The 461,373-nt window shown below is 63.5% G+C and carries 361 protein-coding genes, 3 pseudogenes and 1 riboswitch (2 of these 365 running past the window's edge); of the genes and pseudogenes, 167 read left to right on the top strand and 197 right to left on the bottom strand.

What is annotated here, in order from left to right; all coding sequences use genetic code 11:
* The 3 genes in view from F4U94_RS02005 to F4U94_RS01995 are tightly spaced (at most 25 nt apart) and all read left to right on the top strand, a layout consistent with a single transcriptional unit that may run on beyond the window.
* Window positions 1-273, top strand: the final stretch of a protein-coding gene (locus tag F4U94_RS02005; protein ID WP_120253544.1) for an MFS transporter. Its footprint begins 1,080 nt before the window's first position; the window shows 273 of its 1,353 coding nt (coding positions 1,081-1,353); its start codon lies off the left edge, out of view; it ends in the stop codon at window positions 271-273.
* Window positions 274-298: 25 nt separating this feature from the next.
* On the top strand, window positions 299-1,192 hold the full coding sequence (locus F4U94_RS02000; protein ID WP_120252999.1) for a shikimate dehydrogenase: 894 nt from the start codon (window positions 299-301) through the stop codon (window positions 1,190-1,192).
* Window positions 1,189-2,493, top strand: a complete 1,305-nt coding sequence (locus tag F4U94_RS01995) for a carbohydrate porin (RefSeq protein WP_120253000.1) — start codon at window positions 1,189-1,191, stop codon at window positions 2,491-2,493. The genes F4U94_RS02000 and F4U94_RS01995 overlap by 4 nt, the downstream gene beginning before the upstream one ends.
* Window positions 2,494-2,636: 143 nt before the next feature.
* Here the strand turns inward: F4U94_RS01995 and F4U94_RS01990 are convergent, their stop codons facing one another.
* From F4U94_RS01990 to cysD, 5 genes are all read right to left on the bottom strand, one after another.
* Complete coding sequence (locus tag F4U94_RS01990; protein ID WP_120253001.1) at window positions 2,637-4,535, bottom strand: bifunctional sugar phosphate isomerase/epimerase/4-hydroxyphenylpyruvate dioxygenase family protein; 1,899 nt, start codon at window positions 4,533-4,535, stop codon at window positions 2,637-2,639.
* A gap of 93 nt (window positions 4,536-4,628) precedes the next feature.
* Window positions 4,629-6,281, bottom strand: a complete 1,653-nt coding sequence (locus tag F4U94_RS01985; RefSeq protein WP_120253002.1) for a M28 family metallopeptidase — start codon at window positions 6,279-6,281, stop codon at window positions 4,629-4,631.
* Between the two features lie 103 nt (window positions 6,282-6,384).
* On the bottom strand, window positions 6,385-7,152 hold the full coding sequence (locus F4U94_RS01980; RefSeq protein WP_120253003.1) for a 3'(2'),5'-bisphosphate nucleotidase CysQ: 768 nt from the start codon (window positions 7,150-7,152) through the stop codon (window positions 6,385-6,387).
* Window positions 7,149-9,050: a sulfate adenylyltransferase subunit CysN gene (cysN, locus tag F4U94_RS01975; RefSeq protein ID WP_120253004.1), complete on the bottom strand. Its 1,902-nt coding sequence runs from the start codon at window positions 9,048-9,050 to the stop codon at window positions 7,149-7,151. The genes F4U94_RS01980 and cysN overlap by 4 nt, the downstream gene beginning before the upstream one ends.
* A 129-nt stretch (window positions 9,051-9,179) precedes the next feature.
* A complete protein-coding gene (gene cysD, locus F4U94_RS01970; protein ID WP_120253005.1) occupies window positions 9,180-10,091 on the bottom strand; it encodes a sulfate adenylyltransferase subunit CysD in 912 nt (303 codons plus the stop codon).
* An 86-nt stretch (window positions 10,092-10,177) separates the two neighbouring features.
* Here cysD and F4U94_RS01965 point away from each other — a divergent pair, with 86 nt between their 5' ends.
* Together F4U94_RS01965 and F4U94_RS01960 are read left to right on the top strand one after the other, a co-directional pair.
* Window positions 10,178-11,263, top strand: coding sequence for a helix-turn-helix transcriptional regulator (locus F4U94_RS01965; protein WP_120253545.1), 1,086 nt, complete (start codon window positions 10,178-10,180; stop codon window positions 11,261-11,263).
* 217 nt (window positions 11,264-11,480) lie between these two features.
* Entirely contained in the window at window positions 11,481-12,596 is a 1,116-nt protein-coding gene (locus F4U94_RS01960; RefSeq protein WP_120253006.1) for an NAD(P)-dependent alcohol dehydrogenase, read from the top strand.
* 18 nt (window positions 12,597-12,614) lie between these two features.
* Here F4U94_RS01960 and F4U94_RS01955 read toward each other — a convergent pair whose 3' ends face one another.
* From F4U94_RS01955 to F4U94_RS01925, 7 genes are all read right to left on the bottom strand, one after another.
* Window positions 12,615-13,334, bottom strand: coding sequence for a FadR/GntR family transcriptional regulator (locus F4U94_RS01955; RefSeq protein ID WP_120253007.1), 720 nt, complete (start codon window positions 13,332-13,334; stop codon window positions 12,615-12,617).
* The gene (locus F4U94_RS01950; protein ID WP_120253546.1) at window positions 13,331-14,098 is read right to left on the bottom strand and encodes an AraC family transcriptional regulator; all 768 of its coding nucleotides are present in this window, start codon (window positions 14,096-14,098) and stop codon (window positions 13,331-13,333) included. The genes F4U94_RS01955 and F4U94_RS01950 overlap by 4 nt, the downstream gene beginning before the upstream one ends.
* Window positions 14,099-14,155: 57 nt before the next feature.
* The gene (locus tag F4U94_RS01945; RefSeq protein WP_232016228.1) at window positions 14,156-15,484 is read right to left on the bottom strand and encodes an MFS transporter; all 1,329 of its coding nucleotides are present in this window, start codon (window positions 15,482-15,484) and stop codon (window positions 14,156-14,158) included.
* Between the two features lie 81 nt (window positions 15,485-15,565).
* A complete protein-coding gene (locus F4U94_RS01940) occupies window positions 15,566-16,969 on the bottom strand; it encodes an FAD-binding oxidoreductase (RefSeq protein WP_120253008.1) in 1,404 nt (467 codons plus the stop codon).
* 4 nt (window positions 16,970-16,973) lie between these two features.
* Window positions 16,974-19,058 (bottom strand): TonB-dependent receptor, encoded by a 2,085-nt coding sequence (locus F4U94_RS01935; protein WP_232016230.1) that lies wholly within the window; start codon window positions 19,056-19,058, stop codon window positions 16,974-16,976.
* Between the two features lie 278 nt (window positions 19,059-19,336).
* Window positions 19,337-20,098 (bottom strand): SDR family NAD(P)-dependent oxidoreductase, encoded by a 762-nt coding sequence (locus F4U94_RS01930; protein WP_120253009.1) that lies wholly within the window; start codon window positions 20,096-20,098, stop codon window positions 19,337-19,339.
* A 12-nt stretch (window positions 20,099-20,110) separates the two neighbouring features.
* Window positions 20,111-21,589 carry a carboxylesterase/lipase family protein gene (locus tag F4U94_RS01925; RefSeq protein WP_120253010.1) on the bottom strand — a complete coding sequence of 493 codons (1,479 nt, stop codon included), beginning with the start codon at window positions 21,587-21,589 and terminating at the stop codon, window positions 20,111-20,113.
* Between the two features lie 245 nt (window positions 21,590-21,834).
* Here F4U94_RS01925 and F4U94_RS01920 point away from each other — a divergent pair, with 245 nt between their 5' ends.
* Genes F4U94_RS01920 through F4U94_RS01910 form a run of 3 tightly spaced genes read left to right on the top strand, consistent with a single transcriptional unit; the run spans window position 21,835 to window position 23,965 of the window.
* Window positions 21,835-22,143 (top strand): ketohydroxyglutarate aldolase, encoded by a 309-nt coding sequence (locus tag F4U94_RS01920; RefSeq protein WP_120253011.1) that lies wholly within the window; start codon window positions 21,835-21,837, stop codon window positions 22,141-22,143.
* Window positions 22,140-23,648, top strand: a complete 1,509-nt coding sequence (locus F4U94_RS01915) for a PepSY-associated TM helix domain-containing protein (protein WP_120253012.1) — start codon at window positions 22,140-22,142, stop codon at window positions 23,646-23,648. The genes F4U94_RS01920 and F4U94_RS01915 overlap by 4 nt, the downstream gene beginning before the upstream one ends.
* A complete protein-coding gene (locus F4U94_RS01910; RefSeq protein WP_120253013.1) occupies window positions 23,645-23,965 on the top strand; it encodes a DUF3325 family protein in 321 nt (106 codons plus the stop codon). Before F4U94_RS01915 ends, F4U94_RS01910 begins: the two co-directional genes overlap by 4 nt.
* On the opposite strand, the gene F4U94_RS01905 is transcribed toward F4U94_RS01910, so the two are convergent.
* Window positions 23,962-25,329: an ATP-binding protein gene (locus F4U94_RS01905; RefSeq protein WP_120253014.1), complete on the bottom strand. Its 1,368-nt coding sequence runs from the start codon at window positions 25,327-25,329 to the stop codon at window positions 23,962-23,964. The genes F4U94_RS01910 and F4U94_RS01905 overlap by 4 nt on opposite strands.
* The gene (locus tag F4U94_RS01900) at window positions 25,326-26,057 is read right to left on the bottom strand and encodes a response regulator (protein WP_120253015.1); all 732 of its coding nucleotides are present in this window, start codon (window positions 26,055-26,057) and stop codon (window positions 25,326-25,328) included. The genes F4U94_RS01905 and F4U94_RS01900 overlap by 4 nt, the downstream gene beginning before the upstream one ends.
* A 355-nt stretch (window positions 26,058-26,412) precedes the next feature.
* On the opposite strand from F4U94_RS01900, the gene F4U94_RS01895 reads away from it, so the two are divergent.
* The 3 genes from F4U94_RS01895 to F4U94_RS01885 are packed head-to-tail and all read left to right on the top strand — an operon-like array spanning window position 26,413 to window position 32,070.
* Entirely contained in the window at window positions 26,413-27,543 is a 1,131-nt protein-coding gene (locus F4U94_RS01895; RefSeq protein ID WP_172598871.1) for an efflux RND transporter periplasmic adaptor subunit, read from the top strand.
* Between the two features lie 10 nt (window positions 27,544-27,553).
* Entirely contained in the window at window positions 27,554-30,706 is a 3,153-nt protein-coding gene (locus F4U94_RS01890) for an efflux RND transporter permease subunit (RefSeq protein WP_120253016.1), read from the top strand.
* Window positions 30,703-32,070 (top strand): efflux transporter outer membrane subunit, encoded by a 1,368-nt coding sequence (locus F4U94_RS01885; protein ID WP_120253017.1) that lies wholly within the window; start codon window positions 30,703-30,705, stop codon window positions 32,068-32,070. The genes F4U94_RS01890 and F4U94_RS01885 overlap by 4 nt, the downstream gene beginning before the upstream one ends.
* Before the next feature lie 256 nt (window positions 32,071-32,326).
* Here the strand turns inward: F4U94_RS01885 and F4U94_RS01880 are convergent, their stop codons facing one another.
* On the bottom strand, window positions 32,327-33,007 hold the full coding sequence (locus F4U94_RS01880; RefSeq protein ID WP_120253018.1) for a CDP-alcohol phosphatidyltransferase family protein: 681 nt from the start codon (window positions 33,005-33,007) through the stop codon (window positions 32,327-32,329).
* A gap of 126 nt (window positions 33,008-33,133) precedes the next feature.
* Between F4U94_RS01880 and F4U94_RS01875 the strand changes: the two genes are divergently transcribed.
* A complete protein-coding gene (locus F4U94_RS01875; protein ID WP_172598840.1) occupies window positions 33,134-33,403 on the top strand; it encodes a hypothetical protein in 270 nt (89 codons plus the stop codon).
* Window positions 33,404-33,723: 320 nt separating this feature from the next.
* On the opposite strand, the gene F4U94_RS01870 is transcribed toward F4U94_RS01875, so the two are convergent.
* Window positions 33,724-35,199 carry an MFS transporter gene (locus F4U94_RS01870; protein WP_120253550.1) on the bottom strand — a complete coding sequence of 492 codons (1,476 nt, stop codon included), beginning with the start codon at window positions 35,197-35,199 and terminating at the stop codon, window positions 33,724-33,726.
* Between the two features lie 191 nt (window positions 35,200-35,390).
* Between F4U94_RS01870 and F4U94_RS01865 the strand changes: the two genes are divergently transcribed.
* A complete protein-coding gene (locus tag F4U94_RS01865; protein WP_246171454.1) occupies window positions 35,391-36,200 on the top strand; it encodes an IclR family transcriptional regulator in 810 nt (269 codons plus the stop codon).
* Window positions 36,201-36,400: 200 nt separating this feature from the next.
* On the opposite strand, the gene F4U94_RS01860 is transcribed toward F4U94_RS01865, so the two are convergent.
* Window positions 36,401-39,349, bottom strand: coding sequence for a TonB-dependent receptor (locus tag F4U94_RS01860; RefSeq protein WP_150411823.1), 2,949 nt, complete (start codon window positions 39,347-39,349; stop codon window positions 36,401-36,403).
* Window positions 39,350-39,677: 328 nt separating this feature from the next.
* Here F4U94_RS01860 and F4U94_RS01855 point away from each other — a divergent pair, with 328 nt between their 5' ends.
* The 13 genes from F4U94_RS01855 (at window position 39,678) to F4U94_RS01795 (ending at window position 57,219) form a co-directional block, all read left to right on the top strand.
* A complete protein-coding gene (locus F4U94_RS01855) occupies window positions 39,678-40,874 on the top strand; it encodes a rhamnogalacturonan acetylesterase (RefSeq protein WP_120253552.1) in 1,197 nt (398 codons plus the stop codon).
* A gap of 5 nt (window positions 40,875-40,879) precedes the next feature.
* Window positions 40,880-42,394 carry a rhamnogalacturonidase gene (locus F4U94_RS01850; RefSeq protein ID WP_120253553.1) on the top strand — a complete coding sequence of 505 codons (1,515 nt, stop codon included), beginning with the start codon at window positions 40,880-40,882 and terminating at the stop codon, window positions 42,392-42,394.
* 79 nt (window positions 42,395-42,473) lie between these two features.
* Complete coding sequence (locus F4U94_RS01845) at window positions 42,474-42,788, top strand: L-rhamnose mutarotase (RefSeq protein ID WP_120253020.1); 315 nt, start codon at window positions 42,474-42,476, stop codon at window positions 42,786-42,788.
* 4 nt (window positions 42,789-42,792) lie between these two features.
* The gene (locus F4U94_RS01840) at window positions 42,793-45,786 is read left to right on the top strand and encodes a glycoside hydrolase family 35 protein (RefSeq protein ID WP_120253021.1); all 2,994 of its coding nucleotides are present in this window, start codon (window positions 42,793-42,795) and stop codon (window positions 45,784-45,786) included.
* Window positions 45,787-46,902 carry a beta-galactosidase BglB gene (gene bglB / locus F4U94_RS01835; RefSeq protein WP_120253022.1) on the top strand — a complete coding sequence of 372 codons (1,116 nt, stop codon included), beginning with the start codon at window positions 45,787-45,789 and terminating at the stop codon, window positions 46,900-46,902.
* A gap of 25 nt (window positions 46,903-46,927) precedes the next feature.
* Window positions 46,928-49,402 carry a glycosyl hydrolase 115 family protein gene (locus F4U94_RS01830; RefSeq protein ID WP_232016232.1) on the top strand — a complete coding sequence of 825 codons (2,475 nt, stop codon included), beginning with the start codon at window positions 46,928-46,930 and terminating at the stop codon, window positions 49,400-49,402.
* Between the two features lie 98 nt (window positions 49,403-49,500).
* Window positions 49,501-51,009 (top strand): MFS transporter, encoded by a 1,509-nt coding sequence (locus F4U94_RS01825; protein WP_249042014.1) that lies wholly within the window; start codon window positions 49,501-49,503, stop codon window positions 51,007-51,009.
* Window positions 50,973-52,214: an SGNH/GDSL hydrolase family protein gene (locus tag F4U94_RS01820; RefSeq protein ID WP_232016235.1), complete on the top strand. Its 1,242-nt coding sequence runs from the start codon at window positions 50,973-50,975 to the stop codon at window positions 52,212-52,214. The genes F4U94_RS01825 and F4U94_RS01820 overlap by 37 nt, the downstream gene beginning before the upstream one ends.
* Window positions 52,211-53,191 (top strand): glycoside hydrolase family protein, encoded by a 981-nt coding sequence (locus F4U94_RS01815; RefSeq protein WP_120253025.1) that lies wholly within the window; start codon window positions 52,211-52,213, stop codon window positions 53,189-53,191. Before F4U94_RS01820 ends, F4U94_RS01815 begins: the two co-directional genes overlap by 4 nt.
* 99 nt (window positions 53,192-53,290) lie before the next feature.
* Window positions 53,291-54,130: a 5-dehydro-4-deoxy-D-glucuronate isomerase gene (kduI, locus tag F4U94_RS01810; protein ID WP_120253026.1), complete on the top strand. Its 840-nt coding sequence runs from the start codon at window positions 53,291-53,293 to the stop codon at window positions 54,128-54,130.
* A 128-nt stretch (window positions 54,131-54,258) separates the two neighbouring features.
* Window positions 54,259-55,014, top strand: coding sequence for a 2-dehydro-3-deoxy-D-gluconate 5-dehydrogenase KduD (gene kduD, locus F4U94_RS01805; protein WP_120253027.1), 756 nt, complete (start codon window positions 54,259-54,261; stop codon window positions 55,012-55,014).
* A 52-nt stretch (window positions 55,015-55,066) separates the two neighbouring features.
* Entirely contained in the window at window positions 55,067-56,278 is a 1,212-nt protein-coding gene (locus F4U94_RS01800; RefSeq protein WP_232016237.1) for a glycosyl hydrolase 53 family protein, read from the top strand.
* Window positions 56,275-57,219, top strand: a complete 945-nt coding sequence (locus tag F4U94_RS01795) for a glycoside hydrolase family 43 protein (RefSeq protein WP_150411821.1) — start codon at window positions 56,275-56,277, stop codon at window positions 57,217-57,219. Before F4U94_RS01800 ends, F4U94_RS01795 begins: the two co-directional genes overlap by 4 nt.
* A 7-nt stretch (window positions 57,220-57,226) precedes the next feature.
* Here the strand turns inward: F4U94_RS01795 and F4U94_RS01790 are convergent, their stop codons facing one another.
* The 4 genes from F4U94_RS01790 to F4U94_RS01775 all read right to left on the bottom strand — a co-directional run bounded on the left by F4U94_RS01790 (window position 57,227) and on the right by F4U94_RS01775 (window position 61,893).
* Window positions 57,227-58,030, bottom strand: a complete 804-nt coding sequence (locus tag F4U94_RS01790; RefSeq protein ID WP_249042013.1) for a thioesterase family protein — start codon at window positions 58,028-58,030, stop codon at window positions 57,227-57,229.
* A 156-nt stretch (window positions 58,031-58,186) separates the two neighbouring features.
* Window positions 58,187-59,605: a CapA family protein gene (locus F4U94_RS01785; protein WP_120253030.1), complete on the bottom strand. Its 1,419-nt coding sequence runs from the start codon at window positions 59,603-59,605 to the stop codon at window positions 58,187-58,189.
* Between the two features lie 98 nt (window positions 59,606-59,703).
* Window positions 59,704-61,200 (bottom strand): sensor histidine kinase, encoded by a 1,497-nt coding sequence (locus F4U94_RS01780; RefSeq protein ID WP_120253031.1) that lies wholly within the window; start codon window positions 61,198-61,200, stop codon window positions 59,704-59,706.
* 27 nt (window positions 61,201-61,227) lie between these two features.
* Window positions 61,228-61,893: a response regulator gene (locus F4U94_RS01775; protein WP_120253032.1), complete on the bottom strand. Its 666-nt coding sequence runs from the start codon at window positions 61,891-61,893 to the stop codon at window positions 61,228-61,230.
* A 279-nt stretch (window positions 61,894-62,172) separates the two neighbouring features.
* On the opposite strand from F4U94_RS01775, the gene F4U94_RS01770 reads away from it, so the two are divergent.
* The 3 genes from F4U94_RS01770 (at window position 62,173) to F4U94_RS01760 (ending at window position 67,927) form a co-directional block, all read left to right on the top strand.
* Window positions 62,173-63,798 (top strand): serine hydrolase domain-containing protein, encoded by a 1,626-nt coding sequence (locus tag F4U94_RS01770; protein WP_120253033.1) that lies wholly within the window; start codon window positions 62,173-62,175, stop codon window positions 63,796-63,798.
* A gap of 74 nt (window positions 63,799-63,872) precedes the next feature.
* A complete protein-coding gene (locus tag F4U94_RS01765) occupies window positions 63,873-66,569 on the top strand; it encodes a TonB-dependent receptor domain-containing protein (RefSeq protein ID WP_120253034.1) in 2,697 nt (898 codons plus the stop codon).
* Window positions 66,570-66,628: 59 nt separating this feature from the next.
* On the top strand, window positions 66,629-67,927 hold the full coding sequence (locus F4U94_RS01760) for a M20/M25/M40 family metallo-hydrolase (protein ID WP_120253035.1): 1,299 nt from the start codon (window positions 66,629-66,631) through the stop codon (window positions 67,925-67,927).
* 26 nt (window positions 67,928-67,953) lie between these two features.
* On the opposite strand, the gene F4U94_RS01755 is transcribed toward F4U94_RS01760, so the two are convergent.
* Genes F4U94_RS01755 through F4U94_RS01740 form a run of 4 tightly spaced genes read right to left on the bottom strand, consistent with a single transcriptional unit; the run spans window position 67,954 to window position 71,594 of the window.
* Window positions 67,954-69,111, bottom strand: coding sequence for a winged helix-turn-helix domain-containing protein (locus F4U94_RS01755; RefSeq protein ID WP_120253036.1), 1,158 nt, complete (start codon window positions 69,109-69,111; stop codon window positions 67,954-67,956).
* Between the two features lie 47 nt (window positions 69,112-69,158).
* Entirely contained in the window at window positions 69,159-69,554 is a 396-nt protein-coding gene (locus tag F4U94_RS01750) for a ketosteroid isomerase-related protein (RefSeq protein ID WP_120253556.1), read from the bottom strand.
* A gap of 55 nt (window positions 69,555-69,609) precedes the next feature.
* Window positions 69,610-70,458, bottom strand: coding sequence for an S-formylglutathione hydrolase (gene fghA, locus F4U94_RS01745; RefSeq protein ID WP_120253037.1), 849 nt, complete (start codon window positions 70,456-70,458; stop codon window positions 69,610-69,612).
* Window positions 70,459-70,481: 23 nt separating this feature from the next.
* Window positions 70,482-71,594 carry an S-(hydroxymethyl)glutathione dehydrogenase/class III alcohol dehydrogenase gene (locus F4U94_RS01740; RefSeq protein WP_120253038.1) on the bottom strand — a complete coding sequence of 371 codons (1,113 nt, stop codon included), beginning with the start codon at window positions 71,592-71,594 and terminating at the stop codon, window positions 70,482-70,484.
* A gap of 101 nt (window positions 71,595-71,695) precedes the next feature.
* Between F4U94_RS01740 and F4U94_RS01735 the strand changes: the two genes are divergently transcribed.
* Window positions 71,696-72,598: a LysR family transcriptional regulator gene (locus tag F4U94_RS01735; RefSeq protein WP_120253039.1), complete on the top strand. Its 903-nt coding sequence runs from the start codon at window positions 71,696-71,698 to the stop codon at window positions 72,596-72,598.
* Here the strand turns inward: F4U94_RS01735 and F4U94_RS01730 are convergent, their stop codons facing one another.
* Window positions 72,599-73,633 carry a LacI family DNA-binding transcriptional regulator gene (locus tag F4U94_RS01730; protein WP_120253040.1) on the bottom strand — a complete coding sequence of 345 codons (1,035 nt, stop codon included), beginning with the start codon at window positions 73,631-73,633 and terminating at the stop codon, window positions 72,599-72,601.
* A gap of 337 nt (window positions 73,634-73,970) precedes the next feature.
* Here F4U94_RS01730 and F4U94_RS01725 point away from each other — a divergent pair, with 337 nt between their 5' ends.
* The 3 genes from F4U94_RS01725 (at window position 73,971) to F4U94_RS01715 (ending at window position 80,121) form a co-directional block, all read left to right on the top strand.
* Window positions 73,971-76,598: a TonB-dependent receptor gene (locus F4U94_RS01725; protein WP_170267462.1), complete on the top strand. Its 2,628-nt coding sequence runs from the start codon at window positions 73,971-73,973 to the stop codon at window positions 76,596-76,598.
* 69 nt (window positions 76,599-76,667) lie between these two features.
* Complete coding sequence (locus F4U94_RS01720; RefSeq protein WP_172598899.1) at window positions 76,668-78,497, top strand: alpha-amylase family glycosyl hydrolase; 1,830 nt, start codon at window positions 76,668-76,670, stop codon at window positions 78,495-78,497.
* 16 nt (window positions 78,498-78,513) lie between these two features.
* The gene (locus F4U94_RS01715) at window positions 78,514-80,121 is read left to right on the top strand and encodes an alpha-amylase family glycosyl hydrolase (protein ID WP_120253042.1); all 1,608 of its coding nucleotides are present in this window, start codon (window positions 78,514-78,516) and stop codon (window positions 80,119-80,121) included.
* 124 nt (window positions 80,122-80,245) lie between these two features.
* Here the strand turns inward: F4U94_RS01715 and F4U94_RS01710 are convergent, their stop codons facing one another.
* Genes F4U94_RS01710 through F4U94_RS01700 form a run of 3 tightly spaced genes read right to left on the bottom strand, consistent with a single transcriptional unit; the run spans window position 80,246 to window position 83,356 of the window.
* Window positions 80,246-81,007 carry an SDR family NAD(P)-dependent oxidoreductase gene (locus F4U94_RS01710; protein WP_120253043.1) on the bottom strand — a complete coding sequence of 254 codons (762 nt, stop codon included), beginning with the start codon at window positions 81,005-81,007 and terminating at the stop codon, window positions 80,246-80,248.
* 15 nt (window positions 81,008-81,022) lie between these two features.
* Window positions 81,023-82,207 carry an acetyl-CoA C-acyltransferase gene (locus F4U94_RS01705; protein WP_120253044.1) on the bottom strand — a complete coding sequence of 395 codons (1,185 nt, stop codon included), beginning with the start codon at window positions 82,205-82,207 and terminating at the stop codon, window positions 81,023-81,025.
* A 24-nt stretch (window positions 82,208-82,231) separates the two neighbouring features.
* Complete coding sequence (locus F4U94_RS01700) at window positions 82,232-83,356, bottom strand: acyl-CoA dehydrogenase family protein (protein WP_120253045.1); 1,125 nt, start codon at window positions 83,354-83,356, stop codon at window positions 82,232-82,234.
* A gap of 86 nt (window positions 83,357-83,442) precedes the next feature.
* Here F4U94_RS01700 and F4U94_RS01695 point away from each other — a divergent pair, with 86 nt between their 5' ends.
* The 4 genes from F4U94_RS01695 to F4U94_RS01685 all read left to right on the top strand — a co-directional run bounded on the left by F4U94_RS01695 (window position 83,443) and on the right by F4U94_RS01685 (window position 87,535).
* Window positions 83,443-84,090 (top strand): TetR/AcrR family transcriptional regulator, encoded by a 648-nt coding sequence (locus tag F4U94_RS01695; protein ID WP_232016241.1) that lies wholly within the window; start codon window positions 83,443-83,445, stop codon window positions 84,088-84,090.
* Between the two features lie 59 nt (window positions 84,091-84,149).
* Window positions 84,150-84,308 carry a hypothetical protein gene (locus F4U94_RS24250; RefSeq protein ID WP_161600350.1) on the top strand — a complete coding sequence of 53 codons (159 nt, stop codon included), beginning with the start codon at window positions 84,150-84,152 and terminating at the stop codon, window positions 84,306-84,308.
* 14 nt (window positions 84,309-84,322) lie between these two features.
* Window positions 84,323-86,527: a catalase/peroxidase HPI gene (gene katG, locus F4U94_RS01690; RefSeq protein ID WP_120253047.1), complete on the top strand. Its 2,205-nt coding sequence runs from the start codon at window positions 84,323-84,325 to the stop codon at window positions 86,525-86,527.
* 168 nt (window positions 86,528-86,695) lie between these two features.
* Window positions 86,696-87,535, top strand: coding sequence for an alpha/beta fold hydrolase (locus tag F4U94_RS01685; protein WP_120253048.1), 840 nt, complete (start codon window positions 86,696-86,698; stop codon window positions 87,533-87,535).
* Between the two features lie 197 nt (window positions 87,536-87,732).
* Here F4U94_RS01685 and F4U94_RS01680 read toward each other — a convergent pair whose 3' ends face one another.
* A complete protein-coding gene (locus F4U94_RS01680) occupies window positions 87,733-88,662 on the bottom strand; it encodes a LysR family transcriptional regulator (protein WP_120253049.1) in 930 nt (309 codons plus the stop codon).
* A 126-nt stretch (window positions 88,663-88,788) separates the two neighbouring features.
* Between F4U94_RS01680 and F4U94_RS01675 the strand changes: the two genes are divergently transcribed.
* Window positions 88,789-89,487, top strand: coding sequence for a pirin family protein (locus F4U94_RS01675; protein WP_056692756.1), 699 nt, complete (start codon window positions 88,789-88,791; stop codon window positions 89,485-89,487).
* Window positions 89,488-89,492: 5 nt separating this feature from the next.
* Here the strand turns inward: F4U94_RS01675 and F4U94_RS01670 are convergent, their stop codons facing one another.
* Window positions 89,493-90,968 carry a mannitol dehydrogenase family protein gene (locus F4U94_RS01670; RefSeq protein ID WP_120253050.1) on the bottom strand — a complete coding sequence of 492 codons (1,476 nt, stop codon included), beginning with the start codon at window positions 90,966-90,968 and terminating at the stop codon, window positions 89,493-89,495.
* A gap of 17 nt (window positions 90,969-90,985) precedes the next feature.
* Window positions 90,986-92,500 (bottom strand): UxaA family hydrolase, encoded by a 1,515-nt coding sequence (locus tag F4U94_RS01665; RefSeq protein ID WP_120253558.1) that lies wholly within the window; start codon window positions 92,498-92,500, stop codon window positions 90,986-90,988.
* A gap of 56 nt (window positions 92,501-92,556) precedes the next feature.
* Between F4U94_RS01665 and uxaC (F4U94_RS01660) the strand changes: the two genes are divergently transcribed.
* Together uxaC (F4U94_RS01660) and F4U94_RS01655 are read left to right on the top strand one after the other, a co-directional pair.
* Entirely contained in the window at window positions 92,557-94,011 is a 1,455-nt protein-coding gene (gene uxaC, locus F4U94_RS01660; protein ID WP_425505024.1) for a glucuronate isomerase, read from the top strand.
* 60 nt (window positions 94,012-94,071) lie between these two features.
* Entirely contained in the window at window positions 94,072-95,103 is a 1,032-nt protein-coding gene (locus F4U94_RS01655; RefSeq protein WP_120253051.1) for a LacI family DNA-binding transcriptional regulator, read from the top strand.
* Here the strand turns inward: F4U94_RS01655 and galB are convergent.
* Window positions 95,093-97,789 carry a beta-galactosidase GalB gene (gene galB, locus F4U94_RS01650; RefSeq protein ID WP_232016243.1) on the bottom strand — a complete coding sequence of 899 codons (2,697 nt, stop codon included), beginning with the start codon at window positions 97,787-97,789 and terminating at the stop codon, window positions 95,093-95,095. The two genes, F4U94_RS01655 and galB, sit on opposite strands and share 11 nt — an antisense overlap.
* A 147-nt stretch (window positions 97,790-97,936) precedes the next feature.
* On the opposite strand from galB, the gene F4U94_RS01645 reads away from it, so the two are divergent.
* Window positions 97,937-99,046: a ThuA domain-containing protein gene (locus F4U94_RS01645; RefSeq protein WP_120253052.1), complete on the top strand. Its 1,110-nt coding sequence runs from the start codon at window positions 97,937-97,939 to the stop codon at window positions 99,044-99,046.
* On the opposite strand, the pseudogene F4U94_RS01640 reads toward F4U94_RS01645, so the two are convergent.
* A pseudogene (locus tag F4U94_RS01640) lies at window positions 99,027-99,650 on the bottom strand (NAD-dependent epimerase/dehydratase family protein); the annotation flags it as partial. The gene F4U94_RS01645 and the pseudogene F4U94_RS01640 overlap by 20 nt on opposite strands.
* Here F4U94_RS01640 and F4U94_RS25440 point away from each other — a divergent pair.
* Complete coding sequence (locus tag F4U94_RS25440; RefSeq protein ID WP_331852628.1) at window positions 99,645-99,839, top strand: hypothetical protein; 195 nt, start codon at window positions 99,645-99,647, stop codon at window positions 99,837-99,839. The pseudogene F4U94_RS01640 and the gene F4U94_RS25440 overlap by 6 nt on opposite strands.
* Window positions 99,805-101,058, top strand: coding sequence for a glycosyltransferase family 4 protein (locus tag F4U94_RS01635; protein ID WP_120253053.1), 1,254 nt, complete (start codon window positions 99,805-99,807; stop codon window positions 101,056-101,058). Before F4U94_RS25440 ends, F4U94_RS01635 begins: the two co-directional genes overlap by 35 nt.
* Here the strand turns inward: F4U94_RS01635 and fahA are convergent.
* From fahA to phhA, 4 genes are all read right to left on the bottom strand, one after another.
* Window positions 100,973-102,274 carry a fumarylacetoacetase gene (gene fahA / locus F4U94_RS01630; protein ID WP_120253054.1) on the bottom strand — a complete coding sequence of 434 codons (1,302 nt, stop codon included), beginning with the start codon at window positions 102,272-102,274 and terminating at the stop codon, window positions 100,973-100,975. The genes F4U94_RS01635 and fahA overlap by 86 nt on opposite strands.
* The gene (gene hmgA / locus F4U94_RS01625; protein ID WP_120253055.1) at window positions 102,271-103,584 is read right to left on the bottom strand and encodes a homogentisate 1,2-dioxygenase; all 1,314 of its coding nucleotides are present in this window, start codon (window positions 103,582-103,584) and stop codon (window positions 102,271-102,273) included. The genes fahA and hmgA overlap by 4 nt, the downstream gene beginning before the upstream one ends.
* A 64-nt stretch (window positions 103,585-103,648) precedes the next feature.
* A complete protein-coding gene (gene hppD, locus F4U94_RS01620; RefSeq protein WP_120253056.1) occupies window positions 103,649-104,686 on the bottom strand; it encodes a 4-hydroxyphenylpyruvate dioxygenase in 1,038 nt (345 codons plus the stop codon).
* Window positions 104,683-105,555 (bottom strand): phenylalanine 4-monooxygenase, encoded by an 873-nt coding sequence (gene phhA, locus F4U94_RS01615; RefSeq protein WP_120253057.1) that lies wholly within the window; start codon window positions 105,553-105,555, stop codon window positions 104,683-104,685. Before phhA ends, hppD begins: the two co-directional genes overlap by 4 nt.
* Before the next feature lie 94 nt (window positions 105,556-105,649).
* On the opposite strand from phhA, the gene F4U94_RS01610 reads away from it, so the two are divergent.
* Window positions 105,650-106,120, top strand: a complete 471-nt coding sequence (locus F4U94_RS01610) for an Lrp/AsnC family transcriptional regulator (RefSeq protein WP_120253058.1) — start codon at window positions 105,650-105,652, stop codon at window positions 106,118-106,120.
* A gap of 119 nt (window positions 106,121-106,239) precedes the next feature.
* Here F4U94_RS01610 and F4U94_RS01605 read toward each other — a convergent pair whose 3' ends face one another.
* Both F4U94_RS01605 and F4U94_RS01600 read right to left on the bottom strand, forming a co-directional pair.
* Window positions 106,240-107,841, bottom strand: coding sequence for a family 43 glycosylhydrolase (locus F4U94_RS01605; RefSeq protein ID WP_120253059.1), 1,602 nt, complete (start codon window positions 107,839-107,841; stop codon window positions 106,240-106,242).
* Window positions 107,842-107,903: 62 nt separating this feature from the next.
* Window positions 107,904-110,780, bottom strand: coding sequence for a TonB-dependent receptor (locus tag F4U94_RS01600; RefSeq protein ID WP_120253060.1), 2,877 nt, complete (start codon window positions 110,778-110,780; stop codon window positions 107,904-107,906).
* A gap of 438 nt (window positions 110,781-111,218) precedes the next feature.
* On the opposite strand from F4U94_RS01600, the gene F4U94_RS01595 reads away from it, so the two are divergent.
* A complete protein-coding gene (locus F4U94_RS01595) occupies window positions 111,219-112,583 on the top strand; it encodes a pectate lyase family protein (RefSeq protein ID WP_120253061.1) in 1,365 nt (454 codons plus the stop codon).
* Window positions 112,580-112,981 (top strand): cupin domain-containing protein, encoded by a 402-nt coding sequence (locus F4U94_RS01590; RefSeq protein WP_172598872.1) that lies wholly within the window; start codon window positions 112,580-112,582, stop codon window positions 112,979-112,981. Before F4U94_RS01595 ends, F4U94_RS01590 begins: the two co-directional genes overlap by 4 nt.
* 231 nt (window positions 112,982-113,212) lie before the next feature.
* On the opposite strand, the gene F4U94_RS01585 is transcribed toward F4U94_RS01590, so the two are convergent.
* The 4 genes from F4U94_RS01585 to F4U94_RS01570 form a co-directional block, all read right to left on the bottom strand.
* The gene (locus F4U94_RS01585; protein WP_120253062.1) at window positions 113,213-114,763 is read right to left on the bottom strand and encodes a carboxylesterase/lipase family protein; all 1,551 of its coding nucleotides are present in this window, start codon (window positions 114,761-114,763) and stop codon (window positions 113,213-113,215) included.
* 27 nt (window positions 114,764-114,790) lie between these two features.
* Complete coding sequence (gene kduD, locus F4U94_RS01580) at window positions 114,791-115,546, bottom strand: 2-dehydro-3-deoxy-D-gluconate 5-dehydrogenase KduD (RefSeq protein ID WP_120253063.1); 756 nt, start codon at window positions 115,544-115,546, stop codon at window positions 114,791-114,793.
* Window positions 115,547-115,674: 128 nt separating this feature from the next.
* Window positions 115,675-116,514: a 5-dehydro-4-deoxy-D-glucuronate isomerase gene (kduI, locus tag F4U94_RS01575; RefSeq protein ID WP_150411820.1), complete on the bottom strand. Its 840-nt coding sequence runs from the start codon at window positions 116,512-116,514 to the stop codon at window positions 115,675-115,677.
* A 55-nt stretch (window positions 116,515-116,569) separates the two neighbouring features.
* Window positions 116,570-117,622 (bottom strand): LacI family DNA-binding transcriptional regulator, encoded by a 1,053-nt coding sequence (locus F4U94_RS01570; RefSeq protein WP_120253064.1) that lies wholly within the window; start codon window positions 117,620-117,622, stop codon window positions 116,570-116,572.
* 101 nt (window positions 117,623-117,723) lie between these two features.
* Here F4U94_RS01570 and F4U94_RS01565 point away from each other — a divergent pair, with 101 nt between their 5' ends.
* Both F4U94_RS01565 and F4U94_RS01560 read left to right on the top strand, forming a co-directional pair.
* Complete coding sequence (locus F4U94_RS01565) at window positions 117,724-118,524, top strand: 2-keto-4-pentenoate hydratase (protein ID WP_120253065.1); 801 nt, start codon at window positions 117,724-117,726, stop codon at window positions 118,522-118,524.
* Between the two features lie 33 nt (window positions 118,525-118,557).
* The gene (locus F4U94_RS01560) at window positions 118,558-119,838 is read left to right on the top strand and encodes an MFS transporter (protein WP_120253066.1); all 1,281 of its coding nucleotides are present in this window, start codon (window positions 118,558-118,560) and stop codon (window positions 119,836-119,838) included.
* A 187-nt stretch (window positions 119,839-120,025) separates the two neighbouring features.
* Here F4U94_RS01560 and F4U94_RS01555 read toward each other — a convergent pair whose 3' ends face one another.
* Window positions 120,026-120,886 (bottom strand): amidohydrolase family protein, encoded by an 861-nt coding sequence (locus F4U94_RS01555; protein WP_120253067.1) that lies wholly within the window; start codon window positions 120,884-120,886, stop codon window positions 120,026-120,028.
* 114 nt (window positions 120,887-121,000) lie between these two features.
* Here F4U94_RS01555 and F4U94_RS01550 point away from each other — a divergent pair, with 114 nt between their 5' ends.
* From F4U94_RS01550 to F4U94_RS01540, 3 genes are all read left to right on the top strand, one after another.
* On the top strand, window positions 121,001-121,840 hold the full coding sequence (locus tag F4U94_RS01550) for a fumarylacetoacetate hydrolase family protein (protein WP_150411819.1): 840 nt from the start codon (window positions 121,001-121,003) through the stop codon (window positions 121,838-121,840).
* Between the two features lie 167 nt (window positions 121,841-122,007).
* Window positions 122,008-124,422, top strand: a complete 2,415-nt coding sequence (locus F4U94_RS01545; protein WP_232016245.1) for a glycoside hydrolase family 2 TIM barrel-domain containing protein — start codon at window positions 122,008-122,010, stop codon at window positions 124,420-124,422.
* The gene (locus F4U94_RS01540) at window positions 124,419-125,897 is read left to right on the top strand and encodes a glycoside hydrolase family 28 protein (protein ID WP_197716463.1); all 1,479 of its coding nucleotides are present in this window, start codon (window positions 124,419-124,421) and stop codon (window positions 125,895-125,897) included. Before F4U94_RS01545 ends, F4U94_RS01540 begins: the two co-directional genes overlap by 4 nt.
* 9 nt (window positions 125,898-125,906) lie before the next feature.
* On the opposite strand, the gene F4U94_RS01535 is transcribed toward F4U94_RS01540, so the two are convergent.
* The 10 genes from F4U94_RS01535 to F4U94_RS01490 all read right to left on the bottom strand — a co-directional run bounded on the left by F4U94_RS01535 (window position 125,907) and on the right by F4U94_RS01490 (window position 135,130).
* Window positions 125,907-126,308: a Dabb family protein gene (locus F4U94_RS01535; RefSeq protein WP_232016247.1), complete on the bottom strand. Its 402-nt coding sequence runs from the start codon at window positions 126,306-126,308 to the stop codon at window positions 125,907-125,909.
* Between the two features lie 4 nt (window positions 126,309-126,312).
* Window positions 126,313-127,377, bottom strand: coding sequence for a LacI family DNA-binding transcriptional regulator (locus tag F4U94_RS01530; RefSeq protein WP_120253071.1), 1,065 nt, complete (start codon window positions 127,375-127,377; stop codon window positions 126,313-126,315).
* Window positions 127,378-127,445: 68 nt separating this feature from the next.
* A complete protein-coding gene (locus tag F4U94_RS01525) occupies window positions 127,446-129,128 on the bottom strand; it encodes a GMC oxidoreductase (RefSeq protein WP_120253072.1) in 1,683 nt (560 codons plus the stop codon).
* Between the two features lie 26 nt (window positions 129,129-129,154).
* On the bottom strand, window positions 129,155-130,000 hold the full coding sequence (locus tag F4U94_RS01520; protein ID WP_120253073.1) for a sugar phosphate isomerase/epimerase family protein: 846 nt from the start codon (window positions 129,998-130,000) through the stop codon (window positions 129,155-129,157).
* Entirely contained in the window at window positions 129,997-130,557 is a 561-nt protein-coding gene (locus tag F4U94_RS01515; protein ID WP_120253074.1) for a gluconate 2-dehydrogenase subunit 3 family protein, read from the bottom strand. Before F4U94_RS01515 ends, F4U94_RS01520 begins: the two co-directional genes overlap by 4 nt.
* Window positions 130,554-131,390 (bottom strand): 3-keto-disaccharide hydrolase, encoded by an 837-nt coding sequence (locus F4U94_RS01510; RefSeq protein ID WP_120253075.1) that lies wholly within the window; start codon window positions 131,388-131,390, stop codon window positions 130,554-130,556. Before F4U94_RS01510 ends, F4U94_RS01515 begins: the two co-directional genes overlap by 4 nt.
* Before the next feature lie 19 nt (window positions 131,391-131,409).
* Window positions 131,410-132,321 carry a hydroxypyruvate isomerase family protein gene (locus F4U94_RS01505; protein ID WP_120253076.1) on the bottom strand — a complete coding sequence of 304 codons (912 nt, stop codon included), beginning with the start codon at window positions 132,319-132,321 and terminating at the stop codon, window positions 131,410-131,412.
* Window positions 132,318-133,622, bottom strand: coding sequence for an MFS transporter (locus tag F4U94_RS01500; RefSeq protein ID WP_120253077.1), 1,305 nt, complete (start codon window positions 133,620-133,622; stop codon window positions 132,318-132,320). Before F4U94_RS01500 ends, F4U94_RS01505 begins: the two co-directional genes overlap by 4 nt.
* Window positions 133,623-133,688: 66 nt before the next feature.
* Window positions 133,689-134,750, bottom strand: coding sequence for a sugar phosphate isomerase/epimerase family protein (locus F4U94_RS01495; protein WP_120253078.1), 1,062 nt, complete (start codon window positions 134,748-134,750; stop codon window positions 133,689-133,691).
* The gene (locus F4U94_RS01490; protein WP_120253079.1) at window positions 134,747-135,130 is read right to left on the bottom strand and encodes a c-type cytochrome; all 384 of its coding nucleotides are present in this window, start codon (window positions 135,128-135,130) and stop codon (window positions 134,747-134,749) included. Before F4U94_RS01490 ends, F4U94_RS01495 begins: the two co-directional genes overlap by 4 nt.
* Before the next feature lie 108 nt (window positions 135,131-135,238).
* Here F4U94_RS01490 and F4U94_RS01485 point away from each other — a divergent pair, with 108 nt between their 5' ends.
* Window positions 135,239-136,387 (top strand): Gfo/Idh/MocA family protein, encoded by a 1,149-nt coding sequence (locus tag F4U94_RS01485; RefSeq protein ID WP_197716464.1) that lies wholly within the window; start codon window positions 135,239-135,241, stop codon window positions 136,385-136,387.
* Between the two features lie 155 nt (window positions 136,388-136,542).
* Here the strand turns inward: F4U94_RS01485 and F4U94_RS01480 are convergent, their stop codons facing one another.
* Window positions 136,543-139,515, bottom strand: a complete 2,973-nt coding sequence (locus F4U94_RS01480) for a TonB-dependent receptor plug domain-containing protein (protein ID WP_120253081.1) — start codon at window positions 139,513-139,515, stop codon at window positions 136,543-136,545.
* A 136-nt stretch (window positions 139,516-139,651) separates the two neighbouring features.
* A complete protein-coding gene (locus F4U94_RS01475) occupies window positions 139,652-142,675 on the bottom strand; it encodes a glycosyl hydrolase family 28-related protein (protein ID WP_120253082.1) in 3,024 nt (1,007 codons plus the stop codon).
* Window positions 142,676-142,901: 226 nt separating this feature from the next.
* On the opposite strand from F4U94_RS01475, the gene F4U94_RS01470 reads away from it, so the two are divergent.
* A complete protein-coding gene (locus F4U94_RS01470) occupies window positions 142,902-143,381 on the top strand; it encodes a gluconokinase (protein ID WP_172598901.1) in 480 nt (159 codons plus the stop codon).
* 22 nt (window positions 143,382-143,403) lie between these two features.
* On the opposite strand, the gene F4U94_RS01465 is transcribed toward F4U94_RS01470, so the two are convergent.
* Window positions 143,404-144,081 (bottom strand): FadR/GntR family transcriptional regulator, encoded by a 678-nt coding sequence (locus F4U94_RS01465; protein ID WP_120253083.1) that lies wholly within the window; start codon window positions 144,079-144,081, stop codon window positions 143,404-143,406.
* 13 nt (window positions 144,082-144,094) lie between these two features.
* On the bottom strand, window positions 144,095-145,441 hold the full coding sequence (locus F4U94_RS01460) for a GntT/GntP/DsdX family permease (RefSeq protein WP_120253084.1): 1,347 nt from the start codon (window positions 145,439-145,441) through the stop codon (window positions 144,095-144,097).
* Between the two features lie 321 nt (window positions 145,442-145,762).
* Here F4U94_RS01460 and F4U94_RS01455 point away from each other — a divergent pair, with 321 nt between their 5' ends.
* From F4U94_RS01455 to F4U94_RS01445, 3 genes are read left to right on the top strand one after another with little or no spacing between them, the layout of a single operon-like run.
* Entirely contained in the window at window positions 145,763-146,047 is a 285-nt protein-coding gene (locus F4U94_RS01455) for a response regulator transcription factor (RefSeq protein ID WP_282960126.1), read from the top strand.
* 28 nt (window positions 146,048-146,075) lie between these two features.
* On the top strand, window positions 146,076-147,179 hold the full coding sequence (locus tag F4U94_RS01450; protein ID WP_150411818.1) for a Gfo/Idh/MocA family protein: 1,104 nt from the start codon (window positions 146,076-146,078) through the stop codon (window positions 147,177-147,179).
* Window positions 147,176-148,168, top strand: a complete 993-nt coding sequence (locus F4U94_RS01445) for an SMP-30/gluconolactonase/LRE family protein (protein ID WP_120253086.1) — start codon at window positions 147,176-147,178, stop codon at window positions 148,166-148,168. Before F4U94_RS01450 ends, F4U94_RS01445 begins: the two co-directional genes overlap by 4 nt.
* Before the next feature lie 269 nt (window positions 148,169-148,437).
* Here F4U94_RS01445 and F4U94_RS01440 read toward each other — a convergent pair whose 3' ends face one another.
* The 7 genes from F4U94_RS01440 to F4U94_RS01410 all read right to left on the bottom strand — a co-directional run bounded on the left by F4U94_RS01440 (window position 148,438) and on the right by F4U94_RS01410 (window position 157,735).
* Complete coding sequence (locus F4U94_RS01440) at window positions 148,438-150,048, bottom strand: DUF5597 domain-containing protein (protein WP_120253087.1); 1,611 nt, start codon at window positions 150,046-150,048, stop codon at window positions 148,438-148,440.
* An 11-nt stretch (window positions 150,049-150,059) separates the two neighbouring features.
* Window positions 150,060-150,404, bottom strand: coding sequence for an L-rhamnose mutarotase (locus F4U94_RS01435; RefSeq protein WP_120253088.1), 345 nt, complete (start codon window positions 150,402-150,404; stop codon window positions 150,060-150,062).
* Window positions 150,404-151,135 carry an SDR family oxidoreductase gene (locus tag F4U94_RS01430; protein WP_120253089.1) on the bottom strand — a complete coding sequence of 244 codons (732 nt, stop codon included), beginning with the start codon at window positions 151,133-151,135 and terminating at the stop codon, window positions 150,404-150,406. The genes F4U94_RS01435 and F4U94_RS01430 overlap by 1 nt, the downstream gene beginning before the upstream one ends.
* A complete protein-coding gene (locus F4U94_RS01425; RefSeq protein ID WP_120253090.1) occupies window positions 151,132-152,346 on the bottom strand; it encodes a UxaA family hydrolase in 1,215 nt (404 codons plus the stop codon). The genes F4U94_RS01430 and F4U94_RS01425 overlap by 4 nt, the downstream gene beginning before the upstream one ends.
* Window positions 152,343-153,614, bottom strand: a complete 1,272-nt coding sequence (locus F4U94_RS01420; RefSeq protein WP_150424392.1) for an aldo/keto reductase — start codon at window positions 153,612-153,614, stop codon at window positions 152,343-152,345. Before F4U94_RS01420 ends, F4U94_RS01425 begins: the two co-directional genes overlap by 4 nt.
* Window positions 153,611-154,849 (bottom strand): L-fucose:H+ symporter permease, encoded by a 1,239-nt coding sequence (gene fucP, locus F4U94_RS01415; RefSeq protein ID WP_170267457.1) that lies wholly within the window; start codon window positions 154,847-154,849, stop codon window positions 153,611-153,613. Before fucP ends, F4U94_RS01420 begins: the two co-directional genes overlap by 4 nt.
* Before the next feature lie 93 nt (window positions 154,850-154,942).
* On the bottom strand, window positions 154,943-157,735 hold the full coding sequence (locus F4U94_RS01410; RefSeq protein ID WP_120253093.1) for a TonB-dependent receptor: 2,793 nt from the start codon (window positions 157,733-157,735) through the stop codon (window positions 154,943-154,945).
* A gap of 250 nt (window positions 157,736-157,985) precedes the next feature.
* On the opposite strand from F4U94_RS01410, the gene F4U94_RS01405 reads away from it, so the two are divergent.
* The 8 genes from F4U94_RS01405 to F4U94_RS01370 all read left to right on the top strand — a co-directional run bounded on the left by F4U94_RS01405 (window position 157,986) and on the right by F4U94_RS01370 (window position 167,582).
* Window positions 157,986-158,771 (top strand): IclR family transcriptional regulator, encoded by a 786-nt coding sequence (locus tag F4U94_RS01405; RefSeq protein WP_120253094.1) that lies wholly within the window; start codon window positions 157,986-157,988, stop codon window positions 158,769-158,771.
* Complete coding sequence (locus tag F4U94_RS01400) at window positions 158,768-159,736, top strand: alpha/beta hydrolase (RefSeq protein WP_120253095.1); 969 nt, start codon at window positions 158,768-158,770, stop codon at window positions 159,734-159,736. The genes F4U94_RS01405 and F4U94_RS01400 overlap by 4 nt, the downstream gene beginning before the upstream one ends.
* A complete protein-coding gene (locus tag F4U94_RS01395) occupies window positions 159,733-160,521 on the top strand; it encodes an SGNH/GDSL hydrolase family protein (RefSeq protein WP_120253096.1) in 789 nt (262 codons plus the stop codon). The genes F4U94_RS01400 and F4U94_RS01395 overlap by 4 nt, the downstream gene beginning before the upstream one ends.
* 8 nt (window positions 160,522-160,529) lie before the next feature.
* The gene (locus F4U94_RS01390; protein ID WP_232016259.1) at window positions 160,530-161,327 is read left to right on the top strand and encodes an SGNH/GDSL hydrolase family protein; all 798 of its coding nucleotides are present in this window, start codon (window positions 160,530-160,532) and stop codon (window positions 161,325-161,327) included.
* Complete coding sequence (locus tag F4U94_RS01385; RefSeq protein ID WP_120253098.1) at window positions 161,324-162,949, top strand: alpha-L-fucosidase; 1,626 nt, start codon at window positions 161,324-161,326, stop codon at window positions 162,947-162,949. Before F4U94_RS01390 ends, F4U94_RS01385 begins: the two co-directional genes overlap by 4 nt.
* A gap of 23 nt (window positions 162,950-162,972) precedes the next feature.
* Window positions 162,973-165,309, top strand: coding sequence for a glycoside hydrolase family 31 protein (locus tag F4U94_RS01380; RefSeq protein ID WP_120253099.1), 2,337 nt, complete (start codon window positions 162,973-162,975; stop codon window positions 165,307-165,309).
* Between the two features lie 14 nt (window positions 165,310-165,323).
* Complete coding sequence (locus F4U94_RS01375; RefSeq protein ID WP_150411817.1) at window positions 165,324-166,781, top strand: GH1 family beta-glucosidase; 1,458 nt, start codon at window positions 165,324-165,326, stop codon at window positions 166,779-166,781.
* 156 nt (window positions 166,782-166,937) lie between these two features.
* Window positions 166,938-167,582, top strand: a complete 645-nt coding sequence (locus F4U94_RS01370) for a DedA family protein (protein ID WP_120253101.1) — start codon at window positions 166,938-166,940, stop codon at window positions 167,580-167,582.
* A 4-nt stretch (window positions 167,583-167,586) separates the two neighbouring features.
* On the opposite strand, the gene yaaA is transcribed toward F4U94_RS01370, so the two are convergent.
* The 3 genes from yaaA to F4U94_RS01355 are packed head-to-tail and all read right to left on the bottom strand — an operon-like array spanning window position 167,587 to window position 170,643.
* Window positions 167,587-168,339, bottom strand: coding sequence for a peroxide stress protein YaaA (gene yaaA, locus F4U94_RS01365; RefSeq protein WP_120253102.1), 753 nt, complete (start codon window positions 168,337-168,339; stop codon window positions 167,587-167,589).
* Window positions 168,340-168,370: 31 nt separating this feature from the next.
* A complete protein-coding gene (locus F4U94_RS01360) occupies window positions 168,371-169,408 on the bottom strand; it encodes a LacI family DNA-binding transcriptional regulator (RefSeq protein ID WP_120253103.1) in 1,038 nt (345 codons plus the stop codon).
* Window positions 169,405-170,643, bottom strand: a complete 1,239-nt coding sequence (locus F4U94_RS01355; protein ID WP_150411816.1) for an MFS transporter — start codon at window positions 170,641-170,643, stop codon at window positions 169,405-169,407. Before F4U94_RS01355 ends, F4U94_RS01360 begins: the two co-directional genes overlap by 4 nt.
* A gap of 166 nt (window positions 170,644-170,809) precedes the next feature.
* On the opposite strand from F4U94_RS01355, the gene F4U94_RS01350 reads away from it, so the two are divergent.
* Window positions 170,810-173,275, top strand: coding sequence for a TonB-dependent receptor (locus F4U94_RS01350; RefSeq protein ID WP_425505025.1), 2,466 nt, complete (start codon window positions 170,810-170,812; stop codon window positions 173,273-173,275).
* A 117-nt stretch (window positions 173,276-173,392) separates the two neighbouring features.
* On the top strand, window positions 173,393-175,654 hold the full coding sequence (locus F4U94_RS01345) for a beta-glucosidase family protein (protein ID WP_120253106.1): 2,262 nt from the start codon (window positions 173,393-173,395) through the stop codon (window positions 175,652-175,654).
* A gap of 3 nt (window positions 175,655-175,657) precedes the next feature.
* Here the strand turns inward: F4U94_RS01345 and F4U94_RS01340 are convergent, their stop codons facing one another.
* Window positions 175,658-176,533 carry a LysR family transcriptional regulator gene (locus tag F4U94_RS01340; RefSeq protein ID WP_120253107.1) on the bottom strand — a complete coding sequence of 292 codons (876 nt, stop codon included), beginning with the start codon at window positions 176,531-176,533 and terminating at the stop codon, window positions 175,658-175,660.
* Window positions 176,534-176,634: 101 nt separating this feature from the next.
* On the opposite strand from F4U94_RS01340, the gene F4U94_RS01335 reads away from it, so the two are divergent.
* The 6 genes from F4U94_RS01335 to F4U94_RS01310 all read left to right on the top strand — a co-directional run bounded on the left by F4U94_RS01335 (window position 176,635) and on the right by F4U94_RS01310 (window position 182,641).
* Window positions 176,635-178,131: a CoA-acylating methylmalonate-semialdehyde dehydrogenase gene (locus F4U94_RS01335; protein ID WP_120253108.1), complete on the top strand. Its 1,497-nt coding sequence runs from the start codon at window positions 176,635-176,637 to the stop codon at window positions 178,129-178,131.
* 121 nt (window positions 178,132-178,252) lie between these two features.
* Window positions 178,253-179,395: an acyl-CoA dehydrogenase family protein gene (locus F4U94_RS01330; RefSeq protein WP_120253109.1), complete on the top strand. Its 1,143-nt coding sequence runs from the start codon at window positions 178,253-178,255 to the stop codon at window positions 179,393-179,395.
* Between the two features lie 11 nt (window positions 179,396-179,406).
* A complete protein-coding gene (locus F4U94_RS01325) occupies window positions 179,407-180,495 on the top strand; it encodes an enoyl-CoA hydratase/isomerase family protein (RefSeq protein WP_150411815.1) in 1,089 nt (362 codons plus the stop codon).
* On the top strand, window positions 180,492-181,271 hold the full coding sequence (locus F4U94_RS01320) for an enoyl-CoA hydratase-related protein (RefSeq protein WP_120253110.1): 780 nt from the start codon (window positions 180,492-180,494) through the stop codon (window positions 181,269-181,271). The genes F4U94_RS01325 and F4U94_RS01320 overlap by 4 nt, the downstream gene beginning before the upstream one ends.
* 84 nt (window positions 181,272-181,355) lie before the next feature.
* Window positions 181,356-182,234, top strand: coding sequence for a 3-hydroxyisobutyrate dehydrogenase (mmsB, locus tag F4U94_RS01315; RefSeq protein WP_120253111.1), 879 nt, complete (start codon window positions 181,356-181,358; stop codon window positions 182,232-182,234).
* 47 nt (window positions 182,235-182,281) lie between these two features.
* Complete coding sequence (locus tag F4U94_RS01310) at window positions 182,282-182,641, top strand: YciI family protein (protein ID WP_120253112.1); 360 nt, start codon at window positions 182,282-182,284, stop codon at window positions 182,639-182,641.
* A gap of 15 nt (window positions 182,642-182,656) precedes the next feature.
* On the opposite strand, the gene putA is transcribed toward F4U94_RS01310, so the two are convergent.
* Window positions 182,657-186,259, bottom strand: coding sequence for a trifunctional transcriptional regulator/proline dehydrogenase/L-glutamate gamma-semialdehyde dehydrogenase (putA, locus tag F4U94_RS01305; RefSeq protein ID WP_232016264.1), 3,603 nt, complete (start codon window positions 186,257-186,259; stop codon window positions 182,657-182,659).
* Between the two features lie 98 nt (window positions 186,260-186,357).
* On the opposite strand from putA, the gene F4U94_RS01300 reads away from it, so the two are divergent.
* Entirely contained in the window at window positions 186,358-186,849 is a 492-nt protein-coding gene (locus tag F4U94_RS01300; protein ID WP_120253114.1) for an Lrp/AsnC family transcriptional regulator, read from the top strand.
* On the opposite strand, the gene F4U94_RS01295 is transcribed toward F4U94_RS01300, so the two are convergent.
* The 8 genes from F4U94_RS01295 to F4U94_RS01260 form a co-directional block, all read right to left on the bottom strand.
* Entirely contained in the window at window positions 186,833-188,059 is a 1,227-nt protein-coding gene (locus F4U94_RS01295; RefSeq protein ID WP_150411833.1) for an SGNH/GDSL hydrolase family protein, read from the bottom strand. The genes F4U94_RS01300 and F4U94_RS01295 overlap by 17 nt on opposite strands.
* A 293-nt stretch (window positions 188,060-188,352) precedes the next feature.
* Window positions 188,353-191,202 (bottom strand): TonB-dependent receptor, encoded by a 2,850-nt coding sequence (locus F4U94_RS01290; protein WP_120253115.1) that lies wholly within the window; start codon window positions 191,200-191,202, stop codon window positions 188,353-188,355.
* Window positions 191,203-191,348: 146 nt separating this feature from the next.
* Window positions 191,349-192,815, bottom strand: a complete 1,467-nt coding sequence (locus tag F4U94_RS01285; protein ID WP_120253116.1) for a mannitol dehydrogenase family protein — start codon at window positions 192,813-192,815, stop codon at window positions 191,349-191,351.
* Complete coding sequence (gene uxaC / locus F4U94_RS01280; RefSeq protein ID WP_120253117.1) at window positions 192,812-194,227, bottom strand: glucuronate isomerase; 1,416 nt, start codon at window positions 194,225-194,227, stop codon at window positions 192,812-192,814. The genes F4U94_RS01285 and uxaC (F4U94_RS01280) overlap by 4 nt, the downstream gene beginning before the upstream one ends.
* Window positions 194,224-195,522, bottom strand: a complete 1,299-nt coding sequence (locus F4U94_RS01275) for an MFS transporter (RefSeq protein WP_172598874.1) — start codon at window positions 195,520-195,522, stop codon at window positions 194,224-194,226. Before F4U94_RS01275 ends, uxaC (F4U94_RS01280) begins: the two co-directional genes overlap by 4 nt.
* Before the next feature lie 134 nt (window positions 195,523-195,656).
* Window positions 195,657-196,868 carry a D-mannonate dehydratase ManD gene (gene manD / locus F4U94_RS01270; RefSeq protein WP_120253118.1) on the bottom strand — a complete coding sequence of 404 codons (1,212 nt, stop codon included), beginning with the start codon at window positions 196,866-196,868 and terminating at the stop codon, window positions 195,657-195,659.
* A gap of 14 nt (window positions 196,869-196,882) precedes the next feature.
* Complete coding sequence (locus F4U94_RS01265) at window positions 196,883-199,258, bottom strand: glycoside hydrolase family 3 N-terminal domain-containing protein (protein ID WP_120253119.1); 2,376 nt, start codon at window positions 199,256-199,258, stop codon at window positions 196,883-196,885.
* A complete protein-coding gene (locus F4U94_RS01260) occupies window positions 199,255-201,630 on the bottom strand; it encodes a glycoside hydrolase family 3 N-terminal domain-containing protein (protein ID WP_120253568.1) in 2,376 nt (791 codons plus the stop codon). Before F4U94_RS01260 ends, F4U94_RS01265 begins: the two co-directional genes overlap by 4 nt.
* Window positions 201,631-201,796: 166 nt before the next feature.
* Between F4U94_RS01260 and F4U94_RS01255 the strand changes: the two genes are divergently transcribed.
* Together F4U94_RS01255 and F4U94_RS01250 are read left to right on the top strand one after the other, a co-directional pair.
* A complete protein-coding gene (locus F4U94_RS01255; RefSeq protein WP_428842944.1) occupies window positions 201,797-203,929 on the top strand; it encodes an alpha-glucuronidase family glycosyl hydrolase in 2,133 nt (710 codons plus the stop codon).
* 82 nt (window positions 203,930-204,011) lie between these two features.
* Window positions 204,012-205,085, top strand: a complete 1,074-nt coding sequence (locus tag F4U94_RS01250) for a LacI family DNA-binding transcriptional regulator (protein WP_120253120.1) — start codon at window positions 204,012-204,014, stop codon at window positions 205,083-205,085.
* 71 nt (window positions 205,086-205,156) lie between these two features.
* Here the strand turns inward: F4U94_RS01250 and purB are convergent, their stop codons facing one another.
* Window positions 205,157-206,473, bottom strand: coding sequence for an adenylosuccinate lyase (gene purB, locus F4U94_RS01245; RefSeq protein ID WP_120253121.1), 1,317 nt, complete (start codon window positions 206,471-206,473; stop codon window positions 205,157-205,159).
* 281 nt (window positions 206,474-206,754) lie between these two features.
* Here purB and F4U94_RS01240 point away from each other — a divergent pair, with 281 nt between their 5' ends.
* Window positions 206,755-207,174: an EF-hand domain-containing protein gene (locus F4U94_RS01240; protein ID WP_120253122.1), complete on the top strand. Its 420-nt coding sequence runs from the start codon at window positions 206,755-206,757 to the stop codon at window positions 207,172-207,174.
* Window positions 207,175-207,366: 192 nt separating this feature from the next.
* Here F4U94_RS01240 and F4U94_RS01235 read toward each other — a convergent pair whose 3' ends face one another.
* The gene (locus F4U94_RS01235) at window positions 207,367-207,576 is read right to left on the bottom strand and encodes a hypothetical protein (protein ID WP_120253123.1); all 210 of its coding nucleotides are present in this window, start codon (window positions 207,574-207,576) and stop codon (window positions 207,367-207,369) included.
* A gap of 162 nt (window positions 207,577-207,738) precedes the next feature.
* On the opposite strand from F4U94_RS01235, the gene F4U94_RS01230 reads away from it, so the two are divergent.
* The 11 genes from F4U94_RS01230 to F4U94_RS01180 all read left to right on the top strand — a co-directional run bounded on the left by F4U94_RS01230 (window position 207,739) and on the right by F4U94_RS01180 (window position 217,739).
* Window positions 207,739-208,887, top strand: a complete 1,149-nt coding sequence (locus tag F4U94_RS01230; protein WP_172598875.1) for a fumarylacetoacetate hydrolase family protein — start codon at window positions 207,739-207,741, stop codon at window positions 208,885-208,887.
* The gene (gene xylB / locus F4U94_RS01225) at window positions 208,884-209,645 is read left to right on the top strand and encodes a D-xylose 1-dehydrogenase (RefSeq protein WP_120253124.1); all 762 of its coding nucleotides are present in this window, start codon (window positions 208,884-208,886) and stop codon (window positions 209,643-209,645) included. Before F4U94_RS01230 ends, xylB begins: the two co-directional genes overlap by 4 nt.
* Window positions 209,646-209,649: 4 nt before the next feature.
* Window positions 209,650-210,522, top strand: a complete 873-nt coding sequence (locus F4U94_RS01220) for an SMP-30/gluconolactonase/LRE family protein (RefSeq protein WP_120253571.1) — start codon at window positions 209,650-209,652, stop codon at window positions 210,520-210,522.
* 36 nt (window positions 210,523-210,558) lie between these two features.
* Window positions 210,559-211,971 carry a sugar porter family MFS transporter gene (locus tag F4U94_RS01215; protein ID WP_120253125.1) on the top strand — a complete coding sequence of 471 codons (1,413 nt, stop codon included), beginning with the start codon at window positions 210,559-210,561 and terminating at the stop codon, window positions 211,969-211,971.
* Window positions 211,968-212,858, top strand: coding sequence for an aldose 1-epimerase (locus tag F4U94_RS01210; RefSeq protein WP_249042017.1), 891 nt, complete (start codon window positions 211,968-211,970; stop codon window positions 212,856-212,858). Before F4U94_RS01215 ends, F4U94_RS01210 begins: the two co-directional genes overlap by 4 nt.
* A gap of 34 nt (window positions 212,859-212,892) precedes the next feature.
* On the top strand, window positions 212,893-213,243 hold the full coding sequence (locus F4U94_RS01205) for a lipopolysaccharide assembly protein LapA domain-containing protein (RefSeq protein ID WP_120253127.1): 351 nt from the start codon (window positions 212,893-212,895) through the stop codon (window positions 213,241-213,243).
* Window positions 213,240-213,914, top strand: a complete 675-nt coding sequence (pyrF, locus tag F4U94_RS01200) for an orotidine-5'-phosphate decarboxylase (protein WP_120253128.1) — start codon at window positions 213,240-213,242, stop codon at window positions 213,912-213,914. Before F4U94_RS01205 ends, pyrF begins: the two co-directional genes overlap by 4 nt.
* Window positions 213,915-214,357: 443 nt before the next feature.
* Window positions 214,358-215,224, top strand: a complete 867-nt coding sequence (locus F4U94_RS01195; RefSeq protein ID WP_425505027.1) for a VOC family protein — start codon at window positions 214,358-214,360, stop codon at window positions 215,222-215,224.
* Window position 215,225: 1 nt separating this feature from the next.
* Complete coding sequence (locus tag F4U94_RS01190; RefSeq protein WP_150411813.1) at window positions 215,226-215,654, top strand: DoxX family protein; 429 nt, start codon at window positions 215,226-215,228, stop codon at window positions 215,652-215,654.
* The gene (locus F4U94_RS01185) at window positions 215,647-217,023 is read left to right on the top strand and encodes an alginate export family protein (protein WP_120253131.1); all 1,377 of its coding nucleotides are present in this window, start codon (window positions 215,647-215,649) and stop codon (window positions 217,021-217,023) included. The genes F4U94_RS01190 and F4U94_RS01185 overlap by 8 nt, the downstream gene beginning before the upstream one ends.
* Before the next feature lie 17 nt (window positions 217,024-217,040).
* A complete protein-coding gene (locus F4U94_RS01180) occupies window positions 217,041-217,739 on the top strand; it encodes a YoaK family protein (RefSeq protein ID WP_120253572.1) in 699 nt (232 codons plus the stop codon).
* 33 nt (window positions 217,740-217,772) lie between these two features.
* Here the strand turns inward: F4U94_RS01180 and F4U94_RS01175 are convergent, their stop codons facing one another.
* Genes F4U94_RS01175 through F4U94_RS24720 form a run of 3 tightly spaced genes read right to left on the bottom strand, consistent with a single transcriptional unit; the run spans window position 217,773 to window position 220,515 of the window.
* Window positions 217,773-218,147 (bottom strand): hypothetical protein, encoded by a 375-nt coding sequence (locus F4U94_RS01175; protein WP_232016267.1) that lies wholly within the window; start codon window positions 218,145-218,147, stop codon window positions 217,773-217,775.
* Window positions 218,144-220,204, bottom strand: a complete 2,061-nt coding sequence (locus F4U94_RS01170; RefSeq protein WP_232016269.1) for a TonB-dependent receptor domain-containing protein — start codon at window positions 220,202-220,204, stop codon at window positions 218,144-218,146. The genes F4U94_RS01175 and F4U94_RS01170 overlap by 4 nt, the downstream gene beginning before the upstream one ends.
* The gene (locus tag F4U94_RS24720) at window positions 220,201-220,515 is read right to left on the bottom strand and encodes a hypothetical protein (RefSeq protein ID WP_197716465.1); all 315 of its coding nucleotides are present in this window, start codon (window positions 220,513-220,515) and stop codon (window positions 220,201-220,203) included. Before F4U94_RS24720 ends, F4U94_RS01170 begins: the two co-directional genes overlap by 4 nt.
* Before the next feature lie 299 nt (window positions 220,516-220,814).
* Here F4U94_RS24720 and F4U94_RS01160 point away from each other — a divergent pair, with 299 nt between their 5' ends.
* Entirely contained in the window at window positions 220,815-222,968 is a 2,154-nt protein-coding gene (locus F4U94_RS01160) for a TonB-dependent siderophore receptor (RefSeq protein WP_120253575.1), read from the top strand.
* Window positions 222,969-223,039: 71 nt separating this feature from the next.
* On the opposite strand, the gene F4U94_RS01155 is transcribed toward F4U94_RS01160, so the two are convergent.
* The 5 genes from F4U94_RS01155 to F4U94_RS01135 form a co-directional block, all read right to left on the bottom strand.
* Window positions 223,040-223,690 carry a pentapeptide repeat-containing protein gene (locus F4U94_RS01155; RefSeq protein WP_120253132.1) on the bottom strand — a complete coding sequence of 217 codons (651 nt, stop codon included), beginning with the start codon at window positions 223,688-223,690 and terminating at the stop codon, window positions 223,040-223,042.
* A gap of 109 nt (window positions 223,691-223,799) precedes the next feature.
* Window positions 223,800-225,656, bottom strand: a complete 1,857-nt coding sequence (locus F4U94_RS01150; RefSeq protein WP_120253133.1) for a methanol/ethanol family PQQ-dependent dehydrogenase — start codon at window positions 225,654-225,656, stop codon at window positions 223,800-223,802.
* 109 nt (window positions 225,657-225,765) lie between these two features.
* On the bottom strand, window positions 225,766-226,476 hold the full coding sequence (locus F4U94_RS01145; protein WP_120253134.1) for a response regulator transcription factor: 711 nt from the start codon (window positions 226,474-226,476) through the stop codon (window positions 225,766-225,768).
* On the bottom strand, window positions 226,443-227,867 hold the full coding sequence (locus F4U94_RS01140; protein ID WP_232016271.1) for a sensor histidine kinase: 1,425 nt from the start codon (window positions 227,865-227,867) through the stop codon (window positions 226,443-226,445). The genes F4U94_RS01145 and F4U94_RS01140 overlap by 34 nt, the downstream gene beginning before the upstream one ends.
* Before the next feature lie 184 nt (window positions 227,868-228,051).
* Complete coding sequence (locus F4U94_RS01135) at window positions 228,052-230,169, bottom strand: TonB-dependent receptor (protein ID WP_120253135.1); 2,118 nt, start codon at window positions 230,167-230,169, stop codon at window positions 228,052-228,054.
* Window positions 230,170-230,349: 180 nt separating this feature from the next.
* Window positions 230,350-230,599: riboswitch (cobalamin riboswitch) on the bottom strand.
* Between the two features lie 452 nt (window positions 230,600-231,051).
* Between F4U94_RS01135 and F4U94_RS01130 the strand changes: the two genes are divergently transcribed.
* The 11 genes from F4U94_RS01130 to F4U94_RS01080 all read left to right on the top strand — a co-directional run bounded on the left by F4U94_RS01130 (window position 231,052) and on the right by F4U94_RS01080 (window position 245,445).
* Window positions 231,052-231,585 carry an RNA polymerase sigma factor gene (locus F4U94_RS01130; RefSeq protein WP_211363289.1) on the top strand — a complete coding sequence of 178 codons (534 nt, stop codon included), beginning with the start codon at window positions 231,052-231,054 and terminating at the stop codon, window positions 231,583-231,585.
* Window positions 231,586-231,666: 81 nt separating this feature from the next.
* Window positions 231,667-232,608 (top strand): FecR family protein, encoded by a 942-nt coding sequence (locus F4U94_RS01125; RefSeq protein WP_120253137.1) that lies wholly within the window; start codon window positions 231,667-231,669, stop codon window positions 232,606-232,608.
* A gap of 228 nt (window positions 232,609-232,836) precedes the next feature.
* A complete protein-coding gene (locus tag F4U94_RS01120; RefSeq protein WP_246171458.1) occupies window positions 232,837-236,001 on the top strand; it encodes a TonB-dependent receptor in 3,165 nt (1,054 codons plus the stop codon).
* Window positions 236,002-236,069: 68 nt separating this feature from the next.
* On the top strand, window positions 236,070-237,065 hold the full coding sequence (locus F4U94_RS01115; RefSeq protein WP_120253138.1) for a phospholipase C/P1 nuclease family protein: 996 nt from the start codon (window positions 236,070-236,072) through the stop codon (window positions 237,063-237,065).
* Window positions 237,066-237,079: 14 nt separating this feature from the next.
* Complete coding sequence (locus F4U94_RS01110) at window positions 237,080-238,201, top strand: alkaline phosphatase (RefSeq protein ID WP_232016285.1); 1,122 nt, start codon at window positions 237,080-237,082, stop codon at window positions 238,199-238,201.
* Window positions 238,202-238,227: 26 nt separating this feature from the next.
* A complete protein-coding gene (locus F4U94_RS01105; RefSeq protein WP_120253140.1) occupies window positions 238,228-239,781 on the top strand; it encodes an alkaline phosphatase D family protein in 1,554 nt (517 codons plus the stop codon).
* Window positions 239,782-239,972: 191 nt separating this feature from the next.
* A complete protein-coding gene (locus F4U94_RS01100) occupies window positions 239,973-242,132 on the top strand; it encodes a dipeptidyl-peptidase 5 (protein ID WP_120253578.1) in 2,160 nt (719 codons plus the stop codon).
* A 351-nt stretch (window positions 242,133-242,483) separates the two neighbouring features.
* A complete protein-coding gene (locus F4U94_RS01095; protein WP_120253142.1) occupies window positions 242,484-243,347 on the top strand; it encodes a methylenetetrahydrofolate reductase in 864 nt (287 codons plus the stop codon).
* Window positions 243,348-243,376: 29 nt separating this feature from the next.
* Entirely contained in the window at window positions 243,377-244,234 is an 858-nt protein-coding gene (gene purU, locus F4U94_RS01090; RefSeq protein WP_120253579.1) for a formyltetrahydrofolate deformylase, read from the top strand.
* A gap of 3 nt (window positions 244,235-244,237) precedes the next feature.
* On the top strand, window positions 244,238-245,095 hold the full coding sequence (locus tag F4U94_RS01085; RefSeq protein WP_120253143.1) for a bifunctional 5,10-methylenetetrahydrofolate dehydrogenase/5,10-methenyltetrahydrofolate cyclohydrolase: 858 nt from the start codon (window positions 244,238-244,240) through the stop codon (window positions 245,093-245,095).
* Window positions 245,095-245,445 carry a dihydroneopterin aldolase gene (locus F4U94_RS01080; RefSeq protein WP_120253144.1) on the top strand — a complete coding sequence of 117 codons (351 nt, stop codon included), beginning with the start codon at window positions 245,095-245,097 and terminating at the stop codon, window positions 245,443-245,445. The genes F4U94_RS01085 and F4U94_RS01080 overlap by 1 nt, the downstream gene beginning before the upstream one ends.
* Window positions 245,446-245,580: 135 nt before the next feature.
* Here the strand turns inward: F4U94_RS01080 and F4U94_RS01075 are convergent, their stop codons facing one another.
* From F4U94_RS01075 to F4U94_RS01055, 5 genes are all read right to left on the bottom strand, one after another.
* Window positions 245,581-246,417, bottom strand: coding sequence for an HpcH/HpaI aldolase/citrate lyase family protein (locus tag F4U94_RS01075; RefSeq protein ID WP_120253145.1), 837 nt, complete (start codon window positions 246,415-246,417; stop codon window positions 245,581-245,583).
* The gene (locus F4U94_RS01070; protein ID WP_120253146.1) at window positions 246,414-246,866 is read right to left on the bottom strand and encodes a MaoC family dehydratase; all 453 of its coding nucleotides are present in this window, start codon (window positions 246,864-246,866) and stop codon (window positions 246,414-246,416) included. The genes F4U94_RS01075 and F4U94_RS01070 overlap by 4 nt, the downstream gene beginning before the upstream one ends.
* Before the next feature lie 134 nt (window positions 246,867-247,000).
* Window positions 247,001-248,845 (bottom strand): acetyl/propionyl/methylcrotonyl-CoA carboxylase subunit alpha, encoded by a 1,845-nt coding sequence (locus F4U94_RS01065; RefSeq protein ID WP_120253580.1) that lies wholly within the window; start codon window positions 248,843-248,845, stop codon window positions 247,001-247,003.
* Between the two features lie 5 nt (window positions 248,846-248,850).
* Complete coding sequence (locus tag F4U94_RS01060; protein WP_120253147.1) at window positions 248,851-250,452, bottom strand: carboxyl transferase domain-containing protein; 1,602 nt, start codon at window positions 250,450-250,452, stop codon at window positions 248,851-248,853.
* Window positions 250,449-251,594, bottom strand: coding sequence for an isovaleryl-CoA dehydrogenase (locus F4U94_RS01055; RefSeq protein WP_120253148.1), 1,146 nt, complete (start codon window positions 251,592-251,594; stop codon window positions 250,449-250,451). The genes F4U94_RS01060 and F4U94_RS01055 overlap by 4 nt, the downstream gene beginning before the upstream one ends.
* An 88-nt stretch (window positions 251,595-251,682) precedes the next feature.
* On the opposite strand from F4U94_RS01055, the gene F4U94_RS01050 reads away from it, so the two are divergent.
* Together F4U94_RS01050 and F4U94_RS01045 are read left to right on the top strand one after the other, a co-directional pair.
* On the top strand, window positions 251,683-252,534 hold the full coding sequence (locus F4U94_RS01050) for a LysR family transcriptional regulator (protein WP_120253149.1): 852 nt from the start codon (window positions 251,683-251,685) through the stop codon (window positions 252,532-252,534).
* 144 nt (window positions 252,535-252,678) lie between these two features.
* Entirely contained in the window at window positions 252,679-253,599 is a 921-nt protein-coding gene (locus tag F4U94_RS01045) for an ROK family protein (protein WP_120253150.1), read from the top strand.
* 138 nt (window positions 253,600-253,737) lie between these two features.
* Here the strand turns inward: F4U94_RS01045 and F4U94_RS01040 are convergent, their stop codons facing one another.
* On the bottom strand, window positions 253,738-254,643 hold the full coding sequence (locus F4U94_RS01040) for a LysR substrate-binding domain-containing protein (protein WP_120253151.1): 906 nt from the start codon (window positions 254,641-254,643) through the stop codon (window positions 253,738-253,740).
* Window positions 254,644-254,890: 247 nt separating this feature from the next.
* Here F4U94_RS01040 and F4U94_RS01035 point away from each other — a divergent pair, with 247 nt between their 5' ends.
* The 4 genes from F4U94_RS01035 to F4U94_RS01020 all read left to right on the top strand — a co-directional run bounded on the left by F4U94_RS01035 (window position 254,891) and on the right by F4U94_RS01020 (window position 261,743).
* Window positions 254,891-258,088 (top strand): efflux RND transporter permease subunit, encoded by a 3,198-nt coding sequence (locus tag F4U94_RS01035; RefSeq protein WP_150411812.1) that lies wholly within the window; start codon window positions 254,891-254,893, stop codon window positions 258,086-258,088.
* Entirely contained in the window at window positions 258,081-259,274 is a 1,194-nt protein-coding gene (locus F4U94_RS01030; RefSeq protein ID WP_120253153.1) for an efflux RND transporter periplasmic adaptor subunit, read from the top strand. Before F4U94_RS01035 ends, F4U94_RS01030 begins: the two co-directional genes overlap by 8 nt.
* Window positions 259,264-260,676 carry an efflux transporter outer membrane subunit gene (locus F4U94_RS01025; RefSeq protein ID WP_120253154.1) on the top strand — a complete coding sequence of 471 codons (1,413 nt, stop codon included), beginning with the start codon at window positions 259,264-259,266 and terminating at the stop codon, window positions 260,674-260,676. Before F4U94_RS01030 ends, F4U94_RS01025 begins: the two co-directional genes overlap by 11 nt.
* Window positions 260,677-260,966: 290 nt before the next feature.
* Window positions 260,967-261,743 (top strand): Ros/MucR family transcriptional regulator, encoded by a 777-nt coding sequence (locus tag F4U94_RS01020; protein ID WP_120253155.1) that lies wholly within the window; start codon window positions 260,967-260,969, stop codon window positions 261,741-261,743.
* Window positions 261,744-261,801: 58 nt separating this feature from the next.
* On the opposite strand, the gene F4U94_RS01015 is transcribed toward F4U94_RS01020, so the two are convergent.
* The 16 genes from F4U94_RS01015 to alr form a co-directional block, all read right to left on the bottom strand.
* The gene (locus tag F4U94_RS01015; RefSeq protein WP_232016289.1) at window positions 261,802-263,673 is read right to left on the bottom strand and encodes a bifunctional sugar phosphate isomerase/epimerase/4-hydroxyphenylpyruvate dioxygenase family protein; all 1,872 of its coding nucleotides are present in this window, start codon (window positions 263,671-263,673) and stop codon (window positions 261,802-261,804) included.
* A 21-nt stretch (window positions 263,674-263,694) separates the two neighbouring features.
* On the bottom strand, window positions 263,695-264,567 hold the full coding sequence (locus tag F4U94_RS01010) for a shikimate dehydrogenase (RefSeq protein ID WP_120253156.1): 873 nt from the start codon (window positions 264,565-264,567) through the stop codon (window positions 263,695-263,697).
* A 71-nt stretch (window positions 264,568-264,638) separates the two neighbouring features.
* On the bottom strand, window positions 264,639-267,596 hold the full coding sequence (locus F4U94_RS01005) for a TonB-dependent receptor domain-containing protein (RefSeq protein WP_232016291.1): 2,958 nt from the start codon (window positions 267,594-267,596) through the stop codon (window positions 264,639-264,641).
* A 99-nt stretch (window positions 267,597-267,695) separates the two neighbouring features.
* Window positions 267,696-268,997 carry an MFS transporter gene (locus F4U94_RS01000; protein WP_120253157.1) on the bottom strand — a complete coding sequence of 434 codons (1,302 nt, stop codon included), beginning with the start codon at window positions 268,995-268,997 and terminating at the stop codon, window positions 267,696-267,698.
* Window positions 268,994-269,452, bottom strand: a complete 459-nt coding sequence (locus F4U94_RS00995) for a type II 3-dehydroquinate dehydratase (protein ID WP_120253158.1) — start codon at window positions 269,450-269,452, stop codon at window positions 268,994-268,996. Before F4U94_RS00995 ends, F4U94_RS01000 begins: the two co-directional genes overlap by 4 nt.
* Before the next feature lie 98 nt (window positions 269,453-269,550).
* Window positions 269,551-270,651, bottom strand: a complete 1,101-nt coding sequence (locus tag F4U94_RS00990; RefSeq protein ID WP_150411811.1) for a hypothetical protein — start codon at window positions 270,649-270,651, stop codon at window positions 269,551-269,553.
* On the bottom strand, window positions 270,648-271,166 hold the full coding sequence (locus F4U94_RS00985; RefSeq protein ID WP_232016293.1) for a DUF3237 family protein: 519 nt from the start codon (window positions 271,164-271,166) through the stop codon (window positions 270,648-270,650). Before F4U94_RS00985 ends, F4U94_RS00990 begins: the two co-directional genes overlap by 4 nt.
* Before the next feature lie 4 nt (window positions 271,167-271,170).
* A complete protein-coding gene (locus tag F4U94_RS00980; RefSeq protein WP_120253160.1) occupies window positions 271,171-272,775 on the bottom strand; it encodes a carboxylesterase/lipase family protein in 1,605 nt (534 codons plus the stop codon).
* Window positions 272,775-273,755 (bottom strand): alpha/beta hydrolase, encoded by a 981-nt coding sequence (locus F4U94_RS00975; protein WP_120253161.1) that lies wholly within the window; start codon window positions 273,753-273,755, stop codon window positions 272,775-272,777. Before F4U94_RS00975 ends, F4U94_RS00980 begins: the two co-directional genes overlap by 1 nt.
* 328 nt (window positions 273,756-274,083) lie before the next feature.
* A complete protein-coding gene (locus tag F4U94_RS00970; protein ID WP_170267459.1) occupies window positions 274,084-274,740 on the bottom strand; it encodes a TetR/AcrR family transcriptional regulator in 657 nt (218 codons plus the stop codon).
* Window positions 274,741-274,858: 118 nt separating this feature from the next.
* On the bottom strand, window positions 274,859-276,823 hold the full coding sequence (locus tag F4U94_RS00965) for a TonB-dependent receptor domain-containing protein (RefSeq protein ID WP_120253162.1): 1,965 nt from the start codon (window positions 276,821-276,823) through the stop codon (window positions 274,859-274,861).
* 213 nt (window positions 276,824-277,036) lie between these two features.
* On the bottom strand, window positions 277,037-277,906 hold the full coding sequence (locus tag F4U94_RS00960) for a LysR family transcriptional regulator (protein ID WP_120253163.1): 870 nt from the start codon (window positions 277,904-277,906) through the stop codon (window positions 277,037-277,039).
* 92 nt (window positions 277,907-277,998) lie between these two features.
* Window positions 277,999-278,871, bottom strand: coding sequence for a Rossmann-like and DUF2520 domain-containing protein (locus tag F4U94_RS00955; protein WP_120253164.1), 873 nt, complete (start codon window positions 278,869-278,871; stop codon window positions 277,999-278,001).
* Window positions 278,872-278,953: 82 nt separating this feature from the next.
* Window positions 278,954-279,298 carry a RidA family protein gene (locus tag F4U94_RS00950; protein WP_120253165.1) on the bottom strand — a complete coding sequence of 115 codons (345 nt, stop codon included), beginning with the start codon at window positions 279,296-279,298 and terminating at the stop codon, window positions 278,954-278,956.
* Between the two features lie 16 nt (window positions 279,299-279,314).
* The gene (locus F4U94_RS00945; RefSeq protein ID WP_120253166.1) at window positions 279,315-280,571 is read right to left on the bottom strand and encodes a D-amino acid dehydrogenase; all 1,257 of its coding nucleotides are present in this window, start codon (window positions 280,569-280,571) and stop codon (window positions 279,315-279,317) included.
* Complete coding sequence (gene alr, locus F4U94_RS00940; protein ID WP_120253167.1) at window positions 280,568-281,689, bottom strand: alanine racemase; 1,122 nt, start codon at window positions 281,687-281,689, stop codon at window positions 280,568-280,570. The genes F4U94_RS00945 and alr overlap by 4 nt, the downstream gene beginning before the upstream one ends.
* A 115-nt stretch (window positions 281,690-281,804) precedes the next feature.
* On the opposite strand from alr, the gene F4U94_RS00935 reads away from it, so the two are divergent.
* Window positions 281,805-282,269 carry an Lrp/AsnC family transcriptional regulator gene (locus tag F4U94_RS00935; RefSeq protein ID WP_120253585.1) on the top strand — a complete coding sequence of 155 codons (465 nt, stop codon included), beginning with the start codon at window positions 281,805-281,807 and terminating at the stop codon, window positions 282,267-282,269.
* Between the two features lie 31 nt (window positions 282,270-282,300).
* Here F4U94_RS00935 and F4U94_RS00930 read toward each other — a convergent pair whose 3' ends face one another.
* The 9 genes from F4U94_RS00930 to F4U94_RS00890 all read right to left on the bottom strand — a co-directional run bounded on the left by F4U94_RS00930 (window position 282,301) and on the right by F4U94_RS00890 (window position 295,284).
* Window positions 282,301-283,299 (bottom strand): 4-hydroxyproline epimerase, encoded by a 999-nt coding sequence (locus F4U94_RS00930; protein WP_120253168.1) that lies wholly within the window; start codon window positions 283,297-283,299, stop codon window positions 282,301-282,303.
* Between the two features lie 12 nt (window positions 283,300-283,311).
* Window positions 283,312-284,226 (bottom strand): dihydrodipicolinate synthase family protein, encoded by a 915-nt coding sequence (locus F4U94_RS00925; RefSeq protein ID WP_120253169.1) that lies wholly within the window; start codon window positions 284,224-284,226, stop codon window positions 283,312-283,314.
* Window positions 284,227-284,312: 86 nt separating this feature from the next.
* Window positions 284,313-284,699, bottom strand: coding sequence for a hypothetical protein (locus tag F4U94_RS00920; RefSeq protein WP_145986305.1), 387 nt, complete (start codon window positions 284,697-284,699; stop codon window positions 284,313-284,315).
* 89 nt (window positions 284,700-284,788) lie between these two features.
* Window positions 284,789-287,524, bottom strand: coding sequence for a TonB-dependent receptor (locus F4U94_RS00915; RefSeq protein ID WP_120253171.1), 2,736 nt, complete (start codon window positions 287,522-287,524; stop codon window positions 284,789-284,791).
* Window positions 287,525-287,730: 206 nt separating this feature from the next.
* Entirely contained in the window at window positions 287,731-289,290 is a 1,560-nt protein-coding gene (locus F4U94_RS00910) for a family 43 glycosylhydrolase (RefSeq protein ID WP_120253172.1), read from the bottom strand.
* Window positions 289,280-290,986 (bottom strand): DUF885 domain-containing protein, encoded by a 1,707-nt coding sequence (locus F4U94_RS00905; protein ID WP_120253586.1) that lies wholly within the window; start codon window positions 290,984-290,986, stop codon window positions 289,280-289,282. Before F4U94_RS00905 ends, F4U94_RS00910 begins: the two co-directional genes overlap by 11 nt.
* Window positions 290,987-291,048: 62 nt before the next feature.
* Window positions 291,049-292,074: an Ldh family oxidoreductase gene (locus tag F4U94_RS00900; protein WP_120253173.1), complete on the bottom strand. Its 1,026-nt coding sequence runs from the start codon at window positions 292,072-292,074 to the stop codon at window positions 291,049-291,051.
* Window positions 292,071-294,440 carry a glycoside hydrolase family 127 protein gene (locus F4U94_RS00895; protein ID WP_120253174.1) on the bottom strand — a complete coding sequence of 790 codons (2,370 nt, stop codon included), beginning with the start codon at window positions 294,438-294,440 and terminating at the stop codon, window positions 292,071-292,073. Before F4U94_RS00895 ends, F4U94_RS00900 begins: the two co-directional genes overlap by 4 nt.
* 91 nt (window positions 294,441-294,531) lie before the next feature.
* Window positions 294,532-295,284, bottom strand: coding sequence for a FadR/GntR family transcriptional regulator (locus F4U94_RS00890; RefSeq protein ID WP_120253587.1), 753 nt, complete (start codon window positions 295,282-295,284; stop codon window positions 294,532-294,534).
* Between the two features lie 159 nt (window positions 295,285-295,443).
* Here F4U94_RS00890 and F4U94_RS00885 point away from each other — a divergent pair, with 159 nt between their 5' ends.
* The 5 genes and pseudogenes from F4U94_RS00885 to F4U94_RS25295 all read left to right on the top strand — a co-directional run bounded on the left by F4U94_RS00885 (window position 295,444) and on the right by F4U94_RS25295 (window position 304,013).
* On the top strand, window positions 295,444-297,807 hold the full coding sequence (locus tag F4U94_RS00885) for a S9 family peptidase (RefSeq protein ID WP_120253175.1): 2,364 nt from the start codon (window positions 295,444-295,446) through the stop codon (window positions 297,805-297,807).
* Window positions 297,808-297,818: 11 nt separating this feature from the next.
* Window positions 297,819-300,560 (top strand): DUF5695 domain-containing protein, encoded by a 2,742-nt coding sequence (locus tag F4U94_RS00880; RefSeq protein WP_120253176.1) that lies wholly within the window; start codon window positions 297,819-297,821, stop codon window positions 300,558-300,560.
* Window positions 300,560-302,515: an Svx/AvrXca family virulence/avirulence protein gene (locus F4U94_RS00875; protein WP_120253177.1), complete on the top strand. Its 1,956-nt coding sequence runs from the start codon at window positions 300,560-300,562 to the stop codon at window positions 302,513-302,515. The genes F4U94_RS00880 and F4U94_RS00875 overlap by 1 nt, the downstream gene beginning before the upstream one ends.
* Window positions 302,516-302,518: 3 nt before the next feature.
* Window positions 302,519-303,010: pseudogene (locus tag F4U94_RS25300) on the top strand (oligopeptide:H+ symporter); the annotation flags it as partial.
* A 73-nt stretch (window positions 303,011-303,083) separates the two neighbouring features.
* On the top strand, window positions 303,084-304,013 hold the full coding sequence (locus F4U94_RS25295) for an oligopeptide:H+ symporter (RefSeq protein WP_269462546.1): 930 nt from the start codon (window positions 303,084-303,086) through the stop codon (window positions 304,011-304,013).
* Here F4U94_RS25295 and F4U94_RS00865 read toward each other — a convergent pair whose 3' ends face one another.
* Window positions 304,014-305,204, bottom strand: a complete 1,191-nt coding sequence (locus tag F4U94_RS00865; protein WP_120253178.1) for a M24 family metallopeptidase — start codon at window positions 305,202-305,204, stop codon at window positions 304,014-304,016.
* A gap of 9 nt (window positions 305,205-305,213) precedes the next feature.
* A complete protein-coding gene (locus tag F4U94_RS00860; protein ID WP_120253179.1) occupies window positions 305,214-306,434 on the bottom strand; it encodes an NAD(P)/FAD-dependent oxidoreductase in 1,221 nt (406 codons plus the stop codon).
* A gap of 268 nt (window positions 306,435-306,702) precedes the next feature.
* Here F4U94_RS00860 and F4U94_RS00855 point away from each other — a divergent pair, with 268 nt between their 5' ends.
* The 4 genes from F4U94_RS00855 to F4U94_RS00840 are packed head-to-tail and all read left to right on the top strand — an operon-like array spanning window position 306,703 to window position 313,499.
* Window positions 306,703-307,359, top strand: a complete 657-nt coding sequence (locus F4U94_RS00855; RefSeq protein ID WP_120253180.1) for a GntR family transcriptional regulator — start codon at window positions 306,703-306,705, stop codon at window positions 307,357-307,359.
* Between the two features lie 19 nt (window positions 307,360-307,378).
* A complete protein-coding gene (locus F4U94_RS00850; RefSeq protein ID WP_120253181.1) occupies window positions 307,379-308,794 on the top strand; it encodes an amino acid permease in 1,416 nt (471 codons plus the stop codon).
* 55 nt (window positions 308,795-308,849) lie between these two features.
* A complete protein-coding gene (locus tag F4U94_RS00845) occupies window positions 308,850-310,367 on the top strand; it encodes a glycoside hydrolase family 27 protein (RefSeq protein ID WP_120253182.1) in 1,518 nt (505 codons plus the stop codon).
* An 18-nt stretch (window positions 310,368-310,385) separates the two neighbouring features.
* Window positions 310,386-313,499, top strand: a complete 3,114-nt coding sequence (locus F4U94_RS00840) for a glycoside hydrolase family 2 TIM barrel-domain containing protein (RefSeq protein ID WP_246171459.1) — start codon at window positions 310,386-310,388, stop codon at window positions 313,497-313,499.
* 99 nt (window positions 313,500-313,598) lie between these two features.
* Here F4U94_RS00840 and F4U94_RS00835 read toward each other — a convergent pair whose 3' ends face one another.
* From F4U94_RS00835 to F4U94_RS00800, 8 genes are all read right to left on the bottom strand, one after another.
* Window positions 313,599-316,511 (bottom strand): TonB-dependent receptor domain-containing protein, encoded by a 2,913-nt coding sequence (locus F4U94_RS00835; RefSeq protein ID WP_120253183.1) that lies wholly within the window; start codon window positions 316,509-316,511, stop codon window positions 313,599-313,601.
* Between the two features lie 158 nt (window positions 316,512-316,669).
* Window positions 316,670-317,662 carry a dipeptide epimerase gene (locus F4U94_RS00830; protein WP_120253184.1) on the bottom strand — a complete coding sequence of 331 codons (993 nt, stop codon included), beginning with the start codon at window positions 317,660-317,662 and terminating at the stop codon, window positions 316,670-316,672.
* A gap of 94 nt (window positions 317,663-317,756) precedes the next feature.
* The gene (locus tag F4U94_RS00825; RefSeq protein ID WP_120253185.1) at window positions 317,757-319,052 is read right to left on the bottom strand and encodes a metal-dependent hydrolase family protein; all 1,296 of its coding nucleotides are present in this window, start codon (window positions 319,050-319,052) and stop codon (window positions 317,757-317,759) included.
* Between the two features lie 26 nt (window positions 319,053-319,078).
* Window positions 319,079-320,701 carry an N-acyl-D-amino-acid deacylase family protein gene (locus F4U94_RS00820; RefSeq protein ID WP_211363288.1) on the bottom strand — a complete coding sequence of 541 codons (1,623 nt, stop codon included), beginning with the start codon at window positions 320,699-320,701 and terminating at the stop codon, window positions 319,079-319,081.
* Window positions 320,698-321,780 (bottom strand): alpha/beta fold hydrolase, encoded by a 1,083-nt coding sequence (locus F4U94_RS00815; protein WP_120253187.1) that lies wholly within the window; start codon window positions 321,778-321,780, stop codon window positions 320,698-320,700. Before F4U94_RS00815 ends, F4U94_RS00820 begins: the two co-directional genes overlap by 4 nt.
* Complete coding sequence (locus F4U94_RS00810; RefSeq protein ID WP_246171460.1) at window positions 321,777-322,832, bottom strand: N-acetyltransferase DgcN family protein; 1,056 nt, start codon at window positions 322,830-322,832, stop codon at window positions 321,777-321,779. The genes F4U94_RS00815 and F4U94_RS00810 overlap by 4 nt, the downstream gene beginning before the upstream one ends.
* Window positions 322,833-322,962: 130 nt before the next feature.
* Window positions 322,963-324,915 carry a serine hydrolase domain-containing protein gene (locus tag F4U94_RS00805; protein WP_232016301.1) on the bottom strand — a complete coding sequence of 651 codons (1,953 nt, stop codon included), beginning with the start codon at window positions 324,913-324,915 and terminating at the stop codon, window positions 322,963-322,965.
* Between the two features lie 179 nt (window positions 324,916-325,094).
* A complete protein-coding gene (locus F4U94_RS00800; protein ID WP_246171461.1) occupies window positions 325,095-325,739 on the bottom strand; it encodes a helix-turn-helix domain-containing protein in 645 nt (214 codons plus the stop codon).
* A gap of 359 nt (window positions 325,740-326,098) precedes the next feature.
* Here F4U94_RS00800 and F4U94_RS00795 point away from each other — a divergent pair, with 359 nt between their 5' ends.
* Entirely contained in the window at window positions 326,099-326,761 is a 663-nt protein-coding gene (locus F4U94_RS00795; protein ID WP_120253190.1) for a helix-turn-helix domain-containing protein, read from the top strand.
* A gap of 123 nt (window positions 326,762-326,884) precedes the next feature.
* Here the strand turns inward: F4U94_RS00795 and F4U94_RS00790 are convergent, their stop codons facing one another.
* From F4U94_RS00790 to F4U94_RS00755, 8 genes are all read right to left on the bottom strand, one after another.
* The gene (locus tag F4U94_RS00790; RefSeq protein WP_120253191.1) at window positions 326,885-328,444 is read right to left on the bottom strand and encodes a serine hydrolase; all 1,560 of its coding nucleotides are present in this window, start codon (window positions 328,442-328,444) and stop codon (window positions 326,885-326,887) included.
* Window positions 328,441-329,574, bottom strand: a complete 1,134-nt coding sequence (locus F4U94_RS00785; protein WP_120253192.1) for a YkvI family membrane protein — start codon at window positions 329,572-329,574, stop codon at window positions 328,441-328,443. The genes F4U94_RS00790 and F4U94_RS00785 overlap by 4 nt, the downstream gene beginning before the upstream one ends.
* Window positions 329,571-330,614: an N-acetyltransferase DgcN family protein gene (locus F4U94_RS00780; RefSeq protein WP_120253193.1), complete on the bottom strand. Its 1,044-nt coding sequence runs from the start codon at window positions 330,612-330,614 to the stop codon at window positions 329,571-329,573. The genes F4U94_RS00785 and F4U94_RS00780 overlap by 4 nt, the downstream gene beginning before the upstream one ends.
* A 58-nt stretch (window positions 330,615-330,672) precedes the next feature.
* Complete coding sequence (locus tag F4U94_RS00775) at window positions 330,673-331,947, bottom strand: peptide MFS transporter (RefSeq protein WP_246171462.1); 1,275 nt, start codon at window positions 331,945-331,947, stop codon at window positions 330,673-330,675.
* 31 nt (window positions 331,948-331,978) lie between these two features.
* Entirely contained in the window at window positions 331,979-332,992 is a 1,014-nt protein-coding gene (locus tag F4U94_RS00770) for a dipeptide epimerase (protein ID WP_150411810.1), read from the bottom strand.
* Between the two features lie 120 nt (window positions 332,993-333,112).
* The gene (locus F4U94_RS00765) at window positions 333,113-335,086 is read right to left on the bottom strand and encodes a serine hydrolase domain-containing protein (RefSeq protein ID WP_120253195.1); all 1,974 of its coding nucleotides are present in this window, start codon (window positions 335,084-335,086) and stop codon (window positions 333,113-333,115) included.
* A 181-nt stretch (window positions 335,087-335,267) separates the two neighbouring features.
* A complete protein-coding gene (locus tag F4U94_RS00760; RefSeq protein ID WP_161600351.1) occupies window positions 335,268-337,967 on the bottom strand; it encodes a TonB-dependent receptor plug domain-containing protein in 2,700 nt (899 codons plus the stop codon).
* Between the two features lie 214 nt (window positions 337,968-338,181).
* On the bottom strand, window positions 338,182-339,618 hold the full coding sequence (locus F4U94_RS00755; RefSeq protein ID WP_161600352.1) for a serine hydrolase domain-containing protein: 1,437 nt from the start codon (window positions 339,616-339,618) through the stop codon (window positions 338,182-338,184).
* A 174-nt stretch (window positions 339,619-339,792) separates the two neighbouring features.
* On the opposite strand from F4U94_RS00755, the gene F4U94_RS00750 reads away from it, so the two are divergent.
* Window positions 339,793-340,938 (top strand): dipeptidase, encoded by a 1,146-nt coding sequence (locus F4U94_RS00750; RefSeq protein WP_120253197.1) that lies wholly within the window; start codon window positions 339,793-339,795, stop codon window positions 340,936-340,938.
* 38 nt (window positions 340,939-340,976) lie between these two features.
* On the opposite strand, the gene F4U94_RS00745 is transcribed toward F4U94_RS00750, so the two are convergent.
* The gene (locus F4U94_RS00745) at window positions 340,977-341,438 is read right to left on the bottom strand and encodes an Lrp/AsnC family transcriptional regulator (protein ID WP_120253198.1); all 462 of its coding nucleotides are present in this window, start codon (window positions 341,436-341,438) and stop codon (window positions 340,977-340,979) included.
* A gap of 125 nt (window positions 341,439-341,563) precedes the next feature.
* On the opposite strand from F4U94_RS00745, the gene F4U94_RS00740 reads away from it, so the two are divergent.
* Entirely contained in the window at window positions 341,564-342,616 is a 1,053-nt protein-coding gene (locus F4U94_RS00740; RefSeq protein WP_120253590.1) for a Leu/Phe/Val dehydrogenase, read from the top strand.
* Between the two features lie 7 nt (window positions 342,617-342,623).
* Here the strand turns inward: F4U94_RS00740 and F4U94_RS00735 are convergent, their stop codons facing one another.
* From F4U94_RS00735 to F4U94_RS00640, 20 genes are all read right to left on the bottom strand, one after another.
* Window positions 342,624-345,080, bottom strand: coding sequence for a M20/M25/M40 family metallo-hydrolase (locus tag F4U94_RS00735; RefSeq protein ID WP_161600353.1), 2,457 nt, complete (start codon window positions 345,078-345,080; stop codon window positions 342,624-342,626).
* Between the two features lie 169 nt (window positions 345,081-345,249).
* Window positions 345,250-346,809: a long-chain-fatty-acid--CoA ligase gene (locus tag F4U94_RS00730; RefSeq protein WP_232016305.1), complete on the bottom strand. Its 1,560-nt coding sequence runs from the start codon at window positions 346,807-346,809 to the stop codon at window positions 345,250-345,252.
* Window positions 346,810-346,914: 105 nt separating this feature from the next.
* Complete coding sequence (locus tag F4U94_RS00725; protein WP_120253200.1) at window positions 346,915-347,505, bottom strand: TetR/AcrR family transcriptional regulator; 591 nt, start codon at window positions 347,503-347,505, stop codon at window positions 346,915-346,917.
* Window positions 347,506-347,560: 55 nt separating this feature from the next.
* The gene (locus tag F4U94_RS00720) at window positions 347,561-348,784 is read right to left on the bottom strand and encodes an FAD-dependent oxidoreductase (protein ID WP_232016308.1); all 1,224 of its coding nucleotides are present in this window, start codon (window positions 348,782-348,784) and stop codon (window positions 347,561-347,563) included.
* A gap of 25 nt (window positions 348,785-348,809) precedes the next feature.
* A complete protein-coding gene (locus F4U94_RS00715; protein ID WP_120253201.1) occupies window positions 348,810-351,272 on the bottom strand; it encodes a TonB-dependent receptor plug domain-containing protein in 2,463 nt (820 codons plus the stop codon).
* 369 nt (window positions 351,273-351,641) lie between these two features.
* The gene (locus F4U94_RS00710; protein ID WP_120253202.1) at window positions 351,642-353,375 is read right to left on the bottom strand and encodes an acyl-CoA dehydrogenase family protein; all 1,734 of its coding nucleotides are present in this window, start codon (window positions 353,373-353,375) and stop codon (window positions 351,642-351,644) included.
* 127 nt (window positions 353,376-353,502) lie between these two features.
* On the bottom strand, window positions 353,503-355,149 hold the full coding sequence (locus F4U94_RS00705) for an alkaline phosphatase D family protein (protein WP_120253203.1): 1,647 nt from the start codon (window positions 355,147-355,149) through the stop codon (window positions 353,503-353,505).
* A gap of 23 nt (window positions 355,150-355,172) precedes the next feature.
* Complete coding sequence (locus F4U94_RS00700) at window positions 355,173-357,518, bottom strand: TonB-dependent receptor (protein WP_172598876.1); 2,346 nt, start codon at window positions 357,516-357,518, stop codon at window positions 355,173-355,175.
* A gap of 185 nt (window positions 357,519-357,703) precedes the next feature.
* The gene (locus F4U94_RS00695; RefSeq protein WP_120253594.1) at window positions 357,704-357,904 is read right to left on the bottom strand and encodes a hypothetical protein; all 201 of its coding nucleotides are present in this window, start codon (window positions 357,902-357,904) and stop codon (window positions 357,704-357,706) included.
* Between the two features lie 85 nt (window positions 357,905-357,989).
* Window positions 357,990-358,376, bottom strand: a complete 387-nt coding sequence (locus tag F4U94_RS00690; protein ID WP_120253204.1) for a hypothetical protein — start codon at window positions 358,374-358,376, stop codon at window positions 357,990-357,992.
* Between the two features lie 35 nt (window positions 358,377-358,411).
* Window positions 358,412-359,851 carry a hypothetical protein gene (locus tag F4U94_RS00685; RefSeq protein ID WP_120253205.1) on the bottom strand — a complete coding sequence of 480 codons (1,440 nt, stop codon included), beginning with the start codon at window positions 359,849-359,851 and terminating at the stop codon, window positions 358,412-358,414.
* A gap of 538 nt (window positions 359,852-360,389) precedes the next feature.
* On the bottom strand, window positions 360,390-361,052 hold the full coding sequence (locus F4U94_RS00680; RefSeq protein ID WP_120253206.1) for a hypothetical protein: 663 nt from the start codon (window positions 361,050-361,052) through the stop codon (window positions 360,390-360,392).
* Window positions 361,053-361,501: 449 nt separating this feature from the next.
* Window positions 361,502-361,888, bottom strand: a complete 387-nt coding sequence (locus F4U94_RS00675; protein WP_120253207.1) for a hypothetical protein — start codon at window positions 361,886-361,888, stop codon at window positions 361,502-361,504.
* 13 nt (window positions 361,889-361,901) lie between these two features.
* The gene (locus F4U94_RS00670; protein ID WP_120253208.1) at window positions 361,902-363,056 is read right to left on the bottom strand and encodes a DNA/RNA non-specific endonuclease; all 1,155 of its coding nucleotides are present in this window, start codon (window positions 363,054-363,056) and stop codon (window positions 361,902-361,904) included.
* Window positions 363,057-363,179: 123 nt separating this feature from the next.
* The gene (locus F4U94_RS00665) at window positions 363,180-364,070 is read right to left on the bottom strand and encodes a DUF1521 domain-containing protein (protein WP_120253209.1); all 891 of its coding nucleotides are present in this window, start codon (window positions 364,068-364,070) and stop codon (window positions 363,180-363,182) included.
* Window positions 364,071-364,100: 30 nt separating this feature from the next.
* Complete coding sequence (locus tag F4U94_RS00660) at window positions 364,101-364,535, bottom strand: hypothetical protein (RefSeq protein WP_120253210.1); 435 nt, start codon at window positions 364,533-364,535, stop codon at window positions 364,101-364,103.
* 84 nt (window positions 364,536-364,619) lie between these two features.
* Window positions 364,620-365,123 carry a hypothetical protein gene (locus F4U94_RS00655; RefSeq protein WP_120253211.1) on the bottom strand — a complete coding sequence of 168 codons (504 nt, stop codon included), beginning with the start codon at window positions 365,121-365,123 and terminating at the stop codon, window positions 364,620-364,622.
* Between the two features lie 130 nt (window positions 365,124-365,253).
* On the bottom strand, window positions 365,254-365,544 hold the full coding sequence (locus F4U94_RS00650; protein ID WP_120253212.1) for a hypothetical protein: 291 nt from the start codon (window positions 365,542-365,544) through the stop codon (window positions 365,254-365,256).
* Window positions 365,545-365,551: 7 nt separating this feature from the next.
* Entirely contained in the window at window positions 365,552-365,845 is a 294-nt protein-coding gene (locus F4U94_RS00645; RefSeq protein ID WP_120253213.1) for a hypothetical protein, read from the bottom strand.
* A 115-nt stretch (window positions 365,846-365,960) separates the two neighbouring features.
* The gene (locus tag F4U94_RS00640; protein WP_120253214.1) at window positions 365,961-366,569 is read right to left on the bottom strand and encodes a hypothetical protein; all 609 of its coding nucleotides are present in this window, start codon (window positions 366,567-366,569) and stop codon (window positions 365,961-365,963) included.
* A gap of 230 nt (window positions 366,570-366,799) precedes the next feature.
* On the opposite strand from F4U94_RS00640, the gene F4U94_RS00635 reads away from it, so the two are divergent.
* A complete protein-coding gene (locus tag F4U94_RS00635; RefSeq protein ID WP_120253215.1) occupies window positions 366,800-367,081 on the top strand; it encodes a type II toxin-antitoxin system RelE/ParE family toxin in 282 nt (93 codons plus the stop codon).
* Complete coding sequence (locus tag F4U94_RS00630; protein ID WP_120253216.1) at window positions 367,081-367,380, top strand: HigA family addiction module antitoxin; 300 nt, start codon at window positions 367,081-367,083, stop codon at window positions 367,378-367,380. The genes F4U94_RS00635 and F4U94_RS00630 overlap by 1 nt, the downstream gene beginning before the upstream one ends.
* Before the next feature lie 106 nt (window positions 367,381-367,486).
* On the opposite strand, the gene F4U94_RS00625 is transcribed toward F4U94_RS00630, so the two are convergent.
* The 8 genes from F4U94_RS00625 to F4U94_RS00590 are packed head-to-tail and all read right to left on the bottom strand — an operon-like array spanning window position 367,487 to window position 372,016.
* On the bottom strand, window positions 367,487-367,834 hold the full coding sequence (locus F4U94_RS00625; protein ID WP_120253217.1) for a helix-turn-helix domain-containing protein: 348 nt from the start codon (window positions 367,832-367,834) through the stop codon (window positions 367,487-367,489).
* Window positions 367,831-368,619, bottom strand: a complete 789-nt coding sequence (gene sctT, locus F4U94_RS00620; RefSeq protein WP_120253218.1) for a type III secretion system export apparatus subunit SctT — start codon at window positions 368,617-368,619, stop codon at window positions 367,831-367,833. The genes F4U94_RS00625 and sctT overlap by 4 nt, the downstream gene beginning before the upstream one ends.
* A gap of 10 nt (window positions 368,620-368,629) precedes the next feature.
* Window positions 368,630-368,899: a type III secretion system export apparatus subunit SctS gene (gene sctS, locus F4U94_RS00615; RefSeq protein WP_120253219.1), complete on the bottom strand. Its 270-nt coding sequence runs from the start codon at window positions 368,897-368,899 to the stop codon at window positions 368,630-368,632.
* Window positions 368,892-369,542 carry a type III secretion system export apparatus subunit SctR gene (gene sctR / locus F4U94_RS00610; protein WP_120253220.1) on the bottom strand — a complete coding sequence of 217 codons (651 nt, stop codon included), beginning with the start codon at window positions 369,540-369,542 and terminating at the stop codon, window positions 368,892-368,894. The genes sctS and sctR overlap by 8 nt, the downstream gene beginning before the upstream one ends.
* A 5-nt stretch (window positions 369,543-369,547) precedes the next feature.
* Window positions 369,548-369,817: a FliM/FliN family flagellar motor C-terminal domain-containing protein gene (locus F4U94_RS00605; RefSeq protein ID WP_161600354.1), complete on the bottom strand. Its 270-nt coding sequence runs from the start codon at window positions 369,815-369,817 to the stop codon at window positions 369,548-369,550.
* A gap of 23 nt (window positions 369,818-369,840) precedes the next feature.
* A complete protein-coding gene (locus tag F4U94_RS00600) occupies window positions 369,841-370,575 on the bottom strand; it encodes a hypothetical protein (RefSeq protein ID WP_120253222.1) in 735 nt (244 codons plus the stop codon).
* The gene (fliO, locus tag F4U94_RS00595) at window positions 370,572-370,892 is read right to left on the bottom strand and encodes a flagellar biosynthetic protein FliO (protein WP_120253223.1); all 321 of its coding nucleotides are present in this window, start codon (window positions 370,890-370,892) and stop codon (window positions 370,572-370,574) included. The genes F4U94_RS00600 and fliO overlap by 4 nt, the downstream gene beginning before the upstream one ends.
* Window positions 370,889-372,016, bottom strand: a complete 1,128-nt coding sequence (locus F4U94_RS00590; RefSeq protein ID WP_120253224.1) for an EscU/YscU/HrcU family type III secretion system export apparatus switch protein — start codon at window positions 372,014-372,016, stop codon at window positions 370,889-370,891. Before F4U94_RS00590 ends, fliO begins: the two co-directional genes overlap by 4 nt.
* A 557-nt stretch (window positions 372,017-372,573) precedes the next feature.
* On the opposite strand from F4U94_RS00590, the gene F4U94_RS00585 reads away from it, so the two are divergent.
* The 14 genes from F4U94_RS00585 (at window position 372,574) to F4U94_RS00520 (ending at window position 385,460) form a co-directional block, all read left to right on the top strand.
* Window positions 372,574-373,299, top strand: coding sequence for a lytic transglycosylase domain-containing protein (locus F4U94_RS00585; RefSeq protein ID WP_161600355.1), 726 nt, complete (start codon window positions 372,574-372,576; stop codon window positions 373,297-373,299).
* 3 nt (window positions 373,300-373,302) lie between these two features.
* On the top strand, window positions 373,303-375,267 hold the full coding sequence (locus F4U94_RS00580; protein WP_120253226.1) for a flagellar biosynthesis protein FlhA: 1,965 nt from the start codon (window positions 373,303-373,305) through the stop codon (window positions 375,265-375,267).
* Window positions 375,264-377,093, top strand: coding sequence for a type III secretion system outer membrane ring subunit SctC (sctC, locus tag F4U94_RS00575; protein WP_120253227.1), 1,830 nt, complete (start codon window positions 375,264-375,266; stop codon window positions 377,091-377,093). Before F4U94_RS00580 ends, sctC begins: the two co-directional genes overlap by 4 nt.
* A complete protein-coding gene (locus F4U94_RS00570) occupies window positions 377,090-378,244 on the top strand; it encodes a hypothetical protein (protein WP_120253228.1) in 1,155 nt (384 codons plus the stop codon). The genes sctC and F4U94_RS00570 overlap by 4 nt, the downstream gene beginning before the upstream one ends.
* A 23-nt stretch (window positions 378,245-378,267) precedes the next feature.
* Complete coding sequence (locus F4U94_RS00565; protein WP_120253229.1) at window positions 378,268-378,582, top strand: hypothetical protein; 315 nt, start codon at window positions 378,268-378,270, stop codon at window positions 378,580-378,582.
* Window positions 378,579-378,962: a hypothetical protein gene (locus F4U94_RS00560; protein WP_120253230.1), complete on the top strand. Its 384-nt coding sequence runs from the start codon at window positions 378,579-378,581 to the stop codon at window positions 378,960-378,962. The genes F4U94_RS00565 and F4U94_RS00560 overlap by 4 nt, the downstream gene beginning before the upstream one ends.
* Before the next feature lie 22 nt (window positions 378,963-378,984).
* Window positions 378,985-379,725 carry a type III secretion system inner membrane ring lipoprotein SctJ gene (gene sctJ, locus F4U94_RS00555; RefSeq protein ID WP_120253231.1) on the top strand — a complete coding sequence of 247 codons (741 nt, stop codon included), beginning with the start codon at window positions 378,985-378,987 and terminating at the stop codon, window positions 379,723-379,725.
* A complete protein-coding gene (locus tag F4U94_RS00550; protein WP_145986307.1) occupies window positions 379,722-380,168 on the top strand; it encodes a hypothetical protein in 447 nt (148 codons plus the stop codon). The genes sctJ and F4U94_RS00550 overlap by 4 nt, the downstream gene beginning before the upstream one ends.
* A complete protein-coding gene (locus F4U94_RS00545) occupies window positions 380,153-380,758 on the top strand; it encodes a FliH/SctL family protein (protein WP_120253233.1) in 606 nt (201 codons plus the stop codon). Before F4U94_RS00550 ends, F4U94_RS00545 begins: the two co-directional genes overlap by 16 nt.
* Window positions 380,748-382,049 (top strand): FliI/YscN family ATPase, encoded by a 1,302-nt coding sequence (locus tag F4U94_RS00540; protein WP_120253234.1) that lies wholly within the window; start codon window positions 380,748-380,750, stop codon window positions 382,047-382,049. Before F4U94_RS00545 ends, F4U94_RS00540 begins: the two co-directional genes overlap by 11 nt.
* On the top strand, window positions 382,046-382,504 hold the full coding sequence (locus F4U94_RS00535) for a hypothetical protein (protein ID WP_120253235.1): 459 nt from the start codon (window positions 382,046-382,048) through the stop codon (window positions 382,502-382,504). The genes F4U94_RS00540 and F4U94_RS00535 overlap by 4 nt, the downstream gene beginning before the upstream one ends.
* On the top strand, window positions 382,501-383,106 hold the full coding sequence (locus F4U94_RS00530) for a hypothetical protein (protein ID WP_120253236.1): 606 nt from the start codon (window positions 382,501-382,503) through the stop codon (window positions 383,104-383,106). The genes F4U94_RS00535 and F4U94_RS00530 overlap by 4 nt, the downstream gene beginning before the upstream one ends.
* Window positions 383,107-383,218: 112 nt before the next feature.
* Window positions 383,219-384,910, top strand: coding sequence for a glycoside hydrolase family protein (locus F4U94_RS00525; RefSeq protein WP_120253237.1), 1,692 nt, complete (start codon window positions 383,219-383,221; stop codon window positions 384,908-384,910).
* The gene (locus F4U94_RS00520; protein WP_120253238.1) at window positions 384,900-385,460 is read left to right on the top strand and encodes a hypothetical protein; all 561 of its coding nucleotides are present in this window, start codon (window positions 384,900-384,902) and stop codon (window positions 385,458-385,460) included. Before F4U94_RS00525 ends, F4U94_RS00520 begins: the two co-directional genes overlap by 11 nt.
* Window positions 385,461-385,504: 44 nt before the next feature.
* On the opposite strand, the gene F4U94_RS00515 is transcribed toward F4U94_RS00520, so the two are convergent.
* From F4U94_RS00515 to F4U94_RS00505, 3 genes are all read right to left on the bottom strand, one after another.
* Window positions 385,505-387,793: a TonB-dependent receptor gene (locus tag F4U94_RS00515; protein WP_120253239.1), complete on the bottom strand. Its 2,289-nt coding sequence runs from the start codon at window positions 387,791-387,793 to the stop codon at window positions 385,505-385,507.
* 161 nt (window positions 387,794-387,954) lie between these two features.
* On the bottom strand, window positions 387,955-389,586 hold the full coding sequence (locus tag F4U94_RS00510; RefSeq protein ID WP_120253240.1) for a Na+/H+ antiporter: 1,632 nt from the start codon (window positions 389,584-389,586) through the stop codon (window positions 387,955-387,957).
* A 79-nt stretch (window positions 389,587-389,665) separates the two neighbouring features.
* Window positions 389,666-391,915 (bottom strand): putative bifunctional diguanylate cyclase/phosphodiesterase, encoded by a 2,250-nt coding sequence (locus F4U94_RS00505; protein ID WP_161600356.1) that lies wholly within the window; start codon window positions 391,913-391,915, stop codon window positions 389,666-389,668.
* Window positions 391,916-392,339: 424 nt separating this feature from the next.
* Here F4U94_RS00505 and F4U94_RS00500 point away from each other — a divergent pair, with 424 nt between their 5' ends.
* The 5 genes from F4U94_RS00500 to F4U94_RS00480 all read left to right on the top strand — a co-directional run bounded on the left by F4U94_RS00500 (window position 392,340) and on the right by F4U94_RS00480 (window position 398,216).
* On the top strand, window positions 392,340-392,999 hold the full coding sequence (locus F4U94_RS00500) for a hydrolase (protein ID WP_120253243.1): 660 nt from the start codon (window positions 392,340-392,342) through the stop codon (window positions 392,997-392,999).
* Window positions 393,000-393,062: 63 nt separating this feature from the next.
* Window positions 393,063-393,263, top strand: coding sequence for a DUF1427 family protein (locus F4U94_RS00495; RefSeq protein WP_120253244.1), 201 nt, complete (start codon window positions 393,063-393,065; stop codon window positions 393,261-393,263).
* Window positions 393,260-395,185 carry an amidohydrolase gene (locus tag F4U94_RS00490; RefSeq protein ID WP_150411808.1) on the top strand — a complete coding sequence of 642 codons (1,926 nt, stop codon included), beginning with the start codon at window positions 393,260-393,262 and terminating at the stop codon, window positions 395,183-395,185. Before F4U94_RS00495 ends, F4U94_RS00490 begins: the two co-directional genes overlap by 4 nt.
* Before the next feature lie 116 nt (window positions 395,186-395,301).
* Window positions 395,302-396,843 carry a right-handed parallel beta-helix repeat-containing protein gene (locus tag F4U94_RS00485; RefSeq protein WP_120253245.1) on the top strand — a complete coding sequence of 514 codons (1,542 nt, stop codon included), beginning with the start codon at window positions 395,302-395,304 and terminating at the stop codon, window positions 396,841-396,843.
* 47 nt (window positions 396,844-396,890) lie between these two features.
* The gene (locus F4U94_RS00480; protein WP_120253246.1) at window positions 396,891-398,216 is read left to right on the top strand and encodes an MFS transporter; all 1,326 of its coding nucleotides are present in this window, start codon (window positions 396,891-396,893) and stop codon (window positions 398,214-398,216) included.
* Here the strand turns inward: F4U94_RS00480 and F4U94_RS00475 are convergent.
* Window positions 398,177-400,474 (bottom strand): glycoside hydrolase family 3 N-terminal domain-containing protein, encoded by a 2,298-nt coding sequence (locus tag F4U94_RS00475; protein ID WP_120253247.1) that lies wholly within the window; start codon window positions 400,472-400,474, stop codon window positions 398,177-398,179. The genes F4U94_RS00480 and F4U94_RS00475 overlap by 40 nt on opposite strands.
* 146 nt (window positions 400,475-400,620) lie before the next feature.
* Between F4U94_RS00475 and F4U94_RS00470 the strand changes: the two genes are divergently transcribed.
* The 3 genes from F4U94_RS00470 (at window position 400,621) to F4U94_RS00460 (ending at window position 406,199) form a co-directional block, all read left to right on the top strand.
* The gene (locus F4U94_RS00470; RefSeq protein WP_120253248.1) at window positions 400,621-401,679 is read left to right on the top strand and encodes a LacI family DNA-binding transcriptional regulator; all 1,059 of its coding nucleotides are present in this window, start codon (window positions 400,621-400,623) and stop codon (window positions 401,677-401,679) included.
* The gene (locus tag F4U94_RS00465; RefSeq protein WP_120253249.1) at window positions 401,676-404,651 is read left to right on the top strand and encodes a TonB-dependent receptor; all 2,976 of its coding nucleotides are present in this window, start codon (window positions 401,676-401,678) and stop codon (window positions 404,649-404,651) included. The genes F4U94_RS00470 and F4U94_RS00465 overlap by 4 nt, the downstream gene beginning before the upstream one ends.
* A gap of 108 nt (window positions 404,652-404,759) precedes the next feature.
* Complete coding sequence (locus tag F4U94_RS00460; RefSeq protein ID WP_246171463.1) at window positions 404,760-406,199, top strand: glucoamylase family protein; 1,440 nt, start codon at window positions 404,760-404,762, stop codon at window positions 406,197-406,199.
* 59 nt (window positions 406,200-406,258) lie between these two features.
* Here the strand turns inward: F4U94_RS00460 and F4U94_RS00455 are convergent, their stop codons facing one another.
* A complete protein-coding gene (locus F4U94_RS00455) occupies window positions 406,259-408,544 on the bottom strand; it encodes a TonB-dependent receptor (RefSeq protein ID WP_120253251.1) in 2,286 nt (761 codons plus the stop codon).
* A 94-nt stretch (window positions 408,545-408,638) separates the two neighbouring features.
* On the opposite strand from F4U94_RS00455, the gene F4U94_RS00450 reads away from it, so the two are divergent.
* The 4 genes from F4U94_RS00450 (at window position 408,639) to F4U94_RS00435 (ending at window position 412,879) form a co-directional block, all read left to right on the top strand.
* Window positions 408,639-409,187, top strand: a complete 549-nt coding sequence (locus F4U94_RS00450; protein WP_145986309.1) for a hypothetical protein — start codon at window positions 408,639-408,641, stop codon at window positions 409,185-409,187.
* A 3-nt stretch (window positions 409,188-409,190) separates the two neighbouring features.
* Window positions 409,191-410,654, top strand: coding sequence for a PepSY-associated TM helix domain-containing protein (locus F4U94_RS00445; RefSeq protein WP_120253253.1), 1,464 nt, complete (start codon window positions 409,191-409,193; stop codon window positions 410,652-410,654).
* 137 nt (window positions 410,655-410,791) lie between these two features.
* The gene (locus F4U94_RS00440; protein WP_120253254.1) at window positions 410,792-411,439 is read left to right on the top strand and encodes an RBBP9/YdeN family alpha/beta hydrolase; all 648 of its coding nucleotides are present in this window, start codon (window positions 410,792-410,794) and stop codon (window positions 411,437-411,439) included.
* Between the two features lie 48 nt (window positions 411,440-411,487).
* The gene (locus F4U94_RS00435; RefSeq protein ID WP_120253255.1) at window positions 411,488-412,879 is read left to right on the top strand and encodes a YeiH family protein; all 1,392 of its coding nucleotides are present in this window, start codon (window positions 411,488-411,490) and stop codon (window positions 412,877-412,879) included.
* A 204-nt stretch (window positions 412,880-413,083) separates the two neighbouring features.
* Here the strand turns inward: F4U94_RS00435 and F4U94_RS24905 are convergent, their stop codons facing one another.
* From F4U94_RS24905 to F4U94_RS00425, 3 genes are all read right to left on the bottom strand, one after another.
* Window positions 413,084-413,392, bottom strand: a complete 309-nt coding sequence (locus F4U94_RS24905; RefSeq protein ID WP_246171467.1) for a type 2 periplasmic-binding domain-containing protein — start codon at window positions 413,390-413,392, stop codon at window positions 413,084-413,086.
* Complete coding sequence (locus F4U94_RS00430; protein WP_246171466.1) at window positions 413,275-413,997, bottom strand: ABC transporter substrate-binding protein; 723 nt, start codon at window positions 413,995-413,997, stop codon at window positions 413,275-413,277. The genes F4U94_RS24905 and F4U94_RS00430 overlap by 118 nt, the downstream gene beginning before the upstream one ends.
* Before the next feature lie 131 nt (window positions 413,998-414,128).
* Window positions 414,129-415,469: an LLM class flavin-dependent oxidoreductase gene (locus F4U94_RS00425; protein WP_120253256.1), complete on the bottom strand. Its 1,341-nt coding sequence runs from the start codon at window positions 415,467-415,469 to the stop codon at window positions 414,129-414,131.
* A gap of 491 nt (window positions 415,470-415,960) precedes the next feature.
* Between F4U94_RS00425 and F4U94_RS00420 the strand changes: the two genes are divergently transcribed.
* Genes F4U94_RS00420 through F4U94_RS00405 form a run of 4 tightly spaced genes read left to right on the top strand, consistent with a single transcriptional unit; the run spans window position 415,961 to window position 421,685 of the window.
* Complete coding sequence (locus F4U94_RS00420) at window positions 415,961-416,806, top strand: class II aldolase/adducin family protein (RefSeq protein ID WP_120253257.1); 846 nt, start codon at window positions 415,961-415,963, stop codon at window positions 416,804-416,806.
* Window positions 416,806-417,774, top strand: a complete 969-nt coding sequence (locus F4U94_RS00415; protein ID WP_120253258.1) for an ABC transporter substrate-binding protein — start codon at window positions 416,806-416,808, stop codon at window positions 417,772-417,774. Before F4U94_RS00420 ends, F4U94_RS00415 begins: the two co-directional genes overlap by 1 nt.
* A 51-nt stretch (window positions 417,775-417,825) precedes the next feature.
* Window positions 417,826-420,300, top strand: coding sequence for a TonB-dependent receptor plug domain-containing protein (locus tag F4U94_RS00410; protein ID WP_197716468.1), 2,475 nt, complete (start codon window positions 417,826-417,828; stop codon window positions 420,298-420,300).
* A 14-nt stretch (window positions 420,301-420,314) separates the two neighbouring features.
* Window positions 420,315-421,685, top strand: a complete 1,371-nt coding sequence (locus F4U94_RS00405) for an LLM class flavin-dependent oxidoreductase (RefSeq protein ID WP_120253259.1) — start codon at window positions 420,315-420,317, stop codon at window positions 421,683-421,685.
* A gap of 150 nt (window positions 421,686-421,835) precedes the next feature.
* On the opposite strand, the gene F4U94_RS00400 is transcribed toward F4U94_RS00405, so the two are convergent.
* Complete coding sequence (locus F4U94_RS00400; RefSeq protein WP_120253260.1) at window positions 421,836-422,552, bottom strand: SDR family oxidoreductase; 717 nt, start codon at window positions 422,550-422,552, stop codon at window positions 421,836-421,838.
* Between the two features lie 37 nt (window positions 422,553-422,589).
* On the opposite strand from F4U94_RS00400, the pseudogene F4U94_RS25515 reads away from it, so the two are divergent.
* Window positions 422,590-422,856: pseudogene (locus F4U94_RS25515) on the top strand (LysR family transcriptional regulator); the annotation flags it as partial.
* 39 nt (window positions 422,857-422,895) lie between these two features.
* On the top strand, window positions 422,896-423,582 hold the full coding sequence (locus F4U94_RS00395; protein ID WP_232016318.1) for a LysR substrate-binding domain-containing protein: 687 nt from the start codon (window positions 422,896-422,898) through the stop codon (window positions 423,580-423,582).
* Between the two features lie 32 nt (window positions 423,583-423,614).
* Here F4U94_RS00395 and F4U94_RS00390 read toward each other — a convergent pair whose 3' ends face one another.
* From F4U94_RS00390 to F4U94_RS00360, 7 genes are all read right to left on the bottom strand, one after another.
* Window positions 423,615-424,031 carry an acyl-CoA thioesterase gene (locus F4U94_RS00390; protein ID WP_120253262.1) on the bottom strand — a complete coding sequence of 139 codons (417 nt, stop codon included), beginning with the start codon at window positions 424,029-424,031 and terminating at the stop codon, window positions 423,615-423,617.
* A gap of 186 nt (window positions 424,032-424,217) precedes the next feature.
* The gene (locus tag F4U94_RS00385; RefSeq protein ID WP_120253263.1) at window positions 424,218-424,871 is read right to left on the bottom strand and encodes an outer membrane protein; all 654 of its coding nucleotides are present in this window, start codon (window positions 424,869-424,871) and stop codon (window positions 424,218-424,220) included.
* Between the two features lie 183 nt (window positions 424,872-425,054).
* Complete coding sequence (locus F4U94_RS00380) at window positions 425,055-426,449, bottom strand: L-serine ammonia-lyase (RefSeq protein WP_120253264.1); 1,395 nt, start codon at window positions 426,447-426,449, stop codon at window positions 425,055-425,057.
* A gap of 1 nt (window position 426,450) precedes the next feature.
* A complete protein-coding gene (locus tag F4U94_RS00375; RefSeq protein ID WP_211363286.1) occupies window positions 426,451-430,647 on the bottom strand; it encodes a translocation/assembly module TamB domain-containing protein in 4,197 nt (1,398 codons plus the stop codon).
* A complete protein-coding gene (locus F4U94_RS00370; RefSeq protein WP_120253265.1) occupies window positions 430,647-432,767 on the bottom strand; it encodes a BamA/TamA family outer membrane protein in 2,121 nt (706 codons plus the stop codon). Before F4U94_RS00370 ends, F4U94_RS00375 begins: the two co-directional genes overlap by 1 nt.
* 77 nt (window positions 432,768-432,844) lie before the next feature.
* On the bottom strand, window positions 432,845-433,324 hold the full coding sequence (locus tag F4U94_RS00365; protein WP_120253266.1) for a DUF1465 family protein: 480 nt from the start codon (window positions 433,322-433,324) through the stop codon (window positions 432,845-432,847).
* Between the two features lie 110 nt (window positions 433,325-433,434).
* Window positions 433,435-433,614 (bottom strand): YdcH family protein, encoded by a 180-nt coding sequence (locus F4U94_RS00360; protein ID WP_120253267.1) that lies wholly within the window; start codon window positions 433,612-433,614, stop codon window positions 433,435-433,437.
* 193 nt (window positions 433,615-433,807) lie between these two features.
* Here F4U94_RS00360 and F4U94_RS00355 point away from each other — a divergent pair, with 193 nt between their 5' ends.
* Complete coding sequence (locus tag F4U94_RS00355) at window positions 433,808-433,966, top strand: YdcH family protein (RefSeq protein ID WP_082679101.1); 159 nt, start codon at window positions 433,808-433,810, stop codon at window positions 433,964-433,966.
* A 166-nt stretch (window positions 433,967-434,132) separates the two neighbouring features.
* Here F4U94_RS00355 and F4U94_RS00350 read toward each other — a convergent pair whose 3' ends face one another.
* The 4 genes from F4U94_RS00350 to F4U94_RS00330 all read right to left on the bottom strand — a co-directional run bounded on the left by F4U94_RS00350 (window position 434,133) and on the right by F4U94_RS00330 (window position 437,269).
* Window positions 434,133-434,501 carry a PilZ domain-containing protein gene (locus F4U94_RS00350; RefSeq protein ID WP_120253268.1) on the bottom strand — a complete coding sequence of 123 codons (369 nt, stop codon included), beginning with the start codon at window positions 434,499-434,501 and terminating at the stop codon, window positions 434,133-434,135.
* Window positions 434,502-434,566: 65 nt separating this feature from the next.
* Window positions 434,567-435,031 carry an RNA polymerase-binding protein DksA gene (dksA, locus tag F4U94_RS00345; protein WP_120253269.1) on the bottom strand — a complete coding sequence of 155 codons (465 nt, stop codon included), beginning with the start codon at window positions 435,029-435,031 and terminating at the stop codon, window positions 434,567-434,569.
* Window positions 435,032-435,570: 539 nt separating this feature from the next.
* Complete coding sequence (locus F4U94_RS24900; RefSeq protein WP_232016320.1) at window positions 435,571-436,647, bottom strand: hypothetical protein; 1,077 nt, start codon at window positions 436,645-436,647, stop codon at window positions 435,571-435,573.
* A gap of 184 nt (window positions 436,648-436,831) precedes the next feature.
* Window positions 436,832-437,269: a host attachment family protein gene (locus F4U94_RS00330; protein ID WP_120253598.1), complete on the bottom strand. Its 438-nt coding sequence runs from the start codon at window positions 437,267-437,269 to the stop codon at window positions 436,832-436,834.
* A gap of 93 nt (window positions 437,270-437,362) precedes the next feature.
* Between F4U94_RS00330 and serS the strand changes: the two genes are divergently transcribed.
* The 5 genes from serS to rimO all read left to right on the top strand — a co-directional run bounded on the left by serS (window position 437,363) and on the right by rimO (window position 445,444).
* Window positions 437,363-438,640 carry a serine--tRNA ligase gene (gene serS / locus F4U94_RS00325; RefSeq protein WP_120253270.1) on the top strand — a complete coding sequence of 426 codons (1,278 nt, stop codon included), beginning with the start codon at window positions 437,363-437,365 and terminating at the stop codon, window positions 438,638-438,640.
* Between the two features lie 235 nt (window positions 438,641-438,875).
* Entirely contained in the window at window positions 438,876-439,922 is a 1,047-nt protein-coding gene (locus F4U94_RS00320) for a M23 family metallopeptidase (protein ID WP_170267465.1), read from the top strand.
* Window positions 439,919-440,968, top strand: coding sequence for a potassium channel family protein (locus tag F4U94_RS00315; RefSeq protein ID WP_120253271.1), 1,050 nt, complete (start codon window positions 439,919-439,921; stop codon window positions 440,966-440,968). The genes F4U94_RS00320 and F4U94_RS00315 overlap by 4 nt, the downstream gene beginning before the upstream one ends.
* 171 nt (window positions 440,969-441,139) lie before the next feature.
* Entirely contained in the window at window positions 441,140-443,965 is a 2,826-nt protein-coding gene (locus tag F4U94_RS00310) for a TonB-dependent receptor domain-containing protein (RefSeq protein ID WP_150411807.1), read from the top strand.
* Between the two features lie 96 nt (window positions 443,966-444,061).
* A complete protein-coding gene (gene rimO / locus F4U94_RS00305; protein WP_172598904.1) occupies window positions 444,062-445,444 on the top strand; it encodes a 30S ribosomal protein S12 methylthiotransferase RimO in 1,383 nt (460 codons plus the stop codon).
* Between the two features lie 105 nt (window positions 445,445-445,549).
* Here rimO and F4U94_RS00300 read toward each other — a convergent pair whose 3' ends face one another.
* Together F4U94_RS00300 and F4U94_RS00295 are read right to left on the bottom strand one after the other, a co-directional pair.
* On the bottom strand, window positions 445,550-446,368 hold the full coding sequence (locus F4U94_RS00300; protein ID WP_120253272.1) for a DUF4163 domain-containing protein: 819 nt from the start codon (window positions 446,366-446,368) through the stop codon (window positions 445,550-445,552).
* Window positions 446,368-446,571, bottom strand: coding sequence for a hypothetical protein (locus F4U94_RS00295; protein ID WP_120253273.1), 204 nt, complete (start codon window positions 446,569-446,571; stop codon window positions 446,368-446,370). The genes F4U94_RS00300 and F4U94_RS00295 overlap by 1 nt, the downstream gene beginning before the upstream one ends.
* Window positions 446,572-446,711: 140 nt before the next feature.
* Here F4U94_RS00295 and F4U94_RS00290 point away from each other — a divergent pair, with 140 nt between their 5' ends.
* The 4 genes from F4U94_RS00290 to argC are packed head-to-tail and all read left to right on the top strand — an operon-like array spanning window position 446,712 to window position 450,374.
* Window positions 446,712-448,109 (top strand): leucyl aminopeptidase family protein, encoded by a 1,398-nt coding sequence (locus tag F4U94_RS00290; RefSeq protein WP_120253274.1) that lies wholly within the window; start codon window positions 446,712-446,714, stop codon window positions 448,107-448,109.
* 60 nt (window positions 448,110-448,169) lie between these two features.
* Window positions 448,170-448,565: a MarR family transcriptional regulator gene (locus F4U94_RS00285; RefSeq protein WP_120253275.1), complete on the top strand. Its 396-nt coding sequence runs from the start codon at window positions 448,170-448,172 to the stop codon at window positions 448,563-448,565.
* A complete protein-coding gene (locus F4U94_RS00280) occupies window positions 448,525-449,433 on the top strand; it encodes a C40 family peptidase (protein ID WP_120253276.1) in 909 nt (302 codons plus the stop codon). Before F4U94_RS00285 ends, F4U94_RS00280 begins: the two co-directional genes overlap by 41 nt.
* Window positions 449,430-450,374: an N-acetyl-gamma-glutamyl-phosphate reductase gene (gene argC, locus F4U94_RS00275; protein ID WP_120253277.1), complete on the top strand. Its 945-nt coding sequence runs from the start codon at window positions 449,430-449,432 to the stop codon at window positions 450,372-450,374. The genes F4U94_RS00280 and argC overlap by 4 nt, the downstream gene beginning before the upstream one ends.
* 9 nt (window positions 450,375-450,383) lie before the next feature.
* On the opposite strand, the gene F4U94_RS00270 is transcribed toward argC, so the two are convergent.
* On the bottom strand, window positions 450,384-450,593 hold the full coding sequence (locus F4U94_RS00270; RefSeq protein WP_120253278.1) for a hypothetical protein: 210 nt from the start codon (window positions 450,591-450,593) through the stop codon (window positions 450,384-450,386).
* A 241-nt stretch (window positions 450,594-450,834) separates the two neighbouring features.
* On the opposite strand from F4U94_RS00270, the gene F4U94_RS24240 reads away from it, so the two are divergent.
* Window positions 450,835-451,008: a hypothetical protein gene (locus tag F4U94_RS24240; RefSeq protein WP_170267460.1), complete on the top strand. Its 174-nt coding sequence runs from the start codon at window positions 450,835-450,837 to the stop codon at window positions 451,006-451,008.
* Window positions 451,009-451,070: 62 nt separating this feature from the next.
* Window positions 451,071-452,396, top strand: a complete 1,326-nt coding sequence (locus F4U94_RS00265; RefSeq protein ID WP_120253279.1) for a PQQ-dependent sugar dehydrogenase — start codon at window positions 451,071-451,073, stop codon at window positions 452,394-452,396.
* A 78-nt stretch (window positions 452,397-452,474) separates the two neighbouring features.
* On the opposite strand, the gene F4U94_RS00260 is transcribed toward F4U94_RS00265, so the two are convergent.
* Complete coding sequence (locus F4U94_RS00260) at window positions 452,475-453,293, bottom strand: ATP-binding protein (protein ID WP_120253280.1); 819 nt, start codon at window positions 453,291-453,293, stop codon at window positions 452,475-452,477.
* 136 nt (window positions 453,294-453,429) lie between these two features.
* On the opposite strand from F4U94_RS00260, the gene F4U94_RS00255 reads away from it, so the two are divergent.
* Window positions 453,430-454,383, top strand: coding sequence for an L-threonylcarbamoyladenylate synthase (locus tag F4U94_RS00255; protein ID WP_120253281.1), 954 nt, complete (start codon window positions 453,430-453,432; stop codon window positions 454,381-454,383).
* A 213-nt stretch (window positions 454,384-454,596) separates the two neighbouring features.
* Here the strand turns inward: F4U94_RS00255 and F4U94_RS00250 are convergent, their stop codons facing one another.
* The 6 genes from F4U94_RS00250 to F4U94_RS00225 form a co-directional block, all read right to left on the bottom strand.
* Entirely contained in the window at window positions 454,597-454,860 is a 264-nt protein-coding gene (locus F4U94_RS00250; RefSeq protein WP_120253282.1) for a hypothetical protein, read from the bottom strand.
* Between the two features lie 97 nt (window positions 454,861-454,957).
* Window positions 454,958-455,491, bottom strand: coding sequence for a peptide-methionine (S)-S-oxide reductase MsrA (gene msrA / locus F4U94_RS00245; protein ID WP_120253601.1), 534 nt, complete (start codon window positions 455,489-455,491; stop codon window positions 454,958-454,960).
* Window positions 455,492-455,533: 42 nt separating this feature from the next.
* Window positions 455,534-457,240: a long-chain-fatty-acid--CoA ligase gene (locus F4U94_RS00240; protein ID WP_120253283.1), complete on the bottom strand. Its 1,707-nt coding sequence runs from the start codon at window positions 457,238-457,240 to the stop codon at window positions 455,534-455,536.
* A gap of 139 nt (window positions 457,241-457,379) precedes the next feature.
* Window positions 457,380-458,063: a DUF1013 domain-containing protein gene (locus F4U94_RS00235; protein ID WP_120253284.1), complete on the bottom strand. Its 684-nt coding sequence runs from the start codon at window positions 458,061-458,063 to the stop codon at window positions 457,380-457,382.
* Window positions 458,064-458,189: 126 nt separating this feature from the next.
* Window positions 458,190-459,218 (bottom strand): glycosyltransferase family 4 protein, encoded by a 1,029-nt coding sequence (locus F4U94_RS00230; protein ID WP_120253285.1) that lies wholly within the window; start codon window positions 459,216-459,218, stop codon window positions 458,190-458,192.
* Window positions 459,219-459,292: 74 nt separating this feature from the next.
* A complete protein-coding gene (locus F4U94_RS00225) occupies window positions 459,293-460,165 on the bottom strand; it encodes a UDP-2,3-diacylglucosamine diphosphatase (RefSeq protein ID WP_120253286.1) in 873 nt (290 codons plus the stop codon).
* 289 nt (window positions 460,166-460,454) lie between these two features.
* Here F4U94_RS00225 and F4U94_RS00220 point away from each other — a divergent pair, with 289 nt between their 5' ends.
* Together F4U94_RS00220 and F4U94_RS00215 are read left to right on the top strand one after the other, a co-directional pair.
* Window positions 460,455-461,075 carry a glutathione S-transferase family protein gene (locus tag F4U94_RS00220; protein WP_120253287.1) on the top strand — a complete coding sequence of 207 codons (621 nt, stop codon included), beginning with the start codon at window positions 460,455-460,457 and terminating at the stop codon, window positions 461,073-461,075.
* 61 nt (window positions 461,076-461,136) lie between these two features.
* Window positions 461,137-461,373, top strand: partial view of a 2Fe-2S iron-sulfur cluster-binding protein gene (locus F4U94_RS00215; RefSeq protein WP_120253288.1) — the start only. 1,830 nt of this gene lie beyond the right edge of the window; the window shows 237 of its 2,067 coding nt (coding positions 1-237); its start codon is at window positions 461,137-461,139; its stop codon lies beyond the right edge, outside the window.

Raw genomic sequence — 461,373 nt, 5'->3', positions numbered from 1 at the left:
CTGGGCACCGCCTTCCTTATCGGCGTCTTCGTACAGGGCGGCTTCAACGGCTGCTACCCGCTCGCCGCCAGTCTCTATCCGCCCGAAGCGCGCGGCACCGGCATCGGCTGGGCCATGGGCGTCGGCCGGATCGGCGCAGTGATTGGCCCGATGCTGGGCGGCTTCCTGCTCGCGGCGAAGGTGTCGCTGCCGGTAATCTTCGGCATCTTCGCGGTGCCGGTGGTGCTGGCCGGCCTCTGCGCCTCGCTCATCCGCCTGCCCAAGGCCGCCTGAACCCTCTCGACCAAGGACAAATCCCATGTTCCAGACCCCCGTATCGGATACGGGCCGACCGGTCGCGTCCATCCTCTGCGGCCTGATCGGCAGCGGCATCGCCGGATCGCGCAGCCCGCAAATGCACGAAGGCGAAGCCCGCGCGCTTGGCCTGCCCATGGTCTATCGCATCCTCGATGGCGCAGTGATGGACTATGACGCCTCTGGCTTGCCGCGCCTCATCCCCATGCTGGCGGCGATGGGCTTTGACGGCATCAACGTCACCCATCCTTTCAAGCAGGACGTCATGCCGTTGCTCGACAGCCTGTCCCCTGCGGCGAAGGCGCTGGGCGCGGTCAACACCATCCTGTTCGAAAATGGCCAGGCCTATGGCGACAATACCGACTGGTCTGGCTACCGTGCCCATTTCCTGGCCGGCCTTGGCCAGCATAAGCGCGCCGATGTCGCGATGATCGGCGCAGGCGGCGCGGCGGCGGCGGTGGGCTATGCCCATCTCGACCTTGGTGCCACCCGCCTGACCCTGTTCGATCTCGCACAGGACCGTGCGCAGGCACTGGCCGATCGTCTCGCCGCGCTCTTCCCCGCCGCGCAGGTGACGGCCGCCGCCACGGCGCAGGCTGCCATCAGCGGCGCCGATGGCGTGGTCCAAACCTCGCCCATCGGCATGCTCAGCCATCCGGGCCTGCCCTTCGATCCCGATTGGCTGACGGCCGATCAATGGGTGTCGGACATCATCTATTTCCCGCTCCAGACCGCCTTGCTTGCCGCCGCGCAGGCAAAGGGCTGCGCGACGCTGACCGGTGGCGGCATGGCGGTGATGCAGGCCGCCCACGCTTTCGCCCTCTTTACGGGAACCGAACCCGATTCCGCGCGGATGCTCCGCGATTTCGACCGCGCCAGCGCTGGAGCCGCCGCATGATCGCCGACACGCCCCCTGCCATCGTCGTGCCCGCCCCGGTGGTGCTGGCCAAGGCCGCGCAGTTGCAGGGGCCATCCGCCGGTCCCCAGACGCCGCCGCCAGCCGCCCCGGCCGACAAGCCCGGCTGGCGCTCACGGCTGAAGGACAAGGGTGTCGATCTCACCTTCTCCTATGTCTCCGAAAGCGCGGCCAGCCTCACTGGCGGGCGGGATGGCGGCGCAGCCTATACCCAGCAATTGCTCGCCTCCGCCTCGATCGACACGGGCAAGGCATTCGGCCTCGACGGCGGCAAGCTGATCGCCACCATCATCCATCGCAAGGGGGAGGATCTGACCGCAACCCGCCTCGGCAACCTGTTCGAAGTGCAGGAATTGTTCGGTGGCGGCCAGGATCTGCGCCCGGCCGAACTCAGCTACGAACAGAAATTGAACGGCGGCAAGACCGCGTTGAAATTCGGCCTCTATCATACGGGGGATGATTTCGCGACCTTGCCCAGCGGTTGCCAGTTCCAGAATTTCGCCTTCTGCCCGCGCCCGACCACGCTCTTCTACAATAGCGGCTTTTCCGGCTTCCCGATCCCCCGCTGGGGCCTGCGCGTTCGGCAGGAGATTGCGCCCAACCTCAGCGTCACCGTCGCGGGTTTTGAGGTCAACGCGTTCCGCGCCCAGACCGGGGCAGGGTGGAAACTCGCCCCCCGCTTCGACAGCTTCGTCTTTCCGGTCGAACTGGGGTTGAAGACCGGGCAGAAGCCAGGCGGATTACCGGGCCTGCTGCGCATCGGCGCGCTGGTCGACACTACCGATCGCGCCGATGTACGCGACGATATCAATGGCGCTTCCTACGTCCTGTCCGGCCTCTCGCCCGCGATGCGGCAGGAACGGTGGAGCGCCTGGGCGATGGGCGAACAGATGGTCATCCGGTTCGGTCCGGGCGATCGCGGCCTCAGCCTGTTCGGTACGTTGACCCTGTCGGATCGCCACACTGCGCGGGTGCCGACCTTCATCAGCGGCGGCTTCGTCGCGCGCGGCCTGTGGGATAGCCGGCCCAGGGATAATTTCGGCCTCGGCCTCGTCTATGCCCGCGTCAATCCGCGCATTGCGGACCGCCAGCGCGATCAGCTGTCACTGGGTCAGAATGTCGCGGTGCAAACCCATGAGATGAGCGGCGAAATCTTCTATGGCTGGCAGGCAACCCGCCGCTTGCTGCTGCGCCCTAACCTTCAATATATCCACCGCGTCGGCGCGACCGACCGCTATCCCGACGCGCTGGTGGCAGGCGCGACGATCAAGGTGATCCTGTAGGGCAGGGCGCTGTCCTACAGCGTCTTACAAATGCTATTCCGCTCGCTTCGAGAGAATGGGAGTAAGTGAATCCTATTATTTCCAACATCTGTTCGTAAATGTCGCGATCAGCGGGAAATGTGCGAAGTTAAGCGCCCATATTCCTACAAGGTCGCCGCCGGTATCGCATCCGGCCGGAACCGGTTCTGTGCCGCCAACCGCACCCCGGCATTCGGCGCGCCATAGCCGCCATAGCCTTTGGCCCGCTGGACGAATTCGAAGAAGAACAGCTTGTCGAAGGCCCGGCTATACATCTGCCAGAAGCCGGCGCCTTCGCCATCCTCGTCATAGAGGACGCCGTCATCCGCCATCCGCGCCGCCAGCGCATCGTTCAGGTCGAAACGCGCGGCAAGGTCGGCATGATAATTGGCCGGTATCTCCAGCATCGCGGCGCCATTGTCTTGCAAGCCCTTGGCCGTCGCGAAAATGTCGTCGGTGGTCAGCGCGACATGCTGATACCCACCGCCGAAGCCATGGTCGAGGAAGCGGGACGACAGGGTCTCCCGCGCATCGGACGCGTTGATCGTGACCCGAAACGCCCCGTCCGCCGACTGCAAGGCCTGGCTATGGACCAGCCCCGACGGGTCGATCACATCCTGTGCCGCCCGCGCCTCCAGCCCGAACAGCGATCGCCAGTATAGCTGCCAGGACAGGAATTCGTCATTATGGACCACGGCGGCCAGATGGTCGATGCTGCGCACATCGGCACCGATGGCATCCGCATCCATTTCGACTGCGTCGAACTCGCGAGCCCACAGCCCTTCCACCTCATGATCGTCGATCAGGTAGATGAGGCTGCCGCCGACCCCGCGCAGCGCGGGCATCGCCATCCGCCCCGGTCGTCCCTCGGGACTATAAGCCTTGATCCCCAGCGCGGCGGCGCGGGCCAGCACAGCCGCCTTGTCCTTCACCCGCACTCCGATGGCGCAGATGGATGTGCCCTGCGTCGCGCGGTAGGCGCTGGCAAAGCCCTTCGGCTCAGCATTGACGATCAGGTTGACGCCGCCCTGCCGCCACCGCGTCACCTTCTTGTGGCGATGCTCGCCCACCAGCGTAAAGCCCAGCGATGCAAAGCTGCTGCCCAGCCGCGCGGCATCGCTGCCATCGGCAGTGAACTCCACGAACTCGCATCCCAGCACCGGCTGTGGCGCAGGCATGGCGGTGGGCTGGTCGATCAGCCGTTGCGCGGCATCGCGCACATAGTCGAGCGAGCGATGCCCATCCTCCGCCACCAGCCGCGCGGCGTTCGATCGAAAGCGATCGTTGAAGATTTCCAGGCTCAGCGGCCCGTCATATCCGGTGCGCAATATCTCCGCCACGAAGCCCGCGACGTCCAGCCCGCCCTGTCCCGGCAGATTGCGGAAATGGCGGCTCCAGTAGAGCAGGTCCATATCCAGCAACGGCGCGTCGGCCAGTTGCACGAAAGCGATCTTGTCGCCCGGTATCGCCCGGATGCTCTCGCTCGGTATCTGGCGCGACAGCGAATGATAGCTGTCCAGGATGATGCCGATATTCGGATGATCGACCGCTTCCACGATGGCCCAGGCGTCGCGATGGTCGTTGACATGCCGGCCCCAGGCCAGCGCCTCATAGCCCACGATGATGCCGCGTTCCTGCGCGATACCGCCCAGCTCGCGGAAATCATCGACGATCTGCGCCCGCTCGCCCAGCGCGGCGGGATGGCAACTGGAGCAGAAGAGGATGCGGTCGGTGCCCAGTTCTTCCATCAGGTCGAACTTGGCCCGCGCCCGGTCGAAGGCGCGGCGGCGCAGGTCGCCCGGCAACCCTTCGAAATCGCGGAAGGGCTGATAGAGCATGCAGGCCAGCCCCAGATCGTCCAGCATCGCCCGCACGTCCCTGGGCGAAAGCGCCGACCCGATCAGGTCATTCTCGAAAATCTCGACCCCGGCAAAGCCCGCAGCAGCGGCGGCCTTCAGCTTCTCCTCCAGCGTTCCGCGCAGCGATACGGTGGCGATGGCGTTCAGGGATTGAGAGATGGTCATGGCGGCTCCTCAGCAGGCCGCCATATTCTTCTCCCCGGTCAGCATCGGCAATCGGGCCGAACTGACCGGGGCATAGCTTATGGTTATACCATCCTATTTCCGCTGCGCCGTCGTCGCATCGCGGGTCGCGCGGAATTCGCTGTCCGCCGACCAGTTGGGCCAGTCATGGCTGTCGGCCACGCGCCGCCCGACATTGTATAGCAGGGTCAGGTCGCCGACCCAGCTGCTCGTATCCCAATTGGCGTCATATTCGTCGGCCGGTTGGTGATAGCGATCCTTGGTATAGGCGTCCTGCAACAGCTTGCCGCGCTCGGCCCCGCCATTGACCAGCTCGCGCCCCGGATTGAAGGAAATGGCCGGTACGCCGCGCTTGGCCATCGGGAAGTGATCCGACCGATAGAAGCTGCCCGCCTCCGGCCGCGCATCCGGCGTATAATGGCGACCCAATTTCTCGCCTTCCTGCGTCAGCGTGGTCAGCAGGTCCAGCTTGGCTGCGCCCGAAATGCTGAAATTGCTGGTCTTCTCGATCCCGAACGGCCCGTCCATATTGACGACGCCCGCCGTGTTCGCCAGCGGCCGCAGCGGATTGTCGGCATAATATTCGGACCCCAGCAGCCCTTTTTCCTCGGCCGTCACCGCCAGGAACAGGACGGTGCGCTCGGGCTTCGGCCCCTTGGCATAGGCGCGCGCCAGTTCCAGCAGCGCCGCCGTGCCCGACGCATTATCCTTCGCGCCATTATAGATGGTGTCGCCCTTCGCATCGGGCGCACCGATGCCCAGATGATCCCAATGCGCCGAATAGATCACCGTCTCGTCAGGATATTTGCTGCCCTGAACCAGGCCCGCGACATTGTGCGACGTGATGATTTCGGACTTCACCGCATAGTCGGCGCTCATCGTGGCTTTGAGCGGAATGGGCTTGAAATCCTTCTTGCGCGCCGCTGCCTTGGCCGCTTCGAAATCGACGCCGGATGCGGCCAGCAGCTTGGCGGCCAGATCCTTCTGCACCCAACCTTCCATCTGCGTATGCGCCGCCTTGGGATCGGCGCGGACGATGTCGAACATGGTGTTGGTATTGCTGTTCTTGACAGTGGCCCAGCCATAGGAGGCCGGCTCGCTTTCGTGCACGACCAGAACGCCGGCTGCGCCCTGTCGCGCCGCTTCTTCATATTTATAGGTCCAGCGGCCATAATAGGTCATCAGCTTGCCGCCGAAATCGCCTTCGCCGCCCTCGAAATCCGGGTCGTTGACCAGCACGACCATGATCTTGCCCTTGAGGTCGACGCCCTTGAAGTCATCCCAGCCGCGCTCCGGCGCCTTCACGCCATAGCCGACGAAGACCAGAGGCAGGTTGGCGAACTTGACCGCCGTCTGGCCTGTCTCCGCCGCGCGCACGGCGATTTCGCTCCCTTGCGCCAAGGGTTGCGAAGCGCCGCCGATCGTCATCGACAGGGTCGGCGTGCCGGTGATGTTGGACATGCGCAGCGGCACATCCTGGAACCAGCTGCCCTTGGCGCCGGCCGGCTTCAGCCCCGCCGCCTTCATCTGCGCCGAAATATAGTCGATCGTCTTCACCTCGGCACGGGTCGCCGGGCCGCGCCCTTCAAATGCGTCGCTGGCCAGCGTCTTGATGTCGGCGCTGACACGGGCGACATCGAAACTGGGCGGCGCCGCCAACGCAATGGCCGATGTGGAGAGCAGGCCGGCCAGCATCAGGGGGCGGACGAACGATAAAGAGGGCAACATAATCAACTCCTTGGCGCAGGACTGCGCGGGCGAGTCGGGATCATGCCGATCGGACGGCCAATGTCGACCGGCTTTATTACAGCTTGCAGGGAAGGGGGCCTGTTCAGGCCCTTGCAACGCTTTGATTATAGCGCGCTACCTGCCGCAGCACATCGTCGGCATGTTCCCGCCGGCATATCAGCAGGTCGGGCAGATAGACGTCCGCCCGATTATAGACGAGCGGCGACCCGTCGATGCGCGAGCAATGCAGGCCATGCGCACGCGCGACCGCGACAGGCGCCATGCTGTCCCATTCATATTGCCCGCCGCTGTGCAGATAGATGTCCGCCTGCCCCAGGATGATCGCCATCGCCTTGGCGCCGGCAGACCCCATCGGTACCAGTTCCGCGTCGATCGCCGCCGCAACCGCCAGCGCTTCTGCGGCCGGGCGGGTGCGGCTGACGACCATGCGGAGCTTTTCGGGCGCGGGGGGCACGGTCCGAACCTGATCGGTGCGCAGAACGATGCCGCCCTCAAGGCCCGGCAGCGCCACCGCGCCAATGCTGGGGATGCCGTCGATGGCCAGGCCCACATGCACGGCCCAGTCGGTCCGCTCCTCGCCATATTCGCGCGTGCCGTCCACCGGATCCACGATCCATACGCGGCTCTTGGCTAAGCGCTCTTCATTGTCCTTTTCCTCCTCGGACAGCAGCCCATCATCGGGCCTCTGTTCGCGCAGGGCGTGGCAGAGGAACTGGTTGGCGGTCTGATCCCCCGCCTTGCCCAGCGCCTTGGGGCTGAACAGGGCGGAGGCCCGGACGTCGAGCAGCAGGCGCCCCGCTATCTGCGCCAGATGGGCGGCCAGCGTGGCGTCGGACACCATGTCGCTCATGGGATCAGCCTGGCGACGATCGCATCGGCGGCTTCCTCCGCCGTCATGACTGCCGTGTCGATCCGGATTTCGGGATCTTCGGGCGCTTCATAGGGGCTGTCGATGCCGGTGAAATTCTTGAGCTGGCCCGACCGCGCCTTCTTGTAGAGGCCCTTGACGTCGCGCGCTTCGGCATCGGCCAGCGTCGTGTCGATATGCACCTCGATAAACTCGCCCGGCTGCATCATGGACCGCACCATGTCGCGTTCGGCGCGGAAGGGCGAGATGAAGGCGGTGATGACGATCAGGCCAGCGTCGGTCATCAGCTTCGCCACTTCGCCGACGCGGCGGATATTTTCCACCCGATCAGCGTCGGTAAAGCCCAGATCCTTGTTCAGGCCATGGCGTACATTGTCGCCATCCAGCAGGAAGGTGTGGCGGTTCATCCGCGCCAGCTTCTTTTCCACCAGATTGGCGATGGTGGACTTGCCCGCACCCGACAAACCTGTGAACCACAGCACGGCGGGCTTCTGGTTCTTCAGGCCGGCGTGGAAATCGCGGCTGATGTCGGTCGCCTGCCAATGGACATTCTGCGCGCGGCGCAGGCTGAAGTGCAGCATGCCCGCCGCCACCGTCGCATTGGTCAGCTTGTCGATCAGGATGAACCCGCCCAGCGTCCGATTGGCCGCATAGGGTTCGAACACGATCTGCTTGTCGGTCGACAGGTTGGCGACGCCGATGGCGTTCAGCTCTAGCGTCTTGGCCGCCAGATGCTCCATCGTATTGACGTTGACCTGATATTTGGGCTGCTGGATCGTGGCCGTCACCATCTGGGTGCCGATCTTGAGCCAGTAGGAGCGGCCCGGCAGCATTTCCTCGTCCGCCATCCACACGATCGTCGCCTCAAACTGGTCGGCGGCCTGTGGCGGGCTGCCGGATGCGGCGATCACGTCCCCGCGCGAGCAATCGACCTCATCGGCGAAGCAGAGCGTGACCGACTGGCCGGCGACGGCCTCATCCAGATCGCCGTCCAGCGTGACGATGCGGGTGATCGTGCTGGTCTTGCCCGACGGCAGGACGCGGATGGCGTCACCGGGCTTGACGCTGCCCGTCGCGATCTGGCCGGAAAAACCCCGGAAATCCAGATTGGGGCGGTTGACCCACTGCACCGCCATGCGGAACGGCTTGTCCGCGTCGGCCGCACTGTTGACCTCGACCGTTTCCAGATGCTCGATCAGCGCCGGCCCCTTGTACCAGGGCGTGTTCGCGCTGGGGCCAGTGATATTGTCGCCCTTGAAGCCGGAGATCGGCATGGGGGTGAAAGCGGTGATGCCGATCGAACGGGCGAACGCGGCATAGTCGGCCACGATCTTGTCGAACACCGCCTCATCATAACCGACCAGATCCATCTTGTTCACCGCTAAGACGATGTTGCGGATACCGATCAGGTGGGCGAGGTAGCTGTGCCGACGGGTCTGGGTCAGGATGCCCTTGCGCGCGTCGATCAGGATGACGGCGAGGTCGGCGGTCGATGCGCCGGTCACCATATTGCGGGTATATTGTTCGTGGCCCGGCGTGTCGGCGACGATGAATTTCCGCTTTTCGGTCGCGAAGAAGCGATAGGCGACGTCGATGGTGATGCCCTGTTCGCGTTCGGCGGCAAGCCCGTCGACGAGAAGAGCGAAATCGATCTCCTGCCCCTGCGTACCGACCTTCTTGCTGTCCGCCTCCAATGCAGCCAGTTGATCCTCGAAGATCATCTTGCTGTCGTATAGCAGGCGGCCGATCAGTGTCGACTTGCCATCGTCCACCGACCCGCAGGTGATGAAACGCAGCATCGTCTTATGCTCATGCACCTTGAGATATTGGTCGATATCCTGCGCGATGAGGGCGTCGGTTTTGTAGATGGGGTCGGTCATATGTTCATCCCGTCATCCCAGCGGAAGCTGGGATCGCGTTGATCTTGGGAAGGTTGTGCCGGATAGCACGCGACCCCAGCCTGCGCTGGGGTTGACGCTTCGTCACCCGCTCGCGGATGACGTGGTGCGTCAAAAGTAACCCTCTTGTTTCTTCTTCTCCATGCCGGCGCCGCCCGCATCCTTGTCGATCGCGCGGCCTTGGCGCTCCGACGTGGTCGTCAGCAGCGTTTCCTGGATCACGTCGGGCAGCGTCTTGGCCCTGCTCTCGACCGCGCCGGTTAGTGGATAGCAGCCCAGCGTACGGAACCGGATGGAGCGCATCACCGGCTCTTCGCCCGGTTGCAGCGGGAAGCGATCATCATCGACCATCAACAACATGCCGTCGCGCTCCACCGTCGGGCGTTCGTCCGCGAAATAAAGCGGCACGATCGGCACGTCGTTCAGGTGGATATATTGCCAGATATCCAGCTCGGTCCAATTGCTGATCGGGAAGATGCGGATGCTCTCGCCCTTGTTCTTGCGGGCGTTGTAGAGGTTCCACAGTTCGGGCCGCTGGTTCTTGGGATCCCAACCATGCGACGCGGTGCGGAAGGAGAAGATACGCTCCTTCGCCCGGCTCTTTTCCTCGTCGCGGCGCGCACCGCCGAAGGCCGCGTCGAAGCCGTAGAGGTTGAGCGCCTGCTTCAGACCTTCCGTCTTCCACATGTCGGTGTGCAGCGGGCCATGGTCGAACGGGTTGATGCCGCGCTCGGCCGCTTCGGGATTCTGGTAGACCAGCAATTCCATGCCGCTTTCCTGCGCCATCCGGTCGCGCAGCTTGTACATTTCCTGGAATTTCCAGGTCGTATCGACGTGCAACAGCGGGAAGGGCGGGGGCGAGGGGTAGAAGGCTTTGCGCGCCAGATGCAGCATCACGGCGCTGTCCTTGCCCACCGAATAGAGCATGACCGGCTTTTCGGCTTCGGCCACCACTTCGCGCAGAATATGGATGCTCTCGGCTTCCAGCCGCTCCAAATGGGTCAGGGTTTTCGCGTCCACCATCTATCCTCGCAATCTTCTTGCGCGTTCCATTGCCACCCGGCAACAATCATTGGACCTCCCATATGGGAGGGCCTATGCCGCTGTCCATGCGATTGGACGATTCCAGCCTGTTGGCCAGCCTGCATGACGGGATGTTTCAGCAGCCGCTATGGCATGATTTTCTGGAGCGATTGCGCGGCCGTCTGCAGGCGCCCTATGCCGGTCTGGCCTTTGATCCACCTCATGAAACCGGGTTGGTCGCGCTGCATGCCAGGCCAGTAACATCATTGAATCTAGGTAATATTTTTACGGAAAATAATCTTGAATCATCCAAGCCGCGACGGCCGATGCGGGAAGGGCGGGTATATGCCCTGGGCGAACTGATCGATCCGGATGACGCCGTGCGTAACGCCTGGCGTGAAGAAGAACTTCTACCGATCGGCATAGAAGATTTGCGGGCGGTTCGGGTCGTAGAAGAGAGCGGCGTCAACGCATGGCTTTGCTGCGGAGGGCGGCATCTGTCATCCTCCGCCACATCCTTGCTGACCGCTCTGGCGCCGCATCTGCGCATCGCGATGCGTGGTTTCGTGGCGCTTGAGCGGGAAAGGCTGCGGTCCAGTCTGGCATCGGAAGCTTTTGGTCGCTTGAACTTCGGCTGGTTGACGCTGGATGCGCAGTGCCGCATCCTGGACATGACGGCCCATGTCGATCAGTTGTTTCAGCGCAACGGCCTGCTGCGACGCGGGCGTTATGATCGCTTGACCCCGGCATCGCCGGATCTGGACCGGGAATTGACTGCGTTGGTCAAACGGTTCGCGCAGCATGCCGATGCGCGGCCGCACGCGGTCAACCTCAGCCGCGATCCACGCATGGACATGCTGGTGGCGCCGTTCCGGGGCGCATCCGTCGCGGCGGGCAATGCGCCGGCGGCGATCGTCTACCTGAGCGGCGACCGATCGTCGCAGGCGGACCGATGCGAGCAATTGGTCGAGCTGTTCGGCCTGTTGCCGAGCGAGGCGCGGCTCGCCTGGGAGATCGCGCAGGGCATCCCGATCGCGGAAGCCGCCGCGAACCTGAACCTCACCGTCGAGACGGCGCGCAATTATTCCAAGAAGATCTACGCCAAGATGGGTGCGCGGGGTCAAGCGGAACTGGTGCGGATCATTCTGAGCAGCGTACTGGCGATCGCCTGACAGGATGGCATGAGACAGCGAGTTGGACAGTGGTAATGCTGTGGAGATGTGGTGGCGTTTAACATAATATATATTATCGATTATATGGAGATCGCTTCCGCGTAAGGCCAGCCGGCGATTTTTCACCAGAAAACACCGCCGATCGCGAAAAGGCCTTACAAATTCCGGCCTTGCCGGTCATCATCCTAATGATCGTTATAAATTGAGAGGATGCCGCATGACCACCGCCAGAGCCGCCATATGCCACGGCAGCAGCCAGCCATTCGCCATCGCCGACGTGCAGCTTGACGCGTTGCGGCCGGACGAACTGCGCGTCCGGATCGTCGCCTGCGGCATATGCCATACCGATCTGGCGGTGCGCGATGCGCAATTGCCGGTCCCGTTGCCCATCGTGCTGGGCCATGAAGGCGCCGGCATCGTGGAGGCGGTCGGCAGCGCCGTGACGGCCGTAAAGCCCGGCGACCGGGTGGTGATGAGCTTCAACAGTTGCGGCCATTGCCCCAGCTGTGCGGTCGATGCGCCGACCTATTGCTACGAATTCTTCCCGCATAACTGGTCGGGCACGCGCGCCGACGGCAGCCCCACCCTGTTTCAGGACGGCCAGCCACTGAACGGCCACTTCTTCGGCCAGTCCGCCTTCGCCACCCATGCCATCGCGCATGAACGCAATGTCGTGCGCGTGCCCGACACGATGGATGGCGTGCCGCTGGACATATTGGCGCCGATCGGCTGCGGCCTGATGACTGGAGCCGGCGCCGTGCTGCGGGCGATGAAGGTGCGCGCGGGCTTGCCGATCGCAATATGGGGCGCCGGAACGGTCGGCATGGCCGCAATCATGGCAGCGAAAATTGCCGGCGCTGACCCCATCATCGCCATCGACGTGCATGAATCGCGTCTGACGCTGGCGCAGGAACTGGGCGCGACCCATGTGATCAACGGCAAGGATGATGTCGCCGCCCGCATCCGCGACCTGTGCCCGGCGGGGCTTGGCTATGCCTTCGACACGACCGGGATCAACCGGCTGATCGAACAGGCGGTGTCGCTGCTGGCGCCGATGGGTATCGCCGGGCTGGTCGGTGCGTCCGGCCCGGCCGATATGGTGAGCTTCAACGAAGCCGCGCTGATGGGCGGCGGCCGCCGGATCATGGGCATATTGGGCGGCGACAGCGACTTGCAGGCTTTCCTGCCCGAATTGATGGACCATTATCGGGCGGGCCGCTTCCCCTTCGACCGTCTGATCGGCCATTTCCCGTTCGACGCCATCAACGAAGCGATCGCCGCCAGCGAAAGCGGTCAGGTGGTCAAGCCGGTGCTGCGCATATCGGAGGAATGACGGGCGCTCGGCTCCGTTTCAGGAGCCGAGCATCTGACCGATGGATGTATCGAAATGCCGGTCGATCGCCGCTGCTGCCCCAGCGGGATCGCGCCGGGCGATCGCCTGCGCCAGATCCATGTGACAGGCCAGGATATCCTGCCGCTGCGTATCGGTCTGTCGCGTTTCCCAAGCGCGCGGCACCGCCGTTTCCATTAGCGGTTCGAAAGATCGCATGATCTGCGCAAACAGCAGGTTTGACGCGGCCTCGGCAATGGCGGTGTGCAGCGCGATATCCTGCCGCGTCACCTGCGCCATATCATGCTGGCCATCCGCCATCGCCTGCGCGATCGACAGGATATGGGCCGCCTGCTCATCCGTGCGGCGCTCCGCAGCAAGGGCAGCGATGCGCAGTTCCAGCGTGCGTCGCACATCCCACACATCGGCGACGCTGACCTGTTCGGTCGACACGGCATGGTCGAGCGAGGCGCCCATCACCGACCCGTCGATCGCCCCTACCCGCGCGCGCCGGCCATTGCCGACGTCGATCAGGCGTAATGCAGCCAGCGCGCCAAAGGCTTCCCGCATCACCGCGCGGCTGACGCCCAGATCGGCGGCGAAGCTGCCCTCGCCCGGCAGCGTGTCGCCCACCTTCATCCCATGGTCGCGAATATGGTCGCGCACGGCCTGGATGGCCCGGTTGACCAGGGAGCCGCCATCTTCGCCCCCGTTTGTTTGGACCGCCCGCGTCGCCATCATGCGGCCAGCCTGTGGGCACGATATTGCGTCGGCGCAACGCCGAAATGGCGGGCGAAGGCACGGGTGAAGCTGGCATTGTTGAGATAGCCGCAACGATAGCCGACCGACGATATCGGCAATTCGGTGGCGATCAGCATGGCGCCCGCCCGGTCGAGCCGCTGGGCCATGATCGCATCCGCCACGGTGCAACCGAACATATCGCGAAAGCCGCGCGTCAGCTTGGCGCGATTGAGGCCGCAGGCGCGCGCGATGCCGTCCAGCGTCAGTTTTTCCGCCCAGCGATCCTCGATCATGCGGCGCGCGCTCAGCAACCGCTCGCTATCCGCGCGGGACAGCAGCGCATCCTGACCGATCGGGACATAGCCCTCCTCCCGTCCGATCCGCAGCAGGTCGCAGAGCAACTCGATACTCTTGGCCAGGCGATAGGGGGTGGCGGCGGCCTCATGCAGGGTGCAATCGCGAATGGCGAGCGCGATGGCGCGCAGCGGTGCCGGCAGATAATAAGCCACGCCCGGCAGCATCGGCACGGCCCCATCCGCCACCCGCGCACAGGCATCGGGCGATACCAGCAGGATCAGGCGATTGCCCCGATCGTCATTCAGATCGTCAAGCGTGGGCCGATCGACCAGTCGGAAGGATGCCGCCTGCCCCACCGCGCCAAAGCCCAGGATGAAGGCGGTGGTCAGGCCGGCGTCATTCGATGGCGTCGCCATTCCCGGCCCAATCAGCGCGATCATTTCGGGCGATATGATGATTCGGTCCATGAACATCCTCTCCTTATCCAGCATCATGACCTATCTGATAGCTTTCGGCAATAGCTATCAGATAGGTTTGACGGGAGATCGCCGCATGGCCAGCCAGAAGGCGCCGAGCGATATGCAGCTGACGGTCACGCCTACCGCCGCCAGCCCCTCACCCAGATGCGCCTCCCCACCCAGCAGCCCGCTGATCGCAGTGACCAGCGTGGGCGCAACGCCGAAACCGATCAGCCCGGCCAGCGCGATGAAGGCACCGATACACAGGCCGCGCACCTCATTGGGCAACATCACCGTTAGCGCGACCGACGTGATGAGGCCGGTAATCGTGCCGCACAGCATCAGCGCGCCCAGAGCCACGGCAAAGCTGGGGATACCCGGCATGATCGGAAAGAGCGCGGCGGGAATGCCGAGGCCAGCGGCAATCACCGCCCCGATCAGCAGGCCGCCCTTTCGGCCGCTCTTCTGCCCGATATCGGCCGCGACGCCGCCCAGGACCGATCCGACCACCCCGGTCAGGAAGATGAGGCTGCCCATCCATCCGGCAAAATCGGGCGGGGCGAGGCCATAGCTGCGCGACAGGACCGGCGAGGCCCAGATGGCGGCGGCGGCATCGGCCATCACCACGCTGACCTGCCCGATGAACAGCGGGGCGAGGAAGGCGCGACGCGACCAAAGTTCGGCGACCACGACACGCCAGGGGGCATGGATGCCCGCCGCCACTTCGCGCCGTGCAGGTTCACGCAGCAGGAACATCGGCAGGACCAGCGCGGCGCTGATCGCGGCCAGCGCATAATGGGTGGCGCGCCAGGGGGCGACGTCGGCGAACAGGGCCCCGGCGGCGCGATGCAGGAACAGGCTGAGCAGCCAACCGGCCAGCGCGAAGGCCCCCGCCTGCCCCAATGCCTTGCCCAGGGTCACGATCAGCAGCGCCCTGCCCCGCTGATGCGGCGGACAGAAGTCGGCGCAGAGCGACAACGCAGCAGTCAGCGCGCCGGTGGTGCCGATGCCCGCCAGCATGCGCGCAAGAAAGAGCATGGCGACGTTCTGGGCCGTGGCGGTCAGGAAGGTGCCGACCGTCCAGACCATAGCCAGGCCGATGAACAGCCGCAGCCGGTTGGTGCGATCCACCAATAACCCGATGGGTATGGAAAAGAGCAGCAGCGGCACGGCGGCGGCAACGCCCTGCACCAGCGACAGTTGAAAGTCGCTGAGCGCCATTTCCGCCTTCGCGCCCTCCTGCACCATGCTGAACGATCCCATCATGGTGAAGCCGGCCGCCATCGCCAGCGCCAGGATCAGCAAGGATGGCAGGATGCGCAGGAAGGATGGACTGTGGGCGCCCGACATGGGGCGAAGCGCCGGATCGACGAGCGGCAGACTGGTCATGGCCATCCTTTTTCCTGTGATGCCCGGCCGCGCCAAGGGGAACCGGCGCGGCCGGGCAGTTTAGCCCCCCGGCTAAACATGCCTGTCTCAGAAGGTGAAAATCTTGCCCGGATTGAACAGATTCTGCGGGTCCAAGGCCCGCTTGATGACGCGCATCAGGTCGACCGCCTCACCCAGTTCATCCACCAGGCAATGTTGTTTGCCAAGGCCGATGCCATGTTCGCCGGTGCAGGTGCCGTCCATCGCCAGCGCCCGGTCGACCAGCCGCTGGTTGATCGCTTCAACCTCCACCATCTCTTCCGGCGCGTTGGGATCGATGGAGAAGATGACGTGGAAATTGCCGTCGCCGACATGGCCCAATATCGTCGCGGGCAGGCTGGCCTTGTCCAGATCCTCGCGCGTTTGAGTGATGCATTCGGCGAGCCGGCTGATCGGTACGCACACGTCCGTCGCCCATCCGATCGCGCCGGGCCGCATGTTGACGGCGGCATAATAGGCCTCGTGCCGGGCCTTCCATAATTTGGAGCGTTGTTCGGGCAGGTTCGACCAGCGAAATTCACCCCCGCCATTCATGGCGGCGATTTCTTCCACTGTCCGAACCTGCTCGTCCACATAGGATTGCGACCCGTGGAACTCGAAGAACAGGGTGGTCAGCTCCGGATAGTCGAGCTTCGACCAGCGATTGACCGCGCGCATCTGCGCATCGTCCAATATCTCCACTCGCGCCAGCGGCACGCCGATCTGGATCGACTGCACCACCGTGTCGACCGCGCCCTGCAAGCTGTCGAAACTGCATACGGCCGAAGATATCGCTTCGGGGATGGCATGCAGGCGCAACGTCACTTCGGTGATGATGCCCAGCGTCCCTTCGCTGCCGATCATCAACCGGGTCAGGTCATAGCCGGCCGCAGACTTGCGCGCGCGCCGCGCCGTCCGGATGATCTTGCCGTCCAGCGTCACCACCTTCAGGCTCAGAATGGCTTCGCGCATCGTCCCGTAACGCACGGCATTCGTTCCTGAAGCTCGCGTGGCCGCCATGCCGCCGATGGTGGCGTTGGCCCCCGGATCGATCGGGAAGAACAGGCCCTGATCGCGCAGATGCTCGTTCAATTGTTCGCGCCGCACGCCCGCCTGCACGGTACAGTCGAAATCCTCCTGATTGACCTCAATAATGGCGTCCATCCGGCTGAGATCGATGGTGATTCCGCCCATGACCGGGATCGTGTTACCCTCGATCGAGGTACCCGCGCCGAAGGGGATGATCGGCACCCCCGCCCCCACGCACAGCTTGACGAGGGCCGCCACTTCCTCGGTCGTCGCGGCGAAGACCACCGCATCGGGCAGCACCGGCTCGAAATGGGCTTCGCTCTGGCCATGTTGCAGGCGGATCGCCTCCCCCGTGGCCAGCCGGTCCCCGACAAGGGCCCCGACCCGATCGAGGAAACCGTCCGGCAGGGGCTTGCGCGGCAGCAGGGGCGTGTGGGCGCTCATCGGATCAGAACTTGAAGCTGGCGCGGACGCCATAGCGGCGCAGATCGCCGATAATGCCCAGGTCCGATGCCGGCAGGCCGGCCAGCTGCAACGTCGTCTTTTCGATATAGGAGTCGAAATATTTCTTGTTGAACAGGTTGTTCCCGAACACCGCGAATTCGATGCCCTTCGCCGTGGCGAAGGTGATGGAACCGTTGACCACGGCATAGCCCTTCAGGAAAGTCGGCGTGGTCTGATTCAGCGTCGCGGCCAGCCGCTTGCTTTTGCCGTTCAGACTGGCGTTGAAGGTCAGCTTGTTGTCGCCCAGCGGCACGACATAGTCGCTGCTGATATTATAGAGCCAGTCGGGCTGGAAGGTCAGATGGTCGCTCGACAAGGTCCGGTTGGTGACGTCGGTATATTCCGAGGAGTCGACCAGCCGGGCGTGCATATAGGTCAGGCCGCTGGAGATGGTCCAATTGTCGGTCGGCCGCACCCGCGCTTCCAGCTCCGCGCCATAGCTATGGACATGGCCGGCATTGAGATCGACCGTCACCAGCCCGCCGGTGCTGCTCGGCGCGACGCTGTTCAGGCCGATATAATGTTTGTAATCGCTGAAGAAGATGTCACCCGACAGGCTGAAGGCGGACGTCGCATATTTTGTGCCCACTTCATAAGTCCAGGCGCTATCCCCTTGATAAGTACGGACCGGGGCCGTGGGCGCATTGAAGCCGCCACCGCGATAGCCGCGCGCGACCGAGGCGTAGGTCATCAGGCTGGGGTTCCAGTGCCGGGTGATCGACAGGCGCGGTTCCACCTCGTTTGATTTCAGGCGCGGCGCGCCCAATGCCCGGCGGCTCTCATGATCGTAACGCATGCCGAGCGCGACTTCCCAATCGCTGGTTGGCTTCCAGAAGACGGTGCCGAAGGCCGCATAAGTGTCCCCGACCCGATGGTCGGACGACGGCAGCACCAGGCCGAAGGGCACGATGGTGTTGGCGCCCGCCGCGTCGAACGTTTCGCGGCTGTAGAACAGGCCGAACAACGTCGAGAGTTGCTCATTCAGCGTGGTGTCGAACCGCAGTTCCACCGTCTTTGTGCGCAATTGATCCTTGCCGCTCGAACGGACGACATTGGCCGGGCCGAAATCGCCGTCGCTGTCGGGTGAATTGGTGTCGCGCGCATCATAAGCGGCGAGCAGCGTGACGCGGGTATCGATCGCCTCGATCGGCGCCTCGATCCGGGCATTGACGCCGCGATATTTATAGGTGGTGATGCCGGTCGTGTTGAAATTATTGTTGCGGGAATAATCGGTCGGGCCGCTGACCCAAGCATAGGGGACGTTGTGGCCCTTGATCCAGTCATAATAGCCGTTGACCGCGACCACCACCTCATTGCCCGGCGTGAAGCGCAGCGTACCGCTGACCGAATCCGTGTTCAGGCTGTTGCTGTGCCCGCCCACGGTGGTGTTGCGGATGAAGCCGTCCTGCTGGCGATGGGCGCCGCCGATGCGGATGGCCAGCTTGTCCTGTACGATCGGGGCGGACACGGAGCCGGACACCAGCCAGCTATTGTCCGGGCCGGCATAGCTGGCCGCGCCGCGCGCCTCGAAATCATTGCCGGGCTGGCGGGTGATGACGTTGATCGCGCCGCCCAGCGTATTCTTGCCATAAAGCGTCCCCTGCGGCCCGCGCAGCACCTCGATCCGCTCGACATCGAGCAGCGGGTTGTTGAGATAGGCGGTGTTGGGCCGATAGATGCCGTCGATAAACAGGCCCACGCCCGGCTGCACCGTCTGCACCAGCGTGACGCCGACGCCGCGGATCGACACGAAGGCGCGTCCCGCACCATCGCTGGAGATATTGAGGCCGGGCGACAAAGCAGCGGCTTCACGGACACTGTTGATATTCTGCCGTGCAAGGGTGTCGCCGCTGATCGCGGTCACCGCGACCGGCACGTCCAGCAGCGTTTCCTGTCGCTTGCGCGCGGTGACGATGATATCGGAATTGCCATCTGCCGTGGCGGCTGGCGCGCCCTGCGCCTGGGCTGCGGCGGGCAGGGACGCGGCGATCGCGACACCGGCAAATAGCATAGCCTTCAACTTCATCATTCTCTCCTCCCGCTGCCCGAGGGAATCATGTCCTTCGGATCTTATCTGGGCCTATCTGATAGGTACAGCTTTCAGATAGGTTTGGGGAGATAGTCGATTATGCCGTTCGGGTCGATCGCTTCGCCGATCGGATCGAGCTTTTATCTGTCCAACTCGCTGTCGCATTGGTTGCCCGGCATTTCTTGCACATCGTCATTGCGAGCGCAGCGAAGCAATCCACGTAGCGCTATGTGGATTGCTTCGCTGCGCTCGCAATGACGAAAGCTAGGTACGCAACGTTACCAGCAGCTATAGCCGCCATCCGCCAATACGATGCTGCCGGTCATCAGGCTGGCCGCGTCGGACGCGAGGAAGGCGACGACCGACGCCACTTCCTCCACCTCGCCCAGCCGGCCCATCGGCGTCGAATCGATCCAGCGCCGATACATAGGCCCTTCCTTGTCTGCGAACTCGTTGAGCGGCGTGCGGATATAGGTGGGCGCCACCGCATTGACCCGCACGCCCCGGTCGGCCCATTCCGCCGCCAGGCTCTTGGTCAGTTGATGCACCGCTGCCTTGGACGCATTATAATAGCTTTGCGGTTGCGGCCGGTTGACGATGAAGCCGCTCATCGACCCCACATTGACGATGCTGCCCCGCCCCCGCTTGAGCATGTGCCGACCAAAGGCACGGGCGCACCAGAAGGTGCCGTTCAGATTGACGTCCAGCACGTTTCGCCAATGGTCATCCGCGACCGCCTCCGCTGGCGTGTCGCTGCGCGCGATGCCGGCATTGTTGACGAGGATGTCGATCGCGCCCATCCGGTCTGCGATACCCGTTACCGCCTCGCTGTCGATCACGTCCATCACGACGCTTTCGGCATCCAGCCCTTTTGTCCGCAGGCTCGCGATTGCCGCGTCGATCTGCTCCAGCTTCAGGTCTGCGATCGTCACCGCCGCGCCCATTTCACCCAACGCCTCGACGCAGGCCAGGCCGATGCCGCTCGCCCCGCCGGTCACGAGTGCGCGTCGTCCATCCAGTTTCAATCGTTCCAGATACATGGGGTCAGTCCTTCAGGGCATGTAGGGCGCGGCGGGCATGGGCGCTTCCTGCACCGCCTCCCCCGCCGCGAGTTGATAGACCAGCCGGTCGTCTTGGGTGAACGGCGCCCAAGGCAGGCGGCCGTCGGTGGCGAAATCGACCCATATGCGATGCACGCTATCCGCCAGCGCCTGCGGCGGCGCCTCCCCGCACATCCCCTCCGGCCCGGTCACGCTGGCCAGCGTACCGAAGACGAAGGGCAGTTCCATGGCATGGGCCGCGCCCAGACCACCGAAGAGCGGCGATCGCCATGCGAACTCATACATATGGGTGCGCCCGCGATGCTCCTCGGCAAAGCGGCGAGCGGGCCAGCGAAAGACGAGATCGTGCATCGCATCGGTAAAGGCATGGCCGGGCTTCTTGCCAGCCGCCCCCATGCCATAGGCCCTGAGCAGCTTGCGCGCATGCGGCTGATGCTTGTGCACGAACCAGGTGGCGAGCAGCCGGCCGATCTTTTCCCGAACACCGGTAGGGATGAAATAAAGGTTCATCTCCTCTGCATTGGTGCCGATCAGCAGGTCGACCTCCGCCCCCACACCGACCTTCAATGCGGCGAGCGCCTTATGCGGCAGTACATCGTCGCCATGGACCGGGATGAAGCGACTGATGCCGAACACCGGCTCGCGCCCATCCTTGTCGCGCAGGTCGACCCGCGCCGTCGGCTGGCTGACCTTCTCGATCGCATCCAGCATATCGCCGGGCGCGATCGATCGGAAGCCGTCTGCGTCCGGCGAGATTCGCAGCCGCTTTGCCAGCGCTTTGACCAACCGCTGCGCCACACCGATATCGCGCGTCATCGCGCCATGGCCGCTTTGCACGATGGCCCGGCGAAACAAGCCTTTCGCCAGTGGCGAGGTGACGAGATTGGCGACCGACATGGCCCCGGCGGATTCGCCGAAGACGGTGACATTGGCCGGATCGCCGCCAAAGGCCGCGATATTGTCACGCACCCATTGCAGCGCGAAAATCTGGTCGCGCAGGCCAAGGTTGGTGGGGATGCCGGGAATGGGCAGAAAGCCTTCGACGCCGAGCCGGTAATTGATCGCCACCAGCAGAACGCCGTCGCGCGCAAAGGCGCTGCCATCCTGCACCGGCGCATCCTTGCTGCCGACCACGAAGCCGCCGCCATGGATGAAGACCATGACCGGCAGGCCCGTCATATCGCCGGCGGGCTTCCAGATATTGAGCGTCAGATAATCGTCGCCCGGGTTCCAGCCATTGCCCACCAGTGCCTCGACATCGACGCCAGGTACCGCGCGCACGCGTTGCGGCGCGGTGGCGCCCGGCTCCAGCGCATCCCGCACACCGCTCCACGCCGGCACCGGTTGCGGCAGGGCGAAGCGACGATCGCCGACCGGGGGCGCCGCATAGGGGACACTCAGGAAGCGGGCAACGCCGTCATGAACGGCGCCCCGCACCGGCCCAGCCACCGTGGGCACGATCATGTCCATCCATCCGCTCCTCTTCGCTTTGGGGCGCAGTTTAAAGCGGGACCAACGCATGGAGGAGCGAAATAGCTTTGCCGCGCGGCACGGCGACGCTGCTCAGCGGATGCGGCGAAGACGGTGGCTGCTCCTTCGCTAATGCAATTGACTTGCATCGGGCTGCTCGGCTACCCGGCCGAAGCACCCATGGAAATCGTCTGCATGCCCGCTTCTGTCCGATCCATTCCGGCCACATTCTGGACCCTGGCGGGTTGAGCAAGGCAGCCGCCCGTCCTGTGCGCAGCGGCTGGCGCTATCGCGCCAATGTCGCGCTGCGCACGCTGGCCGGGACGGTCGGCGCCTATGGCGTGGCGGCGTTGACGGCGGCGGCATTGGCCCGAACCCTGCCGATGGCGCGGGTGGAGGCGGTGACGATCGCGACACTGATCGCCTATCTGGTGGCGCCCGCCGTTACCATCTGGGCCTTTCTGGCGCGCGGACCATGGCGCGCGCTAGCCGGCGTGGGGATTGCGGCGCTGCTGCTGGGCGGCGTCGGCTGGATCGCAGGACAGCCGGCATGAGCGGAACGAGCGCCATGATCCGCGACGGGGCGCGGCAGGCGATGGCGTGGCTGCATGGCTGGACCGGGTTGCTGCTCGGCCATATCCTCTTCATCATGTGCCTTGCCGGCACGCTCAGCGTGTTCAGGCCGGAAATCAGTCGCTGGATGCGCCCGGAAGTCAGCGGGCAGTCTGATCCGATCCGCGCCATCAACGCCGCGACCAACTGGCTGTCGGCGAATACGACGGGGTCGGCCGGCTGGTATCTGGCCGCGCCCGATGGCCGCTCGAACGTGGTGGAGGCGACCTATGACAGCGGCGGCGCCTATTTCAGCCGCGCGCTCGATCCGCTGAGCGGTGCCCCCGTCGCGCGCGACACGCTGGGTGGCGAATTTTTCTATCGCCTGCATTTCGAACTGGAACTGCCCTATCCCTGGGGCCGGTTGCTCGCGTCGCTGGCGGCGATGCTGATGCTGGTGGCCATCATTACCGGCATCATCGCGCATAAGCGTTTCTTCAAGGATATCTTCACCTTCCGCCCGGCCAAGGGGCAACGCTCCTGGCTGGACGGCCATAATGCGCTGGGCGTCCTGTCCCTGCCCTTCCACATCATGATCACCTTTACCGGTCTGTTGACGCTGGCGTCGCTCAACATGCCCTGGGGCATGACGGCGGGCTATGGCGAGAATCTCATGGCGCTCTACAGCGACCTGACCCCCGGCGCGGTAACGAAGGCGCCGACCGGAACCAAGGCGCCGCTCGCCCCTATCGGCCCGATGCTGGCGCAAGCGCAGCGCCATTTCGCCGGCGCACCGGTGGGCCGGGTCTATATCTTCAATCCGGGTGACACAGGTGCGGTGGTGACCGTCTATCCGGTCGAAACCGCGTCGATCGGCTATCTGCCTGCCGAAATCAGCTTCGACGGCGCTACGGGCACAGTGCTGAAGGCCTGGACGGAGCAACGCCCGGCCATCCGCACCTACCAGACCATATACGGCCTGCACATGGCGCATTTCGCGCCGCTCCTGACCCGCTGGCTCTATTTCCTGGGCGGCGCGATGCTGACGTTGGCGGTTGCGAGCGGGATGGTTCTATGGATCGTCAAGCGGCGCGAGCGGGCGCCATTGTCGATCGGCAACCGGATGCTGGAACGGCTGAACGTCGGTGGCCTTGTGGGCGTCCCGATCGGCATGGTGGCCTTCCTCGTCGCCAATCGCCTGCTGCCTTTGGGCATGACCGCGCGGGCCGAAGCCGAAGTATCGGTTGCCTTGTGGAGCGCAGGCGCGGCGCTGTTGCTGGGCCTTGCCCTCACGCCGAAGCTGGGCTGGCCGTTGCTGCTCGGCCTGTTGTCGCTGCTCTGCGTGCTGGCCGCCTTTCTGGCGCCGATCTGGGCGAGCGATGTCATGCTGGTGACAGGCAACGCTATGCTGATGGCGACGGCGGTGGCGCTCGGTCTGCTGGTGTGGAAACATATCCGCCGCCGCAGTGCGCCCACCCCGGTTCGCCGCAGGGTGGTGCCAGCATGATGCTGACCGCCGGCCTGCTCTATCTATCCCTGTTCGCGCTGGCGGCGCGGATGCAGCGGCATCGCCCGCTTCTACTGACGACATGGCAGAAACGGCCCTTCGTCGCCCATCTGGAACTGGCAGGCTGGACCTTGTTCGGCTTGTCGCTGCTCAGCCTGTGTTTGTGGCAGGATAGCGGCATGGCGCTGGTCGCCTGGATCGGATTGCTGCCGCTGCTCGGCGGGATCCTGTTGCTGGGCATGACCTATCGCCCGGCGATCCCCCGCGCCGGTGTCCCGATTGCCGGCCTGCTGCTGGTCGCGGGTCTGCTGGTCTAACCCTTCATGTCGATGGTGGCGATAAGGCCGCCATCCTCGGCGTTGCGCAGCCGCACGGACGCCTCGAAACTCATCGCCAGCGACCGGCTGATGGTGAGGCCAATACCGGTACCATGGCGGCCACCCGGCTGGCTGCTGGGTCCGCGCGTGAAGGGTTCGAACATCTGGTCGAGCTGGTCGGCGGGAATGCCGGGGCCATGATCGCGCACATGGATCAACAGCCGTCCACCGGTTCGGGCGCAACTGATTTCCGCGCTGCCGCCATATCTGACGGCGTTATCGACCAGATTGGCGATGCAGCGGGTCAGCGCATTGGGCTTCACCCGCACGGTGCCGCCGCATCCGGTCAGGAAGCGCACCGGCGCACCCAGTTCCTCGGCATCCTCGGCTATGCTGGTCAGCAGGGAATCGATGTCGAGCGAAGACCATTCCTCTCGAGCCTCTATGCTGCTGGCCAGATCCAGCCCTTCGCGCACCAGCGTCTGCATCGCCTGATGATCGGCCAGCAGGCGCGCGCGCAACTCCTCATTCTCCACCAGTTCCAGCCGCAACCGCAGCCGGGTAAGCGGTGTCTGGAGATCATGGCTGATCGCGGCCAGCAATTGCGTGCGTTCGGCAAAGCCTGCGCGAGCGCGGCGCTGCATCAGGTTGAAGGTGGAAAGCGCCGCGCGCACTTCCTCCGGCCCCTTCTCCGGAATTTCCTCCGGATCGAGCGACACGGAAAATGCTTCCGCCGCCTGCTCCAGACGGCGAAGCGGTTTCGACACGATACGACCCACCAATATGGCCAGCCCCGCCGACGATGCGATGATGACGATCAGATAGAGCGGATTGAAGACGGTGCTGGGCGGCTTCGCCATGCGCGGGAAGCTGAGCGCGATCGCCCGCCTTTGTCCGATCCCGTCGGTATAGCGGATGACCCAACAGTCCGGACGCGGCGCGTCGACCAGCCCGGCCAGCAACTCCTTCGTCTTGTAGCGATCGGGATAGCAAAGGCCGATCGGCACCTGCCCCGCTTCGGGTTGCGATTGCGGTCCCAGGCGCGATTGCAGCAGGGTTTCGAGGTCGGCATCCTGTTCGTTCAGGCTGATGCCTTCCGGCGCTGGGGAGGCGCCGATGATATTATGCGTGGCCATCATCGTCTCGATCCGCCGTGGATCACGGCGAAAGCGCTCCGCGACATCGAGCGCGCTGGCCAGCACGCGCTGGCGACGGATGCGCTCGAAATCATGATGCCGGGTCTGTTCCGCCACCAGCAGAGCCACGATCGCCGCGACCGACATGCCCAGCGTCAGGATCAGGAAAATCTGCCCCGCCATCGATCGGAAGAAGCTGCGGGCGCGCCCGATCGCCGTCCGGATCATGAATGGTCCACCGTGCAGGCCAGGACATAGCCTTCGCCACGCACCGTCAGGATCAGGTCTTCGCCACCCGGCAGCGTCGCCAGCTTGTGCCGCAGCCGGCTGATCTGAAGGTCGATCGACCGGTCGAACGCGGCGGTGGCGCGGCGTTCGGGGAGCAGCGTCTCCCGGTCCAGCACGATATTGGGTTCATCGATGAAGCGGCTGAGCAAGCGAAATTCGGCAGAAGACAGCATCACCAGCCGGTCGTCCGGCGCGATCAGCCGCCGCTGTACCATATCGACCCGCCACGGGCCGATATGGGCGTAGCGCATGGTCGCGGCGGGGCGTGTGGTCGGGCCTGTTCGCGCCCGGCGCAGCAGATTGCGGATGCGGACCAGCAATTCGCGCGGCTCGAACGGCTTGGTCAGATAGTCGTCCGCGCCCAATTCCAGCCCCAATACCCGGTCGATCGCACTGCCCCGCGCCGTCACCATGATGATCTGCACGTCCGACCCGTCCGCCCGCAGTTCGCGGCATAGCGAAAGGCCGTCGCCATCGGGCAGGTTGAGGTCGAGGACGATCAGGTCGACATCCTCGTCGCGCAGCGTCTGGCGCAGTTCGGCAAGGTTGGCGGCGGCCAGCAGCCGGTAATTTTCCTGCCGCAACTGGCCCACGATCAGGTCGCGAATATCGGCGTCGTCATCGACCACCAGTACGGTGGCGGGACGGAAGGAGGATGCATCGGCCATGCCCCGTCCTAACGCGCGATCCTTTAAAAGTCTGCGCCTCTTCGCCGCTGATACAGGCCGATACAAAGCGATACGCAGAAGTGCGGATCGGCAACTTATCGTGGCAATTGGAAAATAACTCGCTCTATCATGTGACGGACAAAGCCGCGATGAGGACGCTGTCGGCCTCCCCCGCCGACACAAGAGAGTCCTTGCGATGCCTGTCCCTGCCATCTTGGTCGGGATCCGGTACAGCGGGCCGCCCGATCGCGCACATCCCCTCCCTCCCCCTTGTGCGTCCGGGACGGTTTCACCGTTGCGCCGGTGGGCATCGCAGGGGCCAGTCAGACCCGTCGACGAGGATGAACGTTCAGCCATGCCTATCGCCACCCTGCATATTCTTCGGGTCGCTCCCATCGCTCTGGCGTTCAGCCTTGCGGCATGCGGACAGCAAAAGCCGCCGGAAAAGGGGCCGGTGGAAGTAGGCGTCGTGACGCTGACGGCGCAGAACACCACGGTGTCGAGCGAACTGCCCGGCCGCACCGTGTCCACCATGATGTCGGAAGTGCGTCCGCAGGTGGCGGGCCTGATCCAGAAGCGCTTCTTTACCGAAGGCGCGATGGTGACCGCCGGCCAGCCGCTCTATCAGATCGACGCGCGTCTTTATCGCGCATCGCGGGACGAGGCGCAGGCCAGTCTGGCGAGCGCGCAGGCAACCGCCGTGGCGGCTCAGGCGAAGGCGCAGCGCTATCGCACGCTGGGCGACACCGAAGCGGTCAGCGCGCAGGATCGCGACGATGTGATCGCCACCGCGCGGCAGGCGCAGGCCGCGGTACAGCAGGCCCGCGCCAGCCTTCAGACGAACAGCGTCAACCTGGACTTCACGCTGGTGCGTGCGCCGATCAGCGGACGCATCGGCCGCACGCTCTTCACGCCCGGCGCGTTGGTGACGACCAGCCAGGCCGATCCGCTGACCACGATCCAGCAACTCGACCCCATCTATGTCGACGTGACCCAGTCCAGTTCGCAGATATTGGCGCTGCGCCGATCGCTGGCGGCGGGCAAGACCTTGCCGGCCAGCGCGACCATCCGGCTGAAGCTGGACGATGGCAGCGACTATCCGCAGGAAGGCCGGATGGAATTTGCCGAACCGATCGTGGACGTGAACAGCGGCACGGTGACATTGCGTGCCCGCTTTCCGAATCCCGACGGCCTGCTGATGCCCGGCATGTTCGTGCGCGTGGTCGCGCCGCAATCGGTGGTGCCCGGCGCGATTCTCGCCCCGCAACAGGGTATCAGCCGCGATCCCAAGGGCAACGCCACCGCGCTGGTCGTGAACAAGGCGAATAAGGTCGAACGCCGCACCGTCACCGCCGCACAGGCGATCGGCGACAAATGGCTGATCACGGCGGGCCTCAAGGCCGGCGACCGGCTGATCGTGGAGGGCACCGACAAAGTGCAGCCCGACGCCGTCGTCAAGCCCGTCGCCGTCAAGTCGACGAAGTAGGAGCCGTCCCTTGTTGAGCCGCTATTTCATCGAACGTCCGATCTTCGCCTGGGTCATCGCCATCGGCATCATGCTGGCGGGCCTGGGGGCGATGCTGTCGCTGCCGATCGCCCAATATCCCGATATTGCCCCACCCGGCGTCGGCATCAGCGCGACCTATCCCGGCGCGTCGGCCGAAACCGTGGAAACCAGCGTCACGCAGGTGCTGGAACAGCAACTGACCGGCATTGACGGCCTGATGTATTTCTCTTCCTCGTCCACCGCGACGGGGCAGGCGCGCATCACCGTCACCTTCCAGAAGGGCACCGATCCAGACACCGCGCAGGTGCAGGTGCAGAACCGGGTGCAGCAGGCATTGAGCCGCCTGCCCAATGCGGTGCAGCAGCAGGGCCTGTCCGTCACCAAGCAGCAGACCGACTTCCTGATGCTGGTCGGCCTCTATGACGAGACGGATAGCGCGACGCAGGCGGACATCGCCGACTATCTGGTCAATAATTTCCAGGATCCGATCGCGCGTATCGACGGCATCGGCGCGACCCAGATTTTCGGGTCGCAATATGCGATGCGGGTGTGGCTGGACCCCTATAAGCTGGCCGCCGTCAAGCTGATGCCGTCCGACGTCCAAACCGCGATCCGCGCACAGAATGTCGAAGTGTCCGCCGGCCAGATCGGCGCCGACCCCGCACCCGCCAACCAGCAGATCAACGCCACGGTGACGGCGCGGGCACGCCTCCAGACGCCGGAGCAATTCCGCAATATCATCGTCAAGACGCAGACCGACGGGTCGATCGTCCATCTGTCCGATGTGGCGCGGGTGGAACTGGGCAATGAAAGCTACAGCACGGCGGCGCGGCTGAACGGCCATCCGGCCTCGGGCGTCGCGTTGCAGCTGGCGCCGGGCGCCGACGCGCTCAAGACCGCCGAACTGGTCAAGGCCAAGGTTGCCGAACTCTCGTCCAGCCTGCCGCATGGCTACAAGGTCGTCTATCCGCGCGACACCACCCCCTTCATCAAGCTGTCGGTCGAGGAGGTCATCAAGACCCTGCTCGAAGCGGTCGCGCTGGTCGTGGTGGTGATGTTCGTCTTCCTGCAAAGCTGGCGCGCGACCTTGGTGCCCGCCATCGCCGTGCCGGTGGTGCTTCTCGGCACCTTCGGCATCCTCGCTTTGTTCGGCTATTCGATCAACACATTGACGCTGTTCGGCATGGTGCTGTCCATCGGCCTGCTGGTCGACGACGCGATCGTCGTGGTCGAAAATGTCGAGCGCATCATGGAGGAGGAAGGGCTTTCCCCGCGCGAGGCGACGATCAAGTCGATGGAGGAGATCGGCAGCGCGCTGGTCGGCATCGCTCTGGTCCTGTCCGCCGTGCTGCTGCCCATGGCCTTTTTCGGTGGGTCGACCGGCGTCATCTACCGCCAATTCTCCATCACCATCGTGTCGTCCATGCTGCTCTCGGTGGTCGTCGCGCTGATCCTGTCGCCCGCGCTCTGCGCCACCCTCCTCAAACCCGCGAGCGAGGAGCATCGCGACAAGGGATGGGCCGGCAAGTTCAATCGCTGGTTCGAGCGGATGACGAACGGCTATGTCCGCCGCACCGAGCAGGTGATGGGCCGGCGCAAGCTGTTCTGGGGCGTCTATATCCTGATATTGGGCCTGCTGGTGCTGGTCTTCGTGCGCCTGCCGTCCAGCTTCCTGCCGGTCGAGGATCAGGGACAGGTCATGGTGCAGGTCACCCTGCCCGCTGGTGCCAAGTCCAGCCGCACCGCTGCCGTCATCGACCAGGTGCAGAATTATTTCCTGAATGACGAAAAGGACAATGTCGCCTTCGCCTTCATCATGACCGGCTTCAGCTTCCAGGGTCAGGGTGAGAATGTGGGGCAAGGCTTCATCAACCTGTCGCCCTGGGACGATCGCAAGGGGGCGGCGAACAATGCGACGGCGATTGCCGGCCGCGCCACCAAGCAACTGGCGGCGATCCGCGATGCCAAGGTGCTGGGCATGACCCCGCCGGCCATTCGCGGCCTCGGCCAGTCGAACGGCTTCACCTTCGAACTGCTCAATAATGGCAGCCTCAGCCGCGCACGCTTCCTGGAGTTGCGCAACCAGCTGATCGAAGCGGCATCGAAAGATCCGATGCTGGCAGGCGTCCGTGCCGCCTCGCTGGAGGATACGCCGCAGCTCAAGGTCGATATCGACAATGAGAAGCTGGCCGTGCTGGGCCTGACCCAGGCCAATGTCGATGCGGTCCTCAGCTCCGCCTGGGGCAGCACTTATGTCAACGACTTCGTCGATCGCGGCCGCGTGAAGCGCGTCTATATGCAGGCCGATGCGCCCTATCGTGCGTTGCCCACCGATATCGACAATTGGATGGTGCGATCGACCGGCACCGGCGAAATGGTGCCCTTCTCCGCCTTTGCGACGACGCACTGGACCATGGGGCCAAGCACGATGTCGCGTTTCAATGGCCTGTCCTCCTTCGAAATACAGGGACAAGCAGGTGCAGGCGCCAGTTCCGGCGACGCGATGGACCGGATCGTCGAACTGCAAAAGCAACTGCCTGCCGGCACCAGCTACGCCTGGAGCGGCCTGTCCTATCAGGAGCAACTATCCGGTGGTCAGGCACCCCTTCTCTACGGCCTGTCGGTGCTGGTGGTCTTCCTCTGCCTCGCTGCCCTTTATGAAAGCTGGTCGATCCCGCTCGCCGTCCTGCTGGTCATTCCCTTGGGTCTGATCGGCGCGGTATTGGCCGTATGGGCGCGAGGCCTGGAGAATAATATCTTCTTCCAGGTCGGTCTGCTGACCACCATGGGGCTGGCCGCAAAGAACGCGATCCTGATCGTCGAATTTGCCGAACTGGCCCACAAACAGGGCAAGGATGCGTGGACATCCGCGCTGGAGGCGGCGCGACTGCGCTTCCGCCCGATCCTGATGACGTCGCTGGCCTTCATCGCCGGCGTCATCCCGCTGGCGATCGCCACTGGCGCCGGCGCCCAGAGTCGCGTCGCGATCGGCACGGCGGTGATCGGCGGCATGACGACCGCGACGGTGCTCGCGATCTTCTACGTGCCGCTCTTCTTCCTCACCATCGCCCGCCTGTTCGGCAGCGACAAGACCAAGTCCACGCCGCCTGCCCCGGCGCCCGACGCAGGAGTCCCGGCATGATGCGCGCTTTCCTCTCCGCCGCGTCGCTGCTGGTGCTGGCCGGCTGTAACATGGCGCCAAATTACGTGCGCCCGGCGATGCCGGTGCCGGCCAACCTGCCGAGCGGGGTAGCCTATGCCCCAGTTCAGGCCGGCGCCAAGGCAGGCCTGCCCTGGACGCAACTGGTCAGCGACACGCGGCTGCATACGGTCATCGAACGGGCACTGGCCAATAATCGCGACCTGCGCGTGGCGATCGCCAACATCCAGTCGGCACGGGCGCAATATAAGGTGCAGCGCGCCGCCCAATTGCCGACGCTCACTGCCGATGCGGCGGCCAGCTTCAGCCGGCAGAATGACAATCGCCAGAACAGCTATAGCGCCGACCTTGGCTTCAGCGCGTTCGAGATCGACCTGTTCGGCCGGGTGCGCAACCTGACGCAATCGGCGCTGGAAACCTATCTGGCGACCGAGGAAGGCGCGCGATCCACGCGCATCACCCTGATCGCCGAAACCGCAACCGCCTATGCGACATTGGCGGCGGATCAGGAATTGCTGGCCCTGTCGCGCGAGACGCAGGCCAGTGCGCAGCGCACGCTGGACCTTACAAGGTCGCTCAACGTCGCCGGGCTGGCGGGCAAGCTGGACGTGCATCAGGCCGAAACCATAGTGGAGCAGGCCGCGTCGGATGTCGCCGCCAATATCACGCAGGTCGCGCAGGATCGCAACGCGCTCGACCTGCTGGTCGGCGCACCGGTAGAGGACGCGCTGCTGCCCCAGTCGCTCGACGGTGTGATCGCGGGCATCGCGAAGGTGCCGGCGGGCCTCACCTCCGACATACTTCTCCAGCGCCCCGACGTGCTGCAGGCCGAACATCAGTTGAAGGCCGCCAATGCCGATATCGGGGCGGCACGCGCCGCGATGTTCCCGACCATCAGCCTGACGTCGGCGATCGGGGTGGCCAGTTCGGCGCTGTCGTCGCTCTTCACCGGCAGCGGCTTTGCCTGGTCGGCCAGCCCGTCCGCCAGACTGCCCATCTTCGGCGGCCCCAATCGCGGCAATCTGGACTATAGCAAGGCGCAGCGTGACCTGTACGTCGCCCAATATGAGAAGGCGGTGCAGACCGCGTTTCAGGAGGTCGCAGACGGCCTTGCGCGGGCCGGTACGATCGACGCGCAGCAGGCGGCGCAGCGCCGGCTGGTGATGGCCAGCCAGCGCGCCTATGATCTGGCGGATCAGCGCTATCGGTCGGGGATCGATACCTTCCTGACGGCGCTTACCAGCCAGCGCGCACTTTATGGCGCGCGCCAGTCGGCTATTGCCACGGACCTGGCGCTGGTGAGTAATCGCGTGCTGCTCTATCGGGTGATCGGCGCCGATCAGTAAGCGTCGATCGCGTCTCTCTCCCTCTTTTCCGGCGCTGCGAATCTGTTATGCTGCGCTGATAATAAGGGAGAGGAACCATGCTGCTACTGGCACGGTGTCTGGATTGGTTTTGCCAATTATTTGCGTCGGGCGCGCAGGACGAAGTGCGCCTTAACCAGTTGATCTCACGCTGCGGCGCGCGAGAGCATCGGCATCGCTGACGGCAGGCCGGCCGATCCCGCACGGATCGGCCCGACTCCGGCCAGAACGGCTTTGATCAGCGGCGTTCGGTCAATGCCAGACGCTTGGCCGTGGTCAGCGTCTGCTTGATGAACAGCAATACCAAGATCGCGCCGACGATACCCACGAACAGATCGAAACCCGACACGGCACCAAACAGGCCCGGTGCATAGCCCAGCATCATCATCGCGATGGTCAATCCGATCAGCAGCAGCCGTAATTCGGTGGGCCCGGCGGCCAGATAGGATAGTTTGAACTCGCCCAATACGCGCGCCGACAGATAGGCGTGAATGGACAGCAAGAGATAGCCGGCCAGCGCCACCAGCGCGACGTCCATGCGAATATAGGGGCTGGCGCCCATGCCAGCGAGGATCAGCAAGGTCGCAAGGCCATCGCAGCTATGGTCGATGAAATAGCCGTAGGACGGACGCTCGATCTTGCGATGACGCGCCAGGCTGCCGTCCATGGAATCGCCGAACCACTGGATTGCATAGCCGGCAATGGCCAGCCACAGCCAGTCGACACCCCAGTTGCTGGCGGCATAGCCGGCGAAGATGGCGAAGGCGCCGACCATGCCGAACCCGGTCAGCAGATCGGGCGTGACCCAGCGTGGCATGCGGGCGCACAGCCAGTTAAGCAGGTGACGTTCCCCTACGGCCAGCACATTTTGCTGGATACGGGCGATGGGCGGGGCCGTTGGGCCGGATGGCAATGACATGGGGCTTTATGACGGAAGCATGACATTAACACAATATTCGTTGCACCGCACCACGGATAGGCCATTGCCTCCCACTTTGCTTCGCGGGCAAAGGCGGCGTACGGGACGGGACGTCTCGCGGAGGATATGATGAGCAAGGACAGGCCCCAGGATCTGCGCGATATAGTAGAGCGCATGGAGCAGCGACCGTCCAACCCGGTGCGGCGCGCGCGGCTGATGGTCGAACAGGAAGTGCCGCCTGCCCGGCGCGGTCCAGGCTGGGACCGGCATTGGCGCGAACTGGAGGCTTATCTGGACGAAGGCGTCACATGGCGCATGCCCCAGGGGCTGGATGACAGCCCAGCAGAAGCGGACAAAAAAAGGGCCGATCCGAAGACCAGCCCTGAAAGTTTTTAGGAGAGGATGCCTGAAAGGCACATTTCTTGTGACCGACCTGTCATTTTTCCGCAAGTGCGAACGATATGCTCGCGGTTGCAAAAATTGCATGCGTAGCGCGATGCAACGCTTTCCGTAACGGAAGCCATGGTGGCGCGCGACGCTTCGGCTGGGTTTGGAAGCGGGTTGCGCTCTGCGACTCGGCCTGTCCTACACCGCCCCCGCTCGCTATAAGGACGGGCGTGAGGCCGGAACGCCTCACGCAACATGATGTCCTATTTGGGATCGGAAATATCAGGATAAGCGGGAAATGTGCGAAGTTAAGCGGACCTCATCCGATCTCATGCCTTGATCCGCAGGGTCGCCAATGCGGCCAGCAACAGCGTTACCGCAGCAAAGGCCATGGTCCAGATCGGATCGCCGGGGAAGAACGCCTTCATGATCGACCCCATGGCGGTGGCGACCAGCAGCTGCGGCACCACGACGAAGATGTTGAATACGCCCATATAGACGCCCAGCTTCGCCTGCGGCAGGCTGGAGGCCAGCATCGCATAGGGCATGGCGAGGATAGACGCCCAGGCGATGCCGATCCCTATTTCGCTCAGGAGCAGCAGGTCGGGATCGCGCAGGACAAGGAAACTGCCAAATCCAGCCGCGCCCGCGACCAGGCACAGCGCATGGGTCCGCGCCTTGCCGATCCGCGCCGCAATCCAGGGCAGCAGCGTGAGGGCCGCGACGGCGGCAACGCCATTATAGACGGAAAACAACACCCCCACCCAATTGCCGCCGGCCTGATAGGCGGCGCTGGCGGGGTCGGCCGATCCGAACATATATTGGGCGACCACCGGGGTGGTGTGAATCCACATGATGAATAGCGCCGACCAGCTGAAGAACTGGATCAGGGCCAGCCGGCGCATGATCGGCGGCATCCCGCCGATGTCGCCGACGATATGGGCCAGCATATTGCCACCCCGCCCGGCTCGCGCCAGCAGGATCGCGGTCAGGCTGGCCAGGCCATAGCCCGCGAGCAAGGCGCCCAGCAGATAGACCTCTTTTTCCATGCCCGCCAAATCGACCAGCAGCGCGACGATCAGGCCCGCACCGATCCAGACGAAGCACGGGGCGATGGCTCGTCTCGACAGATCGGGCGCTGCCGGGTGCGCTTCTTCCGCATCGGCAAAGGCGCGCATGTCGTCCGGTGAATATTCCCGCGTCGTAACCACCGTCCACAGCACCGCCGCGAACAACGCCGCGCCGCCCGCCCAAAAGCTGAAGCGCACCGTGTCCGGCACCTGCCCCGCTGGCGCGACATTGGCGACGCCCAGATGGTCGAGCAGCCAGGGGAAAAGCGATCCCACGACCGCGCCGGCTCCGATGAAAGCGGTCTGCACGGCGTAGCCTAACGTATGCTGGTCCTTGCGCAGCATGTCGCCGACAAAGGCGCGGAACGGCTCCATCGAGATATTGAGGCTGGCGTCCAGCAGCCAGAGCAGCAGCGCCGCCATCAGTAGCCCGTCGCTCTGCGGCATGCCCAGCAACGCCAGCGCTGAAAGGATGGCGCCCAGCAGAAAATAGGGACGCCGGCGGCCGAGACGGCCGAGCCAGGTACGATCGGACAGATGGCCGATGATCGGCTGCACCAGCAGGCCGGTCAGCGGCGCCGCGATCCACAGGACCGACAGATTGTCGATGCTGGAGCCGAGCGACTGGAAAACGCGGCTCATATTGGCATTTTGCAGCGCAAAGCCGATCTGGATGCCGAAAAAGCCGAAACTGATATTCCACAATCCGGCAAAGCCTTGTTTCGGCTTGTCCATGCCCATCCGTCCCCTCCTGCCGCGCACCGAACGGGCGTTCCGTCAGATACATCGAACCCGCATCGCTGCCATGACCCGCCCCGCCGGACAAGTGCGCATACGAATACGCCAGCATCGTCTCTGCAACAAAGAAGCTGACAAAAGGTCCAATTTAACTGATATGCTTTCCTCTATATGGAACGTCCCGCTATATGGGGCGGCAGAATAGGCAGAAGATCATGCAGGACGGCGACGACAAGAAGGACGGGGCCGAAACGGTCAAGGGTACGCAGACATTGATGCGCGCGCTCGACATCATGGACGAGGTGATCGACGGGCCGATCCGTGCGGCCGACCTCGCTCGCAAGCTGGGCATGAGCAAGACCACCGCGCACCGGCTGGTGCAGGCGTTGAAGTCGCGAAACTATCTGTCGGTGACGCGCGACGGCTTTGCGCTTGGCCCCAAATTATTGCAGCTGGGCGTGCTGGCGACCGAGCAGATCGACTATGTGCGGGTCGCCCGCCCTTTCATGGAGTTGCTGTCGGAACGCACCGGCTTCTGTGTGTTCGTGGGCAAGCGTGAAGGCGACTGGTCCCGCCATTTGGAGCGGGTGACGGGGACGCAACGCTTGCGTGTCGCCACCGCGCCGGGCGATCGCAGGCCAGTCGCCGAAACGGGCCTGGGCAAGGCGCTGCTGCTGGATGAGGTGGAGGCGACGTGGGAGCGCCTCTATGTCGAGGCGAAGGACGGCAAGGTGACGCCGGCGCAAATCCAGGCCTATGTCGCGGAAATGCGGGGGCACAAGGCGCGGGGCGAAGTGCTGCATGACAGCGAACTGGGCGATGGGGTGCGGTCGATCGCCGTGCCGATCCGCGATGCCAAGGGGCAGATCTGCATCGCCATCTCGATCGCCAGCGCGGCCCATTATCTGACCGACGACTTGCGCCCCGGCCTGGCGGAGCAGGTAATGCGATCGGCCGAGCTGATCAGCGGCGCCGTGGGCTATAGTGGGCCGCGTTGAATAGGAAGTCCGGCGCTTAACTTCGCACATTTCCCGCCAATTCGGACATTTTCGAACGCCAGTGGGAAATTATAGTGCGAGCAGATGCGGTATGACGCCATTCTATCAGGAACCCGTCCGATAGGACAGGCAGACACAATAAGGGCGCGGCTACCATGGTGGCCGCGCCCTTGAGTTTGGGGGAGAAAGGTGAATTCAGATCACATCCGGTAGGTGACGCCGAAGGTGAAAGTCCGGCCGATCCGTGTTTCGAACAAAGTGTCCTGACGCGTGCTGTCGATATAGAGACGGTTCTGCTCGTCGGTCAGGTTGGTCGCTTCCAGAATGACCTTGAGGCGATCGGTCACATTATAGCTGGCCGACGCGTCCATGTAGAAGGTCTTGGCATTGCCCTGGAGATCGCTGCCGGGTGAAGCCGGAATGCCGCGGATGAACTGATCGCGGAAATTGCCGGTCGTCCGGATGCTGAACTTGTCATCCTCATAATAGAGCGTGGCCGACGCGGTGTTGGGCGACAGGCCGACGAGGTCCGCCGTGGTGGTCACGGTGGGTACGCCACCTGCGCTGGCGAGGATGTAGTTAATCTTCGAGGTAACATGGGTGTAGTTCGCCAGCAGGCCGAAATTGCTCAAGAAGCCATCGAAGAAGGTGAAGGGAATCTGGGCATTGATTTCGATGCCCTTGAGCTTACCGCCCGGCGTGTTGAACGGCTGCGAAATGGTGAACGGATCGGTGGCAACCGCTGTGCCGCCGATCAGGAGCGCATCTGGCAGACCCAGTTCGTTGAAGTTGATCTGGCTGTTCACATTCTGGATATAGCTTTTGATATCCTTGTAAAAGAAAGCCGCGGACAGCAGAGAGCCAGGCCGGAAATACCATTCGATCGCAGCATCGAACGTATTGGCACGGATGGGGCTCAGCAGAGGGTTGCTGATGCTACCAACGCGGGTGGTGGGGTTGATCGTCACCGTGGGCGTCAACACACCGAGTTCAGGCCGGGACAACACCTTCGCACCGGAGAAACGGACCAACAGGTTATCGATCGGTTCGATCACGATATTGGCCGACGGCAACCAGTCGTCATAGCTGTTGCGGACCGCCTTATACTGACCGGCAAGGCCGGTAGGGGAAGAGGCGCTGGCAATGTTGATATAGCCCGATCCTACCATGTCAGTCTTGACGTAGCGGACACCCGCGTCGCCACGAATGGAAAAGCCCAACGCCTCCTCCAGATCGAAGTTCGCCATCAGATAGCCGCTGGAGACTTCCTCGACGACGCGGCTGCGGCCTGCACCACATTCCACGCCGCAATAGCGCACGTCATCGAAACCGAAGGTGCTGGCCCATTTGTCGGGATCAATCGCGGCCCAACTGGACGGCGCGCCATTGCCCCACAGCTTGTCGACGCCGTTGATGGTGGTGGTGATGGCCGCCAGCGTAGTGCCGGCCGGCAATGCACGGACCACCGTGTCGGCATTATAGGGACGCAGGAAGGTGGAGAGGAAGTTGCTGCGCCGATATTGTGCGCCCGCCCGGATGGAGAAGGCATCGCTGACCGTCCATTTCAGGTTGGTTTCCGCGGTCATGTTGTCGGTGGTGTTCTTGGACGGCTTGCCCTGGAAGCTGAAGCCACCCAGCACCGTGCCGTTCGACAAAGTCGGCGCGTAGTTGAAGCTGTTCGGATTGCTGACATCCACGCCGAAGCCCAATTTGGGCGTGCTGCCGCCATCGCGGAAGTCGATCGAGAAACCATTGGTGTCGATCGCATCCATGAAGGTCTGAAGCCGCTTCTTCCCGTCCCAGACGGACTGGTTGAAGCCAACGATACCGCTGACTTCCAGGCTGTCGTTCAACTGGCGCTTGAAATTGACGTTTGCCTGTTTGAAGGTCGAGACGAAATGATCGACGAGCCCTTCGGAGCGGACGTCTACGCCGTTGAACAGGCCATAGAGCAGCGAGCCATTGTCGTCGAATTCGATGTCCCGCACCGAGGTCATCGGCTGTCCGAGGTTGGAGGCGTTGCGGGCGAACGAGATAGCCGCGATGTAATTGTCGCGACGGGTGACTTCAAATCGCGAGTAGAGGAAATCGACCGAGATGTCGGTGGCATCGTCCGGCTGGAATTGCAGCGTCAACGAGCCGCCAATACGTTCCTGATTCTGTTGACTGTTCAGATAGCGGGGCAGGCGCGGCAGGAAGGCGCCGCTGCCCGGCGTTCCTGGCAAATCGTCGCGACGCAGATCTTGAATCGCCTGATAGGCGGCGGCGGTGCTGGTGCGGGGATTGTTCGTGCTGCAATTTGCCGCAGTCACGCCGCGCGCAGCAAGTTGTGTCGCATTTTGCCCGGCAGTATTGATCGGCGCGCCCAGCGGCGAGCAGAAACCGCCATTGGCATTGGCCGACAGGATGTCCACCGCCGAATAGCCGACTTCGCGAAGATGGCGTTTCTGATAGGCGACCGAGCCGAGAATGCCGAAGCCGCTGTCGCCGAACTTCTTGGAAATGAGCAGCGAGGCACGCGGATCGACTTTCTTCGACAGTTCATTGTAAACGCCGCGCGCAGTCGCCGCGAGGACGAAGTCTTCCTTCTGGTCCATCGGCTTGGGCGCGGAGAGATCCACCGTGGCGCCCAGCGAGCCTTCCTCGATATCGGCCGAGGTGGTTTTGCGCACCGACAGGGCAGAGAAGATTTCGGTCGGGAAAACGTTGAAGTCGAAGCTGCGGCCGTTGTTGCCTGCACCATAGATATCGGACGAGCCGGTCTGCGCCGTCCCTTCCATGCCGTTGATGCGGACGCGGGTGAAACCGGCGCCCAGACCACGGACCGAGATGTTGCGCCCTTCACCACCATCGCCACGGGCGAGCGCGATGCCGGGCACGCGCTGCATGGACTCGGCCAGGTTGGAATCGGGGAATTTGCCGATATCCTCCGCCACGATCGAATCGACGGCGGCCGCTTCGTTGCGCTTCATGCCCAGCGCGCTGTTGAGCGAGGCACGGAAGCCGGTGACGACGATGTCGGCAGTTGCCGGATCGGCGGCCTGATCGGCAACAGGCTGCTCCTGGGCCATGGCCGGCAGGGCGACCAGCAAGGTCGAGGCGATCGCGAGGGCCGAGCTGCGACGAGCGAACGCGGAACGTACAGGCATAAATATCCTCCCCAATGTCCTGACCGCCTCCTCCCCGGAGGTCGATCTTATGGTTCCACTATGTGAACTCGAGTGTCATCCTATATCCGTGGTCGGACAAAAGAAAGAAAAATCATCATGTGATTTTGCATTTCACAATGTGGATCATTTTATCGGCCGTTCCATCACCGGAGGCATTGACGCGTCGGCATGTCCCGATATATGGATCATCACACTATTTAACGGGATTAAAAGTTCAGCGCGCCTCTGCACGGGCCGTTGACCTGGAGGGGGCGCCGCTCCGCTGTGGCGCCCCCTTTCCTTTGTCCCCGATCGGATGGTTTATCGCATGTCCGCTATCCTTGCGCTGATGCTGACCGCCGCGCCGCTTCCGGCGGCGCAGCTGTTCGACCTGACTCCGGAGTCGCCCGATCGCCGCCGCGTCTATGAAACGGGCGGTCATGGCGTGGAGCCGAGCCGTGACGAACGGGGCTTCCTTTTTTCCACCGCGCTTCCTGAGGGCGATTATCGCGTCACGCTGACGCTGGGCGGACGACAGGCGGGTGACACCACGGTCAAGGCCGAAGCACGGCGCATGATGCTGAACCATGTCGTCACGCGTCCGGGCGAAACGGTTGAGCGCAGCTTTCTGGTCAATGTGCGCACCCCTGCCCTGACCCCGCCCCCGGCCAATGCGCCGGGTGGCAGGACAGTGCGGGTCGATGCGCGTGATATGCTGGAATATACGTGGGACGAGAAGCTGACCCTGGAATTTCTGGGCAAGCCCGTTGTCCAGTCGGTGCGGATCGAGCCGGCACATGCGCCTACCATCTTCCTGGCGGGCGATTCGACCGTGACCGACCAATATGCCGAACCGGCCGCCAGTTGGGGACAGATGCTGCCGGCGATGCTGGACGACGCGGTGATCGTCGCCAATCATGCCAAATCGGGTGCTACGCTCAAATCCTTCCTGACCGACCTGCGCTTCGACAAATTGCTGGCGGGGATGAAGGCGGGCGACTGGCTGTTCATCCAGTTCGGCCATAACGACCAGAAAGCCGAGTGGCCGCAGACCTATGCCGACGCGGCGACCACCTATCCCGCCTATCTGCGCGCCTATATTGCCGAGGCGCGGCGGCGCGGCGCGCTGCCTGTGTTGGTGACGTCGCCCGAACGGCGCAATTTCGACGAGGCCGCGCGGATCAAGGATACGCTGGGGGCCTATGCGGCGGCCGTGCGCAAGGTTGCGGCGGACGAGCAGGTACCGCTGATCGACCTGAACGCCGACAGCCGGGCGATCTATGAAGCGCTGGGGCCGGACGTGGCGCCGACCATCTTCAATGATGGTGGCAAGGACAAGACGCATCATGACAATGCAGGCGCCTGGTTGCTGGCGCGGGCAGTGGCGGAACGGATCAGGGCGCAGGTGCCGACCCTGGCCGGGCATGTCGTTGCATCGGCCTTCATACCGAGCCGGCCGCAGTTGGACGGGGTGTCGATCGTCCCCAGCCTGATCCGCAGCGACCAGCGGCCGGCGGGCAATTGATGCGGATGAGCCGCCGCGAACTGGCACTGGGCGCCGCCGCGCTGATTGTGCCGATCTTTCCGGCGCATGCGGCCCGGCGTTTCGACGTGCGCGATCATGGTGCGAAGGGCGATGGCATCGCGATCGACAGCGGGGCGATCAATGCCGCGATCGAGGCGGCGTCTCGCGCCGGGGGCGGCACCGTCATTCTGCCGCGTGGCCGCTATCTCTGCTTCTCGATCCGGTTGAAGAGTCGGGTGACCTTGCTGCTGGGCGAAGGGGCGGTGATCGAGGCCGCAGATCCGGCGCGCCATGGGGGACGCTACGACCTGCCCGAGGCCGGGATCGAGCAGCTTTACCAGGATTTCGGGCATAGCCATTGGCGCAACAGCCTGATCTGGGGCGACGATGTCGAGCAGGTGGCGATCATAGGGCCGGGATTGATCCACGGCTTGGGCCTAACCCGCGATGGGCCAGGCGCGCGGTGGAAGAAACAGGCGGGCGAGCGCCCGCTGTCGATGCAGGGCATGACCGCTGCCGAAATCGGCCATCTGGAACCGGATGCCGCCATGATGCAAGGACTGGGCAACAAGGCAATCGCCTTGAAAAATGGGCGCGACATCCATCTATCGGGCTTCACCATATTGAAGGGCGGGCATTTTGCGATACTGGCCACGGGCACGCGCGACCTGCGGATCGAGGGGCTGACCATCGATACCGAGCGGGACGGGATCGACCTGGACTGCGTGCGTAACGTGGTGGTGGAACGCTGCCGGGTCAATTCACCCAATGATGACGGGATCGTGGTGAAGAGCAGCTATGCGCTGGGACGCGCCATCGCCGCGGAGAATATCCTGATCCGCGATTGCGACGTATCGGGCTATGATATGGGATCGTTGGTGGATGGGACGAAAAGGACCACGCAGGAAATCGCGCCGGATCGCGATCGGGTGACGGGACGGATCAAGCTCGGCACCGAGAGCAATGGCGGATATCGCAACGTACGGATTGAGGATTGCCGCTTCACCCGGTGTCGGGGATTGGCGCTGGAGACGGTGGACGGTGGCGTCATGGAGCAGATCGTGGCGCAGCGGTTGACGATGCGCGACGTCACGACCGCCCCGTTGTTCCTGCGGCTGGGTGACCGGCGGAGAGGGCCTGAAGGGACGGGTGTCGGCGCGATCGAAGGCGTGACGATCCGCGATGTGGATGCACGCGGGATCGACCATCGCTTCCCGGCTGCAATCGCAGGACTGGCGGGTCATCCGATCCGCGACGTGACGCTGCGCGACGTGCACCTGTCCTATCGCGGTGGCGGAACGGTAGCGGACGCGGCACGCCGGCCTCAGGAACTGCCCGATGTCTATCCGGAACCGAGCATGTTCGGCGTGCTGCCCAGCTGGGCATTGTGGGCCCGGCATGTGGACGGGCTGGCTATCGACCGGCTGACCGTCGAGACGATGGCAGCTGATCAGCGGCCGCCCTTCGCGCTGGAGGATGTGCAGCGCTTTTCCGTGCGGAATACGCCGCTATGGCGTTGACGAACATATGGGACGATGCTACCAAATATAGGTAGAACGTTCCACAATATGGTTTGATAACGGGAGCGAGGGGAGAGCAATGACCATCCACGCCTTCAAGATGCAGCTGAAGCCCGGCGTGGTGGACGAGTATCGCAAGCGCCATGACGAAATCTGGCCAGAGCTGTCCAACTTGCTGTCGCAATCTGGCATCCACGACTATTCCATCTTCCTGGATGAAGAGACGCTGAGCCTTTTCGCAGTGCTGAAGCTGCGCGAGGATAACAGCCGCGACACGCTGCCCGATCATCCGATCATGCAGCGCTGGTGGGACCATATGGCCCCGCTGATGGAGGTGCAGCCCGGCAACCAGCCCAAGGAATGGCCGCTCCCCTTGCTGTTTCACATGGACTGAAGCCATGCGTTCGCTGATCGCCGCCTTGCTTCTGGGGTCTGCTCTTGCCACGCCTGCCGTTGCGCAGGAGGCGAAGCCCACCGCCAACCTGTCCGCCCCGGTCAAGACGTTCGGGCGTGTGTCCTATGACGCCCGTTCGCTGATGGTCGATGGCAAGAGGATGGTGATCTGGGGCGGCGAGTTCCACCCCTTTCGCCTGCCCTCCCCCGATCTGTGGCGCGACATCCTTCAGAAGATGAAGGCCAGTGGGTTCAATACGGTCGCGCTCTATTTCGACTGGGGCTATCACAGCCCGAAGCAGGGCGTATATGATTTCAGCGGTATCCGTGACATCGACCGGCTGCTGACCATGGCGGAGGAGGAAGGCCTCTACGTCATCACCCGCGCCGGTCCCTATGTGAACGCGGAATTGTCGCGAGGCGGCTTTCCGGGCTGGCTGGTCAACCAGCGCGCCCGCGCCCGCACCGACGACCCCGATTATCTGAAGGCCGCCGACGAGTGGCTGAGCCACATCAATCCGATCATCGCCAAGCACCAGATCAACGCCGACCCCAAGCGCCGCTATGGCGTCATCCTGCATCAGATCGAAAATGAGCTGGCGCTGACGACCCCGTCGCAGCGACGCTATATGGATCATCTCTATGCCAAGGCGCGGGCCGATGGCATCACCGTCCCGCTGTTCCACAATGATCAAGGGCGTAATGGCTATTGGACGCCCGAGAGCAGCAAGGTCGACAAGGTCGTCCATGGCCCGAACGACATGTACGCGTTCGACGGCTATCCCGGCGGCACCTGCACCGTGGAGGGCAAGCCGACCCGCGACGTCGCCGCGCCCGACTGGGGCTTTTATGGTCCGGGCGGGGCGAAGGGCGGCGCGTCCGCTTCGCCGGATACGCCGGGGTTTCTCGCGGAGTTCGGTGGCGGCTGGTTCGACTATTGGGGGTCGAATGGTGGCTATGACTGCAACGCCATCCAGCGCGGCAAGCGGTTCCAGCGGGTCTTTTATGGCACCAACCTGGCCAACGGGATCGGCATCCAGAGCTTCTACATGAGCTATGGCGGCACCAGCTGGGGCTGGTTGCCGGCGCCGGTCGTGTTCACCAGCTATGATTATGGGTCGGCCATTTCCGAACCGCGAGCGCTGCGCGACAAGGCCATGGAGATGAAGCAGCTGGGCGGGCTGATCGCGTCCGTCCCCGATCTGGCGGGCATGATCCCGGCGGGGCGGCCGGAGATTTCGTCACCCAATATCCAGATCTACCACAATAAAAGCCGGGAGACGGACGCGCGCTTCCTGATGGTGACGCACAAGCCTTCTAACAGGCAGACGAACGATAGTTTCAGCTTTACCGCCGACCTGCCCGACGGGCGCTATAGCGTGCCGATGCAGTTGAATGGCTTCGACGCTAAGTGGCTGGTCGCGGGGGTGACGCTGACCGGGCAGCGGCTGGTCTATTCGACGTCGGAGCTGCAATCGTCGCAGGATGGCGTGATGCTGCTCTATGGCCGCGCGGGCGAGCCGGGCGAGACGGTGCTGCGCTATGCCGCCGCCCCCACGGTGACGGTGGTGGAGGGACAGGTTTCGAGCGCATTTGACGCGGCGAAGGGCGACCTGAAACTCGGCTATACCCATCAAGGTCGCTCAGTGGTGCGGATCGAGGGTGGCGATCGCCCTCCGCTGACGCTGATCATCGCCGACGAGGCGGAAGGCGCCCATTATTGGCGGCAGGGCGATGCGCTGGTGCGCGGGCCGGCACTGGTGCGCTCGGCCGTGGCAAAGGGCGGCGTGCTTGCACTGACCGGCGATACGGATGGAGCCGATGGGCTGGAGGTGTGGGCACCCAAGGGCGTCCGCGCGGTTATCTGGAATGGCGCGAAGGTGGCGACCACGGTTGGCGCGGCAGGCAGCCTTGTCGCTGTGCAGCCGCTGAGCGGACCGGCCGATATCGTCCTGCCCGCGCTGACCGACTGGCGCATGGCCAAGGGATCGCCCGAAGCCGATCCGGCATTCGACGACAGTGCATGGCAGGCGATCGACCGGCGATCCTATGCACCGACCACGATCCGCCCGGACGGTCAGCCCAATATGAGCATGGACGCCTATGGCTTTCATGACGGCGATGTCTGGTATCGCGGGCGGTTTAGCGGGACGCCGGACACCAAGGCGCTCTCGCTCTTCTACGGGGCAGGTGGCGCGGGACTGGTGCAGGCCTGGATCGATGGACAGTTTATCGGCGAGGCCGAGCCGCCGACTGGACTCCCTCGACCGATCACCACCGGGACGGCGCGCTTTGCCCTGCCCGCCGGCGCGCAGAGCGGCGAGCATGTCCTGTCGGTGATGGTGCGCAACAACGGCCATAATTGGGATCTGGACAGCGACGATTTCCATAAGGAAGCGCGCGGCCTGATCTCCGCCTCGCTGGAGGGCGGCCCCAGCGGGCGCAGCTTCGCCGTGCCGATCGAGTGGAAGATCCAGGGCAAGCAGGGCGGCGAAGACCTGCCCGATCCGGTGCGCGGGCCGGCCAATAATGGCGGCCTCCATGGCGAACGCATGGGATGGCACCTGCCCGGTTTCGACGACAAGGGGTGGGGCAAGGTCAGCCTGCCCGCGACGCAGGTTCAGGCCGGGACCAGCTGGTATCGCACCGATTTCGCGCTGAACGTCCCCAAGGGACAGGATGCGACCATTGGCCTCAGCTTCGGCGATGCGTCCAAGCCGCGTTCGCCGGTGCGCTATCGCGTGCTGATCTTCGTCAATGGCTGGAACATGGGGCAGTTCATCGCTCATGTCGGGCCGCAACGCACTTTCCCTATCCCCGAGGGCATAATCAATCACCGGGGCAAGAACCATATCGCGCTGGCCGTCACGTCCGATGGCCAGCCGGGCGACGCGCTGGAAAGCGTACGCCTTATCACCCTTCATACCGTGAAAGGCGGTCTGCCAGTGCAGATGGTTGCCGCGCCAAACGCACCTTCAGACCTCAAGGAGACCAAGTAAGTGGCCGCTACCCATCATGACGTTCCACGCAGCGAGGTCGTCGAATCCATCGACCGGCTGATGGACAATCTCGTCAACATCAAGGACGAGACGGGCGAATTCCTGCTCCATCTGGATGATGGACGGATCATCGACACCAAGGGGTGGGCCGGCTGGGAATGGACCCATGGCGTCGGCCTGTTCGGCATGTGGCGCTATTTCGAGCAGACCGGCGATTACAAGGCGCTGGAGATCATCAAACAATGGTTCGAGGATCGCTTTGCCGAAGGTACGCCGACCAAGAATATCAACACGATGGCCCCGTTCATCACGCTGGCCTATCTGTACGAATATGAGCCGGACCCGCGCTACATCCCTTATCTGGACACCTGGGCCGAATGGCTGATGGCGCCCGACGGCCTGCCCAAGACCGAGGAAGGCGGGTTCCAGCATATCGTCTATAATGACGAAAATCCGGGCGAAATGTGGGACGACACGCTGATGATGTCGGTGCTGCCGCTGGCCAAGATCGGCCTGCTGCTGAACCGCCCCGCCTATATCGAAGAAGCAAAGCGCCAGTTCCTGGTCCATATCAAATATCTCTACGATACGAAGACGGGGCTGTGGTTCCATGGCTGGGATTTCAACGGTCGCCACAACTATGCCGAAGCGCTTTGGGCGCGCGGCAATTGCTGGGTGACGATCGCGATTCCCGAGATCATCGAGATACTGGATCTGCCGGAGGGCGATTTCTTCCGCACCTTCCTGATCGACACGCTGACGGCGCAGGTGAAGACGCTGGCCGAAACGCAGGATGCCGAGACGGGCCTTTGGCATACGCTGATCGTCGATCCGACCAGCTATCTGGAAGCGTCGGCCACGGCCGGTTTCGCTTACGGTATCCTGAAGGGCGTACGGAAAGGCTATCTGCCGCGTCATTATGAGGAGGTCGGGATCAAGGCGGTGCGCGGCGTTCTGGCCAATATCGATGCGGCCGGCGAGTTGCAGCAGGTCAGCTTCGGCACCGCGATGGGCAGTAGCCAGCAATTCTATAAGGATATCGCGCTCACCTCCATGCCCTATGGCCAGAGCCTGGCCATCTGCGCGCTGGGCGAGTTTTTGCGGACCTATATCTGAGGCAGGCGGCGACAAGGGGACGGCTGTGGAAGGACTGTACCTCTTTCGCCTTTTGCGCGGACATGCCGTCGGCCTGATCGGGCTGGCGGCATTTTTGCTGGGTACGCCGGCACGCGCGGAAGAGTGGGTGCATGACCGGGCGCGAGCGGGCGATTTCATGCTGGCAGCCAAGGGACGGATGGCGCGGATCGTCACCGATGCGGCGGACCATGAGGTGGTGTGGATCGCCGCTGCGGACCTGCGCCGGGATATCGCCACCATCAGCGGCGCGAACGAAGGCGGCACGGGGCAGGTCTGGATCGGCACGCTGGGGCGTAATGCCGCCATCGACCGGCTGGTGGCAGCCAAGCGGATCGACGTCGGCAGGCTGAAAGGCGCGTGGGAGAGTTTCCTGATCTTAACCGTCGATCGGCCGGTGCCAGGCGTGGCCCAGGCGCTAGTGATCGTGGGGAGCGACAGGCGTGGTACGGCCTATGGCGCCTATGAAGTCGCGCGCGCGATCGGCATGTCGCCCTGGCACTGGTGGGCGGACGTTGCGCCGCTGCATCGAGATGCGCTCTATGTGGCGAAGGGCATGCAGCGGTTCGGGCCACCTTCGGTCAAATATCGCGGCATATTCTTGAACGATGAGGATTGGGGGCTGGTGCCCTGGGCGGCCGGTACGCATGCGCCGGGCGAGAAGCCACTCGGGCCGCAGACTTATGAGAAAGTCTTCGAACTATTGTTGCGGTTGAAGGCCAATATATTGTGGCCGGCGATGCACAAGGTGACGCGGCCATTCAACGCCGATCCGGCCAATGCGGCGTTGGCGGATCGCTATGCCATCGTCATGGGATCGAGCCATGCCGAACCGATGTTGCGGAACAATGTGGGCGAATGGACCGCGCCGGCGGCGGATTTCGACTATCTGAAGAACCCAGATGGTGTGCGCCGCTATTGGGAAGAACGGGTAACGACCGATGCGGCTTACGAAAGCGTGTGGACGCTGGGGATGCGGGGCATTCATGATAGCGGCATGGTCGGGCCGAAAACGGTCGAAGAGCGGCGGGCTACGCTGGAACGGATCTTTGCCGATCAACGGGCGATGCTGGGGAAGGCCGGCATAGGCGCCGCGCCGCAGGTCTTCACGCCGTACAAGGAAGTGCTGGACGTCTATCGCGCGGGGCTGAAGGTGCCGGACGATGTGACGCTGATGTGGCCGGACGATAATTTCGGGTATATCCGCCATTTCCCCGATGCCGCCGAGCGCGCGCGCAAAGGCGGTTCGGGCGTTTATTATCATTTGTCCTATCTGGGCGCGCCTCTTTCCTACCTCTGGCTGTCGACTACGCCGCCGGCGCTGATCCGCCAGGAAATGGGCCGGGCCTGGGACAAGGGCGCGCGGACGATGTGGGTGGTCAATGTCGGCGATCTGAAGCCGGCGGAACTGGGCACCGACTATTTCCTGCGCATGGCATGGGATGTGGAAGGGACGCGCGCCGAGCCTGTCGACCGGTGGGTCGAACGATGGGCGGCGGACACGATCGGGGCGACGGTGGCGCGGCCGGTCGCAGACATATTGCGCGATTATCATCGGTTGAATTTCGAACGGCGGCCGGAACATCTGCAATATCATCTGCCGGCCGAGAAAGCGCGGCAAAGCCCGTTGACGATCGACGAAGCGGACAAGCGACTGGCGGGTTTCGCGGCGATGGAAGAGGCGCTCGGGCGGATCGAGCCGCTGGTCGCACCTGAGCGGCGGGACGCCTTTTTCGAACTGGTGGCTTATCCGGTGCGGGCGTCTGCGGCGGCGAACCGGCGCTTCTTTGCGGCCGAAGCGCATGATCGGCTGCGCGACGTCGACCTGGCCGAAGCGATGCGGCGGGGGCAGGTGGCGCATGAAGCCGATGCCGCGATCGGCGCGCTGACCCGGCACTATAATCGCGCGGTGGCGGGCGGCAAATGGCGGGGCATGATGGCAGTGGAGCCGGCTGACGGGCAATGGCGCAGCTATCGTCTGACCCCGCCCATCCTGCCACCGGTGGATGCCGTGGCGCCGGCTCCAGGCCATGAACGCATGGCAAATGAGACAGCGAGTTGGACAGTGGTTGCGCCACGCGACTTTGCTGTCGAGGCGGGATGGCGGCTGGTGGATGGGCTGGGCCGGCAGGGCGATATGCTTGCCGCAACGGGCATCGGCGGGCGAGCCAAGGCTGCCGTCACCCTGCCCGCCGGGCGTTGGCAGATGGTGGTGGATCTGCTGCCTGCCTATGCCGACCATGATGGCGATCCGTTGGAGTTGACGGTGCGCGTCGATGGCGTGGATCATGCTCTGGCCGTGACGCGCGAGACGGGAAGTCGGGACTGGGCGATGGGGGTGCTGGACAATCGACTGAGCCTGACATTAGCCGGAGAATTGGCGGGCGGCGGGCATGATCTGGCGGTGTCGGCCAGCGACAGCGGGGTGATGATAGAGGCGGTGCGGTTCATGCCCGTTCAGGCTGATCGCGCCTTGCATTAATTTCATATTGCGTGATAGACGTCCACTATGTGGCATTTAATGCCCGTGCCCAAGGATAAGAATCACAGGCGCGACCCAAGGCGAGGATGAGATTGAACGTGCCTGAACCCACCCGACCCGTCCGCCTGCAAAATTACCTCGCCTATGGCTCCAACGATGTTCTGGGCGCCGGGTCGATGGCCGTCATTTCCGGCTGGGTGCTGATTTTCTACACGCAATTTTGTGGGCTTAGCGCCGGACAGGCCGCGACTATCTTTGCCGTGGCGCGCATATTGGACGCGTTTGCCTCGCCCATGATCGGCTATATTTCCGATCATTTCGGATCGACTTGGCTGGGCCGGAAATTGGGGCGGCGGCGCTTCTTCATATTGGCCGCCATCCCGCTGTTGCCAAGCTTCGCGCTGATGTGGCTGCCGGGACAGGGATTCTGGTATTATCTGGTCAGCTATGTGCTGTTCGAGCTGGTCTATGCGATGGAGATCATCCCGTTCGAGACGCTGGCGGCCGAAATGTCGACCGACTATCGGACCAAGGCGAAATTTGCGGGGTCGCGCATATTGTTCGGACAGGCTTCGGCGATCCTGGCGGGCTTCCTGCCACTGTGGCTGATCAATGCGCTGGGCCGGGACAGCGCCGACACTTTCTTCTACATGGGCCTGATCTTCGCCGCCCTGTTCATGGTGACGGCGGGGCTGCTCTATCTGTTCAGCTGGGAACGGCATATGCCGGGCGCACTGGACGTGGCGCCGGAACGCAAAAGTGCGGGCGGCGCTGGACAGGCGTTGAAGGCGCTCTATCGCAACCTGTTCTCGACCATGCGCATCCGAGCGTTCCGGCTGCATCTGGGCATGTATCTGGGCGGCTATATCAGCCAGGATATTTTCAACGCGGCCTTCACCTTCTTCGTGATCTTCGCAATGTCGGGGTCGATGGCGATCGCGTCGGGATTGCTGGGCACCATGTATATCGTGCAGTTCGCCGCGGTGATCATCGCCATCAACCTGGCGCTGCGCGCGTCACCGGCGAAAGCCTATCAGGTCGCGGCGGCGGATTTCGCCGTGGGCGTGTTCGCATTGCTGGCGTTGTGGCTGCTGGGCGTGCCGGCGACGTCTCCGTGGATCTGGCTGCCGATCGTGCTGGTAGGGCTGGGGCGCGGGGCGCTCAATTACATTCCCTGGGCGACATATAATTATATGGCGGATGTGGACGAGATCGTCACCGGCCAGCGGCGCGAGGGCAGCTTTGCCGGGGTCATGACTTTCGTGCGCAAGGCGACGCAGGCCGCCGCCGTGGTGGCCGTGGGCTTCATCATGCAGGCGGGTGGCTTCGTATCGGGCGCGCAGGCGCAGAGCCATGGCGCGATCCTGACCATGGCGTTGCTGCTGGGCGTGGGGACGGTTGGCTGTCTGGCCTTTGGCATCATCGTGTCCACGCGCTTCCGCCTCAGCCCCGCAACCCACGACATATTGATGTGCGAGATCGAGCATTTGCGGAGCGGGGCCACCACCCCCTCCTCCCCCGCGGCCGCCATGGTGGTCGAGGATCTGTCCGGCTGGCGTTACGACCAGCTATGGGGCAACAATCCGGTGGCCCGATCGGCGGGGTGAACAAGGGGATGATGATGAAGCGGAGCATGATGCTGGGCGTGGTGCTGACGGGCGCGCTGATGACGACGCCGGCGCTGGCCGATGGCTGGTCGCGGAGCTGGATGGCGGCGCCCCTGGTGTCGAAAGCGCCACCGGAGAAGCGCCCTGAGTTGCAGGATCGGACCGTGCGACAGGTGGTGCGGATCAGCAGCGGCGGGCAGCGTATCCGCCTGCGCCTGTCCAACGAGATGTCGACACAACCGCTACTGCTGGGCGCGGTGCATGTCGCGCTGGCGGATGAGAATGGCGCGATCATGGCGGGGTCCGACCATGTCGTGACCTTCAACGGGGCGCAGGGCGCGACCGTGCCGGCGCGCGCGCCGTTGCTGAGCGATCCGATCGCGCTGCCGGTCAAGCCGCTGACCCGGCTGACGATTAGCCTGCATCTGCCGCAGGGCGCGCCGGAAGCAACGGTCCACAGCTATTCCGCCGCGACCGGCTGGACCGCGCCGGGCGATCAGACCGGGGCGACCAGCTTGACCGATGCGACGGTGATCGGGCCGCGCATCATCCTGTCCGGTGTGGAAGTGGAAAATCGCCGGGCCGGCACGACTATCGTGACGCTGGGCGATTCCATTACCGATGGCGTGCGCGCCACGACCGATAGCAATCGCCGCTGGCCCGATCTGCTGGCGGAGCGGCTGCAAAAGGCGGGGCGTACGTCTGTGGGGGTCGCCAATGCCGGGATCAGCGCCAACCGGCTGCTGAGCGAGGGCGATGGGAATAATGCGCTGGCGCGGTTCGACAGCGATGTGCTGGCGGTGCCGGGCGTGACCCATGTGGTGGTGCTCGAGGGAGTGAACGATATCGGCTCGGCCTTTGCGCAGAAGCGGCCGATCCCGACCCGCGACGCGCTTGTCGGTGCCTATCGCCAGATGATCGCGCGGGCGCATGATCGGGGCGTGAAGATCATATTGGCCACCATCCTGCCCTATAAGGGTGCGGGCTATTGGAGCGAGCAAGGCGAGGCGGTGCGGGTCGCAGTCAACGACTGGATTCGCCAGAATGACGAGGCGGACGGCTTTGTCGATCTGGCGAAGGCGATTGCCGATCTGGCCGATCCTGCGCGCATGGCCAAGCCCTATGATGTGGGCGATGCGCTGCATCCCAATGATGCTGGGTTCCGCGTCATGGCCGATGCGATCGACCTGAAGTTGCTGCGATGATCGGTGCGCTGCTGATGCTGGCGGCCGCTGCGAGTGGGCCGGTCGCGCCCAAGCCCTTGTTTCGCGATCCGGTGCATGACGGCGCGGCCGATGCCTCCACGGTGCGGGATCGCAAGACGGGCGAATGGGTGATGTTCTATACCAATCGGCGCGCGGACCTGCCTATGGACGATGCCAAGGATGTGCGCTGGGTGCATGGCACGGCGATCGGTGTCGCGCGGTCGAAGAATGGCGCGCATTGGCGCTATGGCGGGACGGCGGATATTCCCAAGGCCTGCACCGGCGAGACGCTCTGGGCACCTGAGGTGCAATGGCTGGCGGGACAGTGGCATATGTGGCTGACGGTGGTGCCGGGCGTGTTCCGCGACTGGAATGCGCCGCGCTTCATCGTCCACCTGACCAGCCCGGACCTGAAAAGCTGGACCTGTGGCGAGCGGCTGGATCTGGGGTCCGACCGGGTGATCGATGCGAGCGTGCTGGCGCTGCCGGGCAAAGGAAAGAAGGCAGGGGGTTATCGGCTGTTCTTCAATGACGAGCGGCAGAACAAGGCCATCGTTACCGCCGACAGCGACGATCTGGTCCACTGGACGGTCAAGGACCGGCTGACCCAGACGCCGGGCGAAGGGCCGAAGGCATTTCGGTGGAAGGGGCGTTACTGGCTGATTTCCGATGCATGGAAGGGCCTGCTGGTGATGCGGTCCGACGATGGGGCGCATTGGACGACGCAGCCCGGACATATCCTGGCGACGCCGGGCTTGCAGCCGACCGATCGCGCCAAGGGGCAGCATCCCGATATCATCGTTGCGGGGAAACGCGCCTATATCCTGTATTTCGTGCATCAGGATGGCGAGGGTGCGGCCAAGGCCAACCCCGACTGGAAGCGGCGCAGTGTGTTGCAGATTGCCGAACTGACGGAAAAGGACGGCATCATCAGCGTGGATCGCGAGGCGCCGGTGCATGTCAGGCTAGCGCCGTGATGTGTCCGTATGTTAAGACATCATTCCACATTCAGGGAATAAATCCTTCCTTTTGATGGTGCGGCCGCTATAAAAGCGCAAAGTTCCAAGGAGATTCAGATGTTCGAGAAGACCTATTATGCGACGCATCCCGACATGATGGAGTGCGTATCGAACGACGAATTGCGGGATCGTTATCTGATCGGCGGTCTGTTCCGCGATGGTGAGGTGGTGCTGAACTATACCCATGCGGAGCGGTTCGTGATCGGCGGCGTGGCGGTGGTGGATGCGCCGGTGACGCTGCCGGCGCACAGCGAGCCGGCCTCGGCGGCGGGCCATCCCTTTCTGGAGCGGCGCGAACTGGCGATCGTCAATGTCGGTGGCGTCACCGGCACGGTCACGGTCGATGGCGAAGTCTTCACGCTGGGCAACAAGGATTGCCTCTATGTGACGATGGGCGCGAAGTATGTGGAATTTGCGGGGGCTGGCGCACGCTATTATCTTGCCTCCTGCCCGGCGCATAAGGGGTTCAGGACGCAGCTGATCTCGGTGGCGGATGCGACCACGCTGGAACGCGGCTCCCTTGAGGAATCGAACGAGCGGACGATCTATCAGATGGTCATCCCCGGCATCTGCGAGAGCGCGCAGCTGGTGATGGGCCTGACGGTGCTCAAGCCCGGTTCGGTGTGGAACACCATGCCCCCGCATATCCATGAGCGTCGCAGCGAGATCTATTTCTATTTCGAGCTGGACGGGCCGAGCGACCGCGTCTTCCACTATATGGGCGAAGGCGAAGCGATGCGGCACATCGTCATGGCGAACGAGGAAGCGGTAATCTCCCCGCCCTGGTCGGTGCATATGGGATCGGGCACCAAGGCCTATGCCTTCATCTGGGCGATGGCGGGCGAGAACCAGGATTATACCGACATGAACGTGCTGGATATCTGCCAGCTGGCGTAATCGACCGCCCCCCTAACCCCCTTGCCGTCATCCCCGCGAAGGCGGGTATCCATCTCCTGACCAGGCCACAGATGGCACGACCGGGAGAAGGATCCCCGCCTTCGCGGGGATGATGCGGAGAATAGTCCATGACCCAAATCTTCGATCTTTCCGGCAAGGTGGCGATCGTCACCGGCGCCAATACCGGTATCGGCCAGGCGATCGCGCTGTCGCTGGCCGCGGCGGGCGCCGATATCGCGGCGGTGGGGCGCACCCCGGCGGAAGAGACGGTGGCGCAGGTCCATGCGCTCGGCCGCCGGGCGGAGATCATATCGGCCGATCTCAGCAGCATCGAGCCGGTGCAGCGGGTGGTGGACGAGACGATCGAGAAACTGGGCAGGCTCGACATATTGGTCAACAATGCCGGGATCATCCGCCGGGCCGACAGCGTCGACTTCACCGAAGAAGACTGGGACGCGGTGATCGACACCAACCTTAAAGTTTTGTTCTTCCTCTGTCAGGCGGCGGGTCGGCACATGATCGCGCAAGGCAGCGGCAAGATCGTCAACATCGCCTCCTTGCTGTCCTTCCAGGGCGGCATCCGGGTGCCAAGCTATACCGCGTCGAAAAGCGGGGCGGCGGGGCTGACGAAGCTGCTGGCGAACGAGTGGGCGGCCAGGGGCGTGAACGTCAACGCGATCGCGCCGGGCTATATCGCAACCAACAACACCGCCGCCTTGCAGGCCGATGAGACGCGCAACCGGCAGATACAGGAGCGCATCCCGGCCGGACGCTGGGGCGAGGCCAGCGACATCGGCGGCGCGGCCGTGTTCCTGGCGTCGCGGGCGGCGGATTATATCCATGGCCATGTGCTGGCCGTCGATGGCGGGTGGCTCGCGCGATAAGACGAGGCTGGAGCGGGGGCCCAACCCGCCACAATAACAACAGGAGAGAGGCATGCCCGATCGGCGGACTATGTTGGCGGCCAGCGGCCTTGCGGCGTTGGGGATGGCGCTGCCGCAGGTGGCTTTTGGCGGCACCAAGAATGGCGCACGGCCCGGCCCCTATCTGATCGGCGCGGATATCAGCTGGATTCCAGAGGATGAGGCGGCCGGCGCGCGCTATTTCATCGATGGGGTGCAGAAAGACCCGATCCTGCTGCTGCGCGATGCCGGCTTCAATGCGATCCGGCTGCGCATTTTCGTCGATCCGGCCAAGGGCTATGCGAAGCGCGAACCGGACAAGGCCTGGGCGGGGCTGGCGCAGACGATCAAGCTGGGTCGGCGCATTCGCGAGGCCGGCCTCTATCTGGTGCTGAGCTTTCATTATAGCGACACATGGGCGGACCCGGAGCATCAGGGCGTGCCCGCCGCGTGGGCCGGTTACGATCTGCCGCAACTGGCCAAGGCGGTCGAGGCGCATACGCACGACACGCTGGTCGCGATGCGCGCGGGCGGCGCGCCGGTCGATATGGCGGTCATCGGCAATGAGACGACCTTCGGCATGCTCTGGCCCCATGGGCGGGTGAAATTGTCCACGTCGACCGGCAATCCGGTGACCGACGCCAATCATGCCAAAGTCGGCGCAGTGGGCGGGTTCGACGGGTTCGCGCAATTGCTGCGCGCCGGCATTGCGGGTGCGCGGCGAGCGGAGCCGGATGTGAAGATCCAGTTGCACAATCATCTGGGCCGCCATTGGCCGATCGTGCGCGAATGGACCGACGCGCTGATCGCGCGCAAGGTCGATTTCGACGTGATCGGCTTTTCCTGCTACCAGCAGCGGGCGCAAGGCGACTGGGCAACCAGCTTCAGCGAGTTCGTCAAACGCTATCCCGACAAGGGCTTGCTGGTCGCGGAATATTCGAGCCGGAAGCGCTATATCAACGATCTGGTCCATGCCCTGCCGGGCAAACATGGCTGGGGGGCGTTTATCTGGGAGCCGACGCGACACCAGGAGGCGATCTTCGACCAGGATGGCCATAATGCGGGCGAAGGCGCCAAGCCGGACCTGATTGCGCAAGGATTGAACAGCGCCGAAGCGCCTGGTGGCCTCGTGAGCGCGCAGGCCGCGCCCAAGCCCGAGCCGACCGGTCCCATGGGCAAGGGCGGCGACTATGTCGCCAACGACCTGCTCAAACTTTATGGCGAGATGGCGAAGGCCTATCGATGAGACGCCGGGACTTCACCCTTGGGCTGGGCGCCATGACGCTGGCCGCCTGCGCGACCGGGCGAGCGGCGCGCAAGGACGATCTGCTGCTCTTCGCCTATTTCACCACGGGGAAGGCCGGCGAGGCGGATGGGCTGAAGCTGGCGGTGAGCGAGGATGGCTTCACCTTCCGCACGCTGGTAGGCGGGCGCAGCCTGTTGGTACCGACGGTGGGGGAAAAGAAGCTGCTGCGCGATCCTTTCCTCTTTCACGATGGACGGGTCTATCATCTGCTCTGGACCACCGCTTGGGAAGGCGTGACGATCGGCCATGCGACCAGTCGCGACCTGATCCACTGGTCGGCGCAGCAGGCGATCCCGGTGATGGCCGACGTGCCGGGGACGCGCAATTGCAGGGCGCCCGAGGCGATCCATGATCCGCGCACCGGCCGCACCGAGATTTTCTGGTCCAGCACGGTGAGCGGCCGCTTCACCGAGACGGCGGGCGCATCGGAATCGGGCTATAATCACCGGCTGTGGCATATCAGTACGACAGATTTCGTCAGCTTCTCGGCCGCAAAGCCGCTCTACGATCCCGGTTTCAGCGTAATCGACGGCAGTTTCGCGCGCGGCCCGGACGATGCGCTTTATCTGATCGTCAAGGACGAGACGGTCGAACCGCAGCGCAAATATTTGCAGGTTGCAAAGGCGGACAGCCCGACCGGGCCGTTCGGACCGCTGTCCAAACCCTTTTCCCCCGCCTGGGTCGAAGGGCCGATGGCGACGCGGATCGGCGATGCGCTGGTCTGCTATTATGACGTCTATAAGGAAGGGCGGTGGGGCGCGGCGATGACGCGCGACATGGCCGTGTGGGACGATGTCAGCGATCGCCTGACCATGCCGGCAGGCGCACGGCATGGATCGTTATTGCGAGTGCCCCGGTCGCTGGTGGCCGCGATCGGCTGAGGCGCGGTCAGGCTGACGGTCGGGGTCGTACCGTCAGACATTGCGACACGGTGGCGAAGGGGCCGACCGCGTCGTGCAAGATGCTGTGGGTAAGGCCAATACCGCTTTCGCCGGCGGATACCGATACGTCAAAGCCCAACCAGTCGCCCGCCGGTTGCCGGAAGATATGAGCGGTCAGATCGAGATTGGGAAAGACCGCGTCCCGTGGCGAGGCCAGCGGCGCAAGGCCGTTGGCGATATCGGCGAGCCCCATCATCCGCGCAATGGGCGATACGGTTTCGCCATCGAGCAGGGCGAAAGGCGAGCGGACCCAGCAGCGGGCACGCCCCTGCCCCTCCGCTTCGTGCCGTACCTGCACGCTTGCGATGAAGCCACCGTCCCACCGGGCGGACGGATCGCCGGCGGGCATGGCTTCGGGCGATGGCAATGGCGGGAAGTTGGCCGCCGCCAATGCGCTGCTGTCATAGGCCTGGGTCAGCCAGGCGCGCAGGATGATGGCTGGCCGGCCACCATGGCTGAGGCGCGCCTCGACCAGTTCGATGGTCCGGCCGGGGCGCAGCACGATAACCTCTATATCGACCGCCTCCATCGGGATGACGCCCCATATGTCGTAGGACAGGCGGGCGACCTGCAAGAGGTCGGTGCGGCGTGCGGCATGATCCGCCTCGACCGCATGGACGAGCAGGCCGATCGCCGGCGCGACATGCTGTTCGGTGACATTCCAGGCCCCGCCGACATGGGCGGTGGGCATGAAGCGGTCGTCATCCGTGCGCAGGAAATAGGCCAGCGGGCCGCTCTCTTCAGACCCCAAGGCTCGGTTTCCTTTGCATGATCACCCCTGTTATCCGTCGTTTCCGATCGGCCAATGATAGGCGCATGGCAGGCGATTTGGAAATGGGCGAACGGCCCCTTCCCGCCTCCGCCCGATGGAAGGCGCGGAGGCGGATGTTTCAGGCCGGGAGGCGCGTTACTTGGCGTTGTTCAGCCGGATGACGCCGACGCCGCGTTCGATGGTGATTTGCGTGCCATAGGGTTGCGACAGGCGCTGGAGCCGTTCCAGGATGCGGGCGCCGACGATGGCGTCGGCGATATGCGGCACGCCGCGGCCTGCACCGGTGACATTGACGCCGAGGTCGATCGGGTGGAGACGGATTTCGCTCAGCTTGCCATCACGAAACTGGCTGACCGCGATCACCGTTTCATACAGGTTGGGATCACCAAATTCCTTTGCTCCGCGCGCCTGGAGCAGTTCTGGCGCGGTGACGGTGCCGGGCGTGATACCGAACTGGTCGTACATATCGGCCGGCAGGTCATCGAGCGAATTGTTCATCATCGCGAAGTTGCCGAGCGAATAGAAGATCGGCTTGCCCTTGTAGATCTCGATACCGCGCAACTGGTGCGGGCCATGACCGACATAGACGTCCGCGCCGGCGTCGATCGCCTGATGCGCGAGCGGCTGGGCGAAGTTGGCGGTGATCTGGCTGGCATTGCCGGGTTCATGATTGTGCAGCGAGAACACGACGAAATTGCCGTTCTGCTTGGCCTGGCGAATGGACAGCAGATTGGCTGCCACGTCCCTGGCATTAAGATCATATTCGATCTTCATCGGGGTGGCCGGATTGGCGGTCGCGCGATATTCGCGACCTTTCATCTTGACCGGCGTGCCGGGCTTGGTGCCGGCGAGGCGAGCGATGGTGGCCAGGTCCGCGTCAGACACAAGGCCGATTTCGGTGCTGCGGATGGCGTTGGCGCCACCACGGCCGGGCACCTTGCCCAGCGGATCGGCGGCCGGCGACATGGGGGTGAAGCTGGTGGTGGCCGAAATCAGGCCGACCCGGCCAGAAGGACCGTCATGATAGGCCGGCGCGCGCGCGGCGGTCATGTTGTGGCCGGTGCCCGCATGAGTCAGATGCGCCGCGTCGAGCAGGTCCAGCGTCTCGGCCATGCCCTCCACGCCCCAGTCGGTGGTGTGGTTGTTGGCGTGGCCGACGATGTCGATGCCCATCTTGGCCACGTCGGCCGGCACGGCGGGATCGGCAAGCATCCAGGTGCCGCCCGATTCGGCCTGGGGTGATCCCTTGAACGTCTTGAGGTCGAGCGCCGTCGTTTCGAAATTGCCGAAGGTGATGTCGGCGCCGCGCAGGATGCGCAGCATGTCGGGCGACTGCTTTTCGATCGTCGCCAGCATCGGCCGCAGATAGATGAGGTCGCCCACTGCCGCGAAGCTGAAATCGCCAGCTATGGGCGTGCTGGGAACAGTGGTCGTGCTCAACTGGCCGCCGCTTTCCTCTTCCTCGGCATGGACCGTCGGGGCGGCGGACAGAATGGCGGCGGCACCGGCGCAGAGCAGGGTGCGCAACGCGCGGCGGGAAAAGATGGCAGACATGAAGGCGGTCCCCTTGGACGATGCCGATAAGCGGCAGACCCATGGAGACTTAGCCAAGGCGGCTGACATGAACCTGTCACATGACGATATCGGGTCCGTCAGGCCGGGGCTCGGCGGAAACGAATGAGGACGCACAGTCCCTGCCCCGTTCGCCCATCCCGCAATTCTATCTCTGCGCCCAGCCGGTCGGCCAGCGCGCGGGCGATCGGCAGGCCAAGCCCGGTGCCCGGCGCCGACGTGCGGCCGGTGATGCGATAGAAACGCTCCCACACCTTGTCGCGCTGATCGGGGGGGATGCCGGGGCCGTTATCGTCGATTTCGACCACCGCCTCCTGATCGTCCAGCCAGACGCTGACCGCGACCGCACCGTCGGGGCGGTTATAGCGGATGGCATTGTCCAGCAGATTGCCCAGCAATTCACCCGCCAACGCCGCCTGGCCAAGCGCCATGACCGGACCGTCCATGCGATTGTCATAGGCGATATCGAGAGTGGCGGGCGCCTGCGCGGCGCGATCGGCAGTCACGGTGGCGGCGAGGGCCGCGAGATCGACGGGGCGCATCTGCATGTCCCCCTGATCCTCGCTGCGGGCCAGTGCGATCATCTGCCGCAGCAGCAGTTCGAGGGAGTCGATCGCGTGCGGAATATCCGTCAGCGCCGCTTGTCCCTGCGGCGAATGGGGGCCGTAGCGTTCCAGTACATCAAGATGGACGCGCGCGACGGCAAGCGGCGTGCGCATCTGATGCGAGGCGTTGGAGGTGAATTGCCGCAGCGAATTGCTCGCGCGCTCCAGTCGGGTCATGAGGCCGTTGAAGGCATCGACGAAGGGACGGATTTCGGTCGGATCGCTGCCGCTGCTTTCCAGACGGAAAGCGGGCGAGGCATCCTGTTGCGCCGTTTCCACCTGGCTGGTGAGGTCGATCAGGGGGCGCAGACCCCAGCGGATCGCCCACCAGAAGAGCAGGCCCGTAACGACCAGCACTGCAAGGCCGACCATCAACACCCGGATCATGAACTGATGCTCATAAGCGCGGCGATCGTCGATATAGTCGGCGATCTGAATGACGATCAGGCCGGTTTCGCCGGCAGGGCGGCGGATTTCCGTGGCGATGCGGGCAGGCTTGCCGTGCAATATGCCGTCGCGCAGATAGGCGGCCTGCGTCACCTGCCTGGCATCGGCGGGATTGAGATAGCCGCGCACCGTAGGATTGGCCCGATAGGCGTTGACGAAGGTGGCCGGCGGATGCGGGTCGATCACGCCATTCCATGTTTCGCCATAATCGCGCGGGGGCGGCAGCGCGGCGTCTCCCGCCAGCAACTCCTTCCCGCGATAGACGCTGTAATGAACGACCGGTCGCGCACGGCGCTGGAGCAAGTGGACGGCGAGCGGCAATAGGCTTTCCCGTTCCGGCGATCGGCTGTTGTAGACGAGGCTGAGCGTGCGGACCGAACCGACAAGCACGCGGTCGACCGTGTCGGCCTCCGTATCATGCGTCACCCAGGCGGTGATGATGCCGAATAGCAGGACGAGGGCCGCGAGCGGCATCATGACCGCGCCGGTCAGGCGCAGGCGCAACGAAGGGGGCAGGTTCCGCATCAGCGCGCTGTTAGCAGATTATGCGGATCAGGCAGCCTCTATCATATAGCCTAGCCCACGCACGGTGCGGATCGCGGGGCCGGACGGCTGGAGCTTGCGACGCAGCCGGCCGACATAGACTTCCAGCGCATTGGGGGTGACGGCATCGTCGAAATTGAAGATTTCGGCCGACAGGCGTTCCTTGGCGATGACCTTACCCGGTCGGCCCATCAGCGTTTCCAGCACCGCCAGTTCGCGGCGGCGCAGGTCCAGCATCTTGTCATCGAGATAGACGGTGCGGCTCGACCGGTCGAACATCAGCGTGCCGATGCGCAGCATCGGGTCCAGCTGCCCCTGGCTGCGCCGCACCAGCGCGCGGATGCGGGATTCCAGCTCGCGGGGGTGGAAGGGCTTGGCCATATAGTCGTCGGCGCCGCGATCGAGACCCTGGATGCGATCATCCATCATGTCCCGCGCGGTCAGGATGATGATCGGCGTGGCAGCGCCGCGCGCGCGCAACTGGCTGAGCACATCCAGCCCGTCCATATCGGGCAGGCCGAGATCAAGTATGATGGCGCAATAGGGTTCCTGGTCGGCCAGCTTCAGGGCGTCTTCGCCGGTCGTGAGAATATCGACGGCAAATCCGGCCGCCTCCAGCGAGGCGACCATGCCGCGGGCGAGCCGCTCATCATCTTCCACCAGCAACAAACGCATGAACTGACAAACCCTCCGTCCCGCGGGCGCCTTCCCGCGATGGACATTAAATTGCGATACGCATCATGCGTGGGATTGCAAATGCGAAGTGTGTCGGCGCCGATCTTGCCTTTGATTACGCATCGGCCCGTGTCCGACCCATTGTGTCAGGTTCATGACAGCGACTCCGGTTAGGATAATGGGGAAGACGAATGGCGGGATGACAATCCACAGCCTTCGGGTCGCAAAAAAATGACGCGCAAATAAGCGCTTCGCCATTTTCCAAGGGGAATCAGAACTATGATGACGGGTCGCTCCGCGTTCGCGGGGATATTGTTCTGCATGGCCGTTCCGCTGTCAGGCGGCGCTCTGGCACAGGTTGCCGCACCGGCCGAGCCCGCTGCGCTGGCGCGCCTCGACGCCCTGTTCGCCAAATGGAACAGCAAGGATTCGCCCGGATGCGCCGTCGCCGTGTCGCGCAACGGACAGGCGATCGCGACTCGCGCTTATGGCATGGCCGACCTGGAAAAGGGCGTGCCCGCGACCCCGGACAGCATCTATGAGGCCGGGTCGGACTCCAAGCAGTTCACCGCCGCCGCCATCCTGATGCTGGCGCGCGAGGGCAAGCTGTCACTGGACGACGATATCCGCAAATATCTGCCCGAGCTGCCCACCTACAGCGCGCCCGTTACCATCCGCCACATGCTGCATCACACCAGTGGCCTGCGCGACTGGGGATCGGTCGCCGCGATTGAAGGCTGGCCGCGCAACAGCCGTACCGCCAGCAATGACGATGTGCTGGAGATCGCGTCGCGCCAGAGCGAACTCAACTTCGCACCGGGCGCGCATTATCTCTACAGCAACAGCAATTATAATCTGGCGGCGATCGTCGTCGCGCGGGTCAGCGGCCAGTCGCTCGCCGATTTCACCAGCGAGCGCATCTTCAAGCCCTTGGGCATGACCCATACCAGTTGGCGCGACGATCATGGCGAAGTGGTCGCCGGCCGGACCGGCGCCTATGACTATCAGGACGGCGTCTATCGCAACGATCAGGTGATTGAGGACGCCTATGGCAATGGCGGCCTGCTGACCACCGTGGGCGATCTGGTGAAGTGGCAGGCGGCGCTGGATGCTGGCACTTTTGGTGCTGGCTTTACCGCGCAGATGCAGACGCCGACCAAGCTGAACGACGGCACCCCGATCGCCTATGCGCTGGCGCTGGTGAACCTGGACCATCATGGCCAGCAGGAAGTCAGCCATAGCGGTTCGACCGGCGGCTATCGCGCCTGGATGGCGCGCTATCCCAAGCAGAAGCTGGCCGTGTCGCTGCTGTGCAATACCGGCAATGCCGACACGCCGGTGCTGGGCCGCGAGGTTGCGGATGTCTTCCTGCCGGCGTGGAAGGACAAGTCCTACACGCCCAAGGGGCCGCTGCCTTCGGGCGTCTATGCCGACGGCGTGAACGGCTTCCCGGTCAAGTTCGATAGCGACGAGCAAGGCCGCCTGCGCGCCGACGGCAAGCTGCTGACCCCGGTTGGCCCCGGCCGATGGGCACAGCGCGAGGATATCTTCGCCTTCGGCAAGAACGGTCTGGTGCGTGAAAATCGCGAAGGCGAGAAGATCGCCTATCGCAAGGTGGAGGCTGTCACGACCTTCGACGCCAAACCCTATGTCGGGAAGTTTTGCGGTGTGGATACCCATGCCTGCCTGACCTTCCGCCAGCAGGGCGAGGGGCTGGTCTATAGCGGTCCGCGCTGGGCCGACCAGACGCTCAGTCCCGCCTATGCCGACGTGTTCACGGGCGAAGCGATGCCCGACGCCGGCCGCATCACGGTGAAGTTCCAGCGCGACGCCAATGGCGCCGTCATCGCCCTGCGCTTTGGCGAGAGCCGTGCCTATGACGTGCTGTTCCGCCGGGCCGACTGACCAGATTTCAAACGCATAAAAGAGAGCCGCTCAGGTCGCGGACAAAAAAGCAAGAAGACGAAAAGGGACGATATATGACTGACTATAAGACCGGGTTTCGCAACCTGTTGATGGCTGGCACTGCCGGCCTGATCCTATCGCTGGCGCATGGCAGCGTGGCGATGGCGCAGACGAATGCACCTGCGGCCGATGCCGCCGACGAAGCCGAACCGGCGATCGTCGTCACGGGTTCGCGCATCGACCGCAAGGGTTTCGAGGCGCCGACGCCGACCACCATCATCGGCGACACCGAGCTGCGTCAGGGCGCGCGGCCCAGCATCGCGCAGGTGCTGAACGACCTGCCCCAGTTCCGCGCGACCCAGTCGCCGGCCAGCACGGTCGCCAACACCAATTCATCCTCGTCCGCGATGGATCTTCGCGGTCTGGGCGTCACGCGCACGCTGACCCTGCTCAACAACCGCCGCTTCACGGGCGCAGTCGATCTCAACACCGTGCCGCAGGGCCTGGTGAAGCGAGTCGAAGTCGTCACCGGCGGCGCATCGGCGGCCTGGGGTTCGGGCGCGATCGGCGGCGTGGTCAACATCATCCTGGACGATGAGCTGGAAGGCCTGACCATCGGCGCGCAGAACGGCATTTCCTCGCGCGGGGACGGCTATCGCTACAGCTTCGACGGCACGTTCGGCACCAAGTTCGCCGACGGTCGCGGCCACTTCATGATCGGCGGCGAATATCAGCAGGACAAGGGCATCCTTGACCGCAATTCGCGCAAGAATGTCGGCAGTTCCAACCTGTTCACGCCTGTCGGCAGCTCGCAGCTGATCCTGGTGCGCGACGTCAATGCCGCCAACACCAGCCTGGGCGGCCTGATCACCACGGGCAAGCTGAAGGGCCAGACCTTCAATGCGGACGGCACCATTCGCCCGTTCCAATATGGCAGCATGGTCAACGGCGCCACGATGGTCGGCGGTGAAGGCGTTGCGACCAATGACGAATATTCGCTGACCAACCCCTATCAGCGCGTCAACAGCTATGCGCGCGCCAGCTTCGAAATGGGCGATGCAACATTCTGGGCCGACGGCAGCTATAGCCGCATCTGGGCGAAATATCCCTTCTATGCGGAAAGCGGTTCGTACAGCATCTCTGCAACCAATCCCTATCTGTCCCCCGCGATCCAGAGCCAGCTGGCCGCTGCCGGCGAAACCCGCGTGTCGATCGGCCGCGTGTTCGAAGATTATGGCTATCGCACCTTCGACTATTATCGCCAGAATGTGGAAGGCGCAGTCGGCGTCGACGGCAGCTTTGCGGACGGCAAGTGGCGCTATTCGGCTTATTACAGCCATGGCGAAATGCGCAACATGCAGAGCTATCACAACCAGATCACCGGCGCGAACCTGACCGCCGCTCTGGACGCCGTGCGCGATTCCAGCGGTAACATCGTCTGCCGCGCGGCGCTGACCAACGCCAATACGGCTTGCCGCCCGCTCAACATCCTGGGCACCGGTACGGCCAGCCAGGACGCGATCGACTATGTGTTCGGCAATACCGCGCGCGTCGTCTACACGACCAAGCTCGACAGCGCCGGCGCAAGCCTGCGTGGCGATCTGTTCGAAACCTGGGCCGGCCCCGTGTCGGTCGCCTTCGGCGCCGAAGCGCGCTGGGAAGAACAGGTCACCAACAGCCTGGACGCAACCTCGGCCGCCAAGGGCTTCAGCCGCTTCAACTTCTCACCGCTTGATGGCGGGTTCAACGTGCAGGAAGGCTTCGGCGAAGTCGCCATCCCGCTGCTAAACCAGCCCTTCAGCAAGATCGACGTCAATGGCGCGGCCCGTTACAGCCGCTACAGCACCAGCGGCGGCATCTGGTCGTGGAAGCTGGGCCTGACCGATCGCATCTTCGACAATCTGTTGATCCGTGTGTCGCGTTCGCGTGACATCCGTTCGGGCAGCCTGGCCGAACTGTTCACTACCAGCACGACCAGCTTCACCACCGTCGTGGAAGGCGGCCAGACCTATGCGATCACCCGCTTTGGCGGCGGCAACGCCAATCTGAAGCCGGAAATCGGCAGCACGCTGACTCTTGGTGCGGTATTTACGCCGACGTTCCTGCCGGGCTTCAACCTGTCGGTCGATTATTACAACATCAAGCTGAAGGACGCGATCACCTCGCTGGGTGCGCAGGACGTCATCACCAACTGCGCCAACGGCAACACCGTGCTGTGCAGCCAGATCGAACGTAATGCTGCCGGTGCGCCGACCACCCTCTACACGACCTATATCAACCTGGCCGAATATAAGACCAAGGGCGTGGATATCGAGGCGACCTACACCCTGCCGCTGAACAAGGTCAGCGACAGCCTGGGCGGCACGATGCGCTTCCGCGGTCTGGCCACCTATGTGCCCAAGGTCATCATCAACGACGGCACCAGCACGGTCGACCGGGCCGGCGACGTGGGCGACAATGTCAACTTCGGCACGCCGAACTGGCGCGCGACGGGCAGCATCAACTACACCAGCCAGAACGTGTCGATCGATGCCCGCGTTCGCTATGTCGGCGGCGGCAAGTTCAACCACCTGCTGAACATCGCCAACAACGACATTGCCGCGCGCGTCTATGTCGATCTGGGCGCGCAGGCGACCATCGCCGATCGCTTCACGCTGTTCGCCAATGTGAACAACCTGTTCGATCGCGATCCGCCGCTGACCACCTATGGTTCGATCCATTATGACAGCATCGGCCGTTACATGACGGTGGGCGCGAAGGTCAGCTTCTGATCTAAGATACAGATGACGGCGCCCTGTCGGCGCCGTCATCCATTATAAGGGGCATGAGAATGAATCGGTCGCTGTTGAACATGATGCTGGCGGGTTCGCTCATCGCCCTGCCTGCGATAGCGGCCAGCGCCGCACCCTCCCCTGCCGACACGAAGCTGATGGCGACGATGAAGGCACGTCCGGCGGTCAAGACCGCGCTCGCCGCGCTGGAGCAGGAACATGGGCAGTGGGTCGAGAATATCATCGCCCTGACCCAGATCCCGGCCCCGCCCTTCAAGGAGGCGGTCCGCGCGAAGGCCTATGCCGACATGTTCCACGCCGCAGGCCTTGCCGACGTGGAAATCGACGAGGAAGGCAATGTGCTGGGCCTGCTGCGCGGCAGCGGCAAGCCGGGCGGCAAGCTGGTCGTCGTGGCGGCGCATCTCGACACCGTCTTTCCCGAAGGCACCGATGTCACGGTCAGGCGCGAGGGCGACACGCTGCATGCGCCGGGGATCGGCGACGATGTCGCGGGCCTTGCCACCCAACTCAGCCTGATCAAGGCTCTGGCCGCTGCGAAGATCAAGGCGCCGATGGACATATTGTTCGTTGGCGACGTGGGCGAGGAAGGGCTGGGCGACCTGCGCGGCGTGAAGCATCTGTTCCTGAAGGGTAAATATAAGGATCGCATCGCCAGCTTCTTTTCGATCGACGACGGGTCGGTCGATGGCCTGACCAATGGTGGCGTGGGGTCCAAGCGCTACAAGCTGACGTTCAAGGGACCGGGCGGCCACAGCTTCGGCGCCTTCGGCATCGTCAATCCGATGACGGCGATGAGCCAGGCGATCGTCAATATCTACAAGATTCCGGTGCCCAAATCGCCCAAGACCACGTTCAGCGCCAGCGTTGTGGGTGGTGGTTCTTCCGTCAACGCGATCCCGCGCGAAAGCTGGCTGCAGCTGGACATGCGATCGGAAAGCGCGGCGGAACTGGCGAAGCTGGAGCAGGCTGTATTGGCGCAGGTCGATGCCGGCGTGGCATCGGAAAATGCGGCGCGATCGACCAAGGATGGCGCGATCAGCGTGGATAAGCAGTTGATCGGCGATCGGCCCGCGGGGAACACCGACGCGGCCAGCCCGCTGGTGCAGCAAACCATCGCCGCCTATGCGACCGAGGGCGTGAGCGCGCGGCTCAGCTTCTCTTCGACCGACGCCAATGTGCCGATGAACCTGGGCATCCCCGGCATCACCATTTCGCGCGCGGCGACGGGCGGGCGCGGCCATTCGCTGGACGAATGGATCGACGTCAGCGCGGCGCCTTCCCTGAAGGTGAAGCGGATGAACCTGCTCGCCATCCTTGTCGCAGCGGGCTATCGCTGAGGAGATCGATCCTATCGAGGGGCGCTTTACGCTCCCCGGTAGGACAGGCCGAGCCAGTTGGCGAGCAAGTGCAATTCCGCCTGCAATGCGTCATATGTGTGGGGCGGTGCGCCGGCTTCGAGATGATGGGATTGCACCAGCAATATGCCGGCCTTTCGATCCGCCTTGAGATCGACGCGGGCGACAATGCTGTCGCCCAGCAGGAACGGCAGGTCGTAATAGCCATGGGTGCGCTTGTCGACCGGCGTGTAGATGCCGATGCGATAATGGAAATCGAACAGGCGCAAAGTGCGTGACCGCTCCCAGATCAGCGGGTCGAAGGGCGACAGCAACGCCGCAGCCCGCACGGGGCGGGGCGCAGGCGCGTCCCGATGGAGATAGGCGGTCTGGCTCGCCCCTTCTATCCGGGCCGGGATTAGCACGCCTTCGTCGCGCAGTTCGTCGATGGCGGCGCGCGTGTCATCGGGCTGAAGCCGGAAATAGTCGCGCAATTCCGCCGTCGTGGCGATGCCCAATGCTCTGGCGGATCGGTCGATCAGCGATTTTCGGGCGTCATGCGGCGGCGGCGTGGGCAGGTCGATGATGGCGGCGGGTATAACCCGTTCGGGCACATCGTAAAGCCGCTCGAACCCGCCACGGCGTGTCGCGGTGGTGACATGGCCGGCCCAGAACAGCCACTCCAGAGTCTGCTTCGCTTCCCCCCACTCCCACCAACCGCTGCGGCTGCGCCCGCCTTCGAAGTCGGCGGCGGCGAGCGGGCCTTCCGCACGGATGCGGTCGAGCAGGGCCATGGCGTCCGCTCGCCGCTCATTGGCGAAGACCCGCAGCCCCTTCCACCCTGCCTCCCCCCGGTCCGCGCGCGCCATGCGCCAGCGCAGCAGCGGATGCAGATCGACCGGTAGCAGCGAGGCTTCATGCGCCCAATATTCGAACAGGCGCCGATCGCGCGGCCGCCCCCAGGCCGCCGCATCCAGCCAGTCGCGATCATAAGCGCCCAGCCGCGAGAAGGCGGGCATATAATGGGCGCGGGCAAGGATGTTCACGCTGTCGATCTGATGCAGGCCAAGCCGATCGGTAGTCTTGCGCAGATGGAGTTTGGTCGGCGATGCCGGACGCGTGCGTCCGAACCCCTGGGCAGCCAGCGCGATCCTGCGCGCATCGACGATGGAAAGGCTGACGGTCATGGATGACAGCTATGCCAGAATGGCGCGAAAAGGCACGCCTGACTAGGCTATCGCACCTGCGCCAGCCAGTCGGCCAGATTATAATGGTTGCTGACCCGCGCGATCAGGCCGTCGCGGAACTGAAAGAAAGTACCGACCCGTAGCCGATAGTCCTGCCCCCGCGCCGGCGGCAGGTCGCCGTCCGTTTCCAGATAGCGTCCCGCGAGCATGAACTCCGCCGCGCCATGCCCCCCATCCGGCGTGACGAGGAAAACAGGGTTGATCACCTCTTCCTTGTAGCAGCGGTTCATATGGTCGAGAAATTCGGCGAAAACCTGCTTGCCTTCGCGCACGGCCCCTTGGGACGGCTCATGCACGACGTCGTCGGTCAGAAGGTCGAGCATGGCGGCGGCATCGCTACGATTGAAGGCAGCATAATAGCGGCCCAGCAGATCAATGCTCATCGGTTTCCTTTCATCCTTATAAGCGATGACGACTGGCGGCCTTCCGATATGACCGTCACGAACTTCCCAGACGATCAGCATGCCAGCGCAGATGATCCGCCATGAAGGTCGAGATGAAATAATAGCTGTGGTCATAGCCCGGTTGCAGGCGCAGCGTCAGCGCGATGCCCGCCGCCTTGCACGCTTCCTCCAGCAATTCCGGTTTCAGCTGGTTCGTCAGGAAGTTGTCGGCGTCGCCCTGATCGACCAGCAGGTCGGGAATGCGCGCGCCATCCTCTATCAGCGCGACGGCGTCATGCTTGCGCCATGCGGTCTGGTCGTCGCCCAGATAGCCGGGCAGCGCCTTTTGCCCCCAAGGCACCCGGGTTGGCGCGACGATGGGGGAAAAGGCCGACACGGCCTTGTAGCGATCCGGGAAGGTGAGGCCGATGGTCAGCGCGCCATGGCCGCCCATGCTGTGACCCATGATCGACTGGCGATCCATGTCCGTCGGGAAAGCCTGCGCGATCAGCGCCGGCAGTTCCTGCGTGACATAGGTCCACATCTGGTAGTTCGGCGCGAACGGCGCCTGTGTCGCGTCGACATAGAAGCCGGCGCCAAGGCCGAAATCATAGGCGCCGTCGGGATCGTCCGCCACGCCCTCGCCGCGCGGCGACGTATCCGGCGCGATGAAGATGAGGCCCAGTTCCGCGCACAGGCGACGAAACTCACCCTTTTCCGTCACATTGGCATGCGTGCAGGTCAGGCCGGACAGATACCAGACCACCGGCAGCTTGGCGCCGGGTGCATGGTCGGGGACATAGACGGAAAATGTCATGTCGGTGCCGGTGGCGGCAGAGGCGTGTTTGTACACGCCCTGCACGCCGCCGAAGCTGCGGTTGGTGGAGAGGGTTTCGAGTCCCATGGCGTGTCCGTTTCGCTCCAGCGTCAAAAGACGACGACGGAGCGGATGCTCTTGCCGGCATGCATCAGGTCGAAGGCGGTATTGATCTCCTCCAGGCCCATGACATGCGTGATCATCGGATCGATCTCGATCTTGCCGGTCATATACATATCGACGATCTTGGGCACATCGGTCCGGCCCTTGGCGCCGCCAAAGGCCGTACCGCGCCAGTTGCGGCCGGTGACGAGCTGGAAAGGACGGGTCGCGATTTCCTTGCCCGCTTCGGCCACGCCGATGATGATCGACGTGCCCCAACCGCGATGGCAGGCCTCCAGCGCGGTGCGCATAACATCGGTATTGCCGGTGGCGTCGAACGTATAGTCGGCGCCGCCGTCGGTCAGTTCCACGATCTTTGCCACCGTGTCCTCGCGCGACAGGCCCTTGCTGTTGAGGAAGTCGGTCATGCCGAACTTGCGGCCCCATTCTTCGCGATCGGGATTGATGTCCACGCCGATGATCTTGTTCGCGCCGGCAAGGCGCGCACCCTGAATCACGTTGAGGCCGATGCCGCCAAGCCCGAAAATGACGACATTGTCGCCCACCTGCACCTTGGCCGTGTTGATGACCGCGCCCACGCCCGTCGTCACGCCGCAACCGATATAGCAGCTCGACTGGAACGGCGCGTCTTCGCGGATCTTGGCCAGCGCGATTTCGGGCAGGACGGTGAAGTTGGAGAAGGTCGAGCAGCCCATATAATGGAAGATCGGCTGCCCCTTATAGCTGAAGCGGGTCGTGCCGTCCGGCATCAGCCCCTTGCCCTGGGTCGCGCGGATCGCGGTGCACAGGTTGGTCTTCCCGCTGAGGCAGCTTTTGCACTGGCGGCACTCGGGCGTGTAAAGCGGGATCACATGGTCGCCCGGCTTGACCGAGGTGACGCCCGCCCCGACTTCCCGCACGATGCCCGCACCTTCATGGCCCAGGATGGACGGGAAAATGCCTTCGCTGTCGAAACCGTCCAGCGTGTAGGCATCCGTATGGCAGATGCCGGTCGCCATGATTTCGACCAGCACTTCGCCGGCCTTGGGGCCTTCCAGATCGACTTCCACGATTTCGAGCGGCTTCTTGGCTTCGAATGCGACGGCGGCACGGGTCTTCATGCGACTTCCTTGATTTTGCGATGATGCAGCCGCTCTATCATTGCTCCACTTATGCGTTAATAGGGATTTTTTGAAATAGACTATGTCATCTGAGGGATAATATGTCGGCTTGGGACGGGATAGACGAATTTATCGCGGTGGCGACGGCCCGGTCCTTCACCCGCGCCGCGCGCGCCATCGGCATGTCGCCCACCCATGTCAGCCGATCGATCATGGCGCTGGAGCAGCGGGTCCAGGCGCAACTATTCCATCGCACGACCCGAACCGTGCGTCTGACCGACACCGGACAGATATTTTTCGAACGATGCGAACGGATCGCGCAGGAGCGGGACGATGCGATCGCGCTGATCGGGGAAAAGGGCGAACCGCAGGGGGAGTTGCGCGTGACATGCTCGACGGCCATGGGTGAAAGGTTCGTGGCACCCATCATCCGCCGTTTCGCCATGCCCCATCCCAAGCTGAACGTGACGATCGACCTGTCCAATCGCGTCGTCGATCTGGTGGCGGAGGGCTATGATCTGGCGATCCGGACCGGCCATGTCGCGGATCCCCGCGTGATCGCGACACGGGTCGCATCCCGCACGCTGCATACTTGCGCGGCCCCCGCCTATCTCGCCCGCCCAGGCACGCCGAGGACGGTCGGCGACTTGTCTGCGCATGAATGTATCGCGGGGAGCAGCACGACCTGGCATTTCGCCGTCGGCGGGAAGGCGGCGGTGCACCACCCCAAGGGACGGTTCCGCTGCAATAGCGGCGATGCCGTGATGGAGGCCTGTATTTCGGGCCTGGGCATCTGCCAATTGCCCGACTTCTACATATTGCCCTATCTGAAGCACGGCATGGTCGAATTGATATTGGAAGATTGCCAGCCGGCGGACGAGCCGATCTGGGCCGTCTATCCCCAGCGCCGCCATCTGCTGCCCAAGGTGCAGATGGCCGTGGAGAGCCTGCGTCACGAATTGGGGCCTGCCATGAATATTCGTGCGCAGGGGCTTGTGGGTTAGCTACCCGCCGGTACTGCGCCGGACAACCAATCGCGCCGGCAATATGGTGGGTGGTAGCGGCCTGTCCTCCACCTGTGCGACCAGCGTATCGACCAGCAATTGCCCCGCGCCTTTCATGTCCTGCATGATGGTGGTGAGCGGCGGCGTGGTCAGGCTGGCGGCTGGAATATCATCGAAACCGACGATGGCGACATCGCCCGGCACGGTGAGGCCCGCCTCCGCCAGTGCGCGCATCGCGCCGATCGCGATCAGGTCGCTGGCGGCGAAGATCGCGTCGAAGGGCGCGTTCCGCCCGATCAGCGTTCGGGCGGCAGCATGGCCGGCATCTTCCGCCGTCAGCGCATCAACCTGAAGCGCCGGATCGGGCGCGATACCCTGCGCCGCCATCGCATCGCACAGGCCGACATAGCGATCGGCGAATTCAGGATAATGTTCGTCGGCTTGGCCGAGAAAGGCGATGCGGCGGCGGCCGAGGCCCAAAAGATGATCGCCCGCGAGCCTGCCTGCCCCCACATTGTCCGACCCGACCGTCGGGCCGATCGTGTCCGCCCCCACCGACCCCCAGCGCACGAAATGCGTGCCATGATCGACCAGTTCGGTCAGTCGCCGTTGGTAGAGCGTATAGTCGCCATAGCCGAGTAGGATGAGCCCGTCGGCGCGATGGCTGTCCTGATAGCGGACATGCCAGTCATCCTCCATCTTCTGGAAGGAAATGAGCAGGTCCAGCCCGCGCGCGCCGCATTGGCGGGTGATCGATCCCAGCATGGCGAGGAAGAAGGGATTGATGTTCGATTCGTCCGGGGTCGGATCTTCGAAGAAGAGTAAGGCGATGGTGTTGGACCGCTGCGACCGGAGTGAAGACGCGTTCTTGTCCACCGAATAGTTGAGGTCGCGGGCGATCGCCTCGATCCGCTCGCGGGTGGCGCGGCTGACCGATCGCGATCCGCGCAGCGCGCGGCTGACCGTGGGCTGCGAGACGCCAGCCAGATAGGCGATGTCGAAGCTGGTCGGCTTGTTGCCGGGCGGACGCCCCATCTTTCCTCTCCCGGCGCGAAGGACCGATGCGCCCCGGCCATGGTAGATGGCCTGAGAAAACAAGGCAATTGCGGCCTTCGCGACAGGGGTAAGCGTGACAATCCGGTCACAGACCATGGCCTCGCATAATATGCGCATACGTATGCCTGCTGGCGGGGAGGATCGCGGGCAGCGTATGAAAGGCGAACCCGCAGGGACATGGCGCTGAACAGCCATGCCGGCGGCGAGGGATTCCAGCATCGGCGAATAGGGTCTGTCCGGTGTCTTTGGGGGAGAGGATAAAGTGGCTCAACATCATAACCGCGTCCATTTGCTGGGCGCTTCGCTTCTGGCCATCATGGCCACGGCCAGCCCCGCCTTCGCGCAGGAGGCACCGCAGGAAGGCGGTAGCGATACGATCGTCGTCACGGGTTTCCGCGCCGCGCTGCAAAGCGCCGTCAATGTGAAGAAGAATGCCGCGCAGATCGTGGAATCGGTGTCGGCCGAAGATATCGGCAAGCTGCCCGACGCATCGATCGGCGAATCCATCGCCCGCCTGCCAGGCCTGACGTCGCAGCGCCTGTTCGGTCGCGCCAATTCGATCGCTATCCGCGGCGCCAGCGCCGACCTGTCCTCGACCACGCTCAACGGCCGGCCGCAGACATCGACCGGCGAACAGCGCAACGTCGAATTCGACCAATATCCCTCCGAAGTCGTCAGCCGGGTCGATGTGTTCAAGTCGCCGCAGGCCAACCTCATCAATCAGGGTCTGGCCGGCACGGTCGATATCCGCACCATCCGCCCGCTCGACTATGGCAAGGAACTGTTCTCGGTCGGCGCGCGCGGCGTCTATACCGACCTTGGCAAGGTGAATGCCGACAGCAAGGACAAGGGCTATCGCCTGACCGGCACCTATGTCGGCCAGTTTGCCGGCGACCGTATCGGCGTGTCGCTGTCGGCCGCCTATAATGACGAACCCTATCAGTCCAAGGAGTTCGAGGCCTGGGGCTATGCCGACGGGCCCAATGGCGACAAGGTGATCGGCGGCATCAAGCCGTTCGGCGTATCCACGCAATTGAAGCGTCTGGGCATTCAGGGCGCGGTGCAGGTGCAGGCGACCGATACGCTGCTGCTGACGTTCGATGGTTTTTACGGCGACTTCAAGGAAAAGCAGATCAAGCGCGGCGTCGAATTTCCGCTCTACTGGAGCGGCGCGACATTGGTGCCCGCCAGCATCGGCACCGACGGCGACTTCATCAGCAAAGGCACCTTCACTGGCGTAGAAGCCGTGGTCAACAACCATGGCTATGAACGCAAGTCGAAGATTTTTTCGGGCGGGTTCAACGCCAAATATACCGGCGACGATGGCTGGTCGGCCAGTTTCGACTTCGGCTATTCGCGCACCGACCGCAACGAGCTGTCGCTCGAATCCAATGCCGGCACCGGCTATGGCCCCGGCAATGGCGCGACCGACAGGCTGGACTTCGTCAGCGACGGCAAGGGCACGCGTTTCACCAGCCATCAGCTGGACTATAGCAACCCCAATCTGATGGTGCTGACCGACCCGCTCGGCTGGGGCGGCGGCGCGCCGCTCGGCCATCAGGAAGGCTATTATAACAACCGCATCATCGACGATGAGATCAAAAGCTATCAGGTCGAGTTCGGCAAGGAGATCGAAGGCAGCTTCCTGTCAAAGATCACCGCGGGCCTGGGCTATGTCGATCGCACCAAGTCGAAGACGCCGGAAGAATATGTGCTCAATCTGGCCAATGGCGCGACGTCGCTGGTGTTGCCGGAACAATATCGTCTGGCGGCGACGGACCTGAGCTTCATCGGCGTCGGCCCGATCCTGTCCTATGATCCGTTCAAGCTGCTGGCCGACGGCGTCTATATCAAGACGTTGAATCCCAGCAAGGACGTGCCGGCCAAGGCCTATTCCGTGACCGAGCGGGTCATGTCGGCCTATCTGATGGCCAATATCAAATCGGACGTCGGATCGGCCGAACTGAGCGGCAATTTCGGCGTGCTGGCGCAGAATACGGAACAGAAGTCGCGCGGCTTCGTCAACCTGGCGGCGGCTTCGCTGGTGCCAACGACGCGAGGCGACACTTATTGGGATGTGCTGCCCAGCATGAATATGTCGCTGCGCTTCCCCAGCGATTTCGTGGTCCGCCTCGCCGCCGCGCGCGAAATCCAGCGGCCCCGGTTCGAGGATATGAAGGTCAGCCTGGACTATGGCTATAACACGGCCAGCGGCGTCATCACCGGCACCGGCGGCAATCCCTATCTGCGCCCCTATCGTGCCTGGGCGGCGGACCTCAATTTCGAGAAATATTTCGGCACCAAGGGCTATGTCAGCCTGCAACTCTTCGCCAAGAAATTGCAAAGCTATGTCTACCGCGAAACGGCCGCGTTCGATTATACCGGCCTGCCCGTGGTTCTGCCGCCGGGCGTTACCGATCCCGATGGCACGTTGACCCGCCCGGTCAACGGCAAGGGCGGCAAGCTGTACGGTTTCGAAGTCGCCGGAACGGTGCCGTTCGACATTATCATGCCGGCACTGGACGGTTTCGGCCTGACCGGTGGCGTGGGTTATACCAAGACCAGCATCAAGCCGGGCGTCGGCGCCGCATCGGAAGACTTGCCCGACTATTCGCGCTGGGTCGCCAACGGCACGCTCTTCTTCGAGAAATGGGGTTTCAACGCCCGTGCTTCGGCCCGCTATCGTTCCGCCTTCGTCGGCCAGTTCGTCGGCTTTGGTGGCGAGCGCGAGTTGCGCCGGGCGCTCGCCGAAACCATCGTCGACGCGCAGGTCGGCTATGATTTCCAGAAGGGCAGCGCGCTCGATGGCCTGTCGCTGTTCGTGCAGGGCCAGAATCTGACCGACGAACCCTTCGTGTCGGTGGATACCGGCGCATCGATCCAGGTCCGCAACTATCAAAGCTATGGCCGCCGCTTCATGGCGGGCTTCAACTACCGCTTCTGATGTGTAGAGTGGCCCGGCGGCTGCGCGTCGCCGGGCCTTTTTCAAGGTTCAAGCAAAGGGATGCCCATGATGGGTCGAACGGCCACGACTTTCCTCGTGACGGCCGCCGGGATGGCTGCGGCCCTGATCGGCGTGGGACATGCGCAGGCGGATACGCTGTCCGATCTGCGCGCCCGTGGCCCGGAACAGGAAATCGTCTATTTCGTGCTGCCCGATCGCTTCGCCAACGGCGACCCGAAGAATGATCGTGGTGGCCTGAAGGGCGGACCGCTTCAGACCGGCTATGATCCGACATCGCGCGCTTTCTATCATGGCGGCGATCTGAAGGGGCTGACGGCGAAGCTGGACTATATTCAGGGCCTGGGCGCGACCGCGATCTGGCTGGCGCCGATATTCAAGAACAAGCCGGTGCAGGGCGCCAAGGGACAGGAAAGCGCGGGCTATCATGGCTATTGGGTGACGGACTTTACCACCGTCGATCCCCATTTCGGCACGGATGCCGATTTCAAGGCGCTGGTCGATGCGGCGCACAAGCGCGGCATGAAAGTCTATATGGACATCATCGCCAACCATACGGCCGATGTGATCCAATATCGGGAAAGCCCGAGCAGCGCGGCGCCCTATCGCAGCAAGGCCGACTATCCCTGGTCGCGCCGGGGTGGCGCAGCGGGCAAGCCGATCAATGACGGTTTTGCCGGCGACCGCGACGGCAGCGCCGCCAATTGGGCGAAGCTGACCGATCCCGCCTTCGCCTACACGCCGGTCGTGCCCAAGGGGGAGGAAAAGATCAAAGTTCCCGCCTGGCTCAACGATCCCATCTATTATCACAATCGCGGCGACACCGACTGGAAGGGCGAGAGTTCGCAATATGGCGATTTCGTCGGCCTCGACGACCTTGCCACCGAAGACCCGCGCGTGGTCGCCGGCTTCATCGCCATCTACAAGGGCTGGATCGACCGGTTCGGCATCGACGGCTATCGCATCGACACCGCGCGGCATGTGAATGCCGAATTCTGGCGCGCCTTCATCCCCGCCATCCGCGCCCATGCGGCGGCGAAGGGCATTCCTCATTTCCATATCTTCGGCGAGGTTGCGACCGACGCCTATGATCCGGCGCTGCTGGCCAGCTGGACCCGCAATGCCGGCTTCCCCGCCGTGCTGGACTTCGCCTTCATGCGCGCCGCCGTCGATGCGGCCAGCGGCAAGACCGGCACCGAGATGCTCGCGCGGCTGGGGGATGACGATGCGTTGTATGAAGGCGGCAAGGCGGCGGCGCTGCAACTGCCGACCTTCCTGGGCAATCATGATGCGGGCCGCTTTGCCTATTTCCTGCGTCAGGCCAAGCCCGACATGAGCGCGGACGAGGAACTGGCGCGCGCCATATTGGGCTATGCGATGCTGCTGACTTTGCGGGGCGTGCCGACGCTTTATTATGGTGACGAGCAGGGGTTCGCGGGCACCGGCAACGACCAGCAGGCCCGGCAGGACATGGTCGCGTCCAGGGTCGCCGAATATAATGCGGACCGGCTGGTCGGTACGCAGGCAACGACGGCGACCGACAATTTCAATCCCGATCATCCACTCTATCGCGCCATCGCCAGGCTGGCGCAGATCCGCCGCGATACCCCTGCCCTGTCGCGCGGCGCGACTCTCCTGCGCGCCGGATCGGACAAGCCCGGCCTCTTCGCCGTATCCCGCTTCGATCCCGACACGGGCCGCGAGGTTGTGGTCGCCTTCAATACGTCCGCAGCGCCTGTTACGAGCAATATCGCGGTCGACACAGCCAGCGGCGGCTTCACGTCGCTGGCCGGCAGCTGTCCGGCCGCTCCCCAGGCGCCGGGCAGCCTTGCCCTCTCGCTCCCTGCTTTCGGCTATGCCGTCTGCGCCGCCAAACCCTGAAAACGGAAACGCCTTCATGACGCTTGCGACGACATCGACCGATCAGCCCTGGTGGAAGGGCGCGGTGATCTACCAAATCTACCCGCGCAGCTTTCAGGACAGCAATGGCGACGGGATCGGCGACCTCAATGGCATCACCCAGCGGCTGGACCATGTCGCAAAGCTGGGCGCGGATGCGATCTGGATATCGCCCTTCTTCACCTCCCCGATGCGCGATTTCGGCTATGACATCGCCGATTATTGCGATGTCGATCCGATCTTCGGCACGCTGGCGGATTTCGACGCGCTGGTCGCGCGCGCCCACGATTTGGGGCTGAAAGTCACGATCGATCAGGTCTTTGCCCATACGTCCGATCTGCACGACTGGTTTACGCAAAGCCGGGCGAGCCGCACGGGCGACAAGGCCGACTGGTTCGTCTGGGTCGATCCCAGGGACGACGGCACCCCGCCCAATAACTGGCAATCGGTGTTCGGCGGCCCGGCCTGGACCTGGGACGGGCGTCGCCGCCAATATTATATGCACCAGTTTTTGAGCAGCCAGCCGCAGCTCAACGTCCATAATGCGGCGGTGCAGGATGCATTGCTGGACGCGATGCGTTTCTGGCTGGATCGCGGCGTCGATGGCTTCCGTCTCGATGCGCTCAACCATTCGATGCACGATCCGCTGCTGCGCGACAATCCGCCTGCGCCCGATACGGGGAAGCCGCGCACCCGCTCCTTCGACTATCAGATCAAGCAATATAGCCAGTCGCACCCCGGCGTGGTCGATTTCATCAAGCGCATCCGCACCCTGTGCGACGAATATGGCGCGATCTTTACGGTGGCCGAAGTCGGCGGCGACCTCTCCGAGACGGAGATGAAGGCCTATACGGCGGGCGAAAGCCATCTCAACAGCGCTTATGGCTTCAACTTCCTCTATGCCGACAGGCTGACCCCTGCGCTGGTCGCCGAAACGGTCGAGCGTTGGCCCGACGAGCCGGGCCTTGGCTGGCCAAGCTGGGCGTTCGAAAATCATGATGCGCCGCGTGCCTTGTCACGCTGGTGTTCGCCGGACGATCGCGCCGCCTTCGGTCGGTTGAAGGCGATGCTGCTGGTCGCGCTGCGGGGCAATGCGATCCTTTATCAGGGCGAGGAACTGGGCATCACCCAGGTCGATATCCCATTTGAGAAACTGCAAGACCCCGAAGCGATCGCCAACTGGCCGCTCACCCTGTCGCGCGACGGTGCGCGCACGCCCCTGCCCTGGGCGGCCGACGCGGCGCAAGCGGGCTTCAGCACCGCCGAACCCTGGCTGCCGGTCGGCGACGAGAATATCGCTCGCGCCGTCGATGCGCAGGAGGGGGATGCCGCCTCCCTGCTCAACCACACCCGCGCCATGCTGGCCCTGCGCAAGGCGAACCCTGCGCTGCGCCACGGCAGTCTGGAGATAGTGGTGGCCGACGACCAGCGCCTGCTGTTCCGCCGTCAGGCCGATGGCCAGTCTTTGCTCTGCCTGTTCAACCTGTCGGGCGAACCGGCCGCATGGCCCGAAGAGATCGCACCGACGAACAAGCTGCTCGCCGCCGTCAATGGGGCCACGCCGGGCGTCTTGCCGCCCTTCGGCGCGCTGATGATCGAGGAATAGGGTCACAGAAAATGCCCTCCGCCCGCTGGATGCGGACGGAGGGTGAGGGCCTTCCAGATCCGGCCTTGAAGGCCGGTCTCCCCAGCCCCCGTTCCGGACTGCACGCCGGGCCGGGGGTTTTCCGTTATCTGGGCGCCATGCGGATCGCGCCGTCGAGCCGGATAACGTCCCCGTTCAACATCGGGTTGCGGACGATGCTTTCCACCAATTGGGCATATTCGGCGGGCTTGCCCAGCCGGCTGGGGTGCGGCACCTGAGCGCCCAATGCGTCCTGCACATTTTGCGGAAATGCCTCCAGCATCGGCGTCAGGAAGATCCCCGGCGCGATCGTCATGACGCGGATCTTGTGCTGGGCCAGATCGCGGGCGATCGGCAAGGTCATGCCGACCACGCCACCCTTGGACGCGCTATAGGCCGCCTGGCCGATCTGCCCGTCATAGGCCGCGACCGAGGCGGTGTTGACGATGACGCCGCGTTCGCCGTCCACCTCGTCCGCCGCAGCGAGCCGGGCGGAGAATTTGGAAATGACGTTGAAGCTGCCGATCAGGTTGACCGTCACCGTCTTCGCAAAAGTATCGAGCGGGTGCGGCACATTTTCCTTGCCCACCGTCTTGACTGCCGGCGCAATGCCCGCGCAGTTGACGAGGATGCGGGCGACGCCATGCGCAGCCTCCGCAGCGTCCAGACCGGCCGCGACGCTGGCATCGTCGGCGACGTTGACAGCGACATAGACACCGCCCAGCGCCTCCGCCGTCGCGCGTCCGGCATCCTCATTCAGGTCGAAAATCGCGACCTTCGCCCCCTGCTGCGCCAGCATTGTGGCGGTCGCCTTGCCCAACCCGGATGCGCCGCCGGTGACGATCGCCGCTACGCCTTTAATGTCCATTTCAATCCTCTCCGTTCAGATCAGTTCGACGGCCATGGCGGTCGCTTCGCCACCGCCGATGCAGAGGCTCGCCACGCCGCGCTTGAGCCCGCGCGTTTCCAGCGCCGCGATCAGTGTCGCCAATATGCGGGCGCCCGATGCGCCGATCGGATGGCCCAGCGCGGTCGCGCCGCCATTGACGTTGATCCGATCGTCCGGAATGCCCAGTTCCTTCGCGGCGATCATGGCGACCACGGCGAACGCTTCGTTGACCTCGAACAGGTCGACATCGGCGACCGTCCAGCCGGCCTTGTCCAGCACCTTGCGCATGGCAGGCACCGGCGCGGTGGTGAATTTGGACGGCTCATGCGCATGGCCGGCGGTCGCGACGACCCTAGCCACCGTCTTGAGGCCTAGCTTCTCCGCCACGCTGGCGCGGGTCATGACCAGTGCCGCTGCGCCGTCCGAAATGGAGGAAGCATTGGCGGCGGTGATGGTGCCATCCTTGACGAAGGCGGGTTTCAGCGAAGGTATCTTGTCCGGCTTGGCCTTGCCCGGCTGCTCGTCGGTATCGACGATCGTGTCGCCGCCCCGGCTCTTGACCGTAACCGGCGTGATTTCGCGGGCGAAGGCGCCGCTGCCGATCGCCGCATTGGCGCGTTCGAGCGAGCGGATGGCGTAGGCATCCTGATCCTCACGCGTGAACTGATAGTCGCGAACCGCTTCTTCGGCGAAGACGCCCATCGCCTTGCCTGGTTCGTAGGCATCCTCCAACCCGTCCATCATCATCGTGTCGATGATACGGTCATGGCCGATGCGCGCGCCACCGCGATGCTTGGGTAGGGCATAGGGCGCGTTGGTCATGCTTTCCATGCCGCCGGCAATGACGATGTCGGCCGCGCCGCAGCTAAGTGCCTCATGCGCCATGATCGCGGCCTGCATGCCCGAACCGCACATCTTGTTGACGGTGGTGGCTTCCGTACTGAGGCCAAGGCCAGCGCCCAGCGCCGCCTGACGCGCGGGGGCTTGCCCAAGGCCGGCGGGCAGAACGCAGCCCATATAGATGCGGTCGATGGCGTCGCTCGACGCGCCGGCGCGCTCGACGGCGGCCTTGATGGCTGCGGCGCCCAGATCGGTCGCCTTGACCGACGACAATATGCCCTGAAATCCGCCCATCGGCGTGCGGGCATAGCTGGCGATGACGACGGGATCGTCCTGCATGATCTCTCTCCTGAAATGGCGTAATTAAAGACTGCGCGCGATCACCATGCGCTGAATGTCCGACGTGCCTTCGTAAATTTGGCACACGCGCACGTCGCGATAGATTTTGGCCACGCCATATTCCTCCAGATAGCCATAGCCGCCCAGCGTCTGCATCGCGCCGGACACGATCGCCTCGGCCGCTTCGGAGGCGAACAACTTGGCCATGGAGGCTTCGGACAGGCAGGGCAGGCCCGCATCCTTGGTCCGGGCGGCATGCAGGACGAGCTGGCGCGCCGCCTCCAACCGGGTGGCGAGGTCGGCCAGACGGAAGCCCACCGCCTGATGATCGATGATCGCCTTGCCGAAGCTCTTGCGATCCTTGGCGTAGGCGACCGCGATGTCCAGCGCAGCCTGCGCCATGCCGACGCACTGGGCGGCGATGCCGATGCGGCCGGTTTCAAGGTTCGCGAGCGCGAGTGCGTAGCCCTGCCCCGGCTGGCCGATCAGCAGATCATCCTCCACGAACATATCGTCGAAGCGCAGCGCGCAGGTGTCGGACGCGCCCTGCCCCATCTTATGCTCGACCTTGTCGACGCCATAGCCGGGACGGTCGGTCGGCACGATGAAGACGGACAGGCCCTTCTTACCGGCGTCGGGATCGGTGACGGCGACGATCATCACCAGACCGGCAATCTTCCCCGACGTGATGAACTGCTTGGCACCGCTGATGCGCCAGCCGCCGTCCACCTTCACCGCGCGGGTACGCACGGCCGAGGCATCGGAGCCGGCGTCGGCTTCGGTCAAGGCGAAGGCGCCGATCGTGCGTCCGCCGATCAGGTCCGGCAGGAAACGCGCCTTTTGCGCATCGCTGCCATCCTTGAGCAGGCCCGAGACGAGGATGCTGTTCTGGATCGAGACGATGGTGGACAGCGCGCCGTCCGCCGCTGCGATCTCCATCAGAGCCAGCGCGTAGGAGACGGCGTCGGCCTCCGCCCCGCCAAAGGCTTCGGGTGCGGTCATGCCCCACAGGCCGAGGCCGGCCATTTCTTGGAACAAGGCGGGCGGATAGCCGCCTTCCGATTCGAAGCGAGCGCTGTGCGGACGGATCATATCCTGTGCGAAATCACGCACGGTGTCGCGGATAGCGGCCTGAATCTCCGTCAGCATATACTCTCTCGTATTTTATCTACTGGTGAGTATATTGATTGTCCCGGTGTTTCTTGTCAATGCTCGCAGCGCCCAAGGAGCCGCTATTGCCCAAGTCCGTCGCCATCACGCCTGCCCCCGCCCTCACCTCGCCCTTTCGCAGCAAGTCGGAGAGGGAACAGGACCGGGCGGAAAAGCGGGAGGCCGTGCTGCTGGCGGCGGTGCGGATGTTCAACGCACGCGGCTATCATGCCGCTTCGCTGGATGATGTCGCGGCCAGCCTGGGCATCAGCAAGCCGACCATCTATCATTATCTGGGCAATAAGGAGCAGGTGCTGGTCGAATGCGTCAATCGCGGCCTGTCCATGCTGCGCGAGGCGGCGGATGTGGCCGCCGGGGCACCGGGCAGCGGGCATGACCGGCTGCGCGCCTTCCTGCTGCGCTATGCCTGCATCAATATGGACGATTTCGGCCGATGCGTGATCCGCACCAGTGAGGAAGTGCTGTCGATGGATAGCGCCACCCGTTTCCGCGCGCGCAAGCGGGAGATTGACGAAGCGGTGCGCGGCATGATCGCGCAGGGGATTGCCGACGGATCGATCGCGCCGGTGGATGTGCGCTTCGCCTCCTTCGCGCTGGCTGGGGCTTTGAACTGGCCGGCACGCTGGCATGATCCGGAAGGGCCATTGAAGCCGGACGAGGTTGCCGAGAAACTGGTCGATATCGCCTTGGGCGGCCTCACGCCGCGCAACTGATATCCGCGTTCCTTTCGCAACTGGAACGTCTTCGCCCTTTCTGCATTGAACGCCTCGTGATGACGGGACGCTTCGCCATGCCCATCCGTGCAGCTTGCGACCATCGACCGGTGGCCGTCATCGTCACGCCTTCGACCGATATTATCGATCAGACAGAGCAAGATTCCCGGTTTGGATCGGGCCGTCTGCCCTTCTACAAAAATGCCGCAGGGAAATGACAGGAGTATAACCCATGGATGCCAAGACCTCTGACCCGCTGGGTTGTCCGATGAAGGATCCGGCCGCGCGGCGCACATTGCTGGGCCGAACCAATCGCGACTGGTGGCCCAATCAGCTGTCGCTGGATATCCTCCAGCAGAACGGCCTGTCGGGCAATCCGCTGGACAAGGATTTCGATTATGCCGCCGCGTTCAAGTCGATCGACTATGATGCGCTGAAGGCGGATCTGACCGCATTGATGACGGACAGCCAGCCCTGGTGGCCAGCGGATTATGGCCATTATGGTCCCTTCTTCATCCGCATGGCCTGGCATAGCGCCGGCACCTATCGCACCGGCGACGGGCGTGGTGGTGCCTCTTCGGGGTCGCAGCGTTTCGCGCCACTCAACAGCTGGCCGGACAATGGCAATCTGGACAAGGCGCGCCGTCTGCTGTGGCCGATCAAGCAGAAATATGGGCAGAAGCTGAGCTGGGCCGACCTGATGATCCTGGCCGGCAATGTCGCGATTGAATCGATGGGTGGCCCCGTCTTCGGCTTTGGCGGCGGACGCGTGGACGTGTTCGAACCGGAGAAGGACATCTACTGGGGCACGGAAGAAAATTGGGTCGGTGACGAGGCCAATGAAACCCGCATCCAGCCCGAAAAAGACATGGCGCTGGAAAGCCCGCTGGCCGCGATCCAGATGGGCCTGATCTACGTCAATCCCGAAGGGCCAGGTGGCAATCCCGACGCGCTCCAGTCGGGCCGCGACATTCGCGAAACATTCGCCCGCATGGGCATGAATGACGAGGAGACGGCCGCGCTGACGGCAGGCGGCCATACATTCGGCAAGGCGCACGGTGCAGGCGACGCATCGCTGGTCGGCGCAGAACCCGAAGGCGCGGATATCGCGCAGCAGGGCCTGGGCTGGCAGAGCGGTCATGAAAGCGGCATGGGCGATCACACCATCACCAGCGGGATCGAGGGCGCCTGGACGCCGACGCCGATCACCTGGGACATGACCTATTTCGACATGCTGCTGGACCATGAATATGAGCTGGTCCGCAGCCCAGCAGGCGCCAAGCAGTGGCAGCCGGTCGGCAATCCCGAAGAGACGCTGGCGCCCAAGGCGCATACGCCCGGCGTCAAGGTGCCCACGATGATGACCACCGCCGACATGGCGATGAAGGTAGACCCGGCCTATCGCGCGGTGATGGAGAAATTCCGGGCAGACTCCGCCTATTTCGCCGACGCCTTCGCTCGCGCCTGGTTCAAGCTGTGCCATCGCGACATGGGGCCGAAGGTCCGTTATCTCGGCCCCGAAGTCCCCGCCGAAGACCTGATCTGGCAGGATCCCATCCCTGCCGCGACCGGGCCTGCGCTCGGCGAGGCGGACGTCGCCGCGCTCAAGCAGAAGATCGCCGCGTCGGGCCTGTCGGTCGCCGATCTGGTCAAGACCGCCTGGGCGTCTGCGGTCACTTATCGCGGGTCGGACCATCGCGGGGGCGCCAATGGCGGTCGCCTGCGTCTGGCCCCGCAAAAGGACTGGGACGTCAACGAACCGGCCGAACTGGCGCGGGTACTGGCAGTGTATGACGGCATTGCCAGCGACAGCGGCGCGTCGGTTGCCGATCTGATCGTGCTGGGCGGCAGCGTCGGCATCGAGCAGGCGGCGCAGGCGGCCGGCCATAGCGTCACGGTGCCGTTCACGCCGGGCCGTACCGATGCGTCGCAGGATCAGACGGATGCCGACGGCTTCGACGTGCTGGAGCCCAAGGCCGATGGTTTCCGCAACTATCTTCAGACGCGCTACAATGTGCCGACCGAAGAGTTGCTGGTCGATCGGGCGCAGCTGCTGGGCCTGTCCGCGCCCGAAATGACGGTGCTGGTGGGCGGCTTGCGCGTGCTGGGCGCCAATCATGGCAGGTCGCAGCATGGCGTGCTGACCGATCGGGTCGGGCAGCTGACGAACGACTATTTCGTCAACCTGCTCGACATGGGTACCGCCTGGAAACAGGTGGACGACAAGAGCGACGAGACGTTCGTTGGTACCGACCGGGCCAGCAACGAGCAACGGTGGACGGCAACCCGTACCGACCTTGCCTTCGGCGCCAATTCGCAATTGCGCGCCCTGGCGGAGGTCTATGCATCCTCCGACGCTGGTGAGAAGTTCGTTCGCGACTTCGTGACCGCCTGGACCAAGGTGATGAATGCCGACAGGTTCGACCTGACCGCATAAGCGAGACAGCGAGTTGGACAGCTGGCGGCGATCCTCGGGACCGCCGCCAGCTTTTCAATAATATCGAATGATAGTGTGGATTTTATACATATGATCTGAACGATGAAGTTGCGCTAGACATTGTCTCAGCCCGGACGATCCGGCCGAGACCCAGCAAGGAGCCATCCCATGAGCCAGTTCATCACCACCACTGACGGCGTCGATATCTTCTACAAGGATTGGGGCAGCAAGGATGCCCAGCCGATCATGTTCCACCATGGCTGGCCCCTGTCTTCAGACGACTGGGATGCGCAGATGCTGTTCTTCCTGTCCAAGGGCTATCGCGTCATCGCCCATGATCGCCGCGGCCATGGCCGGTCGACCCAGGTCGATTTCGGTCATGACATGGACCATTATGCCGCCGACGCCGCGGCTGTCGTCGAACATCTCGACCTGAAGAACGCGATCCATATCGGCCATTCGACCGGTGGCGGCGAAGTGGCTGCCTATGTCGCCCGCCATGGCCTTCCGCAGGGCCGCGTCGCCAAGGCGGTGCTGGTGAGCGCGGTGCCGCCGATCATGCTGAAGACGGAACGCTATCCCGGCGGCCTGCCGATGGATGTGTTCGACGGGCTGCGCGCTGGCCTCGCCGCCAATCGTGCTCAATTCTTCCGCGATGTCGCCAGTGGTCCCTTCTACGGTTTCAATCTGGATGGCGTCGATGTGAAGCCCGCCGTCATCGACAATTGGGTGCGGCAGGGCCTGAACGGCAGCGCGCTGGCCCATTATGAAGGGATCAAGGCCTTTTCGGAGACTGACCAGACCGACGATCTGAAGGCGATCACGGTGCCGACGCTGGTGCTGCATGGCGATGACGATCAAGTCGTGCCGTACAAGAATGCCGGCGTGTTGCAGGCGGAATTGCTGCCCGACGCCACGCTGAAAATCTACGAAGGCTATTCGCACGGCATGCTGACGGTGAATGCCGATGTGCTGAACGCCGATATCCTGGCCTTCATCCAGCGCTAAAAGGAACGGCCTCACAACCTCCGTTCGTTTCGAGCCCTTCGACTGCCTGCGAGGCAGGCGCTCAGGACAGGCCAAGGTCGAGAAACGCCAATTGCGCTGCTAGCCGCTTCTCGACAGGCTCGAAGCGAACGGAGTTGGGGTGGCCTTCCGACATTAAGGTTTTGAACGAACAGAAAGCCGGGCGGCTGGGTGACGGATCAGACGTCGCTCATGCCGTCCGGCTCTATGTCGTCCCGGCCCAGCCCGACGAACTGGTCGAGCAGCCAGCTGGCGGCCGGCCCCGGCGGGGTATCGCGGCGCCAGATGCCCGAAAAGCGATAGGTGCCGCCGCTATGGTCGGGCATGGCCAGCCGCACCAGCGTGCCCGCGACCAGATCCCCCTCGATCATTGGCAGCGGCATATTGCCCCAGCCAATGCCTTCGCGCAGCAACGCATGTTTCGCGCCCAGATCGGCGAGGCGCCAGGTCTTGGGGCTGCTCACGGAAAAATCCTGCCCCTCGGTGAAGCGTGATCGGTCGGTCAGCACCAGCTGCGTATAGTTGCGCCCCGCCCCCGGCGCGATCAGATCCATGCGGCCCAGCGGATGATCCGGCGCGGCGACCGGCACCATCGGCACCAGCCCGGCGGCCATGCTCTCTATTCCCTCGACACCGGCGGAGAGCGGCCCGGAAATGCCGATCACGGCCGCCCGGTCCAGCACCATCGCGGTAATGGCGCCCAGCGCCTCGGCATGGAGGCGCAACTGCACAGTCGGGAAGGCCTGAGAAAAGGCGCGCAATACCTTACCCAGTCGATCGGACGGCAGCATGACGTCGACCGCCAGATCGACCTCCGCCTCCAGCCCGTCGAGCAGGCCTTTCACCTTCGCCCGCAGTCCATCCAGGCCATGGGATATGCTGCGCGCCTCTGCCAGCAAGGCGCGGCCGGCGACGGTCAGTTGCGGTTTGCGCGTCCCTTCCCGGTCGAACAGGGACAGGCCAAGCTGCGCCTCCAGATTGGAAATGCCATAGCTGATGACCGACACGGCGCGGTTGAGTTTGCGGCCGGCGGCGGCGAAACTGCCTGTGTCCACGATCGCCAGAAAAATGCGCAGCTGGTCGAATGTCGGCGTGCCGGGATTATTCACTATTCCATTTCCTCGAACATAAGGATCAGTTTTATCCATCTGAACAGGAAAGATGGCAAGGGGTAAAGACGTCTTCAATAGGGCGACGCCATCCCGGCGACCTCCGCCCGATCAGGAGATAAGACGATGATCGAACTGCGCCCCTTCGATAGCCTTGGCGGTGACAATCATGGCTGGCTCGACGCCAAGCATCATTTTTCCTTCGCCGGCTATCATGATCCCGCCCGTATGCACTGGGGCAATCTGCGCGTGTGGAACGACGACACGATCGCGCCGCATACCGGCTTTCCGCCGCACCCGCATCGCGACATGGAAATCATCACCTATGTCCGCGAAGGCGCGATCACCCATGAGGACAGTCTGGGCAACAAGGGCCGGACCGAAGCGGGCGACGTGCAGGTGATGAGCGCAGGCACGGGCGTGCGCCATTCGGAATATAATCGCGAAGATGTGACGACGAAGATCTTCCAGATCTGGATCATCCCCACCCGTCAGGGCGAAGCGCCCAGCTGGGGCGCCCGCCCCTTCCCCAAGGGCGAACGGTCGGGGCATTTCGTGACGCTGGCGTCGGGTTATGAGAATGACAATGACGCGCTGACCATCCGCACCGATGCGCGGATCGTGGCTGCGACGCTCAAGGCCGGGGAAAGCGCCGACTATCCGATCGGCGCCGATCGCAAGGCCTATCTGGTCCCCGCCACCGGCGCGATCCAGATCGACGATGTCCGCGCCAATGCCCGTGACGGCGTGGCCATCAGCGATGTCGAGGTCATCCGCGTGACCGCGATCGAGGATAGCGAGATCGTGCTGGTCGACGCCGCCTGATCCAATCAGGCCGGAATGGGCGCCATGGCTGCTACGGTGGCCATGGCGCCTTTTTCTTCGAGGCTGGTCAAATGGGCGATCAGTTGGTCGGCGAAGACGGCATCGTCGCGCAACGCGGCAGGCATGATCGCGTCATAGGCCAAGATGGCGGTTACGCGGCCAGCGGCATCGGCGGCTTCTGCCAGCAAGGCGGCAATGCTGTCGGCCAGCGGATCATCCACCACATGTGTGATGCCCGCATCGCTGATCCCCGCCTGCCAGCGTATCCAGGCCGCCACGCCCAGCGCCAGCGCATCCACATCCTGTCCCTCCGCGCGGCGATCGGCTATGGTGGCGAGCAAGCGCTGGGGCAGTTTCTGCGACCCGTCCATCGCGATCTGATGGGTGCGATGCATCAGCGCGCCATTGTCGAAGCGCGTCATCAGGTCACGCCGATAGGCGGCAACATCCAGTTCGGCGGGCGGCGACAGGGTGCTTTCCGCCTCGTCCCATAGCCGTTCGACAAAGGCGCGCATGGCGGGATGTTCCAGCACTTCATGGACATGGGCGATGCACGCCAGCCCGCCCAGATAGGCGATAGCGCTGTGCGCACCGTTGAGAAGGCGCAGCTTGGCTTCCTCCCATGGTGCGACGGCGGCGGTGATCTGAACGCCGGCGCCGAAATCGGGGCGCGGGCCGCAGAAGCGATCCTCTATCACCCATTGGGTGAAGGGTTCGGTCTTGACCAGCGCCTCGTCCGTTACGCCATGATCGCGGGCGAAGGCAGCGATATCGTCCGGGGTCGTGGCCGGCACGATGCGATCGACCATGGTTTCGGGGAAGGCGCCTTCCTGCGCGATCCACTCTGCCAGCGCTGGATCATGATATTGCGCCAGCGCGATCACCGCGCCGCGCAGCCTTTGCCCGTTGCGCGGCAGATTGTCGCAGGAGATAGCGGTGAAGGGCAGCAGGCCGCGCGCGCGGCGTTTAGCCAAAGCGGCGACGAGGAAGCCGGGCGCGGTCACGGGGGCGTTAAGGCTGGCAAGGTCGGCGGCCAGTTGCGGATCGTCGGTGCGCAACGCGCCGCTGGCGGGGTCCAGCTTATAGCCCTTTTCCGTCACGGTCAGCGTCACGATATGGGTGTCGGCATCGGCCAGCATATCGACCACCGTGTCGGGGCTTTCCGGCGCGACCGTCACGTCCAACACTGCGCCGATGGTGCGCACGGCGACTTCAGCGCCGTCTCGCACCAATATATGATAAAGACCGTCCTGCGGCGCCATCTGGTCGCGCACGCCGGGCGAACGCAAGGACACGGTGCGGATGCCCCAGCGCAGATCGCCCACCGCCAGCGTATCGTCGAACATCACCGCCTGATGCGCGCGATGGAAGGCACCGATGCCTAAATGGACGACGCCGGGCTTCACTTGGCTCCGGTCATAAGCGGGGCGAGCGACAGTCGCAGGCAAGGCAGCCAATGTGGCGGACGATAAGCGAGTCATGGACAATTCCCGAGCAATCAGAGGGTGACGCCGCGTTTCCAGATGGCGATGTCGCGCTCGCCATTGACTTCGTTGCGGGCTGGTTCGCCCGACGCGATGGCACAGATGCGCGCCATCAGCGCATCGGTGGCGGCGTCGAGGCCGTCATCCAAAACCTGAGCGGCATCGAAATCGATCCAGCCGGGCTTGCGCCGTGCCAGGTCGTGATTGGTGGCGAGTTTCAGCGTCGGAATGGGGCTGCCCAATGGCGTGCCGCGCCCGGTGGAAAAGAGTGTCATCGTCGCGCCGGCGGCGGCCAGCGCGGTGGTCGACACCGCGTCGTTGCCCGGCGCCTCCAGCAGGGTCAGGCCCGGTCGGCGCAGCGTTTCGCCATAGGCCAGGACGTCCGTCACGATCGCATGGCCGCCTTTCTGCACGGCACCCAGCGATTTTTCCTCCAGCGTGGTGATGCCGCCCGCAACATTGCCGGGGCTGGGATTTTCCGAAATCGGTTCGCCATGGTCGATGAAATAGCGTTTGAAGCGGTTGACCAGAGCGACCAGCGCATCGAACACCGGCTCATCGGCCGCGCGCTGCATCAGCAGCCGTTCCGCGCCGAAAATTTCCGGTATTTCCGTCAGGATCGCCTGCCCGCCCGCTTGCGTGACGACATCGGCGGCGCGGCCGATCAAGGGGTTGGCGGTGATACCACTCAACCCATCTGAACCACCGCATTTGAGGCCGAGGCGCAGCGCCTCAATGCCTACCGGTTCGCGCCGGTCCTGCGACGCGATGACGACCAGCTCATCGATCGCGCTTTCCGCCGCTTCATATTCGTCGGCGCTGATCTGTGCGCCGACGCTGCGGATGCGGTCGCGGCGCGCCGGCGGGATGCGCTCCAGCAGCTTGGACAGCTGGTTTTCCTCGCAGCCAAGACCGATGATGAGAACGGCGCCGGCATTGGGATTGGACGCCAGCGCCGCCAGCACCCGCGCGGTGCCGTCCAGATCGTCGCCCAGTTGCGAACAGCCCAGCGGATGGGGGAAGGCCAGTACGGCATCAACCTGTCCGGCATGGCGATCCGCTGCCTGCTTCGCGATCCGTTCCGCCGTGCGGGCGACGCAACCCACGGTCGGGATCACCCAGATTTCATTGCGGGTGCCCACGCTGCCATCGGCGCGGCGATAGCCCTGAAACTGCCAGCGTTTGTCTGCGGTGGCAGGAGCCGATGGCGATGGCGTGAAGCTGTACGGCTCCTCCGCCTTCAAATTGGTGCGGATATTGTGGCTGTGAACATGGGCGCCCCGCGCAATCGCCGCCGTCGCGCTGCCGATCGGCCAGCCATAGCGCCGCACCGGATCACCCGCAGCAACCGCATGCAGCGCGACCTTGTGGCCCCGGCCGATCGGCTGGGCCAGCGTGACGAACTGCCCCGCGACATGGATGGTTTCGCCCTCCGCCAGCGCGCGCAATGCCACGGCGACATCGTCGTCCGGTGCGATCCGCACGGCATCTGGCAGGGTCTGAACAGGCTGATCTAGGGTGTCTGGCATCGTCTCCATTGCGCCGTGATAGCATTTGTGCCAACGTTGGCACAAGTCCAAAGGAGATGATGAACGTGCCCCCGCTGACGCTCGACCCCAATCGTCTGTTCCCGGCCGATCCGGGCACCCGCGCCATCGCCCGCAAACTGTATGACGGCGTCGCGCAGCTCCCGATCGTCAGCCCGCATGGTCATACCGATCCCGCCTGGTTCGCGACCGACGATGCCTGGGACAATGCGACTGCGCTGCTGCTGGCGCCGGATCATTATCTCTATCGCATGCTCTACAGCCAGGGCGTGAAGCTGGAGGCATTGGGCGTTCCTGCCCATGGCGTGCCGGGCGATGCCGATCCGCGCGCGGCGTGGCGCATATTCGCCAGCAGCCAGCATCTGTTTCGCGGCACGCCTTCACGGATGTGGCTGGACCATGTCTTTGCCGAAGTGTTCGGTTTTGAAGAGGTGCTGAGCGCGGACACGGCCGATCATTATTTCGACCGCATCGGCGATTTGCTCGCCACCCCTGCCTTCCGCCCGCGCGCGCTGTTCGACCGGTTCAACATCGAACTCATCGCTACGACCGAAGGCGCGCATGAGCGGCTGGACCATCATGACGCCATCCGCAACTCGAGCTGGACCGGCCAAGTCGTCACCGCCTATCGGCCCGACGCGGTGGTGGATCCGGAGCATGAGGATTTCCATGCCAGCATGGTCGCCTTCGCCGATCTGACGGGTGAGGATGTGATGACATGGCGCGGCTATCTGCGCGCGCATGCGAAGCGGCGGCAGGATTTCATCGCCAGGGGTGCGACCTCCACCGACCATGGGCATCAGAGCGCACGCACGACGAACCTGTCCGCCGCCGACTCTGCCGCCCTGTTCGACCGGATCGTCGGCAAGGACTGGACGGCGCAGGACGCCGAACTGTTCCGCGCGCAGATGCTGACCGAAATGGCGCGGCTCAGCCTGGACGACGGGCTGGTGATGCAGATCCACCCCGGCGCCTGCCGCAACCATAATAGCTGGCTGCATCACCATTATGGCCGGGACAAGGGTGCCGACATTCCGGGGCGCACCGATTATGTGGGAGGATTGAAGCCGCTGCTCGATGCGTTCGGTAATGAAGCGGACCTGTCGATCATCCTCTTCACGCTGGACGAGAGCACCTATGCCCGCGAACTGGCGCCACTGGCGGGCCATTATCCCTGCCTGAAACTAGGCCCGGCTTGGTGGTTCCATGACAGTCCGGAAGGGATGATGCGCTTCCGTGAGATGACGACGGAGACGGCGGGCTTCTACAATACGGTCGGGTTCAACGACGATACCCGCGCCTTCCTGTCGATCCCGGCGCGGCACGATGTCGCGCGGCGGGTGGATTGCGCTTTTCTGGCACGGCTGGTGGCCGAAGGGCGGCTACGCGATTGGGAGGCACAGGAACTGGCCCAAGACCTGACCTATAATCTGGTGCGCAAGGCCTATCGTCTGCCCGAGGCCTCGCCCCGGTCGCTGGCAAGCGCGGCCTGATTTGTCAGGACGCCCGCACTGACATAGAGCGGGCCGTCCGACCCATCAGCGAAAGCCGCCATGCCCCCCAAGGATTCCAGCCCCGGCGAACCGACCATCATCGACGTCGCCGCGCTGGCGGGCGTATCGATCCGTACCGTGTCGCGCGTGCTCAACCATTCGCCCAAGGTGAATGACGATACGCGCACCCGTATCCAGAGCGCGATCGATACGCTCAATTTCCGTCCTAGCCTGCGCGCCCGCGCCATGGCCAAAGGGCGGTCCTTGCTGATCGGCATGGTGCATAATGATCGCAACGCCCTGGTGCTGGACAGCGTACAGCGCGGCGTGGGGCGGGAAGCCACCCGGCGCGGCTATGAGGTCATATGCCATAGCGTGCCGGTCGGCGATCCGGGTGCGGCAACAGATGTGCTGGACTTCGCACGACGTTCGCGCGTCGACGGGCTGGTGGTGATGCCGCCGGTGTCGGACATGGTCGGACTGCCCGCCGCGCTACAGGGGGATCATGTGCCGGCCGTCGCCATTTCTGCGGTCGCCATCCAGGGTTATGGCGCGGTGCTGCTGTCGCGCGAGCGGCAGGCGGCCGGCGATGTGGCGCGCCATCTGTTGGACCTAGGCCATCGCCGGATCGCGATGATTACCGGCCCGCAGGACATGATATCGGCGATCGAGCGCCGGGCCGGCTTTGTCGAGGCGCTGGCGGAGGCCGATATGGTGCCGATGGCCGAGGTCGAGGGCGACTACAGCCTGGCCGCCGGGATTGCCGCCGCCCGCCAGTTGCTGGCCGCACCGCCCGCGCCAACCGCCATTTTCGCCGCCAACGATATCATGGCCGCCGGCGTATTGAAGGTTGCGGGCGAACGCGGCATCGCCGTGCCCGCCGCTCTGTCCGTGGTCGGGTTCGACGGCAGCATTGTGGCGGAGATGCTGACGCCTTCGCTGACTACCGTCGCTCGTCCCTTCGGCGAGATGGCGGAAATGGCGACACGCCAACTGATCGACCTGATCGAGGGGCAGGCCCTGTCCGATATGGACAGCCCCGCCCTCTCGCTGGTCCCGTCAGAATCGAGCGCCCCGCCCGTCAGCGGGTGACGATCTCCATCTGTGTTTCGCCAAGCCCCTGAGCGCGGGCGCGCAGGATGATCTTGCCCGCGCGCTTGGCGTCGCTCTTCACGATCGCCAGAGCAAGTCCGTTGAAGGCATCGCGGCTCTTGGATGGAAAGGCGGTCAGATCGGTCGGGTCGCCATTGTCTGTGGCGACGATTTCGCCCGGCCCTTCGATCGAAAATTCGACCTTCTGCTTGGCGGCGGGAACGACATTGCCGTCCTTGTCCAATATCTTCAACGTCACGAAGCTGAGGTCGCGGCCGTCGCTGGCGATACCCGAGCGGTCGGCGGTCAGCGACAATTTCGCCGCCTCGCCCACGGTGTGGATCGTCTCGGTCGCCCAGGGCTGGCCCTTCTTCCAGGTGACGACCTTCACCTCGCCCGGTTCGTAGACGACATAGTCCCAGCGGAAGCGATATTCATAATCGCGCTTCTTGATCTTGCCCTGCGACTTGCCGTTGACGAACAGTTCGCCCTCGTCCGCCGAGGAAAAGACATGGACCGGCGTGATCTGGCCGACGCGATCAGGCCATGTCCAATGCGGCAGGATATGGGCGAATTTCAGGTCCGGGCGCCAGCGCGCCTGATAGAGCCAGAAGCGATCCTTGGGGAAACCGGCCAGATCGACGATGCCCGAATAGCTGCTGCGCGAGGTATAATAGGGCGTCGGTTCGCCCAGATAGTCGAAACCCGTCCAGACGAATTCACCGGCGACATAGGGATTCTGGTCGTCAGCGGCCCATACGCGATCGGGCGACGAGCCGAAATCGGCGGCATGGAGTTCATAAGCGGACACCTGATGCGTGTCGGGATTGCCGCCCGACCATGGCCGCACCGGTCCGCTGATGGCGCCGGCGACCGGGAACATATATTCGCCGCGGCTGGAAAGAGCCGACGCGCTTTCTGTGGAGAGGATGACCTTGTCCGGGAATTTGGCGCGGAAAGCGGGATATTGGCCGACGATGCCGCGAATGCCCGCGCCCTGATAATTGAGGCTGATGACGTCCACCGTGGTCGGCAACAGCATGTCCGCCTTGGCAAAGTTCATCGCGCCGGTGGCCGGCCGGGTCGGGTCTTCTTCATGCGCGATGGCGACCAGTTCGCGGCCGATCTTGGCGCCGGCTTCCCCATCATATTGTTCGCCCACTTCGTTGCCGACGCTCCACAGGATGATGGAGGGGTGGTTGCGATCGCGGCGCAGCATGGCGCGGGCGTCCGCCTCATGCCAGTCGGGGAAGATCAGGTGGAAGTCGTGCGGCGTCTTCTTCTTTTCCCAGCTGTCGAACACTTCGTCCATGACGAGGAAACCCATGCGGTCGGTGAGTTCGAGCAGTTCGGGCGCGGGCGGGTTGTGGCTCATGCGCACGGCGTTGGTGCCCATGTCGCGCAATATTTCCAGCTGGCGTTCGGCCGCGCGGGCGTTGAAGGCGGCGCCCAGCGCACCGAGATCATGATGATTGTTGACGCCGCGCAGCGGGATATGCTCGCCATTGACGATCACGCCCTTGTCGGGATCGAACTTGATATCGCGCACGCCGAAGCGGGTTTCGTGGGTATCGATGGTCTTGCCGCCCTGCGTCACGGTGGAGACGGCGACATAGCGATTGGGTTGCTGCGTCGGCGGCGGCCCCCAGAGGCGGGGATTGGCGAGGGTGGCGGAGCCGTTCAGCACGGCCTTTTCGCCCGGCGCGATGCTGGCGGATTGGCGCGCGATGCTGGCCACCGGACGGCCGGTGCGCTTGCCCTTCGCGTCCAGCGCGTAAAGGGCGGTCGAGACGTCTACCTGCGCAGGCTTGTCGCCGTCATTGTCGAGCGTCAGGCTGAGATCGATGGTGGCGTGGTCCTTGCTGACTTGAGGCGTGCGGACGATGCTGCCCCATTGGCCGACATGGACCTTGTTGGCGGTGGTAAGATAGATGTCGCGATAGAGGCCGCCGCCCGGATACCAGCGCGCCGAGGCCGCGGGGTTGTCGAGGCGGATCGCCAGCTGGTTCTTGCCGCCCGGCACCGCATAGGGGGTGAGGTCGAGGCGGAAACTGTTATAGCCATAGGGCCAGCCGCCCACCAGCTTTCCATTGAGCCAGACGGTGGCGTAGGACATGGCGCCTTCCACATCGAGGAAGATGGACTGGCCTTTGGCGCTCGTCGGGATATCGAGCGTCTTGCGATACCAGCCGATGCCCCAACTGGGCAGGCGGCCCATGCCGCCATAGGGTCCGTCCTTGATGAAGGGGCCGGCGATCGCCCAGTCGTGCGGCAGGTCGACATGGGTCCAGCCGCTATCGTCGAAACCGGCCTGCACATAAGGGACGTCGCCGCCGGGATTGCCGGCGGGGCGGGCATGATGTTTGGCGGGGTCTTTTATGAACGGATTGGCGCTGGGCAGGATCCAAGGTTTCAGCACGTTGGCGCCGCTGTCGTCCACCTTCACGGCTGCGTCGGCGGGTGTGTCGGCCAGCTTGCCGTCGCCGGCATCCTCGATCGGCGGGCGGACGTCATAGCGCAAGTCGGTGGTCAGGCCAGCCGGATCGCCCTTCGTAAAGCGCCAGTCCTTGCTGATGGACACGCTATCGGCGGCGAGCAGCGAAGCCGGGAGCGAGGCCAGGGCGATAGCGGAGAGGGATACCAGTCGTCGCCAATGCGACACCGAGTTGGACAGTGGTTTCATCATGCTCTCCCTGTTCGCTTGCGTCTGGTAGCGTTATCATTACTCTGAGCGATAGAGGCTGCTTTGGCAAGTCATGAAGTGGCGTACGGATCGGCTTTCCGCGCGCCGCCAGGCAGGCTAGGACAAGCGAAACAAGCGTGGGAGAGGGACATGAAAAATGCTTTGGCCGTCGGTGCGGCCCTGATGCTGGCTCTATTGCCGGCGGCGGTTTCGGCCAAGCCTGTCACCGATTGCGCGCTGCGCGATGCGCCCTTTTCGACCGAATCGCCGATCGTGGACCTGCTGCTCAGCCCTGCCGCCAAGGCTATTCTGGAAACCGACGCCCCGGACATATTCACCGCCCTGCCCCCGCGCTTCTTCTCGACGAAAGCGCCGACCTTCGCCGCGATCCTGAACCTGAAGGCGCTGGCGAAGATGAAGAATCTGCCCGCCGACAAGATGACAGCGCTGGACGCGAAGCTGCGTGCCCTGCCGGTGACGGCAGCGGACAAGGTGGCGCGCTGTGCCCGTTATGACGACGACCGCCCGACCATCACGCTGCCCAAGGGCAAGCCCCGGTTGCTGATCTTCGAAAAGATCAACGGCTTTCGCGATGGTCCCTCGGTCGATGCCGCCCGCGCCGCCTTTCAGGTGATGGCGCAGCGCAAGGGATGGGCCGTGGTGGTGAGCGACAAGGGTGGCGTGATGACGCCGGCCCTGCTGCGCCAGTTCGACGCCATCATCTGGAACAATGTCAGCGGCGACGTGCTGACGCTGGCGCAGCGGGCCGCGTTCAAATCCTATATCGAACAGGGTGGCGGCTATGTCGCGGTGCATGGATCATCGGGCGATCCGTCCACTTTCTGGCCTTGGTATGTCGACACGCTGGTCGGCACGCAATTTGCCGGACACCCGATGGACCCGCAATTTCAGGACGCCAAAGTGGTGGTCGAGGGGCGCAGCCATCCGATCGCGGCCGGCTTGCCCGACCAATGGGTGATGAACGACGAATGGTACAGCTTCACGGCCAATCCCCGCCCCGGCAGCGCCGTCATCGCGACGCTGGACGAGGGCAGCTACAAGCCGGGCGCGCTGGCCATGGGCGACCATCCGATCGCCTGGACCCGTTGCGTCGGCAAGGGCCGGGTCTTCTATTCCGGCATCGGCCATCGCCCCGCAACCTATGCCGATCCCCATTATGTCACCATGCTGGAAAATGCGGTGGCATGGGCGGCATCGCGCCGGTCCGCCTGTCCGGCGCTTACGCCCCCAGCCGGTTGACCGGATAGACGGGCGGCAGGATGATGTCGCCCGGCATGGAGAGTGGCAGCACCGGGCTGGCCGCGCCGGCCAGCAGCGCGTCGAAATATGCGATGGTGCGGGTCAGTCCTTCGCGCAGCCGCACGGTGGGTTCCCAATCCAGCATATCGCGGGCGCGGCCGATGTCCGGGCGGCGCTGGCGCGGATCGTCGGCGGGCAAGGGCCGCATGATGAGGGACGATCGCGATCCGGTCAGCGCCAGGATCATTTCGGCCAGTTCGACCATGGTGAATTCGTCGGGATTGCCGATGTTGATCGGGCCGGTGATCGCGTCCGCGCTGCCCATCAGCCGGATCAGCCCCTCGATCAGATCGTCGACATAGCAAAAGGAGCGAGTCTGCTGTCCATCGCCATAGAGGGTGATGGGCTGGCCCAGCAGCGCCTGGCAGATGAAGTTGGACACGACGCGCCCGTCGGCCGGGTCCATGCGCGGGCCATAGGTGTTGAAGATGCGCGCGACCTTGATCCGCACCCGCCCTTCGCGATGATAGTCGAAGAAGAGGGTTTCGGCGCAGCGCTTCCCCTCGTCATAGCAGGCGCGCGGGCCGATGGGGTTCACATGGCCCCAATAATCCTCGCGCTGGGGGTGAACCTCCGGATCGCCATAGACTTCGCTGGTGGAGGCTTACAGGATTTTCGCGCCGGTGCGCTTGGCCAAGCCCAGCATGTTGATCGCGCCATGCACGCTGGCGATGTCGCGCTAATCGGCGCCCGCTATCGTGCCGACCTGTTCGCGCCCGCTCAGGTGGTATGAAGATCCTGCATGTCTTCAACCGCCATCGTCAGGGCGGCGGGGCCGACAATGCCTGGGACGCGACCATCGCCCTGTCGCGCAGACGCGGGTTAAAAGTCGATATTTCGAGAAGGATAGTCGTCACCTTTCAACTGGCGTTTCAGGAAAGATCACGGCCTTTGCCCATGGCCTCTACCCCGTCGCCACGCTGCGGGAGTTCGCGGCGCGGCTGGAGACGGACCGGCCGGATATCGTGCATAGCCATGAACTCTATCCGTTGCTCACCCCCTGGCTGTTCCCGCTCTGCGCGCGCGCCGGGGTGCCGGTGGTCCATAGCTGCTATGATTTCCGTATCACTTGCCCGATCGCCACCCATCATGACGGCGCGGCAGTCTGCAACCGCTGTACCGATCAGGGGGCGCATCACGCGCTCCAACGCAATTGCCGGAACAGCCTGCCCGAAAGCGCCGCCTTCGCGTTGCGCCATGCTGTGGCACAGCGGCGAAACCTCTATGACCATGTCAGTCGTTTCATCGTGCTGACCGACTTCAGCCGCAACTGGCTGCATCGCCACGCGGCCATCCCGATCGACCGGATCAGCGTCAACGAATGTGCCATCCCCGCCGCGCCCGACCCCGTCGATCCCGCAGTCGGCCGCTATTTCGCTTTTGCCGGTCGTTTCGTGCCGGAAAAGGGGCTGGATGTGCTGATCGAGGCTGCCCGACTGTCTGGCCTGCCGATTCATGTCGCTGGGCCGGCCGGCAGCGATCCCGCGCCATTACAGGCGCATGGGGTGCCGGTAACCATCACCGATGGGCCGGCGTCGCTCGCTGCCGTCTATCGCGGCGCACGGGCTTTGGTGGTGCCCAACCTCTGGTTCGAAACCTTCGCGATCGTCGCCGCCGAAGCCATGGCCCATGGCGTGCCGGTCATCGCATCCCGCATCGGCGCCTTGCAGGACACGGTGCGCGAAGGCGTGACCGGGCTGCATTTCGCACCCGGGGATGCCGCCGATCTGGCCCGGCAGATGCGCCGCCTGTGGGACGATCCGGCGCTGTGCCGGCGGCTGGGCGTGGCGGGTCATGCCGATGTCCGCGCCCGCTTCAATGAGGACGCCCATTTCGACCGGCTGATCGCCGCCTACGAAGCCGCGCTTAGAGCGCCGGCATCACCATTGCCCGACATTCGCCAAAGCCGATCGGCACGAAGCCTTGCGCCGATGCGCGCGCGCGCAAGATGATCTCGTCGCCATCCTCCAGGAAAGTGCGGCTTTCGCCACCGGGCAGCGCCACCGGTTCCTTGCCGCCGACCGACAATTCGATCAGACTGCCATAGCCCGACCGGTCCGGTGCGGAGATGGTGCCGCTGCCCAGCAAGTCGCCGGGATTGAGGTTGCAGCCATTGGACGCATGGTGAGCAACGATCTGCTGCACCGTCCAATACATGTTGCTGGCCGGACCGCTGCTGAGCGGGAACGGCGCCTCCCCGCGCGTGCGCATCGCTTCGGTCAGGATCAGCACCTCCAGCGTCAGGCCCAGCGCGCCATGCGCCTGATCGTCCGCATCGGACAGATAAGGCAAGGGCGCCGGATCGTCCGTCGGCCGGGGCGGTTGCGCCGGGCGGAACGGCGCCATCGCCTCGCTCGTCACCACCCAGGGGGAAATGGTCGACTGAAAGCTTTTGGACAGGAAGGGGCCGAGCGGCTGATATTCCCAGGCCTGAAAATCGCGCGCCGACCAGTCGTTGAGCAGGCAGAAGCCCGCGACATGGTCCGCCGCCTGCGCGATCGGGATGGCGGTACCCAGAGCGTTGCCGGCGCCGATCCACACGCCCAGCTCCAGTTCATAATCCAGCCGGGCGGACGGACCGACCATGGGCGCGTCGGCCTCTGGCGGCTTGCGCTGCCCCACCGGCCGGCGCAGCGCCACGCCCGACGGCCGGATCGAGGACGCCCGGCCATGATAGCCGATCGGCACATATTTATAGTTGGGCAGGAGTGGATTGTCGGGTCTGAACTGCCGCCCGATATTGGTGGCATGGTGGATGCCGACATAGAAGTCGCTATAATCGCCGATATGCGCGGGCAGATGCAGGGCGCAATCCGCCGCAGCATGCAGCATCGGCGTCAGGCGATCCGCATAGGCCGGGTCGGACAGAAGATCGCTGAGCAAGCGGCGCAGCGCTCGCCGGTCGGCGACGGAGAGCGCCATCAACCCGTTCAGCGTCCCGGCCGTGCAGAGCGGCGCGATGGGAGCGGGCAGCAGGCCGGCGGCGGCGCAGGCGAAAAGATCCAATATCCGGTCGCCGATGGCGACACCGATGCCTGCCTCTCCGCTGGCGGACGAAAACACCCCATAGGGCAGGTTCTGGATCGGGAAATCGGGATGGCCGTTAGCGCTTTCCACCCAGCTGGTGCGGGCGGGATCATGCGTCTCGTCGGTCGTCCACCAGCTCATGCCGCGTCCCCCGGCGGCAGTTGCGCCTTGCGAAAGCCTGTCCAGCATGCGTCATAATCGCCTTGCAACAAAGGCGTTTTCATCGCCCAGCCTGTCGGCGCGAACGGCAATCGGCTTTCGAACATGAACGCCATCGTCTCCTCTATCTTATGCGGTTGCAAAGCCGCTGCGACGGCCCCGTCATGGCTGGCGACATCCGGCCCATGGGCGGACATCATATTGTGCAGGCTGGCCCCGCCCGGCGCGAAACCGCCCGCCTTGGCATCATATTGGCCGGTGATGAGGCCCATGAACTCGCTCATGACGTTGCGGTGGAACCAGGGCGGCCGAAACGTATCCTCTGCCACCATCCAGCGCGGCGGGAAGATGACGAAGTCGATATTGGCGGTGCCGGCGCTGTCGCTGGGCGATGTCAGCACCGTGAAGATGGACGGATCGGGATGGTCGAAACTGACCGTGCCGATCGTGTTGAACCGTGTCAGATCATAGCGATAGGGCACGACATTACCATGCCATGCGATCACATCGAACGGGCTGTGGTCGAGCATCGTCGACCAGAGTTGCCCCTGATATTTCTGCACCAGTTCATGGGGGCGTTCCACATCCTCATAGGCTGCGACCGGCGCCTCGAAATCGCGGACATTGGCGAGGCCATTGGAGCCGATCGGCCCAAGGTCCGGCAGCCGGAACGGGCTGCCATGATTTTCGCAGACATAGCCGCGCGCATCATCGTCCAGCAATTCGACGCGAAACCGCACCCCGCGCGGGATCAGCGCGATCTGGAGCGGGGCGACGGGCAGCACGCCCATTTCGGTGACGATCCGCAGCCGCCCCTGCTGCGGCACGATCAGCCATTCGCCATCCGCGCTGAAAAAGGCGCGATCGACCATGGATCGGTTGGCGGCGTAGACATGGACGCTGCACCCGATACCCGCCGCAACATCGCCATTGACCGCATAGGTGACGAGGCCATCGATGAAATCGACCGGGTCGGCCGGCAGGTCGAGCGGGTTCCAGCGCAGCCGGTTGGGCGAAGCGACCGCGTCAGCGTCGGGCGCGCTGCGCAGCAGGCTCGCTTTGGCATAGGGTAGGAAGGGCGCGTGCATCGCGCTCGGCCGCATGCGGTAGAGCCAACTGCGCCGATTGTCCGCGCGCGGCACGGTGAAGGCGGTCGCGGACAATTGTTCGGCATAAAGGCCATAGGGCACGCGCTGCGGCGAATTGCGCCCGACCGGCAGCGCGCCCGCCACCGCCTCGCTCGCATGATGATTGCCGAAGCCGGTCAGATAATCCCCGGTCAGATAATCCATCGTCACTCTCCTCCGTTCGCCCTGAGCATTTCGAAAGGCGCAGCGCGAACGGTGTCAGATTATCTCACGCATCGACGCTAACGACGCCCCGCCTGATCTGGTCCAACTCTATGCTTTCGAACAGGGCCTGGAAATTGCCGTTGCCAAAGCCCTCATTGCCCTTGCGCTGGATGATCTCGAAGAAGATCGGGCCGAACATATTCTCAGTGAAGATTTGCAGCAATATGCCTTCCTCCTCGACATCGCCGTCGATAAGGATGCGGTTCTTCTTGAGGCGCGCCAGATCCTCGCCATGACCCGGCACGCGCTTGTCGACCAGTTCATAATAGGTTTCGATCGTGTCCTGAAGCCGGACGCCGCGCGCCCGCAATTTCTCGACCGTGTCGTAGATATTGTCGGTGGTCAGCGCCAGATGCTGGATACCCTCGCCATGATAGTCGCGGATGAACTCCTCGATCTGGCTCTTGTCGTCCTGGCTTTCGTTGAGCGGAATGCGGATTGCCTTGTCCGGCGCGATCATCGCCTGGCTGGTCAGGCCCGTCGCTTTCCCCTTGATATCGAAGAATTTCTGTTCCTCGAAGCCGAAGAGGGTACGATAAAATTCGCTCCACACCCGCATCTGGCCGCGCCGGACATTATGGGTCAGATGGTCGAGCAGGTCGAGGCCGACGTTGTTGTCGGCCGCCTTCTCCTCCCAGCCCGGAAATTCGGCCCAGTCGGCATAGGGATCGCCGTCGGCCGGCATGAAATAGAGATAGGCGCCGCCAATCCCCTCGATCACCGTGTCATCCTCCGCCGTGGCCTTGCCGCCATTGGCCAGCGCCCATGCGAGCGCGGCCTTGGGATCGGTAACGCGAAAGGCCATGGCGCTGGCCGATGGGCCATGGACGCCGCGAAATTCCGCCACGCGCCCGGCATCGTCGCGATTGAGCATCAGGTTGATGCGCCCCTGACGATAGCGGGTGATATTCTTGCGCGGGTGGCGGTGACTGGCGACGAAGCCCAGTTGCTCGAACTGCGCCGCCATCGCTTCTGGATCGGGCGAGGTGAATTCGACGAACTCGAAGCCGTTGAGGCCCAGCGGGTTGGTGTCGGTGGTCATAGGGCGTCCTCTTCCTTTTTCTTGTTCGCATAGGCCTGACTGCCGCGGGTGAAGACGCGGTCGGTCGGCAAGATGGTATCGGTGTCGAGATCGGGCAGGCCGTCAAGCTGCGCATAAAGCGGTGCGAAATCGGTTTCGGCCGTCATCCGCAACAGTTGCTCGAAACTGTCGATCACGAAATAGCTCTGCTGATAATCGTCGATGCGATAGCGGGTACGCATCAGCCGCTTGAGGTCGAAGCCGAGGCGATTGGGCGACGGATCGTCCAGCGCAAATTCGGACTCCCCATGGGAGGAAACGATGCCGGCGCCATAGAGTTTGAGGCCATCATCCTGTCGGATCAGGCCGAATTCCACGGTGTACCAATAGAGCCGTGCCAGCCGCTCGATCGACCCCAGCGCATGGGCGCGTAGCCCCCCTTCGCCATAGGCCTGCATATAATCGGCGAAGACCGGGTTCGCGAGCAAGGGCACATGGCCGAAAACGTCGTGAAAGACGTCCGGCTCCTCCAGATAGTCGATCTGTTCGGGCTGGCGGATGAAGCGGCCGGCGACGAAGCGGCGATTGGCCAGATGTTCGAAGAAGAGCCGGTCGGGCACCAGCCCCGGCACGGCGACCACCTGCCACCCGGTCCGTTGCATCAGCCGGTCGGACAGTTCGGCAAAGTCGGGAATGCCCGGCCGGGTCATCCGCAATATGTCCAGCCCCTCCAGAAATTCCGGTACGGCGCGGCCGGCCAGCATCTGCGTCTGGCGCGCGAACAGACGGTCCCACATCGCATGGTCCTGCGCGGTGTAAGCCGCCCAGTCCTGCGGGATGGTCCAATCCTCTCTGGCGCCCGGTGGGGCGATCATTTCTGTTTGCGCCATAGACGCATCATGCCACGCGAAACCGGAAATTACGTTTCATTCTTGCCGGATTCTCAGCTATAAACGATGAATATTCATCATATATGGACAGTATATGAAACAGGATGGTCAGATAGATGAGGTGGATCGGCGCATCCTGTCCGCGCTCCAGGCCGATGCCAGCCTTAGCCATCAGGATCTGGCCGAGCGGGTCGGCGCGTCCAGCGCGTCATGCTGGCGGCGGATCAAGGCGCTGGAGGCGGCGGGCATATTGACCCGCACCGTGCGGCTGGTCGATCCGGCGCAGGTCGGGCGGGGCGTCAACGTCCTCTGCAACATCCGCATGCGCAGCCACGCCCGCGAAGCCCGCGCCGCCTTCGAACATTTCGTCGACGGGCGGCCGGAGATCGTGGAATGTTTCTCCATGTCCGGAGAATGGGACTATCTGATCCGGATCGTCGTCGCCGATGTCGAGGATTATAACCGCTTCCTGATGCAAACCCTGCTCGGCCATCCTTCGGTGGCGGGCGCAGCGTCCCATTTCGCCCTGTCGATGACGAAATATACGACGGCCATTCCGTTATAGGAGCGACCACCGTTACCAATCATCATGCTGAACCAACAGGCAGACGGTGCCGGGAGGCACAATAGATGCTGAGCCGAGGGCCAGCGCAGCTAGACAAGTTCAGCATGACGTCCCCTATATTACAACGCCCGGAACCGGAAATCGCGAAACTTCGCCTCGCCCGGTCCCGCTGCATACAGCCCCGGTCGCAGCATCAGGAAGCCGCCGCGCACATTATGATGATATCCCGACACTTCCATGCCCCGGTCGAACCGGCTCCATGTCCGTCCACCATCACGCGACAGGTGATAGGAGACGATATGGTGGCGGTTGCTGACCTTCAACGTCAGCCGCCGGCCATAGGGGTTGGCCGGCCGGCCGCGCTCCATGCCATATTGGTGAGTGACGAAGCGCGTCTCGTCGAAACCCAGCCCGCAATAGAGCTTGTCGTCATAAAAGAGGATCAGCCCCGCCGTGCCGCCCGGCGCAATTTCGATGTCGCATTGGAACTCGTAAGCCGGGTCGCCCGCGATCAGCAGCAGTGGCGATGAATCGACCGGCGCGGTCCCCCGCCCTGTCAGGATCAGCGCGCCCTTCTCCACCCGCGCCCGGCGCGCTTCGTCCGGGGCCGGGCGAAAGAAATTCCATTTCGCGCCCAGCTTCAGGTCGCGAAAATCGTCCGACAGCGCCATGCCGTGCGCCAATGCCTGCCCGCCGCGCGGCTTGGCGATCGGCTGCGCCAGATCGCCGCCCTTCATGCGGAACCAGCCGTCCGGCGTCCATTCCACAGGATCGAGCAGGGTCTGCCGCCCCAGCGTCCACAGGCCATTTTCATAACCATGATAGACCGCCCACCAGCTTTTGTCCGGTGCTTCCACCAGGCTGGCATGGCCGCGCGACCACCAGCGTTCGTCGGCGCTTTGCGTGTGGACCAGCGGGTTATCGGGATGCTGCTCCCACGGGCCATGGATCGATTTGGATCTTGCCGCGATCACCATATGGCCGGTCGGCGGCCCGGCGGTGCCGCCCACGGCGGTCAGCATGTAGAACCAGTCGCCATGGCGGTGAATCTTCGGCCCCTCCGGCGCGAAACCCTCGACATCCCATGTGTCGGGATAACGCCAGGGGTCATAGACATGCTCGACCTCGCCCACGGTCGACAGGCCATCGTCGGATAGGCGGATGCGGTCGCCGCCCGACAGGAACAGCCAGCGACTGCCATCCTCGCCCACCGCATGGCAGGGGTCGATATGCTGGTGCAGCTTCAGGTCGATGGGGTCGCTCCACGGCCCGTCGATGCTGTCGGCATGGATGACGAAGATGCTGTTGGGTTCGGCCTTGACCGGAATATAGAGGAAATAGCGGCCCTTATATTTCTCCAGACTGACCGCCCAGACCGATCCGATATTCTTGTTCAAAACCGCCTTGCGCGGTTGCCAGTTGATGAGGTCGCGGCTGTGCCAGATGGTGATGCCGGGATAGCTGTCGAAGCTGGAGAAGGTCATGTAATAATCCGAGCCATCCTTCAGGATGGCGGGATCGGGCCGGTCGCCCGACAATAGCGGATTGAGGAAGCGCCCGTCGCCCAGGTCGGCAATACGCTGGTTGTCCGGTCCGCGTTTCCATTCGGTGGCGGGCGCCGTAGCAGCAGGCGCTGACTCCGCCCGATCGGTGCGGGTCAGCGCCATTGCGCTGCCTGCGGCCAATACGCCCGTCATGGCGTCGCGCCGGCTGATCGTCATGCTCTCTCCTTGAATGAAATGTCCGGACCGCCCGTGCAGAAGCGGCCCGGACCCATGAACCGTCACATCTTGAACCGCGCACCCAGTTGGATGGTGCGGCCGAAATGCAGCTGCTCATAATTGCGATTGGCGTCCAGATCGGTGTAGCGGTCGCGATAATCGTCGGTCAGGTTGATCCCTTCCAGCGACAATTCAAGTCCCTCGGTCAGCTTGTAGCGCACAGACGCATCGACATTGACCGTGCTGTTATAGCCTTCGAACACATTGCCCGTCCCGCTATTCTGGTCGATATAGCCGCTGCGATAGCTGGCCGACACGCGGGCAGAGAATTTGGCGTCCTCATAATAGAGCGTGCCGTTAAAGGCGCGCTTGGACAGGCCGAACAGGGTCGCGTTGCGGACCGAGGCGATATTGCCACCTCCGGGCACGATCGCCGGGCCGGACACGGTGTAGTTGGCGCTGGAATCCACGAAGGTCGCATTCACGATCCCGCCAAAATGCGACAGGAAGCCGGGCAGGAAGGTGAAGGGCGCCTGCACCGACAGTTCGATCCCCTTCAGGCTGGCGCCCGTGCCGTTGACGATGGTGCTGATCGCCCAGCCTTCCGTCCGTTCCGGCTGGAGCGCGGCGGGCGAGCTGGGCGGGATGACCGACAAAGGCAGGCCAGTGGACGCGAAGGTGCCGGTGATGGTCTGGCTGATCGGGAAGCTCTGTACATCCTTCTTGAACGCCGCGACGGAAAAGACCGACTGTGGCGCGAAATACCATTCGACCGCCACGTCATAGGCCGTGGCCCGGAACGGATCGAGGAACGGATTACCGAAGCTGACCCGATAATTGAAGCCATCGACCGATCCGCCCGGCGTCAGATTGCCGAGCGACGGGCGCGTCACCACGTCCGCCACCGACGCGCGCACGATCACGTCGCGATGCGGGAAGAAGGCGATGTTGGCGGCGGGCAGCCAATCCTCATAGGATCGCGACACGCTGACCATCGTGCCATTGTTGAGGCCGCGCGAGCTTTGCTCGGTCTTCACATAGCGGATGCCGGCATTGGCGGCATATTCCAGGCCGAAAATCTCACCCTTGGCATCGAACTGGATATAGCCGCCGGTGGTCTTTTCCACCACGCCGCGGGTATTGCCGGCATCGACCGTCAGCGCCCGCTCATATAGTTTGGTATAGTCGGTGCCCGCCGCCAGATTGGGGACCAGCCATTGCGTCGTCGTGCCCGCCGGCGCGCCCGCGCCCTTCAGCGTGAACAGCTCCGCCAGCGCCGACGTCACCGGCAGGCCGTAGATGGCGCTCGGCCCGAAGGCGCTGCTGGGCGAGCAGTTGACCGTGCCCAGCACGCGGTCGACACCGCCATTGCCACACACCACGGTGTCGCGGGTGAAGCCTTCGGTATCGAAGGAGAAGCGGCGATAGAGCGCGCCCGTCTTCACCGTGAACCCCTCTGTCACATCCCATTCGGTGCGCAGTTGCGCGGTACGGAACTTGTTGACGGTGGAGGATGGCCGGTCGCGGATTTCGGCCAGCTGGAAATTGGCCGGGTTGGTGACGCTGGTGCCGAAACTCAGCACCGGCCGGCGCATATTGCTATAGTCGTAGCTGTAGCCCTGCGCATCGCGATCGTCGAACACCAAGGTCGTTTCGACCGGGATCGACGCATCCGACTTGGAAAAACCGCCAAGCAAAGTGAAGCGGAAGGCATCGCTGACATCCTGATCCCAGGTTCCGCCCAGCTGATAGAATTTCGTCTGCGACTTGCGCAGATAATGTTCGGTGCGGACCCAGGCGTCGTTCAGCGTCGCCGACACCATATTGCCCTTGCCGTCATAGACCGGGTTGACCACGTCGATCGACCGCTCGTTGGATCGGAGCAGCACTTCGCCCCATTTCTCCTCGCGCGTCTCGCGGAAGCGGGAGAAGAGGCCGTCGATCGATACCTTGGTCGCGTCGGACGGCGCCCACTGGATCGACCCGGTCACGCCCAGCCGCTCGCGTTCCTGGGCAATTTCGCCATAGCGTGGGATGCGCGGGTGGAAGGCGAGCGCCGCCTGATCGCAGGCCGCGACCCGGCCGTTGGTATAGACGCCGCCTGCATTGGCCACGCCCGTGTTGCTCGCAGCGCTTTGGTAGAAACAACGCGTGCCATTGACGCTGTCGAACCGGGCCTGCGACCAGCGCACCGTATTGTTGCCCATCTGCTTGGTGTCGAGCTTGGAATAGGCGGCGGACAGCGCCACGCCCCATTGCCCGTCAGCCGACTTCCAGGACATGAGGCCCGCCAGACGCGGTCCCCATTTCTTGCTCAGGTCATTATAGGAACCGGTCGCCGAGCCGACGAAGGTGAAGCCGTCCTTGCCCGCCAGAGGATTGCCGGTGTTGAGGTCCACCACCGCGCCAAGCGAGCCTTCGTCCAAAGAGGCCTCAGCCGTCTTGTGCACCACCAGCGAACTGAACAGCTCCGACGCGAAGACATTGAAGTCGAAGGCGCGGTCGCGGTTGGAACTGGCGCCGTCGGTCGAGGTGGCGACCGTTTCCAGCCCGTTCACGCGCACGCGGGTAAATTGCGCGCCCAGACCGCGGACGGTGATCGCGCGCCCTTCGCCGCCATCGCGCTGGATCGAAATGCCGGGAATACGCTGCAAGGATTCCGCCAGATTCTGGTCGGGGAATTTGGCGATATCCTCCGCCACGATCGCATCGACCGATCCCACCGTCTGTCGCTTCAGGTTGATCGCCGCGCCCAGCGACTGGCGAAAGCCGGTGACGACGATATCGGCCGCTTCATCGCCGACGGCCGCCTGTGGCGCCGGATCGACCGGCCCTGCGTCCTGCGCCAGCGCCGCGCCCGGCATCGCCAGCAGCATGGCGGCCAGCGACGTCCCTGCCAACCAGGACCGCTCGCCCCTTGTGAATTGCTTTGCACGCATCAGCTTTCCTCTCCCTTTCCCACTATGCCCGCACGCCGGCGATGGAGCCGGTCGTGCGTCATGGTCCTGCCGGGATCATGCCCGGCCCATCGCCCGTCGCCTTTTCAGCGATCACGACCATGGTTGGAAACCGGTGTCATTGATGCGCGTGCTGCGACGGACTGTCAATATGATCCGGAGCAACAGACAGGACGTATCTGATATAATATTGAATATAATAGCAAATTATGGGGGCGGGCCTCGAGTTTTTCCTCAGGGCACAGCTGATTGGCGCTGGCTCATTCACCTTAATCGGACACCGGTGTCAAAAATTCTTGCAGCCATATCGTCACGATGCCAATAATGTACGGATAGGAGAGAAAAGTCATGACCCTGCCTTCGGCCACGCCATCTCTTGCTCTGCTGGGTGCGCTCGCATTGCTCCCCATTGTGCCCGCCATGGCCGCACCGCCCACCGCCAACGTCAAAGCCGGACAGGCCGACACGAACCAGAGCAGCGCCCTCGCCTTTCCCGGCGCAGTCGGCTGGGCCGCCACCACCCCCGGCGGACGGGGCGGACGCATCATTCGCGTCACCACCCTCGCACCCGACGGCCCGGGCAGTTTCAAGGCCGCGCTGGAGGCAAAGGGCCCGCGCATCATCGTGTTCGAAGTGGCTGGCATCATCGATTTAGGCCGCGAAACGCTGAAAATCACCGAACCCTATGTCACCATCGCCGGCCAGACGGCGCCGTCGCCCGGCATCACCCTCATCAAGACCGGCATCGACATCGCGACTCATGATGTCGTGATGCGCCATATCCGCATCCGCACCGGCGTCGATGGCCAGCCCAAGCTGAGCGGTTGGGAAGCCGACGCCCTGTCCACCGTGGCCGCCCATCATGTCATCATCGACCATTGCAGCTTCACCTGGGCGATCGACGAGAATATGTCCGCATCCGGCCCGCGCTTCGAGGGCAGGACGCCGGACGATTGGCGCAAGGGCACCAGCCACGCCATCACCTTCTCCTACAATATCGCGGCAGAAGGCCTAGCCGACGCCAGCCACCCCAAGGGCGAACATAGCAAGGGCACGCTGATTCACGACAATGCCAGCCAGATCATGATCTGGCGTAACATCTATGCCCATAACAAGGAACGCAACCCGCTGGTGAAGGGCGGCGGCCAGGTCGAACTGGTCAACAATATCCTTTATGATCCGGGCGAGCGGGCGGTCCATTATAATCTGATGGCGCTGGAATGGGGCGATCATCCCTATCAGACCGGCAAGATATCGGCAGTCGGCAATGTCCTGCGCGGCGGCGTGTCGACCGCTCCCGGCATGCCGTTCCTGACGCTGGGCGGCGACGGCGACCTCGACTATCATGGCAAGGATAATATCGCCGTCGATAAATTCGGCCAGCCGCTGCCGATGTTCGGCCGCTATGGCGAAACCCGCGCGAAGCTGAACGAATTGCCGGCGCCGCCCATCTGGTGGCCCGGGACGCAGGTTCTGCCGACGCGTGATGTCGAAACCCATGTGCTTGGCCATGCCGGCGCCCGCCCCTGGGACCGCGACGCCGACGATCTGCGCGTCCTCTTCTTCGTGGCCGAAGGGCGGGGCGAGATCATCGATGATGAACGGCAGGTCGGCGGCTATCCGAAAATGGCGCAGACGCGTGCCCCCTTTGTCGAGGCCGACTGGAATCTCGACACGATGGAGCCGAAATCGGGTCGCTATCCGGGGCAAAAGGCGGAGATTGCCGAACATCTGTCGGACCGCGACAAGATGATGCGGCAGGGCGAGCCGGGAGGGAAGAAATGACCATCCTGCCGCTATTGCTGGCCGCCGCGGCCGCTACCTCTGCTGCGCCGCCCATGGCGGTGATCGACGAGAAGGACGTCGCGCGCGAAGAAGCCACACCCCATGGCAAGATCGGCATGAGCACCGCCTATCGTATCAGCGACGCCGTGCCCCAACCGCGCCGCATGGAGTTCCGCAAGCGAATCCTGCATGTCGGCGCCGCCATCGGCCTGCACCCCATCGCCCATGACGAGGTCTATTATGTCCTGTCGGGCACCGGCGACGTCAGTTCCGACGGCCAGACCCGCAATCTGACCCCCGGCATGGCCGCCTATCTCTACGATGGCGCCGTCGTGGGGATCAAACAGACCGGCCGCGAACCGCTGGCGTTGATTATTGCCTATCCTGTGAAGGAGTGAGGATAAGTGGCTTGGGGAAGTTCCGCTTTTTAGCGCGCGCATGCTGGGCCAGTGTCGCCAGCACCCTGTCCTATCCAGCCCCATAATGCCATGATGCGCGGTGTCGGCGCGCAGCAGCCAAGGCTGCCCCTGTCGCGATCAACCACGATGGTTGGCAATAAAATATCCGACATAGGATATGAAATGTCGAAAATTGCGGGAAATGTGCGAAGTTAAGCGTGGGATTTCCTGTCAGCTGCCCGGCTGGATATAAGGTACCTGCGCGAATATTTCCCGTTCCCAGCCGCGCGGATCGTCAGCCATATGGCTGTCGATGTCGAAGATCATCGTGGATCGTCGGTCCAATCGATATGGCGTCCAGTCCGCCAGACCCGCGCCATTGGGATCGCCCCGTAGCGCGAACGCCAAAAAGCGATCCATCATCGCCGCCGATGCGGCCCGCGCACCCGCTCCGGTCCCGGTAAAGGAACCCGGTGCGTCCAGCGTGCCGAAGGCCAGCGCGATATCCATGGTGTGCGGTGCACCCCGTCGGGGTTGGGTCGGCGACTGGAAATCGACCTGATAAACCCAAGTCGGCGCGGCGGCCCGCGCCCTCGCCTCCGCCTCGATCACCTGCCCCGGCCAGCTGCGCCCGGCCGTGGTCGCGGCGTAGAAGATGCGCTCCGCAGACCAGTCGGGATGATGCGCCCGATATTGCGCGACGATCCATTCCGGAGGCAGGTCCATGCGCAGTTCGCCAGCCATCCGGCCGGGCAGGTTGGCCCAGTCCAGCCCCCTTATCAGCGGCCCGTCCGGGTCGATGAAGGCGCGCGTCTCGTCCCGTGTATTGCCCAGCATCATCGGGATGGCATTGCCTTGCGGCGCGGCATCGGGCCAGAAAGGGTGTCGCTTCAGCCAGCGCATGTCCAGCACCGGCCCCATATATAGACCGCCGCCCAATATCGGATCGACAGCATCCAGCCCGTCTATCAGACGCGCGACCGGCATGGTCAGCAACGGCGTCAGATCGGTCGGCGACACGCCCAGTTTCGTCAGATAGGCGGCCGTCCGCCGCGCCGCGTTGATCGGGCCGCTGGCCGTCACCTGCTGCCCGCTCATGGTGATGGCGTGGTGGAACAGCCCCTTGGCGGCGGGCATCGCCATCATCGTCGCAATCTTGGCGCCGCCGCCAGACTGGCCGAAGACCGTTATGTTCGCCGGATCTCCGCCGAAGCTCGCAATATTCTCCCGCACCCAGCGCAGCGCCAGGATCAAGTCCAGCTGCCCCGCATTGCCGCTATCGGCAAAGCGCGGATCGAGCGCAGCCAGATAGAGATAGCCCAGCGCATTGAGCCGATGATTGACCGTGACCACCACGACATCGCGCCCGGCCAGATGCCGCCCGTCATTCAGCGGATCGACCACGCTGCCGTTGGAATAGGCGCCGCCATGGATATAGAGCAGCACCGGGCGTTTCGCCTGCCGCTGCGTCCCCGGCGTCCAGATATTGAGGAAAAGACAATCCTCGCTGGTCGCGGCCTGCATGGCTTTTTGTGGGCAGGAGGGCGCGAAGGCGACGGCCGGCCTCACATCTCGCCAAGGTGCGGGCGCGATCGGTGCACGGAACCGGCGTGCTGCGGTATTCTGCCCGTAACGGACCCCGCGAAACACATGCAGCCCGCCTTCCCGCACGCCCCTTATCCGGCCATGGCTGGTGGTGACGACCGGATCGGATGCCGCCGCAAAGGCTGGCGATGCCATCAGGGTCAGCCCCGCGCCGATGAAGCCCCGCCGATTGGGCATGCCTCTCTCCTCTCCCGTGTGTTCACATCAGCGCGCGAGCCACCCGCCATCGACGGCCAGCACATGGCCATGGATATAGTCCGCCGCGCGCGACGCCAGGAACACCGCCGCGCCGCCGATATCGCTGGCCTCGCCCCAGCGCCCGGCCGGGATGCGCTCCTGTATCTGCCGGTTGCGCGTCTCGTCGGCCTGCAAGGCGGCGGTGTTGTTGGTCGCGATATAGCCCGGCGCGATGGCGTTGACGTTCACGCCCCTGGCCGCCCACTCGTTCGCCAGCAGCTTCGTCAGTCCCCCCGCCCCGCTCTTGGACGCGGTATAGCTTGGCACCCGGATCCCACCCTGGAAGGACAGCAAGGACGCGATGTTGACGATCTTGCCGCTGCCTTGCGCGATCATGTGCCGACCCGCCGCCTGACAGAGGAAGAACAAAACTTTAAGGTTGGTGTCGATCACCGCGTCCCAGTCCGCTTCGGTAAAGTCGACGCTGTCGGCCCGGCGGATGATCCCGGCATTGTTGACCAATATGTCGAGCCCGCCCAGTTTCTCGATCGTCTCGTCCACCACCCGCTGCACCGGCTCGATGCTGCTGAGATCGGCCGATATGATGTCCGCCCGGCGACCCAGCGCACGGACCTGCGCTACCGTCTCTTCCGCCGGGGTGCGCCCCACCGCCGCGATATTGGCGCCCGCCGCGGCCAGCGACAGCGCGATCGCCTGGCCGATACCGGTATTGGCCCCGGTGACGATCGCCACCTTGCCGGAAAGATCGAAGATTTGGGTCATGGACTATTCTCCGCATCATCCCCGCGAAGGCGGGTATCCATCTCCTGACCAAGCCACAGATCGCACGACCGGGAGATGGATTCCCGCCTTCGCGGGAATGACGGCAAGGGGGTTAGGGAGGCGGTCGATTACGCCAGCTGGCAGATATCCAGCACGTTCATGTCGGTATAATCCTGGTTCTCGCCCGCCATCGCCCAGATAAAGGCATAGGCCTTGGTGCCCGATCCCATATGCACAGACCAGGGCGGTGATATCACCGCTTCCTCGTTCGCCATGACGATGTGCCGCATCGCTTCGCCTTCGCCCATATAGTGGAAGACGCGGTCGCTCGGCCCGTCCAGTTCGAAATAGAAATAGATCTCGCTGCGGCGCTCATGGATATGCGGGGGCATGGTGTTCCACACCGAACCGGGCTTGAGCACCGTCAGGCCCATCACCAGCTGCGCGCTCTCGCAGATGCCGGGGATGACCATCTGATAGATCGTCCGCTCGTTCGATTCCTCCAGGGAGCCGCGTTCCAGCGTGGTCGCATCCGCCACCGAGATCAGCTGCGTCTTGAACTCCTTATGCGCCGGGCAGGAGGCGAGATAATAGCGCGCGCCAGCCCCCGCAAATTCAACATCCTTCGCGCCCATCGTCACATAGAGGCAATCCTTGTTGCCCAGCGTGAAGACTTCGCCATCGACCGTGACCGTGCCGGTGACGCCGCCGACATTGACGATCGCCAGTTCGCGCCGCTCAAGGAAAGGATGGCCCGCCGCAGAAGCCGGCTCGCTCTGCGCCGGCAGCGTCACCGGCGCATCCACCACCGCCACGCCGCCGATCACGAACCGTTCGGCATGGGTATAGTTCAGCACCACCTCACCATCGCGAAACAGCCCGCCGATCAGATAACGATCCCGCAATTCATCGTTCGATACGCACTCCATCATATCGGGATGCGTCGCATAATAGGTCTTCTCGAACATCTGAATCTCCTCTCCGCCATGCCCCATTGGACACCGGTGTCATGAAGCGGCGATATCAGCTTGTCGCTGGCGGTGCAACCGATCCGCGTCGGATCAATGTCGAACTGAACATCGACGGCTCGTTGACTTCTGCATCTTCGCCGATGGCGGTGCCGATCAATTTGAGCGCGGCGGCGCGGCCCATGGCGACGATCGGCCAGCGAACCGTGGTCAATGGCGGCCAGACGCGGGTCGTGACCGGCGTATCGTCGAAGCCGATGATCGACAATTCTTCCGGCACGGCGATCCCGCGCAGGCGCGCGGCATAGAGGACGCCGGCCGCCATCTCGTCGTTGCTGGCGAAGATCGCGGTCGGTCGAGGTGACAGGTCGAGCAGGCTTTCGGACGCGGACAGACCCGATTCGAACGTATATTGGCCGTCCGCTACCAGGCTGCGTGGCAGGCTGATCCCGGCCTCTTTCAACGCCAGTTCAAAACCTTCCCGCCGCTCCTGCGCGGAGCGAAAGCCGTGCGGCCCGGCGATCAGACCAATCCGTCGATGCCCCTGCGCGATCAAATGGCGCACCGCATCGGCCACCGCCTCCCGATCGTTCGACGCCACCATATGCTCAGGATCGTCCAGCACGGCCGAACCCATGCGGACATAGCGACACCCTTCCTCATCCAGCATGCGCGCCAGCGCGTCATTTTCCGACATGGGCGGCAGGATGACCACGCCGAACAGGCGCTGGCGCGTCACGAAGCTGCGAATATCCTCCATCACCAGATTGGATCCGCGATCGACCGGCCGAATCACGAGTTCGAATTCCGTGCCGTGCAGCGCTTCCAATATCCCCTTCTGCATGCTGAGGATCATCTGGACGTTGGGATTGTCGTAGACCAGGCCGATCAGGAAATTGCGCCCCAGCGCAAGCGCGCGCGCCTGCGGATTGGGGACATAGCCGGTATCGCGGATGATCGTTTCCACCCTGTCGCGGGTTTCCCGGTTCAATAGCGGCGAACGGTTTATCACCCGGCTGACGGTCTTTTTCGACACGCCGGCCATGCGGGCGATGTCGTTGATCGTCAGCTTGGGCGCCTGCCCCTCATCCTGCTTCTGCTTTGCCATGCCGCCTTATACCGCACAATCGATGCGACGCCAGAAGCGTCCGCTTGCCAATGACACCGGTTTCCATTACCGCATAGGCAAATGACAGAAAAGGACGTTCCATGAACGCAAGCAACGGAGCAGGGACCATCGCGGACCGTTTTCTGGCCGCACGTCGGGCCGCAACGGGCCTGACCGACTATCCCGGCACCCCACCGGAAACGCTGGATGCGGGCTATGATATTCAGGCACAAGCCATGGCGCGGGTAACGGAACCGGTTGCCGGCTGGAAGGTCGGGCGCATATTGCCGCCGCTGGATGCTCGCTATGGCTGCGACCGGCTCGCCGGACCGATTTTCGCCTCGACGGTAGCGCAGGTGGATGGGCTGGCGACCGGCCTTGTCTTCGCCGAAGGGTTCGGCGCGGTCGAGGCGGAATTTCTGTTTCGGATCGGTAAAGCCCCCGCCCCCGATCAGCGGCAATTCACGCTGGAGGAAGCCGCCGACCATGTCGATGCCGTGCATATCGGGATCGAGATTGCCAGTTCGCCCTTTCAGGGCATCAACGGTCATGGCCCGGCAGTGACGGTATCCGATTTCGGCAATAATAACGGCTTGCTGATCGGCCCGGCCGTACCCGACTGGCACGATGGCGCCTATGCACAACAGCGGATCGTTACTCGCATCGACGGGGTGGAGATCGGCGCAGGCACGGCCGCGGCCTTCAACCATGGCGCGATCGGATCGGTGCGATTCCTGCTGGAAAATCTGGCGCAGCGCGGCATCGCGGTCGAAGAGGGCTGGTGGATTTCCACCGGCGCGGTTACCGGTGTCCATCCTGTCAGACCCGGGCAGCAGGTGGAAACGGATTTCGGCCCGCTTGGCACCCTGAACTGCCGGATAGAAGCCCAGCCAGCGCGATAAACAGCGGACGTCAAGAGCCGCAACAGGAGCAGGATGATGAAGGACATACAGATCGAGGATCGCCCGCCGACCCGTTATCGCTGGGTCGTGGTCGCGCTGTTGTTCGCGGCGACCGCGATCAACTATGTCGATCGTCAGATGATCGGGGTGCTGAAACCCACTTTGTCGGCGGAAATGGCCTGGTCCGAAACGGATTATGCCAATATCGTCTTCTGGTTCCAGGCGGCTTATGCGGTCGGTTATCTGGGCTTCGGCCGGATCGTCGATCTGGTCGGCGCACGCTTTGGCTATGCCATCGCCGTCGTCATCTGGACCATCGCCCATATGGCGCATGGCGGGGTGCATAGCGTCACCCAGTTCGCAATGGCGCGCTTTGGTCTGGGCGTCGGCGAATCCGGGAATTTCCCGGCGGGGATCAAGGCGGTGACCGAATGGTTTCCGCAAAAGGAACGCGCCTTCGCCATCGGCCTGTTCAACGCGGGGGCCAATATCGGCGCGATCGTGACGCCGCTGCTGGTGCCCTGGCTGACCGTCGCCTATGGCTGGCGGGTCGCTTTCTACGCTACCGGGATTTTCGGCGTCCTCTGGCTGATCGCCTGGCTGGCGCTCTATCGCAAGCCTGAGGCCCATAAGAAGATTTCGGCCGAGGAACTGGCCTATATCCGCCAAGATCCGGCCGATCCGGTCCAGCCGATCGGCTGGGGCCGCCTGATCACCGTCAGAGAAACATGGGCCTATGCCATCGGGAAATTCTGTATCGACCCGATCTGGTGGTTCTTCCTCTTCTGGCTGCCCGGATATCTGGGTACCCGTTATGGCCTCGACCTGCTGAGCTTCGGGCCGCCGCTGGTTGCCATCTATTTACTATCGGACCTGGGCAGCGTTGCGGGTGGATGGATGTCCGGCCGTTTGATGAAGGCGGGCAAGAGCGTCAATGCCGCGCGCAAGCTGACCATGTTGCTGTGCGCCTGCGCAGTGCTGCCGGTCTTCTTTGCCCAGTCGATCGACAATCTGTGGGTGGCGGTGCTGATCATCGGCATAGCGACGGCGGCGCATCAGGCTTTCTCGGCCAATCTCTACACATTGCCGTCGGACCTGTTCCCGCGCGGTGCGGTGGGATCGGTCGTGGGCATCGGCGGCACGGTGGGCGCGATGGGCGGCATGGCGATGGCCAAATATGCCGGCTATGTGCTCGACAGTATCGGCAGCTATACGCCGCTGTTCGCCGTGGCGGCGAGCGCCTATTTCGTGGCGCTGGCGGCCGTGCACCTGCTCTCGCCCCGACTGGAGCGGGTCAGCGTCGCCAGTGAATGAAGGCAAGGCCCGCTGCGTCCTGCGGCGGGCCGGACAATAGGAAAGGCCTGCCTTAACTTCGCATATTTCCCGTAAATCCTGAAATATCGATGCGACGATAGGATATTATATTAACAGGCTGGCGCTGTGTCCTCTGGATCGTCCATATCCCGGATGGTGCGCTGTAGGACAGCCTGCACTTTGCCAATCAGTCCGCCAGCAGGCCATAAAAGGCGCGGGCCGCGCCCTCGAACAAACGGGCGCGGCCGTCCGCGTCGAGCGGGCCGGCAAGTCGCACTGTGGCGTCGACCCAATCGCTATACCGATCGCCCATCTGCAAAAGCACCGGCCAGTCGCTGCCCCACATCGTCCGGTCGCCAAACTGCGCCAGGATATGCGCGACATAGGGCGCCAGCGCATCGGCCGACTGTCCCGGCGCCTGCTCCGTGCGCAGGCCCGACAGCTTGCACCAGATATTCGAAAAGCGCGCCAGTGCGGCGAGGTCGTCACGCCAGGGATCGAGACGTCCTTGGGCCGCGAAAGGCTTGGCGCCATGGTCGATGACGATCGGCAGGTCCGGCCAGCGTTGGGCCAGACGGCCGATCGCCGGCAAATGACGAGGCTGCACCAGCGCGTCGAAGCGCAAGCCATGGGTCAGCATCGCGTCGATCGCAGGGGCACAGGCGTCCCGCAAAATCCAATCGCTGTCGTCCATGCTCTGCAACATCGGACGCAGGCCGACCAGCTTGGGATGCCGGGCCAGTTGCGCGATCCGGGCGGGAGCGCCGGCATCGTCCAGCGCGACCCAGCCCACGACAGCCAGAATGGAAGTATCCTCGGCAGCCAGTGCGAGCATCCAGTCGGTGTCGCGATCGTCCGGTTGCGATTGCACCAGCACGGTGCCGACCAGATCCAGCCCGTCCGTCGCCGCGCGCAGGTCGGTCGGCAGGAAGTCGCGGTGAATCAATGGCCAGCCTGCATCGGGCCAGGCTTGCCCCGGTCCCCCTATCCGCCAATAATGGTGATGCGAATCCAGGATGCGCGGCCGCGCGGTGCGATGCTCATCCATGTCTCTCTCCACCCAGCTTCTTGTGCGCCAATTCCACTACATAGGGCATCGGAATGATGGTAGCGCAATCATTTATGCCAGTTCGTCGAAAATTCATCTGAAAGGACGCCACACATGAAATTATGCCGTATCGGGGATGCCGGTCAGGAACGCCCTGCTCTGGTCGATGGCGATGGTTATATACGCGATCTGTCGGCCCATGTCGCCGATCTGGACGGCGCGGCAATCGGTCCGGAGGGATTGGCGCGACTGGCCGCCATCGATCCGACAAGCCTGCCCCTGATCGAAGGGCCGGTCCGCTATGGTCCGCCGGTCGCCGGCACGCGACAGTTCGTCGCCATCGGCCTCAACTATGCCGACCATGCCGCCGAATCGAACCTGCCGATCCCGGCCGAACCGGTCGTGTTCAACAAATGGGTCAGCTGCATTCAGGGCCCGAATGATCCCGTCACCATTCCGGCCGGATCGCAAAAGACCGACTGGGAAGTCGAGTTGGGCGTCATCATCGGCAGCACCGCCAATAATGTGAGCGAAGCCGACGCCCTGAACCATGTTGCGGGCTATTGCGTGGTGGACGATGTGTCCGAGCGCGCGTGGCAGATCGAGCGCGGCGCGACATGGGACAAGGGCAAGGGTTTCCCGACCTTCGGCCCGGTGGGTCCGTGGCTTGTCACCGCCGACGAAGTGGGCGATCCGCAGGCGCTGTCCATGTGGCTGGACGTCAATGGCGCGCGCAAACAGGACGGCAGCACGAAGACGATGATCTTCACCGTCGCGCAGATCGTCGCCTATGTCAGCCAGTTCATGACGTTGCTGCCCGGCGACATCATCACCACCGGCACGCCGCCGGGCGTAGGGCTGGGGCAGAAGCCGGAGCCCTGGTATCTGAAGGCCGGTGACGTCGTCAGCCTTGGCATCGAAAAGCTGGGCGAACAGAAGCATCAGTTCGTCTGATTTGATCCGCGCCGGCCTTTCCCGTCCGTCAGGAAAGGAATCGCCGGCGCCGCCTTCCATTGGCCTCGCCACCTCAAAATACTCCGCATGTTGAAACCATATTGCAAATAGTGGAATAGTCTTTAGCCATGCACCTAGGCCGGTGAAGCTGGTCAGCAGGAGAGGAGATGGCTGTGCGCACATGGGTCGGCATGAGGAAAGTCTACACGCTGGCGACGGTTCTGGCGTCGATCGGCGCAGCCCACGCGGCGCCGCGCGCCGTGACGCCGCTGCCCGACGGCTGGCGTTTCATCCAGGCCGATCCGGAAGGCGCAGAGACGGCGACGCTGGACGATGCGTCATGGCAGGCCGTCACCGTGCCGCACGACTGGGCCATCGCCGGCCCGTTCGACCCCAATGCGAAAGCCGCTGGCGAGAATGGCTTCCTGCCGAGCGGGGTAGCCTGGTATCGCAAGCCGCTGACCCTGACGCCCAAGCCGGGGCGGCGCTATTATATCGAATTTGATGGCATCATGGAGCGTAGTGGCGTCTGGGTGAATGGCCATCATATCGGCTATCGCCCAATGGGCTATGTCAGCCAGCGTTACGACCTGACCCGACATCTACGCGCGGATGGCCGCAACGTTATAGCAGTGCGTGCGGACACGTCCGCTGCGCCGTCTTCGCGCTGGTATACAGGATCGGGCATCTATCGTCCTGTCCGCCTGATCGAAACGGGGGATGTGCATATATCGCAGGGCGGCGCCTATGTCCGGGCGACGGCCATCAGCGACAGCCAGGCGACCATTGCCGTCACCGCAGATGTGCAGAATGATAGCGGCGATGCGGCGCAGGTGAAGATCGAACTGGTCTTGACCGATCCCGATGGCCGCGAAGTCGCCCGGACCGTGACGACGGCCGCCAGCGTGGCCGCCGGTCGTACGGTGATCGTTCCGGTCGAGGTCGCGCTGCCCCGCCCGCGTCGTTGGGACATCAGCGATCCGGCGCAATATCACGCCGCCATTCGGGTGCTGGCCGCCGATGGCACGCTGCTCGATAATGAGGATGTGCGCTTCGGCGTGCGCGAAGCCCGGTTCGATCCCGCAACCGGATTCTGGCTGAATGGCCGCAATTTCAAGCTGAAGGGCGTGGCGCTGCATCATGATGGCGGCGCGGTAGGGGCTGCCGTACCGCTGGCGGTGTGGCGCCAGCGACTGACGACGCTCAAGGCGCAGGGCGTCAATGCGATCCGCACCGCCCATAATGTACCCAGCCCCGAATTTCTCGACCTGACCGACGAACTCGGGCTGATCGTGATGGACGAACTGTTCGACCAGTGGAATGTCGCCAAGACGCCGGAGGATTATCATCTCTTCTTCGGCGACTGGCATAAGCGAGATACGTTGGACATGGTACGGCGCGACCGCAATCATCCCAGCATCGCCCTGTGGAGCGCGGGCAACGAAATCCACGACACCGCCTATCCGGTACAGGCCAAGGCGGCGCTGCGCAGCATATTGGACATCGTCCATGCCGCAGATCCGTCACGCCCGGTGACGATGGCGCTATTCCGACCGAACGTGACCAAGGATTATGACAATGGGCTGGCCGACATGCTGGACGTCGTCGGGCAGAATTATCGCGAAAATGAGCTGATCGCGGCCAGCAAGCAGAACCCCAAGCGCAGCATCGTCGGCACCGAAAATGCCCATAATCGCACCAACTGGGTGCCGGTGCGCGACTATGCGCCCTTTTCGGGCATGTTCCTTTGGACCGGCATCGACTATCTGGGCGAGGCGAACCGGTCGGGCTGGCCCAATATCCAGAATCCGGCGGGTCTGCTGGATCGCACCGGCCGCCAGAAGATCAGCGGCATGGAGCGTGAAAGCTGGTGGTCGGACAAGCCGGTGCTGCATGTCGTGCGCAATGCCGATCCGGCGGCGGCCGGTCCGTCGACCGATGGCGCGGGCGGGCCGAACCAGCCCGTGCTGCCGACGATGATCGCCGTCGCCACGCCCAAGCCAAAGGTCGCCCTGTTCGACGACTGGACGCCGCAGGATCGCAGCCCGCATGACGAGACGATCGAGGTCTACAGCAATTGCCAGCAGGTCGAGGCGTTTATGAACGGCCGTTCGCTCGGCTCCTTGCCGATCCATCAGGATGCCTCGCCGCGCCGCTGGGCGGTGCGTTATGCGCCCGGCGAAGTGCGGGCCACCTGTCGCGATCCGGGCAGCGAGGCGGTGTCCGACAGCCTGCGGACCGCGGGCAAGCCGGTGCGCGTCGAATTGACGCCGAACGCGCCGACCGTCGGGTCGACGTTCGACGACATGGTCTATGTGCGCGCGCGGGTGGTGGACGCGAACGGCATCACGGTTCCCTCCGCCAGCCACCGCCTGCATTTCACAGTCAAGGGCGCGGGACAGTTGATTGCGACCGACAACGGTTCCTCGGTCGATCATACCCCCTTCCCCTCGCCCGATCGTGCTGTGCAGGACGGGCTGGCGGTCGCGCTGGTCCGGGGCGCGGGCAAAGGGCGCTTGACCGTCACCGCCACCGCCGACGGCCTGAGGGCCGGTAGCGTCGATCTGGCTACCACCCGGTGACGATATCATTCGCATCGTCGCGCCGCGGTGCGATGGCCGGTGCTCTCTCCCTCCTATCGCTGCGACCGGGATGGGCCGCGACGTCGCTGGATGATGTCGAGGCGAAGGCCAGAGCCATTGCGAACGCCATCCAGCCGCCGCGAATCCCGCACCGTCGCTTTCCGATCGCCGCCTTCGGTGCGGTGTCGGACGGGCGAACGGACGACAGCGGCGCCATCGCCCGCGCCATCGCCGCTTGTGCCGCAGCAGGTGGCGGCCGGATCATCGTGCCGCGTGGGGTAACGTTGACTGGTCCCATACGCCTGGAATCGCGCATGGAACTGCATGTGGCCAAGGGCGCACGGCTGACGTTCATCCCCGATCCGGCCAGATATCTTCCACCCGTTCATACGCGTTGGGAAGGCGTGGAATTGATGGGCTATCAGCCGCTCATCCATGCGTTCGAGGCGGAGGATATCGCGCTGACCGGCGACGGCGTAATCGACGGATCGGCGGACGACCGGACATGGTGGCCCTGGAAAGGCCCCTGGGCGGGGCGCTATGGCGACACGCCGGACAAGGAACGACAGGCCGCCGATCGCGCACGCCTGTTCGACATGGCCGAACGTGGCGTGCCGGTGGCCGAGCGCATATTCGGCGAGGGCAGCCGGCTGCGTCCCTCCTTCTTCCAGCCCTATCGTTGCCGCCGGGTGCTGATGGAGGGTATCAGGGTGGAGGCCGCGCCCTTCTGGCAGGTGCATCCGGTCGAATGTACCGACGTCACCTTCCGCCGCGTCACCTGCGCCAGCCATGGGCCGAACAATGACGGGATCGACCCGGAATCCTGCAACGGCGTATTGATCGAACAGTGCGTGTTCGACACGGGCGACGATTGCATCGCCATCAAGGCGGCGCGCAATGCGGACGGGCGGCGATTGGGCAAGCCCTGTGAGAATATCGTCATCCGCCATTGCCTGATGAAGGATGGCCATGCCGGCGTTGCCATCGGCAGCGAGCTGACCGGCGGCGTGCGCAATGTCTTCATCCATGACTGCCGGATGGACAGCCCGAACCTGACCCGTGCGCTCATCATCAAATCGAACAGCTATCGCGGTGGACTGATCGACCATATCCATCTGCGCCGTATCCAGGCCGGCGCAGTGGACAAGGCCTTCATCCAGATCTGGATGCTTTATGAAGAAGGCGACGGCGGCGGCCATGTGCCGCAGGTCGCCCATGTGTCGGCGCGCGATTGCGTGATCGGATCGACCGAGCGGGTGCTGATCGTGCGCGGCCTGCCCGACGCGCCGATCCACGACCTGCGGCTGGTGAATATCCGCGTGGGGCGAGAAGCCAAGCCGTCCGTGACCGTGGACGTCGACCCGCCGACGCTGGACAATGTTGTCGTAGGCGGGCGGCGCTGGACGCAGGATTATCTGCGCAGCCTGCCCGGCGCCGACAGCATAAGCTGCGACAAATGGGCGGTGTGCCGATAGACGCCAGCCCTAGTCAGGCACGATCGCCATGTCGTAGACGACGACTTTCTGCCACAGCCCTTCGCAGGATTTCACGAAGGCCTGATGGATCGGGTGATCCTGATAGCTTTTCTGATCCTGCGCATTGTCGAAGAACATGAGTTCCGACACATCATAGCTGGAATCGACGACGTCGCGCTTTTCGGTGCTGGCGGGGACGCCGATTTCCAGCCTGCGGATGACGGGGATATCGCGCAATGTGCGCAGCCCCGCGATCAATCGGTCGCGATCCGCCTGCGATCCGGGTTGTTTCAGCCAGAAAAAGACATGATGCACCAATTGCGGCTGACCCGCCGCCTTTGCCGGCGTCAGCGCCATACCCGCACCACCCAATGCCACCATGGCTGTCCATTCCCTTCTGCTGGCCTTCATTGCCTCACTCCTTCATAGATTCATGTTCGGGTGCCGCCGCCACGGATTGGCGCTCGACAATGACATGGTCGAAAAGCTCGTCGCTGATGATCGTCTGCTCGGCCCCCTTGCCCAGCGCCGCGATCAGGCATTGGGTCGCACGAAACGCCATCTCCTCGACCGGCTGACGCACCACGGTCAGCGGCGGAAAGATGCGCGAGGCAAGGATGGTATCGTCAAAGCCCGTCACCGTCAGATCGCGCGGCAGGCGCAGCCCGATAGTCTGGGCATGGGCGATGACGCCGGCGGCCAGATCGTCGCTGCTACAGATGATGGCTGTGGGCCGATCCGGGTTGGACAGCAGCGACTGTGCGGCCGCGATGCCCGACAGATAGTCGAAGTCGCCATGCTCGACGATCAATGCCGCATCTTCGGACAGGCCATGCCGGGCGAGCGCCGCGCGAAAGCCGTCGAGACGCGCGGCGACGACGCTATAGGGATCGGGACCGGCGATATAGGCGATCCGCCTGTGGCCGTTGGCGATGACCCGCTGCGTTATGGAGAGCATCGCCGCGTGATTGTCGATACGGACGGTGGTCACGTCCGGCATGGCCATGCCGGTCGCGATCGTCGCCAGCGGTACGCCCAGCGACGCAAGGGCGGCCGAACCGCTCAGCTGTTCGGCAAAGGGCGGGACGAGCAGCAGCGCATCCGCCCCGCTGCGCACCAGATCCTGCGCGATCCGTTCGGCACCGTCGCGGGCGACATCCTCACCATCGCGCAGGATGAGTTGCAAGCCATGGGCATTGGTGGCCCGCAGCGAACCGACCAACACCGCGTCCAGAAAGGGCGTGCGCCGATCGTAGATCAGGCCCACGGTCGTCGCCCGCGCCTTGGCCAGGCGGCGGGCGGCAAGGTTGGGGACATAGCCGAGGTCCGCGATCGCCGCCTGCACCGCCTCGATCGTCGCTGCGCCCGCGCGACCGGCACCGTTGATGACGTTGGAAACGGTCATGGCGGACACACCGGCCCGTTCCGCCACTGCGCGGATGGTCACCCCCCTTTGCCGTCGTCTTACCGTCACATCCATGTCCCCCTCGCCCCTCCTGATAGCGCCTTGTCGATCGCGTCATAGTGGCGAAAGGGACGGGATGTCGTTCAGACCGTGCCGGCCTTCAACCCCTTGACCGCATGATCCACGGCGCGCGCTGTCAACGCCATGAAGGTGAGCGAGGGATTGACGCAGCTGATCGACGCCATCTGGGCGCCGTCGGTGACGAACAGGTTGGACGCGTCATGCGCCTGGCTCCATTTGTTGAGCACCGACGCGCGGGGATCGTCGCCCATGCGTGCGCCGCCCATTTCATGGATGGCGTCACCGGGCACATGTTCCCGCACGCTGCTTTCGACATTTTTGAGGCCGGCGGCGCGCAGCATCTTTTCGCCCTGTTCGCGGGCGTCGATCATCATCCGCTGCTCATTTTCGCGGAAGGTGACGTTGAACCGCATCAGCGGGACGCCGAACCGGTCGGTCTTGTCCGGGTTCAGCGCGACATGATTGTCTTCGTAAGGCAGGCATTCGCCGAAGGCGCCCATCTGGAATTTCCAGCCGCTGTAACGACGCATGCCCTGCTTCATCGATGCGCCGAAGCCGACCGGCTTGGACGGTTCGCGATAGGCGGCACCCTGATAGCCATAGCCACGCTTGAAGCCGACATCGCCATCCTGACCATTGTTGCGGAAGCGCGGGACATAGACGCCGCCGGGACGGCGACCGAATTCGATAAATTCCTCCATGCCGGGAATGTCGCCCTTCACGCCGACGCGGAAGATATGGTCCATGACATAACGGCCCAGCGTGCCGCTGGAATCGAAATGGCTGCGCGTCCCGTCCGGCTGGCGGGAGTTCATGAGGATCTGCACCGAGCCGAGGGTCGAGGCGTTGAGGAAGACCAGCTTCGCGGTCACCGTTTCGGCCTGGCCCGTCTTGGTGTCGACGAAGCGCACGCCCGTCACCTTCTTGGTCGCCGGATCATATTCGAGGTTGGTGACGACCGCATCGGAGCGCAGCGTCAGCCGCCCGGTCGCCCGCGCCGCCGGCAGCGTCACCGCCTGGGTCGAGAAATAGGCGCCGAAGGAACAGCCATTGCCGCACTGATTGCGGACCTGGCATTTGGTGCGGCCCTGTTCCGGCTTGTCTTCGGTCATGTTGGACAGGCGGGCGTTGATCATCTTGCGGCCGGGAAATTCGCTTTCCAGCCGCTGCTTCATCCATTTTTCCGCGATATTCATGGGCATGGGCGGCTGGAACTGGCTATCCGGCAGATAAGGCAGATTCTCGCGCGAGCCCGATACGCCGGCATATTTTTCGACATAGTCGTACCACGGCACAAGGTCGTCATAGGTGATCGGCCAGGCGCCGCCGATACCATCGCGCTTGTTCGCCTCGAAATCGGCAGCGCTCCAGCGGAAGCTCCAGCGCCCCCAGATCAGCGACTTGCCGCCGACGGCGCCAGGGCGAATCCAGTAGAATTTGCTGCCCTCCTCATAATCATAGGGGTTCAGCCGGTCGTTATTGTAGAAAGCCTGGTTGCTGGGCTGAACATAGCCGTGCTTGGCGATGAAATAGTCGCTTTCCCGCAGGGCGTCGGGCATGATGTTGCGCGCCGGCACGTCAAAGGCGGGGCGACCGTCATAGGTATAGCCTTCGCCATGTTCGACCATGTGGCCGCGATCCAGCATCAGGACGCGCAGCCCTTTTTCCGTCAATTCCTTGGCGGCCCAGCCACCGCTGATGCCCGTACCGATGACGATCGCATCGAATCTGTCCGTCGAAGCCATATGATCCTCTCCCAAGGATGGAGTTTTTAAAAGCGCAGACCGCGCAGCGTCTGGAAGCTTTTGGTGATGTCGGGGATGAAGGGCGCCGGGCACTGGTCATTTTCGACATAGAAATGCCGCACCCCGGCCACCGCGTTCAGCTTGAACAGGCTGGCGAAGTCGATCGTGCCCGCACCCACCGCCGTCATGCTGCGATCGGCGCGCATATCCTTCACATGATAGGCATAGATGCGGCCGGCAAGACGCTTGATCAGCGCCTGCGCATCCTCCCCGGCATGGATCGCCCAGTAGAGATCCAGTTCGATCTTCACCAGTGCGGGGTCGCAGGCCTTCAATAGCCGGTCGAACAGGCTGACGCCATCGGGCTTCACGGTAAATTCGAAATCATGATTATGATAGGCAAAGCCAAGGCCGGCCGCCTTCAACTGCGCGCCGAAGCGGTTGATATTGACCAGCGCCGCGTCCCACGCCGCCGCGTTGCGATGCTTGTCCACCATATAGGGCAGGATGACCGTGTCCGCGCCCAGCGTCTTGGCCATGGCGACGCTGGCGTCGAAATCGCCGAGCAGCGCGTCATAGCCGATATGCAAGGACGGGCTGGTCAGGCCGAGACGATCCATCGTCTTGCGCAGCAGCTTATGGTCCATGGCGTCATAGCCGCCACCGCCATATTCGACCTCCCGATAGCCGACCTTCGCGATCTTCTCCAAGGTCGCCACCGGATCGGCGGAGAAAAGCTCCCGCACGGTATAGAGTTGCAGGCCGACCTTGCGAAGCTGCGCGGCCTGCGCGTCGCCGGCAAGGAAGTTCTGGCTGGCGAGCGCGGCAAGGCCACCTGCGCCCAGCAGCATGGAGCGACGGTTCATGATCATGCGGAATAGACCTTGTTGACCTGAGCATAGGGGAAGGCGCCATTATATTCGCCGGGTACGGGCAGATATTCGCGTTCCTGCGTGATGCCGATTTCCGACGTATAATAGCCGGTGATGACCAGTTGCCGGAACGCTTCGAAAAATTCGATGCCGTTTGGCAGCGCATCGTTCATCGCCAGCGTCAGCAGCGCATCCTGCTGTTCCGGCTTGGTATCGACGGCGGGCAGCTTATAGTCCTGGCGGCTGCGGGAATCGATTTCCGCAAGGCCCGACAGGATGGGGATGCGATCTTCCGGCAGCGCCCAGTCGGCCAGCAGCTTTTCGATATAGGCGGGCACGCCTGCCGCGATGGCACCGGGCGTGTCTGTGGTCGGCAATATGCGCTCGCTCAGCGCCGTCATCAGCGCGCGCTGGTCGGGCGTGAAGACCTGGATGCTGGGTGCGCCCTCACTGATCACGCCGGCCGGCGCGAGGCCTGCGGCGCGGGCGAGCGGCGCAAAAACCTGCGCGCCGAATAGGGCGAGTACGCCGGCCAGCGCCTGTCTGCGGTCCATCATTGTCCTGCCCCCTTATTGTCCTGTGCGATGGCGTCCTGCGGCAACGGCCGGACCCAGATGTTACGGAACGACACCGGCGAGTCATGATCTTGAAGCTGGATCGGCGCCTTGTCGCCATGCGCCTGATATTGGGCAATCGAGCGCCATTTTGTGGTGCCCAGCATCGCCTGATGATTTTGCACCATCACACCGTTGAGTAGCACGGTGACATAGGCCGGGCGTGCGACGCTGCCGTCCGCAGCAAAGCGGGGCCGCTCGAAGATGATGTCGTAGCTTTGCCATTCGCCCGGCTTGCGCGACGGGTTCACCAGCGGCGGCTTCCACGCATAGACCGCGCCGACCGTGCCATCGGCATAGGTCGGGTTCTGATAGCCGTCGAGAATCTGCACCTCATAGCGTTGCATGAACCATATGCCGCTATTGCCGCGATCCTGCGAACTTTTGGTCGGCGGGTTGGGCGAGCGAAATTCCAGATGGAACTGGACGTCGCCAAATTCCTGCTTGGAAATGAGGGCGTTTTCGCCGCCGCTCTCCGCGCGGGACGGAATCGTCATCACACCCTTCGCCACGGTCCAGGGCTTGCGCTCGCTGCGCCAGGCGTCGAGCGATTTCCCGTCGAACAGGATGATCGCGTCGGACGGCGCGCCGCCCGGTTGCGCGGCCGGCGTGACGACCGTGGGGGCCGGACGATCGGGATCATGGACATGCCACTTGCCGCCGGGCAGGATCGGTGTGTCCTTGAAACCCAGCTTTCCGGGTTTGTCCTGCGCATGGACCAATGTGCCCGCCATCAGGCCGACCGCCATTGCCACGCCGATAGGAATGGGTTTCATCCTCTCGCCTCCTCCTCTTTTATGCTTTGTCGATGGCGCGATAGGCGGCGATCAGTCGATCCTCGCCCTCGCGCCCGGCTACCGAATTGCCATGTTCCATGCCGATCACGCCGCCATAGTCGCGGCCGCGCAGCCAGCGGACGATGTTGGCATAGTTGATCTCGCCCGTGCCCGGTTCCTTGCGGCCCGGATTGTCGCCGAACTGGATATAGCCGATCTCTTCCCAGCAGGCGTCCAGCGTCGGGATCAGGTTTCCCGACTGAATCTGTTCATGATAGAGATCCGCCAAAATCTTGACGCCAGGGCTGTTGGCGCCGCGCGCGACGGCATAGCCCTGCGCGATCGACTGCATGAAGACGCCGGGATGATTGGTCCGGGTGTTGAGCGGCTCCATCACCAGCGCAAGGCCATGGGGCGCAACGATATCGCCGGCGCGGCGCATGCAGTCGATGATGCGGGCAGTCTGGATATCCTGCGGCAGCTTGCGATCCATGAAGCCGGTGACGACGGTCGCGTGTTTGGCGTTCAGGCGTTTGGCGACCTCGACCGAACTACGGACATCGGCCAGGAAAGCTTCGCGCTCGGCATCGTCATTGCTACCCAAGAGTGGGCGGAAATCGGCCCATTTGGGCATGGAGGCGACGAAGACGCCCATGGTCATGCCGCGCTGCGCGAGCGCCTTTGCCATGGCTTCCTGCTGTGCGACGGGGCGGCTGCGCGCTTCATTGTCTTCCCAAGCGGTAAACCCCTGATCGGCGGCGTAGGCGATCTGTTCGAGCAGGCCACCCCGGCTGGCGAAGCTGCCCTCATGCGGGGCGTAGGCGAGCGAGAAATGGGCGGCGTTGGAACGGCCCTTTCCGGCGGCGGCGATGGCGGGGGCTGCTGCGGTCGCAAGGCCGGCCGCGATCATCGCGCGGCGCGACAGGCTCATGCCGCGCGCTCCGTCACGCGCGCTGCCCGGCGATCGGCGCGCCGTTCCGCCAGCCAGACGCCGCCGAAGACGACCAGCAGGATCAACGGCACGAAGGTCAGGCGGGCGAAGGACTGCGATGCGGCGGCATCCTCGACCGTGCGCAGCGCTTCGCCGGTCAGGCGGGTGAAAGCCTCGGGACCGCCGGCAATCTCCACCTTCGCCTGGTCGAACATTTCGCCCAGGCGCGGCAGGACGAAGAAGCTGGCCAGCGCGCCGGCCGATCCAACCAGCCCCAGCGCCCAGGCATCACCGCGCGGATAGCGTTCGGCGACCGAAGCCAGCATGGTCGGCCACATGGCGCAGACGCCAAGGCCCCAGACGGTCGAAGCCAGGATCGCGGAAACCGGCGATTGCGCCTGCGACAGCAGGAACAGGCCGATCGCGGCGAGCAGGCTGGACACCCAGAGCAGACCGGGGTTGGACAGGCGGCCAGCGATCCGCCCCGCAAAATGGCGGAAGACGAACATCAGCGCGCTGACATAGACCAGCAGCAGGATGCCGCGCATGCCCACGCGATTGCTGAGCGCGACGTCGATCCACTGGCCCGGCGCCAGTTCGGACGAAGCGGTCAGGAACATGGCGCCGAACCAGATGAAGAAGCTGGGGCGGCGGACGACTTCCAGCATCATTTCCTTCATGCCGGCGTCGCCCACGGCCTTGGGCGTTTCGGGGAATGTCGTGGTCGCGGCGATCAGGATGACGCCGATGGCGGGCAGATAGGCAAGACCCATAATCGCCTGCCACGGCAGGGCGGATGCCAGAAACACGCCGGCCAGCCCGCCGACGATCAGGCCACCGGGATACCAGGCGTGCAGCACATTGAGGCGATGGGTCGTGTCTTCGGGATAGAGGCGCGCGGTCAGCGGATTGATGGACGCTTCGGCAAAGCCCCAGCCGATGCCGGACAGCAGCATGCCGAGCCACACCAGATGATAGACCGCCATGCCGCTGGCAAAGGCGCCCGCGCCCACGATCAGCGTCGTGCCGATCAGGAAGGCGACGCCGCAGCCGATCAGGACGCGGCGGATGCCGAGCGTGTCGAGAAACGCGCTGACCACGAAAACCGTGATCGAAAAGCCGAGAAAGGCCGAGCCGAGCGCTGCGCCGATCATCTCACCCGCCGCGATCGGTGCGATCGGGTCGATCCATTCCGCCTTCAGGCTGCTTGCCACCGCCGCGCGCAAAGAGGCGCTCATCGACGCGGTGAACAGCGCCAATACGCTCAGCCAAAATAGCCTTTGCCGGTTTATGCCCGTCATGCCCGTTCCTCTACCCTTTTTGCCCCGTCCGATGCCTGTTATCGGGGCTTTTGATGTGCGCTACTGTCAGTCCAGTCCCAGCCAGCGGCGATTGTTGGCGGGATCGCCGCCGCCGGCGAAATCGTCAAAAGCCCGTTCCGGCCGCCGGATCATGTGCGCCTCGATGAAGGGAGCGCCTTCGCGCGCGCCATCTTCCGGATGCTTCAGACAGCATTCCCATTCCAGCACGGCCCAGCCATCATAGCCATATTGGGTCAGGCGCGAGAAGATGCCGGTAAAATCGACCTGCCCATCACCCAGCGAGCGGAAGCGACCGGGGCGATCGACCCAGTCGGCATAGCCGCCATAGACGCCGGCCTTGCCCGTCGGGTTGAATTCCGCATCCTTCACATGGAACATCTTGATGCGGTCGTGATAGATGTCGATGAACTGAAGATAGTCCATCGCCTGCAACACGAAATGGCTGGGATCGTACAGAATATTGGCGCGCTTATGGCCGCCGACCGCGTCCAGGAAGCGCTCGAAGGTCAGGCCGTCATGCAGATCCTCGCCCGGATGCAGTTCGTAGCAGAGGTCAACGCCCTCTTCCTCGAACGCATCCAGGATCGGCAGCCAGCGCCGACCCAATTCCGCAAAGGCTTCCTCGACCAGACCTGCCGGACGTTGCGGCCAAGGATAGATGAAGGGCCAGGCCAAGGCGCCCGAAAAGGTCGCATGCGCCTTCAGCCCCAGACGCCGGCTGGCCTTTGCCGCCAGTTTCAGCTGATCGACCGCCCAGGCCTGCCGCTCGGCAGGCTTGCCGCGCAAGGCAGGCGGCGCGAAATTGTCGAACGCCGCGTCATAGGCCGGATGGACCGCGACCAGCTGCCCCTGCAAATGGGTCGACAGTTCGGAAATCTCGACGCCCGCCTCGCGGCAGCGGCCGGCCAGTTCGTCGCAATAATCCTGGCTGTCCGCTGCCAGCGCAAGATCCATGCAGCGCGGATCGTTGCTGGGCACCTGTATGCCCTTGTAACCCGCCGCCGCCATCCAGCGCGCGGCATTGTCCAGCGTGTCGAAGGGGGCCGTATCACCCATGAACTGGGCGAGGAAGACGGCGGGGCCGCGCATGCCATATTGCTGCGTCATTTCAAGCTCTTCAGATAGGTAATGATGGCCGCGCGCTTGGCAGGATCAGCCGTGCCGATCGGCATGCGGGTACCGGGCACTTTCTTCATCGGCGCGGCCAGGAAGGCGTCCAGGCTCTCATCGTCCCAGCGCAGCTTCGACGCCTTGAGCGCAGCCGAATAGGTAAAGCCGGGCAAGGATGCCGCCGGGCGACCCGCTACCCCGTTCAAATTCGGGCCGATGCCGCTTTTTCCATCCTTCTGGACATTATGGCAAGCGCGGCAAGCGCCGAAAGCCGGCGGCGGCGTCTGCGCACCGGCTTGCGCGGTGCTGGCTGCTATTATGATAGCCGTCGCGATGCCCGCGATCAGCGTCAGATTGAGGTTCGCTACCCTGCGCATCCTCGACTCTCCATCTTGTTTATTCTTGCTATTAATTTACCGGTAAATCATGTGAGATCAAGACCAGAATGATTGCGCTAACGTTGCATGAGACAAAGGAGGAGAGAGATGACGACAGGAGTTTTGCGCCTGGCCATGGTCGGCGGAGGCGAAGGCGCGTTCATCGGTGCGATCCATCGCGCCGCCGCCGCGCTGGACGGCGAATGGCAATTGGTCGCCGGGGCGTTCAGCAGCGATCCCGAGCGGAACCGGCGGTCGGGCGCCGCGCTGGGCATAGAGCCGGCGCGGGTCTATAATTCGCTCGATGCGCTGCTGGTGGCCGAAGCCGCGCTGCCGGCCGACCAGCGGATCGACGCAGTTTCCATCGTGACCCCCAATCATCTGCATGCGCCGATGGCCATCGCGGCGCTGGACGCGGGCTTTCACGTCTTTTGCGAAAAGCCGATGGCGCTCAGTTCGGCGGAAGCCCGGCTGATCGCGCAGGCGGCGGAGCGGTCCGGCCGCCAGTTCGGTCTTGCCTTCACGTATAGCGGCTATCCGCTGGTGGAAGAGGCGCGGGCGCGGGTGGCACGCGGCGATTTGGGCAAGATCCGGCTGGTGCAGGTCGAATATTCGCAGGGTTGGCTGAGCCAGCCGATCGACCGCGACGGCAACAAGCAGGCCGAATGGCGCACCGATCCGGCGCGCGCGGGCCTTGGTGGGTGCCTGGGCGATATCGGCACCCATGCCTTCCACCTTGCCGAGCATGTTTCGGGGCTGGGGGTGCGCGAATTGTGCGCGGACCTGACCATCCATGTCGAGGGTCGGCGGCTGGACGACGATGTCGCCGTGCTGCTGCGACTGGACGGCGGCGCACGCGGCACGCTCAAGGCCAGCCAGATTGCGGCGGGCGATGAAAATGGACTGAAACTGCGTATCCATGGCGAGAAGGGCGGCCTGGAATGGTCGCAGATGGAACCGAACACGTTGACGCTGCGCTGGCTGGATCGCCCCGCGGAGCTGGTGCGGGCCGGTGGGCCGGGCCTGGCGCCATCCACCCTGCCGCGCCTGCGCACGCCGGCGGGTCATCCCGAGGGCTATATTGAGGCGTTCGCCAATCTCTATCGCAGCTTTGCCGCGCGCATCCGGACGGGCAACAGCGACGCAGCCGACGGTTTCCCGTCGATCGAGGCGGGGTTGCGGACCATGGCCTTCGTCGAAACCGTGATCGCCAACGCCGCGTCCGACCAGAAATGGAGTGCGGTCACGCATAGCTGAACCTGATCGTCGCCCCCTGCCCGTCCGCGATGGCATGGTGCAGGGGGCCGGCGACGATCGCTTCCTTCGATCGGCAGACCCGTAACAGGCTGCGAAAAAGAAACGTCCCGGCCGTGCAGGACCGGGACGAGTTTTGGGGGGACATCGGGGAGCAATCAGAAGTTGAAACGAACACCTGCGCGATAGATGCGGCCCAGCGTGTCGTAGAGCGCCGGGTTGACATCCAGACCGGTATTGGTCTGGGGCGATGCGACGGGATCCTTGTCGAACAGATTATCGACCTTCCCATAGATGCTCAGTTGATCGTTAAGCTTGAAGGTGGCGCCGACATCCACATAGAATGCCCCCTTCATCTTGTTGCGGTCGATCGTCGGATGATTGCCGGTCGATACCGGGCAGGAGGTTTGGCAAACGACATATTGATTGCCGAAAGTACCATCGCTGAACCAGCGCTCCTGCACCGTCAGGGTCAGGCGGCCACTATCATAGGTTTGTACCGCCAGCCATTTCCAGTCGGGCGTAGCGCCATTGTTCGCGCCGGCCTGATCGACCGGATCGACGCCGGCGATCCCGGCGCTGACCACGAATTTCTGGATATGGGTGCCCAGCGCACGAACGGTGAAGCTGCCCGGCAGGCCGAGCGGCTGCTGCCATTGGTAGCTTGCTTCGATATCGAAACCGCTGGTCTTCCAGGAGGCCAGGTTGAACGGCTGGACATTGACGAAGTTGGTGCCCTGCGCCCCGTCCAGCTGGAAACCGCCGCAGAAGGCCTGATTGCCTTCGAAGCAGAAACGCACGATCTGGTCGGCGGACAGGCTGGAAACCACGCCGCTCAGCTTGATGTTGTAATAGTCGAACGACAGGCTGAGGCCGGGCAGCCATTCCGGGCGGGCCAGTACGACGCCCAGTTCGGTGTTCCGTGCGACTTCCGGACGCAAATTGGTGTTGCCGACGACATTCTGGAAAACCTGAACCGCCTGATTGCGGAAGGGATCGTTGAAGTTCGGCAGGGTCGTGACCGTGGGCGCTGCGAACAATTCCGACAGGTTGGGCGCGCGCACGTCGCGCGAGGTGACTGCGCGCAGGCGCAGGCCGCTGAGCGGCGTGTCCCAGGTGCCGCCGACCTTCCAGGTCCATACGGTCCCGGACGTGCTGTAATGGGTGCCACGCCCCGCCGCGTTCAGATTGGCACGGCCGATCGACTGGCTGTCGAAAATGGGAAGATCCACTTCGACATAGCCTTCATAGACTTCATATTTACCACGGCCGTTCTTGTAGTTGCCGGCCGCCCAGTTGCTGCCCAGCTGCGCATTGAGCAGCGGGTCGGCGGGATAGGCCGGACTGTTGGGGCTGAGCGGCGATACGCCGGCGCCGTAAGGGTCGGCGTTCACCCGGTAGAATTCGCGGCGATATTCGCCACCGAAGGCGACCGATACCGGTCCTGCCCACAGGTCGAAGGGGTTGCCCGAAAAGTTCAGGCTGGCGACGTCCTGCGTCAGCTTCGTATGCTGGAACGGGCCGTTTTCATGCGGCGCGACATAGGCGAGCGCCGACGCGGACGGCGCGAAATTGCCGAAGATGTTGATCGGCTGGCACCCGTTGGCGCGCGCCACCGGATCGGCACAGACGATCGCGCCGTTCAGGGTAATCGCGTTGGTCGCGGCGACATAACGGTTCTGCAACACGATATCGCGAACCCGGATGTCGGAAATGGTGATGCCATGTTCATAATAGGCGTCATAATTCCAGTCGGTGCCGCCCAGATCGAACTTGCCCTTCAGCCCGCCGACGAAGCGATATTGCTTGCGATCGGTATAGACTTGCGGATCGGGGAAGGAGGCGTTGCTCGACCCGAAGCCGAAGGAGGTGATGCCCGCCGTGGCGCAGGCGGTGCGGACGGACTGGGGCAGATAGGGATTGGCGCACTGGACGGTCAGGCTGGCACGGCCATAGCCGGGGCTTGGCTGATTGTTCGTCTTCACCTGCGCCACATTGACCGTGACATAGGCCTCATTATCCGGCGCGAAGTCGAAGCCGATCCGGCCATAGCCGTTGATGCGCTCCAGTTTCGACTTGAGCGAGGCGCCCGAACCCGGCGCGCCCGTCAGGTCGCCGCCTTCGCAGAAGCTGTTGCCGCGATAGCAGTTGGTGACAGCGCCAGTGCCGGTCGGCCTGCCGTTCGATCCATAGTTGAAATTATAGGGCGTGCCATCCGGGGCGAAGGCGATACCCTGCAACGGACCGTTGTTGATGAGGCCATAACGCGCATATTGATAGGGCTGCGCATAGTCGCGATAGTTGAACTGCGGCAGGCCGTTATTTGTGATGCCGGTGTTCATCAGCGTCGTGGCGCGATACCAGTTGCGGCTGCCGGCCAGATCCGTGCCGAAATCGCCGGCACCCACCCCACCTTCATGATCATATTCGCCGCTCAGCACGAGATGCAAGCGATCGTCCATGAAGGATTTGCCATAGGCCGCCTGCACCAGAGCGGTTTCATCATCGCCATATTTGGTGATGCTGCCCAGGATATTGCCCTTGAACCCCTCGAAACGCGTGTCGGTGATGAAGTTGACGACGCCGCCGACCGCGTCCGAGCCGTAAGAAGCCGAAGCACCGCCGGTCACGACATCGACGCGCTTGACCAGCAGTTGCGGGAACATGCTGATGTCCGGCACGCCGGTGACGTTGGCGGCGACGACGCGCTGGCCATCCAGCAGCGTCAGGGTGCGGATGGGCTGAAGGCCGCGCAGCGAGAAGGAGCTGAGGCCCTGCTGGCCGCTCGACGTGCTGAAGGTGCCGGTCGCCGCGCCGGTCGATCCCTGGAGCGAGGGCAGCTGCGCGATGGTGTTGAAGATATTGGGCTGCGCATTGTTGGCGATCTGCTCTTCGCCGATCACGGTCGTCGGCGTGGGCGCGTTGAAACCGCTGGTGGTGATGCGCGATCCGGTGACGATGATATCGGCGGCACGGGGCGCGGCGGCATCGGCCTGATCCTGCGGCGCGATACTCTGGGCTTGCGGCGCCGGTGCCGTCTGGGCTTGCGCCAGACCGGCAAGGGCCATGGTCGCCACCGCCGCCAGGCTGACGCCGGCCAATTGCCGATGGATTGCGATCGTCACTTTCATTGATCCTTCCCCTTTATATCCGGCTACCCTCCCGGAGCCGGTGCCGCCCATGGCGGGCGATTATGCAAAGCCTATCGCCGCGCCCGGTCGGCTGCACTTACGACATAGGTCGTAGATGCCTGCCCAAGCCCTGATTTCAGGGCTTTGCCGCATAGAGCGCGTGATGCGTCAGGATGAAGAGCGTCCGCTTGTCCGGCCCGCCGAACAGGATCTGCAAAGGACGGTCAGGCACGTCGATCCGCCCCGTTTCCTTGCCATCGGGACCATAGATGAAGACCTGTCCATTGGCGACATAAACACGGCCCTGGCCGTCGACCGCGACGCTCTCGCCGCCGCGATTGGCAAAGGGCTTGAGGTTGGTCAGCGTGCCGCCCGCTCCCACGGTGCCGCTATAGGTCACATTCTCCGACCCGTTGGTGACGAACAGGCGTTCGCCCGGTTTGCCGCCGACGAACCCGTTCGCGTTCAGGCTATCCGACCAGCGCCATCCCGTATGGTCGACCGGCCCCTGCTGCCATGTGCGGAAGGCGGGCAAGGACAGGCTGCCGTCGGGGGACAGATATTCCTTCGTCTTGGCGGTGCCGACATCGCGCGCGAACATTTCGGCGAGCGTGGTGAATTCATAGGTCTTGTGATCCAGTTGATCCCGGAACTCGCCATTATTCCACCAGTTGACCGGCAACAGCGTCTTTGCCGCGGCGCCCGTGCGCATCGGAGTCGGCTGGATCAGGGTCATCTGATCCTTCGGCCCGTCCGGATCGAGCGAATAGACGCCGCCCTTCGCTCCCAGAGAGGACTGGACCAGCAGATGACCGGACCCGTCGATCGCCAGATTGACCGGGTCGAGCGCATTGTCGCGCACGATTTCCAGCCCCTTGGCCTCGGTCCAGCGATGGATGCGCTGGAAGCGGCGGTCGATGAAGTAGAGCGCCCCCTTCGCATCCACCGCCGCGCCGGATATCGACCAGAAGCCGTCCTCCAGCTTCTCGACCTTGGCGCTGCCGGGCGCGGCGGCCGGGATCTTGCGGTCGGCCGCGCCGATGTTCAGGCTGGCAAATTCCCGCTCGCGCACGACCTGCTTGCGGCTCACATCCTCGATCGCATTGTCGAACGGATATTTGCTGGCGCGCAGGAAGGTGCCACAGCCTTCATCGTCGCACGTTGCAAATCCGCTTTCGGCATTGATATGGACGTTGCGGAACCGGATGTCGCTGGAGTTGGTGAGCTTCACCGCGCTCTTTTCGGGCGCATAGGTGCGGGTCACGCGATAGCCATGATAGTTGGCGAACAGCAGATTTTTCGAATTGCGGATGTCGAGCGAGATGGCGTCCGGCCCGTCATCCACTTCCTGTTCCGTCTGCGGCGCCAGGAACTCCCAATTCTGGACATTGTCGAGGACGATTTCGTTGCGTGCATGATGTTCGACCGACATTTCATAGACATGGCCGGGCGTGCTGGTGTTGGTGATGTGCAGGCCCGATTGGGCGAAGCTGTTGGGGCTCCACACGTCGGCAAAGGTGCCACCGCCCCCGTCCGTCACCCAGATGCTGGGATATTGCGCGTCAAGTCGCCCGTCAGTGAGAGGATCGCCGGTATTGACCCGCAGCGCGCCCAGCATCTTCCCATCGGCGGTCGGAGTGCCGCCGCCGCCCATGATCTTGACGTCCTCGACCAGGCTCTTTTCGCCCGACCGCCACAGCAGCGCGGATGCGCGCGGGTTGATGCGGCCGGTGAAGAGGCCAAGGCCCGACAGGATATTGTCGCCGCCTTTGGGGCTTTCCAGGATCGGCACCACAGGACCGAGGCCGGCATGGGCGGGATTGTCGTCGGGAATATAGAGCTGAGTTATGGCGGGATGCAGGCCGATCAGTACGCTGTCCGGACGCAGCGTCAGTCTGTCCGTCACCTTGTAGAAGCCGGTCGGGAAATAGAGGATCCGGTGGCTGTCGATCGCCTTCTGGATCGCGGCGGTATCGTCGGCCTTGCCGTCGCCCATCGCGCCTAAAGAACGGATATTGGTCCATTCCGCCATCGGCGGGAGGTCGCGGATGGCGGCTTCGCGCGGCGCGGGCATGGCGGGCAAGGACCGAATGTCGGCTTCGATCTTATAGTCGCCGGTCTGACCCAGATCCGGGATGGCGAGGCCATAGGAGAAACTGGCGACCTTATAGGCCTTGCCCTTGCCCGCGATCGTCTTGCCGCTGTCGCGGAAACGGGCGAAGACGGGGCTGTTTTCGACGAGGGCATTTTCGAAGCCGATCTGGGTGAAGACATTCTTCTCGTTCGAAATGATGACGCCGGCCTTCGATATATTTTCGAAGCGCACATCCTTGCCCCAAAGGCTGTCACCATAGCCCCGATCGATTTCGATCCCGACGGGCGTGTTGCGGATCGCGACATTGACCAGGGTCAGGTCGACTTCATGCTCGCGGATCGCCGCGTCACGCTGGCCGTCGAAGGTGGAATCGAGCAGGGTAAACTGCCAGGCGGGTGACGTCTTTTCCGTGACGATGCCATAGCGACCGCCCTGGAAATGGACATTTTCGATAAGGTTACCGGCCTGATAGACGCCGGCAAAGGCCGTGCCCAAGCGGAAGTCCATATGGCTGAGGAACGCATGTTGCGCCATGCGGAAGCGCACGCCGGCCGCCGCCGGATTGCCTGCGCCGATCTCGATATCGACATTGCTCATCGAGGAATAGAAAGTGCCAGAATTGGCATCGCGAACGATTTTGTCGCGCTGTACGACGGTTGGCACCGGAACCGGTACCTTGCCCACCTTATACTGGTCGCCGCCCGCGAAAATGACCATGGTCGATACGCCTTGCTGAAAACCCGGCGTGTTGGCGCCCAGCAGGATGACCGGCCGGGTCGGCCCGACGCCATAGACGCGCACGCCCGCCGGCACGATCAGCGATCGGGTGATGCGATAGGTGCCCGACGGCAGGAAAACGAGGCCATGGCCGGTCTTGTCGCGAGCCTGATCGAACGCCTGCTGTATCGCAGCGCTGTCATCCGCCTTGCCGTCGCCCTTTGCCTTGACCGTGACGGCATGGGGTTCGTCGGGGGCCGTCGGGAAGACGGAAGGACCGGCGGCCCAGGCAGGTGCGGTCAGGGTCGTCGCTGCCAGCAAAGCCGCGATCATAGTGCGTCGGATCATAGCCGCCTCTCCAAATATTATCGTGCGTGCAGGGCTAGAAGGCGGGGCAGGCTTTGGCACTTGCGACAAAGGTCGTAGTTTCCAGCCCCCTGTCCGCCCTTTTATAGGCAAGCCTGTCACCACGATGCCCACCGGGTCTCGTTCGCCTGCAAGGGACGCCCCCGTGCCGTCATCACTGCCTTCATCAGCCAATCCTGCCCGGTCGCAATCGCTGGCCGTCATCGTCATGGGCGTCAGCGGTTGCGGAAAATCGACGCTGGGAGCGCTGCTGGCAGACGCCTTGGCTTGCCCGTTTCTGGAGGGGGACAGTTTCCATTCACCGCACGCGATCGCCAAGATGCGCGGGGGACAGCCGCTGACGGACGAGGATCGCTGGCCCTGGCTCGACCGGTTGGGCAGCGCGACTGCGACAGCGAGTGAGACATATGGCGCGGCGGTCGCGGCCTGCTCCGCGCTGCGGGAAAGCTATCGCGACCGGTTGCGATCCACGATCGGCGACCATGTGCGGTTCGTGCTGCTGGACAATAGTCGGGAGCAATTGCTGGCGCGGCTGGGTAACCGGCCTGGCCATTATATGCCTGCGACCCTGCTGGACAGCCAGATTGCGACATTGGAGCGGCCGGAACCTGATGCGCGCACGATGATATTGACCACCGATATCGCGCCGGAAGCGTTGCGGGACAGGGTGATGGCCTGGCTGCGCTGAGCCGCACCATAAAATCCCGAAATCAGGGCATCAGGCGACGGCGCCCTTCCCATAGATGCCAACGCATGGCGAGCGCCGCGCCTTCGGGGTCTTGCGCGCGGATGGCCGCGACGATCTGCTCATGTTCGCGCAGCATCGTGGCGATGACGTCGGGTGGACGGGACCGGCTGATATCGACGCCAGCCCGCATGATCTTGTCCACATCGCCATGCAACGCATCGAAGGCGATCAGGAAAGCGGGATTGCCTGTCGCTTCGGCGATGCGGCGATGCAGTTCCATATCCTCGACATGGGCCGGTTCGCTGGACAGGAGCGCGGCGCGCAGCATCTCCATGCCTTCTTCGACATAGGCCATTTCCTGCACGGTGCGGCGGGTCGCGGCAAGGCGCGCCGCCTCCGTCTCCAGCACGAAACGCACTTCATAACTGCCCAATGTCGTGGGCAATTCGGTGGACGGCATGAACATGGACAGCCGATCGGACGGGCGGCTCTTGACGAAGGATCCGGCGCCGCGCCGCGCCTCCGTAATCCCGTCCGACGCCAGCCGCATCAGCGCTTCCCGCACAATCGCGCGCGATACGCCGAACATTTCCGCCAGCCGCGCTTCGGCCGGCAGGCGCGCGCCGACCTCCAGATCGTCCGACTTTATGATATCGACGATCTGCGCATAGACATGATCGGAAAGGCGCGCCTGGCTCATAATGTCTGCCTAGTCAGAAGATGCTGCTGGCGACAAGCACCAATAGCAGCCCGACGATCGCCACCACCGTCTCCATGATCGACCAGGTGCGGAAGGTGCCGGGCATGTCGGTGCCCAGATAGCTTTTGACCAGCCAAAAGCCTGGATCGTTGACGTGGGAGAAGAAGAGCGAGCCGGCGCCGATGGCAAGGACCATCCATTCCGGTTCCACGCCCGACGCTGCGACCAAGCCCTGCATCACGCCCGCGGTGGTGATGGTCGCCACGGTGGCCGATCCGGTAGCCAAGCGGATGCAGACGGATACGCCCCAAGCAAGCAGGATCGGCGAGATCGCGCCGCCCTGCGCAATGCGCACCAGCATGTCGGACAGGCCGGCCGTCACCAGCACCTGCTTGAGCGCGCCGCCCGCGCCGATCGCCAGGATGATGCCGCCAGCGGGCGTCATCGCTTCGGTCCAGATCGCGTTCTGGATGGTGCGGTCGGTGATGCGGCGGCCGAACAGCAGGGGCAGCGCCACCAGCACCGCGACGAGCAGGGCGACGACGGGATCGCTGATCCAGGAAAGCCAGTGGAAATGGGCGGCGATGGCGGGCGGCAATAAGGCCACGGCCTGGCCGGCGGCGATCAGCACCACGGGCAGCAGCACGGCGGTCAGCGTGCGACCGACCGAGGGGGCCACGACGTCGATCTTGACCGGATCGAGCAAGGGCGGGTTGAGTTTGACGCCCGGCGCCGTGAAGCGCGCCAGCAACGGGCCGGCGATGATCGCGGTCGGGATGCCGATGATGAGGCCGTAGAGAAGCGTGAGGCCGAGATTGGCACCCAGCGCGTTGACCGCCAATAGCGGGCCGGGGTGCGGCGGCACAAGTGCATGGACGACCGACAGGCCCGCCAGCGCGGGTAGCATCAGGCGCAATTTGGCGGTGTCGCCATTCTGCCCCGCTGGCAGCGCCGCCGCCGCCGAGGCGACAATGGGCAGCAGCAGAACGAGGCCCGTTTCGAAGAAGAGCGGCAGGCCGATGACGATCGCGGTGAAAAGGCTGGCCCAAGGCGCGCCGCGTACGCCCGACAGTCGCAGTGCGGCGCGCGCCAGACCACCGGCACCGTCCGACAATTGCAGCATCGCGCCTAGGCCAAGGCCCAGCGCGACGACAAGCCCGGTCCCGCCCAAAATGGCGCCTGCGCCCTTTTCGACCGCCTTGGCCGTTTCCTCCATCGGCAGGCCCGCGAGCAACCCGACCGTGAAGGCGCCGCAGAGCAGGCCGACAAAGGGGTGGAGACGCCCCCGGATGATAAGGACGATGGATAAAGCGATGCCCACGATGGCGGCCAGGACGAGCCGATAGTCCGCCGGACTCATCGCGCCTGTCCCCTGCGACCAGCGGAGACACCCAAATCGGCGAACATCGCCGAACGACGGATTGATAGCGCCATCCTCTCCCCCTTCATCTTTCGCTGAAATACAGCGATTCCGCTCCTGGCGGCTTAAAATCTGTTAGACAGATTATAGAGGATATTTAGCATCAGCCTAGATATTTCGTGAAGCCATCGCATTTTTTACTTGAAGCTGTCTGACTGATTCCACTATTGTTAGCGTTACCGAGTCCGATGCAGCCAGCAGGCCAAAAAGCTGGCGCACCCTATGGCGGACCGAACAGGGAGAGGACGGATGCACTTCGCGATGAATTTGCACGATAGTCTCGATCAGCAGGAATTTGGACGTATCGACCATAGGGGCGCCGAACCGCCTCGCCTGACCCCGACTCAGATGAAGGTTCTGTGCTGCGTTCATTCGGGATTGCTGAACAAGCAGATCGCCTATGAGCTGGGCATGGCGGAGGCCACAGTGAAGGTCCATATGACCGCGCTGATGCGCAAGCTCAATGTCCGCAACCGCACCCAGGCGGCGATCGCTGCCCGCAATCTGGGCTGGCTGCGTCCGGCCCTGATCCGTATCGCCGATTGAACCACCGTTCGTTATTGGGAGGGATGGCATGACGACCGGTTCCCGTCGCGAAATATTGGCCGGGCTTGGCGCCGGCGTGGTGCTGACCGGGCTGGCTGCCCGCGCGGCAACGGCGCCGACGCGCAAGATCGGTTATGCGATCGTCGGACTGGGTTCCTACGCCACGCGCCAGATCATGCCCAATTTCGCCGGATGCGACCATGCCCGGCTGGTGGCGCTGGTCAGCGGCACACCTGCCAAGCTGGACCAATATGGCGCGGACTATGGCATCCCCAAAACGCATCGCTACAGCTATGCCCAATTCGACCGCATTCGCGACAATCCGGATATCGATGTCGTCTATGTCGTGCTGCCCAACAGCCTGCACGCCGAATATAGCATCCGCGCCGCGCAGGCCGGCAAGCATGTGATGTGCGAAAAGCCGATGGCGGTGTCCGTGGCGGAATGTCAGGCGATGATCGCCGCCTGCAAGAAGGCCGGCACCAAGCTGATGATCGGCTATCGGTCGCGCTTCGAACCCTATAACAGGCTGGCGATCGACCTGGCCCGATCGGCGCATGTCGGGCCGACGCAGATCATCACCGCCGATCATGGTTTTCCGATCAGGCCGGACCAGTGGCGGCTCGACCGGCCCCTGTCCGGCGGCGGGTCGATGATGGACATCGGCATCTACAGCCTGAATGCCGCGCGCTATCTGACCGGGGAAGAGCCGGTGGCGGTAAGCGCGGTCGAATCTACCGACAAATCCGATCCGCGATTCCGCACGGTGGAGGACAAGATCAATTTCCTGTTGCGCTTTCCATCCGGCATCGTCGCCAATTGCGTTTCCAGCTATAGCTCGTCCCACAATGGCTATCGGGTCAGCGGGACGCAGGGCTGGATCGACATGGAACCGGCGACTTCCTATTCCGGACAGATGATGACGATCCGCAAAGATGGCGTGACGGCGCCCCGCACTCTGCCCGCCACAGGCAAGACCCAGTTTGCCGGACAGCTGGACCATATGGCCGAATGCATCATCAGCGGCGCGACGCCAATCGTCGCGGGCGAAGAAGGGCTGGCCGACCTGCGGATCATCGAGGCGATCTACCGCAGTGCCGCCGAAGGCCGCGGCGTCAGGATCGGCGCATGATCGCACGACGGACATTGCTTGCGGGTCTGGCTAGCCTGCCGGTCGCGGCGATGGCGGCCCCTGCCCCGGCCGGCTTCGTGAAGCGGCTCAGCCCCAAGCTGGACGCCATCCTTCCACCATCGGCAACGGTCGAATTTCTGGCCGAGGGTTTCCGATGGGCCGAAGGGCCGGTGTGGGTGCCGCAGGGCGATTATCTGCTGTTCAGCGATCCGCCCGCGAACATCGTCTATCGCTGGCGGCAGGGCGAAGGCGCAAAGCCCTTCCTCTCGCCGGCCGGTTTTCAGGGCGTGATCCCAGTGGGGGTGCGCGAAGCCGGGCTGAACGGCCTGACCATCGACAAGAAAGGCGCGCTGATCGCCGCGGACAGCGGGACACGCGCGATCGTGCATATCGACCTTCGGACCCGCAAGCGAACGATCCTGGCCGACCGGTTCGATGGCAAGCGCTTCAACAGCCCCAACGACCTGTGCATCGCGCCGTCGGGCATCATCTATTTTACCGATCCGCCTTATGGTTTTACGGATGGGGATAAGTCCGCCCTGCGCGAATTGCCGCATAACGGCCTCTATATGCTCTCCCCCGATGGCAAGGTGACGTTGATCGATGACACGCATCGCCGTCCCAATGGCGTGGCGATCGCACCGGACGGGCGGACGCTCTATCTGGCGCTGTCGGACGAAAAGCAGCCGGAAGTGCGCGCCTATGCCATCGGTGCGGATGGACGACCGACCGGGCAACGCCTGTTCCATGATTTCAGCGCGGCACTGGCGCAAGGCCAGCCGGGCCTGCCCGATGGGATCAAGGTGGCGCGAAGTGGCCATGTCTTCGCGACCGGACCGGGTGGAGTCCATATCTTCACGCCGGAAGGCGATGCGCTGGGCCTGATCGGCACCGGCAAGGCGGTCGCCAACATCTGTTTCGGCAAGGACGGCGCCAGCCTGTTCCTGACGGCGTCGGATAGGCTGGCAAGGGTATCGCTGCGGGTTTAGCGCAGTATGGCTCCGCTCCATCGAAACGAATGGCTTGAGCGGAATGACGGCTCATGACCGGCACGCTACACCCGTGGCGGCATGGGCCAAGGGCAATTCATCTTATACCGACAAGCCTTCATCTTGCCGTTCCCCGGCGCAGGCCGGGGTCCAGTTCGGAGCATGAAACTGGACCCCGGCCTGCGCCGGGGAACGGCATATAATTCAGCTTCGTTGCGACTTGAGTGAACCGCTCACCTTCGCGTTCCTCAAAATAGGCGTGACGCGCTTCACTTGTACCGGCCCATCGTCACCTTGATCCAGACCGGCTGGTCGATCAGGTTCAGGCCATAATCGGTCTGGTCGCCATTCCAGATGCGATCCATCACCCAGGCGCCCTTATCGAAATGGCCTTCCTCGACCTTGACGACCATGCCGCCCGGCCCACTGCCTTCTTTAGCATCGAAGGCGACGCGGACATGATCGCCGGCAAACAGAAACTCGTTGGCCGATAGCTGCGCCACCACCACGCCGCCGGTCGGTTCGGTCGCCCATGCAGGCAGGTCCGCCTTGGGGAACCATTCGCGCTGGCCGAACTGCCACTGGCCGAAGCTGGCGGTAATGGTCCAGTCGCCCATGGTCGTGCTGATGGGTGCGCCATCGTCCGGCTTGGCCGTGCCCCAGACCGGATGGTCGAAGGCAATCTTCGCCCAGGGCGCGGATGCCACGACGCGATATTTGGCGGCGAAGGCGTCCAAAGTCTTGTCGTCGAAGCTCTTGGCGCCCAGCGGATAATTATAATAGCCGGTGGCATCCATGCCGAACGGCGCGAAGCCGATCGCGCCGCGTCCCAAGGCTGCCCAGAAATAGCGCGCATATTCGGCCGCATTGCCGATTTCCGGCACCATCAACGCATTGTCCGGCCGGGTATAGAGGTCGAGATGTTTGAAAACGTTGCGGCTCGCCCGGTCGTAGATATCGGGCGCAGCCAGATCGAGCGAGGGCGCCGCCGCCTTCCATATATCGATCACGTCGCCCTGCGGTCCACCGCTCGACAAGGCCATCGGATCGGGCTTGGCAAAGGGATCACCGAGCGAAGCGTTGACATACATGGGCAGCGGCTTGATCGCCTTGCCGGCCTTGGCCAGTTCTTCGATATAGCGCGCCGTGTACCAAGTATTGAATGTGCGGTCGGCCTGATCGCCGAAGACGCTGGCCCAGCTGCCGGCCTGTTTCTTCAGCCCTTTGGTCAGCGCTACAGGAACCGGTCCGTCGAACAGCTTCTGCGCGGCGGCGCTGTAATCGCGTGGGTTCTTGTAGCTGCCGACCTCATTTTCCGGTTGAACCATGATGACCGTGTTCTGCGCGTCATGGTCGCGAATATAGGCCATCAGCTTGAGGAAGGCGCGCTTGTCCGCCTCCAGCGTCGCGGCGCCATGGGGCGACAGGACGCCATGATCCTTGCCGTCCTTCGTCTTCATGCGGGGGAAACGGCGATTGTCGAGCTTCACCCAGTCGGGGGTGTAGGCCAGGCCCGTATTCTTCCACGCGCCGAACCAGAGCAGGACGATGCGCTTGTCATGCCGGCGCGCTTCGTCGAGCAGGGTCTGGACGAAGCTATAGTCGAACTGCCCTTCCTTCGGCTCCAACTGCTCCCAGGCGATCGGTGCTTCGACCGTGTTGGCGCCGATCCGGTCCAGCACCGGCCAGACCTTCGTCAGCGGCGTGGCGTAATTGCTGCTATTGTTGATCTGCCCGCCCAGCATCAGGAAAGGCGCGCCATCGACGATCAACGCATGCTTGCCGTTGCGCGTCTCGATATGCGGGGTGTCGCCCTGCGCGAAGACAGGTGTAGCGGACGACAGGAGGGCTGCGGCGAGCAAGAGCCGGGGAAGGGTCATGATGGGGCCTTTCAGGGCTGTTCGTCGAGGGAGAAGATGCGGGTGGCAAGCGTCCATTTGGCATCGGGCGCGGCCCAGGGCAGCGGGCGCTGAACGCTGTCCATCTGCGCTTCCCAGGCCTGCACCGCGGGGTCGGCGGCATCGGCGGCAGCCTTGGCCGCCGGATCGAAACCGGGGCCGGTTTCCATCAGCATGACGAGCCGGTTGCCGCTGCGATAGATGTCCATCGCGCCGATGTCGGCGGCACGGATGCTGGCGCCGATCGCCGGGGGCAGCGCACCGGCGGCATGCCATGCCTCATATTGGGCGATGGCTTCCGCCTCGTCGGTCAGGTCGATCAGCAGGACATGCCGCATCAGTTGATCCAGCCGCCGTCGATCACATGCACCGCGCCGGTGGTGAAGGCGGCTTCGTCGCTGGCAAGATAGAGGACGAGATTCGCGATTTCCTCGGCGCGACCCAGACGACCCATGGGCTGGCGCGCGATGAAGGCGGCCTGTGCAGCCTCATAATCGCCGGTGTCATGCAACCGCTGTTGCAGCGAGGGCGTGTCGATCGTGCCGGGGCAGATGCAGTTGCAACGGACCCCCTGCCCCACGAAATCGGCGGCGACTGCCTTGGTCAGGCCGATGACGCCCGCCTTGCTCGCGCCATAGGCAAAGCGGTTGGGGATGCCCTTCACCGAACTGGCGATGGAGGACATGTTGACGATCGCGCCTGCGCCCTTTTCCACCATGCCGGGCAGGAAGGCACGGATCGTGTGATACATGGCGGTCATGTTGAGCGAGAGGGCGAAATCCCAATCTTCCTGGCTGCATTCCAGGATGTTGCCCGCATGGACCACGCCCGCAATGTTGGCGAGGATATCGATAGGGCCGACCTCAGTCGCCAGCGCCCGTACCGCCGCACCATCGGTCGCATCAAGCGCGCGCAGTTCGCAGCCCTCCAGCCCTTCGAGCGCATCGACATCCCGGTCGGTCGCGATCACGCGGGCGCCTTCTGTCACGAAACGCTGTGCCGTGGCCCGACCGATGCCCCGCGCCGCAGCGGTGATCAGCGCGACCTTGCCCTCCAGACGCCCGCTCATGCGCGCGCCCCCATCGCGGTCTTGGTGGGCAAGCAGTCGGGACCGATGGGATCGAAAGCCTTGTAAGTCAAAATAAACTCCTGATGGCCAAGGGATTCTGAGATGCTGCGTTCACCCGCCGCGACGGCGAGCACCTTGTCGTATATCTCCGTACCGACCTGTTCCAGCGTCGCCTCCCCTTCCAGGATGCGCCCGGCATTGACGTCCATGTCGGCGGCCAGACGGCGGCCGGTGTCGGGATTGGCGCAGATCTTGATGACCGGCGAAATCGCCGACCCCACCACCGATCCGCGCCCGGTGGTGAAGAGCGTCAGATGCGCGCCGCACGCGATCAGTTCCACGATCTCGGCATTGTCGGAGATGTTCGGAAAGCCGAAGCGCGGCTCGCCATCGGGCACGACGTCCAGCAGATAGAGGCCGCCGGTCGGTGGCACATCGCCCGGCTTCAATATGCCGTCGATGGTGGAAGAGCCGGACTTGGAATAGGCCCCCATCGACTTTTCCTCCTGCGTCGTCAGGCCGCCTTCCGCATTGCCCGGCGCGAAGCTGCCAAAGCCCATGATGGTGTAATAGCGTTCGGCTTTCTGTACGCATTGCTCGATCGCGACCGCCAGTGCGGGCGTGCGGGCGCGGTCGGCCATGATCGTTTCGCATCCCACCAGTTCGCCGGTTTCCTCAAAGATGCAGGCAGCGCCGTCTGCAACCAATCGGTCGAAGGCTCGGCCCACAGCCGGATTGGCGGTGATGCCGCTGGTCCCGTCCGACCCGCCGCAGATGGTGCCGACGACCAACTCCTCGACGCCCATGGCGACACGCGGCACGCCGGCAATGGCGGCGCGCACGCGCCCGACGGCTTCGACGCCCGCCGCGATCGTCGCCGCCGTTCCGCCCGTCTCCTGAATCACCAGCAATTCGGCGGGGCGTCCACTGGCCCGCGCCACCGCCAGCAACCGCTCGCGATTGAAACTTTCGCAACCCAGCGACACGATCACCAGTCCGCCGACATTGGGATGGGTGACGATCGCCTCCATCACCTTGGCGGCATAGGCATTGGGATAGCAGCCAGGAAAGCCGATCAGCTGGACGTCGGGATCGTCCGCCTTGTCCACGATCCGCCGCGCGACATGATGCGCGCATTCGACCAGATAGGCGACCGCCACGACATTGCGGATGCCCTTGCGCCCATCCTGCCTTTGCCAGGCGCGGATCATGCCCCCGGCTCCAGCGCGGTGCGGGTATGGCTGCTGATATAGTCGCTTTTCATATTGTGCATGTGAACCCAGTCGCCGGTTGCCACGTCGGCCGTCATCGACCCGATCGGTGCGCCATATTTGATCACCTTGTCCCCGGCATGCAGCGCATTGCGCGCAACCTTATGCCCGATGGCGATGCCTTCGCGCGCCGGGATGGTGCCGCCCGAGGCTGGCAGGATATCGCCCGCCTCGATCGGCCGAACACAGATGAGGACATTATCGTCAGGATGCAGCAGGATCAGCCGCGCATCGTCCTGCAACATGGAGGAATCTTTCAGTGAAGCGTCGAGCGCGGGCCAGAGCGGATCGGGCAATCGCACCGACAGGCGGGTCATGGTGTCGGCGACCTGATCCGGCCCGACAAGACCGGGAATGACGCTGACGACGGCAGGATGGCGCAGCGGGAATTGCAGCGCGGCAGCGGGCAGCGGCACCTCAAATTCGGCGCAGGTCTGCGCCAATCGCTGCGCCTTGCCAAGGATCGCCTCGCTGGGCGCGGCATAGTCGAAATGGAGCGGACCACTCAGGTCGCGCGCCAATATGCCGCTATTATAGGGACCGCCCACGATGATCCGGACACCCAGATCGGCGCAGCGCGCCAGCAATCGCTCTGCGCTGCGATCCAACAGCGTATAGCGGCCGGCAAGCAGGATCATGTCCAGTTCGACATGGTCGAGCAGTTCGTCGCAAATCGCGACTTCATTGACGCCGATGCCGATCGCACCGATCGCGCCCGCATCGCGCAGATCGTGCATCGCCCGATAGCCGCTATCCAGGAAAGCGCGCAGGTGGCGGCCATGATCATCGCCATGGGTCAGCCGGCCGATATCATGCGCCAGCAACAGGTCGATCCGGTCGCGACCCAACCGCGCGCGGCTGCCCTCGAACGAGCGCAGTACCGCGTCATAGCGATAGTCGAACACCGGCGCATAGGGATCGGCATCGACAAAGCCATGCCGCTCGCCCCGCGCATCGGTCGGTACCAGCAGGCGGCCGACCTTGGTGGAAACGATCGCCGTGCCATCGGGGTCGCGCGCAGCCAGCATCATGCCCAGCCGCCGTTCGGCCAAGCCGAAGCCATAATGGGGCGCCGTGTCATAATAGCGGATGCCCGCGTCCCAGGCCGCGTTCAACGTCGCCTGCGCCTCGCCGTCCTCCACCACGCGATAGAGATTGCCGATGGGCGCTGTGCCCATGCCCAGCGTCGGATAGGATGCAACGGTCATGCGGCCGCTTCCCGTCGGTTGGCGCGCGCGAAGAGAGTCACGACCGCAAAACACAGCGCCGGCACCAGCATTGCCGCGCGGATCGTGCCGGTCAGGTCCGATACCAGTCCCATCGCCATGGTCAGCACCGCGCCGCCGATGATCGCCATGACGATCATCGACGCCCCCGGCTTGGTCAGCGGGCCGAGGTCGCGCAGGGACAGGACGAAGATGGTCGGATACATGATCGACATGAAGAAGCTGGTCGCGACCAGCGCCACGAGGCCGACTATGCCACCGCCGATCGCCGCAAGCGACAAGGCGATGTTGATACCGGCGAACAGCGCCATCAGCCGCGCGCCATCGAAGCGCGCCAGCAAAGCCGCCCCGGCGAAGCGGCCGATCATGAAGAGCGCCAGCGACAAAGTGAGCAGCCAGGCGGCCTTTTGCGCGCCGATGCCCGGAACGACGGCTTCGGCATAGCGGATCAGATAGCTCCAGATGCCGACCTGCGCACCGACATAGAAAAATTGCGCGCCCACGCCAGCCAGATAGCGAGGCCGCCGCAGCAGCGCGCCATAGCCCGCGAAGATCGGACCGGTGCGCCCCTCTGCCTGGGTGGCGGCGCGTGGAAAACGGGTGAAGGCCAAGATCGCCGCCCAGCCCAGCACGACCAGCGCGATGGCCAGATAAGGCAGTCGTACGGCCGCTGCGCCCGCGGCGCCCTGCGCCGGCGTATCGGACAGGATCAGCGTCGCGCCCAGCGCTACGCCGGTGATCGACCCCAATGGATTGAACGCCTGCGCCAGATTGAGCCGCTGCGCCGAACTGTCCGCCGGTCCCATTACCGCGACCATGGGATTGGCGGCGGTTTCCAGGAAAGCAAGGCCACTGGCGATCACGAACAGGGCGAAAAGGAAGAAGCCGTAGCTGAGTTGCGCGGACGCCGGCAGGAACAGCAGCGCACCGCCACCGAACAGCAACAGGCCCATGATGACCGTGGCCTTGTAGCCCAGTCGCTCGGCGGCCAGCGCGGCCGGAATGGCGAAGCAGAAATAGCCCAGATAGAAGGCCGACTGGACCAGTCCGGACTGAAAATCCGACAACGAAAACACATGCCGGAAATGCGCGATCAGCACATCGTTCAGATTGTTCGCCACGCCCCACAGGAAGAAAAGCCCCGTGGTCAGGACCATGGCCATCGGGCTGCTGCGTTCGGGCCTGCTCGGTGCGATGCCGTTACCCTGCCTATGCATCAGACCATCCTCTCTTCTACCCAAAGAGGCAGACCGGCCCTTTACGGGTCCGGTCTGCCAGGGGAGGGACGCTAGAAACGTCCGCACGTCGGATCAATAGGTCAGACGGGCGGTGATGCTCACGCGACGATCGTTCAGCACCGAGGACTGCGGACGGCTGGGAATGCCGTAATAGGTCTTGTTCTCGGTATCGGTCAGGTTCACGCCATCTACGGTCAGCGCGAAATTCTCGTTGACCGTATAGGTCAGCGACGCATCGACCTGCCCGCGCGCGGCGTTGAAAATCGGCAGTTCGCCGCTGCCATTGCCGCGCGTGGTCACGACATATTTGCTACGCCAGTTATAGGCGACGCGTGCCGAGATTGGCCCTTTGTCGTAGAAACCCATCAGATTGTAGCTGTACTTCGACAGCTTTTCGAGCGGCACGATCAGCGCATTGCCTTCATTGTCTGTGGCAGCGGGGCTGGGCGCCTTGCTGTCGACATAGGTGAAGTTGGCCTGCACGCCGAAGCCAGACCAGATGCCCGGCAGGAAGTCGAAGAAGGTGTTGCCGCCGACTTCCACGCCCTTGATTTTGCCATTGTCGCCATTGAGCGGACGGCTGACCGACACGGTGAAGGGACCATTGCCGAAATCATAGGTTTCGTCGGTCGCGATATTGGCGATGAAGCCATCCACCTTCTTGTAGAAACCGGCAGCATAGAGCGAACCGGTGCGCGAGAAATACCATTCCAGCGACGCGTCGAACTGCGTGGCTTCCAGCGGCTTCAAATAAGGATTGCCAGAGCTGGAGGTGCGGATGTTGCTGCCGGGATTCAGCTCGACGATGTTGATGTTCGGATTAAGCTGCGAGAAGTCCGGGCGGGTCAGCCCCTTCGACGCGGCCAGACGCAGCTGAAGCTGGTCGGTGAAGTGGTAGCGAAGGTTGATGCTTGGCAGCGCCTTGGTATAGCTGCTGTTGACACTGATCGGCACATAGCTGATCGGACCATTGGCAGGACCGCTGGGCAACTGGATCTGCGGCGTCTGTACGCTGAAGCCGTCCGTGGACACCTTCGTCTTGATCACGCGCACGCCGATATTGCCGTCCAGCGGGAAGCCCGCATCGGCAAAATCGAACTTCGCCACGCCATAGGCAGTGTAGGTCTTTTCACCCTGCGTGTTGCGATCGCTCGGCACATAGCTGACGCCATTGAGCAACGCGTCACGCTGCGACGGATCGACATAGGGGGCCAGCGCCTGACGCGTGGCGTCATAGTCGAGCACGAGGTTGCGGTCGAAGAAGACCGCGCCCTGGGGCACGCCCTGGAAACCACGATAGAGGTCGCCGCGGAACTTGCGCACTTCGTACAGGTCGTTGGCCAGCGCGCTGGTGCCATAATAGGCATAGGTGCTGCTGTCGGTGACAGCCGACCGGTCGGTATAACGCAAACCGGCCGACAGCGAGCGCAGGATGCCGGCATCGAAGCGATATTCGGCGTCCAGACGGCCGGCATATTCCTTGCCCACCGAATGTTCGATATGGTCCAGATAGCCGCCGCCCAGCGGGGCATAATTGGCGATATCCGTCACCGAACCATTGCCATTCGCTGGGTTATTGTCCGGCAGGATTTCCATCGTCGGCACGCCGTTGCCCACCACCTGATGCAGCCGTTCTGCGTTCGAATGCAGGATGACGATCGAGCGCTGACCGCTGGTGGTGCCGCGAATATACTGGCCGTCGGCCGTGACGGTCAGGTTGCTGGTCGGGTTCCATTTCAGGTTCAGCGAAAAGTCGTTGGTGACGGATTTGCGCCGTTCCAGGCTGGTGTTGGAATCGATCGGCACATTGGCGAAGGTGCCGCTGCGGAAATTGCCGGCATCGTCGAACGTGAAGGGCGTACCGTAATCCGGCGTGATCGGATTGTTGCCGGTATAGGCGAAGAAGCTGTAGTCGCCATATTGGAACTTATAGTCTGACCGCACATATTCGGCGGTGACGAGCAGCGTGTCGCTGGGCTTCCACTGGACCGCGACGTCGGCGCCGATACGGCGACGATCGCCCAGATACTGGCCGATGCCGACGCCATGGGGCAGATAGGTCGGCTTGCCCAAGCGCCCCAGACCCTGCGCGGTGGCATAGTCGGTGGCGTTATTGGGCTGACCCTGCGCATTGACCGACTGGTCGAGCAGGAAGAAAGGCTGGCTGCTGATCTGGTCCTGGCGGAAAGCCGTCTTCTGATAGGCGAGGTCGACCAAGATGCCGATTTCGCCGATGCCCGTGTCCCAACGGTCAGACAGCAGCAGGTTCGCCTGCGGCTTCGACTTGCCGTACAGGTCGTAATAGTTGACGCTGGCGCTGGCCGATGCCTTGAACCCGTCGAAATCGAAGGGCTTGCGCGTGCGCAGGTTGATGAGACCGCCGATGCCGCCTTCGATCAGGTCGGCCGACGGATTTTTGTAGACATCGACGCCGGCGAGCAGTTCGGAGGGCACATCCTCCAGGCTTAGCGTACGACCGCCATTGGCGGTGAACACGTCGCGGCCGTTGATTTCGGTGCGGACCTGGCTGAGGCCGCGGATCGCGACCGCGCTGCCTTCGCCATAGCTGCGTTCGATCTGGATGCCGGTGATGCGCTGAAGCGCTTCGGCCACGTTGCGGTCGGGCAGCTTGCCGATGTCTTCGGCGACGATCGAATCGACGATGACGTCGCTGTTGCGCTTGAGTGCCTGCGCACTCGACAGGCTGGCGCGCACGCCGGTGACGACGATGTCGCCTTCGTCGGCGGCTGCGGCCTGCGGTGCGGCATTATCCTGCGCATGGGCAGCCGTGCCGAGCGCGATGCTGGCGATCGAGATGCCGGCCAGCAGCGCAGCGCGACGCGGCATGTGAATCATCTTGGTCATGAAACCCTTCCTCTCCCTGGCTCCTGTCCGGAGCGCTGACGTGATTCGCGGCCGCAAACGGCCGAAATATTTCCCTTTCATGTCCCGACCCGCTGCTGGGAGCGGTACCAAGACAAGGCCCCATTACTCCCACATTTTAAATTATGAAATATAAAAATTGATTTCATATTTGGATTTCGCCTAATGGGTATTGGACAGCGAGGGATGATCCTGCACAGAGAATCATCTATAAAATGGAGGGGGTGAGCAGATGACTGGCAAGGCGCGCTATCAGGCGCCAGCCCTCACCAAGGGGCTGGAAATATTGGAGCTTCTCGCCGGTGCGAGTGAGCCGCTGATCATGTCTGACATATCGACGGCGCTAGGTCGGTCGGTCAGCGAAATCTTCCGGATGCTGCAGGTGCTGGAGGAGCATGGCTACATCGCCCGGGCCGAAGAAGGCTATCGGCTGACAAACCGCCTCTTCGCGCTGGGCATGAGCCAGCCGCCGATCCGCGACCTCGCCTCCACCGCCCTTCCGGTGATGCAGGATCTGGCGCGCCGGGCGGGCCAGAGCTGCCACCTGGCCGTCGCATCCGGCGCGGAAATGGTCGTCATCATCGCGATCGAGGCGCCCGGCCTGTCGGGCTTTGCCGTGCGCGTGGGCTATCGCCGGCCGCTGCACCGCTCCAATTCCGGCCGTATCCTGCTCGCCTTCCAGTCGTCCGATGCGCGCGCGGCGATGCTGGCGGATATCCGGGCGACGGGCGAAACCCTGGATGAAGCGGAACTGACGGAGCGGCTGAACGCCACCTTGGCAGCGGGTGGCGCCTTCGCGCCCAGCCCGATGCTGACCGGCATCACCGATCTGTCCGCCCCGATCCTGGTCGGCGGCGTCGCGCGCGCGGCGCTGACCATGCCCTTCGTCGATGGCGCCGCCAATCGGGCGACGACACAGGCCTGCACCCAGTTGGTGCGCGACGCCGCCGCCGCGATCGGCGATGCCATGTCGCCGATGATGGTCCTTCCCGCGCGCGACATGGACAACGGACAATGAGCGGACTTGATCGCCGTACCGCACTGATGGCCGTCGCCGGGCTGGCGGCGCTGCCCGGTCTTGCCGGCGCGCAGACAAACGCCAGCGACGAGATTATCGACCTGTGGCCCGGCACGCCGCCGGGGGACACTGGCGCGCGCATCGTTCGCAAGATCGCCGATCAGGCCAAGCCCGGCGGCAAGCCGGATCGCTGGGTGACGGGCATCGAACGCCCCGTGCTGGTCGTACGGCGCCCTGCCCGCCCCAATGGTGCCGCAATGCTGGTGATACCTGGTGGCGGATATGCTTTTCTGTCCTATGATAATGAGGGCACCAGCCAGGCCGAATGGCTGAACGCGCGCGGCATTACCGCCTTTATCCTGCTCTACCGCCTGCCCGGCGAAGGCTGGGCGCGGCGTCAGGACGTCCCATTGCAGGATGCCCAGCGAGCGATGCGGCTGATCCGCGCAAAAGCTGCCCAACTCGCTGTCGCAAAGGACCGGATCGGCGTACTTGGCTTCTCTGCCGGCGGGCATCTGGCCGGATCGCTGGCGACCCGTCACGGCGAGACAGTTTATGACCCGGTCGACGCCGCCGATGCGCAGGATGCGCGCCCGAACCTGGCCGCGCTGATCTATCCGGTCGTCAGTCTGGACGCAGCCTTCACCCATGGTGGATCGCGCGATATGCTGCTGGGCATGGGCGGCACAGTGCAGGCGCGGCGTCACCGCTCGGTCGAGATGCGGGTCGACGCGGCGACACCGCCGATCTTCCTGGTCCATGCGACCGATGACGGGTTGGTGCCGCCCGCCAACAGCATCGCGCTGTTCCAGGCGATGGAAGCGGCAAAACGCCCGGTCGCGCTGTACATCTTCGAGGATGGCGGCCACGGGTTCGGCACCCGCCTGCCCGCGACGATGCAGGCATCGGCCTGGCCCGCCCTGTTCGCCACCTTTGCCGCCAAGCACGGGTTGATTCCGGCATGAGATGGCCGATCGCCCTGATGCTGGCGTTCAGCGCCGGCACTGCGCTGGCCGCGCCCGGCGATTATCAAAGTTCGCCCGAGCGGCGCACGGTGGTGGAGAAGGATTGGGGGCCATGGCTCGGCCCGTTCCGCGCAAAGCTGATGCCCAGCCTGATGCAGGATTTTGGCGAGCGCTATCTCTACGCGCCCGCCAATGCCGCGTTATCCGCGCCCAAGCAGGGCGAACAGCGCGTGGTGTTCCTGGGCGATTCCATTACCGATCGCTGGAACCTGGCCGCCAGCTTCCCCGGCAAACCCTATATTAATCGCGGCATCGGCAGCCAGGTGACGGCGCAGATGTTGCTGCGTTTCCATCAGGATGTAATCGTACTGAAGCCGAAGGTCGTCGTGATCCTGGCGGGCATCAACGACGTACAAGGCTTCCTGCAACAGGAAAGCCCCGAACAGATCGAAGCCAATTGGGAAGCCATGGCCGATCTGGCAGAGGCCCATCATATCAAGGTCGTGTTCGGCTCGATCCTGCCGGTGAACGACTACACAGAAGCGGCTAAAGACGTCGTGAAAGAGCGCAAGCCTGAAGAGCTGGTCACGCTCAATAGCTGGCTGCGCACCTTCTGTGCGGAGCGCGGCTATGGCTTTGCCGATTATCACGCCGCGCTGGTGGACCGGAATGGCCTGATGACAGCCGCCTATACGCAGGACGGCGTCCACCCGCTCGACAATGGCTATGCGGTGATGGCGCCGATCGCGGAGCGGGCGATCGCGCAAGCCTTGCGCCAAAAATGAGGAAGAGGATGCTGAAACTCACCACTTTTGCCTGCGCGCTGGCGCTGGCCACCCCCGCTTTGACGGAAACGAAAGTACCAGGCGATCCCCATGCCGACGATCCGGTCGGCATCGTGGCCGATCCCTGCCCGGTCCATCCTAAGCCTACAGGTGAAGCGGAATGGAAGATGTGGAACCTCCACATGCTGACCCGCGATTTCGGGCAGTTGTGCCGCTATGCCGCCGACAATAAGGCGCTGGCGGGCAAAAAGGTGCGCGCCGTCTTCATGGGCGATTCCATTACAGATAACTGGATCAATCTGGACCCGGAGATGTTTCAGGACGGGCTGGTCGATCGGGGCATCAGCGGGCAGACCACGGCGCAGATGCTAGTGCGTTTCCGCAATGACGTGATCGCGCTGAAACCGCAAGTCGTCCACATCATGGCGATGACCAACGATATCGCCGGCAATAGCGGCGCGGCGACGATGGAAACGGTGCTGGGCAATATCCAGACGATGGCCGAACTGGCGCAGGCCCATGGCATCAAGGTCGTGATCGCCTCCGTGCCGCCCGCAGGCGCCTTCCCCTGGAGCCCGGCCATGAAGCCAGCCCCGCAGATCGCGGCGATCAACAAGTGGCTGGCCGATTATGCGCGTAGCCGCGGCTTCACCTATGTCGATTATCACAGCGCCATGGCGCAGGCAGACGGTGCAATGAAGCCGGGCCTGTCCACCGACGGCGTCCATCCGACCAAAGAAGGCTATGCCATCATGCGCCCGCTGGCGCGGCAAGCCATCGACAAGGCTTTGAGGGAAATCCAATGACGATGCTGGGACGCCGCGCCTTCCTGGCCGGCACAGCCGCGCTCGGCCTCGCCCGCGCGGCGCGCGCCGCCAGCCCCATGGGCACGATGCGCGGGCCGGTACAGGCCAGTTGGCCCTCACTGGTCGGCAATTATCGTTACCCCGACTGGTTCCGCGACGCGAAGCTGGGCATGTGGTCGCATTGGGGGCCGCAATCGGTGCCGGCGCAAGGCGACTGGTATGGCCGCTTCATGTATATGCAGGGCCACCCGATGTACGAGCATCACCTGAAGACCTACGGCCATCCGTCGGTCGCGGGGATGAAGGACATCCAAAATCTCTGGACCGCCGACAAGTGGGAGCCCGATGCGCTGATGGCCCGCTATCAGAAGGCGGGCGCCAAATATTTCATGGCGCTGGCCTGCCATCACGACAATCTGGATTGCTACGACAGCCGCTACCATGCCTGGAACAGCCTGCGCGTCGGACCGAAGAAGGATATCGTCGGCATCTGGGAGAAGGCGGCGCGCAAGGCGGGCATGAAATTCGGCGTGTCCAACCATGCCGCTCATGCCTGGCACTGGTACCAGCCGGCCTATGGCTATGACCCGATCGGCCCGAAAAAGGGCGAACGGTACGACGCTTTCCGCCTGCGCAAGGCGGACGGCAAGGGCCAATGGTGGGATGGCCTCGACCCGCAGGAACTTTATACCGGCGGCCATGCCGTGCTGCCCGATGGTATCGACACGATCGAGGCGATGGACAAATGGCACGATGCCCATAACGGCCAGTGGATCGAAACGGGGCCGCAGGACGACCCGGCCTATGTCACCCGCTGGCTGCTGCGCCAGACCGATCTGGTCGCGAAATACAAGCCCGACATGGTCTATATGGACGATCATGAACTGCCCTTCGGACCTGTAGGGCTGGAAGCGGCGGCGGACTATTATAACCGCTCGATCGAATGGCACGGCAAGATCGACGTGGTGCTGACCGGCAAGCAGCTCAAACCCTATGCCCGCTTTGGCATGGTGCAGGATGTGGAGCGTGGCTTTACCGACCATCTGTGGGACGAGCCGTGGCAGACGGACACCTGCATCGGCGACTGGTTCTACAATGAAGCGCGGCTGCACGACAAAAGCTACAAAAGCGCCGAGGAAGTCGTCCAGCGGCTGGCCGATGTGGTGTCGAAAAACGGCAATCTTATGCTCTCCATCCCGCAGCCGGGCGACGGGTCGATCGACAGCGAGACGGAGAAGGTGCTGGACGGCATGGCGGCATGGATGACCCATGGCGGAGAGGCGATCTTCGGATCGCGGCCCTGGCGTATTTATGGCGAGGGGCCGACCCAGTTGATCGCGGGGATGCAGAATGAGGAGAAGGCCAAGCCCTTCACCGCGCAGGACATCCGCTTCACCACTAACAAGGGCGCACTTTATGCGCTGTTCCTGGGCCGGGCGCAGGGATCTACGACCATCCGCTCACTGGCGCGCGGCCGCGTGGACGGCACAATCGGCCAGGTGACGCTGCTGGGCGGCGGCCCGCTGCCCTTCCGACAGGATGGCGCTGGCCTGCATGTCGATATGCCACGCACCGGCCATTTCGTTCCGGCCATCCGCATCGACGGACGCGGCCTCATCTAATGCAAAGACAAGGGATTACAGGGATGATCGCAACGGGTTTCAAGGCAAAAGTGGCGGGGATCGCGCTGGGCGCGTCCGTCCTGGCGATGGCGGCACCTGCGCTGGCGGAACCAATGGCATTGCTGGACCGGCATGGCAGCCGCGTCGCGGTGGAACCCTATGCGCCCAATATCGTGCGCGTGACGATCGCGCTCGATCCCGTGCTGGCGTCCGCCGCACCGGGCGAAGGACCTAACGCCAAGCCCAACGCGACTGGCTGGACCCACAGCACCGATGCGAGCGGGGACGTCTTCACTTCTTCGGCCCTCACCCTGACGATCGGCGCCAAGCAATGGCCCGGCGCGCCGACGCAGATGCAGCGCTATTTCGCGCCGTCGCTGCCGCCGGTCAGCCTGTCGGTCAAGGATGCCGGCGGCACGCTGCTGACGAAGATGACCGGTTGGGAAATGGCGCCCGTGACGGTGAATGGCGAGCAGACCTTCAAGGTCGGTGCCAGCTTCGATTCCCCGGCGGACGAACATTATTATGGCCTGGGTCAGAATCAGGAAGGCTATATGGATCTGCGCGGCAAGCAGATCGATTGTTCGCACAGCTATGATGCGCCGGCCGGCGAGACGGTCTGCGTCCCCTTCATGGTCACGAACAAGGGCTATGGCATCGTCTGGGACAATCCGGCCCGCACGCTGATCCAGCCCGGCCTGCACAGCAGCACCCATTGGCAAAGCCAGGTGGGAGAGCGCGTCTCGTTCTTCGTCATCGCCGGCAAGACGACCGACGAACTTTATGCCGGCTATGCCAAGTTGACCGGCGAAACGCCGCTGCCGCCCAAGGCCGGTTTCGGCCTGATCCAGAGCAAGGCGCGGTATGAAAGCCAGCAGGAACTGCTCGACATCGCCAATGGCTATCGCCAGCGCAACCTGCCGCTCGACGTGATGGTGCTGGACTGGTTCTACTGGACCCGCATGGGGCAACTCGACATCGACCGCACCTATTTCCCCGATCCCAAGGGGATGAACGACACGCTCAAATCGCTGGGTATGCGCTCGATCATCAGCGTATGGCCGCGCTTCGAACGGGAATCGCGCTATTTCGACATGCTCGCGACCAAGGGCTGGTTCCTGAAGGACAAGGACGGCAATCCGGTTGATGGCCTGCCTTCCCGCTCCGATCGCGCAGGCGCGCTGATCGACAGCACCAATCCGGAAGCGCGGGAATGGTTCTGGGGCAAACTGCGCGACAATATCGCGAGCCAGGGTTTCGACTGGTTCTGGCTGGACGAAACGGAGCCGGATCTGGTGCCGGACGGCTATTTCTATTCCAAGGGGTCGGGCGACCGTTATCATAACCTCTTCCCGCTGGTGCATACGACCGGCGTGGCCGAAGGGTCGGAGCGCGACCGCCCCGGTTTCCGCAACATGATCCTGGCGCGTGCGGCCTATCTGGGTGCGCAGCGCAATGGCGGCCTGTTCTGGTCGTCGGACATCAAATCGACCTGGGAAGCGCTGCACCGGCAAATCCCGACCGGCCTCAACTTCACGGCTTCGGGCATCGCCTATTGGGGCAGCGACATTGGCGGCTGGCAATGGCCCAAGGGACCGAAGGCGGAAAATCCGGTCCTGGTCGATCCGGCCGGCTCCACGGCGGCCAGCCCCGATTATGCGGACTATTCCGAATTGTTCGTTCGCTGGTTCGAATATAGCGTCTTCACCCCGACGCTGCGCATCCATGGCCAGCGGCCGGGCAGCGCGCTGTGGGAATATGGCAAGGCGGCCGAACCGATCCTGGCCGACTGGTTGCGCCTGCGCTATACGCTGATGCCCTATATCTATGCGCTGGGGCGGCATACCTACGACACCGGCGCGCCTTTCATGCGCGGGCTGTTCATGGACTTCCCGAACGACCCCCAAGTATCGAACATCGGCGACCAATATATGTTCGGTCCCGCCTTCCTGGTCGCGCCGGTGACGGTGCAGGGTCAGACGAAGCGGCCCGTCTACCTGCCCGCGGGCACCGCCTGGTATGATTATTGGACCAACCAGAAGTTCGAGGGCGGCCAGACGATCGAGGTCGACGCCCCAATCGAGCGCATTCCCTTGTTCGTGAAGGCCGGGTCGATCGTGCCGATGGGCGTGCAGGTGAAGAGCACGGCGGAGAAGCAGGCGCTGGAAAGCATCCGCGTCTATCCCGGCACCGATGCGCGCTTCACCCTTTATGACGATGACGGCACCACCAACGCCTATCGCAAGGGCGGGATAAAGGCTGACCTCGTCTGGGACGACAAGGCAAAGACGCTGACGAGCAAGACGAAACTGCCCACCGGCCAGGCTGTGAGCGGCCTGGTTCAGGTCGTAGGCCAGTAAGGAGACTATCGACGATGACGGGTATCAATCGCCGCGAATTGGGCATGGGTCTGGGCGCGGCTGCTCTGGGCGCTTCTCTGGCGGGCGGCAGCACTGCGCGCGCGCAGGCTGGGTCGGCTTCGGCGCCGCAGGGTGCGCAGTCGTTCCCGGCCGACTTCCTCTGGGGCTGCGCCACCGCAGCCTACCAGATCGAAGGCGGCGTGAAGGAGGATGGGCGCGGCCAGACCAATTGGGATGTGTTTTCCCACACGCCGGGCAAGGTCGCCAATGGCGATACGGGCGATGTCGCCTGCGACAGCTATCATCGCTATAATGACGACATCGCCCTGCTGAAGGCGCTGGGGGTCAAGGCTTATCGCTTCTCCCTCGCCTGGTCGCGCATCTTCCCCGATGGCAAGGGCAAGCCCAATGCCAAGGGGCTGGACTATTATAACCGGCTGGTCGACGGATTGCTGGCGGCGGGCATCACCCCGCATGTCACGATGTTCCATTGGGATCTGCCCCAAGCCCTGCCGGGCGGCTGGCAGAACCGCGACACGGCTTATGCCTTTGCCGATTATGCGGGCTATACCGCCGGCAAGCTGGGCGACAGGGTGCAGCATTTCATGACGGTCAACGAACTGCGCTGCTTCACGGACCTCAGCTACATGACCGGTGGCAAGGCGCCGGGCCTGAAGCTACCGATGGGTGAAGTGAACCAGATCCGGCACCATGGCGTGCTGGCCCACGGCCTGGGCGTCCAGACGATCCGGGCGGCGACGAAGAGCGGCACGCAGGTCGGCATCGCGGACAATCCCAATATCTACGTCCCCGCGATCGAGACACCCGAGCATATCGAGGCGGTGAAGAAAGCCGTGCGCGAAGAAAATGCCATGTTCCTGACCGCCATCATGGAAGGCCGCTATATCGACAGCTATCTGACCGCGCAGGGCAAGGATGCGCCCAAGGTCAAGGATGGCGACATGAAGCTGATCGGCGCGCCGCTCGATTTCCTGTCGGTCAATGTCTATACCGGCAACACCGTCCGCGCCGACCCGACCGCGCCGTCGGGCTACAAGATATTGCCTCATCCGGGTCAGGCGCCGCGCATGCCCTCCCCCTGGCTCTATGTCACGCCGGAGGTGATTTATTGGGGCATGCGGGCGATCAACGACATGTGGAAGCCCAAGGGCCTCTACATCTCCGAAAATGGCTGCTCGGCCGACGACAAGGTCGCCGAAGACGGCAAGGTCTATGACACCGACCGCGTCATGTATCTGCGCAACTATCTGACGCACCTTCAGCGCGCGACGCGTGAGGGATTGCCGGTAAAGGGCTATTTCGTCTGGAGCCTGATGGACAATTTCGAGTGGGAGGACGGATATACCAAGCTGTTCGGCATCCATCATGTCGACTTCAAGACGCAGAAGCGCGCGCCCAAGCTGAGCGCCGACTGGTATCGCGAACTGGTGCGGACCAACCAGCTGGTGTGACGAGGGATATGGATGCGCCCGAAGCGACATGCTCGCTTCGGGCGCATCCGAGCCGTGGCCCAGTTACGGCAGATGGATTTTCTCCATTGCCCTTTGTTAACCAAAGGCTCATCGGACGGCGCTACCCTGCGTCCTTTCTCATCGAACTGATCGAGCATGTCCGACCCATCAGACCTCCTCCTTGACGCAGTCACCCGCTATGCCGGCTGGAGTGGTCCGATCATCGGCGTGCTGGCTTTTTTCGAATCGCTGGTGGTGATCGGCCTGTTCGTGCCGGCGATCGCGACGATGATCGCGATCGGCGGGTTGATCGGGGCGGGCATCATCGAGCCTGCGCCGGTCTTTGCCTGTGCGGTGGTCGGCGCGATCCTGGGGGACTGGACCTCCTACGCGCTAGGGTGCCGGATCGGGCCTGCGATCTATCGCCATCGCTGGCTGAAAGGCCATAAGCTGGCCTTCGCGCGGGCGCGCCTGTTCTTTCGACGCTATGGTTTCATGTCCGTGCTGATCGGGCGGTTTCTGGGGCCGGTTCGCTCCACCGTTCCGGTCGTCGCCGGGGTGGTGAAGATGCCGCAACGCCATTTCCAGACGGCCAATATCGTGTCGGCCCTGCTCTGGGTGCCGGCCCTCTTGCTGCCTGGCTATTTCGCCGGCGGAAAGCTGGCGCAGTTCGACCTGCAGAGCGAGCATCTGGTGCTTATCGCCGTGGGCCTTCTTACCATTCCCATGCTGGCGGGGTGGATCGCGCTGCGCATCGCGGGCAAACCCCGCGCAAAGCTGAAGCAATCATCCGTCCAGTAGAATGTCAGGCGCGGGTGAAGCGCCAGCGATCCGTATCACTCTCTTCAGCATCGAAGCGATAGCCGTCGCTGTCGAAACCGCGCATGGCCTCCACATCGGTGACATGATGCTCGCATAGCCAGCGGGCCATCATGCCCCGCGCGCGCTTCGCGTTGAAACTGACGAAGCGCGGGCCGTTCGGCCCCGGCTCGCGAAACTCCACCTCGATCACGCGCACGCCTGCCAGCTTACCGTCGACCGCGGCGTAATATTCCTGGCTGGCGAGGTTCAGGATCGTGGCGGACCCTTCCTCCGTCAATTCGCGGCGCAGATGATCGGCAATGCGGTCAGCCCACCAGTCGGTCAATTTTTTTTGACGCGGTGCCCAGCGTGTGCCCATTTCCAGCCGATAGGGCCGGATGTCGTCCAGCGGGCGCAGAAGGCCATAGAGGCCCGACAATATCCGCACATGATCCTGCGCGAAGGCGACCCCGGCTTCGTCCAGCGTATCGACTTCGAAGCCGGTGTAGACGTCACCGGCGAAGGCATAGAGAGCGGGCCGTTCCGGCAATTCGGGAAAGTCGCGGAACCGGTCTGCGTTCAATTTGGCCAGACGCGGCGAGATGTGCATGAGTTCGGCCAGCCGCTTCTGCGTCAGGTTCGCGGCGGAATGGGCAAGGCTGCGCGCTTCGTCAGCGAAATGCGGCCTCGTCGTCGCTATCGACGGGAGTTCGCGTTCGAAATCGAGTGTTTTGGCGGGCGACAGCAGGACGATCATCGCGGCGGCCTAGCGATAGCCGCTACCTGCGTCAAACCCTGTCCGCGTCCGTCCCGCATCGCCCCGTGCTGCCACGCACGACCAACGCATGGGGCAGCATCAGATGTGCGTCCGGGTGCGGAATAGTCCTGCGGAAGGACGGATCGACCAGAATATCGACGGCTGCGGCGGCCATTTCCGCCTTGGGCTGGCGAATGGTGGTGATTTGCGGCCAAGCCGCACGCGAAGAAGCGGCATCGTCGAAGCCGGCGATCGACAGATCGTCGGGCACCTGAATGTCCCGTTTGATCGCAGTGATGAGCAGACCGAGCGCCATATCGTCATTGCAGGCAAAGATGGCACTGGGCCGATCCGGCCCGCGCAACAGCGCTTCGCCCAGTTCCAGTCCCGATCGAAAGCTGAAATCGCCACGCAGCACGAAACGCTCGTCCACCGCTATGGCGGCCGTCGCCATGGCCGCGCGAAATCCCTCCTCCCGCCGGATGGAGGCGCTGTGATTTTCCGGCCCCTGCACGAAAGCGATATGACGATGGCCAAGGCAGATCAGATAGTCGGTCATTTCCCGCGCCGCACCATGATCGTCCATCCGCACCGCGCCGCTATCCTCCGGCTCGACGGACGGGGCCATCAGTACATGGGGCACGGCCGACTGGCGGAACAGGTCGATCAGTTCGGGCGCGTCGCAAATCGGCGGGGCGATGATCGCGCCGTCCAGCCGCAGGCTGGCGATGCTGTCGCGGACATGGTCCTGCCAGCCGGGGCGGCTCAGGTCGACCGGCTCCACCACCAGATGATAGCTGCGCTCCCGACAGCGGATCAGCGCGCCATGCTGCACATCGGCGGCATAGCCCGACACGGGATCATCGATGAAAAGGCCGAGCAGATAGGAGCGCGAACTGGACAGGCTGCGTGCGAAGGCATTGGGGCGATAGTCCAATTCGGCCACGACCCGCTGCACCGCCTCGCGAATTTCGGCGCGAACATGATCTTCCCCGTTGATGACGCGCGAGACGGTCTTGGGGGACACACCGGCACGGGCCGCGACATCCTTGATGGTAACGGTCTTCATGATATGGGCTCCTGCGGCTGCGCGCACAGGGCGGCGAACCGGGCAATGAAAGCATAGCAGGCGGCGGGCACGAGCAGCGCCGGCAGCAACGCGATCCCGTCGGCGAGAGCGCCGGTGGCAAGGGGAATGATCGCGCCGCCGACCACCGCCATACACAGCCACATGGAGGCGACCGGCGCCTGCCGATCATCCGCAGGCAGCGCAAGGGCATAGATGGTGGGATACATGATCGCGTTGCACAGGCCGACCGCGATCAGGGCGCCAGCACCCAGCGCACCAGGTAGGATGATCGCCGCCAGCGTCAACGCCACGGCCCCTAGTGCCGCCGCCAGCAACAGACGATATTCACCCATGCGTGTCATCACCCAGGCGCCGATGAAGCGGCCAACCATCGCACCACCCCAATAAAGGCTGACCAGTTGACCGCCGGCCACCGGCGTCACCCCTAGCCGATCGGTACGCATCAAGACGGTGGGCAGCAGCGCACCGATCGCAACCTCCGCCCCCACATAGAAGAAGATCGCCGCCGTTCCCCATTTCAAACGGCGCAGGCGGATCAACTGGAACATCTGCCTTATCCCGGCGAAGGGCTGCGCTTCGCCCCGCACCAGCAAGTTGCGATAGCGCATATAGGCCAGGCTGAGGACCGCGGTGACCAAGGCGGTCCCGACAAATGGCAGCGTCGGATCGATGCCCCGCGCGGCGTCGGCATCTAGTTCGCTCAGCAACAACGGCGCGCTGATCAATGGTCCCATTACCGTGCCGAGCGCGTTGAAGCCCTGAAGCAAAGTAAGGCGGCGAACCGCGCCGCGCGCCGGGCCGATCACCGCGACCACCGTGTTGGATGCGATCTGAAGAAAGGTCTGCCCCGCCGACAGGAGCAGCAGCGCGCCCATCACCATGGCGAAGGACAGGACGGTCTGTGCCATGGTCAGTGCCAGGCAACCCAGCGTCATCACCGCCAGCCCGGTGACGATAGCGCGCATATAACCGTTGCGGACGATCGCCCAGGTGATGGGCAATGCGAACAGCAGATAGCTGGAATGGAAAGCCAATTGCACCAGCAGCGCCTCTCGATAGTCGAGATGCAGCAGCAACTTGAGTTGCGGCACTAGAAGGCTGACCGATGACGTCAGGAATCCGCCGATGAAAAACACGCCGATGGACAGCCGGAAAAGACGGGTCGCGATGTAATCGCCATCGGGAATGGCCAAGGTTGACGTAGCGGTAACCATCGAGTGGACTTTTCGGTCGATCCTTACAGGACATGGGCAGGAATGGGAAGCAGCGGGCATGCTGTGTGCGCGAATCCGACATCGTTGTCAAAACCATGTTGACATCGTTGTCAGGCTTTGGTCATTACGCGGCACACACAATGATGTGAGTCCAGGGAGAGAGATGATGAAGAGCATTGCGCTCGTCGCGAGCACTGCGCTTGCGACCATGACGCTGGCGATGGCCCCCGCCTACGCGCAGGACAACACCGCGCCGCAGGCCGCCCAGCAGCCCGAAAACAGATATGACGGCGATATCATCGTCACCGCCACCCGCCGCGAAACGACCCTGCAATCGACCCCGATCGCCGTATCCGCCTTCGGTCAGGCGCAGTTGGACAGGCAACAGGTCAAGGACGTAACCGACCTTGCGCGTTTCGTCCCCTCGCTTCAGTTCAACCAGCAGGGCGACCAGTCGGCCGTGCTGCTGACGCTGCGCGGCATCGGCAACGACAGCGCCTATACCGAAGTGGCCGACCCGGAAGTCGCCATCTATGTCGACGGCATCTATTCGCCGCGTTCGCAGGGCGCGTCCGTGCTGATGTATGATATGGAGCGCGTGGAAGTGCTGCGCGGTCCGCAGGGCACATTGTTCGGCCGCAATGCCACGGTCGGCGCGCTCAGCCTGATTTCCGCCAAGCCTAAGCTCGGCGAATTCGAAGGCAATGTCGAAGTCACCGCCGGCAATTACGACCGGCTGGGCGTGCGCGGCGCGATCAACATCCCGGTCAGCGACACGCTGGCCTTCCGCGTCGCCTTCGTCACCGACCGGCATGACGGCTATGCCGATTTCCAGCCGGCGCCCAATGTGACCGGCATCAACAAGTCCGCCTTCGTGACCAGCGGCAAGAAATATTATGCTGCCGACCAGCAATCCGGCCGCGTGTCGATGCTCTGGCAGCCGAGCGACAAGTTCAGCTGGAACCTGTCGGCCGAAGGCTTCCTGGACAATGGCGCGCCGGTCATCGGCCTGCTCCAGACGCCGCGTGCTGGAACCAAGCGCTGGTCGACGCTGAGCGACACCGCGCCCGACACCGATCGCTATTCGGTGGGCGTGCGCAGCAGCATGAATTACGACCTGACCGACGGCATCCAATTGAGCTACATCGCCGGCTGGTCGCGGATCGGCGGATCGACCCAGACCGACGCCGATGGAGGCGCGATGCCGCCGACGGGACAGGTCGATGCCAGCGGCAATGATCTGCCCTTGGGCGCGTTCGGCGAAAACCGGACTTTGTCGTCGCGCTATGATTTCCAGAGCCATGAAATCCAGCTGAAATCGTCCGGCGAGCAGGCGATCGACTGGATTTTGGGTGCCTATTACAGCCACGAAAAGAACCGCATCCGCTTCGACATCGATCAGCGCAACGGCTATCGCGACGGCACCTTCAGCTGGGCCGGCAGCTTCATCCAGGCCAATCGCCAGATCGACAGCCGCGCCGTATTCGGTCAGGCGGTATGGCACGTCAATGACGCGATCCGCGTGACCGGCGGCCTGCGCTACACGTCCGACAAGAAGCAGGATATTGGCGGCCGCAACGTGACTTATTCGGGCGAAGGCTGTTCCGATGCCGACAAGCTGCCCGGCGGCCGCTGCACCGGTGGCATTTTCGGCGCCTATCCGGGTGCCACGGCGGAGGAACTGGCCACGCTACTGCCGGGCTTCTCCATCTCCAGCAACGATGTGAAGGGCAAATGGGACAAGCTGACCTATCTGGCCCGTGTCGATGCGGACCTGGCGCAGGATGTGCTGGGCTATGCCAGCATCAGCACCGGCTTCAAGTCGGGCAATATTCAGGACAATGCCGGCCTGACCGATCCGGAAACGCTGACCAACTATGAAGTGGGCTTGAAGTCCCGCTTCCTGGACCGCCGCGTGACGCTGAACCTTGCCGCTTATTATAGCGACTTCAAGGGCTATCAGGTGAACCAGGCTGTCACCTTCCGCGACGATCAGGGCAATGTCGTACGCAGCCAGATGATCACGCAAAATGCCAAGGGTGCCAAAGCCTATGGCCTGGAAGCGGAAATGGTCGCCAACCTGACCGACAATGACCGGCTGCAATTTTCCGGCACGCTCCAGAAGACCAAGCTGGAGGAGCTGGCAAGCGTCGACGGTCGGCTTTACGATGGCGGCAAGCTGTCCTCGATCGCCCAGCTTGAAGGCAATGAACTGGCCCATGCGCCGCGCTTTTCCGCGACGCTTAGCTATGAGCATGATTTCGTGATGGCGAGCGGCGCGCGTATCACCCCGCGCTTCACCACCCATTATGAGACGAAGAGCTGGCTGAGCTACTTCAACGGGGACGCCAATCCGTTCGTCAATGCCAACAACCCGGCCGACAATATGCCCAGCCGGGGCACCAACGGCACCGATTGGGATCGGCAGAAAGCCTATTTCCGGTCCGACGCGTCGATCCGCTTCACCGCGCCGGATGAGAAATATTCGGTCGAGGCCTTCGTCCAGAATATCGAAAATGGAAAGATCCGTACCGGTGCCGGCGCATTCGGCGCACCGCGCTACGATCCGATCTTCCTGTCCAACCTTCAGCCGCCGCGCACCTGGGGCGTGCGCGCCCGCGCGAACTTCTGACAACGGCCAGCGACCGGCTTTCCTTCCCCAGCCGGTCGCCCTTCAGGCGGCGGACGCCCTCCCCTCCCCCAAGGGCATCCGCCGCCACTTTTGCATCATATAGATGAAAGACCGCCCATGACGCGCCATGCCCTGATCGCTCTCCTCCTGCTTGGCACCGCCTGCGTTCCCGCCGCGCAAGCCCAGTTGGCCGCAACGACAGCCGGCAGCAATCGCGCGCTGTCGGCGGAGGCGCGAGCCAAGGCGCTGGTCGCGGCCATGACCACGCAAGAGAAGCTGGCGATCGTCCACGGCTATTTCCCGCCGATGGCGAAGCCGCCGCAACCGATCGCGATGATCCCGTCGGCCGGCCATATTCCGGGCATCCCACGGCTTGGCATCCCGACACTGCGCGAAAGCGACGCGAGCCTGGGCGTCGCCAACCAGATCGAGCAGCGCAAGGGCGACACGGCGACCGCCCTGCCCGCCAGCCTGGCTACTGCGGCCACGTTCAACCCTTCCATCGCCTATGCCGGCGGCGCGATGATCGGGGCGGAGGCACGGGCGAAAACCTTCAACGTCCTGCTGGCAGGTGGCGTCAACCTGACCCGCGATCCGTGGAACGGACGCAATTTCGAATATCTGGGCGAAGATCCGCTGCTGGCGGGCGTGATGGCCGGCGAACATATTCGCGGTGTCCAGAGCAACCATATCGTATCGACCATCAAGCATTTCGCGCTCAATTCCCAGGAAACCGGGCGGACCGTTCTAGATGCGCGGATCGACAAGGCGGCGTTGCGCGAGAGCGACCTCCTGGCCTTTCAGATCGCGACGGAAATCGGCGATCCGGCCTCCGTCATGTGCGCCTATAACAAGGTGAATGGCGACTATGCCTGCGAGAATGACTGGCTGCTCAACACGGTCCTGAAGAAGGATTGGGGTTATAAGGGGTGGGTCATGTCCGACTGGGGCGCGGTCCATTCGACCGAGAAGGCAGCGCTAGGCGGGCTGGATCAGGAATCGGGTCAGGAACTGGACGACGCCATCCATTTCGGCAAGCCGTTCGAGGACGCGGTGAAGACCGGGCGCATCCCCATGGCTCGGCTGGACGATATGGTAACGCGTATCCTGCATGGCGTGATCGCCAGCGGATTGATGGATGATCCGGTACCGGAAAGCCCGCGCCAGATCGACTATGCCGCCCATGCCGATGTCGCCCAGCGGACGGCGGAGGAAGGCATCGTCCTGCTCAAGAATGAGGGCAATCTGCTGCCGCTGGCCAAGAGCGCGCGGCGGATCGTCCTGATCGGTGGCCACGCCGATGTCGGTGTGCTGTCGGGCGGCGGATCGTCTCAGGTCCGTTCGGTCGGCGGGGCTCCGGTCGAAATTCCGCTGACCAAGGGCGCGGCGGCATCCTTCGCGCGGATGACCTGGCATGCGTCTTCGCCACTCAAGGCTATCCAGGCGCTCGCGCCTCAAGCCGACGTCACCTATATCGACGGCAGCGATCCCAAGGCGGCGGCGGAGGCAGCGCGCCGGGCCGACCTTGCCATCGTCTTTGGCTGGCAATGGCAGACGGAGGCGCAAGACCCCGAAAATATGCGGCTGCCCGACAATCAGGATGCGCTGATCGACGCGGTCGCGACCGCCAACCGCAAGACCATCGTCATGCTGGAAACCGGCGGCCCCGTCGAGATGCCCTGGATCGCCAAGGTGCCGGTGCTGGTGCAGGCCTGGTATCCCGGTCAGCGCGGTGGCGAGGCGATGGCGAATATCCTGTTTGGCGATGTGGCGCCTTCGGGTCGCTTGCCCATCACCTTCCCGGTGCACGCCGATCAGGCGCCACGCCCCGAACCATTGGGCCTTGCCGAACTACGTGCCGCCGACGCCCGACGCGAGGCCGGCGATACCGCCAATTACGGCATGACCGGGGGCGTTGCACCGTTCGCGGTCGATTATCCCGAAGGTGCTGAGGTGGGCTATCGCTGGTATGCGATGAAAGGCAGCAAGCCGCTGTTCCCGTTCGGCTATGGCCTGAGCTATACCAGCTTCACTTATGCAAATTTGAAAGTGCACGACGGCACAGCGCTGACCGTCAGCTTCGACGTCACCAATGCCGGCAACCGATCCGGCGCGGATGTGCCGCAGCTTTATGTGCAGGCGAAGGGTAGCGCGGGTGTCAACGCCTGGCGTCTCGCCGGCTTCGACAAGATCAGCCTGTCCGCCGGCGAGACGCGGCGCGTGACGATGACCGTCGATCCGCGCCTGATCGCCCGGTTCGAGGAAGGCGCTGGCTGGCGGCTTGATGGTGGCAGCTATGCACTGGCGGTCGGCCATCATGCCGACGACATGGCGTTGAAGGGCGTGGCCAAACTCGATCCGGTGAGCCTGAAACCCTGACCCTCAGAGTTTCAACGCCACTTGACGGCGCAACAGGTCGGACACGGCCGCCATCCGCGCCAGCTTCGTCATGTCGCGGTGCGTCACCAGCCAGAAGCTGCGCTTGATTTCCACAGTGTCGGCCAGGATGCGGGTCAACCGGCTGTCCTGTGCGGCCATGAAATCGGGCAACACGCCTATGCCCGCGCCGTCGATGACCAGTCGCCGCTGAATCCCGATGCTGCTGGAACGCAGCGTCGCTTCCAGTCCGGTGTCCACCTCGTCCAGATAGTCTAGTTCCGGCGTGAACAGAAATTCCGGGACATAGCCGATCAATGTGTGGCCGCTAAGGTCGGACCGGGCCTGCGGTCGCCCATGTCGTTCGACATAGGCCCTTGAGGCGTAGAGATGCAGGCCATAATCGGCGAGCCGCTGCACGGTCAGATAGCCGCTCTGTGGCCGCGCCAGCATGACCGCCATATCCGCTTCCCGCTTGGACGGGTTGAGGAAGCCGGACGCCGTTACAACGTCCAGTTGGATGCCGGGATGTTCCTCATGGAAATGGCGCAGGCCGGGCGCCAATATCCAGGTGCCGAACCCTTCCGCCACGGACAGGCGGACATGGCCGCTCAGGCTATGCTGTTCGCCGCGCACATCGACCAGCGCGTCGATCGTCGCCCCCTCGACACTTTCGGCATGGCGCAGCAGGACGGCCCCACGCTGGGTCAGAACCCGCTCGCCGCCTGATTGCTCGAACAGCTTGGTGCCGAGCGCCTGCTCCAGCCGTGCCATGCGGCGGGTTATGGTGGTGGCGTCGATACCGAGCGATCGTGCGGCAGGCGCCATGCGTTTCAGCCGGGCTACAGTCAGAAAGATACGCAGATCGTCCCAGTCGAACATCCATCATCCTGCAAAAATGCAGACATAGTCTGCGAAATTTATTGATTGCGCGCAATATCGCATGAAGTCATGATCGGCGCAAATCATAGCGAGAGGTTCCGATGCGCGACATTTCCCATAAGCTCGCCTTTGCCCATGACGGTAAGGCGGCGCGTTACAGCGACGTGTTCGATCCCAACAACGGCACAGTGCAGGCGCGTGTCGCGCTGGGTGACAAGGCCTTGCTCGATCGCGCGGTCGAGGCCGCCAAGGCGGCGCAGCCGGCCTGGGCCGCCGTCAATCCGCAGCGTCGCGCCCGTGTGATGTTCAACTTCAAGGCGCTGGTCGAAAAGAATATGGACGAGCTGGCATATCTGCTCAGCTCCGAACATGGCAAGGTTATCGCCGACGCAAAGGGCGACATTCAGCGCGGTCTGGAGGTCATCGAATTTTGTTGCGGCATCCCCCATGTGCTGAAGGGCGAATATACCCAGGGGGCGGGTCCGGGCATCGACGTCTATAGCTTCCGTCAGCCCATCGGCATCGGCGCGGGCATCACCCCCTTCAACTTCCCTGGCATGATCCCGCTTTGGATGTCGGGCGTCGCCATCGCGACCGGCAACGCTTTCATCATGAAGCCATCCGAGCGCGATCCGTCGGTACCTGTCCGCCTGGCCGAATTGTTCAGCGAAGCCGGCCTGCCCGACGGCATTCTTCAGGTCGTGCAGGGCGACAAGGAAATGGTCGATGCCATTCTTGATCACCCCGATATCGGCGCCATCAGCTTCGTCGGATCGTCGGACATCGCCCATTATGTCTACAAGCGCGGCGTCGACAACGGCAAGCGCGTACAGGCCATGGGCGGCGCGAAGAATCACGGCATCGTCATGCCGGACGCGGATCTCGACCAGGTCGTGAATGACCTGTCCGGCGCCGCCTTCGGGTCGGCCGGCGAACGCTGCATGGCGCTCCCCGTCGTAACCCCGGTGGGCGAGAAGACGGCGATCGCGCTGCGCGAGAAGCTGATCCCGGCGATCGAGGCCCTGCGCGTCGGCGTCTCGACCGATCCTGATGCCCATTATGGCCCGGTCGTCACGGCCGCGCACAAGGCGAAGATCGAAAACTATATCCAGATGGGCGTGGACGAAGGCGCAGAACTGGTCGTCGACGGTCGTGGCTTCACGCTTCAGGGGCATGAGGAAGGCTTCTTCGTCGGCCCTACCCTGTTCGATCATGTGAAGCCGACGATGCGCACCTATCAGGAGGAGATTTTCGGCCCGGTGCTCCAGATGGTGCGCGCCGAGAGTTTCGAAGAAGCGCTGAAGCTGCCGAGCGAACATCAATATGGCAATGGCGTCGCCATCTTCACGCGCAACGGCCATGCCGCGCGCGAATTTGCCGCGCGCGTCAATGTCGGCATGGTCGGGATCAACGTACCGATCCCGGTGCCGGTCGCCTATCACACATTCGGCGGCTGGAAGCGCTCGGCCTTCGGCGATACCAACCAGCATGGCATGGAAGGCGTGAAATTCTGGACCAAGGTCAAGACCATCACGCAGCGCTGGCCGGACGGTGGCGGCACCGGCGACAGTGCGTTCGTTATCCCGACGATGGGATAAGGCTGTTTGCGGGGATCCAAGCGCCCCGCACGATGTCGGTGGATTCTGGAAGGTCGCCGGCTAAACTCGGGCGCACGAGCGTAGCTCTTCGGTACGCACGCGCGCCTTTTAGGACCGAAATATGACTCAATTCGACCTGACCGACGACCAGCGTGCCATCCAGGAAATGGCGCAGCGTTTCACCGCCGATGCCATCACGCCACATGCAGCCGAGTGGGACGAAAAGCATATCTTCCCCCGCGACACGATCCGTGCTGCGGCCGAACTGGGCTTCGGCGGCATCTATGTGTCGGAAGAAGCCGGCGGCATCGGTCTGGGTCGGCTCGAATCCGCGCTCATCATGGAAGCCATGGCCTATGGCTGCCCGTCGACCAGTGCCTTCATTTCCATCCATAATATGGGCGCATGGATGATCGACCGGTTCGGCAGTCAGGCGGTGAAGGACAAATATCTGCCCGATCTCGTGCCCATGACGCGCATGGCCAGCTATTGCCTGACCGAAGCGGGTGCCGGATCGGATGCTGCCGCGCTCAAGACCAAGGCGGTGCGGGACGGCGATCATTATGTCGTGACCGGCTCGAAGCAGTTTATTTCCGGCGGCGGCGAGAATGACGTCTATGTCGTCATGGTCCGCACCGGTGAGGATGGGCCAAAGGGTATTTCCTGCCTCGTCATCGAGAAGGACATGCCAGGGGTCAGCTTCGGCGCGCAGGAGCGCAAGCTGGGCTGGCACAGCCAACCCACCGCGCAGGTCAATTTCGACGGTGTCCGAGTACCGGTCGAAAATCTGGTCGGCAGCGAAGGGGAAGGCTTCCGCATCGCGATGATGGGGCTGGACGGTGGCCGGCTCAACATCGGCGCATGTTCGCTGGGGGGTGCGCAGCGAGCCATCGACGAAACGGTGCGCTATACCAAGGACCGCAAACAGTTCGGCCAGTCGATCGCGGATTTCCAGAATACGCAGTTCACGCTGGCCGACATGCAGACGGAATTGGAGGCGGCGCGCACTCTGCTCTACGCCGCAGCCGTCAAGGTGACGGACAATGCGCCGGACAAGACGCGCTTTGCCGCCATGGCCAAACGCTTTGCCACCGACACCGGCTCTTCGGTGGTGGACCGCGCGCTGCAACTGCATGGCGGCTATGGCTATCTGATGGACTATCCGATCGAACGCATCTGGCGCGATCTACGCGTCCATTCGATCCTGGAGGGCACCAATCAAGTGATGCGCATGATCGTCGCCCGCGACATGCTGCGCGCGTGAAGGAGCAGGCCATGACCGATCAAGTCCTGACCATCATCGACAATGGCGTCGGCCGTATCCGGCTGAACCGCCCCAAAGCGATCCACGCCCTGACGCCCGACATGTGCGAGGCGATCAATCAGGCGCTTTTGGTATGGCGGGACGATCCCGCCGTGGTCGCCGTGATGATAGACCATATGCCCGCAGCCGATGGCGATCCCAAATTGTCGCGCGGCTTTTGCGCCGGCGGGGACATCGCGCTGATCGCGAACAGCGCCAAGGCCGATTGCATCGAGGCCGAACGCTTCTTCCATGTCGAATATCGCATGAACCATCTGCTATTCGTCTATGACAAGCCGATCGTTGCTTTCATCGATGGCATCGTCATGGGTGGCGGCGTCGGCCTATCCCTGCCCTGCCGCTATCGCGTCGCGACCGAGCGGACCAGCTTTGCCATGCCCGAAACCGGCATCGGCCTGTTCCCGGACGTGGGTGGCGGCTGGTTCCTGCCACGCCTGGCCGGTCGTATCGGCGCCTGGCTGGCGACGACGGGATCGCGGATCGATGGGGCGGATTGCGTGGCCACCGGTATCGCGACCCATTATATCGGATCGGAAAAGCTGGACGCGCTGAAGGCCGATATATTGGCCAATCCCACTGCCCTGTCGGCGCTGCTGGATCGCGCGAACGAGATGACACCGGACTCTCGTCTGGCGGCGCAGCGCGCAACGATCGACGAGTTGTTCGCGTCGGACCGCTATGAGGAGATATTGGCCGCGCTGACCGCCGATGGATCCGAATGGGCGCAAAAGCAGTTGGCCGTGCTTGCCACGAAATCGCCGCAGACGGTCAAGGTCGCCCTGCGCCAGTTGGTGGAAGGCGCCGCATTGACCGATTTTGCCGACAATATGCGCAACGAATATCGCCTGGCCTGCCATATCATCCGCCGGCCCGATTTCGTGGAGGGCGTGCGCGCGGTAATCTTTGACAAGGATAATGCGCCGCGATGGACACCCGCCACGCCGGAAGCCGTGGACGACGCGCTGATCGACAGCCTTTTCGCGCCGCTCGCGCCGGAACAGGAATGGACACCTCTGCCTGAAACGGAAAATCTGCCATGACTTATGAAACCATCATCGTCGAACAGCGCGATGCCGTGACGCTGATCACGCTCAACCGGCCGCAGGCGTTGAACGCGCTGAATAGCCAGGTCTTGAAGGATCTGAGCGCGGCTTTCTCCGCCTATGATGCCGATCCGACCCAGCATTGTGCGGTCTTGACCGGCAGCGGTGAGAAGGCCTTCGCGGCCGGCGCGGACATTAAGGAAATGGTGGAGAAGCAGGCCGCCGACTTCTTCCTGGAGGATTTCTTTTCCGGCTGGCAGACCGGCGTGGTCGCGACCCGCAAGCCGTGGATCGCGGCGGTGCAGGGCTTTGCGCTGGGTGGTGGCTGCGAGTTGGCGATGATGGCGGACTTCATCATCGCGGGCGATACGGCGAAATTCGGCCAGCCCGAGATCAAGCTGGGCGTGGCGCCGGGCATGGGCGGATCGCAGCGCCTGACCCGCGCGGTGGGCAAGGCCAAGGCGATGGAGATGTGCCTGACCGGGCGCATGATGGACGCGGCCGAAGCCGAGCGTGCCGGGCTGGTGAGCCGCATCGTGCCGGCTGCGGACCTGCTGGACGAAGCGCTCAAGACCGCCGCGACGATCGCCGCGCTGCCGCCGATGGCCGCGATGGTGAACAAGGAAATGGTCAATATCGCCTTCGAGACCGGCCTGGCGCAGGGGCTACTGACCGAGCGGCGTCTGTTCCAGATCCTCACGGCTACCGAGGACAGGACGGAAGGCATGACCGCCTTCGTCGAAAAGCGCGCCGGCGTCTGGAAGGGGCGCTAAGCGCGGACGGCCCGCGATGGGCCGGTATGGATAGACAATGGGCACAAATGACGGCCCAGGGAAGATCGCTGTAAGGAGCAGGATGTGACTGAGACAATCGCCTTCATCGGCCTAGGCAATATGGGCGGTGGCATGGCCGCCAATCTGGTCAAGAATGGCTATTCGGTGCGCGCCTTCGACCTGTCGGACGATGCGCTGGCCAAGGCGGAGGCGGCAGGTGCCCTCCGCGCCTCCAGCGCGGCCGATGCCGTGACCGGCGCTGACGCCGTCGTCACCATGCTACCGGCCGGCAAGCATGTCGAAGCGGTGTATGACGACGCCGTGTTCGGAGCGGCCAAGGCAGGCGCGTTGTTGCTCGACTGTTCGACCATCGATGTCGCGACGGCCCGCCGGGTCATCGCCGCTGCGCTGGCCAAGGGGTTCGACATGGTCGACGCGCCGGTTTCCGGTGGCATTGCTGCGGCCAATGGCGGCACCCTGACCTTCATGGTCGGCGGGCAGGACGATGCTTATGCGAAGGCGAAGCCGATCCTGTCGGCCATGGGCAAGGCGGTGATACATGCGGGCGGTGCGGGCAATGGGCAGGCGGCCAAGATCTGCAACAATATGCTGCTCGGCGCAACGATGGTGGCAACGTGCGAAGCCTTTGCCATGGCGCAGAAGATCGGCCTCGATCCGCAGACCTTTTACGATATTTCCAGCGTGTCGTCCGGGCAGAGCTGGTCGATGACCAGCTACTGTCCGCTGCCTGGCGTCGGGCCACAAACGCCGGCCGATGCGGATTATCAGGGCGGTTTTGCCGTCGCCCTGATGCTCAAGGATCTCAAGCTGGCGCTGGAAGCCGCTTCCTCCGTCAATGCCAGCGTGCCTATGGGCGCGCAGGCGGAAAGCCTGTATCAATTGCTCGCCAACAAGGGCGAGGGTGGGCGTGATTTTTCGTCGATGATTCAGCTGTTGAGCTGAACCGTCCCCATCCTTGCCAGATTGGCGGTGCAAACGGGAGATGGTCGATGCGCGTGATGGTGCTGGTAAAGGCTACAGAGGATAGCGAAAAAGGCTATCGGCGGTCGCCCGAAACGGATGCGATGATGGACGCGATGGGACGTTTCAACGACGCATTGCGCGATGCCGGCATCCTCATCATGGCGGACGGCCTCACCCCGTCTTCGGCCGGCGCGCGCGTGGCGTTCGATGGCGCCGACCGGCGCGTCATCGACGGACCTTTCCCGGAGCCGCTGCAGCTGGTCGCCGGCTTCTGGATTTGGGAGGTCAAGGACATGGAGGAAGCGATCGCCTGGGTAAAGCGATGCCCCAACCCCATGCCGGGACCGAGCGAGATCGAAATCCGCCCCTTTCACGACCTGGACTGAGGCCAGCCGCGTTCCTCAGCCGATCATCATCAGGCTGGCATTGCCGCCCGCCGCCGTGGTGTTCACCGATATGGACTGCTCCTCCAGCAGCCAGTCGAGGCAATAGCCATGGCCATGATCGTCGGCATGCACGGACACGATCGGACCGGGCAGGTCCGCCACGCACTGGGCCGTTGCCGCAACCTTGGCAGCGCCGCCTTCGACCAGAGCGCCGGCATAATGACCCGTGGCGTCGGTACCGAAACAGGCGGCGACTTCGGCGGGCAGGCCGGGCGGAATGGTCATCCCCTGCACGACGCCATGATTGCCGGTGGCAAGGACGGCTGCCATCTGGCGGAAAAGGCCTTGGCGGGTAGCGGGGCGCAACAAGATGCGGCCACGCGGGTGCAGGGCATAGATATTGCGCTCCCCCACCGGACCGGGCAGCGTCAGTTCGACGCCCAAAGCCGACGCGTCGCCCGTGCGGCGGGCATGTGCGGCGACATCCGCTTCGCCCTGCGCGTCCAGCCAGTCGGCGAAGGCATGCAGCGGCGAGCGCAGATGGCTGACACGCGCAGCGAAAACGGGTGGCGTCGCGACCAGACGGCCAAGATAAAGCGGCCCACCCGCCTTCGGACCGGTGCCCGACAAGCCGCAGCCGCCAAAGGGCTGAACACCCACGATCGCGCCGATGACATTGCGGTTCACATAGATATTGCCGACCTTCACGCGGGCGGTCACGCGAGCGACGGTTTCGTCGAGCCGAGTGTGCAGGCCGAAGGTCAGGCCATAGCCGGTCGCATTGATCTGATCGACCAGCGCGTCCAGCCGATCCCGCTTGAAGCGCAGCACATGAAGGACCGGGCCGAAGACTTCGCGGCTGAGGTCGGCGACGGACTCGATCTCGATGATCGTGGGCGGGACGAAGGTGCCATGAGCGGCGTCGGCCGGCAGCAGGCTTTGTTCCACCTTGCGACCCAGCGTAGCCATGGCATCGATATGCCGGTTGATGCCATCACGCGCTTCGGCGGAAATGACCGGGCCGATATCGACCTTCAGCGCGTCGGTGCGGCCGATGCGCAATTCGGCCAGTGCGCCCTTGAGCATGGTCAATGTGCGATCGGCCACATCTTCCTGAAGGCAGAGGATGCGCAGCGCCGAACAGCGCTGACCGGCGCTGTCGAAGGCGGAGGCGATGACGTCGGCCACCACCTGCTCGGCCAGCGCGCTGCTGTCCACGATCATGGCATTCTGGCCGCCGGTTTCGGCGATCAGCGGGATCGGGCGGCCGGTTGGGGAGAGGCGTGTGGCCAACTGGCGCTGGATCAGGCGCGCCACTTCGGTCGATCCGGTGAACATGACGGCAGCGGTTTCGGGCGCGGCGACCAGCGCCGCTCCTATCCGGCCGTCGCCGGGCAGCAGGTGTAACGCATCGGCTGGCACGCCCGCTTCGTGAAGCAGGCGGACCGCTTCGGCAGCGATCAGCGGAGTTTCCTCTGCCGGTTTGGCCAGGACGGGATTGCCGGCGACCAGAGCGGCGGCGATCTGTCCGGTGAAGATAGCGAGCGGGAAGTTCCACGGGCTGATGCAGGTGACAGGGCCAAGCGCAACCTGGGCCGGGCCGAAAGTTGTGCGCGCCTGCGCGGCATAATAGCGCAGGAAGTCGATCGCTTCGCGCACTTCGGCAATGGCGTTGGGCAGGGACTTGCCGGCTTCACGGACGATGAGGCCGAGCAGGATCGGCATGCGCGCCTGCATCGCATCGGCAGCGCGATCCAATGCAGCGGCGCGATCGGCGACCGGGCTGTTGGGCCAGAGCGAGACGGCAGCGCGAATGGCGGCGGCGCGGGCTTCGTCGGGTGAGGCTTCCCAGACGGTGCCGACGATATCGCGATGGTCGGCCGGGTTCAGAACCGGGCGCGCTTCCCCCGCGCCGCTGGCCGGGGCGGCAGTCCAGGCGAGCGCGGCGCTGTGCTGCAACGCATCGCCCAACGCCGCAAGCGTGGTTTCGCTGCTGAGGTCGAGGCCATCGGAATTGCGGCGTTCTGGGTAGAGATCGGCCGGCAGGGCGATCTTGTCGTGACGATGGCCGGGATGAGCCATGACGCGCACGACATCGACCGGATCGGCGATCATCTCCTCAATCGAGACATTGGGGTCGGCGATGCGATTCACGAAGCTGCTGTTGGCGCCATTTTCCAGCAGACGCCGGACCAGATAGGCCAGCAGCGTTTCATGCGTGCCGACCGGCGCATAGATGCGGCAGGGGCGGTTCAGCTTCGTTGCACCGACGACCTGCTCGTAGAGCGGCTCGCCCATGCCGTGCAGGCACTGAAATTCATATTTGCCGATCTGGAAATCCGGGCCGGCCAGCTGGTAGATGGTGGCGAGCGTCTGCGCATTATGCGTCGCAAATTGCGGGAAGACGGCGTCCGGCGCGGCGAGCAGCTTCTGCGCGCAGGCGACATAGGCGACATCGGTATGGACCTTGCGGGTATAGACCGGGAAGTCGGTCAGGCCATCGACCTGCGCCCGCTTGATTTCCGCATCCCAATAGGCGCCCTTGACGAGGCGCACCATGATCCGCCGATCGGCGCGGCGGGCAAGGTCGATGATCCAGTCGATGACGAAGGGGCAGCGCTTGCCATAGCCCTGCACCACGAAACCCAGGCCGTTCCAGCCGGCAAGGTCCGGATCGGTCGCCAGGCTTTCCAGCAGGTCGAGCGAGAGTTCGAGCCGGTCGGCCTCCTCCGCATCGATGTTGAGGCCGATGTCATAGTGTTTAGACAACAACGCCAGTTTCTTCACGGCGGGGAGCAACTCGCCCATGACGCGATCGGCCTGCGCACGGACGTAACGGGGATGGAGCGCTGACAGCTTGATCGAGATGCCGGGACCGGCATAGATGCCGCGCCCGGCCGACGCCTTGCCGATGGCATGGATCGCCTGTTCATAATCGGCATAATAGCGTTTGGCGTCGGCTGCCGTCGTCGCCGCTTCGCCCAGCATATCGTAGCTGTAGGCGAACCCTTTCGCCTCCAGTTCCTTTGCGCGCTTGAGCGCCTCCTTGATCGTCTCTCCGGTGACGAACTGTTCGCCCATCATGCGCATGGCAAGGTCCACGCCACGGCGGATGACCGGCTCGCCGGCGCGGGCGACAAGGCGGGTGAGCGCAGCGCCGAGGCCCCGATCGTCCACGCTGCCGACCAGCTTGCCGGTGACGACCAGACCCCAGGTGGCGGCATTGACGAACAGCGACTTGTCGCCACCCAGATGCGAACCCCAGTCGCCGTCGGCGATCTTGTCACGGATGAGCGCGTCGCGGGTGGCGGTGTCGGGGATGCGCAGCAGCGCTTCGGCCAGACACATCAACGCCACGCCCTCCTGACTGGAAAGCGCATATTCCTGGACCAGTCCCTCGACGCCCGTGCCCTTGTGATTGGCCCGCAATGCGGTGACGAGGGTGCGGGCGGTGTCGGCGACCGCAGCCTTAGTCTCGGTCGGCAGAGTCGCAGCGGCGATCAGCGGGGCGAGCGCCTCAGCCTCATCGCGGCGGTAGGCGGCGGTAATCGCTTCGCGCAGCGGGGTGGGCTGGCGGAGAGCGGGAGCGAAGTCGGCGAAGGGGTGCTGGTCGGTCATTGGACAAGAATAATCCAGATCAGATTTTCGTTCCGTCTTATGAATGGCTCCAACATGGTCGGAGTGACTTATTAAATGGCCCATGTTAGGCAGATTGGATGGAGAATAAGCCCATCACAGTCGAAATGGATGAATTCGACCGGCGGATCATAGCCGCTTTGGTCGAAGATGGCCGCATGACCGTCACCGATCTGGCTGCTTTTGTTGGCCTTTCCAAGACGCCCTGCCAGGTGCGGTTGAAGCGATTGCAGGAGGCTGGCGTCATTCGCGGCTTTCGCGCGATCGTCGACCCCGCGAAGCTGGGGATGGATCATATCGCCTTTACCGAGGTCAAATTGTCCGACACGAGGGAGGCGGCGCTGCGCGAATTCAATGCGGCGGTGCGGCGCATTCCGGAAGTCGAAGAATGCCATATGCTGGCGAGCAATTTCGACTATCTCCTCAAAGTACGGACGTCCGATATCCGGCGATATCGGGTCGTGCTGGGCGAAAAGATCAGCGCCCTGCCCCATGTCGCCAGCACATCGACCTTCGTGGCGATGGAGACGGTGCTGGAGGCGGGGCACAAGCGGGTCAGTCGAAAAGGCTGAGCGGAATCGCCTCCCCCATCGCCTTGTAGCCCTTTGGCGAGGGGTGGAGCGCATCGCCGTCATCATAGGCCGGCAGCAGCCGGTCGGGATGGGCGGGATCGCGGGTGACGCGGTCGAAGTCGATCAGACCGTCGAAGTTACCGGGCTTCCTGATCCACGCATTCACCGCCTGCCGGTCCGCCTCATTCTGTGCGTCGGCATGGTAATAGCCGTTGCCAACGAAGGGCATGACGGTCGCGCCGATCACCTTGACCCCCCTGGCATGGGCGCGAGCGATGATCTGCCGATAGGCGCCGATGATGCGGGCGACATGGGCCTGATGCGCCTCTGCGCTCACCGGGGTGTCGCGGGTCAGGGTGCCCAGGTCGTTGATGCCTTCCAGCAGGATCATATACTTCACGCCGGGCTGGGCCAGCACATCTCGGTCCAGCCGCGCCAGAGCGTTCGGACCCAGGCCGTCGTTCAGCAGGCGGTTGCCGCCGATGCCCTGATTGACGATGGCGATGGGACGCCGTTTCGGATCGGCCTGAAGCCGCTGCGCCAGTATATCGGTCCAGCGGTCATTGCCGTTGGTGGTGGAACCTTTGCCGTCGGTGATGGAATCGCCCAGCGCCACGATGAGGTGCGCAGGCGCGCAGCGTTCGACCTCCAGCGCAGCAAGATTGAACCAGTGGTCGAAACTGGCGGCGCCGGGCATCGCTTCGGCGGTCAGATGGTTGCCGGGCAGATGCCAGGATGTGGCGCGCGATCCGGGATGGGATGTCTGTTCCGGTTCGCCCTCATAGCGGATCGAGATGGCGATATTGTCCAGCGCCCTGGCCGGCAGCGATACCGGGTCGGAGAGATAATCGGCGCCGGCAGGGATGACGACTTCTGGCGCGCCATCGAAGCGGAGCGAGATGAGCGTGCCGGGATCGACAGTCGGCGATGCGCTGCCCAGTGCGCGGGCGATGCTGGCACCGGCAATGCGCAGCGGCTGCGTGCCGGCAAGGTTGGAGAAGCGGACGCGGAGACGGTCGCCGGAGACGGATGGGCGAACGATCTGGCGAAGGGTCCGGTCGCGCAGCGTGCCGGCGGGCAGTTCGGCGTCACCGGTGGGACGGAATTGCGAGGAGGCCCAACCGGCGACCCAGGTCGGGGTGCAGGTCTTGGCCTGCAGCGGCATAGTGCCCAGTGCAAGGGGGATGGTGAAGAGGAGAGAGAGACGCATCATCGCCTTGCCTTTTTGCCATGATGGCGCGCCACCGAAGCGACGGCCGAAGTTCACACCGTTGTCGCCCTATTTGGGGTCGAAGCGTTCGCGAAGCGCTCGCCAGGCGCTCCCTGCGCGCTCGCGAAGCGTCACTTCCTATACAGGCCTGACGGCCCTTCGGAAGGCAGCCCGGATAGATCAGATAAAATCCAACATTGGAAGCATGAGATCCCAATCCTCACCAAATCACCAGCCCCAAGAAAATAGGGCCGGCGTTGCGGCCGGCCCTGTCAGTTGGTCCTTGGGGAGGATCAGAAGTTGGCGCGGATACCGGCCAGAACCGACGTACCCGGATAATAGACCGAATAAGCGGCGTTCGAATATTCGAAGGTGGTGCGGATCGGCTCGTTCGTGATGTTCAGCACGTCGAGCGTCAGGCGCATCGCCTTGTTGAAGAAGGGCAGTTCATAGCCGGCCGACAGGTCGAGCTGACCACGGGCATCGGCCTTCAGGTCCGCGCCGGCGATGCCGTTCTGCGGGCCGTTGAGCGCGATGGACTTGCCGTTCCAGACATAGTTCAGGCTGAGCGACAGGCCGTGATTTTCGTAGAAGCCCTGAAGATTGTACGAATATTTCGACACGCCTTCGGCAACCAGGCCCGAGGACGAGGACTGCTTGAGATAGGTGCCGTTGGCCGAGAAGCCGAGGCCCTTCACGAAGAAGTCGAGCGGCTGCACCCAGGTGGCTTCCAGACCCTTGATCTTCAGGTCGGAGAGGTTGACCGGACGGTTCACGGTGATGGCCAGATCGTTGATGGCGACGCCAGTTGCCCCCGAACGATCGGTCAATGCATTCTGCTGGGTCGACAGCAGGCTGGCATAGGGGATGTTCAGCGAACCGAAGGTCGCCTGCGTCGGCACCGTGGTGGTGAAGCCCTGGACATTCTTCATGAAGGCCGAGACGCCGACATAGCCGATGCCGCCGGTGTAGAATTCGCCACCCAGATCATAATTGTCCGAAGTGTAGGGCTTCAGGTCCGGGTTGCCGGCGTTCGCGATCAGAGCCGAAGGATCGGAGAAGGTGACGCCGGGCAGGATCTGGCCAGCATCCGGACGGGTCATGGTGCGCGAAGCCGATGCACGCAGCTTGATATTATCGGCCACGTCATAGGTCAGGTTGATCGACGGGAGGAAATTTTCATATTTGGAACGCGACGTGATGTCGATGATCGTGGTGCCAACCTGGCTGGGGCCGGTCACTTCCTGATTGGTATGGGCATAGCGCATACCGGCATTGATGTGCAGGTCACGACCGGCGATTTCGGTCACGCCGTTCACTTCGAAATAGGCGCCCATCACCTTTTCGTCCATGTCGCCGGTCGCGCCGCCCGTTACCGCACCGCGCGCTTCGGGCGCGCTGTCACGATAGCTGGCATAGTTGGTCGCCTGCTTGATGGCATCGAAATTGGGCACGACGAAGCCGGCCGTCGAGGAGCTTTTCAGATATTGCGCGATCTGGCTGGTCGTGATCGAGCCGGTGGCGCCGGTGCAGCCCGTACCACAGACCGACTGCTGATACGCGATGCTATTGTCGTAGGCACGGATCGAGCGGGTCGCCTGATCATAGGCCGCGCCGACCTTCACGTTGAACTGTTCGTCGCCATACATGACGTCGAAATGTGCGCCCTTGGTTTCGGTATGACGGCGGACCAGCTGGATATTCTGGCGATACCACTGCCAGCTGCCATTGTTCGGATCGTTGAGGTCCAGATTGCTGGTGATCGACGGATAATCGCCGCCCTTATTTTCATAATAGGTATCGACGCCCGAATTGGGCGTGGTCTGGAACGCCCAGGTCGGCTGTTCGCGGAAGAAGCGGCTCTTGGAATAGTTGGCGCTGAGGTTGACCTTCAGATTGTCGGTCGGCTCCCAGCTGACGCTGGGGTTGATGTTCCAGAATTTCGTGGTCTGCTTGAACACGCTCGCTTCCAGGAAATAGGACGAGTTAGCGAAGGTGCCGCTGGTCACGACATTATTTTCGTCCACGGTCAGGCCGATCGGGATCATGCCGCCGGTCGATTGCGCGCTGGTGCCCGGCCCGGAATTGCGGACCTGCCAGTTCATGTTGACCTTCGTATAATCGCGGGTCGACTTCGCCCAGATACCGTCGATGGCGAAATGCAGCGTGTCGGACGGACGCCATTCCAGCGCGGCCAGCGCCGAGATGCGCGAGCGCGTGCCTTCGGTCAGGCTTTCACGGCCCAGACGCGGCAACAGTGCGGTGCTGAGCTGCGAGCGGGTCAGGCCCGACGTCGCGACGACATTGACCGGCTGGCCAGCGACCAGACCATGGCCCGCATTGCGCGGCACGACCGATGCCCAGGAGAAATTGTTGCCGCCCGCATCGGGCACGCCGTTGACGGCGCCCAGATTGCCGTCGGTCCAGCCAACGGTTTCGAAGCCCTTGATCCGCGTCTTGGTCTTCACGCCGGCCACGCCGACGAGAATACCGAACGTGTCGGTGGTGTGGCTGGCAACGATCGCGCCGCGCGGGCTGATCTTGTCATTGGGGCTGGTATATTGGCCCTGCGCCACGACGGTGAAATGCGTACCTTCCTTGTCGAAGGGGCGCGCGTTGCGCAGGTTGACGGTGCCGGCGATGCCGCCTTCCAGCGTAGAGGGCGACGGGCTCTTGGCCAGGTCGAGGCGAGTGAAGAGTTCCGAGGGGAAGAAGTCTAGATCGACTTCACGGTTGGCGCTGCCACCGTTGGTGCCGCCGTCCGACGCGACCTGAATCTGCGAGCCGTTCAACAGGACGCGGGTGAAGCTGGGGCCAAGGCCACGGATCGCGACCTGCGTACCTTCACCATTATTGTCGCGGCGCAGGCGCACGCCCGGCATACGGTTCAACGTTTCGGCAAGGTTGGTGGCAGGCAGCTTGCCGATATCTTCGGCAAAGATCGAGTCACCAAAAGCTACCGCATCCTTCTTGGCATTGGTAGCGCTCTGCAACGACGCGCGAATGCCGGTCACGACGATGTCGGCAACGTCGCCATCCTGCGGCGCGGCGTCCTGCGCAAGGGCGGCTTGGCCGAGAGCCAGCGAACCGATCGCGGACGCGGCGAACAGCGCGGTGCGAAAAATCTGGGTGCGTGAAGACATGAACAAACCCCTCTCCTGAGCGCCGCCCCCGACTCTCCGGTGGGCGTAAACTGGTAGCGCTATCACTATGGCTTCAATAAACCCGCCGTCGACTTTGTCAAGACGTCCGGCGGGCAACAATGGTAACGATATAGGTGACTACGTTGTCAGTGGCGGAAAGCGGCCAATGCACCCAGCGCACCCTGGCTTTCCAGCAGCGTCAGCCAATGCGTGAGCGCCGTGCGAAAACGATCGTCGGTGGCGAGCGTCGGGGGAATCACGGCGTCGAAAGCAAGAATGGCGGCCACGCGATCCTGCGACGTCCGGGCATCGGCCAGCGTCGCGGCGATGGGCGCGGCGAGCGGGTCGTCCACCTGATGCGCATCGCCCTTGTCATCCTGCCCCGCTTGCCAGCGGAGCCAGGCGGCCACGGCCAGCGCGAGCGCATCGATCCCCTGCCCCGCCGCCAAGCGGGCGGCGATAGGCGCGAGCAGCCGCTGCGGCAGCTTTTGCGACCCGTCCATCGCGATCTGACGCGTGCGGTGGCGCAGCGTCGGATTGTCGAAACGCGCCATCAGGTCGCGGCGATAAGCGGCCACGTCCAGTTCGGGCGGTGGCGTCAGGGTGGTTTCCGCCTCGTCCCAGAGCGCTTCCACGAAGGCGCGGGCTTCCGGCAGCGCCAGCACTTCGTGGACATGGTCGATGGCGGCCAGGCCGCCCAGATAGGCGATGCCGCTATGTGCGCCGTTGAGCAGGCGCAGCTTGGCTTCCTCCCAGGGGGCGACGGCCTGCGTCAATTGCACGCCGGCACTGAAATCCGGACGGGGGCCGCAGAATTTATCCTCGATCACCCATTGGATGAAAGGTTCTGTCTTGACCATCGCCTGATCCTCCAGGCCGAGACGCTGGGTGAGCGCGGCGATGTCTTCGGGCGTGGTGGCCGGCACGATGCGATCGACCATGGTTTCGGGGAAAGCGCCGTGGGTCGCAATCCAGTCGGCCAGATCGGCGTCATGCCGCCGCGCCAGTTCCAGCACGGCATTGCGCAGGCGCACGCCATTATGCGGGAGGTTGTCGCAACTGATGGCGGTAAAGGGCGCAAGGCCGGCGGCGCGGCGCAGGGCCAGCGCGGCGACCAGGTAGCCGGGCGCGGTCTGCGGGCTTTCGAGCGAGGCCAGGTCGGCGGCGAGCTGCGGATCGTCCGCGATCAGGGCGCCGGTCGATGGATCGAGCTTATAGCCCTTTTCCGTGATGGTGAGCGTCACGATATGCGTGTCCGGGGAGGCCAGCGCAGCGAGCAGCGCCGTCGGCTCTTCCGGCGCGACGATCACTTGCTGCACCGCGCCGATGATGCGTGCCTGCTCGGCCGCGCCGTCGCGCACCAACATGGTGTAGAGGCCGTCCTGCGGCTGCATCTGGTCGCGCACGGCGGGCGACCGCAGCGAGGCCGCGATGATGCCCCAGCGCAGGTCGCCGGCATTGAGGGCGTCGTCGAAGACCACCGCCTGATGCGCGCGATGAAAGGCGCCGATACCGATATGGACGACGCCGCATGTCACGGCGGCTCGATCATAGCTGGGCAGAGTGACGTCGGCGGGCAATTGCGCGAGCGTGGCGGAAGACAGGCGGCTCACAGCTTGTACGCCGCCTTGGCAAGGTCATAAGCGAGCGCGCGGGCGAGTTCGAGCGCTTCATCCTCCTCCAGCCGATGTTCGGCGACCAACTGGGCAAGCCAGGCGCAATCCATGCGGCGGGCGACGTCATGCCGCGCCGGAATCGACAGGAAGGCGCGGGTGTCATCGTTGAAACCCACCGTATTGTAGAAGCCGGCGGTTTCGGTGGTGCGCTCGCGGAAACGGCGCATGCCTTCCGGGCTATCATGAAACCACCAGGGCGGTCCCAGTTTCAGCGCCGGATAATGGCCGGCCAGCGGGGCCAGTTCGCGCGCATAGACATCCTCGTCCAGGGTGAAGAGGATCAAGGTCAGGCGCGGATCATTGCCATAGGCGTCGAGCAGCGGCTTGAGCGCCTGCACGAATTCACCGGCGGTCGGGATGTCGCCGCCCTTGTCCTTGCCGAAGCGGGCCAGCACGGCGGCGTTATGGCTGCGGTGGACGCCGGGATGCAGCTGCATGACCATGCCGTCCGCGATCGACATGCGCGCCATTTCGGTCAGCATATGGCCACGGAACAGCTCGGCCTCCTTGGCGGTCGCGGGGCCGGTCGTGACCTTGGCATAGAGCGCCTCGATCTCATCGCGGGGCAGGTCAGCGGTGAAAGCGGACGGGTGGCCATGGTCGGTGGAAGTGGCGCCGGCTTCGCGGAAATCGGCGCGGCGTTTTTCATGGGCGCGCAGGTAGCCGGCGTAGCTGGCGGGATCTTCGCCCGTCATCGCGCAGAAGCGCTGAACATTGGCGATGAAGCGTGGATCGTCGGGGTCGAGTACCGGGTCGGGACGATACGCGGTAACGACCTTGCCGCCCCAGCCCGACGCGCGGAGGGCGCGGTGATGGTCGAGCGGATCGAGCGGTCCTTCGGTCGTGGCGATCACTTCGATATTATAGCGTTCGAACAGGGCGCGCGGGCGGAAGGCATCCGTCTTCAGCGCGGCGTCGATGATGTTGTAATAATGATCGGCGGTGTCGGCGTCCAACTGCACATCGATGCCGAAGGCTTCGGCGAAGACCCAGTCCATCCACATGCGGGTCGGCGTGCCACGGAACAGATAATAACGCTCGGCAAAGAGACGCCAGATGGCGCGCGGATCGCTGGCCGTGGCGCTGCCGTCCACGGTCGGGATGCCCAGATCCTCCAGCTTCACGCCTTGGCTCATCAGCATGCGGAAGGCATAATGGTCGGGCACGATCAGCAATTCCGCCGGATTGGCGAAGGGCTCGTCATAGGCGAACCAGCGCGGATCGGTATGGCCGTGGGGCGACACGATCGGCAGATCCTGCACGCTCGCATAGAGGCGGCGGGCGATGTCGCGGGTCGCGGGATCGGACGGAAAAAGGCGATCGGGATGAAGGCTGAGCGTCTTGGTCATGCGGGATTTCCGGGAACAGAGGCGACCACCGGCTGATAGCGGGGCAGCAGGACGTGGATGACCGCCAGCGCGATCAGATAGGCGACGGAGGCGACCGCGAAGATCGGGCCGAAGCTGCCGACGGTTTCGAGGATCACGCCGGCGAATTTGGCCATCAGCATGCCGCCGACCGCCCCCGACAGGCCGCCCAGGCCGACGACCGACCCGGCCATCCAGCGCGGGAAGACATCGCCGGGCAACGCGTAGAGATTGGCGGAAAAGCCCTGATGCCCGGCGCAGGCGAGGCCGATGAGGCCGACGGCGATCCACATGGAAGGCGCGCTGGCGGCAAAGGCGATCGGCACGGCGCAGAGCGCGGCGAGGAACATGGCGAACTTGCGCGAGCGATTGAGGCTCCAGCCCCGGCCCATGAACCGCGAGGAGGCCCAACCGCCGGCGATGGAGCCGACATCGGCCAGCAGATAGACGGCGATCAGCGGCGGACCGAAGTCCAGCATCTTCACGCCATATTGCTTGTTGAAAAAGTCGGGCAGCCAGAAGAGGAAGGTCCACCACACCGGATCGATCAGGAAACGGCCCGACATATAGGCCCAGGTCTGGCGATGGCGGAACAGGGTGGCCCATTTGACGGGGCGCTTTTCCTCGACCGGATCGGTTTCGATCCAGGCCAGTTCCTGCGGGCTGAGGCTCTTTTTCTCGCGCGGGCGGCGATAGAAACTCAACCATGCCGCCAGCCACAGGACCGTCAGCAGACCGGTCAGGATGAAGGCCCAGCGCCAGCCCAGCGTCACCGCGATGATCGGGACAAATAACGGCGTCAGGATCGCGCCGACATTGGACCCGGCGTTGAAGATGCCGATGGCGAACGCCCGCTCCTTCTTGGGGAACCATTCATTGGTCGCGGCGATGGCGGCGGGAAATGTCCCCGCTTCCCCGATCGCCAGCGGGATGCGGGCGAGCAGCATGCCCGCCGTGGAGGTGAAGAAGATGTGCGCGACATGGCCGATGGTCCACAGCGTCACGGCGAGCGCATAGCCCGCCCGCGCGCCGATCCGGTCGATCAAACGGCCGAAAACGACATAGGCGATGCCGTAACCCGCCTGAAACCAGATGGCGAGGCTGGCATAGCCGCTCTCGCTCCAGCCATAGCGGGCCTGAAGGTCGGGCTTGAGCGTCGGCAGCACAAGCCGGTCGATATAGCTGAGCACGACCGCCGCGAAGAGCAGGCCGCAGACGATCCAACGGACCTTGCCTGACGGCTTGGGTGGGCCGGCGGTTTTGGGAATTGCAGTCACTGCCCTCGTCCAATCAGGTTCATCATTCCCGCGCAGGCGGGAAACCATCCCCAACGGTGCGGCTGGAGATGGGGTGGAAGATGGATCCCCGCCTTCGCGGGGATGACGACGTCAAGGGCAGCCGAAGCACGAAATCACCAGTTGAACATGGTGCCGTCTTCCAGCCGGTTTACCGGCAGGAAGGCGCGATTATATTCATATTTGGCGGCCAGTTCCTCGTCGATGTCGACGCCCAGGCCCGGTGCTTCGCCCGGATGCATCGCCCCGTCCGCGAAGGTGTAGGCGTGCGGGAAGACCGCGTCGGTTTCGGGCGTGTGGCGCATATATTCCTGCACGCCGAAGTTCGGGATCGACAGGTCGAAATGCAGCGCGGCGGCCATGCAGACCGGCGACAGGTCGGTGGCGCCATGGCAGCCGGTTCGCACCTGATAGAGGTCGGCCAGATTGGCGATCTTGCGCAGGTGGCTGATGCCGCCCGCATGAACCACGGTGGCGCGGATATAATCGATCAGCTGATTTTCGATCAGCTCGCGGCAATCATGAATCGAATTGAAAATCTCGCCGACGGCCAGCGGCGTGGTGGTGTGCTGACGGATCAGCTTGAAGGCTTCCTGATTTTCCGCCGGGGTCGCATCCTCCAGCCAGAAAGGGCGATATTGTTCCAGATCCTTGCCCAGGCGACCGGCCTCGATCGGAGTCAGGCGGTGATGGATGTCGTGCAGCAGATGCACGTCCCAGCCCAGCGCCTCACGCGCGGCTTTGAACAGTTCGGGAACGATGCGGAGGTACTTGCTGGTATTCCACACATTTTCCGTCGGCAGGTCTGCGTCGGCCGGTTCGTAGAAATATTTGTCCTTCGACACGCCATAGGTGGACGCCATGCCGGGCACGCCGCACTGGATGCGGATCGCCTTGTAACCCTGCGCCTGATATTCGAGCGCAGTCTTGACCGTATCTTCGATCGTGGTGCCGTTGGCATGGCCATAGACCATGACGCTTTCCCGGCTGGCGCCGCCCAGCAGCTGATAGACGGGCAGACCGGCCAGCTTGCCCTTGATATCCCACAGCGCGGTATCGACGGCGGCGATGGCCGACATGGTGACGGGACCGCGACGCCAATAGGCGCCCTTGTAGAGATACTGCCAGATATCTTCGATCCGGTGCGCGTCGCGACCGATCAGGCAGGGGATGACATGGTCCTGCAAATAGCTGGCGACCGAGAGCTCGCGACCGTTGAGCGTCGCGTCGCCCAGACCGTAGACGCCGTCTTCGGTGATGATCTTCAAGGTGACGAAATTGCGGCCGGGGGAAGTGACAATGACCTTGGCATCAATAATCTTGGGCATTTGAGCGGTCCTGTTCAGATGATTTCGAGCGGGATGGTCTGAATATTCTGGCTGTCGGGTCCGACCATGATGTCGAAGAGGCCGGGTTCGACCACTTCCTCCATGTCGAGATTCCACAAGCTGAAGGCGTCGGGGCCAAGCGGGATGCGCACGGTCTTCGTTTCGCCGGGCGCGAGCGTGACGCGTTCGAAGCCCTTCAATTCCTTGATCGGGCGGGTGACGGTGGCGACTTGGTCATGGACGTAGAGCTGGACGACCTCGTCCCCTGCCCTGTCGCCCGCGTTGCGCACATCGACTTCGACCGTGACGCTGCCACCTATACCGATGCGGGGTGAGGAAAGTCGTGGTTTTCCAAATTCGAATTTGGTGTAGCTGAGGCCATATCCGAACGAGAAGAGCGGCGAGACATCCTCGAACACATAGCCGCGCCGGGCGCTGGGCTTGCGATTGTAGAAGATCGGGATCTGGCCCGCATCGCGCGCGACGGTGACAGGCAGCTTGGCGCCCGGATTGACATCGCCGAATAGGATGTCGGCCATGGCCGTGCCGCCCTCCTGCCCCGGATACCAGCATTCGAGCAGGGCATTGGCCCCGTCGACCACGGCGGGATAGCTGGGTGGGCGGCCGTTGATGGCACAGACAATGACGGGCTTGCCGGTCGCCTTGATCGCCGCAAACAAGTCATTCTGCTCACCCACCAGATCGAGGCTGGTGCGGTCCCCCAGATGGTTCTTGGCGAAACCTTCGCGGCTGGTCTGTTCGGTGTCGCCGATGGCGAGCAACACGATATCCGCGCCCTTGGCCACCTCGACAGCTTCGGCGATCAGCGCGCGGTTCTTGACCGGATCGGCCAGGAACACATCGTCCACCGAACGATCCTCGCTCTGGGTGATGAAGACGCCCTGCGCATGAACGACCTCCGCTTTGCCCTTGAGCTTGGACTGGACGCCTTCCAGCAGCGAGACGTCCTGACGCGGAATGGAGGAATAGCCGCCCAGCCGCGCGATGGCGGCATTGGGACCGATCACCGCGACCCGCTTGTGCGCGCCGGCGGCCAAAGGCAATATGCCGTCATTCTTGAGCAGCGCGATGGATTTGTGCGCGGCCTTCAGCGCCAATGCGCGCGCCTCCTTATTGCCGGTCAGCGCATCATAATCGCGACGCGGCCAGGGATTTTCGAACAGGCCCGCGCGGAATTTGAGGGTCAACATGCGCGTGCAGGCGATGTCGACCGCTTCGGAAGGCACTTTTCCGCTGCGGACCTGTTCCACGAGCGTCCGATAGGTCATCCCATCGGGCAACTCGCAATCGACCCCGGCACGGAGGGCGGCGCGGGCCGATGCCTCCGGGTCGGGCTGGACATGGTGGATGGTGTCGAGTTCGTGGACCGCGCCATAGTCGCTGACCACCGCGCCGTCGAAATGCCATTCGCCGCGCAAGATGTCGCCGAGCAGCCATACATTCTGGTGCGACGGGACGCCGTCGATCTCGTTATAAGATGGCATGACGGCGGCGATGCCGGTGCGCTTGACCACCTGACGGAAGGGCGGGAAAAAATTCTCGCGCAATTCGCGCTGGCTGATCGGGGCCGGCGCGACATTCTCGCCGCTCTGGGGTTGGCCGTGACCGGTCATGTGCTTGAGCGTCGCCATGACCTTGTCCGGGCCAAGCTGCTTGCTTTCGCCTTGCAGGCCCAGCACCGCCGCAACGCCCATTTCGCCGCAGAGATAGGGATCTTCGCCAAAGGTTTCCTCGATCCGGCCCCAGCGTGGGTCGCGGGCGATATCCACCACCGGCGACAGCGCCAGATGGACGCCCCGCGCGCGCACTTCGCGGGCAATGACCGACTGGACTTCACGCATCAGGTCGCGATCGAAGGCACCGGCCATGCCGATCGCCATGGGGAACATGGTCGCGTCGGTCGCCATATAACCATGGAGTGATTCTTCATGGAACAGCACCGGGATGCCGAGGCGGGTTTCTTCGATCGCCCATTTCTGGACGGCATTAACAAAGGCGACCGTATCGGCCGGCGTGCGCCAGCGGGCGCCGACGCCGCCAGCCTGATTGGAGCCATTCGGCGCGCCGCGACGATCCGACGGCCGGGTGATCTGGCCGAAACTATTAGGATAGGCCTTGCTCGCCTTGGTCGGCGAGAAGGTCAGGTCGTCCATGATGTCCGCCTTGGTCGCCCAGAGCGCGATGATCTGACCGACCTTCTCCTCCAGCGTCATCCGGCCGAGCAGGTCGCGGACGCGCAGGTCGATGGGGGCGGAGGCATCCTTGTAGAGCGGCCCCTTCCCCTTCGCCGCAACGGCCGGGGCCGCTGCGAAGAAGGAGGTGGAGGCGAGCAGGCCGAGCGCCTGACGACGAGCAAGACGAGCGCTCATGGCTTCACCGTCAGCGTGGCGGATTTGAGTGCGACCGAGCTGTTGCCGGTCATGATCTCGAAATCGCCCGGTTCGACGACGCGATGCATGTCCGCGTCCCACATCTGGAGGCTTTCTGGGCTGATGGTGAAGGTGACGGTGCGGGTTTCGCCCGGCTTCAGGGTGACGCGTTGGAAGCCCTTCAACTCCTTGATCGGGCGGGTGACGCTGCTGACCTTGTCACGGATATAAAGCTGGACGACTTCGTCGCCTTCGCGCGCGCCGCTGTTGCGGACATCGACCGAGACGGTCGTTTTGCCGCCGGTGCCGATGCTGGTCGCCGCCAGACGCGGGGGCGACAGGTCGAATGTCGTGTAGGAAAGCCCGAAGCCGAAAGGATAGAGCGGATCGGTGGTATCGAACAGATATCCACGACGCGCCGAGGGCTTGGCATTGTAGAACATGGGCAGTTGCCCGACCGAGCGGGGGACGGTGACGGGCAGCTTCGCGCCGGGGTTTACATCGCCGAACAGGACGTCGGCGACGGCATTGCCGCCCTGCTCGCCCAGATACCAGCCTTCCAATATGGCGTTGGCCTGCTCGCTAACCTTCACGGTCGAGGCCGGGCGGCCGTTGATCAGGACCACGGTGATCGGCTTGCCCAAAGCCTTGAGCGCATCGAACAATTCCTGCTGTTCACCCACCAGATCGAGCGACGGACGATCACCCAGATGATTGTCGGCCCAGCCTTCGCGGCTCGACTGCTCAGTGTCGCCCAGCGTCAGCACGATGCGATCGACATTCTTGGCTGCTTCCACCGCCTGCTCGATCAGCTTGCGGTTCTCTGAGGGGTCCGACTTGGTGACGCTATCTTCCCACCAGTCGTCATTTTCGGTGATCTTCACGCCCTGCGCGAAGACGATGTTCGCGCGTGCGCCGACCTTCGCCTTGATCCCGTCGAGGATCGACACCGTGTGCGGCGGCTGGCCATAATAACCACCAAGGCGCGCCACGGCCGCGCTCGGACCGATCACGGCGATCGTGCCTTCGGGCTTCAGCGGCAGCATGCCGTCATTTTTAAGCAGGGTGATCGAGCGCTGCGCAGCCTTCAGCGCCAGCGCGCGGGCGTCCGCATTATTGGTGATCTTTTCCGACGCGGCGGCATCGGCATAGGGATGCTCGAACAGGCCGGCGCGGAACTTCAGGTCCAGCATGCGGCGGGTGGCCAGGTCGACCTTCGCTTCGCTCACCTTGCCTTCGCGCACCAGCTTGCCCAGCGTGGCGTAGGACAGGCCATCGGGCAGATCCGCATCCACCCCGGCATCCAGCGCACGGATCGCCGCTTCTTCCAGATTGGCGGCGATATGGTGGATGCTCATCAGTTGGTCGACCGCCGAATAGTCGGAGACGACCGCCCCCTTGAAGCCCCACTCCTCGCGCAGCACGCCTTCCAGCAGCCAGCGATTGGCATGGCTGGGGACGCCGTCAATTTCATTGTAGCTGGCCATGACCGCTTCAATGCCGGTGCGCTTCACCACCTGTTCGAAGGGCGGGAAGAAATTCTCGCGCAGTTCGCGTTCGCTGACGGGCGCGGGACCGATATTGGTGCCGCTTTCGGGCTGACCATGGCCGGTCAGATGCTTGAGCGTGGCGAACACCTTGCCGTCGCGCAGATTGCGCCCCCGGCCGACGCCTTGCAGACCCTCAACCGCGGCGACGCCCATTTCACCGACCAGATAGGGATCTTCGCCATAGGTTTCCTCGATCCGGCCCCAGCGCGGATCGCGGGCGATATCCACCACCGGCGACAGGATCATCGGCACGCCTCGGACACGGATTTCGCGCGCGATGACGCTGTTGACGTCGCGCAGCATGTCCGTATCGAAGGACGATGCCATAGCGATCGACTGAGGAAAGCTGGTCGCGCCGACGGCCGCATAGCCATGCAGTCCCTCTTCATGAAAGAGGATCGGGATGCCGAGCCGCGTCTGCGTCGTCGCCCATTTTTGCAGGGCGTTGACGAGCGCGACCGTCTGGCGCGGATTGCGTCCTGGTGCGACCCGAGGACTGACGGCACCCTTCGCATCGGAAGGGCGCGTGAAATGGCCGAGGCCATTGGGATATTGCGCTGCCAGCTTGGCAGGATCGAGCTGCAACTGGTCGTCGAAAATCTTGACCTTGTCGAGCCAGACGGTGGTGATCTGGGCGATCTTCTCATCCAGCGTCATGCGCGAGAGAAGATCATCGACGCGGGCCTCGATCGGGGCGTTGGCATCCTTGTAGACGGCCTTGGCCGATGCCGTCGCGGGCGCCGCATATGCAGGCGCCATGGGCAGGGCGACGCTGAACGCCAGCGCCGATGCGGCACACAAGATTTTGCGGTTACGGATCATGATGCCCCCCTCCATTTTATTGCGCGCCAATCTTTCCGCTTGCCGCGATCGAACTGATAGCGTTACCATTGCTTCGACAAGAGAGACTTGTCAATGCCCGATCAATGGGCTTTGACGTTCGGGGACTAGGGAGAGGATGAAAGTGAAAGCGCGCCTGTTTTGCTGGATGATTGCCATGGCCGGAACGGCGCTGACGCCAGTTCTGGCGCCCGTGGCGCAGGCCGAGGACGGCTATGATCTGTGGTTGCGCTATCCGCCCGCCGATCAGGCGCGCGCGCCGGTTTTGGCGGCCCATGCGACCGCTATCGTGGCGGCCGGGACCAGCCCGACGCTGACCATCGCGACGCAGGAATTGCAGCGCGGTATCGCCGGCATGACGGGCACCACACCCGCTATGTCGGCAACGGTCCAGCAAGGTGCACTACTGCTGGCGACACCGGCATCCACCCCTGCCCTGCCGGTCAAGACGGACGGGCTGGGCGCGGAAGGCTATGCGATTCGCAGCGCGACGGTAGACGGCAAGGCGGTCACGATCATCGCCGCGAACAGCGACGTGGGCCTGCTGCATGGCACCTATCATTGGCTGCGTCTGGCACAGAGCGGAACGAGCCTCGACAAACTCGACATTCGCAGCGCGCCGAAGATCGGACTGCGCCTGCTCAACCATTGGGACAATCTGAACGGCACGGTCGAGCGCGGCTATAGCGGGCAATCCATCTGGGACTGGTGGCGCCTGCCGGACTGGAAGGGGCCGCGCTACAGCGACTATGCCAGAGCCAATGCCTCGATCGGTATCAATGGCACGGTGCTGAACAATGTGAACGCCAAGGCCGACAGCCTGACCGCACCCTATATCGAGAAGGCGTCGGCGTTGGCGGACATCTTCCGCCCCTATGGGATCAAAGTCTATCTGTCGGTCAAATGGACCGCGCCGATGGAATTGGATGGCCTCAAGACCGCCGATCCGCTCGATCCGCAGGTCGCCGCATGGTGGAAGGCAAAGGCGGACGAAATCTACAAGGCAATCCCCGATTTCGGCGGTTTCCTGGTGAAGGCCAATAGCGAGGGTCAGCCCGGACCGCAGGATTATAATCGCACCCATGCCGATGGCGCGAACATGCTGGCAGCAGCGGTAAAGCCGCATGGCGGGATCGTGATGTGGCGCGCCTTCGTCTATGCGCATGACAATCCCGACGATCGCGCCAAGCAGGCCTATACGGATTTCAAGCCGCTGGACGGCAAGTTCGCCGACAATGTGATCGTGCAGGTGAAGAATGGCGCGATCGATTTTCAGCCGCGCGAACCCTTCCACCCCCTTTTCGGCGCGATGCCCAAGACGCCGCTGATGATGGAATTCCAGATCACCAAGGAATATCTGGGGCAATCGACGCACCTGACCTATCTTGGCCCGCTATTCGAGGAGACTTTGGACGCGGACACCTATGCCAAGGGCAAGGGATCGACCGTTGCCAAGGTCATCGACGGATCGCTGGAGGGCCACAAGCTGACCGGCATCGCAGGCGTCGCCAATATCGGCGTGGATCGCGACTGGAGCGGGTCGATCTTCAACCAAGCGGACTGGTATGCGTTCGGCCGTCTGGCGTGGGACACCAGCCTGTCGGCCGAGACGATCGCGAAGGAATGGGCGGAGATGACTTTCTCGCCCGACCAGAAGGTCGTGCAGCCGGTCGTCAAGATGATGATGGGATCGCGCGAAGCGGCGGTCGATTATATGACGCCGCTTGGCCTGGCCCATGTCATGGATACCGGCCATCATTATGGGCCGGGACCATGGGTGTCGGACCTCGCACGGCCCGAATGGAACCCGGTCTATTATCACAAGGCGGACGCGAACGGCATCGGCTTCGACCGGACGAAGAGCGGCAGCGATGCGGTGGGCCAATATGCCGCGCCGGTCGCGAAGCTGCTGGCCAATGCGAAGACCACGCCGGAGCGCGATCTGCTGTGGTTTCACCATGTGCCATGGGATTATCGTCTGAAATCGGGCGACAATCTGTGGGACGGACTGGTCCACAGCTATGACCGCGGCGTGACCTATGTTGCGGACATGCAGACGACTTGGACGTCGCTGAAACCCTATGTCGATGCGGAGCGCTTTGCGGAGACGGAGGCGTTTCTGACGATCCAGCATCACGAAGCGCAGTGGTGGCGCGACGCCAGCATCGCCTATTTCCAGTCGGTGTCCAAACGCCCCCTGCCCGCCGGATCGGCTGAACCCGCCCATGATCTCAATTGGTACAAGGCGCTCAAATTCCCCTATGCGCCGGGGCACAATTGATATTTCGCTTTAAATATAGCGGATGATGCCGTTACCATTACGCTGACGACATCATCCGCTCCCAAGGGGAAGGGCGCCGCATTTGACCGATACCAGAAGCTCCCGCCGACAGCGCAACGCGCCCACCATCAACGACGTCGCCGTCCATGCCGGCGTGTCGCCCATGACGGTGTCGCGCGTCATCAATGGCGAGCAGGTGGTGCGCCCCGTTACGCGGGAAAAAGTGGAAGCGGCGATCGCCGCGCTCAACTATGCGCCCAGCGCCGCCGCGCGGACCTTGGCGGGGGGCGACGAAACGCGGATCGGTTTGCTCTATTCCAACCCGTCATCCTCCTATCTCAGCGAATTTCTGGTCGGCAGCCTGGATCAGGCCAGCCGCAGCAGCGTCGATCTGGTCGTGGAAAAATGGGATGAGGAAACGTCCGTCGCATCGGTCGTCGCGCATCTGAAGCGCGGGCGGATCGACGGGGTGATCCTGCCGCCGCCGCTCTGCGACCTGCCTGAACTGGTCGATGCGCTGGACGAGGCGGGCATTCCCGCTGTGGCCGTGGCGACCGGGCGCGCGCCAGGAGAACTGCACGCCGTCAGCATCGACGACAGGCTGGCGGCCTATGAAATGACGCGCCATCTGATCGCGCTGGGCCATAGCCGCATCGGCTTCATCAAGGGCAACCCCAATCAGAGCGCGAGCGCCAGACGGTTCGAGGGTTATGTCGAGGCACTGGGTGAATCCGGCCTGCCGGTGCAGGACGAACTGATCGCGCAGGGCTTCTTCACCTACCGATCCGGACTGGACGCGGCCGAACATATCCTGTCGCTGCTCGATCCACCGACCGCCATTTTTGCCAGCAATGACGATATGGCCGCCGCGACCGTGGCGATCGCGCATCGCACCGGACTGGACGTGCCGGGCGACCTGACGGTGTGCGGGTTCGACGATACGTCGCTCGCGACCACCATCTGGCCGGAACTGACCACCATTCGCCAGCCGATCAGCGCCATGGCACGCGCGGCGGTGGAGGTGCTGGTGCGACAGTTGAAGAGCCGGCGCGGGGGTGACGCGGAGGAGGTCGAGCATCTGGTGCTGGACCATGCGCTGATCCGGCGACAATCCGACGCCGCGCCGAGAATGCGGCCGCGACTGGGCGGGCGTTAAAACCCAACCTCCGTTCGTTTCTACCCCAGCGACGCCGCTGGATTCGAAACGAACGGAGTTTACAAGAATAGTTACGCCTCGCCGAAAACGCGGGCGAAGATCGTATCGACTTGACGGAAATGATAGTCGAGGTTGAACTTGTCCTCGATCTCCTGCGCCGACAGGGCAGCCGTGACGTCCTCGTCAGCCTTCAGCAACTCGAGCAGCGACAGCTGGCCGTCCGATTCCCACACCTTCATGGCGTTGCGCTGGACGTAACGATAGCTGTCCTCGCGGCTGACGCCCGCCTGGGTCAGGGCCAGCAACACGCGCTGCGAGTGGACGAGGCCGCCCATCTTGTCGAGATTCTTCATCATCCGCTCAGGGTAGATGAGCAGCTTGTCGATGACGCCTGTCAGGCGCGCCAGCGCGAAATCGAGCGTGATGGTGGCGTCGGGACCGAAGAAACGCTCGACCGACGAATGGCTGATGTCGCGCTCATGCCAGAGCGCCACATTTTCCAGTGCCGGCACGACCGCAGCACGCACCACGCGGGCGAGGCCGGTGAGGTTTTCGGTCAGCACCGGGTTGCGCTTGTGCGGCATGGCTGACGAACCCTTCTGGCCGGGCGAGAAATATTCTTCCGCTTCCAGCACTTCTGTGCGCTGGAGGTGGCGGACCTCGACGGCCAGACGTTCAATCGAGCTGGCGATCACGCCCAGAGTGGCGAAAAACATCGCATGGCGATCGCGCGGGATTACCTGCGTGGACACGGGCTCGATGGCGAGGCCCAGCTTTTCCGCGACATGTTCCTCAACGCGCGGGTCGATATTGGCGAAGGTGCCGACCGCGCCGGAAATGGCGCAGGTCGCGACTTCTTCGCGCGCCGCGATCAGGCGGGTCTTGCAGCGCGAAAATTCGGCATAGGCTTCGGCCATTTTCAGGCCGAAAGTGACTGGCTCGGCATGGATGCCATGGCTGCGGCCGATGGTGGGCGTCAGCTTATGTTCGAAGGCGCGGCGCTTGATCACCTCCAGCAACTTGTCGATATCCTCGATCAGGATGTCCGCGGCGCGGGCAAGCTGCACAGCGAGGCAGGTGTCCAGAACGTCCGACGACGTCATGCCCTGATGCATGAAGCGGGCTTCGTCGCCGACCTGTTCGGCAACCCAGGTCAGGAAGGCGATGACGTCATGCTTGGTCACGGCCTCGATCGCGTCGATCGCGGGCACGTCGATCGCGGGGTTGGTCGCCCACCAGTCCCAGAGCGCCTTGGCAGCGGACGGCGGGACGACGCCCAGCTCGCCCAGCTTCTCGGTCGCATGAGCCTCGATCTCGAACCAGATTTTGAAGCGGGCTTCCGGTTCCCAGAGGGCGGTCATTGCGGGGCGGGCGTAGCGAGGGACCATGGCGCGAATCCTTAGCGTCTTGAAAGGAGGAAAACGTGCCGCGCGCCTAGCAGTGTCGGCCCATCGGGGCAAATCGGGAAAGACAGGACGGCAACAACCGGGGCGTTTCCATGATCCGATCAGAAAAGACCGACGAGTCGAGTATATTTTCAAGACGAATGACCCCGCCTGAATGGCTGTTCAGGAACATTCGCCAGTCCCCGTTCATTATTACTCCAGCATAACGAGATTTTCCGAAACATGATCTGTTTCGATTCAATATAAGGTGGCAGGAGATTACCATGGTCCGCACATTCCTATTGACCGCCGCCCTGGCGATAACCGCGCCTGCGATGGCGCAGATGGCCCCCGCACCGGCCGACGGCGCTACGCCAGCGACTCCGGCGGCGCCCGCCACCCCTGCTGCGCCACAAGCCGCCACCCCGGCCGCGCCTGCCAACCCGGCGGCATCGGTCGCGTCGATCGTGGACGCGGAATTCCCAGCTTATGACGCCAACAATGACGGCCAACTGGACCAGTCCGAATTTACGCGCTGGATGGTTGCGCTGAAGAGTCAGGAGATGAAGGCGACCGGTTCCGCGCTTCCCGCAGAGCAGGTCACCGCTTGGGCCAATGGCGCCTTTACCACGGCCGACAAGGATAAGAGCACGTCCATCAGCAAGACCGAGTTGGTCAGCTATCTGAGCGGCGGCGCTGCATAAGGCATAACCGATCCCCCCTGTCACGAAGGCGGGGACATAAGAGCCTAAAGGGTCGCACCGGGAGGCGGCATGGTACGAAGGCCATGCCGCCTCTTTTTTATGGGCAACGGTCGCGCGATCGCCTGATGGCTCGATCGAGATTACGAAACTGCAGACATCATCACGGCGATGTCATGGAAAATTGGGGTTCGATCAGCCCTTTTTGCGGGTATAGAGCAACGCCGCGACGATCGCAGCGGACCCGATGCCGACGGCTGCACCGGCCCATACGCCCTTGCCGGCCGATTTGATCGCCGCGGTGGCGAGGTCGACCCTGTTCCTGTCCTTCGCCTTGTCGGCAGCGGGAGTTTCGGGAACGGCGGCTGCGCCAGTCTCTGGCGCCGAGTCTTCGGTCTTGCTCATGGTCCTTCCAGCTATGCCGTAAAGCGGACGTGGGGAAAAGCCGTAACACGCGATCGAACCTACGACTTTTCCCCCGCGCGCCTTTTGCGCAACACCTCTTGACTTCGCTGGCGGTTCGATGTTGGTAGCGCTATCAATTTAGAACCACCTTTTTAGGAGTTGATGATGCCGGGGGAAAACTCCTTGCTCGCCGTGAATTTGACGGATTGCTTGCCCGCCGACTGGCGCGAAGGTCTGTTTATTGGCCGTGTCCTGACTGCCGCGGGCCCCAGCCCGATCCTTGTAGATAAAGGCATCGCCTACGACATGAGCCAAGTTGCGCCGACAGTGGCGCAACTGGCCGAAAAGCTGCCGCTGGCTGCAGCCTCCGGTGAAGAATTGGGGCCGCTCGACACGCTCGCTTTGCCGCTGCTCAGCCCGGTCGATCTGCAATGCGTCAAGGCGTGCGGCGTGACCTTCGCCCTGTCGGCGATCGAGCGCGTGATCGAGGAGCGCGCGCGTGGCGACGCCAGCGCCGCCGCCGAGATTCGCGGCCGTCTGGAAGAACGGGTCGGCGGCTCCATCCGCGCCGTGGTGCCCGGATCGGCCGAGGCCGCAGCGCTCAAGGCCGCGCTGATCGAGGATGGCCTGTGGTCGCAATATCTGGAAGTCGCGATCGGTCCGGACGCGGAAGTCTTCACCAAGTCGCCAGTGTTGTCGACCGTGGGCCTGGGTGCTGAGATCGGCATCCGGTCGGACTCCACCTGGAACAACCCGGAACCGGAAGTCGTGCTGCTGGTCAATGCCGCTGGGAGCGCTATCGGCGCGACGCTGGGCAATGACGTCAATCTGCGCGATTTCGAAGGGCGCTCCGCCCTGCTGCTGGGCAAGGCGAAGGACAATAACGCCTCCTGCTCGCTCGGCCCGCTCGTCCGCCTGTTCGACGAGGATTTCACCATCGACGACGTGCGCAATGCCGAATTGGAACTGACCATTGATGGGCCGGAAGGCTATCGTCTGGAAGGCCATAGCAGCATGAACCAGATCAGCCGCGATCCGCTGGAACTGGTGCGCCAGACGCTGTCCGAACATCAATATCCCGATGGATTCACCCTGTTCCTGGGCACGTTGTTCGCGCCCGTGCAGGATCGGGACGAGCCGGGCCGTGGCTTTACCCACAAGGTCGGCGATGTCGTCGCCATCTCCACCCCGCGCCTCGGCAAGCTGGTCAACACCGTCGTGACGTCGAAGGACGCCGCACCCTGGAGCTTTGGCCTGACCGCCCTGTTCACCAATCTGGCCGCACGCGGCCTGCTGAAAGAAACCGCATGAGCCGCGCCATCTACCCCAGCCTGGAGGGCAAGCGGGTCTTTATCAGTGGCGGCGGCAGCGGCATTGGCGAAGGGCTGGTCGAAGGGTTCGTGGCGCAGGGCGCGCATGTCGCCTTTTGCGATATCGCCGTGGAACAGAGCGAAGCGCTGGTCGCCCGCCTGTCCGGCGACGCAGCCTTCACGCCGATCTTCCATGCCGTGGATCTGCGCGACATCGACGCCGTGCAGGCGATGATCGGCACGGTCGAGCAGCAGTTGGGCGGGATCGACATCCTGATCAACAATGCCGCCAATGACGATCGCCACACGATCGCGGAAGTGACGCCCGCCTATTGGGACGAGCGGATGGCGGTCAATCTGCGCCACCTCTTCTTCGCGGCGCAGGCGGCGGTGCCGGCGTTGAAGCGCGCCGGTGGCGGTGTGATCCTGAATTTCGGATCGATCAGCTGGCACCTCGCTCTGCCGGAACTGACGCTGTACCAGACCGCTAAGGCCGCGATCGAGGGGCTGACCCGCAGCCTCGCCCGCGATCTTGGCCGGGACAATATCCGCGTCAACACCATCATCCCCGGCAATGTGAAGACGTTGCGCCAGGAAAAATGGTACACGCCCGAAGGCGAAGCGGAGATCGTCGCGGCGCAATGTCTGGATGGCCGTATCCTGCCCGAAGACGTTGCCGCGCTGGCCATGTTCCTGGCGTCGGACGATGCGCGCTATTGCACCGCGCATGATTATTTCATCGATGCCGGCTGGCGCTGACGTCATGAGTGCCGATCCGCAGAGCGTGCTGTCTGTCGGCGCGACGCTGGGCGAAGGGCCGATCTGGGTAGCGCGCGACGCCGCCCTGTGGTTCGTCGATATCAAGGGGCATCGCATCCACCGTTACGACCCGGCGACCGACGTCGGGCGTAGCTGGGCGGCGCCCTGTCAGGTGGGTTGGATCGTCCCGACCGACGACGGGCTGTTTGCGGTCGGCCTCCAGACCGGCGTGCATCGCTTCGACCCGGCGCAGGGCAGCTTCGCCCTGCTCCACGCACCCGAAACGCATCTGCCCGGCAACCGGCAGAATGACGCCTGCGTCGCGCCCGATGGCGCGCTGTGGTTCGGGTCGATGGACGATGCGGAGGAAGCCGATAGCGGTTATTTCTACCGTTTCCACAAGGGCGTATGCGTCGAAAGCGGCCTGCCCGCCGTGTCGATCACCAACGGGCCGGCTGTTTCGCCCGATGGGCGGACGCTCTATCATACCGACACGTTGGGCAAGCGCATCTGGCGCACCGAATTGCGTGAGGACGGCACCGTCGGTAATACCGGCCTGTTCGCGAAGATCGAGGAGGATGCAGGCTATCCCGACGGACCGACGGTGGATGCCGAAGGCTGTTTGTGGACCGGCCTGTTCGGTGGATGGGCGGTGCGCCGTTACGATCCGGCCGGCAAGCTGATGCGCGAAGTGCGCTTCCCCGTCGCCAACATCACCAAGATCGCCTTTGGCGGCGAAGGGCTGACCACGGCCTATGCGACGACGGCGCGCAAGGGGCTGGACATGACAGCGTTGACAGAGCAGCCTCTGGCAGGCGATCTCTTCGCCTTCGATCCCGGCGTGGCCGGGTTGCCGGGCCATATCGCAGCATTGTAAGTCGCAACGATATAAGAATTGGAAGGACGAAGACGGATGAGTGAGGGGAGCGCGGAAAAGGTCAACATGGCCTTTATCGCCGCGATCGTGGCGGTGGCCACGATCGGCGGGTTCATGTTCGGCTATGACAGTGGCGTCATCAACGGCACGCAAAAGGGGCTGGAAAGCGCCTTCGACCTGGGCAAGCTGGGCATCGGCATCAATGTCGGCGCGATTCTGGTTGGGTCGTCCATCGGTGCGTTCGGCGCGGGGCGCATGGCCGACATCATCGGCCGTCGCGGCGTGATGATGCTGGCGGCGATCCTGTTCCTGGTCAGCGCGCTGGTCGCCGGTGCCGCCGGTTCCTCCGCCATCTTCATCATCGCGCGCATCATCGGCGGGCTGGGCGTGGGCGCAGCAAGCGTCATTTCGCCTGTCTATATCTCCGAAGTCACCCCCGCCAATGTGCGCGGTCGGCTGTCGTCGGTGCAGCAGGTGATGATCATTTCGGGCCTTACTGGCGCGTTCGTCGCCAATTTCGTGCTGGCCCGCTACGCTGGCGGGTCCACCGCGCCGCTATGGCTGGACTTCCCGGCCTGGCGCTGGATGTTCTGGTTGCAGGCGATCCCGGCCGCCATCTATTTCCTGGCGCTGCTCGTCATCCCGGAAAGCCCCCGCTATCTCGTCGCGCGCGGGCATGACGATCGCGCGCTGGCCGTGCTGACCCGCCTGTTCGGACCGCAGGAAGCCGCGCGCAAGGTCGCCGAAATCCGGGCCAGCCTCTCCGCCGATCATCATCGCCCCAAACTGAGCGACCTGATCAGCAAGACCACCGGCAAGATCCGCCCGATCGTATGGACTGGCATTGGCCTGGCCGTATTCCAGCAGCTGGTCGGCATCAACGTCGTCTTCTATTATGGCGCGACCTTGTGGGAGGCCGTCGGCTTCTCGGAAGATAATGCGCTTCAGATCAACATCCTGTCTGGCGTATTGTCGATCGGCGCGTGCCTGGGCACGATCATGCTGGTGGACCGGATCGGTCGCAAACCGTTGCTGCTGATCGGATCGGCCGGCATGGCCGTGACGCTGGCGATCGTCGCCTATGCCTTCTCCACTGCCGTCACCGGCGCGAACGGCGCAGTATCGCTGCCCGGTCATAACGGCCTGATGGCGCTGATCGCGGCCAACCTCTATGTGATCTTCTTCAACCTCAGCTGGGGTCCGATCATGTGGGTGATGCTGGGCGAGATGTTCCCGAACCAGATCCGAGGATCGGGGCTGGCCGTCGCCGGCTTCGCCCAGTGGATCGCGAACGCCGCCATCTCCGTCAGCTTCCCGGCGCTGGCCGTATCGCCGGGGCTGGTCGTCACATACACCGGCTACGCCTTCTTCGCGCTGATCAGCTTCTTCTTCGTCCGTGCCATGGTGCATGAAACAAAGGGTCGCGAGCTTGAGGATATGGAAGGCTGAGCAAGGATGCCATCATCCTGCGGGCGGGAGGGCTGGAAGCGGCCTTTTCGCCCGCTGTCGGCGGTTCACTGCTGGGACTGTCGCTGGACGGCGTCGATCTCCTGCGCCGCGCGCCGGAGGGGGCCGGCGATCCGCTCGCCATGGCGAGTTTCCCGCTGGTGCCCTACGCCAACCGGATCGCGGACGGGCGCTTCGCCTTCGAAGGCGCGGATTATCAACTGCCGCTCAATTTCGGCGACCATCCGCACAGCATCCATGGCTTTGGCTGGCAGGCAAGTTGGACAGCGAGTGAGACAGGTAAATCGTCCACGCGGCTGATCCATGAGCATCGCGGCAACGACCATTGGCCGTCTGCCTATCGGGCCGAACAGAAAGTGGCGCTGACGCCATCACAGCTGTCCATCTCGTTGTCCGCCACCAATATCGGCGATGTGGCGATGCCGATCGGGCTGGGCTTCCACCCCTATTTTCTGGCGGATGAGGCCGCTATGCTGACTTTCGGCGCGCATGGCCTGTGGCTGTCCACGCCCGGCATGCTACCCGACCGAGAGGCCCCCGCCGACATGCTGGGTGACTGGTCGCGTCCCGCCATCGTGCGCGGCACCAGCCTAGTCGACAATGCCTATGCCGGTTGGGACGGGACGGCGATCGTCCAGCGCAGCGACGGGGTGCGGCTGACGATGACGGCCACCGGCGCGGACTGGCTGCATGTCTATCGCCCGCCCGGCGAGGCGTTTTTCTGTCTGGAGCCGGTGAGCCACATGCCCGACGCGATCAACCGGGACGGCATGCCGATCCTGGCGCCCGGCGAGACGGCGTGCCTGTCCATGACCATCGCCATCGACAAAATCGAGCAAGCGCTTCCGAAATCCGCCGCAATCGCCTAAGCTGCCCTTCAGCAACGGAAAGAGGGTCTAGCCTATGCAATTTTTGCGGACAGCCTTTTGGGTGGTCATCGCCGTAGCGCTCGCCTTCTTCTGCATGGCGAACTACGTGCCCGTGACCGTGCGCCTGTGGGGCGACATGGTGATGGAAACCAAACTGCCCGTCCTGCTGATCGGCGCATTTCTGCTCGGCGCCCTGCCCTTCTGGATCATGGCGCGAGCGACGCGCTGGCGCTTGAAGCGTCGGCTCGACAGCACGGAACGTGCGCTGGTGGTCGCCACGGCCACCGCCGCGCCGCCGCCATCGCCCGCCTTTTCCGACGCCCCCAGCCTGACCGGCATGGCGGATTCGCCCACTCCAACTCCAATCGTTACAGGACCAGCATGAGCAGCCCCATCTATGTCGCCATCGACACGCCCGACCTGACCAAGGCCCAGACGCTGGCCGGTCAGGTACGGCATCATGTCGGCGGGTTGAAGCTGGGCCTCGAATTCTTCTGCGCCAATGGGCATCATGGCGTGCATGAAATGATGAAGTTCGGGCTGCCGATCTTCCTGGACCTCAAGCTCCACGACATTCCCAATACGGTGGCCAAGGCCGTGCAGGCGCTGCATATGCTGGAGCCGGCGGTGCTGACCGTCCATGCCGCCGGCGGCCGCGCCATGCTGGAGGATGCGAAGGCCGCAGCCGGGATCAATACCAAGGTGGTGGCCGTGACAGTGCTGACCAGCCTGGACGATGGCGACCTGCTGGACATCGGCGTCGGTGGGAAAGCGGAGGATCAGGTCCGCCGCCTGGCCGATCTGGCGCAGAGCGCGGGGCTGGACGGGATCGTCTGTTCCGGCGCGGAAGTGGCGATCGCCAAGGCGGCCTGGCATGATGGTTATTTCGTGGTGCCCGGCGTGCGCCCCATCGGCGGCGCGATGGGCGACCAGAAGCGCGCCGTGACCCCGCGCGAAGCGCTGGATCGGGGCGCATCGATGCTGGTGATCGGCCGTCCGATCAGCCAGGCGGAGGATCCGGATCTGGCCGCGCGCGAGATTGAAGCGACCCTGTAAGACCGGCATCTATGCCTCTCCGCGCCCCGGCGCGGTTGATGGGAGGCATGTTACGCCTATCGAGAAGAGAGCATGGAACTGGCCCCGGCCTACGCCGGGGAACAGGGGCATGGCTTTATGTCGGTGCCTGTTGGCATAGAATGGCCCGCACCGGCACTGCGAGACTGTCGAGCTAAAAGCAGGCGAAGGCCAAGCCATCCTCGGACTTCTTCGCTTCGCTCGCAATCACCGATAACGGGAAATCATATCGATCCGGCGAGACCCGCCGTCCGCCCTCAAGTTAGGCACCACCCTACTATTCGATAATATAGAACATCACGGTCGATATTATTCGGATTTTTTGCTTTTGTTGCTGCCCCTAGACAAGTCCTCACCGGGCAACCCCGCCCTTTCTTGTCGGAGCAACAGGCATGACACGCTTGTCCATGATCATGGCGACCCTGATGGTCGCCGCCGCCCCTATCGCCACGCCGTTATCGGCCAAGCCCGTCGGAAGCGCCGATTATGCCGTCGGGCCGCAATATGACACGACCCATGTCTATGTGCCCGAAGGCCAGTTCGATGCCTTCGTCACCAGCTTCGTCGCGACATTCGGCGGCACCACGTCGAAACAGGGCGAATTTCAGGTTACGCCCACGCCCAGCCTGACCAAGTCGCAACTGGCGCTCACCCCCGCCGGCACCGTGTCCGTCTTCGGTTTCAAGACGCCCATCCCCTATCCCTTCGGCGACGAGCGTACAGGCTATCTGGTGAGCGACATGGACGCGGCGGTCGCATCGGCGGTCGCCCATGGCGCCGTGCGCCGCATCACCACCTTCCCCGATCCGATCGGCCGCGACGCGGTGGTGCAGTGGCCCGGCGGCGTGAACATGCAGCTATACTGGCACACCGCCAAGCCCAACTATCCAGCGCTCGCCAGCGTGCCGGAAAACCGCGTCTACCTGACCGCCGATGCGGCCGACCGCTTCATCAAGGGCTGGACCGGCTTTGCCCATGGCAAGATCCTTTCCGACGATCATGCCGCAAAGGGCGAGGAAATCGGACAGACCGGCAAGACGATCCGCCGCGTCGCGATCCAGAGCGGCTATGGCAAGATGACCCTGTTCGTATCGGACGGGCAATTGCCCTGGCCCTATGGCCGAGACATGACCGGCTATGCCGTTGCCGATATTGACGCCACACTGGCAAAGGCATCCGCCGCAGGCGTGGAAACGCTGGTCACGCCCAAGGCCGTTGCCGGCCGGCTAAGCGCGATCCTGCGCTTTCCCGGCGGCTACATCGCCGAAATCCACAGCCCGGCGGCGCAATAAGATGCGTAGCGAGCATAGCCCCCGCTTCGTCGCGACGATCCTGGACTGGCGGCCGACCTGGTTCGTCGCGCGGTTGCTGCTGGTCGGCGCCTATATGCTTGGAGGCGGCGTGAAACTGGCCGACTGGTCAGGCGCCGTCGCGGAACAGGCGCATTTCGGGATGAACCCGCCCGCGCTATGGGCCGCGTTGACCATCGGGATAGAACTGGTCGGCCCGCTGCTGATCCTGACCGGGCGGCTGGTCTGGCTGGGCGCCGGCATGCTGGGCATCTTCACCTTGCTGGCCGCCTTCACGGCCAACGCCTTCTGGACGATGCCGGCGGGGCAGGACCGTTTCATGGCCACCAACGCCTTTTTCGAACATCTGGGCCTGATCGGCGGGTTTATCCTGATCGCGCTGGTGGCCGGGCGGGCGCGGCGCGATGCCTAAATATCGCGCCTGCCTCCTCCTTTCGCTTTGTGCGTCCGGCCCGCTGGCCGCGCAGACGACCGAAGCCTGGCAGGCGCCGACCCTGTCGATCCCCCGCTATGACGAAGACTGGTCGGACCTGGCCGATGCGGAAAAACGGCGCCGCCATTGGACCGGTCCATTCAAATATATCCCGCTTGGGCCGGACGCCTGGCTTTCCACCGGCGTGGAAGTGCGGGTGCGCAACGAAAATTATGCCGACAATCTGTGGGGTGGGGCCGAAGCGCCGGACGACAGCTATGTCTGGGCGCGAGCCATGCCCTACGCGGACCTGCATGTCGGCGCGGCGGATGGCGTGCATGTGCGCGCCTTCGCCCAGCCGATCATCAGCTATGCCATGGGCGTCGCGCCATCGGCCAGTCCGATCGATCAGAGCCGGGTCGACATGCTTCAGGGCTTTGCGGAGGTCGCCGTTGGCCCGGTCATGCTGCGGGGCGGACGTCAGATGCTATCGCTAGGCACCGAGAGGCTGGTCGGCACCCGCTATGGTCCCAATATGCCGCTGGCGTTCGACGGCGTGCGCGGCAGCCTGTCGCTGGGCAAAGGACGCGCGATCGATCTGTTCCTGCTCAATCCGGTGCAGGCTGGTCCCGACAGCTTCGACGATCGCACCTCCGACACGCGCAGATTATGGGGCGCCTATGCGACATTGCCGCAATTCGACCTCTATTATCTGGGCTATCGCAACCGCGCCGCGCGCTTTGGCGGACGGATCGGGCGCGAGGTGCGTCACAGCATCGGCTTGCGCTTCCATGGCGCACGGGACCAATGGCACTGGAATGTGGAGGCCGTCGGGCAGTTCGGCCATCATGAGGAGCAGCGCATTGCCGCCTGGACGCTGGGCACCGAAGTCGGCCGGACATTGGACGCCCTGCCCCTGTCACCCGATGCGACATTGCGTTTCAACATCGTGAGCGGCGATCGGCATCGCGGTGACGGCACGCTGGGCACGTTCAACGCGCTATTTCCAAAGGGCAAATATTTCGGCGAATTGTCACCTGTCGGCCCGACCAACATCATCAGCGTCAATCCCCGGATCAGCGCGCCGCTGGGCAATGGTTTTTCCGCCAGCATCGCTGCCATGGCCTATTGGCGCTATGCCTGGAACGACGGCCTGTACGATATTCCCGGCAATCTCATTCGCGCCGCCGACCACAGCCGCGCCCGCTTCATCGGCAAGGAAGCCGAAGCGACGCTGGCATGGCAGGCCACGCCCGAACTGGAACTGTCCACGTCGCTGTCGCTCTTTGCGCCCGGCGCCTTCATCCGCCAGACCGGCCCGGCGAAAACCATCGCCATGACCGGTTTCGAAGCCAATTTCCGTTTTTGAACTTCAGGAGCATCGCCATGCCGACTTCGCCTTCTTCCCCCTCTCCCCTGCCCGGCCTGCTGCTGTTGCTGTCGGTCACGACCGGCCTGATCGACGCCGTGAGCGTTCTGGGCCTGGGCAAGGTGTTCACGGCCAACATGACGGGCAATGTCGTCTTTCTGGGCTTTGCCGCAGCGCAGGCGCCGGGATTTCAGGTCGCGCCCTATCTGGTCGCGCTTTTCACCTTCTTTCTCGGCGCTCTTGTCGCCGGGCGCGTGGGGCAGCGCTTTGGCAAGCGACCGCTGCGCCAGTGGCTGACCATCGCGGCGCTGATCGAGGCGGCATTGTTGTGGATCGCGGCGGGCGTTGCGCTGGGCTTTGACGTGCCGACGCTGAAACCCACCGCTGCCCTGTTCGCCATCATCACCCTGACCGCCATCGCCATGGGATTTCGCAATGCGACCATCCGCCAGTTGAAGGTGCCCGACCTGACCACCACCGTCCTGACGTTGACAGTCACGGGAATCGCGGCGGACTCCAGCCTGGCGGGGGGCGGGAATCCCAATCTTGCCCGCCGGGTCGGGGCGATCGTCGCCATCTTCGCCGGTGCGGCCCTGGGCGCGGTGATGGTGATCCATCTGGGGCTGGCCCTGCCGTTGCTGTTGTCAGGCTTCATCGTGCTGACAGGGACGTTGCTGTGCGTGCGGCATCCGGTCGCCGCTTTGCCCCATGGATAGGAGTGGCTGGCCGCACCAAGCCTCGGCGTCACATCACCGGCCCGACGCGACGGTGCCGTCCGGTCCGCTGTGCAGGGTCAATGGCGACAATCGAAGCCGCATCCGGTTTAGCCATTGACCGCACCGGGCCGTCACCACGGCCAGTCGCCAATCATTTGCTGGCTGCCTGGTCGCGCTTGTCCGCTGGCTGCTCGCGATCCAAGACAATAACGCCAGTTCGCCTTCGCTGACATAGGATGTGCCGGGCGGCTGGATGCCCAGGCCCCGCCGCTCTGCCAGACGATGCAGAATGGCGAAACAGCGGACGGCGCGCGGGTCCGGATGGCTGGACCATTCGCCGCGTATGAAGGCCAGCACCCGGCGTTCTACCCGGGTGCGGCGATGCAGCGGCAGGGTGGTCCGCTTCATAAGGCGCGCGCCACAGTCAGCGACAGGATTGCGCCCTGCCATTGATCGCGCTGTTCCAGTCCCGACGCCGTACCCGCGCGGCTGGGCGTGTAGAAGCGGCGAAGGCGGTGCGTATCCTGCCCGTTGATGGCACTGGCTTTCAGGGTCGTCTTGAACCCGGCCAGCGCGCTCGTTTCGACATAGGCGCCCCACAAGGCGTCGTCGCGCCAGGCCAGCCATTCGCCGGTATAATAGACCGACCCGCGCTCGGCCGCCGCATAGTTTATCCCCCAGGAGGATCGCAGTGCGGGCACATCATGGCGAAATTCGGCGGTCAGGCTGCGCGGCGAGATATCGTCCATGTGCCGAGCCCCGCCCGTCACCGGATCCCGCAAGCGCGAGCCGCGCAGCGTGCCGTCCAGCGTCAGCCGCGCGCCGCGTATCGCATCGTCGAGCGGCAAGGTCGCCTGCGCCGTGACACCCCATTGGCGCGCATTGCCGATCGTGCCCAAAGCCTCGTCCCCCGACGGCAGCAACAGATAGCCAAGCAACCCCTGATGCCATTGATGATAGCCCTCGACCGCGATCGCGCCGCCCTTGCCCCAGCGATGATCGATCCGGGCCAGCCCGCGGGTCACGCGAGCGGGACGCAGGCCGGCATTGCCGCCAAGCGGCCTGCCATCGGCCTGGTTCACCGATGCGGCAAAATCGCCGAAGTCGAGTTGATCCACCGTCCGGCGAACACCGACGCGCAGTTGCGTGCGTCCCGTTGGCGACCAGACGAGCGCGGCCGAGGGCTTCCAGTAGGACAGACTCTGTTCGTTCGGAAAGTCGCCGACGACGCGGATGCGCGACATCTCAAAGGCCATGCCGCTTTCCAGATTGAGCGTGCCGGCCAGTTTGACGGTAAGATTGGCAAAGGCTTCGCCGCGCAATTCGGACACGCGCGTATCGGCATTGGCAAGATTGACCGGCAACAGACCGCCGCCCACATCCTCCGCATAATCCAGCCGGCTCGACAAGCGGTTATAGGCGATTTCCATGCCCAGTTCCGGGCGGATCACATGGTCGCCCTCCTGCGTCAGCGTGCTGCGGCCGACGAGTTCGAGCGGCTTTTGTCGAAGCGAGGAGACGCCCTGATAGCCCGGCTCGGCATAATTTTCATCCGTGGCGCCGTCCTCCAGCCGGGCGAGGCCGACCAATTTGGTGGTCCAGCCCGATCCAATCGCGCGGGTCCAATCGAGGCCCAATTCGGCGCTTTTCCCCTTTTCTTCGTAGACGATATCACGCATCGCCCGGGGCGCGCCGTCCCGCTCGCCCGCAAAAATGTCGATGGCGCGGCGGGAGCGGAAACCATCCTTGTTCAGTCGCAGATTGACGGTCAGCGCGCCGCCCGCAACCGCGCCGGACGTGGAGGCGGCCAGCCCCCATTCGGGTGCCTTGGCCGTCGTCTTTTCGAACCGGGTCTGCGTCAATTGACCTGCCGCATCCCGATTATAATAGAGGCCCTTGGCCGGGAAGCGCGCCACTTCCCCGGACAGTTCGACATTGGTCTGCCAGCCGGCGATGCGGCGGGCATGGCTGATCTGTGCGGAGGGGGACAAGCGCCCATCGGACGTATGGCGCACCGTGACGGACGCATTGCCCGAGCCCCCGGCATCGGTGCGCAGGATGACATTGGCCACCAGCGTCTGCCCCTGCGCCTCGGCCGCGTCCGTGCCGCGCAAGAGCAGGATGCGTTCCACGCGCGAGGCGCTGATCCGGCGCAGCACCTGGCTGATCCCGCCAGCCTTTACCGTGGGACGCTGGCCGTCGATCAGGACGTTGCCCGCCGCGCCGCCGAAGCCACGCAGGCTCGACCCTTCCGACAGCAAAAAGCCCGGTGTCCGTTCCAGCATGTCGAGCGCCGTCTGGGGCTGGAAAGGCGCGTAAAAGTCTGCCGGATATACCGGATTGGGACCGGCTGGTATCACCGGCGGGTGCGTGGGATGCTGTGTGGCCATATCCGGCCGCACTTGATCGTCGGAGGGCGTTACCGCCACGGCGGCGAAGCTGGAAAAGAACAGGGTCAGATTCATCGCATGAAAAACTCTACCGGGACGATCCGTTCGATCGTGTCGCCAATGACATCCTTAGGTGGCTTGGGCAGCGGCTGCGCGCGTTTCGGCGGCTCGACCGTGGGCTGATCGATAGCGGCTTTGGCCGCTTCCTTCTGTCCCTTTTCCGGACGGGGCGGCACGTCCCGTATCGGTTCGGGAGAAGGCGCTATGCGGACATCGGCTGCCTGCGCAATGTCGGTCACCAGCGCGAAACCACCGGTCCGCCGGACCGGACAGCGGTCCAGATCGGTCTGATAATTCTGGAAACCGGCAATGAGTTGCGCTGCCATCGTCCGCCCCTAAAAATGATGTGCGGCGCCTAGATTAATTGCGATGGATTCGCAATAGCATATACTATCAATCTCGTCATCCTTCCAAGGCCAACCCGTTTTTTGGCACCTAACGCCTTCAAATCCTTTGCCGCTGGAGCATGGCCCGCTGGCCATCTTCACAATCCGACCGAAATATTATTTCTATAATGTTACATTGCATATGAGAGTCAATCTCATTAATGGCCCGCAGCAAGCGGATGAGAGATTCGCACAGACAGTCGATCGCAATGCAAATGATCAATTTGGGGGGCCATGCCATGTCCGTTACCGTCAAGCTTCTTGCCCGCAATTCCGGCGCCTCGGCCGTCGCCCTGGCCCTGCTGAGCGCCGCCCATGCCTATGCGCAGGCTCCGGCAGGTGACATCGATGCCGATTCCATCATCGTCACGGGCAAGACGGAAACGACCGGCCTCCACCTTTCGTCGCGCGAAACGCCGCAATCGGTGACCGCCATCGACAGCCTGCGCATGCAGGAGCAAGGGCTGTACGAAATTTCCGACGTGATGGATCAGGTCGTGGGCATCCAGTCCAATCGGACGAGCGCCCTCGGCACGGACGGCACCGCCTACACGGCGCGCGGCGTGGCGGTCAAAAACTATCTGGTCGATGGCGTCGCACGCCCGACCAATCTTTATGGCTTTACCGAGGATACGGCCGATCTAGTCGCCTATGAACGGGTCGAGGTCATCCGCGGATCGGCAGGCATGATCACCGGCACCGGCAATCCCGCCGCCGCGATCAACATGATCCGCAAGCGCCCAGGCACCGATCTGCGCGCCAGCGTATCGGCCCGGGTCGGATCATGGGACATGTACCGGATCGAGGGCGATGTGGGCGGTGCATTGACATCCGACGGCCGGGTGCGCGCACGCGTCGCAGGTGCCTGGCAGGATAATGACACCTTCATCGATCGCGAGCATATCAAGCGCAAGGCGCTGTACGGCGTGATCGAAGCGGACCTGGCCCCCAATACGTTGCTGACCGCCGGCGTGGAATATCAGAATTTCCGCAGCACCGGCGCATCGCGCGGCGGCGTGCCGCTCTATTTCACCGACGGTAGCGAGACCCATTTCGCGCGATCGACCAATGGCGGGGCGAATTGGTCGGACTTCAGCCGCAAGAGCACCAACATCTTCGCCTCCATCGCGCATGATTTCGATCCGAGATGGCATCTGCAGATCGACGCCGAACATAAATCTGGCTCCTATGACGAGACGATCGGCTATTTCTTCGGCACGGCGATCGACAAGAATACGGGCCTTGGCGGTACGTTCTACGCCACCCGCTGGGCATCCGACCTCAAGCTGGATGCCGTCTATGCCAATTTGCGCGGCAGCTTCGACGCATTGGGACAGGAACAGCATATCGCGCTGACGCTGAGCCATGCCCAGTTCAACGACGACCAGACCCCCTATCCCGGCTGGTGGGACGGCCCAGACTATATGAAGTCGATCGACGCGCTGACATATTTCAAGACCGGCGACGTGCTGAAACCCGACCTGTCGGCAACCGGCAGCCTGGCCGGCAATCGCGTCAAAACCAGCGCGGCCGCCGGTGTCGCGCGCCTGAAGCCGATTTCGCCCCTGTCCATCATCATCGGCGGCCGACTGACATGGTGGAAACAGGACAGCTATGCGCAGGGCGTGACCGGTCCCCGGACATGGACCCCCGGCACTCGGGAAAAGGCCGTGCTGACCCCCTATGTCGGTGCCGTGCTCGACATCACCAAGACCCTTTCGGCCTATGTCAGCTATGCCAGCGTGTTCGAGCCGCAGACGGCGCGTACCGTGAACGGCGACATGTTGGCACCGCTGGAAGGGAATACCTATGAAGCTGGCCTGAAGGCCGATTTCTTCGACGGGCGCCTGGCTGCGAGCGCCGCAGTTTTCCGCATGAAGCAGGACAATTATGCGATTGCCGATGGCGATGGCATCTTCGCCCCCGACGGCAGCACCGCATATCACGCCGTATCAGGCATGAAATCGTCCGGTTTCGAACTGGAAGTGAATGGCGAGATTCTGCCCGGATGGCGCGTTGCGGGCGGCTTTGCCAATGCGCGATCGGAAGATCGCGATGGCGTGCGCCAATTGCCACAAACCCCCAAGGACAGTTTCAAGATGTTCACCACCTATCGGCTGCCCGGCGATCTGGATGGGCTGACGATCGGCGGCAACCTGCAATGGCAGGGCAAGGGGCGCACCGAATATGCGGGGCCAAATGGCGTATTCTACACACAGGGCAGCCTGGCGACACTGGACCTGATGGCGCAATATCGTTTCTCCGACCATCTGACGCTGGCCGCACATCTGGATAATGTCTTCGACAAGACCTATTATTCGGGCCTATCCACTGGCAGCGCGCGCTATGCCGCGCCCCGCAGCCTGATCTTCACGCTCAGGGGCAGCTTGTAAGCGCATGATCGTGGCGCCCCTTCATTCGCACTGGACTGCCTCCGCTGCATCAGCAGCGCAGGCATCGCCGTTCAGCGTACCTGATTGCGTAGCCGTTCCTTTTCCTCCGTCTGCCAGACCGTGTCGCCACTTTGCCAATTGGCCGGACATCCGGAGCAATCCTTCATCCAGGCGTCCTGGAACACCGCAAAGCGGATGCGTGACGCATCCATGATAGCCCCTTCCAGATTGGCTTCGTAGAATTTCGCTTCCAGCAAATCTGCATGGATCAGTTTTGCGCTTTTGAATGACGCGCCTTTCAGCAGCGCTTTTTCCAAAGTCGCCGCCGTAAAATCGACGCCGTCGAACGTCGCATGACCGGCCCGGGCAAAGGCCAGATTGGCGCCACGCAGCGATGCGCCAGTCAGCCGCGCACCATTGAGGAATGTCATGGACAGGTCTGCCCCTTCCAGATCCGCGCCTTCCAAATTGGTGCCGGTCAGGTTCGCATGCCGCAGATCGGCGCGCGACAATTTGGCGCCATTCAGGTCGGCGCCCGTCAAATCGGCGTTCGCCAGATCGGCAAACCGCAGGTCCGCCCCCGGACAGGCGGTGTGCGGGGCGATGGTACATCCGTTCACGACCCAAGGGGACGGACGCTCTTCTATATTGACGATCTTTTGCTGAGCATGGGCAGGCGTGACAGCCGAGACGGCCAGCAGTGAAAGGACAATCAGGCGCATGGGATATTCCGATCCATGGGCGAAAGAGGGTGCCCGGCCGAAGACGCGAGGGAGGTCGCATGTCCGGCCGGGCGCTTCACGCGGCGTGTCGGCGCCGCGCCAAGATAATTCAGGCGTCGGGCAGTTCGAACACCCAGAAGGAGCCGCCCTGGCTGACCGTGCGGGTCAGGTCTGCCATGTCGCCGCCCCATAGCGGCACCGCGCCGCCATAGCCGGAGGCGAGGCCGATATATTGCTTGCCATCCTCTTCCCAGACGATCGGCACGGACACCACGCCGGACCCCGTCTGGAACTTCCAAAGCTCCTCGCCGGTCTTCGCGTTGAAGATCTTCACATAGCCATCGCTGGTGCCCTGGATGACGATATTGCCTTTGGTGGTGACGTTCCCGCCCCACAGCGGCAAATGTTCCTTGGCTTCCCAGGCGATCTTACCGGTCTTGGGGTCCATCGCGCGCAGCACGCCGACATGGTCGTCAAACTGCTTCCTGATGCGGAAACCCTGCCCCAGATAGGCGGCCCCCTTGTTATAGGTGACATTTTCGGTCCAGTAATCTTCCGACCAGTCGTTGGACGGGATGTAGAACAGGCCGGTGCCGGGATTGTAGGACATGGGCATCCAGTTGGTACCGCCGAGGAAATTGGGCGTGACGCGGATGCTCTCGCCCTTGTCCTTGCCCGGCGCTGGCGGCGGCGGGCGCTGGCCCGGATTTTCGATCGGCCGCCCGTTGGCGACATCCCATTTGCTGGCCCAACTGATATTGGGGACGAAGGGATAAATGCCGAGCGCGCTGCCCTTCTGCTTGCTGATCCTCCCGTCGCGCTTGGTCAGCTTGTCGAGGTCGGTCAGGAAGAAATAGCCGTTGCGGTCGGCATGGGCGCCCGCCCGGATCGTCTTGCCGTCCTTCTCCAGATCGAACAGCACGATCGGGTTGTTGCCCGAAAAATCCCAGGCGTCGTTGGGCGTATGCTGGAAGAAGCCGACCGGCTCGCCCGTCGAAGGCTCGATATAGACCTGACCCGACGTATAGAGGCTGTCGCCCGGCGAGCGTTTCCACGTATTCCACGGCGCGGGGTTGCCGGTGCCGATGACGATGGTGTTGGTCTTTTCGTCATAGGTGGCAGACTGCCACGGTGCGCCGCCGCCGTGATTCCAGGCCTCGACCTTCTTGCCGTCCTTGTCATTGGGCCAACTGGGCGCCTTGGGATCGCCGGTGAAGCTCGACGGCTTGCCGTTCAGGCGACCCTGATGCCCTTCCACCATCGGGCGCATCCAAATTTCCTCGCCCGTGTCGGGATCGCGGGCGTATAGTTCGCCCACCACGCCGAATTCGTCGCCCGACGATCCGTGGATCAGCATGATCCGGCCGGTCTTCTTGTCCTTCACGATCGTGGGCGCGCCGGTCATGGTGTAACCGGCCTTGTGATCCTGAAACTTCTTGTTCCACACGACCTTGCCGGTCTTGCGGTCCAGCGCCACCATCCCCGCGTCCAGCGTGCCGAAGAAGATCTTGTCGCCATAAATGGCCGCGCCGCGATTGACGACGTCGCAGCAGGGACGGATATCGTCGGGCAGGCGGGCGGTGTAGGACCATATCTTCTTGCCGGTCTTCACATCCAGCGCGAACACGCGGCTGTAGGAACCGGTGACATAGATGACGCCGTCATAGACCAGCGCCTGACTTTCCTGTCCCCGCTGCCGTTCGTCGCCGAAGGAGAAGACCCATTTGGGCACGACCTTCTTCGCGTTTTCACTGTTGATCTGGGTCAACTCGCTATAGCGCTGCGCTTTCACGCCCAAGCCATACATCAACACATTGTCGTTGCTTTTATCATCCGCCAATATGTCTTCCCAGGTCACGCCGGGCAGCTTGAAATCATGCTTCTGCGCCGCCGGCTGGCCGACCACCGGTGCCGCACCCAGCACCGCCATGGCGCACGCCATCAGACGCCCCCGTCTTCCCATCATCGCATCCTCCTAAAGCCAGACTGCGGTCATTCCCGCTTGTCGAAGCCAAGAGTAGGCGGCGTTTTATGAGATGGTCCTGATGGCTTTATGAGAAAGCGCTCAGACTGACTTATGCTTTGGTCCGATGCCGCAGCAGGAACCCGACCCCGCGCACGGTCGAAAGGTCGGGCGCCCCGTCATGGCGGATAAGATGCTTGCGCAGATAGCCGACATAGACGTCCACCGCATTTTCGGTGACCTCCGCATCCTGTCCCCACACCTCATCCAATATCTGCCCTCTGGTGACGACCTGCCCCGCCTGACGCGCCAGGCAGTGGAGCAGGTCGAACTCGCGACGGCTGAGGGGGAGCGATACTTCTTCCACCCGCGCGGCCCTGCCGCGCACATCGACCACCAATCCATCCAGCACGATCCGGTCCTGAGATTGGACGGCGCTGCGCCGGATCATTACGTTCAACCGCGCCAGCAACTCGTCGAACGAAAAGGGCTTGGTCAGATAATCGTCCGCGCCGCAGCGAAAGCCGTCCAGCCTGTCCTCCAGTTCCGCGCGCGCGGTCAGCATGCAGATGGGAAGGTCGTTGCCCTTAGCGCGCGCCTCTCGGCAGAGGTCGGCACCATCCGCATCGGGCAGGCCCAGATCCAGAATGGCCGCATGAAATTGACCCGATGCCAGCCGTGACTGCGCGCGGCGCCCCAATGTCTGCCATTCCACGGCATAGCCTTCCGCCGTCAGGCCGCGATGGACGAACCGGCCAATGCCCGGATCATCCTCCACAAGTAATATCCTCAAACCCGCGCCGGCAGCCTGAGCGACACGCATAATCCTTCTCCCTCATCCCTGTTATAGGCGCTGATCCGGCCCTGATGAGCCTGGGCAATCCAGCGGGCCAGCGACAGGCCGAGCCCGGTGCCGCCCAGCGATCGGCCCGCTTTCCCTTGCACATAGGGGTCGAAGATGCGGTCCAGTTCGCCATCCGCGACGCCCGGCCCCTCATCGGCGATGACGATCCCGACCTCCCCATCTGTATGGGTTCCGTGCAATCGGATCGTGCTGCCGGGGGGAGAGAATTTGACCCCATTATCCACCAGCGCCAGCATCGCCTGCCGCAAACGGTCTGCGTCGCCCATGATGGGCATGGGTCGATCCAGCGCCTCCAGTTCCAGCCGGATGCCGCTGGCATGGGCAAAGGAAAAAGCACTCTGCCCGACCTCACGCGCCAATTGTGCAAGATCGACCCGATCCTGCCGTATCGGCAACGCCCCGTCCTCTGCACGGGCCAGGGTCAACAGGTCGTCCAGCCGCCGTTCCAGAAAGAGATTGCTGTCCAATATCTGCTGCAATGCATCGCGCAGAACCGACACGTCGCCATCCATGCGCAGCGCCACCTCTGCCTCACCCCGCATGACGGTGACGGGCGTGCGCAGTTCATGACTGACTTTGGACAGGAAAAGGCGGCGGCGGCGATCGGTTTCGCCCAGCTGCTGGTTCAATCTTTGCAGCTCGCGTGTCCGCGCGATCACCTTGTCTTCGACCGCCAGCGCCATATCCTCGAAATGCGCGATCAATTGCCGGACTTCCCGCAATCTGCTGCCGGGCAACGGCTTGCGATCATCCTCTTGCGCGATGGAACGGGTCGCGTTGGCCAGAGCCGCAAGCGGAACCACCAGATGCCGCCACAGGAAGAAAGCCCCACCGAATGGCAGGGCCAACAATAGGCAGATGATGACCGATATCAGTCGCCATGCACCGATCTGCGCTTGCTGCGCCTGCTGCGTTGCGACCTGCGCTTCACTATTCTCCTGCGCCGCTATGCTGCGAACCAATTGTCTGATTGCAGGCAATGCACCCGGGCCGGACTGAAGCAGCTGGAGCAGATGCCTGGCATTGGCTTCCTCCCGCGCCTGATAGCCAAGGTCCGACGCATCATCGCCCATCAGCGTCGTTTCCTCGGCGATGCTGGCAAAATAGGCTTTGACCGCCACACCCAATTCGGTCTGGGCAGTGGTGGAACGGTTCAGCAAGAGCTGGGCCGACTCCGCGTCGATATGTGCCAGCAGCAAAGCCTGCTGCTGCGCCATATCTGCTCGCCGCGCGAATTGATGCGTCGATCCTTGCAGGTAGATTATAGTGCCCAGCAAAGCGCCAAGGCCCATCGCGACGGCGATGGCACCGGTTAGGAACAGACCCCGAAATCCCACCAGAGTCACCACATATCCTCTCCAGTCCCCAGCCTCTGCAGGGCTTGGCGAAAGGCTAGATCATGGCTCGCGCAACGTCCCTTATACCAAGGGAGGATGCAGGACGTGCGTCGGCCGCCATCACGTCCGTCAGGAAGGACATGGTGCAGATGACGCGGCGGGAGCCGATGGCCCCCGCCGCGTCATGCGCGTTACATCAGAAAGCGAGATGCAGCGTCGCCTCGACCGTGCGCGGGTCGCCCAGCACCCACTGGCTGCTGCCATAAGTGGCACGGGCATAAGTCTCATTGAAGATGTTGCGCACGCGCAGCGCGGCACTCGCCCCCTCGACAAATTGCCAGCGCACCCCTGCATCGGTGAGCGTGTAGGCCGGGACGATCCGGCTGTTCGCCGCGTCCTGATACCGTTTGCCGACATGGCTGACGCCACCGTCCATCACCCAATTATCGGCAAACTCCCAACTGACGAACGCGTTAGCGGTCTTTGCCGCCACATTGCTAGGGCGGTTACCGGCCCGCTGGAACAGCACGCCGCCTACCGACTCCGCAAAATCGTCATAGCGCGCCCGGACCAGCGCACCATTGAGCATGATGCTGAGACGGTCGATCGGCTCAAGGAAGAGCGAAGCCTCCACGCCGCGTGAGCTTTGCTGGCCCACCTGTACCTGAATAGTGGGAATCAACGGGTCGGATGTCAGCAGCTTGCGCTTGACGATATCATAGGCGGCCAAGGTCCACTGCCCGCGCGACCCCCAGAAGATATGCTTTATCCCTGCCTCATATTGCCGGCCGGTCGACAGGTCGAAATCGCTTTGCGCCATGCTGGTGGACACCAGCGCGCCGACCGGATCGGCCGCCGTGGCATATTGGCCATAGAGCGCCAGCGACGGCACCGGATTATAGACCGCGCCCATGCGCCATGTCACCGCATCGGGGGTGGCGACGAAGTTGTTGGCCGCGTTCACATAGTCGGTCTTGGTAATTTCCGGCCGATCGTAGCGCAGGCCCCCCACCAGCGAGAATTGCTCGCTGAACTTCAGTCGATCCTCGGCAAACAGCGCATATTGGCGGATGCGATTGGTGTAGCGCGGCTTGGTCGGTGCGCCAGGCTGATGAAGGAACAGCCCCGGATCGGGATTGGCGGCATCGACCAAGCGCGTTGCATTATTGCCGCTGTTACTGACATTCTTGTAACTGATGCGATTGACGTCGAAGCCGATCACCAGACTATTGTCCAGTCCGCCGACGCCATGGTTCAACGTCGCACTGGTACGGTTGCCGGTCTGTTTTTGTATATGGTACAGTTCCAGGAAACTGGATTGGCGGACCTGCGCGGCATTGCTGGCCGTCGCCGGCACATAGGTGACGGTTTCGGCATTTTTCCAATATTTGTTCGCCCACAAATGATAGAATATGCTCCGGATGGTCAATGCGTCCGACGGTTGCCACTCCATTTTCGCCTGGCTCCAATTGTCGCGGAAGCGCAGCCGGGCATCGGCGACATTATAGTTGTTCTTCCTGATCGAGCGATCAAGCGCGCCATTGACGAGCGGCACGCCAAACCAGGTGCGGGGATTTTGTTCGCTATAGTCATGGGACAGAGTGATGCTCAGATTCGCGGCGGGCTTCAGCCGGATAGCGCCGGCCAGCGCCACTGCATCGGCGTCGCCCCGCGTCATCCACCCTTCGGACCGGCGAACGCTGGCATCCGCGCGGAAAGCGACACCGTCCGTAACCGGGCCGCCTGCGCCGACCCCGATATTGAAGCTGTCATAGGACGACACGCCTACGCGCCCGCTGACCTGCATATTGTCCGACGGCTGCTTGCGCACGACGTTGACCGCGCCACCGATCGCGCCTTCGCCATAAAGGACTGAAGCCGGGCCGCGCAAAATCTCCACGCTTTGCGCCATCCACGGATCGGCGGGGAAGGTCAGCGTATTATTGTACATGCGCATGCCGTCATACAGGGTCATGACCGAATTCTGCCCGGTAAAGCCCCGCGCAGAGAGGCCGAAACCGAACACGCCCGACGTGTTGACGATGCCCGTCGCGCGCGCGGCAGCATCCTGAATGGTAAGGTCGCCGCGCAGGCGAATGGCGTCGCCATCCAGCGTTTCGACACTGGCCGGCATTTCCAGCGCGGTAAGGCCAAGCCGGCTCGCCCCGTCATTTTTCTGGTTGAGGCGCAGCGGATCGACGACGCCGGTGACGATGATGGCCGCCTCGTCCGTGTCTTCGGCAGACGGTTGGGCAAAAGCGCCAGGCGCAACAAGAGAGAAGGCCGCAATCGCAGCCGGTGCACATTTCAACATATTCAACCCCCGTTCGGCATCGCACGACAATCGGGCGGGGGCGTGCCGTTCACGAACGGTCGGCAGCCGGCATCGGCCGGACGCCAGGGGCGGCCGACACACAGCGTCCGATGCGGCCCCAGCCGCTCGTTCGTCGCTCAGACGGAGTTACCGTGCCGCGGCCATCCCCTGGACCAAGGCAAGAGCGACCAGACGCCGGCAGGTCTCCTGGCTCATGGGTCATCGCTTGATATACGGCCTTCCCAGGCCTCGCATGATTTAGCGTCCGGCCCAGTGGCTGGCAGATCGGTCGCAATGCCGTCTGCTCATGTATATCGCGCTCGCCACTTACAGTTGCAGGGACAGCCCTGGATTTGGACGGCTCGCACCATCCTCACCATGTTCCCATTTTAATCCCCGTTTCCGGGGAACCGACGCGATCTTTGTCTCCTCGGCTCCCAAAGGCGCCGCATCGACACACCCATCTATGATTCTCATGTTGCCGGCGCAAGAGACTTCCGCATTGTTCTTCAGCGGACTGATCGGCTTCTATAATATTGCCTCCCTCATAACGCCGTCGGTACGGTTCCGCCGTCGATGACATATTCGGTGCCAGCAGCGGGAGTCGTCGTTGATCGAGGTCACATGGATGACGATACCGCCATCCCTGCGGAGCATCGTCCTTACCGCCAAAGGACGGGCGGGCGGCGCGTCAATCCGGCGGATTTAAGGCGCATCGGATCGGGGCAGGACAGGCCGACGCCTGATATCGCAAGCGGAATAATCTCTCTGGGATGTCGCAAAACTTACATTTTATCGACCTACTCACCAGCCGCCCTCCCATGATATTCCGAGTTCACAGTCGTGACTGCGCTTCATGTTCGCCCTATTGACCGCTGGTTCGTGGACGAAGTCCTGCCGCACGAAAGCGCCTATATCGCCTATGCGCGCCGCACCGTGCGTGACGAAGACGAAGCGGGCGACATCGTGCAGGAAGTCTATGCCAAGCTGTTCACGCTCGACGGCTGGACCGCCATCGCCAATCCGCCCGGCTATGTGATGCGCATGATCTACAGCCATTCTATCGACCGTATCCGACAGGCCCGTGTCGTCACCATGCAACCCATGCCTGCTCCAGCCATAACCGATGTCGCCGACGACATGCCTGACAGTTTCCGCATCGTCGCCGCCCGCACGCAAATGGCCCGCGTGCATCAGGCGATCGCCGCACTCCCCGACCGCTGTCGCATCGCCCTTGTCCGTCGCCGTTTCGGCGAAGAAAGTCCGCGCGCCATAGCCGACGATCTGGGCATCAGTATCTCCACATTCGAAAAGCGTCTGGCCCGCGCCGTCCAACTGTTGACCCATGCCCTCACCCCTTACGAACCGGCCATGGACGACGTATCGGAACAGTCGCAGGAGAAGATGCTTCTCTGACCGGCAAGCGCCTGTTAGATAGAAGGAAGGGATTGATCCCCCTCATGGATTGGCCCGATTGGCGAATATAACGAACGACAGATGACGATTTCTAAGGATCCGCTGGGTCAGGACGCCCTCATTGCCGAAGCGTCGCGATGGTTCGCTGCGCTGGAGGCGGGCACGGCACATGCAGATGATTTCGAAAAATGGCGACGCGGCGATCCGGCTCGCGCCGTCGCTTACGCGCGCGTCGTTGCCAATTGGGAGCGGATCGCCACCGCATCCCCGGCAGCGCTTCACCCGCGCACGGATGAAGCGCCCGCGTTCACCCGTCGTCAATGGCTCCGGATCGCCGCTGTCGGCGTGCCGCTCGCCGTCATCGGATCCGGCTTCGTCGCGCAGCGCGCCTATGCCTGGGACAATGCAACGACGGGCGTGGGCGAAACCCGGCGCGTCAACCTGCCGGACGGCAGCATCGCCTACCTCAACACCGACACGTCCTTGTCATGGCAGTTCTCGAAAAAGCAGCGGGCGCTGCGCCTGGAGCGCGGTGAAGTGGCGCTCGACCTGCGCGGCCGCGACAGCGCCATCTTTCACGCGGATGCGGGATCGCTGTCGCTCACACCCGGCCTGTTCGATGCCCGCGTTACGGACGACCGGGTGAAAGTAACCCTGGTGGACGGCCCCGCCATGCCCCTGCGCGACACCGCAGACGCCGAGGCGTTGAAGCCCAACCAGTCGATCATCGTCGAAGGCGACGGCATGCATCGGGTCGAAACCCACAGCAGCGAACAAGTCGCCTCGCTCATGGCCTGGCGCGCGGGTGAGATCATCTTCATCGATCAATCGGTCGCCGACGCAGCGGCAGATTTCAATCGCTACCTTCCGCGGAAAATCATCGTCGTCGACGCCGCACTCGCGCAGGAAAAAATCGGCGGCCGCTTCGACCTGTCACGCCCCGACCAGTTTCTGAAAGCCGTATCGCTCAGCCTGAACGCACAGGTCACGACCACCCCCAACGGCTATCGCCTGGCGCGATAAGACACCGTTCGTAAAATGCGCGAAAGAGCGCATTTTCGATGCGGCACGGCAAAGGGCGCATTTCCAAACAGTCGCAAACGCAGCGCGAAACGACCGCGTCTTCACGCCACCAAATGATCGGGAGATTTATTTTCCTCCGGCTTGGAGGCAGTGCCTTCCAATCCCGTCATCACACCGAACCGCGCAAATATGGCGCTCTTCGGGGGTTGATCTTTCATGTCGTTCCGTATGTCCCATTCGCTTCTTGCCGCCCTTGCGACCACAACAGCGCTGGTCGCCAGCCCGGCGCAGGCCGCTTCGGTCTATTTCGATGTACCCGCGCAGGATCTGGGCGCTTCACTGATCACTTTCTCAAAGCAGGCCAAGATCAAGATCGTCTATCCTGCGGCTGAAATTCGCGGCATGGCCGCCCCTGCCGTCCGCGGCACGATGACCCGTCAGGCTGCCCTGTCGCTGCTGATCGCCGGCTCGGGCCTGCGCGTGGTGGGTGATGACGGTCAGCTGGTCGCCCTGGCGCAGACCAATATGGGAAACGCGCCTGCTGCCGCGAATGAACAGTCCGCCGACGACGCCATAGTCGTCACTGGCTATCGCCGGTCGATCGAGGAGAGCCTGGAGCAGAAGCGGCAGGCCAATGCCTTCGTCGACGTCATCACGGCGCAGGACATCGGCAAATTCCCGGACAAGAACGTCGCCGACGCGCTGCAACGGATGCCCGGCGTCGTCATCACCCGCGACGGCGGCGAAGGATCGCGCGTCAGCATCCGTGGCCTTCAGCCGGGCCTGACGCAAACCCTGCTCAACGGCAATTTCCTGGCCGGTGCCGATAGCGGCGATCCGCAGCGTTCCTTCAACTATGTGATGCTGCCCGCCAATTTCATCGCCAGCACCGAAGTCTATAAGTCCTCCGAAGCGCGGCTGGAGGAAGGCGGCATCGGCGGCACGATCATCCTCAACACCCGCCGTCCCTTCGACGTGCCTTCCGGCTCCGGCTTCATTTCGGCCGAGGGTACCTATTCGGACAATAGCGAAAAGTTCGAGCCGCAGATCGGCGCTCAATATTCGTGGAAGAATGCCGATGAAACCATCGGCTTCCTGATCGGCGGCGTCTATCAGAAGCGCACCAACCGCGAAATGCGCTCGACCGCAGGCACATGGCGCTGGTGGAGCGACCGCGGCGCGAACGGTCAGGTGCTGGAACGCGCGACCGACGTCAACGGCAAGCCGATCGCCAATGACGCGGCGGTGTCCTACTGGACCGGCGGCGGGCAAAGCACCAATGATGGCACCCATTATACCGGTTACTGGGCACCTCAATCGGTCCGCACCGAAATATTCGATCAGGACCGCGAACGCTTCGGCATTCAGGCGACGGCCCAGTTCCGCCCGACCGACAGCCTGACCATCACCGCCAACTATTTCCGATTTCAATATAGCAGCGACTTCACCTATAATCAGTTGACGATCCCTGAATGGGGTTACGGCAAATTCTTCAGCGACGCTGTGTTCGACAAGAGCGGTACGGTCATGAAGTCCGCCACCTTCGCGGTGCCCGGATCGCCCTGCCTTGGCAGCACGCCGATGTGCACGATGGAAACCCCGCGCCTCACCGGCTCTTACAGCGAGGAAAAGCAGCACAGCCAGACCTTCGAAGCTGAAGCCCGCTACAAGCGCGACCGGTTCGACGCGCTGCTGAAGGTCGGCAAGACCGCGTCGCAGGGCGGCCCATCGCTGCGTTTCCAGGCCGCCGCAAAGCCGCGCATCACCGTGCCGGGTCAGGAGAAGAACGGCAATTTCCTGAGCGCATGGACATTGGGCAGCAAGGGCGTGGCGATGGAATTCTCGCCCAACCTTCAGGAAAACCTGATGAACGGCATCGCCCAGATCGACATCGGCGGCACCAACAGCAGCTTCACCAACAGCGCCATCGACCAGCCCTATGTGCAGTTGGACATGACGCGCAGCTTCGATGACGGCGGCTTCTTCCGCTCGATCCAGCTCGGCGGCAAATGGCGCAAGCTGGAAGTGCATCGCGAAACCGGCCGCAACGAATGGTATGCCGATGCCGCCAACAAGATTCGCTATCAGAACACGCCGCAGGGCGCGGTGGCGCAGCCGGAATATTTCTACAGCCAGCCGATCGGCAACATCAATGGCGGCTTCAGCGCAAACCTCTATCCCGGCATCAATTTCAAGCGCTATCTGGAAATCATCAACGAACGCTATGGACCATCGGTCCGCGAGCCTGAACCCAACAACGTCTATTATCTCAGCGAAGAGGCGCTGGGCGGCTATGCCCAGGCCAATTTCGGCACCGGCGGCCTGCGCGGCAATATCGGCCTGCGCGTTGTGCGCACCAAGCAGCGAGACGAAACGTCGGACCGCCTGCAACGCCTGATCGATTATTGCGTCAATGGTCCGGGCGGCCCGTTCGACCCCAACCGTCCGCTGGGCGCGGACGGCAATTGTCAGGTGCTTCCGCTGACCCAGCGCGAAGTGATCGAAAATATCCGCCTCAACGAACGCAAGACCTACACCGATTTCCTGCCCAGCCTGAACGCGTCCTACGACGTCACATCCAATCTGCTGCTGCGCGGCGCGGTGGCGAAGGTAGTGGCGCGCCCTTCGATCTCCGATCTGGCGGGTGCCCGTTCGCTCACCTACCGCTCGCCCGAATATGCGTTCGACCGCGACCAGTTCGGGGAATTTGCGGGCTGGTCGGGCAGCGGCGGCAATTCGCAGCTGAAACCCTTCCGCGCATGGCAATATGACATCGGCCTGGAATGGTATTTCAGCCCCGGTTCGGTGATCGGCGCCACCGCCTTCCGCAAGGATGTGTCGAACTTCATCGTGCCGCTGGTGATGGACGTCACCCGCGATGTGGCGGGGCAGCAGGTGCTGATCGAATCTTATTCGACGGTGGCCAACGGCTCCAGCGCCGTGTCGCAGGGCGTCGAACTTTACGCCCAGCACACCCTGCCCTTCGGGCTTGGCGCGCAGGTCAACTTCACCTGGAACGACACCTCGACGGCGGACGTGACGCTCGACGGGCAGAAGGTCGGCACCTCGCCGCTGGTGGGCAGCGCCAAGACGCAGTTCAACGCCTCGGTCTTCTACGAAACCAAGCGCCTGCTGCTGCGCGCCTCCTACAACCGGCGCGGCACGGTGGTCGGCGGACTGTCATCAGGATTGAACACTTATACCGCACCCTATGAACAGGTGGATCTCAACGCCTCCTACGAACTGATGAACGGGCTAATGCTCACGGCCTCGGTCATCAACCTTACCAAGTCGCAGGAGTGGCAATATCTGGGCAATGACACCAAGGATCGTTTCGTCGGATCGATCTATGCGGGTCGCCGCGCCTATGTCGGCATCTCGTATAATTTCTGATCTTCCGACCGGCCGGGCGCAGCATGTGCCCGGCCGGTTTCTGCCTGCCTGACGGAAACGATCCTTCCATGCGTAAAATTGCTCTTATCGCCCTGTCGCTGCTCGCGACCGTTCCCGCCACGGATGCCCTCGCCTGGGGCGGCCGCGGCCATGCGGTGATCGATTTCGCCGCGCTCGACACCCTGCCCGCGGACGGCCCCGTCTTCCTGCGCAACTATGCCGACTATATCGGCGAAGAAGCGGGCGCGCCCGACACATGGCGCTCCTCCTCCGAACCTTTTTCGAAGATCGACGAAGACCCCAACCACACCTGGTTCCTTGAGCGTCTCCGCTTCTTCGGGTCCGACGTCCCCCGTTCGCGCCACGCCTTCATCCTCGCCCTCTACCGCGAGCATGAACGGGTGAAGGCCACCGATCCCAAGGCCGCCGAACGGCTCAACGTCCGCTGGACCGGCACGCTCCCTTATGCGGTGATGGAAGGCTATGGCCGCATCGTCGCGGGCATGCGCTCGCTACGCGCCAAACGCTCGCGCGGCGAACCCACGGCCAATATCGAACGGACGCTCGCCTTCTACACCGCATGGATGTCGCACTATATCGGCGACGGCGCGAACCCCCACCATGCCAGCATCCATTGCGAAGGCTGGTTCGGCGACAATCCCAAGGGCTATGTCACCACCGGTGGCATCCATGGCGGGTTCGAAATCGGCTATGCCGACGCCATCGACCTGCAACCGGCCGATTTTACCAAGCGCATCGGCGCGCCCGGCCGACAGGATGGCGATCTCTTCACCCATGTGTTGCAGTTCCTCGCCGACAGCAACGCCGACGTCGAAACCATCTTCGCGCTCGAAAAGCGCGGCATCCTCTCCGATCCCAAAAGCCGCGAAGGCCGCGATTTCGTCTATCGCCGCGCCGCCGCAGGTTCGGCCATGCTGCGTGACCTGCTGGTCCGCGCTTGGGCCGAAAGCGCCAAACCGGGCAAGGGCGATCCCCGCCCGCAAGATCCCGGCAACGCCCATTACGACCCAGAAACCGGCACCGCCCCGGCGCCGCTGCCCTGAAAACCAAGGACTTGATGACAATGCCTGCCTTCCCTGCTTTTTCCCTGCGCTCCATGCTGCTCACCGCCGCTGCTGCGATCGCGACCATGGCCGCCCCCGCACAAGCGAAAGAGGCGAAGCAGGCGCCCAAGGCCCGCAACATTATTCTCTTCCTGGGTGACGCAGGCGGCGTATCGACCATCAACGCGGCGGGCATCCTCGCCCATGACAAGCCGCAATCGCTCTTCATCCAGTCGATGCCGCATGTTGCTCTGTCGGACACATCGGCGCTCGACAAATGGGTGACGGACAGCGCGGCCGGCATGACCGCCATCGTCACGGGCCACAAGACCAACAATGCCATGGTGTCGATGGTCCCCGGCCCCGACGGCGCGCTGACGCCGGTCAAGAGCCTGCTCGAATATGCCGAACAGCGTGGCCTTTCGACCGGCGTGGTCACCAACAAGCCGATCTGGGACGCGACGCCCGCTGCCAACTACGCCCATGTCGCCGCCCGCTCGAACAAGGGCGACATCTTCGCGCAGATGCTCAAACCCCGCTTCGGCAACGGCGTCGACATCATCCTGGGCAAGGGTCGCAAGGACGCCGTAGCCGCCTTCAACGCTGCGGGCACCACCCCGGAAAAGGCCTTCGCTACGGCCGGTTACGCATTCGGCGAAGACCCCGCCCTGATCGCCACGTCGCCGCGCACGGCGGTGCTGCGCGACAGCGACTTCGCGCCCACGCCCGCCGTCGAAGCGACCATCGGCCAGCTCGCCCGCAACCCCAAGGGCTATTTCCTGATGGTCGAATGGGACATGCACACCGACGATCCGCTCGGCGGCATGCGCCATGTCATCGAAATGGACGACATGATCCGCCGTGTCAGCGCCATGGCCGGTCCGGACACGCTGATCCTCTTCACCGCCGACCATAGTTTCGGCCTGCGCATGACCGGCGGCAAGCGCGACACCCCGCTCGCCCAGCAATATGATCCGGCCAAGCCGGGCGTCATCAGCGTGGAAGACAGCCATACCGGTGAAGAAGTCATCGTCGCCGCCTCCGGCCCCGGCTCGGATCAGGTGCATGGCTTCATGCCCAACACCCGCCTGTTCGACATCATGATGTCGGCGCTCGGCTGGAAAAAAGACAAGTAACTCTCTTCCACGCAGGACAGACCATCATGACCATAGACCGCCGCACGCTCCTGCAATCGGGCGCTGGCCTGCTGCTCCTGAACAGCCTGCCCGCTCGCGCAGCGACGCTCACCCGTCCGCTGGGCGCAAACCCGTTCACGCTGGGCGTTGCGGCGGGCGATCCGTGGCCCGACGGGTTCGTCATCTGGACGCGTCTCGCGCCCAAGCCGTTGGACGAACATGGCGGCATGCCGCAGGCGATCGTGCCCGTGGCATGGGAAGTGGCGGAGGATCAGGGCTTTACCCATATCATCCGCCGCGGCGAAGCGCTCGCCCGGCCGGAGCTGGGCCATAGCGTTCATGTCGAACTGTTCGGCCTGCGTCCGCATCGCCATTATTGGTATCGCTTCAGCGTCGCGGGCAGCGACGTCAGCCCGGTTGGCATGGCCCGCACCGCGCCCGCCACCGACGCGGCCATCGATCGTGCCCGCATCGCCGTTGCGGGCTGCCAGCATTGGGAAGCGGGCCTGTTCGACGTCTGGGGCGCGCTCGCGCGCGAAGCTGATCTCGACCTCATCTTCCACTATGGCGACTATATCTACGAAGGCGCCGGGCGCCCCGAAGATACGAAGGCTGTGCGCCACCATGCCGGCGACGAAATCTACAGCCTCGACGATTATCGCCGCCGCTACGCGCAATATAAGAGCGACCCGCATCTGCGCGCCGCCCATCAAAGCTGCGCCTTCGCCGCCTCCTTCGACGATCATGAAGTCGACAATAATTGGGCGGGCGACTATGATCAGGACGGCACGCCGCCCGACATCTTCCTGCTCCGCCGCATGGCGGGCTATCAGGCCTGGTATGAGAATATGCCCGTCCGCCGCGCCCAGATGCCCGGCGCGCAGGGGATTACCGCCTATCGACGGCTCGATTATGGACAGCTGCTGCGTACGCATGTGCTGGACACGCGCAGCTATCGCACCGACCAGTCCTGCAACGACATAGCCCGCGCCGACAATTGTACGGTGGAAGCGCATAACAGCCCCGACATGCTGGGCCGTGCGCAAGAAGCATGGCTGGATCAGGGACTGGACAATGTTCACAAATGGAATCTGTTGGCGCAACAGGTGATAGTCATGCCATTCGACGTGCGCGCACCCGGCCAATCGCGCCCTGTGTTCGAAACGGATCTGTGGGACGGCTATCGGCCGGCCAAGGCACGGCTTGTGGACAGTATCCGCCGCCATAACCTTACCAATGTCGTGATCGCGACCGGCGATCATCATAAACATGCTGCCGGCGTCGTCCCCGAACGCGATGATGCGCCGGATGAAAAGCCGGTCGCCGTGGAATTTCTGGCGACCTCCATCTCATCGGGCGGCAATGGCCATGGCGATCAAGGCTTCGATCATTTGCTCCGCAACAATCCCAATCTGGACCTATATACCGATTATCGGGGATATCAGCTGTTCGATATTACGCCCGAACGGTGGGTGACCGACGTGAAGGTCATGGATGTCGTGGAACGGCCGGGCGGGACGATCCGATCACTGGTCCGTTATGAAGTGCAACCGGATGCCCCCCGGCTACACCGGATCTGATTTTTTGAGTTTCTGAAGCGTCTGTCGGATATCGCGGCCGCGATCGCCGATTGCGAAGTAGAAGCTGCGACGGAATCCCGGCGATCGCGGGTCGAATGGGTTGACATCTCGCGTCCCCTCTTCCTCAAGGTAAAGCACATGGAACGGCGCGGCCCCTGGATGCTGCACCGACATTATAAATGGGGTCGATGATGGGAAAGATCGTACATCTTCTAATGTCCGCGGCGATGGTCGCGGGCCTGGGCGCCGCACCCGCGCTTGCGCAGTCCAAGCAAGTGCTGACGCATGAAACGCTGTGGATGATGAAGCGGGTCGGCGCGCCACTGACCAGCCCGGACGGCAAATGGGTCGTCTATGCGCTGAGCGAGCCATCCTATGCGAAGGATGAAACGGTCAGCGATCTGTGGATCGTGCCGGCAGATGGCAGCGCGGCGCCACGCCGGTTGACGTCGACCAAGGCGGGAGAGAGCGACCCGGCCTGGGCACCCGACAGCCGCCGCATCGCTTTTTCGGCCAAGCGCGAAGGTGACGATGTCGCGCAGATCTACATCCTCGACCTTGCAGGTGGCGAGGCCCGGCGCGCGACCGATGTGCCTACCGGCGCAGCCCGACCGCAATGGCGCCCGGACGGACAAGCGATCCTGTTCGAAACTCTGGTCTATCCCGGCGCGATGGATTCCGCGACGAACAAGAAGGCGGCGGACGAGCGCAAGGCGCGCAAATTTTCCATGCGCGTCTATGAACATTTCCCGATCCGCTACTGGAACGACTGGCTGGACGATCGCCGGCCCAGCTTTTGGGTGCAGCCTCTGACCGAAGGTGCGATGGCGCGCGACCTGATGTCCGCGACGAAACTGGCCCAAACGGAAGGCTTTGGCGGCAGCCCGCAAAATGACGGTGGCATGACCCTGTCCCCGCTCTGGAGCCCCGACGGCAAGGAAATCCTGTTCATCGCCACCACACAGCGATGGGATGCGGCGCATGCGCGGGTCAATTACGGCCTGTACCGAATGCCGGCCGATGGCGGCGAACCGACCCTGGCTACGCCGGTTCAGGGCGAATATGGCGATCCCAAATTCACGCCCGATGGCAAGAGCCTGATCGTCAAGTTCAACAGTCAGGGTGAGGATGTCTATGATCTGGCGCGGCTGCATCGCATCGCCTGGCCCGCAGGCGGGGCCGCGACGCTGCTGACCGGCGCGTTCGATCGCGAAGTGGACGGCTTTGCCGTGACGCCTGACAGTCGTACCCTGTATCTGACGGTGCCGGACGCAGGCATGGAAAATCTCTATCGCCTGCCCGTTGCCGGCGGAAAACCCGCACTGGTGGTCGCGCCCAAGTTCGGCGGCTATAGCGCGATCGACATTCCGTCGGACGCCAAGTCGACCGAACTGATCGCCAGCTATGGCAGCGCGGTGAACCCGGCCGAAATCGTACGGATCGATCCGAAAACCGGGCGCCATACCAACCTGACCAACGTCAATACGGCGCTCGCCGCGACGATCGACTGGTCCAGCCCACAGCATTTCTGGTTCACCAGCGACAAGGGGCGGCGCATCCATAATATGATCGTGACGCCGCCTGCGTTCGACCCGGCAAAGTCCTATCCGCTGATGGTGCTGATGCATGGCGGCCCGGCATCGTCCAACGCCGACCAGATCGGCCTGCGCTGGAACTATCACCTGCTGGCGAGCGCGGGCTATGTCGTGTTGATGACCGATTATACCGGATCGACCGGCTATGGCGAAGCCTTCTCCCGCGCGATCAAGCTGGACCCGCTGCGTGGCCCGGCCGAGGAAATCAATCGCGCCGTGGACGAAGCGGGCAAGCGGTACAGCTTCATCGACACCGCTAATGCCTGCATCGGTGGGGCCAGCTATGGCGGGCATCTTGCCAATTGGATGGAAGCCACGACCAGCCGCTATAAATGTATCGTCAGCCATGCGGGCGAAGTCGATCTGCTGACCCAATGGGGCACCAGCGACTTCAACTATGGGCGCGAAGTGGCGAGCGGCGGCCCGCCCTGGGGCGACAGCAAGGTGTGGCGCGACCAGAGTCCGATCACCTATGCCAAGGACTGGAAGACACCGATGCTGCTGACGGCTGGCGAGCGCGACTATCGCGTCCCCATGTCGAATACGCTGGAAACCTGGTCGACGTTGCAGCGGATGCAGGTGCCCAGCCGCCTGCTCATCTTCCCCGATGCCTGGCATTGGATCACCAAGCCCGAAGACAGCCGCCAATTTTATCGTGAGGTCCAAGCTTGGCTGGCCCATTATCTGAAGGGTGCGCCCGCGGTAAAGGGCGGGCCGATCGCCACCCCGGCAAAAGCCGCGCCCGGCGCGGAATAATCCGTCCATTTAAAGTCTGAAAGAACGCCGGCGGATCACAAGTCCTGCCGGCGTTTTACGTGACGGGCGGTTACGCGAAGCGTCGTTTAGACGGAGCCGTCTCCCGGCGTGGCAACATATGGTGCTTCGACCCCATCCAACCATCCCGATCGGCTAATCCACAAGTTCATGACGCGGCGGGCGTGCAACTCGCTCAGCGAGGCGACAGGCAAACCCCCGGCGCGGCTGGCGGAAAACCCACTCGCCTCACTCCATTACGGATAACTTCGTATCTATGAATTTTTCGTCTATGCGAATTTAATCCGATGCTTTAGAGGGAGGTACAAGAAGCAAAAAGGCTGGAGGGATAATATGCCGGTCATTCACCCGAATTGGGAACGTCCGCCCGTCAACATGGTCGATGGCTATTCGCTGGAGATGACGGCGAAGGATGTGGAATCGCTGCGGGAGGCAGCGCCGGCCATCGCGCGCGACACGCCCGTTGCCGTCACCTTCCTGCCCGGCGAGGATTTTGCCGCCCGCATCGCCGCGACGAAGCTGGTCCGCAGCCTGGGTTTTGAACCCATGCCGCATTTTTCCGCGCGTCGGATCACCTCCACAACGGAGTTCGAGGATTATCTGGCCGCCGCGGTGGCGGAAGCGGATGTGCAGCGCTGCTTCGTGATTGCCGGCGACCCGTCCGAACCCGAAGGCCCCTATTTCGACAGCAGCGCGTTGATCGCCAGCGGCGCGTTCGAACGGGCCGGCATCCGCGCCATCGGCATTGGTGGCCATCCGGAGGGTCATCCGAACATGTCCCCGGAGCAATGCTGGTCGGTGCTGACCAGCAAGTGCAGCGAGATCGAAGCACGCGGCATGGCCCCGCTGATCGTCACCCAGTTCGTGTTCGATGCCGACGCGGTGCTCGCCTGGCTCACCGAATTGCGTGCCCGTGGTATCAGCGCACCGGTCCGCATCGGCGTGCCCGGCCCCGCCGGCATCAAGACGCTGATGCGCTTCGCCGCCCGTTGCGGTGTCGGGGCATCCGCTTCCGTGCTCGCAAAATACGGAATTTCGATTACGAAGCTGATCGGATCGGCCGGCCCTGACAAGCTGGTCGATCGGTTCGAGCGGGCACTGGGGGATGAACATGGCAAGGTGCGGTTGCACTTCTATCCCTTTGGCGGCCTGGAAAAGACGGTGGCCTGGATCAACGACTATGCCCGCGCGCACTGACGCAGATGGGTGAGCGGGAGGAGATTGACGTGACGACTATCTATACGCTGCGGCTTCAGTGCGACGACAAGCCGGGCCTGGTGGCGAAGGTCGCCGGTTATCTGGCGGCGCGGGGCTGCAATATCGTCGATGCGCAGCAATTCGACGATGCGATGAACAACACCTTCTTCATGCGCGTCGCGTTCAAGCCCGGCGCGGGCGAGACGCTGGACGGCCTGCGCGACGGGTTCGCGCCGATCGCGCAGGACGCGGACATGGACTGGTCGCTGACCGATCAGGCCGCGCCCAAGAAGGTCGTGCTGATGGTCAGCAAGTTCGACCATTGCCTGGGCGACCTTCTCTATCGCCAGCGGATCGGCGAACTGCCGATGGATGTGGTCGGCATCATTTCCAACCATCCGCGCGAGGTGCTGCACACCTCGATGATCGGCAACATGCCCTTCTTCCACTTCCCGATCACGAAGGACACGAAGGCCAGCCAAGAGGCGCAGATCAAGCAGGTCGTGACCGAAACCGGCGCGGACCTGATCGTCCTTGCCCGCTATATGCAGATTTTGAGCGACGATCTGGCCGCTTTCCTGTCGGGCCGCTGCATCAACATCCATCACAGCTTCCTGCCCGGCTTCAAGGGCGCCAAGCCCTATCATCAGGCCTATGAGCGGGGCGTGAAGATGATCGGTGCGACCGCCCATTATGTCACCGCCGACCTGGACGAAGGTCCGATCATCCATCAGGATGTCGAGATGATCGGCCATGCCGACGTACCCGACGAACTGGTGCGCCGTGGCCGCGACATCGAACGGCGCGTGCTGGCCGAAGCGGTGCGGCTGCATCTGCAGGACCGGGTATTCATGAACGAGTCGCGCACCGTCGTCTTCCGGGGCTGATCCATGGCCACGCTTATCGACGGGCGCGCGATGGCGCGCGCGCTGGGCGAGCGGACCGCCGATGCCGTCGCCGGGCTGAAGGCCGACGGCATCGATCCGGCGCTGGCCGTGGTACTGGTGGGACATGATCCCGCCAGCGAAATCTATGTCCGGCGCAAGATCGGCGAATGTCGCAAGGCGGGCATCGGCTCCATCGAAAAGCGACTGGCGGCCGATTGCGGGGAGCAGGCGCTGCTGGACCTGATCGACGGGTTGAACGCCGATCCGGCGGTGCATGGCATATTGGTGCAGTTGCCGCTGCCGGCCGGAATCGACGCGGCCCGGGTGCTGGACCGGATATCCCCGGCCAAGGATGTCGATGGATTCCACCCGGTCAATGTCGGGCGGCTATCGACCGGTTCGCAAAGCCTGGTGCCCTGCACGCCGCTGGGCATCATGCTGCTGCTGGACAGCGTGATCGACGATTATCGCGGCCTCAACGTCGTGGTGATCGGCAAATCCAATATCGTCGGCAAGCCCGTCGCCATGCTGTTGCTCGAGCGGGAAGCGACCGTCACCGTTACCCATATCGAGACGCGCAACCTGCCCGATATCGCCCGCGCCGCCGATGTGATCGTGGCGGCGGCGGGCGCGCCGCATCTGGTGCGCGGCTATTGGGTGAAGCCGGGCGCGGTCGTGATCGACGTCGGCATCACGCGCGTTGTCGATCATGACGGCAACAGCCGGATCGTGGGCGATTGCGCGACCCATGAACTGGATCATGCCAAGGCGGTGACGCCGGTGCCCGGCGGCGTCGGCCCGATGACGATCGCCTGCCTGCTCAGCAATACCGTCACCGCCGCGCAGAGGAGCATAGGCTGATGGCATCCGTCACCACCAGAGTTCGAGTGAAGGATCTGCCTTTACTGGCCGATATCGGCATCAATCCGGACGAGATCGGCCGGCGCCAACCGCTGGTCATCACCGTCCAATTGTTGCTGGATGGCGGTGCGGTCGAGGGGATCGGCGAAACGATCGACTATCGCCGGATCGTCCGCGCCGCCGAAGCCATGTCGGAAGTGCATATCCCGCTGATCGAGACATTTGCCCAGCGACTGGGCGAGGAATGCCTCAGTTGGCCGGGCGTGGTGGAGGCCTGCGTCAATGTCGACAAGCCTTTCGCCCTGACGCGCGGGCTGGCGGGGGTCGAGGTCGTGGTTAGCCGGGACTGATATCGGCGGGCATTGATGTAAATCTATATCCTTCCGTTCCCCGGCGTAGGCCGGGGTCCAGTTCAGAGCTTGGAACTGGACCCCGGCCTACGCCGGGGAACGCATTATATGCCTCAGCTTCATAGCTTCTCGGGGTCAAGCCCCCGCCCGGTCGAGGATGCGACGCGCCTGCACCAGATGCGGGCGGTCGATCATCTTGCCGTCCAGCTTCAATGCGCCTGCGCCGGGATGGGCGGCGAAGGCGTCGACGATGGCGCGGGCATGGGCCAGTTCGGCAGGTGTTGGCGTGAAGCCGGCATTGATCGTGGCGACCTGAACCGGGTGGATCGCCATCATGCCGGTAAAGCCGTCGCGGCGGGCACGGGCGACATAGGCGGCCAAGGCGTCCGGCGCGTCGATGCGGGGGAAGACCGTCTCGATCGCGGCGGTTGCGGCTGCATGGGCGCCGAACAGGGTGAGCGATCGGACCATTTCATAGGGCGGCGTATAGCGGCCGTCCTCCTCGCGAGACGTTGCTGCGCCGATCGCGGCAGGCAGGTCTTCCGCGCCCCAGGTGAGGCCGGCCAGATGATCGCGAACCGTCGCATAGCTGCCTAACTGAAAGATGGCGGCGGGCGTTTCCGTCGCGATCGGCAGGATCGGCAATCGCACGTCGCCCAGCAGCCCAAGCAACGCCTCTACGCTGGCCGCACCCTCCGCCTTGGGCAGCAACAAGCCATCGGGACGGCCCGGCAGTATGGCGGCCAGATCGGCTTGCGTCTGGTCGCCGTCCAGCGGATTGACGCGCACGAAGGTCGGGACCGGCCGATCCCCTGCGAGCCATTCGGCCACGGCCCCGCGCGCCTCTCCCTTGCTCTCAAAAGCGACCGAATCTTCCAGGTCGAGGATCAGCGCGTCCGCACCGCTGGCCGCTGCCTTGGCGAAGCGATCGGGCCGGTCGCCCGGCACGAAGAGCAGCGAGCGCAACGTCATGCGTCGGACTTTTTGAGCAGCGCCATGCGCAGACATTGGCACACGACCTCATCCCGTTGATTATAGAGGCGGTGGGTGAAGGTGACGATGCCCGCGCCGGGGCGCGACTTGCTGGGCTTGAGATCGGTCACTTCCGTTTCGCAGCGCATCGTGTCGCCGATGAAGACGGGGTTGGGCATGACGAGCTTGTCATAGCCAAGGTTAGCGACCAGCGTGCCAAGCGTCGTATCGCCCACCGACAGGCCCACCATCAGCGCGAAGGTGAAGGTGCCGTTGACGAGGATCTGGCCGAATTCGCTGGCCTTGGCCGCTTCGGCGTCCAGATGCAGGGGCTGCGGATTATGGGTCATCGTCGTGAAGAGGAGATTGTCCGTCTCCGTCACGGTACGACGGATGTCATGGACGATCCGGTCGCCCACCTGCCACTGGTCGAAATATCTGCCTGCCATATCGTCGTCCCTTAACTTCGCACATTTCCCGCCAATTTCGACATTTTATGTCGAAAACAGGACATTATCGAACTACCCTTCCACCAGAGCTGGCGGCGACCACCATAGGCCGGAGCGCCCGCTGTAGGACAGGATCATTCGTCCTTTTCGATCCGGGCGAGCAAAGCGCCTTCGCTGACCTGACCGCCTTGCGCTGCATTGAATTCGGCGACGATGCCATCGAATGGCGCGACCAGGCTATGCTCCATCTTCATCGCTTCCAAGGTCAGCAGTTTCTGCCCCTTGGCGACCTTGTCCCCCGCCGTCACGGCAACGGCAATGATGCGGCCGGGCATGGGCGAAAGGATGGCGCCATCGGATGCCGCGCCGCCGGCGCCGCCGCTCGCGCGCCAAGGCGTCAGGTGCCAGACCTGCCCACCTTCGGCGATCAGCACATCTTCCAGGGCTTCGCCATCATCCGTTCCATCGCGCGGATCAAAGCGGATCGTCACGGCTTCGCCATCGAGCAAGAAGGCCGCCTCCGCCCTGATCGGGGCGTTGAGGCGGAAACCCGACAAGCCGTCTCCCGACACCAATACCGTTGCCGCGTCGGCCAGCGCCTCGTCGGACGGATGGTGCGGCGGGAGCAGCGCGTCTCCCTCTCGCCCGATCAGGCCCGTATCCAGCTGCGCCGCGACGAAAGTCGGATGCTCCAACGCCTTGACGAGGAATCCCGCATTGGTGCGCAGCGGCCAGATAGCCGTATCGTCCAGCGACGCGGCCAGCGAACGGCGCGCTGCATCACGGCTGGGGCCATGGGCGATCACCTTGGCAATCATCGGGTCGTAGAAGGGCGAGATTTCCGCGCCCTGTTCGACACCGGTATCGATGCGGCACCCGTGACCCAGTTCGAACGTGTCGAGCCGCCCGATCGACGGCAGGAAACCCTTGGCCGGGTCTTCGGCATAGAGGCGCGCTTCCATCGCCCAGCCGTTAATCGACAGTTCTTCCTGTTTTTTCGGCAATGGTTCACCCGATGCGACGCGCAATTGCCATTCGACCAGATCCTGCCCGGTAATCTCTTCCGTCACGGGATGTTCGACCTGAAGCCTTGTGTTCATTTCCATGAACCAGATGCGGTCGGGGCGCAGACCGTCGCCGCCATCAGCGATGAATTCGATCGTGCCGGCGCCGACATAATCCACCGCCTTCGCCGCATTGACCGCCGCCTGACAGACAGCCGCGCGGGTTTCCGGGTCCATGCCCGGCGCAGGCGCTTCCTCTATCACCTTTTGATGACGGCGCTGGAGCGAGCAGTCGCGTTCGAACAGATGGACGACATTGCCATGGCTGTCGCCGAAGACCTGCACTTCGATATGGCGCGGGTTGGTGATCCACTTTTCCAGCAGCACCTGGTCATTGCCGAAGCTGGAGGCGGCTTCGCGCTGGCAGGAGAGCAGGGCGTCGGCGAAGTCGGCGGCATCATCCACCTTGCGCATGCCCTTGCCGCCGCCACCGGCGACCGCCTTGATCAGGACGGGATAGCCGATCGCGTCGGCCTCCGCCTTCAGCCGGTCGGGTGACTGGTCTTCTCCGAGATAACCGGGCGTGGTGGGGACGCCCGCTTGCTGCATCAATTGCTTGGCCGCGTCCTTCAGGCCCATGGCGGTGATGCTGGCGGGATTGGGGCCGACCCAGATGAGGCCGGCATCCTGCACCGCCTGCGCGAACTGGGCGTTTTCGGACAAGAAGCCATAGCCCGGATGAATGGCCTGCGCGCCGGTCTGCTGCGCGGCGGCGATGATGCGGTCACCCAGCAGATAGGATTCACGCACCGGCGAGGGGCCGATATGCACGGCTTCGTCGGCGGAGCGGACATGCAGGGCGTTGGCGTCCGCATCGGAATAGACCGCGACGGTGCGGATGCCCATGGCACGCGCGGTGCGGATGATGCGACAGGCGATTTCGCCGCGATTGGCGATGAGGAGGGACTGAATCATCGTCATTACATCCTGAAAATGCCGAATTGCGCGCGGTCTTCGACCGGGGCGTTCAGCGCGGCGGCGAAGGCGAGGCCGAGGACGTTGCGAGTCTGAGCCGGGTCGATCACGCCATCGTCCCACAGCCGCGCGGTCGCATAATAAGGATTGCCTTCATCCTCATATTTGCGGCGGATCGGCGCCTTGAAGGCTTCGGCCTCCTCAGCGCTCCATACGGCAGCGTCGCGGTGGACGGTCGCCAGAACGCTCGCGGCCTGTTCGCCGCCCATCACGCTGATCCGGGCGTTGGGCCAGGTGAAGAGGAAGCGCGGGCCATAGGCGCGGCCGCACATGCCGTAATTGCCCGCGCCGAAGCTGCCGCCGATCAGCACGGTGATCTTGGGCACTTGCGCGGTGGCGACGGCGGTGACGAGTTTCGCACCATTTTTGGCGATCCCCTCCGCTTCATATTTGCCGCCGACCATGAAGCCGGAGATATTCTGGAGAAAGAGCAAAGGGATGCGGCGCTGGCAGGCGAGTTCTATGAAATGCGCGCCCTTAAGGGCGCTTTCGCTGAACAGGACGCCGTTATTGGCAAGGATCGCGACCGGCATGCCCCAGATATGGGCAAAACCGCAGATGAGCGTAGTGCCGTAGAGCGGCTTAAACTCATGAAATTCGCTGCCGTCGACGATGCGGGCGATGATTTCGCGCACATCATAGGGCGCGCGGACGTCGTCGGGAATGATGCCATAAAGGTCGGCGGCGTCGAATTTCGGCGGGCGGGGATCGCGCAGGTTGAGGTCGGGCTGACGATCGGGCTGGAGCGTCGAGACGATGTCGCGCACGATGGTGAGCGCATGATCGTCATTTTCGGCGACATGATCGACTACGCCGGACTTGCGGCCATGCAGGTCGCCGCCGCCAAGGTCTTCTGCGCTGATCACTTCGCCGGTCGCGGCCTGCACCAGCGGCGGGCCGGCGAGGAAGATGGTGCCCTGATTGCGGACGATCACCGTTTCGTCCGACATGGCGGGCACATAGGCGCCGCCCGCCGTGCAGCTGCCCATGACGCAGGCGATTTGCGGGATGCCGCGCGCGGACAGGTTTGCCTGGTTGTAGAAGATGCGGCCGAAATGGTCGCGATCCGGGAAGACCTCCGCCTGATTGGGCAGGTTCGCGCCACCGCTGTCGACCAGATAGATGCAGGGCAGACGGTTTTCGAGCGCGATTTCCTGCGCGCGCAGATGCTTCTTCACGGTCAGCGGATAATAGGTGCCGCCCTTCACCGTGGCGTCGTTGCAGCCGATCATCACCTGCCGACCGGACACGCGGCCGATGCCGGCAATGAGGCCGGCGCCGGGCACTTCGTCGCCATAGAGGCCGTTGGCGGCAAGTTGGCCGATTTCCAGGAAGGGCGAGCCGGGATCGAGCAGCCGCTCGACACGATCGCGGGGGAGCAGCTTGCCGCGGGCGACATGTTTCTCGCGGGCGTTGGACGAGCCGCCCTGCGCGGCGGTCGCGACCCGCTCGCGCAGTTCCTGCGCCAGCGCGCGGTTTTGCGCGGCGTTGCTGCGGAAGGCCTCACTGTCGGGCGACAGCTTGCTGTCGAGCACGGGGGCGCTCATGCTCCGATCAACTCCCGACCGATCAGCATGCGGCGGATTTCATTGGTGCCAGCGCCGATATCCAGCAATTTGGCATCGCGCATATAGCGTTCGACCGGCCAGTCCTTGGTATAGCCCGCGCCGCCCAAGGCCTGCACCGCTTCCAGCGCGACCTTCATCGCATTCTCGCTGGCCAGCAGGATCGCGCCGGCCGCGTCGAAGCGGGTGGTCTTGCCGGAATCGCAGGCGCGGGCGACGGCATAGACATAGGCGCGGGCACTGTTGAGCGCGACATACATGTCGGCGACCTTGGCCTGCATCAGTTGAAAGGCGCCGATGGGCTTACCGAACTGCTTGCGCTCGCGAATATAGGGCAGGACGGTGTCGAGGCAGGCCTGCATGATGCCAAGCTGGATCCCCGCCAATACGGTGCGCTCATAATCGAGGCCGCTCATCAGGATGCCGACGCCGCCGTTGAGCGGACCCATGATATTCTCCTCCGGCACTTCGCAATCGTCGAACACCAGTTCGGCGGTCGGCGATCCGCGCATGCCCATCTTGTCGATCTTCTGGCCGATGGAGAAGCCCTTCATCCCCTTTTCGATGAGGAAGGTGGTGATGCCTTTCGACCCCTCGCCCGTCTTGGCATAGACGACCAAAGTGTCGGCATAGGCCGCGTTGGTGATCCAGAATTTGGTGCCGTTCAGGATATAGTGGTCGCCCTTCTTCTCCGCCTTCAGCTTCATCGAGACGACGTCGGAGCCCGCGCCCGCTTCCGACATGGCAAGGCTGCCGACATGCTCACCGGAAATCAGCTTGGGGAGATATTTCGCCTTCTGCTCGGCATTGGCCCAGCGGCGGATCTGATTGACGCACAGATTGGAGTGCGCGCCATAGCTTAGACCTATGGAGGCGGAGGCGCGGGCGACTTCCTCCTGCGCGACGACATGTTCCAGATAGCCCAGGCCCAGGCCGCCATCTTCCTCCGCCACGGTGATGCCGTGCAAGCCAAGCTCGCCCATGGCCGGCCATAGTTCGACCGGGAACCAGTCCTTCGCGTCGATCTCGGCCGCCAACGGGGCGATACGGTCGGTCGCGAAACGGGCCGCGCTGTCGCGGATCATGTCGGCATTGTCGCCCAGCGCAAAATCGAAATCGGTCATCGGCGTCTCTCTCCTATTGCCACCTTCTTAGCGCAGCCGGCGCCGGCTGGAAAATTGACAGTCCCATATCAGTGTATAGATGGAACCTATGATCGAACGCTATCTTCTCCGCTATTTCCTGGCCGTGGTCGATCAGGGCAATTTCTCCCGCGCGGCGGTGCATTGCAATGTGTCGCAGCCGACCCTGTCGGCAGGCATATCCAAGCTGGAGAACGCGCTGCAACGGCAACTGTTCACCCGCACCAACCAGCGAGTGCAATTGACCCAGGCCGGCACGCGCTTCCTGACCCATGCCCGGCGGATCGAACGGGAGTTCAACATGGCGCTGGGCGCGATGGCCGATATCGCGCAGGCGCGGCCGGTGCGGATCGGCGTGCTGAGCAGCATAGCCGGCACGATCGTCGCGCAGGCGGCGCGGGCCTATCGGGCGGAGGGCGGCGGGCCGGTGGAAATCGCCTTCGCCAGCGAACGCGAATTGACCGCGATGCTGGCGCGCGACCGGATCGACGCGACCTTCAGCATTCTGCGGCCGGGCGCACAGTCGATGGCACAGCAGGTGGTGGCGGAGGAAGCCTATGCCATGGTTATGGCGGCCGACCATCCCCTGGCCGGCCGGACGCAACTGGATGCGGAGGATCTGCGGCAGGAGACGATGATCGTGCGACGGCATTGCGAATTGCTATCGCAGACCAGCCGGCATTTTCTGGAGCGCGGCGTGCGGCCGCATTTCTCGCTACGCACCACCAATGACGAGCGTGCGTTGCAGATGGTGGGGGCGGGCATGGGCGTGACGGTAATGCCCGATTGCTATCGCAGCCCTGATGTCGCCCATGTGCCGCTGGCCGGCTTCGATCATCGCCGGACATTGGGCTTCACGCTGGCGGATGAAGGACTGGCCGACCATGGCCTACTACGCGCGCTGGCGGCGGCATTTGGGTAGCGGATATGCCGATCGGCAGTTTGGCGGCGCATCGTCTGACGGGAACTGGCGGGGGCGCTTGCATTTGCCTATGAGGGGCCGGAATTTCCATTTTCGGGCGCCAAGCATCATGTCCTTCCTTACCCTCCTTTCAGGCCTCGTCGCATGAGTACGCTGCCCTATCTGGCCGGTGTCGAACTGGGGGGGACGAAGGTTTTCGTTTTGCGGGCGCGGGGGCGGACGATCGAGGAGCGGGTGATGATCCCGACCACGACGCCGCAGGAGACGCTGAGCGCGGCGGCGGCGCTGTTGCGGCGCTGGCATGAGGCGGGGCCGTTCGAAGCGCTGGGTATCGGATCGTTCGGGCCGCTGCGGTTGGACCGGGCGGCGGCCGATTTCGGCCATATGTTGCCGACGCCCAAGCCGGGCTGGACCGGCGCCGATATTTATGGCGCGCTGGCGGGGGTGCTGCCCTGCCCCGCCGCGATCGACACCGACGTCAATGGCGCGGCGCTGGCCGAGGTCCGCTGGGGTGCGGGGGCGGAGGGCGATGGGCCATCCGATTGCCTGTGTTACATCACCATCGGCACGGGCCTGGGCGCGGGCTTCGCGCTGCATGGCCGGCCGCTCCATGGCGCGATGCATCCGGAACTGGGGCATATCATGACGCGCCGGGCGCCGGACGACAGCTTTGAAGGGGCCTGCCCCTTCCATAGCGACTGTATCGAGGGGCTGGTATCCGGGCCGGCGCTGGCGAAGCGGTTCGGCGTGGCAGGCAACCGGATCGCGGCCGACGATCCGCGCTGGGATGATGTCGCCCATGATATCGCACAGATGGTCGGTACGATATTGCTGACCACGGCGGCCCGCCAGGTGCTGATCGGCGGTGGCGTGGGCATGGGGCGGACCGACCTGCTGGAGCGGGTGCGGGCAAAGGTGGTGGCGCAGCTGGCGGGCTATCTGCCCTTCGTTACCGAGGCAACGATCGGCAGCATCGTTCGCCCGCCGGCGCTGGGCGATCAGGCCGGGCCGCTGGGCGCGGTGGCGCTGGCGATGGATGCGCTGGAGGCCGCTCGGCTGCGCTGATGCGACAGCGAGTTGGACAGGCCAAAGCGGCTGTTCAGGCAGCGCGTTTAAATCCAAGTCATTGAATAACGAAGATTTTTGAAAAATCGCCGTCCCATCGATCGACGTTCCATCCTATTGTCCCTATTTTTCCAGAACTTAGGCCGGATGCACGACGGCGCCCGCCCGCAGGATCGCGTCCTGAAAGGCGCGCGCCGTGGGAGGCAGGTCATTTTTGTGGATCATCCATAGCCGGGTACGCACGGTGGGAAAGAGCGGACGCAGGATCACCTTGTCCACATGCAGGCGCGAGAGCGAGCGCGACAATATGGTCGCGCCGAAACCGGCGGCCACCAGCCCCAGCAAGGTCGCGAAACTGCCGACCTCCAGCGTGATGCTGGGCCGGAATCCGGCCTGTTCGCACAGCGTGAAGAAATGGTCGTTAAAGTCCGCGCTGCTGGCGGTGGCGTAGAGGACGAACGGCACCCCGACGAGGTCCGCGATGGACGGTTCGGCCGCGCGCCGGGCAAGAACATGGTCCTGTCGCAGGGCGAGCAGCATATCTTCCTCCAGCAACCAGGTGGCGCTGAGGCCGTCGGGCAGGGTCGGTGGCGCGACGCCGCGAATGATACCGATGTCGAGATCGCCCCGCTCGATCAGCGCGACCTGATCGTCGCGCCCCAATTCCTGCACGCGCAGGTCGACATGGGGAAAGCCCTGACGGAAATCATAGAGCGCATCGGCAATCTGCGGCACGAAGGGGGCAGAGGCGGTGAAACCCAGCGCAAGCCGCCCCAGATGGCCGCTCTGGGTCCGGCGGGCGACATGCGCGGCATGGTCCGCCTGCGCCAGCGTCTTGCGCGCTTCGGGCAGGAACAGCCGGCCAACCTCCGTCAGCGCCACGCGGCGGCTGGTCCGGTCGAACAGGCGGGCGCCCAGTTCCTCCTCCAGCGCGCGGATTTGCTGGCTGAGCGGCGGTTGCGACATGCCCAGGCGCCGGGCGGCGCGGCCAAAGTGCATCTCCTCCGCCACGCACAGGAAATACCGCAAATGTCTTAGGTCCATCGGATCAGGTCGCCATAGATATCAATCATGCTTTATTAGATATTGGACACGAAATAGACAACTGCCCATAGCGCCTGCCAAGGGTGGCGTTTTGAAACCATAATGGGCGCCTTCGCAAAGCATGACGCAGGAGATAGCGGGTCCACCGGCTCGATGCGTTGTTCTCCATTGCGGCCATGATTGAACGGAGAGGCGAATATTCACTACCGGCGGTTCGGGCCGGCGTGATGCGTGCGGGAGTCCTGGTTTGATCGGTATCGTCAAGGTTGCGCTGCACAGGCCGTTGACCTTCATCGTCATGGCGATCCTGATCGCGATCGTCGGCATCATGGCAGCGGTGCGCACCCCGGTCGATATCTTCCCCAATATCCGCATCCCGGTGATCGCCGTGGCCTGGCAATATGCCGGCCTGCCGCCCGAAGACATGGCGAACCGCATCGTCACCCCCTATGAGCGGGTGCTGACCACCACCGTCAACGATATCGAACATATCGAAAGCCAGTCGATGCAGGGCATCGGCGTGGTGAAAATCTATTTCCAGCCCGGCGCCGACATCCGCACCGCCACTGCGCAGGTGACGTCGGTATCGCAGACGGTGTTGCGCCAGATGCCGCCGGGCGTCACGCCGCCGCTGATCCTGAACTATAGCGCGTCGACGGTACCGATCCTGCAACTGGCCTTGTCCGGTCAGGGCCTGTCCGAACAGCAATTGTTCGACCTCGGCCAGAATCAGATCCGGCCGTCCCTCGTCACCATTCCCGGCCTTGCCATGCCCTTCCCGTCGGGCGGCAAGCAGCGGCAGATCCAGATCGACCTCAATCCGGTCGCCCTCCAGTCCAAGGGACTGACCGCGCAGGATGTCGGCACCGCGATCGCCGCGCAGAACCAGATCAATCCCGCCGGCTTCGTGAAGATCGGCGCGACCCAGTATAGCGTGCGCCTGAACAACGCGCCCGGCACGATCGAGGCGCTGAACGACCTGCCGGTCAAGGTAGTGAACGGCGCGACCATCTACATGCGCGATATCGCCTATGTCCGCGACGGCAGCGGGCCGCAGACCAATGTGGTGCATGTCGAAGGACGCCGGTCGGCGCTGCTGACCGCGCTGAAAAATGGCGCGACATCGACGCTGGCGATCGTCGACGGCGTGAAGGAAGCGCTGCCCAAGATCAGTGCCACATTGCCCGACAATCTGAAGATCCTGGTGATCGGCGACCAGTCGCTGTTCGTGAAGGCTGCGGTCGAGGGCGTGATCCACGAAGGCGCGCTGGCAGCGGCGCTGACGTCGCTGATGATCCTGCTGTTCCTGGGCAGCTGGCGGTCGACGGTCATCATCGCACTGTCCATTCCGCTCGCCATTCTAGCGGCGGTGGCGGCGCTGGCGATGTTCGGCCAGACGCTGAACGTCATGACGCTGGGCGGGTTGGCGCTGGCGGTCGGCATCCTGGTCGACGACGCGACGGTGACGATCGAGAATATCAACTGGCATCTGGAACAGGGCAAGGGGGTGGTGGAATCCATCCTGGACGGCGCGGCGCAGATCGTGACGCCGGCTTTCGTGTCGCTGCTGTGCATCTGTATCGTGTTCGTGCCGATGTTCTTCCTGCCGGGCGTTGCGGGCTTCCTGTTCGTGCCGATGGCGCTGTCGGTGGTGTTCGCGATGATCGCGTCCTTCATCCTGTCGCGCACGCTGGTGCCGACGATGGCCATGTATCTGCTCAAACCCCATGTCGAGCATGGCGACGCCCATATGTCGGGCGATGCGCAGTCGCGTAATCCGCTCGTGCGGTTCCAGCGCGGCTTCGAAAGGCGGTTCGAGACGGTCCGTGACAGCTATGTCGGGCTGCTGCGCGGCGCATTGAATGCGCGCAAGCCCTTCCTGCTGGGCTTCATGGCTGTGGTGATCCTGTCCTTCGGCCTGCTCCCGCTGCTGGGCAGCAATTTCTTCCCGGCGGTGGATTCAGGGCAGATCGCCATGCATATCCGCGTGCCGGTGGGCAGCCGGATCGAGGATACGGCGGCACGGTTCGAGCGGATTTCCGCCGCGGTCAAGGATATGGTGCCGGCCGGGGAACTGGCGTCGATCACCGACAATATCGGCCTGCCGGTCAGCTCCATCAACACGGTCTATAATAATAGCGGCACGATCGGCCCGCAGGATGGCGACATGATGATCGCCCTGAAGCATGGCCATCGCCCGACCGACGAGATCGTCGGCAAGCTGCGCGAGGAACTGCCCCGCCGCTTCCCCGGCACCAATTTCGCCTTCCTGCCGGCCGACATCACCAGCCAGATCTTGAATTTCGGCGCGCCGGCCCCGATCGACATTCAGATTTCCGGCAAGAATGCCGCCGCCAACCGCGCCTATGCGCAAAAGCTGCTGGCGAAGGTCGCGACCATTCCGGGGCTTGCCGATGCGCGCATCCAGCAGCCGGGCCGATCGCCGCAGCTGGACGTCGATGTCGATCGCAGCCGGGCGGGCCAATATGGCCTGACCGAGCGTGACGTGACGACCAGCCTGGCCAGTTCGCTGGCGGGCACCGCGCAGACCGCGCCCGTCTTCTTCGTCGATCCCAAGACGGGCGTGTCCTATCCGGTCGTGGCGCAGGCGCCCGAATATCTGGTCGGGTCGATCAGCGACCTGTCCAACGTGCCGGTGTCCGCCGCGGCGGGATCGAATGGCGCGGTGCAGCCTTTGGGCGGCCTTGCCACGATCGAGCGGTCGAACACGGTGCCGGTGGTGTCGCATTATAATATCGCGCCGGTGCTGGACATCTATGCCACGGTACAGAGCCGCGACCTGGGTGCGGTGGCGGGCGACATCAACGCCGCCATCAAATCGCTGGAGAAGGAAGAGCCCAAGGGCGCGACCATCACCATGCGCGGCCAATATGCGACGATGAACACCGCCTTTTCGGGTCTGGGCTTTGGCCTGGCCGGCGCGATCGTGCTGATCTACCTGTTGATCGTCGTCAATTTCCAGAGCTGGGTCGATCCCTTCGTCATCATCACCGCCCTGCCCGCGGCGCTGGCCGGCATCGTGTGGATGCTGTTCGTGACCGGTACCACCTTGTCGGTCCCGGCGCTGACCGGCGCGATCATGTGCATGGGCGTCGCGACCGCCAACTCGATCCTGGTCGTCAGCTTCGCGCGAGAGAAGCTGGCCGAACTGGGCGACGCGACCGCCGCCGCGATGGAGGCGGGCATGGTCCGTTTCCGCCCGGTGCTGATGACCGCATTGGCCATGATCATCGGCATGGGTCCGATGGCGCTGGGCCTGGGCGAAGGCGGCGAGCAGAATGCGCCGCTGGGCCGCGCGGTGATCGGCGGTCTGGTCTGCGCCACCATCGCCACCCTCTTCTTCGTCCCCGTCATCTTCAGCTTCGTCCACCGCCGCCACAAGGCCGCCGACCCCCAGATGGAAATGCAGCCCAGCCATGTCTGATATCACCCCGGAACAGAATCAGCCCGTCACCGGCCCGGACAGCCGAACGCTCAAGCGCGTGGGCATCGGCGCCGCCGTGATCGCCATCGCCGTCGTGGGCTTTGGCGTGGCGACCCGGATCAGCGCAACCAACGAGTTGCGCGGCACGGCGGAAAAGGCGGCCATTCCCTCCGTCGCGGTCGTATCGCCCAAGCAGGATGGCAAGGGCGGCGCGCTGGTGCTGCCGGGCAATGTCCAGGCCTATAACAGCGCGGCCATCTATGCCCGGACCAATGGCTATGTCAGCCGGTGGCTGGCCGATATCGGCGACAATGTGCGGGCCGGACAGTCGCTGGCCGTGCTGGACGCGCCGGAAGTCGACCAGCAGCTGGCCGCCGCGCAGGCCGATTATCAGACCGCGCTGGCCCAGCAACGCCTTGCCGAAACGACGGCCAAGCGCTGGGCCGTGATGCTGGCCAAGGATGCCGTATCCAAACAGGAATCGGACGAGAAGAATGGCGATCTGGCCGCGCGATCGGCGGTCACCAACGCGGCAATGGCCAATGTGAAGCGGCTGCGTGCGTTGCAGGGCTTTACCCGACTGGCCGCGCCCTTCGATGGGGTCGTGACCAGCCGCGCGGCGCAGATCGGTGCGCTGGTGGTGGCGGGCAATGCCGCGTCGCAGCCGCTCTTCACCGTGTCCGACGTGCATCGCATGCGCATCTATGTCCGCGTGCCGCAGGGCTATTCGGCGCAGGTGAAGCCGGGCATGGCCGCCACGCTGATGCTGCCCGAATATCCGGGCCGGACGTTCACCGCCACGCTGACCAGCAGTGCCGGCGCAGTCGATGCGCAATCGGGCGCGGTTCTGGTGCAGTTGCAGGCCGAAAATCCCGATCGGGCATTGAAGCCGGGCGCCTTTGCGCAGGTCAGCTTCAATGTCGGACAAGGTGGCGGCAATGGCATGTCCCTGCCGGGCAGCGCCATTCTCTATGGCAATGACGGTCCGACCGTCGCGGTGGTCGGCAGCGACAATCGCGTGACCGTACGCCCCGTCACCATCACCCGCGACGAAGGCGCGACCGTGCTGATTTCCGGCGCGATCAGGCCAGGCGACAAGGTGATCGATTCCCCACCGGATTCGATCCAGTCGGGCGACAAGGTGAGCGTCGCGTCGGGCGGCAAGGGCACGGCGCATGCGGGGTAAGATGGTGCAGCGGGCGCTGCCGGCCTTGGGGCTGAGTCTGCTGGGCGCCTGTTCGATGGCGCCGGCCTATCAGCCACCGCAGATCGCCGCGCCCGAAAGCTACAAGGAAATGGAGGGCTGGACCCAGGCGACGCCGATGGACGTCGCGCCACGCGGTGCGTGGTGGAGCGCGTTCGGCGATCCGGTGCTCGACGATCTGGAGACACGCGCCGAGGCCGCCAGTCCAACCTTGGCGGCGGCGCTGGCGCGCTACGATCAGGCGCGCGCCGTGGCGCGGGTCGAAACATCGGACCTGATCCCGACCGTGGGCGTGGGCGCAGATGGCAGTCGCCGGCGCGTGTCCGGCAACCGGTTCCAGGGCAATGGCAATGCGCAGACCTATAATGACTATTCGGTCGGCGCGACGCTGGATTATGAGCTGGATTTGTGGGGGCGCATCCGCAACAGCGTGAAGGCCGCGAACGCCGACGCGCAGGCAAGCGAAGCCGATCTGGCCGCAGCGCGCCTCAGCCTTCAGGCGTCGGTGGCCGATGCCTATGCACGATTGCGCGGGCTGGATGCGCAGGCTGACCTGCTGCATCGCACGGTCGAGGCGTTCGATCGCGCCTATCGGTTGACCGACACGCGCCATGAAGGCGGCATCGCGTCGGGGATCGACGTCAATCGCGCGCGTACGACGCTGAGCAATGCCAAGGCTCGGATTTCGGCGGTCGCCAATGAGCGGGCGGCGACCGAACATGAACTGGCAGCGCTGACCGGTGCCGTGGCATCCGGCTTTGCGATCGCGCCGCAGGTTCAGGCGCTCAAGGCGCCCGCAGTGCCGACGGGGGCACCATCCGCGCTGTTGCAGCGTCGGCCCGATGTCGCGGCGGCCGAGCGGCGCATGTTCGCCATGAACGCCCGGATCGGCGTGGCGCGCGCGGCTTTCTTTCCATCGTTGACGCTGGGACTGAGCGGCGGGTGGCAGACCACGCACGGCCAATTACTGTCCACGCCCAATAGCGTCTGGGGCCTGGGGCCGCTGGCGGCGGCGCTGACCCTGTTCGACGGCGGCCGGCGCAAGGCGCAGGTCAAATTATCGCGTGCGGAGTATGATGAGCAGGCCGCCAGCTATCGCGCCACGGTGCTGGGCGCCTTTCGCGACGTGGAGGACGGTATCGCTGCACTGCGTCACCTGTCGGTGCAACTGGTCGATCAGCGCGACGCGGCACAGGCGGCGCAGCGGACGAGCGACCTTGCCTTCACCCGCTATCGCGACGGTGCGTCGGACTATCTGGAAGTCGTCACCGCGCAGACCGATGCGCTCGATGCGCAAAGCGCGCTGCTGAATGCGGAATTTGCGCGAATGCGCGCCAGCATCGCGCTGGTCAAGGCTTTGGGCGGATCGGTCGACCCGGCCTGATCGAACAGGAGGCGGACGATGCGAAGCCTGTCGCCATCCGCCTCCTCCTCAATATTGCCACGCCTCCATTTTCGAAGCGCAAGATGATATGCTTCGATTAACCATGACGATTGATCGGAACGATCAATTGTTGCACTGCAAAATCTTGGAGCAGAGCGCGGCATCCTTCCTTGTCAGCGACCCGCCTTTTCCATGCCGCTTTGACAATTGCGCCGGATGACGGCACAAAGCCATATGGCCCATTCCCATGTCCCACCTCAACGGGCCGACCATCTGGATAGGATATCATCATGGCCGACACCGAACAGCCCGATTATACGAGCCTGACCGTCCAGTTGCTGAGCGCCTATGTCGCCAACAACACAGTCGCCAGCGAAGATCTGGCCACATTGATCCAGTCGACCCGCGCCGCACTGATCGCGGAGACTGCGCCGGCGGAGCCGGAGACGGTCGAGCATGTCCCCGCCGTGAGCGTGCGCAAGAGTATCGCATCGCGCGAGCATATTTTGAGCCTGATCGACGGGCGGCCGTACAAGACGCTCAAGCGCCATCTGGCCACCCATGGCCTGACCCCGGCCGACTATCGCGCGCGCTATGGCCTGCCCGAAAGCTATCCGATGGTGGCGCAGGCCTATTCGGACCAGCGCCGCGCCGTGGCGCAGAAGCTGGGCCTGGGCCAGCGCGGTACGCAGGCGCGGGTCGCCGCTGCGGCCGCCGCCGCACCTGCCGCCGAGGCCAAGCCTGCAACCCCGCCGGCCAAGGCGAAAAGCGCCGCCACCAAGGCCGCCCCTGCCCCCAAGAAGAAGGCCAGTGCCAAGCCTGCCGCTGCGGCACCGGCAAGCGTGCCGGTGGTAGCCGAAACGCCGGCGCCCAAGCCTGCCGCCAAGAAGGCTGCCCCTGCCGCGAAGGCAGCGGCAAAGCCCAAGGCCGAAGTAGCGGCGAAGGCCGCACCTGCCGCCGCAGAGCCGGCCAAGGCGAAAAGCGCCGCCACCAAGGCGCCAGCCGCGCCTAAGGCACCGCGCAAGAAGCTGGGCATCAAGGCCGAGGCGACCGACGCCGCCTCCTGACGACAAGAGGCGCCGCATCCCGTGAGGGTGCGGCGTCTGTCAGGCCGGTCGCGCGCGATCAGTCCGGATCGACCGCCGCATATTTATAGCGTTCCTGCGATGCCAGGCGGATGCTGGCATTGGGCGCGCCATAGCCTTCATAATCGTGGCGCTCGACAAATTCGAAGAAGAAGCGTTTGTGGAAGGCGCGGCTATAGAGTTGGAGATAGTCGCCGCCGTTACCGTCTGCATCATAGAAGATGTTCGCCTGCGCCAATGCATCGCGCCGCCGATCGTCAAGCCCGAAGCGGGCCGCGATGTCATCATGATAATTGGCCGGGATCGGCAGGATTTCGGCGCCGCCCTGCGCCATGCTTGCCGTCCGCGCCAACAAGTCCGGCGTAGCGAGCGCAATATGCTGATAGCCGCCACCGACATTATGTTCGACGAAGCGCGACGACAGAGTGCCGAGCGCTTCGGACGCGTTGAGCGTGACGCGCAGCGCCCCGTCCGCCGATTGCAGCGGCTGGCTTAGCACCAGTCCCGACGGATCGATCACATCGGCCTGGAAACTTTGCTGCAAGCCGAACAGCGAGCGCCAATAGAGTTGCCAGGACAGATATTCTTCGATCCGCACGACCGCGGCGAGATGGTCGATGGATAGCGGCGCGTCGTCGACGACGGCGCCGGTGGGCGTGAATTCACTGTCCCACATGGCGTCGACGTCGTCCGCCCCGATCAGATAGACCAGACTGCCGCCGATGCCGCGTAATGCAGGGAAGGCGAGATTGCCGGGCGCGTCACCATCGTCCACCGTGCGGATGCCTAGATGGGCCGCGCGCGCCGCGACCGCATCGCGATCGGGCACAACCAGTCCCACGGCACAGATGGACGGGCCATGGGCGACGCGGAAATCATGGCCGAAGCCCTCTGCTTGCGCATTGACGACCAGATTGACCGATCCCGCCTGCCAGCGGCTGACCGCCTTGGTCGGATGAATGCCGGTGCGGACGAAGCCGAGCGAGCCGAACATGCGCTCCAGCGCGGGAACATCTTCGTCGCCTACCGTAAATTCGACGAATTCGGGCCGAACATGGGCCGGCGGTGTGGGTGCGGCGGCCGGCCGGTCGAGCAAACGCAGCGCCGCATCCTCGACATGGCGGAGCGAGCGTAGTCCGTCGGCCGCGATCAGATCTGCGGACCAGCCGCGAAAACGATCGTTGAAGATTTCGAGCGAGAGCGGACCTGAATAACCGGTCGCCAATATCTCTGCCACATAGGCTTCGACGGCAAGACCGCCCTGCCCCGGAAAATTGCGGAAATGGCGGCTCCAATAGAGCAGGTCCATATCCAGTTTCGGTGCGTCGGCTAGTTGGACAAAGGCGATCTTGTCGCCGGGAATAGCGCGGATGCTGTCGCTGGGGATACCGCGCGAGAGGGAATGGAAACTGTCGAGGATGATGCCGACATTGGGATGATCGACCTGCTCCACGATGGACCAGGCATCGCGATGATCGAAGACATGGCGGCCCCAGGCCAGTGCCTCATAGCCCACGATGATGTCGTGGGTGGCGGCCAGTTCGCCCAGTTGCTGAAAGTCGGCGACGATGCGGTTGCGCTCGCCCAGCGCATGGGGCGAGCAGTTGGAACAGACCAGAATGTGACGCGCGCCGAGTTCACCCATCAGGTCGAACTTGGCCGCCGCCCGGTCGAAGGCACGCTGACGCATGGCGCCCGGCATCCCCTCGAAATCGCGGAACGGCTGATAGAGCATGCAGGAAAGGCCGAGATCGTCCAGCATCGCCCGCACTTCGCGAGGGCGGAGTGGCGAGGCGATCAGGTCATTCTCGAAAATCTCCACCCCGTCGAAACCGGCAGCGGCGGCGGCGCGCAGTTTCTCCTCCAGCGTGCCGCTCAAGGATACGGTGGCGATGCCGAATTGCAGGGTCATGGCTTGCCTCTCCTTCTGTCGTCAGCCCGCAAGCGCGGCGTGGAAATTCACGCGCATGCGGGCGGGATCGGCGGTGAGGCCGGTGAAATGCTGGAACGCGCCGACTGCCTGGAAAATGGTCATGCCGCTGCCGTCGAGCGTCGTGCAGCCGGCCTCTCGCGCTTCGCGCAGCAGCTGGGTTTCCAGCGGGAAATAGACGATGTCCGTGACCCAAAGGCGCGGTTCGAGCAGGTCGCGCGGGATTGCGGATCCCGGATGCACCGCCATGCCCATGGGGGTCGCGTTGACGATGCCGTCGGCGCGGCCGATCGCCATGCTCAGATCCTGCCCCACGATCGCGCGGCCGGCGCCGTGGGCGGCACAGAGTGCCGCGGCAAGAGCGGTGGCGCGGTCTATGTCGGAATCGAACAGGGTCAGTTCCGCCACGCCCAGATCCATCAGCGCATGAGCGGTCGCCGCCCCTGCCCCGCCGGCGCCCATCTGGACCACCCGCGTCGTGTCGGTGCCATGCGGCAGGCCGGAGCGGAGATTTTCGGCAAAGCCGGTGACGTCCGTATTATAGCCGATACGCCGGCCATCGCGGAAGACGACGGTGTTGACCGATCCGATCTGCGCCGCCTGGGGCGAAAGATCGTCCAGATGGGCGATGACCGCCTGTTTATAGGGGTGGGTGACGTTGACGCCGGCGAAACCGGCCAGTTGCAGCGCGTCGAGCAGACGGGGCAGATCCTTGCCATCCATGCCGTCGGCCGCGAAATCGAACAGGCGATAGATCAGGCGCACGCCTTGCGCATCCGCTTCGCTTTCCTGAAGACGCGGCGTGAGCGACGCCTGGATATCCCGCCCGATCAAGCCGGTCAGATAGCGGGCGGGGACGGAGCGGGTCTGGGTCAATGTGGGATCATCCGATTGGGAGAAAATATCCCCGCCGCCCGAATGACCGGGCGGCGAGGCAGGCGGAGAGATCAGAATTTGAGCTTCGCGCCGACATAGAAGGAGCGGCCCACCATGTCGTAGGTGCCGGCATCGGTGCCGTTCTGCGAGCTGGCGACGAAGGGAATGCCCTTGTCGAACAGGTTGGTGATGCCACCGCGCAGCTGCATATTGTCGTTGATGTCCAGCGTGGAGAAGACATCGAACAGATTATAGGGCTTCACCCCGACCTGTTCCGCCGCAGGCGTGGTGATCGCGCTGATGTCGCGCAGCTTGCCCTGATAGCGCCAGCGCAAACCGATGCCGAACGTGTCGGAGCTGTAACCGGCGGTCGTCAGCGCCTTCCACTTGGGCAGCGGGCGGCCCGGCGTGCTGGTGCCGACGAAATCCTGCGACGCGGAACCGGGCAGCGTCTGGACCTTGTAGTGGTTCAGCCAGCCGATAGCGGACGAAGCATAGATTTTGCCCGATCCATCGCCGATGCCGGCGTCGGACAGTTTGAGCGACCAGTTCACCTGCACATCGACGCCATCGGTGTCGAGCGCCCCTAGGTTCAGATAAGGCTGGGCGATGGCGACCAGCTGACCGGTCGGATCGCGTTCGACAAGGCGACAGAATTCGTTGCTGTTGGAATAGCTGCTGTTCGATCCATCCAGATTATAGCATTTGGCGAGCGCCGTCAGACCATTGATGGTCGAAATGACGTTGCTGATCTTGATGTTGTAATAGTCGACCGAGAAGGAGAAGCCCGACAGCCAGGGCGACGAGATTTTCGGATTGAATACGAATCCGACATTGAAGGTGTTGGCCTTTTCAGGTGTCAGCGCACTGTTGCCCTGAATATTGCCGCCAGTGGCGGTGGTGGCGAACTGATAGGCGTCGATCGCGGCGGCCGGGATGCCCTGCGCCAGGCAGAGGCCACGCACCTGCGCGCCGTTCGCACCGGTCCGGGCCGAGGAGCGGACATCGCACGGATCGCCGATCGCGGCAGGCGGCGTACCGATCGCCAGCTGCGATCCGGTGACGGGCGAGAAGAGCTCACCGATATTGGGCGCCCGCACCGCGCGCTGGAAGCTGCCGCGGATCAGCAACGCGTCGACAGGCTGCCAGCGCGCGTCGAATTCGTAGCTCTTCACGCTGCCGGTCGTATTATAGTCAGAATAGCGGAAGGCCGCGCCCACGCCCAGTTCGCGGAAAAAGGGCTTGTCCGACAGCAACGGCACGTCGATCTGAGCGGCGAATTCCTTGACGCTGATGTCGCCCTGCGCCGGATTGGAGCCGACGACGGATTCGACATTGTTGGACACCAGATCCGCACTGGGATCATATTTATAGGTATTTTTGCGATAACCGGCGAGCAGCGCCAACTGGACCGGACCGGCCGGCAGGTCGAACAGCGGGCCGTTGACCTGGCCCTGGACCTGCGTCTGGGTCAACCGTTCGCGGCTGTTGACGGTGGCGGTCATATATTGCTGGCATGCGCGCGACAGGCTGGTCGCGTTGGTGATGCCGAAGGGATTATAGCCGCCCGCGCACAGCGACGCACCGCCATCGGCCGCATTGAGCAGGTTCTGGACGCGCGATTTCAGCACGGCATTGAACATCGACTGGTTATGGACCGTCTCGTCATAGGCGACGAAGCCGTCGAACTTCCACGATCCCGCGATCGTGCCCTTCAGGCCGCCCAGATATTGCTGGACCCGATAATTTTCTTCCCAGCCCTTGTCGCCGATGCCGACATAGCGGGCGCTCCAGCGAAACGGCGCGTTCGGATTGCTGCGCGACGCCAGCAGCGTGCGCAGATCATTGGGGATGAAGGGGTTGGTGACCGGAATGGTGGTGAAGGGCGCGAACTGCGTCAGGCTGCCGCCCGCTTCAGTGGTGACGGTGGAGTCGACATAGAGGAACTGGCCGTAGGCGGTCAGCGATTCCGTCAGGTCGAACTCGCCCTTGGCGAAGGCCGACTTGCGTTCGAAGGCGTTGAGAATCTGAAGCTGCGGGCCGACCGGCATGCGGACATTGCCGCCGACCACGGCATAGGCGCCGTCGCGTGGCCCCTTATAATTGACCGCGCCGGTCTGAACGAAGAGCGAGCCATCATTGTTGAAGCCCAGGTTCAAGGTCCGGTTGATCGGCGTGGTGACGCCATATCGGCCAAAGACGCCATTGAGCGCGGCCTGGCTCGGCAGGTTGAGCGCGTTGGGAACGAAGGTGCCGGTGCCGATGAAGGAGGATGGCACCTTGTCGGAGAAGAAGCCGCGCTGCGAACCGGAGAGCGGGTCGCGCTGGCCATAGCTGAGCGCCAGCATCAACCGGCCGCGATCGTCGGCGAATTTCGTCCCCAGCGCGAGCGAACCGTTGAACTTGCCATAGTCGCCGCGGAAGCTGTTGCCGTTCTGGATATCGACGCGGACACCGTCGAAATATTTGTCGGTCTTGAAATTGACGACGCCCGACATGGCGTCCGACCCGTAAATGGCCGACGCGCCGCCGGTGATGACATCCACCGAACCGATGATCGATTCCGGCAGGATGTTGATGTCGACATTGCCGTTGATATCCGACAGCGGCAGGCGGCGGCCGTCGAGCAGGACGAGGTTGCGGTTGGAACCCAGGCCGCGCAGATTGAGCGTGGCGCGGCCGCCGGCCCCCTGGCCGCCGGTGCCGGCATTGCCCGATGGGGTGAAGCCCGGCAGCTGGTTGAGCGAATCTTCCAGCGTGATCTGCCCGCTTTGCTGGACGAGCTCGTCAGAGACGGTGACGATCGGGCTGACCGCGACATTGTTCGGGCGGGCGATCAGCGATCCGGTGACGACGATGTCGGCGGTCTGCTGCGCTGCTGCGTCAGTGGCCTGCGGGGCCAGTGCGCCGGCGGCCTTTTCAGCAGGCGCTGCCTGATCCTGCGCCCAGAGCGGCGAGGCAAAGGCGCCCAGCGCCAGCGCGGCCAGCGATCCGCCGAGGCGAAGCTGCATGGTGAAACCTGTTTTCATTCCATCCTCCCATTTTTTATTACTAACTAGTTCGTACATAATTTGATGCGACCCGAGGCTCTATTGTCCCTTAGGGCTATATTCTGAACCGTCTGTCGGTCAGTCCATTTCCACCCGGCGTACATCCCCCACGATGAAGACATAGGCAGCGGCCCCAACCAGCGCGAGTACGCCGATGAAAGCCAGCGCGCCGTAGAAGGAGCCGGTCTGGCCCACGATCACGCCGACCACGATCGGCGTCACGATGCCGGCCAGATTGGCGCAGAGGTTGAAGACGCCGCCAGTCAGGCCGATATATTGGCGCGGAGCGACATCGGAAATCAGCGTCCAGCCCAGATTGACCATGCCCTGCCCGAAAAAGGCGATGGACATGATGGCGATGACCAGCGTGTTGCTCTGCACGAAATTGGCGGCGACGATGGTGGAGGCCAGCAGCAGCCCAGCAACGATCGGCAGCTTGCGCCCGATATTGGCCGAGCCGGTGCGGCGGATCAGCATGTCGGAAACCTGCCCGCCCAGCAGCACGCCGGCCGACGCGGCGATATAGGGCAGCACCGCGAAGGTGCCGGATTTCAGCCAGTCCATGCCCCGCTCGGTCGCCAGATAGGTGGGGAACCAGGTCAGGAAGAAAACCAGCGTCGAATTACCGCAAAACTGGCCGATCGAGGCGCCCAAAATCTGGCGCTTGCTCATCAGCTTGCGCACATTGGCCCAGGAAAAGGGGATCTTCTCGTCCGTCTTGGCGATCGTCAGGCCGCCGCCTGCCTGAATATGGGCGAGCTCGGCGGCGTTGACGCGGCTGCTTTCACCCGGATCGCGATAGCGGGCGTACATCAGCAGGCCGAACGCCATGCCCAGCGCACCGGCGATCAGGAACAGGGCGCGCCAGCCGAAGCTGCCCACCACCCAGAACAGAACCGGCGCGAAGAAGGCGAGGCCCGCATATTGCCCCACGGCATAGACGGAATTGGCGCGCGCACGTTCATCCTGCGGGAACCAACTGCTGAGAATGCGGCTGTTGCACGGGTAGCAAGGTGCCTCCGCCATGCCCAGCGCAAGGCGGAAGCCGAACAACATCGCCACATTACCGGCTATGCCGTGGAGCAAAGTGAAGAAGGACCAGAGGATCAGCGATCCGGCATAGGTGATGCGCGTGCCCAGCCGGTCCAGCAGCAGTCCGCCTGGAATCTGCGACGCGGCATAGGTCCAGGAGAAAGCCGAGAAGATGAAACCCATCATTTCCGGCGAAATCTTGAGTTCCGCCGTGAGTGACGGCGCGGCCACGCCCATGACGGCGCGATCCATATAGTTGAGCAAGGTAGCGACGCTGATGAGCGCCAGCACGCCGATGCGCGCGCGGGTGGGACGCATCAGGCCGCCGGGGTTCACAGGCGCCCTCATGCCGCGTTCCGCCGCTGGCCGAGATACAGCAGATGGCGCACGGCCAGCGCATAGCCGTCCGTCCCCATGCCCGACACGATGGCCGTGGCGGTGCGCGTCACGATTGAACGGGTACGCCATTCCTCGTCCCGGCGATGGATATTGGAAATATGAACCTCCACGATCGGGCAATCGCACATTTTGAGCGCGTCCAGCATGGCATAGCCGGCATAGGAGAATGCGGCGGGATTAAGGACGATGCCCATCGCACCGACGCGCGCCTCATGCAACCAGCCGACCATTTCATGCTCGGCATTGGTCTGGCGAAAGATCAGATTGACGTCCCAGCCCTCGGCCTCGCGCCGGCAGGCCGCTTCGACATCGGCGAGCGTCTCGAACCCGTAGATATGCGGTTCGCGCACACCCAGATGGTCGAGATTGGGGCCGTTCAAGATGTAGATATCACGCTGGCCCATGACTGGCCCGATCCTCCCCGAATGCCGGAATATGTTTCCCGATCTTGCAGAATCACATCTACGCGCAACAGAGGCCGTGCGCAAGCAAAATGTACTAACTAGTTCATACCATTTTTGGGCAGGCGGCGGACGGCGATCCGGTCGGCCTGATAGGAACCGAGCCAGAGATCCTCACCCAGCAGCACGGCCGCCGATACGCCATTGAAGGCCGGATCGGGCGGGCCATAGGCGATCAGGGAGAAGTGCCGATTTTCCGGGTCGAGTTGCGCCACGGCATAGCCGCGATGACAAAGCATGCCGTCGGCCACGCCGTTGACGATCTTGCGCACACCGCCGCAGGCCGGTTCGTCGCGCACCATGCCGGCCAGCAGCAGCCGTTCGCCGTCCCAATGGATGTTGTCGGGCATGAATTCGGGCGCCAGCGCGCGCCATAATGGCGGGCGCGTGTTGTGCCGCCCATAGGCGACGACTTCCCGCAGGCCGAAGGCGATCACGTAGAAGCCACTATCGTCGCGCGCCGTTTCCAGCCCGTTATTGCCGGGCAATTCGGTGCCGGGCAGCAGCCGGAAGGCGCGATCCTGCGGGCCGCGCTGATAGACGCCGCCCGTCGTACGGCCGACCACGAAGTCGGTGATGCTGGTGCCCGGACGCGTCAGCACCGTGGCGAGCACCGTACCGTCGCCATAGGAGGCGACGGCGTTGGCGACATGGCCGTCGGGCATGGCGAGGCAACCCTGCCAGCGCAGTGTCGGCGGCGCGGCGCTATCGCGCGCGTCGATGGCGAAGACCTCAATCGCTTCGCGCCCACCATGATTGACGACCAGCAACCTGCCCTGCCCCGGTCCGGTCATCCGCAGGCTGAGGCCCCGCGCGGTGAAGAGCGCGGGATCGGGCGGCTTGACGCAATCGGGATAGGCGGGGTCTGGTGCGACCTGATCGGCGACGGCGGTGAACCAGAAGCGGGCCTGTCGGGTGCGGCTATCCACCAGTTTCAGCCCGGCCCCGGTCGCAAAGCCGCTGGCGACGATCCAGGGTGTATCGGGAATATGGGCCAGGTCTTCGGGCTTGTTCGCGCCGCAAACGAAGTCGAACTGCGCGGTCGGGGCGCAGGCGTCGGCGGGTCGCTGTATGGACAATGGGGTCGCGCAGCCGGTCAGCGCCAGAATGGCCGCACCGGTCAGGATGGAAAGCCGCCTCATGTAACGCGATAGACCCGGATGCGCACGGCGGGCTTGGGCGCGTCTTCGGGCGGCGGGCCGATGGTGCCAATGAAGATCGCCTGATTGAGCCAGTCATGCGGGCCGATCGGCGCCTCGAAACTGGGCACGGTGCGCAGATAGCGGCGCGACGCGCCGGGCACCCGGCTGTTGGTCAGGCCGACATTGCGGACATGGATCGGCGTGCCGTCGTCGGCGCGCATCATATAGTCGGCCTCAATCACGGTCCAATTGTCGGCGCGCTGCAACTGCCAGTCCGCGCCGCCCGCGACCACCGTGCCCCGGATGCGGGGACCGGCAAAAGTGCCGCCGGTGATCGGCACGCGGCGGCGAGTACCGATGGGGGTCGGCCCGATTTCTTCGGTCGGTTCCAGCATCACGGTCGCCTCATAGACGAAGTCGAGGCCGGGCGCTTCGGTGGTAGCTGCCCTGCCCGGCACCGCCCACAAGGCCATCGCGCCGCCGATGCCGGTCAAAATGTCCCGTCTGCTGGTCATTGCATCAATCCCGAACCTTGGGCCGCTCGGCAGGTGGCGGCGCATCGCCGAACAGCGACCAGTCGGCGAAATGCGGCCATGGGATCATGCTGCGCGTCTCGCCCAATTGCAGCAGCATGGGCTTGCGCGGCGTGAAGGCGGGCCAGTTCGCAACCGGTTCGCCGGTGCGGGCGAAGGCCACCAGATGATCCATCATCTCGGCCGACAGCGCCTGATCCACCGGCGTCCAGTCGCGGGTCGTGCGGAACAGGTTGAGACTGCCCAGCGTCCCCAGCCAATAGGGAATGTCGGCGCTATGATAGGCGCCCACCGTCGCGGGATCATGATCGGCGAAGCGCACAGCGGGGCTATAAGGGTGAACGCGGGTAAAGAAATAGGCGTGGACCGGTGCCTTGCCGGTGGCGGCCTGCGCCAGCGCCCATTGCGCCATCTGCGCATTGAGGGTGGAATCGCGCTCGATATCGCGGGCTTGCCGCTGCGCCTCCTGCGTCGTGCGAGCGGGGTAGCGTTGCAGGATCGCGTCCGCCTTGTCCGGGAAGGCCCGGCGCACGGCCGCTGCATAATCGGCGACCGATGCGATGGGGCCTAGCGAGCGGAAGCTTTCGTCGCGGGTAAAGCCCAGCAGCAACGGCACGTCATTCTGGCGCCCGGCGGCGAAGGCAGCGGCCGGGGTTTGCGCCACGACCTCCCCGTCGATCACGATCGGGCGGCGGCGGACCGGCGCGGCGAGCGCGATCAGCTTGTCGGCAGGCATGTCGCGCATCTGTTCGATCGACTGGACGCCCAACGCCGCTTGCACGGCGATGCCTTCGGCTTCCGCTTCCTTCAGCGGCGCGGGTGTACCGATGTCCCCAAAGGCGCCACCGCTCATGCCGACGGCGCGCTGGAACAGGCCCTTGGTCGCGGGGCTGGCCTGAAGCAGCGAGACGGACATCGACCCGGCCGATTGGCCCGCGATCGTGACATTGGCCGGATTGCCGCCGAAGCCGGCGATATTCGCTTTGATCCAGCGGAGCGCCGCTACCTGATCCTTCAGGCCGTAATTGCCCGACTTGCCACCATTTTCGGCGCTGAGTTCAGGGTGAGCGAGGAAGCCCAACGGCCCCACACGATAGGCGATGGCGACATAGACGACCCCCTTGGCCGCCAGCGCTTCGCCCGCATAATTGGCCATGGAGGCCGATCCGATGTTGAAGCCGCCGCCATAGATCCAGGTGACGACCGGATAGCCGCCAGCCGGCGCAGGGCCGGGCGGCGCCCAGATATTGAGATAGAGACAATCCTCACTGGTCGCCTCCTCGCCGAAATAATGGTTGAGGTTGCGGGCGCGCAGCGGCTGGATACATTCGGGCGCAGGGCGATCCGCATGCCAGACGCCGTCCCAGCGCGCATGGGGCTGCGGATCGCGCCAGCGCAGGTCGCGCACCGGCGGCGCGGCGAAGGGCACGCCCAGCCAGGCCCGCACGCCCGATGCCAAGGTCTTGCCATCGATCAGGCCCGCATCGGTTCGAACTGGATCGCCGGTCGATTGCGCGACGATCTGCGCCGGCGCGACCGATGAGAGGAGCAAGCCCAGAATTAAACCGGGTGCCAGCAGCAGCCGGCGCATTATTTCTGGCCCTTGAGCTGCGTGTCGAAGAAGCGGAAGGTCAGGTCCAGCGCGCGCAGGGACGCCGCGCGGGTCGCGGCGGCATCGGCACCGATCCAGCTATGGCCGACGCCGGGAATGATCTCCAGCGTGACGGGGACGCGGGCGGCCTTCAGCGCGGCTGCCAATTGGCGCGACTGGTCGGCGGGCACGACCTTATCGTCGGTGCCGTGGATCAGCAGCATCGGCGGATCCTTGGCATCGACATGGGCGGCAGGGCTGGCGGCCTTGATGCGGTCGGCCGGACAATCGGGCTTCACGCAGTCGAGATAGGCGTTCTCCGCGCCGGCGATCGCCTGCGGCATGGTCGCGAAATCATAGACGCCGTACCAGCCGACACCCGCCTGCACGCAATCGCTCTGCCCCGGATTGCTCTTGTCCTCGCCAGTCGGCGCGCTGCCGCATTGCAGGGCGGCCAGCGCCGCGAGTTGCCCGCCAGCCGAGCCGCCCCAAACCGCGACATGGCGACCATCCAGCCCGAAGCGTGCGGCATTGGCGCGCAGGTAGCGGATGGCGGTGCGCACATCGTCGATCGCGGAGGGGAAAGGCGCTTCCTTCGACAGCCGATATTCGAGCGAGGCGACGACATAGCCCCGCGCCGACAGGTCGGCCAGCACGGCGGGAAAATCGCTGAATGCGCCGGACTGACGGGTATGGCCGTTCGCCCAGCCGCCGCCATGGATGTAGATGACCAGCGGCAGCGGCTTGGCCTGCTGCGCGGGGCGATAGAGGTCGAGGATGATGGGCCGATAGCCCGGGATGGTCGAATAGGCGATGTCACTATTGACCGTGACGCCATTGGCCAGCGTCAGGATACGGTCGGGCATCGGATCGCCCAACGCGGGTTCTGGCGATGTCGCGGGGGACGGCGGCTGAGCCTGGGCCGGCATGGCGGCGGTCAGCAGGGCCAGACCCAAAGATAGCGTGATACGCTTGCGCATAATCCTCTCCCGTTCGCGATTCTTGTGCTAACTATTTCGTACATTGATATCATCGACGATGCGCAAGGCAAGCGCGATGATGATGATGTGCAGGATAATGCGTGAGAAGTGGCCGGGGCCGAAGACAACTAAGCTCGCCCCCTATCCAACGTCATGCTAAATTATTTCAGCATCCATCGTGCATCCATGCATCCATGCATCCATGCATCCATGCATCCATGCATCGTTCGCTTATGGGGAGAAATGGATGCTGAAATAATTCAGCATGACGCCGATTATTGGACAGCTTTGGCATATTCAGGCCAGAAGTCGCGCTGCCACTTGTGTTTCAGGCGCGGCACCAGCTTTCGACGATATCGACCACATTGCCCCGACGCCGCGCCAATATCTTGGGCGCGGTCACATCGCGTTCGAAGCCGTAGGAGACGGTGTAGCGGTTGGAGACATTGTAAAAGCAGAGTGCGCTGATCGTCATATGCAGTTCCAGCGGGTCGATCCCTTCGCGGAAATGGCCGCTGGCGACACCGCGCGCCAATATGTTGCGCAGCTGCTCCACCACCTTGCGGTTGCGTTCGCGAATGCCGGGAATTTCGCCGATATGCGCGCCGCGCAGGATATTCTCGTTCATCACCAGCCGCACGAATTCGGGATGCTGGTGGTGATAGTCGAACGTAGCGCCGACCACATCGCGCAGCGCGGCGTCCGGGTCCAAGTCGCTGCGTGTATTGTCAGCATCGATTTCGCGCACCGCCGTATAAGCGCGCTCCAGCACCGCGCGGTACAGGCCTTCCTTGCTGCCGAAATAATAATAGATCATGCGCTTGGACGCATCGGTCCGTTCGGCGATCTCGTCGATGCGCGCGCCGCTCAACCCCTTGTCGGCAAATTCCAGCGTCGCGACGTCCAATATGTTCAGGCGGGTTTCCTCCGCCTCGCCGGCCCGTCCACTCGCCTTGTTCAGTATATTCGTCGGCGATCTGGCCACGCATCCATCCTTCTCTGTTTGGAACTGGCATAGCTTGCCAGCGCCGCGCCATACAAGAGAGGATGCACGGGAATGACAAGGTGCCGCCCGCCCAAAGGACGCGCGGCACCTTCATGGATCAGAAGCGGACCCCGACCCCCATCCAGATGCGGGCCGGATCGATCACATAGCCGGACGCATCATAATCCAGTCGCTTGTCGAACAGATTCTGCACGCCGCCATGGAAAGTGAAGGCCGGCGTGATCTTGTAGGATGCGCCTATATCCACCACCGTATAGCTGGCGGCGAAGATGTTGGTGCCGCTGATCTGCGCCTCCGTCACGGCTTCCTTGCCGCGATAGACGGCGCGGGCATAGGCGGACAGGCGATCGTCAGGCTTCCAGTTCAGCGAGGCGTTGGCCTGTTGCTTGGGCGTGTCGTTCAGCGCAGCGCCCGCCGCCGTGCCGGTCAACTGCTCGGAATCGGTCAATGTGCCGCTGGCGTTGACGCGCAGCGTGTTGGTCAGCGGGAAATCGACCGACAATTCGATGCCGCGCACCTTGGCCTTGTCCACATTCACATAGGTCGTGGGCGGGCGGCCGATCGAACTGACTGGCTCACCCGTGCACCAGGCGTTCGCCACTGCGCAGGTGACGCGGGTGATCTTGTCGTTGAAGCGCGTGTCATAGGCGGTCAGGCTGGCGTTGAAGCGCCCGCGCGAGAAGAGCAACGCCGCCTCGATCGTACGGCTGGTTTCCGCTTCCAAATCCGGGTTGCCATAGATGGTGCCGCCGCGGCTGGACTGGCCCCAGTCGGGGATGGTCTGGCGCAGGCTGGGCGCGCGGAAACCCTGCGAATAGCCGCCCTTGAGCGTCAGCGCCGGATTGATGTTCCACACCGCATAGACGCGCGGGGTCCAATGGACGCCATATTGCTCGTCATTGTCCATGCGGATGCCGCCGGTCAGCGCCAGCCCATCAAGCAGCTTCAGTTCGTTTTCGGCGAACAAGGCCCAGCTGGTCCGGGTCGTCCCGGTGGTGGTTGAACCGGCCAGGAGATTGCCGGTCAGGTCGGTCAGATCCTCATAGCGGTAGAAACCGCCAAGGGTCAGCGTGTTGGAGGGAAGCGGCACGACCCACAGGCTCTGCGCGACCGTGTTCTTCACTTCCTTCTGCGAAGTGACATTCTTTGCGTCTTCATATTGGACATAGGATTCCGACGAGGCGAAACCCCATTTGCCGCTATGGCTGATCGACGCGACCTTGCGCTTCTGGTCCTGAATATCGACCGTGCCGGCCGGCGCGGCCGTGGTCGCCTCGATCGTCTCGCCGGAAATCTGCGTGACCTTCTGGCGATAATAGCCGGCCTCCAGCAGGATTTCATGATTGTCGTTGAGCGCGAAACCCAGCTTGGCCGCCAGGCTTTCGTCATGGCGTTCCGGTGTGCCGCCGATCACCTTGTCGCCTTCGCGACGGTTGATCGCGCCCTGCAACTGAATGCCGACGCCCTTGGTCACCGGGCCGGACAGATAGAAATTGCCGTCCGCAAAATTGCCATAGTCGCTGCCCAGCTGCATCGTGCCATTGACCCGCGCACTGCCGCGCCAGTCGCCACCGATGCGCCGGGTGATGATGTTGACGACGCCGCCCATCGCATCCGACCCGTAGAGGGAAGACATCGGACCGCGCACGATTTCGATCCGCTCGATCGCTTCGAGCGGGGGCAGCTGACCGCCTTCGCTGATATTGCCGCCATTGGTGCGGGATTCACGAGACGACAGGCGCTTACCATCGACCAGGATCAGCGTATATTGCGGCGCCATGCCGCGAATGGAGATGTCGCGGCTGTTGCCCTCACCCGGCGTGACGGTAACGCCCGGAACCTCCATCAGCGCGTCGGTGACTTCGCGATAGGGCATGCGGTCCAGCGTCTCGCGGTTGATGACGGTGATGGAGGCCGGCGCGTCGCGCACCTCCTGCTCGCGACCGGCCGCAGTTACGACGATCTGATCGCCGTCGGCGGCGACATCGGCCGCAAAGGCGCAGGCGGGAACAAGGATGGCGGCAAGTGCGCTGCTGGCGCGCAAAAGGGTCTGGGCCTTCATGGAAAGTCCTTGGGTTGAACGACAGGATGGACGCGGACGCGCCCCTTGGATCAGACTGCGACAGAAGCGCAGCCCGGCGATGACGTGATTTTTGGAAGTCCCCCGGCGCCTTGGCGGCACTCTCAGATGCGATTGCTTCGCAGCCGCATCTGTCGCATTGACAAAGATATGCCAAATATCAAATTTGAATAGCGTATTTGCCTGATATGATCGTCAGACGGCGGCGGCCAGCTGGTCGATCAGCCACAAGGTCGCGGGATCGCGGGCGCTGCGCTCGTGCCAGAGCACCCAATAATCGAAGCCTTTAATCTCCGTCGGCGAAGGGAGACAGGCAAAGCCATGCGAGCAGGCAAACCGCCCGGCCGCGCGGGTCGGCATGGTCAGGATCGCGTCGGTCGCGCCGATCAGGTCGGGCGCGGCATAGAAATAGGGCAGACGCGCCACCAGCTGCCGCTCTGACACCCGATCGCCCAGGCAGGACTGGACATGATCGACATCGGGATCGCCGATCGTGACCGCGACATGTGGCCAGCCAAGATAGGTATCGAGCGAAACCGGCGCGTCCGATCCCCCCGCAGCGATCGGATGATCGCGCCGCACGATCAACGATTGGGTTTCACGGAACAGATGGCGCGCATGGGTCAGCGACAGGTCCGGTTCGAAGCCGTAGATGATGAGGTCCAGTTCACCCGACACCAGTTTCTTGAACATGTCGTCGGAGAAGGCGGAAACATCTATCCCGCAGTTGGGCGCCGCCGCACCGATCGCGGGCAACGCGGGCGATACCACCGACAAGACGCCATAATCGGTCGCGGCCACGCGGAAATTCCGATCCAGCACGGCCGGATCGAAACTCACCGGTTCCAGCAACGCACTGCTCATCGCCAGCCAGGCTTCGAGCGGCTGGGCCAGTGCCTCGCCCCGCTGAGTCAGCGTCATGCCCCCGCCTGATCGTACCAGCAGCGGGTCGGCCAGCAACTGCCGCAATTGCCCCAACGCCCGGCTGACCGTCGGCTGGCTCAGCCCCAGCCGCTGAGCCGACCGGCTGACGCTGCGGGTTTGCAGCAGCATGCTGAGCGTCATCAGCAGATTGAGATCGATGGGCTTGATCGGCTGGCTCCGGATTGCGATTTCGTCGCATTAGCCAGCGCGCAGAGGTGGTTCAAGCCGTGCGGTCAATCCAACATGGTTCGCAACGAAGGAGACACGGACTGGCCATGTTTCTCCATCGCATCCAGCGTCGCGCCCGCCATGGCGCGATAGGCTGGCAAAAGATGCGGCTGGTCGGCGCACAGTGCGGCCAGATGCCGGCCGATCGTGTCCATGTCCCCGCGCAGCAGGGGGCCGGACAGCGCTGCCATGCCACGATCCAGGCTGTTGTCCAGCGCGGCGCGAACCAGCGGCCCCAGCAGCGCGGCCGGATCGCCGATCCCCGCCGCCGTCAGCGCCTCGCGCGATCCGGCGATCAGCGTGACCAGATGATTGGCCGCATGGCACAATGCCGCATGATAGAGGGCGCGCTGCCCCTCCCCGACCTGCTCCGCCACGCCGCCAAGCAAGGCGACCAGTGCCCGCGCCGCGGCGATGGCGGGGGCGTCGTCGGCGGTGATGACAAAAGTTGCGCCCATCATGCGGGCGACCTCCTGCGCGGGATTGCCGGTGAAGGTCATGGCCGGATGCACCGCCGCCGTCAGTGCGCCACGCTGTTGCAAGGGGCGCAGCAAGGCCGCCCCACTGCGTCCGCTCAGATGCAGGATGAAGGGGGTCACGCCATCGGGCAGGCAGGCGGCAAGATCCGTAACGACGCCGGCAATCGCATCGTCCGACACGGCGATCAGGATCAGGTCGCACTGCTGCGCCACCGTCGCCCAATCCGGAGCAGCGCTGCTGCCTGGAACCGTCGCGACCAGTGCGTCACGCCGGGCCGGATCACGCCCCCAGACCAGCAGCGGCGCCGCGATATGGGTTTGCAAGGCCATGGCCATGGCCGCCGCTACGCGGCCGGAGCCGATGATGCCGACCCGGCGATAGGAAGGGGTGCTGTCCATGATGAAGGCTTAAAGCGTCACGATGGAAGGGCGAACCCTTTTCTGCCGTCAGGGGCGATCTGCTGCGCCGCCCGGCATTGGATCAGGCGACCGCCGCGATGATGATGATTTCCACCTTGTAATCCGGCGTCGCCAGCTTCGCTTCGCCGGTGGCGCGGGTGGGTGCGGGCACGTCGGCAATCCAGCCGTCCCACACCGCGTTCATCTCCTCGAAATCCGCCATGTCCGCCAGCCAGATGGTGGCGCGCAGGATATGCGCCTTGTTGCTGCCGGCCAGGGCCAGCAGGCGTTCGATTTCCTCCAGCGCGCTCTTCGTCTGCGCGGTGACGCTGTCGCCTTCGCCGACCTGCCCGGCCAGATAGACGGTGTCGCCATGAATGACGATTTCGCTCATGCGCGGGCCGGTTTCGATGCGGGTGATGGTCATGATGTCTCCTTGAATATCAGTTGCGATAGCGCGACAGCGCAAGGTCGGCCGTCTCGATCGCCGGCGCGCGCCCGCTCATGATGTCGGCGATGACATGGCCCGACCCGCAGGCCATGGTCCAGCCCAGCGTGCCATGGCCGGTATTGAGGAACAGATTGTCGATCTTCGTCGCGCCGACCACCGGGGTGGAATCCGGCGTCATCGGCCGCAGCCCGCTCCAGAATGTCGCACGGCTGAGGTCGCCCGCACCGGGGAAGAGCGTGCCGACACTATGGTCCAGCGTATCGCGCCGCGCCTGCGGCAGGTCGTTGGTATAGCCCGACAATTCGGCCATGCCGCCGACCCGGATGCGATCGCCCAGCCGGGTGATCGCCACCTTGTAGCTTTCATCGAGCAGGGTCGACACCGGCGCACCTTGCTCCTGCACGATCGGCACGGTGATCGAATAGCCCTTCACCGGATAGACCGGCAGGCGCAGGCCGAGCGGCGCCACGACCAGCGGCGAATAGCTGCCCATCGCGACCAGATAGGCATCGCCTTTCACCGGCCCTTCCGCCGTGTCGACATGGGCGATGCGGCCACCCTCCGTCGCGAGGCCGCGAATGGTGCGGCCCATCAGGAATTGCACGCCGCGCGCCTTCGCCATCTCCGCCAGCGCGTTGGTGAATTTGAAACAGTCGCCCGTCTCATCATTGGGCAGGCGCAGGCCGCCCAAGATCGACGCTTCGCTGGCGGCCAGCCCCGGTTCGGCGGCCAGGCATCCGGCGCGATCCAGCACTTCGAAGGGCACATTGTCGGCGCGCAGCACCTCGATATCCTTGGCGATGCCGTCCATCTGCTTCTGCTCACGGAACAGCTGCAACGTCCCCTGGCTGCGCTCGTCATAGCTTATGCCGGTTTGCGCCCGCAGCGCGATCAGCCGGTCGCGGCTATGTTCGGCCAGCCGCACCATCCGCCCCTTGTTGATGCGATAGTCGGTCGCGTTGCAATTGCCCAGCATCGCCACCAGCCAGCGCAGCATCGCCATGTCGACCTTGGGGCGCAGGATCAGCGGCGCATGCTGCATGAACAGCCAGCGCAGCGCCTTGGCGGGAATGCCCGGCGCGGCCCAGGGGGAGGCATAGCCCGGCGAAATCTCACCGGCATTGGCGAAGCTGGTTTCCTGCGCCACGCCGGTCTGGCGATCGACTACGACCACCTCATGCCCGGCCTCGGCCAGATACCATGCCGACGTGACGCCGATCACGCCGCCACCCAATATGACGATCTTCATGGCTCGATGCTCTCCAGAATCGCGGGCAGATAGGTCCGGTCGTAACGGCTGCCGAGGCGGGTCAATATTTCATAGCTGATCGTGCCGGCCTGCGCGGCGACATCGTCGATCCTCTGGTGCGGGCCGAGCAATTCGACCGGCGCGCCGGGATAGAGCAGGTCGGCGGGCAGGTCCGTGACATCGAGCGCCATGCTATCCATCGACACCCGGCCGATGACGGGGACGCGGAGGCCGCCGATATAAGCGCTCCCGCGCCCGCTGACATGGCGTGGCCAGCCATCGGCATAGCCGACCGAAATGGTGGCAACCTGCGTCGGTCGATCGCAATGATGGGTCAGGCCATAGCCCACGCCCGCGCCGGCCGGCACCTGCCGCAACTGCATGATATAAGCGTCGAGCGCGACCACGGCCGCCATCGGATTGGGCGGCCCATGCGGCGCGCCGCCATAAAGCGCGATGCCGGCGCGCACGATGTCGCCATGCCGTACGTCGGGCGCCATCGCCCCGCCCGAATTGTCGATGGAACGCGGCACGCTGGGAAATTGCACCGCAATCTGGTCGAACAGCGCACGCTGGTCGGCATTGACCGGGCTGGACGGCTCATCCGCACAGGCGAGGTGAGTCATTACCAGTTGGACATCAATCCCGTCCAGCCGCTCGGGCTGTGCTCGCAGGATAGCCAGTTCCTCGGGCGTCAGGCCGAGACGCGACATGCCGCTATCCACCTGCACCACGCCCGGCAGCGTGCCGCCCGACGCGCGTGCCGTGGCGGCCCATGCGTCCAGCTGCACCAGCGCGTTGAGCACCGGCACCGCGCCGATCGCGGCACATTCCGCCTCGGCACCGGGGCGTAAGCCATTCAGGATATAGAGGGTGGCGTCGGCCGGCAAATGGGGTTTGAGCGCCTTCGCCTCCCCCAGATGGGCGACGAAGAAATGACGGCACCCTGCGTCCAGCAACGCGTGCGACACAGGCACCGCGCCAAGGCCATAGGCGTCCGCCTTGACCACGCCCGCCACCGCAGCCGGCGCGACCTGCGCCGCGATCGTCCGGTAATTGGCCACCAGCGCGCTCAGGTCGATGCGCAGGCTGCCCGCAGTCCCATAATCCATCGCCATCCCCTTCCGATACCGGTCAAGCTATCCGACGTTTCTTCGAATAGGCATGCAAAATGCACGCAATTTTTCGAATAATATCCCATATTCGACCGATCGTTCGAAAGGATTCGTACAAATGGCCAGTGCACTGGACAATGCCGATCGGGCGATTCTGCGCCTGCTGAAACTCAATGCGCGCCGCTCCAACGCGGATATCGCGGCGGAAGTGGGCTTGTCCCCCTCCGCCTGCCATCGTCGCATTCGTCAGCTGGAAACGGAAGGCTATATTCGCGGCTATACGCTCATCACCGGCGGGCGGGACGAAGGCGCGATCGTCAATGTGCTGGTGCAGGTGACGCTGGACCGCCAGACCGAGGATTATCTGTCCCGCTTCGAACATGCCGTACGACAATGTCCGGAGGTGCGGGAATGTTTCCTGATGACCGGATCGGTCGATTACTGGCTGCGGGTGGAGGTGGACAGCGTGGACGCCTATGAACGCATCCATGGCGAGATATTGTCGCGCCTGCCCGGCGTGACCCGGATCAACAGCAACATCGCGATGCGCGATGGCCTGCGCCCCCGGCGCGGCAAGGGGTGAGGCGGGAGCCGTAAAGCCCCCGCCCGCGATATCATTTTACCTGAAAGCCGGACCAGAAACTGTCGGCCTGATCGATCCAGATGGTGTTGAAGCCGGTCGCGATCGCCGATCCTTCGATCGACGGGATGATCGCGGCTTCCCCGCCCAACTCCACAGCTTCCTCGACCCGGCCGATGAAACGGCTGCCGATATAGCTTTCATGGACGAAGCGGTCGCCGACGTTGAGCCGCCCGGACGCTGCCAGATGCGCCAGACGGGCGGACGTACCGGTACCGCACGGGCTGCGGTCGATCGCCTTGTCGCCGTAGAAGACGGCGTTGCGGCCATCGGCCCCGTCCCCTCTTGGCTTGTCTGCCCACAGGATATGGCTGACCCCGCGGATGGTCGGGTCGAGCGGATGGACCGGCTCATATTTCTCGCGGATCGCCGAACGGATGCGACCGCTGAGTTCAATCAGGCGCGCCGCGCCCATATCGTCCAGACCGGTATAAGCGCCCTGCGGTTCGATGATCGCATAATAATTGCCGCCATAGGACACATCGACGCTCAGTGGGCCGATGCCCTCCACATCGACGTCGATCCCCCTGGCCGCGACATAGGCGGGGACATTGGTGATGCGCACGGCGGTCACCTTCTGCCCCTCCGTTTCATAGGCGATGTCGATCACGCCCGCCGGCACTTCGACCTTCAGCCGTCCCGGTGTCGTCGGCACGATCAGACCATGTTCCAGGCCAAAGGTGATGATGCCGATCGTCCCATGGCCGCACATCGGCAAGCAACCGCTGGTTTCGATGAACAAAATGCCGATGTCGGCATCCGGCAGGGTCGGCGGATAGAGGAAGCCGCCCGACATCATGTCATGCCCGCGCGGCTCGAAGCACAGGCCGGTGCGGATCCAGTCGAAGCGGTTCAGGAAATCCTGCCGCCGTTCCGACATGGAGGCGCCGCGCAGCAGCGGCGCCCCGCCCGCGACGAGGCGGACGGGGTTTCCGGCCGTATGGCCATCGATGCAGAAGAAAGTGTGACGCATCGCCGCTCCCTATCAGGCCGCAGCGGCGACCGACAGGTCCGGACGGGTCGCGGCGGCCTTTTCGACCATCGCGATCACTTCGGCGCGGCGTTCGCCCTGCAACACATAGCGCGGCGGCAGCACGCGCTCCGACCCGCGGCCCATCACTTCTTCGGCCAGCTTGATCGACTGGACCAGGTCATGTTCGGCATCCAGGTGCAGCAGCGGCATGAACCAGCGATAGATTTCCATCGCCTTGCCATGGTCGCCCCGTTCGAAGGCGCGGACCAGTTCCACCGATTCCTTGGGGAAGGCGTTGGTCAGGCCCGACACCCAGCCCTGCGCGCCCAGATACAGGCCCTCCAGCGCAACGTCGTCCAGACCGGCGAACAGCGTGTAGCGATCGCCGAACGCGTTGCGGAAGTCGGTGAAGCGACGGGTATCGGGCGCCGATTCCTTGACCGCGACGATATTCTCGACGTCGATCAGGGCGGTCAGAACCTCCTGGTCGATGACGGTGCGGTAGGCCGGCGGGTTGTTGTAAAGCATGATCGGCAGGCCGGTCTGGTCGGCAACGCCCTTGAAATGATTGACCAGTTCATGTGCCTTGGGAACATAGACCATCGGGGGCAGCAGCATCAGACCGTCGGCACCAGCCTTTTCGGCGGCCTGCGCGTAGCGGACGGCGCGGCGGGTGTCGAACTCCGACACGCCCGTGATGACCGGCACGCGACCGTCCACGACTTCGACGATCGCGGACAGAACGCTGACCTTCTCATCATAGTCCAGCGAATTGTTTTCGCCCACAGTCCCCAACGCAATCACGCCGGTGACGCCGTCCTTGACCAGATCGTCGACGACGCGCTGCGTGTCGGCGAGGTCGATCGACAGATCTTCACGCAGCTGCGTGGTGACCGCCGGAAACACGCCCTTCCAACCAATTGCCATAATGTTCTTCCTGCCTTTTTTGCTGGTATAAATATCGTATACGATATTAAATTAGAGGCTGCAATGGCTTTTTTGCAGTGCGGCAATCAATTGTTACCGCTCTCATCGGGCACCGGATCGTCCACGTCGCCGGCGAAGGGCATGAGGTGATCGATCACGCAGATCGGGCCGGATATGGCACTGGGCAGGATGACGGCACGCACCTTGTCGCCCTCGCAATAACCCGCACCGGTCGTTTCCACGACGGCCGTGGCAAAGGGTGTCAGGCCGGAACAATCGCCGCCCTTGAAGACAGCGATATAGGATTGCCGGCGGTCCGGTTGTCCCCGGAAATAGAGTCGCCGATCATCGCGCACCACGGGCGCCGCCACCCGGCTTTGCAGGACGCAGCGCCGCTCCGGTGCCTTCGCCCCCAACGGCGTATGGAGCAGGATCGCACCTGCCGCCGCCCACAATCCATAGCCTTTCGCCACGATCACCTCCTTCCCATCGAACGAAAAGGGGCTGCGACATCGCTGCTGCAGCCCCCTCCCCTATGCTTTTGCGTCGATCGGTTTCACGATCAGAAGCGGAAGCGCACGCTGCCCTGCACCGTCCGCGCCATGGTGCGGACGCCCAGCGGCAGCAGGTTCTGCTTGCCGAAATAACGATAGGGATCGTTGCCGGTCAGGTTGGTGCCTTCGATCGACAGCGTCATGAACTTGACGGGCGTATAGTTGACCGCCGCGTCCAGACGATGGGTCGCGCCATTATACCAGCTATAGGCGGGATTGTCGGTCCACACGAACAGGCGGTAGGGCGACCGATAGTTGAAGGCGACGCGCGTGCTGAACTTGGGCGTGTCGTAATAGAGCGCGGCGTTGGCGGTCCATTTCGACGTGTCAACCGAATCGAACGCACCCGGGAAATCCTCAGGATAAGGATATTCGACACGCGCCTGGAGAACGCGGGTCACGTTCAGGCTGGCGCCGAAATTCTTCCATACGCCCGGCAGGAAGTCGAAGAAGCTCTGGACCTGTGCTTCCACGCCGTAAAATTCGCCGTCGCCCGCATTGCGCAGCTGCGCCACCGAACCGCTGCGGCCGGGCAGACCATATTCCGCCAGATCGCCGACGATCTCGTTGCTATAATAGGTCCAGTTGCTCGCCTTCTTATAATAGCCCGCGACCGATGCCGAGCCGGCACGACCGAAATAATGTTCCAGGCTGGCATCGACCGACCATTCGCGCTGCGCCTTCAGATCCGGGTTGCCGGCGTCGACGCGCGGGCTGGCCGCATTGGGATCGACGAAGAAGAAGGGCCGCAGGTCATAGAAGCTGGGGCGCGAGACGTTGGTGGTGTAGGACAGGCGCAACTGCGTCTTGGGATCGAAATGCAGCGTCGCGGTGACGCTGGGCAGATAATCCATGAAATTGCCGCGGCCCGAACTTTCCTCGATGATCAGCGGAGAGCTCTGTGCCGCCGGCCCGATCCGATATTGGAAGCTTGTCGAGCTGCCCCAGGTGTTGACCGCACGCAGGCCGACCACGCCGTCGATGGGGAAGCCGACGTCGAAGCCATAGTTGAGCTGGGCATAGGCCGCGAAGGTGTTTTCCTTCGACGTGAACGTCTGCCCCTGATCGCTGGGCGGCAGTTCGCTGGAGAAGCGGACCGCATTGCCCGGATCGGTCGCCTGAATATAGGCGCGCACCGCGTCGATGCTGTCGAGCAGCGCCTTGCCGGGAATGCGATACCATTGCGGCGATCCCGCCAGATCCGGCCCGATCAGCGATACCTGATCGCCACCGGGGAAGCTGGTCAGCGGCGCATCCCTGCCATTCACGCGGGGGAAACCGTCACGATAGCCATAGTAGCGATCCACATCACGCCGGTTATAGCGAATACCGGTCTGGAGCGAACGCAGCAGGCTCTTGTCGCTCAGTTCCAGCGTCAGGTCCAGCTGACTGGCGATTTCCTTGTTCTTGGAAACGCCAGCATTATCCTGGAAGCGGTTGACGCCATATTGGCTGGGGTCGGTCATGTCGCCGCCATTGAAGGTGATCGACGGGATCGGCTTGGAATAATTGTTCGACACGAAATCGATCGTGGCCGACTGGAGATTATAAGGCCGCAGGATCTGCTGCACATAATAATAGCTGTCCTTCGACCAGCTATATTGCGTGCTGAAATGCAGGAGCGCGCGGTCGGTCGGGCGCCAGTTGGTTTCGAAATTGGTGGTGTAGAGGTCGCGCTTCAGCGTGTTGTAGGTGCCTTCGATATAGGCCGGCACACCGTTCGGATTGGAGATGGTCAGCTTCTTGATCGTCTGCCCATCGGGCATCAGCTCGATACCGCTGAACTGGGTGCCGAACTCACGATTGAGCGTCCACATCTTGTCGATCGAGCGGCGCTCCTTCGATCCGATATAGCTGCCTTCCAGGATGAATTCGAGCGCGTCGGACGGCTTCCACTGGAACACGCCGCTCAGCGACGGGCGCGTCACATAGCCGCTTTCCGTGCCATATTGGGTACGGTAGGGAATGACGGCGTTACGATACTGGGCCGGCAGATTGTTCAGCGGGCTGTTCGCGTCGCCTTCGCAGCAGACGGTGTCCGGCGACTCGCTCTCGACGTAATTTTCCTGATAATAGGTCTTGGTCCAGCTGCCGTTGAGCAGAAAGCCCATTTCGCCCATGCCGGTTTCGAACCGGTCGCCCAGCAGCAAGCTGGCATAGGGACTGACCTTCTCGGCAAATTCGTCATAGGCGCCGCGCAGGCTGCCCGCGACCGTCAGACCCTTTTTCAGGTCCAGCGGGCGGCGCAGTTCGACGTTCACCGTGCCCGCGATGCCACCTTCGACCTGATCGGCAGTGCGGGTCTTGTATACGTCGACAGACTTCAGCAGTTCGGCCGGAATATCCGCCAGGCTGATCGACCGGTCGGTGCCCAGATTGACGTTATTGCCGTTGACGGTGGTCTGCACCTGGCTGAGGCCGCGGATGGTGACGTTCTGCCCCTGACCGCGTTCGCGATTGATCTGAACGCCGGTCACGCGCGAAAGCGCTTCGGGAACGTTATTGTCCGGCAATTTACCGGCGTCTTCGGCGACGATGGAATCGACGATCTGCTTGCTGTTCTTCTTCTTGGTGGCGGCCGCCTCCACACTGCCCCGCACGCCGGTGACGATGATGTCCGACTTGGCGGCTGCCGCTTCGTCCGGGGATTGCGGCGCGACTTGCGCCATGGCCGCGACCGATAGCGACGCGAAAGTCAATGCGGACAAAGCCGCCGACATGTTGAGAACCGTACGCGACTTCATCCACTTTCCCCTTATTCCCCGGCGGACTGCCTGACTTTATATCGTATACCAACTACATTATTTTGTCGGAGTCAAGCGCATTGCAACTTTTCGGCAACAAAGCTGGAAAGGCCGCAAAAAGGGCAATCAAGTCATTGAAATAAAAGAAAAGGGCGCGGATCGCCCGCGCCCCTTCATTCTGTACAACTGTCCAACTCGCTGTCGCGTCAGCCGCAACCCGGCGCCGGTTTCGCTGCCCGATCGCGCACGACCGGCCGCGCGGCCTTGGGTGCCAATACCTCCCATTCCTGCACGGCGAGGCCCGCATGGCCCTTGTCGTCGCCGGAGGCATTCAGCACCGCGCGTAGGCAACGGGTGCGAACCGGTGGAAAGCGGACGGCCTGAAACCCGCCTGGTTGCGTGCCATAGGTGCCGGCACCGGGCACCGGCTTCCATCCCTGATGCCAATATTCCAGATGCCAGGCCGCCGGCGGCGCGACGCCGACGCCCGATCCGGCCGGCTGGTCGTTCCAGAACCAGAGGCGCGATCCGTCGATCGTCACATCCTTGTCCCAGCGATATTCGATCCACTGGGTCGCAGGATTGTTCGGCGACCAACTGCCCCACAGGTCGGGCGGCAACGGCGCGGCCTTGGTGACGCCGTCGTTCAGCGCCTTGATCCAATATTGCACCGGCAGCGGTTCGTTGGAGGCCGTGGCGGACGCCGCCCGTGCGATATTGCGGGTCGGCGGCAAAGGCGGCTGGGGTCGCCGTGTCGGCACCACCGTCCTGATGCGCGCCGGCGTCACGCTATCGTCCCATTCCATCTTGTCGATCGCGACGCTGCGGCGGAAATGGCCGCCATCCTTCGCGTCGGCGGTGTGATAGACCAGATACCATTGCCCTTTAAACTCCACCGCGCCCGGATGGGACGTGGTGGAGGACACCGGCTTCAGCGCCACGCCGCGATAGGTCCACGGCCCCATGGGCGCAGTCGCGGTCCCATAGGCGATGCAGGCATGATAGACGGCCGGGGTACAGTCCGATGTCGGCCCCGCCTTGTTTCCCGCATAGAGCATGTAATAAACGCCCTTGCGCTTCATGATCCAGGGCGCCTCGAAAAAGCCGGTCAGCCCCTCGATCGCTTGGCCCCCGCCTTTCAGCGTCACCATGTCGCGTTCCAGCTCGATGCCGCGCAACTGGCCGAACGTGCCCCAATAGAGATACACCCGCCCGTCATCGTCGATCAGCACGGTGGGATCGATATTCTGGATATCCTTGGCGACCGGCACATGTTGCGACAGGATCGGCCCCGACGGATGGGCATCGCGCCACGGCCCGGTCGGGCTATCCGCCACCGCCACGCCGATGGCGAAGCGATCCTTGGCATCGCTATTCTTTTCCAGCACCGGGGCGTAGAAATAATAGCGCTTGTCCGGCCCCTGGATGATCTGCCCGGCATAGGCGCGGGCTTCCTCCGCCCAGGCGAAGACGTTTTCCGGCCGGATGATGTCGGGATAATGGGTCCATTTGCCCGATTTCGGATCGTTCGTCTTCAGCAGTTGCCATTGCCCCATGACGAAGTCGTTGACGTCCGGCGCCGCCTGATCCCGGCCCGCGACGATCCACAGCGCCCCGTCCGCCACGAAGGGCGCCGGGTCGGCCGAATAATAATCGCCATCGGCCAATATGGGATTGCCCGGCACGCTGATCTGACGCGCTTCCTGCGCACCAGCCGGTGTGACGGCCATGACCAGCGCGATGCCGGCAAACAGCTTATTCTTCATCGGGATAGGGCCCCTTGCCGCCATCGGCGATCAACTGATCGACACGCTGGTCGATGACCGGCAGCGGCACCGCGCCCAGCGCCAACACCGCATCATGGAAGGCGCGGATATTGAACTTCGCGCCCAATGCCTTCTCGGCCTTCCTGCGCGCATCGACGAATGCCAGCTCGCCCATATAATAGGACAATGCCTGTCCCGGCCAGGCGATGTAGCGGTCCACCTCCGTCTCGATCTCATGCTCAGACAGCGCGGTATTGTCGTGCAGATAGTCCTGCGCCTGTTTGCGGGTCCAGCCCATCGCATGGATGCCGGTATCCACCACCAGCCGCGACGCGCGCCATGCCTGATAGCTCAGCATGCCGAAGCGATCATAGGGCGTTTCATACATGCCCATATCCTCGCCCAGCGCCTCGCAATAGAGCGCCCAGCCCTCGCCATAGGCGGACAGATAGGTGTCGCGGCGGAAGGCGGGCAGCGCCTTATTCTCCGCCGCCAGCGGCATCTGCATCGCATGGCCCGGTGCGCTTTCATGCAGGGTCAGCGCGACCTGCGAGTAGAAGGGGCGCGATGGCAGGTCATAGGTGTTGACCAGATAGATGCCCGGCCCGCCGCGCCCGCCGGTGTAGAAGGGCGCGATATCGTCCGGCACCGGCTTGATCGCGAAACGCATGCGCGGCATGCGGCCGAAATATTGCGATGCCTTGCCGTCGAACGTCTTGGCGATCCACGCCGCGCGGTTGAGCAATTTTTGCGGCGTCTTGGCATAGAATTGCGGATCGGTGCGCAGGAAGGTCAGGAAGGCGGGCAGGTCGCCCTTGAAGTCGACCTGCCGCATGACCTCGCCCATCTGGCCCCGGATGCGCGTCATTTCATTGAGGCCGATCTGGTGAATCTGCGCCGGACTTTTGTCGAGGGTCACGAATTCGCGGATCTTGGACTGATAATAGGCCTTGCCGTCGGGCAGTGTATAGGCCGCCAGATCCTTGCGCGCGCCGGGAATATAGTCCTGCCGCAGGAAGGTCAGCAACGTCTGATGCGCCGGCACGGCGGCCTGCGTAATCGCCGCCTGCGCTTCGGCCTTCAACTTGGCCTGCACATCGGCGGGGATGGTCGCGGGCAATGTCTTGAATGGCGCGTAGAAGGGATTCTCCTCCACGCTCTTCGCCTTGGCAACCTGCTCGACGCCGATATCGCGCCCTTGCAGCGTGATCTGCGCCGGGGTGAAGCCACGCTTCAGGCCGGCCCGCATATTCGCGATCTGCTGGTCATAATAGCGCGGAATGTCGCGCAGCATCGCGATATAGCGCCTTGCGCCCGCCTCGTCGCGCAACGGTTCCCGTGCCCATCCGGCCAGATCGCCCCAGAAGCTGGTGTCGGCGTTCAACGGCTTCTCATAGTCGCGATAACGTTGCTCGGCGAGCATCGCGTCGATCTGCCCCTTATAGACCGCGAAGTTGATCCGTTGCTCAGGGGTCAGCTGATCGACCTTGATCGCCGCCAGCTGCTTTTCGACCTGCTCCCAACGTGCCAGCCGGGCGGCCTGCGCCTTGGGGCCGACGTCGGGCAGGGCCAGCGCCTGATCCTTGGGACCATCCTCGCTGGGACCGGACTGTTTCTGGCGCCAGTCATATTCGGCCGTATAGATCGCCTCGAACGCCTGATCGGCGGACTGGGCGCCTGCTTGTGCCTGCGCCATGGGCGTCGCCAGGCTGATGAACGCCGCGCCTGCGAGCAACCAGGTCCGGCCGCCAAAGATCGTCACGCCATTTCCCCTTCCAGCAATGCCAATATATCTTGGTGGAGTTGCGCCGGGATGCGCACGCCGTCCGCATCCGATTTCGCCCGCGCGACATAGCGCCGCGATCCGGGCAGACGCGCGCCCTGCCCGGTGATCGCACCGAACATCTCTTCGGCCCGGCCCAGATGATCCTCGACGCTGGCGCCCAGGAAGCCGGCCGGATCGATCGCGATCACCAGTTCGCCGCCGATCGGCGATCCCATACGGCCCTCATCAGCCGCCATCGACTCCGCGCTGGTCATGTCGCCGATCAGCGGCCCGGCGATCAGTTCGACCATCGCCGCCAGCGCAGACCCCTTATGCCCGCCGAACGTCCGCATCGCGCCGTCGAGCACTGCCTTGGGATCGATCGAGGGATGCCCCTCGGCATCATAGCCCCATTCGGGCGGGATGGTCTTGCCCGCGCGACGATGCAGTTCGATCTCGCCCCGCGCCACCGCGCTGGTGGCGAAGTCGAACACGAAGGGATGCCCGCCCGGCCGCGGCCAGCCGAACGCGATCGGGTTGGTGCCGAACACCGGCTTGGTTCCGCCTTCCGGCGCGACCCACGAATGGCTGGGCGTGAAGGCCAGACCCACCAGCCCCGCATCGGTCAGCGCTTCGACCTCCGGCCAGAGCGCAGCGAAATGCACGACATTATTGAGCGCCAAGGCGGCAATGCCGAACTTGCGCGCCTTCTCGATCAGCAATGGCAGGCCGCGCTCGAACGGCAATTGGGCAAAACCACCCTTGCCATCGACGCGGACCAGCGCGGCGGCCGGCTCGCTCACCACCGGCACGGCATCGGGCACGACCACGCCCCGCTCGATCGAATTGGCCGCGACCAGCAAGCGGTACAGGCCATGCGAGGCGCAACCGTCCCGCTCGCCCGCCACCATCGTCCGGGCGACGGCCGCCGCATGATCGGGTGCGAGGCCACGGCTCTCCAGCACCGTGCGGGCCAGCGCATCAGCCTCCGCAAGGGTCATCGCCACCATGCCACTCATGCAGCCGTCGCCGGCTTGGCGGTGAACAGGCGCACGCCGAACACCGGCCCGGCCGAGCTGCGGTCATGCGGAACGAAGCGGACCTTCACGCTGGTCTTGCCCTTGGTCAGCGCCTCGGGGATCGGATAATCGACGTCCAGGAACTTGCCCGGCTTGTCATTGTCCAGGCTCTGGGTCGCCAGCTTCACATTGTCGACCATGATGTCGAAGCTGCGCTTGCGTTCGCCACCCCAATAGGTCGCCTGCAACAGCAGCGGGCCGGGCTTCACCTTCATGTTGAATTCGAAATAGCCGCCCGATCGCGCATCGCGCCCGTTGCGTCCGCGATAGGAGGCGGGATAGCTCAATTCCGACGTCAGCGCATGATCGCGCTCTGGCTGCATTTCGCCCAGATGCATGATGTCGATCGACCGGGCGGCCAGATCCTTCTGCCGCGCCTGTTCGGCCAGGAAAGCCGCCTCTTCGGTCTTCCACGCGCTTTCGGAGAAGCGCTTGAAATAGACCGCGCTGCGCCGTTCATACTGGCTGTAGAAAGGCACGAAGGCCAGGTTCGCCGGGCGGATGATATTCTGCGTGCGATAGCGCGGACGATCCGAGACGATCGGTGCGAACGCCGCCAGCGGATCTTCGCCGACCATAGCCGGTTCCACGCCGGTCCAGTCCATTTCCGACGGGCCAAGGTCGGCCGCCATCACCATCGGCCCGCGCACCACCGCCACGACGTCTGGCGCGCCCGGCGCGGATTCCAGCCGCAGGTCCAGCGGCAGGCTCAATGCCACCACATCGCCCTTCTTCCAGCGACGCGTGACGACCGCATAGCCATTGGCTGGCGTCACCGACACCGGCGCGCCATTGACGCTCAGCCCGAAACGGCCATTGGCCCAGCCAGGAATGCGCAGGGCGAGAGAAAACGCCCCCTGCTTCACCGCGTCGATCGTCAGCTTGATATCCGGCTTGAACGGATATTCGGTATCCAGCGTCAGGCCCACGCCCTTCGCCTTCCACTGCGCTTCGGACGGGATATAGAGATTGACGAACAGCGTGTCGTCACCCTCCCAATAGATGGAATCGCCATGTTTCGCATGGCTTTCCATGCCGGACCCGACGCAGCACCAGAAGGCGTCCTCATCGGGCTGCGAATAGCCGCGCGGCGCGCCGCTCATCATCGGCGTCATATAGGTGAAGCCGGCATTGGCCGGATTCTGCGCGGACATCACATGGTTGAGGTGCGCGCGCTCATAATAGTCGAACAGAGCGCCATCCGGTTGCCAGCCGTACAGATGCCGTGTCAGCTTCAGCATATTATAGCTGTTGCAATGTTCGCAGGTGGACTCGGTCAGGTGCAGCGCGACCGTATCGGGTTCAAAGAAATATTCGCGATCGGCATTGCCGCCGATGACATAGCTATGATGCTGCGTCACCCGGTCGAAGAAGAAGCGCGCGGCCCGGCCCGGATCGTCCTTGCCGGTCAGTTCGTGGATGCGCGCGAGGCCGATCAGCTTGGGCACCTGCGTATTGGCGTGGAAGTTGGACAGCTTGTCCTCCTGCGCCACCAGCGGATCCAGAACCCTTTTGTCATAGATACGCTCCGCCACCGCCAGCCAGCGTGCATCGCCGGTTCGGGCATAAAGCTCGGCATAGCTGTCGTTGAGCCCGCCATATTCGCAGCCCAGCAATTCCTGCATCTGCGCATCGTTGAGCGCCGCGAACACCGTCTCGAAATAGCCGGCCAGGCCTGTCACGACCGTCAGCGCCTTCGCATTGCCCCAGGCGCCATGGACGTCGAGCAGGCCGGCAAAATATTTGTGCACGGTATAGAGCGGCGACCAGCTGCCATTGAGGTCGAAGCCGCCAGACTTGATCTGACCCTTCATCACTTCGGGGAAAATCTGCTCGCCATCGACGATCTGGCCGTCCTTGGTCTTGCGACCCAGCGCGCCGATATAGCCGTCCTTGCGTTGCGCCTGACACAATGCGAGCTCATCGACGATATAGTCGGCGCGGCGGCGACATTCGGCATTGCCCGTCTGCTGCCAGCCCAGCACCAGCGCGGTGATATAATGGCCCAGCGTATGGCCGGCGATGGTGTCGGATTCCCAGCCGCCATAGATCGGCGCCTTGGGCTCCAGCCCCGCATATTTGCGGAAATTATGCAGGAAACGGTCGGGGCTGAGCGAGAGGAGATAAGCGATGTTCACTTCCACCGCGGTCGCATAGTCGGACGGGCGCAGCCGCACATCCGTCAGCGGCAGCGGCTTGGCCCGCAACGGAATACGGGGCGCGATCGCGGCCAGCCCCTTGAACGGGACGGCGCAGACGGCAAGGGCAGCGACCCCTGCCAGCCACTCGCGACGATTGGCTTTCATTGCAAAACACTCCTACCGAATATCGTATACTATACGATAGAGCGAAGGGTCATGCTGTCAATCCCTATTGTCCGACTTGTTCGGTCATGCCTTAGCGTCGCAACGCGACGTGCATGTCCGCCAAGGCCAGTTCGATCAGAGTGCGCATGGCCTTTTGGGCCTGGCGCGGATTCTGCGCGGCGATTTCTTTGTAGAGCGCGCGATGTTCCGGCATGGGATCGCGCGGCGCCTCCTGCACCCGTTGCTTGGTCGCCGTGGTCCAGGCGATAGCCGACATGATCGAACTGGACAGGGAGAAGAGCAGCTCGTTCTGCGCCGCCTCCATCAGCAATCCGTGGAAGCGCTGATCGGCTGCCCGCCCCTTCTCGGTCGCCAGCGTATAACGCTCCATCGCGTCGAGCGCATTGGCCATGTCGATCAATTGACCATCGCTGCGCCGGTTCGCCGCCATCTCCGCCGCTTGCGGCTCCACCATCATGCGCAGTTCGAACAAATCGCGCAGAAATTGCTCGCTTGGCTCCGACTGGATCTGCCAGGCAAGGACATCGGGGTCCAGCATGCTCCATTGGCGTCGCTCGTTGACTTTCGTGCCCGCCTTGGGCCGGCTGCTGACCAGCCCCTTGGCGGTCAATATACGGAACGCCTCTCGTAGTACTGATCGGGATATGCCCAAATTTTCGGCATGATCCACTTCGGCCGCAAAGACATGGCCGACCGGCAGCGCGCCGCTCACGATCTGCGTCGCCAGCCGGTGCGCCACCATATGGTGCAGCCGACCGGTAACGATCGACGTGACGGGCGGCACAGGGATCGCGCCGTCCTGAACATACCGCCCGTCATTCATGCCGATCATCCAATCCTATCGCTATCTTCCCACGCTACACGGATAAGGTTGTGGGGAAAAGACCGATCTTATATCGTATAATCTTATTGACGCCATGCTTCGTTACGGTCATGACTGCGGCCTCTTTCCTGAAATGATAGGCAGCGCGCAGTCGTGGGCATGGTCCGTTTCCCTGTATCGAAAAGCATCAGCCTGCTGGCTCTCTCCAGCGCCATGGGGGTCTGCGCCATCGGCGTCGGCCTGCCCGCCATGGCGCGTCCTGTCACGGCGGCGGCGGCCTTGCCCGACATCGCGGCGCGCTACGCTCTGTCGGACAAGTTCAACGGCCAGAGCCTAGGCGACCTGATCGACAATGCCGATGCCGCCCCGCACTTCGTCGATGGGCCGAAGGGTCTGCTCTACCGCACCGGCAACCGGCTGGCGCAAAGCTATATCTATGTCGACCTCGCCACCTTGGCCAAGACGCAGGTGGCGACGACCGCAACGCTGCTTACTTCGCTGAACGCCGCGACGGGCAAGCCGGTCGATATCGACGCCGCCAAAATCGCCGAAGTCGATTACGACCCGGCGACCAAAACCCTGCGCTTTGCCGCACTGGACGGGCGATGGACGTTGGACGCCGCCGGCAAGGCGGAGCGGATCATGGAGGAGAAGACCCAGGACCTTTCCCTCCCCTCCCCCGATGGGCGCTTCCGCATCGTTGCGCGCAATTTCAACCTGATCGCGATCGACATCAAGAGCGGCAAGGAAGTCGCCCTCACCACCGACGGTACGCGCGAGCAGCCCTATGGCCGCTCCATCCCGCAATTGGCCGATATCTTGCGCGCCGGCACCGAAGAACCCGACATGCCCGTGTCCGGCGCATGGTCGCCCGACGGCCGTTACTTGCTGAGCTGGCGGCTCGACACGCGCGACGTAAAGAAGCTGTCCATCACCCAGCAAAACCCGCCGGGCGAATTTTATCCGCGCAGCTTTTCTTATGTCTATCCGCTCGCCGGCGCGGAGAAACTGCCGCAGGCGACCCGCTTCGTCATCGACATCGAACAGGCGATGAAGGCGGGCAAGGCGAAGATCGTGCCGCTGGCGATCCCGTCCGAATCCATCCTCTATCCCTCGCCGCCCGACATGGGCTGGATCAAGGGCAAGCCGCGCATCCTGTGGACCGAACGCGGCTATAAGCAGCAGGCCGTCTATCAGGCCGATCCGGATACCGGCGCCGCGCGCATCGTCGCGCATGAGGCGGTCAAGCCGCTCGTCACCGTCACATCCAGCATGATCATGCCCGCGCCGGACTTGGGCGGAGAACTCTCCATCTCCGAACGGTCCGGCTGGGCGCAGCTCTATCTCGTCACCCCCGACGCGCCCGATGGTGGAAAATCGCTGACGCGGGGCGAATGGGAAGTCCTGTCGGTCGATCATGTCGCCGGGGACAAATCCTCGTTGATCGTCACCGGCGTGGGCCGCGAGAAGACGCGCAATCCCTATTGGCGCGCCCTCTATCGCGTGTCGATGAGCGGCGGCGATCCGACCGAACTGACGCCCGAACCGCTCGATCATGACGCGACCCTGTCCGACGACGGCCAATGGATCGTCGATCAGATGTCCAGCCCGACCAGCCCTACCCGCGCCGTGCTGCGCGACGGGCAGACCGGCAAGATCGTCATGGACCTCGCCACCGCCGATGACAGGCGCCTGCGCGCAGCGGGCTACATATCGCCCGAGCCGTTTCAGGGCCTCGCAGCGGACGGTAAAACGCCCATCTATGGCATGATCTTCCGCCCGGCGAACTTCGATACGAAGCGCAGCTACCCCATCATCGACAATGTCTATACCGGCCCGACCACGACCGACGTCCCGGCCACCTGGAACGACGCCCATCGCGTGTCCGGCAATGCCGTGGCGCAGATCGGCGCGATCGTGGTGATGATCGACGGCACCGGCACGTCGCGCCGCGGGCAGGCCTTCCGCCTGCCAGCCTATCAGAATCTGGGCGAAGTCGGCTTGGACGATCATATCGCCCTCATTCGACAGATGGCTGCCAAATATCCCTATATGGATGCCACCCGCGTCGGCGTGTTCGGCGGATCGGCCGGCGGATACGACACCGCCCGCTTCGTTCTGCGCCGCCCGACTTTCTTCACGGTCGGCGTCTCCTCCTCGGGCAATCACGACCTGCGGCTCGACAAGACATGGTGGCCCGAAGTGTCGATGGGCAATCCGGACGAAGCCACATGGGAACGCAACAGCAATATGTCCGTCGCGGGCAATTTGATGGGCAAGCTGCTGCTGATCCATGGCGACATCGACGACAATGTGCCGGTGACGGAAAGCTTCCGCCTCGCCAAAGCCTTGATGGACGCCGGGCGCGACGTCGACCTTGTCGTGCTGCCCAATACCACCCATCGCGTCTACCAGCCCTTCTTCTGGAAGAAGCTGCGCGACTATTTCACGCTCAACCTGCTGGGCGAAACGCCCCCGGCATTGACGGCGCCACAGGCCGCCCGAACCGCCACCGCGAAATGACGAGGACGACCATGATCAAAAAGCTTCCCCTGATCGCGCTGCTGCTGGCGTCGGTGCCCGCGATGATCCCGGCGCAGGCCGCCTTCGCCGAGGCCCAGCCCGCCAAGAAAATCTTCCCGCCCATCGCGAAGACGGCGTTCAAGACGCCGACTTTCGACCTGGCGCTGCGCACCGATACGCAGACGCTGGCGCATCTCTCGCCCAGCGGCGATGCCGCGTTCGACTATGTCCCCGCGGCCCGCGAAGCGGAACGGGCAGGTGACGGCTATGTCCATATCGGCGACATCCACATCCGCCTGAAAAGCGGCGATGGCGCATGGCAGGATTATTCCTCCGCCCATGCCCGCAAGCCCATCGTCAAGCTGGTCGCCCGCGGCGATGTGCTGGCCGCCGCCGACATCAGCGCGTCGATGGGCGCGGGCATCCCGCTGCGTGTCGAACGCCAATGGGTCAATGACGATGGCGTGCTGGCCCTGCGCTTCACTTTGGTCAACAGCAGCAATGCTCCGGTCGAAATCGGCGCGCTCGGCATGCCGATGGTGTTCGACAATATCATTCTCGACCGGGATCTGGATCAGGCGCATGCGCAGGCCAGCTTCGTCGATCCCTATATCGGCCGCGACGCCGGCTATTTACAGGTGACGCGCCTCAATGGTCAGGGTCCGGCGCTGCTCGTCCTGCCCGAGAAGAACACCCCGCTGGAGGCCTATCGCCCGGTCCTCGAAGCCCGCGCCGCGCCCAAGGACGATATCTTCACCGACCGCAGCCCGCGCACGCAGGTATCGGAAGGCTTTTACGACTGGACCGTCGCCAGCAAGGGCTTCGTAAACAAGGAATGGGCCAAGGCCGGCCCCCAATGGAATGACGCGACCAGCATCATACTTGCGCCCGGCCAGAGCCGCACCATCGGCCTGCGCTTCGTCACCGCGCCTTCGATCCGCGCGATCGAGGATACGCTGGTCGCCAACAAGCGCCCGGTCGCGGTCGGCATACCCGGCTATGTCGTGCCCACCGACCAGTCGGCCAGCCTCTACCTCAAATCCGCCAGCCCGGTCGCAAAGATCGAGAGCTTCCCGGTCGGCGCCCTGACCGCCACCCCGGTCGAAAGCAGCGCCGGATCGGCGCGCTATGCTTTGAAGGCTTCCGGCTGGGGTCAGGCGCGCCTGACCGTCACCTATGCCGACGGGCAGGCTCAGACCGTCAGCTATTATATCACCAAGCCGCTGGAGCAGGTGATGGCCGATATCGGCCATTTCACCACCACCAATCAGTGGTTCGAGGGCAAGGACGATCCCTTCCACCGCTCGCCCGCTATCCTCTCCTATGACCGGGAAGAGAATAAGATCCTGACGCAGGACGGCCGCGTCTGGGTGTCGGGGATGAGCGACGAGGGCGGCGCGGGCAGCTGGGTCGCCGCCGCGATCAAGCAGCTCGACAATCCGAACGCAGAGGAAGTCGCCAAGCTGGAGCGACTGGTCAACGAAACGGTGATCGGCCATCTCCAGGTCGCGGAAGGGGCACAGGCCGGCGCGGTCAAGAAGAGCCTCTTCTATTACGACCCCAAGGAGTTCCCGGACTATTATGACCCGGCGATCAACTGGAAGAATTGGACCGCTTGGTCGAAAAAGGATTCGGACGATCTCGGCCGCTCCTACAACTACCCCCATGTCGCGATCGGCCATTGGGTGCTCTATCGCCTCGCGCGCGACAATCAGGGTCTGGTGAAGCAGCATGACTGGCGCTTCTATCTCGACTGGGCCTATCGCACGTCCGTCGCTATGATGCGCGACGCACCCTATTACGCGCAGTTCGGTCAGATGGAAGGCGACATTTTCCTCGACATCCTCAAGGATCTGAAGCGCGAGGGCCTGACCGCGCAAGCCACCGAAATGGAGCAACTGATGAAAGGCCGCGCCGATCATTGGCGCACGCTCAAATATCCGTTCGGCAGCGAAATGGCGTGGGATTCGACCGGCCAGCCCGAAGTCTATGCCTGGATGCGCTATTTCGGCTATCAGCCGCAGGCCGATGTAACCAAGGAGGTAATCCTTGGCTATGATCCGACCATCCCCAGCTGGGGCTATAACGGCAATGCCCGCCGTTATTGGGACTTCCTCTATGGCGGAAAGGTGTCGCGGATCGAGCGGCAAATTCACCATTATGGGTCTGCGCTCAACGCCGTACCTTTGTTCGACGCCTATCGCCAGAACCCGGACGACCTGCACCTGTTGCGCGTCGCCTATGGCGGCATGATGGGCGGCATCACCAATATCGACCAGCAGGGCTTTGGATCCGCCGCCTTCCACAGCTGGCCCGACATGATGAAGTGGGATGCGATCAGCGGCGATTATGGCATGGGCTTTTACGGCCATGCGATCGCGTCGGCCACCTATGCGGTGAAGGACAAGGATCTGGGTTGGCTCGGCTTCGGCGGCAAGGTGACGGATGATGCCGGCAAGGTCCATATCGTGCCGCAGGATGGTGCGCGCCGCCGCCTGTTCATTGCTCCGGCGGGCCTGTGGATCACGCTGGAAGCAGGCCGTATCGCCAGCGCCGATTATGACGGCATGTCGGGTCAGGTCGTGCTGACGCTCGACCCCGCCGACGCGGCGACGAGCAAGGCGCGCCTGCTGTTCGAAACGACGACCAAGGACGGCAAGCCTTATGCGTTGGGCGGCGCAACGGCTGATCGCGGCGGCTATGCCATCCCGCTCAGCGCCACCACCACCCGCGTCACGCTGACGCCGCGCTGATGCTGCTGCGCCGCGCCGCCCTCCTCGCTTCGGCCGCAGGTCTGACGTTGGGGGGCGCGGCGCTGACTGCCCTGCCCCGGCCGGCTGTGGATCGCTGTCCTATCGGCGGTCCCGCTGCTATACTCGCACATGCCAATTGTGGCGCGGCACTTTCCGATAGGATCAACCCGGCGCAACACAATGCCAAGATCAGCGACAAACATGCGAAGTTAAGCGCAGCCAATCCTACTTGCGCCGCTAGCAATTGGGCCGTCGCTGCGACCGATCCGGGCGACGCAATCAACGGCGCGCTGCCGCTCCAGATGGAAAGCGCCCATGTCGCCTTCCACTGGAAGCCCGGCACGGTCGATCCCGCCGATGCCAAGGCGGCGGCCGCCCATCTGGAATATGTCTGGTCCTATTTCATCGATACTTTGGGCTTTCCCCAGCCCCATTGCGGCGACGCTGCCAAGCTGAAGGTCAATGCCTATATCGGCGTCGATTATGGCCTGACCGGCGGCACGGATTCACTCGGCCATATGGGCATGTGGATCGGGCCGGGCGCGCTGAAGGATCGGTTCGGCCTCGCCCATGAACTGACCCACGCCTTGCAGGCCGCGACCGGCCGGCTGATGGACTCGCCTTATACCGGCTGGATGTTCGAAAGTCATGCCAACTGGATGACAACTCAGTTGCCCGAATTTCGCGACAACACCCATTGTTCGGTGCTGCTCAAACAATATCCGCACCTCTATTATGGCTCCACCCGCTCGCGCTACTGCAACTGGCAATGGTTCGAATATCTGAAAGACCGGCACGGCTATGATGCCGTCAACGCCCTGTGGCGCAATGCGCCGGGCAAGGACGACCCCGCCCGCCTGACCGCCGATCCCTTCACCGTCCTCCGGTCGAACATGGGCTGGACGCAGGACCAACTGAACGACGCCTTCGGCGACTGGGCGCTGCACAACGCCAACTGGGACTATACCAATGGCGCCGCCTATCGCAAAAGCTATGGTGGTTACGACCAGACTACCGGCCCGAACATATTGGCCGCGACCGTGCTGGACCCGATCGACACGGACAAGCGCCGCTATGCCGTGCCGGAAATGTGGGCGCCACAGCGCTGGGGCTATAATATCGTCAAGTTGAACCCCGACGCCGGACAAAGCCGCGTCAGCGTCACCTTTCGCGGCATCGTGCAACAGGCGTCGGCTGTGACGAAGCTCCCCGGCCTCGCCGACGAACCCGACACCATCCCGCCGCCCGCCTCCGACTGGCGCTGGGGCGTGGTCGCGGTCGGCACGGACGGCAAGAGCCGCTACAGCCCACTCCAACGCGGCGCCCGCGCGCAGACGGCCATCGCCATCCGCCCCGATGACAAGGGCCTCTATCTCGTCGTCATGGGCACCCCGTCCCAGATGCAGAAAATCCGCTGGGACCAGCCCTATTATTCCATCTACCGCTATCCCTGGATGGTCGAACTGGACGGCGCCCGACCCGATGCCCCCGCCCCCATAACCGGCGGCCATCGGCATCCCAATGGCGGCGGCTGGGTCGGTCCGGACGCAAAGGTCGCCGCCACCGCCTATGTCGGCCCCTATGCCCGCGTCCTGTCCGGCACCGTCGCCGACCGGGCGCGGGTCGAGGATCATGCCGTCGTTTCAGGACAGGCGCAGCTACGCGATGACGCTGTCATCGCTGGCCTCACCGTCCTGCGCGGCGACACCATAGTGCGCGGCCATGCCCGCGCGGCGACGTCCATGCTGGGCATCGGCGAATATGAGAAAGGGATCATTCTGTCCGGCGCCGCGCAAACGATCGGCGATGTCGAACATCGCGGCGGCCAGTTCGACAAGGGCGTCTCCTACGGCTTCGTCGATCAGGACGCGGCCAAAGACCCCAAACGTGGCGCGGACCTGACCGCCCCCGTGCCCGAAGTCACCGCCAAACCCGATTATCGCTGGATCCCCTGACGCATGACGACCACCCAGCCGGAAGCCGAAATGCTCTGGGGCCATCCCAAGGGCCTCTACGTCCTCTTCTTCACCGAATTATGGGAACGCTTTTCCTTCTACGGCATGCGCGCGCTGCTGATCTTCTACCTCACGCGCCATTTCCTCTATTCGGGTGAGCAATCGGGCCTGCTCTACGGCTCCTATCTGGCGCTGGTTTTCCTCTCCCCCATGATCGGCGGTTATCTCGCCGACCGCTGGCTGGGCCAGCGCAAGGCGGTGCTGTTCGGCGGGCTGGTGATCGCCAGCGGCCACATCACCCTCGGGCTGGAGGATTCGCTGGGCGCCTCGGCACAGGCGGTCTTCTGGATCGGCCTGTCGCTGATTGTGGTCGGCACCGGCTTCCTCAAGGCCAATATTTCGGCGCTGGTGGGCAAGCTCTACGCCGCCCATGATCCGCGCCGGGACAGCGCCTACACGCTCTTCTACATGGGCATCAATCTGGGCGGTGCGATCGGCCCGGTCATCTGCGGCCTGCTGGGCGAGACTTTAGGGGTGGGGCTATGGCTTTGGCGCAGCAGCGATCGGCATGATCGCGGGCGTCGTCGTCTTCGCGCGCGGGAAGCGCCATCTTCTGGGCGGCGGCGAAGCGCCCGATCCGGCCGCGCTGGCGCAACCCATCCTTGGCATCAAGCGCGAATGGCTGATCTATGGCCTCACGCTGCCACTGACCCTGCTTAGTTGGCTGCTGCTGATATCGCCCAAGCTGACCGGCACGCTGCTGGCGGTCGGCGGCTTACTTGTCGGCCTGCTGCTGGTCTGGATCGCGCTCGCCCGACTGGTGGGCGAAGAACGGCGCAAGCTGCTCTACGCGCTGGCGCTGATCGTGATCCAGCCGGTTTTCTGGGGCCTGTATGAACAAAGCGGCTCGTCACTCAGCCTCTTCATCGACCATCATGTGAACCGCATGATCTTGGGCCATGAAGTGCCGGCATCCGTATTCCAGGCACTGCCGCCCTTCTTCGTCTGCCTGATCGCCCTGCCCTTCGCCGCGCTGTGGTTGCGCCTTGCCAAGGCCGGCCGGATGCCTACGCCGATCAGCAGCTTCGCCTTCGGCATCATCATGGTCGGCGGCGGCTTCGTGCTGATGGCGCTGGCGCAATGGGTGCCGGCGGACCAGAAGGTGCCGCTGGCCTTCATCTTCCTGCTCTTCCTCTGCCACGCGATCGGGGAAATGTGCCTCTCCCCCGTCGGCCTCTCCGCCATGTCGCGCTTCGCCCCGCGCCATATGCTCAGCTTCCTGATGGGCACATGGTTCCTCGCGACCGCAGCAGGCAATTTCAGCGCCGGCGTGATCGCATCGGTGATCGAGGCGATGGGCGGCGGCGCCAATGGTGGCGACCGCACTATCATCCTGGACGCCTATCTGCGGATCGGCCTGGTCGCCGCGGCGATCGGCGTGGCGGTGCTGGTGGTCAATGTCGGGGCGCAGCGATGGCTGCGCCCCACCACCCGATAATCATTCGGCAAAAGGCCGATCAATCGCCACCTGCGGCTGGGTGAACCACTGCGCACCGCTTTCGGTGACATGGAAATGATCCTCCAGCCTTATGCCGAAACGCTGCGGCACGACGATCATCGGCTCGTTGGAAAAGCACATGCCCGGCGCCAGCGGCGTCTTGTCGCCGCGCACCAGATAGGCGGGTTCATGGATCGACAGGCCGATGCCATGACCGGTGCGGTGCGGCAGGCCGGGCAGGCGATAGTCCGGCCCAAGCCCTGCTTTCTCCAACACGGCGCGCGCCGCCGCGTCCACGCTTTCGCACGGTGCGCCGGGCACGACCGCGTCGAACGCCGCCTGCTGCGCTGCCTTTTCCAGTGCCCAGATATCGCGCGCCTGATCGTCCACCGCGCCAAACGCATAGGTGCGGGTGATGTCGGAATGATAGCCCTGGATCGTGCAGCCGGTGTCGATCAGCACCAACTGCCCCTCCTCCAGCGCGCGGTCGCCGGGCAAGCCGTGGGGATAGGCGGTCGCCTCGCCGAACTGGACGATGCAGAAGCTGGAACCCTTCGCGCCCTGCCGGCGGTGCGCTTCGTCGATAAAACGCGTCACTTCGCTGGCGCGGATGCCCGGGCGCAGGATGCGCGCAGCGGCCGCATGGACGGAAAGCGTCATCGCCTTGGCCTGCTGCATCAGCGCCAGTTCGGCGGCGGACTTGACCATGCGGCATCCGCTGATGATCGGCGTCGCATCGACCAGAACGGCCGACGTCGCAGCACGGAGCCGCTCGGCAAAATGGAAGGGCAATTCGGGGTCGACCGCCACGGTCCGCACGCCAGCTTCCGCCAGTGCATCGACCACCAGTGCGACCGGGTCTTCATCCTCCTGCCAGGATCGGATGTCGGCCGCGATGGCCAAGTCCGCCTCCAGCGTGCCGATCTCGAAATGGGGGCAGATGATGATCGGTTCACGGCCTGGCAACAGCAACATCGCCACCAGCCGCTCGCTTTGTCCCCAGGGCACGGCCGAGAAATAGCGCAGCGATGCGCCGGCATTGACCAGCAACGCCTGCGCGCCGATGCCATCGGCCAGCGCCTGCGCCTTGGCGATGCGGGCCAGACGTTCGTCGGCCGCGATGGGGGCCGCGCTCTCGGCCCAGGGGTGCAAGCGATCCAGTTCGACCTGCGCGGTTGATCCACCAATCATATCATATCCTTATGCGAAACGCCGAATGTCGAACAACGAGTTGGACAGCTTTGACGCCTTGTCCGTAACCAGCCCCGCCATGATCTGTGCCGTGATGGGCGCCAGTGTAAGCCCCAGATGCTGATGCCCAAAGGCATAAAAGAGATTGTTCGCCCGGTCCGAACGACCGATGGCGGGCAGATAGTCCGGCAGGGTCGGGCGGCACCCCATCCAGCGGGTGAAAGGGCCACGGATCGGCAGGCCCAGTTCCGCCACATGCCGTTCCAGCCGATCCCATTTGCGCGGATCGGCGGGCGCATCGACGCGACCCAGTTCGACGAAGCTCGCTGCCTGCACGCAGTCGCGATAGCGGGTGACGATCATCGAGCGATCCTCGAACACGACCGGCGGCAAGTCGGCGGGCCAGTCGGCCGCATCGGCGCGGATATGATAGCCGCGCTCCGCGATCATCGGTACCTTGTGCCCCAACGCCTCCATCAGCGGGCGGGAGCGGACGCCGGCGCAGAGGATGACGCTATCCGCTACGATGCCCGGCACTTCGATCCGGTTGCCGACGCGCTGCAAAGTCGCACTGCGCCCGACGACCTCGCCGCCCTGCGCAACGAATGCGGCGCGCAGGGCGAGGCGAAGGGCAGAGAGGTCCGCAATCTGGCCGCTGCCCGAAAAGCGGATCGCGCCCGCCATCGGTTCACTGGTCAGACGAGAGAGCTGCGCCAGTTCCCCTAAAGTGGCGTCATGCACCTGCGCCGTGCCGGTATCGGCGGCGGCCCAGCCGGCGCGCCCGGCCCTGGCGGATTGCGCGCTATGCCACAGCACATAATGCCCATCCTGCCGCAGCAGGTCGGGTTGGCCGATCCGATGCACCAGCGCGTCCCAGGCCGGCATCGCCTGGGCCAGCAGCCCGCGCAGCGCATCGCGCCCGTGGCGAAAGCGCACCGGTTGTGCCGCGGCCATCAGCCGCAGGCCGAAAGGCAACCAGGCGCCGATGGCCGACAACGGAAAGTCCAGCGCGCCACCGCGCCAGAACAGGCGGCGCGGGACGCTGCGCAACAGCGCGAGCGAGGCCAGCGGCTCGACCTGTTCCACGGCAATATGACCGGCATTGCCCCAGGACGCAGCCTGCCCGTCCACATCGTCATCGACCAACAGCACCGACTGTCCGGCGTCCAGCAGGGCCAGGCCCGTGGACAATCCCACCGCGCCGCCGCCGACTATCGCTATGCGCCCCACAAAAACTCCATTGCATCGCCTCTTCAATATCGTATACGGTATATCGACAGAGCAGATAGCGCACAAGGCCCAAGCCGATCATGACCCGATTTCGTCATCCCTCCAACATCTGGCCGGCTCAGTCCGCGTCGCATGGGGAAGTTGTGACATTATTGGACAGACCGACAACAAGCGCGCTTTTGCAGTGCAATAGGCAATTATCTACCATATACGGTCTAGTCGCGACGCGATTTTCTTGCGTCGCAGCGACCTATATGGAGACAGACAGGTGACCATCGTCGTCCGCACGCTTTCCGAACGTATTTTCGAAGTGATCCGGGAACGGATCATCGAAGGGAAGCTGCCCGACCGCGAGCCGGTGCGGCAGGATGCCCTTGCGGCCGAACTCGGTGTCAGCAAGATCCCGCTGCGCGAAGCGTTGGCGCGGTTGGAGCATGAAGGATTGCTGACCAGCCAGGCCAATCGCGGCTGGTTCGTGCGCCCCATGTCGGCCGATCAGGCGGAGGAAATCTATCTGCTGCGCCTGGCGACCGAACCCGTTGCCGCCGCCTTTTCCTGCACGCGATCGACCGATGACGACAAGCAGGCGGCGATCAATGCCTTCAAGCTGCTGGACGCGGCCGCCAACGACGATCTGAACGCCGTTGCCGTGCGAAACCGGGAGTTTCATGTCGCGCTGGTGCGTCCGGGCGGGCGGCTGTTGACGACGCAACTGGTCGAACGGCTCGAGGTTCTGGCGGAACGCTATGTGTTGGCGCATCTGGCGCCGGCCGGCCGTGGCGACCGCGCCCATCTGGAGCATCAGGCGCTGCTTGACGCCTGGCTCGCCGGCAATGCCGACGAAGTGCAGGCGCTGCTGACCAGCCATATCTCCAGCACACTGGATGACCTGCGCGGGCAATTCGCCGCCAGTCACACGCAATGATCGTATAAAAGGGGACTTCATGCTCGGACCACGCAAATCCATCGAGTCACTCGCCAGGCGCGAGTCCGGGCATAGTCTGGCCAAGACGTTAAGCTGGCCGCACCTGATCGCACTGGGCGTCGGCGCGATCGTGGGCACGGGCATCTATACGCTGACCGGCGTGGGTGCCGAACGTGCCGGCCCCGCCGTCATCCTGGCCTTCGCCATCGCCGGCGCGGTCTGCGCCTGCGCGGCGCTCGCCTATGCCGAAATGGCGACCCTGATCCCGGCGGCGGGCAGCGCCTATACGTTCAGCTATGCCGCGATGGGCGAAACGATCGCCTGGGTCGTGGGCTGGAGCCTGATCCTGGAATATTCGCTGGCCTGTTCGACCGTGGCGGTCGGCTGGTCCGGCTATCTGGTCGGCTGGCTGCAATCGGCGGGCATCCATCTACCCGCGATGCTGCTGGTGGGACCGCATGGCGGCGGCATCATCAACCTGCCCGCCGTGATGGTGGCGCTGGCGGTAATGGGGATGCTGATCGCCGGCACCCGTGAAAGCGCGACGCTCAACATCATCCTGGTCATCATCAAACTGGTGGCGCTGTCTATCTTCGTCGCCATGGCCCTGCCCGCCTTCCATTCCACCAACCTCGAACCCTTCATGCCCTATGGCTTTGCCAGCACGGAAATCGGCGGCGAGAAGCGCGGCGTGATGGCGGCGGCGGCGATCGTCTTCTTCGCCTTCTACGGTTTCGACGCGGTCGCCACGTCGGCGGAGGAAGCGAAGAATCCGGGCCGTGACCTGACCATCGGCATCATCGGGTCGATGCTGGTGTGCACCGTCATCTATATGGGCGTGGCGGTTGCCGCCGTAGGCGCCCTCCCCTTCCAGCAGCTGGCCAATTCGCCCGAACCGCTGGCGCTGGTGCTGCGCCAGCTGGGTCAGCCGGTCGCCGCACATCTGATCGCGCTCGCCGCCGTCATCGCTTTGCCTTCGGTCATCCTGGTGATGATGTATGGCCAGAGCCGCGTCTTCTTCGTGATGGCCCGCGACGGCCTTCTGCCGCGCAGCCTGGCGAAGATCAGCCCGCGCACCGGCGCGCCGACCCGCATCACGCTGATTACCGGCGTGTCGATCGCATTGGTCGCCGGCATATTCCGCCTGGACGAGATTGCCGAACTGGCCAATGCCGGCACGCTGATCGCCTTCATGGCGGTGGGCGCCTGCCTGATGATCCTGCGCCGCCGGTCGCCCGAACTGCCGCGCCTGTTCCGTTGCCCGCAACCCTATGTCGTCGGCACGCTGACGATCCTGGGCTGCGCCTATCTGCTGTTCAGCCTGCCAGAATCCACGCTGATCCGCTTCGGCGCGTGGAATGTCATCGGTCTGCTCTTCTATTATCTCTACAGCCGCAGCCGGAGCGGCGCTCGACAGGATGCGGCTGCCGCCTGACGGCCACATCCTCTTTTCCATTGTCGTTTTTCATTGATCCAACGAGGAGATCGCGATGACGCGCGCCCTTTTTGCTGCCACTGCCCTTGCCACCGCCACCCTTTGCATCGCCAGTCCCGCTTCCGCCAAAACCCCGTTTGATGGCATATGGCTGTTCGACAAGGCCCCGCCCACGCCGGGCGTCACCATGATGGAGGTCAAGAGCAAGGACGCGAAGATAGAGGGCCGCGTCACCACCCTATGGTACGGCCCGGTCGAGATGATGAACCCGCGGGTCGAGGACGGCAAGCTGCTGTTCGAGGCGCGCAACATCAACGATCGCGATCATCCGACCCGCAACTGGAGCGTCAGCCTGAAAGACGGCAAGCCGCATCTGGAAGGGCAGATATGGGAAAGCGCGATCGCGATCGACGGCTATCGTGGCACGGCCAAGGATGCCAAGGTGCGCGCCTTCAAATTTGCCGCGCTGCCGCCGCTTGGTCAGGCCATCCCCAGCAAGCTGGCCGCCACGCCGCCCATGGGCTGGAGCAGTTGGAACAAGTTCGCCGAACATATCGACGACAAGACGGTGCGCGCCATGGCGGACGCGATGGTATCGAGCGGGCTGCGCGATGCGGGCTATACCTACATCAATATCGACGATGGCTGGCAGGGCAAACGTGACGCCAATGGCGTGTTGCAACCCAATGAGAAGTTTCCGGACATGAAGGCGCTGACCGATTATGTCCATGCCAAGGGGCTGAAGATCGGCATCTACAGCTCGCAAGGGCCGCGCACCTGCGCCGGCTATGAAGGCAGCTATGGCCATGTCGCGCAGGATGCGAAAAGCTTTGCCGACTGGGGTTTCGACTATCTGAAATATGATCTGTGTTCGGGCGAATGGTTCTATGCCGACGCCGATACGGTCAAGCGCAGCTATCATGAAATGGGTGCAGCCTTGCAGGCGACCGGGCGAGAGATGATCTTTTCCCTGTGCGAATATGGCCGCTTCGACGTCGGCAGTTGGGGCCGCGATGTCGGTGGACAATTGTGGCGCACGACCGGCGACATCACCGACGATTATGAGACGATGGCCAAGATCGGTTTCGACAAGAATGGCGACGCCGCCCATGCCGGCCCGCATGGCTGGAACGACCCAGACATGCTGGAAATCGGCAATGGCGGGATGAGTGCGGACGAATATCGCACCCATATGACGCTGTGGGCCATGTCCGCCGCGCCGCTGATGATGGGGCATGATCTGCGTGAGACGGATGCGGCGACGCTGGCGATGCTGACCAACCGCCGCATCATCGCGATCGACCAGGATGCGCGCGGCGTACAGGGGAAGGCCGTGCGCAAGCAGGGCGCTCTGGAAATATGGGCCAAGCCGCTTGCTGACGGGCGAGTGGCGCTGGCGCTGTTCAACCGCGGTACGCAAGGCGCCACGATGGCGCTGACGCCGGCAGATGCCGGGCTTTCCGGAATCGCGCAGGTCGAGGATCAATGGTCGGGCGCGACGACGGCTGCTTTGCCCGGCAGCTACAGCGTGCCGGCGCATGGCGCGGTGATGGTCGTGGTGAAGGGCCGGTAACAGGCAAAGGGGGAGAGAATGATGCGGACATGGATGCACTCCAGCGCGACAGGCGCGCTGATCGCCGGACTTCTTCTCTCCCCCGCCCTGGCGCAGACCAGTCCGCCCGAATGGGAGCAGCCGGAGGTTATCCGGCAGGGCGCCGAACCGATGCACGCGACGTTCGACGGGTTCGAAACGCGCGCCGCTGCGCTATCTGGTGACGTCGCGCGGTCGCGCTATCATCTCTCGCTCGACGGGGCATGGCAGTTCCATTTCTCGCCCAATCCCGAAAGCCGGCCGGTCGATTTCTACCGCCCCGATTTCGATACGAGCGCCTGGGGCACGATCAAGGTACCGGGCATCTGGCAGGCGGAAGGCCATGGCCGTCCGGTTTTCGTCGGCAGCGGCTATCCCTTCCCGCGCGACCAGCCGAAGATCGACCACAGCCTGAACGAGGTCGGATCCTACCGGCGCGACGTGATGATCCCGGCCCATTTTGCCGGGCGCCGCTTGCTGCTGACCGTGGGCGCCGCAGGGGCTGCCTATTATCTCTGGGTCAATGGCGAGCGGGTCGGCTATAGCGAAGATAGCAAGCTGCCCGCCGAATTCGATATCAGCCGATATGCCAAGGCGGGTCGCAACGTCGTGGCGATCGAACTCTATCGCTTTGCCGACGGCAGCTATCTGGAGGATCAGGATTTCTGGCGGGTCAACGGCATAGAGCGCAGCATCAGCCTCTATGCCGCGCCCCCTACCCATATTAGCGACCTGACCGTCGATGCCGAGTTGGAGCATGATTATCGCGACGGACGGCTGGGCCTGACGGTCGCGACCGGCGGCGCACCGGGCGCCATGCGCGTGCGCGCAACGTTGATGGACGGCGCTAAAAGCCTGCTGGTGCGGGAGGCGACGGGCAGTGGCGCGGTCAGGATAGAGGCCGGCGTGCCGGGCGTGAAGACCTGGACGGCGGAGACGCCCAACCTCTACACGCTGCTGGTCGAACTGCTGGACGAAAAGGGCCGGCTGGTCGAAGCGACGAGCCGGCGGATCGGTTTCCGCACGGTCGAGATCGCCGATGGCGAAGTACGGGTAAATGGCAAGCGGATCATGATCCGCGGCGTCAACCGGCACGAACATGATCCAAAGACCTTCCGCATCCTGTCCGAAGCGACGATGCGCAAGGACATAGAGTTGATGAAGGCCGCGAACATCAACGCGGTGCGGACGTCCCATTATCCCAACGACCCGCGATGGTATGATCTGGCCGACGAATATGGCCTCTACATCATGGATGAGGCCAATATCGAGAGCCATGGCTATCTGAGCTTGTCGCAGGAGCGCAACAACGACCCGTCGGCGCTGTTGGGCAACGATCCCAAATGGCGCGCGGCGCATCTGGACCGGGTGCAGCGCATGGTGCAGCGCGACCGCAATCATCCGTCCGTCATCTTCTGGTCGCTGGGCAATGAAACGGGGATCGGCGACAGTTTCGAAGCGGCGGCGAAATGGGTGAAGGCACAAGATCCGACGCGCCTCGTCAGTTTCCTGGGCTGGAGCATGAGCAACTGGCGTCATCCGGTGAACGCTTATGTCGATATCTTCGCGCCCATGTATGACGACGTGCCCAAGATGATCGACTATGCGCGCGATCCGGCGTTCAAAAAGCCGCTGATCCTGTGCGAATATGCCCATGCCATGGGCAATAGCCTGGGCGATCTGGAAGGCTATTGGCAGGCGATGCGGGCGCATCCCAAGTTGCAGGGCGGTTTCGTCTGGGACTGGGTCGACCAGACGATGCTGCTGCATGACAAGGATGGGCGCCCCTATTGGGGTCAAGGACTGGATTATGATCCCGATCCCAAGGCACCCGGCGTCCATGGCGACGATAGCCCGGTCGGCGACGGGGTGATCCAATCCGACCGGACGCCCGACCCGGAATATTATGAACTGGCCAAGGTGCAGGCGCCGATCGCCTTCCTGCATGAAGGCGATGGCTATCATATCGTCAACCGGCACGACCATATCGACCTGTCACGCTTTACGCTGGACTGGACGGTGATGGAGGATGGCGTCGCGGCCGCGCACGGCAGCCTGCCCATGCCGTCGGTCGCACCGGGTGCCAGCGCGCCACTCCCCCTCACCCTGCCGGCGTCCAAAAATGCGACGGCGGAGCGCATGTTGGTCCTGCGCGCGCGGGCAAAGGCGGGCGCCGTGCCGATGCTGCCAGCGGGACATGTCGTAGGCTGGGAACAGTTCGCCCTTGCTGCCCCCGCCCTGCCTGCGCCGCCTGCCGGCGATGTGGCACCGGTCGAGGCGGGCGACATGTTGCGCCTGACCGCCGGCGATATCGTGCTGGAGATTGACCGCACGACCGGGCTGCTGCGACGCTATGCGCGCGCAGGCGCAGTGCTGCTGAGCGGGGGAGCGCCCAATTTCTGGCGCGCGCCGACCGACAATGATATCGGCGCAGGCATCCCCAAAAGCCACGCCATGTGGCAATATTTTTCCGACCATCGCCGGGTCGAAACGGTGGAGCGTTCGGGCAACGCGATCATCGTCCGGCATGATATGGGCGTGGGATCGGTGAAGGTCGAAACGCGATGGACCATGTCCGCCGACGGCCGGGTGGGCGTGACGATGCGCTTCGATCCGATCCGCGACACGCTGCCCGACCCGTTGCGCGTGGGACTGGCGTTCGACACCCCATCGGCGCTGGACAAGGTGCAATGGTATGGTCGCGGCCCGCAGGAAAGCTATGCGGACCGCAAGACCGGCGCGCTGATCGCACGGTGGAGCGGCGATGTCGCGGACCAGTATCACGACTATGCGCGACCGCAGGAATCGGGAAACAAGAGCGACGTCCGCTGGATCGCGCTGACCGGTGCCGGCGCGGGTCTGCGCATCACCGGGGCGCAGCCGTTGTCGGTCAATGCGCTGGCCTTCCCTTATGCGGACCTGGCGATGAAGCCGCCGGGGCAGGCGCATAGCGCGGACATCCGCCCGCACGCCCACGGCACGCTGCTGATCGATGCGGCGCAGGCAGGGGTGGGCGGCGACACCGGATGGAATCTGGACGGACGCGCGCATATGAACTTCCGCATCCCGCTACGCTCTCTGACTTACAGCTTCACCATCGCTCCGGTGCGCTGACCCTCATACGCCGCTCATGAAAAGGCCCGCCTGCACGATGATGCAGGCGGGCCTTTTCATATGTGCCGGCCGGGGCGAAACCCCGGCCGGCGGACCTTTCTAGAAATTCACCGTCGCACCGATGAAGATGTTGCGGCCCAGCGAGTCATAGACACCCGGATAGGTGTTGCCGTTGCCGAACGACGACAGGATGCCAGCGGCGATCGCCGGCGGATCCTTGTCGAACATGTTGTTCATGCCCGCCCGCAGCGTCAGTTGCTTGCCGATCGACTGGGTCAGCGAAAGATCGAAATAATTATAATCGTCGATTTTGCGGTTGATCACGCTCGGCGTGCCGCTGAGCGCCGCATTATCCGACAGGCTCGACAGCTTGGTGCCGCCGATATGGCGCCAGGACAGCGAGAGGACGGTGTCGCTCGGCGCCATCCAGGTGAAGCGGGCGACATGGCGCCATTCTGGAGAGGGCTGACCGCAGGTATAGCCGAACAGGCCCTTGCAGTCGTAGCTGCCCAGGCCCGGCAGCGGTTGCGCCACCTGCTTGTCCAGCCAGGTACCGACCATGTTGACGTTGAACCGGCCCATCTTGCCGATGCCAAAAGTATAGTCAGCCGTAATGTCGATGCCCGACGTCTTGAGATAGCCGGTGTTGAGCGTGGTCGAGACGATATAGCCATTCTGGCCGAAGATCGCGCCCGAACGCGGATCGCGGTTGAAGAGGCCGCAATAATAGGCATCGCCCGTTTCCGCGCACTGACTGATGATGAGCGACGCATCGAGCGCGCCGATATAGTCCTTCACCTTGATCTTGTAATAATCGACCGACAGCGAGAAGTTGCGGAGCGATCGCGGCGTCAGGACGAAGCCTGCCGTGATGGTATCGGCGGTTTCGGGCCGCAAATTACGGTTGCCGCCACCCAGCGCCGAGCAGGTGTCCGCCGGGCATTCGATGATATTGCCATATTGGGCGGCGGTGACGCCGGTAAGGGCGCAGGTTTCCCGTGACGCGACCGGATTGGCCCCCGAACAGGGATCCTGCCCCGCGACATTACCGACCGATTGCGACGCGAAGAGTTCGCCGATATTGGGCGCGCGAATGGCATGATTGTAACTGGCGCGCAGGCGCAGGTCATCGACCGGTTGCCAGCTGAGTTCGCCCTTGTACGTCCAGACATTGAACTTCGACTGGAAGCCGGTCGATTTCTGTTCGTTGCTGTAGGACGAATAGCGCAAGCCGCCATTGATCGTCAGCGAACGGATGAAGGGCATGTCCGAAATCAACGGAATTTCGATTTCGCCATAGCCTTCGGTCACGCTGATGATGCCGTCCGCATTGGTGGCGCCGCCCTGCTGCGCGATCTCATCGGCGAAATAGTTCAGCGTCTCGCGCCGATGTTCGGCGCCCAGTGCAATGCCCACACCGCGGCTGGCCCAGGGGCTGGTAATGCCCATCTGGCCCAGGTCGCCGCTCAGCGTACCGGAAAAGACCTGTTGCGCATTGCGTGACGAGGTGTTGCTGGGGGTGAAGAGATAGGCGCCCTGCTCGGCGGTCACGCCGCCCGCTGCAAAGACATTGACGGGGACGCAGTTGGGATCGGTGCCATCGACCACCGAACGACAGGTCGGCGTACCGTTGACGGTCACGACATCCAGCGCGCGCTGCGCCTTGATCGCGTCGACATTGTTGAGATAGCGTTCCTTGAAGCGGACCAGCGAATAGAGATAGTTCACGTCATAGCTGAAACCGCTGCCCAGATCGCCGCGCACGCCGGCGGTGTAGCGATAATCGGTATGTTTGAGGTCGTCGCGCCGCGGGGCGATCGACATGCGATAGCCCACGAGCGCGTCGGCGGTCTGGCCCGTGCCCGCCTTGCTGCCGCACAGAGTGTTCAATTGGCTCGCGCTGGCGAGCGGGTTGTTGCACGTAATGGCGAAAGGCGAGCCAAGGAAGATGGCCGAAGGCGCGACCTGCGAGAAGGTATGGTCGCGCATGAACATGAAGCTGCCATAGACTTCGGCCGCCTTGCTCAGTTCGAACTTGGCGAAAGCACCCGCCGTAATGCGTTCTTCCGATCGCTGGAAATAATTGTCGGGCGCATAATTATAGGCGTAGCTGTTGTCATAAGGCACGAAAGTCTGCGTGCCATTCTTGTTATTGGTCAGCGTCTGTCCCTGAAAGGCGCCTTCCAAAGGTACGAAGGTGCCATAGGGGGTATTGCTCGATCCGCCGCAGAAGAGCGCGGTGCCGGCATCATCGGCCTGTTGCAGGGCGCAGGAAGACACGTCGCGGGTCGACTGGCGCACCGGGTTATAATGGCGATAGCCGGCATAGGCCGTGATGTTGCCCCGGCCGTCGGCGAAATTCTTGCCCGCCGATATGGTGATATCCTGCTTGCCGCCGTCCAGGACGGAGCCCTTGGCCTTCTGATATCCCTTGTCGTCGAGCAGGCTGCGCACGGCGCTATTATTATTGTCATGCTGGTAGAAACCGGTCTGGGCGTCGATACGGATGCCGTCCAGATTATCCTTGAGCACGAAATTGACGACACCCGACAGCGCGTCCGAACCATAGACCGCCGATGCGCCGCCGCTCAAAATATCGACTCGCTCGACTAGGCTGCTGGGCACGAAATTGAGATCGATCGCCTGTTGCGGCAGCATGCGCTGGCCGTTGACCAGCACCAGTACGCGGTTGGAACCCAGGTTGCGCAGGTTGATATTGGATGTGCCGTCGGATCCGTTGGACACATTTTCGTTCGCGTCGGCGGTGAATTGGGGCAGGCGGTTCAGCACGCCTTCCACGGTCGTTGCGCCCTGATATCGGAATTCTTCGGAACTCACGACGGTCTGCGGGCTGTTGCTTTCCAGATCGGGGCGTTTGATGCGCGTCCCCGTCACGACGATGTCCGTCGCACCGGACGCTTCGCTTGCCTGAGGCGCCTGCGCCATTGCCGCCCCCGGCAGCAGCGCGGCGGCCGCCACCGCACAGCATAATTTCACACGGTATTGCCGCATTGATTGTCTCCCTGACTTTTTTGCAGGCGGGATGCTGCGACGGAAATATTTAAAAGTCAAATACCGTATACTAAATATCTTATGCATATTCGACCGATTGAGACATAAAAAAGGGCAGCCGCCCAAAGGCGCTGCCCTTTCACGCCAAATCTGACGGATCAGCCGCCCCAGACGGCCCTATCGCAATGGAGCAGCCCGCCATTATAGGCGACGGCAGGCACATGGTCCCGCGCCAGGAACAGCGGCGCGTCGAGATCGACCAGATCACAGACCTGTCCCAGCAGGAAAGCCGGTGCCATCGCCAGACTGCTGCCCACCATGCAGCCGACCATCACGCCAAGGCCGGCCTGCCGCGCGGCGTCGGCGATCATCAGCCCTTCAGTCAGGCCGCCGCATTTATCGAGCTTGATGTTGAAGACGTCGAACCGACCGACCAGTCCCGCAACATCGTCCAGCGTCAGGGCGCTTTCGTCGGCCGCCAAAGGGATGGGCGAGTCCAGCCCCTCCAGCGCCGCCTCCTGACCGCGTGGCAAGGGCTGTTCGATCAGGGACACTTTCGCGTCCACCATCGCCGCCAATAGACTGTCCAACTCGTTGATCGCGAAACCCTGATTGGCGTCCACGCCGAGCCACATATCGGGCCGCGCGGCGCGGATCGCCGTGACGCGTGCGACATCGAGGTCGAGGTCGCCGGTCAGCTTGATCTTGATCGATCGGGCCTGCGCATGGGCCGTCGCCTTGGCGGCCATGCGCTTTGGATCGTCGGCACCGATGGTAAAGGTGGTGCGAAGCGGACTGGGTTCCTCAAGGCTCGCCAACTGCCAGACGGGCTTGCCCGAACGCTGCGCCTCAATATCCCATAGCGCCGCATCGACCGCATTGCGCGCGCCGCCGGCCGGCAGGATAGCGCGCAATTCCGTACGCGTCGGATGTGCTTCGATCGCCGGGCGAGTGAGGTCGAGCATCGCCAGCATATGCGGGATATCGTCACCCATATAATAGACGCCGGCGGCCTCCCCCCGGCCGCGATGCGTGCCATCGTCCAACGTGACGACGATCACGTCCGCGCTATCGATCGCCCGGCCGGATATGCGGAAGGTTTCGGCCAGCCGAAGCGTTTCGACCGTAACGTCTAGCGTGAGACGCGGCATGAGAGACTCCATATTTCGGGCATGAAAAGCACCGTCCGGCATCGCCATGCGAAGCCGGTCCGGGCAGGTCGGTCAGCAAAGGATCAGGAGAGGGTCAGTCGCCCACGGCGCGGACGACATTCCCTTCCTTCATGACGAAAGCCATGGTTTCGAGCGCGCGGATATCGGTCAGCGGATCGGCCTTCACCGCCACGATATCCGCCGCCTTGCCGGGGACGATCGAGCCGACCTCCTTGTCCAGCCCGACATGGGTGGCGGCCCAGACCGTGGCGGCGCGGATCGCGTCGATCGGCGGCAGGCCGGCCTGTACCATCAGCGCGAATTCGCGGGCATTGTCGCCATGGGCGGAAACGCCGGAGTCGGTACCGAACGCCATGTTGATGCCGGCGGCACGCGCGCGGCGCACCGCGTCGATCATCAGCGGGCCGACGATCCGCGCCTTGGCCCGCACGGTTGCGGGCATCCATTCGGCGGTTTCCGCCTGCCGCGTCACCGTGTCGCCGGCCAGCAGGGTCGGGACCAGATAGCTGCCCTTAGCCTTGAACAGGCGGATGGATTCAGCGTCGAGATAGGTACCATGTTCGACCGAATCCACGCCGGCGCGCAGGGCGGCGTTGACCCCGTCCGTCCCATGGGCATGGGCCGCGACCTTGCGCCCCAGCCGGTGCGCCGTTTCGACGATGGAGAGAAGTTCGGCGTCGCTCATCTGCTGGCCAAGGCCGGCAGCCGTGTCCGACATGACGCCGCCGGTCGAGGCGGTCTTGATGACGTCCGCGCCCTGCTGCACCGCCTGCCGCACCGCGCGGGCGCAATCGTCGGCGCCTGAACAGAGAGTCGTCGGGCGAAACAGGTCGAGTATTTCCTGTCGATAGCCATGGACGTCGCCATGCCCGCCATGCGCCGCGACGATACCGGCGGCCAGGATGCGCGGGCCGACCACCTTCTTCTGCGCGATCGCGTCGCGCAGCGCGTTGATCGCTTCGGGATCGGAGCCGAGATCGGCGACGGTGGTGAAGCCGGCCCGCACGGTGCGTTTAGCGTAGACGATGCCGTCGAACGCCTGCGCCGTGGTCGATTTGGTGACGCCGTCCAGCCGGCTGTCGGGACCGGATTGAGAGGTGATATGCACATGGCTGTCGATGAAGCCGGGCAGGACGAAGCCGTCGCGCAGATCGATCACTCGGCCCTCACCGACGAAGCCATCGCGTATCTCGACGACCTTGCCGCCTTCCACCACGATCGTCTTGTCGCGATCGACGCGGCCGGTTGCCGGGTCGGCGAGCAGACGCCCGGCCTGGATATAAGTACGCTCGGCCAAGGGGTTGTCCTGCGCCAGCGCCGGCGTCGCCAACATGCTGGTCGCCAGCGCCGTCCATAAAATCCGCTTCATCTCATCCTCCCTGTTCCGTTTGCGTCTCAGCCGCCGCAGCCGTGTCGCAGCACGGCGCCGGCCTTCGCGCCGCTATGCTTGCCATCCTCGATCGTCACGACGCCGTTCACAAGCACCGTGTCGATCCCGGTCGGCGCCGCCGTCGGCTTGGCCCAACTGGCGACGTCGTCCAGCCTTTCGAGATCGAAGATCACGATGTCGGCACGCATCCCGTCGCGGATCAGGCCGCGATCGGTGAGGCCCATGCGCTGGGCGGGCCAGCCGGTCATCTTGCGCACCGCATCCTCCAGCGACAGGACCGGGCGGCGCTTCACATATTCGGCGATGATGCGCGGGAACGTGCCATAGGCGCGCGGGTGCGGCAGGCCGAGCGCGTCCATCTCGCCGAACTTCTCCGACGCGGCGGCATCGCTGCCGATGCTGACCCAGGGCTGATGCAAGGCGGTTTCGATATCGCCTTCATTCATCATGAAATAGAGGGCGACGGACCGGTTGGGCAGCCCCTCCAGCAAGATGTCCCAGGCCACATCGGCCGGATCACGCTTCAGCGCGGCGCCGATCTTCTCCAGGCTCTGACCATGATAGGGCGCATATTTCTGGCTGAAACCATTGGCTAGGATGACATTGCCGAAACCGCCCGATGCCTGCACGAGGTTCGACCAGCCAGGCATGGAGCCAGCGGCGACTTCCTTCTTCATCCGCTCGCGCAGTTTGGGATCTTTCAGCCGCTCGATCCCCTTTTGCACGCCATCGGCCCAGACCCAGCTGGGGGCGATGATCTCCAGCCCGGTACCGCCGGCGGTATAGGGATAAAGGTCCGCCGCGACATCGACCCCGCGCGCACGGGCCGCGTTCACCGCCGCGATCGCTTCGGGCATCAGCTTGCCCCAGCCCGGCGCGAAGGCGGCCTTCAGATGGAAGATTTCGACCTTCGCGCCCGATGTCTCGCCGATCTCGATCGCTTCGTTGACCGCCTTTACCAGATCACCGCTCTCGTCGCGCATATGGGTGGCGTAAAAGCCGCCGCATTGGGCCGACACTTTCGCCATGGAGATGAGATCGGCGGTGGTGGCAAAGCTGCTCGGCGGATAGATGAGCGCGCTGGTTACGCCGAATGCGCCCGCCTCCATGGCAGTACGCACTTCCTTGCGCATGATGTCCATTTGCGCCGGCGTCGGGTTGCCGGCGCCGTCGCCCATCGCCTTCATCCGCGCTTGCGTGGTGGAATAATAGCTGCCGAAATTGACGGAAATGCCCTGCTTCTCAAGCTGAGCGAAATAGGAGGGGATCTGCGCCGCCTCGACCGGGGTGCCGCCTTCCCCCGCGATAACGGTGGTGACGCCCATGCGCAGCTTGTTTTCCGCCGCGCCGTTCTTCAGCAGCACGCCGCCCGACTGATCCATCATGTCGATGAATCCGGGGGAGACGTAACGGCCCTTTGCGTCGATTTCCTTCGCGCCATGGCCGGCCACCTGCCCGACTTGCACGACGCGCCCGCCCTTGATTGCGACATCGGCGCGAACCCACGGGTTGCCGGCGCCGTCCAGCACCCGCCCGCCCCGGATGACGACGTCATAATCGGCGGCAGGCGCATTGGCTACGAGCAACAGCGCCATGGCGCTACAGAGCAAGGCACGCTTCATCTTCATTTCTCCCCTATGTTGCGACCTGACCGCGGCGCTTGCCGGGCGCGCACGGCATCGACGACCCGATCGACCGCCGCGATCACGATATCGGGCCGGTCGATCTGAATATAATGGCCGGAATCCGGCACGGTCTGCTGACTGCCATGGGTCGACATGGCGGCCATTTCGGCCTGCAGCGACTTCCAGACCTGCTTCATCCGCGCGCCATCCTGTGGCGATAGCTCCAGGCTCTTCAACTGCGCAGGCGTATAGGGCGCCATGGCAGTCAGCACGATCAACGGGCGATCGCCAAAGCTACGCACGATGCGCGCCTGATCCATGGTGCGATCGAAGCCCTGCAATTCGCTGAGTGCGCCGCCGATCGAATGGCTGGTATAAGCGCCGATCTTGGCGCCCGCTTCGGTTGGCAGGTTGGGCATCTGGCCGTTCGTCATGAGGCGGACAAGGCCCGTCCAGGACAGGGCGTTCGCGATGCGGACGATATCAACGACCTTGCCCGGATCGACATTGGCCTTCACCACTTGGCGCAAGCGCGCCACCTGATCGGGATGGGAGGCATCGACCATCACCAGTCCCGCGACCTGATCGCCATAGCGGCCGGTATAGACACGGGTGTAGGGGCCACCGATCGAATGGCCCACCAGCACCAGCGGGCCGCTGATGCCCACGGCGGCGAGCGTGGCGTGAAGATCGTCCGCCACGGCAGCGGCATTTTGCGGGCCGGGCTTGGGATCGCTCCACATGATACCGGCGCGGTCATAGGCGCAGGTGCGGGTGTGACGCGCCAGTGCATCATGCACCCGCGCCCAGTCCACCGATCCGCCCGATCCCAGGCCGGATTCCAGGATGACGGTCGGCGATCCCGTACCGCGGCAGTCGATATGGATGCGGCGCCCGCCAATATCGACCAATCGACCTGGCGGCGGATAGAGGCGACTGGCGTTATAACGACCCCAGACTTCGTAAAGCGCGCCGGCCACGACCAGCAGCAGGATCAGCGCCAGCAGGCCAAGCAGGATACGCGCGGCCCATCGCCTTATGCGCTTACCCATGCCGGGCCGGACGGGCGCCGATATCGTCATGCGAGGCAGCGGTCGATCAGCCGGTCGAAAGCGGCTCCGCCCCGGATCGGATCGGCCACGGGCAGGCCCAGCCGCTGGCTTTCGGCCTCCATCAGCGCATGCGCCTGCTCCGCGCTCAGATGCGCAGTGTTGAAGGACAGGCCGGCGCAACGAATGGCGGCATTGGTGCGCGATCCGATACGCAGATTGAGATCGATCACCTCCTCCACGCTCGGGAGGGCATAGCCGGGCGTACCCAGCATTTCCGTTCGGCCGGGGTGGTGGCAGACGATGATGCAATCGGGCTGGCTGCCATGCAGCAGGCCCATGGATACCGCCGCATAGGCAGGATGGAAGAGCGAACCTTGTCCCTCGATCACATCCCAATGGTCGGGCGCGGCATCGGGGCTAAGCATTTCAGCCGCGCCAGCCTCGAAATCGGAGACGACAGCGTCCATCGGCACGCCACCGCCCGCGATCATGATGCCGGTTTGGCCGGTGGCGCGGAAATCGGTGGAAACGCCGCGATCGGCAAAGGCGCGCGCGACGGCGAGCGCCGTATATTTCTTGCCCAGCGCGCAATCGGTGCCGACGGTCAGCAACCGCTTGCCGCTCCGCTTGCGCCCGGTGCCGACCTGGATGTCGCGGGGCGGATGGCGCACGTCGATCAACCGGCGGCCAAGACGCTCCGCCGTCGCCGCCAGGACCGGCGATTCCGACAGACGCATGTGCAGGCCGCTGACAATATCCAGCCCCGCCTCCAACGCCTCGACCAGGGCCGGCAACCAATTGTCGGCCAGAACGCCGCCGCTATTGGCGACACCGATCAATAGCGATCGGGCACCTGCCCGCTGTGCCTCTTGCGGGGTCATCGCCGGCAGGCCGGTGCTGACGGCCGCACCCACCAGCGCATATTCGCCCGTGCATTTGTCTGGCGCCCAGTCACGCAGGCCAAAGGCGGTCTTGGCAAAGCCTTCCTCCACCGTGTCGCCCAGGAACAGCAGATAGGGCTGGGGCAGCGACTGGAGGGGCGCTTGCGCGTCGGCGGCATGGTCGATTGTCTGAAGAAACACCTGTCTCACCTGTCGATGGGAGTCGGGCATGAAGGGCGCGTCCATCGCGACTCCCGTCCATGCCCTGTACCGTTGATGTGGCGCAACAGTATTTCTCCATAAAGAGAATTTCAAGCCAATAATTCTCTAATTAGAAATTTAATCCAAATCCGATCAGGTGAAAGGCGATGCCGACCCACAGCAGCAGCGTCGCGTCGGCGACCAGAAGGAGGCTCCAGACTTTCGCAAAGCGCATGCCGGCACGCCGCCAACTGAGCAGCGCGTACCACAGCCCCGCGCCCAGAAGGCCGCCCAGGGCCACCGGCGTCGTTACCTGTAGCGTGACGAGCGCCCAGTCGAGTTCACCGTTCATGGACGAAAAATCGCTGACCAGCTTGCTGACGAACAATAGCCAGCAGACCATGACGCCCACCGCCAATCCGGCAAAGGCTCGCGACAAGCGATAGGCGCGCCATATCGCGACACTCTGCACGGGCTGAGCAGCGTAACGGCGGCGCAGCAACGCAATGATTGGCCATGACAGGAAAGTGAGGGTCAGCGTGCCAAGACTGACGAGCAACGCGGGGCTGATCCAGCGGGCGGACAGATACCAGGGTACCGGCTCAAACAGCATATAGGGTGAGGAACTGTCGAGGCCGAAGCGCACCACCTTACCATTTTCCACCTGTGCGGCGAGGCGCATATGCCCATCGGCAGCGTGCCAGACGAAGGGCGCGACCTCGATCCAGTTGCGCGGTGCGCCCCCCAGCGCCGGCGCCGCCTTGAGCAGCAGGCCGCCCTTCGCGTCCAGCCCGACGCTGATCTGGCCGCCCACAACTTCCATCGCTTTGAGGAAACTCGTCTCCAACCGGCGCGTCTTGTTATAGGTACCGACCATCATGCGCGCATGCGCACGGGCGGTCGCGTCATCGACCCGGCCATCCTCCTTATGATCGGCGGGGAAATAGCGGTCGGCAAAGGCATCGAACATATGACTGCGGATCGCGCCGGACAGCTTGTCCGTGCCCGCCGCATTCATCGACATGTAGATGCCGACCTTCTCATTTGGCAGCAGCCAGAGCTGGCTGTGGAAGGTCAGCGTGTCGCCAGCATGGGAGAGCGCGCGGCGGCCATTGATATTCTGCTCGTAAAAGCCGAGCGCCATGCCGTTGAGCGCGGGGATCGACTTCAGGATCGTGTCGTGCATCAGATGCGCCGTGTCCGGCCGCAACAGCACGCCGCGCTCCGCCAGATGCGCGATCATGAAACGGCCCATGTCGGCGCCGGATGCGCTCATGCCGCCTGCGGGCCAGAAGCTGTTCAATTCGAGCGGGGTGGGCTTGCCCGATCCCCGGCCATAACCGCTGGCCATCACCGCCTGAAGGCTGGCCGGCAAGCGCTGGCTGAGGCTGGAGTAGCGCATCCCGGCCGGCGCAAAGATATGTCGCTGGGCATAGATATCGAAAGCCTCGCCCGACACGCGCTGGACGATATAGGCGGCCAGCGTCGTGCCATAGTTGGAATAGGCCGGCGTCGCGCCGGGCGGGAAAATGCGCGCCGGAATCTGCCGCTTCAACGCGACGTCGAGCGCCGGAATATCCTTGATGTCGTAGCTGTTGAGGCCGCGCTGCACTTCCTCGAAACCGCCACGATGGGTCATGAGGTTGCGCATCGTGACCGGCTTGCCGAAGCGGTCGGGAATTTTGAAATCCAGATAAGCGTTCACGTCCCGGTCGAGGTCGATCTTCCCTTCCTCCACCATTTGCATGACGGCGGTCCAGGTAATGAGCTTCGAGATGGAAGCCTGACGGAACAGCGTCCTCTCCGGGTCGACCGGGCGGCGGGTTGCGACATCCGCATAGCCAAAGCCGCGCTGGGTCAGGATTTGCCCATCCTTGACCACGACGACGACAGCGCCGGCGGCATCCCCGCGTTGCAGCGCATAGGGCATGAAGCCGTCCAGCCAGGCATCGACATCGGCCTTATCGAGTCTGTGCGGCGCGGACTTCGTGTAGGGTCCGGAGGCTGCCTCCTGCAGGACGGCGAGCGGTCGGGCGACGGAGGGTTGGGCGATCGCCTGCCCCATCCAAGCCAGAAGGACCAAAACGATCCCTTTGCACAATGTCCGCATGCCACCCCTCTCCCCGACCGCTATATCATAGGATAAATTTCCAATATGGAAATATTTTCTAATATGATAATTATTGTGTCGAATTGTCAATAGACAAGGGATGGGCGCCATCTAACGCCGATATAAATGAAAAATGACCTAAATATAGATAGTTATGAGTGGCCCAAGGCGATCGAATTCAAGGTCGATTTGAGTTCGGCGTCCTTGGCCGAACAGACGCACAGGATACGGCAGGGCCCATTCCCCACCGCAACATAGGCATGGCCCATGGATGCGTCGAAATAGATGGAATCGCCTGTCTTCAGCAGCGATGGGGCATAGATATCGCTATGAAATTCGCATTGCCCTTCAATGACGAAGGCATATTCCTCACCCGGATGACGCATCAACTCGCCAAATTCGACGATCGACCGGGCGCCGACCTCCAGGATCATGGGATTCAATTGCTTGTTGAGCAGATCGGCGGAAGGATAACTGTAATGATAGGCGGCCGTGCGGATCGTCGGCCCCTCCCCTGCCAGCGTAATGCTACGGCGGCCCGTGGGCATTTGCGCCACCGGCGCGGTGGAGGCGGCGCCCGAGAAAAGCTGGGTAATATCGATGCCGAGGCCGCTGCTGACCTTCACCAGCTTCTCATAGCTGAGGGACATTTTACCCGTCTCCACCTTGGACAGGGTCGAGACGGGCAGGCCGGTCTTTCGGCTCGCCGCGGCCAGGGTGAGGCCATGCGCGGTGCGAAATTCGCGCAGGAACGCGCCGGGACCATGATCGACGCCAGGCTTGGGGGTGGCTGCCATCCGTTCCATTTACTCCCTGCTCACGCCCGACGGATGGACGCGGTTTTCTGAATTAGCACGGACTTTCCATTTTGTCTTCCATCCGAAAATGGCCGCGTGCCGCGACGAGCCGTTTTGCAAAGGAAATTCTCCTATCAGGACATATTTTCGATGGAAAAGGGATCGCGTGCATGCAAAGCGAGTTTGATGAGAAGGCCTTCGCCGGCACAGGCCGCAGGGCCTTTGCAACAGGTCGGGCCGGAGCAAAGCCCCTATGGGAGCGCATTGCGCATCCCGGACGGGCGATGCTAAATTATGGCGGGGTTTTCGAACAGGGCAGACAAGGTCCGTTCGTGCAGGGTAATACAGGAGCGAGTTGAATGGCAGGCGGTCGACGGACCCTGGGCGCGGTGATTACGGACCTGCGGACCCGCAATGGGTGGACGCTGAAAGAAATGAGCCAGCGTTGCGGCATACCGGTGTCCACTTTGTCCAAGGTGGAGCATGACCGGCTGTCCCTGACATATGACAAGCTGGTGCAGTTGAGCGAACGGCTGAACATCAGCATCGCCGATCTGTTCGTTCAATCGGAATCCAGTTCGCCGACCGCCATCATGGGCCGGCGCAGCGTCGGGACGATCGACAGCGCCGTGCGCGTCGATACGTCCAATTATGAATATTATTATCTCTGCACCGAATTGCGGCAGAAGCGCATGGTTCCGGTCGTGACCCGCATCCATGCCCAGACGATCGAGGAATTCGGCCAGCTGGTGCGCCATTCGGGCGAAGAATTCATCTATGTGGTGGAAGGCGCCATCATCGTCCACACCGAATTTTATGATCCGATCGAACTGAAAGCCGGCGAGTCCATCTATATCGATTCAGGCATGGGCCATGCCTATGTCTGCGCACCCGGCTTCAAGGAAACGCTGACCATCGGCGTCATGTCCAGCGCGGAAGAGGATCTGTCCAACCTGATGCATGACGCGCACCATCATGTGACCCAGAACGAGGTCAAGAAGCGCGCGCCACGCAAGGGTTGAGGCGCTGCACACTGGTCATCCCGGACTTGATCCGGGATCCCGCTTTCTTCAATCGGTGGAGACAAGATGCTGCCCCCCCCCCGGATCACGCCCGGGGTGACGAGGATCGAAAAGTCATTGCCGTCAGGGTTTGACCGGGGTGAAGAGCAGGTCCTGATAGTCGTAGCTGAAGTCTGCGATGGGTGAGGCCGGCTTCATCGTCACGCGCTCCACCTTTCCATCGGCATCCAGACCGAAGCTGACATAGGCCGGCTCGATCGTCTTGTCGTCGAAGCGGGTCAAAAAGCTGTCATATTGGAAATGGCTCAACCGCCCACCCATGCGCGGGGTAGAGCGGAAGTCGATGGTCAGGCCCTGCCTGTCCTGACCCACGACGATGTCGCCATACCAGGGATCGCGATAGGTGCCGGCATAGCGGGCCAGCGGCAGCGAGGGGTTGGATTTAGCCGAGGCGGCCCCCTTCGCCTTGAACGCGGCCAAGCCATCTGCAACCCTCTTCGCCTTGAAAGCCCGGAACCGGGCCGGCCAGTCCTGCGACGGCAGGCCCAGATAATGATCCAGCAATTCGTAGACGAGGCCCTGCACCAGTTCGCCATCCTCGCTGTTGATCTCGACCGCGAAACCGACATCCTGTTCGGGCATCAGCACGACCATGGTCTGGAAGCCGAAGACCGCGCCGCCATGTTGCAGGATCTTCGCACCACGATAATCCTGCACATGCCAGCCCAGCGCATAGCTGAGGAATTTAGGCTGGGTCAGCGCCAGCTCGGGCGGCTTGGGTGCGATCGGCATCAGCGTGGCCGGGCGCCACATCTGCTGCGCCTGCGCCGAACCATATAGCTGGCCGCCGCTTGGTAGCTTGCCCTGCGCCAGTTGCAGCGCCAGCCATTTGCCCATATCGACCGGACTGACCGCAAGGCCACCAGCCGGCGCCGCGTTGCGGGCCAGGCCATCGCGTTCGTCCAGCACCTCCTGATCGCCGGCGCCGCGTAGACCGCCATTCATGCGCGCATGGGGCTGGGCGCGATCGGGATTGGCGAAACGGTCGGGATCGTCGCTGACCGAGTCCGTCATGCCGGCGACCTTGAAGACATCGTCCTTCACATAGGCTTCCCATGTCTGGCCCGTAACCGTCTCGATCAGCTGACCTGCGACCATGTAGAGGATATTGTCATAGGCATAGTCGCTGCGGAAGCTGGTAGCGGGCTTGATATAGCGCAGTCTCCGCACGGCTTCCGCGCGCGACAGGTTGCTCCGCGGCACGAACAGCAGGTCGCCCGCGCCCAGACCCAGACCGGACCGATGGACCAGCAGGTCGCGGATCGTCATTTCGCGCGTGACCCAGCTGTCCCACATCTGGAAGCCGGGCAGACGATCGATCACCTTGTCGTCCCAGTCGATCTTCCCCTGATCCACCAAGGTTGCGAGCGCCGCCGCCGTCACCGCCTTGCCGGTCGATCCGGTGGCGAACAGCGTATGCGGCGTCACCGGATCGTTTCCCCCCAGACGTTTGACGCCATAGCCTTTGGCGAGCACCGTCTGGCCCTTTTCCACAATGGCTATGCCTACGCCCGGCACGCCCACGGCGTTGCGCAGCGCCTCGACGCGCGTGTCGAAATCGACAGGTGGCGCGGCGTAGACCGATGTGGAGGTCAGAGCGAGGGCGATCAAAAACTGTTTCATGCGACCTCCGCTTGATATGCAGGTCGCCGCTTGGCCAGCCGGACAAGGCCGATGGTCAGCAGCGGCAGGACGTAAACCGTCAGGAAAATATAGGCGAGCGCGCGATAGCCCGTAGCGATCAAAGCGACGAGGCCGACCCGATCGGCCACCAGCATGCAACCCGTCAGAATGAAGAGCGCGATGCCCAGCCGCGCCGGATTGCCCAGCACCGCGCCGCGCCGGATATGCCAGGCCTTGGCGATGCGTTCATTGACGGCATGGACCGCCCCGGTGCCGCTTTCCAGCAGCGCGGCGAAGATCATCAGCTGGAAGAGCAGATGGAAAGTCGGACTCCCAAGCTGCCCGAGCAGAAAATCGGATGGCAGTATTTCCTGCGCGATGCCGGGATAGAAGGCGATCATGCAGATGAAGAAGGCGATGGCCGGTGCCATGGCGAGCGGCCCGGCGATCAATCCCGCCACCAGCGCGTCGCGATCCGACCGCATGTGCCGCAAGACAGGCAGGATCACGACCGCGCCGATGATATTGTAACCGGCATAGGTGAGGCCGCCCAGAGCCCAGCCATCGGCGGACGCTGGCACCGCGAAACCCTGCCCGATCCGGTCACCGAAACCGGTCAGCGCCAGGATCAGAAACAGCGCATAGACGCCGTAGAGCAGGAACGACACCCATTTGAACAGCTGCTCGACCGAGGCATTGCCGAAGGTGGCAAACAGACCGATGCCCGCCATCAATGCCAGCGTACCGACGATCGGCGCGGCGCCGAACGCAGCCTGCGCAATCGCGCCTGCCGCCGCGCCGAAAACGGCCAGGATCAGGATGATGAAGAGCAGATAGCCGATTTCGAAGATGAACCAGGCCCGGCCCAGCAACGCTTCGAAAAAACTGCGATAGTCGCGCGCGCCGACCATGCGGGCGAAGAGAAAGGTGACGGCGGCGACAACGCTCCAGATCAGCATCGCCAGGATCATGCCGGCAAGGCCATCCCAGGGACCGCTCGGCAGGAAGAATTCCGCCAGTTCGCGCCCGGTGGCATAGCCGCCGCCGATGATGACCGCCTTCAGCGCGAAGCCGGGCAGGAGAAAACGCTGGAACCAGCTTGCCCCCTTCTCTCCCCCCGCGCCGCTCATGAAAGGCAGGCGTCCAGCAGCCGGTCGAAGGCGGGGCCTCGGCGGATCGGGTCGGCGACCGGATAGCCCAGTTCCGCCGATAGCCGTTCGATCTCGACCGTAGCGGCGGCATCGTCCAGCGAAGAGCTATTGAGACTGATACCAGCGCAGCGGATCGCCGAATTGGTTAGGCGGCCCATGGCGATAGTCTGTTCAATCACCTGCGGAATGGAGGGCAGGGTGTAGCCGTTGACGCCCAATATCTGCGTCCGGCCGACCTCATGACAGACGACGAAAACGTCCGGCTGGCTGCCATGCAACAGGCCCAGCGACACGGTCGCATAAGCAGGGTGAAATAACGATCCCTGCCCTTCGATCACATCCCAATGCTCCGGTGGCGCATCCGGGCTTAATATCTCGGCTGCGCCGGCAAGGAAATCGGATATGACGCAATCCATCGGCATGCCCGATCCCGCAATCATGATGCCGGTCTGGCCGCTGGCGCGGAAATCGGCGTCGATGCCGCGCGCCTTGAAAGCATCGGCAATGGCGAGCGCCGTATATTTCTTGCCCAGTGCACAGTCGGTGCCCACGGTCAGCAACCGCTTGCCACTACGCTTGCGCCCGGTCGCGATCGGGATGCCTTGCGGCGGCGTACGTATGTCGATCAATTGGCGTCCGGTCTGCGCCGCGACCTGTGCAAGGCGCGGGAAGCTGACCAATTTGGCGTGCATGCCGCTGACCAGATCGAAGCCCTGTTCCAGCGCGTCGACCAAGGCATCCATCCATTGATCGGGAATGACGCCGCCGACATTGGCTACGCCGATCACGAGCGCGCGTGCGCCCTTTTCCCTGGCTTCTGCCGGAGTGAGACGCGGTAGCCCCGCGGTTACGGTGCAACCGGGCAAGCCATATTCACCGATGCACAGGTCCGGCGCCCAATCGGCCAGACCCAACGCGGTCTTGGCAAAACCGCGCTCGGTCGCGTCACCCAGAAACAGAAGATAGGGGCGAGGCAGGATCAGCGTACCCAAGTCAAACCTGCCGGATTGCATCGTCATCTCTCATTTCCATTTTTGCTGATAAGGACAGAATGATCTCAATTGGAGAATAATCAACCTATTTGTCATTGTTATTACGGTCGATGCGACGAATGGCCGGGTCGAGTAGCCGGAGAAGTACGGCAGCCAAGGCGGCAAGCATCGCCAGCAGTGCAAAATAGCTGCCATGCGTCATATGGCTCCACAGCGTGCCCACCAGCCCGGCGCTCAGGCTGCCGGCGAAAATGGTGAGATACCAGGCCGCCACCGTCGTCGCGCCCAGGCGCGGTGGAGCGAGGCGCGCGAACAGGCCCAGACCCGATGGGAGGATGAAGAGTTCGCCGATCGTGAAGATCAGAAAGAAAAGCGCCAGCCACAACCAGCCCGCTTGCCCCTCCCCCGCCTGCCATGCGACCAGCGCGAGCAGGACATAGGCAAGTCCGACCAGCAGCGCGCCTTGCGCCATGCGGCGTGCTGGCGCTGTGTCGCGTCCCGCATTCGCCCGCCGCTGCCAAAGCGCCAGCAAGGGTGGGGTCAGCAGCATGACGAGGAGCGGATTGAGCGACTGAAACCAGGTCATGGGGATGGTGACGCTGCCAAGGCCGCGATCCACGCCACTGCCCGCCCAGAGCGCCACCGTATTGCCCACTTGCTCATAGGCGCCACGAAAGATGGTGACGCACAGGCCTACCGCCGCCAGCACCAGCCAGAGCTGGCGATTATTCGCTGGCGGCGATGCCCGCCCATCATCGACGATAGCGGATGCGGTGTGCTCGACAGGCAAATGCCTGTGCCCCAACAGATAGATGGTCAGCCCCGCGAACATGCCGATCCCGGCTGCACCGAAACCATAATGCCAGCCATAGACCTCGCCCAGCGTGCCGCAGATCAAAGGCGCCAGGAAACCGCCGATATTGATGCCGACATAATAGACATTATAGGCCCAGCCGCGCCGCGGATCACCCGGTGCGTAGAGATCGTTGATCTGGCTCGGCAGGCTGGGCAGGAACAGCCCGTTGCCCAATGCGATGGTGGCGAGCGCAACGTAAAAAAGCGGTTCGAACGCCATCATGAAGTGCCCTGCTGCCATGATGGACGCGCCGATCGTGACAGCGCGACGCTTGCCCAGCCATCGGTCCGCGACCACCCCGCCGACGATCGGCGTGAAATAAGCGCAAGCGGTATAGGCACCATAGACGAAGGACGCCTGCCCCTGCCCCAGCATCAACTGCCGGGTCATATAATAGACGAGCAGCGCCCGCATGCCGAAATAGGAAAATTGCTCCCACATGTTGGTGAGGAACAAGATGGTCAGCCCCGGTGGCTGGCCGAACCAGCTACGCTCTGCCCGCACGCCATTCACTGGTCGAATATCCCGCGGACGGTCATACCGCGTCCGGGCTTTCCCGGCCCCACATGCGCTCGTCGCACCAGGCCATGCCATCTTCGTAGCGGATCGCAGGATCGTGGTCGGCGCTCAGGAAGATCGGGCCGTCCAGATCGCAGATGTCGCAAAGTTGCCCCAGCAGAAAGCTGGGCGCCATGCTGAGCGTGGAGCCGCCCATATTGCCCACCATGACGCCCAGCCCGGCGGCCTTCGCGGCCTGCGCAATCAGCAGCCCCTCAGTCAGGCCGCCGCATTTGTCGAGCTTGATATTCACCACATCGAACCGGCCGACCAGCCCCGGCACATCCTCCAACGTCAACGCGCTTTCGTCCGCCGCCAGCGGGATGGGCGAACGATAGCCGTCCAGATCGGCCTCCCGCCCCCGCGCGAGCGGCTGTTCGATCAGGGAGACTTTGGCGGTCAGCATCGCCGCCACCAGACTGTCCAACTCGTTGATCGCGAAACCCTGATTGGCGTCTACGCCGAGCCACACATCGGGCCGCGCGGCGCGGATTGCGGCGACGCGGGCAATGTCGAGATCCAGGTCGCCGGTCAGTTTGACCTTGATCGCGCGGACCGGGCCGAAGACGACAGCCGCCTGCGCCATCTTCGCCGGATCATCGGCGCCAAGCGTGAAGGTGGTGACGACCGGCTTTGGTGCTTCCAGTCCGGCCAACTCCCAGACCGGTTTGCCGCTCCGCTTCGCCTCCAGTTCCCAAAGGGCTGCATCGACCGCATTGCGCGCGCCTCCAGCGGGCAGGATGGAGCGCAATTCCTCCCGTGTCGGTCCGGCCTCGATTGCGGCGCGGGTCCGCTCAAGCTCGGCCAGCATGTGCGGCTGACGGTCGTCCAGATAATAGACGCCATCCCCTTCGCCGCGCCCGCTATGGGTGCCGTCCGACAGGGTTGCCACCACGCAGTCCAGTCCTTCGAAGACATAGCCTGAAATGCGAAATGGCGCCTTGAAGTCGAGCCGTTGGGCCTTCACGTCGAGGGTCAGAGCGGTGGTCAAGATGAAAACTCCTGGATCGATCGGGCGCAAGTCGCCCGGACCCGCCCAGAGGGGCGAGCGAAAGCAGTGGATTGTCGGAAGCGCGCAAGGCGCCGGGGCGTGCCCCCGGCGCCTTCCTTGTTACCAGTTGGCGCCGAAGCTGATGAGGTGGAAGGCGAGTGCCACCCAGAGCATGACGATGGTGGCGGCCAGCAGCAGCACGCTCCACAATTTGCCGAACCAACCCCGCTTGGTCCTGAAGGCCAAATATGCGGCCCAGCCCGCCAGACCGACGAAGCCGAAGAAGAGCAGCAGCCCCACAATCTGGTTGAACCAGATCAGGCCGGCCGAGGTGACATAGTCGCTTGCTATGGTCACCACCGCTACCCAACTGCCTAACAGCGCCAGCACAGCCCAGGCGCAGGCCGGGACGACGCGATGCAGCGTCAGATCACGCCCTACCAAGTCCAGTTTCGCGCCATAACGCTTGCGGTTGATGGCGCCTGCGGGCCAGGCGAGCGCGGTCAGGGCAAGGATGGCGAGCGCCGCGATCGCCAGCGGCTTCAACCAGGCGGTGTCCTTGTACCAGGGCACGGGATCCCAGACCATGATCGGCGCCACCGGTCCGTAGAAGACACGCGTGACCTTGCCATTTTCGACGCGGGCCGCAAACTGGTCGCCATCTTCGGTCGACTGCCAGACATAGGGCGCAACCTCGACCCATTTGCGCGGCGCGCCGCCGATGGTCTTGAAGGCAGGCACCGAAAGCTTGCCATCCTTGTCCGTGCCGACCTCCATCTGGCTGAGGAAGCCCATCATCGCCGCCCAATTCTCGACCGGTGCGCGGCTAGACGCATAGGTGCCCGCCACCTGTGCCGCATGGGCCTTGGCGCTCGCCAGCTCCTTGGGTGCAGGATGGGGCGCGGGGAAATAACGGTCGGCGAACTGCTTGAAGAATGTGTTGCGGATCGGGCTGACCGCGCCTTCCTTCCCCATGCTGTTCAGCGAGATATAGATGCCGACATTCTTGCTCGGAAAGAGCGTCAGATCGGAATGGAACCAGCGTGTGTCGCCGCCATGGGCGATGGCGCTGAGGCCGTTGATCTTCTCCTCATAAAAGCCGAGCATCATGTGATTGAGGCCGGGCAACGGCTCATTGGCGGGCGAATGCATCAGCTTGGCCGTTTCGGGCTTCAGCAAAGGTCCGCCATTGTTGAGGTGCGCGATCATGAACTTGGCCATGTCGGCGCCGCTGATCGAGGAACTGCCAGCCGGCGCGACCGATACGATTTCGAACGGCTTGCCCTCGCCCGATCCCAGCTGATAGCCGGTGGCCATATGCGGCTGGAGCGCAGCGGGGAGCGGCTGGCGGAAGCTGGCATATTTCATGCCGAGCCGCTGGAAGATATTACGCTCGATATAATCGTCGAACGGCATGCCGCTGACCCGCTGTACGATATAGCCGGCAAGCGCGGTGGCATAGTTGGAATAGGCCGGGGTCGATCCGGGCGCATAGACGCGATGCGGCGTCCAGCGCTTCAGCGCGGCTTCCAATGTCGGGATATTGTCGCTCTTGCCGATCAGGTCGCGGCCCGCTTCCTCGAACCCGGCAGTATGCGTCATGATGTTGCGCAGCGTGATCGGCTTGCCTTCAAAAGGTGGGATCTTGAAGTCCAGATATCGATTCACGTCGGCGTCTAGGTTCAGCTTGCCCGCCTCCACCTGTTGCATCACGGCGGTCCAGGTGTAGAGTTTCGACACCGAACCGGGACGGAAAAGCGTGGTGGCCGGATCGACCGGCTTGCGTGCGGCGACGTCGGCATAGCCGAAACCGCGCTGGGTCAGCACCTGCCCATCCTTGACGATCACGACGACTGCGCCGGCAACATCGCCCCGTGCCAGCGCATAGGGCAGGAAGCCGTCGAGCCAGGCGTCAGCATCCTGTTTGGTCAGTGCATGCTGTCCGTCGACGGCGGACGGCAGTGGCAATGCCCCGCCGGATTTGGCGGCCGACTGTGGCAGCAGCGAAGGCGCATCGACCGGTGCCTGTTGCGCCACGGTAACGCCGCCGGCCAGCGCCAACGCGCCGGCAGCCAGATATTTCATCCATCGCATGATGCTGCGCCCTTCCCTGTTTATCCGTTTGGCAGATTGTCCCGTCATGGTCGCACCCGCGATCTGCGGATCACCTGTTCGAAAAGATGGATGTGCAAGACACATCGTCAGATCCTCTCATCCCATAGGCCGGACGACGACAGGCAAGGGGCATGCCGCCGTCCGGGTCGCCGCCTGGCGATCAGAAGTTCAACTTCACGCCGCCGGAGAAATAGCGGCCGATCACATCGTAATTCGCATTGGTATATTGCGACATCGGCGGGTCACGATCGAACAGATTGTTGACGTTGCCATAGAGAGTGAAGGCCCCGACCTTGAAGCGGACGGCGAGGTCGACATAGGTACGGCCGCTAATGTCATTATTGAGCGGCAACTGACGGTTGGGACCGGGAACATAGGTATATTGGCCGCCGCTGACATGACGAACGCGCAGATCTGCACCGAAATGCTGGTCGTCATAACCAACAGAGGTCGTGACGCGCCATTTGGGCGTGGAAAAGAGCGTGTCGCCGCCGACGATGCCGGCCCGATCGGTCGTGGTGACGCCGTCGTCGATCAGCAATTCCATGACATGCGTTGCCAGCGAACGGACGGTGACGCGCCCTGCCCCCACCGGCACCTGATAGGCGGCTTCAATATCCAGGCCCTTGGTCTTGTATTGGGCCAGGTTACGATAGGTCCGCAGCACCGAGACGAGGCCGCCATTGGCATCGCGCTCGATCAGGCCGCCGCACAGATTGTCGCTGGGGTTCTGCGCAGCGCAGAGATTGAGCACATCCTGCGGCGCCAGTGTGACGATCACCCCGTCGATCTTGATCTTGTAGAAATCGAGCGACAAGCGCAGCCCTGGCACGAAGCGCGGCGAATAAGAGCCGCCCAGCGTCAATGTGTGCGACACTTCCGGGTCCAGCGCCGTGTTGCCGCCGGTGTAGCTGAACACATTGAGTGCCACCGAATTGTTGCGGAACGGATCCTGCATATTGCCGATGTTGGTGGCCCGGCCCAGATAATATTCGTTGATGCTGGGCGATCGGATGTCACGCGAATAGACCGCCCGCAGCAACAGGTCGTTGACCAGTCGTAGCGTGCCGCCGGTCTTCCATGACCAGATGCCGCCGCTGGTGCTGTAGTCGGAATAGCGAGCGGCGCCATTGATTTCCAGCTTGGCCGTATCCGCCACATCGAGCAGCGGCACGGCGACCTCGGCGAAGAATTCCTTCACATTGAAACCACCATTGGTGGGTGCATAATTCAGCGTGGCAAAGGCGCGTGCTGCCGACAAGGCATCGACCGAGTTGGTGACGAATTCTTCCCAGCGGAAATCACCGCCCACCGCGATATCGACCGGCCCGGCCCAGGTCGCGAAGGGCTGACCGCTGATGCTGAAACCCGCCGCGTCCAGCTTGGTTGTGCTGGTGGAGGACGCGTCGCCAAAGGCATAGGCGCGGCCCGCCTCGCTGATCTTGCCATTGCCCAATATGTCGATCGGCACACAGGCCGCATCATTATTGGTGGTGCTGGCGTCCGCATTGACGCGACAGACAGGGCTGCCATTGACCAGCACCGCGTCGATCGCCCTGTTGAAGCGAGCAGCGATGCGTTGGTTGCCCAGCGTCTGGCGGTTCCGCAATTCGCCATGGTCATAATAGACCTTGTAGCTCCAGCCATCGCCGAAGCTGCCGTCCAGACCAATCGCCCCTTCCAGATTGCGGCGCGCATAGTTGAACCGCAACATACCGTCCGGTCCGACATCGTCCAGAATGCGGCCCAGGATGAACGGACCGGTGACGCCGGCTGCTGCCAGTTGCGACCTGGCCGTCGCGGTCAGGAAGGCATTATCCTGCTGGATCACCGAAATCGGCGTTTCCGGGAAAAAGCTGAAGTCGCCGGCCATGCGGTTATAGCTGCCTTCGGCCCAGATCTTCAGATTGTCGGTAAGGTCGTAACTGACGCGAGCGAAGAGATTGGTCCGCTCATAGGGCGTACTGACCGAGAGATAATCATAGATGCTCTGACCACCGCCCCCGACCGTCTGCTGGCCGAAGGTTTCGCTACCCAAGGGAAGTGGGCCGACCGATCCGTCCGGATTGAAGACGAGATTATAGGGCACCGCAGAAGTGCTGAGGATCGAACCGCCGCGATTGAGGATGGTATAGTTGACGTCTGGCGTCAGGACGTGTTGACCATCGGCGCGCTGGAACAGGCCGGCATTCAGGTTCGGCCGAGCCTCACGGTCGAAGGCGCCCTTGCTCTTGAGATATTCGCCGCCGACCATGATGTGGCCGCGATCGCCCGCGAAGTTCGTGCCCCAGGCGATGTCGCCGCCGAAGCGATAGCCGTCGCCGCGCGAGGATATGCCGGTGTTGGCGCCCATCTTCCAGCCGGTCAGTTCATCGTCGAGGATGACGTTGACCACCCCGGCGACCGCACCGGACCCCCAGGCGGCCGACGCACCGCCGGTCACGACATCGACCCGCTTGATCAGATTTTGCGGGACGCTGTTGAGATCGGCGCTGCCGGTAAAGCGATGGCCGTTGAGCAAGGTGAGTGTGCGCACGGCGGTCAGGCCGCGCAAGTCGGCAGGCGACGCAGCAGCCGTGGTGTTGCCGGTGGTGGTTTCCGGGGTGGCGGTGGGCCGGAATTGCGGAATGTCGTTCAGGGCCTGGGCAAGGCTGGGCCGGTCGCCCTGCTGCAATTGTTCCACCCCCAAAACCGTAGTGGGCGTGGGCGCATCGAAACCTTGCCGTTGGATGCGTGACCCGGTGACGATGATTTCGGATTCTGCGGCTTGTTCCGCCGGCTGCTGCGCCATGGCGGGTGACATGCCTGCGATCCCCGCCAACGCGGTGCCCGCAAGCCACAACAAATGGTTGGACTTCATGCTCATACCCCTTTGCACCCATCGAAGGGCGCAGATCGCCAAGGCCGTCCGCTTAGACTTCGCTTATTTTCCGCCTGACGAAACTGCTTCCTCCGATTCAACTAAGGAGGATAAGAACATTAATATAAGGACAGTTCAATCCTAAATGAGATAAAATTGTCATATCAGAAAATTAATGCCGCCGATCGGATTTGATCGGCGGCACGTGGGTCGGTCATTTCCTGGAAGGAGACACCAGATGATAGGTGACATGTGGTTGCGCGCCGAAGGACATGCGCGGATCGCCCGGCGCGCCGTAAAACAGCAACCTGTCATAGGGACCACCGATCCGTGCACCGGTCACCTGCTCATAGAGCGCCGGCCCGATCTGCTCCCAATAGCTTTTGCGCCCCTGCCCTTCGACCAGCAAGCCATGCTCGCCCTGAATGGACACCTTCAGGTCGCCCGCCGGATCGGCCGGCTTGTTGTAATCGCGGCGATTGACGCGATAGGCTCCGACCGGCGGCTTGGCACCCGCCTGCGTCCAGCGGGCTGCCGGCGCTTGGGGGAAGAGACGGCCGATGACTGCATCGCTCAGTTCCGTGCGAGCGCCATAGCTACCCTGCCCACCAGTCATTGACACGAAGAAACCGAATTCCGCTTCAGGCGCGAGCAGCAAATAGCTGTGGAAGTCCATGGTGTTGCCACCATGACCGACCAGCCTTGGCCCAGCTTCGCGCGCGACCATGAAGCCATGCGCCATGCCCGGCAAACCCGGTGCATTGGCGATCGAATTGCTTTCCAGAAAATGCACCGAATCCGGCTTCAATATGCGTGCGCCATTGAAGGCACCGTTGCCGAGCATGGCCAGCATGAAACGCGCCATATCCGGGGCGGTCGATGCTGCCGAGCCGGCCGGCATGATCTTGTCATAACGCTCATAGGGTTTTGGCGTAAATCGGCCATCGACCAACGCATAGCCCAGCGCCATATGCGCCGCCTTTTCCCCTGTCAGCGGTTCGCGAAAGGTGGTGGCCATCATCCCGAGCGGCTGGAAGATATGGCGTTCGACATAGTCCGGGAAGGCCTCCCCCGACACGCGCTCGACAATATAGCCAGCGAGCGACGCGCCATAGTTGGAGTAGGAAATCTCGCCGCCCGGCGCCCAGAGGCGTTGCGGAATGTGGGTCTTGAGGAAGGATTGATAGGTTTCTTCCTTCTCCCATTCTCCTTCCGCATAGGAAAGATCGCTCATACCTACGGCATGAGCAAACAGGTCACGAACCCGGATCGGCTTGTCTTGAAATGGCGGAATTTCATAATCGAGATAATGGTTTACGTCGGCATCCAGATCGACCTTGCCGGCCTCCACCTGCTGCATCAGCGCGACCCAGGTGAAGAGCTTCGACACCGATCCCGGGCGAAACAGAGTATGCTGGCCATCGACGGCAAGGCCCTTGTCCACATCGGCAAAGCCATAGCCGCGCGTCATTACCACTTTGCCGCGATGGACGATCGTGACCACCGCACCGGCCACTTCGCGCTGCGCAATCTGTTGCGCCAGGATGCCGTCGATGAAATCGGGCAGGACAGCCAGCTTACCCCGGTCGATCGAGGCAGAGGCAGTCGTCGCGACAGATTTTGCCAGCGCGGAGGGGACGGTCGGGGCCATCAAAAAAATGGCGGCCCCGCATCCCAAAGCCCATTTCCATCGACGCCGGCCGTCTTGGTCGCAATGCAGCATGCCCAATCCCTCTGATATTCTCGTTTTAGATATTATTTCTCTATACAGGACCAATCCTTCTCGGCAAACTCTTTTCCAATCCGGAAGAAGAGGGAGTGAGACATGGACAACAAAAAGGGTGTTTCGCGGCGACAGGCGATGACCGGCGCCATCACGGCAACGGCGTTTGCCTTTCCGATGATCAATGGCGGCCTGTATCAAGCGCATGCCGCTTCGCAGCGTCGCTATTCCAAACGCGTGACCGATCTGGTGAAGGAATCGCTCATTATCGACATGCTGGGGCCGCTGACCCTGGATTTCCGTCCACAAGTCTATGCCGAACCGGTAAGCGAGGCTTGGGCGGCCGATTTCCGCAAGAGCGGCATCACAGCCTTCCATAACAGCATCGGCATCGGCGGGCCGGATGCAAAGGCAGAAACGTTGCAATGGCTACTGGCATGGACCGGGTTCGTCGCGCGCAACCCGCATCTGTTTCAGGGCGTGGGATTGGGTAGCGACCTAGATCGCGCCAAAACAGATGGCCGGATGGCAGTGATCATGGGGCTGCAGAATAGCGACCATTTCGACGCGATCGAGGACGTGAAAACCTTCTATCAGTTGGGCCAGCGCGTGTCGCAGCTGACCTATAACAGTCAGAACCGGATCGGGTCGGGCTGCACCGACAGGATCGACGGCGGCCTGTCCGACTATGGCGTCGCGATCGTCGCGGAAATGAACAAGATCGGCATGCTGGTCGATGTATCCCATTGCGGCGACAAGACCACGCTGGATGCCATCGCCATGGCCAGCGGGCCAATCGCGATCACGCACAGCAATTGCCGCGCGCTCAACAATCATCCGCGCACCAAGACCGACGAGGCCATCAAGGCGCTAGGCGCCAAGGGCGGCGTGATGGGCATTACCGGCGTGCGCAACTTCCTGACCGCGCAGGAGCCCACGACGATCGCCAATCTGGTGGATCAGGTCGATCATGTCGCCAAGCTGATCGGCATCGACAAGGTCGGAATAGGGTCGGACGCCGATATCTATGGTTATGACGACATGGAGCCGACCGCCTATGCCAAGCTGAAGGCCGGCTATAAAGGCAGCTATGCATTCCGCGAAAAGATCGACACGGATGGGTTCGACGATCCGTTGAAAATATATAATCTGGTCGAGGAAATGGTGCGGCGCAATTATTCGAACGATAATATCCGGGCAGTGCTGGGCGGCAATTTCCGCCGACTTTTGGGCGCGACCTGGAAATGACATTCTATGGCGGCGGCGCAATGACCGCCGCCATCTTTTCAGATCGGCAGTTCATTGGTCGCCTTGATTTCCGACAGGGCCACGGTCGAGTTGATTTCCTGAACGCCGGATAATTTGCTCAGTCGCTCGAAGAAGAAGCGCTCATAAGCCTCGATATCCTTCGCGACGATGCGCAGCATGAAATCCATCGTCCCCATCAGCACATAGGCCTCCAGCACTTCGGGAAAGCCGCGGATGGCAGCGCTGAATTCATCCAGATTGGCGCGGCCATGGGCGTTGAGTTTCACCTGTGCAAAGACTTGCGCATTGAGGCCCACCTTGCGCCGGTCAATCAATGCCACCCGCTTGCGGATCAAACCCTCCCGTTCCAGGCGGTCGATGCGGCGCCAGCAAGGCGATGGCGTCAATCCAACCTTCTCCGCAATCTCTGCCGTGGTCTGGCTGGCGTCGCGTTGCAACTCGCGGAGAATCTTCCGCTCGAAATTGTCGAGTTCGATCATATTATCCTATATAACGCATATTTGAGAATAGATCATTCTCATTTCATGCGAAATAAGCGAAAAATCAGGCAAGATTCTTCTCCATCGAGCGACGATAAGAAATGGACATTCCCAAGGAGAAGATCATGGTTTCCCGTCTCGCCCGCCAGAACCCGCCTATGCAATCGGTGCGGTTGCTCGATCCCGAAAGCGGCCTGGACGGCGTGATCGCGATCCACTCCACGGAATTGGGGCCCGGCGCAGGCGGATGCCGCTTTTGGGATTATCCCGACCTGGAAGCCGCATTCGACGATGCCTGCCGACTGGCCGAAGGCATGAGTTACAAAAATGCGCTGGCCGGCCTGCCCTTCGGCGGCGCCAAGGCGGTGCTGCGCCGGCCCAGCGGTACGTTCGATCGTGCCGCCCTGTTCCGCGCCTTCGGCCGCGCCGTCGCAGAACTGGACGGCCTTTATGTCACGGCGGAAGATGTCGGCACCAGCGTGGCCGACATGCGCGAAGTTTCCACCATGACGCGCCATGTCGCCGGGCTGGAGATCATGGGCGATCAGGCGGGTGGCGATCCATCGCCATGGACGGCACTGGGCGTGTTTGAATCCATGCGGACTGCCGCACGATTGACGCTGGGCGCCGAATTATCCGACCTGACCGTCGCGGTGCAGGGTACCGGCAATGTCGGGGCCAGCCTGTGCCGGCAATTGGCCGATGCCGGTGCGCGATTGATCATCGCCGATATCGACCCGCGCCGCCGTAATGCACTGGGCGCTGTGCTGAATGCCACGGTCGTGGATGTGGAGGAGATCATGGCGGTGGAGGCAGACGTGTTCGCGCCTTGCGCGCTGGGCGGCGCGCTGACGGCGCAGAGCGTGGCCGGGATGAAGGCCAGGCTGGTCTGTGGCGCAGCGAACAACCAATTGGCGAGGCCTGAGGTGGCCGATCTGATGCTGGAACGGGGTATCGCCTACGCGCCCGACTATGTCGTCAATGCAGGTGGCATCATCAGCGTATCGGCCGAATATCTGGGCGAGGATCGGGCGAGCGTGGCGGCGCGCGTCGATCAGATCGGGCCGCGAGTGGGCGAAATATTGGATCTGGCCCGACGCGAGGGCCGTTCGGCGGCATGGGTGGCGGACGAGATGGCCGAACGGACCATCGCAGCAGCCAACCGACAGGCTGCCTGATCCGCTCTCACCACGCGAGCGTGGTGCGGGCCATAATCAGGCTGTTGCCGGACCGACGATAAGCGATGCTGTGGGGCGGCAGGGGAATGACCTTGCTGCCCCGTGGCCATTGATCGACCAGTTCGATCATTTGCACCTCTACCCGGCCCTTGCCGGCCGCATCCATGGTCAGGCGGACGGTGTCGGCACCACTGGCGTGAAAGGTAACGGGCGTCCAGTCTCCCGCCTTCAACGTGCCGGGTGCAACCTGATCCATGATGCGGATGTTGCGCAGTTCGACCGAAGGTTTGAGATAGAGCCGCATGAAGCGACCACCGTTCCGATTGGCGGCCTGAAGCGTAAGACGATAGGCATTGCCCGCGCCGCCGGCCGTCAGGAGCAATTGCGGCCGGTTGAATGTCGCAGTTTTGGCTGGGGCGATCCAATGATCCTCCTTCGAGATCGGAGCGATCGACCCCTTCTTCGCGGTGCCGCCATCCTGCGTCAGAGCGCGATGCACCCAACCGGCTCGGTCCAACTTCGCGCTGACCCAGTCCCCGCGCCCCTTGTCGAGATCGGCAATATAGAAGGCCTCCACCATGTCCGGATTGTCGGCGGTCGGCGTACGCGCGAAAATCGCGGCTGCGATGAAGAGGCCAAGGCCCAGAGCGCAAATGATCATGCCGACGGTCTGGAGACGACGCAGGGACCAGAGCAAGGGCGCGAGCGCCAGCAGCGTAAGCAGAAGGAAGGGCGTCGCGACCGCCGGTAGCGAGGCGCCCATCATCAGAAAAAAGTCATAGCCCGATCGTGCCGTCAGCCCGGCGATCAACAAGGCGGGCAGGGTCAGGATGGCCAGCCCCACCGGGCGCGCAGCCCGCTCCGGAGCGAAGAGCAGCAGAGCCAGGGGCGCGGCCAACAGGAGCAGCGGCCAGACCAGCATATGCGCACCGTTGGGCAGCAATATCTGCATGACCAACGCCAGCAGGGCGATAAGGGTCATCGCGCCAGCGAACCACCCTGCCAGTGGCTGAGGGCGCCCCATGGCGGCCCAGAGCAGCAAGGCCGCCACGATGGCGAGGGCCAGCGGGATCGCGCTGAAAGTGCCCAGCAGCGCGGCGGCCAGACCGGCGACCAGCAGAAACAGCGCCACAGGTTTTGGCTGCCCTCTGACCGCGGTTCCCAGCAGCAGCGCCCCCGTGCCAAGGCCGAGCAGCAGCGTAGCCGGCAGCAGCCAGTCGAACTGGCCGATCAGCGCATAGGGGGACGAGACATCGCGCACGATCAGGGCGGCCAGGCGGATCGCCAGCATCAACAGAGTCGCGATGCCGAGCAATATCGCAAGCAATCCGCCTGCCCCAGCCAACATGTTGCGCCAGCCGATACGGCGACGGACAAGGGCGATGCCGGTCATGCTGAAGGTCGCACCGGCCGCGATGAAGGCCAGCAGCCAGCCCACCCAAGGCGGATAGACGATCAGGAAGAGGCCGAAGAGGTCGGTAAAGATAGAATCGTCATTCTGTTGATCGAGGCTGTCGGCTTCACCGAAGCTGCGCACCAGGGGCAACAGCTGGTCGCCCATATGCTGAAGACTGGCGACATTCAGCCGGTCCGGGGTCGAGAGCGCCGTGTGATAGGCGACCTGATGCCCGACAAAGGCGAAGTTCATGCCGGCCAGCCCCTTGTCCAGCGCCACCGTCAGGTCGGTGTCGTTGGGCATGCGTTTGTAAATGGTCGCCATGAGCGAGTCTGCGGCAGGTGACTTTATGGTGCGGCTATAGGTGTCGATCAGCCGAGCATTTCCGGTGCTGGTTTGGAACATCAGCGCCTTGCCACTGTCGCCCCGCGCCTCCAGGTTGAGGACCAGTCCGATCCCGTGGCGCAAGGGATCGGCGGCGAAGAAGGCGGAAGCGCCGATCAGGCCGGCTTCCTCTCCATCGGTAAAGAGAAAGACGACCGAGCGGCGCAGCGGCCCGGCCGCCCTGAGCGCGCGGGCGATCTCCAGCGCGGCGGCGACGCCGGACGTATCATCTCCCGCACCGGGCGAGAGGGGCGCCGTGTCATAATGAGCCATGACCAATATGGCCGGTAATGCAGGGGCAGTTCCACGATAGACGCCCACGATATTGCGCATACGACCGGCGGGGGCGATTTCCTTCGTGTAGCGACGGGCGGAAACGGCATCCTGGGTTCGCATCTGCGGATCGAGCCCCAGAGCGGTCATCCGCGCCATCAGATAGCGGCGCGTTTCCTCAATCTCCGGTGATCCGGTCGGGTGCGGCCGGGCGGCGATGGCATGGACATCGCGCATCGCCCGTTGTGCGGAAAAAGCGGTTGCGGGCGCATCGTCCGGGACCCGGTCCGGCAGGCGATTGGCCAATAATCCCAAAGCGATGCCTGCCCCGATGAAGATCAGCACCAGGATCCAGCGCGACAGCGAGTTGGACAGGTAAGTCGGATTTTCGCCGGAGCCATTTTTCTGCATGGATATTTTTTGTCTTATTTGCAGAAAAAGATCAAATACTGAAAATCGGTGACGGTCGATTTTCATCGTTTCTGGCTGTCGCCGCAGAGCCAAAGACTTTGCGAGCGCCAAAGGAACGGGTATCGGCCCATCGACCGGACGTGCGCCGTCGATTCAGCCTGCCATCACCTCATTCGGCCAGAAGCAGGCGCAGCGCCTTCTTGTCGATCTTGCCGACACTCGTACGCGGCAATGCGTCGACCATGAGCAGCCGTTCGGGGATGGCATAGCGGCTGATCCGCCCCGATGTGACATGGTGTTCCAGAGCGGCGCATAGCTGATCCGGATCGGGCGGCTGGGCTCCCTGACTGGCGACCAGAAAGGCCGCCGGCCGTTCACCCCATTTGGTGTCCGGGATGCCGATAACGGCCGCTTCGGCGATGCCGGGCTGGGCGACGAGCAAATCTTCAAGATCGACCGAAGAAACCCATTCTCCCCCGGTTTTGATGATATCCTTCAGCCTGTCCACGATGCGCAGCGCGCCGTCCGGATCGACCGCACCCACATCTCCGGTATGCATCCACCCACCAGCCCATAACGCATCGCTGTCCGCCTGCGTCGCATAGCCCTGCGTCAGCCAAGGCGCGCGCAACAACAGTTCGCCGCCATGGGCCGTGTCGATCCGCGCCTGTACCAGCAGAGCGGGGAAGCCGGCACGGCAGCGGCCGGCAATATCTTCCGGCGCGCTGCGCGCCAATGTGATGATCGGTCCGGTTTCCGACATGCCATAACCGACCAGCGTGGTGATGCCCGCGGCAGCCGCTTCCTGCGCCAGCGCGAGAGGCAGGGGAGCGCCGCCGATTACAAAGGTCCAGGGCGCCAGCCTTTCCCCGCGCGCTGCATCCAGCAGCATGCGCAGGATGGTCGGTACGCAATGGGAAAAGTCGACATCTTCGCGCTGCTTGAGCGCGAGCAGAGTCGCAGGGTCATAACGGCCGGGATAGACCTGCTTCACGCCCAGCATCGTCGCTGCATAGGGCATGCCCCATGCGTGGACATGGAACATGGGCGTCATCGGCATATAAACGTTGGTGCGGCGCAACCCCTGCCCGTCCGGCTGGTTGGCCAGCGTCGCCGCCAGCGTGATGGCGTGAAGAACGAGCTGACGATGGCTGAAGAAGACCTGCTTAGGATCGCCGGTGGTGCCGGTGGTGTGGAAGGTGGTAGCGATAGCATTTTCGTCAAAATCGGCGAAGGCAAAATCGGGCGAAGTTGCGGCGATCAGGGCCTCATATCCGTCCTCGTCCGCCGCCCCTTCCATGACGATCACGCCGCCGATCTGCGGCAGCCCCGGCAATAATTGGTCGCACAAATGCGTGAAGTCGGCATGATGCAGAAGGAAGGCTGCACCCGATTGACGCAAGGTGAAGTCGATTTGCGCGGGGGACAAGCGGACGTTGACCGTCTGAAGAATGGCACCCATCATCGGGATGGCGAAATAACATTCCAGATAGCGGTGGCTGTCCCAGTCCATCACCGCGACGGTATCGCCCGCACGCACCCCGCGCGCCGCCAGCAGGCCAGCCAGCCGCGTCACCCGATCGACAAAGTCGCGGTAGCTGAACCGCAGGTCGCCGCTGACAATCTCCGCGTCGCTTTGGTCGGCGACATTGACGAGCAAATGGCGAATCAGCAACGGATAGCCATAGGCTTCCGAACCGGTGGTCGAGAGTATTCTGGGCGCGTTCAACGGATTGCCTCCATTGGGTCAGACGCGCCAATGAAGCAGAGATCGGCGCCATGTACCATAGCCCATGCCGACCGGCGTGGAACGCGGTCGTCCGCCTATCCAGGTTCAATCATTATCGTGCCGGAAGATCGCGACGATTTGGGCCGCGATATCGGCCGGCGAAAGGCGCCCCGGACCATACCAGTCGGCCACGGTGTTCAGTTGCGACAATAGCAGGTTCCGATAGATCGACCGATCCAGATTTGGCGGCAGGGCAAGCGCATCTACCAGACCCCGGAACAGATTTTCGAACCGGTCGCGGCGCGCGACAAGCTGTTCACGCACCGGACCGGGCACCTCCCGGAAGTCATTCATCATCGGCATGGTCAGCGAGTCCGGCGCGAGTTGAATGTCGAGCAAGGTCGTGCAAGCGGCCTGCAATCGCGCCCAGGGATCTTGCTGTGTGGCCACTGCGACCGCTACCCGCTCCTCCGCGGCATCAAGCGCGCTGTCATGCAGCTCGACGAACAGCGCCTCTTTCGACTTGATATGATGATAGAGCGAGCCACCCAGCACACCGGCCTGTTCGCCAATGTCGCGCATGGAGGTTCCGCGGTACCCCTTTCTGGCAAAGAGCTGGGCGGCAATCTCCAATATCTGGCGGCGACGGCCCGACCCTTCGTCGGGTAATCCATGTGCTGGGCTGCGCTTTGTCATCCACGCCGCGCTATCATATCTCCCTATGGCCGCGAAGCCCCGGCAGACAGACCTGTCAGGCGGCCGTCCGCCCCGGCGCGACGATACGGTCCATCAACGCCGCAATGACCCGCACGGCGGCCTCGGCCTCCGCGCGATCGGGCTGTTCATTGGGGTCGTTATAGCCGGCAAAGTCGTTGACCCCGCTCGACTGGACGATGATGCCATCGCGCCGCGACAGAAGGCCGACGTCGCGATAGCTGATGCCGAATTGCAGTTCGGGTTGCGGGATAAGCCAGGCCAGCTGGCCCCGGACCGGGACGATGCTCTCATCCCGCCATAGAGCGCGGGCGCCATAGCCGGTCGCATTGATCAGCGTCTTTTGCGGGAGGCGGGCAAGATCGTAAGGCGCGTGGAATTCCGCCTGCTCGAAGCGGCCGCCAGCGGCCAGAAACTCGTTCGTCAGACGATCCGATAGGCTGGCAATGTTGAATTGCAAAGATTCGGATCGGCGGACGAAGGGCGTGGGAAAGGGGTGCGTGCCGGCCGGCAGATCGACCGGAGCGGGTGTAAGATCGCGCACCCGGTCATGATAGTCGACGAAGCCCGGACTGCCGGCCCGGTCCCGCAACGCATGCGCTTCGTGGAAAGGAATATCGGACAGGGCATAGCGGTCGGTCCATTCCACCGGTGTCCCGGCCAGGCCGAGATAGGATTGGAAATGGCTGAAGGATGTGCGGCACATATCCTCCCACCGGCCGGCAAAATCGACAGGCAACCCCTGTTCCAACGCGACGCGCGATGCCGGCGACCAGGTGCCGGTCGCGCGCGACGAGCGGACATGGGGTGGCCGATCGCGCGCGTAGATGGTGACGCGGGCGCCCGCGCGCTGCGCCAACAGCGCAGAGGTCATGCCCAGCGCACCGGCACCGATCACGCCGATGTCGCGATCGCCACCCGACAGCGCCTTTTGGACCGCGATGCTGCTCGATCCCCAGGAAAGGGACCAGCCGCTGCCGCCATGGCCATAATTGTGGACGACCAGATGGTCGCCCACCCGTTCCGTGTCGAGGCGCGGCCCGGCGGCACGGAACGGGCGCAGACAGGTGGTGACGCGAAAGATACGATCAGCCTGTGCCCGGATGACCGGAAAGGGATCGAGCGGATCATAGCGTCGGCGGCCGGCCAGCGTGCCGCCGACAAGGCTTTTGCCGGGGGAAGCGCAGCCCGCGACCAGACCCGCGCCGCCCAGCGCCGCAAGGCTGGCCAGGAGGGTCCGGCGACTGCTTTCATTCATCATCGGCTGCGTTCCCCCCGTTGCATCGTCAGAAGTTCAGGCGGGCCCGCGCATAATAATAGCCGCCGTTGATACCAAATGCGCCATGCGACAGGGTTTCGGGCACCGCCGGACTGCCACTGGCGATCTGCGCCGCGTAGGTCACCGGATCGATCTTGTCCGGATAGACGTCGAACAGATTGTTCGCGCCGACCGCAATGGTGAAAGTCGGCGTGACATTATAGCCTATCTCCAGATCGGTGATGCCTTTGGTTCCTATGCTGTTACGACGATAATCGCCGGTCGATCCGCCATCGATGAGGACGGACGACTTGCCATAAAGCGTCTCGCGCAGGTTGAAGGACCATTTGTCGACCTTCCACAACACACCGAAATTCGCCTTGAAGCGGGGCGCTGCGGTTTCCAGGAAGGAAATGGCGTTGAGGTCGAGATAGGTCTGGCCCGACGCCGCGACGATGGTGGAGGGCGCTGCGATCTTTTGCACCTTGGTCTTGTTATAGTTGAGGCCAAGGCTCCAGTCTGCCGTGCCCAGATCGCCCAGATTGCTGCTGTAGTTGGCCACCAGTTCCAGCCCACGCGTGCGGGTGGTGGCGCCATTGACGGCGGTGGTGATGGCGGTCGATGTCAGCGAATCCGTGCCCAGGACATTGCCGTTGGCGATGATCGCGTCCGTCACCGCTTGCGACAGCAAAACCCGGTTGCGCAGGCCGTAGATCGACCCGGTCGCCACGATCCGGTCCCTGATGCGGATCTGATAGGCGTCGAGCGTGACCTGCAAGGCGGGCGCCGGGCGGAAGACCGCGCCGAGGCTGAGATTGGTCGACCGCTCCGCCTTCAACGGTTCGATGCCGAGCAGCTTGGCCGCCGCCTTGTCCGGGGGCAGGCGGACGGACGCCGTCGTCGGGCTAACCACCGTGGCCGAATAATATTGTTCCAGCAGGGTCGGGGCGCGGAAGCCGGTGCTGACCGTACCACGCAGGGCAAAGCCATCCGAGAAATCATAGCGGCCCGTGAATTTGCCGATCAACGCGTCGCCGAAGTCGCTATAGTCCTCATACCGGCCAGCCAGGTCGAGTTGCAATCGCTCGACAGGCGAGACGGCGAAATCGACATAGCCCGCGATATTATGGCGGCTATGACGGCCCGCATCGGTGACATTGAAACCTGGGAATGCCTGTACCCCTGCCTTGTAGCGAGATGCCTCGTCACCCGGTTCGATTTCATAAATATCGCGCCGATATTCGCCGCCGATGGCAAAGGTGACCGGGGCCGCCAGACCGATGTCGAAGCTGCGGCGGATATCCAGATTATTGGTCCACTGCGTCGCAGTGAAGGTACCGTTGTAGAAATCCCGTGGGCTGGTGCCGGTATCAGCGATCAGCGAGGGATTGGCCGAGTTCAATACATAGATATCGATCTGGTTGCGGCCCCATGTACTCGCCAGATCCCAGCTCCAGTCGCCCACATCGCCGCGCAGGCCACCGGTGAAGGACCAGTCTTTTTCCTTGGCGACGATGGATGGGGTAAAGCCCTGTGGCCAGAGGCTGGGCGCTATACTGGGGAAACGATATTGCTGGCGGGAATCCCCGTCGCGATAGCCATAGCTGCCGAAGGAATAAGCCGTCGCGACATCGCCCAACTGTGCCTCGGCGTTATAGGATAGCAGCAGCAGATCATATTTGGCATCGCCATAGATCTTGTTCGTGTATGGATAGCCTGGGATCAAGGGCAGCGCCGGATTGGCGAGATTGCCTGCCGTGTAGAAACGCCGGTCGGGGCCGCCCCGGTCGCTATAGCCATGATGGCGCGCTTCGGCCGTCAGGTTGATGAAGGCACGGTCGTTGCCGAAACCGATATTGGCGGCCCCGCCATAGGTGAACCCGTCCCCCTTGCCATAGGCGCCGGTCGTACCGCTGATCGACCCGCCCTGATGCGCGTTCTTGAGGAAGATGTTGATCACGCCGGCGATCGCGTCCGTACCATATTGCGCCGCCGCGCCATCCAGCAGCACTTCGACATGATCGATCGATTCTGCCGGGATCAGGCTGAGATCCGCCGATGCCGCGCCGCCATAGCCGCCGGTCGAACTGACCGTGATGCTGGAGGTGCCGTGGCGACGCTTGCCGTTGACCAGGATCAGCGCGTGATTGGGGCTGAGGCCGCGCAGGCGGGCGGACAGTTTGAGATTGCCCATGTCGCCGCCAAACGCCTGCGACGTGAAGGAGGGGACGGAGGCGACGAGGCCGCTGATGACGTCAGGCTTGCCGGAACGTTGGAGCGCGCCTGCATCGATCACCTCGATCGGCGCGGGGCTGTCGGCCGCGCGCAGGCCGGTCTTGCGCGTACCGGTCACGATGATCGTGTCCGCATCCCCCGCCGACGCGGCTTGCGGTGCCAGTTCGGCGCTTTGTTCCTGCGCCCAGGCCGGCGAAGCGACGGCCAGCGCGAGCAGCGATGCGCCCGAAATCTTGTGCCAATATATGCGGACCATTTGCATTCCCCCTGCAGAAAACAGGAACGACCGTCGTTACGGCGCCTCTGCTTTATAGATGACCGCTGTCCAGTGAGAGCGGTCCCGCATGGCTAGGAAATAGATGGAGAATTTCGTGCAATAGTTATTCTATGCGACAGGAAAGCGCAGTTTATTATTTTGAATATTCATATTACATTGAGCGATATTCGTTCAGATTTACAAATAGGAAAATGGGTAATATTGGGAATTTTACCGACAGAGCTCTTTATTTCTATGAGCATGGCTCATGATCGCATGCCTGACCCAGCCATGACGGAGTTTTTCAAATGCGAACGGGTCAAATCTCATAGACGGGAAGATGCGATGCGGTTCGCGGCGACCATGTCGTCAGAAGGCGTCGGCATCCAGCGCCATGATCGACCCTTCGCCGGCCGCGATGCTGGCGGCAAGGCCATCCGCCTGCGGTAGCATCCGGTTGGCGAAGAAGGTGGCGACGGCACGCTTGGATTGGTGGAGCGGACTGTCTTCCTGCGCCGCAGCGGCCATGCGGCTCCACATCCAACCCATCGACACCAGCGCGAAGAAGCGGAGATAATCGACCGCCGCCGCGCCCGCTGCATCCACGCCCGCACCCCGTAGCGATGTCGTCGTCGATCGCAGCAAGGCGAGCGCCGTCAGGCTGGCGTCAGCAATCACAGTGCCTTTGGCAGCTTCCAGATCCGCCTGGACCAGATCGAAAAAGCCCTCGACCACGGCACCGTCCCCCAAGGACAGTTTGCGGCCGACCAGATCCATGGCCTGCACGCCGTTGGTGCCTTCATAAATCTGCGCGATCCGGGCGTCGCGGACAAATTGTTCCATCCCCCATTCGCGAATATAGCCGTGACCGCCGAAGACCTGCTGCGCCTGCACCGCGCTTTCGAAGCCGAAGTCCGTGAAGGCGGCCTTCACCACCGGTGTGAGCAGCGCGACCAGCGCATCCGCCCTGATACGCTCCGCCGGATCGGGATGATGATGGGCGCGATCGAGTTGCAGTGCCGTCCAGCCGCCCAAGGCACGACCGGCCTCCACAAAGGCGCGAATGTTGAGCAGCATGCGACGGACATCGGCATGGTCGATGATCGCAACCGGCCCGCGAGTGCCATCGGCACTGCGCCCCTGCAACCGTTCCTTGGCGTAGCCCGCAGCCTGAATATAGGCGGCCCCGGCGATGCCAAGACCCTGAACACCCACCATCAACCGTTCCGCGTTCATCATCGTGAACATGGCGGCCAGGCCCTTGTTCGGTGCTCCGACCAGCCATCCGGTCGCTTCGTCATAGTTCATGACGCAGGTTGGCTGGGCATGAATCCCCATCTTCTTTTCCAATGCCCCAACCGACATGGCGTTGCGGACGGTAAACGCGCCCTGATCATCAGGCAGGAATTTGGGCACCAGAAACAGGCTGATCCCCTTCACACCAGCCGGGGCATCAGGCAGGCGCGCCAGCACGAGATGGACGATATTGCCGCCGAAATCATGGTCGCCCGACGAGATAAAAATCTTCTGGCCAGTGATGGCATAGCGACCATCGCCACACGGCACCGCCTTGGTCTTGAGCAAGGCAAGGTCCGTGCCTGCCCCGCTCTCGGTCAGGGCCATGGCGCCGGTCCATTCGCCACTGATCATGGGCGGCAGATAAGTGGCTTTCAGCGCGCCGTCGGCATGGGCCATGATCGCTTCGCACGCGCCGCGCGTCAGGCCGGGAAACAGGCCGAAAGACAGGTTGGTCGCGGCCATCATCTCGTCGAACCAGAGTTGCAGGATGAAGGGTAGCCCCTGACCACCATAGGCCGGGTCTGCGGAGAGGGATGCCCAACCGGCCTGCGCGAAATCACGCCAGGCCTCGGCAAAGCCATGGGGCGTGCGCACCGCGCCATCCACCAACTGGCTACCCTGTTCGTCCCCTTCGCGGTTGATCGGGTGCAGGCGATCGGCACACATGCGTCCGGCCTCTTCCAGAACCGCAGCCGCGAGATCCGCGTCGACATCCTTGCCTATGTCCGCCATCGCCGTATCGAAGCCCAGCACTTCGCCCAGCAGAAAGCGATAATCGTCGATCGGCGGAATATAGCTGTACATCGGGCCTCTCCCATTTTGGCAGAGCCGATTTATACCAAACATCTGTTACAGTCAAATATAAGCAATCTGCCAGACAAGCGCGATCGAGACACTTCGCCATGTCGAGATGACGAAGTGTCTCGACAGGTCAGGCGTCCTGCAACAGCTTCGCGCCGCGCTGAACGGTCATCCGGTGGGAGCCGGAAAGCGCCGTCGTACGGGTGCGGATATCCTGCATGAAATGCCAGGAGCCGGCGACCTGCTGCGGCGTGACCTCCAGCGAGACATAACCGCGCTGGCTGGCGTCGCAGAAAGCCATGCCGGGATTGACCGCGCGCAAGGCGCGGGCGATGTCCGCTGGCGGCACACCCTTGGCATAGGTTTCGAAGCCGGGCGAGGTAACGGCGTGGCCGGCAAATTCCACGCCGACCCGATCCTTGACGCCGCCCTGCCCCGGTCCGCGTTCGCCCAGATTATAGCCCCAGGCATTGTGGCTGTCGCCCGACAGGACGACCAGGTCCGCGTCCGCCGCCAGTGCCGCATCATAGAGACGGTTGCGGGCGGCCGGATAGCCGTCCCAACTGTCCATATTATAGGGCAGGCCGGCCTGCGACGCGGCGACCGCACCGGCCAGCGTCTTGCGGACGATTCCGGGGGCGTTGGCGGGCACCCAGTCAGCGGCGTTGGTCGGGAAACGACCATAGCCCATAATCACCTGCTGCGCGAGGATCTGCCAGGCGGTGCCGGCCTTCTTCGATGAGGCGAAGCCGTCATAGAGCCATTTTTCCTGATCCGCGCCCATCAGGGTGCGGTCCTGCGCGCTCCAGGCACCGTCGCGAAACTCGGCCAGCGCCTTGCCCAGATCGCCGCGGCCGGCGACCGCTTCGCCGACGCTCAACTGCTTGTTGCGCGCGGTGATGCGGGTTTCAGGACGGAATATGGTTGCCAGCGTGCCGATCTGGAAACTGTCATAGTTCGCATCGGATACGGGCATCCACTCGCGATAGACCTTCTGCGCGGCCGCCTTGCGCACCGACCATTCGCCTTCCTTGTCCGGCTGATGGTTTTCGGCGCCGTCCTTATAGGCGTCGTTGGCCAGTTCATGATCGTCCCACTGGGCGATCATCGGGAAGGCGGCGTGCAGCGCCTGAAGATCGGGATCGAGCCGGTAGGAGGCGTAACGCAGGCGATAGTCGGCCAGCGTCACCATCTCGTTCGCCGGTTCGATGACGCGGCCGGGCACGGTTTCTTCCAGGCTGGGGTAATGGCCGCGATCATATTCGTAGAGATAGTCGCCGCAATGGATGACCAGGTCGATATCGTTGCGGGCGGCGGCATGGCCATAGGCGTTGAAGAAGCCGAAAGGCATGTTGGAGCAGGAGAAAAGGCCGATGCCGAAGCGTGACACGTCACCCTGCGGCAGGGTGCGGGTACGGCCAAGGCGGCTGATGCGGCCATCAGGCGCGATGAAACGGTAGAAATACCATGCGTCGGGCTGAAGGCCGGTGACGGTGATCTTGGCGGTGTGGTCGGCGTCGGCACGGGCCGTGACTTCGCCGCCGGAAACGACCTTGGTAAAGGCCGCGTCGGTGGCGACTTCGGCGCGCAGCTTGGTGTCGCCGGACCCGACATAGCGGGTCCAGAGCAGCACGGACGTCGCGCCCGGCTCACCGCTGGCGACGCCATGGGTGAAGCCGCGACCCGACAGGATGGCGGCGGCACCGGGGATGGACAAAGCGCTCAGGCCCAACATGCTGGCCTTGATGAGCAGGCGGCGGTCGATGGTGAAGCTCATGACTGTCTCCTTCCTTGTCCGAGTTAGAAGCGGCCGGTCAGTTGCACGCCGTAGAAGCGCGGTTCTGCCGGGATGTAGGTTGGGATGCCAAAGGCGCCGCCGGTATTGCCTGCGTCGAGCAGGTAATTTTTGTTCGTCGCGTTGCGCATGAAGCCGGAAATTTCATATTGTCCATCGACAAAGCCGACGCCGGCGCGCAGGTTGACCAGCGTTACGCCATCCTGGCTGATGGCTTCGGTGTTGGGCACTTCGAAGTAGATTTTGCTCCGATAGGTGACGCTGGGCGTCGCAAAGACGCGCATGCCGTTGCCGATCGGCGCGTCGATGGTGAAGCCGGCCGCTGCCTGGAATTTGGGCTGAAGGCGGAACTGGTCGCCAGCGAAACGGCCATTGGCCGCCTTGTCGTCGATGCCGCCGTCGATATAGCCGCCATTGGCGAAGATGTTGAGCCAGTTGGTCGGCTGGACCATGACTTCCGCTTCGACGCCGAGGTTGCTGGCCGTGCCGGCGCTCATCGTGCGGGCGACGCCATCGCTGCCGACAACGCTGACCTGGAAATTATCATATTTCTGATAGTAGACGCCCAGCGACCCGGAGAAGATGCCGCTATTGCCCTTCAGACCGACTTCATAATTCCAGACATTTTCCTCCGCGATCTGGCTGATACGCGCCGCGCCGCCGGGAGCCGCATCCAGATTGACGGTCGGCGAGCGGCGCCCCTTCGACACGGTGGCGAAACCGTTCAGTGCCGGCGAGAAGCGATAGAGGATGTTGAAGCGCGGCAGGAAAGCGGCGAAGCTGCCCTGCGTGTGTAGCACGCGACCGCCGGTGTTGACCTGGCCGGGGACGAGCGAGGTTGCCAGCGACGGCACCGCCGCCAGCAATTGCGCCCGCAGGGCAGCGGGCAGCAGCGAGGGCAGGCGCGGCACGGGCACGTTGGTAACATAACCCGAACGACGTTTTTCGATGAGGGCACGGATACCGGCCGTCAATTCCAGCGAAGGACTGGCAATCCAGGTGCCATCCGCAAACATCGAATAGCTATCGTTCTTGCCGCGATTTTCAAAGACCGAGCTGTAAGGAATCTGCGTCAGCGCGCCACCAGTGATCAGCGCGGTCGCCTGCGCCGCCGTTACCACCCCGGCTGCATTGATACAGCCAAGACCGGGAAGAGCGCGGGTCAGACATTGGATGAAAGTCCCTTCTTCGGACGAGAAGGGCACCCGCTGATGGTTCTTTTCACGGAAGCCGTTCCAGCCGAACGACCCACGGAAATGATCGCCAGCATAGGAGAAGCGGGTTTCGTGGCTGACCTGCCAGCCCTTTGCCTCTTCACCGAATTCCAGATACCAGGCCGCCGAACCGTCCGCGTCGAACACTTCGTTACTGTCGAACTTGCGATAGCCGTTGACCATGGTCAGCGTCCAATCGTCCATGATGTCCCAAGAGAAGGTCAGGTTGGCGTCATAGACGTCACGATGCAGGCCAAGCTTGTCGCCACGCAGAACCGATCCCGACAAAGGCGAGCCGCTCAGGTTCGCCGAACCGAAGGGATTGCCCGGCCCTTCCGACGTCGGCAGCGCGCGCGAAATGAAAGGCGTGCCCGAATTGCGCTGGCGGTCGTAGGTCAGGATGAGGTCGGCGGTGAAGCTTTCGGTCGGCTTCAGGCGCAGCGAGCCGCGCACGCCGAGCTGATCGCGGGCATAAAGATCGTCCTGCGTCGCGGACAGATTCTTGACGTAACCGTCGCGCTTCTTCCAGGCGAAGGCGATGCGGCCGGCAACCTTGTCCGACCCGCCATTAATGAAGCCGCTGAGCAGTTTGGACTCATAATTGCCGTAACCGGCATTCAATTCGGCGGAGAAGCCGGGCTTGGGCCGGGCGGAGATCATGCTGATCGCGCCGACGGCCGAGGCGGTGCCGAACAAGGTTGCCTGCGGCCCCTTGATCACCTCGATCCGCTCCATGTCGTAGATATCCTGATAGGAGCCACGCGAGCGCGAGATATCGACGCCGTTATAATAGAGGGTGACGCGCGGCGCCTGCTGGGCCGATCCGCTGTCCGATGTGATGCCGCGAATGACGATGCCGGGATTGTTGGCGCTCTGTTCCTGGATATTGAGGCCGGGGATATAGTTGGACAGCTCGTCGAGATCGGACACGCCGATTTCTTCCATCCGCTTGCCGCTGATCGCCGAGATGGTGATCGGCACATCCATCGCGCGCTGTTCGATCTTTTGCGCGGTGACGATGATCTGTTCGCCGGCGCCGACAATATCGCCATCATCAGGTGCGGCGGTCTGGGCAATGGCCGGGACGGCGGCGCTGCTGGCGAGCAGAATGGCAAGCAACTGGATACGGCGTGTCATGTGGCGAACCCCCTATTGAACTATATGGGGACGCCGCTGCACAACAGATGTGACCTGTTGGCGGCTGTCAGATGACAGGTCGATGAAAGTTCAAATATTTCAATGTCATGGAAGAGAGGCCCCGACCGCCGTCCGGCATCTTGCGGGTCTAGGCGGCCGAGGGCGGAAACATGGAAACCGTAGCGTCAGCCCTTGGGCGTGACCCAGACTTCGACCGGGGCCACGAACTTGCCGGGCGCGGGCTTGCCTACGTTGACGCGGTCGGCCGTGACCCGTTCGCCATTTTCCAGATGGAAGGTCGCCCACGGCTTGGGCATGCGGCCGAAGGTCATTTTCTGAATGGGCTGGCCCGTGGTGGAGTTCATGATGGTTGCGATTATGCTCATGAAACGGGCGGTTAGCGGCCGGCATAGCGTGTCGTCCATCGTTCATGCGGGGTTTCCACAGATTTCTGCCATGCCGCCAGCCCGCTCAATTGTGCAGGATGTTGAGTGCGCAGCCGTCGCGGCTGACGCCGGTCAACCAGAGATAGATGACGATCCGCTTGCCCTTGTTGAAGCCGACCAGCTTCGCGTCGGTCGGCTTCTGGTCGAGAAGGTAGTTTTGCCAGCCGACCGGGATGCTACCGCGCAATTCTTCGACGAAACCCTGACAGCGGTCGGTCGGGAGCAGATAGAGTCGGTTGTCGAGACGGCCCCATGCCGGTTCGATGCGATCGCGAACCATGGTAGCGGCGCGGGTCATGCGGGCATTGGCAGCGTCGCCGAGCGGGATTTCGGCACTGTCGCGCAGACCCGCGGGAACTAGGGGAAAGCCCCCCTCCTCTTCCGCACCGCTACATCCGCCAGTGACGAGCATGGCCGACGCGATAATGGCAAGAAGGCCGCGCGCGGTCAGGGCTGGGCGGTCCGGGTCACGGAGGCCAGACGATCCTCGAACGCGCTCGCCACATTGTCGCCCACGCCCAATTCTCCCGTCTGCGCGTTGACCGGCAGGGCGGCGCGTTCCAGCCGAATGCCGGCCGCGCTCCCTTCGTCGGCGATAGCATTTTTGACCGCGATCTGCATCCATTCCTTGCCCACGGCTGCGCCGCCCGCGATCACACGGCCCGTCGGACCGCCCAGCGAGGCGACCTTGTCCACCACGGTGAGCGCGGATTTGAGGATGGCCGTCACCGTCTCGCGCTGCTCGGCCACATCCTGCGACCGGGCCTGCGTCGCGGCATAGACGCCGCCGACGAAATAGCCGAGTGCGCCCGCATTGGCGCGCCGTTCCTGCGTCGTGCCGGGGACGGTTTCAACCGCGTTCAGCCGCTCGACGGGGTTTTCGCTGCTGTCATTGCCGACCTGAAGCCGGCCCATTTGCTGACCGAGTTCGCCCTCGCGATTCTGGTTCAGCATTTCCTTTGCATAGGCGGCGAAGCTGGAGCCATCCATGGTCGACTGGTTGAAGGTCAGTTCGTCCATGACGCCGGTCGTGTCGCTGTCGATGATGGCGGTGAGGCCGTTGGCCATCTGGCGCATAGCGTCATCCTTGCCCAGCACGGTCAGGCCTCCGAAGACATTATTGGTGTCGCGTACTTCCCGCATCGTGTGCACGCCGGCGTCGAAGATTTGCGCTTTCAGGTCCGCATTGCCCATGCTGGCGGCCGCGCCCATGATCGCTTCATAGCTGTCGGCGTTCCAGGTGATACTGTTCGTGGCGCCGGCTTGGCTGGCGATGGTGGTCATCTGGCCGTCCAACGCGGAGGTCAGCACATCAGACAGCTTGTCACCGATGGCATTGAAGCCCGCCTCCGCATAACTCCCGCGCAGCGAGGCGAGGACGTCGCCCACCGCGGTCGCTTCCGCATCCTGCAATTGGGTGCCACTATAGCCCAGGCCATAGCTGGACTGGCTGGCGTCATCGACCCCGCCTTTCATCGCGGCGATATAGTCGACCTTGGTTTGTGGTGCAGCATGGGTGGCGACGGCATCGCCCAGTTCGGTGACGGAATCGAAGCCGCCATTGTCGGCGCGGGCGAAGGCATCCGACAGGGCGGCGAGGCTGTCGCCATCCAGCTTGCCCGCCATGTCGGACAGGAAGGCGCGGCGCTCGTCGCCCGACAGGCCACCATTGCCGAACCAGTCGCCATCCATCACTTCATCGGCAACGCGATCCAGGTCGCCCGACTGCTGGAGCCGGTCGATCGTCTGATCCGCCTGATCGGCGGGGAGCGCGGTCAGCGTGCCGACGATATCCTTCGTCTCGCCATTGGTGACGGTGTTGAACCAGCCCGACGTGTCGAGCTTGTCATGAATATGGCTGACGGCATCGCCGACGGGATCGGTCATGGCGGGCGCTCCTTGTTCTGCGGCCACGATTGTCGCCGATCGGGACGGAAAAGCCCCTCCCCGTTTCGACTAGGGGCCTAGTCGATATGATTAGGGTCACAGCGGCGCGACGAGCGAAGTTCACAGTGTCGTCGGCCTTTTTCAGGGGCGAAGCGTTCGCGAGGCTCTCGCGACGCGTTATGCAAGCGCCACTGGCGCGCCACCAACGCGACGGTGGGGCCACAGGCAGGTCACAGGGACGCGACGATAGCGCGACCGCACAGCGACCGGGCCGCGACAGGTGATTGGCTGAAAAGATGCGGTCGGCGGAAGGGAGTGTCGGTGTCATCCGACAGGATAGATCAGAGGAAACCCTATTTTGGAAGGTTTTTGGCGGGCTTATCCTTGCTGCGCGGCCAGCGGCGCGAAGGCGGGGATCCATTGCCTCGGCGTAATGCCTGGGGCGAGGTCAGGAGATGGGTTCCCGCCTGCGCTGGAATGACGAAGAGGGGTGGGAAGCGGAACGGCAGGTTTCAACACCTCAATATGCGAAAGCGGACTATCCGGCGTAAGCAAAATAAACCTTTCCTCGCGCGGGATCGACAATAGTTACACTGCCGCCACGCCCATATGAATAGAACGATCCTGCCTCCCGAATTGCGCGATTGGCCTCATCATCTCGCCCCGTCTCAACCGGGATGGAAAATCCATACGTATCGAGGTATTCTCGAATAGTGACTGGGTGGCGATGTCGTTCTGCTTCGCTGTCATAATGGTGCCAGCGGTTTCGTGACCCGGTTTCGTCAACCGGCGTGGCATGCCAACTCGTTCTTCCGCCCGGTAACGCCTCACCCAGACGCGATCCCTTACTGCGCGCCCACTCAGCAGTGCCCTCAGTAAGACGATAGACAACAAAGCCCGTTTCGTTGTCTCCCGGCATGCCAATCCCACCGAACGAGTCTTCTAGGCGATATTCGATCCACGCGACATGCAAAGGGCTTGGAACCCTCGCTAGAACAAAGTGGAGTTCGTAGGCTTTGAATGTCAGATAAGGCGACGCTATGACCGCTATACCGGCCAAAACTATCGCTATTCGCTTCGCGCGGTCTTCGTGTTGCGTGGCACGGAATTTCCTACGGAGCAAAACCAAAAGTGCGCCAATTAAAATAAGTGGCGTCAACAGGATCAAAATAATCCCGAGAAAAATGGCGAAACCGGTCATAGATCGACTGTAGCTTTATACTCTTACCGAATTATTCCATTGAAAAATCATGTTATAATCGATGCTCAATATGTCACCGAACATAATCAGCCTATGGGACGTTCAATCTGGGGTGGCAGCTATGAACGGCTGCTTCTGAGTTCGTCCGAAAAGGCCTCGTATGTCAGAAAATGGTCGGTAGCGGACTTGTCCCTTTCTTTGATCTTCAACCGTCATCCCAGCGAAGGCTAGGATCTCAGGCAGCCCCACGCTGCATTGACGGATAAGCGCAAGACGGCCAGCGTCCTTCTATTGTCGCCTGAGACCCCAGCCTTCGCTGGGGTGACGGCTATTGGGTAAGTGGGAAGGAGCATGATAAGTCCGGTTTTGGCCGTTTTCAGGCGCAGATAAGGTGCCCTGCGCGCTTGAGGCTCGTCGCCTGGTGTCGGGAGGGGCGTGGCAGGCGCCGTTCAGCGTGGGCGCAATTGCTCGACCTGCGCTTTCAGGTTCGCTGGCGTGATGTTCCAGCGGGCGCCGTCTTCATATTCGAAGTCGGCTTTGAGCTGCGGACCGGGGCGGGCGATCTGGATCAGGCAGGTTTTCCAGGCGTCCTTGCCGTCCAGTTGCATCGCCTTCGACAAAGCGAGCGCCTTGTCGATGGTGGCGTCCATGTCGGGCATGCCCGCCGTCCAACTGCCGTCGGGGCGGTAGACATAGCCGAACAGGCGCTGGCGCGGCTGTACCTGCACCACCACGGCAATCCCCTGCCAGTCCTGCCCGGCATAGCGCGGGTCGGCGATGATCTGCTGGCCAAGCTCGTTGAGCGTCCTGTCGGCAAGCGCCTGGTCGAATCCCATGCGGGGCAGTCCTTTACTGGTTGAGCAAGGCTTCGATATCAGCCTTGGGCATGCGGTCAAAGACCTGTCCGGCTTCGTTCTTGAACCGCTCACCGCCCTGATAGATCAGGTCGCCGCCCTTGTCATAAATGTCGTAGCTGACATTGACGGTGTCGGGCCGGACGCCCTGATAATCTTTCAGGTCGACATTGATGCGGACCTCCGCCCCGGCCCTGACCCAGTCGGCCCATTCATTTTCCATGGTGCGATAGGCGCTGTTGTTGAACTGGCCGGCCTGCGGGAACATGTTCTTGACGCCCTGATCGGGCATGAAGCGGTGGCCGATAATGTGACCGCCCTGATCCCCTTCATTGCCGGACTTGCCGGTCTGGCTCTGCGCCGTCTGCTCGGCGCTGGAACGGGGGGCGCCGTCATGCACTTCCTTGAGCGTGGCTTCCGCATGGACCGGACGGCCTTGCGCATCGGCGGTCCAGCGGACTTCGTTCTGGCCGACTTTTGCGGTCCTGACGGCACCGGCCAGCTCGTCCGCCTGTCTAGTGACATCGCCTGCGCCGTCGGCGACATCGTCGGCATGGCGGGTGGCCTGCTGCGCGACGTCGGTGCCGGCGTCGAGCGCCTTTTCGCCGCCACGGATCGCGCCCTTGGCCACGTCGCCCAGGCCGGGCACCCAGCCCAGTGCGGTGAGGCCGAGATTGCCCCAGGCGCCGTCCTTGCCCTCTATCACGCCGCCGATCGCGGATATGGTGTCGCGGGCATCGCCGATCTGGCCGACGACCGGGATGAAACCACCGATCACCTGACCGGCGGTGGCGGACCAGCTATCATTGTCGCTGAAGTCGCCCTTCACCAAACCGTCGAAGAAAGAGCCGATGCCTTCTTCCGATGCTGGCTGCGTGCCGCCATTGTCGTTCGCGACGTGCAGCGCAGCGCTGAACTGGCCCTGTTCCACCGGCGACAATTGCGCCTCGACCTGGGCGCTCAGGTCTGCCCGCGCCTGCGGATCGGCCGTCGTGCGCGCCTGAACATCCGCGGCCAGCGCGGTTGTATCGAGGGTGCCAGCGGTCCGATGCTCTCTTACCATGCCGGTCGCGACGTCGGCCGAAGTGGACGTGTTCGAGCCTGTGCCCGCCTGGCTCTGGCCTATGCTGTCAGCAGCTTGCGTACCCATGATTACACCCTCGATACCTCGTGGAGTGCAAGGCGCGCCGATAGGGGTCGGCTGGAGCCTTGCTCTGATGAATGGGGTCGGGGCGGCCGGGGGAATAAGCGGGGAGCGGCCGCCCCGGCGACGTCAGGCCCGGCGGTAGTTGTTGTTGCCGCCGTCCAGCGTCGCTGCGAGAATGGAACTGGCGATGCCCACCAGCAGGAAGCTGCTGAGCTGATCGCTGATTTCGCCGAGGCTGGGCGTGTCGCTGCCCGGACCATAAGCGGCGCCGACGCGGGTGGCGTTCAGATCCACCTGAGTCGCGATGTCGCCGGTCAGTTCCGAGCGCCAGCCGGCGCCGGTGGCATTTTCCTGCAACACGAAGCCGTCACCCTTGGCCGCGTCCAGCGCATAGCCGTCGTTCGACTGAGTGATGGACAGGTCGCCAATGTCATTCTGGCTGATGCCGTCGACAACGATCGCCTGATCGCCCTTGGTAATGGTCAGCTGGCTGGCGACATATTCATTGGGGTTGGCCGCATATTGTTCGGTGTCGATGGTGATCTTCGTGCCGTTTTCCAGCTGGAAGGTCGTCTTGCCCCAGAAATCGAAACTGTGCTTGCCATCGATATCGACATGCGGGTCGCCCCAGATGCGCGTGGTTTCGCCCGTATTGTCGTTATAAAGGCGGATTTCCGAATTGCGCTCGTCCAGTTCGAGGCGATAGCCGTCGCCAAGGTCGATCTGCCCCTCGCTCTCATTCTGGAGCGAGGCGGTCCAGCTGGCGCCTTCGGTCGCGGCAAAACTGGACGTACCGTCCGGTCCCTGCTGCACCTGGCCGCCCTGAAAGTTGAGCAGCATCGGCAGCGTGGCCGAGGCGAAGGCGCTGGCGAAGAGAGGCTGGAAATAGCTGGCGACGAGGCCGGCGGCGAGCTGGGTGGAGAAACCGCCGCCAAGAGCGGCCGCGGCGTTGCTGCCGAAATTATTGTTGACGGCGAAGTTCAGGTTGAACGTGTTATTGTTGATGATCGTCGTCATGACCGTTCCCTTCCTCTTCCAAAGCGGAGTTTACCGGGCGCCCTCCAGCGCGACACGCGCCTGGTCCAGCCCGTCGATGATGCCGGCGATGTCGCCGGCGTTTGCCAGGGTGGAAGCGGCAAGGGCGCCGTCCACCAGGGTGAGTGTGCGACCGTCGGCATAGGCCGCCATGTCGGTGGCGACGGCGCTCGCGAAATCCTCGACCGCGCGGGTCAGCGCACCCTGATCGGCGGCCGATCCGCCAAGGGCGGTTCCCAACGCGTCGGATGCGGCGCGCAGGCCGTAGACGTCGCCCTGCCCCGGCGCATTGACCGGGAGCAGGCCGAAACTGGCGGCGACGCCGGATACGACATTGGTCGCGATGGCGCGGATCGCATCGACCGGGCCAGCACCCCGCGCGCCATCACCGGCGGCGGCGATGGCGCCGATCGGGCCGGCGCTGCTGATGCTGGGGTCGATGGTCATGATGGCGTCCGTCCGTTGCGATGTCTTGTATGATCATAAGAGCAGATCGGCGGGTGCAGCGCGCTCCGCGATCCGATTAGGGGGCTAGTCGGATCGACTAGCGGACAGGATCGTGGTGCCGCCGGTGCTGCTTTCGATCGTGATGCGGGCAGGCGTCACACCGTCGGGATGATCGGCGGCGGCCGCCGCGTCGATCGCGATGCGCGTGCCGTCCGGAAGCTGAAAGCCGGCATGAGCGGCGATCCCGCCTTCGCCCCAGAGCGGGACTTCGCCGCCATCATGGGTCAGGGCGATGATGCCGCGCGCGCTGTCGAAACGCAGCGCATAGCCGCCGCCGATATCGAAGCTCGGCTCGGTCGAGGGCGAGAAGCTTTGTTCCGCCCCACCTTCGGTGTCGGCGACCGCGCCGCCCTGCACCAGATAGACATGAGCGATGCGCGGAAAGACCAACGGCGTGCCGGTCAGCATGTCGCGCACCGCGCCGGATTCGGCGGCGTTCCAGTTCGCCTCGTTCCGGCTGTCCTGCGGGGTGCGCAACGGCAGGTGCCAGCGCAGATTGGCGACGTCCGACAGGATCGATTCGAGCATGGCTGTCCTCCTTGCCGCATTTCACGGGGTCGGATGATGCTACCCGCCGGGCGCCGGAGGTTCAGTCCGCGATTAGACTAGCGATATAGTCGGAACGATTAGGGGGATGCGCAAGTGGCCTTCGACCGGATCAGAAGCCGGCCTTGGCGCAGAGCGAATCCAGTTTCAGCACTTGCGGATCGCTGGCGCCCATTTTCTCGCGAAATAACGCGCGACTGGCACATATCTGCTGCTGGCGGGCGCGGGTGACAGGCGGACGGGCGCGGGTGGCGCCGGATTTCGCCTTGGCCTGCGTGCCCATGCGGGAGCGGTAATATTGCCCTTCGGCCACCTGACCGGGGGTGATGACGGGCGCGACATCCTGCGCCACCGCCCCGATCGGGAAGATGAGGGCGCCGAACGCGAGGATCAGGCGCAGCATGGGCGGGTCAATAGCCTTGCTTGGCGCAGAGTTTGTAGAGCTGCTGGATGCGCGGATCGTTGGCGCCATGCTTGGCCTTGAGCGAATCCCGCTGAGCGCAAGTCGCCTGGGCGCGCTGTTTGGAGGAGACGGCGCTGGTGCGGCCACCCGATCGTGCCTGCTCGTTGATGACTTCGCTCATCACCTGAGTCTGGCCAAGGCTGGCGGAAGCGTCGCCCCAGGACATGGAGTCCAGCTGAGCCGAAGCGGGGACGGACCAGAAAGCAGAAGCGGTCGCGAGGAATATGGCCATTTTCGTCATCACATCATCCTTTTCCAGTTTGACGGAGCGTCGTGCGGCTTCCGTTTCGCCGTAACGCAGCCGGGGGCCAGCGCCAATGCGCCAGCCCCCGAACCGTGCGGTAAATGCGGCAGGATTACTGCTTGCGCGCCATGTTGGACATGGCTTCGCCGATCGCCTTGAGCCCGGTGGCAGCGGCGTTCGACAGGATGCCGAACTGCTGCGACATGGCGGTGAATTCGGTCGATGCGCCCGGATTCTTGCCATCGGCCTTCTTCGACAGCTTTTCGATATCCTTGGCCATGCTGTCCATCTTGCCACCCAGTTCCTTCGCCATGGCCATCAGCCAGCCGGCCGCCTTGCCGGTGCCGCCGGCGCGGGCATCCTTCACATCGTCGCCGCCGGCGATGTTGCTCAGAATGTCGTCTATGGCATTCTGGAAGTCATTCTGGGCCTGACCGATTTCCGTCGGCGAGGCACCGAGCGTTTCGCCCAGCTGCGAAATGGCGTCATTCGCGTCGGTGGCCGAGCCGCCCTGGAAACCGGTCAGCTGGTCGGTGAAATTCTGCTGCGCGTCCTGGATGATGCCCTGCGACAGGCCCAGCTGCTGGCCAAGCTGGCCCACCAGCTGCTGGCCGAGCTGCGACACGACCTGCTGGGCGAGTTGGGCGACAATGCCGCCAAGCGGACCCAAAGCGGCCGTGGCGAGGAGGGAAACGGGATTGAAACCGCCGATACCGAACATCTCATATCTCCTTTTCAGCAATATTTGGCCGGGAGGCCCCCGATCGGCGCTGCCCCTCCCGGAGCGTCATCGCCGTCGTCGCCATCCTGTATGCCGGGTCCGCCCGCCGTCCGCCCTCCCCGATCCGACTAGGGGCATAAGCGATCCGATTAGGTACGCGTCGCCAGCGCAGCCATGTGTCAACCATGACTTGACGCGCCAACAATCCTGTGTCAGTCATCGCTTGACACATGGATATAGCCAGCATCTCGCATAAGGCGCTGCGACGCTTCGTGGAGACGGGCAAAGCAAAGGGCGTGATCGAGCCCGAACGCATTGCCGACATGATCGCGTTCATGGCCGCAGCATCCAGCGTGGATGAACTTGCCGTGCCGCCCAATTTCGGTTTCCATCCACTTACCGGGGATCGAAAGGGCCGCTATGCGATGACAGTCACCCGTAATTGGCGCCTGACATTCACGCTGGTCGATGCAACCACCGTCGCGGATCTGGATCTGGAGGATTATCATTGATGGCGATCAGGATTCACCCGTCCCTGCATGTACATCCCGGCCCCTGGCTTCGGCGCCAGCTGGTCGAACCGCATGGCATGAATATCAAAGCGCTCGCACAGCATTTCGGCGTGTCGCGGCAGGCTTTGAGCGGCCTGCTCAACGGCCATGCGAAATTGTCCGCCGACATGGCGATCCGGTTCGAGAAGGCGTTCGGCGTACAGGCCGACACGCTGCTGCGGATGCAGGCTGCTTATGACATCGCGCAGGCGCGCATGCATGAAGATGCGATCGACGTGAAGCGGCTGGTTGCGGCCTGACGCTTCTTAGAGCATGATCCGATTGGATTGAATCGGATCATGCTCTAAGACTCTTTTTTTCCGCATTTTGCGAGCCGTCAGCTGTGCCATCTGACTTCAAAATGCTCTAAGTGAGCGGATGAAACAGCAGGCCGGCCAGTGCATTCAATTCTCGCACGCCGTCCAGTTCCAGTTTCCGGCACATATTGTTGAGGTGGACGCGCACCGTATTTTCGCTGATGACCAGAAGCGTCGCGATGTCGGCATTGGCGCGGCCCCAGCCCAGGAAGCGCATCACTGCCACCTCCGTCTTCGTCAGCGCGCCGATGCCGGTCAGATGCCGTTCGGGCACGCGCGAGCGGGGGATGCGATATTCGCCGAGCGGCACATCCTCTTCGCCCGCGCGCGCGTCCGCCTGTCGCAGCAGGCGCATCAATTCGCGCAGGCGGGCTTCCTCTTCCTGATCGGCGGTCATCGGGCGAAAGCCCTGGCTACCGAGCGGACCACATCCTGCCGCGTCGACAGGTCCATGATGACCGCCTGTGCCAGCAACGGCACCAGGATGAGCAGCAGGGCGCTGGCCGCCCAGCTCTTGATCGAGAGCGAGAGGGAGAAGACGTTCAATTGCTGGGCGAAGCGGTTGAGCAGGCCGAGCGCGGCGTCCACGACATAGAGCATGACGAGGATCGGCGCGGCGAAGATGAGGGCAAGCGCCATCAGCCGGCCAAATTCGCCTTCGAACAGGATCATGCTGTGCGGGTCGAGCCGCGGCCAGCTTTGCGCGATCGGCCAGACGGCGAAGCTTTCCATGATGGTCGCGACCAGCAGCAAGATGCCACCCGACGCCGCGAACAGGACATGGGCGAGCCGTTCCATCAGCGCGCCGGTGAGCGATACCTGTCCGCCGCTATTGGGATCGATCAGCTGGCCGATGGTCGCGCCGACCTTTGCATCGACGATCTCGCCCGCCGCCTGCATCGCCCAGAGGATGGTGCCGAAGAAGAAGCCGATGGCGACGCCGATACCCGCTTCGCGCAGAAGCATCGCCGCCCAGCCGAAGGTGCCGATATTCTGCACCATGAAATTGGGCTGGAGCGCGAAGGCGATACCGCCGAAGGTGAGGATGATGCCGTTGCGCACGGTCGCGGGGATCGTATCCTTGCCAAAGAGCGGGATCATGATGAAGGCGAAGCCGAAGCGGGCCGACGCAATGCCGACCAGGATCAGTTCGCCCGTCCAGCCGGGTACGCCCTGCATCATGGCGCACCCATCATTGGCGTACCATCGCGGGAAATTCGGTGAAGATAGTATTGCCATATTGGTACAGACTGCCGGCCAGCAGCGAAGCGGTGAGGAACAGCGTCGCGACGATCGCGAAGAATTTGAGCGTATATTGCAGCGTCTGTTCCTGAAGCTGCGTCGCCGCCTGCACCAGCGCCACCAGCAGGCCGACGGCCGAGGCCGCGACGATGGGCGGCGCGGACAGCAAGAGAACCAGCCACAGCGCATCGATCGTCATGCGGATGATGGCGTCAGACATAGCTGAGCACCAATCCGTGAGACAGCTTCACCCAGCCGTCGACCAGCACGAACAACAGGATCTTGAACGGCAGGGATATGGTGACGGGGGACAACATCATCATGCCCATCGCCAGCAATATGTTGGATATCACCAGGTCGATCACCAGAAAGGGCAGGAAGATGAGGAAGCCGATCTGGAAGGCCACGGTCAGTTCGCGCACGACGAAGGCGGGGACGACGACGATGAAGTCGGTGGCGCTGGCGGCGGCGGTGCCGGACTGTTTGGCGACACGCTGCTGCGTGCGCAGGAAGAAGGCGCGTTCGTCTGCGGCGCTATGCTTGATGAGGAAGGCGCGTAGCGGCTCCTTCGCGCGGTCGGCGGCGGAGAAGATTTCCGAGGTCTGGGTCGGCACCGCCTGCTGACCCGACGCCGTCGCCATCTGCTGCATGGTCGGGTACATGACATATACCGACAGGACGAGCGCCATGCCGTTCAGCACGACATTTGGGGGCACCTGTTGCAGGCCGAGCGCATTGCGCAGCAGCGATAGGACGACGACGATCTTGGTGAAACTGGTCACCATGACCGCGAAGAACGGCGCGAGCGCGATGAGGACGACGACGACGAGCGCGCTGCCGGGGGTGAAGGCGGATACATCCATGGGTTTCAGCCCTCCTTGAGGACGGACTCGATCAGGACGGCATAGCTGTCGCCGACCGACACGATCTGGCCGGTGGCAATGGCGCGTGTGCCGGCGAGGATACGGACGGCGAGCGTGCCGTCGCGGTCCTGGAGCGGGAGGATGCCGCCTTCCTGCAAGGCCTGGAGCCGGGCGAGCGGAATGTCGGCCTGATCCAGTTCGAAACGGAGTTGCACTGCGAAGGAGTCTGGCGCGAAGCCGCTGTCGGGCGTCGGGGCGTCGGCATGGATCTGCATGGCTTCGTCCTCTCTTGTGGATATCATGACATGGGCCGGAAGAGCCGCTCTGCCGGCAGGATGCGGCCGGGCACGACCGGGGCGCCGGGCAGACCGACGCCCGCCATCAGCGGCGCAGCGCCGATCAGCAGCAGGTCGCCCGGCGCGAGCGCGGCGGCATCGGTGGGTGACAGGCGCGGGCCGTCGATCAGGATGCGGGCGGGGAGCGGGATGTGGCCGAGGAGCGCCGGCGCGAAGGGTGCGGGCACGGGGAGGATCGGCGTGTCGGGGGACAGAGCGAGGTCCATGGCCGCGACCGGCAACGGGCCGTCGTTCAGGGTGATGTGGGCGGTGAGGGTCGCGGCGGACGGGCGCTTGCCGATGTCGGTCGGGTCGAGGGTCAGGCCAAGCGCCGCCTCAATCTCGCAGAGCAGCGGGTTGGCGGCGTCGAGCAGCGTGGCCATGGCGGGGCCATCCGTCGCGTCGGTGCGGACGGGGTGGCCGTCTAGGCGATGGAGGCGGAAGGCGAGATCTTCGGCGCAGCGGAACCAATCGTTATTGGTCGGAACTGAGTGTATCTGGGTGTTGCTTTGGGTATCCAAAGACAAGGGCAGCCCTTCGACAGGCTCAGGGCGAACGGAGGTTGGTGGGTTGGGGATATGAGCGCACAACAATGCGCGCCCTATCCGGCGGCCGTTGAGGGCGGCGAGCAGGGCGTGGCGCAGATGCGCTTCTTCCACGGACAGGGCCCGGAAACGGGGCTTGTCGAATGCCATCATGGGAAGATCCGGCCCGGTGTGGGGGCGGTGTCGGGCACTGGCCCGTCCGGCCAGCGCGCGAGCAGGCTGATACCACCGGCGGTGACGCCGACCAGCATCACTTCGCCGCGCACCTCCACCAAGGTGAGGCGTTCGCGCTGGCCCACGGCCATGGCGCGCAGGAAGCGGATCGGCGGATCATTGCCCTCCCCGCCGCCGCCCTGGACATGATCGTTCCAACGGCGCAGCAGACGGATCGCGACCCAGGCCAGGCCCAGCACCACCGCCAGCGCCAGGACGACCGCCAGCAGGCTGAGAAAGAAGGTTCCGGCATTCATTCAGCATCCTCCCGGATTGCGGTTTCCAGTCCGTCGCGGGCGCGTTTCGCCCACAGGATGATTTCGGCGATCGCATCGAAATGGGCGCGCGGGATCGGGCCACCGACCTCGCTTTCCGCCCAGACCGCGCGGGCGAGGCCGATATTGCGGACGATGGGCACGCCCATCCGCTCCGCCTCACCCCGCATGGCGGCGGCCAGCGGCCCCTCCCCCTTCGCCGCGATCATCGGCACGGGGGTATTTGCGGGATCATATTCGAGCGCGATGGCGAGATGGGTCGGATTGGTCAGCAGCACGTTCGCGCCGCCGGCCGCGCCGATGGCATTCTGGTTCGCCCATTCCTCATGCAATTGCCGGCGCTGGGCGCGCAGCATCGGGTCGCCCTCATTATCCTTATGCTCCTGCTTGATGTCGCGGCGGCTCATGCGCAGCTTCTTGATGAAGCGATGCTGCTGCCAGAAGCGATCGACGGCGGCGACGAGCAGGAAGATGGCGCAGGTCCAGGCGAAGAGCTGTATCGTCAGCGATCGCATCAGCGACAGCATGGCGCCCGCGACCTTTTCGCCGTGCCGCTCGACCGGGGACCAACCGGCGGTCTGGATGAGGCTGATGAAGCCATCGGCCGAGCGCCACAGGATGATGATGGCAATGGTGAGGATCAGGCTCGCCTTGATCACGGTCTTCAGCAGCTCGACCAGATTGTCGAGCGCGAACATCTTCTTGAAACCTTCCACGGGATTGAGCTTGTCGAGCGAGGGCTTGAGCTTTTCAGTCGTCACCAATGCACCGATTTGCAGAAATTCGGCGAGCACACCGATGATCGAAGCCGGTCCCAGGATCAGCAGGCTGGCCGACACCAGCACGGCGAAGGCAGCCCAGCCCAGCACGGGCGCAGCGGATTCGAAGGGCATGGTCGTCGCGGTGCCGACCGTGTCGGTCATCAAGACCATGATCTGCCCGCCCGCATAACCGGCAGCGAAGAGCAGCAACAGGAACCAGAGGATCATGCCGACGGCGGGACCGACATCCTTCGATTTGGCGACATCGCCCTTGCGCCGCGCATCGCGCAGACGCTTGGGGGTCGGTTTTTCGGTCTTGTCGCCGCCGTCATTCTTGTCGGCCATGACTGCTCCACACAAATTGCGGCCGGTTGAACGGCCTGCATTTTTCGGCCGGAAGTGATTGAAACTGTGCCGATAATTACCATGTGATACGGGCAAGCACAGAACACGAACTGCGTGTGTGGACGGAAGTAAAAGTCCAGAACAACTGCCGCTTCGTCAACCCTTCGCTTCGGAATCGGGATGAAACGTTTGCACAGAGCGATGTTACGCCAGCGACACGGATCTACTTCATATCGTCACATTCAAGTGACGCTTATGTCACGGTTCCATAAGAATTTTACTTTTGGCTCCATTCACCGCCCCATGGCAACAGCCCGTCTCCTAGTTGTGGCCATAGCTGCAACACAGCGCAACAAAGCGGCCGTTCGATAGCGATACAGCGCTGTCAGACTATCAAGTAAACATCCGTTATTACTTAATTTTTTACTGCTGAAGACGAATCGAGAATTTGGTGTGTGGACGTCACCAGATGGGAGATCGTCACCATGCGTATATGTTCGCACATAGCGCTACGGATTCCGGTAATATTCGTAGCTTTTACTGTCGCTTCTCCTGCCTTGGCGGGAGAGGGCACGAGTTGGCGGGATATCGACTTCAAGTCGTGTCCGCTCAACGACACGCTGCGCGTCGCCGACGACGCCAGCGCGAGCCATTATATGGCGTTGCAGGGTTGTGCCGCGCGGATCGTGATCGCGCCCAAGGCGCCGATCCGTGCCCAGCCCAATGTGGCGCGCATCATCGGCGTGAAGGAAGAAAAGGCGGCCAAGGCGCGCAAGCGCCGGGGTGTTCGCAGCGAAGAGCGGCTGGTCGAGCCGCCGCCGGGAACCGAGCGGATCAGCGCGATGCTGGATCGGCCGATCCGGCTGGGTCGGGTCAACGCCGACTTCGACGCCCATATCCTGGCGAGCGCCCGTGCGCACCGCATCGATCCGCTGTTCCTGCATGCGATCATCGGGCAGGAATCCACCTATAAACCGCAGGCACTGTCGCATGCCGGTGCGCGCGGACTGATGCAGATCATGCCCGGCACCGGCGCGCGCTTCGGCGTGGCGACGACGGCGCTCTACGACCCCGCCACCAATATCGATACCGGCGCGCGGCTGCTCAAGTCGTTGCAGGGCCGATATGGCAAGGATTTCAACCTGATTCTGGCGGCCTATAATGCCGGCGAAGGGGCGGTGGCCAAATATGGCAATGCCATCCCGCCCTATCGCGAGACGCAGGATTATGTCGTCAAGGTGATGGGCCGCTATGCCGCGCTGCGCGGCACGCCGGGGCGCTGACCGATGGCAAGCTCCATCCTGTCCCGCATCCCGCGCGGCGCCATCCGCCCCGCCGACCTGATGCTGATCGTCGGCGTCGTGGCGATCGTCGCGCTGCTGATCCTGCCGCTGCCGACTTTGGTCATCGACATGCTGGTCGCGACCAATATCGCGATCGGGCTGCTGTTGCTCTTGTCGACTTTGCACATATCCAAGCCGCTCGACTTCTCGACCTTTCCCACGGTATTATTGCTGACGACTTTGTTTCGTCTGTCGCTGTCGATCGCGACGACGCGCATGATTTTGACCACCGCAGAGGGTGGCCATATCATCCAGCAATTCGGCCAGATGGTGGCGGGCGGCAATCTGATCGTCGGGCTGGTCGTCTTCCTGATCATCACCATCGTGCAGTTCATCGTCATTTCCAAGGGCGCCGAGCGGGTCGCGGAAGTCGCCGCGCGCTTCAGCCTGGACGCGATGCCCGGCAAGCAATTGTCGATCGACAGCGATTTGCGGTCCGGCCTGATGGGCAAGGACGAAGCGCGCGAGAAACGGCGCACGCTGGAGATGGAGAGCAAGCTGCACGGCAGCCTGGACGGCGCGATGAAGTTCGTGAAGGGCGATGCCATCGCCTCCATCGTCATCGTTCTGGTCAACCTGATCGGGGGGCTGGCCGTCGGCGTCTTCAGCCATGGCATGGATGCCGGCGAGGCGATGCAGGTCTTTTCGATCCTGACCATCGGCGATGGGTTGGTCGCGCAGATCCCGGCGCTGTTCAGCGCCATGGCCGCCGGCCTGCTGGTGACGCGCACCACGGATGAGAGCCGCGACGGCAGCCTTGGCCCCGCGATCGCGCATCAGATCGGCAGCAAGCCCAAAGTGCTGGTGCCCGCCGCGATCCTGTGCGTGCTGATGGCGCTGATCCCCGGTTTCCCGGCGGCCGTGTTCATCGGCATCGCACTGGCATTGGGCAGCGCGGCGGCATGGCAGCATCCCGCATCCAAGGCATGGATATTGGGCAAGACCGCGCGGTTCGACACGAGCGAAAAGCCATTGCCCGAGACGCTGCAGGCGGCCCCCGCTGCGCCGCGTCCGGTGCGCCCGCTGGTGCTGGAAATTGCCGCGCCGGGTTTGGACGCCGAGCGGGCCGAAGAGCTGCGCGCGCGTTTCGTCACCACGATCGAGGGCGTGCAGGCGCGGCTGGGCCTGCCCATGCCGACAGGCGAGATGACCACAAGGCTGCTGCCGGAGGGCGAGGCCGGACGTTGGGCCTTGTTCGCCTATGAAGCGCCGGTCGGATCGGGCGTGGCCGATGACGAGCGCCCGCTGGAGGAGGTGATGGCGGCGGCGGTCGATGTGCTGCTGCGTCGCCATGCCGGCCGGTTCCTGGGCCTTCAGGAAACCACCGCGATGCTGAACCGCATCGGCGCCGATTATCCCGACCTGGTCAAGGAAGTGGTGCGCGCGGTGTCCAGCCCGCGGATCGCCGAGATTTTGAGACTGCTTGCAGAAGAGGAGGTGTGTTTGCGGAACATGCGCGACGTACTGGAAGCCATTGCCGAGATCGGTCAATCGGAACGCAATGCCGTGCCGATCGCCGACCGGACCCGCGTGGCACTGCGCCGCTACATCACTGCGCCGCACATGGCGGACAATCGCCTGCCGGTGATGGTGGTAGGCGGGCGGCTGGAGCGGTTCTTCCGCGAAAGTTTGCAAGCGGTGGAAGGGGTGCAGCACCTCGCCATGGCGCCCGATCAGGCGCGCACGCTGATCGGCATGATACGTAGCGAGGCGACCAAATGCGGCGCGCGCGCGGTCGTAACCGCTTATGATCTGCGCCGACCGCTGCGCCAGCTGACGGCGGGCGACCTCTTCGGCCTGCCGATCCTTTGCTACAACGAGCTGACGCCGGCGCTGCCGCTGGACGTGGTCGGCACACTGGACCGGACGCCCGATGCGATCGAAGAACAGATGGAGGCGGCGGCATGAAGCACGTCCTTGCAAGCTGCGCCGCCGCGATCGCGCTGGCCTGTATCCCGGTACAGGCGGCCGAGCCGCCCTTTGGCGACAAGAAGGTCAGCCTGTCCGCGCGCGACCAGCCGGCGACCGATTTCCTGAACCAGTTCTTTGCCGCGTCCGGTCTGCGGGTTGCGGTGGCGGGGACGGTCACGGGCAAGATCAACGGCCGTTTTTCGGGCCATCCCGCCGACATCTGGCGGCAGGTGTCGAGCGCGTTCAACCTGATCGCTTATTATGACGGGGCCGTCGTCACCGTCTACAACGCCAATGACGTGCAGAGCCGGACGATGACGGTCGCGTCGGGCCGCGCCGCCGACCTGTCAGGCGCGGTATCGCGCGGGCAACTGGGGGACGCCACCAACCGGGTGCGTATCACGTCGGCCGAGGCGGTGATGGCGACCGGCGTGCCGCGCTTCCTGGATCAGGTGCAGCAGATCGCATCCGCCCTGCCCCGCACCGCCGTGCGGCAACAGCCCGGATCGGTGGCGATCGCGCCCGGCATGGTGCAGCAGGCGCCGATGACGCCGGGCGGGATCGAGCCTTATGAACTGCGGGTCTTCTACCTGCGCTATGCGCGCGCCGACGATACGACGATGAATAGCGGCGACCGGTCGGTGCGCGTGCCGGGCGTGGCGACCACCGTGTCGCGGATCATGGGTGACGGGCAGCCGATCGGCAGCGTCACCGGCTCCTATGGCGAGCAGAAGGTGCGGCAATCCGCCCCGCGCCTGATGGGCCGGGGGCTGGACAGCGTTCGTCCGGGGGATTCCCAATCCACCCCCTATGACAATGATGACGAGGATTATCTGGGCCTGCCCGGCGGCAACGGCGCCAACCAGATCGTGGTCGAGGCGCCGCCACGGAGCGGGCCGCGCATCACGGTCGATCCGTCGCTGAACGCCGTCATCATCCGCGACCGGCCGGAAAATATGCCCGCCTATGAAGGGTTGGTCCGGTCGCTGGACGTCGCGCCGCAGGTGGTGGAACTGGAAGCGACGATCATCGACATCAATGTCGACAAGTTGCGCGAACTGGGCATCAATTGGCGCTTCAATAGTGGCGACTGGGGCGCGCTGTTCGGCGGCGACGTGGTGCGGCGGACCGGCAATCCGCTGACCGACGCGCTGATTTCCGGCACTGGCCAGGCCAATCGTGGCCTGTCCCTGTCCGGCGCGATCGGGGCGAGCAACGAATTGCTGTTCCGCATCAATGCGCTGGAGGAAAAGGGCGCGGCCAAGGTCGTGTCGCGGCCGCAGCTGATGACGCTGTCCAATGTGGAGGCGGTGTTCGACCGGACCCGCACCTTCTACGTTCGAGTGGCCGGCGACCGGCAGGTCGACCTGTTCAACGTGACCGCCGGCACGGTGCTGCGCGTCAATCCGCATGTACTGGTCGATGGCGGACAACCGCGTATTCGCATGGTCGTGCATGTCGAGGACGGGTCGCTGCTGGACGGCACGGTCGATCGCATTCCGGTGGTGGAGCGAGCCAGCGTCGATACGCAGGCGCTGATCGCCGAGGGCGAAAGCCTGCTGCTGGGCGGGTTGACCGTCAATGCGGATGCCGACGCGGAAAGCGCGATTCCTGTGCTGGGGCAAATTCCGATCGTGGGCGAATTGTTCAAGACCCGGACCAAGAAGCGCCAGCATATCGAGCGGCTGTTCCTGATTTCGCCGCGCATCAACCGGATGGAGATGCCCGGTGTAGCGTCCGGGGCGCCGGGTGCCGAGCCGACCAAATTGGGGGCCGTGACCCGCGTGCCGCAGGCTAACAATCATCGGGAGGTATTGGAATGACCGCCGCCACCCTGTCCATGATCGACAATCCGCGCACGGCCGCCGTGAGCCGGCGGGTGCTGAAAATCCTGTCGGGCCGGCTGTCGGGCAAGGCCTTCCCGCTCGATGGGCGCGAGAGGCTGAGCATCGGCCATGGGCTGGGCAATGATGTGGTGCTGCGCGGCGCGGGGACGCGCGATTGCGCGGTGGAGATGAGCCTGACGCCCGATGCGGCGCAATTGCGGGTGTTGCAGGGGCAGGTCGAACTGCTCGGCCGCACATTGACGGCGGGGGAGCAGGCGGTGCTGCCGGCCTATCTGCCCATCCGGATCGGCGAATATCTGGTCGCCCATGGTGCGCCGGTTTCGGCACGCTGGGCGGATGCCGGCGCGATCGCCGACATGCCGGTGGGGAGCGCCGTCGGGCCATTACAGGCGCCGCGCATCGTCGACCGGTTGCTGGACATGGGGCGCGAGCATCTGGGCCGGATCGACCGGCACAGCGCGCGACTGGCCGTGGCGGCGGGCTGCGTCTGCCTGCTCGGCGTGGCGGCCGCGCAACCGCTCGGCACGCTGGTGAGCGGCGGCAAAGGCGACCGGACCGCATTGCAGCGGGAGGTGCGGCAGGCCGGATTCCCGGCGGTGAAGGTGAATAGCGCGCCGGACGGATCGCTGGCGGTGACCGGCGTGGTGCGGGACGAGGATGAGCTGGGCCGGCTCCGCGCATTGGCAGTGCAAAGCGGCGAGGGCGTGATCGTGGATGCGCAGACTGGCCCGGCGCTAGCCGATGCCGCCACCGACCTGCTCCAGACCAAGGGCGTCGCCGCGCGCGTCACGCCGGCGCAACCGGGGGCGCTGGTGGTGAGTGCCGGCTATATGCCGCAAGACAAGCAGCAGGAATTGAGCGCGGAGCTGAAGAAGGATCTGCCGGCGGTGAGCGCGGTGGGCTTCAAGGTGGACGACAGTCTGGACGCCAGCCCCTTGCAGGCCTTTTTCACCCAGAGCGGCGCGGGGCTGGCGACGATCGTCACCGACCCGCCGCATATCCTGACCGCAGACGGTTCCCGCTGGTTCCCCGGATCGACCCTGCCGACCGGACACAAGCTGCTGGCCGTCGCGCCGGAAGGCGTGACTTTCGAAAAGGATGGTCGCGTCGAACAGATCACCCCCTGAAGCTGAACGAAGGAGAAAATGAGATGAGCAACAGCATATCCAACGCCGACCTGAGCAGCATCGCCGCCACGCCGTTGACCGGTGGTCGCATGCGGCAGGATGACAGCCCGGCCAACTGGTTCGAAGCCTTTGCCTCCGCCTGGGGCAAGGCGCTCGACACGCAGGCGGCTGCGATCGAGCAGCGCTCCGACATCGTGGCCAATTCGGGCGGCGACAATCCGTCGCAGATCACCCAATTGACGGCGGAATCCATGAAGATGAGCTTCCTGGCCAACAGCTCGCACAGTTCGATCGACAGCGTGTCCAAGGCGCTGGAAACCATGGCGCGCAAGCAATGAGCGTGGAAGCGCTTGCCATGCAGGCGGCGCCGGCTCGCATGGTCGAGCTGGCGCCGGCCATGCCCCAGCAGGTTGGACAGGATGCCGCCGCCGACTTCACCGCATCGCTCAAGGCCGCAGCCAGCGAGCATATGGGCGGCAAGGATATGGCGCCGGCCATGCGCGAAATGCTGGGTGCGCTGGACAAGGTGAATGGCGAGGCCAAGTCGGTCGCTGACTATGCCCGGACGGCGCAGAGCAATGGCGGCGAAATGACGCCGGGCGAGATCGTCCAGCTGACCATGCGATGCCAGGAATTCATGTTCCATTGCCAGCTGACGTCCAACATCGCCAACCGCAGCGCGGATGGCGTGCAACAGCTGTTCCGTCAGCAGGGCTGATACAGGAGAGGGAGGAAGGCCGATGCACGCGATCGGAAAAGCCGCCCTCCCGCTTCTCGCCGCGCTTGCGCTGGCGGGGTGCGGGAGCCAGGAAATCTACGGGCATCTGAAGGAAGCCCAGGCCAACGACATGATCGCCGCGCTGCGCGACGCGCATATCGACGCGAGCAAATCCGCCGACAAGGATGGGCAGTGGGCCGTCGCGGTCGATCGCGACAATTTTTCCAAAGCGATCCAGTTGCTGCGGGCCAAGGGCCTGCCGCGCGAGGATTTCGCCAATCTGGGCAGCCTGTTCGAAAAGAAGGGGCTGGTGTCCTCCCCCACCGAAGAGCGGGCGCGGCTGATCTATGGCCTGAGCCAGGAATTGAGCCATACGGTAAGCGAGATTGACGGGGTGGTGCAGGCCCGCGTCCACCTTGCCATGCCGCAGGCCGATCCGCTGTCGGATCAGGTGAAGCCCGCATCGGCGGCCGTCTTCGTCAAATATCAGCCGGGCTTCGACCTGCGCGGTCAGACCGGGGCGATCAAGTCACTGGTGACGAACAGTATCGAAGGGTTGGCGGTCGACAAGGTATCGGTGGTGATGGTGCCGAGCCAGGCCGCCCCGCCGCCCGAGCAGTCGATCCTGACCGCCAGTTTCGATGGCTGGGCCAGCCGTATCCTGCTGGGGCTGGTCGGCATAGGCGGACTGGTCGCTCTGTTCTGGCGGCGGCGAACGGCGCGGTTGCCGGTGGTACCCACTCAGGGCGAGCAGCCTTCATGAGCGGTGCGGCGGCGAGAGCGGAAATGGGCCGGCTGGCGGCGCGCGGTGGCTGGTCGCGATCGCGCGGAGAGCGGTTTCTGGCGCACGACGCGGCGCGGCCGAGTTTCGCTGCGCTCCATGCCATGCCACGCTGGCCGGTGCTGGATGCAGATGGGCGCGAGACGGCGGGCATGGTGGCGCTGCTGATCGCGGGCCAATCCGCCCTGTCCCGCACGATCGAGGGGGCAAAGTTGCGCGGCTATGCCGATCTGGTCGGGGCCGATGTGCTGGAGCGCGTGATGACTTTCGCCGAGGGTGGGCGCGATCCGTTGCCCGCTATCGATCGGATGGGTGTCGACGCGCAAAGGCTGCTGGTCGCGGCGGAGGCGGATGAGGAGGCCGCCGGGCGACTGGGCGCGGCCGAAATATTGCTCAGGGAGGCAGACGCATGGCCTTCCATCTGATCCATGCCGATGGGTTGAGCCTGCTGGCGAGCGATCGGCCCTGGCTGCGCGGGTCCGAACGGGCGCCCGTGGAGGAGGCGGCAACGTTGCTGGCCGATATACGGTTGCTGCACGATCGGCAGGCCGAAGCGCTGGCGCAGGTGCAGGCGATTGCTGCGGCGGAAGGGCGCGCATCGGGTGCGGAGGCCGGGCGGGCCGCCTTTGCCGCAGCCATCGCCGCGCTGACCGATCAGGTAGAGGCTGATCGTGCACGACGAGACGAGGATGTGGCGGCACTGGCGCTGGCGGCGCTGCGGCAGATGGTCGGCGCGCTGGCCGATGAGGAGCGGATAGCCGCCATCGCCCAGCGCGCGGTCGAGGCGCTGGGGTCGCGTGGTCCCGTGTTGATCGAAGTGTCCGAAGCCATGATGCCCCATGTCGAACGGGCCTTTACCGATCGGCCGAGCGCGATCGAGGTGGCGGTGCGGATGCAGGACGGGCTGGCCGACGACCAGTGCCGGCTGACCGCGCCGGATGGTCGTATCGTAGCCGATCTGGACGTGCAGATGCAGTCCTTCGCCCGCCGTTGGGAGCTGATCGATGCGGACTGATGCGCTCTTCGAGACGCTGGCCGCCGGTCCCGCTTTCGAACAGCGCGGACGGGTGCGCGGCGCGATCGGCACGGCGATCCGGGTGAGCGGCGTCAGCGTGCGGATCGGTGATATCTGCGAATTGTCCAGTCCTGCCGGGCGCCACACGTTGCTGGCCGAGGTGGTCGGACTGTCCGAGCATGAGGCCATATTGGCGCCGCTGGGCGATCTGCGCGGGCTGTCGGGCGAGACTGAAGTCACCGTGCGCGTCGGCGAGGATCGGGTGCCGGTGTCCAGTGCGTTGCTAGGGCGGGTGCTGGACGCGCGGTTGCAGCCGCTCGACAGCCTGCCGCCGGTCGATGCATCGGCGACCCAGCCCCTCTACGCCGCTGCGCCCAATCCGATGGAGCGGCAGCGGATCGACACGCAGGTCGAAACCGGCGTGCGCGCGATCGACGGGCTGCTGCCGCTGGGCCGGGGGCAACGCATCGGCGTGTTCGCGGCGGCGGGAGGCGGCAAATCGACGCTGCTGGGTACGTTGGCGCGGCAGGCGCAGGCGGATGTCATCGTCATCGCCCTGATCGGCGAGCGCGGGCGCGAGGTGCGTGAATTTATCGAGGATAATCTGGGCGAGGAAGGATTGGCGCGCTCCGTGGTCATCGCCTCCACATCCGATCGTCCGGCGCTGGAACGCGCGCGCGCGGCCCATGCCGCCACCGCTATCGCCGAGGGATTTCGGGCGGAGGGCAAGCATGTCCTTCTGCTCATGGATTCGGTGACGCGCTTTGCCCGTGCGCTGCGCGAGATAGGGCTGGCATCGGGCGAGCCACCGGTGCGGCGCGGTTTTCCGCCCTCCGTCTTTGCCGAACTGCCGCGGCTGTTCGAGCGAACGGGCTGCGACGCCCATGGCGCGATTACCGGCATCTATACCGTCCTGCTGGAGGATGAAGAAGATGATCCGGTCGGCGAAGAAGTGCGGTCCTTGCTCGACGGGCATGTCATATTGTCGCGCAAGCTGGCGGCGCGCGGCCATTATCCGGCGATTGACGTGCTTGTGAGCCAGAGCCGCTTGATGGGGCAGTTGGTCGGGGATGGCGAACGGCGCGCCGCTTTGTCCTTCCGCGCGATGCTGGCGAAGCTGAACGAGATCGAGCTGCTGTTGCAGGTGGGCGATTACAAGCCCGGCCAGGATGCGCTGGCCGACCGCGCCATCGCCCGGCGCGACGAACTGGACGGGTTTTTACGGCAGCCGACCCATGAGGCGGTGCCGATGGTGATGACCCGCACCTTGTTGAGGGGATTTGAAGCATGAGCGACAATGTAATCGACGGGCTGAAGACCATATTGCGCCTGCGCCGCCGCGACCTGGACCGATGCGAGCGGGAGGTGGCGCAGGCGCGGGCGCAACTGGTCGAGGCGGAGGTGCAGGAGAGTGAAGCGGAGCGAGCCTGCTCCCATGCCCTCTCCACCTGCGAGCAGGCGGTGGCGCAGCAGGCGAAACTGCCCTGCGATCCGCTGGTGCGGCTGCATGCCCATGCGACGCAGGCGAAGGCGGAGGCCGCGCGGCAGCTGCGAGCGCAGGCTCGCGCTGGGCTGGAGGAGGCGCGAATGCTGGCCGATCGGCTGAAACGCGAATGGCTGCGGGCGCAGGCGCGGCATGACGCCATTCTTGGCGAACTGGAACGCGCCGTGCGGCAATGGAAGCGGCAGATCGGCCGGCGTGCAGAGGAGGATGTCCGACCCGTGCCAAAGGTGGCGCTGGCATGACCGCGCCGATCCAGACGGCTATGCAACCGGGCAGCCTGCAATCCGCCGATCGGCCAATGCCGCAGAAGCAACCCGACAGCGAGGCGGTCGATCGCTTTCGCGATGCATTGGCGCGCAAGGGCAAGGATGCTCGCACGGCATCGGCCAAGCCGCAGAAGACGGCCGAGGATGGGGCGCAGCCAGCGCCACTCCCGGCCCAGTCACCGTTGGTCCCCCTGCCCTTCCGCGAACGGCCGGCCGGCAAGGGTCAGGATGGGGCCAGTGGGTCGGATGGTCGAAGCGGGGCCAACGCAGCGCCGCCTGCCGTTGCGCAGGATGTAGCGATGCCGACTCTGCCCAACGCCGCGCCGGCTCCTGATGCCGGACAATTTGCAGCGCTCGTCGCCCGGCTCGATGCCGGCCTTGCGCCTTCGGCTCAGTCGCATCTGGCCCTGCCCGGCGACCAGTGGCGCGCGGATCAAGTGGTGATCGACAGCCAGGGTAGCAGCCTGTCGGTCAGTATCGACCTTGGCCAGCGCGGCGATGGCGAGCAGGAGACGATGAAGGAATTGCAGGCCCGCCTGCGCGCGCGCGGGATCGCGGCGAGGGTGGATCGGATCTAGGCAGACGCTCTCCTAATCGCATCGCTCAGCTTCCTAGTCGGATCGCTTAGGGCCTCGCCAGCGCCACAGGCCTAGTCTCCTCACTTATCAAGGGACGCGCAGGAGAAGCGGCATGGCCGGCACGATCGACACAGCCACCAATGGCAATAGCGGCAACGGCAACTGGCTCGATACGCTGGGCAAGGAGATACAGGAGGGGCTTGGTTCGTTGGCGGAAACGCTGGGGCTGGAGGGGATCGTCTCCGACTTCGACAAGCTGCTGGCGAGTCCGTCGGTGCTGGACCGCTTTGCTTCCCCGCAGGTGCCGGAGCAAACGCGCGAGACGCCTCCCGTCACCTCTCAAAACTATACGGTGCGCAAGGGCGACACGTTGGGAGCTATCGCAGCGAAGACCGGGCATAGCGTCGAGGGGCTGGCGCAACTCAATCATCTGGCCGATCCGAACAAGCTGGCGATCGGGCAGGAATTGAAGCTGGGCGCAGTGAAGACCGGGCGGCTGCAACCGCAGGTCACCACGCAGGCCAAGCCGACTGATGCCGCTGCCGCGACTGCGACCACATCCGCGTCGGGCCTGTCGCAGAAGGGCATGGATTTCATCTACAATCACGAAGCGCAGTCGGGCGTCAGCAACCATCTGCACTGGCCCAAGGCCGGCAGCGGCGTGACGCTGGGGCCGGGCTATGACATGAAGGGGCGGGACGCCGCCACGATCGAGCGGGATCTGACCGCGATCGGCGTCGATCCGGCCGCCGCGCGCAAGGCGGGCGAAGGCGCTGGGTTAACCGGCAGCGCGGCGCGCGATTTCGCCGCTGCGAACAAGGGGCTGATCTCGCTCTCTGCGACACAGGAAAAGGCGCTGCTGCGCCAGACCGTCGAACCCTATGCGGCCAAGGTACGCGACCTGATCAAGGTGCCGGTCACCCAGAACCAGTTCGATGCGATGACCAGCCTTGCCTATAATATCGGCACGGGGAAGGATGGCTTTGCCGGATCGACCGCGCTGGCCCGGCTGAACGCCGGCGATGCCAAGGGCGCGGCCGAGGCGATGACATGGTGGAACAAGTCGGAAGGCCAGGTATCGCAGGGCCTGATCAACCGCCGCGCCGATGAAGTGGCAGTGTTCAATATGCCGGGCGCTACGCTCGCGAAGCCGGCCAAGGCGGTGGAAGACAAGTCGGCAGTAGCCCCTACCGGCACCAGCCCCGACGCGCTGGCCGCGACGATCGCGACGAAAGGCGATGCGCAGGCCAAGGCCGATCTGGCGGCAGGCAAGAAGGTGGTGGTCGCGCTGCGCACCGACACGGATACCGGCGCCAATGGCGGCAAGGGCGTTTATGACGACCAGATCGCCGTGGTGTGGAAGGATGATGCCGGCCGCTATCAGGCGAAGGTCTTCGACGGCAATACCGAGCCGTCGGGCCAATATGGCTGGGACGGTCCCAAAGCCTCGCGCGGATCGCACACCGACATGAATGGCGACGGGAAGATGGATCTGGGCCGGTTGCAGGCGGGGACGATCCGCTACACCCAGCAAGCCGGCAATTTCCTGGGCAACACCTTCTTCCGCGCGACGCAGACGCAGGTGGCGGAGCGGGATACCAATCAGGATGGGCGCTTCACCGCTGCCGACGCCAACCGGATCGACAGCAAGGGTGCGGGCACCAGCATGTTGATCCATCAGGGCGGCGCGACCAATACATGGTCGGCAGGTTGCCAGACGCTGCCCAAGGCGCAGTTCAACGATTTCGTGGCCGCGCTTGGCGGGCAGCAGGCGTTCAGCTACGTTCTGGTCAATGCACGCTAGACACTCGATCCTCCTGGCGCTGACGCTTGCGGCCTGTAGCGGCGGCTCGTCCAGTGCGAACGAGCAGGCCAATGCCGCGCGCCCTGCCCCTGTGACGAACGCGGCCGCGCCGCTGGACCCGGCGGCGTCGCGGATCGATTTCGCGGCGCTGGCAGGGCAGTGGAAAGTGGTGGGCGTTGCCGTAGCGGAGAGCGGCGTGCAGGCGCTGGCGCAGGACGATCCGGCCTATATGGGCCAGTTGCTCGATATTGCAGCGGAGCGGCTCAGCTGGGTGAAGGGCAAGGCGGCGGCGGGCGCCACATTGTCCGATCAGTGCGATGGCCCGGTTACCGCGCGGCAGACCGGTGCGGCAGCGCAGGAATACGGGCAGCAGTTCGCCGCGCAGACGAAGGCGCTGCATATCGATCGGCCCGATCCGCACGCGGTGGAATGTGACGACGGCCAATGGGGGCCGGAAGCGGCCGGCGGGGCGATCATCCTGCCGGCGCCGGACGGTCGCATCGCCATGAGCTGGTATGATGGGGCGATGCTGCTCTTGCAGAAAATGTAAAAAGGGGCGCGAACCGATATCGGCCGCGCCCCCTGTTCCGATCGTTACAGCTTGCCGCTCAAGGACAGGCCGATGATGCGGGGTTCGTTGAACACCGGCGCCATGTAATTTTCGATCACGCCCTTCATATTCTTTTCACCCGTGATGTTGCGGGCGAAGGCGGCGATCTCATATTTGCCGTCCGGCGCGGTGTAGCCGATCTTCAGGCCACCCTCGAAGTCGCCCTTCGAGTAGAACTCCTTCGTCTTGTAGAGGACGAAGTTGGTGTAGCCCTGAATGTTCCAGTCGGTCGCCGCAAACAGCTTGCCGCCATTACCCAGCGGCACGTCGTAGCGGGCCGCGATGTTGGCGGTGTACTTGGGCGCGTTGGGCAGCGGGTTACCGTCGATCTGGGCGAAGACGCCCCGCGCGTTGGTGACGGTCGGATCTCCCACCGTGCAGACCACCACGCCGTTCAGCGTGCAGACCTGCGCATAGACATTCTTGTCATCGATTTCGCTGTGCAGCAGGCTGAGGCCGGCGGACAGGGTGAAATTCTCGAACGGACGGGCTTCGAGGTCCGCTTCCAGACCATAGGCCTTGGCCGCTTCCGCGTTGAACAGGACGCCATTGCCGTTCACGTCGTTGCCGTTCAGCTGAATGTCCTTCACCTTCCAGGCGAAGCCCGACAGGTTGAAGCGCAGGCGGTTGCCCAGCAGGCTGGTCTTGATGCCGCCTTCGTACGACATGATCGTTTCCGAATCCGCCGTGGTGAAGTCGCTGTTGAAGACGGCCGAGCGACCCTGGATGGTCGGGCCACGGAAGCCGCGCGCGACGCGGGCATAGAGGCTGACTTCGGGGCTGACTTCATAGAGGGCGCTGACGTCCCAGCTCGGCTCCTTGCCGGTCAGCTTGACATAGCGACGGCCGGCATAGGTGGAGACGCCCGCCGCATTGGCGGTCGCGCGGACCAGACGGGTTTCCTTCGTGTCCTTGGTGTAGCGGCCGCCGGCGGTGATGGTGAAGCCGGGGACGACTTCATAGCTGGCCTGGCCGAACAGGCCCCAGCTTTCATTCTTGTTGCGCAGGCGCACCCAGTTGTTGGGGTTACGCGCAGCCGTCGTCAGGAAATAGGCGCGCTGGTAGAAGTCGGTGGTGTCGCGGCTGTCGAAATACATGCCGCCAACCTGCCATTTGAAGGCGCTGTCGCCATTGCTGGCAAGGCGGACTTCCTGGCTAAGCTGGTCGAGATCGCGGACATTGCCCTGGCTCTGGCCAAAGCCGTTCGCCACGCCACCGACCGGATAATCGGCGCCTGCGCCGCCATCGGTGTCGCCACGGCTGTAGCCGCTGGTGGTTTCATAGGCGGTGATGGAGGTCAGCGTGACCGGACCCATGTCGATCGCGATATTTTCCGACGCGCCGTAGGTCTTGTAGGCCTGCGGGTTGTTCATCGCTTCGTCGAGCGCGATCTTGCTGCGCGGTTCGCCCGCCACGCTGTTGCTGCCCTTGGTCAGGCCGGCGCGGTGGAAGATGGTCGAGGTGCCGTCATAGTCGCGGGCGTGGACGCTGGTCAGCATCGAGACATTTTCGGTCGGCGTCATCAGCAGCTGAAGGCGCACGTCCTTCTCATTATAGCCGCCCATCGCGTCCTTCTTGGGGGACATAGTGCCGTCTGCGCTGGGGCCGGTGTAGGTGTTGTCGACCCAGTCGTCGCGGTGCTGGTAGAGAGCCGAGACACGGAAGGCGAGCTTGTCCGCGACGATCGGGCCGCCGATGCCGCCGTCGAAAGTGACGGTATTATAGCTGCCGTAGCTGGCCTGAGCGCGACCCTGCCAGTCCATCGAAGGACGGATGGTGTCGAACTTGATGATACCCGCCGTGGTGTTGCGACCGAACAGCGAACCCTGCGGGCCGCGCAGCACTTCGACCTGATTGACGTCGAACACCGGGTTCGACTTCAGCACGACATGCTCCAGCACGACATCGTCCTGGATGATCGACACCGGCTGCGACGCGCCGAGATAGAAGTCGATATTGCCGAGGCCGCGAATGTAGAAGCGCGGGAAGATGCGGCCGGTGGTGGTTTCGGCGTAGAGGCCGGGCACGCGGGCCGCGAGTTCCAGAATGTCGCCGCCGCCGGCAGTCAGGTTGCGCAGCGCATCGCCCTGCACGACGCCGACCGAAACCGGCACCTTCTGGAGATTTTCCGAGCGACGCTCGGCCGTGACGACGATTTCGTCCAGCTGGTCGGCGCCGGCGGCTTCCTGCGCATAGGCGACATGCGCCGTCGTCAGAGCGCCGAGCGCAGCGGTCAGCATCAGTGCCGACCGGGTGAAGATGGTCTTGGACAAAGTCGTTCCCCGTAATCTTATTTGGCAAAGGCTCATGGCCCCCATGGGCGCGGCCGCTAGGGTTCGATCATGTCTTTATTGTGACATAATGTTGCTTGGCCGCGACGACTGATCGCAAAGTGGCTGGCTGTGGCAATCGCGCCACAGCCCCACAGCATCGCTCAGCCCCGGTAGCGGGCCTCTGCCAGGTCCAGTTCGCGCGTCAGCTTGCGCGCGGTGCCGCCGCTGACCAGCCGGTCGCGGATCAGTTGGGCCAGCGTGGCGCGTTCGGCCTTGACCCCGACCAGCGCGAATTCGCTGGCCAGGCGGCTGCCCGCGCGCGCCTCGTCAGCCTGATGGCCGCTCAGCCCCTCGATCCGTTCGCGATAGAGATCCATCACGCGGGCGCCGGCGGTGGCGTAGAGATCCGCCTCGCCACGATCCTCGGCCAAAGCATGCTGGTGCCGCTCGATCGCCTGGATCGCGGCATGGGCCGCCACGATACGCGCGCTATCCTCTTCCGCCTGCTTCGATGGTTCGGGCGGCATGGTCAGGCCCTTGAGCAGGAAGGGCAGCGCGATGCTGGCGAGGATGAGGGAGACGACAATCACGCCTGCCGCCAGGAAGATCGCCAGATCGCGGGCGGGAAAAGGGGTGCCGTCATTGAGAGCCAACGGCAGGGTCAGCACACCGGCAAGGGTGATCGCGCCGCGCACGCCGGCAAAGGAGGTCGCCGCGACGAGGCGCCATTCGGGGCTTTGCATCTCGCCCGTCCGCTGCGTCTTGCGCAGGATGGTGAGGTGGAGCGAAGCCCACACCCAGGCGAAGCGGAGCAAGGCGAGGCCAGCGACGATGGCGATGGTGTAGATGGCCAGCCACCAGGGCGAAACATGGCCGGTCAGTGCCACCGTCTGATGTGCGCCCTCCAGGATGCCGGGCAATTGTTCGCCCAGCAGCACGAAGATGATGCCGTTCAATGTGAACTGGATCATGTCCCAGACGGAATTGCGGCGCATCCGGGTGGTCGCCATGGTCTGACGCGAGATTTCCGCGAAGGTCATGGTGACGCCGGCCGCGACCGCCGCCAAGATGCCCGAGGCATGGATATGTTCGGCCAGCATGTAGGAGCCGAAGGGGATGAGCAGGCTGACGAGAATCTGCGACCCGGTATCTTCCCCCCAGCGTTTCGTGACGAACGCCTTGGCACGGGTGACCGCAAGCGTGACGACGACGCCGATCACAAGGCCAGCGCCCGCGACCCACAGGAAGTTGAGCGTCGCCGCGCCCGCGGAAAAGGTGCCGGTCAGGGCGGCCGCGACGGCGAAGCGCAGGCAGACGAGGCCCGACGCGTCGTTGAGCAGTGATTCCCCTTCCAATATGTGCATCATCCGCTTGGGAATGGGCACGCGCGCGGCAATGGCGGACACGGCGATCGGATCGGTCGGCGACACGACCGCCGCGAGCGCGAAGGCGACCGCAAGCGGCATGGCAGGGATCATCCAGTGGATGAAGAAGCCCATGCCGACGACAGTAAGGAGGACAAGCCCCAGCGCCAGTTCGACCACGGTCGAGACGTCCTTGAGCAGTTCATCCTTGGGGATGCGCCAACCATCGAGGAAGAGGAGCGGCGGCAGGAAGAGAAAGAGGAAGAGTTCCGGGTCCAGATCGACACGGTGCGAGGTCGAAAGGCCGATGATCGCGCCGAGCAGGATCTGCACCAGCGGCGTGGGTATGGAGAAAGGCAGAATTCGGGATATCGCCCCGCTGACGACCACGGCCAGCAGCAGGAAAAGCACGATCGAAACTGTCTCCAAACCAATCCTCCCATTTTGGATGTGGGAAGAACCCTAGAGGTTGAAGGACGCGTGGGGCAACCCCGAAAGGCCGAATAACTTAGCCGGCCTTTGCAATCTGACCGGCGGTTTCGGATTGGGCCAGGCAGGCGGGCACCGCTTCGGCCGGCATGGCGCGGGCATAGAGGAAGCCCTGCCCCACGTCGCAATTGATATCGCGCAGATAGGATTCCTGTGCTGCCGTCTCTATGCCTTCGGCGACGATTTCCAGGCCCAGGCAATGGCCCAGATTGACGACGGTGGAGGTGATCGCCTCCGCATCCGTGCTGGTGCCGATACGCTGGATGAAGGAGCGGTCGATCTTGAGCAGGTCGACCGGGAATTGCGTCAGATGCGAGAGCGACGCATAGCCGGTGCCGAAATCGTCGAGCGCGATGCGGATGCCATGGTCGCTGAGCGCGCGCAATTCGCGTTCCACATCGCCGGCACCGTGGCCCAGGAAGACATTTTCCGTGACTTCGATCTGGATGCAGGAAGGCGGCAATTGTCGCGCGTTCAGGCTGCGAATGACCTTGTCGGCAAAGCCGCCCTGACGGAAATCGGCCCCCGCGACATTGATCGCGACATTGCCGAACGCCAGACCGATGCGCGTCCAGTTCTGAATATCGTCCAGCACCTTTTGCAGCATGCGCTCACTCAGTAGCGAGCCGAGCGCCGGATCGTCGAAGGCCGCGCGGACCATGTCGGGCGTGCGCAACTGTCCTTCATGATCGCGCCAGCGCAGCAGCGCTTCAAAACCGGTGACTTGCGACGTGCGCAACCGGACCTTGGGCTGATAATGGGGCACGATCGTATCGTGGGTCAAAGCCTGGCGAGCCAGCGCGATCATCGTTTGATGCCGTTCGACCTCGACCATCATGCCCGGTTCGAAGATGCGCAGCCGCGCCCGGCCGCCGGTCTTGGCGGCATAGAGGGCGATGTCGGCGGCTTTCATGATTTCCGAGCGGGTGCGGCCGTCGCGCGGAATGAAACTGGCGCCGATACTGGCGCTGCATTCCAGCAGGCGCCCGCCATGGTCGATCGGCGTGCGGAGCTGATCATAGATATTCTGCGCGACCTGCTCCACCGTCTCGACGGAGCTGGCAGCGATGACCAGCGCAAATTCGTCGCCACCGGTGCGGGCGACCAGATCGCCCTCCCCCACGGCCGCGCGGAGCCGCTCGGCAAAGGCGCAGAGTAGCGCGTCGCCGCCGTCATGGCCGACGCTGTCGTTGATGGTCTTGAAATTGTCGACGTCGATGATGAGCATCGCCGCTTCCATATCCCGCCCGACATTGGCCAATGTCTCGTCCAGATGATCCTGCAGCAGGGCGCGATTGGGCAGGCCGGTCAGCGCATCATGCTGCGCCATCCAGACGGCCTTTTCCTCCGACTTCTTTTGATGGGTGATGTCGCGGGCGACGACGATCAACCGGCCCGAGGCATCGGACGTCTTGTTGATCGCGATATCGAACCAGCGCGGCTTCCTCAGTTCCGGCGCAAGGGCCGTGTCCGGCATCAGGCTGAGGATCAGGGTGGCGGGCTGATTGGCCCTGGCCTGATCCAGCGCCCTTTGTGCCGCCGGACGATCTTCTTCCGCCATTTCGTAAAGCCAGTTACGCCCGATCAGGGTGTCCGCCGCCAGCCCGCCTTCCGGTTGATTGTAGAAGATGATCCGATGATCGTCTTCCAGGATCAGCATATGATCGGGGCTGGAACGCAAAATGGTTTCGGTGAGGGACTCGCTGCGCTCCAGATCGGCAAGCGCGGTCATCCAGGACACGAGCATCTTGTGCAAGGCGAAGGAGGCCGAGAAGATGGTCAGCATGAAGATCGGCAGTTGGACGCTGATGACCGGCAGCACCGGGTCGGCGGTCAGGCTGCCCGCGACCGCGCATGGCCCGAGCGCCAGGAACACCATCGTCGCCGCCAGCCGGGGCGTGCCGAAATTGCGCAGACATATGCCGCATACCATCGCCGCGGCGGACAGGCAGGCGATCGTCGCCAATATCCAGTCGCCCGACAGGATGCAGAGCGACGTGCCGATCCCGACCGACAAGGCCCAGAAACAGGACAGGATCGCGGACAGGCCACGCGGCGGCGTCATGCCGGCCGCCATGCGTTTCTTGCCATGGATGAGGACGGTCATCCGCACCAGACCCAGGCCGATTTCGAACAGCAGCCAGCCCAGGAAAGGCCCGGAGGGATGCCGCCACGCAGCGATCGTCGCCACGGCCGTGGCGTTGAGCACGCCGCCCAGGAAGATCGGGAGCGAGGAGAAAAGTCCGTTCTTCAGCTGATCCGCGATCACGGCCGGCACCCTGGTCCTCGAATCGAGGAGCCATTCGGTCAGGCGCGTGAGAGGGAAGGGCTGCACGTAGATAATCACTCGATCGGTTCGTCGCGCCGCATCGAAAATGCAGTGGGACGAGGGCATGGCGGTCCAGCCAGAAGCAGGGAAGCCCCGGCGCATGACCGTCATTATAAGATATTGGTTTGCAATAACTTAACCGCGTTGACCGTGAAGCGGCCCGGATCGAAAAGTTCGCGCGCCCCGGTCATGTTGGGCAGCCACCATGGCTGGAGACTTGCCGATCGGGCTGCGCGAGTCAGCTTTTCCAAAATATAGAACGTTTCAACATGTTTTATCCGCCTGTTTCATATTTATCGCCATGGCTAGAACGACATCAGCCCGAACGGACGGGCACAGGACAATTTCAGGAAGGACGTTCGCCATGACCATCACTGCCACCCCGACCCCCGCCAAGGCCCTGCTGTCGCCCACCAACCATGCGCTGGTGCTGATCGATTTTCAGTCGCAGATGGCCTTTGCCACCAAGTCGATCGCTCCTGAACTGCTGCGCAACAATGCGGCGCTGGTATCCAACGCCGCTGCCGGTTTCAAAGTCCCCACCATCCTGACCACCGTTGCCGAAAAGAGCTTTTCCGGGCCGATGTTCAGCGAGATCACCGAAGCCTTCGACAATCAGCCGATGCTCGACCGCACGTCGATGAACACCTGGGAAGACGCCGCCGTCATCGAGGAAGTGAACCGCATCGGCAAGGATCGCATCGTCTTTGCCGGTCTGTGGACCAGCGTGTGCATCGTCGGCCCGGTCCTTTCCGCCATCGAACAGGGTTTCGAGGCCTATGTCATCACCGACGCCAGCGGCGACATTTCGGACGAAGCGCATGAACGCGCCGTCGAGCGCATGATCGCCGCCGGCGCCAAGCCGGTCACCGCGCTGCAATATCTGCTCGAACTGCAACGCGACTGGGCACGAACCGACAGCTACGACATGACCACGGGCATCGCCCGCAAATGGGGCGGCGCCTATGGCCTGGGCATCACTTATGCCAAGACCATGTTCAATGCGTCGGAAGGCGGCCACTAAACATCGTCGGGGAGCCGCACCGTCGCGGCTCCCCTCCCCCTTCCCTGCCGAAGGACAAGCCCCATGAAAGCCTATCTCCTTTCGCTCGGCGCCGGTTTGCTGGTCGGCATCGTCTACAGCCTGATGGGTGTACGATCGCCCGCGCCGCCCGTCATCGCTCTGATCGGACTGGCCGGAATCTTGCTGGGCGAGCAATTGTTGCCGATCGCTCATCGCATCCTCGCCCCTTCGGCCCCTATCGCTTCTACGGAGCATGACGCATGATCACCCGCCGCCAGGCGCTCGCCAGCGCCGCCACCACCGCCCTCCTCACCGCTTCGGAAAGCTTCGCCATGCGCCAGAAAGACCTCATCATCACCAATGCCAAGGTCACGACGCTGGACCGGGAAAATCCGGTGGCGCAGGCGGTGGCGATCCGGGACGGCAAATTCCTGGCCGTGGGCAGCGAACAGGCGGTGCGTGCCGCCGCCGGCCCCGACGCGCAGACGATCAATGCCAAGGGACGGCGCCTGATCCCCGGCCTGATCGACAGCCACATCCATGTCATCCGTGGCGGCCTGAACTATAATATGGAGTTGCGCTGGGAAGGCGTGCCGAGCCTGTCGGAGGCCATGGCCATGCTGAAGCGCCAGGCCGAAAATACGCCCCCGCCGCAATGGGTGCGCGTGGTCGGTGGCTTTACCGAGCACCAATTTGCCGAAAAGCGGCTACCCACGATCGCGGAGATCAATGCCGCCGCGCCCGATACGCCGGTCTTCATCCTGCATCTCTACGATCGTGCATTGCTGAATGCGGCCGCGCTTCGGGCGGTGGGCTATGACAAGAATACCCCCAATCCGCCGGGTGGCGAGATCGTGCGCGATGCGCAGGGCAATCCCACCGGCCTGTTGCTGGCTCAGCCCAATGCGACGATCCTATATGCGACTCTGGCCAAGGGCCCCAAGCTCCCGCAGGAATATCAGCTCAATTCGACCAAGCATTTCATGCGCGAACTCAATTCGCTGGGCGTCACCAGCGTCATCGACGCAGGCGGCGGCGCTCAGAATTATCCCGACGATTACGAGGTGATCGACAAGCTGCACAAGGATGGCGAGCTGACGCTGCGCATCGCCTATAATCTCTTCACGCAAAAGCCCAAGGAAGAGCTGAAGGATTTCGCCACCTGGTCAACCAAGGTGAAGCCCGGCGATGGCGACGACACGTACCGCCATAATGGCGCGGGCGAGATGCTGGTCTACTCCGCTGCCGATTTCGAGGACTTCCGCGTCGCCCGCCCCGATATGCCGCCGGAGATGGAAGGCGATCTGGAACCGGTCATCCGGCTGCTGGCGGAACGCCGCTGGCCCTGGCGCATGCATGCCACCTACGATCAGACGATCGGCCGTGCGCTCGATGTGTTCGAAAAGGTCAATCGCGACATTCCCTTGCAGGGGCTGAACTGGTTCTTCGACCATGCCGAAACGATCAGCGAGCGGAACATCGACCGGATCGCGGCTCTTGGCGGCGGCATCGCCGTGCAGCATCGCATGGCTTTCCAGGGCGAATATTTCGTCGAACGCTATGGAGCGAAGGCGGCGGAGGCCACGCCGCCGATCAAGCGGATGATGGCGGCCGGCCTGCCCGTGGGCGCCGGTACTGACGCCACGCGCGTCGCCAGCTACAATCCCTGGGTGTCGCTCAGTTGGCTGGTGACGTCGAAGACGGTCGGTGGACTGACGCTCTATCCGGTGCGCAACCGGCTGGACCGCGAAACCGCGCTGCGCCTGTGGACCGAAAAGAACACATGGTTTTCCAACGAGGTAGGCAAGAAGGGGCAGATCAAAAAGGGACAGCTGGCCGACCTGGCCCTGTTGTCGGACGATTATTTTTCCGTGCCCGAGGATGAGATCGCCCATCTTCGTTCGGTCCTGACCGTCCTGGGCGGCAAGATCGTCTATGGGGAGGATGATTATGGTGCGCTGGCGCCGATTGCGCCCAAGGCGATGCCGGACTGGTCTCCCGTAGCGACCTTTGGCGGCCATTATCGCAAGGATGAAACCGCAAAGAAACTGGCATCGGCCTGTGGTTGCGCCTCATCCTGCGGCGTCCATGGCCATGACCATGCCGCAGCGCTGGGCGCCAATGTGCCGGCCGCCGATGTCCAGAGCTTCTGGGGGGCGTTGGGCTGCGGTTGCTGGGCGGTCTGATCGTAACGCCGGTCCTGGTCGATCGACCGGGACCGGCATTTATATGTTTCACTTCCCGTTCAGCGACTTGCCGCTAAAGCCGCATCGAATGATGCAGCAATGTGAAGGTCTGAACCTTGGTTAAATATTGGGGCGCTCTTGCCCTGTCAGCCTGTCTATACGCGGTCGGCGCCCCATCTGCGGCCTTTGCCACCACCTATTACTTCAATTCGGTCAAGGGCGACGATCGGTTCAGCGGCACGTCGGATGCGCAATCATGGAAATCCTTGTCGCGGATCAAAGATATAGCTTTGCAGCCGGGCGATCAATTGCTGCTGGCAGCGGGTTCGGCCTGGAAGGAACCCTTGACCATAAGCAAATCGGGCAAGGCCAATGCGCCGATCACCGTCGCCGCGACCGGCATTGGCCCGCGCCCGCGCATCGATGTGGGTGGCATATCCCCTCATGGTGTCGCTGTCGTCAACGCGGAATATGTCACCATCAGCGGACTGGAAGTGACCAACGACGCCAGCACCCCCGCGCAACGATATGGCGTGCTGATATCCGCGCAGGATCGGGGCGTCACGCGGGGTATCCGTGTCACCGACATGTATGTGCATGACGTGCGCGGCACCAATGCGCGCAAGGATAATGGCGGCATCGTGTTCAGCGCGACCGGGCAGAAACTGGCGACACGCTTTCGCGATCTGATCATCGAACGGAATATCGTGTGGCGCGTCGATCGGTCCGGCATTGCCGGCATCAGCGACCGGGTGACGTTCAGCAACTGGTTTCCAAGCGAAGAGGTCGTCATTCGCGACAATTATGTCGAGGATGTCGGCGGCGACGGCATCGTGCCGCGTGGCACCGACGGCACGCTGATCGAGCATAATATCGTCCGCTACGCCGGCAGCCGTGCCCCCGGTTACAGCGCCGGCATCTGGCAATGGAGCACGGACAACAGCTTGATCCAGTTGAACGAGGCCGCCTATACCCGCACCCGCTATGACGGGCAGGGTTTCGATTCCGATTTCAATTCGCGGCGGACGACGCTGCTGTACAATTATAGTCACGACAATGCCGGCGGCTTCCTCCTTATCTGTTCGCCCAAGCGGAACGAGAAGGATAATCTGGGCAATCGCGGGACGATCGCCCGCCATAATGTCAGCCGCAACGACGGAACCCGCATCTTCCAGCTGTCGGGCAACGTGTCAGACGCGCTGGTCGAAAAGAATGTCGTCCATGTCGGCAAGGGCATGGATGTGCAGATGGTCGTGGCGACCAACTGGGATGGCTGGGCACGCGATGTCCGTTTTGCCGATAATATCTTCAAGGTCGCCGGTACCGCCCGCTATGGTAGCGAGATCGGGCGCAACGGCCCCGATTATCTGATCCAGGCAGGCTTCACGCCGGTGGAATATATCCGTTTCAAGGATAACAGCTATCTGGGCCGCCATGTCGATTTGCCCGATGATGGCGCGAAACTGCCGGTCATCCCCTATGTCGAGCAAAATGCCGATTGGGCCGTGCCCGTCTTCAACCCGGCCAAGCCGGACGATTTCCCCGGCTTTCTGGCGCGTCATCGCGCCTGGATGCTGACCATGTTGCAGCGCGAACTGCAATCGACGGTGGAATTGAAAGCATCGCGGCGCATTTCCATTTTCGAAGCGCGCCGCTGAAAACGGCGGTCCTGACAAAGGGAGTGCGGCAGCCTATTACCGAGGGGATGGCCGATCCCGTCCCCCTCCCGCCGCGCGCCCAAGCGGCTCGACCGGTCCGGGCCATCGGCTTTGGCGCGGGCGACTATGCGTTCAATCTCTATTGGCAAACGGTCAGCCTCTATCTGCTCTTTTTCTACACCGACCGGTTGGGCCTGACGCCCGACAAGGCGGGGATCATCATGGTGGCGGGCGCCTTTGCCGACGGGTTGGCGGATCTGGGCATCGGGCTGGCGGCGGATCGCTGGCGCATGCGGTACCGGCAGATCGTGGCGTGGGGCGCGGCGCCGCTGGCCGTGCTGTTCATGCTGTTATTCGTGCAGCCGGCACTGCCTGGCGATAGTCTTTTCGCGCTGGTGCTGACGGTGCATCTGGCGTTCCGTATCGTCTATGCGCTGGTCAATCTTCCCTATGCGGCCTGGTCCACGCGGGTCAGCCGCCATGCGACGGATCGGACGCTGATGTCGGGATCGCGCATGACGTTCGGGGCGTTGGGCGCCGTTACGGTTGCCTTTGCCATGCCGGAGCAAGGCGAGGGCTATAGCGGGACGGCGCTGCTGCTGGGGCTGGTGGCGACCTGCGTTCTGGCGGCCGTGGTGTGGCGCGTGCCCGAACAGCTACCGGTCGATCGGTCGCAGGCCGCCGCACGGACCGTTCGCCGGGATTTGCGCGCCCTGTCCCATAACCGCGCCTATCTGATGCTCGGTGCGGCGACCCTGTGCGTCACCATGGCCGGGGCGATCATCGGCCATTCCGTCCTTTATTATTTCACCTATATATTGTCGGCGCCGGTGGCCGGAAAACAGGCGCTGGCCGTCATGGGTGTGACCGGGGCCGTGGCGGTGCCGCTGTGGACGGCGGTGGCGATGTTGATCGGGGCGCGCGCCGGTTGGCTGATGGCAGCGGGTGGCGGGATGCTGGCTCTTGCCAGCGTCGCCCTCTGGCCCACCGTGCCGGGCGTCGTTCTTTCGATCATCGTCATGGCCGTCGTGCAGGTGGCGATGAGCGGATTTCATCTGGCCGCCTGGGCGATGCTGCCGATGGCCGTGGACTATGGCGAACGGGTCAGCGGCTTTCGCGTGGAAGCTACCGCCTTCAGCCTGTTCATGCTGGTGCAGAAAATGGGGCTGGGCCTGGCCGCACTGCTGCTGGGGCTGGCCTATGCCCATTGGGGTTATGCGGGCGGGACGCCCGATGCCACGGCGCGCGCAGCCATATATTGGCTGATGATCGCCGGGCCGCTGGCCGCCATGGCGATGGGCGCGGCGATCATGGCATGCAGTCCGCGTCTCGGTCAGGCCAGCACGAACATGTCCGAGACTCCTTCCGCCTGAGCGGAGGGCGCGACCCACAGGCGGAATTTGCCCGGCTCGACGGTCGGCTGCATATCCTGTCCCAGAAAGGTCAGATCGTCGCGCTTTAGCGTGAAGCGAACCTGCTGCGTTTCGCCGGGCTTCAGCGTGATGCGTTGAAATGCCTTCAACTCGCGCACCGGTCGGGTGATGCTGGCCGTGATATCCTGCACATAGAGTTGGGCGACCTCGATCGCCGCCTGCCGGCCGCTGTTGCGTATACTGGCCACCACCGTCAGTTCGCCGCCTGCCGTCAAGCGACCAGTGCCCATGTCGAGTTTCGTGTAGACGATCTCCCCATAGGTCAGGCCGTGGCCGAAGGGATAGAGAGCGGCGTTGGGCGCCTCGCGATAATGGGTCTTATAGTCCTGGCGCGGGCCGGGCGGGTTGGGGCGGCCGGTATTTTTGTGCGCATAATAAAGCGGCTCCTGCCCGCTCTCATAGGGAAAGGAGCAGGGCAGCCGGGCCGAGGGGCTGGCCACGCCGAACAGGATATCCGCGATGGCCATGCCGGACATGGATCCCAGGAACCAGGTCGCCAATATGGCAGGCGCCTCCTTCACCGCGCCATGCAGCGCCAGCGCGCGGCCGTGACGCAGCAGCACGACGATCGGTTTGCCGGTCTGCGCTACCGCTTCGGCCAGCGCCATCTGGGCCACAGGAATGGTGATGTCGGTGCGGGATTGTGCCTCGCCCGACATTTTCTGGCTTTCGCCGATCGCGAGTATGACGATGTCGGCATTGTGCGCGGCCGACACGGCCGCCTCTATGCCGCCGGCGATCGGCTTTTCTATGCCCGACCCGTCGACCGCCACGATGGATTGCGGATCGCTGGCCACCGCGCGCATCCCGCTCAACAGGTCGACGGCATCGGCGTCCGTACCATAGACGTTCCACGGCCCGATCAGTTCGCGCTGTCCCTGTACGAAGGGGCCGATCAACGCGATCCGCTTGCCCGATCGCGGCAGCGGCAACAGATCCTTCTCATTTTTGAGCAGCACGATCGACCGTCGGGCCGCGTCGCGCGCAACCTCCAGATGTTGGGGCGTGCGGACCCTCTGCTTCTCCCGCTTGGGATCGATCCGGCGGAAGGGGTCGTCGAACAGGCCAAGTTTGGCCTTGAGCGCGAGGACGCGGCGGACCGCTTCGTCGAGCCGCGCCACCGGCACGTCCCCGGCCTTCACCAGATCGGGCAAATGACGAATGTAGAAGCCCGACTGCATCGACATGTCGACCCCTGCGAGGAAAGCGAGTTTCGCCGCCTCCCGCTCATCGGCGGCAAAGCCATGGTCGATCAGTTCGAAATCGCCAGTATAGTCGGACACGACCAGACCGTCGAACTTCCACTGCCGTCGCAATATATCGGTCAACAGCCAGTGATTGGCGGTTGCCGGCACGCCGGACAATTCGTTGAAGGACGCCATGACCGTTGCCGCCTGCGCATCCAGCGCGGCCTGGAACGACGGGAAATAGATTTCGCGCAGCGTCCGTTCCGACACGTCCACACTATTATAATCAAGCCCGCCTTCGGCCGCCCCATAGGCCGCGAAATGCTTGGCGCAGGCGGCCATGGCGTCATCCGCCGTCAGGCCGGAACGCCCCTGAAAACCGCGCACCCGCGCATCGGCCATGATTCGGCCAAGCAACACATCCTCGCCCGCGCCTTCTATCCCCCGGCCCCAGCGCTGGTCGCGGGCGATGTCCACCATCGGCGCGAAATTCCAGTCGATACCGGCCGCCGTCGCCTCGACCGCGGCGATGCGCGCGGTCTGTTCGGCGAGCGCGGGATCGAAACTGCCCGCTTCGGCCAGCGGCATGGGGAAGACGGTACGGAAACCGTGAATGACATCGGCCGCGAAGATGAGCGGGATTTTCAGGCGGGATTTCCCGGTTGCCACCAGTTGCATCTGGCGCGCCATTTCCGCGCCGTTGCCGTTGAAAACGCCGCCGACCCGCCCACGGCGCACATCTGCCAATTGCTGCTGGAAACTGGATTTGGAGGGCGATGTCGGATTGAGCGCATTGGCCGCGCCACCGGCCCAGGCCGCCGCCATCAATGTGACCTGCCCCGCTTTTTCCTCGACCGTCATCTTCGCGATCAGCGCGTCCAGATCTGCCGATGCCGTGCCGCCATCGCCCGCCTGCGCCAGCAGCGCGCGGGCCGGCGAGGATGCCCAGGCCGCCACCGCACCGGCGCCAAGGATGATCGCACGACGCGAAACGGAGGAGCGGGGCTGCATGTCTTTCTCCTAATTTTTTCGAGGCGTAGCCGATGTCATGCTGCACCGTTCGCCAAACTATTGCAGTGTCCTTTGGTTTCTTGTAACCGGTTACAAGATGGATCGGCAAGCCATGCCGGCAAAAAAGCGACGGACAAGGGCAGAGGATGAACGACAAGGCCTTCGCACAGGCAACGATCAGAGACGTGGCGCGCGAAGCCGGCGCTTCGGTTGCGTCCGTGTCGCGCGTGTTCAACCGGCTGCCCAACGTGCGCCCGGAATTGAAGGCGCGAGTCGAGGCGGCGGCCCGCAAGCTGAACTATGTCCCCCATGCCGGCGCCCGCAACCTCAGCCTGGCGCGCACCGGCGTCATCGGCGTGGTGCTGCCCGATCTGCATGGCGAGTTCTTCTCCGAAATATTGCGCGGCATGGAGCGGGAGGCTGCGATGCGGGGGCGCCACCTGCTGCTGTCGAACATGCACATGGGGCTGGGCGACGGGATCGAGGCGCTGCGCAACATGCGCGGGCGGGTCGACGGGCTGATCGTCATGGCGCCGCATATCGACCCCGATCTATTGTTCGCGCACCTGCCCGCCAGCATCCCTGCCATTTTGCTCAATGGCCCCGAAAATCGGCAGGGTCGCCCCGAACTGCGGATCGACAATGCCGCTGGCGCACGGACCATGGTCGAGCATCTGGTAGCGACGGGCCGCCGTGCCATCGTCCATATCGCCGGGTCGCAGGGCAATATCGAGGCTGCCGAGCGTGCGCGCGGCTATAGCGAGGCGATGATCTCGGCTGGTTTGGATCCCGTCATTCTGCCCGGTAATTTCGATGAGGAATCCGGCCATCTCGCGGTTCGGCACCTGCAGATGCAGCGAACGGATGTCGATGCGATCTTCGCCGCCAACGACATGATGGCGATCGGCGCGCTGGTTGCGCTGCGTGACATGGGCATCGATGTTCCGGGGCAGATTGCCGTTGCAGGCTTCGACAATATTCCGCTGGCGCGCCTCATCAGCCCCGGCCTGACCACCATGGCGGTCGATATCGCCGACCTTGGTGCGCGTGCGGTTAACCGCCTTTCTGCGGTGATCGACGGAGAAAACGTTCCGCAGACGGAACTTAGACATCCCAGCCTCATTGTTCGCAACAGCACGAACAAACAACAGCGTAACGACCGCCCCGAAGGGAACGGGGATAAGACAGGGGAACAGATGCCATGACAAAGACGAACGCGATCCGCCTCTTGCTTGCCAGCGCCACCGCGCTCAGCAGCGTCGTCGTGATGACCGCGCCAGCCAGCGCGCAGACGACGGTAGCCTCCATCCGTGGCCGGGTGACGGACTCCGCCGGTGCGCCCGTGCCCGGCGCGACCGTGACGCTGAGCAGCACCGGAACCAGCCGTGCCCAGACCGCGACCAGCGGCGCCAACGGCACGTACATTCTGAACGGCGTGCGCGCCGGCACATATCGCATCGCTGTAACCGGTTCCGACAAAGGCACGTTCGAACAGGATATCGCGGTCGGCGTGGGCCAGGCCGCCACGGTCGACGCCCGGTTGGGTACGCCTGCGACCGACACGGCAGACGCCACGCCCGACGATGGCGCCGGCAGCCAGATCGTCGTCACCGGCAGCCGCCTGCGCGAGACGCGGACCAGCGAAATCGCGACCAATATCAGCCAGGAGCAGATCCGCGTTCTGCCGCAGACCGATCGCAACTTCCTGAGTTTCGCGGCGCTGGCGCCGGGCGTCCGCTATAAGGATTCCGAAACCGATAAAGGCTTTTCGTCGGGCGCCTCCCCCGCCAGCCAGGTCAATGTCTTCATCGACGGCGTCAGCCTGAAGAACAAGCTGCGCGAAGGCGGCGTGGCGGGTCAGCAGAACAGCCGCGGCAATCCCTTCGGCCAGCTCGCCGTCCAGGAATTCCGTGTCATCACGCAGAATTACAAGGCCGAATATGAGCAGGCCGGCGCAGCAGTGATCACAGCCATCACCAAATCGGGCACCAATGAATTTCATGGCGAGATATTCGGCCAATATACCGACCGATCGCTGACGCAAAAAAGCTATCTCGACAAGCGCGACGGCAACGCCAAGCCCGCATTCGAGCGCAAGCAATATGGTGCGTCGTTGGGCGGTCCCATCATCAAGGACAAGCTGTTCTTCTTCATGGCCTATGAAGGCAATGATCAGGATCGCGCCTTCAATGTGAAGTCGAACGGTTCACCCGAGGCGATCAACGAATTCGAACAATTTTCCGGACGCCGGATTTCCGATTTCGAAGGCGCGTTCGTCAGCCCGTTCCGAAGCGATTTCTATTTCGGCAAGCTGACGTTGACGCCGAACGAAAATCAGACGTTCGACCTGTCCTACAGTCGTCGTGAAGAAACCGACGTACAGGGATTCCGCGACAATGTTTCCTACGAATATGCCGAAAACAAGATCAATGTGGTCGACACCTATCAGTTCAAATGGACATATGACGACGACAGCGTGGTCAACGAATTCAGCGCCAACTATCTGAATTACACATTCAACCCGGTCGCGATCAATCCCGGCTTGCCCGCCTATGACTATCAGGGCGTGATCCTGTTCGGCGGCAAGGATTCGACGCGGCGCGAAGTGCAGCAGAGCTATAATTTCCGTAACGACCTGACTTACACCGGTTTCAGCGGCCACGCGATCAAGTTCGGTGCGCGTGTCGAATTTACCGATATCAGTTTCGACAATCAGGCCTATATCCAGCCCCGCTATTATTTCCGCCGCGAACCCAATAATAATCTGAACTTCGCCTTCCCGGCCGAAGCGCGCCTCGGCCTTGGTTCGGGCCTGATCCAGTCGTCGAACACGCAACTGGGTTTCTACATCCAGGATGACTGGGACGTTACCGAGCGATTGCAGCTAAACCTTGGCCTGCGCTGGGATCATGAAAGCAACGGGTTCAACAATAAATATCGCACGCCCGCCGCCGCCGCGGCGGCATTGCGCGCATTGCCGACGACATCCTATTTCAACGCCGAAGACTATATCAGCGATGGCAATGACCGCAGCCCGTTCAAGGGCGCCTTTGCGCCGCGCCTGGGCTTCTCCTGGGATGTGAAGGGGGATCGCAGCACCGTCGTCTTCGGTGGCGCCGGCCGCTATTATGACCGCAACAATTTCAACAATACGGTCGATGAACTGTCGCGTACGATCAACCCGATCGGACTGTTCCGTTTCTCGGCCGACGGCCTGCCGCGCGACGGCCAGCCTACGGTTGCATGGAATTCGTCATACCTGACCCGTGACGGGCTGCTCGCCCTGGTCAATGCCAATCCGGATGTTGGCCTGCCCGAACTGTTCGCCGTCAAGAACAACGCCAAGCCACCGGTCAATGACCAGTTCTCGCTCGGCGTGCGCCAGCGCATCGGCATTTTCGAAACCTCGCTCACCGCTTCCTATCAGCGCGGGCGAAACGGCTATACCAACCTGTTTGCGACCCGAAACGGGGGCGGTTTCGGCAGCTGCTGCGATGCGACGTCCCTCGCCGCAGTCCGCGCGGCGGGCTATTCCAACGTGCTGATCGGCTATGACGGGCTCGATACCCGCTACAAGGCGCTCTATTTCACGCTCGACAAAAATTACACCAAACAGTCGGGATGGGGGCTGAACGTCGCCTACACGCTCAGCAAGTCGGAGAAGAATGGCGGCGACCTGTTCAGCCTGGATGCGCCGACACCGGATTCCTATGGCTGGCGCGCTTCGCCGGGCGACGAACGTCATCGCCTGGTGCTATCGGGCATCGTCGATCTACCGCTCGGCTTCCAATTCTCGACCCTGACCACCCTGGGTTCGGGTGAAGCCTATGCCGTTACCGACGGAACGAACGGCGCATCTTCCGGCCTGAATGATTTCACCGCCCGCTATCCCAAGAAGAATTGCATCAAGGGCGTCTTCGCCTTCTGCGAAGTGAACATGACGCTGGCGAAGACCTTCCCCCTCTTCGGCAAAAACGACCAAGTCAATTTCGCCGTCGATGTGCTCAACGTCTTCAACAACAAGAATTTCAGCGGGTTCGACGGCTTCTTCAACAACAGCATCAATCCTGCGACAGGGCAGATCATCGATCCGCTGGACCCGGCCGATGGCCGTTATGCAGCCAATCTGATGACCCTACCGCGCCGTATTCAATTCCGCGTCGGCTATCGCTTCTGATGGCTGCGCATCCCGCAGCGGACCGGTTCTGCACGGTCTGGTCCGCTGCGGTTCTGCAACTGGAGTAAACTATTGCTGGACAGACGGACGTTCGTTGGCACGGCGGGAATGGGTTTGGCCGGGCTATTGTCGGGTTGCACCACGCGCGCGCCGGAGGTGCCGGTTGCTGCGGGACCGATCGCGGTGGATGGATGGACCAAGCTGGACCATCGCCCCGCGCTGGATGTAGAGGTCAGCCCGCTGATCGACGATATCCAGAAGCTGGCCTTTCGTTATTTCTGGGAAGTCACCGACGAAAAGACGGGTATGGCGCCCGATCGCTGGCCCACCCCGTCCTTCGTGTCGATTGCCGCCGTCGGCTTTGCGCTGACCGCTTATCCGATCGGCGTCACCCATGGCTGGATCAGCCGTGACGAAGCGCGGCAGCGGACGTTGACGACGCTGCAATTCCTGGTCGCCGCGCCGATGGGCGACAAGCGCACGCAGGTCAGCGGCAATCACGGCTTCTTCTATCATTTCCTCGGCTCTACCAAGGGCTATCGTTTCGCTCTGTCCGAACTCTCGACGATCGACACGGCACTGCTGATGGCCGGCGTGCTGTTCGCGCAAAGCTGGTTCGACGATCCGCTGCATCCCGATGAGGTGAAGATCCGCGATCTGGCGGAGAGGCTCTATCGCGCGGTGGAATGGACCTGGATCACGCCGCGTGCGCCGTTCGTATCCATGGGCTGGCATCCTGAAAGCGGCTTCATCCGCTCGGACTGGGAAATTTATAATGAGGGTATGATCCTATACATATTGGGCATGGGGTCACCCACCTTCCCCCTGCGCGACGACACATGGAATGTGTGGAGCACCCAGTTCGAAACCAGCTGGTCGTCGCGCTGGGGCGATCCGCATCTGCATTTCGCGCCGATGTTCGGCCATCAATATAGCCATGTCTGGGTCGATTTCCGGGATATTCGCGACCGCTACATGGCCGGCAAGGGCATCGACTATTTCGAAAACAGCCGCCGCGCCACCTATGCCCAACGCAACTATGCGATGGAGAATCCGGGCGGCTGGGCCGGCTATGGCGCGGACTGTTGGGGGCTGACGGCCTGCGACGGGCCTGGCGATTTCAAGATGACGCTGGCCGGCAAGGAACGGGAATTCTACAGCTATTCCGCGCGCGGACCCGGCGAACGGGATGACGGGACGCTGGCACCGACGGCGCTGCTCGGCTCCCTCCCCTTTGCGCCGGAAATCGTCGAGCCGACCATCCAGGCCATGTATTTCCGCTATGGCGAGCAGCTTTACGACAAATATGGCTTCCTCGACAGTTTCAACCCGACCATCATCCGCCGGCCGGCCCAACCCTTCCGCCATGGCGAATTTCGCCTGGGCGTCGGCTGGGTCGACAAGGATTATCTGGGCATCGACCAAGGGCCGATCGTAGCGATGATCGAAAATTATCGCTCCGGCCTGGTCTGGAACACGATGAAGAAAAATCCGCATGTCAAACGCGGCCTGCAACGAGCCGGCTTTACCGGCGGATGGCTGGGGTGACGACGACTTGGCAACGGAAGGGGTGATGGCCTGCGATAGGCACTATCACCCCGCCAGTTTTAGAAACGCCCTTCGAAGCTCAGCCCCAATATGCGCGGCTCGATAAATGTGCCGCGCACGCGCCTGTCGAAATCGGTGAAGAACTGGCTGGGCTTTTGCACGTCGAAGATATTCGTCGCAGTCAGGAAGGCGCCGACATGCTCGCCTTGCCAACCGATTTTGGCGTTGACCAGCGTGCGGCCGGGAATGTCACGAAACGCCTGATCGACCGTATCCTGATAATAGGCGCTGCGATAATTGGCGTTGAGATTGGCGAACAGACCGTTTGGATGATGGAATGTCGCGCCACCGGATATCGTCCAATGCGGCGCACGGGCAAATTCATTGCCCTGCGCGGCCGCCGACAATGATCCGATCATGACGTTGAATTCCTGAAACTTCGTATTGCTGTAACCGGCACCGGCATAGAGGTTGAGCGTCGGGGTCGGCCGACCGCTGAGCTCCACTTCGACACCGTAGAGGCGCGACTTGCCGGCATTGACCACCTGTGTGTCGAACACCGCGCCGGGGGTCAGCTGGACCGACACCTGCTGATCCTTCCAGTCGATCCAATAGGCATTGGCGTTAAGCGTCAGGCGACGATCGAACCATTCGGACCGCAGCGCAAATTCATAGTTCCACGTATATTCCGGATTGAAATCATAGGCTTGCGCACGTTGCTGGTTCAGGCCCGCGCCGCCTGCACGATAGCCGCGCTGGGCGGTGAAGCTGAGTGATACGTCCTGCGCCAGATCATAGGTCAGACCGATCTTTGGCAGCCAGGCGGTATAGGTGACGGGGCGCACCGGCTCGACGCTATTGGCGTTTGCCGCCGTCGCCCGCAATATCGCGTTGAGTTGCGTGATGATCGGTGCCAGCGCCGGGATCGAGAGGTTGGCAGGATCGGGCAGCGCCCGGTCGATCACGACGGTCTGGGTGGCGCCACGTTCCTGCGTTTCATGATCGTAGCGCAAGCCGGCATTGATCCTGAAGCGATCAGTGACGGGAAAGGTCAGGTCGGCGAAACCGGCGTAATTTTCAGTCAGGCGCGGCTGCGACAGGCTGTTGCGGATCGGAACCACGCCGCCATAGAGATTGAGCACGGCGTTGACGGTGGCCTGCGGCAAGCCCATCGCTAGCAACTGCCGGTCCACGCCCAGTCGCGTGAGGTTTAGGCTCTGCGTCGCCTCGAACTGATAGCCGCGATTGTCGTCGCGCAGATAATAGCCGCCGATCAGACCATGAACCCAGCTTTTGTCGATGTTGAACCGCAATTCCTGCTGGAACGTTTTGACCGGATCGTAGACGCGGCTGGTCTGCCCCGGCGTCGGACCCCGATCGGGGTCCGCGATCGAGCGGAAGCGGATATCGCTATAATTGGTGACGGACGTGAGACTGAGGCCGCCGCCCAGATCATAGCCGATTTCCACCGTGCCGATATCGCTCTTCACCGTCTGCCGATCCATCACATCCTCCGTGGCGATCCGGTCGCGGCCGTCATAGGGCGCCTGGAATTCGCTGTAGAAGGTGCCGCGTTGATGACGGTCATGCATGAAGGTTGCGACGACGCGCAAAGCTGGCAGGAAATCGGGTGTGAGCAGCAACTTGGCCCGCAACGTCTCCGATTCACGGCGATCGGCGTCCCGATGGGTCGTGACATTGTGGATCAGGCCATCGGCTCGCGCAATTTCGCCGGCCAGGCGGAAAGCCAGCTGTCCATCGACCAGCGGGCCGCCGATGGCGGCGCCGACGCGGCGCTGCCCATCCTTGTCCGTCATCAGCGCGCGAAAACGGCCGGTCCATTCATAGCTGGGATCCGTGGTCCGAATGATGACCGCGCCGGCCAGTGCATTGCGACCCTGCACGGTCGATTGCGGGCCACGAAACACTTCCACCTGCGCGATATCGTACAGGTCGAGCGGCCCGGCCGTGAGCGCCGTGCGCGGCATGACCGCGCCGTCCAGATAGACGCTGGCCAAGGCGCCATCACCGCCGCCCGACACGCTGAAGGCGTCGATGCCGCGAATCGAGAAGGTCGTCTTGTTACCGTCCACCGCCAGATTGGGCGTCCGCTCCAATATGTCATAGACACTGATCAGATTCTGGTTGCTGATGGATTCGCTGGTGACAACTGCGACGCTGGCCGGGGTTTCCTGCAACGTGCGGTTGGTCTTTTGTCCAGTGACGATGATGTCGCCACTGTCCGCCGATGAAGCGGCCGGATTGGTGGCTGCAGGCGTCTGCGAATAGGCCAGAGGTGCGGTGCCCGCGAGCAGCAAGGCTGAACCGAGAAAACGAGAAAGCATAATATATCCCCCCACAAGATGAGGGCCCCCTAGAAACATATATGTTGCGAGTCAATATCAGTAGCAATATAGGCGCAACAGGAGGATTGGAAAAATGGGGGCGGCTCTTCTTATTGTCACGGCGCTGATGGCGTCGCTGGCCGGCATATTGCTATGCTGGCGGGCGTGGACGCGCCATGCGTTGAACTGGCGCGCCGGTGTTGGGGCGGCGCTCTTATGGAGCCTTTCGACCGGTGCCTGGACCATCGGCTTTGGCGCGGAAATCGGTATTGCGCTTGCGCTGGAGACGGCAGCTTTGCTGGCCTTCGCCTTCATCCTGACCCGGATCGAGATACGTCCTGTCCAGACCGTGCGGGACCGGACGGCACCACCCCTTCCCCGCCGCCGCTATGGCAGGGGGATCGCGCGCGCGCTGACGGCGGGGCTGCTCGGCTTTGCCGCCGCCATCGGCCTGGCAGTGCTGTTCGCCACCCGCGCACCGCTGGCGGAGCAGACGCGCCTCATCCTCGCGGCGCTGGCCATGCCCTCGCTCTGGTGTGGAGCGATCGCCTGGACGGTCTGCGATCGACGCCTGCTGCTTCAGGTCGGCGTCTTCCTTGGCCTGGCGGCGACCAGCGCCGGCATCACTTTCATCACGGCCTGATCCATGCAAATACCCAAAAGTCTGACCCGCGCCGCCATGGAGGGCCATGGCCTGCTGGGCGTCCTGTTCGGTGCGGTCATTTATGTCCTGTGCCTGACGGGGTCGATCCTGGTCCTGGTGGATCAGATCAGCATCTGGGAACGACCGGACGCGCCGGCCATCACCAGTCTGTCGGACGCGGATATCGCCGCCATATCCGCCCGCGCGCTGGCAAAGGCGCAACAAGCGGGCGTGGCCCACGACATCTATATGCAGATGCCGACGGACGAACTGCCGCGCATGACCGTCTACGGCTATGACGAAAAAGGCGATCATCGCGACTGGAATGTCGATGCGACGGGACAGTTGGTGCCGCATGCCGAGACGCCCTGGCTGGAATTCATGCAATTGCTGCATTTCAACCTGACCTTGCCCGGCGCAATCGGCCGTTACATCGTCGGTATTTTCGGCACGATCCTGCTCGCCAGTATCGTCACAGGCCTGCTGGCGCATCGGCGGATCCTGAAGGACGCCTTTCGCCTGCGCTGGGGCGGGTCGCGGCGGCTGACCAATGCCGACCTGCATAATCGCGTCGGGGTCTGGGCCTTGCCCTTTCATCTGATCGTGGCGCTGACCGGATCGCTGCTCGGCCTGGCCGGCCTTATCACCATCATTCTGGCCATGGTCGCGTATAAGGGCGATCAGGAGAAAGCGATCGCTTCGTTGCTCGGCCCGCAGGCCGGCATAGATATGCGCGCTGCGCCACCGCCGGACGTGGCGCGGATGCTGCGCGATATCCAGCGGCGCGCGCCCGGCGCGGCCGTGACTCAATTGGCGATCGAACATGCTGGCACCGTCGGGCAACAAGTGCGCATCATGGTCGCGGCGCCGCGCCATCTGGCACGGAACGAAGCCTTTCTGTTCAGCGCGGATGGCGGTTTCAAATGGCGGGCGGGGCTGACCGACGGCAATGCGGGTATGCGCATCTATGGCATGATCACGCCGCTGCATTACGGCACCTATGGCGGGATAGCGCTCAAGATCATCTACGCGCTGCTCGGCATGGGGCTGACCTTGATCGTCGCGACCGGGGGCAATGTGTGGCTGGCCAGACGGCGCGAGCAGGGCCGCGCCACGTCGCGCCTGGAACGCCTGTGGATCGCGCTGATATGGGGCCAGCCGCTGGTGATCGTGACGGTCGCGCTGCTGACACTGCTGGGGCCGGTCCCGGCCGTTGCCAGCTACTGGGCCATGACCACCCTATGCTGGACCGCCGCACTTGCCATGCCTGCGCTATCGACCACGGCCCGCTTCCGCACCAGCCTGGGCATCGCCACGGCGGCCACGCTTGTCGTTCATGCCGCGTTGCGCAGCGCGGACGATCCGGCGATCCTGATCATCGACGTCGGCGTGGCCCTGATCATTGTGACCAGCATGACGAGGGCCTTTATCAAGCAACGATCGGCCGCTTTAGCCATCGTGCGGTAAATGCCGTGATCGCGCACGCCGGCGGTCCAAAAATATGAGAACCGCTCGAAAGCCTTTTTCTCCGGCAGGCAAGTTTTTCTCGCTTTATCTCTACCATGTCAATTGAGATATAGGGATCGACTGAAGGAGATTTCGCCATGGGCCGGCCAGGCAATGCCCAAACACCCCATATTCTGACTGTCCCCGGATTGATGAACAGCGGCCCTGGCCATTGGCAAAGTCAGTGGGAAACCCTGTTCCCGGCCTGTCATCGCGTCGACCTGGGCAGTTGGGACCGCCCCCATCGCAACAGTTGGGTCAACCGGCTCGACCAGACCATCAATGCATTGGACGGCCCCATATTGCTCGCGGCACATAGTCTTGGCTGCCATGCCGTCGCATGGTGGGCCGCTCTGGCCTGCCCGAACTGGAGCGACAAGATACAGGGAGCCTTGTTGGTGGCTCCGCCCGAAGTCGATGCGCGGGCAGCAGACAGCCGTTTGCACGGCTTCGCACCGCTGCCGCAAAGACTGTTGCCCTTTCCTTCCATCCTCGTCGCCAGCCATAACGACCCCTATATGCCGTTCGAGCGATCGCGCGAATTGGCGCAGGCATGGGGAAGCCAGTTTGCCGATGCGGGCGAAACGGGTCATATCAATGCGCAATCCGGATTGGGTGATTGGACGTTCGGGCGGTTCCTTCTGACGCGGCTTGCAAAGGGACAGGCATCGGCCCGCCATGGCAAGGGGGACGCATATGTTTCGGATCGGGGAATTGGCGACGGATCGCTGCACTATCCATCATGATGGCAAGACGGTGATCCACGCCGACTAAGGGTATGAGGGGGCAGGACAATGGCTGAGGCGGTTACAGGCGAACAGGATCGCGGGGCAGCGAAGATCCTGCGCATCTTGGGTGGGAAGGAGGATAGCTGGGCCATCTGGATCGGCCTTTCCATCGTTCTGGCCAGCGCCGCGCTTTTTTCTGCCGGTGGCAGTTTGCGATGGCTGGCGGTCCTGCCCCCCAAATGGTCCGATATCTGGCAGGTTATCGCCGATCTGGCGCAAAACTGGCCGCGCTATGGTGCCCAGTTCCTGTTCTGGCTTGCTGCCTTTTCCCTTACTCTCGTTGCGCTGGGGCAGCAGGTGCGCCGCTTCGTGCCGGCCTTCTCTCTGCTCTACCTCGCCGCCTATGGCATATTCGTCCTTGGCCAGTGGGAAGGGGCGGTGCGTTACAATCTGGAACCGCCGCTGGTCGCGTTGTTTGCCGGCCTTGTCATTGCCAATAGTGTGCGACTGCCGGCATGGCTGACATCGGCCTTGCGCGGGGAATTGTACGTGAAGACCGGGATCGTCCTGCTGGGCGCGACCGTGCCCTTCTCCCTGATCGCCCTGGCCGGTCCGATAGCCATCCTGCAAGCGTCGATCGTATCCGTCGTCACCTTCAGCGTCATCTTTCTGGCAGCCGTCAAATTCGGTCTGGACCGCCGGTTCGCCGCGACTTTGGGCGTGGGCGGCGCCGTATGCGGCGTGTCGGCGGCGATCGCGGTCGCAGGCGCTGTCGGTGCGAAGAAGGAAGACACATCGGTCACGATCACGATCGTCATCGTCTGGGCGATCGTGATGATCTTTGCCCTGCCCTTCGTGGCGCGCGCATTGTCGTTGCCGACGGGCATCGCAGGCGCGTGGATAGGCACATCGGAATTTGCCGATGCGGCCGGCATTGCGGCAGCGCAGGCCTATGGCGGCTTTGCAGGCAAGGTCGCGGGCATAGAGGGCACGAGCGATCAGGCGCTGCAAGCCTTCACGCTGATGAAGGTCGTGGGCCGCGACGTCTGGATCGGTATCTGGGCGGTGGTGCTGGCCATCGTCGCGACGACGCGGTGGGAGGAGCGCACAAGCGGATCGCACCCTGACGTGCGAGAGATATGGCGCCGCTTTCCCAAGTTCATCCTGGGCTTCTTTCTTGCGTCAGCGCTCATCACGGCCCTGACCGCCAGCTACAGCCTGACAGACTATAACAAGGTGGCCGTGCCCGGCCTGATCGCGCCGATCAAGGATCTGCGCAGTTGGGCCTTTATCTTCTGCTTTCTCAGTATCGGCCTGACGACCCGATTTTCGACTCTGTCAGCCGGCGGCCGAAAGCCATTTGGCGCCTTTGCGATCGGCGTCGCCGTCAACCTGATCCTTGGCTTCATCCTGTCGGTCCATATATTCGGCGATTATTGGGCACGATTGGGCCAATGAGCTTCATCTCTGCCATTCGTGCGCTTGTCGCGCCCGATCGCCCTTGCACAGGATGCGTTCATTTTACGGATGCGCCCGATCTGATCGAGCGCGAATTCGTCGGAATCGCCATTTTATCCTCTGCGCACGCTTCGGTTCGCGGTGATGATGGTCTGTGCCAACATCATGATCGGATGACGAATGGCCGCCAACGATGCGACGCTTTCACCCTAGAAGCGCGTTGTAACGGTCGTCCCAAAGCGAACCGACCTTGATTTTCTGCGGCAGGAAGCCCGCGTCATGGAATGTGTCGGCCACGGCCTGTTGCGACGCGACCGCCTCTTTGGTCACCGGCAACAGGTCCGTCGGCTGGCTGGCGCTGCGTAACTGGTCCAGCACATAGGACAGCGGCACTTCTATTTCTTTCGCCAGTGCTTGGGCGAAACGCTCTTCATTCTTCGCCTTCCAGGCAAAGCCCTGTTTGAGCAATTGCAAATAGGCGCCGACCTGCGCCGCCTTGACCGGATCGGCCAACGCATCGACATGGGCCGAAGCGTATAGTTGCCCGACAGGAAGCCCAGCGCGGTTTTGAGAACATGCGCGCCCTGGGTTGCGACCGCCCGCTGGATCTGGAAACCGTAAATGGCCCAGGCGTCGATGGCGCCGTTGGAAAAGGCGGCCATCCCGTCCGTAGGCGACATGGCGACGGGATGGATATCCTGCCAGCCAAGCCCCACCGACTGCAGCATGCGAATGAGGAAATATTGCGACGTCGTCGCACGGACATAGGCGATGCGGCGCCCTTTAAGATCGGCCAAATCGCGGATGGGCGAATGGCGAGGGACCAAAATCACCTGATTATTGACGTCGCCAACGATGGTTGCGACCTGCCGAAAGCTCTGAATCGACGAAGCGGCGGCAAAGACAGGCGGAATTTCGCTCATCGTGCCGAAATCCAGCGAACCGCCGTTCAGCGCTTCGATCACGAGATGCCCAGACTGGAAGAGGCTGTAGTCGACGCCGAAGTCTTTTGGTTTCAGCCCGGCCGTGCGCAGGATGAGTTCATAACCGCCCTTGCTGTACGACGAACGCAGCTTCCCCCCGCCAGCACCGGGCGAAGCACCGCAGCCACCCAACATGGTGAAGGCCAGACCGGCACCCACGGCACCAAGCAAGGTTCGGCGGTCATGCCGTCTATCGGTCACACATGATCCTTTATATTGGACAGCGCCTGCAAAGATTGATGGCGCGGACGCCGGCGATCACCGCGTCATTCGGCTGCGATCGCGGCCGGTGCGGCACGGGCGTGGCGGTTTTGGACGAACGGCAGGCCAAGATGGCCACGCAGCGTGTCATGCGCATATTCGGTCCGGAACAGCCCCCGTGCCTGCAACAACGGCACCACGCGGTCGACGAAGATCGCGAAGTCCGCCGGATTGGTGACGCGCAGGTTGAACCCGTCCGATGCGCCATCCAGAAACCAGCGCTCGATTTCGTCCGCCACGGTTTTGGGCGAACCCACGAAGGGGTTGGCGCGCGCGGCAAAACGCCAGGCGGTTTCGCGCAGCGTCAGATTGTCCCGCTGCGCCGTGCGAATGATGCGTTCGGCCCGGCCCTTATAGCTGTTGAGCGACAGATGGCTGACGTCCGGGAAGGGGGCGTCCAGATCATATTGCGTAAAATCATGATAGTTGAACGGCCGGCCCAGCTGCACCAGCGCCTTGTTCAGGTCCAGCTTGCCATTCTGCTCCTCCTCGATCGCGCGCGCTTCCTCATCTGTGTCAGCGATGATCGGGATCAGCCCGGGCAGGATCAGAATATGATCGGGGTTGCGGCCGAGCGCCGTCGCACGGCGCTTCACATCCGCATAATATTCCTGCGCCTGATCGAAGCTTTCGGCATTGGCATAGATGCCTTCGGCGATCGCGGCGCCCAGCGCCCTGCCCTGTTCGGATTCGCCAGCCTGGAAGATGACCGGCTGCCCCTGCGGCGAACGCTGGATGTTGAGCGGACCGGCCACGGAAAAAAAGGCGCCCTGATGGTTGAGCGGATGCTGCTTGCCCTTGTCCAGAAAGACCGCATTGGCCTTGTCGCGCGGAAAAGCGTCGTCCTCATAACTGTCCCACAAGCCTTGCACGACGTCGACAAATTCGCGGGCGCGGGCATAGCGTAGCTTGTGATCGAAATGCTCCTCACGGCCATAGTTGCGCGCGGCTCCTTCCAGGCCCGTAGTCACGACATTCCAGGCGGCGCGCCCCCGGCTGATCAGGTCGAGCGAGGCGAACTGGCGCGCGACATTGAAGGGTTCCCAATAGGAGGTGGTCAAGGTGCCGGCGAGGCCGATCCTGCTGGTTGCGGTCGCGACGGCTGAGAGCAGCGTCAGCGGTTCCAGGCGGTTGAGGAAATGCGGCGCCGTATCTGGCGTGATGTAAGGAGAATCGACGATGAAGACGAGGTCGAACTTGGCCGCCTCCGCCTTGCGGGCGTTGTCGATATACCAGTCAATGTTGACGCTGGCATCGCCAGGCAGATCCGGATGCAGCCAGCCATTTTGCGTGGTGCCGACGCCGCTCAAGATAGCGCCGAGGTGAAGTTGTCGACTGGCTGTCATAAAAATTCATCCATTCCAATGACCGGTGCAGCACTGAATATCCGTCGTGACGACATGATGATTGTCGATCCGTCGGAGCCGCAGATTGATCATTGGAACGCTATGCTCCAACGCTTGCACCAACAAATGAGTTCGTGACCAGATTATTTAGCAGAACTTATAACGCTTCTGATATTCGGCATTTCTTCGTAGGAAGAACGGGATGGAGCGGATTGGTCGATCAAGCACCGCTGCCCGCACCGAAGCGGGATTTTAGAGACGCTGGACAATGACATGAGGAAACCGAAGTCGAACATCAATCATGGCGACGACCTATGTGATTGAACGAAAAGGAAACACGCCATTATAGCGAATATTGGATCTTTCGCATCCTGAAGCGATGCAAATAATATGTGAAATTCCAAAGCTGGGAACTGCGCTTCTCATTTCCCAGCGCCACCTTCCGCTTCCTATGCATCGCCATCGACAAGTTTTGAGGATTGATGGCGTAAATGACGAATCTATCTCCTGCTATCCGCCGTGCCGCGCCGTCGAGGCTGGCGCCGCGCATCTATGGCGTGGCGCGCGATGGAGATGGGCCGCGCGTTGCGGCACCTACCAACCGCGCATCCTTTAGCGAGGAAAGGCTGCATCGCCAGCAGCAACTCGCCGCATCGCTGCGCCTGCTCGCCCATCATGGCGTGGAGCCGGGACTGGCAGGGCATTTGAGCGCCCGCGACCCGGAACATACGGATCATTTCTGGGTCAATCCGGTGGGTGTGCCCTTTTCCCACATCCGGGTATCCGACCTGCTGCGCATCGACAGCGACGGCCGCGTGGTGGAGGGCGATGGCCCCGTAAACCTGTCCGGCATTCCCTATCATCATGCCGTCCAGCGCGCGCGGCCCGGTGTCGTGGGAATCGTGCATGCGCATAGTTTCCACGCCAAGACATGGTCCGCCTTTGGCCAGCCGATCGAACCGATCATAGCCGACGTTGCCATTTTCCATGACGATCAGGTCGTTTTCTTACCCGATCGCCCGGAGGGAAAAAGCCAGGCGGAGACATGGGCACAGATAGCGGGGCAGTTTGCCCGCGAACTGAGCGATCGCAACATCCTGCTGTGGCGCAACCATGGTCATTGGACCGTCGGTGACAGCGTCGAAGCCGCTGCCTGGCGCTTCATCGCCTATGAAAGCGCCGCGCGAGTCCAATTGGCTGCCCTCGCAGCGGGGACACCATTAACCGATCCGCCGAAGCGCGCACCTTCGCACGAACAGCGCGAAGCATGGGCCTGGCTCAGCTTCCTGCCCTATTGGGATGAGATCGTCCGCGCCGAGCCAGATCTGCTCGATTGATGCCCGCTCCTTCATCCTTTTCGCGGCGCGGTCTGCTGTCCAGCGCCGGTGCCTTGGCGCTTGCCGGGTGCAGGCCATCCGCCAAGGCGCAGAGGCTTTCGGACGTTACCCTGCGCGTGTGGCGATACAAGAATACTGCGGGCAATTTCATGGCCGCCGCAGGCCTGGCGGACATGCCGTACAAGGTTCGCTATGTCGATCTGCCGGGTGGGTCGCTGGTGCTCAATGCCTATGCGGCCGGCGAACTCGATTATAGTTATATGAGCGAAATTCCGCCGGCTTTCGCCATCCAGTCAGGCACGCCGATAAAATTGATCGCGACGCACCAGGGCGATGTGAACAATAGTGGCGTGTTGGTGGGCAAGTCCTCACCCGCGCGCCGGTTCGAGGATTTACGCGGGCGGACCATCGCCTACACGCCCAACACCAACAATTATTATTATCTGCTGAAATTGCTGGAAGCGCACGGCATGACGTTGAAGGACGTCAAGGCAGTGGGCCTGCCGGTAAGCGACGCCAACGCCGCCTTTACCCGTGGCCATGTGGAGGCGACCGTAGCGAGCGGCATATCGGCGCTGCTGACGGAAAAGCTGCTGGGCGGGCGGTGGATCATATCCAACGTCAAAGGCATATATTCGGGCAATTTCTGCATCTCCGCGCATCCCGACGCGCTGGGCGATCCGCTCAAACGCGCCGCGATCCGGGATTATCTGCGCCGTGAACAGACCACATGGCAATGGATCGGCCATAACCCCGCGCGCTGGGCCGCGCTGTCGGGTCAGTTGAGTGATCAATCGCCGGCCCTGTTCGAGCGGCTGGCGCGCGAAGCCAGCCGGCCCGCGCTGATCGTGCCGCCGGCGGCCGATGCCATCGCCAGCCTTCAACAAGTGACCAGCGACCTTTTCGCATTCGGGTTGGTGCGCGGCGAATACGACATGTCGGGATTGTGGGAAGCCGGGCTGATCTGATTCCGGGTCAGGCATTCAAGACGGAATAACGTTAAAATGGGGGAAATTTCAATGTTCGATACCAAGACAATGCTACGCGTCGCTTTGCTCTCGTCGGCTCTGAGCGCCGGTGTGGGGACAGCATCGCAGGCCATTGCTCAAGGGGCACCGGCCGCAACCGAAGCGGAGACGGATTCAACCATCGTCGTCATCGGCAATCGCAGCCGCGCCACCACTGTTATCGACAGCCCCGCGCCGATCGACGTGATCGACGAGAGCCAGTTGGCCACGCTGGGCGCCAATAGTTCGCTGCGCGATGCGTTGGGCGTGTTGTTGCCCAGCTTCAATTCGCTGACGGTCAGTTCATCGTCCTGGAACAGCGTGGCGCGACCTGCGGGTCTGCGCGGCCTTGGCGGATCGCATGTACTGGTGCTGGTGAATGGCAAGCGGCGACACAATAGTTCATTGCTCAACCTGTCGACCGGCAGCGTCGATCAGGGCGCCAATTCGGTCGATATCGACCTGATCCCCGCCGCCGCGATCAAGCGAATCGAAGTGCTGCGCGACGGCGCGGCCGCGCAATATGGATCGGACGCGATCGCCGGCGTGATCAACATCGTGCTGAAAGACGATGCGCAGGGCGGGACGCTCAGCCTGAACGCGGGCAAGCGCTACAGCTATCTGGGCAATAGCGACGGTCGCAATATCGAGGCCGGCGGCAATATCGGCTTCAGGCTGGGCGAAGGCGGCTTCCTGAACATCGCTGCCAATGCCAGGGACAATAATCATGCCCGACGCGCTATCCCGGCGACCGGCGCCTTCTATTATCCCGCCAACGGCCAACCGGACCCGCGCGAAAATCGCGACAAGACCGCCTTCACCGGCGGCCTGCCCGATCTGCGCGCGCTGACCATCCTGTATAATGCCGAGTTGCCCTTATCGCCCGGCGCTACAGTCTATTCTTCGTCGACCTGGTCCACCCGAGAGGCCGTCATCGGCCAGAATTTCCGCCGGCCCAATTCGACCAATGCCGTGCTGTCCATTTTCCCGGACGGCTATGCGCCCAATTACACGCTAGATGAGCGCGACTTTCAGGCACTGGGCGGCGTCAAAGGGGAAAGTGGCGGCTGGAACTGGGACATTTCCAGCACCTATGGCGAAAACCGGTCGAAAAACGGTTCGACCAACAGTTTGAACGCCTCGCTGGGCAGCGCAAGCCCCACCAAGTTCTGGACCTTTACCGCAAAATTCAAACAGTGGACGAACAATGTGGATGTCTCAAAGGGGGTCGACATCGGTCTTGCCGAGCCACTGAAAATCTCTTTCGGCGCGGAACATCGCTATGAGCAGTTCCAGACTATTGCAGGGGATCCGGCCTCCTATGCCAATGGCCTCTATCGCTATCCCGCCGGGACGCCGCTTGCGGGGCGCTACGCCACGATCGGCGCGCAGGGTGCGATCGTACTGACGCCCGAGGATGCCGCCAAACTGAGCCGCAACAGCTATGCCGCCTATGTCGACATCGGCTTCAACCCGATCCCCCAATGGTTCGTCGCGGTGGCAGGGCGGGCCGAACATTATGACGACAGCGCGGGTGACACGCTGAACGGCAAATTCACGACCCGTTTCGACTTTACCGATAATTTCGCGATCCGAGGCACTGTGAGCAACGGCTTCCATGCGCCCGCGCTGGCACAGTCGGCCTTCGCGCAGACATCCAACCAATATACCACGGTGAACGGCGTACAGACCTTCATCACCGCCAAATCGGTACGGCCCGGCACGCCGATCGGCGACGCGCTGAGCGCAAAGGCACTGACGCCGGAGAAATCCTTCAACCTGTCGGCTGGCTTCACCTACAAGCTGGGATCGCGCCTCAACTTGTCGGTCGATGCTTATCAGATCAAGCTGGACGATCGCATCGCCCAGACCGGCTATTTGACCGGTGCGGGGGTCAGCGCGATCCTGGTCGCCAACGGGTTCGATCCCAACTATTCGGTCCGCTATTTCGCAAACGCGATCGACACCCGCACGCGCGGCGTGGAGGCCGTGCTGAACTATCTCCAGCCATTGGGCGTGGACAAGTCGTTGCGCCTGACCGCAGGCTATAATTACAACAAGACCAAGATCACAAGTGTTGCCGCCAATCCCGCGGAACTGGCCGCGCTCAATCTGACTCTCTTCGATCGGCAAGCGCAGGGCTATATCGACCGCAACCTGCCGCGCACCAAGCTGATCCTTGGGCAGGATCTGGCGCTTGGCAATCTGAAGCTGAACCTGCGAGAGACACGCTATGGCAAGGTCGCTTTCCTGGGCACGGCGGCGGCGAGCGACCAGTTTTACGGCGCCAAGTGGATCGCGGACATCGACCTGTCCTTCCAGGCGACGAAGAATGTGAACGTCGCAATCGGCGCGAACAATTTCTTCGACACCTATCCGGACAAAAATACGTTGCCCGATACAAATGGCTTCCCGCCTTATCCGGCGCAGTCCCCCTTCGGCTTTTACGGCGGCTATTATTATGGCCGCCTGTCGTTCAGCTTTTAAAAGGAGAAACAGGCATGGCCCACCACTCCGGCACGCTCAAACTCGGCGCTTTCCTGTCGGGCCATGGCTCGCACAATGCCAGTTGGCGCCTGCCGGAGGTGGACGAAGACGCATCCCGCAGTTTTGCTCCTTACGCGCGGGTAGCGCAGAAATTGGAGGAAGGATTGTTCGATGCGATTTTCCTCAACGACAGCGTTGCCGTGCCCGAACTGGACCCGAAATCGCTGGCACGAAGCGCGCAGGGAATGCGCTGGGATCCGTTGACCCTTCTTCCCGCCTTGGCGGTGGTGACGCGCCGGATCGGCCTCATCAGCACCGCCAATACCACCTATAACGAACCCTATACGCTCGCCCGGCGGCTCGCCTCGCTCGATCATCTCAGCGAAGGGCGTGCCGGTTGGAACCTCGTCACGTCGCTGGGCGGCGGCGAAAATTTCAACCGGGACGATCATTTGCTTCATGCCAAACGCTATGAACGAGCGGAGGAATTTTTCGACGTCATCACCGGCCTGTGGGATAGTTGGGAAGACGATGCGTTCGTTCAGGACAAGGCGAACGGCATCTGGTCCAACCCGGACAAGATGCACTTGCTGAACCACAAGGGCGCCCATTTTTCGGTCCAGGGACCACTCAATTCCGCACGGCCGGTGCAAGGCTATCCGGTAATCGCCCAAGCCGGCTCCTCCAACGACGGCCGCGAACTGGCCGCGCGTACAGCGGAACTGATCTTTACCGCCGCGCAGACGATCGAAGAGGCGGAGGCTTTCGACGCAGACGTCACCGCGCGGCTGGCCAGATATGGGCGCAAACGCGCGGATGTGCGAATATTGCCGGGCGTATCCGTCTATGTCGGCGACAGCGCGCCGGACGCCCGTGCCCGTTATGAGGCATTACAGGATTTACTCGACCCGATATCGACGCTCAAGGGAATTTCGCATTTCGTCAATATCGGCATCGACCTGTGGACGCTGGATCTGGACGAACCGATCGTCCTGCCCTCCGTCATCCCGGTGACGAACACGCATAAAAGCCGACAGCAATTAGTAATAGATCTGATCCGACGCGAGCAGCCGACGGTTCGTCAATTGCTGCGCAAGATGGTGGCAGGAGGCCATCGTATCCTCTTTGGCAGCGCGCAGGATATTGCGGACGATTTCGAACATTGGTTCCGTGCCGGGGCGGCCGATGGGTTCAATATCATGTTCCCGGACCTGCACGGATCAGTGGACCGGTTCGTCGAGCAAGTCATACCCGAATTGCAGCGGCGCGGGCTGTTTCGCACCGATTATGAGGGGCCGACATTGCGGGACAATCTGGGCCTTGCGCGACCGCGCAATCGCTTTTCCGCTGCGCGGATCGACCATAGCCCCGCCATCAGGCGCTAACAGCCGCGGGCATACAAGTTCGGCCCCCAGACGCCGGCAGCTGGGGGCGGATATCGATGCCCGATCGCAAAGCCGGCTGGATCGCGAGGGTAGCCCTGCTCTCATCGCCTCTGCCATGCCCGGACCTGCGCAGATGGTCCGGGCAGATCATCATCGCAACACGAAGCCACCGTCGGGATACAGGGTCGAGCCCGTGACGAAGCCGTTCTGCATCAAAAATAGAACGGTTGAAGCCACTTCCTTTTCGGTTCCGGGGCGTCCTACAACGGACATGTCCCGGTAGCTGTCAAAGGCTGCTTCACGGATTTCGGCAGGGCGCTGCCTCCATAAATGGCCGTCGATGGTGCCTGGCGATATGCAGTTCACGCGGATGGGCGACAGGTCGACCGCCAATGCGCGCGCCAGCCCCTCGATCGCGCTGTTGCAGGCGACATAGGCTGGAATGCCCTTGATCGGCCGCGCGCCTGCCGCACCTGCCATCAACGTGATCGACCCGTCAGGCGCGAGATAGGGGAGCGCATCGCGCACGGTCCAATATTGGCCCCAGAATTTCGAGCGAAACGGGCTTTCGGCGTCTTCATCGCTGATCTGGTCGATCGGCCCGAGCGTGTAGCTGGCTGCGGATATGAAGAGGTGATCGAACGCACCCACCCGATCGAAAAAGGCGCGGATGGACGGCTTGTCCGACGTATCGACGGGGTGCGCACTAGCGCAGCTTCCCAGTTCGGAGAGCGCTGTAGCGAGGCGCGCCTCGTTGCGGCCACCGATCACCACATGGGCGTCCTGAGCAATCGCCTGGCGCGCTACCTCCAGGCCGATGCCGCTGCCACCACCGATAATGATCGCGCGTTTGTTTGCAAGTGGCATGGCATAGGCTCCAAATAGGCGGGTTTTGACCCGGAATATGGACCTTCAGATAGCATGGAAATTTCGTCTGGTTTCGGGTATCAATTCCCGATCATCAGGACATAATTTCGAGAATACGATGATCTCCAGCGAACGGCTAAATGGTATTCGGGCCTTCGTGCAGGCGGAACAGTCCGGCAGTTTCGCCAAGGCGTCCGAGCGGCTGGGACTGTCCCAATCGGCTGTCAGCAAGGCGATCGCGCGGCTGGAATATAGGCTGGGCGTAAAACTTTTCTTCCGGACCACCCGGCATCTCAGCCTGACGGATGAAGGCCGTGCTTATTATCAAAGCTGCCTGCGCGCGTTGGCCGAACTGGCCAGTGCCGAGGCCGCGCTTGCGGATCGAAAAGCATCGCCGTCAGGCACGCTGCGCATCAACTTGCCCGAATTGTTCGGTCGCAAAAGGGTGATACCTGCCCTCCTGGATTTGGCGAACCGATATCCGTTGCTCAACCTGGACGTCAGTTTCGACAATCGGATCGTCGATCTGGCGGAAGAAGGATATGATCTCTCCGTTCGTATCGGCCACTTGCCAGACAGCAGCGGGTTGATCGCCAGGAAATTGGGCGAGCAGGACCTGCTTATCTGCGCTGCGGCATCTTATTGTGCGGCCCGGGATATTCCGACCGAGGCCGACGAACTTGGCAATCATCGCGCGATCACGCATCTGCGTGAGGGGCGTGAAGATCCCTGGCTATTCCTGGATGGGGACGGAGCGGTCAAACGGACCGTGGTGAGAGGATCGCATCGATTTGCGAGTTTCGACGCCATCGCCTCTGCAACGGTTGCCGGAATGGGGATTGCCCAACTGCCCGCCTGGCTGGTTGCAGATCAGCTGCGCTCCGGAGAGCTCATCTCGATCTTCCCCCATTTGCAACAGCCCAGATTGCCGATCCATGTCATATGGCTGGAAACGAGAGACATGACACCGCGCGTACGTGCGACGGTCGACGCACTTGTCAGCGCGCTTTCACCACCGTCGATCCTCTAGTAACCCTCGCCGTGTCTAAAAACCGACGCCCATCAGGCGTTCGCGTTGCCATCGCCGACGAAGAACCGGTCGATCACCTCTCGCGTCAGACGAGCGGGACGCAGGCTGCTCGCGTCGATGCAGCACCAGCTGGATTTGACTTCGGCCAGTACTTCCTCGCCACGGCGGATGACCGTTTCGTAGAAAGCGCGGGCGCCCTGGACCTTTTCCAGCAGCACGGTGGCGATGACATCGTCGTCCAGAAAGGTAGGCTTGCGATAGGTGATTTCATGCTTGAGCGCGACCCAGAGATGCTGGGCGACCGCTTCGGATGGGGCCAGCGCGCGCCAATGGTCCAGCACCGCCTCCTGCACCCATTTCAGGTAGCTGGCATTGTTGACATGACCCATGAAGTCGATGTCGGTCGGATCGATGCCGATCGGGAAGCGGTGGGGAATCGCGTTACTCACATGAATGTCAATAACAGGCCTGCACGCGTACTGATAGAGGGGATAGGCGGATGAACGGAAAAAGGGGCCGATCCGAAGACCGACCCCTTTTACCAACAGCTTCGTTCGTTGCGAGCCTGTCAAGAAGCGGCCAAAACAGCGCTTCCCGTTTCTCGACTGCGCTCGAAACGAACGGATCTTGGCGGTTTAGAAGCGCCAGCCGACGCTGCCGACCACCTGATGACGGTCGGTGTCGATGCCGAATTCGCTGGTCGTCGCCCCGTCTGCGAAGCGCAGCTTGGCATCTTCATATTTGGAATAGCGATATTCGACCTTGGCGAAGGTGTTGGCGTTGATCGCGCGCTCCACGCCCGCGCCGATCCGCCAGCCGTTCAGCTTGAAGGCCTCGTCGGTGCTTTCATTGGTGTTGCCGGCCAACACGTTCAGCTTCGTGTTGGTATAGCCGCCCTTCACATAGACGAGCGTGGCGGGATCGGCCAGGATACCGGCACGCGCACCGACATAGAGGTCGCGACCCTGCTTTACGCGGCCGAAGCCGAATTGGTCGGTATAGTCGCGGCGGCTGCTCTTGGAGGTCGAGTTAGTCCATTCGCCTTCAACGCCGACGACCGCGCTGCCGAGATTGACGTCATAGCCGGCGCCGACGCCGTAGAGCAGGCCGTCGATCTTCTGATCGTCATTGCCATTATCATTGTCCACGTCGCTGCCAGCACCCGTGCGGTCATAGCCAAGGATGGCTTCGACACGCGGGCCGGTGAAGGTCGGGCCGACATCCTGCGCCAAAGCGGGAGTGGCCACGGTGGCGCCGGCCAAGAGGGTTGCGACCATCAACTTACGCATAACAGATACTCCGTTCAAACATTCTCTCCCCTCTCTCAGGGGGTGAGACGCTCAAGCCGGGAGCGGCCGCCTTTGTTTCATGAACCTCAGATAAACGCTTGATTCTGTGCCATTAATGTCACGAAATTGGCTCCATTCGCCGTGCGACCGTGCCGAACGGACGATGAAGCGACGGAACGATTTTCAACATTCCACGACATTGACGGCCAATCCGCCCAGCGATGTCTCCTTGTAGCGGCTGGCCATGTCTTCACCTGTCTGGCGCATGGTTTCGATCACCGCGTCCAGGCTGACGATGTGGCGCCCGTCACCCTGGAGCGCGAGATAGGCGGCGTTGATCGCTTTTACCGCGCCCATCGTGTTGCGCTCGATACAGGGGATCTGCACGAGGCCGCCGATCGGGTCGCAGGTGAGGCCGAGATTATGTTCCATGCCGATTTCCGCGGCATTTTCGACTTGCGTGTTGGTGCCCCCCAGGACGGCGGCAAGACCGGCAGCGGCCATGGAGCAGGCCACGCCGACTTCGCCCTGACAGCCCATTTCGGCAGCGGAGATGGAAGCGCGCTTCTTGTAGAGGAAGCCGATCGCAGCGGCAGTCAGCAGGAAGCGACGCTCTCCGTCCCGGTCGGCGCCGGGCACGAAGCGGCGATAATAATGCAGCACCGCCGGGATGACGCCCGCCGCGCCGTTGGTGGGGGCGGTGACGACGCGACCGCCGGCCGCATTCTCCTCATTCACGGCGAGCGCGAACAGGCTGACCCATTCGAAAATCTGGGCGGGACCGAGCGCGTCCTGCTGCAAGCGCAGCCGCTGATGAATGGCGCGAGCGCGACGGCGGACCTTGAGGCCGCCGGGCAGCAGCCCCTCCTGCATCAGGCCCCGGTCGATCGACGCGCTCATGGCGTCGATGACATTGTCCAGGAAGGCTTCGGTTTCCGCCTGCACCCGCCAGGCGCCTTCGTTGCGCAGCACCAGCGTCGCGATCGACAGGCCGCTGACGTCGCCCTGCGCCAGCATTTCCGCGCCGGAGGAGAAGGGCCAGGGCTGGACGACATTATGGCCGAGCGGCGCGTCATCGCTGACCGGCACTACACCCGGCAGCACCGCGCCGCCGCCGATGGAATAATAGTCGCGTACGATCGGATCGTCACGCCCGTCCAGCCAGGCGGTGAAGCGCATGCCGTTGCTGTGCGCTTCCAGAAAATCACCCATGTGGAAGAGGAGATCACGCGCTTCCTCGAACGGCAGCCAGTGATCCACGGCGCTGCCCGCCCGAATGCGGCCATCGGTGCGGATCGCCGCCAGGATGGACCCGATCGCATCGGGATCGACGCTTTCGGGACGATAGCCCGACAGGCCGAGCAGGATGGCGCTATCCGTCGCATGGCCCCGTCCGGTCAGCGCCAGCGATCCGAACAATTCGCACTGCACCCGAACCGGCGTCTGCGGCAGCGTGTCCATGAACATCAGCGCGGCGCGCATCGGCCCCACCGTATGCGAACTGGACGGGCCGATGCCGATGGTGAACAGGTCCATCACGCTGATCGCGGTGGCCGCGTCGATCGCGCTCTTCGTCACATCAATAATCCTTGGAAATACGTACGTTGGCGCTTTCGCGCCCGAGGGTGGAGATGGCCGCCAGCAGGGATAGCCAGCGCGTGACCTGATATTCCATGCGGGTGGCGCTGTAGCCCTGACCGTCGGTGATCAGTTCGACATAGGTTTTGCGGGTAAGATATTTGCCAGCCGCGATCGACGTACCCTGCCCCTGCGTCGGGTCGGCGGCGATGATGCGCAGCCGGTCGAGGCCCGCTGCCTTGCGCACCGCGTTGATCGGATCAAGGCCGCCATTGCCCTGCAACGATCCGACGGCAGAGGCGAGTTGCAGCGCTTCGGGCGCGGACAGGTTGGTGATGGAGGTGCCGAACAGGATGCGCGAAAGCAGTTCGTCCTGCGGCAGCGCGGGGACGCTGGTGAAGGTGATGTCGGGTTTCAGGCCCGTGCCGCCGACATGGATGGTGGCGCTCAGGTCACTCACATCGGCTTCGGCGCTGATGTCCAGCGTCGGGTTGACCGGTACCTTGCCGTCGAACTGGATATTGCCTTCGCGCAGCTCGAAGCGACGGCCGGCAAATTCATAGCCGCCGCGCACCAGTTGCGCCCGGCCCGCAATGGCGGGGTTGGTGACGGTACCGCCGATATCCAGGTCCGCGCGCCATTCGCTGTCAAGGCCGAGGCCGGTGACGGTCAGACGGTTGCGCGCCCGCGCCTTGATCGCCAGCGCCCAGGGGACGTTGGTGCGAGGACGTTCGATCTCGTCGCCGCGCCGGTTGACCTCGACCACCTTGAGTTCGGGGATCTGCGCCACGGCGGCGGCGCGGCCCATGGTGAAGCGGCTCTTGTTGAGGACCAGGTCACCGCCGATCGTGCCGCCCACACCGTCGGATTTGAGGGTGATGGGGCCGGTAACGGTTGCGGCGATATCGTCCCGCTCCAATAGTGCGGCATTGTCGGCTTGCAGGCTGAGGTCCATGCCGACCCCGGCAATACCGTTGAAGGTGAAGCGGCCGGTGCCGTTGACGGTGCCGCCATTTTGCGCGGTCGCGGCGAAGCTGGAAATGACCAGTTGCGCACCGGAGAAGCGGCCCCGCGCCTTGACGCCCTTCAGCCGCATGCCCGTGACGGGGCTGTTGATGGCGGCATTGTCGGTCGTGAAATTACCGGTGATGACCGGCGCGCCCAGCGTGCCGCGCATATCCGCAGACACGCCGACCATGCCGGCAATATCGACGATCTCCACCCCGGTCAGGCGCCAGAGCGTGTCCGCCGTACCGTTGAAGCGCAACTGGCCGAAGAAGGGCGCGCTGTTGAGGCGAGTGACGAGTCCCCCTTCCGTGCCCAGCGGGTTGAGCAGCGCCTGCGCCTGGCCGATCGTCTTGCCATCGGCGACGAAGACCATGCGGGTCGCCAGCCGTTCGCCGGTCAACACGGCATTGACGCCGACATCGACTGGTCGACTGCTGAGCGAGAGGCCGGAGCGGGACAGGCCCCGGATACGCAGCTCCGCCTTGCCGGTGGGCAACCCACCGCGCGGCTGAACATAGCTGAGCGACCCGGTCGCCATGCCACCAAGACCCAGATTATCATAGGCGATGTCGAGCAGCGCCAGCGGCAGCTTCTGCATCCGCGCTTCGATATGGGTCGATTCTCCACCCAGTTCGCCGGCCAGTTGCAGGGATCCGCCGGCATAGCTGATCGTGGCGGGCGACAGACGCCAGCCATCCTCCGCCCGCGTCAGCAGCGCGGCGCGGGTCAGGCGAATGGGGCGCTTGTCGATCGTGCCGGCGGCGGTGAGGCGGATGCGGTCGGGTTCGACCTGCGCCTCCCCCTGAAGGTCGAACAGGCGACCGCGCTGGCCCGACAGGCTGCCGCGTATCTTGCCCTTGCCATCGACCAGTTCGGCATTGGCGGCGAAGCGGCCGAGCAGCACACCCCCGACGCGTAGGCCCCGCGCCTGCGCCGTGGCGGTAACGGTGGTGCCCGTTGGGTCGAGCAGGATCGTGCCGTCCAGCGTGCCGCGCCGAACCTCTATGATCGTCGGCCCTTCGAACGCGGCATCGCTGGCCGTCAGCTTCAGCTGGACCTGCTGGTTCGCGTCGATCGGCTTGAAATTGATATAGCCGGTGACCGGCCCCATGACGCTGAGCTGACCGTCGAGCCCGCCGGCGATCGGGCGAATATCGCCGCTGGCGGTGACGCCCGACACGGCCAGATTGGCGACCCGCACAACCGCCTGCCCGCCCTGCGGCAGCAGGATCACGCCCCGAGCGGTGAAGGGGCCGAGCGTCGAACCGCCATTGGCGGTGTAGCTATAGCCATTGGCGTCCGGGATCAGCTTCGCCCGCACATCGCGCAGGCCCAGCGCATCCATCGGCCGGGCGAGCAGCAGGTCGACGGTCGGCCGCTCTATCATGCCGTCCAGCGTCAGCGTGACCGGCCCGTAACGCCCGTGCCGGCCGCTACCTTCCAGATGGAGCGACCCGTCGCGATGGCGTATGCCGCGCGCCGTCAGATTGAGCAGGGGCGACGTCAGTTGCATGTCGGACAGCGCGAACTGGCCATCCTTCATAAGCTCAAGCCGACTGCGCAAGGTCGGCAGGCCACCGCCCAGCGTCCGCAGGAAATCATTGTCCAGCCGCCGTACCCGCGCCAGCGCATTACCGCTGAGGCCGAAGCCGCCATCGCTGCGTGGCACGGCGCGCAATTTGGAGGTCAGATCGACCACGCCCAAGCCACGAATGAACAGTCCGTTGATCGCGCCGTCCAGACCCGCATCATAGCGGCCGGTCGCCAGATCGGCGATCACCGTCAGCTTGCCGCGCAGCTTGTCGGATCGCAACTGCATGGGATTGCTGACGATTGTCTGGCCGTCCAGTTGGAGCACACCATCCAGCTGGAAATTGCGAACGATCCCGCCGACCAGATCGCCCTGCCCGTCCAGACTGCGCGCACGCAACCGCAATGGAATCAGCACCGGCCCCTTGCCGGTGGCGCGGCCCTTGCCCTCGGCCCGGACGTCGTTGATGATCGCCTTTTCGATGGCGATCTGCCGCGCGGTGAGCAGATATTCGTAGCCGAGCGCGGTGAAGGCTCCATCCAGCCGGACCTTAGCCGCGATATCCTTGCCGCGCATGGTCTTGATCAGCGCTTCGGGCCGGGCCAGCTTCAGGTCCACACGCATATTGTCGAGCGCATTGTTGCGCAGGTCTATGGCGCCATCGGCGGTCATATCCAAAGCGGCGGACCGGAGCGAGAGGCGGCCGTCGATTACCCGCTCGACCATCGTGCCGTCGGCTCGCACGGTCAGGCGCGGCGCGGCGATGCGACGGAGCAGGCCGTTGCCGGCGATCGCGTTCCCCTCCACCGTGCCGCGCGCCGAATAGGCGCCGCTGCGGGCGGCGAGAGTGAAGTCGGCGACCGGCGCAGCATCGAGCGTGGCTGCGAGGCGGCCATCCCATTGGCTCCAGCTGCCCTTGCCGCCGATGCGCAGGTTGGCGTCCTGCTTCAGGCCTGCCATCGCCGCCAGCACGCCGGTCTTGGGCGCATTGACGGTGACGTCGAGGGCGAAGCGATCCTTGTCCGGCCGGCTGTCGAGCGCGATGGTCAGCGCGTCGCTGCCGTCCAGCGTGCGGGCGGACAGATCGATAATCGCACGGCCGCCGCGAATGTCCGCGTCGCCGGACATGGTGGCGCGCTGCACCCGGCCGGTGACGCCGGGGGTGATATCGAGCTGGCCGACCGAAAATTGCATCAGCCGGATGTCGAAGCTGGGCAGGATCGGTCCGCGCCGCTCGGTCGGGTTCAGCTTGGGCAATTTGTGCAGGGTCGCGTGCGGGATCACCAGCCGGTCGATATCCAGCCGGTTGGAGAGCCAGGCAAAGGGCCACCAGTCCAGTTCGACGCGGGGCGCCTCCAGAAACTTCCCCTTGGGATCGGACAGGATCAGGTCGCGCAGAACTGCCTTGCGATAGATGCTACCCTCGATCGCACCGACATGAATGCGCAGGCCAGAGGAAGATTTGATGGTGGCGATGCGGGTGGCGAGGAAGCGATGGCCGCCGCTCGTGTCCAGCCACGCCACCGCCGCCGCGACGATCAGCAGGATCGTGACGATCAGCCCGGCCAGCCAGCGTTGCCAACGACCGTCCCAGGCGCGGCGGCGCGGCACAGGTGCCGGCGTTGGCGGCATGACCGGAGGCGCTGCGTCGTCGGCCATCAGAAGGCCTGCCCCAGCGAAACATAGACCGCGATCTTGGGATCGCCCGACTGCGGATTGAGCGGCGTGCCCACATCGACGCGGATGGGGCCGAAATTGCTGTAATAGCGCAGGCCCATGCCCGCACCGATGCGCAGGTCGCGGAAGCGCGGCAGGAAGCTGGTGGAGATATTGCCGGCATCGACAAAGGGCACGACGCCGAAATTGCCGAAGCGGATGCGGCTTTCGAGCGAAAATTCGGCGAGGCTCTTGCCGCCGACCGGATCATTGTCATCGCCATAGCGCGGGCCGATCGCCTGATAGCCATAGCCGCGCACCGATGCGCCGCCGCCGGCATAGAAGCGGCGGGACGGCGCGATCTGTTCGACCGTCGATCCAAAGATGGTGCCGAAGCGGGCGCGCGCGGCAACGACCACACGGTCGCTCATCGGCTGATAGACGCTGCCGTCCACTTGCACGCGGGCATAGCCGAAGGTCGTGTTCTGGAAGGAGAGTTCGGGGCTGACGCGCGCGCCTAGGCGGAAGCCCTTCGACGGGTTGAGCAGATCGTCGCTGCCGTCATAGGTCAGGCTGACCGGCACGGCGGCGATCAGGAAGGTACGGCGAGCACCGCCGCTGAAGGCGTCGGCTTCATCCGATGCGATCAATTCACCGCCGAAACGCCAGACCCATTTCTTCTGGAACAATATATTGCTCTGCCGCTCTATCGCGCCGGACAGATTAATGGTGCGGGCATCATAGGCGTCGCGTCGGATATTGCTGATCGATACAAGCCCGGTCAGCACATTGTCGCGTCGATGGAAATTGTTGCGGCGGTAGGTGAAGGACGCCGTCTGCTCCTGCGTACCGAGCACACCGCGCAACGTCACCGCGCCTTCGGGCGGGAAGAGGTTGCGATGCTGCCAGCTGACTTCGGCGCGATAACCTTCGCCCGTGCCATAACCCAGTTCGCCGGCAATGGTGCGTAACGGCGCGGGGCGCATATCGACGTCCAGATCGACATGCTCGCCATCGCCAGCATCAACAGGCTTCAGGCTGACCGAGGAGACGAGGCCCGTAGCGACGATCGCGCGGCGCAGATCCTCGACATCCGATGCCATATAGGTATCGCCCGGATCGAAGCGGGCGATTTCCTGCGCATGATGGGCGTCGAACAGCTTCGTATCGTCCATCCGGATCGCGCCGAAGCGGCGAAATCCGCCCGGCGCGACGATGATGTCCAAATCGCCCTTACGCTCTTCATGGTCGATCCGCACTTCCGGTTCATCGACCCGGGCGAAGGGGAAGCCGCTTTCGGTCAGCGCGGTGCTGAGCGCGTCGCGACCCGCCAGGATCGCGTCCGCATCGACCGGATCGCCGGCCTTGGGCGGGAAGGCGGCGCGCAGCCGCGCCTCTTGCCCGGCGGTTTCGACAAGGCCGGTGACATCGACCGATTCCAGCAGATATTGGGTGCCCGGCACGATATCGAAGGTGACGGACAGGCGATCGCTGCCGGGCGGCGGCGCGACCACCGCGCTGCGGATACGGGCGGCATAATAGCCCTTCGCCCGCAACAGGCGGTCGAGCAGTTCGCCATCTTCCTTCATGCGGCGATTGATCTGAGCCAGGTTGGCGGGCTTGCCCTGCCCCTGGCGCAGCACCGAAAGTTCGTCGAAGCGCAGGGTGAATTGATCGTCGGCTATGGCGTCCAGGCCAGTGAGTTGCACGGTATAGCGCCGTTCCTCGCTGGCGTCGGCGAAGCTGGCATTGCCGTCGACCGGCTCGGCGGTCGCATCGGCATCATCGGTCGGAAAGGCGAGCACAGGCGAGGCCGGCTGCGCCGGAGCGGTCGGGTCGGCAGATGGCGGAACGGTCGCCTGTGATTCCAGTGGATCATCGGGCAGCGGCGTGATGCTGTCCGGCTGGCCCATGTCCGGCCAATCGACGCCGATATCGGGCATGGCATCCAGCGCCTGGCTGGGCGCAGGATCGGCGCTCTGGGCGGGGTCGGTCGAGACAGATGGCGGCGTTTCCTGCGCGCGCAGCGATGCGGGCGCGGCCAGCAGAAGCGGCGCAAGCAGGAGCCGGGCGGTATGCGGGCGGCCTGAAAAGCGGCGTTGGGTCCGCAAACCTTCGGTCATGGGGTCGGTCTAGACCAGAACCGGGCGTGAAGGCCAGCCCCAGAAGGTGGGAATCGCCTTCATTTATAGGGTAATTGTCAGAATGCGGTGTTCAACCGGTCCAGCAGCGCCCGAGCGGGGCTGGCAAGCGCAGTCGTCGCCGCGTTGCTCATCGCATCCAGCCGCTCCTGAAGACGGGCGACGCGCTCATATAATTCCTGGCTGGCATCAATCAACGCGCGGGCGGCAAAGGGAAAGCTGGCGGCAAGATCAACGTCCGTATGCGACGCGCGCCCCAGCCGATATTTCTCATCCGTCAGATCGACCTGCTCGATTTCACCCCGTTGCCAGGCGCGCTGGCTCAGTAACCAGGCGATGATGTGCATCAACCGGGTCGTGACCTTCAACGATTCGCACGCGAAGGCGACCCGGCGCATCGGATCCTCCACCCCATCGTCCAGCGAGGCGCTGCCGTCGAAATAGGCGCGCGCTTCATCCGCCATCACCATGGCTTCCAAATATAGTCCGTCGACCAGCCGGCGATGGAGGCCGGGATCAAGGAAAGCAGGGTTTTGCATCGCCCGTTGCTGCCATATTTTCGCAACCTTGTCAGGCCTATTGCCGGGCCTGAACAGCCCTTTGTCCCATTTATGATCGGTTAGTGCGGCGTTAACCGAAAAATCCTGGCTCAGGCGATGATGTCGGGTACGAGCGCATCTTCCAGCGTGGAAATTTCGTCACGCAGACGGAGCTTGCGCTTCTTGAGGCGCGCGATCTGCATCTGGTCGCCACCGCCGGCATCGACCAAGGCGGCGATCGCGCTGTCGAGATCGCGATGCTCGACGCGCAGCAGTTCCAGTCGGCGCATGATGTCTTCCCGGCTCACGACGCCTTGCTGCCCCTTCTCTTACTTGGCTCGAACAAGGCCTGATAACGCGAGCGGGCGGCGCGGGCCATCGCAAATTTTTGGGCGGCCCGTCGCAAAGGACGAAACACCGCGAGACAAGCGGGGCGAATCATGATTTATTTGATCATCCATCGCCACCCGTAAGGAGAATGTCATGGAAAATAGCCACATCTCAGCCCTTTCAGCCAAGCATGCCGGCCTTGAAGCACGAATCAAGGCGGAGTCGAGTCGGCCCATGCCCGACGCCATCCTCGTGGCCTCGCTCAAGAAGCAGAAATTGCGGTTGAAGGAAGAGTTGGCGGCGCAGCATTGAGAAGCAGCGACAGTCGATAAAGGAGGTAAGGGCTGGGCGATGCAGATCGTCGGCCCTCCCTTCAAACTGATGGGGTGAGGCGGCCGCAGGTCGATAAAGACTCCGCCGCCGCAAAGCACACGCTGCAAAGCCTGGACCGCATTACATGGATGGATTAACCGCGCGGTTAGCGGCGGGGTGCACCGTGCTGAGGGACACGCAAATAATCGGGCATCTTCTGCGCGCCGGTGCCAACAGGTTTGCGCGCCAGTTGCGGGTCGATCGGCTCGTCAAAAGCGATACCGATCTTTTCTTCGCGTGACCAGGCGACCGTACCGGTAACCTGACCGACACCCCGCAATTCGCAGATGATCTGGATGCTGGCGGGCACGGCCCGTTCGCAGTCGGCCATCAGGCCGGTGGAGGACAGATTACGAACGCGCGCCTTGCCCAGTTGAACGCCATCCGGCGTGCTGAGGGTGGTGAGCAGGAACAGGCTATCACGCGGCGCAGCGCGCGCCGGCCCCCGGCCCGAAATATCCCGTTCGTCGTTCATGCAGCAACCCATGGTCAAGAAAGCAGTAATAGCGCCATTATAACCATGGGTTGATGGAAAAACCGTTAATCGTCGCGCGATATCTTTTCCTGCCGCTCATGACGCTCCTGCGCCTCTACGGTCATGGTCGCGATCGGACGGGCTTCCAGCCGGCCCAGCGAAATGGGTTCGCCGGTCACTTCGCAATAACCATATTCGCCGTCGTCGATGCGGCGCAAAGCTGCGTCGATCTTGGAGATGAGTTTGCGCTGACGATCGCGGGTGCGCAGTTCGATCGACCAGTCCGTCTCGCTCGACGCACGGTCGTTAAGGTCGGGCTCGCGAAGCGGTTCATTCTGCAGCACGGCCAGCGTGCCTTCCGCTTCGGTCAGGATCTGCTTCTTCCAGTCCCAAAGGCGCTGGCGGAAATATTCCTGCTGAAGCGGATTCATAAATTCTTCGTCAGCCGACGGGCGGTAATCGGCGGGAAGCGTCACAGTCGATTTGGGCGGCTTTTCACCGTCTTTATCGGGATTCAGGACCGATGCCATCTGGCTCTCCGACTCGTCAGGCCCCGGCGCTTGATGTTCCGGGCGCCCAAATATTGATTGTGCGGGCCTCATAGCCATCGGCGCAGGCCGACACAAGCGGGCAATCCAGGGTTCGGAACATGGTTTAGGCGATTTTCTCCAACAAATGACAGGAGTTGTCATCGACTGGCGCGTGCGGCACATATGCGGCGAGGCGCCCCACGCTCACGTTCAGACCTTGACCGCCGGCCGTTTCATAGTGGGACGTTAACCATTTACTTTCAGCAAACAGTAGCTTTTCCTGCGCCCCGAACCCTATATTGAGGGTTAACGGGATTGCAGTTAACCCTTTCTTTTGCGTTCTATACGCATAGGAAGTTCCCGTGAACCTGGCGCTGAAGGGGATTCGGCAAAGGGTACGGGGGTAACGAGAAAAGAGTAGATCCTATGTCGGTTCGGATGGCTTTGGCGAAATTATGCGCCTGCACCTGTGGCGGGGCGATCATTGGCGGCGGTGCCGTCCATGTCGCGGAGAACGCGCGCCCTGCCGTGGTGCACAGCTACAAGAGCGTGAAGGCCGCGCCCAAGAAAAGGCTGGCCGTCCGCACCGTGAAGCGCAAGGTCGTCAAGACCGTTCGCATGGCAGCAGCGCCGCAGGTCGTGACCGTCACGACCCAGCCTGCCCCCATTCCTCTGCCTGCGGCGATGCCGATGGCGGAAATGCCGATGATGTCGGGCGGCGGTGGGGCCGTGCCGGTCGTGATGGGCGGTGGCGGCGGCTTTGGCGGCGGCGGGTTCATCGGCGGCTTCTTCGGCGGCGGCGGTGGTGGCAGCGGTGGCGGATCGGTCGTCATCTCCTCGACCAGCAGCTCGACCGGCGGCATCAGCAGTTCGACCAGCTCGACAACCGGCGGCGTTTCGACCTCGACGGGTGGCGTCTCCACTTCGACGGGCGGCGTGTCGACCTCGACCGGTGGCGTCTCGACGTCGTCGGGCAATGTGTCCACCTCGTCCGGCAACGTCTCCACCTCTTCGGGGAACGTCTCGACCTCTTCGGGCGTCAGCAGCAGTTCTTCCTCGTCCAGCTCCAGCTCGTCCTCTTCATCCTCCAGCTCCTCTTCGAGCAGCTCGGGTGGATCGAGCGGCGGCAAGCCTGGAAAGCCCGGCCATGGCACGTCGAGCGGCGGGTCGGGCTCCAGCGGCAGCAGCGGTTCGTCTGGATCTTCAGGGTCCAGCGGGTCGTCGGGATCGAGCGGTTCCAGTGGGTCGAGCGGATCTAGCGGATCGTCCAGCAGCAGCGGCTCTTCCGGGTCGAGCGGCTCCTCTGGCTCCAGCGGTTCTTCCGGATCGAGCGGCAGCAGCGGGTCTTCGGGCAGTTCGGGTTCCAGCGGCGGGTCGTCGTCCGATGGCGGGTCGTCCAGCTCTTCGTCGTCCGGCTCCTCCTCGTCCAGCAGCTCCTCGTCGGGCGGATCGTCCAGCTTCGGCAGCACGGGCGGCAGCAACGGCAGTTCGGGCAGCAGCGGATCGAGCGGCTCCAGCGGCAGCTCCGGGTCTAGCGGCTCCTCCTCTTCCTCTTCGAGCAGCAGCTCGTCGTCCAGCGGCTCGAGCGGGGGCTCGGGTGGTAGCACAGGGGGCACGGATGTTCCGGCGCCGCCCATGGTGCTCCTGTTTGGTGCGGCCGCCGTGGCACTTATCGCCCGGCGCCGCTTTGCCGAACGCAAGGCGCAAGCCGCCGCCTGACAGCGGAACGGCGCGTGAAAAAAGGGGCGGCTCCGTCTATCGGGGCCGCCCCTTTTTCATCTGTACAAAGCAAATGCCCTTTTAACTGGCCGCGATCAGCTTTTCGATCTCGCCCACTGGGTGATTGGTCAGATCCTTGGCGATCTCTCCCACCAGTCGGCCCTGCACTTCCTTATGCAGATGCTTGCGCATTTCGCCGAGCGCCGATGGCGGCGCGACGATGATCAGCTTTTCATAATCCTGCGCGAAGGCGCGACGCTTCAAAAGGTCGGCCGCATGGGCGGCGAAGCGCTGCTCCTCCAGTTCATGGAAATTATTCTCACCCATCGTGCCGGACGCGGTGCCGGTGGAGGAAGATTGACCGGCCCTGTCCGACGCCTGTTCCAGATGAGACGGATTATCCTGCACCTCGACCGTTTCCGCCTCCAACTGGGGATAGGCGCTATCGCCCTTGTTGCGGAAAAAGAGCAGCTTGCGGCCGTCCGCCACCAATATCATCGCGTCATGATCGATCTGCATCGCCGTCTCCTTTGCTTTTTCGTCGATGCAGAACCAACGGACGGCGGCGCACAGGGTTGCGCGGTTCGTCGCACGGCGGCATAGGACGGCCCCATGCACGACATCCGCTTCATCCGCGAAAACCCCGCCGCTTTCGACGCAGGCCTTGCCCGTCGCGGGCTGGCGCCTCTGTCCGCCGACATCCTGGCGCTCGATGAGCAGAGCCGGGCGATCAAGACGCAATTGCAGCAGGGCCAGGCCCGCCGCAATGAAGCCAGCAAGGCCATCGGTCAGGCGATGGCGGCCAGGGACATGGACAAGGCCGAGGCGCTGAAGGCAGAGGTCGCAGCGCTGAAGGAAGGCGCGCCCGCGCTGGAAGCGCAGGACAAGGACGTCGGCGAAGCGCTGACCGCGATGCTGGCCGCCATCCCCAATCTGCCCGGCGACGATGTGCCGCAGGGCGCTGACGAAGCGGACAATGTCGAGGTGAGCCGTTGGGGCACGCCGCGCAGCTTCAATTTTGCACCCCAGGACCATGCGGATTTCGGGCCGGCACTGGGCCTGGATTTCGAGGGTGGTGCAAAGCTGTCCGGCGCGCGCTTTACCGCATTGCGCGGCCAGATGGCGCGGCTGCACCGGGCGCTGGCGCAATATATGCTCGATACGCAGAGCGGCACCAACGGCTATGAGGAAACCAATCCGCCTTTGCTGGTACGCGATGAAGCGCTGTTCGGCACCGGACAATTGCCGAAGTTCGCCGAGGATCTGTTCCGTACCACGGACGGTCGCTGGCTGATCCCGACCGCCGAAGTCTCGCTCACCAATCTGGTCGCCGAGCAGATCGTGCCGACCGACAGCCTGCCGATCCGGCTGACCGCGCTGACGCCCTGTTTCCGGTCCGAAGCCGGGTCCGCCGGGCGCGACACGCGCGGCTTCATTCGCCAGCATCAATTCGAGAAGGTCGAGCTGGTCGCAATCTGTGCGCCCGAGGAATCGGACGCCGAGCATGAACGCATGGTCGCGGCGGCCGAGGGTATCTTGCAGGCGCTGGAGCTGCCCTATCGCAAGATGCTGCTGTGCACCGGCGACATGGGCTTTGGCGCGCGCAAGACATGGGATCTGGAAGTCTGGCTGCCGAGCCAGGAAACCTATCGCGAGATCAGCTCCGTCTCCAACTGCGGCGATTTCCAGGCGCGGCGGATGAACGCCCGCTACAAGCCGGACGGGGAGAAGCAGACGCGCTTCCTGCATACGCTGAACGGGTCGGGCCTTGCCGTGGGCCGTACGCTGGTCGCGGTGCTGGAAAATTACCAGCAGGCCGACGGCAGCGTGACCGTGCCAGCCGTGCTGGCCCCTTATATGGGCGGGATCACGACGCTGGAGCCGCGCTGAGGCGATAGTCTGCGCGATGTGCGACAGCGAGTTGCACAGGTAAAAAGCGCGGCGCCAAGTTCGTTATCTTGCCAACCATTTCCGTTCGCTTCGAGCGAAGTCGAGAAGTGTCTGGCGCCGCGCTTCCAGTTTCTCGACTTCGCTCGAAACGAGCGGGTGAGGTAAAAATCAACCTCCCCCCTGGCCCTTCCCTAAAAGGCTGGAAACCATGGCAGGATTAGATAAACAGAGCGCGATGCAGCGCCCGTCTCTCCTGATCCTGCCCCTTGGTCCGCTCTTGCTGGCGGCTTGTATTCCCAATCAGGCGGATCGCGCCGATCCTGCCCCTACACCGCCGCCGCGCATGGATGCGGACGCGTCCAGTGTGGAGCTGGCCGAAACGCAGCCGGTCTGGACCGCGCAGCAGGTGGTGGCCAGCGCGCGCACGGTCGCCGCATCCACCTATGTCGTCCAGCCGGGCGATACGTTGCGCGGGATCGGCAACCGGACCGGTGCCGGGTCGGAAGCGATCGCGCAGGCCAATGGCCTGACCCCGCCCTATGGCGTGCGCGCCGGGCAACGGCTGCAAATTCCCGGCGGACGATATCATCTGGTGGCGGAGGGAGAGACGGGGATCGCCATCGCGGGGGCCTATGGCGTGCCATGGCGGCAGATCGTCGACGTCAACGGGCTGGAGGAACCCTATATCCTGCGCCGGGGCCAACGGCTCCTGCTGCCCGGCAGCACGCCCACCCGCGCGCCCAGCAGCATCGAGCAGCGGGCGGCCGCCTTCCGTATCGACATTGACGACGTGCTGACCGGCGGCCAGCCCGCCACGACCGACAAGGCGCCCAGAACAGTCGCATCCAGCACGCCAAAGCCCCTGCCCTCCAACGTGCCGGCGGCGCAGCCCGCACGCTTCGCCGGCAGCTTTGCCTGGCCGGTTAAGGGCACCATCCTGTCTCGCTTCGGCCCCGGCGAAAGCGGCGCAAAGAATAATGGCATCGACATCGCCACGCCGATGGCGACGCCGATCCGTGCCAGCGCCGACGGCGTCGTCGCCTATGCGGGGGACAAGGTGGCGGTATTTGGCGGGCTGGTGCTGATCAATCATGGCAGCAGCTGGGTCAGCGCCTATGGCCATGCCAGCCGCGTCGACGTGGTGCGCGGACAGAAGGTCACCAAAGGGCAGATTATCGGCCTGACCGGCGATACCGGCTATGCCAGCAAGCCCAAGCTGCATTTCGAACTGCGCAAGGACCGTGTGCCGGTGAACCCGATTCCTCAGTTGCCCCCAGCATGAGGATCAGCCAGCCGATCGCGTCCTCAGCCACAGCGGGCTTCCTGCGACGGCGATCGTCCCTGCCGCTCTGGGCCGATCTGGTCTGGCGGCTTGGGCTGGTCTTCGGCCTGATCGCGCTGGTGCTGCTGCTCCACTGGGTCGGGCGGGACGGGCTGAAGGACAATTACGACAATCAGATCAGCTTCATCGACGTCCTCTACTTCACCACCGTGACCGTCACGACGGTGGGCTATGGCGACATCGTGCCCGTGACGCCGGAAGCGAGGCTGTTCGAATCCATCTTCGTGACGCCGATCCGATTGTTCGTCTGGCTGATCTTCCTAGGCACGGCCTATAATCTCTTCCTCCGCAACATCCTCTACAGGTGGCGCATGGCACGTATTCAGGCCGATCTGCACAATCATATCATCGTCACCGGCTTCGGCACCAGCGGGCAGGAAGCGGTGAACGAACTGCTCGCCCGCGGCACCGACCCGCGCGAGATCGTCGTCATCGACGGCAATGAAAAGGCGCTAGCGCTGGCGGAGGCGCAGGGATGCAATATCCTGTGCGGCGATTCCACGCGGGACAAGACGTTGAAGGACGTCGCCATCCATCGAGCGCGCAATATGATCGTATCGGCGGGGCGGGACGATACGTCCATCCTGATAACCCTGACGGCGCGGCATCTGGCGCCGCGCCTGCCGATCAGCATCGTGGTGCGGAACGAGGATAACGAACTGCCCGCGCGGCAGGCGGGCGCCACCACCGTGATCAACCCGGTCAGCTTTGCCGGCCTGCTGCTGGCAGGCAGCACGAGCGGGCGGCATATCGCGGATTATATGACCGACCTTGCCGCGACCGGCGGGCGTATCAAACTCAACGAACGCGCCGTACTGCCACAGGAGATTGGCGGGCCTCTATCGGCGATCAAGACCGGCATCGGCCTGCGCATCTATCGTGAGGATCGGCCGATCGGTTTCTGGGAGGAGGGCGCGGCGCGGCTCCAGACCGGCGACCTCATCATCGAGGTGACGGAAGGCGATGACGGCAAGTCCGACAAATAGAGCCTTAACAGAGACGAAGCGTTTACTTTTGTTGCAGCGCGGCAACAGCTTGCAATATTAGCGCTACACTTTTTTACGTCGTTCACCAGCCCGATTGCTATACTGTTGTAAAGCGCAAACACTCCTTCCCAGAACCTGTGCCAGACAGGTCGCTGAAAAAAGGGGTGTAACATGCGCTTTAAAAGTGCCTTGCAATGCGGCGTCATGCTGTCCGTCGTCGCCTGGACCGTTCCCGCCTTCGCCCAATCCGTCGAACCGCAAGCCGAAGATGGCGCCGCGATCATCGTCACCGGATCGCGCATCCGCAGAGATCCCCTGGACCAGGACAAGCCGATCGTCACGGTCGACCAGCAGGCGATCGCCCGCACCGGCCTGACCTCCGTTGCCGACGTGCTGCAACGCATCCCCAGCGCAGCGGGTGGCCTCAATACCAAGACCAACAATGCCGGCAATATCGGCGGACCGCCCGACGGCACCGGCGTGTCTTCGGGTTCGGCCGAAATCGACCTGCGCTATCTGGGCGCCAAGCGCACGCTGGTGCTGGTCGATGGCATGCGTTACGTCAACGGATCGGCAGCAGGCGGCATCCCGGCCTCGGTCGACCTCAACACCATTCCGCAAAGCATGATCGAGCGGGTGGAAGTGCTGCAATCGGGCGCCTCCCCGCTTTACGGGTCGGATGCGGTCGCAGGTGTAGTGAACATCATCACCCGCCAGTCGCAAAAGGGCCTCGACATGTCGGCCCAGTTCGGCACCTATCGCCAGGGCGACGGGCATACCTATGATATCAATGCCAGCTATGGTTTCCAGGGCGACCGCGTCTCCGTCGTCGTCGGTGGCAATTATGTGAAGCAGGAGGGGGTCAGCACCGCCGATCGCTCCATATCGCAATGGCCCGCGGCAGGTGGCAGCAGTTGCGCCGATGGCGGCTGTTCCAGCGCCACGCCAAACGGTCGCTACGACGTGCTGGGGCAAAGCCTGACGCTCGGCAGCCCGATCATCGGCCGCGCGCCGGTGCGGAGCGACTATCGCGCCTATAATTCGTCGACCGACTCCTTCAATTTTTCGCCCTATAATTATCTGCTGACCCCGTCGGAACGCTACGGCGCCTTCCTGAACGGCAAGTTCGAATTTTCCGATGCCGTCAGCCTTCGCACGCGGCTGGTCTATCAGCATCGCGAATCCACCACGCAGGCGGCGTTCCTGCCGCTGTTCATCGGGCCGGATGCAGGCAACGGCAATTTGCTCGACACCATTTCGGTCGATGCCAGCAACCCGTTCAACCCGTTCGGCGTGACCTTGTCTTCCGGCGCGAACGGTACGCCGGCCAATTATTCGACCATCCGCCGCCGCTTCGTGGAGGGTGGCCCCCGCATCTTCAGCCAGGAAGTCGATACGCTGACCATGGCGGCGACGCTGGAAGGCACGTTCGATGCCGGCGACCGCAAATGGTATTGGGACGTCAATGGCAGTTACGGCACCAACAATGCGCATCAGACCTTTACCGGCAACCTGAATGCCGCCAAGCTGGCCCAGGCGCTGGGTCCGGTAGCGGGCTGCACAGGTGCCTGCGTACCGTTCAACATTTTCGGCGGCGCAGGGTCGATCACGCAGGCGATGCTAGACTATGTGACGTTCGACCAGCGGGACCGCAGCGAACAGGAATTGTGGGACGTGACCGCTAACCTTTCGGGCGACCTGTTCGACCTGCCGGGCGGGCCGGTGGGCTTTGCCATCGGTTACGAACATCGCGATCAGCAGGCGTCCTACACGCCCGACCCGATCATCACCGCAGGTCTGGGCGCGGACGTGCCGACCAGTCCGGCACGGGGCGGTTTCAACGTCGATGAATTTTACGGCGAGCTGCGCATCCCGATCCTGGCCAACACGCCCTTCTTCCACAAGCTGGAGCTGGACGGCGCGGTGCGTCATTCCAATTACAGCAGCTTTGGCAGCAACACGACCTATACCGTGTCGGGGCTGTGGAAGCCGACGCGCGACCTGCTGCTACGCGGCGGCTATGCCGAAAGCCTGCGCGCGCCCAGCATCGGCGAACTCTATGCCGGCCGGTCGCGCACCGACGCAACGATCAACGACCCCTGCACCAATGTGGCGGGCAGCGCATGGCAGACCAATGCCACCGTGCGGGCCAACTGCATCGCCAATGGCGTGCCGGCCAGCGGCAGCTATGCGGAACCGCAGGGCGGCCAGTTGGGCGTCTTCTCCCAAGGCTTTATCGGCCTGAAGCCGGAAACGTCCAAGACCTGGACGGCAGGTGGCGTCTATAGCCCCGCCTGGGCGCGCGACAGCTTCGCCAGCCAGTTCAGCATCGAGGTCAATTATTACACGATCACGCTGAAGAATGCGATCGACTCGGTCCCCGCGACATTGACGCTCCAACGCTGTGCGTTCGAGGCCGATCCGATCAGCTGCGCCGCCATCAGTCGCACCGGCAGCGGCGCGGTTGCAGGCATCAACGGCGTGCTCCAGAACCTCAATGCGATCGAGACGGACGGGATCGACGGCACGCTCAACTATCGATCGAAGATGGTCGGCAACGGATCGATCGGCCTGAACGTCAACGCCGCCTATCTGTTGAAGTATAACATCAAGCCGCCAGCCGATCTGGGCGCACCGACGATCAAATGCGCCGGTACGGAACGCTGCGGGTCGAGCGATCAGGCCTATCCGCACTTCAAGGCGAATGCCACGCTGGACTATTCGACCGAAGCCTATGGCCTGTCCTTCACCGGCCGGTATCTGAGCAAGGTGACCGAAAGCGACGGCAACGTCATGAAGGCGACCTTCTACGGCGACATCCAGGCCTATTTCTCGCCCGGCTGGATGGATCACCGCGCGCGCTTCACGATCGGCGTGAACAATCTGTTCGATCGCGATCCGCCACTGTGCGGCACCTGCGACGGGGCGAATTTCGACACGACCAGCTATGACGTGCCCGGCCAGTTCGGCTATCTGCGCCTGTCCTATAAAATGTAAGCGATCCAGTCGCTTGAAAACAGCGGAGGCGCGTCGGCAAAGGCGCGCCTCTGCTCATTTTCGCGGCCCCCCGTGACATTTGCCGTAAAAATCCCTATGTGCGCGGCGATCATGGCAACCAAAATCCCAGACGCGCCGAAAATCGGCATGGTTTCGCTCGGCTGTCCCAAGAACCTTGTGGACTCCGAACGTATCCTGACCAAGCTGCGCTCCGACGGCTATCAGATGTCCGCCGACTATGCCGGCGCCGACGTCGTGCTGGTCAACACCTGCGGCTTCCTGGATTCCGCCAAGGAGGAATCGCTGGAGGCGATCGGCGAGGCGATGGCGGAAAATGGCCGGGTCATCGTGACAGGCTGCATGGGCGACGAAGCGGATGTGATCCGCGCCAAATTCCCGCAAGTGCTGGCCATCACCGGCGCGCATCAATATGAGCAGGTGGTCAATGCGGTGCATGACGCGTCGCCGCCCATCCCCAACGCCTTCGTCGATCTGGTCCCCGAAGGCGGGCTGAAGCTGACGCCACGCCATTACAGCTATCTGAAGATTTCGGAAGGCTGCAACCATCGCTGCTCCTTCTGCATCATCCCCTCGATCCGTGGCGATCTGGTGTCGCGGCGCATCGACGCGGTGCTGCGTGAAGCGGAGAAGCTGGTCGCGGCCGGCACCAAGGAATTGCTGGTCATCAGCCAGGATACGTCGGCCTATGGCGTCGACACGCGCCACGATCCGCGCATGTGGAAGGGCCGCGAGGTCCGCGCGCACATGACCGACATGGCGCGCGAACTCGGCCAGTTGCGCACGGCCGAGGGCAAGGCGCCATGGGTGCGGTTGCACTATGTCTACCCCTACCCCCATGTCGATCAGGTCATTCCGCTGATGGCCGAGGGGCTGCTGACGCCCTATCTGGACATTCCGTTCCAGCATGCGTCGCCGAGCGTGCTGAAGGCGATGAAGCGCCCCGCCAACGAAGCCAAGGTGCTGAGCCGTATCGCCAAATGGCGCGACATCTGCCCGGACATCGCGATCCGTTCCAGCTTCGTGGTCGGCTTCCCCGGCGAGACGGAGGCGGATTTCCAATATCTGCTCGACTGGCTGGACGAAGCGCAACTGGACCGCGTCGGCGCCTTCCGCTTCGAACCGGTCGAGGGGGCTGCGGCCAATGACCTGCCGGGCGCCGTGCCCGAAGAGGTCAAGGAAGAACGCTATCAACGGATCATGGAAAAGACCGCCGCGATCAGCGCCGCCAAATTGCAGGCGAAAGTCGGTCGCGTCCTGCCCGTCATCCTCGACGAAGTGGGCGAGGCGGACGAGGACGATGGCAGCATCGGCGCCACCGCGCGATCCCAAGCCGACGCGCCGGAAATCGACGGTAATGTCTTCCTGCGCGATGTGGGCGAAGGGCGGAAAGCCGGCGACATGTTCGACGTGCTGATCGAGGACGCCGACGATCACGACCTATACGGCGTGCCGGCTTAAACATACCTCGTCGCTGCTCGATGCGATTAGGTTGACTCATGTGTATCGTTCCCCGGCGCAAGCCGGGGAACGCGGAGCCATAGTTCACATCATTGCTTTTAGATATCAGGGGCTTGCAAATCCGTCCTGATATTCGGTCTTGATCGCCTTGCGCATGGCGGCGTCGACCGGCAGCTTCACGTCATAGCTGCCTTCCGCATAAGGGCCGGCATTATAGGGGCCGACCACCACGGTCATGCTGTCGATCAGCTTGCCGTTGCTGGAAGTCGGGACCAGCACCTGCTCCATCGGATTGATACATTGGGTGAAGTCGTCGTCACCGCGTACGACCGGCTCGCCGCGCTTTTCCGCACGTTGACGGTCCAGTTCCTTGCAGAAGGGATCGCGGATCGCTGCGGCGAAAGCTGCCGGCGAGGTCATCACCGCCTTGACGCTGGTTTCGCGGCGCCGTGCCTTATCCCACAGAACCACGTCATAGCCGGTCATGCCATGTGCGCCGCCGGTATAGACGTAGGATTCCGACTCCAGCGACAGGAAGCGTGGCGTGTCCGCCTCCACCTGCCATTTGGTTTCGATGCTGTGCGGGCGGAAGGGGTAGCCCGACTCCTTGGCCGAAACGCTGTCTTCCTTCGCCATTTTCAACGCATTGGCCTTTGACGACGCCACATCCTTGCCGAATTTTTCGACCAGAAAAGGAATTGCCGCCGCTTGCGCCGGATAGGCATAGGAAAATTCGAGAAACTCGCTCTTGTCCGCCTGCGCAAACGGTTTTGCGGGCGGCGATGGCTGCGGCGTACCCGCCATCTTGTCGGCAAAACGCGCCGCCGCCTCGTTGTCGGCGACGCTCGCATTCTGCTTGTCCTGCGACGGCGCGCAGGCGGCGATCAGCAGGACCGCCGCCGGAACAAAAAACCCTGTCCGCATCAATGCGCCTTTGCAGCGGCGCGACAACGTTCGCCGATCGCCTGGCGCGCATAGTCGCTGCCGAGCGCACGGCCGGCATTGGACCAGCCCTCTGCAATCAACGCCTGCTGAACGGCGTTGCTGTTGTCGAACTGACCGGTTTCGGCCAGCGCATAGGCCCTTGCCCTGACAGCTTGCAAGCTGCGGTCATCACCATGAATCATCGTCCGTCTCCTTCTTGCTTATGCAACGAAGCTAGGCTCAGCCGGTTCACATCGCAAATGAAGAAAGGGCCGAGCGTGGCGGCGCAGCGATGAAAAAATTGCGCTTCCCTTCGCCGACGCCTTTCCCTTACATCGCCAGGATGACCGATTTTTCAGACCTGCTCAAAGCCGACAATCAACAGCCCGCCCGTTCGATCCACCTGATCGACGCGAAGAGTTTCGACAATTGGCTGGCCAGCCGCCCCGCGCCCGTTCGCGCCTTGGTAGCGGCGCAGAAGTTCAAGGGGCTTCCGCATGAGCACGCCATCCTGCCGGGCGAGCATGACAATGATTGGTCAGTGGTTGCCGGGGTCGCCAATCGCGAAGCCCTGGGCAGCTGGTGCCTTGCCCGGCTGGCCGAGACTCTGCCGGAGGGTAGCTATCGCCTGGCCGAGGGGTCGGCCGGTGCGGCAGCGCTGGGCTGGCTGACGGCACAATATCGGTTCGACCGTTATCGCAAGGATGAGGCGCAGGCCGGCGCGCGCATATTGCTGACGGGCGATGTGGCGCGGATCGGCCAAACCGTGCAGCTGGCGCAGGCGGTGACGCTGGTCCGCGACCTGGTCAATACACCGGCCGCCGACATGGGACCGCCCGATCTGGAAGCGGCCGTGGAGAAGGTCGGCGCGGCGTTCGGCGCAAGCGTGTCGACCATCCGGGGCGACGCGCTGGAGCAGGGTTTCCCGATGATCCATGCCGTGGGCAAGGCGGCGGACAAGAGCTTCGCGCCACGCCTGATCGAGCTTCATTGGGGCGATGCCGCGCTTCCGCGCATCGCCATCGTCGGCAAGGGCATCTGTTTCGACAGCGGCGGCCTGGACATCAAGCCGTCGGCGGGCATGCGTATCATGAAAAAGGATATGGGCGGCGCGGCACATGCCTTGGCGCTGGCCCAACTGATCATGGGCGCGCGGCTGCCGGTGCGGCTGCACCTGCTGATCCCGGCTGCGGAAAATGCGATTGCCGGCAATGCCTTCCGCCCCGGCGACATTTTGCGCACGCGCAAGGGCCTATCCGTCGAAATCGGCAATACCGATGCGGAAGGGCGGCTGGTGCTGGGAGATGCGCTGACCCGCGCGGGCGAGGAGAAGCCCGATCTGATCGTCGATTTCGCCACGCTGACCGGCGCGGCGCGGGTCGCGGTCGGCCCCGACCTGCCGGCTTTGTTCGCCAATGACGAGGCTCTGGCGACCGACATCGCAGCGGCAGGCACGCAGGTCGAAGATCCCACTTGGCGCCTGCCGCTGTGGGACGGATATGCCGACATGTTGAAGTCCGACGTGGCGGACATCAACAATGCGGGGGACGGCGGCTTTGCCGGCGCGATTACCGCCGCGCTGTTCCTCAAGCGCTTCGTGCCGGAGGGGACACCCTGGCTCCATCTGGATACATTTGCCTGGCGCCCTGCATCGAAACCCGGTCGGCCCAAGGGCGGCGAGGCGCTGGGCCTGCGCGCGGTTTTCCACCTTCTTCAGAGCCGCTACGGCAGAAGCCATTAAAGCTGCGACCGGTTCTCATTCCGTTACGCAACCGGATTGGGAATCGTGCGTTAAAGGGGCATGAACGCGCATAGCCTCACCGAAACCGAGCGCCCCGCCCTTCAACCCCTGGGACAGTGGATGCGCACGCTGGTCGATTATGTCCGGTCGGGGAAACCCGACCTGACCAACCGCCAGATGGCCCTGATGATGACCGTATATATCGGGTCTGGCCCGCATACGGTGCGCGGCCTGGCGGAGGCGCTACATGTTTCCAAACCCGTCATCACTCGCGCGCTGAACAAGCTTTCGGCGCTCGGTTACCTCCGCCGAGAGCGCGATGTCGCCGATCGTCGCAATATTTTCATCACTCGGACGTCAAAAGGGGCGGAATTCCTTGACGCCTTTCACCATTTCATCGCAGGAACCGGCCGCGATGACAGGCACGATCAACTCCGCGCGGAACGCACCGCCTGAAAGAACCCGTTTCAAGCTCGACGGGCGTTCGGTAGCGCTCGACCGCCGCATCCATGCCGCGCGTGGCGACCTGGCCGATCTCTCGCTGGCCGGCGTTCTCTTCTCCGCCCATTATGCCAAGGCCGTTCCACTGACTTGCGTGGCCCCCGGCGCGGCGATCGTGTCGGCCGCATCGCCGACGGCCGAAGCCGTGAGCGAATTGCTGCGCGGCGAAACCTTTCATGCGCTGGATGTGATGACCGACTGGGCCTGGGGCTTTTGCGGCCATGACGGCTATGTCGGCTATATTCGCCGCGATGCACTGGACCTGCTGGAAACGCCGACTCACCGCATCAAGGTGGAAAGCGCGCCGCTGTTCAGCGCGCCGGACATCAAATCGTCGATCGCCGATCACTGGCCGGGCGGCGCGTTGTTTTCGGGCGAGGCGCAGGGCAGCTTCATCGCCTGTGCCGAAGGCTATATCCACGTCCGCCATGCGGAGCCGGCCGATACAAAACCGGCCGACTGGGTTGCGACGGCGCAGCGCTATCTGGGGCAGCCCTATATCTGGGGCGGGCGCGGCCATCGCGGGATCGACTGTTCGGGACTGGTGCAGGTTGCACTGGGCCAGGTGGGGATCGCCGTACCGCGCGACACCGATCTGCAATGCGAAGGAATCGGAGCGCCGATCGACAGCGATGCGGCATTGCAGCGTGGCGACCTGATCTTCTTTCCCGGTCATGTCGGCATCATGAGCGACGCCAAGACCCTGCTGCATGCCAATGCCCATTGGATGGCGGTAGTGCAGGAACCGCTGGCAGACGTCGTCGCGCGCCTTGCCGACGCCCATCCGCAGCCCATTATCGCCCGGCGGAGAATCAGCGCATGAGCACGAAGGTCTTTATCGACGGTGGGCATGGCACCACCGGCATCGAAATCGCCGATCGGCTGGCCGGTCGCCCGGAACTGTCGCTGATCACGGTGCCCGAAGAGCTGCGCCGCGACGCCAGTGCGCGCCGGGACGCGCTGAACGCGGCCGATGTGGTCATTCTCTGCCTGCCGGACGATGCCGCGCGGGAGGCCGTGTCGCTGATCGACAATAGCCATACGCGCGTCATCGACGCATCGACCGCGCATCGCGTGGCGGACGGCTGGACCTACGGCTTCCCCGAACTGGAGCCTGGGCATCGCGACGTGTTGGCCGACAGCCGCTTCGTCGCCAATCCCGGCTGCTGGCCCACCGGCTTTCTGGCGCTGGTGCGTCCGCTGGTGCTGGCTGGGTTGCTGCCTGCCGATTGGCCGGTCACCGTGTCAGGCGCGTCGGGCTATTCGGGCGGCGGCAAGGCGATGATCGCCGAATATGAGGGCAACACAGGCGCACCGAGCGCGTTCCGCCCGTATGGGCTGGCGCTGGGCCACAAACATGTGCCGGAAATGACCCGCTATTCGGGCCTTGCCCATCCGCCGCTCTTCGCGCCAGCGGTGGCCAATGCCTATCGCGGCATGATCGTGGAAGTGCCGTTGCAGTTGCGCGCCATGCCGGGCGCACCGGCGCTGGGCGACATTCACGCCGCGCTGGCTGGCGCCTATGCCGGATCGCAGATCGTCAGCGTCGCTTCGCTGGACGAGAGCGCGGCGCTGGGCAATGTCGCGATCGAACATGTCGGGGCGACCGATCGGCTGGCGCTGTTCGTGTTTGGCAGCGCGGCAAGCGGTCAGGCGCGACTGGTCGCGGCGCTCGACAATCTGGGCAAGGGCGCGGCGGGTGCCGCAGTCCAGAATCTCAATATCCTGGCGGGCCTGCCAGAAACAGCGGGCCTGCGCCTCTAACGATCGAGTTTAATGGATGGTGCCGAGCGGCTGGTCGTAGGTGAGCAACACGATCAGTCGCTCGATCTGGCGCCAGTGGCAGAAATGGATGTGGTTGCCCATGTCCAGGCTGCGGTCAGCGCGCGCAGCGGCTTCATAGCCGGCATTGGCGCCGAACATGGCCATCAGTTCGGCCGCGTCATCATAGCTCTTTCGATCCGAAAGATATGGAACCTGCATTGCAACCCCCGATATATTCTTGGCGACTTATACGGGAACAGGCCTATCAATCACCGTGCCATTTCAACGCTTTGGTGGCGCAGGCGCCTTACGAGAGTCAATGCATCATTAGGGAAGTCCCATGGTGGGACATATTTCCCGAAACGGGATGGATGATCCCAAAACGAGCCACTGCATCCTAGCCGCGCACCTGCGACCAAAGCATCTGGCCTTGATCCCCCTATCATGGCAAGGGGCAAGAATGACCAAGCGCAAAAAAGAACCGACCGGCGCCGGCGCGATCATCGCATTCCTGATCCTTGCCGGGACGATCGGTGGCGGGTTGATGGGCCAGCCGAGCATCGGCCTGCTGGCAGGCACCGCCGCGGGCATATTGATCGCGCTGCTGCTGTGGCTGCGCGAACGGGGCAAATAAGGCGCAACGCGCCCATCACCGCCCTCTTGCCCACGGTCATGCGTCCGCATAGATGTGGCGTCATGAAAAAACATATCATCGCCATCCCCGCAATCCTGCTGCTGATTGGCGGCGGCACGTTCCTTTATCTGGCGCAAGGCAACACGGCACAGCTGCCGCCGGGCGCGGACACGGGCAAGGAGCCGGTCTTCACCACCGCGAAGAACGAGATGTTGCCGACGGTGAACATCGCCGAGGTAAAGCCATGGACCGCGAACGAAAAGCCGGTGGCGGCCAAGGGGCTGACCGTCGCGCGCTATGCCGAAGGGCTGGCGCATCCGCGATCGCTGCTGCGCCTGCCCAATGGCGACATATTGGTGGCCGAAACCAATAGCCCGCCGCGTCCGCAGGGCGGCATCGTCAACAAGGTGATGAATTTCCTGATGAACAAGGCGGGCGCCGGCGTGCCGTCCGCCAACCGCATCACCCTGCTGCGCGACACCGATGGCGATGGTAAGGCGGAGACGAAGACGGCGTTCCTGACCGGCCTCAATTCGCCCTATGGCATGGCCCTGATCGGCGACACGCTCTATGTCGCCAATACCGACGCGCTGATGGCCTTCCCCTACAAGGAAGGCGACACGAAGATCACGGACAAGGGCCGCAAGATCATCGACCTGCCAGCGCAAGCGCCCAATCAGCATTGGACCAAGAGCCTAGCCGCGAGCCCCGAAGGGCTGCTCTATGTCGGCGTCGGGTCCAACAGCAATATCGGCGACAATGGGCTGGACGTGGAAAAGAACCGCGCGCTGGTGTTCGAGGTCAACCCCAAGACCGGCTACAAGCGCATCTTCGCGTCGGGCCTGCGCAATCCGGTCGGTCTGGCGTTCGAACCCAAGAGCGGCGAATTGTGGGGCGTGGTGAATGAGCGCGACATGCTGGGCGGCGACCTGGTCCCCGACTATCTGACGCGGGTGGAGTTCGGCGCTTTCTATGGCTGGCCTTGGAATTACTGGGGCGGCTATGAAGATCGCCGGGTGCAGCCGCAGCGTCCGGAAATCCGCGAATATACCAAACGGCCCGACTATGCGCTGGGCAACCATGTCGCGCCGCTGGGCCTGACCTTCGTTGACAAGCTGCAACTGGGCGCGCCCTTTACGGACGGCGCGATCGTCGGCCTGCACGGCAGTTGGAACCGCAAGCCGGCCGCCGGGTACAAGGTCGTCTATGTCGGTTTTGCCGATGGCGAAGCGGGCAAGGCCAAGCCGGTCGATGTGCTGACCGGCTTCCTGGACAAGGATGGCGCTGCCCATGGCCGCCCGGTCGACGTCACTGCCGACGCCAAGGGCGCATTGCTGGTCAGTGACGATGTCGGCGGCGTGGTGTGGCGCGTGACGAAGGCGCAGTAAAAACTAACATCCGTTCGTTTCGAGCGAAGCCTGTCCTGAGCCTGTCGAAGGGTCGAGAAACGAACGGACGTTGGAAGATTAAACCGTCAGCCCGTTTCGGCCGGCCAGTTCGACCACATATTGCCAGGCGACACGGCCCGACCGGCTGCCGCGCTGGGTGGCCCACTGGATCGCGTCCAGCGGATCGAAACTGACGCCAAGCTTTGCCGCATAGCCGCCCACGATCGCGACATAGGCGTCCTGATCGAGCGCATGGAAGCCCAGGCTGAGGCCGAAACGGTCGGACAAGGCCATCCGGTCGTCCACCACGTCGCGCGGATTGATGGGGTCGTCCTGTTCCGACAGATGGCGCGGCACGATGTGGCGGCGGTTAGAGGTGACGTAGAGGCGGACATTGGCCGGGCGCGCGGCAGTGCCACCCTGAAGCAGCGAGCGCAGCGTGCGGGCGTCGCCCACCCCGCCCTCGTCAAAGCCCAGATCGTCTAGGAAAAGGATGAAGGGCCGGTTGGTGCCGCGCAGCAGAGAGAAGAGCGTCGGCAGGCTGGCCAGTTCGTCGATCGCGCATTGCAGCAGGGCGATATCCTGACCTTCCTGCTGAAGCTGGCCGACGACGGCGGCGACCACCGCCGACTTGCCGGTACCACGCGCGCCCCACAGCAGCGCGTCATGGGCCGCATGGCCAGCCGCATGACGCCGGCTATTGTCGAGCAACTGCCCCTTTTGCGCGTCGATGCCGGTCAGCAAATCATAATCCACCGGCGCAAACGCCTCCACCGCGCGGATCGCGCGGCCATCCCACACATAAGCGGAATGCGCGGTCAGATCGGCGGACAAGGCAAGCGGTGGTGCCAGCCGCTCCAGCGCGTCGGCAATGCGGGTCAGAAGGGCGTCGTTCATGGCGGCGGGCTTAACCCTGCTTGTTGCCAGCCGCAAGCATATGGATGGCAATCGCTATCCTGTCATGGCCCGCTTGTCATGGCGCTGACGCAATGGCCTTTTAATCGCTTGAACCGCGATCTATATCGCGGGGGTTGTGACCATCGCTCATCCAGTCTTTTCCACCAAGTCCGTCCGCTATGGCAGTGAGGCCCTGCGGGAGGCTGCGCTGTTGATCCGGGCGGGGGAACCGGTGGCCGTGCCGACCGAGACGGTCTATGGCCTGGCCGCCGATGCCACCGACACCAACGCCGTCGCGGCCATCTACAGCGCCAAGGGACGCCCCAGCTTCAATCCGCTGATCGTCCATGTCGCCGACCGGGCGATGGCGGAACGACTGGCCGACATTTCGCCATCCGCAGCGCTGCTTGCCGATCGTTTCTGGCCGGGGCCGTTGACGCTGGTGCTGCCGGTGCGGGCCGACAGTGGCCTGTCGCCACTGGTGACGGCGGGGCTGCCGACCGTGGCGCTGCGCCTGCCCGCCCATCCGGCGATGCGCGCGCTGATCCGCGAGAGCGGCTGTCCGCTGGCCGCCCCGTCCGCCAATCGCAGCGGGTCCATCAGCCCCACGCGCGCCGACCATGTGCTGGCCAGCCTGGACGGCAAGATCCGCATGATCCTGGACGAAGGGCCGACCAGCGAGGGGCTGGAATCCACGATCGCCGCGCCGGAGCAAGACCGCATTCGCCTGCTGCGCCCCGGCCCTGTGACGGCGGCCATGCTCGAAGAAGCGACCAGCCTGCCGGTGGTGATTGGCGGCGATGCGAAGATCGAGGCGCCCGGCCAGTTGGAAAGCCATTATGCGCCGTCCAAGCCGGTGCGGCTCAATGCTTTGCGCGCGGACAAAGACGAATATCTGATCGGTTTCGGCCTGATGCCCTGCCACATCAACCTCAGCCAGGAGGCGGATCTGCGCGAGGCGGCGGCGCAGCTATTTGCAGCGCTACATATCGCAGACGCTGCCGCTTCGAGCCGGATCGCAGTGGCGCCGATCCCGTCGGACGGCATCGGCGCGGCGATCAACGACAGGTTGCGGCGCGCGGCCGCCTGAGTGCCGACTGACTGGATATAAATCACTCGTCACCCCAGCGAAGGCTGGGGTCGCCGGCGATGACGCGCTACGATGCCTGAGATCCCAGCCTTCGCTGGGATGACGGTGGTGAAACCGGGATGGCGGTGGGAAAAACAGGCGCTTGCTTACCCACCCCCATAGTCCGAGCGCCGACATTCCCGCCAATGAGGGAATTTGGCGCTCAGGCCCACATCACCCGCAATTATCGTAGCCAGCCCTGCGGCACTGATCGCGCCGTTCCTTGTCGGCCTTTTTGCGCTCCTTGCCTTCGCGCGCTTCCTGTTTGCGCATCTTGCGCCCGTAATTGCGATCGGCTTCTTCCTGGCTCGTCGTGGTCCAGTCTACCACCTGCGACCCAGCCCGCACCGGCGCGGTCACCACGCTGGCGACCGTCCGCACGCAACCGGGCAGCGCCAGCAGCAGCAACGGCGTCGCGATCAACAATTTCGTCTTCATCTTCCATCCCCGACTTGCACGTTCGCGCGTCCTTAACACAGGACGGATGAACCGCCCATAAAGGACGCTGCGATACGCGACCGGCCGTAGCGAAAGATCAGCCCTCGATCCGCGCGGCGAAGCCCTTGCGCAGCTTTGCCAGCTTGGGGGGGATCACGGCCATGCAATAGGGGTTCTGATCACCGACCCGGTCCCAATATTTCTGGTGATAATCCTCGGCCGGATACCAGGGCGCGTCCGGTTCGATCGCGGTCACGATCGGATCGCTCTGGTCCGCCTGCGCGCGTTCGATGCCGGCGCGCGCCTCGCTTTCCTGCTCCGCCGAATGGGGGAAGATGGCGGAGCGATATTGGGTGCCAACATCATTACCCTGGCGGTTCAGCGTCGTGGGATTATGGGTTGCAAAGAAAATGTCGAGCAGTTCCGCATAGCTGATGACCGCCGGGTCATAGCTGATGCGGATCGCTTCGGCATGGCCGGTCGCGCCCGAGCAGACCTGTTCGTAGGTCGGGTTGGCGGCCGTCCCGCCGATATAACCGCTCTCCACGCCCTCGACGCCCTTGAGGTTCTGATAGACGGCTTCCGTGCACCAGAAGCAGCCCCCGGCCAGCGTTGCGATTTTCTGCGCCATGATCGATTCCCTATCCATGTTTGGCTGCACAGATAGGGACGATCAGGCGACGGTTCCAGCCTCCGCGCGTGCGGCGTCCGCCTTTGCCCGTTCCTCGGCCACCAGTTCCTTGCGCGACAGCTTGCCGACCAGCGTCTTGGGCAGGTTCAGCCGCACCTCCACCTCGCACACGCGTTCATGCTTGCCCAGTTGCGGATTGAGCCAGGCTTTGAGCGTCGCGCCATCAATGTCCGCGTCGTCATTCAACGTTACGAAGGCCTTGGGCTGCTCGCCGCGATAATGGTCGGGCACGCCGATCACCAGCGCCTCCTTGACCGCCGGATGATGGTAGAGGACCGATTCCACCTGACTGGGGAAGACCTTGAACCCGCCGACCGCGATCATGTCCTTCAGGCGATCGACGATCTTCACATAGCCGTCCTCGTCCACCAGACCGACGTCGCCGGTGCGGACGAATTCGCCGACAAAGACTTCGGCATCGGCGTCCGGACGGTTCCAATAGCCCTTCATCACCTGCGGCCCGGCAAAGAGGAGTTCGCCCGGCTCACCCTCGGGCGGGGGACGGGTCGGGTCTTCGCGATCCACCACCTTGACCCGCGTGCCCGGCACCGGCTGACCCACGGTGCCGGTCTTGTTCAGCCCCTCATAGGGATTGGTGCAGACGATCGGGCTGGTTTCAGTGAGGCCATAGCCCTCGATCAGCTTGGCGCCGGTCGCCGCCTCGAACTTCTGTCGCAACTCCAGCGCCAGTGGGGCGCCACCGGAAATACAGGCGCGCAGCGAGGAAAAGTCGATGTTGCGGATGGCGGGATGGTCCAGCAGCGCCTGGAACATGGTCGGCACGCCGGGCAGCGACGTCGCCTTCACCCGCTGCACCGCCGCCAGCACCTGCGCCGCATCGAAGCGGGGCAGCATCACCATCTCGCCGCCGTTCAGCACGGTGCGGTTCAAGGTGCAGGTATTGGCGAAGACATGGAAGAAAGGCAGCACCGCGATGATCCGGTCCGGCTCGTTCGCATGGGGGTCGATCGCTTGCGCCTGCCGCGCATTGGCGGTCAGATTCTGGTGCGTCAGCATCGCGCCCTTGGGCGTGCCGGTCGTCCCGCCGGTATATTGCAACAGCGCGACGTCGTTGATGGGGTCGATGGCGGGCACGGTGCAGGCGCCCGCATTGGCGATCAGCCGATCATAACGAATGATGCGTGGATCATCCGGCAGCGGCGTGCTTTCGCTGGCCTTGAACCAGCGGAACAGCAGCGATTTGACCGGCGAAAGCATCTCAGCGACCGATCCGACCACCAGCGTTTCGAGCGTGCTATGGTCCAGCACCTCCAGCGCGGTCGGCAGCAGCGCCTTGGCCGACAAGGTGAACAGGATCTTCGTCCCGCTATCCTCGACCTGATGCTCCAGTTCGGCGGCGGTATAAAGGGGGGAGAAGTTGACGACGATGGCGCCGGCCATCAGCGCACCATAATAGGCCGCGACATAATGGGGGGTGTTGGGGAGGTACAGGCCGACCCGGTCGCCCTTTTGCACACCCATTTTTTGCAAGCCGCAGGCGATGTGGCGTATCTGGTCCAGCATCGCGCCATAGCTGAAATGCCGGCCCATGAAATCGATCATCGGGGCGTCGGGATGCGCAAGGGCGCTTGCCTCGACCATCTCTCCCATCGACATCGGGGTGAATCTCTGGTCCCAGACCGTCGGGTGCTGGTACCGCTCTCTCCAGGTTTTTTCCATGCTCTCCATGGCATGAAGTCTATGGGCAGCAGTTACTTTACGCAAGCGTCAACCACAGCAAAAAGGGCCGCGCAGGTTGCCCTGCGCGGCCCTCAAAACTTGCTGCGTCATGGCCGGCCTGTAACAGGCGAGCGATGACGCTACGGCATCAGACCTCGCCCTTGTTGCTGCTGAACGGGTCGAGGATGGTCGCGGCGCCGGAAATAAATTCGGACTCGCTCTTCAACGCCTCTTCGGCGCGGCGCGCATTGTCCTGGCGTTCGCGGCGCAATTCTTCGATCAGCGCCTCACGATCGCCGTCCAGGCGCGAATCGGTCGGTGCTTCGATACCGGCCTTCTTCGCCGCCTTCGTCACCAGCCCGTCCAGTTCGCGCTGCGAGCACAGGCCCAGCGTCACCGGATCTTTCGGCGTGATGTTGCTGATGTTCCAGTGGGTGCGGTCGCGGATCGCCGCGATGGTGGTGCGCGTGGTGCCGATCAGCTTGCCGATCGCGCCGTCCGAAATTTCCGGATGGTTGCGCAGGATCCAGGCGATGCCGTCGGGCTTGTCCTGACGCTTGCTGACCGGCGTATAGCGCGGCCCCTTGGTACGGCGGACGGGTTCCGGACCTTTAAGCATCTTGAGCTTATAGTCGGGATTGGCTTCGCCCTTGTGAATCTCCTCAACGGTGATTTCATGGGCGCGCACCGGGTCGCGGCCGGTATATTTGATGCTGGCGGTATCGTCGGCGATCGCCTGTACTTCCAGAATGTGAAGCCCGCAAAACTCGGCGATCTGGTCAAAGCTCAGAGCGCTGTTATCGACCAGCCAACTGGCGGTCGCGTGGGGCATGAGAGGCTGGGACACGGGAGTTCTCCGCACGTAAAAACGATAAGGGCCGCCCAATCAGGGCGGCCACGACGGATCAGAGATAGAACATCCCGCCGCATCCGGCAAGGAATTCCGCCAAGAAAAGCGTCAGGCTGCGCTTTCCATGACATCGGGGTCGATGGCGTGCAGGCCCGACAGGAATTCCTGGGCACTGCGTTCCCAGCTGAAGCTGCGGCCATATGTCGCGCAGGCAACCCGATCGCAGCGGAGCGCCTGCCCGATCGCGGTGCCCAGATCTTCCGACAAGGCCCCCGTTTCGGGCGTGACGATATCGACAGGACCAGTGACGGGATAGGCGGCGATAGGCGTCCCGCAAGCCAGCGCCTCTATCATCACCAGGCCGAACGTATCGGTGCGGCTGGGGAAAACGAACACGTCCGCCCCGGCATAGGCGCCGGCCAGATCCGCGCCGAACATCGGCCCGGTGAACCGCGCCTGCGGATAGGTACGTTCCAGCGAGGCACGAGCCGGGCCGTCGCCGACGACGACTTTCGTGCCCGGATGATCCGTGGCGAGAAACGCCTCCAGATTTTTTTCCACCGCGACGCGGCCGACATAGAGCATGATCGGGCGCGGAAGATCGGCAAAGGCGGCAGGCAGCGGCGCTTCGGGCGTGAAGGCGCTGAGATCCACCCCCCGCCCCCAAGGCCGGACATTGGGAACGCCATGCGCGCGCAGCTGTTCGCGCACCGACCGGGTCGATACCAGCACCGCCTGCGCCGGGCCATGGAACCAGCGAATATAGCGCCAGAACCAGGCAGCCGGCAGTCCGGTGCGCTGCGCCACATAATCGGGGAAATGGGTATGATAGGCCGTGGTGAACGGTACGCGGCTGCGCAGGCACCAGCGCCGCGCGGCCAGGCAAAGCGGCCCTTCCGTCGCCAGATGCACCGCATCGGGCTGAAACGCGGCGATCGCCTGACCCACCACCGCCGAGCGGACCAGAGCCAGCCGGATTTCGGGATAGGTCGGGCAGGGAATCGAGCCATAGAGGTCGGGCGAAATCACCTCGACCACATGGCCCATCCGCTCCAGTTCCGCGCGGATCGTCTGCAACGTCCGCACGACGCCATTGACCTGTGGGCTCCAGGCATCGGTCACGATCGCTATGCGCATTGGGTCGTTTCCTCTTGCGCTGATTTTCGTTCGTTTCGAGCGAACGGTTGCTGCTTCAAATCCGCTATCAAGAATCAAGCCGCGATCCGCTCGCGCGCATCCTGCTCTTCCCGTTCGCGCTTGGCGATCTCATCGGCCCAATGCAGCACTTCCATCTGGCCGTCGCCATGCTCGACCAGCGCGGTACAGCCTTCGACCCAGTCACCGTCATTATAATATTCGATGCCTTCGATCTCACGCATTTCGGCATTGTGGATGTGACCGCATACCACGCCGTCGACACCGCGCGCGCCAGCTTCATGCGCCACCACTTCTTCGAAGCGAGAGATGAAGGATACCGCGTTCTTGACCTTGTGCTTGGCCATCTTGCTGAGCGACCAATAGGGCAGCCCCATGCGCCGGCGCACGGCGTTCACGACCACATTGAGGCGCATGAGCGTGGTGTAGGCCGCGTCACCGACAAAGGCGAGCCAGCGATGTGCCAGCATGATCGTGTCGAACTCGTCGCCATGCAGGACCAGCAGCTTGCGTCCGTCCGCCGTCTGGTGGATCGCCTTGCGCCGGATTTCCACGCCGCCAAAGCTCATGCCGGTAAACTGGCGGAACATTTCGTCATGATTGCCGGGGATATAGACGACCCGCGTGCCGCGCTTGGCGCGCTTCATCAGGCGCCATACCACGTCATTATGGCTGGCAGGCCAGTAGAAGCGCTTCTTCAACCGCCAGCCGTCGATGATGTCGCCGACCAAATAGATGGTGTCGCTGTCCACATTATCCAGAAAATCGATCAGCATCGCCGCGTTGCAGCCACGCGTGCCAAGATGAATGTCCGAAATCCAGATGGTGCGATAGCGGCGCCGCTGCCCTTCCCGTTCCGGGATATGGAAGCGGTCGTCGACGCCTTCTTCCATATCGCTCAGGAAGGGAAGTCGGGTGATGGCGTTCATGATACGATCCCCAAAGATCAATGTCCTCGGGAGCGAATCCCTAACGCCGCAATGTTACAACTCCGCACCGAATATGACGGAAATGCTACGATTTTGGCTGGTTTCGAGACGAGATAACGGCTTTCCAAACCGGGTGAGACGGGACAGACGCGACCGCAATCGCCGAACCATCATTACGTGAGACGCAATGATGAAGTGCCTAGCAACGCCATTCTCTCGCGCATGATCTTCAGGGAAAAGGGACGCACGGAACGGGGCGGCCCCCCGTCCATATATGGGAGACGCGTTCATGAAACTCTATCATCACCCTCTGTCCGGTCATGCCCACCGCGCGCGGCTGTTTATTTCGTTGCTGGGACTGCCGCATGACCTGATCGAAGTCGATCTTGCCGCCGGCGCGCACAAGGCGCCGGGCTTCCTTGCGCTCAATCCGTTCGGCCAGCTGCCCGTGCTGCAGGACGAGGAGCATGTGATTTCGGATTCGAACGCCATTCTCGTCTATCTGGCCAAAAAACATCGCCGGACGGACTGGCTGCCGGAGGAACCTGCCGCCGCCGCCGCCGTGCAACGCTGGTTGTCGGTGGCCGCAGGGGAAATCGCCTATGGCCCGGCGGCGGCCCGGCTGGTCACGGTGTTCGGATCGCACCATAATCCCCAGGAGGTGATCGCACGGGCCCATGATTTGCTCGGGAAGCTGGAAGCGCATCTGACCGCGCAAGATTGGCTGGTCGGCGATGCGCCGACCATCGCCGACGTCGCCCTCTACAGCTATGTCGCGCGGGCGCCCGAGGGCAATGTGGACCTGTCGCCCTACCCCGCCGTCAATGCGCATCTCCGCCGTATCGAGGCGCTGCCAGGCTTTGTGCCGTTCGCCCGGACGCCGGCCGGCCTGACCGCCAACGGCGCATAGGGCCATCAAGGGCTGGGCAACGTGTAGCGCGGGCCCGGCCATGTTGAATAGGGAGGAAGCCATGAGCGAGCCACTGCCCCGGCAAATATTGGACGTCTGGCACGCCGGCGAAAAGGCCATCCAGGCCAGTGTCGGCATGGTGGAGCGCATGGAAGCGATCGGCAAACGGGTGATCCGCGACCATATGCCCGACCAGCATCGCGACTTTTATGCGCAACTACCGTTTATCGCCGTTGGCAGCGTCGATCCCGATGGTGACGCTTGGGCGACTTTCCTGGAGGGGCAGCCAGGCTTCATG

This window comes from Sphingobium limneticum (assembly GCF_008710155.1).
GTDB classification, from domain to species: Bacteria; Pseudomonadota; Alphaproteobacteria; order Sphingomonadales; family Sphingomonadaceae; genus Sphingobium; species Sphingobium limneticum.
Note: the sequence above shows the minus strand (reverse complement) of the source record. Positions and strands in the feature narration are given on the sequence as shown.

Excerpts from the sequence above, each read along its gene's own strand:
- F4U94_RS00490 (WP_150411808.1), top strand. The coding sequence starts at position 393,260 with ATGATCACCCGCCGCCAGGCGCTCGCCAGCGCCGCCACCACCGCCCTC.
- F4U94_RS01295 (WP_150411833.1), bottom strand. The coding sequence starts at position 188,059 with ATGCGTCTCTCTCTCCTCTTCACCATCCCCCTTGCACTGGGCACTATG.
- F4U94_RS01125 (WP_120253137.1), top strand. The coding sequence starts at position 231,667 with ATGACGATTTCTAAGGATCCGCTGGGTCAGGACGCCCTCATTGCCGAA.
- putA (WP_232016264.1), bottom strand. The coding sequence starts at position 186,259 with ATGACCGACCAGCACCCCTTCGCCGACTTCGCTCCCGCTCTCCGCCAG.
- phhA (WP_120253057.1), bottom strand. The coding sequence starts at position 105,555 with ATGGCGCAAACAGAAATGATCGCCCCACCGGGCGCCAGAGAGGATTGG.
- F4U94_RS00265 (WP_120253279.1), top strand. The coding sequence starts at position 451,071 with ATGAAAAAACATATCATCGCCATCCCCGCAATCCTGCTGCTGATTGGC.
- F4U94_RS01915 (WP_120253012.1), top strand. The coding sequence starts at position 22,140 with ATGAGCGGAACGAGCGCCATGATCCGCGACGGGGCGCGGCAGGCGATG.
- F4U94_RS01340 (WP_120253107.1), bottom strand. The coding sequence starts at position 176,533 with ATGTTCGACTGGGACGATCTGCGTATCTTTCTGACTGTAGCCCGGCTG.
- F4U94_RS01345 (WP_120253106.1), top strand. The coding sequence starts at position 173,393 with ATGACGCGCCATGCCCTGATCGCTCTCCTCCTGCTTGGCACCGCCTGC.
- F4U94_RS01475 (WP_120253082.1), bottom strand. The coding sequence starts at position 142,675 with ATGATCCGACGCACTATGATCGCGGCTTTGCTGGCAGCGACGACCCTG.
- F4U94_RS00520 (WP_120253238.1), top strand. The coding sequence starts at position 384,900 with ATGCACGCTAGACACTCGATCCTCCTGGCGCTGACGCTTGCGGCCTGT.
- F4U94_RS01705 (WP_120253044.1), bottom strand. The coding sequence starts at position 82,207 with ATGCAGGACGATCCCGTCGTCATCGCCAGCTATGCCCGCACGCCGATG.
- sctR (WP_120253220.1), bottom strand. The coding sequence starts at position 369,542 with ATGGATGTATCCGCCTTCACCCCCGGCAGCGCGCTCGTCGTCGTCGTC.
- F4U94_RS01135 (WP_120253135.1), bottom strand. The coding sequence starts at position 230,169 with ATGTTGAAATGTGCACCGGCTGCGATTGCGGCCTTCTCTCTTGTTGCG.
- F4U94_RS00845 (WP_120253182.1), top strand. The coding sequence starts at position 308,850 with ATGACGCGCGCCCTTTTTGCTGCCACTGCCCTTGCCACCGCCACCCTT.
- F4U94_RS00330 (WP_120253598.1), bottom strand. The coding sequence starts at position 437,269 with ATGCAGATCGATCATGACGCGATGATATTGGTGGCGGACGGCCGCAAG.
- F4U94_RS00825 (WP_120253185.1), bottom strand. The coding sequence starts at position 319,052 with ATGAAGCGGATTTTATGGACGGCGCTGGCGACCAGCATGTTGGCGACG.
- F4U94_RS01220 (WP_120253571.1), top strand. The coding sequence starts at position 209,650 with ATGAGTGCCGATCCGCAGAGCGTGCTGTCTGTCGGCGCGACGCTGGGC.
- F4U94_RS01500 (WP_120253077.1), bottom strand. The coding sequence starts at position 133,622 with ATGACGGGCATAAACCGGCAAAGGCTATTTTGGCTGAGCGTATTGGCG.
- F4U94_RS01905 (WP_120253014.1), bottom strand. The coding sequence starts at position 25,329 with ATGATCCGGACGGCGATCGGGCGCGCCCGCAGCTTCTTCCGATCGATG.
- F4U94_RS01180 (WP_120253572.1), top strand. The coding sequence starts at position 217,041 with ATGCCGACTTCGCCTTCTTCCCCCTCTCCCCTGCCCGGCCTGCTGCTG.
- F4U94_RS01965 (WP_120253545.1), top strand. The coding sequence starts at position 10,178 with ATGCGATTGGACGATTCCAGCCTGTTGGCCAGCCTGCATGACGGGATG.
- F4U94_RS00500 (WP_120253243.1), top strand. The coding sequence starts at position 392,340 with ATGACCATCACTGCCACCCCGACCCCCGCCAAGGCCCTGCTGTCGCCC.
- F4U94_RS01470 (WP_172598901.1), top strand. The coding sequence starts at position 142,902 with ATGGGCGTCAGCGGTTGCGGAAAATCGACGCTGGGAGCGCTGCTGGCA.
- F4U94_RS00780 (WP_120253193.1), bottom strand. The coding sequence starts at position 330,614 with ATGACGATGCAATCCGGCAGGTTTGACTTGGGTACGCTGATCCTGCCT.
- F4U94_RS00590 (WP_120253224.1), bottom strand. The coding sequence starts at position 372,016 with ATGGCCGACAAGAATGACGGCGGCGACAAGACCGAAAAACCGACCCCC.
- F4U94_RS00400 (WP_120253260.1), bottom strand. The coding sequence starts at position 422,552 with ATGCCACTTGCAAACAAACGCGCGATCATTATCGGTGGTGGCAGCGGC.
- sctS (WP_120253219.1), bottom strand. The coding sequence starts at position 368,899 with ATGTCTGACGCCATCATCCGCATGACGATCGATGCGCTGTGGCTGGTT.
- F4U94_RS01780 (WP_120253031.1), bottom strand. The coding sequence starts at position 61,200 with ATGCGGAACCTGCCCCCTTCGTTGCGCCTGCGCCTGACCGGCGCGGTC.
- F4U94_RS01610 (WP_120253058.1), top strand. The coding sequence starts at position 105,650 with ATGAAACAGGATGGTCAGATAGATGAGGTGGATCGGCGCATCCTGTCC.
- F4U94_RS00310 (WP_150411807.1), top strand. The coding sequence starts at position 441,140 with ATGCGCTTTAAAAGTGCCTTGCAATGCGGCGTCATGCTGTCCGTCGTC.
- F4U94_RS01565 (WP_120253065.1), top strand. The coding sequence starts at position 117,724 with ATGAACGCAAGCAACGGAGCAGGGACCATCGCGGACCGTTTTCTGGCC.
- kduI (WP_120253026.1), top strand. The coding sequence starts at position 53,291 with ATGTTCGAGAAGACCTATTATGCGACGCATCCCGACATGATGGAGTGC.
- F4U94_RS01300 (WP_120253114.1), top strand. The coding sequence starts at position 186,358 with ATGGAGAATAAGCCCATCACAGTCGAAATGGATGAATTCGACCGGCGG.
- F4U94_RS00425 (WP_120253256.1), bottom strand. The coding sequence starts at position 415,469 with ATGACAGCCAGTCGACAACTTCACCTCGGCGCTATCTTGAGCGGCGTC.
- F4U94_RS00635 (WP_120253215.1), top strand. The coding sequence starts at position 366,800 with ATGGATATAGCCAGCATCTCGCATAAGGCGCTGCGACGCTTCGTGGAG.
- F4U94_RS01925 (WP_120253010.1), bottom strand. The coding sequence starts at position 21,589 with ATGGACATGATCGTGCCCACGGTGGCTGGGCCGGTGCGGGGCGCCGTT.
- dksA (WP_120253269.1), bottom strand. The coding sequence starts at position 435,031 with ATGGCATCGGTCCTGAATCCCGATAAAGACGGTGAAAAGCCGCCCAAA.
- F4U94_RS25440 (WP_331852628.1), top strand. The coding sequence starts at position 99,645 with ATGGCCCCAATAATCCTCGCGCTGGGGGTGAACCTCCGGATCGCCATA.
- F4U94_RS00525 (WP_120253237.1), top strand. The coding sequence starts at position 383,219 with ATGGCCGGCACGATCGACACAGCCACCAATGGCAATAGCGGCAACGGC.
- F4U94_RS01850 (WP_120253553.1), top strand. The coding sequence starts at position 40,880 with ATGAGCCGCCGCGAACTGGCACTGGGCGCCGCCGCGCTGATTGTGCCG.
- F4U94_RS01595 (WP_120253061.1), top strand. The coding sequence starts at position 111,219 with ATGGCCGCACCGCCCACCGCCAACGTCAAAGCCGGACAGGCCGACACG.
- F4U94_RS01060 (WP_120253147.1), bottom strand. The coding sequence starts at position 250,452 with ATGAGCGCCCCCGTGCTCGACAGCAAGCTGTCGCCCGACAGTGAGGCC.
- F4U94_RS01110 (WP_232016285.1), top strand. The coding sequence starts at position 237,080 with ATGACAATGCCTGCCTTCCCTGCTTTTTCCCTGCGCTCCATGCTGCTC.
- F4U94_RS02000 (WP_120252999.1), top strand. The coding sequence starts at position 299 with ATGTTCCAGACCCCCGTATCGGATACGGGCCGACCGGTCGCGTCCATC.
- F4U94_RS00495 (WP_120253244.1), top strand. The coding sequence starts at position 393,063 with ATGAAAGCCTATCTCCTTTCGCTCGGCGCCGGTTTGCTGGTCGGCATC.
- msrA (WP_120253601.1), bottom strand. The coding sequence starts at position 455,491 with ATGGCGCAGAAAATCGCAACGCTGGCCGGGGGCTGCTTCTGGTGCACG.
- F4U94_RS01155 (WP_120253132.1), bottom strand. The coding sequence starts at position 223,690 with ATGCGCCTGATTGTCCTTTCACTGCTGGCCGTCTCGGCTGTCACGCCT.
- F4U94_RS00990 (WP_150411811.1), bottom strand. The coding sequence starts at position 270,651 with ATGAGGCGGCTTTCCATCCTGACCGGTGCGGCCATTCTGGCGCTGACC.
- F4U94_RS01375 (WP_150411817.1), top strand. The coding sequence starts at position 165,324 with ATGACGGGTATCAATCGCCGCGAATTGGGCATGGGTCTGGGCGCGGCT.
- F4U94_RS00580 (WP_120253226.1), top strand. The coding sequence starts at position 373,303 with ATGGCAAGCTCCATCCTGTCCCGCATCCCGCGCGGCGCCATCCGCCCC.
- F4U94_RS00675 (WP_120253207.1), bottom strand. The coding sequence starts at position 361,888 with ATGGGATTCGACCAGGCGCTTGCCGACAGGACGCTCAACGAGCTTGGC.
- F4U94_RS00295 (WP_120253273.1), bottom strand. The coding sequence starts at position 446,571 with ATGATTCATGGTGATGACCGCAGCTTGCAAGCTGTCAGGGCAAGGGCC.
- F4U94_RS00300 (WP_120253272.1), bottom strand. The coding sequence starts at position 446,368 with ATGCGGACAGGGTTTTTTGTTCCGGCGGCGGTCCTGCTGATCGCCGCC.
- F4U94_RS01750 (WP_120253556.1), bottom strand. The coding sequence starts at position 69,554 with ATGAGCATTGATCTGCTGGGCCGCTATTATGCTGCCTTCAATCGTAGC.
- fucP (WP_170267457.1), bottom strand. The coding sequence starts at position 154,849 with ATGCATAGGCAGGGTAACGGCATCGCACCGAGCAGGCCCGAACGCAGC.
- F4U94_RS00405 (WP_120253259.1), top strand. The coding sequence starts at position 420,315 with ATGGCCCACCACTCCGGCACGCTCAAACTCGGCGCTTTCCTGTCGGGC.
- F4U94_RS01800 (WP_232016237.1), top strand. The coding sequence starts at position 55,067 with ATGCCCGATCGGCGGACTATGTTGGCGGCCAGCGGCCTTGCGGCGTTG.
- F4U94_RS00650 (WP_120253212.1), bottom strand. The coding sequence starts at position 365,544 with ATGCTGCGCCTGATCCTCGCGTTCGGCGCCCTCATCTTCCCGATCGGG.
- F4U94_RS01310 (WP_120253112.1), top strand. The coding sequence starts at position 182,282 with ATGCGCGTGATGGTGCTGGTAAAGGCTACAGAGGATAGCGAAAAAGGC.
- F4U94_RS00995 (WP_120253158.1), bottom strand. The coding sequence starts at position 269,452 with ATGGGCCAGCGTGATATCTACATCTTGAACGGCCCCAATCTCGACCAT.
- F4U94_RS01400 (WP_120253095.1), top strand. The coding sequence starts at position 158,768 with ATGAGCGGACTTGATCGCCGTACCGCACTGATGGCCGTCGCCGGGCTG.
- F4U94_RS00270 (WP_120253278.1), bottom strand. The coding sequence starts at position 450,593 with ATGCAGGTTCCATATCTTTCGGATCGAAAGAGCTATGATGACGCGGCC.
- F4U94_RS01510 (WP_120253075.1), bottom strand. The coding sequence starts at position 131,390 with ATGAAACCCATTCCTATCGGCGTGGCAATGGCGGTCGGCCTGATGGCG.
- F4U94_RS01185 (WP_120253131.1), top strand. The coding sequence starts at position 215,647 with ATGCCTAAATATCGCGCCTGCCTCCTCCTTTCGCTTTGTGCGTCCGGC.
- F4U94_RS00965 (WP_120253162.1), bottom strand. The coding sequence starts at position 276,823 with ATGAAGGCCCAGACCCTTTTGCGCGCCAGCAGCGCACTTGCCGCCATC.
- F4U94_RS01215 (WP_120253125.1), top strand. The coding sequence starts at position 210,559 with ATGAGTGAGGGGAGCGCGGAAAAGGTCAACATGGCCTTTATCGCCGCG.
- F4U94_RS01160 (WP_120253575.1), top strand. The coding sequence starts at position 220,815 with ATGTCCGTTACCGTCAAGCTTCTTGCCCGCAATTCCGGCGCCTCGGCC.
- F4U94_RS01860 (WP_150411823.1), bottom strand. The coding sequence starts at position 39,349 with ATGCCTGTACGTTCCGCGTTCGCTCGTCGCAGCTCGGCCCTCGCGATC.
- hppD (WP_120253056.1), bottom strand. The coding sequence starts at position 104,686 with ATGACCACCGACACCAACCCGCTGGGCCTCAACGGCTTCGAGTTCGTC.
- xylB (WP_120253124.1), top strand. The coding sequence starts at position 208,884 with ATGAGCCGCGCCATCTACCCCAGCCTGGAGGGCAAGCGGGTCTTTATC.
- F4U94_RS00230 (WP_120253285.1), bottom strand. The coding sequence starts at position 459,218 with ATGCGCATAGCGATCGTGACCGATGCCTGGAGCCCACAGGTCAATGGC.
- F4U94_RS00640 (WP_120253214.1), bottom strand. The coding sequence starts at position 366,569 with ATGTTCGGTATCGGCGGTTTCAATCCCGTTTCCCTCCTCGCCACGGCC.
- F4U94_RS00600 (WP_120253222.1), bottom strand. The coding sequence starts at position 370,575 with ATGATGGCATTCGACAAGCCCCGTTTCCGGGCCCTGTCCGTGGAAGAA.
- F4U94_RS00725 (WP_120253200.1), bottom strand. The coding sequence starts at position 347,505 with ATGACAAAGCGCAGCCCAGCACATGGATTACCCGACGAAGGGTCGGGC.
- serS (WP_120253270.1), top strand. The coding sequence starts at position 437,363 with ATGCACGACATCCGCTTCATCCGCGAAAACCCCGCCGCTTTCGACGCA.
- F4U94_RS01025 (WP_120253154.1), top strand. The coding sequence starts at position 259,264 with ATGCGGGGTAAGATGGTGCAGCGGGCGCTGCCGGCCTTGGGGCTGAGT.
- F4U94_RS01360 (WP_120253103.1), bottom strand. The coding sequence starts at position 169,408 with ATGAAGACCGTTACCATCAAGGATGTCGCGGCCCGTGCCGGTGTGTCC.
- F4U94_RS01600 (WP_120253060.1), bottom strand. The coding sequence starts at position 110,780 with ATGCGTGCAAAGCAATTCACAAGGGGCGAGCGGTCCTGGTTGGCAGGG.
- F4U94_RS01405 (WP_120253094.1), top strand. The coding sequence starts at position 157,986 with ATGACTGGCAAGGCGCGCTATCAGGCGCCAGCCCTCACCAAGGGGCTG.
- F4U94_RS00670 (WP_120253208.1), bottom strand. The coding sequence starts at position 363,056 with ATGGGTACGCAAGCTGCTGACAGCATAGGCCAGAGCCAGGCGGGCACA.
- F4U94_RS01430 (WP_120253089.1), bottom strand. The coding sequence starts at position 151,135 with ATGAGCGGGCGTCTGGAGGGCAAGGTCGCGCTGATCACCGCTGCGGCG.
- F4U94_RS00375 (WP_211363286.1), bottom strand. The coding sequence starts at position 430,647 with ATGGCCGACGACGCAGCGCCTCCGGTCATGCCGCCAACGCCGGCACCT.
- F4U94_RS00800 (WP_246171461.1), bottom strand. The coding sequence starts at position 325,739 with ATGGCAGCCACCCCCAAGCCTGGCGTCGATCATGGTCCCGGCGCGTTC.
- F4U94_RS24720 (WP_197716465.1), bottom strand. The coding sequence starts at position 220,515 with ATGGCAGCGCAACTCATTGCCGGTTTCCAGAATTATCAGACCGATCTG.
- F4U94_RS01670 (WP_120253050.1), bottom strand. The coding sequence starts at position 90,968 with ATGACTCGCTTATCGTCCGCCACATTGGCTGCCTTGCCTGCGACTGTC.
- F4U94_RS00240 (WP_120253283.1), bottom strand. The coding sequence starts at position 457,240 with ATGGAGAGCATGGAAAAAACCTGGAGAGAGCGGTACCAGCACCCGACG.
- F4U94_RS01485 (WP_197716464.1), top strand. The coding sequence starts at position 135,239 with ATGACGACAGGAGTTTTGCGCCTGGCCATGGTCGGCGGAGGCGAAGGC.
- F4U94_RS01330 (WP_120253109.1), top strand. The coding sequence starts at position 178,253 with ATGACTCAATTCGACCTGACCGACGACCAGCGTGCCATCCAGGAAATG.
- F4U94_RS01445 (WP_120253086.1), top strand. The coding sequence starts at position 147,176 with ATGATCGCACGACGGACATTGCTTGCGGGTCTGGCTAGCCTGCCGGTC.
- F4U94_RS01555 (WP_120253067.1), bottom strand. The coding sequence starts at position 120,886 with ATGGATGAGCATCGCACCGCGCGGCCGCGCATCCTGGATTCGCATCAC.
- F4U94_RS25295 (WP_269462546.1), top strand. The coding sequence starts at position 303,084 with ATGATCGCGGGCGTCGTCGTCTTCGCGCGCGGGAAGCGCCATCTTCTG.
- F4U94_RS01910 (WP_120253013.1), top strand. The coding sequence starts at position 23,645 with ATGATGCTGACCGCCGGCCTGCTCTATCTATCCCTGTTCGCGCTGGCG.
- F4U94_RS00475 (WP_120253247.1), bottom strand. The coding sequence starts at position 400,474 with ATGCAGCCCCGCTCCTCCGTTTCGCGTCGTGCGATCATCCTTGGCGCC.
- F4U94_RS00445 (WP_120253253.1), top strand. The coding sequence starts at position 409,191 with ATGCAAATACCCAAAAGTCTGACCCGCGCCGCCATGGAGGGCCATGGC.
- F4U94_RS00535 (WP_120253235.1), top strand. The coding sequence starts at position 382,046 with ATGAGCGACAATGTAATCGACGGGCTGAAGACCATATTGCGCCTGCGC.
- F4U94_RS01665 (WP_120253558.1), bottom strand. The coding sequence starts at position 92,500 with ATGCCAGACACCCTAGATCAGCCTGTTCAGACCCTGCCAGATGCCGTG.
- F4U94_RS01840 (WP_120253021.1), top strand. The coding sequence starts at position 42,793 with ATGCGTTCGCTGATCGCCGCCTTGCTTCTGGGGTCTGCTCTTGCCACG.
- F4U94_RS00720 (WP_232016308.1), bottom strand. The coding sequence starts at position 348,784 with ATGATGAATGAAAGCAGTCGCCGGACCCTCCTGGCCAGCCTTGCGGCG.
- F4U94_RS01815 (WP_120253025.1), top strand. The coding sequence starts at position 52,211 with ATGATCGGTGCGCTGCTGATGCTGGCGGCCGCTGCGAGTGGGCCGGTC.
- F4U94_RS01785 (WP_120253030.1), bottom strand. The coding sequence starts at position 59,605 with ATGTCTGCCATCTTTTCCCGCCGCGCGTTGCGCACCCTGCTCTGCGCC.
- F4U94_RS01855 (WP_120253552.1), top strand. The coding sequence starts at position 39,678 with ATGTCCGCTATCCTTGCGCTGATGCTGACCGCCGCGCCGCTTCCGGCG.
- F4U94_RS01150 (WP_120253133.1), bottom strand. The coding sequence starts at position 225,656 with ATGATGGGAAGACGGGGGCGTCTGATGGCGTGCGCCATGGCGGTGCTG.
- F4U94_RS01645 (WP_120253052.1), top strand. The coding sequence starts at position 97,937 with ATGAAAAATGCTTTGGCCGTCGGTGCGGCCCTGATGCTGGCTCTATTG.
- F4U94_RS01420 (WP_150424392.1), bottom strand. The coding sequence starts at position 153,614 with ATGACCGTTGCATCCTATCCGACGCTGGGCATGGGCACAGCGCCCATC.
- F4U94_RS01425 (WP_120253090.1), bottom strand. The coding sequence starts at position 152,346 with ATGATCCGCGCCTGGCAAAGGCAGGATGGGCGCAAGGGCATCCGCAAT.
- F4U94_RS01960 (WP_120253006.1), top strand. The coding sequence starts at position 11,481 with ATGACCACCGCCAGAGCCGCCATATGCCACGGCAGCAGCCAGCCATTC.
- F4U94_RS01710 (WP_120253043.1), bottom strand. The coding sequence starts at position 81,007 with ATGGACATTAAAGGCGTAGCGGCGATCGTCACCGGCGGCGCATCCGGG.
- F4U94_RS00625 (WP_120253217.1), bottom strand. The coding sequence starts at position 367,834 with ATGACCGCCGATCAGGAAGAGGAAGCCCGCCTGCGCGAATTGATGCGC.
- F4U94_RS01700 (WP_120253045.1), bottom strand. The coding sequence starts at position 83,356 with ATGCTGACGGAGATTCAGGCCGCTATCCGCGACACCGTGCGTGATTTC.
- F4U94_RS01895 (WP_172598871.1), top strand. The coding sequence starts at position 26,413 with ATGCCTATCGCCACCCTGCATATTCTTCGGGTCGCTCCCATCGCTCTG.
- F4U94_RS01795 (WP_150411821.1), top strand. The coding sequence starts at position 56,275 with ATGAGACGCCGGGACTTCACCCTTGGGCTGGGCGCCATGACGCTGGCC.
- F4U94_RS00925 (WP_120253169.1), bottom strand. The coding sequence starts at position 284,226 with ATGGCAATTGGTTGGAAGGGCGTGTTTCCGGCGGTCACCACGCAGCTG.
- F4U94_RS01350 (WP_425505025.1), top strand. The coding sequence starts at position 170,810 with ATGAAGAGCATTGCGCTCGTCGCGAGCACTGCGCTTGCGACCATGACG.
- F4U94_RS01900 (WP_120253015.1), bottom strand. The coding sequence starts at position 26,057 with ATGGCCGATGCATCCTCCTTCCGTCCCGCCACCGTACTGGTGGTCGAT.
- F4U94_RS00945 (WP_120253166.1), bottom strand. The coding sequence starts at position 280,571 with ATGAAGATCGTCATATTGGGTGGCGGCGTGATCGGCGTCACGTCGGCA.
- F4U94_RS00910 (WP_120253172.1), bottom strand. The coding sequence starts at position 289,290 with ATGAAGAATAAGCTGTTTGCCGGCATCGCGCTGGTCATGGCCGTCACA.
- F4U94_RS01885 (WP_120253017.1), top strand. The coding sequence starts at position 30,703 with ATGATGCGCGCTTTCCTCTCCGCCGCGTCGCTGCTGGTGCTGGCCGGC.
- hmgA (WP_120253055.1), bottom strand. The coding sequence starts at position 103,584 with ATGGATTATCTGACCGGGGATTATCTGACCGGCTTCGGCAATCATCAT.
- F4U94_RS00410 (WP_197716468.1), top strand. The coding sequence starts at position 417,826 with ATGTTCGATACCAAGACAATGCTACGCGTCGCTTTGCTCTCGTCGGCT.
- fliO (WP_120253223.1), bottom strand. The coding sequence starts at position 370,892 with ATGAATGCCGGAACCTTCTTTCTCAGCCTGCTGGCGGTCGTCCTGGCG.
- F4U94_RS00430 (WP_246171466.1), bottom strand. The coding sequence starts at position 413,997 with ATGTTGGGTGGCTGCGGTGCTTCGCCCGGTGCTGGCGGGGGGAAGCTG.
- F4U94_RS01740 (WP_120253038.1), bottom strand. The coding sequence starts at position 71,594 with ATGAAGACCCGTGCCGCCGTCGCATTCGAAGCCAAGAAGCCGCTCGAA.
- F4U94_RS00835 (WP_120253183.1), bottom strand. The coding sequence starts at position 316,511 with ATGCGGCAATACCGTGTGAAATTATGCTGTGCGGTGGCGGCCGCCGCG.
- F4U94_RS01320 (WP_120253110.1), top strand. The coding sequence starts at position 180,492 with ATGACTTATGAAACCATCATCGTCGAACAGCGCGATGCCGTGACGCTG.
- F4U94_RS01930 (WP_120253009.1), bottom strand. The coding sequence starts at position 20,098 with ATGTATCTGGAACGATTGAAACTGGATGGACGACGCGCACTCGTGACC.
- pyrF (WP_120253128.1), top strand. The coding sequence starts at position 213,240 with ATGAGCAGCCCCATCTATGTCGCCATCGACACGCCCGACCTGACCAAG.
- F4U94_RS01880 (WP_120253018.1), bottom strand. The coding sequence starts at position 33,007 with ATGTCATTGCCATCCGGCCCAACGGCCCCGCCCATCGCCCGTATCCAG.
- F4U94_RS00885 (WP_120253175.1), top strand. The coding sequence starts at position 295,444 with ATGGTCCGTTTCCCTGTATCGAAAAGCATCAGCCTGCTGGCTCTCTCC.
- F4U94_RS01765 (WP_120253034.1), top strand. The coding sequence starts at position 63,873 with ATGACTGACTATAAGACCGGGTTTCGCAACCTGTTGATGGCTGGCACT.
- F4U94_RS01560 (WP_120253066.1), top strand. The coding sequence starts at position 118,558 with ATGATGAAGGACATACAGATCGAGGATCGCCCGCCGACCCGTTATCGC.
- F4U94_RS01020 (WP_120253155.1), top strand. The coding sequence starts at position 260,967 with ATGGCCGACACCGAACAGCCCGATTATACGAGCCTGACCGTCCAGTTG.
- F4U94_RS01865 (WP_246171454.1), top strand. The coding sequence starts at position 35,391 with ATGGGGCGGCAGAATAGGCAGAAGATCATGCAGGACGGCGACGACAAG.
- F4U94_RS00760 (WP_161600351.1), bottom strand. The coding sequence starts at position 337,967 with ATGAAGTCCAACCATTTGTTGTGGCTTGCGGGCACCGCGTTGGCGGGG.
- F4U94_RS00865 (WP_120253178.1), bottom strand. The coding sequence starts at position 305,204 with ATGATTGGTGGATCAACCGCGCAGGTCGAACTGGATCGCTTGCACCCC.
- F4U94_RS00465 (WP_120253249.1), top strand. The coding sequence starts at position 401,676 with ATGACAAAGACGAACGCGATCCGCCTCTTGCTTGCCAGCGCCACCGCG.
- F4U94_RS00260 (WP_120253280.1), bottom strand. The coding sequence starts at position 453,293 with ATGAACGACGCCCTTCTGACCCGCATTGCCGACGCGCTGGAGCGGCTG.
- F4U94_RS01070 (WP_120253146.1), bottom strand. The coding sequence starts at position 246,866 with ATGGCAGGCAGATATTTCGACCAGTGGCAGGTGGGCGACCGGATCGTC.
- F4U94_RS00880 (WP_120253176.1), top strand. The coding sequence starts at position 297,819 with ATGATCAAAAAGCTTCCCCTGATCGCGCTGCTGCTGGCGTCGGTGCCC.
- F4U94_RS01655 (WP_120253051.1), top strand. The coding sequence starts at position 94,072 with ATGCCCCCCAAGGATTCCAGCCCCGGCGAACCGACCATCATCGACGTC.
- F4U94_RS00655 (WP_120253211.1), bottom strand. The coding sequence starts at position 365,123 with ATGCTCGAATCGATCCTGTCGGACGTCGCCAATCTGCGCTGGCACCTG.
- F4U94_RS01980 (WP_120253003.1), bottom strand. The coding sequence starts at position 7,152 with ATGAGCGACATGGTGTCCGACGCCACGCTGGCCGCCCATCTGGCGCAG.
- F4U94_RS00560 (WP_120253230.1), top strand. The coding sequence starts at position 378,579 with ATGAGCGTGGAAGCGCTTGCCATGCAGGCGGCGCCGGCTCGCATGGTC.
- F4U94_RS00695 (WP_120253594.1), bottom strand. The coding sequence starts at position 357,904 with ATGAGCATAATCGCAACCATCATGAACTCCACCACGGGCCAGCCCATT.
- F4U94_RS01720 (WP_172598899.1), top strand. The coding sequence starts at position 76,668 with ATGGGTCGAACGGCCACGACTTTCCTCGTGACGGCCGCCGGGATGGCT.
- alr (WP_120253167.1), bottom strand. The coding sequence starts at position 281,689 with ATGGCGATGGATTATGGGACTGCGGGCAGCCTGCGCATCGACCTGAGC.
- F4U94_RS01410 (WP_120253093.1), bottom strand. The coding sequence starts at position 157,735 with ATGACCAAGATGATTCACATGCCGCGTCGCGCTGCGCTGCTGGCCGGC.
- F4U94_RS01875 (WP_172598840.1), top strand. The coding sequence starts at position 33,134 with ATGATGAGCAAGGACAGGCCCCAGGATCTGCGCGATATAGTAGAGCGC.
- katG (WP_120253047.1), top strand. The coding sequence starts at position 84,323 with ATGGATGCCAAGACCTCTGACCCGCTGGGTTGTCCGATGAAGGATCCG.
- F4U94_RS01075 (WP_120253145.1), bottom strand. The coding sequence starts at position 246,417 with ATGACGTTGCGCTCGCTGCTCTTCGTGCCGGGCGACCGGCCCGATCGC.
- F4U94_RS00435 (WP_120253255.1), top strand. The coding sequence starts at position 411,488 with ATGGCTGAGGCGGTTACAGGCGAACAGGATCGCGGGGCAGCGAAGATC.
- sctJ (WP_120253231.1), top strand. The coding sequence starts at position 378,985 with ATGCACGCGATCGGAAAAGCCGCCCTCCCGCTTCTCGCCGCGCTTGCG.
- F4U94_RS00955 (WP_120253164.1), bottom strand. The coding sequence starts at position 278,871 with ATGGACAGCACCCCTTCCTATCGCCGGGTCGGCATCATCGGCTCCGGC.
- F4U94_RS01490 (WP_120253079.1), bottom strand. The coding sequence starts at position 135,130 with ATGCGCAGGGTAGCGAACCTCAATCTGACGCTGATCGCGGGCATCGCG.
- F4U94_RS01725 (WP_170267462.1), top strand. The coding sequence starts at position 73,971 with ATGGCCACGGCCAGCCCCGCCTTCGCGCAGGAGGCACCGCAGGAAGGC.
- F4U94_RS01775 (WP_120253032.1), bottom strand. The coding sequence starts at position 61,893 with ATGCGTTTGTTGCTGGTGGAAGATGATGAGCGGCTCGCCCGCGGCATG.
- F4U94_RS01335 (WP_120253108.1), top strand. The coding sequence starts at position 176,635 with ATGCGCGACATTTCCCATAAGCTCGCCTTTGCCCATGACGGTAAGGCG.
- F4U94_RS00915 (WP_120253171.1), bottom strand. The coding sequence starts at position 287,524 with ATGAAGTCGCGTACGGTTCTCAACATGTCGGCGGCTTTGTCCGCATTG.
- F4U94_RS01820 (WP_232016235.1), top strand. The coding sequence starts at position 50,973 with ATGGGGCAACAATCCGGTGGCCCGATCGGCGGGGTGAACAAGGGGATG.
- F4U94_RS01265 (WP_120253119.1), bottom strand. The coding sequence starts at position 199,258 with ATGAGCGCTCGTCTTGCTCGTCGTCAGGCGCTCGGCCTGCTCGCCTCC.
- F4U94_RS01395 (WP_120253096.1), top strand. The coding sequence starts at position 159,733 with ATGAGATGGCCGATCGCCCTGATGCTGGCGTTCAGCGCCGGCACTGCG.
- F4U94_RS00470 (WP_120253248.1), top strand. The coding sequence starts at position 400,621 with ATGAACGACAAGGCCTTCGCACAGGCAACGATCAGAGACGTGGCGCGC.
- F4U94_RS00250 (WP_120253282.1), bottom strand. The coding sequence starts at position 454,860 with ATGAAGACGAAATTGTTGATCGCGACGCCGTTGCTGCTGCTGGCGCTG.
- F4U94_RS00565 (WP_120253229.1), top strand. The coding sequence starts at position 378,268 with ATGAGCAACAGCATATCCAACGCCGACCTGAGCAGCATCGCCGCCACG.
- F4U94_RS00540 (WP_120253234.1), top strand. The coding sequence starts at position 380,748 with ATGCGGACTGATGCGCTCTTCGAGACGCTGGCCGCCGGTCCCGCTTTC.
- argC (WP_120253277.1), top strand. The coding sequence starts at position 449,430 with ATGAGCACGAAGGTCTTTATCGACGGTGGGCATGGCACCACCGGCATC.
- F4U94_RS00630 (WP_120253216.1), top strand. The coding sequence starts at position 367,081 with ATGGCGATCAGGATTCACCCGTCCCTGCATGTACATCCCGGCCCCTGG.
- F4U94_RS01105 (WP_120253140.1), top strand. The coding sequence starts at position 238,228 with ATGACCATAGACCGCCGCACGCTCCTGCAATCGGGCGCTGGCCTGCTG.
- F4U94_RS01550 (WP_150411819.1), top strand. The coding sequence starts at position 121,001 with ATGAAATTATGCCGTATCGGGGATGCCGGTCAGGAACGCCCTGCTCTG.
- F4U94_RS00980 (WP_120253160.1), bottom strand. The coding sequence starts at position 272,775 with ATGCGCCGGCTGCTGCTGGCACCCGGTTTAATTCTGGGCTTGCTCCTC.
- F4U94_RS00745 (WP_120253198.1), bottom strand. The coding sequence starts at position 341,438 with ATGATCGAACTCGACAATTTCGAGCGGAAGATTCTCCGCGAGTTGCAA.
- manD (WP_120253118.1), bottom strand. The coding sequence starts at position 196,868 with ATGCCCAAGATTATTGATGCCAAGGTCATTGTCACTTCCCCCGGCCGC.
- F4U94_RS01145 (WP_120253134.1), bottom strand. The coding sequence starts at position 226,476 with ATGCGTGTCGCTCAGGCTGCCGGCGCGGGTTTGAGGATATTACTTGTG.
- cysD (WP_120253005.1), bottom strand. The coding sequence starts at position 10,091 with ATGGTGGACGCGAAAACCCTGACCCATTTGGAGCGGCTGGAAGCCGAG.
- F4U94_RS01990 (WP_120253001.1), bottom strand. The coding sequence starts at position 4,535 with ATGACCATCTCTCAATCCCTGAACGCCATCGCCACCGTATCGCTGCGC.
- F4U94_RS01055 (WP_120253148.1), bottom strand. The coding sequence starts at position 251,594 with ATGACCGATTTCGATTTTGCGCTGGGCGACAATGCCGACATGATCCGC.
- F4U94_RS00840 (WP_246171459.1), top strand. The coding sequence starts at position 310,386 with ATGATGCGGACATGGATGCACTCCAGCGCGACAGGCGCGCTGATCGCC.
- F4U94_RS01005 (WP_232016291.1), bottom strand. The coding sequence starts at position 267,596 with ATGAAAACAGGTTTCACCATGCAGCTTCGCCTCGGCGGATCGCTGGCC.
- F4U94_RS01515 (WP_120253074.1), bottom strand. The coding sequence starts at position 130,557 with ATGATGGACCGCAGACAGGCGCTGGCCGGCGTACTCGCCCTATTCGGC.
- kduD (WP_120253063.1), bottom strand. The coding sequence starts at position 115,546 with ATGACCCAAATCTTCGATCTTTCCGGCAAGGTGGCGATCGTCACCGGG.
- F4U94_RS00545 (WP_120253233.1), top strand. The coding sequence starts at position 380,153 with ATGGCCTTCCATCTGATCCATGCCGATGGGTTGAGCCTGCTGGCGAGC.
- F4U94_RS01175 (WP_232016267.1), bottom strand. The coding sequence starts at position 218,147 with ATGAAGCGGACCACCCTGCCGCTGCATCGCCGCACCCGGGTAGAACGC.
- F4U94_RS01255 (WP_428842944.1), top strand. The coding sequence starts at position 201,797 with ATGATTGCCATGGCCGGAACGGCGCTGACGCCAGTTCTGGCGCCCGTG.
- F4U94_RS01535 (WP_232016247.1), bottom strand. The coding sequence starts at position 126,308 with ATGAAGGCCAGCAGAAGGGAATGGACAGCCATGGTGGCATTGGGTGGT.
- kduD (WP_120253027.1), top strand. The coding sequence starts at position 54,259 with ATGACCCAAATCTTCGATCTTTCCGGCAAGGTGGCGATCGTCACCGGC.
- F4U94_RS01530 (WP_120253071.1), bottom strand. The coding sequence starts at position 127,377 with ATGGATGTGACGGTAAGACGACGGCAAAGGGGGGTGACCATCCGCGCA.
- F4U94_RS01770 (WP_120253033.1), top strand. The coding sequence starts at position 62,173 with ATGATGACGGGTCGCTCCGCGTTCGCGGGGATATTGTTCTGCATGGCC.
- F4U94_RS00985 (WP_232016293.1), bottom strand. The coding sequence starts at position 271,166 with ATGACCAGCAGACGGGACATTTTGACCGGCATCGGCGGCGCGATGGCC.
- F4U94_RS00895 (WP_120253174.1), bottom strand. The coding sequence starts at position 294,440 with ATGAAAGCCAATCGTCGCGAGTGGCTGGCAGGGGTCGCTGCCCTTGCC.
- F4U94_RS00315 (WP_120253271.1), top strand. The coding sequence starts at position 439,919 with ATGAGGATCAGCCAGCCGATCGCGTCCTCAGCCACAGCGGGCTTCCTG.
- F4U94_RS00975 (WP_120253161.1), bottom strand. The coding sequence starts at position 273,755 with ATGCGCAAGCGTATCACGCTATCTTTGGGTCTGGCCCTGCTGACCGCC.
- F4U94_RS00875 (WP_120253177.1), top strand. The coding sequence starts at position 300,560 with ATGCTGCTGCGCCGCGCCGCCCTCCTCGCTTCGGCCGCAGGTCTGACG.
- F4U94_RS00905 (WP_120253586.1), bottom strand. The coding sequence starts at position 290,986 with ATGGCGCAGGCACAAGCAGGCGCCCAGTCCGCCGATCAGGCGTTCGAG.
- F4U94_RS00960 (WP_120253163.1), bottom strand. The coding sequence starts at position 277,906 with ATGACGCTCAGCATGCTGCTGCAAACCCGCAGCGTCAGCCGGTCGGCT.
- F4U94_RS00385 (WP_120253263.1), bottom strand. The coding sequence starts at position 424,871 with ATGCGTAAGTTGATGGTCGCAACCCTCTTGGCCGGCGCCACCGTGGCC.
- F4U94_RS01380 (WP_120253099.1), top strand. The coding sequence starts at position 162,973 with ATGATCGCAACGGGTTTCAAGGCAAAAGTGGCGGGGATCGCGCTGGGC.
- F4U94_RS00735 (WP_161600353.1), bottom strand. The coding sequence starts at position 345,080 with ATGCAGAAAAATGGCTCCGGCGAAAATCCGACTTACCTGTCCAACTCG.
- F4U94_RS00455 (WP_120253251.1), bottom strand. The coding sequence starts at position 408,544 with ATGCTTTCTCGTTTTCTCGGTTCAGCCTTGCTGCTCGCGGGCACCGCA.
- F4U94_RS00550 (WP_145986307.1), top strand. The coding sequence starts at position 379,722 with ATGAGCGGTGCGGCGGCGAGAGCGGAAATGGGCCGGCTGGCGGCGCGC.
- F4U94_RS00705 (WP_120253203.1), bottom strand. The coding sequence starts at position 355,149 with ATGAGCTTCACCATCGACCGCCGCCTGCTCATCAAGGCCAGCATGTTG.
- F4U94_RS01735 (WP_120253039.1), top strand. The coding sequence starts at position 71,696 with ATGTCGGCTTGGGACGGGATAGACGAATTTATCGCGGTGGCGACGGCC.
- F4U94_RS01205 (WP_120253127.1), top strand. The coding sequence starts at position 212,893 with ATGCAATTTTTGCGGACAGCCTTTTGGGTGGTCATCGCCGTAGCGCTC.
- F4U94_RS01525 (WP_120253072.1), bottom strand. The coding sequence starts at position 129,128 with ATGGCTTCGACGGACAGATTCGATGCGATCGTCATCGGTACGGGCATC.
- F4U94_RS01195 (WP_425505027.1), top strand. The coding sequence starts at position 214,358 with ATGGTCGCCGCCGCCCCTATCGCCACGCCGTTATCGGCCAAGCCCGTC.
- F4U94_RS00685 (WP_120253205.1), bottom strand. The coding sequence starts at position 359,851 with ATGACCGATCCCGTCGGCGATGCCGTCAGCCATATTCATGACAAGCTC.
- F4U94_RS01325 (WP_150411815.1), top strand. The coding sequence starts at position 179,407 with ATGACCGATCAAGTCCTGACCATCATCGACAATGGCGTCGGCCGTATC.
- F4U94_RS00765 (WP_120253195.1), bottom strand. The coding sequence starts at position 335,086 with ATGCGATGGATGAAATATCTGGCTGCCGGCGCGTTGGCGCTGGCCGGC.
- F4U94_RS00570 (WP_120253228.1), top strand. The coding sequence starts at position 377,090 with ATGACCGCCGCCACCCTGTCCATGATCGACAATCCGCGCACGGCCGCC.
- F4U94_RS00890 (WP_120253587.1), bottom strand. The coding sequence starts at position 295,284 with ATGAATGACGGGCGGTATGTTCAGGACGGCGCGATCCCTGTGCCGCCC.
- F4U94_RS01235 (WP_120253123.1), bottom strand. The coding sequence starts at position 207,576 with ATGAGCAAGACCGAAGACTCGGCGCCAGAGACTGGCGCAGCCGCCGTT.
- F4U94_RS01955 (WP_120253007.1), bottom strand. The coding sequence starts at position 13,334 with ATGATGGCGACGCGGGCGGTCCAAACAAACGGGGGCGAAGATGGCGGC.
- F4U94_RS00440 (WP_120253254.1), top strand. The coding sequence starts at position 410,792 with ATGGGCCGGCCAGGCAATGCCCAAACACCCCATATTCTGACTGTCCCC.
- F4U94_RS00480 (WP_120253246.1), top strand. The coding sequence starts at position 396,891 with ATGGCCGATCCCGTCCCCCTCCCGCCGCGCGCCCAAGCGGCTCGACCG.
- F4U94_RS01290 (WP_120253115.1), bottom strand. The coding sequence starts at position 191,202 with ATGTCTTCACGCACCCAGATTTTTCGCACCGCGCTGTTCGCCGCGTCC.
- F4U94_RS01985 (WP_120253002.1), bottom strand. The coding sequence starts at position 6,281 with ATGTTGCCCTCTTTATCGTTCGTCCGCCCCCTGATGCTGGCCGGCCTG.
- F4U94_RS00700 (WP_172598876.1), bottom strand. The coding sequence starts at position 357,518 with ATGACACGCCGTATCCAGTTGCTTGCCATTCTGCTCGCCAGCAGCGCC.
- F4U94_RS01570 (WP_120253064.1), bottom strand. The coding sequence starts at position 117,622 with ATGGCAAAGCAGAAGCAGGATGAGGGGCAGGCGCCCAAGCTGACGATC.
- F4U94_RS01480 (WP_120253081.1), bottom strand. The coding sequence starts at position 139,515 with ATGAAAGTGACGATCGCAATCCATCGGCAATTGGCCGGCGTCAGCCTG.
- F4U94_RS00370 (WP_120253265.1), bottom strand. The coding sequence starts at position 432,767 with ATGACCGAAGGTTTGCGGACCCAACGCCGCTTTTCAGGCCGCCCGCAT.
- F4U94_RS01760 (WP_120253035.1), top strand. The coding sequence starts at position 66,629 with ATGAATCGGTCGCTGTTGAACATGATGCTGGCGGGTTCGCTCATCGCC.
- F4U94_RS01465 (WP_120253083.1), bottom strand. The coding sequence starts at position 144,081 with ATGAGCCAGGCGCGCCTTTCCGATCATGTCTATGCGCAGATCGTCGAT.
- F4U94_RS01015 (WP_232016289.1), bottom strand. The coding sequence starts at position 263,673 with ATGACCCTGCAATTCGGCATCGCCACCGTATCCTTGAGCGGCACGCTG.
- sctC (WP_120253227.1), top strand. The coding sequence starts at position 375,264 with ATGAAGCACGTCCTTGCAAGCTGCGCCGCCGCGATCGCGCTGGCCTGT.
- F4U94_RS01995 (WP_120253000.1), top strand. The coding sequence starts at position 1,189 with ATGATCGCCGACACGCCCCCTGCCATCGTCGTGCCCGCCCCGGTGGTG.
- F4U94_RS00850 (WP_120253181.1), top strand. The coding sequence starts at position 307,379 with ATGCTCGGACCACGCAAATCCATCGAGTCACTCGCCAGGCGCGAGTCC.
- F4U94_RS01495 (WP_120253078.1), bottom strand. The coding sequence starts at position 134,750 with ATGACGCAGCAATATGGCATGCGCGGCCCCGCCGTCTTCCTCGCCCAG.
- F4U94_RS00740 (WP_120253590.1), top strand. The coding sequence starts at position 341,564 with ATGGTTTCCCGTCTCGCCCGCCAGAACCCGCCTATGCAATCGGTGCGG.
- F4U94_RS01940 (WP_120253008.1), bottom strand. The coding sequence starts at position 16,969 with ATGAGCGCCCACACGCCCCTGCTGCCGCGCAAGCCCCTGCCGGACGGT.
- F4U94_RS01605 (WP_120253059.1), bottom strand. The coding sequence starts at position 107,841 with ATGACGATCAGCCGGCGCGACGCCATGACGGGCGTATTGGCCGCAGGC.
- F4U94_RS01585 (WP_120253062.1), bottom strand. The coding sequence starts at position 114,763 with ATGCCCAATCGGCGGGGCTTCATCGGCGCGGGGCTGACCCTGATGGCA.
- F4U94_RS00935 (WP_120253585.1), top strand. The coding sequence starts at position 281,805 with ATGGCCAGTGCACTGGACAATGCCGATCGGGCGATTCTGCGCCTGCTG.
- F4U94_RS01040 (WP_120253151.1), bottom strand. The coding sequence starts at position 254,643 with ATGGACCTAAGACATTTGCGGTATTTCCTGTGCGTGGCGGAGGAGATG.
- F4U94_RS01030 (WP_120253153.1), top strand. The coding sequence starts at position 258,081 with ATGTCTGATATCACCCCGGAACAGAATCAGCCCGTCACCGGCCCGGAC.
- F4U94_RS01355 (WP_150411816.1), bottom strand. The coding sequence starts at position 170,643 with ATGGTTACCGCTACGTCAACCTTGGCCATTCCCGATGGCGATTACATC.
- F4U94_RS00415 (WP_120253258.1), top strand. The coding sequence starts at position 416,806 with ATGCCCGCTCCTTCATCCTTTTCGCGGCGCGGTCTGCTGTCCAGCGCC.
- F4U94_RS00285 (WP_120253275.1), top strand. The coding sequence starts at position 448,170 with ATGAACGCGCATAGCCTCACCGAAACCGAGCGCCCCGCCCTTCAACCC.
- F4U94_RS00450 (WP_145986309.1), top strand. The coding sequence starts at position 408,639 with ATGGGGGCGGCTCTTCTTATTGTCACGGCGCTGATGGCGTCGCTGGCC.
- F4U94_RS01085 (WP_120253143.1), top strand. The coding sequence starts at position 244,238 with ATGGCCACGCTTATCGACGGGCGCGCGATGGCGCGCGCGCTGGGCGAG.
- F4U94_RS00680 (WP_120253206.1), bottom strand. The coding sequence starts at position 361,052 with ATGACCGGTTTCGCCATTTTTCTCGGGATTATTTTGATCCTGTTGACG.
- F4U94_RS00645 (WP_120253213.1), bottom strand. The coding sequence starts at position 365,845 with ATGACGAAAATGGCCATATTCCTCGCGACCGCTTCTGCTTTCTGGTCC.
- F4U94_RS01240 (WP_120253122.1), top strand. The coding sequence starts at position 206,755 with ATGGTCCGCACATTCCTATTGACCGCCGCCCTGGCGATAACCGCGCCT.
- F4U94_RS01945 (WP_232016228.1), bottom strand. The coding sequence starts at position 15,484 with ATGGCCATGACCAGTCTGCCGCTCGTCGATCCGGCGCTTCGCCCCATG.
- yaaA (WP_120253102.1), bottom strand. The coding sequence starts at position 168,339 with ATGATCGTCCTGCTGTCGCCCGCCAAAACACTCGATTTCGAACGCGAA.
- F4U94_RS01000 (WP_120253157.1), bottom strand. The coding sequence starts at position 268,997 with ATGAGGGCGCCTGTGAACCCCGGCGGCCTGATGCGTCCCACCCGCGCG.
- F4U94_RS00785 (WP_120253192.1), bottom strand. The coding sequence starts at position 329,574 with ATGAGCGGCGCGGGGGGAGAGAAGGGGGCAAGCTGGTTCCAGCGTTTT.
- F4U94_RS01520 (WP_120253073.1), bottom strand. The coding sequence starts at position 130,000 with ATGATCATGAACCGTCGCTCCATGCTGCTGGGCGCAGGTGGCCTTGCC.
- F4U94_RS00710 (WP_120253202.1), bottom strand. The coding sequence starts at position 353,375 with ATGTACAGCTATATTCCGCCGATCGACGATTATCGCTTTCTGCTGGGC.
- F4U94_RS01100 (WP_120253578.1), top strand. The coding sequence starts at position 239,973 with ATGGGAAAGATCGTACATCTTCTAATGTCCGCGGCGATGGTCGCGGGC.
- F4U94_RS01170 (WP_232016269.1), bottom strand. The coding sequence starts at position 220,204 with ATGAATCTGACCCTGTTCTTTTCCAGCTTCGCCGCCGTGGCGGTAACG.
- kduI (WP_150411820.1), bottom strand. The coding sequence starts at position 116,514 with ATGTTCGAGAAGACCTATTATGCGACGCATCCCGATATGATGGAGTGC.
- F4U94_RS00900 (WP_120253173.1), bottom strand. The coding sequence starts at position 292,074 with ATGAGTGGCATGGTGGCGATGACCCTTGCGGAGGCTGATGCGCTGGCC.
- F4U94_RS01715 (WP_120253042.1), top strand. The coding sequence starts at position 78,514 with ATGACGCTTGCGACGACATCGACCGATCAGCCCTGGTGGAAGGGCGCG.
- rimO (WP_172598904.1), top strand. The coding sequence starts at position 444,062 with ATGTGCGCGGCGATCATGGCAACCAAAATCCCAGACGCGCCGAAAATC.
- F4U94_RS00660 (WP_120253210.1), bottom strand. The coding sequence starts at position 364,535 with ATGACCATCGACCCCAGCATCAGCAGCGCCGGCCCGATCGGCGCCATC.
- F4U94_RS01675 (WP_056692756.1), top strand. The coding sequence starts at position 88,789 with ATGATCGAACTGCGCCCCTTCGATAGCCTTGGCGGTGACAATCATGGC.
- F4U94_RS00815 (WP_120253187.1), bottom strand. The coding sequence starts at position 321,780 with ATGACGATATCGGCGCCCGTCCGGCCCGGCATGGGTAAGCGCATAAGG.
- F4U94_RS00715 (WP_120253201.1), bottom strand. The coding sequence starts at position 351,272 with ATGGTCCGCATATATTGGCACAAGATTTCGGGCGCATCGCTGCTCGCG.
- F4U94_RS00950 (WP_120253165.1), bottom strand. The coding sequence starts at position 279,298 with ATGACCATCACCCGCATCGAAACCGGCCCGCGCATGAGCGAAATCGTC.
- F4U94_RS00665 (WP_120253209.1), bottom strand. The coding sequence starts at position 364,070 with ATGACGACGATCATCAACAATAACACGTTCAACCTGAACTTCGCCGTC.
- F4U94_RS00225 (WP_120253286.1), bottom strand. The coding sequence starts at position 460,165 with ATGAACGCCATCACCCGACTTCCCTTCCTGAGCGATATGGAAGAAGGC.
- F4U94_RS01370 (WP_120253101.1), top strand. The coding sequence starts at position 166,938 with ATGTCCGACCCATCAGACCTCCTCCTTGACGCAGTCACCCGCTATGCC.
- F4U94_RS01095 (WP_120253142.1), top strand. The coding sequence starts at position 242,484 with ATGCCGGTCATTCACCCGAATTGGGAACGTCCGCCCGTCAACATGGTC.
- F4U94_RS01440 (WP_120253087.1), bottom strand. The coding sequence starts at position 150,048 with ATGACCCTTCCCCGGCTCTTGCTCGCCGCAGCCCTCCTGTCGTCCGCT.
- F4U94_RS01190 (WP_150411813.1), top strand. The coding sequence starts at position 215,226 with ATGCGTAGCGAGCATAGCCCCCGCTTCGTCGCGACGATCCTGGACTGG.
- F4U94_RS01455 (WP_282960126.1), top strand. The coding sequence starts at position 145,763 with ATGAATTTGCACGATAGTCTCGATCAGCAGGAATTTGGACGTATCGAC.
- F4U94_RS00605 (WP_161600354.1), bottom strand. The coding sequence starts at position 369,817 with ATGCAGATCCATGCCGACGCCCCGACGCCCGACAGCGGCTTCGCGCCA.
- F4U94_RS01390 (WP_232016259.1), top strand. The coding sequence starts at position 160,530 with ATGCTGAAACTCACCACTTTTGCCTGCGCGCTGGCGCTGGCCACCCCC.
- F4U94_RS00280 (WP_120253276.1), top strand. The coding sequence starts at position 448,525 with ATGACAGGCACGATCAACTCCGCGCGGAACGCACCGCCTGAAAGAACC.
- F4U94_RS01950 (WP_120253546.1), bottom strand. The coding sequence starts at position 14,098 with ATGGACCGAATCATCATATCGCCCGAAATGATCGCGCTGATTGGGCCG.
- F4U94_RS01685 (WP_120253048.1), top strand. The coding sequence starts at position 86,696 with ATGAGCCAGTTCATCACCACCACTGACGGCGTCGATATCTTCTACAAG.
- F4U94_RS00930 (WP_120253168.1), bottom strand. The coding sequence starts at position 283,299 with ATGCGTCACACTTTCTTCTGCATCGATGGCCATACGGCCGGAAACCCC.
- F4U94_RS00365 (WP_120253266.1), bottom strand. The coding sequence starts at position 433,324 with ATGCAAAACCCTGCTTTCCTTGATCCCGGCCTCCATCGCCGGCTGGTC.
- F4U94_RS01080 (WP_120253144.1), top strand. The coding sequence starts at position 245,095 with ATGGCATCCGTCACCACCAGAGTTCGAGTGAAGGATCTGCCTTTACTG.
- F4U94_RS01435 (WP_120253088.1), bottom strand. The coding sequence starts at position 150,404 with ATGCGGCATGTCCTGCTGATCGACCTGACCGACGAGGCGGAAGCCATC.
- F4U94_RS00290 (WP_120253274.1), top strand. The coding sequence starts at position 446,712 with ATGACCGATTTTTCAGACCTGCTCAAAGCCGACAATCAACAGCCCGCC.
- F4U94_RS00530 (WP_120253236.1), top strand. The coding sequence starts at position 382,501 with ATGACCGCGCCGATCCAGACGGCTATGCAACCGGGCAGCCTGCAATCC.
- fghA (WP_120253037.1), bottom strand. The coding sequence starts at position 70,458 with ATGGGACTCGAAACCCTCTCCACCAACCGCAGCTTCGGCGGCGTGCAG.
- F4U94_RS01730 (WP_120253040.1), bottom strand. The coding sequence starts at position 73,633 with ATGGGGCGTCCGCCCGGCAACAAGCCGACCAGCTTCGACATCGCCTAT.
- fahA (WP_120253054.1), bottom strand. The coding sequence starts at position 102,274 with ATGAGCTGGTGGACGACCGACGAGACGCATGATCCCGCCCGCACCAGC.
- F4U94_RS01450 (WP_150411818.1), top strand. The coding sequence starts at position 146,076 with ATGACGACCGGTTCCCGTCGCGAAATATTGGCCGGGCTTGGCGCCGGC.
- F4U94_RS24250 (WP_161600350.1), top strand. The coding sequence starts at position 84,150 with ATGACGGGACGCTTCGCCATGCCCATCCGTGCAGCTTGCGACCATCGA.
- F4U94_RS00790 (WP_120253191.1), bottom strand. The coding sequence starts at position 328,444 with ATGAAACAGTTTTTGATCGCCCTCGCTCTGACCTCCACATCGGTCTAC.
- F4U94_RS00235 (WP_120253284.1), bottom strand. The coding sequence starts at position 458,063 with ATGCCCCACGCGACCGCCAGTTGGCTGGTCGATAACAGCGCTCTGAGC.
- cysN (WP_120253004.1), bottom strand. The coding sequence starts at position 9,050 with ATGACCGACCCCATCTACAAAACCGACGCCCTCATCGCGCAGGATATC.
- F4U94_RS00350 (WP_120253268.1), bottom strand. The coding sequence starts at position 434,501 with ATGAACGACGAACGGGATATTTCGGGCCGGGGGCCGGCGCGCGCTGCG.
- F4U94_RS24240 (WP_170267460.1), top strand. The coding sequence starts at position 450,835 with ATGACCAAGCGCAAAAAAGAACCGACCGGCGCCGGCGCGATCATCGCA.
- F4U94_RS01115 (WP_120253138.1), top strand. The coding sequence starts at position 236,070 with ATGCGTAAAATTGCTCTTATCGCCCTGTCGCTGCTCGCGACCGTTCCC.
- F4U94_RS01545 (WP_232016245.1), top strand. The coding sequence starts at position 122,008 with ATGGCTGTGCGCACATGGGTCGGCATGAGGAAAGTCTACACGCTGGCG.
- F4U94_RS00755 (WP_161600352.1), bottom strand. The coding sequence starts at position 339,618 with ATGGCCCCGACCGTCCCCTCCGCGCTGGCAAAATCTGTCGCGACGACT.
- F4U94_RS01755 (WP_120253036.1), bottom strand. The coding sequence starts at position 69,111 with ATGACCGTCAGCCTTTCCATCGTCGATGCGCGCAGGATCGCGCTGGCT.
- F4U94_RS00420 (WP_120253257.1), top strand. The coding sequence starts at position 415,961 with ATGACGAATCTATCTCCTGCTATCCGCCGTGCCGCGCCGTCGAGGCTG.
- F4U94_RS01260 (WP_120253568.1), bottom strand. The coding sequence starts at position 201,630 with ATGATCCGTAACCGCAAAATCTTGTGTGCCGCATCGGCGCTGGCGTTC.
- F4U94_RS00690 (WP_120253204.1), bottom strand. The coding sequence starts at position 358,376 with ATGCTCGTCACTGGCGGATGTAGCGGTGCGGAAGAGGAGGGGGGCTTT.
- F4U94_RS00460 (WP_246171463.1), top strand. The coding sequence starts at position 404,760 with ATGGGTTTGGCCGGGCTATTGTCGGGTTGCACCACGCGCGCGCCGGAG.
- F4U94_RS01460 (WP_120253084.1), bottom strand. The coding sequence starts at position 145,441 with ATGAGTCCGGCGGACTATCGGCTCGTCCTGGCCGCCATCGTGGGCATC.
- F4U94_RS01505 (WP_120253076.1), bottom strand. The coding sequence starts at position 132,321 with ATGAGCCTGTCGCGCCGCGCGATGATCGCGGCCGGCCTTGCGACCGCA.
- F4U94_RS01935 (WP_232016230.1), bottom strand. The coding sequence starts at position 19,058 with ATGATGAAGTTGAAGGCTATGCTATTTGCCGGTGTCGCGATCGCCGCG.
- F4U94_RS01230 (WP_172598875.1), top strand. The coding sequence starts at position 207,739 with ATGATGCCGGGGGAAAACTCCTTGCTCGCCGTGAATTTGACGGATTGC.
- F4U94_RS00830 (WP_120253184.1), bottom strand. The coding sequence starts at position 317,662 with ATGCCGCGTCTCACGCTAGACGTTACGGTCGAAACGCTTCGGCTGGCC.
- F4U94_RS00355 (WP_082679101.1), top strand. The coding sequence starts at position 433,808 with ATGGAAAATAGCCACATCTCAGCCCTTTCAGCCAAGCATGCCGGCCTT.
- F4U94_RS00795 (WP_120253190.1), top strand. The coding sequence starts at position 326,099 with ATGGCAGGCGGTCGACGGACCCTGGGCGCGGTGATTACGGACCTGCGG.
- F4U94_RS00750 (WP_120253197.1), top strand. The coding sequence starts at position 339,793 with ATGGACAACAAAAAGGGTGTTTCGCGGCGACAGGCGATGACCGGCGCC.
- uxaC (WP_425505024.1), top strand. The coding sequence starts at position 92,557 with ATGATGAACGTGCCCCCGCTGACGCTCGACCCCAATCGTCTGTTCCCG.
- uxaC (WP_120253117.1), bottom strand. The coding sequence starts at position 194,227 with ATGACCAAGACGCTCAGCCTTCATCCCGATCGCCTTTTTCCGTCCGAT.
- F4U94_RS00220 (WP_120253287.1), top strand. The coding sequence starts at position 460,455 with ATGAAACTCTATCATCACCCTCTGTCCGGTCATGCCCACCGCGCGCGG.
- F4U94_RS00820 (WP_211363288.1), bottom strand. The coding sequence starts at position 320,701 with ATGAAGATGAAGCGTGCCTTGCTCTGTAGCGCCATGGCGCTGTTGCTC.
- F4U94_RS00320 (WP_170267465.1), top strand. The coding sequence starts at position 438,876 with ATGCAGCGCCCGTCTCTCCTGATCCTGCCCCTTGGTCCGCTCTTGCTG.
- galB (WP_232016243.1), bottom strand. The coding sequence starts at position 97,789 with ATGATGAAACCACTGTCCAACTCGGTGTCGCATTGGCGACGACTGGTA.
- F4U94_RS01120 (WP_246171458.1), top strand. The coding sequence starts at position 232,837 with ATGTCCCATTCGCTTCTTGCCGCCCTTGCGACCACAACAGCGCTGGTC.
- F4U94_RS01065 (WP_120253580.1), bottom strand. The coding sequence starts at position 248,845 with ATGATTCAGTCCCTCCTCATCGCCAATCGCGGCGAAATCGCCTGTCGC.
- F4U94_RS01590 (WP_172598872.1), top strand. The coding sequence starts at position 112,580 with ATGACCATCCTGCCGCTATTGCTGGCCGCCGCGGCCGCTACCTCTGCT.
- F4U94_RS01045 (WP_120253150.1), top strand. The coding sequence starts at position 252,679 with ATGAGTACGCTGCCCTATCTGGCCGGTGTCGAACTGGGGGGGACGAAG.
- sctT (WP_120253218.1), bottom strand. The coding sequence starts at position 368,619 with ATGATGCAGGGCGTACCCGGCTGGACGGGCGAACTGATCCTGGTCGGC.
- purB (WP_120253121.1), bottom strand. The coding sequence starts at position 206,473 with ATGGTCCCTCGCTACGCCCGCCCCGCAATGACCGCCCTCTGGGAACCG.
- F4U94_RS00360 (WP_120253267.1), bottom strand. The coding sequence starts at position 433,614 with ATGCGCCGACTGGAACTGCTGCGCGTCGAGCATCGCGATCTCGACAGC.
- F4U94_RS01870 (WP_120253550.1), bottom strand. The coding sequence starts at position 35,199 with ATGGACAAGCCGAAACAAGGCTTTGCCGGATTGTGGAATATCAGTTTC.
- F4U94_RS01385 (WP_120253098.1), top strand. The coding sequence starts at position 161,324 with ATGACGATGCTGGGACGCCGCGCCTTCCTGGCCGGCACAGCCGCGCTC.
- F4U94_RS01050 (WP_120253149.1), top strand. The coding sequence starts at position 251,683 with ATGATCGAACGCTATCTTCTCCGCTATTTCCTGGCCGTGGTCGATCAG.
- F4U94_RS01845 (WP_120253020.1), top strand. The coding sequence starts at position 42,474 with ATGACCATCCACGCCTTCAAGATGCAGCTGAAGCCCGGCGTGGTGGAC.